The organism is Christensenella minuta, from assembly GCF_003628755.1.
GTDB classification, from domain to species: Bacteria; Bacillota; Clostridia; order Christensenellales; family Christensenellaceae; genus Christensenella; species Christensenella minuta.
Window position 1 is genome coordinate 748,943 of sequence record NZ_CP029256.1, and the last position, 461,373, is coordinate 1,210,315.

405 protein-coding genes, 19 tRNA genes, 3 other RNA genes, 5 pseudogenes, 3 riboswitches and 1 other annotated feature (2 of these 436 only partly in view) are annotated in these 461,373 nt (G+C 49.9%); of the genes and pseudogenes, 81 read left to right on the forward strand and 351 right to left on the reverse strand.

Annotated elements, in window-relative coordinates; genetic code table 11:
• The 23 genes and pseudogenes from B1H56_RS03625 to B1H56_RS03730 all read left to right on the forward strand — a co-directional run.
• A protein-coding gene (locus B1H56_RS03625) for an ROK family transcriptional regulator (RefSeq protein ID WP_066518863.1) crosses the window boundary here: on the forward strand, nucleotides 1–161 show its end. 1,054 nt of this gene lie to the left of the window's left edge; 161 of the gene's 1,215 nt are visible here — the last part of the coding sequence; its start codon lies off the left edge, out of view; the stop codon is at nucleotides 159–161.
• Between the two features lie 161 nt (nucleotides 162–322).
• Nucleotides 323–1,159, forward strand: coding sequence for a hypothetical protein (locus tag B1H56_RS03630; protein ID WP_066518860.1), 837 nt, complete (start codon nucleotides 323–325; stop codon nucleotides 1,157–1,159).
• Nucleotides 1,160–1,172: 13 nt separating this feature from the next.
• The gene (locus B1H56_RS03635) at nucleotides 1,173–2,132 is read left to right on the forward strand and encodes a sugar phosphate isomerase family (RefSeq protein ID WP_197502970.1); all 960 of its coding nucleotides are present in this window, start codon (nucleotides 1,173–1,175) and stop codon (nucleotides 2,130–2,132) included.
• A 239-nt stretch (nucleotides 2,133–2,371) separates the two neighbouring features.
• On the forward strand, nucleotides 2,372–4,492 hold the full coding sequence (locus B1H56_RS03640; RefSeq protein ID WP_066518858.1) for an oxidoreductase: 2,121 nt from the start codon (nucleotides 2,372–2,374) through the stop codon (nucleotides 4,490–4,492).
• 146 nt (nucleotides 4,493–4,638) lie between these two features.
• The gene (locus B1H56_RS03645) at nucleotides 4,639–5,697 is read left to right on the forward strand and encodes a sugar ABC transporter substrate-binding protein (protein ID WP_066518856.1); all 1,059 of its coding nucleotides are present in this window, start codon (nucleotides 4,639–4,641) and stop codon (nucleotides 5,695–5,697) included.
• A gap of 82 nt (nucleotides 5,698–5,779) precedes the next feature.
• Nucleotides 5,780–7,279, forward strand: a complete 1,500-nt coding sequence (locus B1H56_RS03650; protein ID WP_066518854.1) for a sugar ABC transporter ATP-binding protein — start codon at nucleotides 5,780–5,782, stop codon at nucleotides 7,277–7,279.
• 46 nt (nucleotides 7,280–7,325) lie between these two features.
• Complete coding sequence (locus tag B1H56_RS03655) at nucleotides 7,326–8,228, forward strand: ABC transporter permease (protein WP_066519314.1); 903 nt, start codon at nucleotides 7,326–7,328, stop codon at nucleotides 8,226–8,228.
• 31 nt (nucleotides 8,229–8,259) lie between these two features.
• Nucleotides 8,260–9,528, forward strand: a complete 1,269-nt coding sequence (locus B1H56_RS03660) for a Gfo/Idh/MocA family protein (RefSeq protein ID WP_066518851.1) — start codon at nucleotides 8,260–8,262, stop codon at nucleotides 9,526–9,528.
• Nucleotides 9,529–9,922: 394 nt separating this feature from the next.
• On the forward strand, nucleotides 9,923–11,182 hold the full coding sequence (locus B1H56_RS03665; RefSeq protein ID WP_066518849.1) for an ROK family protein: 1,260 nt from the start codon (nucleotides 9,923–9,925) through the stop codon (nucleotides 11,180–11,182).
• Nucleotides 11,183–11,200: 18 nt separating this feature from the next.
• On the forward strand, nucleotides 11,201–12,028 hold the full coding sequence (locus tag B1H56_RS03670) for a sugar phosphate isomerase/epimerase family protein (protein WP_066518845.1): 828 nt from the start codon (nucleotides 11,201–11,203) through the stop codon (nucleotides 12,026–12,028).
• 52 nt (nucleotides 12,029–12,080) lie between these two features.
• On the forward strand, nucleotides 12,081–13,175 hold the full coding sequence (locus B1H56_RS03675) for a sugar ABC transporter substrate-binding protein (protein ID WP_066518843.1): 1,095 nt from the start codon (nucleotides 12,081–12,083) through the stop codon (nucleotides 13,173–13,175).
• A gap of 111 nt (nucleotides 13,176–13,286) precedes the next feature.
• Nucleotides 13,287–13,766 (forward strand): annotated as a pseudogene (locus B1H56_RS15120) (ATP-binding cassette domain-containing protein); the annotation flags it as partial.
• Nucleotides 13,767–14,096: 330 nt separating this feature from the next.
• Nucleotides 14,097–14,768, forward strand: a pseudogene (locus B1H56_RS15125) (ATP-binding cassette domain-containing protein); the annotation flags it as partial.
• The gene (locus tag B1H56_RS03685; protein WP_066518833.1) at nucleotides 14,765–15,730 is read left to right on the forward strand and encodes an ABC transporter permease; all 966 of its coding nucleotides are present in this window, start codon (nucleotides 14,765–14,767) and stop codon (nucleotides 15,728–15,730) included. The pseudogene B1H56_RS15125 and the gene B1H56_RS03685, both read left to right, overlap by 4 nt.
• 21 nt (nucleotides 15,731–15,751) lie before the next feature.
• A complete protein-coding gene (locus tag B1H56_RS03690; RefSeq protein ID WP_066518831.1) occupies nucleotides 15,752–16,483 on the forward strand; it encodes a PIG-L deacetylase family protein in 732 nt (243 codons plus the stop codon).
• Nucleotides 16,484–16,542: 59 nt separating this feature from the next.
• The gene (locus B1H56_RS03695; RefSeq protein ID WP_066518830.1) at nucleotides 16,543–17,493 is read left to right on the forward strand and encodes a 6-phosphogluconolactonase; all 951 of its coding nucleotides are present in this window, start codon (nucleotides 16,543–16,545) and stop codon (nucleotides 17,491–17,493) included.
• A 38-nt stretch (nucleotides 17,494–17,531) separates the two neighbouring features.
• Nucleotides 17,532–18,533, forward strand: coding sequence for a Gfo/Idh/MocA family protein (locus B1H56_RS03700; protein ID WP_066518828.1), 1,002 nt, complete (start codon nucleotides 17,532–17,534; stop codon nucleotides 18,531–18,533).
• The gene (locus tag B1H56_RS03705) at nucleotides 18,533–19,546 is read left to right on the forward strand and encodes an N-acetylglucosamine kinase (RefSeq protein ID WP_066518823.1); all 1,014 of its coding nucleotides are present in this window, start codon (nucleotides 18,533–18,535) and stop codon (nucleotides 19,544–19,546) included. Before B1H56_RS03700 ends, B1H56_RS03705 begins: the two co-directional genes overlap by 1 nt.
• Nucleotides 19,547–19,556: 10 nt before the next feature.
• Nucleotides 19,557–20,396 (forward strand): sugar phosphate isomerase/epimerase family protein, encoded by an 840-nt coding sequence (locus B1H56_RS03710; protein WP_066518821.1) that lies wholly within the window; start codon nucleotides 19,557–19,559, stop codon nucleotides 20,394–20,396.
• A gap of 20 nt (nucleotides 20,397–20,416) precedes the next feature.
• A complete protein-coding gene (gene nagB / locus B1H56_RS03715; RefSeq protein ID WP_242862034.1) occupies nucleotides 20,417–21,130 on the forward strand; it encodes a glucosamine-6-phosphate deaminase in 714 nt (237 codons plus the stop codon).
• A gap of 164 nt (nucleotides 21,131–21,294) precedes the next feature.
• On the forward strand, nucleotides 21,295–22,077 hold the full coding sequence (gene proC / locus B1H56_RS03720) for a pyrroline-5-carboxylate reductase (RefSeq protein ID WP_066739958.1): 783 nt from the start codon (nucleotides 21,295–21,297) through the stop codon (nucleotides 22,075–22,077).
• 17 nt (nucleotides 22,078–22,094) lie between these two features.
• A complete protein-coding gene (gene rnhA, locus B1H56_RS03725; protein WP_066518819.1) occupies nucleotides 22,095–22,541 on the forward strand; it encodes a ribonuclease HI in 447 nt (148 codons plus the stop codon).
• 224 nt (nucleotides 22,542–22,765) lie between these two features.
• The gene (locus B1H56_RS03730; RefSeq protein ID WP_066518817.1) at nucleotides 22,766–23,821 is read left to right on the forward strand and encodes a tyrosine-type recombinase/integrase; all 1,056 of its coding nucleotides are present in this window, start codon (nucleotides 22,766–22,768) and stop codon (nucleotides 23,819–23,821) included.
• Between the two features lie 31 nt (nucleotides 23,822–23,852).
• On the opposite strand, the gene B1H56_RS03735 is transcribed toward B1H56_RS03730, so the two are convergent.
• The 91 genes from B1H56_RS03735 to B1H56_RS04185 form a co-directional block, all read right to left on the reverse strand.
• Nucleotides 23,853–25,142 carry a methionine gamma-lyase family protein gene (locus B1H56_RS03735; protein ID WP_066518816.1) on the reverse strand — a complete coding sequence of 430 codons (1,290 nt, stop codon included), beginning with the start codon at nucleotides 25,140–25,142 and terminating at the stop codon, nucleotides 23,853–23,855.
• Between the two features lies 1 nt (nucleotide 25,143).
• Nucleotides 25,144–26,055, reverse strand: coding sequence for a tRNA (adenosine(37)-N6)-dimethylallyltransferase MiaA (gene miaA, locus B1H56_RS03740; RefSeq protein ID WP_066518813.1), 912 nt, complete (start codon nucleotides 26,053–26,055; stop codon nucleotides 25,144–25,146).
• Nucleotides 26,052–27,899 (reverse strand): DNA mismatch repair endonuclease MutL, encoded by a 1,848-nt coding sequence (gene mutL, locus B1H56_RS03745; protein WP_066518810.1) that lies wholly within the window; start codon nucleotides 27,897–27,899, stop codon nucleotides 26,052–26,054. The genes miaA and mutL overlap by 4 nt, the downstream gene beginning before the upstream one ends.
• Nucleotides 27,889–30,471, reverse strand: a complete 2,583-nt coding sequence (mutS, locus tag B1H56_RS03750; protein ID WP_066518805.1) for a DNA mismatch repair protein MutS — start codon at nucleotides 30,469–30,471, stop codon at nucleotides 27,889–27,891. The genes mutL and mutS overlap by 11 nt, the downstream gene beginning before the upstream one ends.
• Nucleotides 30,471–31,817 (reverse strand): tRNA (N6-isopentenyl adenosine(37)-C2)-methylthiotransferase MiaB, encoded by a 1,347-nt coding sequence (gene miaB / locus B1H56_RS03755; RefSeq protein WP_242862033.1) that lies wholly within the window; start codon nucleotides 31,815–31,817, stop codon nucleotides 30,471–30,473. Before miaB ends, mutS begins: the two co-directional genes overlap by 1 nt.
• A 117-nt stretch (nucleotides 31,818–31,934) precedes the next feature.
• The gene (locus B1H56_RS03760) at nucleotides 31,935–32,999 is read right to left on the reverse strand and encodes a C40 family peptidase (protein ID WP_162938957.1); all 1,065 of its coding nucleotides are present in this window, start codon (nucleotides 32,997–32,999) and stop codon (nucleotides 31,935–31,937) included.
• Nucleotides 33,000–33,230: 231 nt separating this feature from the next.
• Nucleotides 33,231–33,896, reverse strand: coding sequence for a response regulator transcription factor (locus B1H56_RS03765; RefSeq protein WP_066518792.1), 666 nt, complete (start codon nucleotides 33,894–33,896; stop codon nucleotides 33,231–33,233).
• Nucleotides 33,897–34,003: 107 nt separating this feature from the next.
• Entirely contained in the window at nucleotides 34,004–35,998 is a 1,995-nt protein-coding gene (locus B1H56_RS03770) for an NADH-dependent [FeFe] hydrogenase, group A6 (protein WP_066518790.1), read from the reverse strand.
• Nucleotides 35,999–36,001: 3 nt separating this feature from the next.
• Nucleotides 36,002–39,100, reverse strand: coding sequence for an FAD-dependent oxidoreductase (locus B1H56_RS03775; protein WP_082771156.1), 3,099 nt, complete (start codon nucleotides 39,098–39,100; stop codon nucleotides 36,002–36,004).
• An 18-nt stretch (nucleotides 39,101–39,118) separates the two neighbouring features.
• Nucleotides 39,119–39,616: an NADH-quinone oxidoreductase subunit NuoE family protein gene (locus B1H56_RS03780; protein WP_066518789.1), complete on the reverse strand. Its 498-nt coding sequence runs from the start codon at nucleotides 39,614–39,616 to the stop codon at nucleotides 39,119–39,121.
• Between the two features lie 392 nt (nucleotides 39,617–40,008).
• Nucleotides 40,009–40,095 (reverse strand) — tRNA-Leu (locus tag B1H56_RS03785).
• A gap of 5 nt (nucleotides 40,096–40,100) precedes the next feature.
• A tRNA-Tyr gene (locus B1H56_RS03790) sits at nucleotides 40,101–40,185 on the reverse strand.
• Between the two features lie 4 nt (nucleotides 40,186–40,189).
• Nucleotides 40,190–40,265 (reverse strand) — tRNA-Thr (locus tag B1H56_RS03795).
• A 9-nt stretch (nucleotides 40,266–40,274) separates the two neighbouring features.
• Nucleotides 40,275–40,350: transfer RNA gene (locus tag B1H56_RS03800), tRNA-Phe, on the reverse strand.
• 4 nt (nucleotides 40,351–40,354) lie between these two features.
• Nucleotides 40,355–40,431 (reverse strand) — tRNA-Asp (locus B1H56_RS03805).
• A 65-nt stretch (nucleotides 40,432–40,496) separates the two neighbouring features.
• A tRNA-Ile gene (locus tag B1H56_RS03810) sits at nucleotides 40,497–40,573 on the reverse strand.
• Nucleotides 40,574–40,612: 39 nt separating this feature from the next.
• Nucleotides 40,613–40,687: transfer RNA gene (locus B1H56_RS03815), tRNA-Glu, on the reverse strand.
• A 27-nt stretch (nucleotides 40,688–40,714) separates the two neighbouring features.
• Nucleotides 40,715–40,791: transfer RNA gene (locus B1H56_RS03820), tRNA-Pro, on the reverse strand.
• A gap of 178 nt (nucleotides 40,792–40,969) precedes the next feature.
• A complete protein-coding gene (locus B1H56_RS03825; protein ID WP_066518787.1) occupies nucleotides 40,970–43,078 on the reverse strand; it encodes a bifunctional 4-hydroxy-3-methylbut-2-enyl diphosphate reductase/30S ribosomal protein S1 in 2,109 nt (702 codons plus the stop codon).
• Complete coding sequence (locus tag B1H56_RS03830) at nucleotides 43,066–43,662, reverse strand: lysophospholipid acyltransferase family protein (RefSeq protein WP_066518785.1); 597 nt, start codon at nucleotides 43,660–43,662, stop codon at nucleotides 43,066–43,068. The genes B1H56_RS03825 and B1H56_RS03830 overlap by 13 nt, the downstream gene beginning before the upstream one ends.
• A gap of 8 nt (nucleotides 43,663–43,670) precedes the next feature.
• A complete protein-coding gene (gene cmk / locus B1H56_RS03835; RefSeq protein ID WP_066518783.1) occupies nucleotides 43,671–44,330 on the reverse strand; it encodes a (d)CMP kinase in 660 nt (219 codons plus the stop codon).
• Nucleotides 44,331–44,337: 7 nt separating this feature from the next.
• Nucleotides 44,338–45,219 (reverse strand): polyprenyl synthetase family protein, encoded by an 882-nt coding sequence (locus B1H56_RS03840; protein ID WP_066518781.1) that lies wholly within the window; start codon nucleotides 45,217–45,219, stop codon nucleotides 44,338–44,340.
• A 2-nt stretch (nucleotides 45,220–45,221) separates the two neighbouring features.
• A complete protein-coding gene (gene xseB, locus B1H56_RS03845; RefSeq protein WP_066518779.1) occupies nucleotides 45,222–45,419 on the reverse strand; it encodes an exodeoxyribonuclease VII small subunit in 198 nt (65 codons plus the stop codon).
• Nucleotides 45,412–46,617 carry an exodeoxyribonuclease VII large subunit gene (xseA, locus tag B1H56_RS03850; RefSeq protein WP_066518777.1) on the reverse strand — a complete coding sequence of 402 codons (1,206 nt, stop codon included), beginning with the start codon at nucleotides 46,615–46,617 and terminating at the stop codon, nucleotides 45,412–45,414. Before xseA ends, xseB begins: the two co-directional genes overlap by 8 nt.
• Complete coding sequence (folD, locus tag B1H56_RS03855; protein WP_066518775.1) at nucleotides 46,610–47,458, reverse strand: bifunctional methylenetetrahydrofolate dehydrogenase/methenyltetrahydrofolate cyclohydrolase FolD; 849 nt, start codon at nucleotides 47,456–47,458, stop codon at nucleotides 46,610–46,612. The genes xseA and folD overlap by 8 nt, the downstream gene beginning before the upstream one ends.
• Nucleotides 47,455–48,372, reverse strand: coding sequence for a tRNA (adenosine(37)-N6)-threonylcarbamoyltransferase complex transferase subunit TsaD (locus B1H56_RS03860; RefSeq protein ID WP_066518772.1), 918 nt, complete (start codon nucleotides 48,370–48,372; stop codon nucleotides 47,455–47,457). The genes folD and B1H56_RS03860 overlap by 4 nt, the downstream gene beginning before the upstream one ends.
• Complete coding sequence (nusB, locus tag B1H56_RS03865; RefSeq protein ID WP_066518766.1) at nucleotides 48,369–48,785, reverse strand: transcription antitermination factor NusB; 417 nt, start codon at nucleotides 48,783–48,785, stop codon at nucleotides 48,369–48,371. The genes B1H56_RS03860 and nusB overlap by 4 nt, the downstream gene beginning before the upstream one ends.
• A 24-nt stretch (nucleotides 48,786–48,809) precedes the next feature.
• The gene (locus B1H56_RS03870; RefSeq protein ID WP_066518765.1) at nucleotides 48,810–49,028 is read right to left on the reverse strand and encodes a DUF2273 domain-containing protein; all 219 of its coding nucleotides are present in this window, start codon (nucleotides 49,026–49,028) and stop codon (nucleotides 48,810–48,812) included.
• 18 nt (nucleotides 49,029–49,046) lie between these two features.
• Nucleotides 49,047–49,601: an alkaline shock response membrane anchor protein AmaP gene (gene amaP / locus B1H56_RS03875; RefSeq protein WP_066518764.1), complete on the reverse strand. Its 555-nt coding sequence runs from the start codon at nucleotides 49,599–49,601 to the stop codon at nucleotides 49,047–49,049.
• A 127-nt stretch (nucleotides 49,602–49,728) separates the two neighbouring features.
• Nucleotides 49,729–50,181, reverse strand: a complete 453-nt coding sequence (locus tag B1H56_RS03880) for an Asp23/Gls24 family envelope stress response protein (protein WP_066518763.1) — start codon at nucleotides 50,179–50,181, stop codon at nucleotides 49,729–49,731.
• Between the two features lie 84 nt (nucleotides 50,182–50,265).
• A complete protein-coding gene (efp, locus tag B1H56_RS03885) occupies nucleotides 50,266–50,823 on the reverse strand; it encodes an elongation factor P (protein WP_066518755.1) in 558 nt (185 codons plus the stop codon).
• An 18-nt stretch (nucleotides 50,824–50,841) separates the two neighbouring features.
• Complete coding sequence (locus B1H56_RS03890; RefSeq protein ID WP_066518753.1) at nucleotides 50,842–51,897, reverse strand: aminopeptidase P family protein; 1,056 nt, start codon at nucleotides 51,895–51,897, stop codon at nucleotides 50,842–50,844.
• Nucleotides 51,878–52,747, reverse strand: coding sequence for a TIM barrel protein (locus B1H56_RS03895; protein WP_066518751.1), 870 nt, complete (start codon nucleotides 52,745–52,747; stop codon nucleotides 51,878–51,880). The genes B1H56_RS03890 and B1H56_RS03895 overlap by 20 nt, the downstream gene beginning before the upstream one ends.
• Nucleotides 52,744–53,973 carry a peptidase U32 family protein gene (locus B1H56_RS03900; RefSeq protein ID WP_066518748.1) on the reverse strand — a complete coding sequence of 410 codons (1,230 nt, stop codon included), beginning with the start codon at nucleotides 53,971–53,973 and terminating at the stop codon, nucleotides 52,744–52,746. Before B1H56_RS03900 ends, B1H56_RS03895 begins: the two co-directional genes overlap by 4 nt.
• Nucleotides 53,970–55,271, reverse strand: coding sequence for an endolytic transglycosylase MltG (gene mltG, locus B1H56_RS03905; RefSeq protein WP_066518745.1), 1,302 nt, complete (start codon nucleotides 55,269–55,271; stop codon nucleotides 53,970–53,972). Before mltG ends, B1H56_RS03900 begins: the two co-directional genes overlap by 4 nt.
• A 19-nt stretch (nucleotides 55,272–55,290) precedes the next feature.
• Nucleotides 55,291–55,644, reverse strand: coding sequence for a YlbF/YmcA family competence regulator (locus tag B1H56_RS03910; RefSeq protein WP_066518739.1), 354 nt, complete (start codon nucleotides 55,642–55,644; stop codon nucleotides 55,291–55,293).
• Between the two features lie 16 nt (nucleotides 55,645–55,660).
• Nucleotides 55,661–57,355, reverse strand: a complete 1,695-nt coding sequence (locus B1H56_RS03915) for a ribonuclease J (RefSeq protein ID WP_066519306.1) — start codon at nucleotides 57,353–57,355, stop codon at nucleotides 55,661–55,663.
• Nucleotides 57,356–57,457: 102 nt separating this feature from the next.
• Entirely contained in the window at nucleotides 57,458–58,837 is a 1,380-nt protein-coding gene (gene hslU, locus B1H56_RS03920; protein WP_066519297.1) for an ATP-dependent protease ATPase subunit HslU, read from the reverse strand.
• Nucleotides 58,838–58,846: 9 nt separating this feature from the next.
• Nucleotides 58,847–59,380 carry an ATP-dependent protease subunit HslV gene (hslV, locus tag B1H56_RS03925; protein ID WP_066518736.1) on the reverse strand — a complete coding sequence of 178 codons (534 nt, stop codon included), beginning with the start codon at nucleotides 59,378–59,380 and terminating at the stop codon, nucleotides 58,847–58,849.
• Between the two features lie 13 nt (nucleotides 59,381–59,393).
• Nucleotides 59,394–60,713, reverse strand: coding sequence for a methylenetetrahydrofolate--tRNA-(uracil(54)-C(5))-methyltransferase (FADH(2)-oxidizing) TrmFO (trmFO, locus tag B1H56_RS03930; RefSeq protein ID WP_066518734.1), 1,320 nt, complete (start codon nucleotides 60,711–60,713; stop codon nucleotides 59,394–59,396).
• On the reverse strand, nucleotides 60,694–62,874 hold the full coding sequence (topA, locus tag B1H56_RS03935; RefSeq protein ID WP_082771153.1) for a type I DNA topoisomerase: 2,181 nt from the start codon (nucleotides 62,872–62,874) through the stop codon (nucleotides 60,694–60,696). The genes trmFO and topA overlap by 20 nt, the downstream gene beginning before the upstream one ends.
• A gap of 61 nt (nucleotides 62,875–62,935) precedes the next feature.
• On the reverse strand, nucleotides 62,936–64,042 hold the full coding sequence (gene dprA, locus B1H56_RS03940; protein ID WP_066518732.1) for a DNA-processing protein DprA: 1,107 nt from the start codon (nucleotides 64,040–64,042) through the stop codon (nucleotides 62,936–62,938).
• Nucleotides 64,035–65,582, reverse strand: a complete 1,548-nt coding sequence (locus B1H56_RS03945) for a YifB family Mg chelatase-like AAA ATPase (protein ID WP_066518731.1) — start codon at nucleotides 65,580–65,582, stop codon at nucleotides 64,035–64,037. The genes dprA and B1H56_RS03945 overlap by 8 nt, the downstream gene beginning before the upstream one ends.
• An 18-nt stretch (nucleotides 65,583–65,600) precedes the next feature.
• The gene (locus tag B1H56_RS03950; RefSeq protein WP_066518728.1) at nucleotides 65,601–68,831 is read right to left on the reverse strand and encodes a glycosyltransferase family 39 protein; all 3,231 of its coding nucleotides are present in this window, start codon (nucleotides 68,829–68,831) and stop codon (nucleotides 65,601–65,603) included.
• 13 nt (nucleotides 68,832–68,844) lie between these two features.
• Nucleotides 68,845–69,204 (reverse strand): YraN family protein, encoded by a 360-nt coding sequence (locus B1H56_RS03955; RefSeq protein ID WP_197502969.1) that lies wholly within the window; start codon nucleotides 69,202–69,204, stop codon nucleotides 68,845–68,847.
• A complete protein-coding gene (locus B1H56_RS03960) occupies nucleotides 69,197–69,832 on the reverse strand; it encodes a ribonuclease HII (protein ID WP_066518726.1) in 636 nt (211 codons plus the stop codon). Before B1H56_RS03960 ends, B1H56_RS03955 begins: the two co-directional genes overlap by 8 nt.
• 2 nt (nucleotides 69,833–69,834) lie before the next feature.
• Nucleotides 69,835–70,674: a ribosome biogenesis GTPase YlqF gene (gene ylqF, locus B1H56_RS03965; protein WP_066518724.1), complete on the reverse strand. Its 840-nt coding sequence runs from the start codon at nucleotides 70,672–70,674 to the stop codon at nucleotides 69,835–69,837.
• Between the two features lie 67 nt (nucleotides 70,675–70,741).
• On the reverse strand, nucleotides 70,742–71,083 hold the full coding sequence (gene rplS / locus B1H56_RS03970) for a 50S ribosomal protein L19 (RefSeq protein ID WP_066518721.1): 342 nt from the start codon (nucleotides 71,081–71,083) through the stop codon (nucleotides 70,742–70,744).
• Nucleotides 71,084–71,168: 85 nt separating this feature from the next.
• A complete protein-coding gene (gene trmD, locus B1H56_RS03975; protein WP_066518720.1) occupies nucleotides 71,169–71,924 on the reverse strand; it encodes a tRNA (guanosine(37)-N1)-methyltransferase TrmD in 756 nt (251 codons plus the stop codon).
• Entirely contained in the window at nucleotides 71,914–72,432 is a 519-nt protein-coding gene (rimM, locus tag B1H56_RS03980) for a ribosome maturation factor RimM (RefSeq protein ID WP_066518719.1), read from the reverse strand. Before rimM ends, trmD begins: the two co-directional genes overlap by 11 nt.
• Nucleotides 72,429–72,656, reverse strand: a complete 228-nt coding sequence (locus B1H56_RS03985; RefSeq protein WP_066518718.1) for a KH domain-containing protein — start codon at nucleotides 72,654–72,656, stop codon at nucleotides 72,429–72,431. Before B1H56_RS03985 ends, rimM begins: the two co-directional genes overlap by 4 nt.
• A gap of 13 nt (nucleotides 72,657–72,669) precedes the next feature.
• Nucleotides 72,670–72,909: a 30S ribosomal protein S16 gene (rpsP, locus tag B1H56_RS03990; RefSeq protein WP_066518717.1), complete on the reverse strand. Its 240-nt coding sequence runs from the start codon at nucleotides 72,907–72,909 to the stop codon at nucleotides 72,670–72,672.
• Nucleotides 72,910–72,981: 72 nt separating this feature from the next.
• Entirely contained in the window at nucleotides 72,982–74,304 is a 1,323-nt protein-coding gene (gene ffh / locus B1H56_RS03995; RefSeq protein WP_066518715.1) for a signal recognition particle protein, read from the reverse strand.
• Nucleotides 74,305–74,544 carry a YlxM family DNA-binding protein gene (gene ylxM, locus B1H56_RS04000; protein ID WP_066518712.1) on the reverse strand — a complete coding sequence of 80 codons (240 nt, stop codon included), beginning with the start codon at nucleotides 74,542–74,544 and terminating at the stop codon, nucleotides 74,305–74,307.
• A 220-nt stretch (nucleotides 74,545–74,764) separates the two neighbouring features.
• Nucleotides 74,765–75,412 carry an MBL fold metallo-hydrolase gene (locus tag B1H56_RS04005; protein WP_066518710.1) on the reverse strand — a complete coding sequence of 216 codons (648 nt, stop codon included), beginning with the start codon at nucleotides 75,410–75,412 and terminating at the stop codon, nucleotides 74,765–74,767.
• A gap of 1 nt (nucleotide 75,413) precedes the next feature.
• Nucleotides 75,414–76,313 (reverse strand): signal recognition particle-docking protein FtsY, encoded by a 900-nt coding sequence (gene ftsY, locus B1H56_RS04010; RefSeq protein WP_066518708.1) that lies wholly within the window; start codon nucleotides 76,311–76,313, stop codon nucleotides 75,414–75,416.
• A 20-nt stretch (nucleotides 76,314–76,333) separates the two neighbouring features.
• Nucleotides 76,334–79,885, reverse strand: coding sequence for a chromosome segregation protein SMC (smc, locus tag B1H56_RS04015; protein WP_066518703.1), 3,552 nt, complete (start codon nucleotides 79,883–79,885; stop codon nucleotides 76,334–76,336).
• Nucleotides 79,886–80,320, reverse strand: coding sequence for a SoxR reducing system RseC family protein (locus B1H56_RS04020; RefSeq protein ID WP_066518702.1), 435 nt, complete (start codon nucleotides 80,318–80,320; stop codon nucleotides 79,886–79,888).
• Nucleotides 80,317–81,018, reverse strand: a complete 702-nt coding sequence (locus tag B1H56_RS04025) for a tRNA threonylcarbamoyladenosine dehydratase (protein WP_066518701.1) — start codon at nucleotides 81,016–81,018, stop codon at nucleotides 80,317–80,319. Before B1H56_RS04025 ends, B1H56_RS04020 begins: the two co-directional genes overlap by 4 nt.
• A complete protein-coding gene (gene aspS, locus B1H56_RS04030; RefSeq protein WP_066518699.1) occupies nucleotides 81,018–82,802 on the reverse strand; it encodes an aspartate--tRNA ligase in 1,785 nt (594 codons plus the stop codon). The genes B1H56_RS04025 and aspS overlap by 1 nt, the downstream gene beginning before the upstream one ends.
• Nucleotides 82,803–82,830: 28 nt before the next feature.
• Entirely contained in the window at nucleotides 82,831–84,081 is a 1,251-nt protein-coding gene (gene hisS / locus B1H56_RS04035; RefSeq protein WP_066518698.1) for a histidine--tRNA ligase, read from the reverse strand.
• Between the two features lie 63 nt (nucleotides 84,082–84,144).
• Nucleotides 84,145–84,369, reverse strand: a binding site (T-box leader).
• Nucleotides 84,370–84,591: 222 nt separating this feature from the next.
• Nucleotides 84,592–86,076, reverse strand: coding sequence for a coproporphyrinogen dehydrogenase HemZ (hemZ, locus tag B1H56_RS04040; protein WP_066518695.1), 1,485 nt, complete (start codon nucleotides 86,074–86,076; stop codon nucleotides 84,592–84,594).
• Between the two features lie 3 nt (nucleotides 86,077–86,079).
• On the reverse strand, nucleotides 86,080–86,700 hold the full coding sequence (locus B1H56_RS04045; protein ID WP_066518693.1) for an MBL fold metallo-hydrolase: 621 nt from the start codon (nucleotides 86,698–86,700) through the stop codon (nucleotides 86,080–86,082).
• Nucleotide 86,701: 1 nt separating this feature from the next.
• The gene (gene dtd, locus B1H56_RS04050; RefSeq protein ID WP_066518689.1) at nucleotides 86,702–87,151 is read right to left on the reverse strand and encodes a D-aminoacyl-tRNA deacylase; all 450 of its coding nucleotides are present in this window, start codon (nucleotides 87,149–87,151) and stop codon (nucleotides 86,702–86,704) included.
• Between the two features lie 12 nt (nucleotides 87,152–87,163).
• A complete protein-coding gene (locus tag B1H56_RS04055; RefSeq protein WP_330384534.1) occupies nucleotides 87,164–89,317 on the reverse strand; it encodes a RelA/SpoT family protein in 2,154 nt (717 codons plus the stop codon).
• On the reverse strand, nucleotides 89,318–89,830 hold the full coding sequence (locus B1H56_RS04060; protein ID WP_066518686.1) for an adenine phosphoribosyltransferase: 513 nt from the start codon (nucleotides 89,828–89,830) through the stop codon (nucleotides 89,318–89,320).
• 1 nt (nucleotide 89,831) lies between these two features.
• On the reverse strand, nucleotides 89,832–91,829 hold the full coding sequence (gene recJ, locus B1H56_RS04065) for a single-stranded-DNA-specific exonuclease RecJ (RefSeq protein WP_162938958.1): 1,998 nt from the start codon (nucleotides 91,827–91,829) through the stop codon (nucleotides 89,832–89,834).
• Between the two features lie 125 nt (nucleotides 91,830–91,954).
• Nucleotides 91,955–92,887, reverse strand: a complete 933-nt coding sequence (gene secF / locus B1H56_RS04070; RefSeq protein WP_066518679.1) for a protein translocase subunit SecF — start codon at nucleotides 92,885–92,887, stop codon at nucleotides 91,955–91,957.
• Nucleotides 92,884–94,188, reverse strand: coding sequence for a protein translocase subunit SecD (secD, locus tag B1H56_RS04075; protein WP_066518676.1), 1,305 nt, complete (start codon nucleotides 94,186–94,188; stop codon nucleotides 92,884–92,886). The genes secF and secD overlap by 4 nt, the downstream gene beginning before the upstream one ends.
• A 145-nt stretch (nucleotides 94,189–94,333) precedes the next feature.
• Complete coding sequence (locus B1H56_RS04080; protein WP_207667497.1) at nucleotides 94,334–98,638, reverse strand: PolC-type DNA polymerase III; 4,305 nt, start codon at nucleotides 98,636–98,638, stop codon at nucleotides 94,334–94,336.
• Between the two features lie 26 nt (nucleotides 98,639–98,664).
• On the reverse strand, nucleotides 98,665–99,738 hold the full coding sequence (gene ispG, locus B1H56_RS04085) for a flavodoxin-dependent (E)-4-hydroxy-3-methylbut-2-enyl-diphosphate synthase (RefSeq protein ID WP_066518666.1): 1,074 nt from the start codon (nucleotides 99,736–99,738) through the stop codon (nucleotides 98,665–98,667).
• A gap of 3 nt (nucleotides 99,739–99,741) precedes the next feature.
• Complete coding sequence (locus B1H56_RS04090; RefSeq protein WP_066518663.1) at nucleotides 99,742–100,764, reverse strand: M50 family metallopeptidase; 1,023 nt, start codon at nucleotides 100,762–100,764, stop codon at nucleotides 99,742–99,744.
• An 18-nt stretch (nucleotides 100,765–100,782) separates the two neighbouring features.
• Nucleotides 100,783–101,928: a 1-deoxy-D-xylulose-5-phosphate reductoisomerase gene (dxr, locus tag B1H56_RS04095; RefSeq protein ID WP_066518660.1), complete on the reverse strand. Its 1,146-nt coding sequence runs from the start codon at nucleotides 101,926–101,928 to the stop codon at nucleotides 100,783–100,785.
• Nucleotides 101,929–101,949: 21 nt separating this feature from the next.
• The gene (locus B1H56_RS04100) at nucleotides 101,950–102,789 is read right to left on the reverse strand and encodes a phosphatidate cytidylyltransferase (RefSeq protein WP_066518657.1); all 840 of its coding nucleotides are present in this window, start codon (nucleotides 102,787–102,789) and stop codon (nucleotides 101,950–101,952) included.
• Between the two features lie 11 nt (nucleotides 102,790–102,800).
• Nucleotides 102,801–103,550, reverse strand: coding sequence for an undecaprenyl pyrophosphate synthase (locus B1H56_RS04105; protein ID WP_066518655.1), 750 nt, complete (start codon nucleotides 103,548–103,550; stop codon nucleotides 102,801–102,803).
• 33 nt (nucleotides 103,551–103,583) lie between these two features.
• A complete protein-coding gene (locus B1H56_RS04110) occupies nucleotides 103,584–103,778 on the reverse strand; it encodes a hypothetical protein (protein WP_066518653.1) in 195 nt (64 codons plus the stop codon).
• Nucleotides 103,779–103,782: 4 nt separating this feature from the next.
• Nucleotides 103,783–104,346: a ribosome recycling factor gene (frr, locus tag B1H56_RS04115; protein WP_066518651.1), complete on the reverse strand. Its 564-nt coding sequence runs from the start codon at nucleotides 104,344–104,346 to the stop codon at nucleotides 103,783–103,785.
• 119 nt (nucleotides 104,347–104,465) lie between these two features.
• Entirely contained in the window at nucleotides 104,466–105,176 is a 711-nt protein-coding gene (gene pyrH / locus B1H56_RS04120; protein WP_187161451.1) for a UMP kinase, read from the reverse strand.
• 804 nt (nucleotides 105,177–105,980) lie between these two features.
• Nucleotides 105,981–106,628 (reverse strand): translation elongation factor Ts, encoded by a 648-nt coding sequence (gene tsf, locus B1H56_RS04125; protein ID WP_066518646.1) that lies wholly within the window; start codon nucleotides 106,626–106,628, stop codon nucleotides 105,981–105,983.
• Nucleotides 106,629–106,648: 20 nt separating this feature from the next.
• Entirely contained in the window at nucleotides 106,649–107,482 is an 834-nt protein-coding gene (rpsB, locus tag B1H56_RS04130; protein WP_066518644.1) for a 30S ribosomal protein S2, read from the reverse strand.
• A 139-nt stretch (nucleotides 107,483–107,621) separates the two neighbouring features.
• Entirely contained in the window at nucleotides 107,622–108,230 is a 609-nt protein-coding gene (hisIE, locus tag B1H56_RS04135) for a bifunctional phosphoribosyl-AMP cyclohydrolase/phosphoribosyl-ATP diphosphatase HisIE (protein ID WP_066518643.1), read from the reverse strand.
• Entirely contained in the window at nucleotides 108,227–108,988 is a 762-nt protein-coding gene (gene hisF / locus B1H56_RS04140; RefSeq protein WP_066518642.1) for an imidazole glycerol phosphate synthase subunit HisF, read from the reverse strand. Before hisF ends, hisIE begins: the two co-directional genes overlap by 4 nt.
• Entirely contained in the window at nucleotides 108,989–109,702 is a 714-nt protein-coding gene (gene hisA / locus B1H56_RS04145; protein WP_066518640.1) for a 1-(5-phosphoribosyl)-5-[(5-phosphoribosylamino)methylideneamino]imidazole-4-carboxamide isomerase, read from the reverse strand.
• Complete coding sequence (hisH, locus tag B1H56_RS04150) at nucleotides 109,699–110,304, reverse strand: imidazole glycerol phosphate synthase subunit HisH (RefSeq protein WP_066518638.1); 606 nt, start codon at nucleotides 110,302–110,304, stop codon at nucleotides 109,699–109,701. Before hisH ends, hisA begins: the two co-directional genes overlap by 4 nt.
• Complete coding sequence (gene hisB, locus B1H56_RS04155; RefSeq protein WP_066519288.1) at nucleotides 110,301–110,888, reverse strand: imidazoleglycerol-phosphate dehydratase HisB; 588 nt, start codon at nucleotides 110,886–110,888, stop codon at nucleotides 110,301–110,303. The genes hisH and hisB overlap by 4 nt, the downstream gene beginning before the upstream one ends.
• Nucleotides 110,889–110,901: 13 nt before the next feature.
• Complete coding sequence (gene hisD, locus B1H56_RS04160) at nucleotides 110,902–112,185, reverse strand: histidinol dehydrogenase (protein ID WP_066518636.1); 1,284 nt, start codon at nucleotides 112,183–112,185, stop codon at nucleotides 110,902–110,904.
• Between the two features lies 1 nt (nucleotide 112,186).
• Nucleotides 112,187–112,819, reverse strand: a complete 633-nt coding sequence (gene hisG, locus B1H56_RS04165) for an ATP phosphoribosyltransferase (protein ID WP_066518634.1) — start codon at nucleotides 112,817–112,819, stop codon at nucleotides 112,187–112,189.
• Nucleotides 112,820–113,986: an ATP phosphoribosyltransferase regulatory subunit gene (gene hisZ, locus B1H56_RS04170; protein WP_066518623.1), complete on the reverse strand. Its 1,167-nt coding sequence runs from the start codon at nucleotides 113,984–113,986 to the stop codon at nucleotides 112,820–112,822. It lies immediately after the preceding gene.
• A gap of 90 nt (nucleotides 113,987–114,076) precedes the next feature.
• Entirely contained in the window at nucleotides 114,077–116,092 is a 2,016-nt protein-coding gene (recG, locus tag B1H56_RS04175; protein WP_066519285.1) for an ATP-dependent DNA helicase RecG, read from the reverse strand.
• A gap of 72 nt (nucleotides 116,093–116,164) precedes the next feature.
• Nucleotides 116,165–117,811 (reverse strand): DAK2 domain-containing protein, encoded by a 1,647-nt coding sequence (locus tag B1H56_RS04180; RefSeq protein WP_066739954.1) that lies wholly within the window; start codon nucleotides 117,809–117,811, stop codon nucleotides 116,165–116,167.
• A 13-nt stretch (nucleotides 117,812–117,824) separates the two neighbouring features.
• Nucleotides 117,825–118,178 (reverse strand): Asp23/Gls24 family envelope stress response protein, encoded by a 354-nt coding sequence (locus tag B1H56_RS04185; RefSeq protein ID WP_066518620.1) that lies wholly within the window; start codon nucleotides 118,176–118,178, stop codon nucleotides 117,825–117,827.
• A 183-nt stretch (nucleotides 118,179–118,361) separates the two neighbouring features.
• On the opposite strand from B1H56_RS04185, the gene rpmB reads away from it, so the two are divergent.
• Nucleotides 118,362–118,553, forward strand: coding sequence for a 50S ribosomal protein L28 (gene rpmB, locus B1H56_RS04190; RefSeq protein ID WP_082771148.1), 192 nt, complete (start codon nucleotides 118,362–118,364; stop codon nucleotides 118,551–118,553).
• Nucleotides 118,554–118,606: 53 nt separating this feature from the next.
• Here rpmB and B1H56_RS04195 read toward each other — a convergent pair whose 3' ends face one another.
• The 48 genes from B1H56_RS04195 to B1H56_RS04430 form a co-directional block, all read right to left on the reverse strand.
• Nucleotides 118,607–119,233, reverse strand: a complete 627-nt coding sequence (locus tag B1H56_RS04195) for a thiamine diphosphokinase (RefSeq protein ID WP_066518614.1) — start codon at nucleotides 119,231–119,233, stop codon at nucleotides 118,607–118,609.
• A gap of 1 nt (nucleotide 119,234) precedes the next feature.
• Nucleotides 119,235–119,882 carry a ribulose-phosphate 3-epimerase gene (gene rpe, locus B1H56_RS04200; RefSeq protein ID WP_066518610.1) on the reverse strand — a complete coding sequence of 216 codons (648 nt, stop codon included), beginning with the start codon at nucleotides 119,880–119,882 and terminating at the stop codon, nucleotides 119,235–119,237.
• Nucleotide 119,883: 1 nt separating this feature from the next.
• Nucleotides 119,884–120,735 (reverse strand): ribosome small subunit-dependent GTPase A, encoded by an 852-nt coding sequence (rsgA, locus tag B1H56_RS04205; RefSeq protein WP_066518607.1) that lies wholly within the window; start codon nucleotides 120,733–120,735, stop codon nucleotides 119,884–119,886.
• Between the two features lie 6 nt (nucleotides 120,736–120,741).
• The gene (locus B1H56_RS04210; protein WP_066518601.1) at nucleotides 120,742–122,625 is read right to left on the reverse strand and encodes a protein kinase domain-containing protein; all 1,884 of its coding nucleotides are present in this window, start codon (nucleotides 122,623–122,625) and stop codon (nucleotides 120,742–120,744) included.
• The gene (locus tag B1H56_RS04215) at nucleotides 122,622–123,356 is read right to left on the reverse strand and encodes a Stp1/IreP family PP2C-type Ser/Thr phosphatase (protein ID WP_066518599.1); all 735 of its coding nucleotides are present in this window, start codon (nucleotides 123,354–123,356) and stop codon (nucleotides 122,622–122,624) included. The genes B1H56_RS04210 and B1H56_RS04215 overlap by 4 nt, the downstream gene beginning before the upstream one ends.
• The gene (gene rlmN / locus B1H56_RS04220; protein ID WP_066518597.1) at nucleotides 123,353–124,396 is read right to left on the reverse strand and encodes a dual-specificity RNA methyltransferase RlmN; all 1,044 of its coding nucleotides are present in this window, start codon (nucleotides 124,394–124,396) and stop codon (nucleotides 123,353–123,355) included. Before rlmN ends, B1H56_RS04215 begins: the two co-directional genes overlap by 4 nt.
• Nucleotides 124,393–125,691, reverse strand: a complete 1,299-nt coding sequence (gene rsmB / locus B1H56_RS04225; protein ID WP_066518593.1) for a 16S rRNA (cytosine(967)-C(5))-methyltransferase RsmB — start codon at nucleotides 125,689–125,691, stop codon at nucleotides 124,393–124,395. Before rsmB ends, rlmN begins: the two co-directional genes overlap by 4 nt.
• Nucleotides 125,688–126,653, reverse strand: a complete 966-nt coding sequence (fmt, locus tag B1H56_RS04230) for a methionyl-tRNA formyltransferase (RefSeq protein WP_121418966.1) — start codon at nucleotides 126,651–126,653, stop codon at nucleotides 125,688–125,690. The genes rsmB and fmt overlap by 4 nt, the downstream gene beginning before the upstream one ends.
• Nucleotides 126,637–127,125 carry a peptide deformylase gene (def, locus tag B1H56_RS04235; RefSeq protein ID WP_066518591.1) on the reverse strand — a complete coding sequence of 163 codons (489 nt, stop codon included), beginning with the start codon at nucleotides 127,123–127,125 and terminating at the stop codon, nucleotides 126,637–126,639. Before def ends, fmt begins: the two co-directional genes overlap by 17 nt.
• 12 nt (nucleotides 127,126–127,137) lie before the next feature.
• Nucleotides 127,138–129,342, reverse strand: a complete 2,205-nt coding sequence (gene priA, locus B1H56_RS04240; protein ID WP_066518588.1) for a replication restart helicase PriA — start codon at nucleotides 129,340–129,342, stop codon at nucleotides 127,138–127,140.
• 44 nt (nucleotides 129,343–129,386) lie between these two features.
• Nucleotides 129,387–130,592 carry a bifunctional phosphopantothenoylcysteine decarboxylase/phosphopantothenate--cysteine ligase CoaBC gene (gene coaBC, locus B1H56_RS04245; protein WP_242862031.1) on the reverse strand — a complete coding sequence of 402 codons (1,206 nt, stop codon included), beginning with the start codon at nucleotides 130,590–130,592 and terminating at the stop codon, nucleotides 129,387–129,389.
• On the reverse strand, nucleotides 130,579–130,785 hold the full coding sequence (gene rpoZ, locus B1H56_RS04250) for a DNA-directed RNA polymerase subunit omega (RefSeq protein ID WP_066518584.1): 207 nt from the start codon (nucleotides 130,783–130,785) through the stop codon (nucleotides 130,579–130,581). Before rpoZ ends, coaBC begins: the two co-directional genes overlap by 14 nt.
• An 18-nt stretch (nucleotides 130,786–130,803) precedes the next feature.
• The gene (gmk, locus tag B1H56_RS04255) at nucleotides 130,804–131,358 is read right to left on the reverse strand and encodes a guanylate kinase (protein WP_066518583.1); all 555 of its coding nucleotides are present in this window, start codon (nucleotides 131,356–131,358) and stop codon (nucleotides 130,804–130,806) included.
• A gap of 12 nt (nucleotides 131,359–131,370) precedes the next feature.
• The gene (gene remA / locus B1H56_RS04260) at nucleotides 131,371–131,634 is read right to left on the reverse strand and encodes an extracellular matrix/biofilm regulator RemA (protein ID WP_066518580.1); all 264 of its coding nucleotides are present in this window, start codon (nucleotides 131,632–131,634) and stop codon (nucleotides 131,371–131,373) included.
• Between the two features lie 9 nt (nucleotides 131,635–131,643).
• The gene (locus tag B1H56_RS04265) at nucleotides 131,644–132,510 is read right to left on the reverse strand and encodes a YicC/YloC family endoribonuclease (RefSeq protein ID WP_066519278.1); all 867 of its coding nucleotides are present in this window, start codon (nucleotides 132,508–132,510) and stop codon (nucleotides 131,644–131,646) included.
• A 61-nt stretch (nucleotides 132,511–132,571) separates the two neighbouring features.
• Nucleotides 132,572–133,552, reverse strand: a complete 981-nt coding sequence (locus B1H56_RS04270; RefSeq protein WP_066518576.1) for an AIR synthase family protein — start codon at nucleotides 133,550–133,552, stop codon at nucleotides 132,572–132,574.
• The gene (gene gatB / locus B1H56_RS04275) at nucleotides 133,549–134,976 is read right to left on the reverse strand and encodes an Asp-tRNA(Asn)/Glu-tRNA(Gln) amidotransferase subunit GatB (RefSeq protein ID WP_066518574.1); all 1,428 of its coding nucleotides are present in this window, start codon (nucleotides 134,974–134,976) and stop codon (nucleotides 133,549–133,551) included. The genes B1H56_RS04270 and gatB overlap by 4 nt, the downstream gene beginning before the upstream one ends.
• 12 nt (nucleotides 134,977–134,988) lie before the next feature.
• Nucleotides 134,989–136,443, reverse strand: a complete 1,455-nt coding sequence (gene gatA / locus B1H56_RS04280) for an Asp-tRNA(Asn)/Glu-tRNA(Gln) amidotransferase subunit GatA (protein WP_066519273.1) — start codon at nucleotides 136,441–136,443, stop codon at nucleotides 134,989–134,991.
• 17 nt (nucleotides 136,444–136,460) lie between these two features.
• Nucleotides 136,461–136,769: an Asp-tRNA(Asn)/Glu-tRNA(Gln) amidotransferase subunit GatC gene (gene gatC / locus B1H56_RS04285; RefSeq protein WP_066518573.1), complete on the reverse strand. Its 309-nt coding sequence runs from the start codon at nucleotides 136,767–136,769 to the stop codon at nucleotides 136,461–136,463.
• Nucleotides 136,770–136,872: 103 nt separating this feature from the next.
• Complete coding sequence (locus tag B1H56_RS04290) at nucleotides 136,873–137,262, reverse strand: C-GCAxxG-C-C family (seleno)protein (protein ID WP_066518572.1); 390 nt, start codon at nucleotides 137,260–137,262, stop codon at nucleotides 136,873–136,875.
• Nucleotides 137,256–139,235 carry an NAD-dependent DNA ligase LigA gene (gene ligA, locus B1H56_RS04295; RefSeq protein WP_066518570.1) on the reverse strand — a complete coding sequence of 660 codons (1,980 nt, stop codon included), beginning with the start codon at nucleotides 139,233–139,235 and terminating at the stop codon, nucleotides 137,256–137,258. The genes B1H56_RS04290 and ligA overlap by 7 nt, the downstream gene beginning before the upstream one ends.
• 13 nt (nucleotides 139,236–139,248) lie before the next feature.
• Nucleotides 139,249–141,429: an ATP-dependent helicase gene (locus B1H56_RS04300; RefSeq protein ID WP_066739950.1), complete on the reverse strand. Its 2,181-nt coding sequence runs from the start codon at nucleotides 141,427–141,429 to the stop codon at nucleotides 139,249–139,251.
• Between the two features lie 5 nt (nucleotides 141,430–141,434).
• Entirely contained in the window at nucleotides 141,435–141,734 is a 300-nt protein-coding gene (locus tag B1H56_RS04305; RefSeq protein ID WP_066518566.1) for a YerC/YecD family TrpR-related protein, read from the reverse strand.
• 82 nt (nucleotides 141,735–141,816) lie between these two features.
• The gene (gyrA, locus tag B1H56_RS04310) at nucleotides 141,817–144,258 is read right to left on the reverse strand and encodes a DNA gyrase subunit A (RefSeq protein ID WP_066518559.1); all 2,442 of its coding nucleotides are present in this window, start codon (nucleotides 144,256–144,258) and stop codon (nucleotides 141,817–141,819) included.
• Nucleotides 144,239–146,212, reverse strand: a complete 1,974-nt coding sequence (locus B1H56_RS04315; protein WP_066518557.1) for a DNA gyrase/topoisomerase IV subunit B — start codon at nucleotides 146,210–146,212, stop codon at nucleotides 144,239–144,241. Before B1H56_RS04315 ends, gyrA begins: the two co-directional genes overlap by 20 nt.
• Before the next feature lie 118 nt (nucleotides 146,213–146,330).
• Nucleotides 146,331–147,608 (reverse strand): ATP-dependent Clp protease ATP-binding subunit ClpX, encoded by a 1,278-nt coding sequence (gene clpX / locus B1H56_RS04320; protein WP_066518556.1) that lies wholly within the window; start codon nucleotides 147,606–147,608, stop codon nucleotides 146,331–146,333.
• A 19-nt stretch (nucleotides 147,609–147,627) separates the two neighbouring features.
• Nucleotides 147,628–148,209, reverse strand: coding sequence for an ATP-dependent Clp endopeptidase proteolytic subunit ClpP (clpP, locus tag B1H56_RS04325; protein WP_066518553.1), 582 nt, complete (start codon nucleotides 148,207–148,209; stop codon nucleotides 147,628–147,630).
• Nucleotides 148,210–148,260: 51 nt separating this feature from the next.
• A complete protein-coding gene (gene tig / locus B1H56_RS04330) occupies nucleotides 148,261–149,685 on the reverse strand; it encodes a trigger factor (RefSeq protein WP_066518551.1) in 1,425 nt (474 codons plus the stop codon).
• Nucleotides 149,686–149,809: 124 nt separating this feature from the next.
• Nucleotides 149,810–151,588, reverse strand: a complete 1,779-nt coding sequence (locus B1H56_RS04335) for a YgiQ family radical SAM protein (protein WP_066518549.1) — start codon at nucleotides 151,586–151,588, stop codon at nucleotides 149,810–149,812.
• A 76-nt stretch (nucleotides 151,589–151,664) separates the two neighbouring features.
• Nucleotides 151,665–152,018 carry a DUF134 domain-containing protein gene (locus B1H56_RS04340; RefSeq protein WP_066518547.1) on the reverse strand — a complete coding sequence of 118 codons (354 nt, stop codon included), beginning with the start codon at nucleotides 152,016–152,018 and terminating at the stop codon, nucleotides 151,665–151,667.
• Between the two features lie 91 nt (nucleotides 152,019–152,109).
• Entirely contained in the window at nucleotides 152,110–152,628 is a 519-nt protein-coding gene (locus B1H56_RS04345) for a cob(I)yrinic acid a,c-diamide adenosyltransferase (RefSeq protein WP_066518545.1), read from the reverse strand.
• 145 nt (nucleotides 152,629–152,773) lie between these two features.
• Nucleotides 152,774–153,108, reverse strand: an RNA gene (gene rnpB, locus B1H56_RS04350) — RNase P RNA component class A.
• Nucleotides 153,109–153,114: 6 nt separating this feature from the next.
• The gene (locus B1H56_RS04355; protein ID WP_066518543.1) at nucleotides 153,115–153,846 is read right to left on the reverse strand and encodes a zinc ribbon domain-containing protein; all 732 of its coding nucleotides are present in this window, start codon (nucleotides 153,844–153,846) and stop codon (nucleotides 153,115–153,117) included.
• A gap of 11 nt (nucleotides 153,847–153,857) precedes the next feature.
• Nucleotides 153,858–154,970, reverse strand: coding sequence for a Nif3-like dinuclear metal center hexameric protein (locus tag B1H56_RS04360; protein WP_066518541.1), 1,113 nt, complete (start codon nucleotides 154,968–154,970; stop codon nucleotides 153,858–153,860).
• Nucleotides 154,961–155,641 carry a tRNA (adenine(22)-N(1))-methyltransferase gene (locus B1H56_RS04365; RefSeq protein ID WP_066651109.1) on the reverse strand — a complete coding sequence of 227 codons (681 nt, stop codon included), beginning with the start codon at nucleotides 155,639–155,641 and terminating at the stop codon, nucleotides 154,961–154,963. The genes B1H56_RS04360 and B1H56_RS04365 overlap by 10 nt, the downstream gene beginning before the upstream one ends.
• 44 nt (nucleotides 155,642–155,685) lie before the next feature.
• Nucleotides 155,686–156,873 (reverse strand): RNA polymerase sigma factor RpoD, encoded by a 1,188-nt coding sequence (gene rpoD, locus B1H56_RS04370; protein ID WP_330383197.1) that lies wholly within the window; start codon nucleotides 156,871–156,873, stop codon nucleotides 155,686–155,688.
• 24 nt (nucleotides 156,874–156,897) lie between these two features.
• Nucleotides 156,898–158,655: a DNA primase gene (dnaG, locus tag B1H56_RS04375; RefSeq protein WP_066518538.1), complete on the reverse strand. Its 1,758-nt coding sequence runs from the start codon at nucleotides 158,653–158,655 to the stop codon at nucleotides 156,898–156,900.
• Between the two features lie 152 nt (nucleotides 158,656–158,807).
• Nucleotides 158,808–160,550, reverse strand: a complete 1,743-nt coding sequence (locus B1H56_RS04380; protein WP_066518537.1) for an NADH-dependent [FeFe] hydrogenase, group A6 — start codon at nucleotides 160,548–160,550, stop codon at nucleotides 158,808–158,810.
• A gap of 18 nt (nucleotides 160,551–160,568) precedes the next feature.
• The gene (gene nuoF, locus B1H56_RS04385) at nucleotides 160,569–162,359 is read right to left on the reverse strand and encodes an NADH-quinone oxidoreductase subunit NuoF (protein WP_066518535.1); all 1,791 of its coding nucleotides are present in this window, start codon (nucleotides 162,357–162,359) and stop codon (nucleotides 160,569–160,571) included.
• A gap of 31 nt (nucleotides 162,360–162,390) precedes the next feature.
• Entirely contained in the window at nucleotides 162,391–162,768 is a 378-nt protein-coding gene (locus B1H56_RS04390) for a (2Fe-2S) ferredoxin domain-containing protein (RefSeq protein WP_066518533.1), read from the reverse strand.
• 447 nt (nucleotides 162,769–163,215) lie between these two features.
• Nucleotides 163,216–163,767 carry an ATP-binding protein gene (locus B1H56_RS04395; protein WP_066518530.1) on the reverse strand — a complete coding sequence of 184 codons (552 nt, stop codon included), beginning with the start codon at nucleotides 163,765–163,767 and terminating at the stop codon, nucleotides 163,216–163,218.
• Between the two features lie 10 nt (nucleotides 163,768–163,777).
• Entirely contained in the window at nucleotides 163,778–164,263 is a 486-nt protein-coding gene (locus B1H56_RS04400) for an NADH-quinone oxidoreductase subunit NuoE family protein (RefSeq protein WP_066518528.1), read from the reverse strand.
• Nucleotides 164,264–164,370: 107 nt separating this feature from the next.
• Nucleotides 164,371–165,063, reverse strand: coding sequence for a PHP domain-containing protein (locus B1H56_RS04405; RefSeq protein ID WP_066518527.1), 693 nt, complete (start codon nucleotides 165,061–165,063; stop codon nucleotides 164,371–164,373).
• Between the two features lies 1 nt (nucleotide 165,064).
• The gene (locus B1H56_RS04410; RefSeq protein ID WP_066518525.1) at nucleotides 165,065–165,403 is read right to left on the reverse strand and encodes a hypothetical protein; all 339 of its coding nucleotides are present in this window, start codon (nucleotides 165,401–165,403) and stop codon (nucleotides 165,065–165,067) included.
• Complete coding sequence (locus tag B1H56_RS04415; RefSeq protein ID WP_066518522.1) at nucleotides 165,400–166,725, reverse strand: [Fe-Fe] hydrogenase large subunit C-terminal domain-containing protein; 1,326 nt, start codon at nucleotides 166,723–166,725, stop codon at nucleotides 165,400–165,402. The genes B1H56_RS04410 and B1H56_RS04415 overlap by 4 nt, the downstream gene beginning before the upstream one ends.
• Nucleotides 166,726–166,753: 28 nt before the next feature.
• Nucleotides 166,754–167,167 (reverse strand): ATP-binding protein, encoded by a 414-nt coding sequence (locus B1H56_RS04420; protein WP_066518521.1) that lies wholly within the window; start codon nucleotides 167,165–167,167, stop codon nucleotides 166,754–166,756.
• Between the two features lies 1 nt (nucleotide 167,168).
• Nucleotides 167,169–167,522, reverse strand: coding sequence for a DRTGG domain-containing protein (locus B1H56_RS04425; protein WP_066518519.1), 354 nt, complete (start codon nucleotides 167,520–167,522; stop codon nucleotides 167,169–167,171).
• Between the two features lie 17 nt (nucleotides 167,523–167,539).
• The gene (locus tag B1H56_RS04430) at nucleotides 167,540–167,989 is read right to left on the reverse strand and encodes a deoxycytidylate deaminase (protein ID WP_066518517.1); all 450 of its coding nucleotides are present in this window, start codon (nucleotides 167,987–167,989) and stop codon (nucleotides 167,540–167,542) included.
• 327 nt (nucleotides 167,990–168,316) lie between these two features.
• Between B1H56_RS04430 and B1H56_RS04435 the strand changes: the two genes are divergently transcribed.
• Entirely contained in the window at nucleotides 168,317–168,601 is a 285-nt protein-coding gene (locus B1H56_RS04435; RefSeq protein ID WP_066518515.1) for a co-chaperone GroES, read from the forward strand.
• An 18-nt stretch (nucleotides 168,602–168,619) separates the two neighbouring features.
• Nucleotides 168,620–170,257, forward strand: a complete 1,638-nt coding sequence (gene groL, locus B1H56_RS04440; protein ID WP_066518513.1) for a chaperonin GroEL — start codon at nucleotides 168,620–168,622, stop codon at nucleotides 170,255–170,257.
• A 54-nt stretch (nucleotides 170,258–170,311) separates the two neighbouring features.
• On the opposite strand, the gene amrS is transcribed toward groL, so the two are convergent.
• From amrS to aroQ, 4 genes are read right to left on the reverse strand one after another with little or no spacing between them, the layout of a single operon-like run.
• Entirely contained in the window at nucleotides 170,312–171,139 is an 828-nt protein-coding gene (amrS, locus tag B1H56_RS04445; protein WP_066518510.1) for an AmmeMemoRadiSam system radical SAM enzyme, read from the reverse strand.
• Complete coding sequence (gene amrA, locus B1H56_RS04450) at nucleotides 171,136–172,524, reverse strand: AmmeMemoRadiSam system protein A (RefSeq protein ID WP_066518507.1); 1,389 nt, start codon at nucleotides 172,522–172,524, stop codon at nucleotides 171,136–171,138. The genes amrS and amrA overlap by 4 nt, the downstream gene beginning before the upstream one ends.
• A 14-nt stretch (nucleotides 172,525–172,538) precedes the next feature.
• Nucleotides 172,539–173,402, reverse strand: coding sequence for an aldo/keto reductase (locus tag B1H56_RS04455; protein ID WP_066518500.1), 864 nt, complete (start codon nucleotides 173,400–173,402; stop codon nucleotides 172,539–172,541).
• Nucleotides 173,399–173,833: a type II 3-dehydroquinate dehydratase gene (aroQ, locus tag B1H56_RS04460; RefSeq protein ID WP_066519269.1), complete on the reverse strand. Its 435-nt coding sequence runs from the start codon at nucleotides 173,831–173,833 to the stop codon at nucleotides 173,399–173,401. Before aroQ ends, B1H56_RS04455 begins: the two co-directional genes overlap by 4 nt.
• Nucleotides 173,834–173,903: 70 nt before the next feature.
• Here aroQ and B1H56_RS04465 point away from each other — a divergent pair, with 70 nt between their 5' ends.
• A complete protein-coding gene (locus B1H56_RS04465; protein ID WP_066518498.1) occupies nucleotides 173,904–174,734 on the forward strand; it encodes a shikimate dehydrogenase family protein in 831 nt (276 codons plus the stop codon).
• Here B1H56_RS04465 and B1H56_RS04470 read toward each other — a convergent pair.
• The 6 genes from B1H56_RS04470 to aroF (B1H56_RS04495) are packed head-to-tail and all read right to left on the reverse strand — an operon-like array spanning nucleotide 174,709 to nucleotide 180,677.
• Nucleotides 174,709–175,209, reverse strand: coding sequence for a shikimate kinase (locus tag B1H56_RS04470; RefSeq protein WP_066518496.1), 501 nt, complete (start codon nucleotides 175,207–175,209; stop codon nucleotides 174,709–174,711). The genes B1H56_RS04465 and B1H56_RS04470 overlap by 26 nt on opposite strands.
• A 1-nt stretch (nucleotide 175,210) precedes the next feature.
• The gene (gene pheA / locus B1H56_RS04475; RefSeq protein ID WP_066518494.1) at nucleotides 175,211–176,335 is read right to left on the reverse strand and encodes a prephenate dehydratase; all 1,125 of its coding nucleotides are present in this window, start codon (nucleotides 176,333–176,335) and stop codon (nucleotides 175,211–175,213) included.
• Nucleotides 176,328–177,404 carry a chorismate synthase gene (aroC, locus tag B1H56_RS04480; RefSeq protein WP_066518491.1) on the reverse strand — a complete coding sequence of 359 codons (1,077 nt, stop codon included), beginning with the start codon at nucleotides 177,402–177,404 and terminating at the stop codon, nucleotides 176,328–176,330. The genes pheA and aroC overlap by 8 nt, the downstream gene beginning before the upstream one ends.
• Nucleotides 177,401–178,645, reverse strand: a complete 1,245-nt coding sequence (gene aroA, locus B1H56_RS04485; RefSeq protein WP_066739944.1) for a 3-phosphoshikimate 1-carboxyvinyltransferase — start codon at nucleotides 178,643–178,645, stop codon at nucleotides 177,401–177,403. The genes aroC and aroA overlap by 4 nt, the downstream gene beginning before the upstream one ends.
• The gene (aroB, locus tag B1H56_RS04490) at nucleotides 178,642–179,661 is read right to left on the reverse strand and encodes a 3-dehydroquinate synthase (RefSeq protein ID WP_066518484.1); all 1,020 of its coding nucleotides are present in this window, start codon (nucleotides 179,659–179,661) and stop codon (nucleotides 178,642–178,644) included. Before aroB ends, aroA begins: the two co-directional genes overlap by 4 nt.
• 11 nt (nucleotides 179,662–179,672) lie before the next feature.
• Nucleotides 179,673–180,677 carry a 3-deoxy-7-phosphoheptulonate synthase gene (gene aroF / locus B1H56_RS04495; RefSeq protein WP_066518478.1) on the reverse strand — a complete coding sequence of 335 codons (1,005 nt, stop codon included), beginning with the start codon at nucleotides 180,675–180,677 and terminating at the stop codon, nucleotides 179,673–179,675.
• 570 nt (nucleotides 180,678–181,247) lie between these two features.
• Between aroF (B1H56_RS04495) and aroF (B1H56_RS04500) the strand changes: the two genes are divergently transcribed.
• From aroF (B1H56_RS04500) to B1H56_RS04515, 4 genes are all read left to right on the forward strand, one after another.
• Nucleotides 181,248–182,261: a 3-deoxy-7-phosphoheptulonate synthase gene (aroF, locus tag B1H56_RS04500; RefSeq protein WP_066518477.1), complete on the forward strand. Its 1,014-nt coding sequence runs from the start codon at nucleotides 181,248–181,250 to the stop codon at nucleotides 182,259–182,261.
• A 229-nt stretch (nucleotides 182,262–182,490) separates the two neighbouring features.
• Nucleotides 182,491–183,747 (forward strand): C40 family peptidase, encoded by a 1,257-nt coding sequence (locus B1H56_RS04505; RefSeq protein WP_066518476.1) that lies wholly within the window; start codon nucleotides 182,491–182,493, stop codon nucleotides 183,745–183,747.
• 109 nt (nucleotides 183,748–183,856) lie between these two features.
• Nucleotides 183,857–183,932, forward strand: a tRNA-Ala gene (locus tag B1H56_RS04510).
• 457 nt (nucleotides 183,933–184,389) lie between these two features.
• Nucleotides 184,390–185,292, forward strand: a complete 903-nt coding sequence (locus B1H56_RS04515) for a hypothetical protein (RefSeq protein ID WP_156468716.1) — start codon at nucleotides 184,390–184,392, stop codon at nucleotides 185,290–185,292.
• A 26-nt stretch (nucleotides 185,293–185,318) separates the two neighbouring features.
• On the opposite strand, the gene B1H56_RS04520 is transcribed toward B1H56_RS04515, so the two are convergent.
• The 7 genes from B1H56_RS04520 to B1H56_RS04550 form a co-directional block, all read right to left on the reverse strand.
• A complete protein-coding gene (locus B1H56_RS04520; protein WP_066519268.1) occupies nucleotides 185,319–185,681 on the reverse strand; it encodes an ACT domain-containing protein in 363 nt (120 codons plus the stop codon).
• A gap of 8 nt (nucleotides 185,682–185,689) precedes the next feature.
• Nucleotides 185,690–187,060 carry an ASKHA domain-containing protein gene (locus B1H56_RS04525; RefSeq protein ID WP_066518473.1) on the reverse strand — a complete coding sequence of 457 codons (1,371 nt, stop codon included), beginning with the start codon at nucleotides 187,058–187,060 and terminating at the stop codon, nucleotides 185,690–185,692.
• Between the two features lie 66 nt (nucleotides 187,061–187,126).
• On the reverse strand, nucleotides 187,127–187,759 hold the full coding sequence (locus tag B1H56_RS04530) for a cobalamin B12-binding domain-containing protein (protein ID WP_066518465.1): 633 nt from the start codon (nucleotides 187,757–187,759) through the stop codon (nucleotides 187,127–187,129).
• Nucleotides 187,760–188,163: 404 nt separating this feature from the next.
• Complete coding sequence (locus B1H56_RS04535; protein ID WP_242862030.1) at nucleotides 188,164–189,018, reverse strand: cation diffusion facilitator family transporter; 855 nt, start codon at nucleotides 189,016–189,018, stop codon at nucleotides 188,164–188,166.
• A gap of 189 nt (nucleotides 189,019–189,207) precedes the next feature.
• Nucleotides 189,208–190,047 (reverse strand): DUF1002 domain-containing protein, encoded by an 840-nt coding sequence (locus B1H56_RS04540; protein ID WP_066518461.1) that lies wholly within the window; start codon nucleotides 190,045–190,047, stop codon nucleotides 189,208–189,210.
• Nucleotides 190,048–190,347: 300 nt separating this feature from the next.
• Complete coding sequence (locus tag B1H56_RS04545; RefSeq protein ID WP_066518458.1) at nucleotides 190,348–191,232, reverse strand: DMT family transporter; 885 nt, start codon at nucleotides 191,230–191,232, stop codon at nucleotides 190,348–190,350.
• Nucleotides 191,233–191,238: 6 nt separating this feature from the next.
• Complete coding sequence (locus B1H56_RS04550; RefSeq protein WP_066518456.1) at nucleotides 191,239–191,466, reverse strand: YbaK/EbsC family protein; 228 nt, start codon at nucleotides 191,464–191,466, stop codon at nucleotides 191,239–191,241.
• Between the two features lie 115 nt (nucleotides 191,467–191,581).
• On the opposite strand from B1H56_RS04550, the gene B1H56_RS04555 reads away from it, so the two are divergent.
• Nucleotides 191,582–192,463 carry a LysR family transcriptional regulator gene (locus B1H56_RS04555; protein ID WP_066518454.1) on the forward strand — a complete coding sequence of 294 codons (882 nt, stop codon included), beginning with the start codon at nucleotides 191,582–191,584 and terminating at the stop codon, nucleotides 192,461–192,463.
• Between the two features lie 219 nt (nucleotides 192,464–192,682).
• Here the strand turns inward: B1H56_RS04555 and B1H56_RS04560 are convergent, their stop codons facing one another.
• The 9 genes from B1H56_RS04560 to B1H56_RS04600 all read right to left on the reverse strand — a co-directional run bounded on the left by B1H56_RS04560 (nucleotide 192,683) and on the right by B1H56_RS04600 (nucleotide 199,785).
• Nucleotides 192,683–193,054, reverse strand: a complete 372-nt coding sequence (locus B1H56_RS04560; RefSeq protein ID WP_066518451.1) for a hypothetical protein — start codon at nucleotides 193,052–193,054, stop codon at nucleotides 192,683–192,685.
• Between the two features lie 189 nt (nucleotides 193,055–193,243).
• A tRNA-Pro gene (locus tag B1H56_RS04565) sits at nucleotides 193,244–193,320 on the reverse strand.
• Nucleotides 193,321–193,323: 3 nt separating this feature from the next.
• A tRNA-Thr gene (locus B1H56_RS04570) sits at nucleotides 193,324–193,399 on the reverse strand.
• Nucleotides 193,400–193,507: 108 nt separating this feature from the next.
• Nucleotides 193,508–194,626: a THUMP domain-containing class I SAM-dependent RNA methyltransferase gene (locus tag B1H56_RS04575; RefSeq protein ID WP_066518444.1), complete on the reverse strand. Its 1,119-nt coding sequence runs from the start codon at nucleotides 194,624–194,626 to the stop codon at nucleotides 193,508–193,510.
• Nucleotides 194,623–195,303 carry an HD domain-containing protein gene (locus B1H56_RS04580; protein ID WP_082771142.1) on the reverse strand — a complete coding sequence of 227 codons (681 nt, stop codon included), beginning with the start codon at nucleotides 195,301–195,303 and terminating at the stop codon, nucleotides 194,623–194,625. Before B1H56_RS04580 ends, B1H56_RS04575 begins: the two co-directional genes overlap by 4 nt.
• Nucleotides 195,300–197,000 (reverse strand): tetratricopeptide repeat protein, encoded by a 1,701-nt coding sequence (locus B1H56_RS04585; RefSeq protein ID WP_066518439.1) that lies wholly within the window; start codon nucleotides 196,998–197,000, stop codon nucleotides 195,300–195,302. The genes B1H56_RS04580 and B1H56_RS04585 overlap by 4 nt, the downstream gene beginning before the upstream one ends.
• A 2-nt stretch (nucleotides 197,001–197,002) precedes the next feature.
• Nucleotides 197,003–197,884, reverse strand: a complete 882-nt coding sequence (hslO, locus tag B1H56_RS04590) for an Hsp33 family molecular chaperone HslO (protein ID WP_066518437.1) — start codon at nucleotides 197,882–197,884, stop codon at nucleotides 197,003–197,005.
• On the reverse strand, nucleotides 197,877–198,644 hold the full coding sequence (locus B1H56_RS04595; RefSeq protein WP_066739937.1) for a class I SAM-dependent DNA methyltransferase: 768 nt from the start codon (nucleotides 198,642–198,644) through the stop codon (nucleotides 197,877–197,879). Before B1H56_RS04595 ends, hslO begins: the two co-directional genes overlap by 8 nt.
• A complete protein-coding gene (locus tag B1H56_RS04600) occupies nucleotides 198,637–199,785 on the reverse strand; it encodes a M20 metallopeptidase family protein (protein ID WP_066739934.1) in 1,149 nt (382 codons plus the stop codon). The genes B1H56_RS04595 and B1H56_RS04600 overlap by 8 nt, the downstream gene beginning before the upstream one ends.
• Before the next feature lie 120 nt (nucleotides 199,786–199,905).
• Nucleotides 199,906–200,088: riboswitch (Lysine riboswitch) on the forward strand.
• Nucleotides 200,089–200,247: 159 nt separating this feature from the next.
• Between B1H56_RS04600 and B1H56_RS04605 the strand changes: the two genes are divergently transcribed.
• The 5 genes and pseudogenes from B1H56_RS04605 (at nucleotide 200,248) to B1H56_RS04620 (ending at nucleotide 204,797) form a co-directional block, all read left to right on the forward strand.
• The gene (locus B1H56_RS04605) at nucleotides 200,248–201,261 is read left to right on the forward strand and encodes an aspartate-semialdehyde dehydrogenase (RefSeq protein WP_066518436.1); all 1,014 of its coding nucleotides are present in this window, start codon (nucleotides 200,248–200,250) and stop codon (nucleotides 201,259–201,261) included.
• Between the two features lie 23 nt (nucleotides 201,262–201,284).
• Nucleotides 201,285–202,166: a 4-hydroxy-tetrahydrodipicolinate synthase gene (gene dapA / locus B1H56_RS04610; RefSeq protein ID WP_066518435.1), complete on the forward strand. Its 882-nt coding sequence runs from the start codon at nucleotides 201,285–201,287 to the stop codon at nucleotides 202,164–202,166.
• A gap of 13 nt (nucleotides 202,167–202,179) precedes the next feature.
• Nucleotides 202,180–202,935 (forward strand): annotated as a pseudogene (dapB, locus tag B1H56_RS15130) (4-hydroxy-tetrahydrodipicolinate reductase); the annotation flags it as partial.
• A 66-nt stretch (nucleotides 202,936–203,001) separates the two neighbouring features.
• Nucleotides 203,002–203,394, forward strand: coding sequence for an ACT domain-containing protein (locus tag B1H56_RS15135; protein WP_278287593.1), 393 nt, complete (start codon nucleotides 203,002–203,004; stop codon nucleotides 203,392–203,394).
• A 26-nt stretch (nucleotides 203,395–203,420) separates the two neighbouring features.
• Nucleotides 203,421–204,797: an NAD(P)/FAD-dependent oxidoreductase gene (locus B1H56_RS04620; RefSeq protein ID WP_082771141.1), complete on the forward strand. Its 1,377-nt coding sequence runs from the start codon at nucleotides 203,421–203,423 to the stop codon at nucleotides 204,795–204,797.
• Between the two features lie 54 nt (nucleotides 204,798–204,851).
• Here the strand turns inward: B1H56_RS04620 and purD are convergent, their stop codons facing one another.
• The 14 genes from purD to B1H56_RS15070 all read right to left on the reverse strand — a co-directional run bounded on the left by purD (nucleotide 204,852) and on the right by B1H56_RS15070 (nucleotide 219,690).
• A complete protein-coding gene (gene purD, locus B1H56_RS04625; protein ID WP_066518427.1) occupies nucleotides 204,852–206,111 on the reverse strand; it encodes a phosphoribosylamine--glycine ligase in 1,260 nt (419 codons plus the stop codon).
• An 18-nt stretch (nucleotides 206,112–206,129) separates the two neighbouring features.
• A complete protein-coding gene (gene purH, locus B1H56_RS04630; RefSeq protein ID WP_066651113.1) occupies nucleotides 206,130–207,671 on the reverse strand; it encodes a bifunctional phosphoribosylaminoimidazolecarboxamide formyltransferase/IMP cyclohydrolase in 1,542 nt (513 codons plus the stop codon).
• Nucleotides 207,672–207,687: 16 nt separating this feature from the next.
• Entirely contained in the window at nucleotides 207,688–208,305 is a 618-nt protein-coding gene (purN, locus tag B1H56_RS04635; RefSeq protein ID WP_121419030.1) for a phosphoribosylglycinamide formyltransferase, read from the reverse strand.
• The gene (gene purM, locus B1H56_RS04640) at nucleotides 208,302–209,315 is read right to left on the reverse strand and encodes a phosphoribosylformylglycinamidine cyclo-ligase (protein ID WP_066518423.1); all 1,014 of its coding nucleotides are present in this window, start codon (nucleotides 209,313–209,315) and stop codon (nucleotides 208,302–208,304) included. The genes purN and purM overlap by 4 nt, the downstream gene beginning before the upstream one ends.
• Before the next feature lie 16 nt (nucleotides 209,316–209,331).
• Nucleotides 209,332–210,795: an amidophosphoribosyltransferase gene (gene purF, locus B1H56_RS04645; RefSeq protein WP_066518420.1), complete on the reverse strand. Its 1,464-nt coding sequence runs from the start codon at nucleotides 210,793–210,795 to the stop codon at nucleotides 209,332–209,334.
• A gap of 5 nt (nucleotides 210,796–210,800) precedes the next feature.
• Nucleotides 210,801–211,508 carry a phosphoribosylaminoimidazolesuccinocarboxamide synthase gene (purC, locus tag B1H56_RS04650; RefSeq protein WP_066518418.1) on the reverse strand — a complete coding sequence of 236 codons (708 nt, stop codon included), beginning with the start codon at nucleotides 211,506–211,508 and terminating at the stop codon, nucleotides 210,801–210,803.
• Entirely contained in the window at nucleotides 211,505–211,996 is a 492-nt protein-coding gene (purE, locus tag B1H56_RS04655; RefSeq protein ID WP_066518417.1) for a 5-(carboxyamino)imidazole ribonucleotide mutase, read from the reverse strand. Before purE ends, purC begins: the two co-directional genes overlap by 4 nt.
• A gap of 68 nt (nucleotides 211,997–212,064) precedes the next feature.
• A complete protein-coding gene (locus B1H56_RS04660; protein WP_066739930.1) occupies nucleotides 212,065–213,561 on the reverse strand; it encodes an NCS2 family permease in 1,497 nt (498 codons plus the stop codon).
• A gap of 305 nt (nucleotides 213,562–213,866) precedes the next feature.
• A complete protein-coding gene (locus B1H56_RS04665) occupies nucleotides 213,867–214,424 on the reverse strand; it encodes an acetate uptake transporter (protein ID WP_066518412.1) in 558 nt (185 codons plus the stop codon).
• 188 nt (nucleotides 214,425–214,612) lie between these two features.
• The gene (locus tag B1H56_RS04670; RefSeq protein WP_066518411.1) at nucleotides 214,613–215,038 is read right to left on the reverse strand and encodes a VOC family protein; all 426 of its coding nucleotides are present in this window, start codon (nucleotides 215,036–215,038) and stop codon (nucleotides 214,613–214,615) included.
• A 467-nt stretch (nucleotides 215,039–215,505) separates the two neighbouring features.
• Nucleotides 215,506–216,015, reverse strand: coding sequence for a helix-turn-helix domain-containing protein (locus tag B1H56_RS04675; RefSeq protein ID WP_066518410.1), 510 nt, complete (start codon nucleotides 216,013–216,015; stop codon nucleotides 215,506–215,508).
• A gap of 454 nt (nucleotides 216,016–216,469) precedes the next feature.
• Nucleotides 216,470–218,650, reverse strand: coding sequence for a KAP family P-loop NTPase fold protein (locus B1H56_RS04680; protein WP_066518409.1), 2,181 nt, complete (start codon nucleotides 218,648–218,650; stop codon nucleotides 216,470–216,472).
• A 171-nt stretch (nucleotides 218,651–218,821) separates the two neighbouring features.
• Nucleotides 218,822–219,262, reverse strand: coding sequence for a hypothetical protein (locus B1H56_RS14490; protein WP_147554677.1), 441 nt, complete (start codon nucleotides 219,260–219,262; stop codon nucleotides 218,822–218,824).
• Between the two features lie 56 nt (nucleotides 219,263–219,318).
• Nucleotides 219,319–219,690, reverse strand: a complete 372-nt coding sequence (locus B1H56_RS15070) for a hypothetical protein (protein ID WP_066518406.1) — start codon at nucleotides 219,688–219,690, stop codon at nucleotides 219,319–219,321.
• Nucleotides 219,691–219,824: 134 nt separating this feature from the next.
• Here B1H56_RS15070 and B1H56_RS04690 point away from each other — a divergent pair, with 134 nt between their 5' ends.
• Complete coding sequence (locus tag B1H56_RS04690) at nucleotides 219,825–220,313, forward strand: helix-turn-helix domain-containing protein (RefSeq protein WP_066518404.1); 489 nt, start codon at nucleotides 219,825–219,827, stop codon at nucleotides 220,311–220,313.
• 100 nt (nucleotides 220,314–220,413) lie between these two features.
• Here B1H56_RS04690 and guaA read toward each other — a convergent pair whose 3' ends face one another.
• The 19 genes from guaA to B1H56_RS04790 all read right to left on the reverse strand — a co-directional run bounded on the left by guaA (nucleotide 220,414) and on the right by B1H56_RS04790 (nucleotide 241,656).
• Entirely contained in the window at nucleotides 220,414–221,946 is a 1,533-nt protein-coding gene (guaA, locus tag B1H56_RS04695) for a glutamine-hydrolyzing GMP synthase (protein ID WP_066518403.1), read from the reverse strand.
• A complete protein-coding gene (locus B1H56_RS04700) occupies nucleotides 221,943–222,722 on the reverse strand; it encodes an adenine nucleotide alpha-hydrolase family protein (RefSeq protein WP_066518402.1) in 780 nt (259 codons plus the stop codon). Before B1H56_RS04700 ends, guaA begins: the two co-directional genes overlap by 4 nt.
• A gap of 3 nt (nucleotides 222,723–222,725) precedes the next feature.
• Nucleotides 222,726–224,174: an IMP dehydrogenase gene (gene guaB, locus B1H56_RS04705; protein WP_066518400.1), complete on the reverse strand. Its 1,449-nt coding sequence runs from the start codon at nucleotides 224,172–224,174 to the stop codon at nucleotides 222,726–222,728.
• A 95-nt stretch (nucleotides 224,175–224,269) separates the two neighbouring features.
• A complete protein-coding gene (locus B1H56_RS04710; RefSeq protein ID WP_066518398.1) occupies nucleotides 224,270–225,358 on the reverse strand; it encodes an MraY family glycosyltransferase in 1,089 nt (362 codons plus the stop codon).
• Nucleotides 225,359–225,453: 95 nt separating this feature from the next.
• On the reverse strand, nucleotides 225,454–227,883 hold the full coding sequence (locus B1H56_RS04720; protein WP_082771219.1) for an ATP-dependent Clp protease ATP-binding subunit: 2,430 nt from the start codon (nucleotides 227,881–227,883) through the stop codon (nucleotides 225,454–225,456).
• 133 nt (nucleotides 227,884–228,016) lie between these two features.
• Complete coding sequence (locus B1H56_RS04725) at nucleotides 228,017–228,487, reverse strand: UvrB/UvrC motif-containing protein (protein WP_066518395.1); 471 nt, start codon at nucleotides 228,485–228,487, stop codon at nucleotides 228,017–228,019.
• A 2-nt stretch (nucleotides 228,488–228,489) separates the two neighbouring features.
• Nucleotides 228,490–228,957, reverse strand: a complete 468-nt coding sequence (locus B1H56_RS04730; protein ID WP_066518392.1) for a CtsR family transcriptional regulator — start codon at nucleotides 228,955–228,957, stop codon at nucleotides 228,490–228,492.
• Nucleotides 228,958–229,035: 78 nt separating this feature from the next.
• Entirely contained in the window at nucleotides 229,036–230,523 is a 1,488-nt protein-coding gene (locus tag B1H56_RS04735; RefSeq protein WP_066518389.1) for a B12-binding domain-containing radical SAM protein, read from the reverse strand.
• Between the two features lie 93 nt (nucleotides 230,524–230,616).
• The gene (locus tag B1H56_RS04740) at nucleotides 230,617–232,422 is read right to left on the reverse strand and encodes a TolB-like translocation protein (RefSeq protein WP_156515108.1); all 1,806 of its coding nucleotides are present in this window, start codon (nucleotides 232,420–232,422) and stop codon (nucleotides 230,617–230,619) included.
• 42 nt (nucleotides 232,423–232,464) lie between these two features.
• Nucleotides 232,465–233,748 (reverse strand): amidohydrolase family protein, encoded by a 1,284-nt coding sequence (locus B1H56_RS04745; RefSeq protein ID WP_066518379.1) that lies wholly within the window; start codon nucleotides 233,746–233,748, stop codon nucleotides 232,465–232,467.
• 4 nt (nucleotides 233,749–233,752) lie between these two features.
• A complete protein-coding gene (locus B1H56_RS04750; protein WP_066518377.1) occupies nucleotides 233,753–234,991 on the reverse strand; it encodes an adenosylhomocysteinase in 1,239 nt (412 codons plus the stop codon).
• The gene (galU, locus tag B1H56_RS04755) at nucleotides 234,988–235,860 is read right to left on the reverse strand and encodes a UTP--glucose-1-phosphate uridylyltransferase GalU (RefSeq protein ID WP_066518368.1); all 873 of its coding nucleotides are present in this window, start codon (nucleotides 235,858–235,860) and stop codon (nucleotides 234,988–234,990) included. Before galU ends, B1H56_RS04750 begins: the two co-directional genes overlap by 4 nt.
• Nucleotides 235,857–236,669, reverse strand: coding sequence for a lysophospholipid acyltransferase family protein (locus B1H56_RS04760; RefSeq protein WP_066518365.1), 813 nt, complete (start codon nucleotides 236,667–236,669; stop codon nucleotides 235,857–235,859). The genes galU and B1H56_RS04760 overlap by 4 nt, the downstream gene beginning before the upstream one ends.
• Before the next feature lie 4 nt (nucleotides 236,670–236,673).
• Entirely contained in the window at nucleotides 236,674–237,090 is a 417-nt protein-coding gene (locus tag B1H56_RS04765) for a secondary thiamine-phosphate synthase enzyme YjbQ (protein ID WP_066518364.1), read from the reverse strand.
• Nucleotides 237,091–237,205: 115 nt separating this feature from the next.
• Nucleotides 237,206–238,102: a hypothetical protein gene (locus tag B1H56_RS04770; RefSeq protein ID WP_066518361.1), complete on the reverse strand. Its 897-nt coding sequence runs from the start codon at nucleotides 238,100–238,102 to the stop codon at nucleotides 237,206–237,208.
• A gap of 22 nt (nucleotides 238,103–238,124) precedes the next feature.
• Complete coding sequence (locus tag B1H56_RS04775) at nucleotides 238,125–239,783, reverse strand: AMP-binding protein (protein ID WP_066519258.1); 1,659 nt, start codon at nucleotides 239,781–239,783, stop codon at nucleotides 238,125–238,127.
• A 14-nt stretch (nucleotides 239,784–239,797) separates the two neighbouring features.
• Nucleotides 239,798–240,349, reverse strand: a complete 552-nt coding sequence (locus B1H56_RS04780) for a helix-turn-helix domain-containing protein (protein WP_066518359.1) — start codon at nucleotides 240,347–240,349, stop codon at nucleotides 239,798–239,800.
• 81 nt (nucleotides 240,350–240,430) lie between these two features.
• Entirely contained in the window at nucleotides 240,431–240,907 is a 477-nt protein-coding gene (locus B1H56_RS04785) for a hypothetical protein (RefSeq protein WP_066518356.1), read from the reverse strand.
• Between the two features lie 134 nt (nucleotides 240,908–241,041).
• Nucleotides 241,042–241,656, reverse strand: a complete 615-nt coding sequence (locus B1H56_RS04790) for a hypothetical protein (protein WP_147554676.1) — start codon at nucleotides 241,654–241,656, stop codon at nucleotides 241,042–241,044.
• Nucleotides 241,657–241,741: 85 nt separating this feature from the next.
• Here B1H56_RS04790 and B1H56_RS04795 point away from each other — a divergent pair, with 85 nt between their 5' ends.
• Nucleotides 241,742–243,415: a formate--tetrahydrofolate ligase gene (locus B1H56_RS04795; protein ID WP_066518353.1), complete on the forward strand. Its 1,674-nt coding sequence runs from the start codon at nucleotides 241,742–241,744 to the stop codon at nucleotides 243,413–243,415.
• Nucleotides 243,416–243,477: 62 nt separating this feature from the next.
• On the opposite strand, the gene B1H56_RS04800 is transcribed toward B1H56_RS04795, so the two are convergent.
• The 4 genes from B1H56_RS04800 to B1H56_RS04815 form a co-directional block, all read right to left on the reverse strand.
• Complete coding sequence (locus B1H56_RS04800; protein ID WP_066518352.1) at nucleotides 243,478–244,248, reverse strand: MurR/RpiR family transcriptional regulator; 771 nt, start codon at nucleotides 244,246–244,248, stop codon at nucleotides 243,478–243,480.
• A gap of 235 nt (nucleotides 244,249–244,483) precedes the next feature.
• Entirely contained in the window at nucleotides 244,484–245,029 is a 546-nt protein-coding gene (locus B1H56_RS04805; RefSeq protein WP_066518349.1) for a glutathione peroxidase, read from the reverse strand.
• A gap of 69 nt (nucleotides 245,030–245,098) precedes the next feature.
• Nucleotides 245,099–245,338 carry a hypothetical protein gene (locus tag B1H56_RS04810; protein ID WP_066518348.1) on the reverse strand — a complete coding sequence of 80 codons (240 nt, stop codon included), beginning with the start codon at nucleotides 245,336–245,338 and terminating at the stop codon, nucleotides 245,099–245,101.
• Nucleotides 245,328–246,146, reverse strand: coding sequence for a glycerophosphodiester phosphodiesterase family protein (locus tag B1H56_RS04815; protein ID WP_066518346.1), 819 nt, complete (start codon nucleotides 246,144–246,146; stop codon nucleotides 245,328–245,330). The genes B1H56_RS04810 and B1H56_RS04815 overlap by 11 nt, the downstream gene beginning before the upstream one ends.
• Before the next feature lie 84 nt (nucleotides 246,147–246,230).
• Between B1H56_RS04815 and B1H56_RS04820 the strand changes: the two genes are divergently transcribed.
• Nucleotides 246,231–247,103, forward strand: coding sequence for a patatin-like phospholipase family protein (locus B1H56_RS04820; RefSeq protein WP_066518343.1), 873 nt, complete (start codon nucleotides 246,231–246,233; stop codon nucleotides 247,101–247,103).
• Between the two features lie 111 nt (nucleotides 247,104–247,214).
• On the opposite strand, the gene B1H56_RS04825 is transcribed toward B1H56_RS04820, so the two are convergent.
• From B1H56_RS04825 to B1H56_RS04840, 5 genes are all read right to left on the reverse strand, one after another.
• Nucleotides 247,215–251,468, reverse strand: a complete 4,254-nt coding sequence (locus tag B1H56_RS04825; RefSeq protein WP_066518341.1) for a 2-hydroxyacyl-CoA dehydratase — start codon at nucleotides 251,466–251,468, stop codon at nucleotides 247,215–247,217.
• 108 nt (nucleotides 251,469–251,576) lie between these two features.
• Nucleotides 251,577–253,052, reverse strand: a complete 1,476-nt coding sequence (locus B1H56_RS04830; protein ID WP_066518339.1) for a C40 family peptidase — start codon at nucleotides 253,050–253,052, stop codon at nucleotides 251,577–251,579.
• A 143-nt stretch (nucleotides 253,053–253,195) separates the two neighbouring features.
• On the reverse strand, nucleotides 253,196–253,852 hold the full coding sequence (locus B1H56_RS04835) for a 4Fe-4S double cluster binding domain-containing protein (protein ID WP_066518337.1): 657 nt from the start codon (nucleotides 253,850–253,852) through the stop codon (nucleotides 253,196–253,198).
• 2 nt (nucleotides 253,853–253,854) lie between these two features.
• The gene (locus B1H56_RS14940) at nucleotides 253,855–253,980 is read right to left on the reverse strand and encodes a hypothetical protein (RefSeq protein WP_258106409.1); all 126 of its coding nucleotides are present in this window, start codon (nucleotides 253,978–253,980) and stop codon (nucleotides 253,855–253,857) included.
• Between the two features lie 16 nt (nucleotides 253,981–253,996).
• Nucleotides 253,997–255,133, reverse strand: coding sequence for a sodium ion-translocating decarboxylase subunit beta (locus tag B1H56_RS04840; RefSeq protein WP_066518335.1), 1,137 nt, complete (start codon nucleotides 255,131–255,133; stop codon nucleotides 253,997–253,999).
• A 193-nt stretch (nucleotides 255,134–255,326) separates the two neighbouring features.
• On the opposite strand from B1H56_RS04840, the gene B1H56_RS04845 reads away from it, so the two are divergent.
• Complete coding sequence (locus B1H56_RS04845; protein WP_066518332.1) at nucleotides 255,327–255,902, forward strand: flavodoxin family protein; 576 nt, start codon at nucleotides 255,327–255,329, stop codon at nucleotides 255,900–255,902.
• Between the two features lie 41 nt (nucleotides 255,903–255,943).
• Here B1H56_RS04845 and B1H56_RS04850 read toward each other — a convergent pair whose 3' ends face one another.
• Nucleotides 255,944–256,573 (reverse strand): class I SAM-dependent methyltransferase, encoded by a 630-nt coding sequence (locus tag B1H56_RS04850; protein WP_066518329.1) that lies wholly within the window; start codon nucleotides 256,571–256,573, stop codon nucleotides 255,944–255,946.
• Nucleotides 256,570–258,384: a translational GTPase TypA gene (gene typA / locus B1H56_RS04855; protein ID WP_066518327.1), complete on the reverse strand. Its 1,815-nt coding sequence runs from the start codon at nucleotides 258,382–258,384 to the stop codon at nucleotides 256,570–256,572. The genes B1H56_RS04850 and typA overlap by 4 nt, the downstream gene beginning before the upstream one ends.
• Nucleotides 258,385–258,498: 114 nt before the next feature.
• On the opposite strand from typA, the gene B1H56_RS04860 reads away from it, so the two are divergent.
• On the forward strand, nucleotides 258,499–260,178 hold the full coding sequence (locus tag B1H56_RS04860; protein ID WP_066518325.1) for a peptidase U32 family protein: 1,680 nt from the start codon (nucleotides 258,499–258,501) through the stop codon (nucleotides 260,176–260,178).
• Between the two features lie 31 nt (nucleotides 260,179–260,209).
• Here B1H56_RS04860 and B1H56_RS04865 read toward each other — a convergent pair whose 3' ends face one another.
• The 9 genes from B1H56_RS04865 to B1H56_RS04905 all read right to left on the reverse strand — a co-directional run bounded on the left by B1H56_RS04865 (nucleotide 260,210) and on the right by B1H56_RS04905 (nucleotide 266,957).
• Nucleotides 260,210–260,641: a DUF7832 domain-containing protein gene (locus B1H56_RS04865; RefSeq protein WP_066518324.1), complete on the reverse strand. Its 432-nt coding sequence runs from the start codon at nucleotides 260,639–260,641 to the stop codon at nucleotides 260,210–260,212.
• A 73-nt stretch (nucleotides 260,642–260,714) separates the two neighbouring features.
• On the reverse strand, nucleotides 260,715–263,156 hold the full coding sequence (locus B1H56_RS04870) for an AAA family ATPase (RefSeq protein WP_066518323.1): 2,442 nt from the start codon (nucleotides 263,154–263,156) through the stop codon (nucleotides 260,715–260,717).
• Complete coding sequence (locus B1H56_RS04875) at nucleotides 263,153–264,268, reverse strand: exonuclease SbcCD subunit D (RefSeq protein WP_066518320.1); 1,116 nt, start codon at nucleotides 264,266–264,268, stop codon at nucleotides 263,153–263,155. The genes B1H56_RS04870 and B1H56_RS04875 overlap by 4 nt, the downstream gene beginning before the upstream one ends.
• A gap of 101 nt (nucleotides 264,269–264,369) precedes the next feature.
• Nucleotides 264,370–265,542 (reverse strand): iron-containing alcohol dehydrogenase, encoded by a 1,173-nt coding sequence (locus B1H56_RS04880; protein ID WP_066518317.1) that lies wholly within the window; start codon nucleotides 265,540–265,542, stop codon nucleotides 264,370–264,372.
• Between the two features lie 145 nt (nucleotides 265,543–265,687).
• Nucleotides 265,688–266,113, reverse strand: a complete 426-nt coding sequence (locus tag B1H56_RS04885; protein WP_066518313.1) for an EamA family transporter — start codon at nucleotides 266,111–266,113, stop codon at nucleotides 265,688–265,690.
• A 421-nt stretch (nucleotides 266,114–266,534) separates the two neighbouring features.
• Nucleotides 266,535–266,610: transfer RNA gene (locus B1H56_RS04890), tRNA-Lys, on the reverse strand.
• Nucleotides 266,611–266,688: 78 nt separating this feature from the next.
• Nucleotides 266,689–266,763: transfer RNA gene (locus B1H56_RS04895), tRNA-Gln, on the reverse strand.
• A gap of 22 nt (nucleotides 266,764–266,785) precedes the next feature.
• Nucleotides 266,786–266,862: transfer RNA gene (locus B1H56_RS04900), tRNA-His, on the reverse strand.
• An 18-nt stretch (nucleotides 266,863–266,880) separates the two neighbouring features.
• Nucleotides 266,881–266,957: transfer RNA gene (locus B1H56_RS04905), tRNA-Arg, on the reverse strand.
• Nucleotides 266,958–267,291: 334 nt separating this feature from the next.
• On the opposite strand from B1H56_RS04905, the gene B1H56_RS04910 reads away from it, so the two are divergent.
• The gene (locus B1H56_RS04910) at nucleotides 267,292–268,569 is read left to right on the forward strand and encodes a glycosyltransferase family 2 protein (RefSeq protein ID WP_242862029.1); all 1,278 of its coding nucleotides are present in this window, start codon (nucleotides 267,292–267,294) and stop codon (nucleotides 268,567–268,569) included.
• Nucleotides 268,570–268,617: 48 nt separating this feature from the next.
• On the opposite strand, the gene B1H56_RS04915 is transcribed toward B1H56_RS04910, so the two are convergent.
• The 5 genes from B1H56_RS04915 to rph all read right to left on the reverse strand — a co-directional run bounded on the left by B1H56_RS04915 (nucleotide 268,618) and on the right by rph (nucleotide 272,823).
• The gene (locus tag B1H56_RS04915) at nucleotides 268,618–269,370 is read right to left on the reverse strand and encodes a GntR family transcriptional regulator (RefSeq protein WP_066518312.1); all 753 of its coding nucleotides are present in this window, start codon (nucleotides 269,368–269,370) and stop codon (nucleotides 268,618–268,620) included.
• A gap of 326 nt (nucleotides 269,371–269,696) precedes the next feature.
• Entirely contained in the window at nucleotides 269,697–270,803 is a 1,107-nt protein-coding gene (locus B1H56_RS04925) for a chloride channel protein (protein ID WP_162938959.1), read from the reverse strand.
• 224 nt (nucleotides 270,804–271,027) lie between these two features.
• Nucleotides 271,028–271,516, reverse strand: coding sequence for a YfcE family phosphodiesterase (locus B1H56_RS04930; protein WP_066739925.1), 489 nt, complete (start codon nucleotides 271,514–271,516; stop codon nucleotides 271,028–271,030).
• On the reverse strand, nucleotides 271,517–272,101 hold the full coding sequence (locus B1H56_RS04935) for an XTP/dITP diphosphatase (RefSeq protein ID WP_066518307.1): 585 nt from the start codon (nucleotides 272,099–272,101) through the stop codon (nucleotides 271,517–271,519).
• Nucleotides 272,098–272,823: a ribonuclease PH gene (gene rph, locus B1H56_RS04940; protein ID WP_066519246.1), complete on the reverse strand. Its 726-nt coding sequence runs from the start codon at nucleotides 272,821–272,823 to the stop codon at nucleotides 272,098–272,100. Before rph ends, B1H56_RS04935 begins: the two co-directional genes overlap by 4 nt.
• Before the next feature lie 93 nt (nucleotides 272,824–272,916).
• Between rph and B1H56_RS04945 the strand changes: the two genes are divergently transcribed.
• Nucleotides 272,917–274,674 carry an Rqc2 family fibronectin-binding protein gene (locus B1H56_RS04945; RefSeq protein WP_066651114.1) on the forward strand — a complete coding sequence of 586 codons (1,758 nt, stop codon included), beginning with the start codon at nucleotides 272,917–272,919 and terminating at the stop codon, nucleotides 274,672–274,674.
• Entirely contained in the window at nucleotides 274,674–275,276 is a 603-nt protein-coding gene (locus B1H56_RS04950) for a hypothetical protein (RefSeq protein ID WP_066518303.1), read from the forward strand. Before B1H56_RS04945 ends, B1H56_RS04950 begins: the two co-directional genes overlap by 1 nt.
• A 25-nt stretch (nucleotides 275,277–275,301) precedes the next feature.
• Here the strand turns inward: B1H56_RS04950 and pyrE are convergent, their stop codons facing one another.
• From pyrE to gdhA, 19 genes are all read right to left on the reverse strand, one after another.
• Complete coding sequence (gene pyrE / locus B1H56_RS04955; protein WP_066519244.1) at nucleotides 275,302–275,883, reverse strand: orotate phosphoribosyltransferase; 582 nt, start codon at nucleotides 275,881–275,883, stop codon at nucleotides 275,302–275,304.
• Between the two features lie 18 nt (nucleotides 275,884–275,901).
• Nucleotides 275,902–276,816, reverse strand: a complete 915-nt coding sequence (locus B1H56_RS04960; RefSeq protein ID WP_066518302.1) for a dihydroorotate dehydrogenase — start codon at nucleotides 276,814–276,816, stop codon at nucleotides 275,902–275,904.
• Entirely contained in the window at nucleotides 276,809–277,585 is a 777-nt protein-coding gene (locus tag B1H56_RS04965) for a dihydroorotate dehydrogenase electron transfer subunit (RefSeq protein WP_066518301.1), read from the reverse strand. Before B1H56_RS04965 ends, B1H56_RS04960 begins: the two co-directional genes overlap by 8 nt.
• Nucleotides 277,582–278,646 (reverse strand): carbamoyl phosphate synthase small subunit, encoded by a 1,065-nt coding sequence (locus tag B1H56_RS04970; protein ID WP_066518300.1) that lies wholly within the window; start codon nucleotides 278,644–278,646, stop codon nucleotides 277,582–277,584. The genes B1H56_RS04965 and B1H56_RS04970 overlap by 4 nt, the downstream gene beginning before the upstream one ends.
• Before the next feature lie 14 nt (nucleotides 278,647–278,660).
• The gene (gene pyrF, locus B1H56_RS04975) at nucleotides 278,661–279,593 is read right to left on the reverse strand and encodes an orotidine-5'-phosphate decarboxylase (protein WP_066518298.1); all 933 of its coding nucleotides are present in this window, start codon (nucleotides 279,591–279,593) and stop codon (nucleotides 278,661–278,663) included.
• Nucleotides 279,574–280,854 carry a dihydroorotase gene (locus B1H56_RS04980; protein ID WP_066518297.1) on the reverse strand — a complete coding sequence of 427 codons (1,281 nt, stop codon included), beginning with the start codon at nucleotides 280,852–280,854 and terminating at the stop codon, nucleotides 279,574–279,576. Before B1H56_RS04980 ends, pyrF begins: the two co-directional genes overlap by 20 nt.
• A 49-nt stretch (nucleotides 280,855–280,903) precedes the next feature.
• Entirely contained in the window at nucleotides 280,904–282,223 is a 1,320-nt protein-coding gene (locus tag B1H56_RS04985) for a uracil-xanthine permease family protein (RefSeq protein ID WP_066518295.1), read from the reverse strand.
• Nucleotides 282,224–282,322: 99 nt separating this feature from the next.
• Entirely contained in the window at nucleotides 282,323–282,877 is a 555-nt protein-coding gene (gene pyrR, locus B1H56_RS04990) for a bifunctional pyr operon transcriptional regulator/uracil phosphoribosyltransferase PyrR (RefSeq protein WP_066519242.1), read from the reverse strand.
• Between the two features lie 168 nt (nucleotides 282,878–283,045).
• The gene (locus tag B1H56_RS04995) at nucleotides 283,046–283,957 is read right to left on the reverse strand and encodes an RluA family pseudouridine synthase (RefSeq protein WP_066518294.1); all 912 of its coding nucleotides are present in this window, start codon (nucleotides 283,955–283,957) and stop codon (nucleotides 283,046–283,048) included.
• Complete coding sequence (gene lspA / locus B1H56_RS05000; RefSeq protein ID WP_066518293.1) at nucleotides 283,932–284,426, reverse strand: signal peptidase II; 495 nt, start codon at nucleotides 284,424–284,426, stop codon at nucleotides 283,932–283,934. The genes B1H56_RS04995 and lspA overlap by 26 nt, the downstream gene beginning before the upstream one ends.
• 98 nt (nucleotides 284,427–284,524) lie before the next feature.
• Nucleotides 284,525–285,199 (reverse strand): DivIVA domain-containing protein, encoded by a 675-nt coding sequence (locus B1H56_RS05005; protein ID WP_066518291.1) that lies wholly within the window; start codon nucleotides 285,197–285,199, stop codon nucleotides 284,525–284,527.
• Between the two features lie 25 nt (nucleotides 285,200–285,224).
• Nucleotides 285,225–285,734, reverse strand: coding sequence for a cell division protein SepF (locus B1H56_RS05010; protein ID WP_066739922.1), 510 nt, complete (start codon nucleotides 285,732–285,734; stop codon nucleotides 285,225–285,227).
• Nucleotides 285,735–285,750: 16 nt separating this feature from the next.
• Nucleotides 285,751–286,437 (reverse strand): YggS family pyridoxal phosphate-dependent enzyme, encoded by a 687-nt coding sequence (locus B1H56_RS05015; RefSeq protein ID WP_066518288.1) that lies wholly within the window; start codon nucleotides 286,435–286,437, stop codon nucleotides 285,751–285,753.
• Nucleotides 286,438–286,441: 4 nt separating this feature from the next.
• Entirely contained in the window at nucleotides 286,442–287,620 is a 1,179-nt protein-coding gene (locus B1H56_RS05020; RefSeq protein WP_066518285.1) for a biotin/lipoyl attachment domain-containing protein, read from the reverse strand.
• 82 nt (nucleotides 287,621–287,702) lie between these two features.
• A complete protein-coding gene (locus tag B1H56_RS05025) occupies nucleotides 287,703–288,092 on the reverse strand; it encodes an ATP-binding protein (RefSeq protein ID WP_066518281.1) in 390 nt (129 codons plus the stop codon).
• A gap of 134 nt (nucleotides 288,093–288,226) precedes the next feature.
• Nucleotides 288,227–288,970: a sigma-70 family RNA polymerase sigma factor gene (locus B1H56_RS05030; protein ID WP_066739900.1), complete on the reverse strand. Its 744-nt coding sequence runs from the start codon at nucleotides 288,968–288,970 to the stop codon at nucleotides 288,227–288,229.
• Between the two features lie 15 nt (nucleotides 288,971–288,985).
• A complete protein-coding gene (locus B1H56_RS05035; protein WP_066518278.1) occupies nucleotides 288,986–289,372 on the reverse strand; it encodes an ATP-binding protein in 387 nt (128 codons plus the stop codon).
• Complete coding sequence (locus tag B1H56_RS05040) at nucleotides 289,372–289,689, reverse strand: STAS domain-containing protein (protein ID WP_066739899.1); 318 nt, start codon at nucleotides 289,687–289,689, stop codon at nucleotides 289,372–289,374. Before B1H56_RS05040 ends, B1H56_RS05035 begins: the two co-directional genes overlap by 1 nt.
• 125 nt (nucleotides 289,690–289,814) lie before the next feature.
• Nucleotides 289,815–291,149, reverse strand: coding sequence for an NADP-specific glutamate dehydrogenase (gdhA, locus tag B1H56_RS05045; protein ID WP_066518271.1), 1,335 nt, complete (start codon nucleotides 291,147–291,149; stop codon nucleotides 289,815–289,817).
• 361 nt (nucleotides 291,150–291,510) lie between these two features.
• Here gdhA and B1H56_RS05050 point away from each other — a divergent pair, with 361 nt between their 5' ends.
• Nucleotides 291,511–292,737, forward strand: a complete 1,227-nt coding sequence (locus tag B1H56_RS05050) for an AI-2E family transporter (protein ID WP_066518261.1) — start codon at nucleotides 291,511–291,513, stop codon at nucleotides 292,735–292,737.
• 66 nt (nucleotides 292,738–292,803) lie between these two features.
• On the opposite strand, the gene B1H56_RS05055 is transcribed toward B1H56_RS05050, so the two are convergent.
• Genes B1H56_RS05055 through B1H56_RS05070 form a run of 4 tightly spaced genes read right to left on the reverse strand, consistent with a single transcriptional unit; the run spans nucleotide 292,804 to nucleotide 298,500 of the window.
• A complete protein-coding gene (locus B1H56_RS05055) occupies nucleotides 292,804–294,456 on the reverse strand; it encodes an outer membrane protein assembly factor BamB family protein (RefSeq protein WP_066518258.1) in 1,653 nt (550 codons plus the stop codon).
• Between the two features lie 28 nt (nucleotides 294,457–294,484).
• Nucleotides 294,485–295,930, reverse strand: coding sequence for a nicotinate phosphoribosyltransferase (locus B1H56_RS05060; protein ID WP_066519234.1), 1,446 nt, complete (start codon nucleotides 295,928–295,930; stop codon nucleotides 294,485–294,487).
• Between the two features lie 40 nt (nucleotides 295,931–295,970).
• Entirely contained in the window at nucleotides 295,971–296,825 is an 855-nt protein-coding gene (lgt, locus tag B1H56_RS05065; protein WP_066518252.1) for a prolipoprotein diacylglyceryl transferase, read from the reverse strand.
• A 10-nt stretch (nucleotides 296,826–296,835) separates the two neighbouring features.
• Nucleotides 296,836–298,500, reverse strand: a complete 1,665-nt coding sequence (locus B1H56_RS05070) for an AMP-binding protein (RefSeq protein ID WP_066518250.1) — start codon at nucleotides 298,498–298,500, stop codon at nucleotides 296,836–296,838.
• Nucleotides 298,501–298,948: 448 nt separating this feature from the next.
• On the opposite strand from B1H56_RS05070, the gene B1H56_RS05075 reads away from it, so the two are divergent.
• Together B1H56_RS05075 and B1H56_RS05080 are read left to right on the forward strand one after the other, a co-directional pair.
• Complete coding sequence (locus B1H56_RS05075; RefSeq protein WP_066518249.1) at nucleotides 298,949–299,566, forward strand: DUF4004 family protein; 618 nt, start codon at nucleotides 298,949–298,951, stop codon at nucleotides 299,564–299,566.
• Between the two features lie 25 nt (nucleotides 299,567–299,591).
• On the forward strand, nucleotides 299,592–300,191 hold the full coding sequence (locus B1H56_RS05080) for a hypothetical protein (protein ID WP_066518247.1): 600 nt from the start codon (nucleotides 299,592–299,594) through the stop codon (nucleotides 300,189–300,191).
• Between the two features lie 114 nt (nucleotides 300,192–300,305).
• On the opposite strand, the gene eno is transcribed toward B1H56_RS05080, so the two are convergent.
• Nucleotides 300,306–301,586: a phosphopyruvate hydratase gene (eno, locus tag B1H56_RS05085; RefSeq protein WP_066518242.1), complete on the reverse strand. Its 1,281-nt coding sequence runs from the start codon at nucleotides 301,584–301,586 to the stop codon at nucleotides 300,306–300,308.
• 194 nt (nucleotides 301,587–301,780) lie between these two features.
• Between eno and ssrS the strand changes: the two genes are divergently transcribed.
• From ssrS to B1H56_RS05115, 6 genes are all read left to right on the forward strand, one after another.
• Nucleotides 301,781–301,958: non-coding RNA, 6S RNA (ssrS, locus tag B1H56_RS05090), on the forward strand.
• A gap of 10 nt (nucleotides 301,959–301,968) precedes the next feature.
• Nucleotides 301,969–302,042 (forward strand) — tRNA-Gln (locus B1H56_RS05095).
• Between the two features lie 207 nt (nucleotides 302,043–302,249).
• Nucleotides 302,250–302,477: a hypothetical protein gene (locus tag B1H56_RS05100; protein ID WP_066518239.1), complete on the forward strand. Its 228-nt coding sequence runs from the start codon at nucleotides 302,250–302,252 to the stop codon at nucleotides 302,475–302,477.
• 274 nt (nucleotides 302,478–302,751) lie between these two features.
• A complete protein-coding gene (locus B1H56_RS05105; RefSeq protein ID WP_066518237.1) occupies nucleotides 302,752–304,212 on the forward strand; it encodes an extracellular solute-binding protein in 1,461 nt (486 codons plus the stop codon).
• 15 nt (nucleotides 304,213–304,227) lie between these two features.
• A complete protein-coding gene (locus B1H56_RS05110) occupies nucleotides 304,228–307,191 on the forward strand; it encodes a bifunctional diguanylate cyclase/phosphodiesterase (RefSeq protein WP_066518235.1) in 2,964 nt (987 codons plus the stop codon).
• 285 nt (nucleotides 307,192–307,476) lie between these two features.
• The gene (locus B1H56_RS05115; RefSeq protein WP_082771136.1) at nucleotides 307,477–308,730 is read left to right on the forward strand and encodes a hypothetical protein; all 1,254 of its coding nucleotides are present in this window, start codon (nucleotides 307,477–307,479) and stop codon (nucleotides 308,728–308,730) included.
• A 103-nt stretch (nucleotides 308,731–308,833) separates the two neighbouring features.
• On the opposite strand, the gene B1H56_RS05120 is transcribed toward B1H56_RS05115, so the two are convergent.
• The 6 genes from B1H56_RS05120 to B1H56_RS05145 all read right to left on the reverse strand — a co-directional run bounded on the left by B1H56_RS05120 (nucleotide 308,834) and on the right by B1H56_RS05145 (nucleotide 319,545).
• Entirely contained in the window at nucleotides 308,834–309,520 is a 687-nt protein-coding gene (locus B1H56_RS05120; protein ID WP_066518232.1) for an ECF transporter S component, read from the reverse strand.
• Complete coding sequence (locus B1H56_RS05125; RefSeq protein ID WP_066518228.1) at nucleotides 309,513–311,117, reverse strand: ABC transporter ATP-binding protein; 1,605 nt, start codon at nucleotides 311,115–311,117, stop codon at nucleotides 309,513–309,515. The genes B1H56_RS05120 and B1H56_RS05125 overlap by 8 nt, the downstream gene beginning before the upstream one ends.
• Complete coding sequence (locus tag B1H56_RS05130; RefSeq protein ID WP_066518225.1) at nucleotides 311,099–311,962, reverse strand: energy-coupling factor transporter transmembrane component T family protein; 864 nt, start codon at nucleotides 311,960–311,962, stop codon at nucleotides 311,099–311,101. Before B1H56_RS05130 ends, B1H56_RS05125 begins: the two co-directional genes overlap by 19 nt.
• 3 nt (nucleotides 311,963–311,965) lie before the next feature.
• Entirely contained in the window at nucleotides 311,966–312,691 is a 726-nt protein-coding gene (locus B1H56_RS05135; RefSeq protein ID WP_066518222.1) for a DUF4430 domain-containing protein, read from the reverse strand.
• A 27-nt stretch (nucleotides 312,692–312,718) separates the two neighbouring features.
• The gene (locus B1H56_RS05140) at nucleotides 312,719–318,691 is read right to left on the reverse strand and encodes a GLUG motif-containing protein (RefSeq protein ID WP_066518220.1); all 5,973 of its coding nucleotides are present in this window, start codon (nucleotides 318,689–318,691) and stop codon (nucleotides 312,719–312,721) included.
• 205 nt (nucleotides 318,692–318,896) lie between these two features.
• Nucleotides 318,897–319,119: riboswitch (cobalamin riboswitch) on the reverse strand.
• 349 nt (nucleotides 319,120–319,468) lie between these two features.
• Nucleotides 319,469–319,545, reverse strand: a tRNA-Val gene (locus B1H56_RS05145).
• A 106-nt stretch (nucleotides 319,546–319,651) separates the two neighbouring features.
• Between B1H56_RS05145 and B1H56_RS05150 the strand changes: the two genes are divergently transcribed.
• Nucleotides 319,652–320,176 (forward strand): DUF4364 family protein, encoded by a 525-nt coding sequence (locus B1H56_RS05150; RefSeq protein ID WP_066518217.1) that lies wholly within the window; start codon nucleotides 319,652–319,654, stop codon nucleotides 320,174–320,176.
• Here B1H56_RS05150 and B1H56_RS05155 read toward each other — a convergent pair.
• From B1H56_RS05155 to B1H56_RS05165, 3 genes are read right to left on the reverse strand one after another with little or no spacing between them, the layout of a single operon-like run.
• Nucleotides 320,168–321,274, reverse strand: coding sequence for a bifunctional folylpolyglutamate synthase/dihydrofolate synthase (locus B1H56_RS05155; protein ID WP_066518215.1), 1,107 nt, complete (start codon nucleotides 321,272–321,274; stop codon nucleotides 320,168–320,170). The two genes, B1H56_RS05150 and B1H56_RS05155, sit on opposite strands and share 9 nt — an antisense overlap.
• Nucleotides 321,275–321,276: 2 nt before the next feature.
• Nucleotides 321,277–323,913 (reverse strand): valine--tRNA ligase, encoded by a 2,637-nt coding sequence (locus tag B1H56_RS05160; RefSeq protein ID WP_066518213.1) that lies wholly within the window; start codon nucleotides 323,911–323,913, stop codon nucleotides 321,277–321,279.
• Nucleotides 323,914–323,932: 19 nt separating this feature from the next.
• Complete coding sequence (locus tag B1H56_RS05165) at nucleotides 323,933–324,118, reverse strand: hypothetical protein (RefSeq protein ID WP_066518211.1); 186 nt, start codon at nucleotides 324,116–324,118, stop codon at nucleotides 323,933–323,935.
• 148 nt (nucleotides 324,119–324,266) lie between these two features.
• Between B1H56_RS05165 and ppk1 the strand changes: the two genes are divergently transcribed.
• The 3 genes from ppk1 (at nucleotide 324,267) to B1H56_RS05180 (ending at nucleotide 328,427) form a co-directional block, all read left to right on the forward strand.
• Nucleotides 324,267–326,372: a polyphosphate kinase 1 gene (gene ppk1 / locus B1H56_RS05170; RefSeq protein ID WP_066518208.1), complete on the forward strand. Its 2,106-nt coding sequence runs from the start codon at nucleotides 324,267–324,269 to the stop codon at nucleotides 326,370–326,372.
• A 221-nt stretch (nucleotides 326,373–326,593) separates the two neighbouring features.
• Nucleotides 326,594–327,043 (forward strand): MarR family winged helix-turn-helix transcriptional regulator, encoded by a 450-nt coding sequence (locus B1H56_RS05175; protein WP_066518206.1) that lies wholly within the window; start codon nucleotides 326,594–326,596, stop codon nucleotides 327,041–327,043.
• A 1-nt stretch (nucleotide 327,044) separates the two neighbouring features.
• A complete protein-coding gene (locus B1H56_RS05180; protein WP_066518203.1) occupies nucleotides 327,045–328,427 on the forward strand; it encodes an MATE family efflux transporter in 1,383 nt (460 codons plus the stop codon).
• 48 nt (nucleotides 328,428–328,475) lie between these two features.
• Here B1H56_RS05180 and B1H56_RS05185 read toward each other — a convergent pair whose 3' ends face one another.
• On the reverse strand, nucleotides 328,476–329,324 hold the full coding sequence (locus B1H56_RS05185; RefSeq protein WP_066518202.1) for a class II fructose-bisphosphate aldolase: 849 nt from the start codon (nucleotides 329,322–329,324) through the stop codon (nucleotides 328,476–328,478).
• A gap of 152 nt (nucleotides 329,325–329,476) precedes the next feature.
• Between B1H56_RS05185 and B1H56_RS15140 the strand changes: the two are divergent.
• Both B1H56_RS15140 and B1H56_RS05190 read left to right on the forward strand, forming a co-directional pair.
• Nucleotides 329,477–329,638, forward strand: a pseudogene (locus B1H56_RS15140) (DeoR family transcriptional regulator); the annotation flags it as partial.
• Between the two features lie 57 nt (nucleotides 329,639–329,695).
• Nucleotides 329,696–330,238, forward strand: coding sequence for a DeoR/GlpR family DNA-binding transcription regulator (locus B1H56_RS05190; RefSeq protein WP_242866588.1), 543 nt, complete (start codon nucleotides 329,696–329,698; stop codon nucleotides 330,236–330,238).
• A gap of 72 nt (nucleotides 330,239–330,310) precedes the next feature.
• Here B1H56_RS05190 and B1H56_RS05195 read toward each other — a convergent pair whose 3' ends face one another.
• The 18 genes from B1H56_RS05195 to B1H56_RS05280 form a co-directional block, all read right to left on the reverse strand.
• Complete coding sequence (locus B1H56_RS05195; protein WP_066518200.1) at nucleotides 330,311–330,733, reverse strand: DUF3021 domain-containing protein; 423 nt, start codon at nucleotides 330,731–330,733, stop codon at nucleotides 330,311–330,313.
• 5 nt (nucleotides 330,734–330,738) lie between these two features.
• Nucleotides 330,739–331,182 carry a LytTR family DNA-binding domain-containing protein gene (locus B1H56_RS05200; RefSeq protein WP_066518198.1) on the reverse strand — a complete coding sequence of 148 codons (444 nt, stop codon included), beginning with the start codon at nucleotides 331,180–331,182 and terminating at the stop codon, nucleotides 330,739–330,741.
• A gap of 104 nt (nucleotides 331,183–331,286) precedes the next feature.
• Nucleotides 331,287–331,940, reverse strand: a complete 654-nt coding sequence (locus B1H56_RS05205) for an HAD hydrolase-like protein (protein WP_066518194.1) — start codon at nucleotides 331,938–331,940, stop codon at nucleotides 331,287–331,289.
• Nucleotides 331,937–333,946 carry a glycoside hydrolase family 13 protein gene (locus B1H56_RS05210; protein WP_066518192.1) on the reverse strand — a complete coding sequence of 670 codons (2,010 nt, stop codon included), beginning with the start codon at nucleotides 333,944–333,946 and terminating at the stop codon, nucleotides 331,937–331,939. Before B1H56_RS05210 ends, B1H56_RS05205 begins: the two co-directional genes overlap by 4 nt.
• Nucleotides 333,947–333,960: 14 nt before the next feature.
• Nucleotides 333,961–336,405, reverse strand: a complete 2,445-nt coding sequence (locus tag B1H56_RS05215) for a glycogen/starch/alpha-glucan phosphorylase (protein WP_066518191.1) — start codon at nucleotides 336,403–336,405, stop codon at nucleotides 333,961–333,963.
• A 162-nt stretch (nucleotides 336,406–336,567) separates the two neighbouring features.
• The gene (locus tag B1H56_RS05220; RefSeq protein ID WP_156515109.1) at nucleotides 336,568–336,939 is read right to left on the reverse strand and encodes a hypothetical protein; all 372 of its coding nucleotides are present in this window, start codon (nucleotides 336,937–336,939) and stop codon (nucleotides 336,568–336,570) included.
• A 119-nt stretch (nucleotides 336,940–337,058) separates the two neighbouring features.
• Nucleotides 337,059–338,492 carry a glycogen synthase GlgA gene (glgA, locus tag B1H56_RS05225; protein WP_066518187.1) on the reverse strand — a complete coding sequence of 478 codons (1,434 nt, stop codon included), beginning with the start codon at nucleotides 338,490–338,492 and terminating at the stop codon, nucleotides 337,059–337,061.
• Entirely contained in the window at nucleotides 338,489–339,616 is a 1,128-nt protein-coding gene (glgD, locus tag B1H56_RS05230; RefSeq protein ID WP_066518184.1) for a glucose-1-phosphate adenylyltransferase subunit GlgD, read from the reverse strand. Before glgD ends, glgA begins: the two co-directional genes overlap by 4 nt.
• Nucleotides 339,616–340,818 (reverse strand): glucose-1-phosphate adenylyltransferase, encoded by a 1,203-nt coding sequence (locus B1H56_RS05235; protein WP_456236659.1) that lies wholly within the window; start codon nucleotides 340,816–340,818, stop codon nucleotides 339,616–339,618. The genes glgD and B1H56_RS05235 overlap by 1 nt, the downstream gene beginning before the upstream one ends.
• Entirely contained in the window at nucleotides 340,818–342,755 is a 1,938-nt protein-coding gene (gene glgB / locus B1H56_RS05240; RefSeq protein ID WP_066518180.1) for a 1,4-alpha-glucan branching protein GlgB, read from the reverse strand. Before glgB ends, B1H56_RS05235 begins: the two co-directional genes overlap by 1 nt.
• 9 nt (nucleotides 342,756–342,764) lie before the next feature.
• Nucleotides 342,765–344,153, reverse strand: a complete 1,389-nt coding sequence (locus B1H56_RS05245; RefSeq protein ID WP_066518178.1) for a glucose-6-phosphate isomerase — start codon at nucleotides 344,151–344,153, stop codon at nucleotides 342,765–342,767.
• A 62-nt stretch (nucleotides 344,154–344,215) separates the two neighbouring features.
• Nucleotides 344,216–345,685, reverse strand: a complete 1,470-nt coding sequence (malQ, locus tag B1H56_RS05250) for a 4-alpha-glucanotransferase (RefSeq protein WP_066518176.1) — start codon at nucleotides 345,683–345,685, stop codon at nucleotides 344,216–344,218.
• A gap of 270 nt (nucleotides 345,686–345,955) precedes the next feature.
• Complete coding sequence (locus B1H56_RS05255; RefSeq protein ID WP_066518175.1) at nucleotides 345,956–346,459, reverse strand: SEC-C metal-binding domain-containing protein; 504 nt, start codon at nucleotides 346,457–346,459, stop codon at nucleotides 345,956–345,958.
• Complete coding sequence (locus tag B1H56_RS05260) at nucleotides 346,459–347,679, reverse strand: NADP-dependent isocitrate dehydrogenase (protein ID WP_066518172.1); 1,221 nt, start codon at nucleotides 347,677–347,679, stop codon at nucleotides 346,459–346,461. Before B1H56_RS05260 ends, B1H56_RS05255 begins: the two co-directional genes overlap by 1 nt.
• 43 nt (nucleotides 347,680–347,722) lie before the next feature.
• Complete coding sequence (gene rimI, locus B1H56_RS05265; protein WP_066518170.1) at nucleotides 347,723–348,181, reverse strand: ribosomal protein S18-alanine N-acetyltransferase; 459 nt, start codon at nucleotides 348,179–348,181, stop codon at nucleotides 347,723–347,725.
• A 14-nt stretch (nucleotides 348,182–348,195) separates the two neighbouring features.
• Complete coding sequence (gene tsaB, locus B1H56_RS05270) at nucleotides 348,196–348,870, reverse strand: tRNA (adenosine(37)-N6)-threonylcarbamoyltransferase complex dimerization subunit type 1 TsaB (RefSeq protein ID WP_066518168.1); 675 nt, start codon at nucleotides 348,868–348,870, stop codon at nucleotides 348,196–348,198.
• Nucleotides 348,867–349,292, reverse strand: a complete 426-nt coding sequence (tsaE, locus tag B1H56_RS05275) for a tRNA (adenosine(37)-N6)-threonylcarbamoyltransferase complex ATPase subunit type 1 TsaE (RefSeq protein ID WP_066518166.1) — start codon at nucleotides 349,290–349,292, stop codon at nucleotides 348,867–348,869. Before tsaE ends, tsaB begins: the two co-directional genes overlap by 4 nt.
• A 105-nt stretch (nucleotides 349,293–349,397) precedes the next feature.
• Nucleotides 349,398–349,985 (reverse strand): ECF transporter S component, encoded by a 588-nt coding sequence (locus B1H56_RS05280; protein ID WP_066518164.1) that lies wholly within the window; start codon nucleotides 349,983–349,985, stop codon nucleotides 349,398–349,400.
• Between the two features lie 66 nt (nucleotides 349,986–350,051).
• A riboswitch (FMN riboswitch) is annotated at nucleotides 350,052–350,171 on the reverse strand.
• Between the two features lie 166 nt (nucleotides 350,172–350,337).
• On the opposite strand from B1H56_RS05280, the gene B1H56_RS05285 reads away from it, so the two are divergent.
• The 3 genes from B1H56_RS05285 (at nucleotide 350,338) to B1H56_RS05295 (ending at nucleotide 353,306) form a co-directional block, all read left to right on the forward strand.
• A complete protein-coding gene (locus B1H56_RS05285; RefSeq protein ID WP_066519226.1) occupies nucleotides 350,338–351,759 on the forward strand; it encodes an alanine/glycine:cation symporter family protein in 1,422 nt (473 codons plus the stop codon).
• A gap of 145 nt (nucleotides 351,760–351,904) precedes the next feature.
• Nucleotides 351,905–353,146 carry a hypothetical protein gene (locus B1H56_RS05290; RefSeq protein WP_066518161.1) on the forward strand — a complete coding sequence of 414 codons (1,242 nt, stop codon included), beginning with the start codon at nucleotides 351,905–351,907 and terminating at the stop codon, nucleotides 353,144–353,146.
• A gap of 76 nt (nucleotides 353,147–353,222) precedes the next feature.
• Nucleotides 353,223–353,306, forward strand: a tRNA-Leu gene (locus B1H56_RS05295).
• A gap of 196 nt (nucleotides 353,307–353,502) precedes the next feature.
• On the opposite strand, the gene B1H56_RS05300 is transcribed toward B1H56_RS05295, so the two are convergent.
• The 6 genes from B1H56_RS05300 to B1H56_RS05325 are packed head-to-tail and all read right to left on the reverse strand — an operon-like array spanning nucleotide 353,503 to nucleotide 358,978.
• On the reverse strand, nucleotides 353,503–354,015 hold the full coding sequence (locus B1H56_RS05300) for a flavin reductase family protein (protein ID WP_066518153.1): 513 nt from the start codon (nucleotides 354,013–354,015) through the stop codon (nucleotides 353,503–353,505).
• Between the two features lie 16 nt (nucleotides 354,016–354,031).
• Nucleotides 354,032–356,104 carry a bifunctional ADP-dependent NAD(P)H-hydrate dehydratase/NAD(P)H-hydrate epimerase gene (locus tag B1H56_RS05305; protein ID WP_066518151.1) on the reverse strand — a complete coding sequence of 691 codons (2,073 nt, stop codon included), beginning with the start codon at nucleotides 356,102–356,104 and terminating at the stop codon, nucleotides 354,032–354,034.
• Nucleotides 356,101–356,466 (reverse strand): holo-ACP synthase, encoded by a 366-nt coding sequence (gene acpS, locus B1H56_RS05310; RefSeq protein WP_066518149.1) that lies wholly within the window; start codon nucleotides 356,464–356,466, stop codon nucleotides 356,101–356,103. Before acpS ends, B1H56_RS05305 begins: the two co-directional genes overlap by 4 nt.
• On the reverse strand, nucleotides 356,463–357,386 hold the full coding sequence (locus tag B1H56_RS05315) for a P1 family peptidase (RefSeq protein ID WP_066518147.1): 924 nt from the start codon (nucleotides 357,384–357,386) through the stop codon (nucleotides 356,463–356,465). Before B1H56_RS05315 ends, acpS begins: the two co-directional genes overlap by 4 nt.
• A gap of 12 nt (nucleotides 357,387–357,398) precedes the next feature.
• Nucleotides 357,399–358,364 carry a biotin--[acetyl-CoA-carboxylase] ligase gene (locus B1H56_RS05320; RefSeq protein WP_066518140.1) on the reverse strand — a complete coding sequence of 322 codons (966 nt, stop codon included), beginning with the start codon at nucleotides 358,362–358,364 and terminating at the stop codon, nucleotides 357,399–357,401.
• Nucleotides 358,364–358,978, reverse strand: a complete 615-nt coding sequence (locus B1H56_RS05325; protein WP_066518137.1) for a RecX family transcriptional regulator — start codon at nucleotides 358,976–358,978, stop codon at nucleotides 358,364–358,366. The genes B1H56_RS05320 and B1H56_RS05325 overlap by 1 nt, the downstream gene beginning before the upstream one ends.
• A gap of 75 nt (nucleotides 358,979–359,053) precedes the next feature.
• On the opposite strand from B1H56_RS05325, the gene B1H56_RS05330 reads away from it, so the two are divergent.
• Nucleotides 359,054–359,800, forward strand: coding sequence for a peptidoglycan-binding domain-containing protein (locus B1H56_RS05330; protein ID WP_066518135.1), 747 nt, complete (start codon nucleotides 359,054–359,056; stop codon nucleotides 359,798–359,800).
• Between the two features lie 247 nt (nucleotides 359,801–360,047).
• On the opposite strand, the gene B1H56_RS05335 is transcribed toward B1H56_RS05330, so the two are convergent.
• The 15 genes from B1H56_RS05335 to B1H56_RS05405 form a co-directional block, all read right to left on the reverse strand.
• Nucleotides 360,048–361,478: an alpha-amylase gene (locus tag B1H56_RS05335; protein WP_243108751.1), complete on the reverse strand. Its 1,431-nt coding sequence runs from the start codon at nucleotides 361,476–361,478 to the stop codon at nucleotides 360,048–360,050.
• 87 nt (nucleotides 361,479–361,565) lie between these two features.
• Complete coding sequence (locus tag B1H56_RS05340) at nucleotides 361,566–363,386, reverse strand: ABC transporter substrate-binding protein (RefSeq protein ID WP_066518131.1); 1,821 nt, start codon at nucleotides 363,384–363,386, stop codon at nucleotides 361,566–361,568.
• Complete coding sequence (locus B1H56_RS05345) at nucleotides 363,352–363,945, reverse strand: lytic transglycosylase domain-containing protein (RefSeq protein ID WP_066518129.1); 594 nt, start codon at nucleotides 363,943–363,945, stop codon at nucleotides 363,352–363,354. The genes B1H56_RS05340 and B1H56_RS05345 overlap by 35 nt, the downstream gene beginning before the upstream one ends.
• On the reverse strand, nucleotides 363,926–364,516 hold the full coding sequence (gene coaE, locus B1H56_RS05350) for a dephospho-CoA kinase (RefSeq protein ID WP_066518128.1): 591 nt from the start codon (nucleotides 364,514–364,516) through the stop codon (nucleotides 363,926–363,928). Before coaE ends, B1H56_RS05345 begins: the two co-directional genes overlap by 20 nt.
• The gene (gene polA, locus B1H56_RS05355; RefSeq protein ID WP_066518127.1) at nucleotides 364,513–367,026 is read right to left on the reverse strand and encodes a DNA polymerase I; all 2,514 of its coding nucleotides are present in this window, start codon (nucleotides 367,024–367,026) and stop codon (nucleotides 364,513–364,515) included. The genes coaE and polA overlap by 4 nt, the downstream gene beginning before the upstream one ends.
• Before the next feature lie 400 nt (nucleotides 367,027–367,426).
• Nucleotides 367,427–368,107, reverse strand: a complete 681-nt coding sequence (locus B1H56_RS05360) for an LrgB family protein (protein ID WP_066518124.1) — start codon at nucleotides 368,105–368,107, stop codon at nucleotides 367,427–367,429.
• Complete coding sequence (locus B1H56_RS05365) at nucleotides 368,100–368,474, reverse strand: CidA/LrgA family protein (protein ID WP_066518123.1); 375 nt, start codon at nucleotides 368,472–368,474, stop codon at nucleotides 368,100–368,102. Before B1H56_RS05365 ends, B1H56_RS05360 begins: the two co-directional genes overlap by 8 nt.
• 153 nt (nucleotides 368,475–368,627) lie before the next feature.
• Nucleotides 368,628–369,458: an SIMPL domain-containing protein gene (locus B1H56_RS05370; RefSeq protein WP_066518121.1), complete on the reverse strand. Its 831-nt coding sequence runs from the start codon at nucleotides 369,456–369,458 to the stop codon at nucleotides 368,628–368,630.
• A 6-nt stretch (nucleotides 369,459–369,464) separates the two neighbouring features.
• Complete coding sequence (locus tag B1H56_RS05375) at nucleotides 369,465–370,619, reverse strand: ATP-grasp domain-containing protein (RefSeq protein WP_066518119.1); 1,155 nt, start codon at nucleotides 370,617–370,619, stop codon at nucleotides 369,465–369,467.
• On the reverse strand, nucleotides 370,616–371,761 hold the full coding sequence (gene rffA, locus B1H56_RS05380; RefSeq protein ID WP_066518116.1) for a dTDP-4-amino-4,6-dideoxygalactose transaminase: 1,146 nt from the start codon (nucleotides 371,759–371,761) through the stop codon (nucleotides 370,616–370,618). The genes B1H56_RS05375 and rffA overlap by 4 nt, the downstream gene beginning before the upstream one ends.
• A gap of 17 nt (nucleotides 371,762–371,778) precedes the next feature.
• Nucleotides 371,779–373,134, reverse strand: a complete 1,356-nt coding sequence (locus B1H56_RS05385) for an ArnT family glycosyltransferase (protein WP_121418969.1) — start codon at nucleotides 373,132–373,134, stop codon at nucleotides 371,779–371,781.
• A complete protein-coding gene (locus tag B1H56_RS05390) occupies nucleotides 373,127–374,056 on the reverse strand; it encodes a glycosyltransferase family 2 protein (RefSeq protein ID WP_066519225.1) in 930 nt (309 codons plus the stop codon). Before B1H56_RS05390 ends, B1H56_RS05385 begins: the two co-directional genes overlap by 8 nt.
• A 295-nt stretch (nucleotides 374,057–374,351) precedes the next feature.
• Nucleotides 374,352–375,839, reverse strand: a complete 1,488-nt coding sequence (locus B1H56_RS05395) for a hypothetical protein (protein ID WP_066518112.1) — start codon at nucleotides 375,837–375,839, stop codon at nucleotides 374,352–374,354.
• Between the two features lie 122 nt (nucleotides 375,840–375,961).
• Nucleotides 375,962–377,356 (reverse strand): glycoside hydrolase family 3 N-terminal domain-containing protein, encoded by a 1,395-nt coding sequence (locus tag B1H56_RS05400; RefSeq protein WP_066518110.1) that lies wholly within the window; start codon nucleotides 377,354–377,356, stop codon nucleotides 375,962–375,964.
• A 228-nt stretch (nucleotides 377,357–377,584) separates the two neighbouring features.
• Nucleotides 377,585–377,671 (reverse strand) — tRNA-Leu (locus B1H56_RS05405).
• 193 nt (nucleotides 377,672–377,864) lie between these two features.
• Here B1H56_RS05405 and B1H56_RS05410 point away from each other — a divergent pair.
• From B1H56_RS05410 to B1H56_RS05420, 3 genes are read left to right on the forward strand one after another with little or no spacing between them, the layout of a single operon-like run.
• Nucleotides 377,865–380,099 (forward strand): permuted SH3 domain-containing protein, encoded by a 2,235-nt coding sequence (locus B1H56_RS05410; RefSeq protein WP_162938960.1) that lies wholly within the window; start codon nucleotides 377,865–377,867, stop codon nucleotides 380,097–380,099.
• 15 nt (nucleotides 380,100–380,114) lie between these two features.
• Entirely contained in the window at nucleotides 380,115–380,789 is a 675-nt protein-coding gene (locus B1H56_RS05415) for an ABC transporter ATP-binding protein (protein ID WP_066518104.1), read from the forward strand.
• Nucleotides 380,786–381,952, forward strand: coding sequence for an ABC transporter permease (locus B1H56_RS05420; RefSeq protein WP_066739895.1), 1,167 nt, complete (start codon nucleotides 380,786–380,788; stop codon nucleotides 381,950–381,952). Before B1H56_RS05415 ends, B1H56_RS05420 begins: the two co-directional genes overlap by 4 nt.
• Nucleotides 381,953–382,038: 86 nt before the next feature.
• Here B1H56_RS05420 and B1H56_RS05425 read toward each other — a convergent pair whose 3' ends face one another.
• Nucleotides 382,039–383,088: an FkbM family methyltransferase gene (locus B1H56_RS05425; protein WP_066518100.1), complete on the reverse strand. Its 1,050-nt coding sequence runs from the start codon at nucleotides 383,086–383,088 to the stop codon at nucleotides 382,039–382,041.
• A gap of 90 nt (nucleotides 383,089–383,178) precedes the next feature.
• Between B1H56_RS05425 and B1H56_RS05430 the strand changes: the two genes are divergently transcribed.
• Nucleotides 383,179–384,780: an ABC-F family ATP-binding cassette domain-containing protein gene (locus B1H56_RS05430; RefSeq protein ID WP_066518097.1), complete on the forward strand. Its 1,602-nt coding sequence runs from the start codon at nucleotides 383,179–383,181 to the stop codon at nucleotides 384,778–384,780.
• Between the two features lie 94 nt (nucleotides 384,781–384,874).
• On the opposite strand, the gene B1H56_RS05435 is transcribed toward B1H56_RS05430, so the two are convergent.
• Both B1H56_RS05435 and B1H56_RS05440 read right to left on the reverse strand, forming a co-directional pair.
• Complete coding sequence (locus B1H56_RS05435) at nucleotides 384,875–386,611, reverse strand: ABC transporter ATP-binding protein (protein ID WP_066518093.1); 1,737 nt, start codon at nucleotides 386,609–386,611, stop codon at nucleotides 384,875–384,877.
• The gene (locus tag B1H56_RS05440) at nucleotides 386,604–388,343 is read right to left on the reverse strand and encodes an ABC transporter ATP-binding protein (protein ID WP_066518092.1); all 1,740 of its coding nucleotides are present in this window, start codon (nucleotides 388,341–388,343) and stop codon (nucleotides 386,604–386,606) included. Before B1H56_RS05440 ends, B1H56_RS05435 begins: the two co-directional genes overlap by 8 nt.
• Nucleotides 388,344–388,593: 250 nt before the next feature.
• Between B1H56_RS05440 and B1H56_RS05445 the strand changes: the two genes are divergently transcribed.
• Nucleotides 388,594–389,763: an iron-containing alcohol dehydrogenase gene (locus B1H56_RS05445; protein WP_066518091.1), complete on the forward strand. Its 1,170-nt coding sequence runs from the start codon at nucleotides 388,594–388,596 to the stop codon at nucleotides 389,761–389,763.
• Nucleotides 389,764–389,836: 73 nt separating this feature from the next.
• Here the strand turns inward: B1H56_RS05445 and B1H56_RS05450 are convergent, their stop codons facing one another.
• From B1H56_RS05450 to B1H56_RS14495, 7 genes are all read right to left on the reverse strand, one after another.
• Nucleotides 389,837–390,853, reverse strand: coding sequence for a TMEM199/VMA12 family protein (locus B1H56_RS05450; protein WP_066518088.1), 1,017 nt, complete (start codon nucleotides 390,851–390,853; stop codon nucleotides 389,837–389,839).
• Between the two features lie 18 nt (nucleotides 390,854–390,871).
• Nucleotides 390,872–391,957 (reverse strand): iron-containing alcohol dehydrogenase family protein, encoded by a 1,086-nt coding sequence (locus tag B1H56_RS05455; protein WP_066518086.1) that lies wholly within the window; start codon nucleotides 391,955–391,957, stop codon nucleotides 390,872–390,874.
• Nucleotides 391,958–391,979: 22 nt separating this feature from the next.
• Entirely contained in the window at nucleotides 391,980–392,414 is a 435-nt protein-coding gene (locus B1H56_RS05460) for an RbsD/FucU family protein (protein ID WP_066518083.1), read from the reverse strand.
• A gap of 43 nt (nucleotides 392,415–392,457) precedes the next feature.
• Nucleotides 392,458–393,369 (reverse strand): cysteine synthase A, encoded by a 912-nt coding sequence (cysK, locus tag B1H56_RS05465; protein ID WP_066518079.1) that lies wholly within the window; start codon nucleotides 393,367–393,369, stop codon nucleotides 392,458–392,460.
• A gap of 6 nt (nucleotides 393,370–393,375) precedes the next feature.
• Complete coding sequence (gene metA, locus B1H56_RS05470) at nucleotides 393,376–394,302, reverse strand: homoserine O-acetyltransferase MetA (RefSeq protein ID WP_066518071.1); 927 nt, start codon at nucleotides 394,300–394,302, stop codon at nucleotides 393,376–393,378.
• Nucleotides 394,303–394,491: 189 nt separating this feature from the next.
• The gene (locus tag B1H56_RS05475; protein ID WP_066518061.1) at nucleotides 394,492–396,762 is read right to left on the reverse strand and encodes a hypothetical protein; all 2,271 of its coding nucleotides are present in this window, start codon (nucleotides 396,760–396,762) and stop codon (nucleotides 394,492–394,494) included.
• A 122-nt stretch (nucleotides 396,763–396,884) separates the two neighbouring features.
• Complete coding sequence (locus B1H56_RS14495) at nucleotides 396,885–397,073, reverse strand: hypothetical protein (protein WP_162938961.1); 189 nt, start codon at nucleotides 397,071–397,073, stop codon at nucleotides 396,885–396,887.
• Nucleotides 397,074–397,301: 228 nt separating this feature from the next.
• On the opposite strand from B1H56_RS14495, the gene epsC reads away from it, so the two are divergent.
• The gene (epsC, locus tag B1H56_RS05485) at nucleotides 397,302–398,213 is read left to right on the forward strand and encodes a serine O-acetyltransferase EpsC (RefSeq protein WP_066519222.1); all 912 of its coding nucleotides are present in this window, start codon (nucleotides 397,302–397,304) and stop codon (nucleotides 398,211–398,213) included.
• An 89-nt stretch (nucleotides 398,214–398,302) separates the two neighbouring features.
• Here the strand turns inward: epsC and pdxT are convergent, their stop codons facing one another.
• Together pdxT and pdxS are read right to left on the reverse strand one after the other, a co-directional pair.
• A complete protein-coding gene (gene pdxT, locus B1H56_RS05490; protein WP_066518057.1) occupies nucleotides 398,303–398,923 on the reverse strand; it encodes a pyridoxal 5'-phosphate synthase glutaminase subunit PdxT in 621 nt (206 codons plus the stop codon).
• The gene (gene pdxS / locus B1H56_RS05495; RefSeq protein ID WP_066518054.1) at nucleotides 398,920–399,795 is read right to left on the reverse strand and encodes a pyridoxal 5'-phosphate synthase lyase subunit PdxS; all 876 of its coding nucleotides are present in this window, start codon (nucleotides 399,793–399,795) and stop codon (nucleotides 398,920–398,922) included. Before pdxS ends, pdxT begins: the two co-directional genes overlap by 4 nt.
• Nucleotides 399,796–399,925: 130 nt before the next feature.
• Between pdxS and pdxR the strand changes: the two genes are divergently transcribed.
• The 3 genes from pdxR to B1H56_RS05510 all read left to right on the forward strand — a co-directional run bounded on the left by pdxR (nucleotide 399,926) and on the right by B1H56_RS05510 (nucleotide 403,212).
• On the forward strand, nucleotides 399,926–401,320 hold the full coding sequence (pdxR, locus tag B1H56_RS05500) for a MocR-like pyridoxine biosynthesis transcription factor PdxR (RefSeq protein ID WP_066518052.1): 1,395 nt from the start codon (nucleotides 399,926–399,928) through the stop codon (nucleotides 401,318–401,320).
• A gap of 78 nt (nucleotides 401,321–401,398) precedes the next feature.
• On the forward strand, nucleotides 401,399–402,751 hold the full coding sequence (locus B1H56_RS05505; RefSeq protein ID WP_066518051.1) for an MATE family efflux transporter: 1,353 nt from the start codon (nucleotides 401,399–401,401) through the stop codon (nucleotides 402,749–402,751).
• On the forward strand, nucleotides 402,748–403,212 hold the full coding sequence (locus B1H56_RS05510) for a MarR family winged helix-turn-helix transcriptional regulator (RefSeq protein ID WP_066518050.1): 465 nt from the start codon (nucleotides 402,748–402,750) through the stop codon (nucleotides 403,210–403,212). Before B1H56_RS05505 ends, B1H56_RS05510 begins: the two co-directional genes overlap by 4 nt.
• Nucleotides 403,213–403,303: 91 nt before the next feature.
• Here B1H56_RS05510 and B1H56_RS05515 read toward each other — a convergent pair whose 3' ends face one another.
• The 3 genes from B1H56_RS05515 to B1H56_RS05525 form a co-directional block, all read right to left on the reverse strand.
• Complete coding sequence (locus tag B1H56_RS05515) at nucleotides 403,304–404,650, reverse strand: hemolysin family protein (protein ID WP_066518046.1); 1,347 nt, start codon at nucleotides 404,648–404,650, stop codon at nucleotides 403,304–403,306.
• A 123-nt stretch (nucleotides 404,651–404,773) separates the two neighbouring features.
• Complete coding sequence (locus tag B1H56_RS05520) at nucleotides 404,774–406,060, reverse strand: UDP-N-acetylglucosamine 1-carboxyvinyltransferase (protein ID WP_066518045.1); 1,287 nt, start codon at nucleotides 406,058–406,060, stop codon at nucleotides 404,774–404,776.
• Nucleotides 406,061–406,248: 188 nt separating this feature from the next.
• On the reverse strand, nucleotides 406,249–407,190 hold the full coding sequence (locus B1H56_RS05525; RefSeq protein ID WP_066518043.1) for a magnesium transporter CorA family protein: 942 nt from the start codon (nucleotides 407,188–407,190) through the stop codon (nucleotides 406,249–406,251).
• A 283-nt stretch (nucleotides 407,191–407,473) separates the two neighbouring features.
• Between B1H56_RS05525 and B1H56_RS05530 the strand changes: the two genes are divergently transcribed.
• Both B1H56_RS05530 and lepB read left to right on the forward strand, forming a co-directional pair.
• Nucleotides 407,474–407,665 carry a DUF951 domain-containing protein gene (locus B1H56_RS05530; RefSeq protein WP_066518040.1) on the forward strand — a complete coding sequence of 64 codons (192 nt, stop codon included), beginning with the start codon at nucleotides 407,474–407,476 and terminating at the stop codon, nucleotides 407,663–407,665.
• Nucleotides 407,655–408,632 carry a signal peptidase I gene (gene lepB / locus B1H56_RS14830; RefSeq protein WP_082771131.1) on the forward strand — a complete coding sequence of 326 codons (978 nt, stop codon included), beginning with the start codon at nucleotides 407,655–407,657 and terminating at the stop codon, nucleotides 408,630–408,632. The genes B1H56_RS05530 and lepB overlap by 11 nt, the downstream gene beginning before the upstream one ends.
• A gap of 168 nt (nucleotides 408,633–408,800) precedes the next feature.
• Here lepB and B1H56_RS05540 read toward each other — a convergent pair whose 3' ends face one another.
• From B1H56_RS05540 to pepV, 10 genes are all read right to left on the reverse strand, one after another.
• Nucleotides 408,801–409,835 (reverse strand): DUF4432 family protein, encoded by a 1,035-nt coding sequence (locus tag B1H56_RS05540; RefSeq protein ID WP_121418971.1) that lies wholly within the window; start codon nucleotides 409,833–409,835, stop codon nucleotides 408,801–408,803.
• Between the two features lie 15 nt (nucleotides 409,836–409,850).
• Nucleotides 409,851–410,876 (reverse strand): amidohydrolase family protein, encoded by a 1,026-nt coding sequence (locus B1H56_RS05545; protein WP_066518031.1) that lies wholly within the window; start codon nucleotides 410,874–410,876, stop codon nucleotides 409,851–409,853.
• Between the two features lie 10 nt (nucleotides 410,877–410,886).
• Complete coding sequence (locus B1H56_RS05550; protein ID WP_066518028.1) at nucleotides 410,887–412,335, reverse strand: FGGY-family carbohydrate kinase; 1,449 nt, start codon at nucleotides 412,333–412,335, stop codon at nucleotides 410,887–410,889.
• 44 nt (nucleotides 412,336–412,379) lie between these two features.
• Nucleotides 412,380–413,774: an L-arabinose isomerase family protein gene (locus tag B1H56_RS05555; protein WP_066518019.1), complete on the reverse strand. Its 1,395-nt coding sequence runs from the start codon at nucleotides 413,772–413,774 to the stop codon at nucleotides 412,380–412,382.
• Nucleotides 413,775–413,839: 65 nt separating this feature from the next.
• Nucleotides 413,840–414,892, reverse strand: coding sequence for a substrate-binding domain-containing protein (locus B1H56_RS05560; RefSeq protein WP_066518017.1), 1,053 nt, complete (start codon nucleotides 414,890–414,892; stop codon nucleotides 413,840–413,842).
• 48 nt (nucleotides 414,893–414,940) lie between these two features.
• Entirely contained in the window at nucleotides 414,941–416,431 is a 1,491-nt protein-coding gene (locus B1H56_RS05565) for a sugar ABC transporter ATP-binding protein (protein WP_066518015.1), read from the reverse strand.
• 13 nt (nucleotides 416,432–416,444) lie between these two features.
• Nucleotides 416,445–417,449, reverse strand: a complete 1,005-nt coding sequence (locus B1H56_RS05570; protein ID WP_066518014.1) for an ABC transporter permease — start codon at nucleotides 417,447–417,449, stop codon at nucleotides 416,445–416,447.
• A gap of 147 nt (nucleotides 417,450–417,596) precedes the next feature.
• On the reverse strand, nucleotides 417,597–418,649 hold the full coding sequence (locus B1H56_RS05575) for a LacI family DNA-binding transcriptional regulator (protein ID WP_066518011.1): 1,053 nt from the start codon (nucleotides 418,647–418,649) through the stop codon (nucleotides 417,597–417,599).
• Between the two features lie 641 nt (nucleotides 418,650–419,290).
• On the reverse strand, nucleotides 419,291–421,081 hold the full coding sequence (locus tag B1H56_RS05580; RefSeq protein ID WP_082771129.1) for an alanine--tRNA ligase: 1,791 nt from the start codon (nucleotides 421,079–421,081) through the stop codon (nucleotides 419,291–419,293).
• A gap of 27 nt (nucleotides 421,082–421,108) precedes the next feature.
• Entirely contained in the window at nucleotides 421,109–422,491 is a 1,383-nt protein-coding gene (gene pepV, locus B1H56_RS05585; RefSeq protein WP_066518009.1) for a dipeptidase PepV, read from the reverse strand.
• A 173-nt stretch (nucleotides 422,492–422,664) separates the two neighbouring features.
• Here pepV and B1H56_RS05590 point away from each other — a divergent pair, with 173 nt between their 5' ends.
• The 5 genes from B1H56_RS05590 to B1H56_RS05615 all read left to right on the forward strand — a co-directional run bounded on the left by B1H56_RS05590 (nucleotide 422,665) and on the right by B1H56_RS05615 (nucleotide 426,287).
• A complete protein-coding gene (locus B1H56_RS05590) occupies nucleotides 422,665–423,429 on the forward strand; it encodes a JAB domain-containing protein (protein WP_066518007.1) in 765 nt (254 codons plus the stop codon).
• A 95-nt stretch (nucleotides 423,430–423,524) separates the two neighbouring features.
• On the forward strand, nucleotides 423,525–423,980 hold the full coding sequence (locus B1H56_RS05595; protein ID WP_066518004.1) for a GNAT family N-acetyltransferase: 456 nt from the start codon (nucleotides 423,525–423,527) through the stop codon (nucleotides 423,978–423,980).
• A gap of 373 nt (nucleotides 423,981–424,353) precedes the next feature.
• Nucleotides 424,354–424,722, forward strand: a complete 369-nt coding sequence (locus B1H56_RS05605) for a GntR family transcriptional regulator (protein ID WP_066517996.1) — start codon at nucleotides 424,354–424,356, stop codon at nucleotides 424,720–424,722.
• The gene (locus B1H56_RS05610) at nucleotides 424,719–425,558 is read left to right on the forward strand and encodes an ATP-binding cassette domain-containing protein (protein ID WP_066517993.1); all 840 of its coding nucleotides are present in this window, start codon (nucleotides 424,719–424,721) and stop codon (nucleotides 425,556–425,558) included. Before B1H56_RS05605 ends, B1H56_RS05610 begins: the two co-directional genes overlap by 4 nt.
• An 18-nt stretch (nucleotides 425,559–425,576) precedes the next feature.
• The gene (locus B1H56_RS05615; RefSeq protein WP_066517991.1) at nucleotides 425,577–426,287 is read left to right on the forward strand and encodes a hypothetical protein; all 711 of its coding nucleotides are present in this window, start codon (nucleotides 425,577–425,579) and stop codon (nucleotides 426,285–426,287) included.
• A 46-nt stretch (nucleotides 426,288–426,333) separates the two neighbouring features.
• On the opposite strand, the gene B1H56_RS05620 is transcribed toward B1H56_RS05615, so the two are convergent.
• The 21 genes and pseudogenes from B1H56_RS05620 to B1H56_RS14945 all read right to left on the reverse strand — a co-directional run bounded on the left by B1H56_RS05620 (nucleotide 426,334) and on the right by B1H56_RS14945 (nucleotide 451,426).
• Nucleotides 426,334–428,439 carry a sensor domain-containing phosphodiesterase gene (locus tag B1H56_RS05620; protein ID WP_066517980.1) on the reverse strand — a complete coding sequence of 702 codons (2,106 nt, stop codon included), beginning with the start codon at nucleotides 428,437–428,439 and terminating at the stop codon, nucleotides 426,334–426,336.
• 318 nt (nucleotides 428,440–428,757) lie between these two features.
• A complete protein-coding gene (locus B1H56_RS05625) occupies nucleotides 428,758–429,354 on the reverse strand; it encodes a TatD family nuclease-associated radical SAM protein (protein WP_066517978.1) in 597 nt (198 codons plus the stop codon).
• 51 nt (nucleotides 429,355–429,405) lie between these two features.
• Nucleotides 429,406–430,167 (reverse strand): TatD family hydrolase, encoded by a 762-nt coding sequence (locus tag B1H56_RS05630; RefSeq protein ID WP_066519208.1) that lies wholly within the window; start codon nucleotides 430,165–430,167, stop codon nucleotides 429,406–429,408.
• 4 nt (nucleotides 430,168–430,171) lie between these two features.
• Nucleotides 430,172–432,103 (reverse strand): methionine--tRNA ligase, encoded by a 1,932-nt coding sequence (gene metG / locus B1H56_RS05635; RefSeq protein ID WP_066519207.1) that lies wholly within the window; start codon nucleotides 432,101–432,103, stop codon nucleotides 430,172–430,174.
• Nucleotides 432,104–432,256: 153 nt separating this feature from the next.
• The gene (locus B1H56_RS05640; protein ID WP_066517976.1) at nucleotides 432,257–432,973 is read right to left on the reverse strand and encodes a 2-phosphosulfolactate phosphatase; all 717 of its coding nucleotides are present in this window, start codon (nucleotides 432,971–432,973) and stop codon (nucleotides 432,257–432,259) included.
• 126 nt (nucleotides 432,974–433,099) lie between these two features.
• Nucleotides 433,100–434,050 carry a 16S rRNA (cytidine(1402)-2'-O)-methyltransferase gene (gene rsmI / locus B1H56_RS05645; RefSeq protein WP_082771127.1) on the reverse strand — a complete coding sequence of 317 codons (951 nt, stop codon included), beginning with the start codon at nucleotides 434,048–434,050 and terminating at the stop codon, nucleotides 433,100–433,102.
• Nucleotides 433,947–434,669, reverse strand: coding sequence for a tRNA1(Val) (adenine(37)-N6)-methyltransferase (locus B1H56_RS05650; RefSeq protein WP_066517971.1), 723 nt, complete (start codon nucleotides 434,667–434,669; stop codon nucleotides 433,947–433,949). The genes rsmI and B1H56_RS05650 overlap by 104 nt, the downstream gene beginning before the upstream one ends.
• Nucleotides 434,670–434,768: 99 nt before the next feature.
• Nucleotides 434,769–434,939 carry a 4Fe-4S ferredoxin gene (locus tag B1H56_RS05655; RefSeq protein ID WP_066517968.1) on the reverse strand — a complete coding sequence of 57 codons (171 nt, stop codon included), beginning with the start codon at nucleotides 434,937–434,939 and terminating at the stop codon, nucleotides 434,769–434,771.
• A gap of 65 nt (nucleotides 434,940–435,004) precedes the next feature.
• A complete protein-coding gene (locus B1H56_RS05660; RefSeq protein WP_066517965.1) occupies nucleotides 435,005–435,895 on the reverse strand; it encodes a PSP1 domain-containing protein in 891 nt (296 codons plus the stop codon).
• A complete protein-coding gene (locus B1H56_RS05665) occupies nucleotides 435,892–436,830 on the reverse strand; it encodes a DNA polymerase III subunit (RefSeq protein WP_066517961.1) in 939 nt (312 codons plus the stop codon). The genes B1H56_RS05660 and B1H56_RS05665 overlap by 4 nt, the downstream gene beginning before the upstream one ends.
• Nucleotides 436,823–437,458, reverse strand: a complete 636-nt coding sequence (tmk, locus tag B1H56_RS05670) for a dTMP kinase (protein WP_243108752.1) — start codon at nucleotides 437,456–437,458, stop codon at nucleotides 436,823–436,825. Before tmk ends, B1H56_RS05665 begins: the two co-directional genes overlap by 8 nt.
• Nucleotides 437,459–437,483: 25 nt before the next feature.
• Nucleotides 437,484–438,899, reverse strand: coding sequence for an aminotransferase class I/II-fold pyridoxal phosphate-dependent enzyme (locus tag B1H56_RS05675; protein WP_066517957.1), 1,416 nt, complete (start codon nucleotides 438,897–438,899; stop codon nucleotides 437,484–437,486).
• Nucleotides 438,900–438,914: 15 nt separating this feature from the next.
• Nucleotides 438,915–439,376: a hypothetical protein gene (locus B1H56_RS05680; RefSeq protein WP_066517954.1), complete on the reverse strand. Its 462-nt coding sequence runs from the start codon at nucleotides 439,374–439,376 to the stop codon at nucleotides 438,915–438,917.
• An 80-nt stretch (nucleotides 439,377–439,456) separates the two neighbouring features.
• The gene (gene hflX / locus B1H56_RS05685; protein ID WP_066519204.1) at nucleotides 439,457–441,196 is read right to left on the reverse strand and encodes a GTPase HflX; all 1,740 of its coding nucleotides are present in this window, start codon (nucleotides 441,194–441,196) and stop codon (nucleotides 439,457–439,459) included.
• A gap of 325 nt (nucleotides 441,197–441,521) precedes the next feature.
• Nucleotides 441,522–442,499, reverse strand: a complete 978-nt coding sequence (locus tag B1H56_RS05695) for an alpha-ketoacid dehydrogenase subunit beta (protein WP_066517949.1) — start codon at nucleotides 442,497–442,499, stop codon at nucleotides 441,522–441,524.
• The gene (locus B1H56_RS05700) at nucleotides 442,496–443,467 is read right to left on the reverse strand and encodes a thiamine pyrophosphate-dependent dehydrogenase E1 component subunit alpha (protein ID WP_066517947.1); all 972 of its coding nucleotides are present in this window, start codon (nucleotides 443,465–443,467) and stop codon (nucleotides 442,496–442,498) included. The genes B1H56_RS05695 and B1H56_RS05700 overlap by 4 nt, the downstream gene beginning before the upstream one ends.
• A complete protein-coding gene (locus tag B1H56_RS05705) occupies nucleotides 443,464–444,333 on the reverse strand; it encodes a MurR/RpiR family transcriptional regulator (RefSeq protein WP_066517944.1) in 870 nt (289 codons plus the stop codon). The genes B1H56_RS05700 and B1H56_RS05705 overlap by 4 nt, the downstream gene beginning before the upstream one ends.
• Before the next feature lie 600 nt (nucleotides 444,334–444,933).
• On the reverse strand, nucleotides 444,934–446,337 hold the full coding sequence (locus B1H56_RS05710) for a GntR family transcriptional regulator (protein ID WP_066517941.1): 1,404 nt from the start codon (nucleotides 446,335–446,337) through the stop codon (nucleotides 444,934–444,936).
• A 62-nt stretch (nucleotides 446,338–446,399) separates the two neighbouring features.
• Nucleotides 446,400–449,741 carry a response regulator gene (locus B1H56_RS05715; RefSeq protein ID WP_066519201.1) on the reverse strand — a complete coding sequence of 1,114 codons (3,342 nt, stop codon included), beginning with the start codon at nucleotides 449,739–449,741 and terminating at the stop codon, nucleotides 446,400–446,402.
• Between the two features lie 29 nt (nucleotides 449,742–449,770).
• Nucleotides 449,771–451,050, reverse strand: a pseudogene (locus tag B1H56_RS05720) (ABC transporter substrate-binding protein).
• A 247-nt stretch (nucleotides 451,051–451,297) separates the two neighbouring features.
• On the reverse strand, nucleotides 451,298–451,426 hold the full coding sequence (locus B1H56_RS14945) for a hypothetical protein (protein ID WP_278288533.1): 129 nt from the start codon (nucleotides 451,424–451,426) through the stop codon (nucleotides 451,298–451,300).
• Nucleotides 451,427–451,525: 99 nt separating this feature from the next.
• Between B1H56_RS14945 and B1H56_RS05725 the strand changes: the two genes are divergently transcribed.
• Nucleotides 451,526–452,131: an epoxyqueuosine reductase QueH gene (locus B1H56_RS05725; protein ID WP_121418973.1), complete on the forward strand. Its 606-nt coding sequence runs from the start codon at nucleotides 451,526–451,528 to the stop codon at nucleotides 452,129–452,131.
• 170 nt (nucleotides 452,132–452,301) lie between these two features.
• Here B1H56_RS05725 and B1H56_RS05730 read toward each other — a convergent pair whose 3' ends face one another.
• From B1H56_RS05730 to rnr, 9 genes are all read right to left on the reverse strand, one after another.
• The gene (locus tag B1H56_RS05730) at nucleotides 452,302–453,471 is read right to left on the reverse strand and encodes a Gfo/Idh/MocA family protein (protein ID WP_066517939.1); all 1,170 of its coding nucleotides are present in this window, start codon (nucleotides 453,469–453,471) and stop codon (nucleotides 452,302–452,304) included.
• A 17-nt stretch (nucleotides 453,472–453,488) separates the two neighbouring features.
• Nucleotides 453,489–454,247, reverse strand: coding sequence for a ThuA domain-containing protein (locus tag B1H56_RS05735; protein WP_066517938.1), 759 nt, complete (start codon nucleotides 454,245–454,247; stop codon nucleotides 453,489–453,491).
• Between the two features lie 102 nt (nucleotides 454,248–454,349).
• Complete coding sequence (locus B1H56_RS05740) at nucleotides 454,350–455,327, reverse strand: sugar ABC transporter substrate-binding protein (RefSeq protein WP_066517935.1); 978 nt, start codon at nucleotides 455,325–455,327, stop codon at nucleotides 454,350–454,352.
• 90 nt (nucleotides 455,328–455,417) lie between these two features.
• Nucleotides 455,418–456,383 (reverse strand): ABC transporter permease, encoded by a 966-nt coding sequence (locus B1H56_RS05745; protein ID WP_121419033.1) that lies wholly within the window; start codon nucleotides 456,381–456,383, stop codon nucleotides 455,418–455,420.
• Nucleotides 456,384–456,446: 63 nt separating this feature from the next.
• Nucleotides 456,447–457,934, reverse strand: coding sequence for a sugar ABC transporter ATP-binding protein (locus tag B1H56_RS05750; RefSeq protein ID WP_066517925.1), 1,488 nt, complete (start codon nucleotides 457,932–457,934; stop codon nucleotides 456,447–456,449).
• A 187-nt stretch (nucleotides 457,935–458,121) separates the two neighbouring features.
• Complete coding sequence (locus B1H56_RS05755; RefSeq protein ID WP_066739888.1) at nucleotides 458,122–459,285, reverse strand: ROK family transcriptional regulator; 1,164 nt, start codon at nucleotides 459,283–459,285, stop codon at nucleotides 458,122–458,124.
• Nucleotides 459,286–459,690: 405 nt separating this feature from the next.
• Nucleotides 459,691–460,075: a transfer-messenger RNA gene (gene ssrA / locus B1H56_RS05760) on the reverse strand.
• Nucleotides 460,076–460,132: 57 nt separating this feature from the next.
• Nucleotides 460,133–460,582 carry an SsrA-binding protein SmpB gene (gene smpB, locus B1H56_RS05765; RefSeq protein ID WP_258107172.1) on the reverse strand — a complete coding sequence of 150 codons (450 nt, stop codon included), beginning with the start codon at nucleotides 460,580–460,582 and terminating at the stop codon, nucleotides 460,133–460,135.
• 34 nt (nucleotides 460,583–460,616) lie between these two features.
• Nucleotides 460,617–461,373, reverse strand: partial view of a ribonuclease R gene (rnr, locus tag B1H56_RS05770; protein ID WP_066517917.1) — the 3' portion only. 1,331 nt of this gene lie beyond the right edge of the window; 757 of the gene's 2,088 nt are visible here — the last part of the coding sequence; its start codon lies beyond the right edge, outside the window; its stop codon occupies nucleotides 460,617–460,619.

A 461,373-nucleotide genomic window follows, 5' to 3' on the forward strand; every position in this document is an offset into this window, starting at 1 on the left:
CACTGGAACGGATTGACCACTATGTAAAAAAAGCTATCTATCATGATGTACATATCCGGCTTACGACATTGGGCGAGAAGGCCCAGCTTTTTGGCGGCCTTGATATGCTTACGTCCTATACGTTCGATACCATTATCACAGAAAAAATTATCCAAATCTAAATTTTAGGGATTGACAAATGCCTGACTATTGTGTTATTAATATAAATATAGTTTATAATTTTTTTGTAGATACTTCTTTTCAAACTGAAAAAAACTAACTCAACGGCGAGATAATTGAATAAAGAAAAATTCCTTGTAGCTTACAGATGAAAGGAGAGAATATGTTTTATCCGAACATTGTGGATGTAATTCCCGAAAAAAATATTGTATGTATTTCACCGCATTATGATGACTTTCTGTTTTTCTTGGGCGGTTATCTTCTCGAACTAAAGGAACACGGTCTTCTTGGAAGCAAGAAGCTGACTAATATCAGCACTTTTTCGCGCTCGAATTATCAGGAACGCGATTCGGAGGGCAATAAGGACGCAAGCCTCAAGCGCGTGCAATACGCGACCGGCATTCGCCTGATCGAGGATTTGGAATGCCTTGACGCGCTGCTTGGACCTCATAATTATTTCTACCGTGTCATGGGCGAAGAAGAAAGCCAGGTGCGGGGGAAGATATTGAACGAGGGAGAAGGCGAGATGGAGATGGCCTTTGGAAGCTATGAAAACATGGACGGTCACGACCGGGAGATTCTCGCCCGCATGAAAGATGCGGCCATGGACTATATGGCCCAGGAGGATACGGCCGTTATTTTGCCGCTTTCCATGAAAGGGCATATCGATCATTTCATTGTCCGCGAAGCGGGGCTTACCGCCGCCAAAGAGGCCGGAAGCTCGCGGCGCGCAGCTGTGTATTTTGCCGAAGATAAACCCTATGCGGGAATGATGGACGGTGTTGAGAGCAAAATAAACGATGATTTTATAGCCGCGAACGGTCTTGCAGATAAGGCCTTTGCGCACCATCCCGAGGAAATACTGGAGCTTGCGTTCAAACATTACCCCAGCCAGGTGGATGAAGTCTACAATACAGGGATACGCGATCGCAGCCGCTATTTAAAGGAGCTGTATAATGTATCCTGTGAATGCGACAGAATATATCAATATAATAAATAAACGGAGGTAATTGATGATGGAACTGAACATGATGAGCACAATCAAGGGCTCGATGCTGGAAAATTTCTTCCCGGCAGGATGGGACTTGCAGAAAATAGAAGATTGCTGTGCGACTCCCCCGGAACATGCACTTGACCGGATGCCGCACTGGAACAAGGATTTTAGGACAGAAGAATGTGAAGACGTTGCAAGTTTCAATATGCAAATGGGATATGAAATCGCAAAGCAGATCAAGCGCGTGCGCGACGCGGGCAAACAGATGGCGCTCATTCTGTCGGTAGGACCAATGGGGATGTATCAGTGGGCGGTCTACTTCCTCAGGGATTGGAACTGTAGCTGTGATCACGTGTGGGGCTTTAATATGGATGAATGGTCGGACGCGGAAGGAAATACGCTTCCCTCCGACGACCCTGGAGCGTTCCAGAACGCTATGGAACAGAATTTTTACGGGCCTTTGGGCGACCTGACGGTTCCACCAAGCCAACGTAATTTTGCAACGAAAGATAATCTACCGCTGTATCCTGAAAAAATTCAGAAAATTAAAGACGGCGGCGGCGAGTTGATTACTATTTACGGTATTGGGCGGTGTTTCCACATCGCGTTTTGGGAACCGCATTTCGCGGCAGACTATGCGAATGTCGAGGAATGGAAAAAGGCGCCTTACCGTGTAGGAGCAAAATTGCATCCCATGACGATCGAACAGAATTCGCTTATCAGCTTCAAAAGCCGCGTTACGCTGATCCCGGCGCGTGCGAATACCATCGGCCCCGGCCTGTTCCTGAATTCCGATTATTGCATCGGCGGCGTGGACGGTGCGGTCGGCCGCGGTATGAACTGGCAGGGAATGACATTTTTCGTTACGCTCAAGTATGGCCCGGATATGTGGGTTCCCTCAAGCTGGATGCCGACTCTGCCCGGGAAATTCTTTGTTGTCAAAGAGCTGGAAGGGCCGCTCGTTCCCGAGTGCAACTGACCAGTAATTAAAATAACCTCTCTTAGTTCAAAGGCCGGCGGGAATGCGCGGATACTGAGCATTCCCGGTTCGCCGGCAGGGTCTGTGACTTTTATTATTGTTCACAGGCGTCCTGTATTTGCTAGTTTCTAAAGGACGCCGGATATCGTATTTTTGCACTCTTTTTGGCCATATCAATATAAAAAATCTAAAGCGTAAAAACCTAAATACGAACGATTAAGAATGAAGGGGATTTTCAAATGAAAGAGTATTACAAGCACTTGTTTGAACCAATCGAGATCGGGAATATGGTGGTACCCAACCGCATTTGCCATGTCCCGACGGATATCGGTGCGTCTTACTCCAATGGGGAGGCAAGCGAAAGGGACGTATATCACCATTCCCAGCTTGCAAAAGGTGGCACGGGGCTTATTATTGTAGGCGCGACTACTCCGGAAATGGAAACGGGGAAATCGACCGTTAACTGCACGGCGGCAGATGGAGACCAGTTGATTCCCGGCCTGAACAGGCTGGCACAGGGAATCCAGCGTTATGGCGCAAAAGCCTGCATCCAGCTCGAGCATCCGGGACGGCAGGGGGCTATGCCCCGCTATCCCGTATATTCCGCCAGCGATATGGTCATGAGCATGCCGTGGTCCCAAAGCCATGAAATACTTTATGAAAACGAAGAGGCGAAAGGCAAAGCGGTCCGCCAGATGAGCACAGAGGATATTATTAACCTTGTCGGGAAATTCTCGGATGCGGCATGGCGGTGCCAAGCGGCCGGATTTGATTCGGTAGGCCTGCACGCGGCACATGGCTATTTAATTTCACAATTCATGAGTCCTTACCTCAACAGGAGGACGGACCGGTATGGCGGCAGCCTAGAAAACAGGATGCGTTTCGTTCTTGAAATCATTTCTTCGATCCAGCGGAAATGCGGCCATGAATTCCCGATCATCGTGCGTTATTCGGCAGACGAATGGGTAGCGGGCGGCCGGGAGCTTGACGAGTCCATCAAGGTGGCGCAGATATTGCAGGCGGCAGGCGTTGCCGCACTTGACGTCAGCCAGTGCATACAGGAAAGCCCCGGCGCGGGTTTTGATCCGATGTACTATCCCGAGGGATGGACGACTTATGCGTCTGAAGCCATTAAAAAGGTCGTGGATATTCCGGTTATCATCAGCCACTCGCTTCGTACTCCTGCATTTTGCGACAAGATTATCGGGGAAGGCTTGACGGACATGGTGGGGCTTTCGCGTCAGCTGCTGTGCGACCCATATTGGCCGGTAAAAGCAAAATATGGAAAAGACGATGATATCCGTAAGTGTATTTCCTGTCTGACAGGGTGCTGGCAGGAATCGCACATGGCAAAACGCCAGGTTACCTGTGCGATCAATCCGGCCATGGGTGATGAAAGCTTCGCAAAGATGAAAAAAGCGGATAAACCGTGCAGCATCGCGGTGGTCGGCGGCGGCCCTGCCGGTATGGAGGCAGCGCGGCATGCGGCGCTGCGCGGGCACGAAGTTACCATTTTTGAACGGAAAGGCGAATTGGGCGGCGCTATTCTGGGAGACTGCCTGGTGCAGGGAAAAGAAAAAATGAAATGGTATGCCGACTGGATTCGGAATCAGCTTCGCAAGCTTGACAATGTAAAAGTAGTGCTGAACCATACGCCGTCTGTTGAAGAACTCAAAAAATTCGATATTGTGGCGAATGCGACGGGTGCGTCTTCCTATGTTCCTCCTGTATTTGGTAATGCAGAAGCGGTCGTGCCATTTGAAGAAGTACTGGCCTGTCCCAAGGTAAACTGCGAATTCAATCCGGGCGGACGCAAAATGGCCAAAGTGGGCGAGAAAGTCCTGGTATGGGGGGATCATTATGCAGCCGCGGACACCGCGCAATTCCTGGCTTCTATTGGTAAAGAAGTTACCGTTGTAACGGAACAGCCGCAATTTGCAGCCAAGGTAGAAACGATTCATATGTATGTAGCGCGTAAACGCTTCAATCTGGAGGAGGCAGAAGCCCTTACTCCGCATCCGTATAAGCACAAGGTTGAAATCCTTGAGGGCGCGACCGTGCTAGAAGTTGGAAACGGGAAAGTAATTGTGCAGGACAAAGAATTCAGCAGAATTGAGCTTGCGGTTGATACGGTTGTTACATGCCATGTAAAACCCAATGTGGAATTTCTCGAAGAAGCGATTGAAGCTGGATTGCAGATTGTCAATATCGGCGACTCTGTACGGCCGCGGAACTTACATGCCGCGGTAATCGAGGGTGCGGTATTCGGCAAGAATGTAGATGGCGATGCGCTTACTAATCCAAATAATGCGCCAATTAACGATCTGCCGATCGACGTTTTAGAACAGCTGACAAGATAAAACGGCATATGGTATAAATTGGGAATCAGGGTATTCCGCGCAGCGGAAAATGCTGCGCGGGACACCCGGTTTGATTGGTGTACGAAAAAACGGAATTTTAAGCGGGAATGCTTGAAATAGAAAATGAAATAATAAGGAGGAATATTATGATGAAAAAGTCTGGAATCCTGGCACTGGTTGCCGTACTATTGGTAGCGGTACTTGTATTTGCTGCCTGCTCTCCGGCTACACCGGCAGCAGAATCATCGGCCCCGGCTGACGATGCTTCCCCGGCATCTTCCGGCGAAGCATCCGCGTCTGCCGCTGACAGCGGAAAAAAATTGAAGTTTGGTGAAATTGCACACGATCGTGCTTTGGAATGGGTAAACTACGGTGTTCAGAACTTTGAATATACCTGTGAGCAGCTGGGCGTAGAACCTGTGGTAATTGATGCGCAGAACGATATGGAAAAAGTACTCGCCGGCATGGAAGACCTGCTCTCCCAAGATGTAGATGCGGTTTCGGTATACTCCTTCAGCCCGGATCTAGATGCGCGTGTGGCGCAGATGGCACGTGATGCCGGCATTCCGATTGTGTTTGAAAACGCGGTTCCGGCCGACTCTGTGGACCGTGACGCCGTGACCTGCTGCACCTATTATGATATCGGCTATGCGGCGGCTAAAATGATCGGCGACAAATACCCCGGCTCTAAATTCGTATATATTATGGGACAGCCGGGAATGAACATTACGGAGCCGTACAATGATGGTATTGCGGCGGCGATCGCGGATGGCGCGGATACGGAAATGGTAGAGTCGGCTCCTACAAACTGGACGGCCGAAGAAGGCATGAACGCTACGCAGAATTTGATCCAGTCCGGAAAAGAATTTGATGTGATTTTTGCCAACAACGAGCAAATTGCGCAGGGCGTTGTAAAGGCGCTGGATGCAGCAGGCCTCAAAGACAAGATTCCGATCATCGCGACAGGCGGAAGCCCGCTGGGGGTGGAAATGCTCGAATCGGGAGACCTCTATGGAACAATCGCGGCCCCGACGTCGTATATGGGCGCGCTTTCGGCAAAGAAGCTCTATGACCTTACGAACGGGAAAGCTGTAGAAGAGATGACGTATCTGCCGCTGCTTCCCGCAACTAAGGAAGAGATCGACCAGATTATTCCGTGGACCCCGGGCGCGGAGGTTATCGAAGCGATTGGCGGTCTTGACTGACAAAATGACTGATTGACATGAAGGATAGGGGATAACGGGCAGGGTGTCCTGCCCGTACCCCATCTTTGGTAAAGGAGAAGCCATGGTGGAAAAGACGGGTAATTATTTGATAGAGGCAAAAGGCATTTCCAAAATATTCGGCGGGACCCGGGTGTTGGATAATGTTTCGATCACTCTTAAGCCCGGCGAAATACACAGCCTATGCGGCGAAAACGGCGCGGGCAAATCTACGCTTATCAAAGTTCTGTCCGGCGCATACAAGCCGGAAGAGGGAGTAGTCGCCATCGGCGGGAAGGAATATCCGCATTTAACGCCGCTTATTGCGAAAAGGAAGGGCGTAGAGGTAATTCATCAGGAAATCATTCTGGTTCCGCAGCTTACGGTAGCAGAGAATATTTATACGGATGTGCCATATAGGACGGCAGGCTTTTTTTCCATGAAAAAAACCTGCGAGGCCGCGAAACAACTGATGGACGAGATCGGGATTCAGCTTGATCCTTATGAAACGGTGGAACGCCTGAGCGCCGCGGATCAACAATTTGTCAAAATATTAAAAGCGCTTGCGCCAAGTCCCAAAGTGCTTATTATGGACGAACCGACCGCGATGTTCAACATGAAGGATACCGATATGGTTCTCGACCTTGTGAAGAATATTAGTCGGAAGGGGATCGGTATTATTTATATTTCACACCATTTAAAGGAAGTGGCGAAGATTGCCGATACGATCAGTGTATTGCGCGACGGGAAGCTGATTTCCACTTATCATGCCAAGGATGGCGCGGTAAATATGGAACAGGTGACCTGCGATATGGTTGGACGCCCTGTCGACATGTTTTATAAACGGGAAAAATCGAACACTGGCGAAGTGTTTTTTGAAGTAAAAGGACTGAAACTGAAGGATGAAGATGCACCCATTGACCTGTCCCTGAGAAAAGGAGAAATACTGGGCCTCACCGGTATGGTGGGATCTGGACGGACGGAGATTATACGGGCAATATACGGACTTGACCAGCGCGCTGCGGGTGAAATCAAAAAAGATGGGAAACCGCTTCATATCAATAGCCCTCACGACTCGATCCAAAATGGAATCGGGTATGTCAGCGAAGATCGGCAGAAATCCGGGTTGGTGCTGCCGCTTTCCGTGCTGCGCAACCTGACTTTTTTGAAGCTTCCCCTGAAAAATGGGTTTATCAGTACCAAAAAGGAGATGGATATTTCCGAAGAAATGATCCGAACGTTGGATATTAAAACACCGAGCATGTTTAAGGAAACGGGGATGCTTTCGGGTGGCAACCAGCAAAAGGTGATTATCGGAAAATGGCTGCATAAGGGCTTTGATATTCTGATTCTTGACGAACCTACCAAGGGGATAGACGTCAATGCGAAATTTGAAATTTACAAATTGCTGCACGATTTGACAAAGCAGGGGAAATCACTTTTGGTCGTTTCCTCCGACATGCCGGAAGTCATCTCGCTTTGCGACCGTGTGATGGTCGTGCGGAACGGTAAAATTGTCGGCGAATTCGCGGGCGGCGAAATCACGGAAGAAAACGTTATTAAATCTGCATTAGAGGTGAAGTGAAGTGAAAGAGAAAACTTTGAGAACCAGGGCCAAAATTGGAAATGAAATGATTTTTCTGCCGGTCGTTATAATCGCCCTGTGTGTAATATCCGGGCTGATTAATCCGCGTTTTTTCACAGTGGCGAATTTTCTGACGATATTCCAGCAGGTAGCGGTATTAGGAATCCTTACAAGCGCTATGCTGATGCTGCTCGTTATGGGGGCGATCGATCTTTCCTACGGCGCCCTGATCGGTCTGTGCAGCGTTATACTGTGCAACCTTATCAGCGTGCAGGGGGTAAATCCGTGGCTCGCGCTCCTGATTATGTTTGCCACGGCCCTCGGCGCGGGAGCATTGAACGGCCTGATTATCACAAAATTTAAATGTGAACCGCTGATTGTGACCATAGGTACAAGTTATATCTACCTTGGTTTCGCGCAGGTAATATCGCAAGGGACTTATCAATCCATCGGGGGTGCGTTTCCGTTTATTGGAACGGGAAAAATTGGCTTGATTCCAATGCCGATGATTGTACTTGTGATCGTTATGCTCTTGATGTTCGTTTTCCTGCGGTATACGCCTTTTGGCCGCAAGCTGCATATTATCGGCGGTAATTCCGAGGTGGCGTTCCTTTCCGGGATTCCGGTAAAGGCATATAAGCTGCTCGCGTTTGTTCTGGGCGGCGGTATCTGTGGTTTGGCGGCCTTCGTTCTTACCTCGCGCATTGGCTCGGCCTTGCCCACCAACGGATCGGGATATGAATTAAACGCCCTCGCGGCGGCTATTATTGGCGGCGCGTCTTTTTCCGGGGCGAGGGGAACTGTCCTCGGTGCATTTTTCGGTGTGCTGCTTCTTGGCATTGTGAATAATGCACTCAATATTTTGGGAGTGGATGCATTTTATCAAACGGTTGTTTTGGGTGTTATAATCGTGATAGCGGTTATATTTAGTAATATCAAGAGCAGATAAAATATCGAAGTTATTATATGAGGTGTCGATTATGAAAAAGGTTACAGCAGTTTTGATAGGCGCGGGAGACCGCGGTGCAAATGCGTATGCATCTTATGCCATCAATAATCCGGGAACAATTCAGTTTGTTGCCGTTGCAGAAAAAAACGACGAAAAAAGAAAGCATTTCCAGAAAGTGCACCATATTCCGGATGAAATGGCTTTTTCCAACTGGGACGATCTGTTTGCAAAGGGAAAGCTGGCAGATGCAATCCTGATCTGCACAAATGAAAATTATCATTATGAACCGGCCAAAAAGGCGATGGAGCAGGGATATCACATCCTCCTTGAAAAACCTATCACACAGGAGCCGGTTACAAGCGTGGAAATTGGCGACATGGCCGCAAGCTATGATAAAGTATTCATGCTGTGCTATGTTCTTCGCTACACTCCCTTTTTCGCAGAAATCAAACGTGTGCTGGATGAAGGGACGATTGGTGAACTGAAAACGATCGTGCATTGCGAGAATACGGGGATCGCACATTTTTCCCATAGCTATGTGCGCGGTATGTTCTCAAAGGAAGAAAATGCCGGCCCAATGATTCTTTCCAAGTGCTGCCATGATATGGATATTTTAAATTGGTTGACGGGGTCTCGTTGCGTTCGGTTGTCTAGCTATTCGACGCCTACATATTTTAACGCGGAAAATGCACCGGAAGACGCGCCGCTTCGCTGCACGGATGGCTGTCCCTATTCGGATTCCTGCTACTTTTATGCGCCGAAGATGTATTCTGTCCCAAGGTCGGGATTCAATGTGGATATGATTTCTCTCGATACGAGCCCGGAAGGGAAGATGAAAGCGCTCGAAAACGGTCCGTTTGGACGCTGCGTATACCATTGTGATAATGATGTAGTGGATACGCAGGTGATTAATATGAAATATGAGAACGGAGTGACGGTGGCTTTTTCGATGACGGCTTATTCCGAAGAATGTTACCGGACAATCCGCCTTACGGGCACCAGAGGCGAAATTGAAGGGAATTTGGAAAAAAGCGAATTTGTCGTCAAAGATTTCGCGACCGGGCGGCATGATACCATACGGGTTTCTACGGTATTAGACAGGCATTCGGGTGGAGATTATTTTATCATGACCGATTTTATCAAGTTGGTACGCGAAGGCAGGGAAGGCGGCAGGACAAGCACAAAGGGTGCCGTCGATAGCCACGTCATGTGTTTTGCGGCAGAAAAATCCCGCAAAGAAGGCCAGGAAATCGATCTGGAGGAATACAAAGAAGAGCTTCGGTCGGAAGTTGGAAAATAAAAAGACAGGAACGCCCCTTTTCATCAATCGGCTTGACATACTTCGCAGAGCGTGATAGAATCGTTGTAATCAAAGTTGTAGTGAACAAGGGCGTTTACAGAGATGTAAACGCCCTTTTCGATTGTAATGGCAAAAGATAGATTAATTGCAAAGTGGGATGACTAATCGCGTTGGGAACCTTGAAAATTGAATCAGTCGGGAAAAAGTTCCAAAAGCACCTCTGTTTTCGCGAACAATATGCAAAAATAAAAAAATTTGCTTTTTGAAAAAAAATAGTTGACGGGATGGAAGTTTGGGAGTAATATTAAATCAATAAGACAACCCACTTTACTAATTATTCAAAAAGCTACAATTAAAATATTGGACCGTTACTGAGAGCAGCGAGGAAATTCTGATGTTTGTATATGGAGACCAGGGCACAGCCGATACTGAATTGGTGAACCAGCAACAGCTCAAATCATATCATTTGCGCCAGTTGTTTGATTTGGTGCTTGAAAACAAACGCGTGTCGCGCACTTGGCTTGCGCGCTATATGAGACTCAGCACCACCGCTGTTTCTTCCCTGGTTGACGAATTACTTGAAAATGAGGTCCTCGTGTCCGTCGGGCAGGGGGTATCCAAAACGGCGGGGCGAAAGCCCATCATGCTGGAGGTCAACAGGAACTGGCGCCAAATCGTAACCTTCCGGCTCGACCTTGACGGCATTGAGTATGTACTTTACGATATGGTCTGCCAGCCATTGGAAAAGATAAAACGCCGCATTAAGGGAAACGATTATGTCACTGAAATGGATGCGATCCTCAAACAATCCGAAGCACTGAGCCGGGAGAATGTTATCTCCATGTGCGTTGCTGTTCCGGCGATTGCGGATTGCGGCAGTCAGCGCTTGTTACTGAATATACTTGAGATTGAGGATGAAGGGAAATTCCTTGCGGATATGTCCGCGCTTTTCCCCAGGGCCGTCCTTCTGATTGGAAACGACTCCGCTGCTTACGCATATGGAGAAAAAGAATTTGCCTCGGCAGATGGGATCGAAAATTTAATTTATATCAATTATACGCATGGTATCGGCGCCGGAATTATTATCGATGGCAAGATATTTAATGATACAAAGCACAACACCGGTGAAATCGGCCATATGTCGATTGATATGAACGGCCCGCAATGCGTTTGTGGCAACCGGGGCTGTCTCGAACGAATGATTAGCATTCCTGCCATTGTGCGGGAAACAAGACGAAAGATAGACGGCGGAAGCTATTCCATTATTACCGAGCTTTGCGGAAGCGATTTGAGCAGGCTGGATATAGAAATGGTTATTTATGCGTTTCTTCATGACGATATGATGGTTTGCCAGATCATAAAGGATATGGCGTCCAAGCTGTCTTTCGGGATCCGCAATATCTTCAGCATGTTTCACCCCCAGGAAGTTGTGATCGGGGGAATCGCCCACAGGTTTGGGGAACGGTTTCTTAAAATGCTGGTCCAATATACGAAGGGATCATCTTATTGGGAATCCCTGTATGAGACGAAGATACGCTATACGCAAATACAGGAATTTGGGGCCAACCTGGGAATGGCAAAATATTATCTGGACAGTGTAATGTCGCTTGACAGAAACGAAGCGGTACAGAAATGCACGATGACTCTATTCTAAAAAGGAGGAAGGATAAACATGGACAACAAAATTGCAGTGCTGACCAACACGTATCATGGGTTTACTCTGGATGAAGCGCTTAATGGTATTGCTGCCGCCGGATTCCGGTATGTAGAGCTTGCGGCCGTACGCGGCTGGACGGAACATGTCTCTTCCGATATGACGGATGCGCAGATCGAAGAGGTTAAGCAAAAACTTGCTTCGCTTGGGCTTACGGCAATCGGTATGAGCGGACATTGCAACCTGATGGAAGAGGAGCGGCTGGATGATTTTCGTAAAAATATTGAGCTCGCCTCCAAATTGGGGTGCCAATACATTATCAGTTCTACCGGAGAGGCCCATTTTGGAAAAGGGGAAAGCTTTTCCGACGAGATTCTCGCTAAGCATTTGAAAGACCTGGTGCCGGAACTTGAGCGGTATCATATGACAATGGTCCTTGAAGTTCACGGAGAATACGGTACAGGCGAATCTCTTTACAAGGTGACAAGAATGGTTGATTCTCCCCATGTGGCCATCAATTATGATACAGCCAATGTCGTCTTTTACGGCGGCAAATATCCGGAAGAAGAAATAAAATGCTGTGTCGGCGATGTGAAATATGTGCATCTGAAGGATAAAGCCGGGGAGATGAAGGAATGGAACTTTCCGGGAGTTGGCTCCGGCAATTTGAAATTGAAGAAGTTTATGGAATATATGGATTCGGAAGGGTATACGGGACCATACAGCATTGAGATCGAATATACGGAAGATTTCTGTATGCGTGATAAAAAGCCCGAGGACCTTGCGGTCGCAAACAAGGCTGTAAAGGATAGTTATGACTATCTGAAATCGATTGGAAGAATCTAAAGTTTTGGCAGGAGTTCTGCTAAATAAACTATATCTAAATGGAGGTACGAAAATGAAAAAAATCTTACTGACAATTCTTGCGGTAGTACTGGTTGTCGCCTTAGGCGCAACGATGGTTGGTTGCTCGGCGCCCGCTGCTGAGCCTTCCGAATCCGCTTCCGCTGAAGCGTCCACAGCTCCGGAATCCTCGGCACCTGCTGAAGAATCCCCTGAAGCCGGTGCGAAAGATAGCTATACATTTGGCTATATCGCATACAACACGGCTGACATCTGGAACGACTATTCCCAGAAAGCTTTCGAGTATGCCGCGTCGCAGGCTGACGTAAATGTCGAAGTAGTGGCGCTCGATTCCAAAAACAGTGTTGAGGAATCCGTTAAGGCAATGGAATCTCTTATTCAGCAGGAAGTTGACGGGATCTCAATCTTCCCGATTTCCATCGAGCAGGGCGCACAGCTCGTTAAGATGGCAAATGACGCAGGGATTCCTGTAACGATTGAGAACTTTGAAATGGATACGCCTGATCCGGGCGACTACATTGCGGCTGTTGCATGCAAATATGACGACATCGGATATGCTGCGATCAATTATATCGCAGAACAGAAGCCGGGCGCGAAAATTTTCTTCTGCGCAGGACAGGAAGGCGCAGGCGTTTACGAGAAGTATCAGGAAGGCGTCGACAAAGCTATGGCTGAACTTGGCGATAAAGTAGAGATCGTAGGCACGGAGCATGGCGATTGGGAAACTGAAAAAGCTATGAACGTAACCCAGAACTTCATCCAGAGCGGTGCGGAATTCGATTATATCTTTGCGAACAACGGTTTGATGGCCAAAGGCTGCTACCAGGCTCTGAAAGAAGCGGGTATGGAAGATATTCCGATCGTTTCCACCGGTGGGTCTCCGGACGATTATCAGATGCTCGTTGACGGTGTCGAAGCTGCAAACATGACGGCTCCGGTTTCCATCCAGGGTATCCAGACGTTCAAGAACCTGTATGACTCCGTTGTATTGGGTCAGGCTCCTACGGATACGTTCCAGCCTCTGCCGGTTATCGCGGTTTCCGCTGACGACATGGGCAAGTTCATCGCATGGGACGACTATGAAGCGGCTTACAATTATGTATATGGCGGCGCAGATATTGCAAAATAAGTAATCTCTCTTATTTACCGGGCTTCCGCAAGGGAGCCCGGTAAATAAATAAAAGGGAAAAGGTTGTTGCGTATGAGTATTGATTATGAAAACAATAAGCCTGTCATTGAAATGAAAGACATCATCAAAGAGTTTTCGGGAGTACGCGCCCTCTCCGGTATCACGTTTGACCTTTACAAAGGCGAAATCCATTGTCTGGTCGGCGAGAACGGTGCGGGAAAAAGTACGCTGATGAAGGTTTTGAGCGGTGCATACAAACCTGATGGGGGCTCTATTGTTGTTGGAGAGAAGAGTTATAAGACGCTTGATCCCAACCTGTCGCAGGAGCTGGGCATCAATATTGTATATCAGGAAAACGATCTGGTTCCGACCATGAATGTTGTTGAAAATATTTTTGTCGGAAGTGAAAAGACAAAGAGATTTGGTTTTGTCGATTTTAAGGCGATGTTTCAGGAAACAGAAGCTGAAATGAAGGACCTGGGGATCGATATCGACCTTAATAAGACGATTGAGAATTTATCTGTTGCCGAACAGCAGTTTGTTAAAATTTTAAAAGCGATTTCTACACATCCCAAAATATTGATTATGGACGAGCCGACTTCCATGTTTAATGTGGAAGACGCGGGAAAAGTGCTGGCTCTGGCGCAGACCATTGCCGCGCGGGGAATCAGCATCATCTATATTTCCCACTTCCTGAACGAGGTAGTGCAGATCGCAGACCGTATTACGGTGATCCGCGACGGTGCGGTAGTCAGTACGTATTCAAACGAGAAAAAGGATATTCCGCTTGAAACCATTACCCGGGATATGGTCGGGCGCCCGGTCGATATGTTCTATACAAAGGAGGAGCATGAGATCGGCGATGTTATGTTTGAGGTCAAGGGCCTTAAACTGACAAAGGATTCTCCGGAAATCAGCTTTAATGTCCGCAAAGGAGAGATTCTGGGATTCTCCGGCATGGTCGGTTCCGGCCGTACGGAGATCATCCGCGCAGTATCGGGTGCGGACAGAAGATACGCCGGAGATATCTACCTGCATGGAAAGAAGCTGGATATCCACAATCCTGCAGATGGAATCGACGCAGGGATTGCTCATATTACAGAAGACCGCCAGAAGCTCGGCCTGATGCTGGGAGGCTCTGTTTTAGAGAATACCACAATCGTGGGACTTCGCAACAAGATTAAGGGCTTTTTTATCAATGTGAAAAAGGAACCGCCGCTGATTGAAGGGATTATCAAGGACCTGAATGTGAAGACTCCGTCCGTGATGCAGGAGGTTAAGTACCTTTCGGGCGGCAACCAGCAAAAGGTTGTTCTCGGAAAATGGCTTTTTGCGGATCAGGAAGTTTATATTTTCGATGAACCGACCCGCGGAATTGATGTGAATGCCAAGGTTGAATTCTATAAACAGATGTCCAACCTGACGAAACAAGGAAAATGCATTATCATGATCTCTTCGGATATGCCCGAGCTTATTTCCATGAGTGACAGAGTATTGGTTGTACGAAACGGTGAAATTACCGGGGAACTGCAGAAAGATGAGATTACGGAAGAAGAGATAATCAAGAGAGCACTGGGGGTAAACAAATCATGAGTGAAGAAAGAGCTTTGAAAAAGAAATCCGGCCTTAACTTCAAAGATCAGCGCATATTGCTTGCGTTCGTCATTGTAGGCATTGTGATTGTTGTTTCAATTATCAATCCGAAATTTATCGAACTGAAGAATATTATCCAGATATTCCAGCAGATTTCCGTTATGGGCATCCTGACGATGGCCATGGCGCTGCTTCTAATCAGCGGAGGGATCGACCTTTCTATCGGCAACTTGATGGTCCTTTCCGCGATTTGCATGTCAACGCTGATTGCCAGCGGAGTTGCGCTTCCGCTCGCTATTCTGGTAGGTATTATCGTAGCGATTGCCTGCGGTGCGCTCAACGGGTTTATCATTGCAAAAAGCAAATGCGTACCGCTCATCATCTCGCTTGGTACCAGCCAAATCTTTTACGGTATTTCATTGACAATCTCCGGCGGGCGCATCATGAGCTTCAACGGAACGCTTGATGCAATCGGCAGCACGAAAATTGCGGACGTGTTTCCGGTCATGTTATTTTTCCTGATTGCAATGATCTTCGTGGCCTATGTTCTGCTTAACCGCACAAAATACGGAAGGCGTTTGGTAGCGATCGGCGGAAACGAAAAGAACGCTTATCTATCGGGTATTAATGTCGATATGCATAAAATCGGGATTTATATTATCAGCGGATTGTTCTGCGGAGTCGCGGCAATCGTTTTTTCCGCGAGACTTGATTCGGTCAGCGCGAGCGCGGGTTCCGGCTATGAGCTGAATGCGCTTACGGCGGCTATCATCGGCGGAATTACCTTCGAGGGTGGGCGCGGGACTATTTCCGGCGCGTTCCTCGGCTGCTTGTTCATGGGTGTTGTTACAAACGCAATGAATATCCTGCGGGTAGAATCCTATACGCAGACGATCGTTACCGGTATCATCATTGTAATTGCAGTTGTACTGAGCAATATCAACAATTTGAGAAAGAACTAACGTAAGAGGGAAGTGAGCAGAATGAATATACTTGCAATTGGTTGTCATCCCGACGATCTTGAGATCGCGTGCGCAGGTACGCTCGCAAAATATGCGAAGCGTGGAGATGAGGTCATTATGTGCCATGTTGCCAACGGCAATCTGGGACATGCTATCATCATGCCTGACGAGCTGCGCGATATCAGGACAAAAGAAGCGGAAAATGCGGCGAAAATTATTGGCGCGGAGTCTGTCAATATCGATGTAGGGGATATGAATGTCGAAGCTTCGAACCGTGATACGATTGAAAAGGTTGTCGAGGTGATCCGCTACGCGAAACCAGATCTTATTATTACGCATAATCCGGACGATTATATGAGGGACCATATGCAAACGAGCCAGTTGGCATTTCATGCAAGCTTTGGCGCGACGGTTCCGCATATGAAAGGGGCGATCCTTCCGGGGATCAGCGAAGCGGCGGAAGCCTTTGGCACGATTGTTCCCATTTTCTTTATGGATACTCTTGCAGGCATCAACTTTATTCCCACGGAGTACGTAGATGTTACGGATACGATCGAACTGAAGCTTGAAGCGCTTGCTTGCCACGAAAGCCAAATCAAATGGATGCTGGATCACGACAAGATCGATTTTATTGATTTTGTACGCACCTGCTCTAAATACAGAGGCCTCCAATGCAGCGTGCCTTATGCAGAGGGATTCCGCCAGTACGCAGGGTGGCCGCGTTTTGCGACGAAACGCCTGCTGCCGGAATGAGCAAGTTAAATATTATAGTTTACTGTTGCGTTTGACGATACAGCGGTGAGGAGGCCGAGATGGATTTACTATCAACAATCAAGAATTCAAATATGGAGCATTTCTACCCTGCCGGATGGGATCTTAAAAAAATTGACGAGTGCTGTTCGCATAGGCCGGAAGAGGCGGTTGTTGCGCAACCTTTCTGGAACAAAGGATTCCGGCCGGTTGTGTGTGAAAATGCGGATACCTTTGCCATGATGATGGGACACGAAATTGCCGTGACAATCAAGGATGCAAAAGATCGCGGTGAAAAACTGGCGTTGATTTTTCCGGTCGGCCCTATGGGCATGTATCAGTGGGCGGTCTATTTCCTGAAAGAATGGAATGTTGACTGCGAGCATGTTACAGGTTTTAATATGGACGAGTGGAGCGATGAGGAGGGGAATACAGTAGACCCGAAAGCGAAAGGCTCTTTCCAAAATGCAATGATGGATGCTTTTTATGGTCCGCTCGGTAATTTAACGGTTCCTGAGAATCAACGTAATTTTGCGACAAAGGAGTTTCTTCCGCAGTATGCCGAAAAGATAGCAGAAATCAAACAGGCGGGCGGAAAGCTGGTTACGGTATACGGCATTGGACGCGTATTCCATATTGCTTTCTGGGAGCCGCATTTTGCAGCGGATTATAAAGATGAAGCGGAATGGAAGCAGCAGACACATCGTTTCGGCGCTAAACTGCATCCGCTTACCATCGAGCAAAATGCCCTGCATAGTTTCAAAAGTAGGACGACGCAGGTTCCTGCCTTTGCAAATACAATCGGGCCGGGTCTGTTCCTTCAGTCCGATAAAATGATCGGCGGCTGTGACGGGACGTATAGCCGTGAGCTGATGTGGCAGGGTATGTCCTTCTGGGTGGCACTCCGTTATGGGCCGGATATGTGGGTGCCGGCAAGCTTTGTACCTACGCTTCCAGGGAAACTGTTCTATATCAAGGAGCTTGGCGGACCGCTTGAAGCGGACTGTAATTAAGAATCGGCCGGGCTGACCATACGAAAGGGGAAAATACCATGCTGAAATCTGCTATTATTGGAACCGGATTTATTGGAAATGCGCACGCTACCGCATACAAAAATATGGACAATGCACAGCTTGTGGCGATCGTCGATGTGGATGAGGAAAAAGGGACAAAAGCCGCGGAAGAATTTGGCTGCAAATATTATAGCGATGCGGAAGAAATGTTACAAACTGAGGAGGTTGATATTGTCGACATCTGCCTGCCCACCTTCCTGCACGAGCAATATGTCCTTCTGGCTGCGCGTTATAAAAAGCATATCCTTTGCGAAAAGCCAGTAACGCTGTCTCTGGAATCTATGGACCGCATGCTTGCGGCCGTAAAAGAAGCGGGCGTCCGTTTCATGGTTGCACAGGTAGTACGGTTCTGGCCTGAGTATATCAAAATCAAGGAAATGTATGATGCCGGAGATTTCGGAGATGTTCGGATGGTATACGCGAACCGCATTGCACAGCATCCCAACTGGACGCAGTGGCATCGCGATCCGAATAAAAGCGGCGGTGGCCTGTTCGACCTGCATCTGCATGATATCGATTTTATGCAATACTTATTCGGCAGGGTCAAAAGCGTTTATGCGGTCGGAAAAGCGAGCGAAACCGGCTGCTGGAATTTTGTTATGACTACGCTCAAGTTTGAAAACGGTAATTATGCGACAGTGGAAGGCATTTTCGATATGACGGAAAACTATCCTTTCACTATGACGTTCCGGATCATCGGGGAAACGAAAACAGTCGATTATTCCATGGTCGCGGGCTTTAATCTTGAAGATGTAGGCAGTTCGAAGCGTGCAGCCATCCTGTATGAAAACGGGCATGAGCCAAGAAAGCTTAACATCGATGAAAAGGATGCTTACCAGATTGAGCTTGAATATTTTGTCGGCCATATTGAATCCGGGAAGCCGTTCGATGTAATTACGCCTGAAGATTCGCGACACGTTGTAGAGGTGATTTGTGCGATTCAGGAATCCCTCGAAACGGGCAAGGTTGTCGAATTGTAATGGCTAAAGAATATATCATCGGGCTTGACGGCGGAGGCACGAAATCAGATTGTGTCCTTCTCAATACGGAGGGACAGCTCGTCGATTACCTGAAATGGGGGACGACTTCGCACGAATTTCTGCCGGGAGGAATGCCGGAGCTTGAACGTGAACTGAAGAAAATGTTCACGGAGCTTTTTGATCGCAACGGGATTGAGCCCCTGCAGATTCGGCGCGCGGTTTTTGGCATGGCCGGTGTTGATACAAAATATCAAAAGCAGAAGATCAGCGAAATGATTGTCCAAAATGGACTTAAGGATTTTCGGGTGTGCAACGACGGCTATCTTGGAATCAAAGCAGGGATCGTGAGCGGTGTGGGAATCACAATCATCAATGGTACGGGCTGCAGTTTCACCGGGATCGGGGAAATAGGCGAGATGATGCAGGTTGGCGGGCAGGCTGTCGTTATGGACGATATCGGCGGTGGTTATATGATTGGCCGTAATATTGTGCGCCTCGTTCACAGGGATTTGATTTTAAACGGGAAGCCGACAATGCTCTCTGGAATGCTTATGAAAAAGGTTGGCGTTGATTCACCTGACGATCTGATGGATGATCTTGTACAAAAGGTGGGGGAAGGTGCCATACAGATTAAGCATCTTGCGCCGATGATGTTCGAGGCCGCGCATCGGGGAGACGAAGTTGCGAGAGGATACCTTGCGAAAATGGGCAGGCAGATTGCAGAATATGTTACGGCGATCGTGCGGAAACTGAAACTTGAACACCGGGACGTTATCGAGGTGGTACTGATTGGCTCCGCTTTCTTAAAAGCTGCTGATAAAACACATATTGAATCTTTGGAGGCGGAAACGGAGCGGCGTTTCGGCCGAGGGAAAATCATATTCCGCCCGCTCGCCGTAAGGCCGGTATGCGGCGCGGCGCTTTGGGCACTTTCCGATATTGGCTGCGATACGGCGAATAAAGAGTTTCGGGAGCGCGTAATCAACGGAATTGAAACGCATATCATAAATTAAGGAGCAGGCTATGAAACAAGGAGTTAGTTTTTTCTCGTTTGCCCAGAATGTAGATGTAAAAGAAGCGGCACAGCAGATCAAGGCGGCTGGGTATAGTGGTATGGAACCGGTAGTCAGTGAGAATGGCAGCCTGAACCCATCTATGACGGATCAGGAAGTCTTGAAAATCAGGGAGATCGCTCAGGACCTTGGGCTTGAAATACCAAGTGTCGGCGTCTGGTCCTTGTGGGACAATAATCTGGTTTCAGATTCGCGGGCGATTCGGTCGAAGGCGAGGGGGATCGTACAAAGGCAGCTGGAAATTGCTTCACTGCTCGGGGCAGACACTATTTTGGTGGTGCCGGGATATGTCGGCTGTGACTTTGCAGTTGAGCCGGAAAAAATACGTTATGACATTGCTTACGAACGCTCGCAGGAAGCGATCGCAGGACTTGCACCGCTTGCCGAACAGCTTAAGGTCAATATCGGTATCGAGAATGTATGGAATCGTTTCCTGCTTTCACCGCTTGAAACAAAGCGGTTTGTGGAAGAGATATCCTCCCCGTATGTTGGCGTATATTTTGACGTAGGGAATATTATCTATATCGGTTATCCTGAACAATGGATCGAAATACTGGGAAGCCATATCAAAAAGATACATTTCTGTGATTATCGTGCGGATCAAAGCGGGATAGGGGCCTTTGTGGATCTTTTTGCAGGCGATGTCGATTTTAAAGCGGTTATGGCCGCTCTGGGAATAATCGGGTATGATGATTACGTTACGCTTGAGATGCTGCCGAACTATAAGGAGTACCCTTATGTATCTCTGTATGCGAACAAACCCGCGATGGATATGATTGTTGCATTATAATTTGAAAAGGAGAATTTGTTTTGGAATTTATATTATCGGATAGCTACGAACAAATGAGTGAAGCCGCGGCCGGGATTTTGGCGGAAGAACTGAATGGAAATCCATCCGCAGTATTTGCGCTTCCGACGGGTTCGACTCCGGTCGGGACATATCAGGCATTGGCAAAGCTGAACAGGGAAGGAAAGGTCGACTTTTCCCTGGGGAATTTTTTTAATGTAGATGAGTATGTTGGGCTTTCAAGGGAAAGCGAGCAGGGATATTATCATTTTCTGTATGAAAATCTTTATCAATATGTCAATGTTGACCTCGCAAAGACGCATGCACCGGATGGGATGGCTTTAGAACCGGAATTGGCGGCGGTGCAATATGAAGAGATGATCGACGGGCTTGGAGGTCTTGATGTTGCTTTTCTCGGAATTGGAAGGAATGGACATATCGGGTTCAATGAACCTGCTGCCAGCCTGCATTATTCCACATATTGCGTAACACTTACGAAAAGCACAATTGAGGCGAACGCACGCTTTTTTAAAAGTACGGAAGAGGTACCTAAGCAGGCTCTTACAATCGGAATAGGTACGATTATGAAAGCAAAGAAAATTATAATGGTAGCAAATGGGGAAGACAAGGCGGATGCGATTTGCCGTCTGAAAGAGGATACAAGCCTCGATACGGAATTTCCCTCTTCGCTTTTAAGATTACATCCAGACGTAACGGTTGTGACAACAATCAAATAACTCATTTTTCCTCCTTTCAGCAGGATGTAATAAAACTCGGGCCGTCCGTGCTTTAAAAGCACGGACGGTTCTTGTATTTGCGGAATGTTTTTTAGCCGGGAATATGCTATAATGTTTTTGAAAACCTAAAAAAGCAGAAAGAGCCATGGGGAGGATTAACCATTGTGAAAGTTTATAAAACCGGCTTTATCGGTTGTGGAAATATGGCGGCGGCGATTATTGGGGGCATGAAGCAGGCTGGTATCACAGAGTTTTATGTCTATGACAAGGATATGGAGAAATGCAAAGTTTTCGATGGCGCAGCAGTTTGTGAAAATGCAAACAGTGTCGCGGAAAATGCGGATATCATATTTCTGTGCGTAAAACCCAATATATTGCCGGCAATTCTGGAAGAGATCACTGCGGAGGAGAAGGCCTTTGTTTCTATTGCGGCTGGTGTAAGAGTGGAAAAGATCAGGCAATTGCTCAAACCGGAAGCACGCATCATGCGTATTATGCCTAATACGCCGTTGCTGGTGGGAAAGGGAGCTATTTGTATCCAGGCGCAGACGGACCTTTCACAAGATGAACAGGCCTTTATTGAAGAAATTTTTGAATCAATAGGTATTATCGAGCATGTGGACGGAAGTCTTATGGACAGCGTGACAGGGGTATCGGGGAGCGGACCTGCATACGTATACATGTTTATCGATGCGTTGGCAAAAGCGGGAGCAAAACATGGTCTTCCGGAGGATATTTCCCTGCGTCTTGCCGTCCAGACGTTTGAGGGGGCATGTGAAATGCTTAAGCAAACGGGGGATACGCCGTCTCAGTTGATACATAATGTTTGTTCGCCGGGTGGAACGACTATTGAGGCGATGAAGGTCTTTGATATGAACGAGACCCGTGGGATTATTGAATGGGCGGTCGATGCCTGTGTGGCAAAATCAAAAGAGCTATCTAAATAAGGCAAAAGGATTTATTTATGCTGAAGGAAGTAATTATTTATTGCGACGGCGCGTGTTCGGGGAACCCCGGGCCGGGCGGTTGGGCCTGTGTGCTTGAGTACCGGGGGAACCGGAAGGAAATTTCTGGATTTGCAGCAGATACGACAAACAACCGCATGGAGCTTACAGCGGCTCTCCAGGGGCTTCTCGCGCTTAAGGAGAGATGCAGTGTGAAAGTCCATACCGATAGCGCCTATATTCACAATGCTTTTGAAAAAGGCTGGATCATTGCTTGGCAAAACAACGGATGGAAAACAGCTGCAAAAAAGCCCGTGGAGAATCAGGACCTGTGGAAGCAACTTCTCAATGCTTCCAAGAATCATGTTGTTAAATGGTATAAAGTAAAAGGCCATGCGGATGACGAGCTGAATAATCTTTGTGATAAATTGGCGCGCGGACAAATCAAAAAGAATATTGTAGACTGATAAATTGATTTAATAAAATCTGTATTCTTAAGGTGATGACCGATAAAATTTAGTGCCGAATTCAGGAGTAAAACCGAGTCAGGGAATGAAAGGAAGCGTCAACTAACTATTCGCAAAACACAAGTTTTGCGAATAGTTAGTTGCGGTGCAGGCCAAAAAATGCTATAATTAAGGAAGCCGCGTTATTAACCACGGAATTTTGCATAAAAGGAATTTTATTGGATATGAGTAATTCCCCGGACTATCACCATAATTTGAATCAAAAAATGACGTTAAGACTGCGTGAGATTATGAAGGACCTTCCATCCTTTACCACTAGCTTTTTTATTGCGATGGAAAATACCTCTACGATTTTAACACGTGTGAACTATGCAGCGGATTTACGTATTTTTTTTCAGTTTTTAGTCAGGGAAATCCCCTCTTTCATTGGCCGGAAAGGTTCTGAAATTACCAAGGAAGACCTTGGCAAGATTACTGTGGATGATCTTTATCTGTTTCTGGATTATCTTAACCTGTATACTGCGCCGGATAACGACGAAAAATTTATTGAAAACCATGAACGTGGAAAGGCGCGTAAGGTTGCCTGTCTGCGCTCTTTTTTTAAGCACTATTATCGAAAAGGCGTATTAGATAAAAATATATGCGAGTTACTGGATACGCCGAAGCTTCATGAAAAAGCGATTGTTCGGCTGGAACCGGACGAAGTGGCAAATTTGCTTGATATTGTAGAGAACGGCGAGCAGCTTACGGAAAAGCAAAAGCAATATCACAAAAAAAATGTAACACGTGATGTAGCCATTCTGACGCTTTTCCTGACGACAGGAATTCGTGTTTCCGAACTGGTATCCATCAATGTTAATGATGTTGATTTTAAAAATGGATGCTTCAAGGTGACTCGTAAAGGCGGAAATCAGGTAATGCTTTATTTTGATGAGGAGACGGCACAAGCGCTTTCAAATTATCTTGACGAGCGCAAGGAACGTGGAAATTATGAGCTTGCCTCCCCACTTTTTCTTTCTATGCAAGGCAAACGAATGTCTGTGCGCAGCGTAGAGCTGATGGTAAAAAAGTATGCGCGCATTGCAAGCCCGCTGAAAAAGATTTCTCCCCATAAGCTCCGTAGCACTTACGGCACGATGCTTTATGATGAAACAGGTGACATCTATTTGGTAGCGGACGTGCTTGGGCATAAAGATGTAAACACAACCAGAAAGCATTATGCAGCGATGTCTGAGGATAACCGGAAACGGGCATCACGTGCAGTTAAATTACGGAAATAAATCAAAGTTCCACATTATTTATTGCGAGATTTTATATCTTTCTATTATTTTGCAATGCTGCGCCCATCGAATCAAGTGCGTACAGGATGCCCAATTTTGCATGTTCATAGGTAAGCGCACCCTGAAGATAGGCTGCGTACGGCTCACGTATGGGACCATCGGCGGTTAATTCGACAGAAGCTCCCTGAACAAATGTTCCCGCGGCCATAATCACTTTATCGTCGTATCCCGGCATATCCCATGCATATGGTACAACATGCCCGTCAATGGCTGAAGCGCGTTGTATGCCGCGTATAAAGCCCGTCATGGCCTCTTCGTTGCCGAATATGATGGATTGTGTGATATCCCCCCGTATGGCATTACAGGAAGGCTGGGACTGGTAGCCCAACCGCTCAAATATCCGCGCGGCAAGCGCCACTCCTTGAAGAGCCTGACAGACGGTATGGGGCGCCATAAAAAATCCCTGGTAATATTGCTGGTAGCCAAACGCATAGGACCCGATTTCTGTACCGATCCCGGGCGCGGAAAAGCGTCCGGCAATTTTTTCGATCAAGCCGCTTTTCCCCGCGATATATCCTCCGGTAGGCGCAATGCCGCCGCCGGGATTTTTAATCAAGGAACCAGCGATCACATCGGCGCCGACGGAAGTGGGTTCCTCGGTACATACGAATTCCCCATAGCAATTGTCGACCATAATAATTCTATCCGGAAATTCGCCGCGAATTGCTGCAATTGCCTTACCCAAAGCTTCAACCGTAAAGGCAGGGCGGATTTCATAGCCTGTGGAACGCTGCAAATAGATTACTTTTACGGTTGGATCGCTCTTGATCCCGGCGATAGCAGCGTCGATATCGATCCTGCCATCATTTTTAAGCGGTGCACAACGGAACCGGATTCCATATTCCTCGAGGGAGCCGCTTGCGCCATACAGCGTGGAAAGCAACGTATCATAGGGTTTCCCGGTAAGCGAATATAAGGTATCTCCGGGCCGAAGAAGGCCAAATAAGGCGGTAGAAATTGCGTGAGTACCGCTCATCAGCATGGGAGAAACAATCGCTTCCTCCGCGCCAAACGCATCCGCAAATACACGGCACAGCTTTTCGCGTCCTTCGTCGCCATAGCCATATCCCGTTGACGCATAAAAATGCCGTGCGGATACATCATTCTTCTGGAATGCTTCAATCACACGAAATTGGTTGGCCTGTGCGGTTTCCTGAAATGATTTGAAGACCGGCGCCACTTCTTTTTCACATTCAAATACGAATTCTACAAGTTTGGGATCAATATGAAAATGCTTGCTGATATACGAAATAATGTCCATATTAAAAATGATTATTCTCCTGTCTTAAAATTTCTTTGGCAATTGCCATTGCATTCGGATAATCAGCGGTGTTATACCAGCGTATTCGGCTGTCCCGCCGAAACCAGGTGAGCTGCCGTTTGGCGTAATGGCGCGTATTTTTTTTTAGTAAAGCAACCGATTCTGCAAAATCCGTATCGCCATTTAGATACGCGACCAGCTCTTTATAGCCGATTGCCTGCATGGAGGTCGGCATACTGCCGTATTTTGCGAATAGTTGCCGTGCTTCCTCAAGCAGTCCACGCTCCATCATCAAATCGACCCGCCTATTGATCCGTTCGTACAGCACTTCCCTTTCCGTTGAGAGTCCGGCCATTATAAAAGCGTAATCGTCATTGGGAACGCGGAACCGGTATTCTTCCTTCCCATCTCCATGATGCAGGATTTCCAGCCGCCGGATCATGCGTTTTTTGTCATTAGGGTGAATACGTGCGGCGGCTTCAGGATCCTTTGCAGATAATTCATTGAATAACTCAGCCACTTCCCTTTTTTCAAGCAAAGCACGAAAATTAAGATCGTAGGAGGTCTCAGTAAAATCAAGACGATAGGTAAGTGCATTGACATAAAGGCCGGTTCCGCCAGCAATAATCGGCGTCTTATTCCGACTCAATATATCTTCGATCCGCCCAAAGGCCTCCTTCTGGAACATAGCGACAGAATAAGGGCAGTCCGGAGAGACGATATCGATCATATGATGTGCGATTCCCTGCCGCTCCGTCTCATCCGGTTTGGCCGTGCCAATATCCATTTCGCGGTAAATCTGCATGGAATCAGCGGAAATCACTTCGCCGCCAGACAGCTTTGCCAACTCTATCGCCGCCGCAGTTTTACCGGAAGCGGTCGGCCCTACAATTACATAGACTTTGTTTTTCATACAATACGCTTGAACCCTTTTTGCAAATCACTTTTTTTGAGCACGACAGCAATCGGCCGCCCATGCGGACAATTCGGGATCGTCTCCAGCTCTGTAATTTCTTTGATAAGCTCTTCGATCTGTTCGTCGGAAAGCTGGTATCCGGCCTTGATACTGTAACGGCAGGAAGCGCGGATCACGGCATCGCGCATCAGCAGAATATCATCCCTGGTATTGCGCAGTTCAAATAGTATTTCTTCAATCAATTTCTCCGCAGTACTTTTTTCGACCTGTGCGGGTAATGCGCTGAATTTGAAGGTCAACGGACCAAACTCTTCCAGCTCAAAACCGAGAGACTGCAAAAGCTCTATGTTCCTGGTGAGCAAAGAAAAATCTTCTGCCGGTAATGTCGCGATGTACGGAACCAGGAGGTTCTGAGCTGCCGCGCCGCCCTCTGTGGCAGCCTTTTTCATTCGCTCGAAATTAATACGTTCATGGGCGGCATGCTGGTCGATCAGATAAAGACGGTCCGCACACTCGACAATTACGTACGTATTCCATATTTGCCCAATGACACGGTAATCGGTCAGACGACGCACATCTTCAAATATCTCCTGTTCTTCTTCCGGCGCATGATATTTGGCTACAGAGTCAATCAAAGCCTCGAAATCCTGCGCAGGCTGGAACACATTTAACGGCTCGCGGGGAGGCATGATATGATTTGGAGATTGCGCGGCCCGGGACGACATTGGTTCGTATATTTTTTTCGCAGAACGCAGCTCCGGGAACGCTTCCGTCTGTCTCTCATTAACCGGAAAACCTGTTTTTTCTGGAGGTATTTCCAATTCTGCAAAAGAAAGGACCGGAGGCGCGCTGCTCTCTTCAAGAGACGTATGGACGGCTTTCTGGATTGTATCCAATACATCCGTTTCATTATAGAGCATTACCTGCAGCTTGCTCGGATGAACGTTAACATCCGCGCGGCTGAGGGGAAGGTCGATATGCAGTATGGAAAACGGATAGTGCCCCCGCAAAAGCCGTTCCCCATAGCCACGAAGCACTGCGCTCTGCAGATTTTTCGACTGCACATAACGGCCGTTTAGAAAAAAACACATATAATTAGTGCTCTTATAAAGGAAGGTAGGCTGGGAAACGAGTCCATGGACATGGATTTCTCCAAACGTATGATCTGTCTTCGCCAGCTTATGGGCCATATCCTTTCCATAGACCGCCACGATTGCGTCTTTCAGATTTCCGTTGCCAGGACTATGATAAACGACCTTTCCATTACTGATATATTTAATCGAAATATGTGGATTGGCAAAAATAAGCTTTGAAACGACAGAAGTCACATTAACCGTTTCGCGCGATGTATTTTTCAAAAATTTCATCCGCGCCGGGATATTGTAAAATAAATTTTCCACTTTAACGGTCGTCCCTTCCGCCAGCCCGGCGGATATGATTTCGGGACCATGCTCTCCGCTGACGGAAAGAACAGTTCCTTCCGGGCTATCTGCCGTGCGGGTCTGGATCATGAGGCGCGAAACGGCGGCAATACTGGAAAGCGCTTCGCCACGAAACCCCAGAGTCCCAATTTTGTCCAGATCATCGAGCGTGCTGATCTTACTGGTCGCATGCTTCTGAATGGCAAGGGGGACGTCTTCAGCAACAATTCCTATACCATTGTCCGTAACACGGATCAATTCCTTTCCTCCCTGTGAAATTTCCACCGTAATCGCAGTCGCGCCTGCATCCATGGAATTTTCCATCAATTCCTTTACAACTGCGGCAGGATTTACAACAACCTCCCCCGCTGCGATTCTTTTATAGACGGCCTCTTCTAAAACAGTGATTCTACGATTCATCCGTAAGCTCCTTTTTGAGCGAATACACAAGATTCAGCGCTTCGATCGGCGTTAAGGTGTCAATATTTACCTTGCTGATTTTTTTTACACATTCGGGTAGCTCAGCCTTTGACTGCGGAGAATTTTCCTTTTCTGCTGGGAGCCCGCCAAGCGATACTTCGTATTCCTGGAACCGGTCGAGAAATACGCGTGCCCGTGAAATGACCTGCTCCGGAAGGCCGGCCAGCTTGGCAACGTCGATTCCAAAACTCCTATCCGTCCCTCCCTTGATGATTTTGTGCAGGAAGATGATGTCATGCCCCATTTCTTTTACTGCAACCGAATAATTGCGGATTCCCGCAAACATATTTTCAAGCTCGACAAGTTCATGATAATGGGTAGCAAACAATGTCTTGGCACGCAAATTAGTGATGATATATTCCACGCTTGCCCAGGCAATGGAAAGACCGTCCGTCGTACTGGTTCCGCGGCCGATTTCATCGAGGATCAGAAGGCTTTTTGGGGTTGCATTGTTAAGGATATTGGCCAGTTCGTTCATCTCGACCATAAAAGTGCTTTGACCGGACGCAAGGTCATCCGATGCGCCCACACGCGTGAAAATACGATCTACCAGGCAAATATGCGCACTTGTTGCCGGGACAAAACAACCAATATGCGCCATTAATACGATCAGGCCGGCCTGACGCATGTAGGTGCTTTTGCCTGCCATATTTGGGCCGGTAATCAGCAACATATTACTTTTATCATTATCGAGGAAAGCATCGTTCGGCACAAATTCCTGCCTGCGAATGCTTTCCACCACAGGATGTCTGCCGTTCCTGATATCTAAAATACCGTCATCCGTCATTTCCGGGCGCACATACGCATTTTCATATGCAACACAGGCAAAGGATTGCAATACATCCAAAAGCGCAATACGGGCCGCACAAGCCTGAATACGCACGATGTTATTGCCGAGGATGCTGCGTATTTTCAGAAAGGCCTCGTACTCAAGAGTTTTTCGTTTTTCTTCCGCGCCGAGGATCGTATCCTCCATCTCTTTCAGTTCCTCGGTAATGTACCGCTCACAGTTTGCAAGGGTTTGCTTACGCAGATAGCGGTATGGAACCTGTGAAAGATTGGATTTTGTTACCTCTATGTAGTATCCAGATACTTTGTTGTAACCAATTTTCAGGTTTTTGATACCGGTTTCTTCCTTCTCGCGCGCCTCCAGTTCCGCCAGCCACAATTTTCCGTTTTTGGAAGCGGAAATCAAGCGGTCGATCTCCTCGTCATAGCCGGGCTTGATGATATTGCCGTCCATGATACCAACCGGCGCATCCTCATTGATTGCATTGTCAAGCAAGATAAAAATATCCTGTAAGTCGTCAAGACCTTGATAGACTTGCCCGAGAAGAGGGCTCGCAGTCTCCTTCAGCAGCTCTCGCACCGTTGGCAGAGCTTTGATTGAACGTTTCAGCGACAGGCAGTCCTTGGCGTCGATTGACCCATAGGAAATACGCGAGATAATACGCTCAAGATCATAAATGCTTCCAAGGGAATCCGTAAGGGATTCGCGCAGATAAAGGCCCTCCTTGATCTCTTCTACCGCACCTAAACGTTCGTTGATCGCCTCCAGGCTTTTCAGGGGCTGGAGGATCATCTTTTTCAACAGCCGCGCACCCATAGCAGTCCGGGTTTTGTCCAGCAGCCATAGCAATGAGCCGCGTTTACCGCCCTCCATTAACGTCTGCGTCAATTCCAGGTTGCGGCGCGTATTGGGATCGAGCGTCATATAGGATTTATCGTTTAGAGTGCGAAGTGTTGTAATATGAAGCAACGCATTTTTTTGCGTATCGACCAGATACTGCATGAGGGCGCCGGCAGCGCTGATTCCGCTGCTTAATTCCATGCAGCCAAATCCTTTGAGCGAATTGACCTTGAAATGCCCGCATAATGCTTTTTCCGCAGTCCTCTTCTCAAAAGCCCAATCGAAGTACGGATTTACAAATGTATTTTTAAAACGTGTTTTTTCCGTTATCCTCAGTAGATCCTTTGCATGAGAATCCGCTATCAGTATTTCCATGGGATTAAGGCGTGTCATCTCGTTTAAGAGCCCGGTTTCGTCATCCATCTCCTCAACAAAGAATTCCCCTGTAGAAACGTCGCAATACGAAGCACCATACTTTTCTTCGCCAAAATGGATGCACAAAATATAATTGTTTTCGGATTCATTCAGAATCGAGTTTTCAATTACGGTTCCCGGCGTAACCACTCGCGTAATACCGCGTTTTACAATTCCTTGTGCGGCGCGGGGATCCTCCAACTGGTCACATATCGCGACTTTATAGCCGTTTTCAATCAACCGGCTGATATAACCGTCTACGGCGTGATGTGGGACCCCGCACATGGGTGCGCGTTTTTCAAGTCCACAGTTGCGTCCTGTGAGCGCGATCTCAAGGACGCGTGCCGCAGTTTCAGCATCCTCGAAAAACATTTCATAAAAATCGCCTAAGCGAAACATCAGGATACAATCGGGATATTCCTGCTTGAGATCGAGATATTGCTTCATCATAGGTGTCAGTTCCGCCATTACATTCCCTCTTCAACCAGCGTGCCAAACAGAGTCGTTTTTTTCCCCCGCGTAATTTTTACATCCACAAAATGGCCGATCAAATCTGCGCCGCCTTCAAAATTTACCATCTTGGAAGTGCTTGTTCGTCCGCATACATGCCCCGGATTTCTGGTACTGATCCCTTCGACGAGAACTTGCGTGGTTTTTCCCTCGTACTCCCGATTGCGCTCTTCCGTAATTTTATTCTGCAGTGCCACCAGTTCCATGATACGCTCCGTCCGTAACGCCTCATCAACCTGATCCGGCATTTCCGCTGCTTGGGTTCCGCTGCGCGGAGAATAAACGAAAGTGAATGCAGAATCGAACCGAAGCCTTTTTACCAGAGATAGCGTATCCCCAAAATCGACATCCGTTTCGCCGGGAAACCCGACAATAATATCAGTGGTAATTGCGATCCCGGGAATTCTTTCGCGAATTTTCTCCGCAAGCGCAATATATGCTTCCCGTGTATATTTACGGTTCATCTTCCGCAAGACACGCGAACTTCCCGATTGGACGGGCAAATGAATATGACGGCAAATTTGCGGATACGCGGCAATCACTTCGATTAGTTCATCCGATAAATCCTTGGGGTGTGAGGTCATGAAACGGATACGCGGAATATCCGTTTCCCCGCAGATCCGTTTAAGAAGCCGGGCAAAATTGATGCCTCCGTCATAAGAATTCACATTTTGCCCAAGGAGCATCACTTCGCGATATCCCTGCGCTGTGAGGCCGGAGACCTCGCGCATGACATCCTCCGCGCTGCGGGAACGCTCTCGTCCCCGTACATAGGGAACAATGCAATATGAACAAAAATTATTGCATCCATACATAATATTGACGGACGCGAGAGGCCCTTCCGCGCGCTTTTGCGGAACGTCGTCATGCAGCTCCTGAGTTTCGGGAGCGCTGTAAAAACGTTCCCCGCCGGATTTATATGACAAGATCATTCCAGGAAGTTCGTGGAGGTTATGCGTTCCAAAAATGATATCCACAAACGGGAACGTTTCCATCAATTTCTTTGCAGCCTTCTCCTGCTGCATCATGCAGCCGCAAACTGCGACAAGCATATCCTGATTTAATTGCTTGAGCTTTTTAATCCGGCCCACATTGCCGAACGTTTTTTGCTCTGCATTTTCACGGACACAACAGGTATTGAATAAAATAAAATCGGCATCTTCTTTCGAGTTTGCCGGCGTATATCCAATATTTTCCAGAATTCCCGCGATTTTTTCGGATTCATGCGCGTTCATCTGGCATCCATATGTGATAATGTGATATTTCAGCCCCTTTTTTTTCACTTCAGCTTTTAATTTTTCCATCTCATTCATGTTACTATTATAATGCAAAAATCAAACAAAATCCACCGGGGAAAGTTTCATCCATACAAAAAATCTGTCCGTTTTTCGGACAGATTTTAAAATAAATCAAAACTATTCTTACCAGGGCCGTCGGCCGCATACAAAATGATTTCGCCAATAGGAGGTGTCGTAGCTGCGGTGCACTACCTTCCCGTTAGAGGAGGAAGCGTCGATCATCATCCCGTCGCCGACTACGATACCGACATGCCCGACCCGCGTTCCCGCATTGTTGGAATAGAAAATCAGGTCTCCGCGCTGCAAATTATCGAAAGAAATCTTTTCCCATGCGGAGTTTTGTGAAAAACCCGCCGCATTCAGGCGTCCGGTCGATGAACCGGCCTGCCGCAGACAATAAGTGACAAGACCAGAACAGTCAAAGGAATTCGGCCCCGATGCGCCCCATATATACGGGCAGCCAAGCTGCTCCTCCGCGACGGAGATAAACGTATCAATATTACCCTTGCGCTGAATCTCCGCTTCCTTTTCAGGAGTTGCCTTTGCGTCTGCCGAATAGATCAGAGCGAGCGTCATTTCACCGGTTTTCCCATCAACCCCAAGATCGTTTCGTTCCTGAAAACGTTTGACCGCATCGACGGTCTCTGTACCATAATAACCGGTGGCCTTCCCCAGGTAGCCTAACTCCTGCAAACGCTCCTGTAAAAGGTCCACATCGTCGCCGCTCGTTCCCTCCAACAGGGTGTAGGGCTTGGCTTCGTCAGTATAGATGACTGCGAGTGTTTGGGGACCGCATACACCGTCCTGTTCAAGGCCGTGCTGGCGCTGGAAAAAGCTGATTGCCCCCGCCGTTGCCGGACCATAGTATTGCGTTGTTTCATCAATATCAAGATAACCGAGATCCATCAGGCGCTGCTGCAACGTCTGGATTTCCGGCCCCTCCATCCCTTCTTTCAGGGTGGGATCCGGCGTTGGCTCAGGCGTGGGCTGCGGCGTGGGAGAAGGAGCCGGCTCCGCCACGGCGGTAAGCGGCTCGTCCGCGGGAAGTGTATTATCTGCATTTGCAGCGCTGGTATTGGAACTGAAAAAAGGCACATTGCCAAAAACGCCGAATGCAAATAAAAGGACGACGACCACCGCAACTCCACAGACAGAACCGGTCATCGTCCAGCGTTTTGTTTTTGACATGCGGGACATTTTATCTTTAATATTCAGAAAAAAACGTTTGACACGCAATGAAAAAGGATAATAGGTATGTCGCCTTACCTTGATAAACTTCCTTCGCACACCGTCCACTCCTTCCGGATATTGAAATAATTGTAACATAAACTTAACAAATATGGTAGTGGGAAATGATGAAAATTGTTTCTTTTTACAGAAAAAGTGTTCTTTCAAGGCTATCTTTTTTGCCTTGCTGGCTTATCTCTCGAATTTATATCCGATTCCCCATACCGTCAGGATGTGATTGCCGTATGGGCCGATGCTATCGCGTAGGGTCCGGATATGCGTATCCACCGTTCGGTCAGTACCGCTGAATTCATCGCCCCAAACATTGGAGAGGATCGCGTCCCGGGATAACGCCCGATTAGGATTTTGCAGCAGAAACACCAGAAGATCATACTCTTTTGGCGTCAGGAAGATTTGTATATCGTCCACCCACACTGTATGGGAATTCAGATTAACAGATAGTCCGTCGGCCGCCAGAAGCGTTCTTTTCTGGGTTTCCCTGCACCGGTTCAGTATGGCGTGAATACGCGCAAATAATTCGGAAACATAGAAAGGTTTAATAATGTAATCGTCAGCGCCGGCTTCAAAACCGGCGAGGCGGTCAAATTCGCGGCTTTTTGCAGTCAAAAACACGATGGGTACCGGCGATATTTTTCTCAGCTGGCGGCATACATTGAGGCCGTCAAGTTCGGGCAAAAAGACATCCAGTGCGATAAGGTCATATTCCTTACGGCGGAAAAGCTTAATGGCGCTGATTCCATCCCCGGCCTCGTCGATCAGGAATTCATTGGCATCCGCATAGCTCATGATTTTCAGACGCGTTTCCGCATCTGCATCTGCGATTAATAAATTTGTCATTTCCGTTCCCCTTTTATGACCTCATTATAAGGAAAATGCTTTTATGATGCAACCTACAAAAAAAGAAGACCCATACGGCGTATGAGCCTTCTTAACATGAAAAGGGGTCACTTCCCTCCGCTCTTTCCGGTATAATCGGAAATCACCTGTTTATAAATGTCTATGGTTTCCTTCATCTCGGCAAGTTCACCGCGTAGCCGTTCGTTTTCCTGCTCCAGCGTCCTGACGCGAACTGTTTCAAGGTCATCGGTAAGCCTCTGGGGCCTATGCTGCCCGCGGGTATGCCCGTCTTTGTGACTTGCAGGGGGCTTTTTATCGGGAAAACCATCTGCAAATTCCAATGTACCGCGCTTCACATATTTTGTGTGCAGCAGGTTATGTGCCTTTTTGCTCCCCGGATACTCCAAATATTCCGTATAGAGGGCCTGGATAGAGGGATTTTCATGCGATTGGCGGATCGATTTGCCTTCATCTTCGGCATAAAGGGCCGCCTGGCGCTTTGCACGTACCTCTGGATCAGCGCTCCGCGGCTGCCCGCCACCGGTGATACAGCCTCCGGGGCACCCCATGATTTCGATGAAATGGTAAGGCGATGTTTCCCGGGCGATCTGATCGGCTAATTGCTTTGCACCCGCCAGTCCGCTCGTTACTCCGATATGGACCTCTTTCCCCTCAAAACTTTCATATTCGGGCAATACCTTTTCAAAACGCAGGATTGCCTCCTTGACCTGCTCCAGTCCCATGATCGGTGCAACATGTAAATTTTCAAACGGCAGATTTCGTCCGCATACAATAGCATATACCGTGCGCAGCGCAGCCTCCATCACTCCGCCTGTCAATCCGAAAATGTCAGCCGCGCCTGTAGATACCCCAAGCGGCTCGTCAAAAGTTCCCTCCCCGAGGGCATGAAAATCAATGCCAGCCTGTTTTATCATTGCTCCCAGCTCACGAGTCGTGATTACGGCATCCACATCGGCAACTCCCTTGCGCTTCATTTCTTCGCGCGTGATTTCAAATTTTTTTGCGGTACAGGGCATAACCGATACGACGAACATTTTTGCCGGATCGATGTTTTTCTTCTCTGCATAATATGTTTTTGCCATAGCTCCGAGCATCATGTGGGGCGATTTGCATGTAGAAAGATGCGCCGTTTGTTCCGGGTAATAATGTTCGATATATTTGATCCAGCCGGGCGAACAGCTTGTAATCATAGGCAGCACCGCTGCTTCCCTGTCCATATACTTTGTCAGCCGCTCTAGGAACTCCGCACCTTCCTCCATAATCGTAAGGTCCGCACTCCAGTCTGTATCGAATACGTCATCCGCCCCGAGAGCACGCATAGCTGCCGCCATCTTTCCAGTGACGCTTGTGCCCGGAGGATAGCCGAACAACTCCCCGAGGGCTACGCGCACAGCCGGGGCTGCCTGTATCACGACGCGTATTTCAGGGTCGTTCAGTGCCTGCCATACCTGTGCGGTGGAATCCGTCTCCTTAAGCGCACCGACAGGGCATACGACTGTACACTGTCCGCAGAAAGTGCAGTTCGCCTTACTGATGGGAAGTCCCATCGCCGGAGCGATCACTGTATCAAAACCTCTCTGCTGTGCGTTCAGTACGCCCACGCCCTGAATTTGATTGCACGCCGTAACGCACCGGCGGCACAGAATACATTTGGATAGATCGCGCGTAATGGAAACGGAAGCGTCGACGTGCTGGCGGGAACTGTCTGTTTTAAAACGGGTTTCCGTGACACCAAGAGTCTCTCCGAGTTTTTGCAGCTCACAGCTCTGGTTTCGGTTGCAGGAAAGGCAGCTTTTGGAATGGTCGGAAAGCAACAGTTCATAGAGCATATTGCGCGCATCGCGTACCCGCTTTGTATTCGTCCTAACGGCCATGTCCTCCCGTACCTCTGTCACGCAGGAGGCCATCAGATTTTTGGCACCCTCCACTTCCACGGAACAGATCCTGCATGATCCGAATTTGTGAATATCCTTGAGGTAACAAAGGCTTGGGATATGAATTCCACACTGCCTCGCCGCCTCTATAATCGTGGTTCCCTCCGGCACGGTGACCGGCTTTTGATTGATCGTGAGATGTACCATGACTTACCTCCTGTCGCAGTGCAGGCAACGCATTGCCTCAGCAATGGCATTGATCCTGTGATATCCGAGAACGACTTCGTCAAAGGTTTTTTTCCGCTCCCCTATGGGCAAGATTTCACGCTCGAATCTCTTATGGAAGACGATCTCTCCCTCGTCATATACATTCGGAATGTCGATCACTTGCCCCTTATTGAGGACACCCTTTCCGCCGAGGTATTTATCGATTGAAGCAGCAGCCTGTTTTCCGTCTGCAATTGCGCGAATTACTTCATCAGGCCCGCGCGTAACGTCTCCACCGGCAAAAACACCATCCATAGTTGACATTTGAGTCATATTATCGATGATAAATGTGCCCCATTCGGTCACGCCGATCTCATCTTTGCCGATAAAAGGCAAGTCTGCATATTGGCTGACTGCCGGGATGACGGTGGCTGCGTCTAAAACAAAGTTGGAGCCTTCAATAGGAGTTGACTTGCGCCGCCCGGAAGAATCAAATACGCCAATTTCCATCCTGATACACTCGATCCCGGCAACTTGCCCGTTGCGGTCCCCAACAAATCGGACAGGAGACGTAAGCTCCATGACCTCAACACCTTCCTCAATGGCCTCAAGAACCTCATCCTGATACGCGGGCATCGCATCTATCGTGCGCCGGTAGAGGACAATAACCCGGTCCGCACCGAGTCTCAGTGCCGTCCGCGCCGAATCGATGGCGGTATTTCCGCCGCCAATCACTGCGACAGTTCCTTCCAGACGCATATCCGGCTTCAGGTGTATGTCTTTTAAAAAGTCAATACCGGGCAGGACTCCTTTCAGGTTTTCACCCGGTATCCCGACTTTTTGCGGGAACTGAGTGCCCGTCGCCACATAGAGCGCGCCATAGTATTCCTTAAGATTTGCGAAATCGACGTCCACACCAACTTCCTTGTTGAGCAGAATGTTTACCCCTGCTTGTTCGATCAGATGGATTTCATGCGCTAGTATATCCTTTGGGAGACGATACTCAGGGATTCCAAACGCAAGCACACCGCCCGCAACGCTCTGCGCCTCCATAACGTCCACGTCGTAACCGAGGCGGGCGAGATAGTATGCGCAGGTAAGCCCTGAAGCACCGGCACCGATAATCCCTACATTTTTTCCGTTTTTGGGAAATGTAAGCGTCATTTGGAACGGCTCTTCATGTTTGAACGCATAGTCTGCGGAAAAGCGTTTCAAATCACGTATCGCTACCGCCTCGTCCACCGTCCGCCGCCGGCATTTACGTTCGCATGGACGCGTACATATCCGTCCGCATACGGCTGGAAATGGATTTTCCTGCATAATAAGCTTATAAGCGTCCATAAATCTCCCGGCGGCGACCAGGGAAATATATCCCGGGACATTGACGTTTGCGGGGCAGGTGTTCTCACAAGGAGAGATAAACAGTTCCGAACAGACTCCCGCGCGGCAATATTTACGGTTGATATGTTCCTCGTATTCTTCTCTGAAATTGCGGATCGTTGACAAAATAGGATTTGGAGCGGTTTGCCCGAGCCCACACATAGCGGTTTGTTTTACGGTTTCCCCAATTTTCGTCAGAAGTTCAATATCCCCCTGCTCTCCTTTACCTTCGGTAATCCGTTCGAGAATTTCCAACATCCGTTTAGTCCCAATTCGGCAGGCGGCGCATTTTCCACAGGATTCTTCACAGATAAAATCCATGAAAAAACGGGCAGTATCGACCATACAGGTGTCTTCGTTCATGACGATCAATCCACCCGAACCCATGATCGCCCCAAGCGCATTCAGGGACTCATAGTCCGCCGGAACATTCAGATTCTCCTTGGTAATGCAGCCTCCGGATGGTCCGCCGATCTGCGCTGCTTTGAATTCCTTTCCTTCGCGCATCCCACCGCCGATTTTATAGATAATATCTCCTATCGATGTACCAATAGGGACCTCGATGATTCCCGTGTTTACGACGTCTCCGGCAAGGGCGAATACCTTTGTGCCAGGAGCATTTTTAAGACCGAAACCAGAGTACCACGTTCCCCCATTGCGAACGATACGTGGCAGGTTTGCCAGCGTCTCCACATTATTAATGATCGTTGGAGATTCGTCGAGCCCTCTTTCAAAGGGAAACGGGGGCTTTTGCTTGGGTTCCCCGCGCCTTCCTTCGATGGAGGACAGGAGTGCGGTTTCTTCGCCGCAGACAAAAGCGCCGGCGCCAATCCGGATTTCAAGATCGAAAGAAAAGTCCGTACCAAACAGGCGTTCACCCAAAAGGCCGTAGGAACGCGCTTCGTCAATCGCATGCTCAAGGCGCTCTACCGCAATGGGATATTCCGCGCGGATATATACGTATCCTTTTTGCGCGCCAATAGCATAAGCGGCGAGGATCATTCCCTCAATTATGGAATGAGGATCGCCCTCGATTACGCTTCTGTCCATAAATGCCCCGGGATCGCCTTCATCGGCGTTGCACACCATATATTTTTGATCGCTTACCTGGTCATGTCCGCTCCACAGCTTGATTGCCGTTGGAAATCCCGCGCCCCCGCGCCCCCGAAGACCGGATTTTTCCACCTCTGAGATGATGTCTTCCGGCGTTTTGCAGAGCAGCGCGTCCGCAGCGGCAAGGTAACCGTCCTTTGCGATATATGCCCTGATACTGTCATATTCGATACGGCCGCAGTTTTCAAGAACGATTCGCACCTGCGACCTGAAGAATTCGATATCGTCGATTACAGGAACATGGCGGTGAAGGGACGCGTCATAAAAGGTATATTCCTCCAGAATATCGCCTTGCTCTAAATGATTCTCGGCAATTTCATGTACTTTTGCGGGGGTAAGATTCGTATAGAAAATGCGTTCGGGCAGGACGAGCATCACAGGACCGGCCGCACAAATTCCCATACAGCCAGTTTGTATGACATTGACTCGCCTGGTGAGGCCGCGCTGACCGATTTCACGCTCCAGCGCCTCGACAATCTCGGCGCAGTTCGACGAAACGCATCCCGCACCCCCGCATACAAGTATATTGCGTTCATAGCTTTCCTGTTTTCTGGTATACCGCTCTTTTATTTCATCAAGCTGCGCTGTTATTCTAATCGCTTGTTTCACTTATGTTGCCTCCATTTCCTAGTACTGGGCCAAAATAGATTCCAGTTGGTTGGGATTGACCTGTTTATAGACTTTTTCGTCAATCATCATTGCGGGTGCAAGCCCACAGGCGCCAATGCAGCGCGCGATCTCAAAGGAAAATTTCTTATCGGAGGTCGTATCTCCCAATTCAATTCCCAATAACTCCTGTAGGCGTTCAATCAATTTTTTCCCTCCGCGTACGTAACATGCGGTCCCCATGCATACCCGTATCGTGTGTTCGCCCCTTGGCTTTGTTGCAAAAAACGAATAAAAAGTTACGACTCCTGATACCTCCGCAACAGGAATATCCATTTCCTCCGAAATAAATTTTTGTACTCCAAGCGGTAAATAGCCGTAAATTTCCTGAGCCAGATGCAGGATTTGGATCAGACTGTCCCTTTTACCGCCATATAGATTGATGACATTGGAAATCTGTTCCAGCTTCTGTTCCTCATCTTCATCGGCTGCAAGTGCTTTTAAGATATCTTCCCTCATTATGGAATCCTCCTTTACCGTTGGAACCCGGCACAACGTGCCGGTATAATGATGTGATTAGAATATAAATTACCGGTATGAATAAAGGATAACAGATAAATGTCACAGATTGATTAAAAGGAGCCTGCGTTTTGAAAAGAATTTGCCGCAGTTTCGGGAATAAGCAGATATATTCCATAACATTTTCATAACAATTAGAGGAAAAGAGAGAAATTACGGGAATTTATGAGTAAACAAAAAGGTCCATACCACGTGGTACGAACCTTGGCGCACGCCAGTCTACCGGCTTTTCAACGGCGTGCTGCTCATGTATGGCTTTTTAGAGAAGTATATAACAAATCCGAACCCATCCATCCCTCAACGGGGAAAATGTGGTTCGGATTATGTTGGTCTGGTGCGGATAAGAGGACTTGAACCTCCATGAAGTTGCCTTCACACGGACCTGAACCGTGCGCGTCTGCCAATTCCGCCATATCCGCAAAATTGGTGGAGAGAGATGGATTCGAACCATCGAAGGCGTCGCCGGCAGATTTACAGTCTGCTCCCTTTAGCCACTCGGGAATCTCTCCACGTTGGAGCTGGTGATGGGACTTGAACCCGCAACCTGCTGATTACAAATCAGCTGCTCTGCCAATTGAGCTACACCAGCAGGTGTAAATGGTGCCTCCGGGCGGAATCGAACCACCGACACGGGGATTTTCAGTCCCCTGCTCTACCGACTGAGCTACAGAGGCATATTGGCGACCTGGAAGAGACTCGAACTCTCGACCTCTAGCGTGACAGGCTAGCGTTCTAACCAACTGAACTACCAGGCCAACTTTGGCAGCGGGTCCTGCCATGCTGCTTACCCTTTTTTACGCCCTACGGGCTTTTGCTCTATTGGTGGGCCCTCAGGGACTCGAACCCCGGACCAATCGGTTATGAGCCGACCGCTCTGACCAACTGAGCTAAGGGCCCGCAAGCAAAATAAGAGTAAACCCTGCTCAAAGTAATTAATGGTGACCCCACCGGGAATCGAACCCGGGTTACCGCCGTGAAAGGGCGATGTCTTGACCGCTTGACCATGGGGCCTCGCTGCAAATTCGGGCGTGAGCTTTTTGGTCGGGGTGGAGGGACTCGAACCCCCGGCCCCATGCTCCCAAAGCACGTGCGCTACCAAACTGCGCTACACCCCGAAGAAGCATACTCCTTTTATTTGCGACGCTTTATAATATACTTTAATTTAGCCTAAAAGTCAATAGGATTTTCTTCTTTTTTTCAAGATTTTCATGAGTAAAAATTTAAACCGCAAAAAGACCGCTTTATGCGGCCCTTTGTGCGTTTAATTCAATATAATATTTCCAGTTTATATATTTATTCTTCGTCCTGAGAATCGTCAGTATCCATTTTCGGGAAGAAATCTGCCAGAGAAGACGTCGCTTCCTCTACCGGAGGAATCTCATAATGGAATCTTTCTTCCTTCTGCTTGGAATCCGTCTCCTGTTTAACAGGCTTTTCCGGCTCGTCCATCAGCGCACGAATACTTAGGCTGATCCGCTTCTTCGCAGGATTCACTTCCATGATTTTAGCCGTTACCTTGTCGCCGATCCGAAGCTCTTCCTCGACCTTCTCGAGCCTTCTGTTGGTCACCTGCGAAATATGAACCAGACCGTCAATCGTAGGTTCAAGAGAAACAAACGCGCCAAATGGCATAATACGAACGACCGTACCTTCTACCGTATCGCCTACGAGATACTTTTCGGGTACCAGATCCCACGGCTTCGGAGATAACTGTTTAAGGCCCAAGGAAATCCGCTTCTTTTCCGGATCTACATTTAATATCTGCACCTCGATATCGTCTCCTACTTTGAGAACGTCCGAAGGATGCTTAATTTTTACCCAAGAAATATCCGTAATATGCAGTAGCCCGTCTACACCGCCAATATCAACAAACGCACCAAAATCAGTCAGGCGCTTCACCTTTCCGGTTACCTTGTCACCCTTCTTAAAGGTATCGTAGAGCTTCTTTTCCTGCTCCTCAGCCTGCGCCTTGAGGATATTTTTATGGGACAGGACAAAACGCCTTTGACGCTTATCCGCCTCGATGATGTTGACTTCGAGGTCCTGACCAACAAATTCGCTCAGGTCTTCCACATAACGCAGGGAAAGCTGCGAAGCCGGGATAAACGCATCATAACCGTCCAGCTTGGCAAGCACGCCGCCTTTAACTACTTTATCAACTTTTACCGTATAAACGGCACTCTCATCCAAAGATTCCACAAGCTCTTTCCATTTTAGCTTGGATTCGATTGACTTTCTGGAAAGGACAACGTTCCCTTCGCCGTCGTTCAGTGTTACGACCTCGGCTTCAATCTCATCGCCTACCTTAAAGAGATCCATAGGGTTTTCGTCCCCGGCGGCGGTAAGGTTTTCTTTTTTGATGATACCGTCAGATTTATAGCCAATATTGACACATATTTCACTGTCGGAAATCTGAACAACCGTTCCGGTCACGATCTGCCCCCTCTTAATATAGACAAACGATTTCTCAATCTCAGCCATGAAATCCTCGTTTGCTTGTGATTGTTCTTGCTCAGTGGACACTACTTCCTGTTCCTCCGTATCCTGTGTCGTATCCACAACTTTTTCGACATCGCTCATAAGTGTCTTTACCTCCCTAATTAACCAATCCGGTGTCGATGCACCGGCGACAATACTTATTATAACATGATTCGTCACTTTTTCAAGTGGAAGTTGCGCTATATTGTCTATATAATAGGTTTTTTCGCAATGGCTCTTGCACAGTTGATATAATTTTTCCGTATTGGAAGAATGTCTCCCTCCTACCACAAGCACAATATCCGAAACCTGCGCAAGCTCTACCGCTTCTTTTTGGCGCTTTTGTGTCGTATCGCAGATCGAATTGAAAAGATCAAGCGTTTCCGAACGTTCATTCAGCACCTCGACGACCTCATCCCACAGCTTGTGGGTAATGGTCGTCTGGGCGACAACAAGCGCATGTTCAAGCCGCGGCAGTTTTTTCGCTTCTTCCGCACTGCCCGCAACATACACCTCTCCCTGCGCCCATCCCTTGATCCCTGCAACCTCGGGATGGTTTTCCGTCCCAATAATCACAACGGGCGTATCGCCCGCCTCGATTACGCGTTTGTGGATACGCGCTACAAACGGACAGGTAAGATCGAGCACGTCAAAACCGCGTTCCCTGATCTTGTCGTAAACCGCCTTGGATACACCATGCGACCGGATTACGATAACCGTGCTCTGGTCACGGGGAACCGCGTCCAGGTCCTCGGTTACGCGAATCCCTTTTTTTTCGAGATCGGCAATAACGTCTTTATTATGGATCAATTCGCCATACGTATAGATATGATCGAATTTTCCAACAGTTTCGTTTACGGTATCGACCGCGCGGGCTACTCCGAAACAAAAACCGGCATTTTTCGCTACTACTATTCTTGACATGCCTGCTCCTGTAATTCAAGCATAACGGCTTTTAAGTGCTCCGTTGCTTTTTCGATTGCAGCGCTGTTTGTTTTATCTCCCACGATATCCTTCAAATGGATCGCGGGATACGTATATAGCTTGATCTGGTGAAAAAGTTTATAATTACCGCTGATGTAGACTGGAACCACCGGCACGTCCGCACGCAGCGCCATCAGTGCCGCGCCTGGCTCAAACGGCAACAGGCTACCTGTTTCGCTGCGGTGCCCTTCCGGGAAGATGCCGAGAATCTTTCCGCTTTTCAAAGCCGAAAGCCCTGTCTTTACAGCCTTGAGATCGCTTTTCCCCCGCGCTACAGGGATGGCATGCAGCCGCCGCAAAAACCAATTGGCAACTTTATTGCGGAACAGCTCTTCTTTTGCCATATAACAGACCGGCTGCGTTTTTACGCTATGTCCAAGCACGATCGGGTCCCAGTTAGAAATATGATTGCAAATCACAACGCAGCCTCCATGAATGTTGAGGTTTTCCTTGTGGACAACCTTAACAAAAAAAATAGGCATTAATACGATATAAGCAAAAACGCGCGCAAGAAAATAAACCATAGCCCTCCCTACTTTGCTCCTGAAATCATAGCGGAAATATGTGCGATTACCTGGTCGCGGTCCATCTCAGTCGTATCGACGAGGATCGCGTCCTCTGCCTGACGCAGAGGGGCGAACTCACGCGTGGAATCGGTTTCGTCCCGCGCAATGATGTCTCGTTCAATTTCATTGATATCGGCCTCCGGCAGGGTTTCTTTCAATTCGAGATACCGGCGCTTTGCACGCTCGTGTGGAGAAGCGGTGACGAAGAACTTAAAATCCGCGTCCGGCAGAACATACGTGCCAATATCGCGTCCATCCATCACCACGTCGTATGTGTTTGCAACTTCACGCTGAATATCCACCAGCTTCAGGCGCAGTTCAGGAATAATCGCGATATCACTCGCACCCCTAGAAATGCGGGGCGTACGGATGTAAGGGGTCACATCTTTTCCGTCGATCAGGACCTTCTGGACTCCGTCTTTATAAATGATTTTCATGGAAAGTCCCGGCAATGCGTTCAGAACCGCTGTGCGGTCGGAAGGTTCGATCCCCTGTTCGATCATCGCATAGGCAGCGGCGCGGTACATTGCACCCGTATCGAGATAATTAAAATTCATCTTTTGGGCAATCGCTTTAGCGACAGTGCTTTTTCCCGCCCCGGCAGGGCCGTCAATGGCTATTTTCATAATTTTCTCACTTTTCGCGTTTTAGGATGAATTGCGCGAGGTCGGTAAGCTCCTGCCCGCGTGTTCCGAAGACCTTCATGGCATTTACGGCCTCTTCCGTCTTCTCTTCCGCGATCTTCATAGATTTTTCCACACCGTAAAGCGTTGGGAATGTGAATTTTTTGGATGTTTTATCTTTCCCGAGCGTCTTTCCCATCTTCTTCGCATCGCCGACGATGTCAAGCACATCGTCCACGATCTGGAAGGTGAGACCGATGTTGTTGCCGTAGACGGTCAGCGCATCGATATACTCCTGCCGCGGGTCGCACAGCAAAAGCCCGGAAAGAAGCGAAGCTTTAATCATCGCCCCAGTCTTATGCTCATGAACCTGCTTAAGTTCAACTTCCGTCAGTATCTGTCCCTCGTTTTCAATATCGCCGCATTGTCCGGTAATCATGCCGTATACGCCTGCACCGGTGGCAACTTCAAGCATCGCTTTCATATGTGAATTCATATTAGATGCATGACGCAGCGCGTTTTTCATCATCACCTCGTAGGAAAAATTGAGCAGCCCGTCTCCGCATAAAATTGCGAATGCCTCGCCGAACATCACATGGCTGGTGGGCTTCCCGCGCCGCAGATCGTCGTTATCCATGGCCGGGAGATCGTCGTGAATCAATGAATACGTATGGATCATTTCGATTGCGCACGCAATATCTAGCGTTTCCCGCATATTGCCGGACAGCAACGCATTCGCCATGATATTAAGTGTGGGGCGAAGCCGCTTTCCGCCAGCCATGATGCTGTAATTCATGGCATCTTTAATCATAGGATGGACATTTTTTAAGTCCAGCAACTCCTTCAGCCGTTGGTTTACGATTTCCGTATATTTGCTCAAGATATCGGGCATTTTTACTCCTCGCTTTCGTCGTCGTGGATAATTTCAAGTTTCTGCTCAAATTTCTCCAGGAGTTTGGAAGCTTTATCCGCGGCGGCCATCCCCTTTTTATAGAGGGAAACGGCATCCGCAAGCTTAATATCCTCATCAGATATTTTTTCGGATATTTGCTTTAGTTCGTCAAGATATGCTTCAAGGTCCTTTTCAGGCATGTTTTTTGCTCCCCGTGACACACGCGTTTATTGTGCCGTCTTTTAAAATAATCTCGATTTCGTCCCCTGCCGCCACTTCATTTGTACTGCGCAGTTCCCTGCCGCCGTGCATCGCAATAGAATATCCGCGGTCGAACGCGCTCATGGGGCTCAGGTTCTCAATGGATGATTTATAGCTATTATACTGCATCTCGCGATTTTTATAAAGATGAAATGTGTTGTTTTTAACCGCCGCACGGTAAGTATCTATCTTTTCCTGCGCATGAGAAAGGCGAAGCAAAAGCACCTCTCTGCGCAGGGAACGTTTGCCCTGCTCGAATACGGCTTTTTTTTCGTATAGTATTTGAAAAAGCCGCTGCGCAATGCTTTCGCGGAGCGCGAGGATACCGGCATAAATATCATCGCGTGGCGGGATGGAAAGCTCCGCCGCCGCCGAAGGAGTCGGTGCGCGCAAATCCGCCGCCATATCGCAGAGGGTAAAATCCGTTTCGTGCCCGACTGCGCTTACAACGGGAATGCGGGATCGGTAAATGCTTAGCACCACCTCTTCCTCGTTGAATGCAAACAGGTCTTCTGCGCTGCCGCCGCCGCGGCCGACAATCAGAATATCCGCATCAGTATTTTCATTCAGGTATTCGATCCCCCGTACGATTTCGGCAGGCGCGTCCGGCCCCTGCACCTTAACAGGATACAGGACAAGCTTGACCTGAGGATTCCTGCGTTGTGCAATATTACGGATATCCTGAATTGCCGCGCCCTGTCCGGAGGTTACGATCCCAATTTTTTTCGGATATCTGGGAAGCGTCCGTTTCCGCTCTTCGTTAAATACCCCAAGCTTGTCCAGCTTCTCCCGGATACGTTGGAAGCGGGCATATAATTCGCCGAGACCGACCCGTTCTACCTCTTTCACAATGATCCGGTAGTTTCCATTTTTCCGGTAAAGGGAAATTTCTCCGCGTACGAGAATCGTCTGTCCCTCAATAATCGCATCAGAACACTCGACCGCCTCAACACAATTGAAAAGAAGGCATCCAACGGAAGCCATATCGTCCTTCAGAACAAAATACAGCGTATCATGCCGCATGTTCACATCCGTAACTTCCCCGCGTATCCAGATTTCTTCCAGAAACGGATCGCTGAAAAGTTTATCCGAGACGTAAGTATTCAGTTCATGAACGGACAGGACGAGTTCATCCATACATTTCTCCTGCATCTACAGTGTTTTCCATCAGCATCGTGATCGTCATAGGTCCGACCCCGCCAGGAACCGGCGTAATATATCCGGCGATTTCGCTGACTTCATCGAATTTTACGTCGCCCTTTAGTTTGCCGTCTACACGCGACGTCCCAACGTCGATTACAACGGCGCCCGGCTTTACAAATTCTTTGGTTACGAATTCCGGCCGGCCGATGGCAGCGACCAAAACGTCTGCCTGAGCGCAAACATCGGGCAGGTTTTTTGTCTTGGAATGGCAGATCGTGATTGTGGCGTTTTCATTCAGCAACAGGATGGCTACGGGTTTCCCTACGATATTGCTTCGCCCGATTACCACGGCATTTTTTCCGGTAAGATCGATGCCGGATTTCTTTATCAGCTTAATGATTCCTTTGGGCGTGCAGGCGATAAGGCCCGGAAGACCCGTGAATAAACTGCCTGCGTTCTGGACATGGAAGCCGTCGACATCCTTCTTAGGATTGATCGCCTTTAAAATCTCTGTTTCATCGATATGCGAGGGCAGCGGAAGTTGCACCAGCAAGCCGTGGATTTTCGGGTTTTTGTTGTATTGCTCAACCAAGGCAAGCAGCTCTTCCTGGGTCGTCTCTTCGGGCAAACGGTTTACCTCAGAATAAATGCCAACTTCCGCACAGGCCTTTTCTTTATTGTTGACATAAATGGTGGAACCGCCGTCGTCCCCTACTTGGATGACTGCGAGTCCCGGCGTGATTCCTTTTTCTTGTTTCAGCTCCGCAACACGTTGTTTCAGCTGTGTCCGGATTTCTGCCGAAAGTTCTTTTCCGCTTAAAATTTGTGCGCTCATTTTGTTACCCCCTTTTGCGCTGCCAAAACGGCGAGCCCCGCCGCATTGTCAGAAGAATATTCTATTTCTGCAAATCGGATTCCTTCCAATTTTGAAGACAAATAATTCCGGATCAGGCGGTTGCACATTACTCCGCCAAACATCAGTATATCCCGAATACCCGTGCCATGCACGGCGTGCCTAAGCATTTTTTCCAGCGTCGAAGCAAGTGCATAAAGGACGGAAAAGCAAATATCCCTGGGAATTTCCGTTCCCACCGCCCGCAACGCTTGGGCCTCCAGTCCGGAGATGTTGCATTCGCGTCCCAGTACGCTTGTTTTGAATCCCAGATTTTTTCCGCCGGCACAAAGCGCTTCGACATGTACGCCGCCGGGAAAAGGAAGATTCAGCCTCTGCGCCAGTCTGTCGATCAGCTGACCTGCGGCAATATCTTTTGTGCCGCCTATTTTTTCGATAAGAAAGCCGTTATTGCTTTTTACGCGGAGGAGTTCGGTTGTGCCGCCGGATACATGCATGGCGAGAAATTCCGCCGGCATTTCCCTGCCAATCATCGCTGCCGCCAGGTGTCCTTCCTGATGCGTGGTAAATAGTACGGGTGCGCCTGCCGTACTGGCGATACTTCCAGCAACCATTGTTCCCACGGTAAAGACCGGCATATAGGAGCCCTCCTGTGGACGGGGTTTTTCACTTACGGCGATCCCGGCTATGGAACCATATTCCGCGATTTGGTGCTCACGGAATAGCCGTTCGAAATTTTTGATATGAAGAAATACAGCCTGAGACTGCTGCAGGCCTTTTTTGCCTTGAGCAACCTCAAGCGGTATTTTTAAATTGCATAAAATTCGTTTGTTTTTGTCCGCTACTGCAAGCGAAGTTGTATAACAGCTTGTATCAATTCCCAGGTATACGGTCACTTCGTTCCTCCGTTTCGGAGGTAGCCTCCCAAAAGACCATTGACGAACTGATACGATTTTTCCGCAGAATACTTTTTTGCGAGCTCGATAGCTTCGTTGATCGTCACCTTTTGCGGAATGTCATCCATATAAAGGATTTCGTACAGGGCAAGCCGCAGGATCGCCAGATCTACCTTGGCGATTCGTTCCAATTTCCAGGATTTGCTGTTACTGGAAATAATCTCGTCGATTTCATTGCATTTATCAGTAAAACCGGCAACGATATCCCCGACATAACGCAGATTATTTTCATCCAAAGATTCTGCGCCAAGAGCATCCGGCGCGTTTTCTAGAGAATCTTTGCTGAGCGTACCAGTGACGCTGTATTCGTATAGAAGTTTCATTGCAGTCTCGCGCGCGCTCGTCCTGCTCATGCCAAAACAATACCTCCGTATTCGCTAGTTTCTTTTTGTAAAAAGTCCCATAAACCATTCCTTAATCATCAGGCGGATATCCGGGCGCGAACCGAGGAAAGCGCCGACCCCCACGCACAGCGCAATCAAAATAGTTGCCCAAAATCCGATGGTTAGGAACAGAATTGCAACGAGCAGACCAATTATAATCCCCCAAAACAATCCGCTGTTCTCGCCATACCATTCAAAAAATTTATCTTTCATTCCCGCGCCTCCGATTTATCAGGAAAGTTTTGCGGAATTTTCTTTCAAGCCAGTCACCATAATTTTTGTTTCATTTACCGCAATTCCGGTATGCTGCTGGATATAAGCCGAAAGTCCCGCCTGCAGCTCTTTTGTTACAGCAGGAATATCGACATCGGGAAGCACACAAATGTCAATGGCCAGATCGAGCGTATCTTCATGTGAGACAACATTTGTCCGCAGCCCCTTTACATCCTTGTTCTCATGGACATACCGTTCTACGAGTTCCTCGATCGCTTTTACGGTAATCAGTATATTACCGCTTTCAAACGACGCAACCTTTGCCGTTTTCGGCGCGGGAGCTTTTCCCGTTCCAAAGAACATCAGCATAAAGCTCACGATAATAACGACCACCGCGATGACGGCATATAGCACCTTAAACCAAATAGAGCCGTTCAGGACCGTATTTGTAAAATCCGACAAATTGCTGCCCGGGATAAGGCCGCCAAGTGTTGCGAGTATAAATCCGCATAACGCAATGACAGCAATGAGATAGATTGTCAGGACGACACGAGTCCCCACCTTCATTTTCATATGTTTTTCCTCCAAACGATAGTACCGAATAAAGACTTACTGAATATACCCGGCCTAGTAGACCGGGTATATTGGACTTTATGCTTGAACTAAGCACAGAACCTGTCCGCCGTTTGCGGGCTGCGTTTTATTTTACTCTGGGCGCTTTTTCCGGCTTTTCTTCTTTGGGTTCCTTTTCTTTGCGCACGGACGCACCCTGCTCTTTAAACTTGATGCCCTGTACATTCAGATTGACTTCCACAACTTTAAGTCCCGTCATGGTCTCGATCGCCTTCATCACCGCCATCTGGATATTCTGAGCAATTTCGGGAACGGGAGTGCCGTATTCTACGACGATGGCGATATCAACCGCGACCTCTTCCGTACCGACCTCAACTTTGATACCCTTGGAAAGATTCTTCCGTCCGAGCAGTTCTGTAAAGCCATCAACAAAACCGCCGCTCATACCTGCAACGCCCGGGATGTCAACTGCCGCAAGACCTGCGATTGTTGCGATCACTTCGTTTGCGAATGTAATCGTACCGTTACTTTCCTTTTTAACCGCGCTTGTATCCTGTGTGCTCAGTTTTGTGTCTGCCATAATTAAATCGCCTCCGATTCATTTTTATATAAAGCATTTATACCCCAAACGTTTTATGAAAAAACATATTTGTGATAAATAGCTTTATACGCGTTCCATATACTCCCCTGTCCTGGTGTCAATACGGATTTTATCGCCTGTATCAATGAAGAGAGGAACCATAATCTTTGCGCCTGTTTCCATAATAGCAGGCTTGTTACCGGCGGTTGCTGTATCACCTTTGAAACCGGGCTCGGTCTCCGTGATCGTGAGTTCGACAAAGTTCGGAGGTTCAACAGAGAACGCTTCCCCTTTGAAGAACTTGATCGTTACATTCATATTTTCCGTAATATAGGGCAGCGCGTCCTCTACCTTATCATGGTTCAAAGGAAGTTGCTCGTATGTCTCGGTATCCATGAAATAATAGAGCTCTCCGTCCGAATACAGATACTGCATTTCCTTTCGGTCGATATGCGCTTTGGGGAATTTTTCCGTCGGATTGAACGTACGTTCCAAAACGTTCCCGGTGACGACGTTTTTGATCTTTGTACGCACAAACGCCGCACCCTTCCCCGGCTTTACGTGCTGGAAGTCAACAATGACCCACACCTGTCCGTCTATCTCCACTGTCATGCCTTTTCTGAATTCTCCGGCTGAAACCATGCAACCATACCTCCTGTTTTATAACAAAATTAAATCTTTCGTAAATGTATAAGCACTGCCCTGTCCGCCAATATGCATGTCTTCAATCCGTACGCCGCCTATTCCCGGAATGTAGATACCAGGCTCCACGGTGTATACCATATTTTCTTCGAGGACAGAAGAAGTGCGCGGGTTCAAAACGGGAAGCTCGTGAATGAACCGTCCCACTCCATGCCCGGTGCCGTGGTCGTAATACTCGCCATACCCATGGCCCGCAATGATATCCCGCGCAATCGCGTCAACCGCGAGCGTATCGGCGCCCGGAACTGCCGCAACAGCCGCACTTTCCTGCGCATGCTTAACTATATCATATATTTTTTTTCGTTGTCCGTCAATATTTCCGATACCGAAAGTACGTGTCATATCGGAACAATATCCCTGGTAGCGGCAGCCAAAATCGATCGTAAGCAAATCGCCCTCATGTAATTGATATCCGGATGGAGTCGCGTGCGGCAGTGCCGAATTGAGGCCTGCGGCCACGATTGTCGGAAAAGCGAGATCCATCCCCTGCCGCTGCATGCGGTATTCCAGCTCCGCGCGAACATCGAGTTCGCTTACGCCGGGCTTAATAAACGGAAGCGTCTCAGTTAAGGCAACCTCATTCGCCTTTGCCGCTTTTTTTATTTTAGCCAGTTCGTCCTCCGTCTTCACCATGCGCAGCACCAAAAGATTCTCCGCGATATCGACATAGCTGTAATAGGGCTCGAATGTTCCTTGGTACCCCTCGAACACCCTAACCGTTACGTCGTCTTTTTCGATGCCCAGTGTCCGGATCGAGTTTCCGGAAAGGTACTCGTTTATTTTAGGCAGACGATCCCCGCCGCCTGTCATGATGACTTCCGCATTTTTTACTTCCATACGAGCCTGCTCCACATAGCGGAAATCAGTGAAAAAATACGCCCCTGCTGCCGTAATCAGAAGTTGCGAACAATCTCCTGAAAAATTTGTCGCATAGGCAACGTTCTGTACGGATGAAAGAAGATAGGCATCCGCTTTATCCGTGTTTCTGATTGCTTCAATGATGTTTTGATTCATATGATGCTTCCTCGTACATTCGTTTCATTTCTACCGCATCTTTAGCCTGCGTGCCGCTCGATTCGCAGATAATGACAGGTTCCATTTTCAGGTCGGCCTTTAGCAGTTCTGCCAAAGGCTCAAAAAACGGACCCCACGTGTTATCTTCAAAGGTAAGATGCATCTTTTCGCCCTTATCCGTGTATTGGATATGGGAAAAATGGACGTGCATTTTATGCGTTTTTTCTTCTCCGGCGCTGTTTTTAAGGCTCTCTAAAACGGCGGCATAATCCTCTTTCGTTTGTATCCCGCCGAGCGTTCGCGCATTCAGGTGCCCAAAATCAATAGCTGGATAGATGCAGTCGTCAAGCTGCGCCATGATGCCAACCTCGTCAAGGTCGGCGATCTGGCCTAACTTACCCATGGTCTCCGCGCAATAGATAAAATTATCATATCCCTCACTCCGGAGGATAGAAAGGATTTTTTTCAAATTTTCACATACGTTTTCAAACGCAACCCGCCGATCCATTTTCGCACAGGATCCGGGGTGGAATACAATCCGTTCTGCGCCGAGAAACCCCGCCGCAACTGTTGATTCACGAAAATAGGAAAGGTTTTTTCCGAACTTTTCCGGATCACTGTTTGCAAGGTTGATGTAATAAGGCGCATGTACGCTCACGGCGACCCCGTATTTTTCCGCCTGGCCGCGAATTTTGGCGGCAGTATCTTCCCTGAGCTTTACCCCCCTGCCAAAAGAGTATTCAAATGCGTTCAATCCCTGCTCGTAAAGCCACAGGGGCGCTTCATAGGTATGCTTGTGCCCTTCGTCGTAAAAGGCCTGAGAGTTGCCTGCAGGGCCAAATCTAATCATAACCTTCCCCTTTCATCCTGTCTGCGCAGAAGATCGCCCGGCCGCAGCGCATACGGACAATTGATCCTTACATGCTGCTGTGGATGCGGCGCGCTTTCCTGCTCTGTGCCATTCATATCGTAAATAAACTGCACCGTAAAGGACGCGTTTTCAAAATATGGAGAAAGCACCTCCAGAGTTTCTCCTATACTGAATTTATTACGCTGCTCGACCTCCAAGACGCCGGAACGCGGCACGGAAATCACTTTTCCCGTAAAGGTATAGGCCCGCGGATCAACGGTGCGCTGCGTATCCTGCCCTTCCTGGTGAGGATTTCCAAAATAAAAACCCGTGGTAAAGCCTCGTGAAGCAGACTTAACCAATTCGTCTTTTAGACTCTTATCGAAGCGATAACCCTGCGGATCACTTTCATATTTGTCGATTGCACGGCGGTATGCATGCACGACCGATGCAACGTAATAAGCTGATTTCATCCGCCCTTCAATTTTGAAGCTCGTAATTCCGGCTTCCGCCAGCTCTGGAATGTGCTCAATCATCATCAAATCGCGCGAATTCATGATATAAGTACCCTGATTATCCTCCATGACGGGAAAATACTGCCCCTCATATCCTTTCTCATAGAGGTAATATTCCCAGCGGCAAGGCTGCGCGCATGCGCCGCGGTTCCCGCTTCGCCCCGTGAGAACAGAACTTAAAAGACAGCGCCCGGAGTGGGCAATACACATCGATCCGTGAACGAATGCCTCCAGTTCCAGATCACCCGGGACCTTTTGGCGCATTTCTGCGATTTCCGCAAGTGAAACCTCGCGCGATAAAACGATACGGCTGGCGCCGCGTTCATGCCAAAAAGAAGCAGACAAATAATTAGTCGTATTTGCCTGCGTGCTTATATGGATGGAGAGCGGAATACGGAACTTACTTATCAGCTGCAAAACCGCCGGATCGGTTGCGATTACCGCATCCACGCCAATCTCCGCAAGATAACGAAGATAAGGCGCGAGCTCAGTCAGATCGCGGTTCCAAAGCACCGAATTCACTGTGATATATAGTTTTTTTCCCTGTGCGTGCGTCACCTGAACCGCCCGCCGCAGGCCGTCTTCCGTAAAATTGTCAGCAAAGGCTCGAAGACCATACTGTTTTCCGGCCATATACACCGCGTCCGCGCCAAAATAAAGGGCTGTTTCAAGCGTCTCGAGATTCCCGGCCGGGGCAAGCAATTCGATCATTGTCCGCCGGCCGCCTTTGCTGAGGCTTCGGCGTCAATGCGGGCCCATTCGTCCTGCCACTGGGCTTTCAGAGCTTCAAGCTCTTCATTGGTATGTACGAATTCCATTTCACCCTTTTCAATATCCGTCGCAAGGAAGTAATAGTACTGGTCGCCGTCCTGCATCAGGGCTTCATCCGGATACAGCGCCGCCTCAATAGCCGCCCGTCCCGGATTACCGATCGGTCCGGCGGGCAATCCCTGCGTACCGGCTCCGTTCCACTTTGTATTATAGGGCGTCGGCGTTGTCAGTTCGCTGTCAATCAGGTTAAGACGGCCTGTAATCCCGAGTCCATAGGCCTGCGTTGCGTCGGAATCGAGATATCCGAAATTCTCCCTGTCGTTCAACCTGTTGTGGAAGACCGCCGAAACCTTGGCAAAATAATCAGTGCTTGAGGCTTCGCGCTCAATAATGGAAGCGAGCGTTACCATATCATCGACAGACATCCCCAGCTCTTCCGCACGTTCCTGATACGTCAACTCTTCTCCCTCCTTCTTCATGGAGAGAATTTTGCTGAACTGATCGAGTTGCTTCCTGATGAGGTCTTCCTCAGTTGCACTCGTAAGGTACCGGTAAGTATCGGGTGCCAGATATCCTTCCAGGAGATAATACCGGCGCTGGTCAGCGGGACGCGCATCGTCCTTTGCCTTTGCTTCGGCAAGGAAGGGATATTCGTTCACAAAATCACCGCCTGTTTTGGCAAGCTCCAGATAATGGTCCGTATTCTTTAGAATCCCATAATTCTCGACCAGTTTTTTTCCGTATTCCTCCACGGTTCGGCCTTCAATGAACTGGATGTCGATCTCGGCATCGGCAACATTTCCCTCCTGAAGCGTATAGACGATATCGTCAAACGTCATATCAGGAGACAGTTCATAGGTGCCGGCTTTGAGTTTGGAAGACATGTCGGAAAAGTCCACATACAACTTAAACACCTGCTTATTGCGGATCAAGTTGTTCTCATAAAGGATATCCGCAATGGTGCTCAAGGAAGAATTTTTAGGAATCTCCACTTCGATCCTCGTGGAGTCGTTTGCGTCGACCGGGTCAAAATAATGCTCTTTGACATAATTGACTACACCAAATACAATCAGAACTACTATGGAGAGACTGATGATAAATGTCAAAAACGGCCGCAGTTTATTCCATACTGATTTGGAAGACGGTTTTTTCTTCGGTTTTTTTCCGTTGGACAGCACCGCGGGCCTGTCAAGGTCCATGTCCCTGTCCACATACGGATTTTCCAGTTTTTTTGCCAAGGGCGTTCACTCCTGTGTGTCAGTCTTCGTCAAACATGTTTGCGCCAACGTCGCAAGCGTCTCCTATAATTTTATAGACATCCGAAACCAGCGTATTGAACTTATATTCGGCGGAGAAAAACTCGGTAATTTTTGGATTGAATTGAAGCACTTCCCCCATTTTTTGGATTTTTTCCATCAGCTCGGGAGCTGGTTCCTGTCCGGTCAGGTAGGCGGCCTGCGCTTCAAATTGGAGCTTTTTATAATCCTTTATCATCCGTTTGTTCTGCTCATCCTCATAGACTTCGTCTTTGATTCTGTCGTACGCTTTATATTCGTCGCTTTGCTTGATTAGCCCCGCAAGCTCATTCGCCTTATCATAAACGTTTACCATAAACTAATCCCTTCTATTATACCTCGATGATGATCGGCAGAATCATTGGGCTTCTCTGCGTCATATCGTAAAGGTAATTTGAAATTTCCTTTTTGATGGAGCTCTTGAGCGTCGACCAGTCAGAAAGACCGTTTGCATTGCAATGTGCAACGATGTCAATCACAAGGTCGCGCGCATGGTCAAGCAGGTCTTCAGATTCCTTCATATAGACAAAACCCCGCGAAACGATATCCGGAGCGGCCAGAAGCTCTCCCGTTTCGCTCGAAGTCGTCACTACGATGATGAACAAACCATCCGAAGAAAGCTGCTTCCTGTCGCGCAGTACCACATTGCCCACGTCTCCGATGCCAAGGCCGTCAATGAGCACGCTGCCCGATTGTACGGTATCCTTCTGTACGCCGACCTTGCGGTTAAGTTCAATTACAGACCCGATTTCCGGAATAAAGATATTTTTTTTCTTGATTCCCATTTTTTCCGCCAGAGCGGCATGCTTATACAGGTGCCTGTATTCGCCGTGCACTGGGATAAAGAATTTCGGTTTTACAAGGGAAAGCATCAGCTTCAGTTCCTCTTCGCAGGCGTGGCCGGAAACATGTACCATATCAACCGAATCGTTGATTACACTTGCCCCCTTGCGGTACAGCATATTAATAACATCCGATACGTAGCGTTCGTTTCCCGGAATAGGCGAAGCAGAGATGATGACCAGATCGCCTTCCTTGACGCTGAGCTTCGCATGCTGCCCTGTTGCCATGCGCACAAGGCCGGACATTGTTTCGCCCTGGCTGCCCGTGGTCAGGATAACCACTTGATTGTCGCGCAGCTTTTTAAGTTCGTCAAAGCTGACAAACATGTCTTCATCCACATTCAGATACCCAAGTTCGCGCGTGACATTCACAATCTTAATCATGCTTCGCCCGGAAAGGCATATTTTCCGGTTAAAAATACGCGCAACATCGATTACCTGCTGAATCCTGTGAACATTGGAAGCAAAGGAAGCCACGACAATTCTCCCTTTCGCCTGGCGGAAGTAATTGACGAACGTTTCCCCTACCTGACTCTCAGACATCGTAAACCCGGGTCGCTCTGCGTTCGTACTGTCAGACATCAGGGCGAGAACGCCTTTCTTCCCAAATTCCGCGAAACGCGAAAGCTCCATGACCTCTCCGCATGCGGGCGTAAGATCAATTTTAAAATCGCCAGTATGGACGATCGTCCCAATCGGCGTCGTGATTGCGAGCGCCATTGCATCGTCAATGGAATGGCTGACATGGATATACTCGACCGTAAATACGCCCGCCTTGATCTTATCGCCGTTTTTCACAATGTGGATTTCCGGCTCGACCCCGGGATGCTCGGTAAGCTTCGCTTCAATCAGGGCCATTGTAAGCGTGGAGCCATAAAGCGGGACATTCAGGGATTGCATCACATACGGCACGCCGCCAATATGGTCTTCATGCCCGTGAGTAAAGAAAATCCCCTTGATTTTCTGTGCGTTCTTTTGCAGGTACGCCGTATCTGCAATAACATAGTCAACGCCCAGCATTTCCTCGCGCGGAAACATCATACCCGCGTCGATTACGATGATATCGTTTTCAAATTCGATCACCGTCATATTTTTGCCGATTTCGCCAATTCCCCCCAGGGGAATAATTTTGACCGATGGCGCCGGAGCTTTTGTCTTATTGTTTTGCTGCCTTTGCCTCGGCATTTTACTTTTATTATTATTATTTTCCAAAATCTCTCTATCTCTCTTTTCTAATATCTGCTGTCTTCTTTAATTCATTATACCATAAATATGCGGCATACGCATTTACAGGATGAATTTTTGCAGGTTTGTATATTGCTTTTCGTTTTTCAGATGTTCCGTAACATAGCTCTCGTCGATCACTACGTCGACAGCGGGCTCGATCCCGTTCGCGTTGAAGGAAATATCGTCAAGCAAGTTCTCCATGATCGTATGCAGCCGACGCGCGCCGATGTTTTCTGTGTTTTCATTGACGACCTGCGCAAATTCCGCAATCTTTTTGAGCGCATCGACGGTAAATTTCAGAGTAACGCCGTCTGCCGCAAGAAGCGCTTCATATTGCTTTGTAATTGCGTTTTTCGGTTGGGTCAGGATCTGCTCAAATTCGTTTTTTGTCAAATTTTCAAGCTCCACCTTGATGGGGAAGCGTCCTTGAAGCTCGGGGATCAGATCGGAAATTTTTGCCACATGGAACGCACCGGCAGCGATAAACAGCATATAGTCCGTTTTGACCGGACCGTATTTCGTGACCACAGTGCTTCCTTCAACGATAGGAAGAATATCGCGTTGTACGCCTTCCCTTGAGACATCGGGGCCGTTGCCGGCTCCTTTTCCCGCAACCTTATCGATTTCATCGAGGAAGATGATGCCATCCTGCTCCGCCCGCTCAATCGCGGTTTGCGTGACTTCATCCATGTCGATCAATTTTTCCGCTTCTTCCTGCTCCAGAATTTTTCTGGCCTCCACAAGGTTCACTTTGCGCTTCTTTTTTTTGGGAGGAAGGATGCCGGAAAGCAGGTCGCCCATGCTTTCCCCGCCCATGCCGGGAATTTCCATGCCCATTCCCTGGCTTACCTCGACTTCAATTTCAATCACCAGGTTATCAAGTTTCCCAGCACGCAGGTTCGCGCGAATCTCGTCCCTGCGGGACATACGCTTCTGTTTTTCCTCATCGCTCTCGGCGGGCGCAGATTCGATCTGCGGCGCGCCAAACAACGCACCGAGTGGATTGGTGTTCTGGCGCGCCTGCTTGTTGGGAACAAGAATATCCACAAGGCGTTCTTCCGCATTTGCTGCAGCACGGTTTTTTACTGTTTCAAAACGCTGCTGTTTCACCATGCGGATCGAGGATTCTACAAGGTCACGCACCATTGATTCTACGTCGCGGCCCACATAGCCGACCTCTGTAAACTTGGTTGCCTCCACCTTTACGAACGGCGCATCCATCAATTTTGCGAGACGCCGGGCGATTTCTGTTTTTCCCACGCCGGTGGGGCCTATCATGATGATATTCTTCGGCGTAATCTCTTCGCGCATTTCGGCGTCGAGCTTGCTCCTGCGGTAACGGTTCCGAAGGGCGATTGCTACGGCTTTTTTGGCCTTATTCTGTCCTATGATATATTTATCGAGTTCCGCTACGATTTCTTTTGGCGTTAAATATGACATCTCTTTCACCTACACTTCTTCCACTGTGATATTATCGTTGGTATATACGCAAATTTCACTTGCGATCTTAAGTCCCTTATATGCGATTTCTTCTGCCGGGAGGTCCGTATTCTGGATCAGGGCGCGCGCTGCCGCAAGGGCATACGTGCCGCCGGAACCGATCGCACAAACGCCGTCGTCTGGCTCGATCACCTCGCCCGTTCCTGAAATAATCAGCAAGTTTTCCTGGTCGGCTGCGATCAGCATTGCTTCAAGCTGGCGCATCGCTTTGTCACTGCGCCATTCCTGCGCGAGCTCAACGGCACTCCGCTGCAGGCTTCCGCCGTATTCTTCCAGCTTCGCTTCAAATTTTTCGGAAAGCGCGAACGCATCCGCAACGCTTCCGGCAAACCCGATCACAACTTTATCGCCATAAATCCGGCGCACCTTGGTCGCTCCTTTTTTCATGATGACGCTTTCGCCGAGCGTTACCTGTCCATCGCCCGCAATCGCGCATTTATCGCCTTTTTTTACTGCCAGTATCGTGGTTCCTTTGAGTCCCATTTGTGTCCTCCGTCTACAATCCGTATTCACGGATCGTCATTTTGATTTTTTCAAGCGCACGCTCTGCTATCCGCGTGTTTTTTTCTTCCTTGTTTTTGATTTTTTGTCCCAGCGGCCGCATGATCCCGAAATTGATATTCATTGGCTGAAAATTGCCGGTCACCGCACCGGAAATATGTGTGCATAAAGCGCCTGAAGCGGTCGTGTCGTCAAATTCCGGCAACGGTCTCCCCAGATATTCGCAGGCCGCAAAGATTCCGTTCAAAAGGCCGCTCGATATACTCTCTACATAGCCTTCCACACCGGTGATCTGTCCCGCAAATCGAATTGCAGGATTTTTTTTCAGGCGGTAATACCGGTCAAGGAGTTTGGGCGAGTTCAGAAACGTATTCCTGTGCATAACACCAAAGCGAAGATATTCCGCATTTTTCAGCGCCGGAATCAAACCGAATACCCGCCGCTGCTCGGAAAATTTCAGGTGCGTCTGGAACCCGACGAGATTGTACATACTGCCCTCGTCATTTTCACAACGAAGTTGTACAACGGCAAAGGGTTCCCTCCCCGTCCCGGGATCCGTCAGGCCCTTGGGCTTCAGCGGCCCGAAGAGCAGCGTATCATGTCCGCGCCCCGCCATCGTCTCAACAGGCATACATCCCTCGAACACGCCGTCCTGTTCAAATTCATGCAGCTCGGCACAGTCCGCTGTAATAAGAGCCTGATAAAAGTCTTCGTATTCTTCCCGCGTCATCGGGCAATTAATATAATCGTTTCCCCGGCCGTAACGCGAGGCAAAAAAAGCATGCTCCATATCGATGCTGTCTGCCGTAACGATTGGCGCAGCAGCGTCGAAGAAATGCAGGCGGCCTTCTCCGGTAAGTTCCCTGATTGCCTCTGAGAGGGAATCAGAGGTAAGCGGGCCGCTGGCTATGATCGTGGTTTCATTATCAAAACCGGAAAAGTTCATTACCTCTTCACTGCGGATGTCGATCAACTTATTGCCGCGGATCTCTGTTGTAATGTAGGATGAAAATTTTTCCCGGTCTACGGCAAGCGCCCCGCCTGCAGCGACGCTCGTTGCATCCGCCGCACGCATAACAAGACTACCGAGTGTGCGCATTTCTTCCTTCAGCAATCCCGCCGCATTGCAGATACGGTCGGACCGAAGAGAATTGCTGCACACAAGCTCCGCAAACAAATTCGATGTATGCGCGGGAGATTTCTTTTCCGGCTTCATTTCATAGAGCCGTACGGGAACCCCGCGTTTTGCAAGCTGATACGCGCACTCGCATCCGGCGAGTCCTGCGCCAATTACATTAACTTTCTTTCTTTCCATCCGTTTTCTTTTTCTGATTCGTCACGCATTCCGGATTTGAACATTTTTTATAAGTCTTCCCACCGTAACGGAATTTCGATTCCACCATATAGGCCCCGCATTCGGAGCATTTTTCCTCGAGCGGCTTATCCCAGGACACAAAATCGCATTCCGGATAATTTTCGCAGCCATAAAAGCTTTTGCCGGATTTTCCTGCCCGCTTGATAACCACCTTTCCGCCGCATTTAGGGCATGGTACGTCGATCTGCTTTATAATAGGCTTGGTGTTCTTACATTCCGGATAGTTCGGACACGCGAGAAATTCACCGAACCGGCCTGTTTTATAAACCATATTTGCCCCACATTTCTCGCAAATAACATCCGAGACCTTTTCTGGCAGCCTGATGCGCTCGATATTTTTCTCTCCGGCCTCGAGGTCTTTTTCAAAAGGGCCGTAAAAATCGCCGATTACCTTCTTCCAATCGTTGCCTTCCTGTTCCACCCCGTCAAGTTTTTCTTCCATATCGGCGGTGAATGTAATGTCGACAATATCGGAAAAATTCTTTGCCATCAAATCCGTCACGATTTCTCCAAGCTCGGTCGGAACGAAGGATTTTGCTTCTTTCTGGACGTAACCGCGGTCCTGAATCGTAGAAATAATAGGCGCGTACGTGCTCGGGCGTCCGATTCCCCGTTCTTCGAGAAATTTAATCAGGGCGGCTTCCGTATAACGCGCCGGCGGCTGAGTGAAATTTTGCTTGGACGTTACCCTAAGGCACTCCAGCATCTCCCCTTCTTCTGCCTTTGGGAGCATCTTCTGATCGTCGTCTTCCGTTTTGGAGTCATAGACCGCAAGATGTCCTTTAAAAAGGATACGGGAACCGCTTGCCTTGAAGGTTTGTCCGTTGGCGTCAATATCGTAACTCAGGGTCTCAAACTGCGCGGGCACCATCTGGCTTGCCAGAAAGCGTGTGTAGATCAGTTTGTAAAGCTTATACTGGTCACTGGTCAGGTATTGCTTGATACTGTCCGGCGTATTCTCAATATAGGTGGGGCGAATTGCCTCGTGCGCGTCCTGCGCGTTTTTACGCCCCTTGTAGACGTTGGGCTTTGCAGGTGCAAACTCATCCCCGTAAGCCTGCCTGATGTGGGCTAAGGCCGCGTCCTGCGCTTCTGCCGATACACGCGTCGAATCTGTTCTCATATACGTGATGAGGCCGACGGTATTCCCATCCTTCAGCGGAACGCCTTCATATAGCATCTGGGCAAGCATCATTGTTTTTTTTGCGGTAAAGCCAAGCTTGCCTGAAGCAGATTGCTGTAAAAAACTCGTAGTAAACGGAGGCAGGGCATTCTTTTTGCGCGTACCGCTTTTCACCTTGGAAACGATAAAATCCGCTCCCTTTACCGCATCTAAAACGGCCGCAGCGTCCGCTTCCGTATTAAGCTTGGCCTTCTTCCCTCCCGGACCGTAATATTTCGCCTCGAATTCCTGCTGGTCCTTTTTAAGGTTCGCGCTGATAGTCCAGAATTCTTCCGGCTTGAAATTACGTATTTCGTTCTCACGATCAACGATCACCTTAACCGCAACGCTTTGCACCCGTCCGGCCGAAAGTCCTTTTTTTACTTTTTTCCAAAGCAGAGGACTCAATTTATAACCAACAAGGCGGTCAAGAACGCGGCGTGCCTGCTGTGCATCCACACGATCCATGTCGATAGAGCGCGGGTGACTGATTGCGTTTGTAACCGCATCCTTCGTAATCTCATTGAATTCAATTCTGCTGACATCTGCCGGATTCAGGCCAAGAATATTTGCAATATGCCATGAAATTGCTTCGCCTTCGCGGTCCGGGTCGGTAGCCAGATACACTTTGGAAGATTTTTTCGCCTCGTCTTTAAGTGTTTTGATAAGCGGTGCCTTACCACGGATCGTCGTATATTCCGGTTCAAAATTGTTTTCGATATCCACGCCGATTTTGCTCTTCGGCAAATCACGCAGATGTCCGTTCGATGCGCGGACCGCGTAACCCTTACCCAGGAATTTTTCAATCGTTTTTGCTTTGGCCGGCGACTCTACAATCACCAGCTTTTGATTGGACGCTTTCGGTTTTACCGTCGTCTTTTTTGCCGTCTTCTTCTTTACGGCAGCCTTCTTTGCAGCACCAGCCGCTTCCTTTGCCATTCGATTCCTCCAAATATATCTATACTATATTATAATCCCTGCAAAACAGTTGTAATGTAAATTAACTGTTAATTCTAAACCGGTCACCCGGAAGTCCTTCGATCAAGCCCCTAAGTTCCATTACGGTAAGGACGGTATTGATATCCTTGATCGTGATACCGGTTTCCTCCGCGAGTTCCCCAGCCGATAAATTCTCCTTTAAAAGCAGATTATATATCCGCGTCTCCAATAAATCAAGCTTATTTGCCCCTTTTTCAGTTTTTGGCGTCGGCGCAACGCTTCTGATCCGCCATCCCATGCCATTCATAACATCGGCTGCGTTTTGCACGACAGGAGCCCCCGAATCCATCAGGTAAAGCGGCAGTTTTGCTACGGGAGATTTCAAATCGCATATAGTGGTGTAAACATCCCTTCCCTGTCTCAGGGCACTGTCAACCGTGATGCGCGCACCGCTTCGCTCGCCGCCCTCGCCCGCGATAAGAACGTTGCAAAGACCGGAAACAATGCGGTTGCGCTGCGGAAAATATTGAGGCTTAGGTTCCGTGCCGGGTAAAAATTCCGAAATGACGGCTCCGCGTTCCAATATCCGGCCATACAGTTCATGGTTTTCAGGCGGATATACCACATCGGCCCCGCAGCCGAGAACCGCAGCCGTAACGCCGTTTGCGTCGAGCGCCCCCATATGGGCGGCCGTGTCAATCCCCCGCGCCATGCCGGAAACGATTACCACTCCTTCTCCCGCGAGTCCGTTCGCAAGAGACCGTATGATTGAAAATCCATTTTTCGTCGGCTTACGCGATCCCACAAGGGCGCAGGCCCTTTCATCGAAAGAAGGCAAGTATCCTTTATAGAACAACACTGGCGGCGGATTTTCGATCTCTGCCAGAATTTGAGGATAGTCCTGGTTCAAACGGGTCAGAACATGAATTTTTTTTCTTGCGCAAAGCTCCAGGAGCCTGTCGATGTAGGATTCATTTGCGCTTGCAAGCAGCGCGCCCCCCTGCCGGGAGGTTACCGACTTCACACGTTCCGGAATGGAAGCGCATTCGTGGAATGCCCGTTCTAAATCGGTGAACACGCTCAAAGTGTCGTAGAAACGGACCGGGCCAATCCCGTCGACAGAGGAAAGCCACAGCCAATAACGTTCCTCCCGTGTGATCTCAGTCATAGACGTTTCCCCAATATTTCCTGTCGAGCGTACGATACTGGATCGCTTCTGCGATATGCGCAGCCTGAACGGTCCCGCAGCCTTCAAGATCAGCGATCGTTCGCGCGGTCAGCATAACACGCGTATAGGACCGGGCGCTCAGGTTCAGTTTTTCGTATGCACTCCGAAGGAGTGTTTCAGCCTGCGGTTCAATTTCACAAAACTTTTCGAGCTGGGCGGAGGAGAGCTGCGCATTGCAGAATTTACCGATTGCCTGATAGCGCCGGACCTGAATATCGCGCGCCGCATTGACGCGTATGCGCACCGCTGCGGACGATTCCTGCTTTTCGCCGCCGCGAATATCGTCATAACGGACTTTACCGACTTCAACATGCAAGTCGATCCTGTCAAGCAGCGGACCGGATATTTTAGATAAATACCGCGCGATTTGGTTCGGACTGCACCGGCACTCCGCGTCTCCCGAACCAAAATTTCCGCAGGGGCATGGATTCATCGACGCAACGAACATAAAATCCGCCGGATAGATTACCTTTGCGTTGGCGCGGGAAATCGAGACGATGCCATCCTCAAGAGGCTGGCGGAGCGCCTCAAGAATAGGACGGCCAAATTCGGGCAGCTCATCAAAATAAAGCACTCCCCTGTGAGCAAGACTGATCTCTCCCGGACGGCTCTTCATCCCCCCGCCCGCTATGGCAACGGCGGATGAAGTGTGGTGCGGACTGCGAAATGGACGCGTACTTACGATCTCCTGATCCCTTGCACGCAATTCTCCGGCGATGGAGTGTATTTTCGTGACTTCCAAAGCCTCTTCAAACGCAAAATCGGGCAAAATACCGGGAAGTGCTTTTGCAAGCATACTTTTTCCCGCGCCCGGCGGTCCGATCAAGAGAATATTGTGTCCGCCTGCCGCCGCAATTTCCATTGCGCGCTTGGCCTTTTCCTGCCCACGGATATCACAAAAATCAATATCGGCCGCTCCCCTCTGCCGGGGTGGATTCCATTCGGACTGAGGAAAAAACGCAGGCTTTTGCTGCTTGTTTAAAACCTTTGCCAGCTCGGAAAGATGCTTCACAGGCAGAATGCGGATATCGCCGATATAGCTCGCCTCCTGCGCGTTTTCCCAAGGCACGACCATCAGGTTGAAGCCGCGCTTCCTTGCCTCGATCACCATGGGCAGGATGCCGTTTACCGGCCGCACGTCCCCGTTCAGCGAAAGCTCGCCGAATATAACCATATATTTCAGCAGGTCAGGCAAAACCTGATCGCTCGCCGCAAGAAGCCCGACGGCAATTGCAAGGTCGTAAAGCGGGCCTTCTTTTTTGAGGTCGGCTGGAGCAAGATTTACCGTGATTCGTTTCGCAGGATATTCAAATCCGGAATTTTTGATAGCGGAACGCACGCGCTCTTTCGACTCCTTTACCGCCGCATCGGGAAGCCCTACAAGCTCGTAGGCCGGAAGCCCATTATAAACATCGGTTTCCACCAAAACCGGATAGCCGTCAAGACCGGTAAGACCGAAACTCAAAACCTTAGCGAGCAAATCCCCTTCCCCCTTGCTTTAGCCGTAGAATGGCCACGATGGCAGCCAACGCAGGGCTGTTATATAATCGGTATCGAATGGGATGCCGGTTATGACAGGATAGAACACCGCGAACATCACGCCGCAGGCAATCACGAAGCCCCACATAAATTGTTTCCCATACCTGAAATCGCTTTCTATGTTCTTTAACCAATAAACGATCAGTATAATGAGGAACGGAACGGTAGCAAAGTAATGATAGATAAATACTTCGCGCGTAACGAACCACCACGGCATGAATTGCGAGAGGGCAGCGATCGCGGTAAAGGTCACGCCGTAATTCCTATGTTTGCCGCGTGCGGAATCGATAACCAGCCAAAAGCTCGCGACCACACCGGCCCACCAGATAAGCGGGTTGCCCATCGTGGAAAGCGTAGACGTGGTATGATTAAGGTCGTTGTGCCCGTTGAAAAAAAGGACGGGGCGCACATCGACGGGCCAGCTGTACCACATCGAAGAGAACGGGTGTACATGATCCGGATTGAGTGTGGAATGATAGTTGAGCATATAAAACTGATTACCAACAATACTATGATGCTCTTTCAGGTTCCCAGGGTTAATAAACCGGTAAGCCTCTCCTTGGGTGACAATTGTATACGGATAATACGAAGCTATATAAATCACAGCCGGAACGATGATAAAGAACAATACACACCAGCACAAAATCAAAGCGATGTTTATTTTATATTTTTTGACGATGGAACGGTAATGATCCAATCCGCCTGCATCGGCCGCCGCACCCGTTTCGTGGGCAAGCAGCTTCTCTTTTGCAAACCGGTATTCCTTATACCGCTTATAAAGGGTCATGAAGAAAATCACCGCCAGCCCCGCCCCGGCATAAATGCACAGCCATTTCGTCGCTGCGCCAATGCCGAAGAACAGCCCGCTCAACGCCAACGGAATTAACGTTTTCGAAATTTTCTGTTTGTTGAAATTGCTCTGCGTAAACTGATACATAAACAGGTACATCAGCATGATCCACAGGATGCTGTAACTGTCGATCGTACCGATTCTCGTCTGTGCAAAGTGCATGAAATCCACGGCAAACAAAATAGCTGAGATCGCCGCATATTTGCTTTTCTTGAAAAGCATTTTTGCAAATATATAGAGGACCGGGAGCATCAGGACCCCGGTAAGCGTTCCCATAAACCGCCACCCAAATGGATTCATGCCGAAAATCTGGATTCCACAGGCAAGAATCAGCTTGCCTAGCGGCGGATGCGTAATCTCGTAAGGCTCGATGCCATGAATGTTTTCATAAGCCGTTCTGACATGGTAGATTTCATCGAAATAAAAATCCGTCATATAGGTGGATTCAGCCGGAACCAAGCTTTGCTCATCAAATAATACCTGTGCCGAAGAGGGTGAAGTATCCTGCGGCTGTAATAAATTCCCCTGCGCATCCTTAAAGGCAACTTCCAGAATCGGCAGGGAGCCCGAAAGCGGAACGACCTTAATATATTTAGCGTCGATATCCGTCGTATAAATCTGCCACTTATACATATTGGCAAATTTATGCTCGATTTCAGAAACCGTCTTTCCTCCTTTCTCAAGCACGACCGGCGTATAGGTCATTCCATCTGCAGAATAATAAAATTCAAAATTTGCTTCCCCATAACCGGCATAATACTCAACCGTTGAAATTTGCTGTTCTGCCGCAAATTCTGCGATAACAGGTTCTTTTTCGAGCTGCGCCGGTGTCTCCGGGATTTGAAAGCTCCCGAGATTGGTAAACGCAACCAAAGCATATATTGCGGAAATTACAAGCATTAAGAGGCCGTCTTTTTTGTTCAGTGTCCTTTTTTCTTCAAAATTTTCCAAACGCAGCTGTGCCGGAGGCTTTTCGAGCGTCTCCATCGCGGAGATATCGGAATCTTCCTTTTTTTCCTGAACGGGTCCCAGCGCCAACTTCGTAATTACATATCCCGTATAGATAAAAACCGCCATACTGACAGCGGACACGCCTATTGTCCACGCCAGCGGAATCATCACCTGATAATAGTAAAGCGACAGGCTCTGGTTTAAAAGAAGCGCAATAAAGGTGAGGATCACCGGCCAGACCAGACGCTTGTCTTTTGTAAAAATGAAGGCAAACAGGAGCAGTATGGGAACCGGGAACAGGTAGCGGTCATGCATGCCGTGCCCCAGGGCGAATACCCCCATAATGATAAGCGCCGCAAGGGCAAACAGGAATTCCTTTTTGGGATTTCTTATATAGAGGAACAAAGAGTAGGCGCAGACAAGGGCGATCAGGATAAAGCCCCATATGTCTGCGGTCAGCCCGAGGAATACAGCCTGACTGGAGGAAATAAAATTCTGCCCCAATAAGGCAAACAAATTAAACGCATTCAGAGACGCCTGGTCGTATTGCCCAACGGTACTGATGAACTGTTTAACAAGCCAAAGGGGTTCCTGACTGCCCGCAAACGGCAGAGGAATGAGGAAGAAAAGCCCAGCCATTACGCCGATGGAAATCAAAAGATTCAAAACATCTTTCTTCCGGTTTTCCGATACAATAATATTACGTATTAAAACAAAGGCAAGGACCGGGAAAATCATGATTGCCTGTGGCTTCAATAAAAATGCGGCCATAAATGCGGCGGAGGCCCAGATCGGTTTGTTTTTTACCAGCAAATAAATTACCAGTATCATCATTAGCGTGATGATAATATCGACCTGTCCCCAAATACTGGAGTTGAAAATAACCGCCGGATTCAGCAGGATCAGTACGCTGAGCAACAGAGCGGTATTGGGCCGAAATTTTTTTCCCGCCAGGCGGTATACGATATAGGCAGCCAAAATGTCGCAGCATACCGCCGGGAGGTGAATCATCAGTGCAAATTCAGGGCCGCCCAAATTGAGGGAAAATGTGTTCTGCAAAAATCCAAAGAAATAAAGTACGTAAATGTAAACAGGCGGATAATCGGCAAAGAAATCACTCGTATAGAAATTTTCGAGGCCGCCGGTATAGGAATAATTTGCCCAGGCTTTAAAACAATCGAGGTCGGTAGCATAGCCCGGAGTAGAATAAGCCAGCACCAAGCGCACCAATAAGGCAATTATGGCAAACAGCGCAAATATCATTCCCGCTGAGACGGGCTGCTCAAAAGGATTCCGCGTCTTTTTTCCGTAATACAAATAGGCGATCAAGAATAGAAAAATGACGCCGAGTACGGTAAACCATACAATCAATTCATTTTGTGCTTCCATAAACTACCACCAATTAGTTAACCCCAAATGCATTTTCTATGTAATTGAGGCGGCTTCCTTCCTTCGGATAAACTTCCGCTACGTCAAAACGAATATTGCTGTCATAAAGCCGGTGCTCCGCAATGTAGCGTTGTGCGGTCTGAATCAATATTTGCTGCTTGCGGTATCCAACTGCCTCGGCAGCCGTCCCGAAATTCATATTGGAGCGAGTCTTTACCTCGATAAAGACAACCGTCTTTCCATCAAGTGCAATAAGATCGACTTCTCCCTTTCCGGCACGGTAGTTTCTGGCAAGCAGCTTCATGCCCTTTTGAAGGACATAACGGCAAACCATATTCTCCCCGGCTTTTCCAAGACGCATCGCATCAGTCATTTTGCAACAGCTTCCTTAAAAATGTTTTCCTATGGATATCCAGTATTCCATAGGTGCGTATCGCGTCATAATGGGCTTTCGTTCCATATCCTTTATGCTTTGCAAAAAGATATTCCGGATATTGCCCGTCGTATTCCCGCATGATACGGTCTCGCGTCACCTTGGCAACGATTGATGCGGACGCAATGGTATAGAGTCTGGCATCTCCCTTTATAAGCGGAGTGCAAGGAATATCCGTTCGTATATCCATCGCATCCGTATATACATGCTGCGGATGCGTTTTAAGACCGCAAAGAGCATTTTCAAAAGCCCTGCGGGCCGCGTTCAAAATATTGATTTCATCGATCACATGATTATCCACGATACTGACCGAGCAATCTACAGCTTTTTTTAATATTATATCATATAACTCTTCTCTGCGCTTCTCGGAAACTTTTTTTGAATCGTCTATTCCCAGAATTAGATCATTGGGCGGCATAATAACGCATGCCGCCACAACCGGGCCGGCAAGTGGGCCTCTGCCGGCTTCATCGATTCCGGCTACCAACTCCCCACGTTCCCAGTGCGGCCGCTCATAAGAGGTCATGATTTGTAATTTTTCCCGCCATGCATCTTCCCGTTTTCCCATAATCACTCCGGCTTTTCCAAAGAAAGCCTGCCCAGCTTCCCGTTTTTAAATTCATCAAGCAGCGTTTTCGCTCCCCGCTCCGTATCATATAAGCCGCCTTTCAAGAGAAATCCCCTCGAACGGCAAATATCTTCCAGAAGTTCAAAATCATTTTTATTGAGATCGTTCAGATGATAGCGATCCTGTAAAAGCGCCGGGGCGGTATGCTTCAAAAGGCCGATCAAATAATAGGCCAGAGCCTCTTCGTCAAGGATATCGAGTTTAACGCTGCCAATCAGCGCTACAACAGCTCCCGTTTTTTCATCCTGAAATTTCGGCCACAGCAGCCCCGGAGTATCCATAATCTCCAGGTGATCGTCAATCTTAGCCCATTGGAGCGCCTTGGTCACGCCCGGGCGGTTTCCCTCCCTGAGCTTCTTTTCTCCCGAAAGGCGGTTCAGGATCGCCGATTTTCCCACATTTGGAATTCCGACAATCGCACAGCGCAGGGTTTTGTTCATTCCACGTTCGCGGTAGCGTTGCAGGAGATGAGCGGCACATTCGACAATCTGCTTTTTCAGACGCTCCACATTTCCATGTGCTGCGGAAAATGAAACCGCACGGATATCCTTCTCCCCAAAATAACGCAGCCAGCTTCGGGTGATATTTTCATCCGCAAGATCGGCCTTATTCAGAATATAAAAACGCGTTTTTTGAGAAAAGAGATCGTCGAAATCCGGGTTGAGGGAACTTTCGGGAGCACGTGCATCGAGAACTTCGATTACGAGATCCACGGTTCTCAGCTTTTCCTTGAGTTGCCTGCGGGCCTTTGTCATATGCCCGGGATACCATTGGATATCCATTTGCCTTCTCCTTTCCAATGCGGCTCATGCGGTATAAAAAAATAGGGGGCATACGCCCCCGCATTTTTTAAGATTCTCTGATCTTTGCCGCCTTGCCGACTCTGTCGCGCAAATAAAATAGCTTTGCTCTGCGCACACGGCCGTGACGAAGCACTTCGATTTTATCCACGCGGGGCGAATGAATCGGGAATGTTCTTTCCACTCCGATGCCATAAGATACGCGGCGCACGGTGATCGTCTCGGAAAGGCCGCCGCCTTTCATTGCGATCAGGTATCCCTCGAATGCCTGCAATCTTTCTCTCGTTCCCTCAACAACTTTTACATACACCTTAACGGTGTCTCCCACCTTCATGACGGGTAGGTCTGTCTTAAGCTGTTCGGCTTCTACTGCTCTGATAATATCGTTCATTTGAATTTCCTCCTTCCCCTACAGACGTTCATACCCGCATATTCGGGCAGCGGACCATCCTAATTCAAAAAACACTAAAATTTTATCACAACTCGATTGGAATATCAAGTTTGTTTTTCAGCCTTTCCAGGATTTTCATGTCTTCCCCGGTCAGTTCGGCGTCTTTAAGAAGCTCCGGCCGACACAGGAGGGTTTTCAGAAGGGCCTGTTCCCTCTGCCAGGAGGCAATATTTTTATGATGTCCGGAAAGAAGCACTTCCGGCACCTCCATCCCCTGAAACGAAAAAGGCCTTGTATACTGCGGGTATTCAAGCAAACCGCCGGAGAAACTCTCTTCGGACAGGGATTCGTCATTTGAGAGAACGCCGGGCACATAGCGCATTATACAGTCCATCAGAACCATTGCCGGCAGCTCGCCGCCTGTAAGAACATAGTCGCCAATGGATATCTCTTCGTCAATCAGGTGATCGAGGACGCGTTGGTCTACTCCTTCATAATGCCCGCATAAAATATTCACAACCTCATACTCTGCAAGTTCCGCGGCTTTGGACTGCGTCAAAACACGGCCTGCCGGGCTCATGTAAACGCTACGCGTTTTTTTCCCGGCGTACCGCTCGTCCAATGCCGAAAAGCAACTGAACAATGGCTGCGGCATAAGAAGCATCCCGGCTCCACCGCCAAAAGGATATGCGTCGACGCGGTTATGTTTATCTTCCGTATAGTCGCGGAAGTTAACGGTGTTGATTTCGATCAGCGCTCTAGAGATCGCCTTTTCGCATAGGCTTGTTCCCGTAAACCCGGAAAACATCTCGGGGAAAATCGTGAGACAATTAAATATCATAAACCGCAACCTCGGCAAGCCTTTGCGCATCCACTGTGATAACGCCGTTTTCGATATCCCGCACCAAAACGATATGCCCGACAGCCGGGAACATACAGGTTCCCTTTTCCAGTTTTACCACATAGACATCCGCGGCACCGTTCTGCAGGATATCCTGCAGAATACCGAGCGCCTTGCCCGTATCGTCCTTTACGGTGCAGCCGATCAGATCCTGGATATAGAACGCTCCTTCCGGAAGCTTGGCTGCATGTGCCCTGTCGATATACAGGAGCGTTCCACGCAGTTTTTCCGCATCGTCGCGGGTATCTATCCCCCGAAGCTTCAAATAGGCGTAGCGGGCGTCTATTCGTGCATTTTCAATATCCACCCGCTCATATTCTGTTTTCTTGAAATAAACAAACTCAAGATCAAGGAAACGGGATAAGCCGTCAGTAAAAGCATCTAGCTTCACCTCGCCCTTTATGCCTTGAGGTTTCAGAATGCGGCCCAGCTCGAAATACTCTGTCATATGATCTCGACAATATACTTTTTGGGCGACTTTGTTGTGGCAGCCTTTACCACGGTGCGGATCGCCTTGGCGATCCGTCCCTGCTTACCGATCACTTTGCCCATATCATCTGGCGCGACCGTAAGTTCGAGGATAAACGCATTGTCTTCCTCGCGCTCGGTTACACGGACCGCATCCGGTTGGTCCACCAGATTTTTGGCAATATATTCCACCAATTCACGCATTGTGATTCACCCTTCAGTTGATCGCGCCGCTTTTTTTCAGTAATGCGCGCGCCGTATCCGTAGGCTGTGCACCATTGCCGATCCAGCTTTGCGCTTTCTCGTTGTCAAGCTTCAGATCCTTGGTCAGCGGATCATAATAACCAAGTTCTTCAATGTACCTGCCATCGCGAGGTGCACGTTCATCCGCGACTACCATTCTGTAAAACGGCCGTTTCTTAGAACCCATTCTTTTTAATCTGATTTTTACTGACATAATATACCTCCAAATAATTTTTTAAATAAAACTTTATTATATTACCCGCTTTACGCGGTATGGAAAACTTGACTAAAATGGCATCTTCATCATGCCGCGCCGCTTCCCGCCTTTGCCTGAAAACTGCTTGAGCATCTTTTTCATCTGGTCGAACTGATTCAGGAGCCTGTTTACATCCTGCACCGCCGTTCCGCTGCCTGCGCTGATCCGTCGCCTGCGTGAGGCATTAATGACCTGAGGGTTCAGACGTTCTTCCCGTGTCATGGATTTTACAATAGCCTTGGTACGCTCAAGCTGCTTCTCGTCAACCGTCATGCCCTTCAGCTTATTGCCTCCCGGCATCATTGCCAGGATGTCGCTCATGGAACCCATATCCTGGAATTGTTCAAGCTGATCGAGAAAATCCTCAAGCGTAAGCTGGTCTTTGGCGATTTTTTTCTGCAATTCAACGGCTTTCTTTTCCTCGAAGGACGCCTCCGCTTTTTCAATGAGAGACATGACGTCCCCCATGCCAAGTATCCGCGAGGCCATACGGTCAGGATAGAACGGCTCGATATCTGAAAGCTTTTCGCCCACGCCCACAAATTTAATCGGCTTTCCTGTCACCGAACGAACGGACATCGCCGCGCCGCCGCGCGTATCCCCGTCGATTTTAGTCAGGATCACGCCGTCGATTCCGATATTATCATTAAATGTAGTCGCCGCATTGACCGCATCCTGACCGGTCATTGCATCAAGAACCAGCAGCGTTTCCGTTGGATTTGCCGTTTGCTTCAATTCTTTAAGCTCAGCCATCATTCCATCATCAATGTGAAGGCGGCCCGCCGTATCCACGATAATCATGTCGCAACCGAGCTTCAAGGCATATTTTGCCGCTTCCTTATAAATCTTAGAAGCGTTGTCCTGCCCCATATCGAACACGTCCACACCCACCTGTTCGCCTACCACATGCAACTGTTTGACGGCGGCGGGACGATAAATATCGCAGGCGACGAGCAACGGCTTTTTTCCTTTTTTCTTATAGTATCCGGCAAGCTTGGCGCAAAACGTTGTTTTGCCGGCGCCCTGAAGCCCCATCATCAAAAGCACTGTGGGCGGCGTACCGGCAAGCCGGATCTCCGACTGCCTGCCTCCAAGCAGTTCGGTCATTTCATCCCGAACGAGCTTGATTACCTGCTGCCCGGGCGTGAGACTTTCGAGTATCTCGGAACCAACAGCCTTTTCCGACAGCTCCTTGATAAATTTTTTAACGACGAGAAAGTTGACATCTGCCTCAAGCAGCACAAGTTTCACTTCGCGCATTGCCGCTTTGATATCTCCCTCAGAGAGTTTCCCGCGCGATGTCAGTTTCCTGAATACGTTTTGAAGTTTTTCCGCAATACCTTCAAATGCCATCTATTTCTCCTTGCTGTTTGCAACCAGACCGAGTTTGCCTTCCATATCCATGAGTTTTGCCTGTGCCCTTTTCAGGGTATCCAATACGCCCTGCCTCGATATTCCGCACTCCTGTGCAATCTCGGCGAGAGAGTAATCGTCATTGTAATAGAGTTCAAACATTTTAGCCTGTTTTTCCGTCAAAAATTTCCCATAGAAGTCGTAGTACAAGCTAAGACCTAAATCCTTTTCGCGCTTCATAACATACCGCCAGTCAGCCGTCTGCAATAGCCCTGCGGCCGATTGCTCTTATACTTGCAGTTTTGAAGCCAGCAGGCACTTTCGCTGTACAGCCTAAATGCAGGTACGCATTTCCCGCTTAAAGTCAAACCGCTTGTGCTCCAAAAACAGGTGTAAAGCAAACTGCCTTTACACCTGTTTTATTATACATGATTTTTGGAAAGTGTCAAGTACGATACCTTTACACAAACAATTTCAGCAACTGTTTCCGGGAGACCGGCCCTCCGTGCCCGGGATAAAAAACTTCCGCACCTGTCCGCTTCAAAGACTCTACGCTTCGACTGACCGCTCTGAAATCTTCCGCGATCCGTGCCCGGCTGATACCGCCCATATTCATGAGCGTATCCCCGACAATACATTTTTTTCCGACTATGATTCCGACAGAACCCGCCGTATGTCCGGGAAGTTCAATGATCTGCGCGTCGATCCCAAAACATCCCAAGTCCTGTCCGCCCCGCAAATAAAAAGCCGGGACAAACGGTTCGATATGCGTTCTGTTGATATTTGCCAGAGACGCCTTTTTAATAAAATAGCCGAGCAGGCCGCGCGAATCAATCGTATGAATACGGTTGTCACGCACAAGGGCCGCATCCGCTTCGTGCAGGGCAACTACCGCTCCAAATTCCCGTGCCAGAAATGCCGCGTTATATGCATGGTCAAAATGGCCGTGCGTCAACAGGATCAACTTAATATTCCACGGCCTCAGGGCCGACAACAATCTTTCCCTTGTAGCTTTTCGTCCCGTATCCACAAGCACGGCATGACCGTCCTTTTCGATCACAAAACAATTATCTCCGCCAAACCGCAAATGCGTTATATGCGTCTTCATATCATCCCAGTATCGCCCTCGCGAATTCGTGTGCGTCAAAAGGCTGCAGGTCGTCCACACCTTCGCCGACGCCGATGAAACGCACCGGTACGCCCGTCATATCCTTTACGGCGCATACAACGCCGCCTTTGGCCGTTCCGTCAAGTTTGGTCAGGATAATCCCGGTGAGCTTAACGCTTTTGTTAAACACTTCTGCCTGTGCGATGGCATTTTGTCCCGTCGTGGCATCCACTACAAGGAACGTTTCACGATTTGCACCTTCATATTCTTTATCGATGACCCTGTTGATTTTCTCCAGCTCGCTCATCAGGTTCTTTTTGTTGTGCAGGCGGCCGGCCGTATCAATAATCAACAAATCGCTGTCCGCAGCCTTTGCCGCATCGATCGCGTCATAAACGACAGCCGCCGGATCGGCGCCTTCCGCATACTTGATGACGCGTGCATTCGTGCGCTGGCCCCAGATTGAAAGCTGTTCCGCCGCCGCCGCGCGAAAGGTGTCTGCCGCTGCCAGAAGCACTTTTTTCCCTTGGATGTTATAGTAATTTGTCAACTTGCCAATAGCGGTCGTCTTCCCCACCCCGTTAACGCCTACAATCAGCATCACAGTTGGCTTTCTAATTTCCAGCGGCGGTGCGCTCATGTAATCGGCAAGGATATTCACAAGTATATCCTTGATTTCGGAAGAATCTGAAATTTTATTCTCCTTTACCTGGTCGCGCAAGGTCCCAATCACTTTCTCCGTGGTCGCATAACCGATATCTGAAAGGATCAAAGCCTCCTCGAGTTCTTCAAAAAACTCTTCGTCCACCTTACGAAAATTCTTGATTACATTGTTGACCTTGGCCGAAAAATTTTCCCTCGTTTTGTTTACACGCTCTTTTAGTTTATCAAAAAATCCCATATTTTGTAATCTCCTGTTTTTTAGAGTTCCACCGATACAATATCTGAAACCCCCTTTTCCTGCATTGCAATGCCGTAAAGCGTATCACAAATGGCCATAGAAGGTTTCCTGTGGGTAATAACGATGAACTGCAGCTCCTTGGAAAGGGTTTGCAGGTATTCTGAAAACCGAATCACGTTCGCGTCGTCGAGCGGTGCGTCTATCTCATCAAGGAGACAGATTGGCGAAGGATTGATATTGAGCATCGCAAACAAAAGTGCAATTGCCGTAAGTGCCTTTTCACCGCCGGACAAAAGACCGATATTCTGAAGCTTTTTGCCGGGCGGTTCCGCAATGATCTCCACTCCGCATTCCATGATGTCGCCCTCCCCGAGTTCGAGCTGCGCGTAGCCGCCGCCGAACAGGTCGTGGAACGTTTTTTGGAAATTTTCGTTAATCATGGCGAATTTTTCCCGGAAGCTCTCTTTCATACCAGATAAAAGGCCGTTTATCACAATCTGGAGATCGTTTCCAGCCGCGGTCAGGTCCTCGCGCTGAAGGACAAGGTTGTCATATCGTTCGCGCACACGTGTATAATCCTCGATGGCATTCGGATTTACCGCGCCCATTTCACGAATCCGTTCGCGAATCTCGTCGATTTCGCGCACACTTGCCTGATAGGCAAAATCTTTCTTGAGAAATGGAAGCGCGTTTGCATAGGTAAGGCCATAATCCTCCCACAGCTTGTTTTGGTAGTTCTCGCGCGATATTTCCAGCTTTTCCCTGCTTGCGATAAATTTATATTTTTGCTCAATCAGCAGATCTTTCTGTGTGTTAAGCGCTTCTACCCTGCCGGCTGTTTCTTCTGCCTGTACATTCCATTCATCACGCAGCGCAAGCTTGCCGCGCGCTTCTTCGCCCGCCTGCCGGATCCGTTCAAGTATCCCGTCAAGCTGTCCCCGCAGTTCTGCCTTGGAATGGGTAAGTTCTTTCATTTCCTCCGAAAGAGCGTCGCTGTTCTGCTGCAGCCGTCCGAGGCCGTCTTTTGCCTGCGCGATTAAAACGCGCAGATGCTCCGCCTCGCGCAGGAGGATATTTTTTTCGTTTGTAAGTTCTGATTGCTGAAGCTCTTGCGCGGAGAGACTATCCTTTATCGCCGATGTTTGGGCCGCCACGCCGGCAGCGCGCGCCTCCGCTTCCTCCTGACGCAGCCTAAGCGCTTCAAAATCCGCCTGCGCCTGCACCGTATCTTTTTTCAGCGCCTCGGTTGCCGCTTCCATCTGTTCACAATCGGTTACAGCTTCCGTCAGACGATCCGTCAGATCGGCCGTGACCTGTTCATTGCTTATGAACGTATCCTGGGCAGTTTGGAACTTTTGTTTTGCCTCTGCGGTTCTGATTTCCTGCTCACGCAGCTTCTGTAACGTTTCATGCTGCAAGCGCTGCGCGGCTTCGCTTTTTTTCACACATTCCCCAAGCGCTGCGTTCCATTCGGCGAGCAGCTTACGGTTCCCTGCAACATTTTCCGCGAGCTCCTGCGCCATTCGTTTGCGCGAAAGCAGCCCCGTATTGTTTTTTTTCAGGCTGCCGCCTGTGATAACCCCGCCCGGTTTTATAAAGTCGCCGTCCATCGTGACCGCGCGGAACGCGTAATCCGTTTTACGCATCAATGCGATTGCGCTGTCCATATCACGCACGATTACCGTACGGGAAAGCAGAAAATCGACGGCCGGACGAACTGCGTCCGAACAGCTGATTGCTTCACTGGCAACACATTCCACTCCATCCATATTGAGGAAAGACTTTTCTTCTTTTTGTAAAGTGCGCACCTTGAGCGACTTTGTGGGCAGGAAGGTGACACGGCCGAGATTGTTTTGCCGCAGGAAGGAAATAATATCCTTTGCGTCAGTGTCATTCTCTACGACGACGTTTTGAAGTGCGTTACCGAGGATCACTTCGATCGGCGTTTCATATTTTTTAGGAACGTCGACCAGTTCGGCAAGCACGCCCTTGATTTTACGGGAAATATCCGGTGCGTTCTTGGCCGCCTTAAACAGGGAACGAACGCTATCAAAATATCCCTCGTACTCATCACGCATATCATTCAGAAGCTTCAACCGCGACTCATCTTCGCTTAAACGGCGCGCCGTATCGGCGACTTTTTTTTCCGCCTGTGTACGCTCATCCTGTAAAACCCTGATCGTTTGCGCAGCCTCGTTCATCGCGGAACGCAGATCAGCGCTTTGGCGGTCACATTCCATAGCTTCACGCTTAAGCGACTCAATTGTTTGGCGGAGCTGTAAAACATGTGCGTTATGTCGATCGATTTCCGCTTGGGCCTGTTCTTTCTTCTGACTCAGGACCTCTGCCTTAACCTGCTTCTCATTGAGGTCGAGCAACATTGTCTGCAAAGCCGTGCGCGCGCTTTCCACCTCAGCACGTACGGAATCGATGCCCTCCTGGGCATCTCCCGATTTCCCGGTCACTTCCTTGATCCGGACGCGCAAGGCGAGGATTTCCGCATACTTTTCATCGATTGCAGTATTTTTCTCGCTGATCTGTACGTTCAATTCGCGAAGCTTTTGCTCGCTTTCTGCAATCTGCTCTTCATACGCATCGCGTTTCTCGTAATTTTCCTGCATAGCATGCTGGTTCGTATTCTCTTTTTCTGCCAGCAAATTAAGGGAGCCTTTTAAGCGTTCCTGTTCGCTCATCTGTTCGCCGAGACGGACATTCTGTTCCTCGATTTCATCCTGCAACCGGCTAAGCTGCTTTTTGATCTCTAAAACATGTGCGTTTTCCAGCGCAATCTGCTCTGTCAAATCCTGAAATTCCTGCTCATTTTCCCGGACCTGCTCCTCCGTTTTGGCGATTCGTTCACCCGTTCGGTCATATTGATACAAATAAAGGTTGATCTCAAGCTCTTTTAAACGATCTCGCAGCGTAAGATAATCACGCGCTTCATTCATCTGCTTTTCGAGCGGTTCGATCTGTGAGGAAAGCTCCGAAATGATGTCGTCAATCCGGGTGATGTTATCGTTTGTTTTACGCAGGTTACGCTCCGCTTCTTCCTTGCGGACGCGGTATTTCATAATACCCGCCGCTTCTTCAAACACCTTCCTGCGGTCAGTCGCCTTGCTTGTCAGTATTTCGTCGATCTTTCCCTGCCCAATGATAGAGTATCCTTCCCTGCCGATGCCCGTGTCGCGAAACAGTTCAAGAATATCTTTCAAACGGCAGTTGGTATTGTTGATGGAATATTCGCTTTCTCCAGAGCGATACATTTTCCGGCGCACCGCAATTTCCGTATATTCAGACTTGATACGCATATCGGAATTGTCAAAAATAAGAGCGACCTCGCAGTATCCTTTTTTACTGCGTGTTTGCGTCCCATTAAAAATCACATCCTGCATGCTTGTGCCGCGCAGGTTTTTAGAGCTCTGTTCTCCCAGTACCCAGCGCATGGCATCGGCAATATTGCTTTTGCCGCTGCCGTTCGGCCCGACCACACCAGTGATTCCCTTATTGATAATGATTTCCTTTTTGTTACAGAAGGATTTGAACCCATTGAGTTCGATTCGTTTCAGGAACACTTATTTTTGCCCGCTTTCCTCAATGATTTTGGTCATCGTGTATACGTTTGCGAATTTCTTCCTAAAATATGGATTAAGCAGCTTCAAAATCAAAAACGCAACGGCCGCGAAGATGATCCCCAGAATCGCGGCAAGCGCATCCTTTACCGGAAAGACATCCTGCGGGATGACATATCCAAGCCACACGCCTAAAAACAGCATCAACAATGGAAAGATGTATGCGACCGCCGACGACTGGAGCGCATTTTTTGTTGTAAACTGCACCTCAACCCGGTCGCCTTCCCGCGCATGCAAAAGGTTTTTCATTGTAACGGTGATATCATTTTGCCCGCTGAGCATACCGCATGCGCCGCATTTGGAACATGCGGAAGTGCGCTCGAACAAAACATATGCCGTATCTCCGGCTGTTTTCGTTACAAGGCCCGATTCATTCATTCTTCCACACCTGCCAGATATCTTATCGCCGCACCCGCCATAAGAAGCCCGCACACAGAAGGCACGAACGAAATACTGGCCGGTGCATTTTTTCCACTCTCGCTCAATCCTGTTTTGCGAGGAAGCTCGTCCGAGCAAACCACCCGGAGCCTTTTGATCCCCGCATCCCGCAGCCGCTTCCGCAACCTCTTCGCAATCGGGTCGCACGTTGTGCGAAATAAATCCATTACAGCAAAGCGCTCCGGATACAGCTTATTACCTGCGCCCATAGAGGAAATTATTTCAATTTCCCGCCCAGCACAGTTTAGAATCAGGCTTTCCTTTGACCGCAAACTGTCGATCGCATCAATGACAAAGTCGAACTTATGGGCAAAAATTTCATCGCTGCTTGCTTCATCGTAAAAGCGGTCAATGGCAACAGCATTGATCGCTGGGTTGATATCACGGACACGCGCTGCCATTACCTCCGCCTTTTTACTGCCAACCGTAGAAGAAAGAGCCACCAGCTGGCGGTTGCAATTGGACGGCTGCACTATGTCGTTGTCGATCAGGTAAAGCGTACCGATTCCTGCCCGCGCAAGTGCTTCTGCGGCAAACGAACCGACTCCGCCGACTCCGAACACGGCGACAGAGGAAGCGCGCAAACGCCCAGCCCCCTCTTCACCGATCAATGCTACCGTTCTGGAATCGTCAAGCATCAGTTTTCATCCACTTTGATATGCAGTTCTCGCAACTGCTTCCTGTCTACCGTATCGGGCGCCTTCGACATCAGATCGGACGCGTTCTGCACCTTGGGGAATGCGATCACGTCGCGAATCGATTCCACGCCTGTCATCAGCATTGCCAGACGGTCAAGGCCATAGGCAAGTCCGCCGTGCGGCGGCGTACCATATTTTAAAGCTTCGAGCAGGAAGCCGAATCGCTCCCATGCTTCTTCCTTGGAGAAGCCTAGCGCCTCGAACATCTTTTCCTGCAGCTCCGTGCTGTGGATCCTAATACTGCCGCCGCCGATCTCATTACCGTTCAACACAATATCGTACGCCTTTGCGCGCGCATGCTCCGGATCGCTCGTCACCTTATCGACATCCTCATCCATAGGCGATGTGAACGGATGGTGCTTTGCTACATAGCGCTTTTCCTCTTCGCTGTATTCGAACAACGGAAATTCGGTTATCCACAGGAGGTCCCACGTGTTGTCCTCGATCAAGTCAAGCTTTTCAGCCAGCTTCAGGCGCAGCGCACCAAGTGAATCATAGACAACGGAATTTTTATCCCCCACGAAGAACAGGATATCCCCCACTTTGCCGTCCAGACGTTCCATGATCCCGTCGATTTCTTCTTGTGTCATAAATTTCGTAATCGGTGAATTGAGTCCGTCCTCACGAATGGAAATCCATGCCATTCCCTTTGCGCCGTATATTTTGACAAAATCGACCAGCGCGTCGATCTCGCGCCGGGCGAGGATATTCGCGCAGCCCTTGGCGTTGATCGCGCGCACGCTGCCGCCGTTTTTTACGACCGAACTGAATACCTTGAATTCGCTTCCCGCCACGATGTCGCTTACATCCTTAAGCTCCAGCCCAAAACGCGTGTCCGGCTTATCGCTTCCGAAGCGGTTCATCGCCTCTTGGTAGGAAAGACGCTTTAAAGGAAGCTTTACATCTATATCGAGCACATCCTTAAAGACTCTTTGCAGCAAGCCTTCATGCAGGGTCATTACATCGTCCGCATCCACAAAAGACATTTCCGTATCGATCTGCGTAAATTCCGGCTGGCGGTCGGCACGCAGGTCCTCGTCCCTGAAGCATTTTGTAATCTGGAAATAGCGGTCATAACCCGAGATCATCAGGATTTGCTTGAAAAGCTGCGGAGATTGCGGAAGCGCATAAAAGCATCCCGGATGAATGCGGGACGGGACCAGATAGTCCCTCGCACCCTCCGGCGTGCTCTTTTGTAGCATGGGAGTTTCGATATCGAGAAAGCCGTTTTCAGTTAAATAGGCACGCGCAGAATTTGCAATCTTGTTACGCAGCATCAGGTTTTTTTGCATCTCCGGACGGCGCAGGTCGAGATAGCGGTATTTCAGGCGTAACTCTTCACGCACCTTGTTGCCGTCTTCGATCTCAAACGGAGGAGTTTCAGATTTGCTGAGGATCTTAAGTTCGCGCACCTTGACCTCAATCAGGCCGGTAGGCAGCTTGGGATTGACCGTATCTTCCGAACGCTCTACAATTTTGCCCTTTACCGCGAGCACAAATTCGCTGCGAATACTGCCGACCTTATCAAAATCTCCCTGAAACATGGATTCATCAAATACGACCTGCATAATCCCCGAGCGGTCCCGTAAATCCACAAACACAAGGCCGCCAAGGTCGCGGCGCGTATCTGCCCAGCCCATCAGCGTTACTTCCCTGCCAATGTCATCCGTAGTAAATTCTGCACACAGCGCAGTGCGCTTCCAATCGCCTAAAAATTCTCCCATGATTTTCTCTCCCAAAATAGTAATTCTTTTATATCAATTCCTTGATTTCACTTTGAACAACGACACGTTCTTCACCCGTTTTCATGGTCTTCAGAACCACCGTTCCATCCGCGAGCTCGGTTTCACCGATAACTCCGACAAATTTTGCGCCGATTTTATCCGCATATTTGAACTGCGCCTTAATGCTGCGCGCACAATGATCCATATCCGCCTTTACACCTGCACAGCGCAAGTCGCGTACCAGTTGCGCGGCGCGTAGGCGCGCCTGGTGTCCATGTGTGCACAAAAAGACGTCGGTAAGCGCCGGGCGCTCAATTTTGATCCCTTCATTTTCCATGACGAGCAAAAGGCGCTCAATTCCCATACCAAAACCGATTCCCGGAAGTTCCGGCCCTCCGACCTGCTTCATCAGCTTGTCGTACCTGCCGCCGCCGCACACCGTTCCCTGCGCGCCAATGCTGTTGGAAATGATTTCAAATACGGTCTTAGTATAATAATCGAGACCGCGCACAATAAACGGATTGACCGCATATTCAATGCCCAGGGCATCCAGATACTTTTTCAACGCTTTAAAATGGGCCGAACATTCCTCGCACAAGTGGTCGATCATAAGCGGCGCGCTTTTCACCACCATCCGGCACCCTTCCTCCTTGCAGTCGAGCGCGCGCAGGGGATTGCGGTCCATGCGCTCGTTGCAGGCTTCGCACAATTTGTCCGCGTGTCCGTGCAGGTATTCCCTGAGCAGTTCGTTATACCGTGGACGGCATTTTTCACATCCGATGCTATTGATGTTGAGCCGCAGGTTTTCAAGGCCCAGTTCATTGAGAAGTGTAAGCGCTATATTGATTACTTCCGCATCAATGCTCGCGTCCGGCGCACCGAAGACCTCCACGCCAAACTGGTGGTGCTCCCTCAGCCTTCCGGACTGCGGTTTTTCGTAGCGGAACACCGGAGCGCTCAGATAATACATCTTTGTCGGCTGCGCGTTTGACGGCAATCCGCCCTCAAGGAATGCGCGTACGACTCCTGCCGTTCCCTCAGGACGAAGCGTAATTGACCGATTGCCCTTATCGTTGAAGGTGTACATTTCCTTCTGTACAATGTCCGTCGTATCACCGACGCCGCGCAGGAAAAGCTCCGTATGTTCAAAAATAGGCGTGCGGATTTCCCGATATCCGGCCAGTGCGGTGATTTTCCGCACAAGATTCTCTATATATTGCCATTTATAGCTCTCCTGAGGGAGAACATCCTTTGTCCCTTTCGGGGCTTTTACTGCCACGTTACAGTTACCTCCTGTATCCTGAAAACAATATAAAACATAAAAAAACAACGTCCTGAAACAGACAGGGACGAAGTTAAAATCCGCGGTACCACCCATGTTGAGAAACAAGTTTCTCCGCTCTTGCCAATAACGCCGGCCTGCGCCCGCAGCTAATCACAAAACTGCTTTCACAACGGAAGCTCCATGGTGTTCTTCACCGCATCTTAAACGCACAGCCGCTTTCAGCCGCGGCGGCCGCTCTCTTGTCGCAAGGCATACGGTTACTCTCCATTTCATCACCTTTACCAATTAATTTTATTATACCGGGAAAACGAAAGCGTGTCAATAAACCGCGGCATCCCTGTCGTTCAAATAAGAAATAACCTCCCTCGCCAAAACGATCCTCACGGTCTTATCATCCGTCCTTTCTATTCACAGCAGTTTTCCGAACGGCAGCATGCCCCCCGCCCGCAGCCCGGAGGGATGGACGCCCGTTTACATATATTTTCAGGCACCTGCCCGCGTGTTTCAAAACAGCTTTTTTTTGCGGTCAGCCATTTCTTCCGTGCGGTCGATATAATTTTTCAAATCTTTTACATTTGGCGCGCGCTCAATCAAATTTTTTTCAGTGAACAGCCGCTTTGAAATCGCTCCTGCACCAAACGCAAGATTACTGACGGTTTCCTCCATGATATCGATGTTGTAAATACACTCTTGCCCGGGCAGCGCAAAGCCGACATTTTCAAGATTTCCGCTCATATACTTCTGGCGGTAGAGATAGTATGGAAGATACCCTTTTTGAGAAAGAAATTCCTGCGCGAATTCCACCATCTCCGAGACCGTCTCAGCTCCCGGCAAATCGTTTTGACGTTCCTCGGCGAAAGCTGAAGATTGCTTGATCGCAAGCGTATGCACCGTCACATTGCCGGGTGAAAATACCATAATATCCTTAAGGGTTTTTTCAACATCGCCTACATCCTCACGGGGCAATCCGAGTATAATATCGGTATTGATGCTTTGGAAACCTACTTTTTTGGCAAGGGCAAAAGCACGTTCAAATTCCGATGCCGTATGCCGCCGCCCGATAAGCTTGAGCGTGCTGTCGTTTGTCGTCTGCGCATTGATGCTGATGCGCTCCACTCCATATTCTTTCAATATGTGCAGCTTTTCTTCCGTTACCGTATCCGGCCTTCCCGCCTCAACCGTAAATTCCATATGCTGCGAGAACAACCCGCCGGCTTTTTTTAAAACCTGTTCAAGATCGTGCGGCTCAAGCGCTGTCGGCGTGCCGCCGCCGATATACAAGGCCCGGATACGATACTGATCCATGACCTCTTTCAGTGCGTCAAGTTCATAAAATAACCGCGGAAGATATTGATCCTTGATGGTCTCGTTGAATGTCAGATCGCGCGAAATAAAGGAACAATATTTGCATCTGGAAATGCAGAAGGGAATTCCGATATAGATATCGATATCCTCTCCACCGACATCCTTCAGGAACGGCTCCTGCACACGGCAAATCGTTTCCGCAAGCTGTGTTTTGGCTTCCGAAACGCGGTAATGGTCCACAAAAATCTTATGCGCTTCTCCTTTCCCGCGCCGATTTGAAAGCTCGCGGAAAAGTTTGGTGGGCCGGATGCCCGTAAGCGAGCCCCAGGGCATTTCTTTCTGATGGACATCCCGCATAATGCGGTAAATAAGCTGCTTTACAGTATGCTTTTTCAATTTCTTCGCAAGCAACGTACCTGCGGTGATATCGACCGGTTCTTTTTTATCATCCGCAAACTCCGGCCGCTCTTCGAGGACGGCTATTTTTTTGCCTGCGTCATAATATTCCGCGCGATTGCGCCAGCCGGTTTCGTCCCGCCAAAAAAAATGCCGCAGAACTGTGCCGGCATTCATTTGGTTTTTGTCATCAAGTTTCAGAATATGTTTCTCCTCCGGCAGGAACAGCCGGATTTCTTCGCAGATATCGTTGAAAAACGAAGGCGTTTCCGTGTAAAGTGAAAACATAATTTACCATCCCATATATGGATTCATCGCTTTTTCCCGGCCAAGCGTAGTCAAAGCGCCATGACCGGGATAAACGTCATAGTCTTCCGCAAGCTCTTTCAAGCGCTGCAGGGAAGCACGCATCTCTTCCATGTTGCTCCCCGGAAAATCCGTCCGGCCGATAGAGCCTTCAAACAGGGTGTCGCCGGAAAAGAGTACGCCGTTTCCAAGAAAGCAAACGCTGCCTTGGGAATGCCCGGGCGTATGGAGCACACGCAGCGTCAAATTCCCCGCATTTACCGTATCGCCGTCCTTCAACAGGATATCAGCCGGACCGATACTGAACGGGCGCCCCATAAAGCTGGAAAGATTAGCGGTGCCGGAGGTCAGCATCTCCGCATCCTTTTCATGCACCGCGACCTTTGCGTGATAGCGTTTCCTTAGCTCGTCCACCGCACCGATATGATCGGCATGGCCGTGCGTAAGGAGAATATAGGAGACTTCGAGCCCCAGACGGTCGATTTGTTCTTCGATTTTCCGGGCATCGTCCCCCGGATCGATCACAATCGCCGTCCCGGAATCCCCATCCGTCGCAATATATGCATTTTCGAGCAAAGCGCCCGTCATTACCGGAATTACTTTCATGTCAAAATTCCTTTTTGCTGTCAAGCAGGATTGTCACAGGCCCGTCGTTTATAAGCGAGACCTGCATTTCCGCCTGAAATTTTCCAATTTGTATTTTCTCATATTTTTTACAAAACAGAAAGACGCATCTTTCAAATAAGTCGCGCGCCGTATCCGGAGAGGCCGCTCTGATATAACTTGGCCGCCTTCCCTTGCGGGCATCTCCATAGAGAGTAAACTGGGAAACAACGAGTATTTCTCCGGCGACATCTTTCACGGAAAGGTTCATAACAGCTTCTGAATCCTCAAAGATTCGCAGGTTAACACACTTTTCTGCAATATAGTCCATATCTTTTTCTGTATCTTCCGTGGAAATACCCAGCAGCACAAGAAGTCCCATATCGATTTTGCTGACCGTTTCACCGTCCACGGCGACAGCAGCGTTCTTTACCCGCTGCACTACAGCACGCATAGTTTTACCCTCTCAATAATTCACGCGGAATACATCCCGTACGCCCTTCAGAGCTTTCAGCTTATTCATCAAGTCGTGAAGATCCTGAACGGAAGTAATATTGGAACGCAGGGAAATCGTAGCAACGCCATTCTTGGCGGAATGTGCGTTGATGGCGGTGATATCCCGTCCCATATTGTACATTGCCTGGGCGATTTCCACCATCAAGCCCGGCCTGTCATCCGCTACGATCTGTATTTCAACGTTATAGGAAGTCGTCTGGTCTCCTGCCCATGCGACCTCGATCAGGCGCTCTTTATCTACATTATGAAGATTTTTGCATTCCTTCGTATGTACGCATACGCCCCGCCCACGCGTAATATAGCCGATGATATCGTCGCCGGGAACGGGATTGCAGCATTTTGCGAAACGCACCGCAAGCCCCGTATTGCCCTCAACGGTAATATCTTCTTCCGCTCCTTTTCCGGTGCGTTTCACGATCTTCAGTTCTTCCGAACCGGAGTCGATCTTATTGGCCATCTTAAACTGTTCGATCAGCTTGGAAAGAATCTGGTTGGCGGAAAGAGCGCCATATCCAATTGCCGCAAACATATCGTCCTGTGAATTGAGTGTAAACCGTTTATACAGGACGCTCAGCCAGTCCGGCTTCAAAAGCTGTTCGTACAGGTTATATCCCTGCCGCTTGGCCTCCTTTTCCAGCATTTCGCGGCCTTTAACGATATTTTCTTCCTTAAGCTGCTTTTTGAACCATTGCTTGATTTTGCTCCGCGCCTGCGCGGTCTTGACAAATTTCAGCCAATCCCTGCTCGGAGTCGCGGAATTCGAGGTAATAATCTCAACAATATCCCCCGTCCGAAGCTTATAATCAAGCGGAACTATTTTACCGTTTATCTTCGCGCCTACGCATTTATTGCCTATAGCGCTGTGGACGCTGTAAGCAAAATCGAGCGGAGTCGCGCCCGCGACAAAATCCTTTACATCTCCCTTTGGCGTAAATACAAAAACATTGTCCGCAAACAGGTCGACCTTAAGCGTCTCCATAAATTCCTTGGAGTCTTTGAGGTCGTTCTGCCACTCCATCAGCTCACGCAGCCATGCAAGCTTGGAATCCATGCCCGATTCCTTGCCGCCTTCTTTATACTTCCAATGCGCGGCGATTCCGTATTCGGCCGTACGGTGCATGTCGTACGTACGGATCTGCACCTCGAACGGCTTGCCGTCCTCGCCTAAAAGCGTCGTGTGCAGCGACTGGTACATGTTTTGCTTGGGCACGGCAATATAGTCCTTAAAACGCAGCGGTATCGGCTTCCACATGGTATGGACAATACCGAGCACCCCATAACAATCCTTGATACTCGATACAATAATACGGATTGCGATAAGATCATAGACTTCTTCAAAAACCTTATGCTTTTCCCGCATCTTTTTATAGATACTGTAAATATGTTTTGGCCGGCCCTCAATCTCAGCCTTGATCTTCATCTCGGCAAACTTATCTTCCAGTTTTACAATAACCGAATTGATCTGCTTTTCGCGCTCTTCGCGGGTCGATGCAATCTTATTCGCAATTTCAAAATATTCATCCGGATGCAGGAATTTAAGCGATAAATCCTCCAATTCCCACTGAATTGCGCTGATACCCAACCGATGTGCGAGCGGCGCATAAATCTCAAGCGTTTCCGTTGCCTTTTCGATCTGTTTGTTTTCGGACTGATATTTCAGTGTCCGCATGTTATGCAAACGGTCGGCCAGCTTGATAATGACGACACGAATATCGGAAGCCATGGCAAGAAACATTTTACGCAGGCTTTCCCACTGCTGCTCTTCGCGCGTTTTAAAATCATAATTATTGAGCTTGGTAACGCCGTCGACCAATTTAGCGATCTCGGGCGTAAACTCCCGGCCAATGTCTTCCGTGGTAAGCTGCGTATCCTCTACCGCATCGTGGAGAATCGTAGCGACGATTGTGGTGGTGTCAAGCCCGAGGTCGGCAACAATATCCGCAACCGCGAGAGGGTGCGTAAAAAAAGGCTCGCCGGAATGACGAAGCTGTCCTGCATGGGCATTCTCCGCCATCACAAACGCCTTTTCCAGCATTGGATCATCTTCAAGCTTATGCCGCCTGATAAAATCGTTATAGTATTCCGACACCCAAACTACTCCCAATCAATACTGTACCAAGGAAAACACGTCGTATCCGCCGAGCGCGTCTCTTCCTCCAAGGTCTGTCAGTTCAATTACAAAATTCAGCGAAACGACTTCCGCTCCCGCAAGCTCTACAAGTTCGCACGCAGCTTTCGCAGTTCCCCCCGTTGCCAGTAAATCATCAAAAATTGCAATGCGCATCCCTTCTTTTACCGCATCCTTATGCATTTCGAGCTGCCCCGTCCCATATTCGAGCTGGTATTCCACATGATAGACGTCCGCAGGCAGCTTTCCTTTTTTACGGACTGGGACAATCCCTTTTCTCAACAAATAGGCCACCGGAGAGCCAAACAAAAATCCGCGCGCATCAAGCACAACGATCATATCGATATCCTGTCCCTTTACGCGCTCTGCCAATGTATCCGTTACATATTCAAATGCTTCCGGGTCTTTGATCAGAGTCGTAATATCTCGAAAGATCACACCTTTTTCCGGAAAGTCCTCGATGTTTCTGATTTTTGCCTTCAAATCCATTTTATTTCTCCCCTGAACCAAACTTTTGATATACCGCACTGTCGGAAAGCTCACGTTTTCCGGAACGTATCACAATGTGTATTCTATCATTTTTTTGTATTTCTAGCAAACCTATTTCCTCAAACACGGTCAGCGCAAATATAATTTTTTCATCCGTGAACTCGGCGGCATATTTCTGCAGGAACCGGACAAGTTTTTCCTCGTCCGGAAAAAAAGCTTTCTTTTCGCTGACGTTTTTTAAAATCGCATAAACCCCGAGCAGGCCTTCACGGCCGATAAAAAAAGCGTTTCGTTCGGCTTCAGTTGGCACTGCCGCCTTTCGCAAATATTCCTGCGTCTGCCGCATCTTGTGTTCAAATGGCTCGTCATAGGAAAGCGTACTTACAATCATCTGCGGCTTCATGTCAAATGTATTGATATTAAGCGTGCCCACGATATCCGCATACCCTGGAACCGCGGCGGCCTGCGTGCCGAAGATTACGGCATTCACGGCTCTTCCGCCCTTTGCGATACGGAATTTTGCATGCTTATCTTCGCCAATCGACCGAATATCTTCGATGTGCGCACCGCTTATTAAAAGCTCTACCTGTTCATTTTTGAAACCAAACGGGCGGAGCATTTCAAGTTCCGAAATCAATGAATTCGATACCTCTGACGGGGTGATTCCAAGATCGTATGTCTTAAGGGGCTTGAACACCTCTTCATCATAATGCTCTTTTAGGAATTCGTTTAAACGGTGGATTAACTGCGGGAGGTGCTCTTCACGAATGGTAAGGCCCGCCGCTCCTGCATGTCCTCCGAATTTTTCGTATACCTTTGCCTGAGAATTCAATGCCTCATAAATATTAACGCCGGGAATGCTTCGCGCAGAACCGGTGTAGACGCCTGGCTCAGATTCGCCAAGAAGAATCGTCGGCTTCACATAGCGTTCAGAGACCTTGGAAGCAGCAAGCCCGACGATCCCAATATCCCAATCGTGTTTATAAAGGACGATCACCTTATGATCGGAATCCCCGCTTTCTTCCTGCATTTTCATCGCCTCGGCAACAACCTTTTCCTGCCGCTGCTGCCTGTCTGTATTAAGGGAGCAGAGCTCTTCCGCAAGTTGCTCGAGCCTCGCGGAGTCGTTTTCTGTCAAAAGTTCAAAGGCGACCTTTGCTGTGGAAATCCTGCCCGCGGCATTGATGCGCGGGGCAAGCACGAACGACACGGTCTGCGCATCGATATTGGAAGTGCGCTTGACGCATGCTTTTTTTATCAGCGCGCCGATCCCGGGATTCGGATCCTCGTTGAGACGACGAAGGCCCAGCGCTGCGATGGCGCGGTTTTCCCCAAGCAATGGCACAATATCCGCAATGGTTGCAAGTGCTGCAATATCGATCATTTCAAGCGCCGCGTCGCCGATCAACGCCTGTGAAAGCTTAAACGCGATTCCGGCTCCGCAGAGGGAATCGAAGGGATACGTTTCCTCCTGACGCTTCGGATTCAGGATATAATCCGCCTTTGGCAAGACATACGGGCATTCATGATGATCGGTCAAAATCGTCGTCATGCCCATTTCCCGTGCCCGTTCTATCTCCTGCGTACTTGTAATCCCACAGTCCACAGTAATCAGCAGAGAGATACCCTGCAGCCGTTCGATATTTTCCATTGTAAGCCCATACCCATGCTCCATCCGGTTCGGAAGAAATACTTCCACCTTCGCGCCCATCTGGCTCAATGTTTTGTACAGGATCGCGCTTGCGGATATCCCGTCCGCATCATAGTCTCCATATACGCAAATTTTTCCTTTTGCCGCAATGGTATGCTTGACCGCGCTTACGGCATCGTGCATATCGGCGAAGGAAAACGGATCCCGCAACTGGCTGACGTCCGGCTTCAGGAAATCACGCGCTTCCTGCGGGTCCACGATTCCCCGCGCACACAAAAGCGAGGCTGTCAGCCTCGATAATTTCAAGGCTTTCCGCAGCCTGTCAATTGCCCGCGGGTCATTATTCACTTGAGGCTTCTGTTTCAGGATATACCTCATATTGTCTCCTTAGAAAAAAGACCCCCTCACAGGAGGTCTTTTTTGTTTTTTGGATCAGCCGCTCACACAGGAATACCTGCTGCCCCGCTGCCGGATTAAGCTTTTGCCGCTTTTTTCTTCGGCTTTGCTTTGGCCTTGCTTCTCTGCTGCTTTTTCCTGTCGAACCGGTCCGCAAGGAGCGCCCACATCGGCGCGGCCAGCAACACGGAAGAATATACGCCCGCCAGCAGCCCCACGATGATCGGAAAAGAAAATTCCTTGATCGTCGGGACGCCAAAGATATACAGGCACACGATCATAATCAGCGTCGTAACAGACGTATTGATCGTACGCGTAAGTGTTTCCTTAATGCTCGTATCGGAGATTTCTGTACGCGTGAAGTGTTTGGTCCCCATCACCTTGAGGTTATCCCTGACACGGTCGAATATCACGATCGTATTATTGATGGAATATCCGATAATCGTCAGGCACGCCGCAATGAACGCACTATTGATCTGGATTTGCAGGATACACATGATGGCAATCATAATGCCGACATCATGGACCAACATAACGACTGCGCTGATACCGTTGAAAAGCTGGAACCTGATCCAAATATAAATCAACATCAGCCCGCATGCGATCGCTACTGCAAGGAATGCGTTGCGGACCAGCTCCGAGCTGGCAACGCCGCCGACCTTATCAACCGACACGATTTCAGCATCGGGATAGGTTTGCCGGATATCTGTCAGAATTGCTTCGTTGGTCGTGGACTGCAGTTCATCAGTATCAAGCGTGCGCATACGAACTTCGGCCTGCGTATATCCCTCTCCGGCCTTCACGATCGGCGAATCACCCATCCCGTTATTGTCGAGTGCTTTCTGCACGACATCCGTATCGAATTCGCCTTTAAAGTCAATAGACACAATGCTGCCGCCCGTAAAATCAATTCCGAGGTTGAGGCCGCCGTTGATAACGCCAAAGATGATCCCCAGCACAATAATAATAATCGGCACAATCAAAAATTTTTTGAAGTGTTTCGTAATCACTGCGCGCCACCTCCTTCTTTCGCCGCTTTAGCAGCTTCGCGAAGCTGTCTTGCCATCGCCATAAACACATTGGGGTTTTTAATATTCAGGTTGATAAACATCTTAAGAATCCCGCGCGTGATGGCAAGGGCCGAAATCATGGATACAACGATACTGATAATCAAAGTATACGCAAAGCTCTTAAGCGTACCTGTACCAAAGGCCGCAAGTACGATGGCGCAAATCAGGGTCGTGACGTTGGAATCGAGGATTGTGACAAATGCTTTTTGAAATCCCCCGTTGAAGGAAGTACGCAATGTTTTTCCCGACCGGAATTCTTCCTTGAAACGCTCGAATATGATGACATTCGCATCGACCGCCATTCCGATACCAAGTATGATGCCCGCGATACCCGGCAGTGTCAGCTGTACACCCGGAACGCTGCCGAGAAGCAACAATACGAAGCAGACATAGGCCACGAGCGCCATGCAGGCCACAAGGCCTGGCAGCCTGTAATAAATCAGTATAAACGCAAATAGGATCGCAAGGCCAATAAGTCCCGCCATAATGCTGTTCTGGAGCGCACCCGCACCAAGGGTCGCGCTGATGGAACGCACCTCAATTTCCTGTAAATCGAGCGGCAACGCACCGCTTTCGATCTGCATTGCAAGGTCCTGTGCGCTTTCCGCAGTGAAGTTTCCTGTAATCTGGCCCTTTCCGTCGGCAATGATGCTGTCGACCTTCGGAGCGGAAATCGTCTCTCCGTCTATCGTAATGGAAATCGTTTGCTTAAGGAATTCTTCAGTGGCGGCGGCAAATTTCTCCGCGCCCGCCTGTGTCAGTTCAAAGCTTACGACATATTCCAGGGTCTGGGGGTTCTGCCCCGCCTGCGCACTCGCAATATCGCTTCCCTCGAGAACGGTATTTCCGTTCGGATCAACAAATTCCAGTTTAGCGGGCGTCCCTATAAATTCGGCGACCTCGTTCGGATCCTGGATTTCGCTGGTGCTGTTGATTGGTATCTCAACACGGATCCGGTCCGTTCCCTGCTTGGTTACAGTCGCCTCCGTGAAGCCCTTTGCATCGAGCCTGTCACGAAGTACTAGCATCGCGCCATCCATCTTTTCATCAAAATTATCGACTGATGTATCAGTTGCCTGATAAACGGTGTATACACCGCCCGTCAGGTCCAGTCCCTGTTGGATACCATTGAGCGGCTTGACTTCATAAATTCCAACACTGAAACCGTTGATGACAACAAAACACAACAAAGCGATGAGTACGAATGTAACGATGATGCCGACTAAGCTACGTTTTTTCATCAATGTTCCTCCTACCTTCTAAATTGTCAGACAAAATCAAGCCTTTGTCCGCTGTGAAAAAGAAAAACTGCAATTATTCCAGTTAAAAAACTCACCTTAATATTATATAGCCGCGCAGGTAAATAGTCAATTGCAAAACCAAGCCCTAAAAATCGAAGAGACTCAGCTGATTGGTCTGTGAAAGGCCGGTAAGCGTTCCCATTTTCTGCATCTCATCAATTACGGAAGAGGAAAGCTTAGCGCGTTTCCGCAGGTCTTCTATGGAGATAAAAGCTCCTTTCTCGCGCTCTTCCACCACTTTTGCCGCCGCGTTACCACCCAGTTTCGGAATAGAAAGGAACGGCAGGCGCAGTCCCCCCTCTTCGATCAGGAATTTTTCCGCATCAGAACGGTTCAGGTCTACCGGCAGGAAATGATAGCCACGCAGATACATTTCACAAGCCACCTCGAGCATGGTTGCCATGTTCTTCTCATTCGCTGTCGCATTTCCATTGTTCTCGATCATTTGCCAGTTCTTTTTGATGTCGTCCAGCCCGCCGAGAACATAGGACGCATCAAAGTCATTGGAGCGAACCGTGAAATAAGAGGAATAGAATGCCTCCGGGTAATGCACCTTGCAGTAGGCGATGCGGTATGCCATGATAACATAGGCCACGGCGTGCGCCTTTGGGAACATATATTTGATCTTCTTACAGGATTCAACGAACCAGTCCGCAATATGCGCGTCGTCAAGCGCTCTTTGCATGTCTTCCGTGAATCCGTTTTTCGCGACCTTGCCCTTACGGGTAGCTTCCATGATAAAGAATGCCATTCGCTTCTCCACGCCTTTATCCACCAGGTAGTTCATGATGTCGTCGCGCGTACAGATTGCTTCCTTCAGTGTGCAGGTCCCTGCTTTGATCAGGTCCTGCGCGTTTCCCAACCACACATCCGTACCGTGGGACAGGCCGCTGATCCGCACGATTTCAGACATTGTTGTCGGCTTCGTATCCATCAGCATCTGGCGTACAAATTTTGTGCCGAACTCAGGGATGCCGAGCGTCCCTGTCTGTATTCCCAGCAAATCCTTTGATTTCAACCCCAGCGGCCCCAGACCGGAGAACAATTCCATCGTCGGTTTATCATCCAGCGGGATCGTGAGCGGGTCAATTCCCGTAGCATCCTGTAGGAGCCTGATGATAGTCGGCACATCATGGCCGAGGATATCGAGTTTAATCAGGATGTCATGCATGGAGTTGAAATCAAAATGTGTCGTGACCCATTCCGCTTCCGCTGAATCTGCCGGTTTTTGCACGGGAGTAAAATCATAAACTTCCATGTCGTGCGGCACGATCACAATTCCGCCGGGATGTTGCCCCGTCGTTTTCTTCACGCCGGAAACCCCCTGCACAAGGCGGTTGACCTCCGCTTCATTCGCCTGCGTCCCCGTTTGCTCCAGGAACTTCTTAACGTATCCATAGGCGATCTTGTCTTTCACGGCGCTGATTGTACCGGCCCGAAACACATGCCCCTTGCCAAACATCACTTCCGTGTATTTATGTGCGGTCGGCTGGTATTCCCCCGAGAAATTGAGGTCAATGTCGGGCACTTTATCCGCATCGATCCCGAGGAAGACCTCAAAGGGAATATCATATCCGTCTTTCAGGTATTTTGTGCCGCATTCCGGACATACCGCATCGGGCAAATCGACGCCGGAAGGATATTTTTCCTTATCGATGTCGAAATCCGAATGTTTGCATTTCGGGCATACGTAATGCGGCGGCAAGGGATTGACCTCCGTGATTCCCGTCATCGTAGCGGCAAGGCTGGAGCCGACCGACCCCCTCGAACCAACGAGGTATCCGTCTTCATTAGATTTCTTAACCAGCAAATGGGCGCTGTAATACAAAACCGAGAACCCGTGGGAAACGATAGAGTCCAGTTCGCGCTTCAGGCGGGCCTCTATCAACTCAGGAAGCGGATCTCCATATTTTTCCTTAGCCGTTCTGAATGCAAGCTCCGTAATATTTTCCGCTGCGTTTGGCAGGCTGGGCATTGCCGTTTCCGACTGAAAAAGTTCAATTTCCTCCGTCATGTCTGCAATTTTATTGGAATTCTCAACAACGACTTCATAGGCCGTCTCTTCTCCCAGATATGCAAATTCCCTGAGCATTTCATCCGTTGTACGCAAATACAGCGGTGCCTGCCCGGTATCATCGTAGCCCTGTATCTGGAAAATGATCCGGCGGAAATACTCCTCGTGCGGATCAAGAAAATGTACGTCGCATGTCGCAACGGTTGGCTTGTCCAGTTTCCTTCCGAGTTCCACAATCCGCCTATTGATACGCCGGATATCCTCGTTATTGGCAAGGATTCCCTTTTTTACCATAAATTCATTGTTGGCCGTGGGCTGTATCTCAAGGTAATCGTAAAAAGAAGCGATTTTTGCCAGCTTCTTTTCGTCAGCGCCCGCGAGCATCGCCTGATAAAGTTCGCCCGCTTCGCAGGCAGATCCGATAATAAGGCCTTCCCGATGCGCGTCGATCACGCTTTTTGGCATACGTGGCTTGCGGTAAAAATAGTCAAGATGTGCAAAGGATACCAACTTATAGAGATTCTTCAGCCCCCGCTTATTTTTGCATAAGAGGATAATATGGTAAGTTTTTGCATTTTTCCCGTTCGCATGCTCTGCGAACATTTGGTTCACGCCCTGCATATCCTGTACGCCTTGTTTTTCAAATTCGCGGAAACATTCGAGCATAATTTTGGCAGTACATACCGCATCGTTCACAGCACGGTGGTGCTCGAGCGGAATGTGCAAATGTGCCGCTACCGTATTCAGCTTATGGTTTTTAAGCTTAGGCAAGGCAAGGCGGCATAAAGCAAGGGAGTCCACGACCGTATTCCCGTACGTGATACCGAATTGTTGGGATTTGTGGAAAATAAACTTCGTATCGAAATCCGAATTATGTGCGACAAGTACTGCGTTATCACCGCAAAACTGCCGGAATTCGGCCAATGCGACCTCAGGAAGGGGGGCATCCTTTACCATATCGTCATTGATCCCCGTCAGTGATACAATCTTAGGGGGAATCGGCCCGCCAGGCCGTACAAACGTTTGAAAGCGGTCTGTAAGTTCACCGTTTACAACGCGTACAGCGCCAATTTCGGTGATATCGCAGTTAATATGGGAAAGTCCCGTGGTTTCGATATCAAACACCACATATTCGTCCTGAAATCCTTTGGGAGCGTCCGAGTCATAGATGCGCTTCGAGTCGTCGACCATATATCCTTCTACGCCGTAGATCAGATGTATCCCGTTTGCCTTGGCCGCATTGGCGGCATCGGGAAATGCCTGTACAACGCCGTGATCTGTAATGGCGATCGCTTTATGCCCCCACTTTGCAGCGCGGGCAACAATCTTTTTGACATCAGAAACAGCGTCCTGCGCAGACATCTGCGTATGAACATGTAACTCCACACGTTTTGAACCGGCCTTGTCCTCGCGGTCTTTGTGGTTTGATCTCTCAATTTTTTGCGCCTTAACCGTTTTCTCGTGTTCAAAGCTGTCGTCCGCGCACAGGCCCGTCACAACGACCCACTGGCCCTTTTTCGGCGGTACGAGCCGCGTCTTATATTTATTGCTCTCCAAAAAGAAGCAAGTGATACTGGAGGTGTAATCAGAAAGCACAAACTTGTGCTTGATAAGTTCCCCATTTTTCAATTCTTTGTCTTCCGTATAGACAACCTCTCCCTCGATTGTGATACGGGTGTCGGGCTTGAGGTCGCACATTTTTGTAACAGCGCCCTGCTGAGCTGTCTTTCTTGGCGTTCCCGCCGCCGGATCGGCAGACGGGGCCTGCATCTCTTCCTTTTCCTGAACCGGCGGGGCCTCCCACGGCGGCGGCGCCGGTTCGCGGCTTTCAGCCGGACGCACTGTGCGTTTGGGAGCCATATTCTGCGAACAAATCGCCTTCTGTACTTCAGCGGAAGGTTCATAGCCGCTATTGGCGTCTTCGGAAATACTGATGCGCACTCCCCTGTTCACTCCGTATATATCGCGCAGAAAGTGCTCAGAAAGCGTATTAAGCTTCATTGTACTGACAATACCCTCTGCCATTTTTGACGTGCAGCAAATTTCCAAAATCCGGTCGTCCTGCGTTATTTTTGCCGGTTGGATAAAGGGCATAACAGTAGGTTCCGACAGAATCAGGTAATCCTTCAGATATTGCTCCAAAATTTTTTCTTCTCCGAACAGTTCGGATGCGTAATGCGATTGGTCAAGCGAGACTCTTACCTTTGCGTCGCAGGATTCTTCCAATTCGCGCTTTGCTTTTAAAAAGTCAAAGGGCGAGAGATGCTCCGTCGTTTTGAAAAATACTTTCAGCACCCCTTCTTCCGAAATAAATTCTACCCGGTCAAACTGTATTAGATTTGAAAAACGCTTATCTTTGTTAATTTTGTCGATCACTTTTGTAAGATTTTTTATAAGCGCGTTCAACGTTCTTCGTTCCTTTCCTTTGCAAGCTCCAGAATCATACGCCTCAATTCCGGCAAAATATCAAATTCGTCTACCTTTTTAATAATTTCCCCGTGCGCAAACAGCAAACCTTCCCCACGGCCGCCGGCGATTCCGATATCTGCTTCCCGGGCTTCGCCCGGGCCGTTGACGGCGCAGCCCATTACGGCAATTTTAAGTGGCATCTTGATATTCTGAGTAAACCGTTCGATGCTGTCCGCTATTTTTTCAATATCGATTGTGCAGCGGCCGCATGTCGGGCAGGAAATGATTTCCACACCGGACTTGCGCGCACCGCAGCTTTTTAGGATATCCCGGGCGGCGTAAACCTCCTGCACCGGATCGCCTGTTACGGAAACACGCAAGGTGTCGCCGATCCCATCCAAAATCAAAGCCCCCATCGCAATAGCGGATTTGATAACCGCCATATGATAAGTGCCCGCTTCCGTCACGCCTAGGTGCAGCGGATAATCCACCAGCTTGGCAATCTCGCGGTATGCTTCGACACATACCGATACGTTGGAAGATTTGATCGAGACTACAATGTCATCAAATTTCATACGTTCCAACGTCCGGATATTTTCGAGCACGCTCTCGATCAGCGCACCTGCCGTAGGGCCGTCGTGCTTCTGGAGGATATCCCGGGATAAGGAACCTGCGTTCGCGCCCACCCGGATTGGAATATGTGCTGCCTTCGCGGCATTCACTACGGCGGCGATCTTTTCCTTGCCTCCAATATTTCCCGGATTGATGCGAATCTTATCCGCGCCGTTCTCAATTGCCGCGATTGCCGCCTGGGCATCAAAATGAATGTCTGCGACAAGTGGAATAGAAATGGAATCCTTGATCTTCTTCAAGGCGGCTGCGCTTTCCGCATCCGGTACGGCACAGCGGATGATCTCACAGCCCGCTTCCTCAAGCGCACGAATCTGTGCTACTGTCCCGCGGACATCTTTTGTATCCGTATTCGTCATGGACTGGATCAGGATCGGTCTTCCGCCTCCGATTACAACATTCCCTATTTTTACTTCCTTCGTTTTCATTCTTTCCACCCTCTACAATATCAGCCGCTGTACATCCTGAAAAATCAGGAAAATTGCAAGCCCGAAAATAAGCGCCATGCCGATCAGGTTAAGCGTTCCCTCCACTCTGGGAGAGGCGGGCTTTCTGCGAATTCCTTCCACCGCATAGAGAACGATCTTGCCGCCGTCAAGCGCGGGAATGGGAAGCAGGTTTACAATCGCAAGATTGATACTCAGAAGAGCCGTCAAATTGACTACCTGATCCCAGCCGATCATCGCCGCCTGTCCGACCATACTGGCAACGCCTACGATCCCAGACATATTTTCCACTCCCTGCCCCATAAAAAACAGGCTTCCCAATGCCATAATCATTTCGCGCGTCACCAGGAACAGCCATTTAAAGCTCAAAACAATAGCCTCGAAAAAATTAAAAGTACGCGGTTCAAGCGAAAGGGACATACCTGTCACTTTCCTGCCGTCTACTTCCTCCTGCTCATAGGGAATGCTGAAGGAAAGTTTCTCTCCGCCGCGTTCAACGGTAAGTAAAAGCTTATCTCCCTGAGCCGCGCCGTATGCGTCCTGCAGGTCATAGGTAAAATCGATACGAACGCCATTCATTTCACGGATAATATCGCCCTCCATGATCCCAGCAGCCTGCGCAGTAGAATTTTGCTCCAATCCCGTAACGACAGGCTGCGCGTTGCCCACTGTCATGAGGAGTACCGCCGCAAGAATGACTGCAACGATCACATTCATCAGTGGGCCGGCAATAATCGTCAGGAAGCGGCTTTTTAGTGACGCGGCCCGAAAGTCTCCGGGCACAGGCTCCTTCTCTTCGTCATCCGCAAATTTGTTATATCCGCCGATAAAAAACGGCCGGATTGAAAATTCGGTTTCTCCCCGATGCCATTTGATAAGCTTCGGCCCAAAACCGATTGCAAACTCCGCGACCTTGATCCCGCGTTTTTTTGCTACGATATAGTGTCCAAATTCATGCGCCACTACCAGCGCGGTAAGCACCAGCAGCGTTACAATAATGCTCAGTATGATTTGCAATCATTTCCCTCCAAACGCTCATAGCAATGTTCCAACATATGCCCTCACGTCTTTGTCCAATTCCAATATCTCAGAAATTGTTTGCGGAATATATCCGCCAAACTTTTTCATGCTGTCTCCAATCAATTCATAGATACGGTGAAACTCGATATCTCCCGCCAAATAACTGGCGACTGCTTCTTCATTTGCCGAATTATAAACGGTAGTCGTTTCCGTATCGATCGCCTCAAACGCCAGCGCAAGGCAGGGAAAGCGTTCCATATCCGGTTCCAAAAACTCAAGCCTGCCGATTTCATAAAAATTGAGCGGCTTTACACAGGGATTTTCCAGCATTTCCGGAAAAAGCAGGGACTTCTGAATCGGCATCCGCATATCGACTGGTCCCATCTGGGCCGTTACCGAACCATCCCTCCACTCTACCATGGAGTGCACGATGCTTTGCGGATGTACCAGCACCTTGATCCGCTCTGCCGGCATCCCGTACATAAAATGGGCCTCCATCACCTCTAACCCTTTATTCGCAAGAGAGGCCGAATCAATCGTAATCTTCTGGCCCATGGACCAACGCGGATGTTTCAATGCTCTTTCAAGTGGAGCGTGATCTATTTCATCTTTACTCCAATGCAGGAATGGCCCGCCGGAGGCGGTGATCCACAGTTTTTGCACTTCCGACACATCGAAACGGTTATTCAGGCATTGGAATAAGGCCGAATGCTCGCTGTCTACAGGGAGGACGAGCGTACCCGTCTCACGAATCATCCGCTGCACAAGCTTTCCGCCGCATACAAGCGACTCTTTATTTGCCAGTGCAACGGCGATCTTATGCTTCAGGCACTCTTCAAACGCCGGGAGGCCCGCAATTCCAAGGACGGATAAAACAACCATATCCGGATTTCCCGCCGTGCACGCCCGGGTTAAAGCCTCCGGACCCGAAAGAATCTCCGCATCGTAATCGAGAAGTTCTTTCAATAATTCCAGATCCGCACCGGCTCCGGTGACCGCAACATATTCCGCTCTCAGTTTGTTTGCCAGTCCCGCCAATGTTCTGACATCGTTATGTGCGGAAACGCATCCTACGTGGATTCGTTCAGGGTAGGCTCTTGCCACATCCGCCGCTTGCTGCCCTACCGAGCCGGTTACACCCAATATCGTTATATTTCTCAAGCGATTTCTCCTCAATTACTATTATACCAGCCCGGCAATCGTTAAAATAAATACTGCCGGAATGCAAAACAGAATACTATCCATCCTGTCTACTATACCACCGTGGCCAGGTAAAATCTTCCCAAAATCCTTAATATTCAGTGAACGCTTTATGAACGACGCGGAAAGATCGCCGAGCTGTGAAATCGCTCCCAGCGCAGCGCCTGCTGCCATAAACCCGGCAAGGTTTTTACCTCCCCAAAACAGCATTGAAATCAAAAGCGCTCCTACGAGCCCGCCAACCACACCGCCGACGCTGCCCGCCACAGTTTTCTTGGGGCTGATCTGCGGACACAGCTTGCGCTTGCCAAATGCCATACCAATAAAATAAGCGAACGTATCCGAAAACATGGCTGGCACAAGAACCATGAGGAATACCACAAACATACGGCAATAGTCGCCTATGTTTCCTAAAATAAGCAGATAAAAAAGCGCAAGGAAAAGCTGGGGATAAACAAAGGTGAAAATTGTATTTGCAACGCTGTCCGCCGTATGCCGCTTAGAAAACATGGATACAATAAAGACCAGCATAATTAGCACAACAAACGCACAAAGCAGCATCAAAGGCATCCACGATGTATAATCCAGGCCTTTTTGCAACAAAATAAAAAAACCTGCAAAAAAAGCCGCCAGGACTACAGCAAACGCGTAAGAAAGATAAGCTGTGACCGGTTTGCCATTGCGATCAAAGGCGCGTACAATCTCGAATTGCGTAGCCAGGGCGAGCGCCACCGCGAGCGCCACCATCACCCAGCTTTGAAAAATTGCGGCGAGCGCCACAACAATAATAATAGGTACTGCCGACAGAATTCTTTTTAGCATGCAACCACTCCTCAAAGCCCGCCGTAACGGCGCTGCCTGTTCTGATATTCAAGCAAGGCTATTTCGTATTCCCGTTCATCGAAGTCCGGCCAAAACACAGGCGTAAAATAAAATTCCGCATAGGCCAACTGGTAGAGCAGATAATTGGAAAGCCGCTCCTCACCGCTTGTGCGGATCATAAAATCGGGGTCGGGCTGCCCAGCCGTCTCCAAATGATCGGAAATGACCTGTTCCGTAATCTCTTCTATTGCGAGATTTCCTGCCGTCACTTCCGAGGCAATACGCCTCACGGCATCCCTGATTTCAGTACGAGACCCATAATTGAGCGCAATATTCAGTACGAGACCCGTATTATCCTTCGTTTTCTGTTTTGCATTTTCGAGCACGTCTCTCACTGCCTGCGGAAGCCTGGAAGTGTCTCCAATGGTGCGGAACACCACGCCCCGTTCGTGCATCTCGTCAAGCTCCTTCTGGAGGAATTCGATCAGGAGCCCCATAAGCGCGCCAACTTCCTCTTTGGGACGTTTCCAGTTTTCGGTGGAAAACGCATAAAGCGTCAGGTGTTTTATACCAATATCGCTGCTCATGCGGATAATTGTCTTCACCTTATACATTCCGGCGCGGTGCCCTGCCGCCCTTGGCATCATGCGTTTTTTTGCCCAGCGGCCATTGCCGTCCATGATAATGGCGACATGGATAGGCAACCTATTGAGGTCAAGCTCCGTAAGTTGTGCAGACCGCTTCTTAGAAAAAATTCCCAAATTATTCTCCTTTAAAAAGCGCGTCCCAAGGCATCAGCCCTGAGACGTCTTAACGCTTGTAATAAATTCGCCTGTCAAAAGCTCGTATTTTCCGTCCTCTTCCCGCACTCTCAGCACACGCGCCGAATCTGCATCCCGATAGGGCTTGTAGGACACATAGCGCACCACGGTATATTGCTTTCCTTCCCGTGCGAGAATCTCTTCCGCTTGCTGAAGTTCCCGTCCCAAAAGATCAGATCTCAAGAATTTCCTTTTCCTTTGCCGCAAGAATCTCTTCCGCTTCTTTTGTTTTCTTGTCCGTCAGCGTCTGGATTTCCTTTTCCAGAATTTCATAATCATCCTCTGTTACGGCGCTTGATTTTTTATCTTTTTTGAACACTTCGTTCGCGTCGCGGCGGATCGAACGGATTGCAATTTTTGCTTCTTCCGTTTTTTTCTTGGCAAGCTTTACGAGCTCCTGTCTTTTTTCACCGGTAATTTCCGGAAACGCAAGACGGATCACCTTTCCGTCATTCGCAGGGTTGATCCCAAGATCAGAGGCCTGGATCGCCTTTTCCACTTCGTGGAGGATGCTGGCATCCCAAAGAGAAATCGTGAGAAGCCGCGGCTCGGGAGCAGCAATATTGCCGACTTGATTGATCGGCGTAGGAGTTCCATAATAGTCCACCATGATCCCGTCCAAAAGCTGTGCGTTCGCTCTGCCCGCGCGTATGCTGACAAGCTCTTTTCTCAAAACGCTGAGCGTTTTATCCATCTTTGATTCGGCTTTTTCGAGTGCCTCATGTTTAATTTGCATTTGTCACCCATTCCTTTCATCATTTCCAGATTTTGCAAAATGGTACTTTTTATTTCATATCTATTGTACCGTACCCCGGCCTAAAACTCAATCCCAACTTACAGGATTTTGCGGATTTGCTACTTTATCATTGTACCGATTTCCTCGCCGTACACAACCCTGCGGATACTGTCTTTTTCATTCACCCCGAATACGTTAATTGGGATGTGATTATCCATGCACAGGGTAATTGCCGTATTATCCATCACACTGAGTCCCTTGTTGATGACATCCATATAGCTGATAGTATCGAAACGCATGGCGTCCGGATTTTCTTTTGGGTCGCTGTCATATACCGCATCCACATTTTTGGCCAGCATAATAAGATCGACCTCCATCTCTGCCGCGCGAAGCGCAGCCGCCGTATCGGTTGAGAAATACGGGTTCCCGGTACCGCAGGCAAAGATCACAACACGGCCTTTTTCGAGATGCTTCATTGCCTTCCGGCGAATATATGGTTCCGCGATTTGCCGCATTTCAATCGCCGTCTGTACCCTTGTCTGGAGGCCCTTCTCCTCAAGGGAATCCTGCAGCGCGAGGGCATTAATCACCGTTGCAAGCATACCCATATAATCGGCGGTTGTACGGTCCATATGTTTTCCAACGCGCGCGCCCCGCCAGATGTTCCCGCCGCCTACGATAATACCAACCTCAACTCCCTGTGCGGCCACCTCGATAATCTGTTCGGTTACATTGTCGATAATGTCAAAGTCAAGCGGCCTGTTTTCAAGAGAACAGAGCGCTTCTCCGCTGATTTTCATAATTACTCTTTTGTATTTTGGTTCCATAATAAGTCCTCCCGGTCATTCTGCTTAAAAAAAGAGAACACGAAGTGTTCTCCTTGATTTCCATCGTTTCGTCCCAATTTTAAAAACAAATTGGAACAATTAATTGTAACAGTACAGCGCTCACTGCTTCCGTTTGAATTTTCGCTTGCGATTTCCCCTGTCATTTCAAAAATATTCCTTTAAATAAACGTTTCAAATATAATGTGCAATATCTGCCGGTTGTATGGAAAGGAATCTTGGTTCAACCGTTTCCAAATCCAACATTATTGCTTATTCGCTGTAACGATTATACCAAACATTACTTTTGCCATCAACCAAAATATTGTTTCTTAGGATGTTTATCTTCGGCATGAGCCTCCCCATGCCCTGCCAACCAAACACGCGGCTCCAACGCTGCATTTTTAACGACCGCTCGGGTAAGTATAATATTCCCCTAATTGCCGTATAAAAAACAGGACACACTCCAGCGGTATGTCCTGTTCCAAAATCATATTTGCAAATCTCGCATAGAAATTTATCCCAACCAGTCGGCTGTCCTTGACCAAAAAAGAAACATAAAAAATCTAATTTAAAATTACAGAATTCAAAGCAAATTCACCATACATATAAAACCACCATATTTCTTTATTAAAAGCTTTTTGGAGATCTTTTCGTATTGAATTTTTCCTACACCCTTTTGCTTTTTATTTCAAAAAAAGAGCGTTGGCTTGCCTTCACAAACTCAACACTCTTTTTGTCTTTGTTATTTTACTTTTTGAGCCTTTTTAATCTCTTTTTGGCCTTTTCTTTTTGGATGAAAACAACGGCTTAGAGGCCAGCCTGCTCCATAACTTCCTTCTGGAAGTCATCCTGGCGCTTCTCAAGTCCTTCGCCCATTTCATATCTTGTGAAACGGCGAATGGAAATTTTTTCACCAATTGTTGCGACCTGATCGTTCACCAACTGCTGAACTGTCTTGTCGGGATCTTTGACAAACGGCTGGTCAAGCAGACAGATTTCTTTTTTAAACTTTTTAATCCTGCCTTCCACCATTTTATCAACAACGTTTGCGGGTTTTCCCTCATTAAGCGCCTGCGCCGTCAGGATTTCCTTTTCCTTTTCGAGAACAGCCGGATCAATTTCGTCTTCCGATACATACATCGGGTTCGCTGCCGCAATGTGCATCGCCACATCCTTCACAAATGCCTGGAACGCATCCGTCTTTGCCACAAAGTCCGTCTCGCAGTTCACTTCCACGAGAACGCCGATTTTGCCGCCCATATGGATATAGGAACCGACAACTCCCTCCGCAGCAATTCTGCCCGCTTTTTTCACGGCGGCTGCAAGGCCTTTCTCGCGCAACAGTTCGCTTGCCTTTTCCATATCTCCGTTTGCTTCCTGCAGGGCCTTTTTGCAGTCCATCATGCCTGCACCGGAACGCTCACGCAATGTCTTTACATCACTTGCCGAAACCATCTATTTTCTACCTCCGATACTTATTTTTCTTCTTCGACTACTGCGGCTTCCACTTCAACCTCCGGGAGAATCTCCTGGGCGATCTCTTCCGCAATCTCTTCGGCAGCGGCCACTTCCGCTTCCGCTTCCGTAAGTACTTCCGCTGCTTCTTCCGCTTCCTCTTCCATCTGCTCGCCCTGCTTCCCTTCGAGAACGGCATCCGCCATCTTGGAAGTGATAAGTTTCACCGCACGGATCGCATCATCATTGCCCGGAATCGGATAATCCACTTCATCGGGATCGCAGTTCGTATCAACGATCGCAACTACCGGAATTCCGAGGTTTCTTGCTTCCGCAATCGCAATGTGCTCTTTGCGCGGATCAACTACGAAAAGTGCGCCCGGCAGGTTTTTCATTTCACGGATGCCGCCGAGGTTCTTCAGTAGCTTCTCCTTTTCATGCATCAGCTGGATAACTTCCTTCTTGGGAAGCAATTCCATATCGCCGTTCTGCTCCATCTCTTCGATCTTATTGAGGCGTGCTACACGGCTCTTGATCGTTTTGAAATTTGTAAGCATTCCACCCAGCCAGCGATTAGAAACATAATACATTCCGCACCGCTTTGCTTCCGCCTCGATGGATTCCTGAGCCTGCTTTTTTGTACCGACAAAAAGCACCGTTTTGTTATCCATAGCGATGTCGCGTACAAAATAATAAGCTTTTTCTACTTCCTTGACTGTCTTTTGAAGGTCGATAATATAGATGCCATTCCGCTCCGTAAAAATGAACCGTTTCATTTTCGGGTTCCAACGGCGCGTCTGGTGACCAAAGTGTACCCCTGCTTCCAGGAGCTGTTTCATAGAAATAACTGACATAATAAATTTACCTCCTCGTTTTATGCCTCCCCACGCTTCGTTTCTCCGACATGACCCTTTGGGCACGAGTGCCGAAAATCTGCGCGAGTGCGTTATCGGATGCTATTATACCACATCTTGGAATTGCTTTGCAAGTATGTTATCTTCTTCCCTGCAATTCCCCGAACAATTCCGTAAGGCTGAGTCCTTTTTCGTTCATCAGCACCAGCAGATGATAAAGTAAATCGGCCGCCTCATAACGGAGCTCGGATGTGCCCGGATTCTTAGACGCAATGATTACTTCCGCGCTCTCCTCCCCTATTTTTTTCAAAATTTTATCGATACCCTTTTCAAATAAATAATTGGTATAAGAGCCTTCCTTAGGATGCATTTTCCGGTCGCCGATCAAATCGTACAGTTCGTAAAGCAGCGACGAATTTGCCACCTTTGCGTTTTCCTGCACCAGATTGAAAAAGCAGGAATATTCGCCCGTATGGCAGGCGCCTCCCGTCTGCTCTACCTGCAAAAGCACGCAATCCCCATCGCAATCAAGGCTCACGCTCACCACCTTCTGAATATTTCCGGATGTTTCCCCTTTTTTCCAAAGTTGCTTTCGAGAACGGGAATAGTAATGCGCATATCCCGTTTTCAGCGTTTTATCATATGCTTCCTGGTTCATGTAAGCCTGCATCAGCACAGCACCTGTGCGCGCCTCCTGCGCAATCGCGGGCACAAGCCCCTTTTCATCAAATTTGATTTCCATTGTCATATACTCCTTACCGCAATTCCATTTTTCCTTAGATATTCTTTTACCTGCCAGATTGTCAACTCCTTGTAGTGGAACAAGGAGGCCGCCAATACCGCGCTTGCATCCGCCTCGCGAATCACTTCGGCAAAATGTTCCAGCCTTCCCGCTCCGCCCGATGCAATGACCGGCACGCCGACGTTTTCGCATACCAGCTTCGTCAATTCGATATTATAGCCTGCCTTTGTGCCGTCAGCATCCATGCTCGTAAGTAAAATTTCTCCTGCGCCGCGCCGTACGGCTTCTTTTGCCCACTCGACCGCATCTTTCCCGGTATTGACCCTTCCGCCGTTCAGGTAAACGTCGTACCTGCCCTGTGCGTTCATTTTGGCGTCGATAGCCACCACGACGCATTGACTGCCAAAGCGGGCAGCCGCATCGTCAATCAATTCAGGAGTTTTAAGCGCAGTTGAATTAATGGATATCTTATCGGCTCCAGCTTTTAAAATCCGGCGAAAATCGTCCACCGTACGGATGCCCCCGCCTACGGTAAGCGGAATGAATACCTGTTCCGCCGTGCGTGCAACGACATCCTCCATGATCCCGCGGTCGTCCGAAGAGGCTGTGATATCAAGAAATGTAATCTCATCCGCGCCCTGCGCGTTATAAGCCTTTGCAATCTCCACCGGGTCGCCCGCATCGCGCAGGTCAACAAAGTTAACTCCTTTAACGACACGTCCTGCATGGACGTCAAGGCACGGAATAATCCTCCTTGTCAGCATCTATTTTGCCGCCTTCATCGCATCCTGCAGAGTGAACGCGCCGTCATACAGGGCGCGGCCTACAATACAGCCGCAAGCGCCTGTTTCGCGCACCTTCCTGATGTCGTCAAGACTGCTGATCCCTCCCGAGGCGATCAGATTCATCCATGTTTCTTTTACAATCATTTCCGTCTTATCCAAATTCGGCCCTTCCATCATGCCGTCTTTGGAAATATCGGTATAAATAATGTTGGCCACGCCCATCTTGTGCATATCTTTTGCAAGGCTGACAGGATCGATGTTGGAGTTCTCGGCCCAGCCTTTGATCGCCACACACCCTTCCTTGGCGTCGATCCCGACTGCAATGCGGTCCTTATACCGTGCCACCGCCCATTTGACAAGCTCCGGATCTTCCACGGCCACAGTCCCTAGGATCACACGGGAAATGCCTGCGTCGTCCAGCCGGACGCGAATATCTTCCTTCGTCCGGACGCCTCCGCCCATCTGGACAGGGATCTTGATGGATTGTACCAGCTTTGTAATAATATCTTGATTTACAAAGGAACCCGAGAAAGCCGCGTCAAGGTCGACTACATGCAAATAGTAGGCGCCTTCGTCCTCCCAGCGCTTTGCCATTTCAATCGGATCGCCGTATTCTGTGGAACGCTGCAGTTCTCCCTGCATCAAGCGAACGCATTTACCATCCCTGATGTCAATTGCGGGATAAATCTTCATAGCTTTAAACCTCCAAAATTTTTCAGCATGTTCAGGCCTGTTTCACCGCTTTTTTCCGGATGAAACTGCAAGCCGAACAAATTGTCCTTTTGAACGGCGGAAACAAACCGGTATCCATACTCCGTTTCCGCAATAATATTTTCCTTTGGAACCCCGGCCGCATGATAGGAATGGACGAAATAGACATATTTTTCCTCACCGTCATTTCTAAACAAAGCATTGTCCTTCATAATAAGGGAATTCCAGCCCATATGCGGTACGCGCATATTCTCGAGCTGAAAAGGGCTTACCTCTCCCTTCACCAGCCCCAGCGCCTTATATTCACCGTTTTCATAGCTCTTGTCAAACAGCAACTGCATGCCGAGGCATATCCCCAGAAACGGTTTCCCGCTCGCAGCCTGCTTCGCGATCTCTTTGATAAGGCCGCGCCGTTCAAGGCGCAACAGCGCATCCGCAATCGCTCCTACACCCGGCAGAATGATATGGCTTGCTCTCCCGAGGTCCTCCTTGCGGTCCGTCACGCACACATCAAAGCCAAGGTATTGGAACGCTTTTTCCACGCTACGCAGGTTGCCCATTCCATAGTCAATTACAGCAATCATAATACGCCCTTCGTAGAAAATACGCCCTTGATCTGAGGATCGACCGCCGCCGCCCTGCGGAGCGCCTGTCCGAATGCTTTAAATGCCGCTTCAATGATATGATGCGTATTTTTTCCGTATTGCAGATTAAGATGGAGGGTCAGTCCTGCATTTACGGCAACCGCGCGGAAAAACTCCTCACACAGCTCCGCGTCAAAATCCCCCGCTTTATTTTGCCGCAGTTCCATATTATAGACAAAATAAGGCCTGCCGCTGATATCAAGATTCGCCATCACAAGCGTTTCATCCATCGGGACAAATTTCGTCGCATATCTCCTGATTCCCGACTTATCGCCCAATGCCGCCTTGATCGCCTCCCCGAGCGCAATTCCGCAGTCTTCCACCGTATGGTGCGCATCTACATAGGTATCGCCTTTGCAGAAAAGCCGCAGGTCCACCATTGCGTGCTTTGCGAACAAAGTAAGCATATGGTCAAAAAATCCTACGCCTGTTTCGATTTCAGAAGTCCCTGAACCATCAAGCACGACCGACAGCCGAATATCCGTTTCACTTGTTGTTCTCGTTACCGCTCCTTCTCTTGCCACGTATTTTCCCCTTTCAACCTTCAAAGCGAATCGCCGCGGACCGTGCATGCGCATCAAGCCCTTCCGCCTGCGCAAAGGCCGCCACCTTACGAAAAACCTTTTCAAATTCCTCTCTTGAATAGTATATCACACTGGATTTCTTTTGAAAATCGTCTACATTGAGCGGTGATGAAAAGCGTGCCGTGCCGTTGGTGGGAAGCACATGATTCGTGCCCGCGAAATAATCGCCAAGCGGTTCCGGCGAATATTCCCCCAGGAAAATAGATCCGGCATTCCGGATGCCGGGCAGCAGCGCCTCCGGATCCTCCGTGCAAATCTCAAGATGTTCGGGGGCGATCCGGTTTGCTGTTTCCACCGCCTCATCCAGCGTTTCCGCGACGATGATCGTTCCGTAATTTTCCAGTGATTTCAAGACAATATCTTTTTTGGGGAGCAGTTCCGCCTGACGTATGATCTCTGCCCGCACCGCTTCCGCTTTCTTTCTGCTGACTGTTACCAGCATACAGGCCGCAAGTTCGTCATGCTCTGCCTGTGAAAGAAAGTCCGCCGCGATAAAGCGCTCATTTGCACTGTCGTCCGCGATTACCAAAACCTCGGACGGCCCGGCGATCATGTCAATGCCCGCCTGCCCATATACGCTTTTCTTTGCGAGCGCGACGAAAATATTGCCCGGTCCCGTGATTTTATCCACACGCGGGACGCTTTCCGTACCATAGGCAAAAGCAGCGATCGCCTGGGCGCCGCCCATTTTATAAATCTTATGTGCTCCTGCAATTTTCGCGGCGGCGATCGTCGCGGGATTGACCTTCCCTCCCTGCGCGGGAGTCGCGACGAAAATATTGGTAACTCCCGCACACTTTGCAGGGATGATATTCATCAGGACGCTGGACGGATAAGCGGCTTTTCCACCCGGCACATATACGCCTGCATATTCAACAGGCAGGTATAACTGTCCCAGATATTTCCCTCCTTTTTCGATAAACCAGTTCTCCCTCTTCTGATGATTGTGGAACTCCTCGATATTTGCCGCAGCTTCCTTCATCACCTCGAGCAGAACAGGGTCGACCGCTCCGAAAGCCTCATCGGTCTCTTCCTCCGTGACCATCAAATTATCCGCACTTGCCTCAAAGCCGTCGAAACGCGCAATATAGGAAAACAAAGCCCGGTCACCGGTTTTCCGCACATCCTCAAGCACTGCATCGACAATTTTCTGTTGTTCGGAATAATCTGTATTTGCACGCTCCAACAGGCGCCTTTTAATGGAGTCGGTCTCCTTTGCTGAGAGTATCGGCAGCATATCACATATCCTCCAGGGCAATTTTCATTTTTTCAATCAACGGCTGGATTTTTTCCGCCTTTGTTTTTAGACTCACCTGGTTCACAACGAGGCGTGCGCTGATATCACATACTTCCTCCAGAATGGTAAGACCGTTTTCACGGATCGTAGTGCCGCTTTCCACAATATCCACGATGACGTCCGAAAGATCAAGGATCGGCGCAAGTTCAATACTGCCATTCAATTTAATAATCTCAATCCCTTCCCCCTTCTCATCATAATACATTTTGGCAATCCTCGGATATTTGGTCGCTACCCGCGTAATGTTTGAAGTAATACGTTCTTTCTGCTTAGGATATCCGGCCACGCACACCTTGCATTTTCCGCATTTCAAATCCAGCATCTCGTAAAGCGGAAGCCCTTCTTCAAGCAGCGTATCCTTTCCCGCTATCCCGATATCCGCCACGCCGCGGTATACATATACGGGTACGTCGGACGGCTTAACCAGCACGAAGCGCAATTCGTTTTTTTTGTCACAAACGACCAGTTTGCGCGTATCTTCCCGCAATTCGGAAGTATCGATTCCGCATTTGGAAAACAATTCGATCGCAAATTTTGCAAGCCTGCCCTTTGCAAGCGCTATTGTCAATTCCATTTATTTTATCCTCCTTTGAAAATCGACGACCTCAAATTTCGCAGGGTCATAAGAGCTTCCATTCAATTCAAGGACCACCCGTTTTCCCTGCTTCCTCAGCTCCTGCACATAGGCAAACGCCTGTCCCAGCATCTCCCTTGGCGCAAGGACTACCATGGTCTTTTCAGATGTCGATACCAGCTTGCCCTGCCGTTCGAGCACCACAAGCAGCTCCTTGATTCCCATTGCAAAGCCTGTCGCCGGAGCATCCGTGCCAAACTCGCTCAGCAATTCGTCATACCGCCCTCCCGAGAGAATAGGCGTTCCGATCCCGTCCGATATTCCACGGAAAATGATCCCTGAATAATAGTTGAAATTATTAAGAATGCCAAAATCGATCGACAAATATTCTTCATATCCAAACCCGCAAAGAATATCGAACACTTCACGGATATTTTCAACCGCCCTGCGGCATTCCTCGCTTTTGGCAAGCATCTCCGCCTTCACAAGCGCCTCCCGCCCTCCGAACAGACTGCCCAGTTCAAGCAAGGCTTGTTTCTTCGGCCCCTCCATATTAAGACGGGAAAGCTCATATTCTAATTCGACATTATTTTTAGCGTCCACCAAAGCGCGGATACGTTCCGTCTGTTCTTCGTCAAGACCGCTGCCTTCGATCAACCCCTTAAAATAAGCGACCTGCCCAAGCTCGATCTTAAACCCTTCCAATCCAATCTTTCGCAGAGTGCCGATCGCAAGCGCGATCACTTCGGCATCCGCATCCGCCCCCTGCTTCCCGATCAGTTCCACCCCGGCCTGGGTGAATTCCGTTTTTCCGGCAATTCCACGGTTGAAGAAACCAAACGCATTCTGAATATAGCACAGGCGCAGAACATCCTGCCGGATCAAAAGCTTCGTTGCCGCCGCCCGGGCAATCGGCCCGGTGAGGTCCGGGCGCAAGGCAAGTATCCGCCCTTTCTGATCGAAAAATTTCATCATATTCTCCTGCACATACGGTACGGAGTCATGCATGAAGACCTCATAATATTCAAAGGAAGGCGTTTCGATTTCGCTGTATCCATTTTTCAGAAAGCTGTCCCTGATTTCATCCTCTACTTTTCTTTTTGCCGCGCATTCTGCCGGCAGGTAGTCCCAGGCGCCCGCGGGGACCTGCGTTTTTAACTGTTCCATATAATCGTTCATCCCTTTAATAATTTAGCGTAGTAAATCAATATCACGCTACTATAATAATATAAACATTTTTTTCTGTCAAGCAACAAATTAATTAAGCGCGATCTCTATCAACTTTCTCCCCAGCTGTTCCCGTGCGATGGCGGTCACGGCGTCATATTCCCGCCCCCCTGATTTTTTTAGCTGCTCGAGAACATCCCGCGTGCGCACAAGGAGACTCATATCTGTAATAAGGTTCGCCACTTTAAGCGTACCGGCCCCATGCTGGCGCGTTCCAAGCAGATCACCCGTTCCCCGAAGCTGCATATCCTTTTCCGCTATTTCAAATCCATCACTGCTCCTTGTAAGAACGCGCAGGCGTTCATGCGCGCTTTGATTGTCGGAAACAAGGAAACAGTAGGACTGATGCGCTCCGCGGCCTACACGGCCTCGAAGCTGATGCAGTTGAGCGAGCCCAAACCGCTCCGCATTCATGACCGCCATAACTGTTGCGTTCGGAACATTGATCCCTACTTCAATCACCGTGGTAGAAACCAATATCTGCAGCTTTCCACAGGAAAAGCCATCCATGATTTCCTGCTTTTCAGCATTTTTCAGCTTCCCGTGAATGAGCGCCATTCGAATCCCGGGATAACATTCCTGCAACTCGTCAAACATCTGTTTGGCAGACTTGGCTTCCATCCCCTCGTTGTCCTCGATCAGAGGACAAACGATATAAGCCTGTCTTCCAAGAAATATCTCGTTTTTGATAAAAACGATCATATCGTTATATTTGCGGCCGTGGATCAGATAGGTCTTGATCTCCTTGCGGCCCGGTGGAAGCTCGTCGACGATTGAAATATCCGTATGCCCAAACAATACAAGCGAGAGCGTACGCGGGATGGGGGTCGCCGACATGATCAGCGTATGTACGTCTTGCCGGCCGCCGGAGAGTGCAGCACGCTGTTTTACGCCAAAGCGGTGCTGTTCATCCGTAATGATTAGTCCCAAATTTTGAAATGAAATATCACCGTATAAAAGCGCATGCGTCCCAATGACGATTTTCACGGAACCGTCCAGGATTCTTCCGCACAAATCGTTTTTTTTCTTCGCTGTCAGTGCACCGGTCAGACAAACGACTTCTTCCGCCGGGAACAATTTTACGGCTGTTTCATAGTGCTGCCGGGCCAGGATCTCAGTCGGCGCCATTAAAATGCTTTGGTATCCTCTCTCACGCATACAGTACATGGCAAAAAATGCAATCACCGTTTTTCCGCTGCCTACATCGCCCTGCACGAGGCGGCTCATTGCCTGTTCCCCTGCAAAGTCTTTCGCGATTTCCTGCATCACGCGCTTTTGCGCCGCAGTCAGTTCAAACGGCAGACGTTCAACAAATGCTTTGACGGAGGCGGGCTTGATCCTGATGCGCCTGCTGTTTTGGGAGCGCTTCTCCTCTCCAAGCAATTCCAGCATCCGGTTGAACACAAGGAGCTCGTCAAATATGATGCGTGCGCGCGCCTTCTCCGCCCGTTCCGGTGACTTAGGGAAATGAACTTCCTTCAGGGCCTCTTTGAGTCCAAACAATTTGTTTTTCCGCAGAAAACCGTCCGAATAGGGTTCCACAAATTCCGAAATATGCAGAGCCTCCCGCAGAAATTTTCGGAGCATATTTTGGGTGAGCCCTGCCGTCAACGGATAAATCGGCAAAAAGGATTCTTCCGGCCGTTTAAAATAAAGTTCGGGCGAAGAGATGCGGACCTTGCCGAACTTTTGCTCCAGCTTCCCATAAATATAGATTGTATTTCCCTGCGCAATATTGTTTTTAATGTAAAATTGATTGAAGATGTCAACGGTTGCGATTCCCGTGCCGTCCGATACCTGAAACGTAGTTATTTCAAGCCGGTACCTCGGCCGTTTTACCTGCGGCTGTGAAACTATCCTGACTTCAAAAAAGGCCGTTTCCCCGAAGCTGACGTCCCGGATTTTTTTACAAACCGAAAAATCTTTATAAGAGCGCGGCAAATAGTAAAGCAGATCCCTGATTGTCGAGATCTCTACTTTCTGTAAAATTTTGCTTGTCTTTTCGCCGATCCCGGAAAGGCTGCGAACAGATTCATTCAATTCCATATTCCTGCTTCGTCCTTCTCCTCCGAAAAGAAAAAAGCCGACCTTTACGCCGGCTTTCATCATAAAACCATATCATTCCACCGAAATAATATAGGGATAGACAGGCTGGCCGCCATAGTGCACTTCAACATCGCAATTCTCAAAAGTCCCGGTGCATAATGCTTCCAGTTCTTCCGCCTGATCCTTATCCGCATTTTCTCCATAATAAATGGTAATCAATTCAGAATCCCCGTCCGCCATTTTTTCGAGCAATCCGGTAAACACAGCCTTAAGATCGGTTCCGTTCGCAACGATATCGCTTTCGGAAATTCCAATCAAATCATCCTTTTTAATCCTGTTCCCGTTCATTTTGGTATCGCGTACCGCGTGCGTAATAAGGCCAGTTTTTACTTCACCGATTACCCTGTCCATACGCTTCACATTCGCCTCGAGTTCCGCCTCCGGGTCATAGGCCACAGCCGCGGCAATTCCCTGTGGAATAGATTTTGTTTTCAGGACAACTACGTCTTTTCCGCTCATTTCCGCAGCCTGCTCTGCTGCGAGAATAATATTTTTATTATTCGGGAGTACAATCACATGGTCCGACGGCGCATCTTCAATTGCCCGCAGGATATCGTCCGTAGATGGGTTCATGGACTGTCCTCCTTCCACAAAAGCTTCAATTTGCCAATCCTGAAAAATCGTTCGGATGCCGTCTCCCGCCGTGACCGCCACCACCGCGATCTGTCTTAACTCTTTCCGCTCGGGCACCTCGATATCCGGGGCAAGCTCGGAAAGTTCCCGGTGCTGTTCACGCATATTGTCAATTTTGATATGACTGAGCTCTCCCAAAATCTGTGCGTATTGAAGCGCGAGGCCCGGCTCATTCGTGTGAACATGGGTCTTTACAAGGGAAAGGTCACCTACCACCAGCACGCAGTCTCCTATTTTGGAAAGATTATTCCGATAGGTATCGATATCACGCTCCTTAACTTCGGGATAAAGGTTCTTAATGAAAAATTCCGTGCAATAACCGAATTCGATATCTTCCTTTTCCGTATCGAGGTTCGTGAAATCGACCACGACTCCCTTGGAGTCCAGAATGTTTTCAGGGTCCACCTCTACGCCGTCGAGAACGGCCTTGAGACCCATCACAATGGCAAGAAAACCTGCTCCCCCGGCATCCACAACCCCCGCTTCCTTCAAGACCGGGAGCTGTTCAGGCGTTTCTTTCAAGGCCTTTTCGCCTTCCAGAATCACATATTCAAGCTGCGCATACAAATCATCCGACTTTTCCGCCATCAACTCGGCCGCTTCCGCCATTTTTGTCGCAACGGTAAGAATCGTACCTTCCTTAGGTTTCATGACAGCCTTGTATGCGTAATCGACGCCATTGCGGAAAGCCGCTGCAAATATGGAGGTATCAATCTTGCCGTCCGCTTTTGAAAGCGTGTCCGCAAGCCCGGCAAAAATCTGCGAAAGTATAACGCCGGAATTTCCGCGCGCGCCTTTCAGCGCACCGAGGCTCAGCGCCTGGACAATGGCCTTCATATCCATCGGATCTGCCGCCGCCACTTCTTTTGCCGCCGAAATCATCGTAAGCGACATATTTGTTCCCGTGTCACCGTCCGGCACAGGAAATACATTGAGCGCATCGAGCGCATCTTTGTTTTTTTCAAGGGTAGCGGCAGCCCCTATAATCATGTCTTTAAATTGCTGCCCATCCAGCAGTTCGATCAATTCGAGTTCCCCCTTAGATTTGGATCCCCTGTACAATAATATCCACACTCTGTACGTTAAGGCCCGTTTCTTTTTCAATCGTATATTTTACTTTGTCGATAATGTTTTCCGCAACCGCTGACAGAGAAACGCCGTATTTCACCGTAATATACAGCTCGACGACAATATTTTCAGATCCGTCCGTCTTGATCCGTACACCCTTCTGCAGGTTGTCGCCTTTGAACAAATTGGCAATCATCTCCGTGACGTTTTTTTGCGACATCCCAACAAGGCCATAGCACTCGAGCGCGCTGTAGCCTGCAATCGACGCAATATAGTCTTCCGTATAGGTTACCGTCCCCAAATCGACCTTTAAACTTGCACTCATGAGAAAAACCTCCTAATGGTTTATTAATAGTTATTATATAACAACTTTTTATCAATATCAATCGCATATCCGTTTCATAGCTGGCAATTTAACATACATTTCCAAAAAACACTTGCATTCAAAGCTCATTGATGGTAAAATAAACGCTGTTTGAACGTATACACCAAGAGGGAGGTGTTTTAGATGGCAAAATATTGTGAGATTTGTTCAAAAGGCGTTGTGTCCGGCAACAAAGTCAGCCACTCGCACAGAACATCCAAGAGAATCTGGGCTCCAAATGTACAGCGTGTCAGGGTCATTGAAAATGGGACTCCTACAAGAAAATACGTATGCACACGTTGCCTTCGTTCTGGAAAAGTCGAACGTTACGTATAAGTTGAAATGACGAAACAAATTTAGGACAGATGCCAAAGCATCTGTCCTGTTTTTTATTGTTTATTCTTGCAGATAAAGACAAAATCATCACTTTCAATCACCGCATGATCCGTTAGAAAAAGATTGCTCACCCCGCGTGGCTTTTCATTGGTAAGCACAAGCTTTTCCAGCGGATAATAAAGCCCTTTCGCGGTCACCACCGCCTGCTGATTCATGGGAATAATCGATACTGTCTGCCCTTTTTGACCATATAGGTCAAAAATCCCCCTGTGAAGAGTAATCTCCTGCTCATCATCCTCGAGCGTGAGTACGGTTCCTTTCACCAGCGCATATTTCAGCAGCATCAGGTTTGAAAGCAAATGGTCTATTCGTCCACCCGTCGCTCCAAGGAGCAGAATTTTTTTCGCTCCGCGCCTAACTGCCTCGTCCACAGCGAGCGCTGCGTCCGTTTCGTTTTTTTCTGCCGGTACTGCAACTAAGTCGCTTTTTACACGGTAAGACTTTAGTAGTTCCGCCTCCACGGAATCCATATCACCTACGATCAGGTCTGGAACAAGGCCATAATCCCGGAAGACCCTTAACCCGCCATCAATTGCGATTGTCATATCCGCTTCACGGGCTGAGCGCAAAAACAAGGCGCGTCCAGGCGCAATCCCTGAAGCAACCAATAAAGCTTTCATTTCACTCCCCCCGCAGCGTACGTACCGCCAACGCCGGATCTTCCGCACCAAACACAGCGCTGCCCGCGACAAGGACGGTCGCACCGGCCTCCCGGAGCTGTGTACAATTCTGCATGTCCACGCCACCATCCACTTCTATATCGATTTCCCTGCCCGACGCGTCGATCATCGCGCGAAGGTCCGCAACCTTCCGCATCACCGCGGGAATAAAACTCTGCCCACCGTAGCCCGGATTTACCGACATCAGCAAAATCATATCTACGTCGTCAAGAATATACCGGACCATTTCAAGAGGTGTAGCCGGATTCAGCACGACTCCCGGCTTTTTGCCGCATTGTGTAATCTGTTTCAATACACGCTGTAAATGATCCGTCGCTTCCGCATGTACCGTAATAAAATCCGCGCCGGCTTGCGCAAACCGTTCGATATAACGTTCCGGCTGCACAATCATCAGGTGTACGTCAAGCGGAAGGTCGCTGATATCATGCAGGCGTGAAATCATTTGGAATCCAAAAGAAATATTAGGAACAAATACGCCGTCCATGACGTCGCAATGCAGATAGTCCGCGCCCGCACACTCCATCATCCGTACGCCCTGCTCCATATTGCAAAAATCTGCCGATAATAAAGAAGGTGCTACTTTTGTCATATTACTTTTCCTCCAAAGAATGAATAATCCGCAAATACCGTTCGTAACGTTCGCGGTTAATTTTGCCTGTTTCTACTGCTTGTTTTACCGCACAGTCCGGCTCCCTGTCGTGAAGGCAGGAAACAAATCTGCACTTTTGTCTAAACTGGCTAAAATCGGGGTAATATCCCGCAATTTCTTTTTTTTTCATCTCCACATCAAACATGGAAAATCCGGGCGTATCTACAACATATGCGTCGCAGTCCTTAATATAAAACAGCTCTGCCTGCCGCGTTGTGTGTTTGCCGCGGTCCGTCTTTTTGCTGAGTCCCCCGGTTTCCAGATCAAAGGATTCATCCAGCCGGTTAATCAGCGATGATTTCCCAACCGCCGACTGTCCTGCAAGGCAAACGCACAGCGTCCTGATTCGTTCCTTCAGTGCGTCGATCCCCTCGGTGTTTCTGGCAGAGGTCAGGACCGTATTATAACATGCGTATTGCTCCTCCAGCTCCTCGGCCCGCTTGCCGTCCGTATCCGTCTTATTAATGACGACCAGCGGGACAACGTTGTTTTGCTCCGCCTGAATCAGCAATTTGTCGGCAAGCAGCAGGTCGGCTGCGGGCTTCCCCGCCGAAAGCACCAATAGCATCCTATCGATATTTGCCACCGCCGGACGCCTGATCTCATTTTTGCGCGGCAATATCTCTTCGATGGAATTATACCCTGCAAGTTCCTCAAATTCCACGAGATCGCCGACCATAGGCTTCATTTTTTCCTTGCGGAATCTTCCGCGGGCTTTACATTCATGCACCGCGCCATTTTCATCGCTTACATAATAGAAGCCGCCGATTCCTTTTATGATCCTTCCCCGGATAAGACCTTACCCCCTTACAAATTCCACTGTTTCCGTTTTCACCTGAACATCATTGAGGAAGATTGCCAGATCTTTTTGCGCGACATCCTCATCGGAATCGATTACGATGGTTCCAGTTGGTTCGATCGCCTGGTCGCCCGCTTCAACAACCGCTCCATAGATAATATAGTAGACGGAAACTCCGTCTACATTTCCGGGTATCCCGATACGCAGGGAGGTTCCATCCTTGGGAATTGTGAGGTTAATCGGCTTGGAAACCTTATATCTCCTTCCGCTCGATGCCGGAACAGTCAGCTCCACTGAGCTATTGGTGGATATCTCCGTATTTTCGGCTGGTTTCTGCGAAATCACCGTATTTTCTTCTTCATCACTGTCTTTCTCATAAATAAAGAACAGGCTCAGGTCTCTGAGCTTCAGTACGTTTAACGCATCGGGAAGCGTCATGCTCTGGATATTTGGCATTGAAATTTTTTGAATATCCGGCGAAGCCTTGACGGTAAGCCATACGCTTCCGCTCCTGGAAACGGATTCCCCCGCCGCAGGATGCTGCTCGATGACATATCCAATGGGCGCGTCGCCCGTAGTATCCTCTACGATCTGATCCCATTCAATACCGTTCTCCCGCAAAATCTTCTCTGCCTGTGCCCGGTCCATATTGGTAACATCGGGCATAATATCGGAGCCGCTTCCGTTACTCACCACGAGCGTCAGCGGATCGTCTTTTTTAAAATCCATTCCGGCTTCGGGGTCCTGGCGTATCACAACGCCCTTTTCCGCTTCAGAAGAATTTTCATAGGTCACGGTGGGCATCGAGGTAACTTTTTGTGCTGCTTCTACGGCATTTTTCTCTGTCATACCCACAAAGTCGGGTAATGGCACGGGCCGTTCCACATTGAAATTTATCACTGCGCTTACAACCGCAATGATCGCAAAAACAACGACGGCGGCTACCCCAAAAACCAAAACCAGCCGTTTTACGCTTTTTTTCGACCGCTTCGCATGGGCTTCTTCGATATGCTGCTGGGTTCGTTTGCTCTCACTGTATTTTACGTATTCGCCATCAGGCTCAGAAAGGCACCGCTGTAAATCCTCATACATATTAAATGCGGATTTGTAACGAAAATGCTTATCCTTCTGCGTTGCCTTCTGGATGATCTTATTGATGCTCTCCGGGAGGGAGGGCGCTGATTCCTTGGCATCCGGCATAGGGTCGTTGATATGCTTCAAAGCGATCGCAACGGATGTATCCGCATCAAAGGGCACTTTACCCGTCACCATTTCATAAAGTAATATCCCAAGTGAATAAATATCGGAACGTTTATCCACCCGTTCACCGCGCGCCTGCTCCGGAGAGAAATAGTGCACGGAGCCCATCACGCTTCCTTCTTCCGCGGTAATCGTATTTTGGGCAATGTTGCGGGCAATTCCGAAATCCGCAATATACGGCTCTCCCGTCATATCGATCATTACATTATGCGGCTTGATATCCCGGTGTACGAATCCTTTTACATGTGCATATTCAAGCGCAAGACAAAGCTTCTTTGCCACCGCCACCGCATACTTGACAGGCAGAGGCCCATTGACATTAATCAAGTGCTTAAGCGTTTTCCCTTCGATAAGATCCATGACAATATAATAAGTCCCATTATCAAGACCGGCATCATAAGCGCGGATAATATTGGCATGGCGGAGCTTCGCCGCCGCCTGAACTTCCTTTTTGAAGCGCTGTACGAATTCCTCGTTCTCCGTAAGTTCGGGCTTCAGAATTTTGACGGCAACGATTTGTTTGGTAAGCTCGTCCATTGCTTTATAAATATAGGCGGATCCGCCCGAATCTATTTGCTCAATCAACCGGTAGCGTCCGGCAAGCACCGTGTCCGGCCCGATCATAGCGCTCCTCCCTCTTGCGTGCGTTGCGCAAGGACGACTGAAATATTATCTTTTCCGCCGCCTGCAAGGGCCACGTCGACAAGCTTCTGCGCCTTCTCTTCAAGCATCTGCGGCCCCGCCAAAATATCAAACATGATTTTTCTATTCGTATAGTTGGAAAGACCGTCCGAGCATAAAAGAATGATATCGTCATCCTTCCATTCGACGGTAAAGAAATCGACCTCCACGTCCTTCATTCCCACGGAACGCGTAATAATATTTTTAAAAGGATAATCTTCTGCGGCCCCTTTTTTGATCACGCCACTGTCTATCAGGTGCTGCACATACGTATGGTCTTTGGTCACCTTGTAAATATCATCCGCACGTTTATGGTAGGCGCGGGAATCGCCGACCTGCGCAATGGTGATCTTATCCCCGTCGAACGCAGCAAAGGTCAGCGTCGTTCCCATTCCCTGGAACGCAGGCTCTTCCTCTACCGCATCGATCAAACGTTGGTTTACAAACCGGATCGCATCCAAAATTTGCTTTTCCGTCAGCTCTTTATGTCCCAGCGCGCTGATATAGCGTTCCAGCTCGGTACATACCATACCGCTTGCGACTTCTCCCGCCGCATGGCCGCCCATCCCATCCGCCACGAGCATGTAATAAGGTACATTCTGGTCGTGTACCAATATAGAATCTTCATTTGTCGTCCTGACTTTGCCAATATGGCTCAATGCTACCGTCTTCATGCGTTGTCCCCGTTTTTACCAATATATTGCTGTCTGAGCTGCCCGCACGCGCCTGCAATGTCACTGCCCATGGATTTTCTTACCGTAGCTGAAAGCCCTTCTCTTTCAAGCAGCTTGCAGAACGAATAAACCCTCCGTTTGTCCGGCGCTTTCAGCGCTAGCCCCTCATTGCCATTAAGCGGGATCAGGTTTATGTGGCAATTCATACCACGCAGTATGTCCTTTAATAAAAAAACGTCTTCCTCGCTGTCGTTAAAGCCGTTAATTACAGTATACTCTATTATAATACGCCGGCCTGTTTTTAAAAAGTAGGTTTTCGCCGCATCGAGGATATCACGTATTTTATATTTTTTCGCCGTCGGCATAATCGTGACGCGCTTTTCGTCCGAAGCCGCGTGCAGCGATATGGAAAGCGTGACGCCGAGCCCCTCTTCCGCAAAACGCTTAATCTCTTCTATCAAGCCGCACGAAGAAAGTGAAATGCCGCGCAGGCCGATCCCCATGCCCGCCGGATCATTTACCATGCGGATAAATTTTACAACATTCCCATAATTGTCGAGTGGTTCACCCATGCCCATCAATACGATGTTGCTCAGGTTTCGTCCTTCACCCTGGGCAGCATTCACCGCAACGACCTGGGCAAGGATTTCTCCCGCTGAAAGATTTCGTTTTAAGCCGTCTTTGCACGAGGCACAAAACACGCACCCCATTCGGCAGCCTACCTGCGTGGAAACACATACCGTATTCCCATAATCCTTCTGCATGAACACGCTTTCCACCGTACTCCCGTCCGCATAACGAAATAGATATTTCAGGGTACCGTCCGCGGCCTCAAGCACGCGGCATACCTCCGTATAACCTTCCGTATAGGTTTTACGCAATTTTTCGCGAAGGGCCTTTGAAATATCCGTCATTTCTTCGATTGGCTTTTGCTGGGCAAGCCATTTCATGACCTGTTTTGCATGGAACGGCTTTTCCCCCATCTGCATAAATTCCTTTTTCAGTTCCTCAAGGGAATAGTCGAGTAGCGCTCTTTTCATAGCCGTCTCAGCCTCGCCATGAAAAAGCCGTCGATGCTATCGATATGCGGAAAAAGCTGCAGCATCCCGTCTTCAGTTCGTTCCTTCAGTTCCCCAGGCAGGAAAGGGCTTAGCCCATCCTCTGCAAATTCTTCATGCCGCCTGAGGAAATCACGGATATTATCCTCGTTTTCTGCCTTATCTATGGTACAAGTGGAATACAGCAGTACACCTCCCGGTTTTACGTAAAGAGCGCAGGTCTCCAATATTTGCCGCTGCACAGCGGCAAGCGCCGGAATATCTTCTTTCTTTTTAAAAATCTTAATATCCGGTTTGCGGTATAAAAGGCCAAGAGCACTGCACGGTACGTCCGCAAGCACCACATCGAACGCCTCTTTCCATTCCAACCGGTATTCCGAAGCATCCGCAATATGGATTTCGGTGTTTTTAGCGCCCAGCCGTTCCAGAGTTCGTTTCATGAGCTCTGCCCGGTGCCGATGCAATTCCAATGCCACCACCTTGCCATCGCGGGCAAACCATGCCGCATAAGCGCTCTTCCCGCCGGGCGCTGCGCACGCATCAAGAACATAATTGTTTTTGTCGATTCCGGCGGCGCATACGGTTACCTGTGATGCCTCGCCCTGTATCGTGATTCGGCCTTCCCCGAACTCCGGTATTTCGTCTACAGCCGTCATCCCCTTAATATAGTATGCGTCTTCACAGTAGAGTCCGGGTAAATATCCTTCCGGCGCATGGTCCGCACGCAGTCTGTTCAGCCGCACGCATGTAAGCGAGCGGTCACCCGTATAACTCATCATCTGTTCTGCCTGTTCTTCCCCATATTCACGTATATATTGTTCACACAGCCATTTGGGATAGCTGTAAAATATGTGGAAATATTCCACGGGGTCTTCGTCACGGTCTGGATACTGTATTTTTCCAAAATTTTTGGATAGATTGCGCAGAACGGCGTTCACAAATCCTTTCAATTGCCGCTTTCCGGATTTCTCCGCCAATTTTACGCTTTCGTTCACCGCCGCCGATACGGGTACAGATTCAAAGAACAAAAGCTGGCAGGCGCCCAGCCGCAAAATATTCATAATTACGGAATGAACACGCTTTGCGGTAATAAATTGATTCAGCACGTAATCAATACGAAACAGATTCTCAATCGTCGTATTTGCAAGCGCAGTAATAAAGCGCTTATCTTCCACGCTCCAGCCTGTGGATAATACGCGCTTGCATTCCAGATTCAGATAGCTTTCATTTTGCAGCACATTTGTTACAATCTCAAGTGCCGCCTGCCTTGCATTCAAATTTCGCTATTCTCCCTGTTTTGAAACCGATACCCAACCTCAAGCGGTCTGCCGCACAGGCAATCCCTCGCGTCCATACAGCGCGCGCCGCAACGTTTCAGTTCTTCGACCGCGACCATTCCATCCGCACAGCGGATTCCAAGCCCCTGTTTGCTGTCCGCATATAATATGGTTCCGCATGGTTCCGTTCCGGAATATTTCTGCGCCGTTACGCGGTACACTTTGATTTTTTCATCACGATACATCATATAAGCTTCCGGCGCGGGGTTTGTACCGCGCACAAAATCATGAATCTCTTTTCCGCTTTTTGAAAAATCGATCTCTCCAAACCCGCGTTGGAACATCGGAAAATAAGTCGCCTCGGCCTCGTTTTGGGGCGTGCGCACAAGCGTCCCGTCCGCAAGTTTTTCCAGCGTTCTCTGCAGTACGCCGGCTCCCAGCACGCTAAGCTTTTCATAAAGCTGTCCTGCGGTCATGTCCTCTGGAATGCCGATACTTTCCTGCTCCAGGATATCTCCCGCGTCGAGTGCGAGCGCGGTATACATCGTCGTTATCCCCGTCTCTTTTTCACCATTGATAATAGCCCACTGGATAGGTGCCGCGCCGCGCAGCTTTGGCAGCAGGGACGCATGCACGTTAATACAGCCATATTTCGGGATAGCAAGAATCTCCTCCGTAAGGATATGCCCAAAAGCGGCCGTGATCATTATATCCGGCGCAATCCTTTTTAATAGTGCAGCCCCTTCCGGCACCCGGATTTTTTCAAACTGGTAAACCGGAATACCGGCTTTCTCCGCAGCCACCTTAACGGGCGGCGGGGTCAGCTTGTGCCCTCTTCCGGCCTTGCGGTCTGGCTGCGTCACAACAGCCGCAATATGATACTGTTCACGAATCAGCATCTCAAGGGACGGGACAGCAAAAGCAGGCGTCCCCATGAAAACAATCTTAAAGCTCTTGCTCATCTACGTTCTCTCCGGCCCCGTCCGGCTCTACACGTTCTACCATTTTGTCCGTAAATAAAATTCCGTCCAGATGGTCGATCTCATGCGCAAATGCCCGCGCGAGAAGGTCCTCCCCTACATATTCATGCTCTTCCCCGCTACGATCCAACGCGCGAACGGTCACCTTAGCGGGACGAATCACAAAACCCACGTCGTCCGGAAGTGAAAGACACCCCTCTTCTACCCGCTGCTGTCCCTCTGCATGTATGATTTCGGGGTTAATCAGCTCCAAAAGTCCTTCTCCAACATCGATCACCACAACGCGCCGCAGCACGCCCACCTGCGGAGCCGCCAGTCCTACGCCCCGCGCTTCGTACATTGTCTGCGCCATATCGTCCAAAAGGTCTGTGATATGCTTATTGATTTTGGTCACCGGCCGTGAAGTCTTCCTCAGCCTTGGATTATCCTTCAAAAGGATGGTTCTTGTTGCCATATGATTCCTCCGTCAAGCCATATTGACCGGATTGATATCGATCCCGGTCAATACATTCATATATTTCGTTCGATTGAATAACTCATAAATCTGTCCGATCAGCCCTTCGTCGTTCCTCAAATGAATCAGTATGTGGTACCGCTCTAAATCACGAATCCGCTTGATAGCCGCTTCAGATGCCCTGATACTTATTATACCACGTTTATGCGGCAATAGCACCGCTTTTAATTTCCCGATGAAATCCTTTACGGCAGCGATTACCTGCTCTTCTCTTTCCCCCGAAAACTGAAGCTGAACATATGTGGAAAACGGCGGTAATTGGGCCATTTTCCGCAAGGCGATCTCCTCATTGTAAAATCCTTCGTAATCATGATATTTTGCATACTGCACCGCATAGTGAGCCGGGTTATAAGTCTGGAGGATAACGGTTCCGGGTTCCTTCCTGCCCGCCCGCCCCGCGATCTGCGTAATATGGCAAAAGGTTCGTTCAGCGCTGCGGTAATCCGGAATATTCAGCATTGTATCCGCCGCGAGAATCGCCGACAGCGTGACATCCTTAAAATCGAATCCCTTGGCAATCATCTGCGTACCGATCAGGATATCCGCTTTATGCGCTGCAAAATCATCAAACACCCTGATATGCGCATCCTTTGTTCCCATCGTATCAAGATCCATCCGCAGGATGCGGGCCTGTGGAAACAAAGCCTTCACCTGCTCCTCAATTTGCTGCGTTCCCATCCCGAAATATTTCAGGTGGGGTTTCCCGCATTCCGGGCACACTGTCTCCGGCGCCTTCGTCCGCCCGCAATAGTGGCATTTGAGAATATCCTGAGCTTTATGATAGGTCATTGTTACGTCACAGCTGTCACATTTCACCACGTAACCGCACGAACGGCACATAACAAAAGTGGAATAGCCCCTGCGGTTCAAAAACAGCATTGCCTGCTTTCCGTTTGCAAGCGTGCGCTCCAGCTCATCGTACAGCCTGCCGCTAATGGCGGTTCGGTTGCCGTTTTTGAGTTCATTGCACAGGTCAATGATTTCTACTGCGGGAAGCTGCAGGGCAAACAGGCGATTTGGCATTTTCAATATTTCAAACTCTCCCTGCCGCGCTTTGTAATATGTTTCAATCTGTGGCGTAGCGCTTCCCAGAATCAATATTGCATCACTGAGGCGGCAACGCTCTTCCGCAATTTCATGCGCGGTGTATTTAGGATAATTATCCGCCTTATAACTCGTTTCATGTTCTTCATCTATAATAATAACTCCTAGGTTTTCCAGCGGGGCAAATACTGCTGAACGCGCTCCCAAAACAATCTTTGCTTCCCCACGCTTAACCTTCATCCATTCGTCAAACCGCTCTCCCGCGGAAAGCCCGGAATGAAATACGGCAATCTCCTCGTTAAACCGCTGTTTCAAAAACGTATAGGTCTGCGGAGTTAGAGAGATTTCAGGCACAAGCAAAATCGCCGTTTTGCCCTGCGCGAGACAATCGCGCATCACCCTGATATAAATTTCCGTTTTACCGCTCCCTGTAACCCCATGCAATAAAAAACGTTTTTTTCCGTTGCTGCGAATTCGTTCCAAAATTTCCTTCTGCCTTTCCGTCAATTCATAATCAACGATCCGGGCAACTGCTTTTTCAAAAGGAGCTCTGGCGACTTCTGTCCGGACGACTTCGATGATCCCTTTTTTTTCAAGGGATTTCGTCGCCGAGGCGTTCAATTCCGCCGCAGGCACTTCACCTTCTTTCTTTAAAAGGTCGATCACTTCTTTCTGCCTTGGGAACTTTACGCTGCCGTCCTTTTTCAGCAGCCCGGCTTCCGCCGCCAGCAGGTCTTTTCCCGCAAGAAGCAAGCGGGCCACATTTTGCGTTTTTACAGAAACCCTGCCGCCGCGGACCTGTGCTGGAAGCATAAAACGAAGCGCCGCTGCGAGGGTTGTATTGTATTTCTGTTTAATAAATTCAGCAAGCCCGATCTGTTCGCCGGTCAGTGCGCAAAAATCGTCGAGGGAGCATAAAATTTCTTTAATTTTTTCCGGCGCATATTCGGAAGATGCCTCGAGCCCAATGACAATGCCTTCCGTATCCTTCATATGGCCAAAAGGAACCTTCACACGCATTCCCGGCAGGATATTCAAGCCATCTGGAATCTTATATTCAAATACGCGGTCAACCTGCGTGTGTGAAATATCCACAATCACCCGTGCGTACATCCCGGCTCCTTCCTTTCCAAAAATAGCGCCCCTGGATGGGAGCGCTATCCGCTGATCTTGGCAATTTCAGTAAGGATACTGTCGGCCAGATTGCGCTTTGTATCTCTGGTAAAGTGCACGGCTTTCCCATCCCTCGTATAAATTGAAACTGCGTTGTATTCGCTGTCAAATCCAGTTTCCGTTCCGGAAACGTCGTTTGCAATAATCATATCGAGATTCTTGCGGCTGAGCTTATCCCTCGCATAGCCCTCAAGATTTTGTGTCTCTGCGGCAAAACCAGCAAGAAACGCATGTTTCGTTTTTCCCACCTCCGCAAGGATATCCCTTGTTTTTTCGAATTCGATTACCAACGCATCCTGCTTTTTCATCTTGTGCTCCGCACAAACTATGGGCGTATAATCCGCTACCGCCGCGCACATAATAATCACATCGGCTTTATCTTTCAGGTCCATCACCCGGTCGTACATTTCCGCCGCGCTTTGAACCGGATAAAACTCTACTCCCTCTGGCTTTTCCAGTGAAACAGGACCGGAGACAAGCGCTACGTCCGCTCCGCGCGCAACCGCCGCATCCGCCAGCGCATACCCCATCCGTCCGGAAGACCGGTTAGTTAGGTAGCGCACCGGGTCAATCGCTTCGCGCGTCGGCCCTGCCGTTATTAATATTCTCTTTCCCTGGAAGTCAGCTTTCTTTTTAAAAAAGTTTTCCACAGCCGACAGAATGTCTTCGGGCTCCAGCATGCGTCCCGCACCCGTCTGTCCGCACGCTAAGTCGCCATCCCCGGCAGGCAGAATGATATAACCGCGATCCCTGAGAATTTGCAGGTTAACCTGTGTGGCAATGTTTTCATACATTGCCGTATTCATTGCCGGAGCAATAAAAATCGGACAGGTACACGCAAGTAAGGTCGTGGTCAGCATATTATCCGCGATGCCGCAGGCCAGCTTTGCAATCGTATTCGCCGTAGCAGGCGCTACGAGCGCAAGATCGGCCTTTTGCGCAAGCGCGATATGCTCCACCTCCCACGGTTTCTCCCGGGAAAACAGGTCGGTCACGACCGCGTTTTTGCTCAACGTTTCAAAAGTAAGGGGCGCAACAAAACGGGTAGCCGCTTCCGTCATTACGACGTCTACGCCTGCTCCCGTCTTCTTCAGCATACTGGTAAGATTTGCAGCCTTATAGGCGGCAATACCGCCCGTTACGCCCAAAAGGACGTTCTTCCCGCCCAGCATTTTCTTATTTGATTCCATCCGTCACGCGGATATAAGTCACTTTGTCATTCAGTATCTCATTGACCGCTTGGGAAACGGGATTTTTATCCTCAGGCTCGGTCAGCGGCTGCGCACCGTCAATCAGCTGCCGCGCCCGCTTTGCCGTTTCGACGATCAGCGTATACCTGCAGTCCACCTTTGCCAACAAATCATTTAATTCCAAATGTATCATAACTATAAAATCCTCCGTTTAGCTTTTTTCTATCATTTCCCTGACCTCCGCAACCGCGGTCATCAGATCGTCGTTTACCACCGAATAATCATATTGATCTGCAAGCTCCATTTCGGCACGCGCTTTTCCAAAGCGCCTGCCGATTTGTTCCTCGGTTTCCGTTCCCCGGCCGCGAAGCCGGGCAAGAAGCACCTCCTCAGAAGGCGGCAGGATAAAAATCATCACCGCGTCCGGATAATTCTTTTTTACCTGCAGCGCACCCTGCACGTCTATTTCAAGGATCACATTTTTGCCTTCACCCAGTTTTCCCAGCACATAATCCTTCGGCGTTCCGTAATAGCATCCAAAAACATCCGCGTATTCAAGGAATTTGTGTTCGGAAATCATCCGTTCAAACTCCTCCCGGGATTTAAAGAAATAATTCACACCCTCCTTCTCCTGCCCGCGCGGCGCACGCGTTGTACAGGAAATGGAAAGCTCGTATTTTCCGCTTTTCAACAGTTGATCCACAATTGTTCCTTTTCCGGCCCCCGACGGTCCCGAAATTACGATTAATTTCCCTGTTCCCCCCATAATCAAACTTCCTCAATCGTCAGAATCATCTGTATCTTTTGTTACAATACGGTTTGCAACCGTTTCCGGCTGTACCGCCGACAGGATCACATGGTCGCTGTCCATGATGACTACGGCGCGCGTACGCCTGCCATAGGTTGCGTCGATAAGCCGTCCCGCCGCCCTTGCCTCCGAAATAATACGCTTGATGGGCGCCGATTCCGGGCTGACGATTGCAACCAGGCGGTTTGCCGAGGCAATATTGCCAAATCCGATATTAATAAGTTTAATCGCCATGCTATGCTCCTATTCGATATTCTGTATCTGCTCCCTGATCTTTTCCACTTCGCCTTTCCCGGCGATCACCTGTTTTAAAATATCTCCATCCTGTGTTTTAGAGCCGATTGTGTTGAATTCGCGGTTCAGCTCCTGCACAATAAAATCCATGTTCCGGCCCTGCGGGGTCGTTTCTTCCGCCGCCGCTTTAAATTGTTTTACATGGCTTTTGAGGCGTACCAATTCCTCGGTAATATTGCACCGGTCCGCATAAAACGCTACTTCCTGCGCAAGACGCTGCTCGTCCACCTCAGTGCCGTCCAAAAGCTCCTGCAACCTTTCTTTCAGCTTCATCTTGTATTCATAGACCACAATATCTTCCTTTGAAGCAATGTTATTGACATAAACGAGAATCGTATCAAGCCGCTGCATAATATCCTTTTTCAGCTGCTCGCCTTCCTCTTCGCGCGCTCTTTTCAATTCAGCAAGCGCGCCGTCAAGGTTTGTGAACAAGAGCTTTTTCAGAGCTTCCTCATCCGAATTCTCATCCTCATAGGTCACCGCGTCAGGAAGCCGCATCAGGCTTGTGACAGTGAGGTCGTTTTCGATTCCGCACTGTGTGCCAATGCCTTTCGCAGCCTTCATATATGCCGTTATAAGCGGCATATCCACAATTACATTTTTTGCGTCCTCGCGCTCAGAGGAATAATAAATGAATACATCGACTCTGCCCCGGCTTACGTTTTTCTTAACATACTTTCGTACCTCGTCCTCCAAAAAGACCATGAAACGCGGTTCCCGGATACTGATATCGAGAAAACGGTGGTTCACCGTCTTGATTTCCACCCGCAGCTTTCTTCCGTCAATCGCGATTTCGCTTTTACCAAAGCCTGTCATGCTTTTCAAACGCGCATACCTCTTTCAAAAATCGTTGGCTATTATTATAGCACAATCCAAGCTATCTTTCCAATACTTTATACAGCTCATCCGCCGGATATGGCGTTATGGCCCGTTTTTGTCCGGATGACAGGTCATATACTCCCTGTCCTCCGGCCTTGCCGATAACCGTCGCCGGAATTCCGTTTGCCCTCATCGCCTCTACAATTCTATTTCCGTTTCGCGCCGCGATCATCATACTGCCGGATGAAATAAGCCCATAGACATCAAGCCCGTATTTTGTGCAAACTCTGCTTGTCAGCGGCAAAACAGGAACCGCAGAAAGGTCTATGCGCGCACCCGTGCCGGATGCTTCGCACATCTCGCAGACCGCGCCGAGAACGCCGCCCTCCGTAATGTCGTGCATTGCATGGATGCCGTCCGTCTCTGCCGCGATCCTGCCGTCTTTTACCACGCTCAAAGATTCCTTGATTCGAGCAAGCTCTTTCCGCTCCTGCTCCGTCAATGAAAGCTCTCCGCTGAAATCCGACGCGATGATCGCGGTTCCCTCGAGCCCCGCATATTTTGTCATAATGATATCATCGCCAGGCTGCACGTCAGACGTTTTAAACATTTTTCCCTTAACCACAGGCTTGCCGATCATCGTCACCGAGACCACCGTACGTGTTACGCTGTCCGTAACTTCCGTATGCCCGCCGATGATGTCGATCCCAAGGCTGCGCGCGGTTTGCACGAGTTCGTTCATCAGCTTCCTGACTTGTGCCTCTCCTGCCGACGGCGGGATGAGCAGCGTCACAAGCGCCGCAATCGGCGCCGCGCCTGCGGCGGCTATATCGTTTGCATTGATATGGATAGCAAGAACTCCGGTTTGTTTTCCGCCGGCGGTGATTGGATCAGTCGAAACGACACACAAATCCCCCGTTATCACGGCGCAGCAATCCTCGCCAACACCCGCGCCCACCACGGTCTCTTCATTTTGCGGCTCGATTTTATCAATCACAAGCTCGCGCAGCTTTGCGTTTGTCAGCTTGCCCTGCCTCATGCCTTGTCAAGCTCCGCCTTTACCAGTTCGTTTACCGTTTTCGGATTAGCCTTCCCCTTCGTCGCCTTCATCACCTGGCCGACAAAAAAGGTCATCGCCTTTTTGTTACCGCCCTTAAAATCTGCGACAGGTTTTGGATTTTCCACAATGATCTTCTGCACAAGCGCCAAAATTTCGTCCGCGTTGTCGTTTTGCTTTAAATCCTTTTCCTCTACAATCTGCGCGGGCTTTTTCCCGGTTTTGAACATTTCCTCAAATACCTGTTTCCCCATGCTCGAATTGATTATCCCGTCGTTTACAAGCTTTAACAGGTCGGTGAAATCTTCAGGCGATACCGGGATATCCTTCGCCTCCATATTGCTTTCCTTCAGGAGCCGTGCAAGTTCAACCATAATATAGTTGCTGATGGCTTTCGGCTCATTGTAAATCGCCACACTGTCTTCAAAGAATTTTGCCGTGTATTTGGACATCGTAAGCACGCCGGCATCGTACTCCGGCAGTCCAAACTCGCTTACATAGCGCTTGCGTTTCGCGGCAGGCAGTTCCGGAAGCGCCGCTCTAATCTTGGCAATACGCTCGTCCGTAAGATAAACGGGAACAAGGTCCGGATCCGGGAAATAGCGGTAATCATGCGCTTCTTCCTTGTCGCGCATCGGGTATGTTTTCCCTTTGGCATCGTCCCAGCGGCGCGTTTCCTGCACAATTTCCCCACCATCCTCAATCACCTCTATGTGGCGCTTTGCTTCATATTCAATTGCCCGCTGTGCGGCCGAAATACTATTGACATTTTTAAGCTCCGTACGGGTGCCGTATTTTGTTTCGCCCGCCGGGCGGACGGAAATATTGATATCGCAGCGCATCGAGCCTTCTTCCATCTTGCAATCGGAAACACCGATATATTCCATATTCGCGCGAACCGTATCGAGAAAGGCTTTAACCTGTGAAGCGCTCCGGAAGTCGGGCTCCGTAACGATTTCCATCAACGGCACGCCGCCGCGGTTATAGTCTACAAAGCTTTCCGTTCCCTGATGCACCAACTTCCCGGCGTCTTCCTCGATATGGATACGGGTGATTCCAATCTTATGCTTTTCTCCGTCCGTTTCCACCTCCACCTCGCCATGGGAGCACAGCGGAAAGTCGTATTGCGATATCTGGTATGCCTTAGCCAAGTCCGGATAAAAATATCCTTTCCTGTCAAGCTTGGAATAATTTGGGATTTCACAGTTCAGGGATAATCCCGCACGTACGCCATATTCTACAGCCTGCTCATTTAAAACGGGCAGCGTCCCGGGCATAGAAAGGCATACGGGACATACGTTCGTATTTGGCTGTGAGCCGAATTTATTTTTGCATGCACAGAAAATTTTAGTTTCCGTTGCCATTTCCACATGCACTTCAAGGCCAATTACAGTTTCATATCTCATCGTCTTTCTCCATCATAACGTCGGTTTTTTGTCGAATTTCACGGCCTGCTCAAAGTTCCACGCCGCACGGAACATCGTATTTTCGTCAAATGCTTTTGCGATCATTTGTACGGAAACGGGTAGTCCCTCTTTCGTCACGCCGGACGGAACGGAAATTGCCGTTACGCCCGCAATATTGACAGGTACGGTAAACAAATCGTTTACATACATCTCAAGCGGCGTGGATTTGGCGCCAATTTCAAATGCCGGCGTTGGAGCGGTGGGCGAAAGAAGGATATCATATTTTCCGAACAGACGGTCAAAATCGTTCTTAATCAGGGTCTTAACCTTAAGCGCCTTCAAATAATACGCATCATAATATCCGGAGCTGAGTACATAATTGCCAAGCATAATGCGGCGTTTTGTTTCGTCGCCAAAGCCTTCGGACCGCGTGTTTTTATACATCTCCTTGAGATCGCTGTAGTGGTCCGTGCGGTATCCGTAACGAATCCCGTCAAACCTTGAAAGATTGGAAGCCACCTCTGCAGATGCAATCACATAATAAGCGGAAAGTGCATAATCAAAGGTGGGCAGCGACGTTTCTTCAACAACCGCTCCCATCTCTTCAAACAGCTTGACCGCTTCGAGATACGACCGCCGTACCTCCGGATCGATCTCCTGTTCCAGATATTCCTTCGGAATACCAACCTTCAGCCCTTTGATTCCCTGCTTCATCCCTTCTCCATACCGGGGATAATCCATGATTGCAGAAGTAGAATCCTTTTTATCGTTTCCTGCAATAATATCAAGCACAAAAGCCGAATCCTCAACAGTTTTGGTCAGCGGACCAATCTGGTCAAGCGATGAGGCGAACGCCATGAGTCCAAACCGCGAAACCGTTCCATAGGTCGGCTTCAGCCCCACGACGCCGCAAAATGCCGCCGGTTGGCGTACAGACCCGCCGGTATCGGATCCAAGTGAAAATACCGCTTCATCCGCTGCGACACAGGCAGCGCTGCCCCCGGAAGACCCGCCAGGTACGCGCGCTGTATCCCACGGGTTTTTTGTTACACCGAAATATGAGGTCTCCGTAGAAGAGCCCATTGCAAATTCATCCATATTTGCCTTGGCAAGCAATACATAATCTTCAGCCTTCAGCTTTTCGATGACCGTCGCATCATAAACCGGTTTATAATTATAGAGCATTTTAGAGGAGGCTGTAGAAAGGACCCCTTTGGTGCACATATTATCCTTGATGATTGCAGGAATTCCAGCAAGCCGCCCAAGCAGCTCTCCTTTGACACGTTTTTTGTCCACCCGCTTTGCCGCTTCAAGCGCTTCATCAGCGCAAGTCGTTACCAAAGCGTTCACCTCGGGCTCCACCCTCTCAATACGGTCAATATAGGCCTGCGTCAATTCGGCCGAAGAAATTTCTTTTTTGGCGAGCATATCTGCCGCCTGCGTAATATTTAATGCCGTAAGTTCCATTGTTTTCATTTCCTCCGTCAATCCACGACCTTAGGCACGGTAAAAAAGCCATCTTCCTTTTCAGGCGCATTCAGCAGCATATCTTCCCGCTCCCATACCCTGCCTGGAACGTCCTCGCGCACAACGTTTTGCTGCTTCAGGATATACGAAGTCGGTTCTACGCCTTCCGTATCAAGCTCATTGAGCTTTTGCGCATGGCCCAGTATATCGTCCAGATTTTTCTGCAGCATCTTTTTCTTTTCCTCATCGAGGCTGAGCATCGAAAGCGATGCAATCCTCTCAACTTCTTCCAATGTAACGCGCATATGTTTTCCGTCCTTTTTCATAGTAGTTCAATAATCATTAATTATAGCATAAAACACCGTGGCGGTGAATAGCCCTAAAAAACCGGGGAGCAAACCTCTGCTTGTTCCCCGGCCAAATAAACCGTTACTCCATAATGCTTTCGAGCACATCCGCGGCGCCTTCCACAACCCTCCGGCAGTGTCCGTCTTTCTCAAAGTTTTCTTTCCGCACTTTGGCGCAAAACGCACTTCCGAATTTTTCTTTAAATTCGTCCATCATTGCCCGGCACTTTGGGCCAAGCGATTCTGTATGGTGCGCATTTGTTTCAATTTCCTTCGCACTGATCGCGCCAATCCCGCCGCAGACCGCACCGCAGATACTTCCGCACTGCATTCCGCCGCCGAAGCCACCGAACGCTCTCAGGCCCTCTTCGTTGATTCCCAGGCCGTATTCGTCGTTTGCCGCACGAATAATCGATTCCGCGCAGTTATAGCCTTTTTCCTGATAGTACTCTCTTGCTCTCTCCTTCAGCATAATTCCAACTCCTTACAACATACTCTCACAAACTCATTTTCCGATAATACCGCGACACCAAGCTCCTGCGCTTTCCGGAGCTTGCTGCCAGCTTCCTCGCCCGCCACTACATAATCTGTTTTTTTGCTGACGGAAGAACTTGTCTTCCCGCCGAGATTTTCAATGAGCTCCTGCGCCTGCTTGCGCGTATATTGGGTAAGCGTTCCCGTCAGCACAAATGTTTTCCCCTCAAATTTACCTCCTTCCGCAGCCCCGGCATCCTCCCTCGGCTGCACGCCTGCGTCGAAAAGCTCCTGCACGACACGCATGTAATTTTCGTTGCGGAAAAAATCGACGATATCCTTTGCCACAACCTCTCCCACGTCCCGAATTGCCACAAGCTCTTCTATGGTCGCATTTTTCAGTCGTTCATAAGTATGAAACGTCTGGGCAAGGTCCTTGGCGGTCTTTTTTCCGACATTCGAAATGCCGAGCGCATAAATAAAATTCGCAAGCGGAGGTTTTTTGCTCGCTTCAATAGCAGAAAGAATATTCTCCGTTCTCTTTTCCTTAAACCCCTCCTGGCTCAAAAGCTGCTTGTCCGTCAATGTATAAATCGCCGCGATATCTTTGATGTCAAGCTTTTCAAACATCAGTTCGATCGTTTTCTCACTGAGGTTTTCAATATCCATTGCGTCTCTCGACACAAAATGCACCATGCGCGAAGTGAGCTGCGGTTTACAGTTCAGCGAATTGGGGCAGAAAAGATTCGGTCCTACCTCCTCGAGCTCCGTTCCGCAGGCCGGGCAATGCGTCGGTTTATCAATCGGCGTAAGCTCACCCTCCTGTAAAGGAGATGCGCCCAGTATTTCCGGGATCACATCATTAGAACGCCGGATGAATACGTTCGCGCCGATAGCGGCATGCTTGCGGAGGATATCTTCATAATTGTTGAGCGTGGCCCTGCGGATCGTCGCCCCTGCAAGCTCAACCGGTTCAAGATGTGCCAAAGGCGTCAGTTTACCCGTCCTGCCCACATCCCATGTCACGTCTAAAATTTTTGTTGTCATCTCTTCTGCGGCAAATTTATAAGCGATCGCCCAGCGCGGAAATTTCTGCGTATAGCCCAGTGCTTCACGCGTTGCAAAGTCCGTTATCTTGATTACCATACCGTCGATCAGGAAATCCAGCGTGTCACGCGTCCGCTCCACATTGTCTACCGCTGCCTTGATATCCGCTACGTCGTTAAAAACCCTTTCATAGGCGCTAACATTGAATTTGTTCTCCCGGAGGAACGCTATCATCTCCTGATGATCCTGAAACGTCCTGCCTTCAATATACCCCACGTTATAAATAAAGGCGTCTAAATGCCTTTTTGCGGTCTGGCCCGGGTCAAGGTTCCTGATTGCCCCAGCCGCTGCATTACGCGCATTTTTGAGCGGCTCATCTGCCGTTTCATTATATTTTTTCAGTACCGATAGACGCATGACCGCCTCTCCCTGCACTTCTGTTTTGCCCGTGAAATCGATCTTTAAAGGGATGGATTGTATCGTTTTCACCTGTTCTGTGACATCTTCCCCCACAATTCCGTTTCCGCGCGTTGCAGCACTGACGAGATATCCGCCGTCATAGGTCAGGTTGATCGTAAGGCCGTCAAACTTGTATTCGAGAGAATAGCTGGCGTCCGGCAGCCCGAGCGCCCGTATCTGCTTGTTGGTACGCTCCTGCCAGGAAATAACGTCGTCAAGGCTCTGCGCTTTGTCAAGGCTCCACAGCGGCGCAAGGTGCGTATGTTTTTGGAATCCTTCCAGAAGCTTTCCGCCCACACGCTGCGTCGGGGAATCGGGCTCGATTTTTCCAGTCCTCTTCTCAAGCGCCGCAAGCTCATCATAGAGTCTGTCATACTCCGCGTCAGCGACCGACGGATCATCAAGCACATAGTACCGGTATGCGTAATCATTCAGTTGATCGACCAGCTCTTTCATACGCTCCATAACAGCGCACCACCTATTTCAAAATCTTTAGGGAGGCAAAGGCAAGAAACATTTTCTTTTCCCCTACCTCGTAGAAATCAACCACGGCCACGCGTGAATCTCCTTCGCCCGCGATGCTTTTCACCTTACCGCGGCCAAATGTCTTATGTTCCACAACCGTACCGACTTTATAGTCTCCGCTTACTTTTTGCGGAGCCGCTTTCTTCTGGAAGCTGAATCCGCCCGAGAACAAATCCGTTTTCCCCTGCGGTGCAGACGGCTTTTGAGCAAGTACTGGCTTTTTTCTGCCGATACAGTTCAGCAATTCGCTGTCAATCTCATCCAGGAACCTCGACTGTGCGGAAGGCTGCATCCGTCCATACAGCGTGCGCATATTGGAATGCAGCATATAAAGCCGCCGCTTTGCCCGCGTGACCGCCACATAACACAAACGCCGTTCTTCTTCTACATTGTCTTCATCAATCGCGCGCTGGCTTGGAAAGATATTCTCATCCATCCCGGCTACAAACACAGCGTCAAATTCCAGCCCCTTGGCCGCATGCATCGTCATCAACGTTACACCGCCTTTATCGTCCATGCTGTCAAGGTCCGTAATAAGCGCGATATTCTGCAAAAATCCTTCAAGGGAAGCTTCCTCATCCTCGTCATACGTGTATGCTGAGTTAATCAATTCTGCAATATTTTCAATGCGCGCCTCCGCCTCAGGTGTCTGCTCTTCCTCCAGCATTTTTTTGTACCCTGAAACCTCGTACGCACGTTCCAATACTTCGTGCACAGTCAATTCAGTGCAACCTTCGTTCAGGCGCTCATACATTCCGTAAAACTCGTTTGCCTTTTTTATAAGCGTTTTATCCGCGAGTAAAACATTTGCATTCCGCATTACTTCCAAAATGGAAATTCCGTTGTATTCCGCCGCCTGCGCAAGCGCGTCCACCTTTGCGGCGCCGATCGCCCTTTTAGGCGTATTGATGATACGTAGCAACTGCAAATCCGCCGCCGGATTCGCAATGATGTTAAGATAGGCGACCATATCCTTGATTTCTTTGCGTTCATAGAAGCTAATACCCCCATAAATGCGGTAAGGGATCGCATACAGCCGCAATTTTTCTTCCAATATCCGCGAAAGCGTATGGATGCGGTACAAAATCGCCATATCCGCATAGCGCATCCCATCGTCCGATAACCGCTGTATCTCCCGCGCAATGGTTTCCGCTTCCTCATATTCGCTGTTTGCCGTATATAAAACAGGTTTTTCACCCTGGTCAATATCGCTCCACAGCGTTTTTCCCTTGCGGCCCTCATTGTTCTTGATCACACAATTCGCCACATCGAGAATTTTTTTATCCGAACGGTAATTTTGCTCCAGACGAATGACCGTCGCCCCGGTAAAATCTTTTTCAAATTCAAGGATATTCCGTATATTCGCTCCCCGGAATGCATAGATAGACTGATCATCGTCGCCTACTACGAAAATATTGCCGTAGCCCTCCGACAAAATCTTGATTAGTTTATACTGCACCATATTGGTATCCTGATATTCGTCTACCAAAACATAATGAAATTTGTTTTGGTAATAGGTCCTCGCCTCGCTGTCCGTTTCGAGCAGCTGCAGGGTGTTGAGCAGCAGGTCGTCAAAATCCATTGCATTTTGCTTATGGAGCTCTTGTGCATATTCATCAAAAATTTCCCCTGCGTGCTCGGCCACGAACGGGTTTCGCTCTTCTGCATACTGATCGAAATCAAGTGTTGTATTGTCGTTTTTATATTTACTGATTAAATTTTTGATATAACGGTCCGAATAGCTTTTGTTCTCCTTAAGACCCATTCGCTCCAGTATTTTCTTCAGCAGGCGCAGCGTGTCGTCCGTATCATAAATCAAAAAATTCCTGGTATAGCCGAGCTTTTCCGCATACCGCCTGAGCATGCGCACACACATCGCATGGAAAGTACTGATCCACATATCACGCATGTCGGCCGCCACTACGCCCGAAATACGCTCTTTCATCTCCTGCGCCGCTTTATTGGTAAACGTAATTGCTAAAATTTGCCAGGGCGCAACGTTTTTCTCATTAATCAAATAGGCCACCCGCTCGGTCAGAACGCGCGTCTTTCCGCTCCCGGCGCCCGCAAGAACAAGCACGGCTCCGGAAATCGTCTCTACCGCCTGCTTTTGCCGTTCATTCAATTGATACAAATCAGTTATTCTCCCTTTTTCCCATTTCTCTCAAGCGCCGCGCCGTATCCGCCCGTACCATAATTGAGGCAGCGGTTCACACGCGAAATTGTCGCCGTGGACGCGCCGGTCTTTTCTGCGATCGCATGGCAGGTAATTCCGTCTTTCAGCATCTGTGCTACTTTATAGCGCTGCGAAATCGCAGAAAGTTCCGCAACAGTGCACAGATCCTCAAAAAACATATAGCACTCTTCTTCGCTTTTGAGGGACAGTACCGCCTCGAATAAAGTATCCAGCTCTTTAGATTTTAATTTTGAATGATACACTTTAAAGCACCTCACAATGCAAAATGTAGGTATATTGAAATACACCTACATTTTAACACATTACTACGCGAAAATAAAGCGATCAGTCGAAGATATTCTTGTAAAGTGCGCTTACGTTATTGCCCATCACTGCGAGGATCACCTGCTCCCCCCGGGTATTACGCGCACCCGCCGGAATACTGTCTGTAGAAATCTTGCTCAAATCGCCCGATTTCTGCACCCCGGTTACCGTTGAAATTTTATCGATCAGGAGCGCGCCGATCACCTCCCTGCCGGAGATCTCCGAAAGCTGGTAGGATTTGAGTCCCTTTCCGTTCCGTCCCTGCTCTTCAAACTCGGAAACTGGCGTCCGTTTCGCATATCCCTTCTCTGTCATCAGCAGGATATCGCCTTCCTGACCGCTTTTGATTTGCTCTGCATACACGACTTTGGCGTGCCTACCCAATTTTATAGCGCCAACGCCTTTTCCGCTCCTGCCCATCACGGAAATCTCATTCTTGCGAATGTTGATGGACATACCATCCGAGGTAATAAAGATCATATTCTCTACGTCCGGTACATTGGGTTTGGCGTAAATAAGCGTATCGCCTTCCTTCAGGCCGCAGGCCATAATTTTGGACTTTTTAACGTCAAATTCCTCCATCTGCGTCGCTTTTACCAATCCGTTTGCGGTTGCAAAATACATCAGCTTACTGTCAAAATCATTTTTTGTCAAAATATTCAGGATGACCTCGTCGCCATCCACTCCGGAAATCAGGGCATTGATTGATTTCCCAGCATCCTTCATACGCGATTCCGGGACAGACGTGACAGGTAAGATCATCATATTCCCTTTATTCGTAAACAGGTAAAGCTTCCCTGCCGTATCAGTCTGCACCAGTAGTACGGGCTGGAACTTTTCTTCCAATTCTCCCGCTTCCATTCCTTTTTGCAGGGCTTTCGGCGACATGCGCTTGAGGTTTCCGTTTCGCGTCAGGATCACGGTACATTCGCTTGCCACCATAAACTCGCTCTCATCGATATTGATATGCGCATGCTCCTCCTTCATGAGCTGTGTGCGGCGTTTATCCGCATATTTTTCCTTCACCGCCAGAAGCTCCTCGCGGATAACCTCCAGAAGCTTCGCTTCGGAGCCTAGGATGGAGCGCAGGTATTTGATGAGTGCGACGACCTCTTTATATTCATTTTCCAGAAGCTCGACCTCGAGATTCGTGAGGCGCGCAAGCCGCATGTCGAGGATGGCTTGTGCCTGTACGCCTGTAAGGTTGAACTCCCTCATTAGCCTGTGCTTGGCTTCATCCGAATTTTTTGAGGAACGGATAATCCGGATCACACGGTCGATATTTTTTACCGCAATAATCAGGCCGAGCAAAATATGCTCACGTTTTTCGGCTTTCTCGAGATCAAACTGTGTCCGGCGCGTAATGACGTTTTTCTGGTGCCGGATATAATGGTCGAGGATAGGCAGCAGGCCAAGCTGCCTGGGCGAACCGTCCGCAATCACCATCATATTGATGCCGAACGTAGTTTGCAGGTCTGTATATTTGAACAGCAGATTCAGTATTTTTTCCGGATCATGGCCCTTTTTGACCTCAACCACCGCCCGTATCCCTTCCCGGTCGGATTCGTCGCGGATATCGTCGATTCCCGCAAATATCTCTTTCCTGTTTTCACTTACCGCAAGTATTTTTTCCAGCATTGCGGATTTCTTGACCTCATAAGGTATCTCCGTAATAACAATCAGGCTCTTTCCGTTCTTGGCTTTCTCGATGTGCGTCTTCGCGCGCATCTGTATTTTACCCTTTCCCGTTTCATACGCCTGCCTGAGGCCGTCACCACCGAGGAGGTATCCGCCTGTCGGAAAATCCGGCGCCTTGATATACTTCATTACGTCCGAAAGGCTGCATTCCGGGTTTTCGATGCGTGTCACGACGCCGTCGATTACTTCTCCCAAATTGTGCGGCGGTATATTGGTCGCAAGCCCTACCGCAATGCCCGAGGAGCCGTTGACAAGCAGATTTGGATAGCGGGCCGGAAGCATATCCGGCTCACGCTCCGTATCGTCGAAATTCGGCCGGAACGGCACCGTGTCCTTGCCAAGGTCCCGCAGCATCTCGAGCGCCAGCGGAGAAAGCCGTGCTTCCGTATAACGCATCGCCGCCGCGCTGTCTCCATCCGGTGATCCAAAATTCCCATGCCCATCCACAAGCGGCATACGCATCGCATAGGGCTGCGCAAGGCGTACCATGGCGTCGTAAACGCTGGTATCTCCGTGCGGATGATATTTACCCAGCGCTTCGCCGACGATCCTTGCCGATTTTTTATAGGGCTTATCCGGCAGGATGCCGAGATCATACATCGTATACAAAATGCGCCGTTGAACAGGCTTAAGGCCATCCTCCACGCGCGGTAGGGCGCGCTCCATCGTAACGTATTCCGCGTACGTTATGAAAGAAGTGTGCATGACCTCGTCCAAGGCCGCATCAATGATCTCTTCGTTATAATTAATTTGCTTCGATTTCATGCTGCACTACCTCAAAATTGTCCTGTTTATTGAAATTCGCATGCTCTGCAATATATTGCTTGCGCGGCTCTACATTATCGCCCATTAGCGTAGTTACAATTTGCTCAACGTTTGCAAGGTCGTCAATCGTCACACGGATCAGCGAACGTTTCTCAGGGTCCATTGTCGTGTCCCAAAGCTGCTCCGGATTCATTTCCCCAAGCCCTTTATACCGCTGTACCGTATAGCCCCGACCGATCTTTGCTTTCGCCGCCTCAAGTTGTTCTTCATTGTAGGCATAAAGCACCTTGCTTCCCTTAGCAATTTTATAGAGCGGCGGGCGGCCGATATAAAGATGTCCGTCCGTAATCAGCTCTTTGAAATAGCGATAGAAGAAGGTAATCAAAATGGTACGGATATGTCCGCCATCCTGATCGGCATCCGCCAGGATGATAACCTTATTATATTTAATATTATTGATGTTAAAGCTGTCGTCAAAACCAGCTCCGAGCGCCGTGATAATAGAGCGGAATTCTTCGTTGGCCAGCACTTGGTCAACGCGCTTTTTCTCTACGTTCAAAGGCTTTCCGCGCAAAGGAAGAATCGCCTGGAACCGTCGGTCGCGCCCCTGCTTCGCGCTTCCGCCCGCGCTGTCCCCCTCGACGATAAACAGCTCGTTCAGCTCGGGCTTCCTGCCCGTGCAGGCTGAAAGCTTACCAACGAGCGGCGAACTTTCCAGTTTGCTCTTGGCGCGTTCCATTTTTTTTGCTTTGCGGGCCGCTTCACGCACGCGCGCCGCCCCGACAGCCTTTTCCAGAATTTTTGTACAAATTTGAGTATTGTTCAGATCGGCCATAAATGCCGAAAGCTTCTCCGTCACGACGGCTTCCACCGCAACCCGCGCCTCTGCATTTCCGAGCTTCGTCTTCGTCTGTCCTTCAAACTGCACATTCTTCATTTTGATATTAATGACAGCGCACAGTCCCTCACGGAAATCGTCTCCCGTCAGGTTCGCTTCCTTTTCCTTCAATAGGTTGTTGCTGCGCGCATAATCGTTCATCACCTTTGTAATCGCGGCCTTAAAGCCTGTTTCATGCATGCCGCCTTCAGTGGTCGGAATATTGTTCACATAGGAAAAAATACTTTCCGTGTAGCTTGAATTATATTGCATCGCAATACTGACTACAATATCACGTTTGGTTCCTTCCAGCAATATCGGTGCCGCATGAAGCGGAGTCTTGTCTTTATTCAGATAGAGGACGAAATCGACGATCCCACCGGTATATTCAAAGGCTTCCCTGCGCGGACGTCCGCCGGTCATTTGCCGTTCGTCGATAAGTGTTATGTTGAGCCCCTTAGTAAGGAATGCCAGCTCCCGCAAGCGGCGTCTTACTACGTCAAATTGAAAATCAATGGTATCAAAAATAGTATCGTCCGGAAGAAATGTTATCCTGGAGCCCTTTTTTCTTGTTTCCCCGATCTCCTCCAACGGTGCAAGAGGCCGCCCGACCTTCATTTTCCCTTTTGAATCGGCTTCCGTCACATATTTCTGGTAATAAACTTTTCCGTTTTGGTAAACTTCCACCTCAAGCCATTTTGAAAGCGCGTTCACCACCGACGCACCGACGCCGTGCAGGCCGCCCGAGTAAGCGTAATTTTCATTATTGAATTTACCGCCTGCATGAAGCTGGGTAAATACTACTTCCACGCCTGAAATTTTAAGCTCCGGATGGATACCCGTTGGAATCCCCCGCCCGTTGTCCTCCACTGAAATTGAATTATCCGGATGGATTGTTACGATGAGCTTATTCGCGTAACCGTTGGCGGCTTCGTCAATCCCGTTATCCACAATTTCCCACAAGAGATGATGAAGCCCGCGCGAACTTGTCGTGCCAATATACATTCCAGGGCGGCGGCGCACTGCATCAAGCCCTTCCAGAACCTGAATATCCCCCGCCGTATATGTCTTTGACATAACCTTTCCTCCACAACATTTATGAATACATACTGTAATATTATATAACAGGCCACAAAATATAGCAAACAAAAAAGAGCGGGAATTGCGTTCCCGCTCTTTCGATTTTATTATTCTTTCAGGAAGCGGTCTCTTCTTTTTTCCTTGACTTTGGCAACGCGGGCTTTTCACCCATCACAAGCATCGGCTTTTTAGAATCAATCGTCTCCTTGGTAATAACGCATTTCAGCACATCGTTGCGCGACGGAAGGTCATACATGATATCCATCATCGACGTTTCGATAATGCTGCGAAGTCCGCGTGCGCCCGTTTTCTGTTCGATCGCAAGCTTAGCGACTTCCTTCAGTGCTTCATCTTCAAATTCAAGCTCCACGCCATCGATTTCAAACAACTTCCGGTACTGCTTGGTAAGCGCGTTCTTCGGCTTCTTAAGAATTTCAACCAAAGCCTGTTCATCCAGCGACTGCAGGTTCACAACTACCGGTAAACGGCCGACGAATTCCGGAATTAAGCCAAACTTCAGCAAATCCTCTGTCTGCAGCTGCTCAAGCAGCGCGCTTATATCCTTTTCCTGCTTGCTCTTTACATCGGCGCCAAACCCCATCGCCTTTTTGCCGGTACGGTTTTCGATAATCGAATCGAGGCCGTCAAATGCCCCGCCGCAAATAAACAGGATGTTCGTCGTGTCGATCTGTAGAAAATCCTGATGCGGATGCTTCCGTCCACCCTGCGGCGGAACGCTTGCAACCGTACCTTCGAGGATCTTCAGCAATGCCTGCTGGACGCCCTCGCCGGACACATCGCGCGTAATGGAAGGATTATCCGTTTTGCGGGCGATCTTATCGATCTCATCCACATAGATAATGCCTTTCTGAGCGCGCTCAATATCAAAGTCCGCAGCTTGAATGAGCTTCAGCAGAATATTTTCCACATCTTCGCCCACATATCCGGCCTCGGTAAGCGACGTTGCATCCGCAATCGCAAACGGCACGTTCAAAATCCGCGCCAGCGTCTGTGCAAGCAATGTTTTTCCGCTCCCAGTGGGGCCAAGCATCAAAATGTTGCTCTTTTGGACCTCCGTCTCGCCTTCACCGACTTCTGCATTAATTCTTTTATAGTGGTTGTACACCGCTACTGCGAGATACTTTTTTGCCTTATCCTGACCGATTACATAATCGTTCAGCGTATTTACAATCTCGGACGGCTTGGGAATTTCTTTCAGCTCGAATTTCGCCGCTTCCTTAAATTCCTCATCGATGATTTCGCGGCACAACTCCACGCACTCGTCGCAGATATATACGCCGGGGCCAGCTACAAGCCTGCGCACTTCATCCTGCGTTTTCCCGCAAAAGGTGCACTTGATCTGGCCGTCACCGTCATTATAATTATCATACATATTTTATTCACCTCTGACGCTATTTCGCAGGAATGATCTCGTCGATGATTCCGTACTCCAATGCCTCTTCCGAAGTCATGAAATAGTCCCGCTCGACATCCTTCTGCACCTTTTTCAGCGTCTGTCCCGTCCGTTCACTCAAAATTTTATTCATCTTATCCTTGATCGCAATGATTCGCTGTGCATGGATGGCAATGTCAGTTGCCTGCCCTTGCGTGCCACCAAGTGGCTGATGAATCATAATCTCGCTGTTCGGCAACGCTTTGCGTTTGCCTTTTTGTCCTGCCGCCATCAGGAACGCTCCCATGGAAGCGGCCATGCCAATGCAGATAGTACTTACGTCGCACTTAATATACTGCATGGTGTCGTAGATCGCCATTCCGGCCGTTATGGAACCGCCGGGGCTGTTGATATACAGGTAAATATCTTTATCGGGATCTTCCGCTTCGAGAAAGATGAGCTGCGCCACCACGAGATTGGCAACGGTATCGTCGATCTCTCCGGACAGGAAGATGATCCTATCCCTTAATAAACGGGAAAAAATGTCATACGACCGTTCTCCCCGGTTCGTCTGTTCTACCACAATCGGTACTAAGCTCATAAAATAACCTCCTTGCTGCACATGGCCAATCACCCGGTGCATAGAAAATTGTTATTCCTTGGCAGCCTTTGGTTTGTCAGCGTCTTTTTCAGCCGCTTTTTTGGCTGTCTTTTTATCGGAATCTTTGGCAGGTTCTTTTTTCGCACTGTCCTTGGAGGCTTTCTTCTGTTCAGCCGCTTCCTTTTTGGGATCAACCTCTTCGATCTCCGCCTTGGAGACAAGGTAATCAAACAGCTGTTCCATCGCAACGCGTTCTTTGAAATAATCAATTTCCTGCGTGCTCATGGTGTCCTTGAACTCCTGGACCGTCTTATTGGCGTCCTTCGCGAGTTCTTCATATTTTTTCTCGATATCTTCCTCGGAAGGATCAATCTCGAGTTTTTTCAGAAGCGCTTCCACAGCCAGGCGCATACGTACCTGCTCCTGTGCACTTTCCTTGTAATCGTTCCGCAAATCCTGCAGCGTCTTACCCATATATTTCAAGTAATCATCCAGTTTCATGCCTTGATACATCAGTTGATAAGACATCTGCTGAATCTGGTAATCAATCTGGTCGTCGACCATCACTTCGGGAATATCCACTTTAATTCCCTTGGCAACGGCTTCAAGCAGCTGATTTTCCATTTCCGCTTTTGCACGCATATCCGCGCGCTCCTGCAGTTTCTTTTTAACGTCTTTTTTATACTCCGCAAGCGTATCGAATTCCGATACGTCCTGTGCAAAGTCATCATCAAGCTCGGGCAGTTCTTTTTCCTTCACTGCTTTCATCTTGATCGCAAATACAGCGTCTTTCCCTGCAAATTCAGGTGTGTAATCGTCCGGGAATTTCACATTGATGTCTTTTTCATCTCCTGCTTTCATCCCAACGATCTGTTCCTCAAAGCCGGGGATAAAGCGCCCCTCGCCTAAGACGAGCGTCTGGTCTTCCGCCGCGCCGCCTTCAAATTTCACTCCGTCGATGCTGCCGGCAAAATCAATCAAAACAGTATCGCCGTCCTTGGAAGCACGCTTAACTTCCACCCATCTCGCATTCTGTTCGCGTGTCTTTTCGACCTCGGCGTCTACGTCCTTGGCCGTAATCTTTTCTACCGGCTTCTTTACCTTGAGGCCTTCATATTTTCCCAGCTTTACGACCGGCTTTAAAACTACGGTAGCCGTTACTACAACGCCATCCTTCTGGTCGACGCTCAAAACGTCATATTCCGGTCTCGAAACCACATCCAGTTCATGCTCTTTGACTGCGTCGAGATATGCCTGTGGAATGATCTCATCCAGCGCATCTTCGTAAAACACCTGAGGGCCGTAAAAGTTTTCGACCATCTTGCGCGGCGCTTTTCCTTTGCGGAATCCGGGAATATTGAACTTCCCTTTCAATTTCTGATACGCTTTTGCAATTCCTTCCTCAAATTTATCAGCGGAAACATTCAACTCCAGTTTCGCTTTGTTCCCTTCCAGCTTCTCTAATTTAGCAGCCATCTTCATCCTCCTAGATTGTTTCAAAACTATAAAATTGCAGAACAATACAGAGAATAGTATACTATATTTATAACCCGTACGCAATACGAATTAACAGATATATTTCTCCCCCGAAGGCTCTGTTTCAGTCTCTTACAAGCTTCTTTTTTCCGTTGCCGATGAGGTCGTCACGCTCTGCTTTCCGAAGCGCTTTTTTTACAATTCTATGATTCTTCGGATTTTTATATTGGATGAGTGCGCGCTGCATCGATTTTTCTTCCGTACTTTTAGCAACATAGACCTTTTTCCCCGTTTCCGGATCAAGCCCCGTGTAATACATACACGTTGCAAGCGTTCCGGGGGTCGGATAAAAGTCCTGCGCCTGTTCCGGCATAAAGCCCGTGTCCCGGATAAACTCTGCAAGCCGTACTGCATCCATCATGGTGGAACCCGGATGGGACGACATAAAATACGGCAGGACATACTGCTTTTTTCCAGCGCGCTTCGAGGCCGCGGCAAATTTCTGGCAGAACCGTTGGTATTTTTCGATTTCCGGCTTTCCCATCAGTTTCAAAACATCCGGGCTCACGTGTTCCGGCGCAAGCTTCAGCTGCCCGCTCACATGGTGGACGGCAAGCTCTTTCACAAATTCTCCGCTTTTATCGAGAAGTGCATAATCATAGCGGATGCCGGAGCGGACGAATACCTTTTTCACACCGTTAACCGTCCGCACCTTGCGTAAAAGCCTTACATATTCTGCATGGTTCTCCTTCAGATACCTGCACTTTTCCGGCGTCAAGCACCGCCGCGCAGTGCACCTGCCCTTAGGATTCGTACACGTTACTCCGTAGAAATTAGCAGTAGGTCCGCCCACATCATGGATATATCCCTTGAATTCCGTGTCCAGAGTAAGCTGTTTGATTTCATCCACCACGCTTTTTATGCTTCGCCACGCAACGTCTTTTCCCTGGTGGTAAAAAAGTGCGCAAAACGCGCACGCACCTATACATCCCCGGGTTGCCGTAACGCTGAACTTCACCTCGTCCAATGCGGGGATCGGTTTTTGGTACATTGGATGCGCCGCTCGCATATACGGCAGCGAATAGACAAAGTCGAGCTCCTTCTGATCCAGCGGTTTAGACGGAACATTTTGTACGACGAAGCCTTTTTCATGCTTCTGTACAAGAGCCTCCTTACGGTTTCTCATCTCCGTCATAAACGCCTGTGCGTAGACTTTTTTATCCGCACGCACCTGTCGAAAGGAAGGCAGTTCCATATATTCATAGACCCGTTCGAGTGTAGGTGTGAAATATGAGGTACCCTCTACGTAGGTAATATCCTGCGCTGCAAGCCCGCCATCCAGCGCCTCGGCAATTTCAATAATCGGCCGTTCTCCCATGCCGTAGACCAAAATATCCGCTCCGCTTTCTATCAATATGGAAGGCTTTACCTCGTTATCCCAATAATCATAATGCGCAAACCGCCGCAGGCTTGCCTCAATCCCTCCGATAATGACCGGTACATTTCCATAAGCCTCACGGATTCTCTTTGCATAAACGACCGTAGAACGCTCCGGACGCTTTCCAGTTTTACCGCCGGGCGAATACATATCCTTCGCCCGGCGGTGTTTCGTCACGGAATATAGATTCACCATGCTGTCCATATTGCCCGCACTAATAAGGAAACCGAGCCGCGGCCTTCCCAGCCGTTTAAAATCTCCGAAGGACTTCCAGGATGGCTGGGCGATGATCCCCACCGAATATCCATGCGCCGCCAGATAGCGCGAAATGATTGCATGCGCAAACGACGGATGGTCGACATAGGCGTCCCCCGTTACCAACACAAAATCGAGCTGCTCGATTCCATTTTTCTCCATATCCGCTTTGGATACGGGTAAAAAGCCATCATTCATACACACTATCATAACACAACGGCCGCAAACGGCAACTGTTGTTTTGGGCCGCCGCATTTCCTGCCTTATGTTTTCAGGCTCCCATCCCTCAGTCCTGATTATTTTTCGCTTTATGGCAGCAATGCTTTTCGTGGGTGCACTGCGGCTTCATTGCAGCGCATACGATAACATCCCCGCCCTCAATACGTATCGTTTTTCCGTTTACCAGTGCATCCGCCATTTTCTGCCGGGCACTGTCATACATACGGGTCACCGTTGGCCGTGAAACATTCATTTTTTCAGCACATTGTTCCTGTGTCAGCGCTGCATAATCAAGTAAACGGATCACTTCATACTCGTCATATCCGATCACTACCATTCCGGTTTCGTCCGCATTCTCTGGAACAAAGCATGTTGTTTTTGGTTTAGCGCAAATACATCTGCACTTAAACGGCCTTGCCATGTTTCATACCTCACTTGTGTTTGCGCCTATTATATACAAATTATGAACATATGTCAATAAGCGCTTCCCATATGCTTCCAGCGGAACGGTTTTACTGTTCGATTCCTTTTCTGGCACAAATACCCCGGTCATAAGGATGCTTTATTTTTTTGATCTCCGATACATAATCTGCCCGTTCAATCAGTCCGTCCGCAGGATTGCGTCCCGTCAACACAACTTCAAGTTTTTCCGGTTTATGATCCAGAAAATCATATAATTTTTTCAGTTCAAGGAAGCCCGCTCCGCATGTTCCGACCGCTTCATCCAGCACAACCATGTCGTAATCCTCCGCCCATGCGGCAGCCTTTTGAAGGATGACATCCTGCATCCTGCAGGCAGCCGCCTTTTCTCGTTCATCCATTTCCCACGCAAATTTTGTATCGCCTTCTCCGCGCAGGACCGTAATACCGTCAATTTTTTTAAAAGCGTTTATCTCTCCGGCCGGCCCGCTTTTCATAAATTGTGCAAACAGAACCTTCATGCCGCAGCCAGCCGACCGCACAGCAAGCCCTGCAGCCGCGGTAGTTTTTCCTTTTCCATCGCCGCAGTAGATATGTATAAGGCCTCTCATAACTTGATCCTCCGGTTTATTGTCGTTTTCATCATTTCTTAGCTCATTATACGCTTTTTCATTTTCAATCACAAATCTACAGGAAAAGAAAAGAGACCCTCTTCAAGCGCCTCTTCAGGTAACTGACCTTATCTGTTTATAAAATAATTTGAGCAGACCTATAAGCCGGGTTCTGTTTTGATGACCATCTATCTAGGCCGCCTGTTACCATGCGGCTCATGCGATTACAGGGGACGTGACGGGCCGCCATTGAATGTCCCCATACCAATCTTGCACCAAGCGGGGTTTACATGGACGCGTTAAGTTGCCATAACGCCGGTGAGCTCTTACCTCGCCTTTCCACCCTTGCATCCGAAATGGATGCGGTTTATTTCTGTTGCACTTTCCTTGGAGTCGCCTCCACCGGGTATTACCCGGCGCCCTGCCCTATGGAGCCCGGACTTTCCTCACGCCGGAGCGCGCGGCCATCCAGTCTGCTCAAAATGTTTAATCTTCCGCTACATAAAGAATCCTGCCGCAGTTTTCACACTCGACGACATTGCCCTCCACCTTAAGACTCTGCAAAACGCCGGACGGGAGCTGCATTTTGCATCCTTCACAGCGGTCTCCAACCAGTTTTGCCATCGGATTGGGACGGTGCTGCTTGATCGCTTTATAGCGCTCCATAAGCGCCGGTTCAATCCCTTTTGCCGCCTTGGCCACATTTGCCCGCAACTTATCGAGATCGTCTTTCCCTGCACCTACTTCCTTTGCATGCTGCTCTTTTAAAACGTCGAACTGTTTCTTCGCATTGCTCATTTTGACAAGCGTTTCCTTAATTTCAGCCTCTGACTTTTCGAGGCGGTGCATGATGTCGACAATTTTGCGTTTATTCATTTCAACCGACGCCTTGATGCTCTCGCATTCCTTAATCATTTCGCGCACATCATCAAGAAACATGTCTTCAAGATCGTAACCGGCGACCTCGGATATCTCCTCTTTCTTTTCATTCATTTGTTTCTGAAGAATCTCAATCTGAGAGGTGATTTCGCCCATCTTGTTTTGCAGCAACACAGACTCCTGCTCCAGCTGTTTCAGCTTTTGCTGGTTATTTTTATAAACCTGCTGCTGGTGAACCAGCTTTTTCCTTGTCTCCGTATTCATAAGTGTGCGTTCATAAGACTCGAGAGCGTTTTCCGCCGCCTGATAGTCCCATAATGCTTTTAAATTATTGCTCAACATAGACCTCCTCAATAATTTACGTATGGTCTGCGTAAATTTGTTACATAAATCGCTATGTTATAGTTTACATCATCCAGCCGTTTTTGTAAACCTTGCGCATACAGCCGACAAAAGCATTTCTCCGTATCGAAATGCCCGGCTTCTACCAAAATGATATCGTTTTGCGCCGCATACTCATTGTGTTTGATTTCTCCCGTGATAAAAAGTTCCGCACCTTTTTTCCGCGCCAATTCCGCGAAATCCCCTGCAGCGCCGCCACATACTCCAAGCCGCCGTATCTTTTTTTTCAAATTGCCTGCAACGCGTACGCTGTCCGTTTGCAAGGCCGCTTTCAGCTTATCCAGGACCTCTCCTGCCGGAAGCGGCGACGGCATATCCCCGACAATACCAAGTCCTGAATTGATCCGCTGCGGCTCATCCGTTTTAAGAACGCTGATTGCAGGCATCTCATAGGGATGGACTTTACGCACCGCACGAAGCACCTTCTGCAAATCGTTTTCACTGCAAATGGAAGAAATGCGGATTTCATCCGCCGTCTCCAACCTTCCGGCCTGCCCGATATATGGGCTGGCGTCGTGTTCCGGCCGAAACGTTCCTTTTCCGTCAATATTAAAGGTACATTCCGCATATTCTCCAAGTCTTCCGGCTCCGGCGGAAGTCATCGCCCGGCGCACCGTCTCCGCATGCCCCCGCGGCGTATGGACCGCGACTTCATAAAAACGTTCTACCAGCCCATTCTGGATATAGCACCTGTTTGCGAGCGCAAACTGATCCGCAAGCCATGTATTGATTCCGCCGGGGGCGCTGTCCATACTCGTATGGGCACAATAAAGAGAAATTCTCCGCTCCGCAAGCATCTGGACGCACTTCCCTTCATAGGATTCGGAATCGATCTTTTTCGTTGCCCGGAATAAAAGCGGATGATGGGAAATAATAAGATTACATCCTTTTTCCGCCGCTTCCTCGATTGTTTCGGGTAAAACATCGAGGCAGATCATAATCCCTGAAATATCTGTATTGTGCAGATTTACATTGAACCCGCTGTTATCCCATTCTTCCGCAAAGCTTATCGGCGCAATCAGCTCTAGAAGAGCGCCTACTTGTTCTAACGTTACAGACATTTCAACACCTCCACGATCTGATTCTTAAGTTTTCGTTTTTCCGCAATGTATTCCCGCGTATTCCTTCCCCGTGCCGCGGCGGAAATGATCGCTTCAATTTCGCGCAGCTTATTTTGAAGAAATTCTTTCTGCAAGGCTTCCTTTCGTACCGACGGGTAATATCCGAAGCGCAGGTATATTTCATTTGGCAGACACGTCTCACCCGGGCATACGGCCAGCACCTGATAATAGTGTTCGTCATCCTTTACAATTGCCTCATCCTGAATGAAAAAACCATTCCTGTATAGAAAAAGGCGTAATTCGTATTCATTTCCCTGCGGCCCCAGGATCAGCCGCCCTGTTTTTTTCGCAACCGCGATCCCTTTCGCGAGGATATCACGGATCAACAATCCGCCCATACCGGTAATTACCGCGCAATCTACCTTCTTACCTTGCAGGGCCGTAAAGCCGTCTGATACCAGCGGTGTTATCCCTGCCAGATTCCGCTCGGCAATCATATTTTTGGTCTTTTGGAGCGACCGCACGCTGATATCGCAGGCAAACACATGCTTCGCGCATCCTTCTTCCATCATCGCGGCGGATATCCTGCCATGATCGCATCCGATATCCGCTGCAGTGCCTGTTTTCCCGACGAGATCGATGATCGCCCGCATTCTTGGCGTTATTTCCATAAGATAGAAAGGCGGCTGTTACGCCGCCTTATTTGCTCCTTTGCTTATTCCAAAAAATCCCTTAACTTTTTCGATCTGGATGGATGACGAAGTTTGCGCAAAGCCTTTGCTTCAATCTGGCGGATTCTTTCGCGCGTTACCTGAAATTCTTTACCAACCTCTTCCAGTGTGCGTGCACGGCCGTCTTCAAGGCCAAACCTTAGCTTTAAAACCTTCTCTTCGCGCGGTGTCAACGTATCGAGGACATCCATCAGCTGTTCCTTTAAAAGCGTGAATGCCGCCGCTTCGGCCGGGGCCGGCGCATCGTCATCCGGAATAAAATCTCCAAGGTGGCTGTCTTCTTCTTCGCCGATCGGCGTTTCCAGCGAAACCGGTTCCTGTGCGATCTTTAATATCTCACGTACCTTTTCTTCCGGGATATCCATCTCTTTCGCTAACTCTTCCGGTAACGGATCGCGTCCATACTGCTGGAGCAGCTGACGCGATACGCGAATCAGCTTATTGATCGTTTCCACCATATGGACCGGAATACGGATTGTTCGGGCCTGGTCTGCAATTGCGCGCGTGATTGCCTGACGAATCCACCATGTCGCATAGGTACTGAATTTATAACCCTTCAGGTAATCAAATTTTTCGACTGCTTTAATCAGGCCAAGGTTTCCTTCCTGGATCAAATCCAGAAACAGCATACCACGGCCAACGTAGCGCTTCGCGATACTTACCACAAGGCGCAGGTTCGCTTCGGCAAGCTTCCTCTTCGCCTCCTGGTCTCCTTCGCCCATCCGCTTTGCCAGTTCAACCTCTTCTGTAGCCGAAAGCAACGGTACCTTGCCAATCTCTTTGAGATACATCCTGACCGGATCGTCAATGTTAATATTTTCCGGCATGGAAAGCTCAAAATCGACCACTTCCGTCTCTTCTTCCGCTTTTGGAACCTCTTTTTCGATTTCGTCGTCCAGAACGTCGATATTTTGTTCTTCAAGCGCTTCATAAAGCTTATCGATCTGCTCCGGGACCGCGTGTGCGTCGTCAATATATTCGGCGATTTCCGCATATTTCAATACGCCTTTGCTTTTCCCGATTTCGACAATTTTTGCGATCCGCTCATCCGACAATTTCGGCTGTACTTTCTTTTCAACAGGCTTAGTCTTTTTTTCCGCAGAAGAGGAGGCCTTTGCCACCTCGTTCTTTTCTACCGGAGTTTCCTGCTTTGTTTCTCTTTTCTCTGCCAATAAAATTCACCTACTATTAAAATTTTAAAAACTTGTCTTAAGCTTATGTATCTTTTTTCCCAGTTCATCTATTTTCTGCAGCAGGATGTGCTTCTTTTCCACATCCTGTTCGGCACTGCAGGCAGCAAGAGCGCTTCTGCGCTGCCGTTCCAGCCTTCCCAGCCTTATCTGCTTCACGCAATCGTTCAGGAAGTCATCCGCATTCTCCCGTTCGTCTTCCCCGCTCAGCACTTTTCTGATATACGAGCCTTCTTCTTCACTCAGCACGGATAATAATTCGCTGTTCGCAGTGAAAATCCCTTTTTTTGCTTTCTCCATAATATAAGAAAATATTTTTTTGTCTGCCTCATTTTGAAAATCTGCCTCTTCAATCTTTCCTTCCAGCCTCAAAGCAATCTGCGGATCCGAATAAAGCCGCCGGATCAGGCAGTTTTCCGCTTTTTCCTCCAGCGTCGTTTCCAGTCCATCCACCCTGGGCGGCAGCCACTCTGTTTCCCGGCGCAACCCTCCCGCATCCTGCAGGATCGATTCCGGAGAATAGCCCGTCATATCCGACAGCTTCTTCGCATACTTTTCTTTTGTAACGGCACTTTCCACCTTCTTCAGCAAATTAGCGCATTCCTTGGCAAACTTTTCTTTTTGGTGGCTGTCACTAAGCTCATATTTCGCAGCCGTTACCCCGAACCTGTAATCCATCTCCGGCAGTGATGTTTTCATAAGCTTGATATATCCGTCCCGCCCATACTTCTTCAGGTATTCGTCAGGATCCTGCCCATCCGGGATAACCACAACCCGCGTTTCGATTCCCTCCTGCGACAATATCCCAAGCGCACGAAGCGTTGCTTTTTGCCCCGCCGCATCCCCGTCATAAGAAATATAAACATGGTCCGTATAACGTTTCATCATCCTCGCCTGATCCTGTGTGAGCGCTGTTCCGAGGGTTGCAACGCATTCCGGAATCCCATAGGAAAAAAGCGCGATCACATCCATATAGCCTTCTACCAAAATCAGATGGGAAAGATTCTTCTGCCTGCGGATCAGGTTCAGATTATAGAGGTTCCGGCTCTTATTAAAGGCTGCCGTCTCAGGAGAATTTAAATATTTTGGCACACCGTCGTCCATTACGCGGCCGCCAAATCCAATAATATCACCAAACGCATTGATAATCGGTATCATAGCGCGATTACGGAACATGTCGTAGCTTTTCCCTTCCGACATCTTGATTAGGCCCGCGGCTTGCATGTCCTGCTTCGTATATCCTTTTTCCGCAAGCAGCTTCATCAGATGGTCCCAGCCGTCTTTTGCAAATCCCATTCCAAATGTTTTAATGATACGGTCGTCAATGCCCCGCCCCCTGAGGTATTCAAGCGCCTTTTTACCTTCCGGTGCATACAGGTTTTTATGAAAGTAACGCGCCGCTATCTTATTCATTTCGCAAATTTTTTTCCGTTGCTGCTTGCGCTTCTCATACCCCGCGCTATCCGTATTTTCAGGGACCGGCAATTTTACCTTTTCCGCAAGATATTGGCAGGCCTCAGGAAACGTCATTTTCTCCTGTTCCATAACAAACTGTATGGCATTTCCCCCTTTACCACAGCCAAAACAATGATAAAAGCCCTTTTCCGGGTTAACAGAAAAACTGGGCGTCTTCTCGTTGTGAAACGGACAACACGCCCACCAGCGGCCACCTTTATTTTGCAGCGTTACATATTCGCCAATTAAGTCGACAAGACTCACTTTTGAAAGCAAATCCTGTATCCATTCTTCCGGAAAAAACGGCATCTACTTCTCCCTTGCGCAGAAACTTCTCCATATATTTTATACTATTATATTATACGCTCTAAACGTTAAATCCTTCAAATTCTGGTTAAAATCTCTTTCCCGAAATAAAAACGCCCAGTTCAACACCGGGCGTTTTTTTGAATCCTCTGCTATTACTGTTCCTTATATTTGGGTTTCGCCTCATAAAAAGTATGCAACAGTTCATGCGCCTTATGACTGTTGGGTTCCCCAAGAAAATCATCATAAAGCTTTTGGATATCCGGGTTTTCATGGGACTTTCTCAGAGGCTTATCGCAATCCTCGTCATACAGGCCCTGTGCACGCACGACGCGCGGATCGAGCACGTTCTTGATACGCGCCGAAACGATCGGCTGTCCGCCGCCGTTTACGCAGCCGCCGGGGCATGCCATGATCTCAATAAAGTGATATTCCTTTTCGCCGGAGCGTACCGCCTCGAGCAGTTTCCTTGCGTTTCCTGTTCCGCTGGCTACGGCAACCTTAACTGGCATATCGCCAACCATAATTTCCGCTTCCTTAATTCCTGCGATTCCGCGTACATCACAAAAATCGATACTCTTAAGCTCTTCGCCGGTCAAAACTTCCGCAACCGTACGGAGGGCCGCTTCCATAACGCCGCCCGTTGCGCCAAAAATAACACCCGCGCCGGTGGACGTGCCCAAAACGGGATCGAAATCCTCATCCGGCAGGTTCACAAAATCAATTCCGGCTTCTTTAATCATCTGTGCCATTTCACGCGTTGTCAGCACCGCATCCACATCCGGATATCCGGTTGCGTCTTCGCCCGCACGGTCCTTCTCATATTTCTTTGCGGTACACGGCATAACGGATACGGTAAAAATTTTCGCCGGATCGATGCCGTTTTCCTGTGCGTAATAAGACTTGATGACCGCGCCCAGCATCTGGTGTGGAGATTTGCAGCTCGAGAGATTATCCAGCATGTCCGGGAAAAAATATTCCGCAAATTTGATCCATCCCGGCGAACAGGATGTTATCATCGGCAATGTTCCACCGTTTTTCACACGATTGATAAATTCGTAACCCTCTTCCATGATCGTAAGGTCGGCGCCAAAATCCGTATCAAACACTTTGTCGAACCCCATTCTGCGAAGCGCCGCCGCAAGCTTGCCGGTAACGCGGGTACCCATCGGCATGCCAAATTCCTCGCCGATCGCCACACGAACCGCAGGAGCAGGCTGCACCACAACGTGCATGCTCGGGTTATGCAGCGCCGCCCATACATTGTCAATCTCGCTCTTTTCGGAAAGCGCGCCGACCGGGCAGGAAACGATACACTGACCGCAGTTGATGCACGGAACATCCACGAGAGATTTTCCCCACACGGGCTCCACCATCGTTTTGAAACCGCGGTTTGTCGAGCCGATCACACCCACCGTCTGGATATTTTCGCACGCCGCGATGCAGCGTTTGCAGAGCACACACTTGTTGGGATTGCGTACAACGGAAACTGACTGATCGTCGATATCCTTATAGATTTTTTCGCCCTCATACTTAATGTTGCGGATATTGAATTCATCCGCCAGCGTTTGCAGTTCGCAGTTTTTGTTCCGCACACACGTGAGGCATTCCCTGTCGTGATTGGAAAGCAGAAGGTCAAGGCTTACTTTTCTGGCCTTCAATACTTTTTCGGATTTTGTAAAAACTTCCATTCCTTCTGCCACCGGGAGCACGCATGCCGCCTGCAGCGCAGGATTGTTTTTCACTTCAACCAGGCAAATCCGGCATGCACCGAGCGCATTCACACCCTTCAAATAGCAAAGTGTCGGGATGTCGATATTTGCCTTTCTCGCAGCGTCGAGCACTGTGGAATTATCTGGCGCTTCAACTTTTACGCCGTCTATCGTCAACGATACCATATCACTTAATCCTCCTTTTTATCTCTTGATTGCATCGAATTTACATTTCTCGATGCAAGCGCCGCACTTAATGCACTTATCCGGATCAATGTGATGTGGTTGTTTCTTTTCTCCGGTAATTGCGTCGGCCGGGCATACGCGCGCGCACATTCCGCAGCCAATACATTTTGACGGAATGATTTCATATACCAAAAGCTGCTGGCAGTGTCCAGCCGGGCAACGTTTGTCGTAGATATGCGCTTCATATTCGTCTCTGAAATATTTGATCGTGGACAGCACCGGGTTAGGAGCCGTTTTTCCCAGACCGCACAAAGCGCCCGCTTTAATGCTCTCGCCGAGTTCGATCAACTTTTCGATATCGCCGGGTTTTCCTTTGCCGTCCGTAATGCGCTGCAGGATTTCAAGCATGCGCTTCGTACCGATCCGGCAGGGCGGGCATTTGCCGCAGGATTCATCCACCGTAAAGTCGAGGAAGAATTTAGCAACGTCAACCATACAGTTGTCTTCGTCCATAACGATCAGGCCACCCGAACCCATCATCGAACCAATGGAGGTAAGCGTATCATAGTCAATTTTAAGATCAAGATGCTCCGCTGGAATACATCCGCCGGAGGGGCCGCCCGTTTGGGCCGCCTTGAATTTTTTGCCGTCCGGGATTCCCCCGCCGATGTCATAGATAACTTCGCGCAGCGTTGTTCCCATCGGGATTTCCACAAGACCCGTATTATTGATCTTGCCGCCTAACGCAAACACCTTTGTCCCTTTGGATTTTTCCGTCCCCATAGAACCGAACCACTCGGCGCCCTTAAGGATGATCTGCGGGATATTCGCAAGCGTTTCCACATTGTTGATTATCGTAGGCTTGCCAAACAGGCCCTTGTTCGCTGGGAACGGCGGCTTCGGCCGGGGTTCGCCGCGATGGCCCTCGATTGATTCCATCAGGGCCGTCTCCTCGCCGCAAACGAATGCGCCGGCGCCGAGGCGGATCTCAATATCAAAATTGAAATCGGTTCCGAAAATGCCCTCGCCAAGCAATCCGTATTCACGCGCCTGGTCGATGGCAATCTGGAGTCTCTTAACCGCGATCGGGTATTCCGCACGCACATAGACATAACCCATGTTCGCGCCGATCGAATAACCCGCAATCGCCATCGCTTCGATGACGCTGTGCGGATCGCCTTCAAGAACGGAACGATCCATGAACGCGCCCGGATCGCCTTCGTCCGCGTTACAAATGACATATTTCTGGTCACCCTTTGCGTCGTGTCCAAACTGCCATTTCACCCCAGTTGGGAATCCGCCGCCGCCGCGGCCGCGAAGGCCTGAAGCCTTGATAATATCAATCACTTCCTGCGGCGTTTTTTCCGTCAGGCATGTTCCAAGAGCCTTATATCCGTCGAAAGCAATATATTCATCGATCACTTCCGGGTCAATTACGCCGCAGTTCCTAAGCGCGACGCGATTCTGCTTTTTATAGAATTCGATGTCGTCAAGTGTGGTTGCAACATCCTGTTCCTCTTCGTCTTTATGCAGGAGGCGCTCTACAATACGCCCCTTGAGAAGATGTTCTTCAACGATCTCATCGACGTCTTCCACCTTCACACGGCTGTAAAACGCGCCTTCCGGGTAGACGATCACGATTGGCCCGGCTTCGCACAAGCCAAAGCACCCCGTCCGCACTACCTTTACTTCCTTATCCAGCCCTTTTTCCGCAAGATCCTTCTCAAAACGTTCGATCAGTTCCGCCGAACCGGAGGACGTACAGCCTGTACCTCCGCATACCAACACATGCGCACGATAAAAATCCATTTATCCTAAACCTCCAATTAAATGTACAAAATCAAGCGTTGTTTTTTTCGTAATATCCGATCGTGTATTCCGTTACGATATTACCATTTACCAGATGTTCTGCAACAACACGCTTCGCTTTTTCCGCGTCCATCTTCACATAGGTTACCTTCTCCTGTCCCGGCATGAAAACTTCCGCGATAGGCTCGAGACGGCATACCCCGATGCATCCCGTCTGCGAAACGACAACGTCAGAAAGTCCGCGTGTTGCAACTTCGTCTACAAACGCCTGAAGTACAGGACGTGCGCCTGCCGCGATTCCGCATGTAGCCATACCGACAATAACACGCTTTTCAGCGTCATTTTTGCGAATGTCTACCTTCCCCTGCATTCTTTTCCTGATTGCTTCCAATTCCTGAAGTGACTTCATCTTTTCTACTCCCCATACTTTTTAAAACATCTTCATACGGCGAACATGTTTTAAGCCGCTTTTTCGGCAAGCGGTCGGCCGAGATATGAAATGTTTTTCCATACAGCCTAGGCTGCAAAATATTTTATTCACATTAATTAGTGAAAAAAAAGACAATTTTTCCATTTGCTATTATATCAGTAATATACGGCAAAATCAACTTCTTTCGTGAAAAATTAACCATATTATTAATTCGTTTTTCTAAAAAGTAATTTGTACTAACATTCGTACCATGTATAAATTCAGGTTTCCTATTGCGAAAGAGTCTCAAAACCACAAACAAAATCTAAGGAACCGCGGCAAAATATGTCGGCCGTTCCTTAATCCTTATTGCCGTGATATCCCATCCTTTTGCTCCCCGATGGATTCAATAACGGAAAAAGCCCCGGCGATAATTCCGGGACTTTTCTAAAATGTTGCATATTCCGGCGGAAATACCTCGTCCAGGTTCTCTTTCAGCCATGCCGATACATCCGGCAAATCAAGCGGCACCTCATTCCCGAGCACCTGCCGCACTTCACGCGTATCAAGCGTTTCCAGCTGTCCGCCGATTTCGACCCGTATCGCAAAATCGATCTTTGGATTGCAGACGATCAGCGAATGTACGGTTCCTGCAAAATCACCGATCGGCGGACGGTCGATATTATCTAGTATATAAACCGCCGTAAGCTCGGTTCCCTTTCCCTCCACGGAATCGATCGCAAAGCTGCCGCCCGAATTCTCCGCGCCCGCCTTGAAAAGAGATATGCCGAGTCCCACTTTCCGCGTCGTACGCGTTGTTACAAACGGACTCGTTACATGTGCAAGCATTTCCCTGCTCATGCCCTTTCCATTGTCCTTGACCGTAATGGAAACGGTGTCCGCCTGCCTCGCAATCTCAAGTGATATTTCAATCAGTGTCGCGTTTGCCGTAATCGAATTCTGCACAATATCCATAATGTGCAGCGCAATCTCTTTCATGACTCAGCCGTTACTGTTTATTTCTATAAAGGCCGATGATCCCCGGGATGTCTTCCGGCTTCAGTCTGCCATAGACCTGGTCGTCGATCATAATGACCGGCGCAAGGCCGCAGCAGCCAAGGCAGCGCGTTGCCTCAAGGGTAAACAGCGCATCCGGCGTTGTGCCGCCCGGCGCCGTTTGCAGTTCGTCGCCAAGCGCATTCAGGATACCTTCCGCTTTTTTGACATAGCATGCCGTACCCATACACACGCCGATCACATGCTTGCCCTTCGGTTCCAGCGCAAACTGGGAATAAAATGTTGCTACGCCATAGATATCAGACATCGGAATCTGCATTTCTTCCGAGATGAACTTTTGCACGTCAAACGGCAGAGAACCGAAAATATCCTGCGCCTTCTGCATGATCGGCATCAGCGGGCCGGGCTTCTTCATCATCTCCGCGATATAGCCTTTTAATTCGTCATACTTCACTTGTACTTCTGCGGTGTTCCCCATGGAAAGTGCCTCCTTAAATAATCAACCTCTGAATTTTATTCGGATTTCATTGTTTCCGAAAAATATTTTACCATATAACAATTCGTTTTGCATCACTTTTTGTGAAATTAGTCACATAATTTTTGTAGAATTGTTCGGACATTCGCATCTTTCACTTCAAGATGCCGTTCCCGCTCCGCAATCTGCCACAAATTATGTGCATCCGACGAATATATTTGCTCAAAACGCGACACATCGTTTTCAATCGCAAGTCCGGGTACTGTCTCGATTGTTTTGAAGGAAAGCTGGGGCGGAAAAAATCCAAGATTGGCCAGTACGGAATTCGCCCCTTTGTTGATATGTGCCGGGATCGGATAACCTCCATATTCCCGGACCAGCGCGCAGCTTTCATCTATATCATAAGGGAGGGCAGAAATCAGAAGCTTGTCGAGCGTTCCCACTACTTCGTCGTTCTCGTCCATGATAAGCTGATTTCCAAAATAGTCCGGTCTGTTTTTAATATCGGGAAGCTCCGTATATAGTTTGTCCCCAAATTCCCGCGCCGATTCCGGTTCTTCAAAAAAAGCAAGCACATGAACTTCTTCCGCCGTCGTCATTTCGATTCCCGGCAAAAAAAGAATCCCCGCCTGCTGCGCAACCTTTGCCACCGCCTCCACATTACGGGCGGAATTATGATCGCTCACCGTTATGAGGTCAAGCCCTTTCAGCTTCGCCATATTGACAATATTATTGGGCGTCATATCATCATCCGCACACGGCGAAAGCGCGGAATGAATATGCAGGTCATAATAAAGCCGCATTTTACCTTCCTATGCCCAGGCCGCACAGTTCACAGCAGACCGCGTAGGAGGTTTTGGAGGAAGAATAAATAACCACGCCTTCTTCTTTGGCCTTATCTATAGTCGCCTGCGGCACCTCGATGTTCTCCGGCACAATGACGCAGGCAAAATCATGCAGGCAGGCAACGGCAATCACATTGAGATGCGTTTGCACGGTAACCCATACCATCCCCGCTTCCCCGCGCGCCATCACCCAGCTCAAAAGGTCGCATACGCAGCCATCCGTCACTTCTGCTTCTTCCGCAAGGCCCTCCGTAAGGAGCCTGAGTCCCATTTTTTCGGCAATCTCCGCTGTCTTCATTCAGTTTCATCCTCCGATATTTTATCTTTGCTTGCAAGGTCCACCATCTCTTCCGCGAGATAACGCACCTTTTCCTTCAATATAAACACGCAGTCCATCTCTTGCGCATGGCCGCGTACGATATCCTCGGCAAGCGCCCTGCATGATGGTGCCCCGCAGCTTCCACAGTCCATCCCCGGAAGTTTTTGGACAAGTTCCTCGATTTGCTGTATCTTGCGCAGCGCCTCCATACGGTCGTCATCCAGCTTCATAACGTCCACTGCTTCCATTTGCTTCCTCGTTGCCGCCACGCCTGTCTGCGCATATTGTTCGGCCTGCTCTTCCACGGCCCTGTCATACCCAACCTCATCGCAAATCTTCTGTACGCGCGACTGTGCGACAAACGCGCTCTCGAAAACCAGCGGTCCGCCGACACAGCCGCCAACGCACGCGAGTCCTTCAAAAAAATCGAGATCCTTCAGTTTATCGTTCTCAATATCCTCAAGCGCACGCGCAACATTGGAAATCCCGTCCACTGCAAGGGCGTTCTTTTCTCCAACGGCAAACGTCTCCCCGCCGCTGTTCGCCCAGCCGATCCCTTTTGCCGAAGCCTTGACGCCGTCAAAATGTTTTGCGTCCGCCGCTTTCAGCTGTCCCGTAAGAAGACCGTAGACCTCAAGAATTGAGATTGCGCCGTCCACATCGCTTTTTTCCTTGGCGAGCGGCGATTTGATACTTGTCATTTTTGCCGGGCAGGGAGTGATAAAGTATGCGCCGATATCCGCAATATCCACATTGTTTTTCCTGGCAAATTCTTCCTTTGCCACTTTGGCCGCAACCTCCACCGGCGCGTCGACCTTGACCACATTATCAAGAAGCTCGGGAAACCGGACCTGGATCAGCCGCACGACCGCAGGGCATGCGGACGAAATAAGCGGCCTGTTACCAGGCTTTTCAAGCTCCGCAGCAATCGCTTTCGCACAGATTTCCGCTCCCTTTGCAACTTCAAACACATCATCGAACCCCATTGCTTTGAGGCCGGAGAGAACCCGGTCGACCTTATCAACTTGATTCACCATCTTAAATTGTGCATACAAGGCCGGAGCGGGCAGCGCAATTTTATACTTAAACTGGCTGATACTGGAAAGCGGGTCCGTTACCGCGTTCTTGGCATGATACGGACAAACGCGGATACATTCCCCGCAATCTATGCACCGCTCCTTCAATATCTTCGCTTTTCCCTTTTGGACCCGGATTGCCTCTGTTGGGCACCGTTTGATGCAATTGGTGCAGCCTGAACACTTTTCCTTTTCAAGGCGTACCGAATGAAAATACTTTTCCATTATTATAGACCGTCACTTTATCTCATCGTTACATTTGAAATTTGAGCGTTACTGTCGTTCCCGCAGGACTCGATTCAATATGCATATTATCGCTGTTCTTATTCATGTTCGGAAGTCCCATACCTGCGCCAAAGCCCATTTCACGCACCGTATCCGATGCGGTCGAATATCCTTCCTGCATAGCAAGATCGATATCCGGTATTCCCGGCCCGATATCTGCGCATGTGATCGTAATGGAATCTTCGTCGATATCGAGCTGCATATGTCCGCCAAGGCTGTGAATAATCATATTGATCTCCGCTTCATAAGACGCAATCGCAATCTTGCGGATCAAAGCGGGATTCACGCCAAGCTGCTTCAGCTTATTTTTGATGCGCGCGGAGACTTCTCCAGCCGCGACAAAATCATCTTTTTCTATTTCATAATCCCGGGTATAAATCATATTATTCCCCCCGCATGCCGCCTTTTATTCCATTTTGGTAGAGAATGCCGCACGTCGTAAACATCGGTTTATCCGTCGCAAGGAGTACCATCTCGCGTTCTTCCGCCATATCGATGATGTCCTGTGCAGGCCGTTTTCCGCGAACAAATAAAATACAGGGAATATCCATCATTTCAGCCGTCCGGATCACATGGTTGTTGACCAGGCCCGTCATCAAAATCGCGTCGTGTTTGGTGAATGCCAACACGTCGCTCATCATATCCGCACCGCATGCGCAAAGTATCTCCGTATCCGGCCTGTCGGCTCCGCAGAGAAACTCCGCATCCAGAAGTTTTGCAATTTCCGTAACTTTCATACATACTCCTCCGATCCCTATTCCTTATACTGTTCCACCTGAATATCTACCATTTCAAATATCCTACTTGCGAATTCATCCGGATATGGATGCTTGTATACAATACGGACGATCCCTGCATTTACAATCATTTTAGCGCAGATCGAACACGGCTGGTGTGTACAATACATTGTCGCTCCATCGATCGCCACTCCAAGTTTCGCCGCCTGGATGATTGCATTCTGTTCAGCGTGGATCGCATAACACAGTTCGTGCCGCTCTCCGGAAGGAATCCCCATATTGATGCGCAGGCATTCTCCGCGGTCCTTACAGCTGTCGATTCCTGCGGGCGCGCCATTATATCCTGTCGTTACGATACGTTTATTTTTGACAATGATCGCCCCGATGCTGCGGTCCGTTTTGTAACAGCTCGTCCAATGCGCGATTTCTTCCGCAAGGTCCATAAACCTTTTATCCCACTTATCCATCTTATTCCCCTTTTGTACTTTGCGTTCATGAAGCGTTTGAAGTTGTAATCCTATACTGTGATAGCCGATATTTATAATTTCCATTGTACATTATTTCACATTACATGTCGGAATCAATCCGTGTTGATACAATAATATAATCGAAGCTATCGGGAGATATTTTCCAATATTTAGATTTAAAACTAAAATTTGCCTGTTTTTAATAATTAATGTTGTTTGATTTATTCATCGTTTATAGATATCATTAGTTTTAGAAAAAATTAGCACTCAACTTTGATGAGTGCTAACAGAATAATGAATATTATTTAATTACAGGAGGCATGAGATATGACAATCAAACCTTTAGGTGACAGAGTCGTCATCAAATCAGTTGAAGCGGAAGAAACAACAAAGAGCGGCATTGTATTGCCCGGTTCGGCACAGGAAAAGCCACAGGTTGCAGAAGTAGTTGAGGTCGGCCCCGGCGGCGTGGTTGACGGAAAAGAGATCAAAATGGAAGTTGCAAAAGGCGACAAAGTCCTTTATTCCAAGTATGCAGGCACGGAAGTCAAGCTGGATGGCGAAGAACTGATGATCGTTCGCCAGTCCGACATTCTCGCAATTGTAAAATAAATAGGAGGCAAATAAATTATGGCAAAACAGTTAAAATTCGGCGAAGAAGCTCGCCGCGCGCTTGAAAAAGGCGTAAACCAGTTAGCAGATACAGTAAAAGTAACGCTTGGACCGAAAGGCCGCAACGTTGTTCTGGATAAAAAATTCGGCGCTCCGCTGATTACGAACGATGGTGTTACGATTGCAAAGGAAATCGAGCTTGAAGATCCCTTCGAGAACATGGGTGCCCAGCTCGTAAAGGAAGTCGCTACGAAGACGAATGACGTAGCTGGCGACGGTACGACGACCGCTACCCTGCTCGCGCAGGCTGTTATCCGCGAAGGACTTAAAAACGTTGCGGCGGGCGCAAACCCGATGGGCGTTAAAAGAGGTATCCTCAACGCTTGTGAAACGGCAGTGGAAGGATTGAAAGCCCTCTCCAAGCCGATCGCGGACAGCAAGGCAATCTCGCAGGTTGCAAGCATCTCGGCTGGTGACGACCGCATTGGGACGCTGATTTCCTCCGCTATGGAAAAAGTTGGCAACGACGGTGTTATCACGGTGGAAGAATCCAAAACGATGCAGACGGAGCTCGACGTTGTCGAAGGTATGCAGTTTGACCGCGGATATGCTTCCGCTTATATGGTAACTGATACGGAAAAAATGGAAGCGGTTCTTGATGATGCCCTCATTCTGATTACGGACAAAAAGATTTCCAACATTCAGGATCTCCTCCCGATTCTGGAACAGATTGTTCAGCAGGGCAAAAAGCTGCTCATTATTGCTGAAGACGTTGAAGGCGAAGCTCTCGCTACTCTCGTAGTCAATAAGCTGCGCGGCACATTCAACTGCGTTGCGGTAAAAGCTCCGGGCTTTGGCGACAGAAGAAAAGCAATGCTGCAGGATATTGCTACGCTTACGGGCGGTACAGTGATTTCTGAAGAAGTTGGCCTTGATCTCAAAGAAGCCACGATGGATATGCTTGGCCGGGCAAAACAGGTTAAGGTTGACAAAGACAATACAACGATCGTTGAAGGCATGGGCAAAAAGGAAGACATCGAAGGACGCATCAAATCCATCAAAGCCCAGATCGAAGAAACGACCTCCGATTATGATAAAGAAAAGCTTCAGGAACGCCTTGCGAAGCTGGCTGGCGGCGTAGCAGTTATCCGCGTCGGCGCAGCGACGGAAACGGAAATGAAGGAAATCAAACTGAGAATCGAAGACGCCCTTGCGGCAACGCGCGCTGCTGTTGAAGAAGGAATCGTTCCCGGCGGCGGCACGGCCCCGCTGAAGGTAACGGATGACATCAAGGCCCTGATTGAGAAACTGGCCGGCGATGAAAAAACCGGTGCGAAAATCGTCCTGCGCGCTTTGGAAGAACCTGTTCGCCAGATCGCTGCAAATGCGGGTCTTGAAGGCAGCATCATCGTCGAAAAGATTCTTGCGGACAGCTCCAAGACGTTTGGCTTCAATGCAGCAACCGGTGAATACGTCGATATGATTAATGCTGGTATCATCGACCCCACCAAGGTTACACGCAGCGCGATTCAAAATGCCTGCTCCGTTGCAGCTATGTTGCTCACGACGGAAAGCATCGTAACGGATCTTCCGGCTCCGGAACCGCCGGCGATGCCTGCGGGCGGCGCTCCTGGCGGAATGCCCGGAATGTACTAAGAAACCGAAAAACCAAAAGAACTGCTGCATCCGCAGCAGTTCTTTTTTGTGTTTTTATCTGCAGTTGCCTTCATAGACATATTCCAGATGCCGGCGGGCAGCCTCCGCAAGCCGCAGGATATCCTTAACCGGTGTCGCCCTCTTGTCTCGCATTTTATAACTTGGAAAGAAACGGGAGATGTGCAAAGGAATCGTCTTGTCAAGCGAAGCGAGCCATGCGGCCAGTCGCTCCATATCGGTGTCCGAATCATTTTCACCCGGAATCACAAGCGTCGTCACCTCCACATGGCAGCTTTGCGCGGCCAGCTTAATGGAACGCTTCACTGTTTCCAGATTTCCGCCTACGCTATGGTAAAAGCCTGCGGAAAAAGCTTTCAGGTCGATATTCATAGCGTCAACTAGCGGCAAAAGCTCTTTCCAGGGTTCTTCGTTGCAGTAGCCGTTTGTTACCAGCACGTTCTTCAAGCCTTTTTCATGAGCCGCGAAAGCGCAGTCCCGCACAAATTCGTAACCGACGATCGGTTCGTTGTAGGTATAAGCAAGTCCGATATTCCCCTTCCCCGCTAATGCTTTCGCCGCCTGTGCCAACTCTGCCGGCTGTATGGATTGTTGCGTCATCTCATTCCCGCGCACAGAAATAGAACTGTTTTGGCAAAAAGGGCAATGAAGGTTGCAGCCAAAGCTGCCCACGGAGAGGACTCTGCTGCCAGGGAAAAAACGTCTCAGCGGTTTCTTTTCAATCGGGTCCAGCGCTATTGCTGTAATTTGTCCGTAATTATCATCGATAATCCGGTCTTTTATGTTTTTACGCGCCCCGCATAAGCCTATTTGGCCTTCCTCCAATATACAGGCGTGCGGGCAAATCCTGCAAACCCGCTTCATTTATGCCGGATCACCTCAAATTTTTTAATGGAATAAGGCTCTCCCCTGCCAATCCCCGCCTTTTGAAGCGCAATCTCTATCTGCTGCTGCGGAGTATCTATCCCTTCAAGGTCAGGCAGCAGCAACCCCCGGCGTCCTACGCTCGTTACGATGACTCCAAAACGTTTCGTATCGAACTCCTCCGCGCTTTCCACCGGCTGCGCTTTTCCCAGCACATCCACGCTGTACGTAAGTTCTTCAAGTTCAATACGGCTTACCGGGGCAAACCGCGGATCCTCTGTCCCGGCGCTCACTGCGTTGTTGATAATCTCATCCGCAATACATTCCCTTCCGGCCGCAATCGTTCCGATACAACCGCGCAGTTTTCCGCGCTTTTTCAGCGAAACAAAGACCCCTGCCCGTTCATCCAACATTTCGTCGGGCAGGCCTTCCGGCCGGTGAAGAACGGTGCCTGTATTCACATAGTGCTCCAGCGAAGCGCGCGCCAGCCGTACATAAACGTCTTCGCGCGCCTTTTGTTCCGCTGCTCTTTTCCGTTTCTTATCATGATACCTCCTGCCAAATTCGCGTGTCGGATCATTCCCTGTTACGTGAAAGGTTGCCACCCCATATCCTACGCCAAAAGGCCCTTCGTATGAAAGAAGCCGTGGAGCCACCGCTTTCCCGTCAAGCGCGCCTGCCAGAATAAGAAAGGACCGCAGCCCGCATTCCGCCGCCTCTTCGCATAAATCGGGAGCTAACTCCAGAAGCTCCATAAAATCGGCTTCTCTCAGAGCTTCCGTCGCCTTTTTATCAAATTGCGGTCCTTGCGGTGCGTACCCATACGGACCATCCTCTTTCAGCTTATGGGAGAGATCCCCACTCGCGGCAATAACAGTTTTCCTGCCCATTTGTTCCGCCGTCTGCGCGATAAGTTGGCCCAACTGGTAATGTTTTTCCGCGTCCAGCCCGGAAAGCCCAACCCGTACAACCGGAATACCACTAAGCCCTGCTTCCTGTAAAAAACGGAGCGGAATAAGCGTTCCATGATCGAGCGAAGGATCCCGCTCTCCATCGGTGCCTGCCGGAAACCCTTCCTCATGCGCCAATTTTTCAAGCTCTTTCGCAAACGCTTCATCATACTTCGTTTCAACGGAAACTCCTCTGACCCGGAATTGTTCCAGGTTTCCCTTTGCGCTTTTTCCCGGAGAAACGTGAAAGTACTCCGCATACAATACAGTATGCGGAGAGGTAATGATGATCGTATCGGGCCGCATATCCGCTATTGTCCGGGCCGCTTCCCGATATGCGCGGATCGTCGCTTCAATTTTCCACTCCTCTCCGCGTCCTACCTCGGGCAGGATGATCGGCGGATGCGGAACCGCAATTCCTCCCACTACAGCCATAGCCGTTCCCTCCGTTACTTGTTCGCATTTTTGCGTGCCTTTTCGGCATCTCCGTCAAATTTAGTTGAATCCCAGGAAAACCGCTGTTTTCCGTCCAGGGCATCAATACGTTCCATATCCTCTGCCGAAAGCTCGAAATTGAAAACATCTGCATTTGAGATAATCCGTTCCTGGTGGACAGACTTTGGGATCACAACGATCTCGTTTTGTATGTGCCAGCGCAAAGTTGCCTGAGCCGCTGTTTTCCCATAATGACCGCCTATTTCCTCCATCAGTGGTTCTTCGCTGAGGTGTCCGTGAAAAATCGGCCCCCATGCTGTAACTGATATTCCGTTTTTCTTGCAAAATGACCGCAATTCCCTTTGCTGGAACCACGGATGCAGTTCCACCTGATCGTTTGCCGGGAACTCACCTGTCTGCTTCTTCATATCGGCAAGCTGATCCGCGATAAAGTTGGAAACGCCGGTGGCATGGATCAAACCTTTTTCCCTTAGCCCAAGGATCGTGTCCCACGCCCGGTAGCGTAGCACCTCATCCGTTCCCGGCCAGTGGAGCATATAAAGATCAATATATTCCGTGCCCAAAGCTACAAGGCTTTTTTCAAATGTCTCCCGCGCGTTCGGAAAATCCGTCGGCCATAGTTTGGTTGCAACAAACAGTTCTTCCCGCGGAACTCCGCTGTCTTTTATGGCGCGTCCAACATCCGCTTCATTTTTATAAAAAGTTGCAGTATCGATATGCTTGTATCCCGCATCCAGGGCAAAGCGCACGGCCCGGTATACTTCTTCCCCGGCTTTCGCCTTATATAGCCCAAGTCCAAATCCCGGCATTTCAACGCCGCCCGCAATGTGTATCCTGTCCTGTAAATTCCGAATCATATCCTTTCCTCCAATAACATGTTCAATGCGTCCACGTATCCTTGCTCGCCTTTCCCGCAAATCTGCGCAATACATACGTCGGAAATCACGGATCTATGACGGAACTCTTCGCGGGCATGAATATCGGATAGGTGCACCTCCACACATGGAAGATGAATCGAAGAAATCGCATCGCGTATCGCATAGCTGTAATGCGTATACGCTCCCGCGTTAAGGATAATCCCATCTTTTCTGCCATAGGCGTCATGCAGCTTGTCGATCAGCGCACCCTCGTGGTTCGATTGGAAAAATTCCAGCTCCACATCCTTATCTTTTGCCTGTTTCAGAATAAAGGCATTGACCTCATCCAGCGTCTTTGCCCCATACACGCCCGTTTCCCGTATGCCGAGCATATTCAGGTTCGGACCATTCATCACTAAAATTTTTTTCATTATTTTCTCCAAATTATCGAAATATGATATACTTAATTGTATCACAATGCAAAGGAGTTTTTCCATTTCCATGCAGAAAAATTATTGCGTCATCGGCTCCCCAATCTCTCATAGTTTATCTCCAGCTATCCATACTATGCTTTATACGAGGTACGGGCTGGATTGTATTTATGACAGGATGCTTGTTACGTCTAAAACGCTGGCATCTTTCGTCGGATCGATCCGGGAACGCCGTATTTCAGGCTTTAATATTACAATGCCGCTCAAACAGGCAATCCTTCCTTATCTGCGATATGTTTCTCCCGAAGCATGCGGCGGCATCAATACCGTAGTAGTGCATCCGGACGGTTTGTATGGTTATTCAACCGATGCACAAGGATTCCTTGCGGCCCTGCAAAGCACTGGTTCGGATTACAGGGGGGCAAATATCGTATTCATCGGCGCAGGAACCGTAACGAAGCTGTTGGCGGACGATGCCGCTGAAAAGGGCGCACAAAGCATAGTCATCGTAAACCGCACACTGGAAAAAGCGCAAAAAATAGCACGGCAGATAAGCGCAGTGTCTGACCGGCTTGCAAATATCGGCTGCTATTTAAAAAATTGCGACTTACTGATTAATACGACTCCACTTGGTATGAATGGCACCGGCAGCGACTTTGAAGACCTTTCTTTTCTCGACGCTCTTCCAGGTCACGCGGCTGTGTGCGACCTTATTTATGCACCGGCGCAAACTTCGTTTTTGAAATACGCGAATACACGCGGCCTGAAAACGATGAACGGCCTTGGAATGCTGATCTGGCAAGGCTTTTTTTCTTTTGAAAAATGGTTTCACATCCTGCCGGGCCAGAGGGATTACGACGCAGTGGAGCAGGAACTCACCCGGCTTTTAGGGCAGAAATGATTCGATTGGCCGCGCCGTCTATTGTATCGCGGTTGTCAATCCTGATATGGCACGAATCCTCATAGCGTTTTTTCCGTGCCTCGAATATACCGCGTATATGCTCCGCTCCCCCTCTGAGCAGAGGGCGTTTTTGTGTGTCAACGGTCTTCATGATCTGGTCCACATCCCGGTATATCCATACGACTGTGCCGGATTCCCTCATTACGCGTATATTTTCATCCGCCAGTACAATGCCTCCGCCGCAGGAAATCACTGAATCCGGCTCGGTATGGGCCGCATGGATAAGCACTGCGCTTTCGATTTTCCGAAAAAGCGGCTCTCCGCCCTTAGCAAAAATATCGTTGATCGTTTTTCCCTGTTCTCGCTCGATCCTGGAGTCAAGGTCAATAAACGGCAGACAAAGTTTGCGGGCCAGGCTTTTCCCCACAGCCGATTTTCCGCATCCCATCATTCCGGTCAGAAAGATATGTCCCATCTCAGCACCCGTTCCTATAAATCCCAAGCAATTTAAGCTGTGTGCAGTAAGGCATAATTTCAGGAATCACCTTTTCTATCTGCAAGCCCATTTCCGGCCCTACAAAATCAACGTAAAACCGGTATTCAAAATTACGGTGTTTTAGTGGGCGGGATTCTATCTTTACCATATTGAGTTCGCGTTTTGCAAACACATTCAGAACATGCGCAAGGGCACCCGGCTTGTGTTCCAATACAAAACTAAGGCTTGCCTTGTCCGCCCCTTCTTCGGCTGTCTTTTTATCCGTTCCGATGACGATGAACCGTGTAGTATTCTCTCCGCTCGTATTGACGGCGCTTTTCAGGACCTTGAGTCCATAAATCCAGCCCGCGTATTCACTGGCGATTGCGGCCTTTGAAACGTCGCCTGCTTTTGCCACATATTCTGCGCTGGCGGCAGTATTATAATAGGGTATCCTTTTCCATTCAGGATAACCGTCCAGAAAACCCGCGCACTGCATCAGTCCCTGGTCGTGGGAATATACCTCGCGGATATCAGATACCTTTGCTCCCGGTACGCCGAGCAGGGCATGGTCGATGTGGACAAGCTGCTCTCCCACAATGCACACATCGTTATACTGATCCATGAGATCGTAAACCTGCAGTACGCTGCCCGCATAGGAATTTTCAATTGGTACTACGCCAAAAGCAATTTCTCCCGCTTCAACTGCAGAAAAAACCTCGTCAAAGCCTTGATAGCTCACCGCCTCCGCCTGTCCGTTGAAATACAGGTCCCGTGCCATATCCGCATACGCGCCGGGAAGGCCGGAATATCCGGCCTTCCCGGCCATGACATGCTTTCGACCCGATTCCGTCTTTTCCCTGACAAGACGGCGCTGATGCGCCCGGCTGAGGCTCATCAACAGTTCGTAGACCCGGTCAATATCACTGGAAAGCGCCTTATCAGTAAGCATCTCTTCACGCTTTTTCAACAATTCCGCTTCCCGCTTCCGGTCGAGTACAGGCAGTCCTTTCTCTATTTTACATTCCGCAACCTGTTCCGCAATTCGTATTCTTTCCTCAAACGCCCGTACAATTTCCGCATCCACTGCATCGATCTCCCGGCGTAATTTTTCCAGCTCATCCATTGTGTACCTCCAGCCATAGATCGGCGGCAACGAGCGCAGCCGCACATTTCACGACCTCCACTGCACGCGGGACAATACAGGAATCATGCCGCCCGTGAATCCGCAGAGACGCTTCCTGCATCGTTTCGATGTTAACCGTCTTTTGTTCCTTGGCAATCGACGGCGTGGGGCGCACCGCAACACGAAATATGACCGGCATGCCATTTGTAATGCCTCCGCCGATCCCGCCGTTATGGTTCGTTTGAAACAATACCCTTCCATCTTTCAGAATTGGGATATCGTTTGCTTCACTCCCCCGCATTCTCGTCAACTCAAACCCTTTTCCGAATTCGATTCCCTTAATTGCCGGAATGGAAAACATTATATGCGAAAGCCTGCTTTCCACACTGTCGAAGAATGGATTGCCCAATCCCGCTGGAAATCCATTGATCGCGCATTCAATGGTTCCGCCTACGGAATCACCTTCCCTGTGGGCCTCCCGAATTCTGTCCTGCATTCTCGCGGTAATTTCGGGATCGACTGCTGCAAATGCCTTGCTTTCGGCGTTGCTTATCCGCTCGAAAGGATAGGGCCCTTCATCTATAATATCGGCAATACTCTGGATGCGGGCGGCAACATGGATATTTTCACGCTCCAACAACTGCCGGGCAATGCTTCCAGCAAACACCAGCGGTGCCGTCAGCCTACCCGAAAAATGTCCGCCTCCCCGGTAATCGTTTGCACCGTGATATTTTATAAACCCGGTATAATCCGCATGGCCCGGACGCATGAACTCCATAGTCCTTTCATAATCCTGCGAACGCATGTCCTTGTTTCGGATCACCGCCGCGAGCGGCGTTCCCGTTGCTTTCCCTTTGAAATAACCGCTCAGCACTTCCGGCACGTCGGGTTCCTTGCGTTTGGTAGAAGCAACGGAAGCATTAGGCGCCCGCCTCTTCATCGCCTGCGCGATCTTTCCCTCATCGATTTCCATACCCGCCGGCAACCCGTCGACTATGATTCCGATCGCGGTGGAATGAGATTCCCCAAAGATAGTGACTTTCAAACAATTTCCAAATGTCGCGCTCATTCCACAATTCCCCCGAGGCTCGCAAATTCTTCATAAAAGTTTGGAGCTGATTTTCTAACAACCATAGGGTCCCGTATGACGACCGGTTCCCGGGCGATACAGGATGCAACTGCAAGAGCCATGGCGATCCGGTGGTCAAAGTGGCTGTCCGCCTCTCCCCCGTCCAGAGCCCCGGTTCCGTTAATCACCAAGCTGTCCTCATATTCTGTAATATCAGCCCCTAATTTTTCAAGTTCATGTGCCATCGCGTGCAGGCGGTCGCTTTCCTTGTAACGCAGCCGTCCAGCATTATAAATTCTCATTTTGCCTTTTACCGCACAACCAAGTACAGCAAGCACCGGTACGAGGTCGGGTATTTGGCTCACATCGATCTCAACCGGCCTGAGCACATTCTTCCTCACAAAAATACCGTCTTCCCTAAATTCGACATCTGCTCCCATACACTGCAAAATCCCGAGTATTTCCCGGTCACCCTGATCCGAATCTTCCTCCAGTCCCTGCAGCAGAACCTCCCCGCTGAGCGCTGCAGCAACGGCAAAAAAAGCGGCGTGGGAATAATCTCCTTCAATCGTCATATCATGCGGACGATATCCCTGCCGCCCCGATACGTCGATGATATGTCCGCGCCAATGACTGCGAATGCCGAACAGCTTTTGTACGCTGCGCGTTAAATCAATATATGGTTTGGACTCAATTTTGGTCGTCAGATGGATGCCTGAATCGTTTATCAGCAACGGCAAGGCGTACAGCATTCCCGATACAAACTGCGATGAAATATCTCCCGGCATTGCATATTCCCCACTGTCCAGGGTCCCGCAGATCGTGATGGAGTTTTCTGTTTTCTCTACCTCGACCCGATTCCTGATAAAAATACGGCCGTACGCCCCCTGCGGGCGTTTCATCAGACGGCCATGTCCGACAAATGTTCTTGGCTTTCCGTCCAGTGCAAGCGGCACCAGAAAACGCAGGGTCGAACCCGACTCCCCGCAATCAATTTCCTGTTTTCCTTCCCGCCTGAGTCCGCCGTGCACGGTACACACATCGCCTGTAAGCTCGTATTCGCACAGCCCCATATCCCGGAGGGCATTCGCGGTCGCGGCAATATCTTCAGAAAAAGCCATATTTTTTAAAACAGAATCGCCCTTGGCAAGAGCTGCGCAGATCAGCGCCCTATGCGATACGCTTTTTGAGGGAATGATCTTAAGGCTGCCGTGGATGTTCGAGGGAGCTATTTTTTTCATAGGCATAATTCCTTTACTATTTTTTGGATTTCTCCGGCCTCCAGTTTTGGCGTCACCGCATGCCCGATTTCATCGATCAAAACAAAACTGATCCGGCTGCCTTCCGCCTTTTTATCTGCCAGAAGGATTTTTAACGCTTCTTCAAGGATACCCGGTTCCGCAGAAACCGGCAAGCCATACTTTTTAAGTAGGATTTGCGTGTCCTCCGCAAGTCCTTTCGGTGAAACGCCCAGCGCCTCTCCCAGCCGTGCGGCATATATCATCCCCATCGCAACTGCTTCGCCATGAAGAAATGTTCCATACCCGGCGACTGTTTCAAGCGCATGCCCGATCGTATGCCCATAATTGAGCTGCATACGCGCGCCTGTATCATACGGGTCGCGTTTTACATAATCAGCTTTAATTTCACAGCATCTTCCGATAATATCTTCGATCCTTCCGCTGCTGTCCATAAGCGTCTTATGCAGGTTCTTATCATAGATATACGCATATTTGATTACTTCCGCCATTCCTGCCGCATACTGGCGCGAATCAAGCGTTTCAAGCGCCCCCGTATCCGCAATTACAGCGGCCGGCTGGTAGAACGCACCTACCATATTCTTACCGCCTTCAAGGTTTACCGCGACTTTCCCGCCGACTGAACTATCCACTTGCGCCAGCAACGTCGTCGGATATTGTATGAAGGCGACCCCGCGTTTAAACGTCGCGGCCGCAAAACCCGCAATATCTCCGACGACTCCGCCCCCCAGAGCCGCTACGGCGCCCCTCCGGTCAATCCCGTATTCCATCAGTTTCTGATAAATCATTTCCAGGTTCCGCATACTTTTCGATGCCTCGCCGGAAGACAGGATGATCCATTTTGCATCAGGAAAATACTTCCCGAAAAGCGGATGTACCACATCGTCCGTAACAATTGCATAATCCGTATAGTTTTTCAGGGGGGCATCTGACAGAATGCCGTTTCCTATTACTATATCATATTTTCCATTCTCTGCATCCACGAAAACATTTCTCATCTCACTCACCATCAGGACATCACGTTCTTGAGCGCGTTAATTTTATGCATCACCCCTTCAAACGCTTCGGGCGTGAGGGATTGGGCGCCGTCGCACAGCGCATGCTTGGGGTCGTTATGCACTTCAATCAGCAAACCGTCCGCACCAGCGGCAACTGCGGCGAGCGCCAAGGATTCCACCATATAGGAAAGCCCGGAAGCATGGCTCGGGTCAACTACAACGGGAAGATGAGATAATTTTTTGATTGCGGGGATCGCGCTGATATCAAGAGTATTGCGTGTATAGGTCTCAAAGGTGCGAATACCGCGTTCACATAGGATGACGTTCTCGTTTCCGCCCGACATAATATACTCCGCGCTCATCAGAAGCTCTTCAATCGTGCTGGAAAGTCCGCGCTTTAAAAGAATCGGCTTTTTCGTTTGCCCTACTTCCTTAAGCAGATCGAAATTTTGCATATTCCGCGCGCCGATCTGGATAATGTCCGCTTTCTCAGAGAAAAGCTCTACATACCGCGGCGCCATAATTTCTGTTACGATCGGCATTCCCGTTTCTTTTTTCACGTCCATCAGGATATCAAGTCCTTCTTCCCCGAGTCCCTGGAATGCGTAAGGGGAAGTACGTGGCTTAAAAGCGCCGCCCCTGAGAATCTGCGCTCCAGACGATTTGCATTGCCGGGCAATCCCTTCCAGTTGGTCGAAGGATTCCACAGAGCAGGGCCCGGCCATAACGGTAAGCGTCCCGCCTCCGACGGAAACACCGTTTACATCCACTACGCTGTCTTCAGGATGGAATTTACGGTTCGCTTTCTTGTATGGCTCCTGAATGGATACCACCCTGTCTACACCGTTCATCATACCAACGCGTTCCTTATCCACCATATAAGTATCCCCCAGAACGCCCAACACGGTACAGTCAACGCCTTTATTTGTCTGTACCTGCATTCCTTTTTTGACAAGCGCATCGGTAACACGTAGGATTTCTTCGCTTGATGCACTGTTTTTCATAACTACGATCATGTTCTTCTTCCTCGCTTCTTCAAAGTTTATAAAATGAAAAAAGCTGCGAGCACCTGCCGGCACTCACAGCATATCATCAATCTTATCTGCTCAAACGTGTGTGGTATACCGACAGAAATTAACATGCAAACAAGCTCCAACGATAAAGACCGTTAAAGCTAAACATGCTAAAAAATCGTGTCGATACTGCCAACATTGTTTTTACTCCTTGCGTCTATTATATGCGATACATTTCCGCAATTCAAGTTTTTTTTCAAAATCAGGTGGTTTCAGACTCATTTTTCCAGTATTTGGGGGACAAAAAAGCAATTGTAAAATTTCCAATAAATTTATTACGATAATATTACAAAAAACTCTTTACAAGTGTTTTTCCTTGTGATAATCTATAAATAGAGTTAATGATTTTTTTCAATATAATGTTCCTCCAGTACCATAATTTTCAAAAAGAACTGCGGCTTGAGCCGCAGTTCTTTTTTGTGTTAGATTTCCGTAAGATTTCATTCATAATATTCTTTTTGCATTCTCTCGGCCGCTCGTTTATAATATGGATGAATGTGAGGTAACCATACCATGATTATTATCGTAAAGCAAAACACCCCCCGCGAGAAAGTCAGTGAACTGATTCATTCCCTTGAGGGTCAAAATTTCAAGACGCATTTAAGCGAAGGCGAAAACACCACAATTATCGGCCTTGTCGGTGATACTTCGGTAGTGGATATCGATAATCTGAAAGCACGCGACATTGTAGAAGATGTACGGCGCGTTTCGGAGCCGTATAAAAAAGCGAACCGTAAATTTCATACGGACGATACTATAATAGAGGTACGTGGGCAGAAGATCGGCGGCGGACATTTTGCGGTCATGGCGGGGCCCTGCTCCGTGGAAAGCGAGCCGCAGATTCTTGAGATCACAGGCAGCATTATGCAGAGCGGTGCGAACTTCCTGCGCGGCGGCGCTTTTAAGCCCCGTACTTCCCCTTACGCATTCCAGGGACTTGAAAGAAATGGGATCAAGTTTTTGCTCGAATGTAAAAGGGAGTACGGAATTCCCATTGTAACAGAGATTATGGGAATTTCGGATATTCCCTTATTTGAAGATGTTGATATCATTCAAGTTGGTGCGCGTAATATGCAGAATTTCCGTCTCCTTAAGGAACTTGGGCACCTGAAGCAGCCTATTCTCTTAAAACGCGGACTCGCCAATACAATTGAAGAGCTTTTGATGAGCGCGGAGTATATTATGTCTGGCGGGAACGAAAATGTCATCCTGTGCGAACGTGGTATTCGGACTTTTGAGACCTATACACGCAATACCTTTGATCTGAGCGCTATTCCTATGATTAAACGCATTTCCCATCTTCCGGTAATCGCCGATCCAAGTCATGCGGCCGGGCTGGACTGGATGGTAGAACCCCTAGCCAAGGCTGCGGTCGCCGCAGGCGCCGATGGAATTATGATCGAAGTCCATAACGATCCGCCCCATGCCCTGTCCGACGGAAAACAGTCCCTTACTCCGGCACGATTTGCAGAGATAATGGAGAAACTAAAAACATACATTAGCCTTGAAGGGAAAAAAATCGGCTGATTGAAAAAACTCTGCTCACGCAGAGTTTTTTTACCGTCATCTTTGAGTTTGCAGTTTCCAAATATTACCGATATCCGGAGTATTTGCCAGTATTCTTTAGCTATACTGTGCTTAATTACAATTTTAATGTTTTTCTTCCATTTTGACGGTTAATTAACGATTGTAAAAATATTAAGAAATTGTTACAATTATTTCATATTGCTATAATACGTTATAGGTAGGTCGATTTATGTTTAAAAAAATGATTGCAAGTATTTCTGTATGCCTCGCTGTTGTGGCTTTTATGCCCTTTTCTGCGATGGCTGTTTCCAGGTATGAAGTGCTCCAGATTGGCGACAGGGATGAATGGGTCGAAGCGCTTCAGGAAAAATTACACGAAACAGATTATTTAAAATGTAATCCGACGGGTTATTTTGGTACGGATACGCAAAATGCCGTCGTACAGTTCCAGGTAGATCACGGTGGGCTTGCCGTAGACGGGAAAGCCGGTCCAGAGACCAGAAAAGCGCTTCTTGGCGCCAATTATACGGAAATCGATTCCAGCCGTGAGGTAAATGGTTCGGGTCAGCAAACGGAATCGGCCTCCACTTCTCCCGCGTCGGGTGCCACCGCTCTGAATCCCGGGGACAAAGGCAGCGATGTCTCCGATCTCCAGCAACGTTTAAAAGACCGGGAATACTATGAGTATCCCAGTATTACCGGTTATTATGGTCCCGTTACAACCGAGGCAGTAGAGAAATTCCAGCGTACGAATAATCTGGCTGTAACAGGCGTTATGGATGCGGAAAGCCTTTCCCTGCTAAAATCTGACGGGGCCAAGTATTATACAATGTATCCCGGCGACAGCGGCGATGATATTAAAACAATGCAGGATCGACTCAGTGAGCTTGGATATTTCGATGCGGCCTCCACAGGATATTTCGGCAGTATCACGACGAGCGCGGTTAAAAGCTTTCAGGATGCAAACGGCCTTTCGGTAGACGGTGTGGTAGGCAAGGATACGCGCCGGGTCCTGTATTCCAATGATGTAAAGAAAGGCAGCGGTTCCGGTTCTTCGGAATCCGCTTCTTCGGAAAGTTCTTCCTCCTCCGGCACCGGGAATTCGGATGTAGACCGTATGATCGAAATCGCGCACACGCAGATCGGCAAACCCTATTCGTATGGATCCAGCGGGCCGAATTCTTATGATTGCTCCGGTTTCGTCTATTACTGCCTGAAAAATTCCGGCGTAGCGGCGAGCCGTCTTAGCTCCGCAGGATATTCGGGTGTCTCCAGGTGGGATACAATTACGAATGTAAATTCCCTTCAAGCTGGCGATCTCGTCTATTTTAAATCTGACAAAAGTTCTTCAGTAAGCCATATCGGGATTTATCTTGGCGGCGGAAGTATGATTCACTCCGCTCCCTCCTCGAACGGCGTAGCAGTCAGCAGCATGTCTTCCGGCTATTATGCGCGTAATTTCCTCGGTGCAAAGCGCGTCTTCTAAATAGAATGTGCATCAAACCGCCGCAATATTTTGTGGCGGTTTTTTAATTTTATGCTTGTAATTTCTTTAAAACTTTGATAGAATATAACTCGCATGGTAAACCGTATATGGGGGTATAGCTCAGCTGGTAGAGCGCTTGCTTCGCATGTAAGAGGCCAGCGGTTCGAATCCGCTTATCTCCACCAAATGGAAAAGTAAGACCGCTGTAGGTCTTACTTTTTTCATACCCTGCCGTCCTTAAATATTCAGTTCGCATGCTTTTCTCCTCATGCCGTTTTCTTCTCTTCCCTGCGTCCTGAATGAACTATGTGCTATAATAAAAACATGAGCCTATATTCGTCCTTAAAGAAACCAAAAACTGATTGGCTCCTGATCGGCACGCTTATTATACTGTTTTGCGGATATCTGTTTTTCCATGACCTTTTTGGCGGCAGCCTTTTTGCGTACAACGATTGGGACGGCTACACCCTTCAGGCCCTTGCTTGGCGTAACGGCAGTGCTTCCCTGCCTCAAAATTACTCTTGGCTTGAGCTCGCCGAATATGGAGGAAATTACTATATATCCTTTCCTCCCGTTCCTTCCCTTGTTATGCTTCCGCTCACTTTCTTCTTCGGAGGCGGGGTCCCAAGCAATTTTGTAGTCATGGTCTATGCTCTTTTGAGTATCGTCTTTGCGTACGAATGCTTTCGCAAGACAGGACTTCGAGATGTTTTTTCCATGTTCTGGGCAATTTTCTTTGTCCTTGGCAGCAACATGCTCTGGATGTCGACTTCCGGCGGTTCATGGTTCCTTGCCCAGGGATTAAACCTCACTTTGTGTTTCGGCGCTGTTTTAAGCCTCTTCTACCAAAAGAAAGTCCTGTGCATGATTTTACTTGCACTTGCGATTGGCTGCCGTCCTTTTTCCTTTTGCCTTTTTCTTGTGGTATTTATCTATTTTTGCGTACAAGAATGGCGAATATCCCACCAACGGCCGATAATTGTCGTATTTCGGCAAATGAAATTTCTGATCGTTCCCGCTGTCATTGCCCTTGGGTATTGCCTCTATAATTATGTCCGATTCGATCATCCGTTTGAATTCGGCCACAATTATCTGCCGGAATTTTCCGGCGTCGGCAATGAACAGTTCGGCCTGCAATACATCGCAGCAAATGCCTACAATATCTTTCTTCGGCCTGCAGCACTGCTTGAAGACGCTTCCCTCAATCTCCCTCAATTCGACGGCTTTATGTTCTATGTCGCCAATCCCATTTTTATCGTCTGGTTTGCGTTGATAATCCGCGATATCATCTTAAAAAAAATCACACTGGAAAAAATCATGCTGATTCTTGGCTGTGCGGCTAATCTCTTGTTCCTTCTCAGCCATAAAACCTTCGGCGGCTGGCAATTCGGTGCAAGATATACGGTTGATTTGCTTCCGTTTCTCCTTTTGTATTTTTTGGCCTCCTATAGAGGCAAGCCACAAAAATGGGAATTCTTTATCGGTGCATTCGCCGTTTTATTTAATTTGTATGGTGCATTTTTTATGCATATGCAGATTCCGTAAGCCCACTTTTCATCAGGGCCTATTGTTTACCGTTCATAAACTTCATAGCCATGCTCACGCAGCGCCTGTATGCTTTGTACGATATCCTTTTTGCGAATGAGGAGACAATCCGTATCATACGTAGAAACGCAAAAAATACTTATTTTTTCCTTGGCGAGCACACTGCTGATCCCGGCCAGTATTCCAATAAGTGAAAAATCCAGCGGCCCCTCCACTTTAAGCAACGCGAAATCGCGCTGCACTTCTTTCACATTTTCCGGGATACTCTCCTGCTCGCAAACAAGTGACACCTCTCCCTCCGTTACCGTAAGACTCAAAAACGCTTTTGCATTTGTCCTGGGGAAGCGGACTTCGTCCAGTTTACATACCGCATATGTTTCGTTACCCATCGAAATTTTCAAAAGTACATACTCTCCACATATTTTTCCATAAAATAAGGATTATTTCCCAATTCTACATGTTTCCCAATACTGCAAATGTGATCCATATTCGCTATACAGGCTTGATCGAGCAGCGCCATGCAAGCACCTATGCCAGCCGCATTTCCTACGCCAATGATTTCCCTGAAGCCGCGGGACAACAAACCTATCTCCATAGCGCTGCGCTGGTCCATATAGTTGCCGAATCCTCCTGCCAGGTAGACGCGCTTTATCTCTTTTCCCTGTATGCCGGCCTCATTGAGGAGGGAAAGCACCCCGGCCGCCATAGCCGCCTTTGCTGTCTGCAATTCCCGAATATCCCTTTGCGTAATTACGATATCATCTGTAATCAAAATTACAGGCTCCCCATCCCTTTTCCCAATAAAGCGGCTGCCTGTTTCCTCCGCAATTCGCCCAGTTTCATCAATTGCGCCAATTTTGCACATCAGCGCAATCGCGTCAAGCAGACCCGAACCGCATAATCCCCGTGCAGCTCCGCCGCCAATGACAGTCGTTTTCAATTTTCCCTGCAGTACATCCACTCTATTAATTGCACCTGTCACGCCAGCCATTCCGCAGCTGATATGCGCGCCTTCAAACGCCGGGCCCGCTGCGGTGGAAGTGCTGAAGAGAAACTCCCGGTTCCCTACCGCTATTTCACCATTTGTCCCGATATCCATCAGCAAACAGATCTCGTCAGATTGTGCAAATCCGGTCGCCAAAAGCGCGGAAGTAACATCTCCTCCTACAAAAGCAGACATACATGGCGTTAAATAGCATTGAGAAGCCGGCAGATCAATCCCAAGCTCCTGTGCGGGTTTGTAATCCCCAAACTTTGAGATCGGCCGAAAGGGCAAAGTGCCCATTGACACAGGCGATAGCCCGGCAAACAGGTGAAGCATTGTCGTATTCCCTGTAAAAACGCATGACTTCAACTGTTTCCGGTCAATCCCGCTCTCAGCCAGCGCTTCGTTTATAAGTGAATTCAATTCACTTATGATGACGCCATTCATTTTTTCGAGGCCGTCGGCATGATCGGTACAGAACTTAATCCTCGAGATAACATCGAGCCCCATAGAAGCCTGTGCGTTAATCCTGCTTTTAACACAGATACATTTCGCTTGATCTAAGTGGTACAGGTATATGACAACAGTCGTGGTCCCAATATCGGCGGCAAGACCATATCCGGTCTTTTCCGCCGCAAGCTCGGGCATAAGTCCGTTTGTCCATATGTCCATCTCCGTATACAGCCGATTAGTTTCCGCTTTTTTGCGTGTAAACTTAATGCACTGCTTATGCGGGCATTTACCAAACAGGCATTCTCCCCCGCATACTGGTTCTTTTTCCATTCTTCCTCCCTGTGCCGTTATAAAAAAGAGCTGCCAACAAGCCTGACAGCCCATCTCTTCCTGCGCTCACTGGCAAATCTGCAAGGCAATATCACTTGCGCTCGAAGCGTCCGCCGAATAATAGTCCGCCCCGATTTTGTTCTTGAATTCCTCGGTTACGGGGGCCCCGCCCACCATAATCTTAATCCTGTCCCTTACACCCTTTTCATTAGCCTTATCGACCACTTCTTTCATGACTGGCATCGTTGTCGTCAGTAATGCGGAACACGCGATAATTTGCGCTCCTTCCTCGATCGCCGTATTCACAAACCGATCTGCTGATACGTCGACTCCAAGGTCAATTACGTCAAGTCCCTTACTCTCCATCATAATTTTTACAAGATTTTTGCCAATATCATGCAAATCACCCTTTACCGTTCCAAGAACGACCTTCCCTTTCGATTCTACTTTTTCTGCGGCAAGCGCTCCGGCCAAAACATCGATTCCCGCCTGCATTGCCCGGGCCGCGATCAGAACCTCCGGCACATAAACCTGGTTATTTTTAAATTTCTCGCCGATAACCGCCATCCCCACCAGGAGACCGTCCTGCAGCAGCGCCTGTGCATTGGTTCCTTTCCCAAGCTCTGCGGCGATTATTTCTTTTACGTTGTTCACCCTTCCCTGCTGAACAAACGTGCTCAAATCTTCATAAACACTCATCCACAAACATTCCTTCCCATCTTTTTCCTGTAAATAATCTCTATTACTAAGTTATACCTTATCACAGGTATAATTACAATCATATTCCGGTTATTTTTATAACAGTTCCTATCTGCCCTTTCGGGGTAAGCTCCCATGCCTGTACCGGAAACGGCAATAAAATATTATTCATTTTCTATTCATATTTCATTCATATGCATTTCATAATTCATTGCTATGATAGATAACAAGAAAAGCAGTTACAAACTTTTCATAAATCTTCTTTCTCTAAAAGGCCGCAAGGCCTTTGGTTGAACCGCCGACAGGCGTTGAACATATATGATACTTCCGAGAAAAAAATCTGTTGCCAGGCAGCAGATTTTTTTCTGTTGATACTCGTTGGAATCAGCGGGAAACTTTTTTGTTCACATATATCTTCCATCCTTATGGGGCAGGTCCGGATTGATATGGACGATAACATCTGCAAGTTCAGGATGGGAAGCAAGAAGCTCCTCCTCAATTTTTTTCCCGATTTCGTGGCTTTTGATAACCGTCATATCACGGTCAACGGATATTTTTACGATAAGGATCGATTTTGCGCCCACAGGCTTGGTACTCAGGCTATCGACATGGTCGATCCCCTCGATCCGCAGAACCTCTTTGCGGTAGTCCTCCAATGTTTTTTCATCTACGCCCGCATCCATCAACACACGCGCGGATTCCAGAACAATCATAATCCCACTGTAAATAATCCATGCAGAAATGGCGATACCGATGGCTCCATCCATAAAGTGCCAGCCTGCAAGGCTGAAAAAGATAGCGATAAGTGTGCCCGAGGTAACAAAGACATCATTCCGATGATCCTGGGCGTTCGCTTTGATAAGTATGCTGCCATGTTTTCTACTTTTTCGGATGCAATAGCAATACAAAATAAATTTAGCAGCAATCGTCGTGACTGCAACACCGATCAACCACCACGAAAACTCAAGCTTTTCTCCCGCTACAAGAGACTCCACAGAGCCCGACACAGTATAGATTGCCATAGCGACCATAGAAAAACCGATAATCATCGATGCAATATATTCTGCCTTGCCGTGCCCCCACGCATGATCGGCATCCTTCGGCTTTGCAGCATAGATACTACCCAGCAGGGTCACAGTAGACGCAAATACATCACCCATGCTGTTGAAGCCATCGGCAATCATTGCCTGACTGCCCGCGGCATACCCAGCCGTCAGCTTCAAAAGCAATAAGACAATATTAAGCGCAATGCCTAGCACTGCGACCCTTTTTCCAGATGAAAAGCGGTCCTCCACTTTCGCAATACCTCTTCAGTTTATTTCATGTTTGTTTTGACCTGAAGCAATAATATATTCCTCTTTATATTATAGCGCAAAGTGTTAAAAGTTGCATTTTAAATACAAAAAAACCGTTCCGTATAGAATTACCGGAACGGTTTTGCCACTGGATTAATTTCCGCCGCCAAACAGATTTACGAAAAAGTCGCCAATGCTCTTGAAGAAATCGCCCACGCTCGTAAAGAAATTCTCCACTCCCTGTTTTGCCTGAAACAGGTTCAGGAAGGTATCCGGATCCAGATTCAACTCGTTGAATTTCTTGACCAGCGCCAATATCTGCTGGATCTGGTCGTCCGTCAGCGTCACCTCATATTTATCCGCCGTTTCCTTAATCAGCTCAATGATCTGGTCGTCCGTCATGTTTTTGGTTTCTTTGAGCTTCCCTTTCAGATCGTTGATAATATCAATCGATACGTCTCCAAGGGCTTCCTGCAATTCTCCGGTTACAACCAGTTCCTCCGCCGCAGTATCTTTTGCAAGCTCGCTCAAAACCGTACCTGTCATGTCCTCGTAAGCTTTATAAATTCCCGCAAGCGCACCTGTGCCGGAAACCGGCTTATAGGCCGTCACTTTTACTTTCGCATCCGATATACCCGCCGTAGACAACGCAGCCGTATACATTTTTTCCGTTACATAATTAATGTTATTTACTTCCAGCTCAATCCCACCGCCGTCATTGGGTTCGATATACACGCAGGAGAGCGCTACATTGCCAATTTTCTGATCCGGAACGAGTCCTTCCAAATACTGCCTTTCCTCGCTGTTTGTTACCTGCAGCTCCGTAACGTCGCCACGTTTGATCCCAAAATAATTATAAACGTCCGAAATCTGGCTTTCCGTATTGTCAGCGCCAATGACAACACGCGCTTCCTGGGAAGCAGCAAGAGCCGGCGCGGCAAAAGACACCGCCAATACAAGGGTCAATACCACCGCAATAACCTTCTTAAACATAATAACAACTACCTTTCGTGAGTTAGTATAGCTGAATTATAGCATGGCTTTGCCCAAAATTCAATTTTGCCCCCTCTCTTTTGGGCATTGTTAATAGTTTATTAAGAAAATCAAGGGTTATGAAGTGCGGTCAGCTGCTCATCGGTTATGCCTGTGCGAACCAGCAAGTGGAACGCAGAATGATCTATCTATACCGATAGGCTAGTCTAAATCTCAGGGAAGCCGCCGGAAAATGTATAGCAGCCCAAAGCCTGTTTTCCCCATCAGGGAAATACCGGGGACAAAATCAGGGATGTCTTCTCAAAATCTCTGCAGTTCCGCTGCTTTTCTCCTCTTTGCATTGCTGTATTCTCCATAAGCGGCTCCGCCAATAATGAATGCCGCTCCCACGGCCTGAAGAATACTCATCTCCTCATGCAGAAACAGGAAAGAAAAAAACAATGCGGACAGCGGCTCCAGGTAGCCCCAGATCGCGACTGACTGGACGCGCAATTTATGGACCGCAGAAAAATAAAGGTAACACCCTATCCCTGTATTTACGATTCCCAGAATAAGAATGGGAAGTATATTCCGTAAAATCACCTGAGGCGTGCTCTTTTGCTGGAACAGTGTGAAAATCGCGACAGTGATAAAGCTGATTACTAACTGCCACATAGAATTTTCCAATCCTGAAACACTCGTAGCTTTTTTATTGAAGATCACCATGACCGAATATAGAACTGCGGAAAATATGCCGCAGAGGATTCCCCAGTGCTTGCCGCCCGACGACAAGGCAGTGGCGTTCAATAGGAACATCCCGGCAAATACGGCGACGAATCCGCAAATCACCGCCCGTGTGAGAGATTCACGGAATAAAAAAGAAGAAAGGGCCATTACAATTACCGGACCACAGTAATAGATAAGCGTCGCTATCCCTACGCCAATTTGCGTATAGGCTTCATACAGAAACATCCAACTTGTTCCCATTGCGGCACCGGAAATAACCAGATATACGAAGTGTTTCCTATTGCGCCGCCCCTGTAATTTCTTTTCGGAGAACGAAAAGATCAGGATCAGGAAAAGGCTGCCAACCAATGTCCGCAGTAAAACTATCTCATAGCTGTGCAGCGGGATAGAGCTGGCGACAATACCATTAGAGCCAAAGAGTAATAATGCAAAAATATATTTTATATATTCTCCTTTCATTTGAACTTACCATGTTCCTCTAATGATTCCCGGTATATGCCCGGCGGCCGGAAGAAACCTTTCCACAATCAATTCCATATCGATTTTCAAATATCCTGTCGTTGTCCCATCGCTACATCCATACCACTTTTGTGAAACAACCTTACGCTCAAAAATAACTTTTACTTTTTTCTCGTTGTCAAGCAGCACTCCAAAAACCGTCGCTGCCGTATAGATATCGCTGATAAAAAACATCCCGTCATTCCTTTCGGTTGTAAAATTTTCAAATATAGTGTAGCATATCGATATGAATGATTAAAGCAAATGTTTATCATAATTTAAATGATAAAACCAAATCAAAGGAGAAGCGATGCAAATCCAAAAATATCTCGCTTTCGTGAAGGCGGTCGAATACAAAAGCTTTACCAAGGCGGCCAAAAGTTTGAACTATTCCCAATCTGGGATCAGCCGCATGATCCACGATTTGGAAAAGGAGTGGCATGTCTCGCTTCTTGAACGAAGCCGTTCCGGAGTACGTCTTACCTCCGACGGCCTGAAATTGCTGCCATATATCCAAAAAATATGTGATGAATACCATCATCTGCAAACACAAATAGACGATTTGAACGGGCTGCAAGCCGGCCTCATCCGAATCGGAACGTTTTCTAGCGTAGCCACTCATTGGTTGCCGGGGATTATCAAAAAATTTCAGCAGAACTATCCTAATATTGATTACGAACTTTTGCTCGGTGATTATACAGAGATCGAAAATTGGATCCTGGAAGGACGGGTGGATTGCGGTTTTCTCCGTCTTCCGACACATCCTGATCTGGAATCCATCTTTTTAGAAAAAGACGCGCTGCGTGTTGTTATGCCCACAGACCACCCTCTTGCAGGCTGCACCCGCTTCCCTATAAAATCATTATGCGATTTTCCATTTATGCTTCTTGAGAAAGGCGGAAGAGCCGATGTTTCCGAAATATTTGACCGCTACGGTGTTTCGCCGCAAATCCATTTTACAACATGGGATGATTATGCGATCATGTCCATGGTAGAAAGCGGTCTCGGCATTAGCATTCTGCCTGAACTCATTTTGCAGCGCATTCCTTACCAAATCGTTACCAAAGAGCTTGACGTACCGGCTTACCGCAAAATCGGCCTCGCACTGCGCAGAAAAAAATCTGCCTCGCGTTCCGTCAATTGCTTTCTGGAATACCTGCAGTACAGAAACAGTGCCGGTGCAGACTTATAAATTATCCTTTCTCATCGATAAACTGAAATTCCTGCTCACTGACAAAAAATCTGATAACCGTATGGCTGCCAGGTTTTCTTTTTGCCTGGGCGCTTATGAAACGCTGCACTGAAAACATAACAATAAGGCTGACAAAGGCATTTAACTAAGTAAACAATAACCAGTATTTATTGTCAGTATATGGCGCGGTATAATGCGGAACTCAAAGCTACAATCACATTATAGATTGCCGCTCGATATCAACACACCGGCGTTTTGGAAAGTTAAACTTACAACATTGTAGATATCGGAGTAAAGAGCGGAAGCCTGTCTTACACCAATAAGCCCTCCCGAAGCGCCGCTGGTTCCCTGCATGAGCGTAATCACAGTTCCTTCCGGGGCTGATTGGCACGAGACCCGCAGCTTTACATGACGTCCTTTTTTCCCGGCAAATGCACCGAAAATAACCGATGCCCCCGAGGATCCTCTTTCCGCATCGGCAGACCAATCATCAATATGGGTTAAGGCAAATCCTTGGTTCTCCAGTGTGGCATAAACAGTATTGCGAGCCATAGCCGGATCGCCTCCTATCACAAATTTATACCCTTTCACGTTTTTCTCCTCCTGATCTATGCAGCTTTGCTATAGTGGTATTATTCATTGAAACTACGTTGCAAATGCAACTAGATTATATATCTTTGAAGAATTTTTAGCAATAATTGGCAGTCGGTATTGCCTGCTTGAGGCACGAATATGATCGCTGCCGGAAACAAAAAACGCATCCTCAGATGCGCTTTTGGCTGGTCGGGGTGACAGGATTTGAACCTGCGACCTCTTCGTCCCGAACGAAGCGCGCTACCAAGCTGCGCTACACCCCGATATGGAGCCAACGAGCGGACTCGAACCGCTGACCTGCTGATTACGAATCAGCTGCTCTACCAACTGAGCCACGTTGGCATCCTATTTGTGCCGACTTCTAATATTTTATCAGATTTATCATAAAAATCAACTACTTTTTTAAAAATTGCGGACACAATTTAAAATCCTAGGCCGTACAAGTCCCCTTTAGCGTTTTTTCCTGAAATACTGGTAATAGGTGCATTTAATGCTTCCATTGTAAAGCTTTCTGCGTTTATCCGCTGCTGCCCCGTATTTCGATTCAAACCGATCATCCGCAGTAATAATAAATACAAGCGTATCGTCAAGCGGACGCAAGACTTCCCCCATGGCTTGATACAACCTTGCCACTTCCTTCTCCTCACCCATTCGCACCGCATACGGAGGATTGGTAATCACTGATGCGGGACGGTCAGGCTGCACGAATTCCCGTACGTCTTTTCTGGAAAAACGAATATACTGGGCAACGCCCATATTATGTGCGTGCTCCCTTGCAAGATCAAGTGTTTTGCGGTCGATATCGCTTGCAAAAATTTCCATCTCTGGCTGTCGGAGAAGGCTTTGCGCATATTCCCGCATTTCCGCAAATTCCTTGCGGAATTCATTGCCGTATCCCTGTGCATCGAACCTGCGTTTGAGCCCGGGCGCCATATTGGCCGCTCTCATCGCCGCTTCAATGGCGATCGTCCCACTCCCACACAGCGGATCATAAAAATCGCGTGTACGCCACTGTGAGATTATGATAAGCGCCGCCGCAAGCGTCTCTTTCAAAGGCGCCTGCGCGTTTTTCAGCCGATATCCCCTGCGGTTAAGACCCATCCCGCTGGTGTTGAGGGCTATCGTCACCTGATCCTTCAGCAGATTCACGTAAAGATTGAACATACTGCCGTTTTCTTCAAACCGCTCTTTGGGATATACCCTTTGCATTGCAGTCACTACGGCTTTTTTCGTAATGGCCTGAACGTCCGATACGCTTCCAAGTGTGGACCGCACTGCATTTCCATCCACTGGAAACCGCGCGTCAGAAGGCATAAAATCGCCAAACGGAATCGCCGCTACTCCTTCAAACAAATCATCAAAGGTGGTCGCCCGAAATTCCTTAAGCACAAGATATACACGGTCTGCCGTGCGCAGGAAAATATTTGCTTTTGCAATCCCTTTTTCGTCCGCATCAAAATAAACGCGTGCGTCCTGTGCACTTACATTCCCGAAGCCAAGCTCTCGAAGTTCTCCCGCAAGGATTCCCTCGATCCCAAATGCACAAGAGGCATAACACCGGTAATTCAACCCTGCAGTCCTCCGATTTTATTCATAACGAGTCCGTTAATCACAAGCTTGAACGTACAGCCTAGGAATGCCGCGCTCTTCTCACACATTTTCATCCTCCCAAGGTAAATCTCCAGAAATTCCATCGGAGTCGCGTATTCTTTCATCTTCAGCTCAAATGTGATCTGGTTTTTCTCCTGTGAAACGCGTACATCTGTTTCATAGATCGAAAGATTCACCCGGTCATGGATATCGTCCATATCCTTGCGTTTGACCCGTTTTTTATACGCATCCACTTTATCCGCTATAATCAAAGCCGCCGCAATATCGCTCACGGGTGTTCCTGTTTCCTCGTCGTGCGCCCCGACTGCGGAACAAATATCGCATACGTCCTGCAGGTCCATATCGATTCTCTGTAATTCGTCAAACAGCAGCGTCGCCCCCGTGAGGGAATGCATCTTCCGGTTAATCATATTACCGACATCGTGCGTCCAGCCCGCAATACGCGCTAGCTCCACGCGTTCTTCCGGGTATCCCAGTTTTTCCAGTATTTCCCCCGCGATCCTGCTCACATAGCCTACATGCCGCGGCCCGTGATCCGTATATCCAAGCGTCTCAAGGCAAGTGTTTGCCTGTTCCACCAAAACCCGTATTCTCGGATTTTCTTTTACTTCATCAGATGAAATTTTGGCCATCATGTCTCCTCTTTCTTTCCAGCCGTATTGATAATTTCCATTGCAATTGCCGAAAGCCTGTTTACATCGGCGTCAAAAAGAGCCGCAACCTTTCGCGGTTCTGTCGTGATTCCATTTAAATAAAGGGCAGCAAAGGTGATTGCTGCGGCAAACTCTTTGATTTCTGAAAGGTAACGGCTGCCTGCTCCCTTTTCGGTAAACTCCTGAAGAAGGCTTACGGCCTTTCCCGCCATCTGTTCGGAATATTCTTCGCTGACAACACTGACAAGAAGGTCAAACAACTTATCAAAACAGTCGCTCGCGGCATCTTCGACATTGTCAAGGATACCGACCTTTACCTCGACGATGCCGCCGTTGAAATAAGCGATATAAGGTTCGCCCGCATGCATACGTTTCAGGGCGACAAAAATTTCATTCTTGATCTCATCCGGCTGGTTCCGCCTCAAGATATAGCGCCGGAAAATCCGCTCCGCTTTTTCACCGCCCAAGCCGCCGATGATTTCCACTACAGCCCGTTTGATAAAGCTGTCGCCGTATTCCAGCCCCCACAGAAGGATGTCCTTCAGCTTCCTGTCTTTTTCCCATAATTCCTGAAACTCATCCGCCGGCAGCTTCATCTTTTCATTCAGGTATCTGATTCGCTTTTTCGCTTCATGGGGCGGTACCTGAAACACATAGCCGATTTCACTGTGCGCCTTTTTGCCGTCCATTACATCTTTTACATATTTTAAGTAATAGCCCGCAATACTTTCTTCCGGCTCCAGCTTGATGATATCCGAAAAGTAATTGATCGATTCCGCATACCTTTTAAGGTTGAAGCTGGCGACAGCCGCACAAAACAACACCTTTTCGTCATAGGGGGACGCGGCAAGGATATTGGATAAATATCTGAGCGCCTTCTCATGCTCGCTGATTTCGCAGTAAGTGATCGCAATCTTGTAAAAATCGTCCTGTGTATTTTTCTGCTGCCGGATCGCCTTTTCAATGTGCCTGCAGGCAGCTGCATGATCCTGCTTATTCAAAAACATCGCCATATTGCAATTGGCGTGTACATTCTCCGGATCGCATTCCAGAACTTTTTGCGTAATTCGGATCGCTTCGTCATTTTTTTTCATGCAGTAATAGGAAAGTGCAAGATTATTTTTAGCGAACAGCATGTCAGGGTCTTTCGTATCTATCTTTTCGAGAACTTCCACCGCTTTTTGATACTCACAATTGTCGAGGTGCCGCTTCCCTTCTTCCGCCAATTCCTGCTGTTTAAGGTTATTGGCGTCTTCCAAAATATATTCTTCCTCTTCCTCCATATCGCAAAATAAAGCTAGGAATTCTTCCACATCATCGCGATATTCGCCGTCCGGCGATACCGCCAGGTATTTTTCAAAGCTTTCTTCCGCTTTATCAAGATCGCCGAGGCCGATAAAGTTGCAGCCCATACCAAAGAAGCATTCGCTTCTCGCCTCCTTCGTTTTCATCAGGACTTCAAACAATACGCTGTTCGACTCCTCATATTTGGAAAGCTCGGTCAGTATTTCCGCGTGCTTCATCATATATTCGATATTATCAGGTTCCTTTTCAAGCGCCCTGCGGACCATTGGAAGCGCTCCTAAATAGTTCATTCCGTCCATCATTTTCAATGCCGATTGAAAATAAAAGTCCGCAGGCCGGTCAAAGCTGATAACCTTCAGGTTTTGTTTCTCCATCCTTATTCCTTCACTGCCTGTTCAAGCAGTCTTTTCAATTCTTCCGCCGAAAACCAATATTTTTTGTTGCAAAAGCGGCAAACGATCTCCGCTCCGTCGTCTTTCTCGATCATATCCTGAATTTCATGTTTTCCAAGGGAAATTACGACCTCTTCCAGCCGTTCCTTTGAACAGTCGCATTGCCATAAAGGCTGCTGTTCCTCGAGGATTTCCATTTCCATTCCCTCGAATATCTGTTCGAGGGACCCCCGCGCACCTTTGGACAGCATGTACATCGCATAGTTTGCAATAGTCCCGGCCCTTTTTTCAATTTCTGTCAACGTTTCTTCGCTGCAGTCCGGCAAGGGCCTCACGATCACACCCCCCGCATTTACAATGCTCATATCCGTCTCGAGCCATGTATTCACATAAACAACCGACGGCTGCTGTTCGGATATCAGGAAGTAATTGGCGATGTCCTCGCCGATCTCCCCCGTCAGCATAGGTGTTTTTCCAATATACGGCTCCCGCAGCCCAAGGTCCTTAACCACCGTTACAAACCCGTCCGTACCTACCGCCCCGGCAATATCGAAGGTTCCCCTGTCATTGGCCGGCAAATTGACCACCGGATTGGCGATATATCCTTTCATATGAAGCACCGCTTCCCCGACGACCATAATTGTTCCCGCCGGTCCCCCGCCATTGATCGTCAGGGTCATTCTGTCATGCCTGCTCTTCAGCATAGAAGCCATCATGGTTCCCGCCGCAAGCGTACGTCCAAGCGCAATCGTCGCTACCGGCATTGTTTCATGTATTTTTCTGGCCGTTTCGACCATCTCACTCACGTCGCACGCGCATACCGCCGCCTCGCCGTTCAGCATCGCTCTGATTAATATATCACTCATTGACCGTTCTCCTTTTTACAGCGCAAAACTGTATTCTTTCTTCCTGTCCGGCGGGTTTGTCCCCGCTTAAAAATCCGTAGGCTTCAATCTCCGTGAATCCGGCATCACGCAGCGCCCGCATCACTTCCGCACATTCCCACGCCCGCTGCACATGCGTTTCGTCTTGACGCTCATAGCAGGCTCCACCACGATGGATAAAAATCGTCAGTTCCATTCGTACCGTCTTACTCCTGTCATCAAAGCGGTTCTGCCAAAAGCAAGTTTCAGCCTCGCCGTCGTCATAATAAAATTCGTTTCCAAGGATGTTCCTCAACTTATACGCGGAACTGATGTCAAACAAAAAAACCCCATTCTCCCGCAAATTCGCATAAGTCCGTTCAAAGAAGCACCGAAGCTCCGCCTCAGCCAGCAGATAGTTGACCCCATCACAAGCGCAGACCGCCCCGCATACAGGCCGGTTTAACCGGAAGCGGCACATATCCTCGCAGGCATAATTTACCTTCAGGGCATTTTTACGCGTTTTTTCCTGTGCGCGAAAAAGCATATCCTCCGAAGAATCAACAGCCGTAATTCGGTACCCCGCCTTTGCCAGGGGCAACGTCAGATTGCCTGTCCCGCACGCATATTCCAGTATTTCCGCACCGGGTTCCACGCCTTCCCTGTGCAGCAATTCGATAATGTAGCGCGACCATTCCTCATACGGTGCGTCATACATCAGGTCGTCATACAGGCGGGCAAGCGCGCTATACTGTTCACTCAAAATCCGTCACCCTCAAAAAATATTCTACACCATTTAACAATGCCTGTTCGTTAAAGTTGAATTCAGCCGAATGGAGAGGCTGCGCCCCCTGTGGTCCGGCAACTCCTATAAAAGAATATAAACCGGGAACCGCGCGCTGAAAATTAGAAAAATCTTCCGCCATCATAAAAGGCCTTGCCAGCCGGAATTCCTCCTTGCTGAATTTTACCGCCGCGTGCTCGAAAAGCTGTTCGTCGTTGACTACAGCCGGATAGCTCATAGGTTCATGGTATCCGCACTTTACGCCGTACATTATCCCGATCCCATCCAGCAGCTCGCGGAGCCTGCGCTTCACCATTTCCATTATCTTCGGTTCAAACGCACGCATCGTTCCTTCCAGATGTACATTTTCGCAAATCACATTCTGCGCCTGACCACCCTCGATCCGGCCGATCGTGACCACTGCCGTCTCATAGGGATCGATGCTGCGCGATACGATCGTCTGCACTCCCATAATAAACTGGGCGGCCGCTACAAGCGCATCATTGCCGTCCTGCGGCTTGGCCCCGTGGCTTCCCCGCCCTCTGATATCAATCAGGAAATCACACATCTGCGCCATGATCGGGCCCGCCTTCATGCCTATCGTGCCAAACGAAAGATAAGGCCACAGATGAATCCCATATATCTCATCTACGTCCGGACTTTCAAGCGCGCCATCCTCGATCATAGGCTGTGCCCCGCCGACCGTCTCTTCCGCGGGCTGGAATAAAAAGACATAATTTTTATTGATACGCGCCCGCGCCTCGCCGACCAGTTTCGCGCACACAAGGGCAATCGCCATGTGCCCGTCATGCCCGCAGGCATGCATCAAACCCTCGTTCTGTGATGCAAAAGAGCAGCCGGTCTTCTCCGGAATACGTAACGCGTCCATATCCGCCCGGACTGCAACCGTTTTATCAGGCTCCTGCGCCCGGAAAACCGCTTTGATTCCATTGTTTCCACATATCCTCAGTTCATCCGGCGCAAGCGCCTTCAGATAATCCATGAGGTAGTCTCGCGTTTGCGCAACATCGAAGGAATACCCCGGAATCCTATGCAAATCCCTGCGCAGCCTCACCGCCTCATTCAATTGCTGTTTTACCGCTTCTCTGATTTCCATCATCCTATCCGGTCCCTTTCCTGCTTTTGTACTAACTAAATCATACCGTTTCCCCGTTTATTTCGCAAGTATTTCGGATGGAAAAGTATTTACATGCCAGAGTGGATGTTGTATAATGGCAGATGAACAGACAGAGGCGCGTTACAGCATCAGTACCGCAAAATGATAAGCTCTCGGCGGAGCGGTTGTATTTTGCAGGAAAGGGCTTAACGCCGAAGACGTTATGTGGGCCGGGCATAGCGATCTGGGGGTACGGTTAACAGCCGTGTCACTGTCACCGCCTTGCGGTGTTGCGCTGCTGCGATCGGATGAATTATGAATGCAGAAGACGGCGCAATGTGTGTGCCGTTCTTTTTTTGTCCGCGTTCCTGCAGAAAAAGAATGAACTTATGTCATGCAAAACGGGAATCCGTTTTAAAAATATTTCAGAAATGCCGCCCTGCGGCAAAGAATAGGAGTCTTGGAATGAAAAAGTATAATATTGCTGTTGTTGGCGCTACCGGAATGGTAGGCAGGAAATTCCTGCAGGTTTTGGAAGAGCGCAATCTTCCCGTAGAAAATTACTACCTTTTCGCAAGCGCGCGCAGTGCGGGCAAGAAAGTGGATTTCATGGGGAAAGAATACACCGTGGAAGAGCTTACGGAAACCTGTTTCGACGGCAAGGATATTGATATTGCCTTGTTTTCCGCCGGCGGCGGCACAAGTGAGAAGTTCGCTCCGATTGCGGTAAAGGCAGGGGCGCTTGTTATTGACAATTCAAGCGCATGGCGGATGGACCCTAAGGTTCCGCTCGTTGTTCCCGAAGTAAATCCCGAGGATATTGAATGGAATTCCGGCATCATCGCCAATCCAAACTGTTCTACCATTCAGGCGATGGTCGCATTGAAGCCGCTCGATGATAAATACAAAATTAAACGCGTCGTTTATTCTACATACCAGGCGGTATCCGGTGCGGGAATGGGTGGATACAGCGACCTTGAGAATGGGATCAACGGAGATGCGCCTAAAAAGTTTCCTTATCCGATCTTTGGCAATTGCCTGCCGCAGATCGATGTGTTCGGCGAGGACGGCTACACAAAGGAAGAACTCAAGATGGTGAATGAGACGCGTAAGATCCTCCACAACGACGATATGCGCATCACAGCAACCACGGTCCGCGTTCCCGTATTCCACGGACACAGCGAAGCCATCAATGTGGAATTCGAGAAAGAGTACGATCTCGACGATCTGAAAAAAACACTCGCGGCCTTCCCCGGGCTCATTGTGATGGATGATGTGAAAACAGGTGAAGGCAAAGGAGTATATCCTATGGCCATCGATATCGCCGGCAAAGATGAAGTGTATGTCGGGCGTATCCGCCGTGACCGTTCCGTAGCTTCCGGCGTCAACCTTTGGGTCGTTGCGGACAACATCAGGAAAGGCGCGGCAACGAACGCGGTGCAGATCGCTCAGAAATGGATGGAAACGCAGGACAAATAAATTCCACACCCACAGGAGATTATATGATGATTTTTAAAGGTTCCGGGGTTGCTCTGGCAACGCCCTTTACGGAAAACGGAATTGCGTATGACACGCTTGAAAAACTCGTCGAATTTCAGATTGAAAACGCTACCGATGCGCTGATCGCATGTGGTACGACGGGAGAGCCCGCAACGATGACGGACGAAGAGCAGCGTTCGGTCATTGAGTGCGTTGTCAAGGCTTCGGCTGGCCGTGTCCCTGTCATTGCAGGCGTGGGCGGAAATAATACCGCTCATGTGATCTCCTGCGCGAAGGCGGCCCAGTCTGCCGGTGCGGACGGCCTGCTCGCCGTTACCCCTTATTATAATAAATGTACCAATGCAGGGCTGATCGCTCATTTCAACGCCCTTGCGGATGCGACTGACCTGCCCATTGTTATTTATAATGTCCCCAGCCGCACCGGAGTCAATATTTGTGCTTCCGTATATGAGAAGCTTTGCTGTCATGACAGGATCGCAGGAATCAAAGAAGCGAGCGGCAACATCTCCCAGGTCGTGGAGACGGCGCGCCTTACGCGCGGTAAGGCAGCCCTATACAGCGGGAACGACGATCAGGTCGTTCCCCTGCTTTCCCTTGGCGGAAGTGGCGTTATTTCAGTAGTGGCAAATATCATGCCGAAATATATGCACAACATGGTAATGAATTACCTGAACGGAAAAACGGATGAAGCCTGTGAGATGCAGCTTGAGATCAATCCGCTGGTATGTGCCTTGTTCAGCGAAGTCAACCCGATTCCGATTAAGACGGCACTCCGTATGATGGGCTTCAACATGGGGCCTCTTCGCCTTCCCCTTACGGAAATGGGCGATAAAACTTATGAAAATCTCCTGACGCAGATGCGCCGTTTTGGGCTCTGCGATTAAGAAAGGTCTGGAAATGATTAAAGTATTAATCAGCGGCGCTAATGGAAAAATGGGCCAAATGATCGCCGCTTGTGTATCGGAGACGGAAGACATGGTTGTTGTCGCGGGTGTGGATAAAATGCCCGACATACGGCAGAATCCGTTCCCTGTTTACGACGATTTTTCGCGCGTTGTGGAATCAGTGGATGTTATTATCGATTTTTCACGCCCCGATGCCCTGCATGGTCTCCTTGATTTTGCTCAGGCAAAGAATATTCCCGCCGTGCTCGCAACCACCGGTTACTCGGCAAATGATAAAATGATGATCGTGAAATATTCCGGGCATATTCCGGTCTTTTTCTCCGCCAATATGTCCCTTGGCGTCAATCTGCAAATGGAGCTTTGTAAAACCGCTTCTGAATTTTTAGGCAGCAAATTTGATATTGAGATCATCGAGAAACATCACAACCAGAAAGTCGACGCACCAAGCGGCACCGCTCTTGCGATTGCCGATAAAATCAACGAAGTATTTTCCGGGGAAAAAGAATATGTCTACGGCCGTACTCCCAAGGTGCGCGCAAAAAGGCAGCAAAAAGAAATCGGTATCCACGCAGTACGCGGCGGAACGGTTGTAGGCGAACATGATGTTCTTTTTCTCGGGAACGACGAAATCATTGAGGTGCACCACCGTGCCCTCTCCCGGCAGGTCTTTGCCGAAGGCGCTGTCCGCGCGGCCCAGTTTTTGATCGGCCGTTCTGCCGGCCTTTATTCTATGGAAGACATTATTTCCGGCAAAAAAATCGTAAGCAGTATCTATGTAGAGGAGGAAAACAACGCAATTGTTACCCTCATCAATATGCCGCACGATCCCGTCTATATCGCAGATGTATTCGATCACATTGCCAAAAACAGCGTCAATATTGCGACGATTAGCCAGGCATATCCGCAGGACGGCACGGTCGATATCACTTTCTCCGTTGCGTCGCTTGACCTAGAAACGGTCCGGGCCGCGCTCGATGAGGTCGAAAGCCTTTCTTATAAGTGCGTTTCCGATATCACAAAGCTCACCATTGAAGGCGACGGCATGGCTCGGCAGTATGGCGTGGTATCCAAGCTGTTTTCGGCGCTCGCGGCAAACCGCATTAAGACCTATATTGTCACAGATTCCGAAACAAGAATTTCCTTCTGCCTGAAAAATCAGGACGCAACCAAGGCGATCAAGGCTGTCACACAGGCGTTCGGCCTGTAATTTCTACCAATCGAGGTAACCATAAATTGAAAAAGTATGATGTTGCAATCATCGGAGGCGGTATCAGCGGAATTATGTGCGCATACCGCCTGACTGAATCAAACCCTGCCCTTGCGGTCGCATTGATTGAAAAGGGTCATGCGATTACCGGACGCGTGTGCCCGATCATAAAGAAAACCGCGGACCATTGTGTAAAATGTCCTTCCTGCGCCATTATGGAGGGCATGGCGGGTGCGGGCGCCTTTTCAGATGGAAAGTATGTAATTTCCACAGAATACGGCGGATGGCTTACGGATTTTTTAGAACCGGAAACGGTAATCGACTATATCGAACAGGCAGACCGTTTGCTCGTTTCCTTTGGCGCAACCACTGAACGTTTTATGCCAAATAACGACCTCAAGGCCGAATGCCTTAAATACGACCTCCATATGTCGCAGGCGCAGCTAAAGCATCTGGGAACGGATGAAAATTTTGATACGATGCGCAAAATGATCGAACATATTTCGGAAAAATGCGATATCTATACCGACGCCGACGTGACCGATGTAGACGCGGCGGCGCACACTATTTTCGCACAGACGAAATCCGGAAGCATGGAATTCCAGGCTAAGGATATCATTTTTGCCGTAGGACGCGCCGGCAGCCAGTTCTTTACAAAGTGGTGCAAAAAAAACAAGGTTGGCCTGACCAATAACCAAGTCGATATCGGCGTGCGCGTGGAGCTTCCTTCCAGCGTATGGGAGCGCTTCTCGCGGCAGATCTATGAACCGAAGATCTGGTACCGCAGCAAGGCCTATGGCGATACGACAAGAATGTTCTGCTTTAACGAGCGTGGAAACGTCGTAACGGAAAACACGAACGGCGTCCTGACGGTGAACGGTCATTCATACCGCGACCAGTCGCGAAAAACAGATAATTCCAATTTTGCCCTTCTTACGACGATTCGCTTTACGGAACCTTTCAAAGAGCCTATCGAATATGCCCGCCACGTTGCCAGCCTTGCCAACCTAATCAGCGGCGACAGCGTGCTCGTGCAGCGTTTCGGCGATCTTCTGGCCGGACGGCGCACAGATGTAAAACGACTTGCGCAGTCCACCACCCGGCCTACCCTACATGCGGTCCCTGGCGATTTGAGCCTCTGCCTTCCAAAGCGCCAGCTCGACAATATCATTGAGACCTTGTATGCACTGGATAAGATTGCGCCCGGCACGGCAAACTACGATACATTGCTGTATGGGATCGAGTGTAAATACTATTCCGCACGTCCTCTCGCGCATGATTTCGAGCTGGATGGCTTTGAACGCATTTACGCTACCGGAGACGGCGCAGGGTTCACCCGTTCCCTGTCTCAGGCGGCAGCAAACGGATTATATGTCGCGGATAAAATCCTGAAACAGGATTAGTCCTTAAAACAGAAACTAAAAACGGCCGCATTTCTGCGGCCGTTTTCTATTTCGTTACTTTATTCCTATATCTTTTCTGTAATGCGCGCCTTCAAACCTAATTTTTTCTGCGTTCCGGTAGGCAATTTCCCGCGCATGCGGGATATCCTTCCCAACAGCTGTTACACCCAGCACGCGGCCCCCATTCGTATACAACCTGCCGTCTTCTCCCAGCTTTGTTCCCGCGTGGAACACCACCACGCCATCTTCAGCGTCGTCCAAACCTTCAATCAGTTTTCCGCTCTCGTATTTTTGCGGATAACCGCCTGATGCCATCACTACACATACCGCATTGCCATCCTTCCATTGGAAAGATACCCGATCGAGCGTACCGTCAATGACCGCGTCGATCACCTCAATAAGTTCCGTATCCATCATCATAAAAACCGATTGAGCTTCCGGGTCCCCCAGGCGCGCATTGTATTCCAGCACCTTGAGCCCATCCGGCGTAATCATCAATCCGAAAAAGATAACGCCTTTAAATTCGCGGCCTTCTGCGTTCAGTGCTTCCACCGTCTTTTCAAAAATTGCCTTACGGGCATATTCCTGCAATTCCGGTGTAAACTTCGGCGACGGGGCAAAGGTCCCCATGCCACCTGTATTCAGCCCCTCGTCGCCGTCATACGCTCTTTTATGATCCTGCGCGGACACCATAGGCAAAATCGTTTTGCCGTCGCAAAACGCAAGCACGGAGACCTCAGGGCCGGTCATAAACTCTTCTATTACAACCTGCGCGCCTGCCGCGCCAAATTTCTTATCCAGCATAATCTCCTGCACGGCCTGCTTCGCCTGTCCAAAATTATCACAAATGAGCACGCCCTTCCCAAGGGCAAGCCCGTCTGCTTTCACGACGATCGGATAGTTCGCTTCCAAAAGATACCGAATCGCCTGATCCGCATCGTCAAACACTTCAAAGTCAGCGGTGGGGATTCCATATTTCTTCATCAGCCATTTGGAATAAGATTTCGACCATTCGATTTCCGCAGCGGCTTTCGTCGGACCGAATGCGCGGATGCCCGCCTCCTGCAGTGCGTCTACCATGCCAAGTGCCAGAGGATCGTCCGGCGCAACAAAAACAAGATCCATTCCGTTCTCTTTTGACCATGCGACCATTCCTTCAACGTCGTCCGCTTTGATCGGCACACAGGTTGCAATCTGTGCGATTCCGCCATTCCCAGGTGCGCAGAAAAGCTCCAGCGCTTCTTTTCCCTGCTTCAATTTCCACAGGATCGCATGTTCCCGTCCGCCGCCGCCGACTACCAATACTTTTTTCATGCCTTACTCTCCTGTCCTTTAGTGTCTGAAGTGGCGAATTCCAGTAAATACCATCGCGATTCCATTTTCATCGCATTTCTTGATGGAATCCTCATCACGGATCGAGCCGCCCGGCTGGATAATCGCAGTGATGCCCGCCTTGGCGGCAGCCTCTACACAGTCGTCAAACGGGAAGAAAGCATCCGACGCCATCACGGCGCCCTTTGCTTCCTCGCCGCTCCGCTCGAGCGCCATCTCCGCTGCCCAGATGCGGTTTGTCTGCCCCGGTCCTATGCCAAGCGTACCCATATCCTTGGCAATCGCAATACCGTTCGATTTTACATATTTTACAACTTTGAATGCAAATTCAAGATTCTCCATTTCTTCATCCGTCGGTTTGCGCTTTGTCACAACCCTGAGTTCGCCGTCAAACATCTTGTCGTTAAGTCCTTGCACCAAGAGTCCGCCAAGTACCTTTTTGGTATCGAGTCCATCTTTCGGCAAAGGTGCGGAAATCCCTGGCAGCCGCAGTATCCGCAGATTTTTCTTTTGGCATAGAATGTCAAGCGCTTCCTTTGTATAGGAAGGCGCAACGACGATTTCCAGGAATATCTTGCTCATCTGTGCCGCAGTCTTCTCGTCAATCTCACGATTGCACGCCACAATGCCGCCAAAAATTGAAACAGGATCGCACTCGTATGCCTTCATATAAGCGTCGTAAACCGTTTCCGCGCTTCCAACGCCGCAAGGGTTTGCATGCTTTACGCCCACCACCGTGGTTTCTTCGAATTCGCGCAGGCAATCGAGTGCGCCTGCCGTATCATTGATATTGTTGAATGAAAGCTCCTTGCCGTTAAGCTGTTCCGCATTCGCGAGGCTTCCCGGTACATAAAGCGGTTCCCGGTAGAATGCTGCCTTCTGGTGCGGGTTCTCGCCATACCGCATCCCCTGCTGTTTTTCATATGTGAGCGTCAATTTTTCGGGCAACTCTTCCGTGGCAAGCTGCTTCCTCAGGTACTGGCTAATGAGTGCGTCGTAGGCCGCCGTTTCTTCAAATACCTTCGCACACAGTCTGAATTTGGTTTCGCGTGTTACTTCCCCATTTTTTTCCAGCTCTTCCAGTACCGTCCCATAATCGGCGCTGTCCACAATCGACGCAACATCCTGCCAGTTTTTAGCTGCCGCGCGCAGCATAGTCGGCCCGCCGATATCGATATTCTCAATCGCATCCTCCAGCGTGACATCCGGCTTTGAGATCGTCTTCTTGAAGGGATATAAGTTAACGGCAACGATATCAATCGTATCCACTCCCAGCTTCTCAAGCTGCTTCATATGTTCTTCATTCCCGCGCATTGCAAGAATTCCCGCGTGGATTTTCGGGTGCAATGTTTTTACACGTCCGTCAAGGCATTCCGGAAAACCCGTAATATCCGAAACGTTCGTTACCTTAATCCCGGCATTTTCCAGCTCACGCTGTGTCCCGCCCGTAGAAAGAATTTCAAAGCCAAGTCCCGCAAGCCCTTTTGCGAAATCCACCACTCCGCTCTTATCGAATACGCTTAAAAAAGCTCTTTTCGCCATATCGTTATCCTCCAAATTATTCTAAAATTTTTACGATCCGCCCCTCAACCCGAAGCTTGCCGCCCGCCATCAGCGCTACCGCCCGCGGTAGCAACTGGTGTTCCGTTTTCAATACCCGCGCGGCGAGATCCTCCGGGGTGTCGTCCTCCAAAACCGGGACCACTTCCTGTAAAATGATCGGCCCCGCATCCGCTTCCTCGTTCACAAAGTGAACCGTCGCGCCGGAATATTTTGCACCGTATGCAATCACGGCCTCATGCACATGGCTTCCATACATTCCCATCCCGCAAAAGCTGGGAATCAATGCCGGATGGATATTGATAATCTTATTTTCATAAGCGCTGATGGTTTGCGGCCCTACGATATTAAGATAGCCCGCAAGTACGACAAAATCAGCCAAATATCTCTTGAGCGTAGCAAGAATCGCCCGGTCGAACGCCTCCACACTGCCGAAGAACTTCTTTTGCACTATTTCCACGGGAATACCCGCTTTTTTTGCACGCTCGACCGCGTAGATATCTGGTTTGCTCGCAATCAGGCAGCAGATTTCCGCATCAATTTGCCCAGCCTTCACCGCGTCGATCAAAGATTGAAAGTCCGTTCCCCCGCCTGAAGCCATTACCGCAAATTTCAGCATAGCTCGATGCCTCCATCGCCGGGAATCATCTCGCCGATCGCGAATGCCTTTTCTCCGGAAGCGCCAAGTGCCGCGAGCGCCGCTTTTTCATCTTCCGGCTTTACCACGACGATCATGCCAATCCCCATATTAAACGTATTATAGGCATCCTTCTCGGAAAGTTGGGCGTCGTGCACCAGCATATCAAATACATATGGCATCTCCCATGAACCGAGCTTAATTTTTGCGTTCACCGTTTTTGGCAGAACACGCGGAATATTCTCGTAAAATCCGCCGCCTGTGATATGCGCGATCCCCTTTACATCCATTTTCCCGATCAGCCTGAGGATAGATTTCGCATAAATCCTTGTCGGCTCCAGCAAAAGCTCTCCCAGGGTTTTTCCGGCTTCAGGCACTGTTTTGGTTTTCAGGGTTTCATCCATTGCATACAGCTTGCGCACCAGCGAAAAACCGTTGGAATGGATTCCAGTCGAACCAAGCCCGATGATCTTGTCGCCAGGCTCGATCGCCGATCCATTGATAATATCTTTTTTATTCACGATCCCCACGCTGAATCCCGCAAGGTCGTATTCCCCCTCGGGATAAAATCCGGGCATCTCCGCTGTTTCGCCGCCAATCAACGCGCATCCGGCCTGCATGCAGCCATCCGCAATTCCACTCACGATATCTGCCGCAACACCGGGCACAAGCGCTCCTGTCGCTATATAATCCAGAAAAAACAGGGGGCTCGCGCCATGGCAGACTATATCGTTAACGCACATCGCCACGCAGTCAATCCCGACCGTGTCATTCTTTTCCATCGCAAACGCGGCTTTCAGTTTTGTTCCTACGCCGTCCGTTCCCGATACGAGTACCTGCCCGTTTCCAATATCGTACATCCCGCCGAATGTTCCAAGGTCGGTAATCACATTTCCGTCAAAGGTCTTTTTTACATGCTCCTTCATGAGCCTTACCGCTTCATATCCGCGCTCTACATCAACGCCGGCGTCTTTATAAGTTACTGCCATATATTTCCACTCCTATTTATTCAATCGTCGCAAGGTCGAGCGCTTCCGTCTCTTTCAGCGCTTCTTTCATATCAACAGGATAGTTGCCGTTAAAGCATCCCGCACAAAAATTGCATCCCGCGCCTTCCACTGTCTTCAAAAGGTCCTCAATCGAAAGATAATTCAGCGTATCCGCACCGATAATCCTGCGTATCTCCTCCACAGAATTTTTGGAGCCGATCAATTGGTCATGGGACGGCGTATCGATCCCGAAGAAGCAGGGGCAGATTACCGGAGGCGAACTAATCATCATATGTACCTCCCGCGCACCTGCAAGCCGGAGCATTTCCACAATTTTTCGGCTTGTCGTTCCGCGTACAATAGAATCGTCGATCAATACCAGCCGCTTCCCATGCACATTGCGCTTCATTGCATTCAATTTCAGTTTTACGCCGCGTTCCCGCAGGGCTTGTGACGGCTGGATGAAGGTACGTCCCACATAACGGTTTTTGGCCAGCGCTTTCGCGTAGGGAACCCCGCTCTCCGCCGCATATCCGGATGCGGCGGGCGTTGCCGAATCCGGCACGTCGCTCACAAGGTCCGCCTCAATCGGGAAAGCCTGTGCAAGTTTGATCCCCATGTTTTCCCGCGAACGGTATACGCTGATTCCGTCGATATCGGAATCAGGCCGTGCAAAGTACACATATTCAAACACGCACAACGCCGTTTTCATGGAGGACTGTGCCTGATAAGACTTAAGCCCATCCTTATTGATGACAAGAATCTCCCCTGGCCGCACATCGCGGACAAATTCCGCATCAATCGCGTCAAAAGCGCAGGATTCGGATGCGACCACATAGCTATTATCGAGCTTTCCCAACGCAAGCGGACGTATTCCCAACGGATCGCGTACGGCAATCAGCTCCTCCTGTGTCATAATCACAAGAGCATAAGAACCGCGTACCACCTTCATCATCGCAGTGATCGCCTTCAGTATTCCATGCCGGGACTGCCGGGCGATCAGGCTGGCCATCACTTCCGTATCAAGCGTCGTTTGAAAGATCGCGCCTTCGTCCTCCAGTTTTTCCCGCAAAATACTGCTGTTGATCAAATTGCCGTTATGTGCAAGGGCGAGTTTGCCTCCGCGGTAAGACATTACCAGAGGCTGCGCGTTATCCGCTTTACTGTCCCCTGTTGTAGAATACCGCACATGCCCAATACTGATATTTCCGCCAAGTATCTTTCCAAGATTATCCTTGAAAACTTCAGAGCACAGGCCCATTCCTTTATGGAATTTGACGTCTCTCCCATCGGCAACGGCAATTCCCGCGCTCTCCTGTCCTCTGTGCTGGAGCGCATAAAGCCCGAGATAGGCCGCTTCCGCAGGGTCATAACGGCGGTCATCCATAAAAATACCGAATACGCCGCACTCCTCTACCATCACATCATCTTTCGGCTTCCAGCGTTCGTAGCTGTTATGTCGATCAGGCCGAATGAACATACGGTTTATTCTCCCATCAGCCTCTTGAGGATCTCCTGGTATGCATCTTCCACATTCCCAAGATCCTGCCGGAAGCGGTCTTTATCGAGCTTCTCGCCCGTCTTGGAATCCCAGAAACGGCATGTATCCGGTGAAATCTCATCAGCAAGAATGATCTCGCCATTACAGCGGCCATATTCCAGTTTGAAGTCGATCAGTTCGATCCCAAATTGTTTCAGATACTCCGTCATTACCTCGTTCACTTTAAACGAATACTCCGCAATTTTCTCCATCTCCTCCGGAGTCGCGAGTCCCATTGCATAAACATGATAATCATTGATCATCGGATCGCCGAGCTCGTCATCCTTATAGCTGTATTCGAGCACTGTGGATTTCAGTTTTGTTCCTTCCGGAATGCCGAGTCTTTTGGAAAGGCTTCCCGCCGCGATATTGCGCACGATTACCTCGACCGGAACAATAGAAACACTCTTGACAACCGTCTCGCGGTCCGAAAGTTCTTCTACATAGTGTGTCGGAATACCATGTTTTTCAAGCATTTTGAACATATGGTTCGATACTTTGTTGTTCACAACGCCTTTCCCGACAATCGTTCCCTTTTTCAGCCCGTTGAATGCGGTCGCGTCATCCTTGTAGTCAACGATCACATAGTTCGGATCGTCGGTTTTGAATACCTTCTTCGCTTTTCCTTCATACAACTGCTCTGTCTTTTTCATTTTGATAATTCCTCCCCGAGTTCAGCGTCCGCAGCTACCACTTTGAGTTGCATGTCCTCTTTAAACTTATATAATAAATCGCTCAATGTATCGTACTTTAACGCGAGAATCTGCACTGCTAAAAGTGCGGCGTTCTTGCCTCCGTTAATCGCTACCGTAGCAACCGGAATCCCCTCCGGCATCTGCACGGTGGAGAGCAGGGAATCGAGGCCATCCATCGTCGAGGATTTAATCGGCAGGCCAATCACCGGCAAGATTGTATGCCCTGCGATCACACCGGCCAGATGGGCGGCTTTCCCAGCCGCTGCAATGATCACTTCAACACCCTTATCCTTTGCGTTTTTCGCAAAGTCCGCCGCAAGCTCGGGCGTCCTGTGCGCCGACATGATATGCGCTTCCACTTCGATTCCAAAATCTTTCAGCGTATCAATTGCTGGTTTTAAAACCGGCAGATCGCTTTTTGACCCCATAATCACTGCAACTTTCATCTTTTATCTCCTTTAAGTTTTAAAAGCCGGCCCGGCGCTTATCACCGGAGCCGGCTTTTATCAATTTGTCAGCCTATAACGATGGCCCTCATGATGTAATAAACAATGAAGATGATGACGATACCCCACATAATTCCGCCAACTTCTTTTGCCTTTTTGGTGAATATTTTGCAAATGGCGTATGTAATGAAGCCAAATGCGATGCCGTCTGTGATGGAGCTCATGAAGCCCATGCACAGCACCGTCATGAATGCCGGAGCGGCTTCCGCAAAATCGTCCCACCTAATCTTCATCAGCGGTCCCATCATTAGGATACCGACAACGATCAGCGCCGGAGCGGTTGCCGAACTCGGAATAATTCCCGCGATCGGCGCGAACAGAAGCGCGAGTACAAACAGGATTGCAACAACGACTGAAGTAAGGCCCGTACGGCCGCCTTCATTTACGCCGGAGACGCTCTCAACAAATGTCGTAACCGTGGACGTGCCCAGCACAGCGCCTGCTGCCGTTGCGATTGCATCCGCCATCATCGCTTGGTTTGCTTTCGGCAGGTTACCGTCCTTATCCAGGTATCCGGCTTTTTCAGCAGTACCGATAATCGTTCCCATGGTGTCGAACATATCGATCATCAGGAAGGCAAGAATAACTGTTACAAAGGAAATAACCTGTACAAACAAGGTCGGACCAACAAACATCTTGCTGAAGTCCATCTTCATGAATGTCTGATCCAGCGAAATGGAGGATTCGCCGGTCGCAAGGTTTGCAATCAGCAGAACCACTGTCGCCGCAAGGCAGATCCCCGCAATGGTTCCCATTCCTTTTTTCTTGGTTACGCCCCAAATGATGACAAACAGCACCATAAGCGCAAAGGCAATGAAGCCTGCAAGGGCAAGCGGACTTACTTCCACTCCCGCAAGGGATGTGATCGTGCCGCCTTCGCCATTCGGCATGAAGAGTCCAACGACCGTCGTGAGCACGATCCCGATCAGGATAGCGCCTTTTACCTTGAGCACCATCAGGATGATCGTAATCACAAGGCCGATGACCGCAAGCAGCATCATCGGATTTGCAAGGCTCCCGATGAAGAAACCGTCTGCAGAGAGCGCAAGCATTGATCCGTTTTTGAGTCCGAGGGACGCGATGAACAGGCCGATACCTGCACCAATCGCATATTTTAAGCTCCTCGGAACCGCATTCAGGATTTTGCCGCGTGCGCCGGACAGTGTGATAATAACAAAAATGATACCCGAGATAAACACTGCCGCAAGAGCGCCTTCCCACTCCCATGCCATCGCGCCGCATACCGTGTACACGAAGAATGCGTTAAGGCCCATACCGGGCGCCTGCGCGAACGGATAGTTCGACATCAGACCAATCAGCAGCGTACCGATCGCCGCCGAAAGACACGTAGCAACCGTTACGCTGCCATGGTCCATTCCCGCGCCGGATAAGATATTCGGGTTAACGAAGATGATGTAAGCCATCGTAAAAAACGTTACAAACCCGGCAATTACCTCAGTACGGAAATTAGTCTTGTTGTCCGTCAGCTTGAAAAACTTTTCCATATGATACCTCCTACAATATAATATGGTAAGCATAAAGCTTACATAATTTATAATACTTGAAATAGAAGATTCCCGCAATATATTGTCGAACTATATTTTTTTATTTCAAAATATAGTTCGTATATTTCCGAACTATATTTAAAATAGGCTCCTATATATGTGATAACCGCGCGCTTTTTTCCTTTATGCTTATATCCACCCGGTTACTTCTGCGGCTTGTTTCGAAAAAGAATAAGAGGCGTGCACGCCTCTTATTTTCTGTAATTCCGCCGTCCATTCTAATTCTCCGGATTCCGCGTATATTTTTACAGCGGCATAATTTTCTTTTCAAATTCTCCATTTACAATCTGTCCCATAGCGGAATAAACTGCGCTTGCTCCACATAGAATTCCTATATAGCCCGAGATAATTTTAACAAACGGGAGTCCGCTGAATTCCCCGGTTGCAAGCCCGAAAAATAGTAACGCAAGTGTGAGAAAGACAATTTTCGTGATTGTATTATGCTTCAGCGTACCGATAAACATGAAAAGTGTAAAGATCCCCCACAGTAAAAGATAAAAGCCCATGGATCGTTCGTCCGCCGCCAATATTGTGTCGCCGACCGGATTTGTCCAAATAAAAATCAACGACCACCAGAAAAAACCATATGCAACAAATGCCGTACCGCCAAAGGTATTTCCTCCCCGCAGTTCAAAAATACCGGCAATAATCTGCGCGGCTCCCCCCAACGCAAGCCCCATCGCCACGATGACAACCGAAAGCTCCGTTATTCCCGCATTGTGCAGGTTCAAAAGGATCGTCGTCATACCAAAGCCCAATAACCCCAAAGGACCCGGATTCGCTCTTTTTGTTTGTTCGCTCATATACTTTCCCCCAATACATAAATGAATAAAAACCATTATACTTTATCTGTTTCATTAAAAGCAATGAAAAAATGATTTATATAAGAAATATCCCCCGGCAAGGCTGGGGATATTTCTTATATCGGCTCCGCTTAATACGCACATATCGCGCTTGGCATATCTTACGCTTGCTTATTTAAGCCATATTCCTATAGCAGCGCAAAATGAGGGCTTTCAATCATTGATTTCAGCTGACATAGGCAGAAGGGATGTCCGGCAGGATCGATCATAACTTTCCAGTCTTCGGAAAATTGTTCATTTGCGATTGCCGCTCCGCATTGAACTGCATGCCGGACCGCCTCGTCCAAATCATTAACCGCAAAATCCAAATGCGCCATTTGTTGTTGAGCTTCAGGCTCTTCCGGCCATACCGGCGGTTCATATTCAGGATTCCGCTGGAACATGATTCCGGGATACATTCCCTGCTCTGTTCCCGGAGCGCTTACACACGCCCATTCTTCATCATGGAATGGGATTTCCCATTTGAGCAGCGCCGCATAGAACTTTGCTAATTCATAGGGCTCTTTGCAGTCCACCGTAAATGTATACATCTTGATTTTCAATTCCCCATCCATGCACAATACCTCCCAACAGCGAATTTATATAATTCCTTAGGTTTAGCAAATTCAGCTGCTCTTCTCGTCACAGTCTACCATAATCTCTTTCTCTTGGAAAGCGACCGGCTTCTTCTAACAATTAGTTCTGATTTCTGTAAATAAAAAATAGGCAGTCATGATGTCCGCCTATTTTTTGCAATTCCATGCTGTTCCTCATCTATGCTTCACCGCCAAAAGCGGCTTAACAATGCAATCACTCCCGTTCGCTCCTTAAGACCATAACTTAGATATATGAGTATAGCGATATGTTACGGCTCAAATTATAGGCTCACTTAGAAGATTAACTCGTTTTTTTCAAAAATGTTTGACACTGGTTTTCAAACACACTTAAAATTAAGATTTCTTTTCATCTGAATCAACTGCGTCTCCTCTCGACAAACAAAAATTTTAAGTCTGAACTGTACACTCCAAAAAGTAAAGCAGTTTTATACTTTTTTCCATGTCAAAAAAATCCCAAGGATTGCCCCAATAAAAATAATCGGTGCTAACCTGACAAATATCCATTCAAATGCGTGAAAAGCTACTCCAACAACGGCGGTTTCAGGTTCACTGTAATCCCACCCTAAATAAGAGCTATTTGATACGATTAAGACTGCAGAAATTACCACTATGACCGCACACAACGAGATAAATAACCAATGAAGCATTTTTTGTCGTGTGGTCTTCCTTTGTGCAAGCTGCAAGTTTATAATCTCCAGTTTTTCTGAAATTGCTTTTAAATCATCATCCTTCGTTTCAGTAACAGTTTCTCCAAGCAAAGTGCTTACGGAGGTTTCAAGCACCTCAGATATAGAGATCAACATATCTGAATCAGGAACTGACAATCCTTGTTCCCATTTAGAGATTGTTTGCCGCACCACATTCAGCTTGATAGCAAGCTCCTGTTGCGAAAGCCCTTTTGATTTTCTGATTGCTTTAATATTTTCGTTTAACATCAAAAACATCCTCCTTTTTTGCTGACACTATTACTATTGTATGAGGAATTGCCCGCTGCGGCAAGCAACGCATATTAACATTTAAACTTTATGCTGACGAAGAAGAAAGCAAGTTCCGGTAAATTCTTCTCGACATCGCCAATTCATCCATAATTATACATCAACCAAAGGCGGTATTTATTATGATTATCGGATATGTGTGGAATAACACCTCCAAAAATAAAAATAGGCAGTCATGATTACCACCTATTTTTTGGAATTTGATACTATTCCCACTTATACATTTCCCGCAAAAACGGCTTACCCATGCGGAAAAGTCACTCCCACTCTACTACCATCAATTTCTTGCCACTTTTTTCCCTTTGTTTTAGGCACTTTTCACACATGGCCCAGTTTAGAATTTATTGAGTATCGCCCGTTTTTAGAATTTTTAATATCTATTTAATATCAACATCTAATTATCGGCAAACCTCTCTGTAATCTCTTCAATTAAAATCTCTTCTGATTCCCTTGCACCTCTTGTCTCATAGTAAATTATAAACGAAAGTACTTTTAGCATTCTATTTCTATTAAGCTCGTTAATTTTTCCATTATCTAATAAGTTCATCAAATCCGTATATACTAAATCAATATAAAAGTATTTTTCTATCCTATCTTTATCCACTCGCCATATACTAAAATGATGATCGCTTTCCGCTTCGCCTCTATTAACGAATGTTGATATTACTCCTGCTAGGCTTAATTCATCTCCTGCACAACATGCTAAAAACTCTTTTAGTAACATACCGTCGATATCTTCCAGAAAATATATTATGTTGTCATAATTATTTAATGTCCGTATGGATTGATTTTCCATACGGACTCTAATTCTATCTTTAAGAACATTCTTCAGCTTTTCAATGGTCGCTTTGTCGATCAAGGATGTCTCATCATCATGAAAATCTTCTTTCGTAAAAGGCTTCTCCAACACCCTATATAAAAACACACAAAGCTCTAACGATAGCTCTTCACCAGAAAAAAGCTCTAATATGCTCCTGCACCTTTCTTCTTTGCTCTTAATTATATACAGTGCACTTTCTAGGAGCTTGCATGTTCTCCAATCAACGGGCAGCGAAAAAAGACCTTTGGGTTCTTCTTCTTTGCTAAAAAACTTCCAGTTATTAGATATTCTTTTGAAAATCAGCGGCATTTTTTCTTTATATTTGTCAGTTTCTTTGAATTGATGTAAAAGAGCATCCGCAGTAATTACAATATCTTCAATTTTTCCCTCACTTGAAAATGTTTCAACTAAACTATCAAACTCATCTTCGCTAGCTTCAAACAAAATCCTGTGTATTAAACTCACTGGAATTTCATCAATCAGATTAAAAGTAAAATAACTATAAAAGCACTTTTCAATACAAATCCTTTTTTCAATCATCATTTTTTCATGATTGTAAGCATAATAATATCTATCTAAACATTGAGATATTTTGGGGAAAAGAATCTCTAGCAAGTTACCTGTAGCTTCCTTTTTAATTGCAAATTTCTCTAATATTTCCGCATAAGATTCAGCAACTTTCTTTTTGTTTGCATCTTGTTGCATCCCTATATAAAGTGGTATGCTCCCGCAAAACTGAAGGCCCACTCCGTATAGTTCCTTATAAATATTTGGCTCAAATACTTGTAATACAGTCAAGGCTATTAAATCCGAAGCATTCACATATTCTTTTAGCATCTTATACCTTAAATCAAAAGCATTAATAAATCTATTTGCATCACGTATAGTGTTAATAAAAAATTGTACTCCTTTTAGAAATATATTTGACCAATGATGCCTGTCAAATTCCAGTATATAATCTTCCTCTAGGACACTATCTAATTTTGAAAATAAATACTCGTGTACTTTATTACCTTTGATCTCTGGTAATTCGAACGGCATTTGAACTATCTTTTCAAGGAATTTTAATCCGTTTCCATCTTGCACACTATTTAGTGCATGTGTTACTGTATCTAAATCAAAAGACAAAAAGTATATCATATTGGGAAAATCTGCAAGTGATTTTACAAGCTGAAAAACAGCACGAATTTCTTCATCATTTAATCTATCAATATCATCTATTATGGCAACTATCTTCAGCTCTGACGATACAACCTCTTTTATAATTCGATCTTTTATACTCTGTAAATCATTATTATCAGCAATTCGTTTTCGAATTTTATTACTTATGAAAGAGCTTATTTTTCCTACTGTGTTTAGGCCCGGTACAAATGATGTAATCTCCATAACTTGGGCGTAACTTTCAAGGTTGGATGCAATTTTGCTCGCCCGTTTCTTATAAATATCCGACTTTAGTTTATTAGCTAATTGCTTAAAGAACTGAGTAATCAGTTGTATTTGATCAGTAAATAGCCATGGGTTAAAATGCAAAATTATGGTGTTTTCATCATTGTTCTCGGCTATTAGTCTACACAACTCCTCGGTGAGCATATTGATTACAGATGTTTTTCCAGCACCCCATTTTCCATATAGGCCCATAACAAAACAATCAGATTTATCATATTGGTATATGATATCAGCCAGCTTGCTTGAAAACGCACTTCTCCCTAGCCGATCTTCTGATTGCTTGTTGATTGGTTTATCATTTAATAGCATAGTCTTATCCTTAGTACTTTGCACTCAAGAAATCATAACGTAGTATTAAAGTTAAAATCACTTTAAGAATATACTATCATATGGATTTAATTATTACAAACAACACCTTTAATAGATTTTTAACAAACTACATTTCCCCATATTACAGCCCTATTTCAGATCCCATTATGTTCAATAATACCCAGCTTCGCGTACAATCCGTTTTTCCCAATGCCCTTGCTCCGACACGGTTACGGTCTTGGTTCCCGTCTGGACTTTTTGCATTTCGCCATGATGTCCGCCCGGCTCCCCATTCAGCATATGCTGCTCCGCATGAGCCGCTGGTGAACCTGATATGACAACCCCACAAGTGTTACAAACGTTTACCTCGCGCCTTTCATATAAAGGCTCCTCATAGCTGGACGCTGGCACGTCAACCACCCATACATCCTCATACACGGCTTCGTGGTAGGTTTTGCCAGCGTTCCGGGCGGGTGCTGGTGTCGGGCCACCCCCGCCGCTATTGTCACTGTTGCTGCCCATTCCACCTGTACCGCTGGCCGGGGTTTGGGTTGGAGAGGAAGATGCGCCCGCAGACGTTGCGCTGGCCTGCGTGCCGGGTTTGGCTTCCACCGCTTCCCCATTGTCTGCAAACGATTCTGCATCGGCTACAACAGGCTTTTCATCCGTTAGCCATATTGTCTTTGTTCATTGTGTTGCGTATGTCGTCCATATTCATTATTTATATTCTCCTTGGAAATATTTACCTTAAAAGTTTTTGATAGTGTTGCATCCCTGACCTTTTTGCCATTAGGATGTGTAAATACAATATATTTTCGAGTATCCCTCCAATCTGTGTAGTATCCCTGTGCATCCATGATGTTAATGAAGCCATAAAACTTTTCTTCATAGAATTGTCTGCTCACACGCCCGGGAATTGCGATAAAGCCTTTGGCTTTTAGCTCATAATTCATATCCCGTATCAGCTTGTAGGCGAACTGCTTTGACATTCCTAGGTCTTTTGCAATTTCGTCTGCTTTTACAAACATTTTTGATTTCATCGTGTTTTGTCCTTTCTTTATGATCAGTTCGTTTTTGAACTGTTTACTTAATTAAAACCGTTCGTTTTTGAACTGTCAAGAATTTCTGTTTCATTTTTGAACTGTTTGTGATATGATCTATATGAGGTGACAATATGACCACTGGAGAAAACATAAAAAAATTCCGGCTCATGCGTAAAATGTCTCAAAAAGAGCTTGGGGTTCAGGCGGGCATGAGTGAATCTGCAATAAGAAATTATGAGTTGGGTAACAGGACACCGTCTAAAAAACGGCTGGAACAAATTGCTGGTTCATTGAAGGTCGATGTCAATGCACTAACTGATCACCAGATAGAAAGTCGTGATGAATTGCTTCATTTTCTCTTTTATTTGGAAGACAGATATGGATATGGCATACGGTTCGTTGATGGAATATATTATATTGCACTGACTGACCAAAGCAACGATGTACCACAATATAAAAGACCCCCCGCTTCTGTATTTTCTGCTTGGTATGAAGAATATGAGAAATTAAAAGATGGGAGTATATCGAAAGAGGAATACGATGAATGGCGTAACAATTATCCTCTCTCAACTACAGACTATTATTCTTTTATCAATCAAGCTAAGGAATCCAATGAGTAGAAATAATGGCTTAGGAAGATTTTAATATCAATTTAATATCAGCGAAAATAAAAAGACCCCGCAAACGCTTTTATAAAGCAGCTTGCGGGGTTTGTTGCTACTACTCCCACTCGATGGTCGCCGGGGGCTTTGACGTAATGTCGTAAACGATACGGTTGATATGCGGCACCTCGTTGATGATACGGTTGGAAATCACACCCAACACATCGTAAGGGATACGCGCCCAGTCCGCTGTCATTGCGTCCACGCTCGTCACGCCGCGAAGCGCAACCGTGTAGTCATATGTCCGCTCGTCGCCCATTACTCCCACGGAGCGCATGTCCGTAAGCACGGCAAAATACTGCCAAATTTTTTCATCCAATCCTGCTTTAGCTATCTCATCACGGAAGATGAAGTCTACGTCACGCAGTAAATTGAGCTTTTCTTTAGTAATCTCGCCAATGACACGGATCGCCAGTCCCGGACCCGGGAACGGCTGCCGCCACACCATATGGCGCGGAAGGCCCAGTTCTTCGCCAAGCTCACGCACCTCGTCCTTAAACAGCTCACGCAGCGGTTCAATAATCTCGTCAAAATCCACATGATCCGGTAATCCGCCAACATTGTGATGGCTTTTAATCAGTGCCGCGTCTCCAACGCCGCTCTCCACCACATCCGGATAAATCGTTCCCTGAGCAAGAAAATGTACTTTCCCGATTTTCTTTGCTTCTTCCTCGAAAACACGGATAAATTCTTCGCCGATAATTTTACGTTTCTTCTCCGGTTCTGTGATGCCTGCAAGCTTTTCAAGAAAACGCTTCTCCGCTTTCACATGGACGAGATTCATATCAAATTGCTTCTTAAAGACCTCTTCCACCTCTTCCGGCTCATATTTTCTCATCAACCCCGTGTCTACAAAAACGCAGGTCAGATTTTTTCCGATCGCCTTATGCAGGAGCACCGCGCATACGGAGCTGTCCACCCCGCCCGAGAGCGCCAGCAAAACCTTTTTGTCTCCTACTTTTTCACGGATTCCTTCAATGGCTTGTTTTGCATAATCATTCATATCCCAATCTCCTTTTGCGCCGCATACATCATATAAAAAATGTTCCAGTATGCTTTGCCCTTTTACTGTATGCTGTACTTCCGGATGGAATTGTACTCCGTAAATCTTTTTCTCCCGGCTTCCAAATGCTGCTACCGGACAGGAGCCTGTCGTCGCCAGAATATCAAAGCCTTCCGGGGCTTTATCAATGTAATCCATATGGCTCATCCAGCATATCGATTCATCGTCCATCTCCTGCAGCAAAATGCTCGACGTATCATATGTAATCTCTGTTTTTCCATACTCGCCCGCAGGTGCCGAGGCAACATGCCCACCAAGCTTCAGGCTGATAAGCTGACTGCCATAACAGATCCCGAGTATGGGAATCCCAAGCTCCAATATTTTTTCATCGCATACCGGCGCACCTTCTTCATACACGCTTTTCGGTCCTCCGGTGAATATGATTCCAATAGGATTTTTTTCCTGAATATGCCGGGCGTCGACATTATATGGCACAAGCTCTGCATATACATGCGCTTCCCGCACACGGCGCGCAATCAATTGATTATACTGCCCGCCGAAGTCCAGCACGATAACTGTTTCCCTCATGAATGTATTTCCTCTCCAATTTCCTCCGGAAAAGCAAACTTGATATCTCCCGCACCGCCTTTCCGAAGTTCGGCACAGATACTTTTCCGGTCCGGTTCTGATATATCTTTTTTAGTATATACCACAATGTCCCAATTTGTAAAACGCACACAGCGGTCTTTCCCTGCAAATTTCTGCACTGTTTTCTCGGCCTTTTCAACAAAATCAAGCTTTGCGGCCGTCAATTGTTCGCCAAATGCAAAACGTTCTGCAAGGCATACGGCGGGTTCGCGAAGATAGTAGCCCCGTCCAACAGCTAAAAGCATCTCGTAGATATCCCGCTTTCCAAATCCAAGCTCCACAAAGGGGCTTCTGCAGGCAATATCCGCAGTAATCTCCCTGCTGTCCACGCACCCGGGCTTTTCATTCGTTCTCCCGTCAAGCAATACGGCCGCGCCCAATCCTCCGGCAGCCTTTGCTAGCCCTTCCGATAAAAGACGGCGGCATGTCTTACAGCGTTCTTCCCGATTTTGTACAATTTTTTCTTCCTGCAAAATGTAGACCGGAATCCGCGCATCATTCAGCTTATAATCGTCCAATACTTCATGGACGTGGTAGAGTTCTTCCTGCGTAAAAAACGCGGCATTCGCCGTAAGCGCCCAAATATTTTTTCCATGGGCCTCCTGTGCTGCACAAAGCAGCAATGACGAATTCGTTCCACCTGAAAACGCCACCGCAATATCGTCGCACTTATAAATGAACCTAACCAGCTCGCTGAATTTCTCCTGGGCTGTCATTGGTTATTTGGCGCTGTAATTCGGCGCTTCCTTGGTAATATTGATGTCATGCGGATGACTCTCCAAAAGTCCGGCGCTCGTAATCTTGACAAACTCGGCATTTGCCTGAAGCTGTTCGATCGTCGCGGCTCCACAATATCCCATACCGGATTTCAGGCCGCCCACCATTTGGAACGTCGTATCCGCAAGTGGCCCTTTATATGGTACGCGGCCTTCCACGCCCTCGGGCACCAGCTTTTGGGTGCTTTCCTGGAAATACCGGTCTGCGCTGCCTTTCTGCATCGCGGGAATCGATCCCATGCCGCGGTATACCTTAAAGCTACGGCCCTGATAGATCTCCATCTCCCCCGGACTCTCCTTGGTCCCAGCAAACAGGCTGCCGATCATAACGGCTGCTGCACCGCCTGCAAGCGCTTTGGTGATGTCTCCGCTATACTTGATCCCACCGTCCGCAATAACCTTAACGCCATATTTTCCCGCTTCCTCGGCACAATCCATAACTGCGGTAAGCTGCGGCACTCCGATTCCGGCGACAACGCGCGTCGTGCAAATGGATCCCGGCCCGATACCTACCTTTACGCAACTCGCTCCCGCGGCGATCAAGTCATGCGCCGCTTCCTTCGTTGCACAGTTGCCAACAATAATATCAAGCTCCGGAAATTTGGAGCGAACTTTTTCCAGAACCTTAAGCACATAAACAGAATGCCCGTGCGCCGTATCAATCACGATTGCGTCCACCTTCGCATTTACAAGCGCTTCCACCCGTTCAATCGTTCCATTTCCTGTCCCGACCGCCGCGCCTACCAACAGACGGCCGCCTTTATCCTTTGCCGACATCGGATATTGAATCGATTTTTCGATATCCTTGATTGTAATCAAGCCCATCAGCTTGCCGTCCTTATCCACAAGCGGCAGCTTTTCGATTTTATATTTCCGCAAAATCTGCTGCGCCTCATCGAGCGTCGTACCGATCGGCGCGGTGATTAGGTGATCGCTCGTCATTACCTCGCTCACCTTGCGCGAATAATCCGTCTCGAAACGCATATCGCGGTTTGTGATGATCCCAATCAGCGTACCGTCTTTCTCTACGATCGGCACACCGGAAATCTTATAGCGCCCCATCAGTTGGTCTGCGTCATTTACCGTATGGTCGGGCGAAAGCGAAAACGGATCGCTGATAACGCCATGCTCGCTGCGTTTTACTTTATCAACGTTATCCGCCTGCTGCTCGATCGACATGTTTTTGTGGATAATACCCATGCCTCCCTCTCGCGCAATTGCGATAGCAAGGCCGCTTTCCGTAACGGTATCCATCGCAGCACTCATGATCGGTATATTGAGTTTGATATTCGGCGTAATGTGAGTAGAGACGTCAACTTCATTCGGCGTGACAACGCTCCTTTGCGGTTTTAGCAGAACATCATCAAATGTAAGACCTTCCGTGATTTTCATGTGCGTTTCTTCCTTTCCTATCGTTCATAAAATTATTTCACACCATGCATTGCACAGTGAGGCAAACTGACGGTAATAAAAAAACACGCGCTGCCCTACGGCTGCGGCGCATTTTTCTCCTCTTCTTCCTGTTCTTTCTTTTTCTCTTCCTCGAGCGCATGCTGATGCTCTCTTTTCAAGACCATCCAATTGATAGAACCGACAACAAAAGAAAGTACCAATACAAGGATGGCACCGGTAAATTCTCTTTCCGCAAAAAGAACCGCGGAAATTGCGAGAAGCGCGGAGATCGCGTACAAAAGAGAAACTGATTGTTTCTGGTTCAGTCCCATATCGACTAGCCTGTGATGCAAGTGCTTACGGTCGGCATGGAACGGATGCTGCCCTTTCAGCAGGCGGCGCAGTATCGCAAAGGCCGTATCCGCAATCGGAAGCCCCAGCACAAGGAAAGGAATACCAAAAGACACAACCGCATTGACCTTGAAAAATCCCTGGATAGAGATTACCGCCAGCACAAAGCCGAGAAACATCGACCCGGCATCCCCCATAAAAATTTTAGCGGGGTTCAAATTATATGGCAAAAATCCAAGGCAGGCACCCGCAAGCACCGCCGCCACGATCGTAACCGTCGGATTCCCGGCAGAGAGCAGAGAGACCGCAAGCAAAGCAAACGACGAGATCGCAACGATACCGCACGCAAGGCCGTCTAATCCGTCGATCAGGTTAATGGTGTTGGTAATCGCGACAATCCACAAAACTGTAATTGGAATCGCCCAGTTTCCAAAATAAATAATTTGGTCAAATAATGTCACGCGGGTAATCAGCACGCCGGAAAAGCACACTACCAATGCCGCGCAAACCTGACCCAACAGTTTTATATACGGTTTCAAATCATAGATGTCATCCAGTATTCCCAGGATAATAATCATAAGCGCACCGATAAGAAGCCCCACGAAGGATGGACTCAGGTCCACAAATGCGAGCATCCCGAAAGCAAATGCGACAAATATAGCAAGCCCTCCCATGGTTGGAATCGGCTTGCTATGCATGCGTCTTTCATCTTTTGGAACATCAATCGCGCCTACTCTGAACGCAAGCTTACGGACAAGCGGCGTCGTCGTATACGTTACAAAAAACGTAAACAACAATGCGATAACAATCAAAATGCCCGAACGTACATCCATAATAGAACGTTTCCTCTTTCTGATCCGTAAACTGTGAGCAAATATCACAAGAGCGGCAAATCATCTTTGCCGCACTTGTGCTTTGCTACATTATATCAATTTTCTTTTTTAAATGCAACATCTCCGTTTTCTACAAACATCTTAACCTTGTCGCCGATATTGATCTTCCCGGCAAGGATTTCTTCGGAAAGCTTGTCTTCCACGGTCTGTTGAATCATCCTGCGTAACGGTCGTGCGCCATACTGGTCGCTCATACCGTCTTTGGCCATCAGCTTTGCTGCATCCTTGGTATACGTAAGGTCGATTTCCCTGTCATGCAGCCTCTTGATAACGCTGTTCAACATTAATTCGGCAATCTTTTCCGTATCCTGCTCCGTCAGCTTGTGGAACACGATGATGTCGTCGATTCTGTTGATGAATTCCGGACGGAATGTGTTTTTCAACGCTTCCATCATCCTTTCCTTCATCTCATCATATTCTTTCAGCTGCTCCATATCGCCGTCGTTTTCCTTGCCGAAACCAATCTTGTTCGCAGCAATCTCATGCGCGCCCACATTGGATGTCATGATAATGATCGTGTTCTTGAAGTCGACCGTCCGGCCTTTGGAGTCCGTCAAACGTCCATCCTCCAGAACCTGCAGCAGCATATTGAATACATCCGGATGCGCCTTCTCGATTTCATCGAATAGAACTACCGAGTACGGCTTGGTACGGACCGCTTGTGTCAGCTGCCCGCCTTCGTCATAACCAACATATCCCGGAGGCGATCCAACAAGCTTCGATACGGAATGTTTCTCCATATATTCCGACATATCGAGACGGATCATCGCGTTTTCATCACCAAACATTGCCGCAGCCAACGCCTTGGTAAGCTCCGTTTTACCTACGCCGGTGGGTCCGAGGAAGATAAACGAGCCGATCGGCCTTGCCGGATCCTTCAGTCCCGCCCGTGCACGGCGGATCGCCTTGGCAACAGCGGAAACCGCTTCATCCTGCCCAATCACACGCTCATGCAGCATGTTCTCGAGATTGAGTAATTTCTTGCTTTCATCCTCCGTCAGCTTGCTGACCGGGACATGCGTCCAACTGGAAATGATCTGCGCGATATCCTCTTCCGTAACAACGCCCTTTTCCTTGGCAACAGCCTTGCGCCATTCCTCGGAGCAATGCTCTATATCACGCTTGATATCGGCTTCCTCATCCCTCAGCTTCGCAGCTTTCTCAAAGTCTTCATGCGCGATCGCGCTTTCCTTCTCTTTGCCGATGCCTTCCAGTTTCTCTTCCAGTTCCCGCAGGTCCGGCGGAGAAGTAAACATAGAAATCCTTACCTTGGAGGCCGCTTCGTCGATCAGGTCGATTGCCTTATCCGGCAAGAACCGATCCATGATATACCTCGTAGAAAGGTCAACGGCCGCTTTCAGCGCTTCATCCGTAATCGTTACCTTATGATGCGCTTCATACCTGTCGCGCAGGCCTTCCAGTATCTGCAAAGCTTCTTCCGGCGTAGGTTCGCCGACGTTTACCGGCTGGAACCGCCGTTCAAGAGCCGCATCCTTTTCGATATGCTTCCTGTACTCATCAATTGTCGTTGCGCCAATCACCTGAATTTCACCGCGCGCGAGCATCGGCTTTAAAATATTTGCCGCATCCATCGCGCCTTCCGCCGCGCCAGCGCCGATCAGTGTATGAAGCTCATCGATGAACAGGATCACGTCGCCCGCCTTTTTCAACTCATCAAGCGCATCTTTTAACCGCTCTTCAAATTCGCCGCGGAATTTCGATCCCGCCAGCATTCCAGCAAGATCGAGCATCACAACACGCTTGTTCTTCAGCATATCTGGAATATTGCCCTCCACGATCTTCTCAGCGAGCCCTTCCGCAATCGCGGATTTACCAACACCTGGCTCTCCGATCAAAACGGGATTGTTTTTCGTACGGCGGCTCAATATCTGGATAATCCGCTCGATTTCTTCCGAACGTCCAATCACCGGATCAAGCTCTCCGTTCTTTGCCGCAAGCGTAAGGTCGCGGCCAAATTTATCGAGTTTCGGAGTGGACGATTTAGAATTTTCATCTCCGCTTACAGGCGCTCCCTGCGCGACTGCCAGTATCTCCTGCTGCATTGCCGCCAAATCCGCTCCGAGGTCACGCAGCATACGGAATCCCATACTTTCACGTTCGTTAATAATTGCAAGCAGCATATGCTCCGTTCCGATAAAATTCTGTCCGAGCTGCCGCGAAAACGCCACACTCATTTCTATGATTTTTTTGGTCCGGGGCGTGTAGCCGATCACCTGCGGATTTCCGTAGCCACCGTCCGTTGAAACAGAACGGATATATTCTGCCGCCTTGTCGGCATCAATCCCCTGCTTTCTCAGGATCTCTGCTGCAGTGCCTCCCTCGAGAACCAGCCCGAGGAGCAGGTGTTCCGTTCCTACATAATTTTCGCCCATACTGCTGGCGAACTGTGCCGCCTGATTGACAGCCTCCTGCGCACCTGCAGTAAACCTTGACATGTTATCCATATTGTCCTCCCTTAAACCCTTGCGGATGGTCCGCCGGGTCACCGCTGTTCCGGCGAGCGGCACGCCCATTCTTACTGTTACAAACGGCTTCTTCTGGCTATAATGTAACCGTCATTTTCTTTGTTAAAACAACTTAAGCCGTTTCATCGCTTTTCTCTTTTTTCTTTTTCATTAAGTCGCGTATCTCCGCGGCTTTTTCATAATTTTCTTCTTTGATTGCCTGTTCGAGCTGTGCTTTCAGGCCGTCTTTTCCCGCTTCCTCTTTCCCTTCCTCTTGTTTCTTCGGGGCAAGATTGATTTTCGGAAGCTCAACCCCGCTTTCAAACGGCTGATCGACGCCTACAAATTCTGCGTTATAGCGGTCATTTCCTGTAGCTGGAATCTGGGGTGCCATATCGAACATACTTCCCACCCGCCTCGATCCGCGTTTCAGCAAACTGGTTGCGAAAAGATCATTGAAAAAATGATCCATGGAGAAGGCGTTCATCAATCCTTCTTCTTCACGCGCACAGGTTTCGCACAGGTTTCTTTCCGTAGTCACACCGTTGATACTTTGTTTGATATGAATATTTGCTTCCCTCTGCTTACATTTATCACACAACATAATTATTCGTCCTCCCTTAATAATACAGAAGCCAAAATCTCTCTTAGGATTGAGCTTCTCAATTCATTCCTTTGTTCCGGCGCGGCAATAAGCGCTCTGTCCGAAATCGCTGCAAGCAGCACATTTTTCATTCCGTTCCCAATGAGCCCGGTCTGCACAAGCCCCTCGATTAGTTCCGTTGCCTGCCGCATATTGATTCCATGCCTCAGATTTTGTTCGATCACCTGTGAAACATAATCGCATTTATCAATGTTCAAACGTATCACCCGGATATATCCTCCTCCGCCCCTTCGAGACTGGGTAATATATCCCCGGTTCGGCGAAAACCTTGTTGTCAGCACATAATTGATTTGCGACGGCGCACAGTTAAATTTCTGTGCCAGTTCGTTCCGCTGAAGCTCTGCCATGCCGTCTGCTTCTGTCATCAACTCCTTGATGAAATCTTCAATATGGTCGCTCAGTACCGACATTTTTCGCCCTCCTATCTTTGACTTTCTTTGACCTTCATTTTAATTATAACCGATATCAAAATGGTGTAAACAGGTTTTTCAAACAAATTTTGATAGTTCTTCCGGGACTTGCCCCTTGGTTTTTGTACGGTCGTAATCCTTGCGCAACACCGCAAAAAATTCTCCCAAAGAAGATTCCGGCAGATACTTTTTTGCATATTCGATCAGCACAATGAACTGATTCTTTACACTCAGCGGCCGTGACGCATAGCCCTCCTGCTCACAGAAGGTATAGAATCGCTCATAGAGCTCAAACGGCTCTATAAGCTGGTTCTTTGTCAGGTAATCCAAAGCTTTTCTTGCCCGTCCCGTGTTGTAATAGCGATTCAGGATGCCTTCAACGCCCTTTAGCAACAGCAATTCCTCCGCCGAAATATCATTCGTCTGGATTACTTCGTACGGGGCATAGCTTCTATAGACGATTCCATATTTTTTCGCTTCCCGCCGCAGCGTGGTTCCGGGCAGCAGCTTTAAAAAGCCGAGCTGCAGCTTATCCGGATACAAACCGTATATTTCATTGAATGAATTTCGGAAACTATCCAGGCCTTCATAGGGGAGTCCCGCAATCAGGTCGAGATGCAGGTGAATATTGCCCTGTTCCCGAATTGCTTCCGCATTCCGCTTCAGCTTGTCGAGGTCCATCCGGCGCATAACAGCTTCCAGCGTATGCGGATTCGTTGTCTGTACTCCTGCTTCAAGCTGAATTTTACCAGCAGGCGCGCTGCGCAGCAGCGAGACCATTTCCTCATCCATAAGATCCAGCGCCACTTCAAAATGGAAACAGGTATCCCCTGTTTCTTCCACGGCAAACCGAATGATCTCCTTGGCCCGCGTCCGGTTGGCATTGAAAGTGCGGTCCGTAAACTTAACGAGCTTCGCTTCCTTTCGTGCGAAGGCCATGAGCTCATGCTTTACCCGGTCAAGGGACTTCTCCCGTACAGTTCCGCCAAGGCTTCCCGACATACAATAGGCGCAGGCAAACGGACAACCCCGTGACGACTCGTAATAGTAAAGCTTGTTTTCGTCGTATTCGTCCTCCGCTGCAAAGGGACCGGGCAGCAAGTTCATATTATTTACAATCCTGTAGCTCTGATCTCCGGTGCATTTTCCATTTTCTTGATACAATACCCCCGGCGTCTGGATCACGTCTCCCCGTCCGATCTCCCCAAGCAACTCCCGCAGACTTTCCTCCGCCTCTCCACACACTACATAATCCACATATCCATGCCGGCTTTCCAGTATTTCTTTTGCATGGAACGATGCCTCTGGCCCTCCCATAATCACGATTATGCCAGGACGAGCTTTTTTAAGATCTTCCGCCAGCCGCAGCACATGTTCGATATTCCAGATATAACAGGAAAACGCAACGATCTCCGCCCTATAGGAAAGAATGCTGCGCAGGATGTTATGACTGTCCTGATTGATATTAAATTCCGCAAAGGGAACAGAATTTATTGCGGATAGGGAGCGAACAGCAGGGTTGGTATGTACATAGCTTGAATTGACGGCAACTAAAAGCGTTTTCATCCTTACCTCCATTTCGCACCTGTTCCCGGTGCAATAAAAAAGCCGTCCGCTCCTTTTCCGTATAAAAGAAATAGCGCGTACGGCTTTGCCTGCTTATTTTTCAGTCTGAACGTAGGTTACATAGAAGCTGTCTTCGTTCTGGCTGTAATAATTGATGATATAAATTTCTCCCGCATTCAATCCTGGCATGATCCGTTCTGTTTTGGAATACTCAAGCACAGAAAGCTCCGCTGCCGAGATTGTATATTTTAAGATCGCGACCTGATACTCCGGCGTTACGCCTTCATAGGAATATGTCGTAAAATATAGAATATCGCTGCCGGCATCAAAACCAAGACTTGGACTTTCACCCTCTCCAATCCCCTGGATCACCTCGGTCTGCTCCCGTGTGGAAAGGTTTGTCATCACAATATTAAATGTTACCGATTCGCTGTCTTCCCCTGCCTCGACGACTGGAACGACCGCCGCAATATTATTTCCGTCCGGCGATACTGCAAAATCAATCCCTTGTGCCACTACTTCCCGCTCTTCCGTAGCCGTATCTACTGAATATATCTCTTGGGCTTCCTTATCCACAAAATAAATTTTCCCACCCACCAGCGTGATCTTGCTGTCAGCCCCGGGCGTATCGCCGCCAATGGCATCTACACGGCTGCCCGCTTCTTTGGAAAAATCATATTTCACAAGCTGCAGCGCATTGGCCCCCTGCGCCGTGCCAAGGCCGGACATCGCATAGACAACAGGCCTTTCGGCGTCCCATGCAAAGGAGGTCGTAATCGTTCCGAGTCCCTCCTCGCCAAGATTGTGCAGAATATTTTCCTGCATATCATAAACATAGAGTACTTTGTTCTCGATTCCGGAATCCAGTATGCCAATATACCGTCCATCCGCCGATACTGCCGCTTTCTCCACACTGTAGAAATCGGGAAGCTCAAGCTGCGTTTTTTTACCGTTTGTTTCGATCACCCACAGCTTTTCTTTTAATACCTGTTCCATGTCTTCTCCGCTGTTTGGGACATAGGAGCGGGCATAGATAATATTTCCCTGGCTGGTGGTGCAAAGATAGCGCCCGTTTTCCACCAAAACCGGAAGTGCTGTCGGGGTCCCGTCCTTCAACACAACGGGTTCCTCTTTGACAGACTCAGTATCCGCGTCTTTATTGTAAGGAGGAAGAGCGTCCGTATTCATCGTAAACGAATAAGCTTTTTTGGCCGGCACTGTATTGGCAATTTTTAGATCAATCTCCTCCGCAAGTTTCTTTGCGGAAGCCTCGTCCTTAAGCGGGGCGGAAATCAGCATGATATCGGAAAGCCCGTCGCACATCGTAGGCGTAAGCCCCGTATCTTCCGGGATCAGGTTTTGTTCATAGGCCTCATACGCGTTCAAGCCTACAAAATAAGCCTCCCGGCCCGCTTGTGGCTGTGGAGTAAGGTTAAGAACCAGCTTATCGCCGTCTTCCTTTACCGTCGCTTCAACATCTTCGTTCAGCTGGAAAAACACAGATATCTTGCCCTGGCTGTCTGAATGAATCGTGCTAAACACTCCATATAATACGCTGTTATTATACGTTTCGTTATTTCCGGCGTAATCCCAATAGTTCACGGAAATATCCACCTGCATCCGATACGGCGCAGAAAGCATCTGTATGCTATATTCCGGAACAGCGGATATTTTCGATTCATCCACTCCTGCAACACGTGAGCCATTGAGGAAATACATCGTGATAACCGTGTTCTCTCCCTGCTGTTCCACATTGATATCCTTCAGGTTCACGGCATCGCCAAGGGAGGCATCCCCACCCGCAACAGTTCCCTTTACCTGTTTTCCCTCCGCATCCGTTGCAGAAGGGAGTCCTTCCTGTGCGCAGGCGATCAATAACAGCGGTACTATTAAAATCAAAATCAGGATAACACTGGCTTTTTTCCGCATGAATTTCTACCTTTAAATCTTTTTCATTATTTCTGCATATTCTGCGAGCTTTGCCTTTACTTCCCCAATATCCGCAAATGCAAATTTCCCATCTTCATAGATAACGTCTCCGCCGACCATTGTCATACACACGTCCGCGTCGCTGCCTGCGTACACAAGCAACGATACATCGTCATAATCCGGCGTATAACGAATCCCCGCCGTATCTATCATAACAAGGTCCGCGTCCTTGCCCGCTTCAACAATTCCACTGTCCAAGCCGAGCGCTTCCGCGCCGTAACGCGTAGCTAACTTCAATGTTTGCGCGGCAGGCATCGCTTTGGGATCATAGGTCGTTCCTTTTTGCAGGAAGGAGGCATAAGTCATCTCTTCCCACATGGACAGCTTATTGTTGGAAGCGGCGCCATCCGTTCCCAGCGTTACCCTGACGCCCTTTCGCATCATTTTTTCCAGCGGGGCGATCCCGCTTGCAAGCTTCAAGTTGCTTTTGGGGCACGAAAGCACCGTAGCACCGAACTCTGCCATTAACTCCATATCATGTTCACTCACCCATACACAATGCGCGGCATAAAACGGTACGCCGAGCAATCCGGTTTTCCGGCACAGCTCAATCGGAGTCATCCCTTGTTCTTTCATACACGTTTCATGTTCGCCGCGCGTCTCGGATACATGCATATGCACCCCGGTGCCAAGCTCCTCTGCCATTTGCGCAATTTGCTCCAGCATCCCGTTGTTTACCGTATATTGCGCATGCGGCGACAGGAAAACTTTCAGCCGTCCTTGGCCGTTATATTTCTCAAACAGCTCTTTGCTTTCCGCCAGCATTCGTTCGCCCACGCCGGGCGCAGGGGTCACCACCGCACGCGAAAGGACCCCACGCAGGCCGCTTTCCCGTGCCGCCCTGGCAATGGAATCGACGAAAAAATACATCTCGTTGAAAGCAACCACTCCTGCGGCCGCAAGCTCGCACATTGCGGCCATACTTGCCCAATAAGCGCTTTCCTTCGTAAGCTTATCCTCTGCGGGGAAAATCCGCGTATTCAGCCATGTCATCAGGTCAAGATCATCCGCATAGGAACGAAAGAGGTTCATGGGAACATGGGTATGCATATTCGCAAATCCAGGCATTACGATATTCCCGTGCGCGTCGATCACGCGCTCTGCGGAGAACTCAGGCGCATCCTTTCCCGGTCCTGCGTAAGCGATCTTTCCATCCTTTACCTGTATCGTCGCATCCCGCACCACTTCATCCCTGTCATTATTCGTAACCAGTGCCGCATGGCGTATTTCTATCATGGTTTCAGTCTCCATATAAATATTTATGTTGCTCCGGCGTCAGCACATCCACCGCGCCGCCCATCGCTTTCAGCTTTCTCACAGCTACGCTGTAATCGATGTCCTCGGGCAGATTCATAAGGCCCGGCCTCATAGAGCTGTGATTTTCCCTGATATACTTCTGCGCAAGGAACTGCAGTGCAAAACTCATGTCCATAATCTCCGCCGGATGCCCGTCACCTGACGCCAGATTCACGAGACGGCCCCCCGCGATCACATTCAGCACCCTTCCATCCTTTTGCACATAGCCTTCCACATTGCTGCGCATTTCAACGACTTTTTCACTCATCTCCGCAAGCTCGGAAACCTTGACCTCGCAGTCAAAATGCCCGGCGTTCGCAAGGAGCACACCATCCTTCATTTTATCGAAATGACGACCCACAATAACATCCTCGCAGCCTGTAACGGTAACGAAGATATCTCCAAGCGCCGCCGCATCGTTCATACTCATCACATCGAAACCGTCCATCAGAGCTTCCGTCGCCTTAATGTGGTCGATCTCCGTTACAATCACGCGCGCGCCAAGTGCGGCAGCCCGTTTGGCAACGCCCTTTCCGCACCAGCCATAACCTGCAACTACCACACGTTTTCCTGCGACGATCAGGTTCGTCGTACGCATGATGCCGTCCCAGACGGATTGACCTGTCCCGTAGCGGTTGTCAAACATATACTTGCACTGCGCGTCGTTAACGGGAATCACCGGTATCTTGAGCTCTCCGGCTTTTTCCATCGCCTTGAGCCGCAGCACGCCTGTCGTTGTTTCCTCGCTCGCGCCGATGACCCCCGCGAGAAGTTCCGGAAATTCTTCATGCAGCATGGTGATTACATCGCCGCCATCGTCAACGATCAAATTCGGTTCTGTTTCCAACGCACTTCTGATGTGGGATTCATACTGCTCCATTGTTTCACCGTGGATCGCATACACGTCTGCGCCACCCTCTACAAGCGCCGCAACCACGTCATCCTGCGTGGATAACGGATTGGACGCACAAGCCGCGACCTTGGCGCCGCATGCCTGTATCACCTGGATCAGGTACGCCGTTTTAGCCTCCAGATGGCAACATACACACATCCGATAACCATCAAACGGTTTCTGCGGCGCGAACTCCTCCTCAAAGCTCTTCAACACGGGCATATACCGTTTAACCCACTCAATTTTCTGCCTGCCCGAAGGAGCAAGCTTAATGTTCCTGATATCGCTCATTTCATCTCTCCTATTAATTCCTTTAAGTATTCCGCGAAATCCTCCCGGAGGTCCTCCCTGTCGAGCGCAAACTCGCAGGTCGCCTTCAGAAAGCCAAGCTTATCGCCTACATCATAACGCTTTCCCTCGAACTCATACGCGTAAATCGCTTCCGTCTCTCTCAGCCTTCTGATCGCGTCCGTAAGCTGGATTTCCCCGCCCTTCCCCGGCGGAGTGTTTTCAATCGCCTCGAATATTCCCGGGGTGAGAACATACCGCCCCAGAATTGCAATATCGGACGGCGCGTGTTCCGGGCCGGGTTTTTCGACAAGATCGGAAACCCGGTGCATCCTCCCTTCCGGATCGTCCGTAGCAACCACGCCGTATTTATCGGTATCTTCAATATTCACCCGCTGAACGCCAAGTACGGTGGACCCGCATTCCTCATAGGCATCCATAAGCTGCCCGAGCGCGGGCCTGTCTCCCTTTACCACGTCGTCTCCCAAAATCACGCCAAACGGTTCGCTGCCAATAAAGTCCCTTGCCGTAAGAATCGCATGACCGAGCCCGAGGGGCTCTTTCTGCCGCACATACATCACGTTTACCATGCTGGCAATATCTTCCACAAGCTGCAGCAGTTCGCATTTGTTTTTCTTCGTCAGTTCCAGCTCCAGCTCGATCGATTTATCGAAATGATCCTCGATCGCCCGTTTGCTCCTGCCCGTAATAATTACAATACTTTCAATTCCGCTCGCAACCGCTTCTTCAACGATATATTGAATGGTCGGCTTATCCACGATGGGGAGCATTTCCTTTGGCTGTGCCTTTGTCGCAGGCAAAAAACGCGTTCCAAGTCCTGCAGCGGGAATAACAGCCTTCCTGATTTTCATTTTTCGAGTCCTCCATAATATTCATCCAGCATTTCCTGCATCTTTTCCCTCACATACCTGCACATCAGTACCGTCTGCTTTGGAGGTTTCAGCCCCTCCGCTCCCGGAACATCTTTCAGATAAATGGGCTTCCCAACAACCAGCTTCACCTTTTGGGGCTTGGGAAAAACAAACACCATCGGCAGTACGGGGACATTATTTTTCACAGCAAAATGAAACGCGCCATTTTTGAATTTCCGCAGCTCCCTTGAATAGGGCGCAATCTCCCCCTCGGGATACATATGCACTTTGCGCGTCGTATGCTGGAGCACATCATTCATCTGCTCGGAGAAATGTTCAAAATTTTTTAGATCGGACGGCAGCGGAACCCCTCGCAGCACACGCACAAGGCCGCCTATTATAAACGCTTCAAAATTATGCTTCAAAGCGACAAAATAAGGCGCGCTCGGGTAAAACACATAAGTAAGCATTGGCGAATCCATGTTGTGCACATGGTTTGCCACCGTGATCGCAGACGTTTTTTTTACCAGCTTGGCGTTCTTTTTATCGATCACGCCAAACCCCCAGCGGATCTTAAAAAACAGATATCCGAAAGGCATTCCTACAAACATCGCAAAATAATATAGAAAGCGCAGGCCCCAGTTTTTTGTAACATACTGGTAATCCTCATCAAGGTGCAGCTTGATCGGCGCCCACATACGTTCCGCCGGCCCCTTCCTGCGCGGCTTTTCTCTTTCCCGCAGTTTCTCCAGTTCCGGCTTTTGTTCGCCTTCCTCCGGCTTTTGAAGTTCTTCCTTCGTCGGTTTCAAAAGGTCATTCTCCTATTATCTTAATCAAAACGCGCTTTTTGCGCTTTCCGTCAAACTCGCCATAAAATATTTGTTCCCACGTTCCAAAATCAAGACGCCCATCCGTAACTGCCACAACGACCTCACGCCCCATCACGGTACGTTTCATATGCGCGTCTGCATTATCTTCGTAGCCATTGTGGGCATATTGACTATAAGGCTTTTCCGGCGCGAGACGCTCGAGCCATTTTTCAAAATCAGCATGCAGGCCGCTTTCATCGTCATTGATAAAAACGCTTGCCGTTATATTCATGGCATTTACAAGACACAGGCCTTCCTTGATGCCGCTCACCCGGAGTGCTTTTTCCACCTGAGGTGTAATATTCAAAAGCTGCCTGCGCTGCGGAACTTCAAATTCCAATACTTCACGATAGCTTTTCATTTGCTTCCTCCTCTTGCCGCTACAGATATTATATTATACCATAGCACGCCTGTATTTCCAAGAAAAAACGCCCGCGGGTTTCCCCGCAGACGTTCTTGCAATGTTAGTCTCTTCGTTATTTTTCCTCGGCTTCTTCTACAACAATCTCGGTCTCTACGATTACGGAATCAGTACTCTGCAGAGTCTGCGCGGCTTCCTCCACCGCTTCATCGATCTGTTTTTCCGCTTCGATGATCGCTTCGCCCTCCGTGGCCAGCTCCTCTACCTCGTCCGCGATTTCGTCCACGCGCGCTTCAATGCGCTCTACGATCCCGGCTTCTTCATCGGTCATGCCGATCATGTGACAATCAAATTTTCTGCGGCTAAGCGTCACATAGAAATAGAAGACGCACATCAGCGTACAGGCAAGCGCGGTCGTAATCATAAAGATATACTGGTAAATATAAACCGCCTGCATCGTCCCCAGCATGTCGAGCATCGATTTCATCTGCGTCATAACATTTGAAACCAGCATAATCGTCATCGCGGCCGAAACCAGCATACATACCAGCGAGACCATATTGGCCTTTTTGCGGCGGTTGTCATCCCATTGCACGATCAGTGCGACCGAAGCGACGGACAGCGCCACATAGGGCGCATAGGTGGCAAAAAATGCGATGACCTGATCCGTAGACGTAAAACTCGAAAGCTGTGCCAGATTCCCGTAAAAACCTGCGCTTCCAAGCATAGCCAAAAGGAACGTGCCCCACACAAACATTTTTGCGAAAAATTCACGCATATTTTTCAGCGCTAGCACCACTATCATTAAAACGACAATGCAGGCAACCATCAAACCGCCGTACAAATACAGATAGTAAAGAACCATCTGGAAATTCAGCGATAATCCGGAAGCCGCCGCCGCGCCGCTAAGGTACCCGCCAAAGCCTATAAAATAGGCCGCGCAGGTCGCAAGTATAATAATTGCCAGAATAATAAACGGTGCTTTTTTTGTTTGGTTTGTCTTTGCTTCCATTAGTTTTCCCTTTCCTGAAACTTTATTTTTTTACCTGATCCTTTTCACGAAGTTCCACCCGGCGGATCTTACCACTGATGGTCTTCGGCAGTTCCTTCACAAATTCAATTTCTCGCGGATATTTGTAAGGGGCCGTTGTTTTTTTCACATGGTTCTGCAATTCCTTTTTCAATGCATCCGAGGGTTCATAACCTTCTGCAAGGACGATCGTCGCTTTAACGATCTGTCCGCGCTCCGGGTGCGGTACGCCGGTGATCGCTGTTTCAAGCACCGCCGGATGCTCCATAAGTGCGCTTTCCACTTCAAACGGTCCGATACGGTATCCGGAGGATTTAATCACGTCGTCCGCCCGCCCCACATACCAGAAATAGCCATCTTCGTCCTTCCACGCAACATCTCCCGTATGGTATACGCCGTAGTTCCAGACACTCTGCGTACGTTCATCGTCACGGTAGTAGCCCATAAACATTCCCGTAGGCACTTCCTTGTCTGTATAGACTACGATTTCGCCTGTTTCGCCCGGTGCGCATGAATCGCCGTTTTCATCGACGATGTCAAGGTCGTACATCGCATTTGGTTTGCCCATAGACCCCGGCCTGGGTTCCATCCAGATAAAATTTCCAATTGTAACCGTAAGCTCTGTCTGACCGTAAATCTCCATCAATTTCAGGCCTGTCGCCTCCAAAAATTGATAATAAACCTCAGGGTTCAGCGGTTCCCCTGCGATCGTCGCATATTTCAAAGACGAAAGATCGTATTTGCCGAGGTCCTCCTTGATAAAATAACGGTAAATCGTCGGCGGCGCACAGAAGGTCGTCACCTTATACTTTTCAATCTTTTTCAAAAGCTTGTCCGGGACAAATTTATCCATGTCATAGACAAAGATGCACGTCTCTGCCAGCCACTGGCCATAGAGCTTTCCCCATGCGCTCTTTGCCCAACCGGTATCCGCTACCGTAAGGTGCAGGCCTTCCGGATCAGCATTGTGCCAATAAACGGCCGTCACAATATGCCCCAGCGGATACACAAAATTGTGTGCCACCATTTTGGGCATCCCCGTGGTGCCGGAGGTAAAATAGAGGAGCATGATATCATCGTTATGCGTCGCTTCCCCTCCTTGCGGGCGCGGAAAATTCTGTCCGTATTTTTCCATTTCCTCCCAGAACTCAAGCCACCCTTCCCGCTTTTCCCCTACAATGACTTTTGTTTCAAGCGTTGGCGACTCCGCTTCCGAATCTTCCACATGCTCTTTCAGCTCTCCATCCTTCGTGCACACGATCATCTTGACGTCCGCGGCATTATTCCGGTAAACGATATCCTTTTTTGTCAAAAGATGCGTCGCCGGAATAGCGATCGCCCCCAGCTTGTGCAGGCCGATAACCGCGATCCAAAATTCATAATGGCGCTTCAGAATCAGCATCACCTTGTCGCCCTTTTTGATTCCTGCTCCTTTGAAGAAGTTTGCTGCCTGGCTCGACAGCCTGCTGATATCATCAAATGTAAGAATCTTTTCTTCATCTGCGTCATTTGTCCACAGCAACGCGCGCTTTTCCGGCTTTTCTTTTGCCAGCTCATCCACTACGTCAAAGGCGAAATTAAAATTTTCCGGTACAAAGGTCTTGAAATTTTTCGCAAAATCTTCGTAACTCGTAAATCCTGCCGTGCTGAATTTTTCGTATATCCTCATGTCCGTCCTCACTTTGAAATAATCGCTAAAAATTTACAGGGCTTTCCATCCTCTGCGCGCATCGCGTGCGGCGTCGAGGCATCAAAATAGACGGTATCCCCTTCATTTAGGCGTATCTCTGCATCATGAATAAAGATCGTCATGCTTCCTTCCACGACATAATTGAGTTCCTGTCCTTCGTGCGCGTTCTTTTTTACAGCGTCCGTATCTTTCGGTTCCACCGTTACAAGGAACGGTTCCATTGCCCGGTTTTTGAAAATCGGCGCGAGATGCTGGTATTTATAAGCCTTGCGGCGTTCCATTTTAAGTCCTTCGCCCTTTCTTACCAGCGTAAAGGTCTTAAGCTTCGCATTATCCCCCGTAAGAAGCTCCGTAATATCAACCCCGAAACGGTTTGCAAGCGTATACAGGAAACTGAATGAAAAATCCTTTTCACCGGATTCGTATTCCCTGTATTCTTCTACGGTCTTTCCCGTAAGCTGCGCCATTTCTTCAATTCCAATTTCTTCGATCTCGCGCAGAACGCTGATCCGCTGCGCTATTTCTTTAATTTCATTCATTGCCTTTAGCTCCCATTCTCAAAAGAAAAATAACGCCTCCCCAAATGGATGCGGGATATAGCGAAACTGCCGTGCAGCCTGTTATTTTATCTTTACCGCTTCGCTCTGAAATACGACAATAATTCCGCTCTGATCCCAAATCAGGTCATCCCCTACAAGGTTCTGGAACTTCTTTCCATATGCTTCCTTCACTGCGTCCGGCTGGCCGTCCGATTTCGATGTGTCGAACATAATAAAGCCATAGACTGTCTCCGGCCAATCCTCCGCCACGGTAAATTCCGCCTTCAGGTTATCTCCTTCTTTGGTAACCTTCTGCTGTTCAATACGCGTACCGTCTGAATTCAGCACACTGATGATACCGTTTGTCCCATCCATCAGGTTGGTTTCCCCCGAAACGACTAGCTTTCCATCAGAAAGCTCCGCCGTACAGGAACCCGTCACAGTGAATGTCTCTCCATCCGCCTCCGGCCGTTTGATTTCCTGTGCACCGCCGCACCCCGCCAAAACAGCCACCGCTGCGATCACGATGACAAGCAAAACAATCAATTTTTTCTTCATGCCCTTTGAAATGCCCCTTTCACCAATCACGTCTTATGTCAGGACATAAGTCCGTATTTTATAAGTATATTAAAAACCGAACCGGATGTAAAGTGCTTTCCGGTCTGCTTCCGCTCAAAATTCACACGCTGCAGCTACTTCAGGTACTGGTCCGCAACCCGCAGCATACCGCCCCTCCAAAACTTTCCGGTATCCCACGCACGCACAAAATCGAACGTACACTTTTTCCCCCACGTTGCAAATGTAACCTCCATTTCTGCCGCGCACGTTATATAGCCCGTCAGGTTGAACCAATGCCATTCATATTCGTCAAATGTGATATCAGCATGTTTCAGCATCAAGTACATCACGGGAACGCCGCTTTGGATCGCATGCTGTACAAATTCTTTTGCCTGTCCGGTTTCCGCATGCCCATCCAGCTTTTTGAACTCCAGCTCCACCCCCGCATCCTGCGCATAGCGCAGAAACATCCGTTCAAATTTATCGATGCTGGTAAGGCCGCCGATCCCCGGATGGATATACCGGAACATAATCTCAAAAAACCTTAGAAAATCCTCCTTTGTCACATGGAAAGGATCATAAGGGTACAGCTTCGCGAGCGAGGGAAAAGACCTCGCCAGTACAATGCATTGCTCGCACGCGCATACGGCGGAGCACCCGCCGAGCTTCATCATATGATGGGTATGCCAATTCTGGTCTCCCCCGTAATAAGTGCCGTCAATTCTAAAAAATTCCAGTTCTTTTTCCATGCCTATTATTATAACACACATTGACAAACATATGCAGATGAACGAAAATAGAGCTAATAGTCAAATTATCACAGGAGTGACACCGATGAATAATGATTTGAAAATCGCGAATTCCACAGTGGCGGAGCCGATTGCGAAGATCGCGGAAAAGCTTGGTATTCCGGAAGAGGCTCTGGTTCCCTACGGAAAAGACATCGCAAAAATACAGCTTTCTTATTTAACGCAGCTTGAAAAAACGAAGAAGCCCGGACGCCTGATCCTCATTACCGCAATCAACCCAACGCCGGCCGGCGAAGGAAAAACAACCGTTTCCATCGGTCTTGCCGACGCCCTTTCCCGCAGGGGGCGGAAAACCTGCCTTGCCTTGCGGGAGCCATCCCTCGGCCCGGTTTTCGGTATCAAGGGCGGCGCTACAGGGGGCGGTTACGCACAGGCGATCCCTATGGAGGATATTAACCTGCATTTTACAGGCGATATTTATGCCGTAACCACGGCCAATAATTTATTGTGCGCGATGATCGATAATCACATTTATCATGGCAATGAACTGCGCATCGATGTAAAAAATATTACTTTTAAGCGCTGTATGGACATGAACGACCGTGCCCTCCGCAATATTGTCTGCGGCCTCGGCGTACGTACGGACGGTATCCCCCGTGAAGATGGCTTCGATATTTCCGCAGCATCTGAAATCATGGCAGTGCTTTGCCTCGCCTCCGGTCAAGCCGACCTTAGAAGACGGCTTGACCGGATCACCATTGGTTACAATCTGGATGGGGAGCCTGTTTTGGCCAAAGATCTTGGCGCAGGCGGGGCAATGTCCGTTATTCTCAAGGAGGCAATCAAGCCGAACTTGGTACAAACGCTGGAGCATACCCCGGTCCTCATGCACGGCGGGCCGTTTGCTAACATCGCGCATGGATGCAACAGTATCATCGCCACTAAAATGGCAAACCACCTTGCGGATTATACTGTTACGGAAGCTGGTTTCGGCGCGGATCTCGGTGCAGAAAAATTCCTCGACATCAAATGCCGGGCGGCAGACCTATGGCCGGACGCAGTGGTCCTCGTTGCCACTGTCCGGGCGTTAAAATATCACGGTGGTGTTCCAAAAGATCAGTTGAACACCGAAAATGTAGATGCTGTGAAAAAAGGGATCGTTAACCTCCAGCGCCATCTCGGCACACTGAAAAATATTTATGGCCTTCCCGTTGTCGTTGCGCTTAACCATTTCGCAACCGATACGCAGGCAGAAATGGACGAGGCGCTGAAACAAACGGCGTCCATGGGCGCGAAAGCCGTCCTGTGCGATGTTTGGGCAAAAGGCGGGGAAGGCGCGCTCGAACTTGCGGATGCGGTTACGGATTCCATACTGAATCATTCTTCCCCCAGTCATCCGTATGATTACGCCGAACCGATTGCGCAAAAAATAAACGACATCGCCACCCGGGTCTACGGTGCGGAGCGCGTTGATTTTTCCAAAACTGCAAAACAAAAAATAAAAATGTACGAGGATCAGGGATATGCAAACCTTCCTGTCTGCATCGCAAAAACGCAATATTCTTTTTCGGATGACCCAAAAAAGCTCGGGGCTCCGGAGAACTTCACGATGGATGTCCGCGATGTGGCCTTAAGCTCCGGCGCCGGCTTTATCGTCGTATTGTGCGGGACGATCATGCGCATGCCCGGCCTTCCCAAAAAACCGGCTGCAGAGAGTATTACGTTAAATGAAAACGGAGAAACCATCGGTTTGTTTTAATTGTTGCGCAAAAAAAGCGGGGCGCACTTCATAATTGCCCCGCTTTTTAATTGGTTCCAACACTATTTCAGCTCCGTAATCCTTTTATACATCAGCGTTTCGATTACCGCTATCATTCCACAACGCGACGTGATGTCGATCCCGTCAATTGAGATATCATCTGCAAACATATAAAAATTGAGGTCGCTCATATTTTGTATAATGTTGTTGTCTGCCCTTGTGATCGAAATAATTGTAGGCGTCGCCACTGTAACGATCTGTTCAATATACCGCGCGAGCTTTCGGTTATTTCCGGAGTAGGAAAGCACCATCAGCACATCTTCCCGCTTGATCCGCTTTAGCACGGAATTGATTTCATAATCCTCTACCGGCGTTTCGGCATGATAACCGAGCACCGTAAGGATGCGCCGCAAATATTGCGCAACATCAGCGCTGAGCCCAAGCCCAAGGATATATACCACCGGATACCGGTCCATAATCCTGTTAAAAAGATCAATCTTATCATTGCTGATTACCTTTACTGCTTCGATGACATTTTTCAGGTAATCCTCCTGATAGTCTTTTTTGCTGATTACATTTGGAATCGTGATATTCTTGGAGGTCCGTTCGGTCAGGCGGATCATTGCCGTGAACTCGGAATACCCGGAAAAGCCAAGTTTTTTGACAAACCGGAAGAGCGTCGTTGTGGAAACAAAACAAGCCGCCGCAAGGTCGCGGATACTCATATTCTTGACAAGATGCATATTCCTGACCACAAAATTAAAAATCTGCTTTTCCGTATTAGACAGACTGTTTATTTTTGCACTTGTAAAATCATAGAAATCTTCCGCCATAGTTTCACCTTTTCTACCGATGTTTCCAAACGCCTCTCCGTTCCATGTTGTTAAACATCGATCGTGTGATAACCGGGAAAGTGCATTTTGTGCCGTTGGTCCTTGCAGAAAAATTCCGGAGGGTTTCGGTGTTTTTCTAATATTTTATAGGAAAACGGATCAGAATACTACTTTTTTTTGCGATTTTTGCGGAAGCATCAAAAAAGCACCGTGCAAAGACGGTGCTTTTGAGAGATCAAAGAAGTTTTTCAATCGACGGCGCTATCTGTTCCGGCGTAGAGGTCGGCTCAAACCGTTCTACGACCGCACCGTTCCTGTCGACCAGGAATTTTGTAAAGTTCCACTTGATATCACTGTTTTGGGCATAGTCTTTATCCGCGGCACTCAGTATTTCATCGAGCTTGGGAGCAATTGGATGTTCCATATCAAATCCTTTGAATCCTTTTTGCGATTTCAGATACTGATAAAGCGGAGCCGCATTTTCTCCGTTTACATCGACCTTCGCCATCATCGGAAATGTTACCCCATAATTGAGGGAGCAAAACTCTTTGATTTCCTCATTTGTGCCCGGATCCTGCCCTGCAAATTGGTTGCAGGGGAACCCGACGATCACCAGTCCCCTCTCCCCGTAAGCTTGATACAGCTTCTCGAGTCCTTCAAATTGAGGGGTGAATCCACATTTGCTCGCTGTGTTAACAATAAGCAAAACCTTTCCCTCGTAATCCCGCATTGCCTGCATTTCGCCGTTCATCTTTTTAACATCAAAATCATAAACATTCATGAGTTTACTCCTGTTTCCCATTTTGATTATTTATAACGAAAAAACAAGCCCTTGAAACAGGTATTTCGGTCAACTGAAAATTGAAGCGCCTGTGATTCCCAGAACCGCCATGAAACCAATGCAGGCGATAAGGCACAGTGCTATTCCGATCACAGAGAAGAGATGCAGGGTTTTCAGGGTAGCGGAACCAAAGATCACACCAGCAATCGCCAGGATCACGCCCACCCAGAAAAATCCCGGAACAAACAACAGAAAGGAAAGAGCGCCCAACAATATCACCAGTACGGATAGAATCTTATTATTGCGCATGCTGTCCGCCTTTTGGCTCAAACTGTTCAAATACCAGCGAATCAATATAGGGCTGCACAGAATTCCATTCTTCCTCAGAACGTACCGTCCATGCAAATACAGATACTCCGTTTTTACGCAGCCGTTTAACGATGTGCTGCCGTACTCCGCTCTTTTCATAATTGATAAAGTTAGGACGGCACATAGCGTTGGTGATAAGATGCCGCAGGCCCCACCGCTGCCATGCCGGAATTGCTTCCGCCCCTTCCTCGAAGGTCGCGGAAAGCTGTCCGCGCGGGATTTCCGGTGCATTTTTATAGTACCAGCGGACAGAATAAGGCGAAAACGACTGTATTGCAAAATGCCCTCTGTAATATTTTAGCCGCTCGTATACATCAATCTCAAGCTGTCCTGCACGGCCCGTATTTTTCAGCTCAATCAGCAGAGGGGCCTTCCCATCTACAATTTGCAAAACCTGATCGAACGTTGGAATCCCCTCTTTCGTTCCCGCAAGCCTAAGACAATCCAATTCCGCGAGCGTCAAATCCTCGATCCTGCCGCTTGCGCCTGTCATCCGCTCGAGGTCATCGTCGTGAAACACCATCAGAACGCCGTCTTTTGAGCGGTGTACGTCCAGTTCGATTGCATATCCTGCCCGGATGGCGCGTTCAAACGCGGGAATGGAGTTTTCAGGTACTTCCGGCGAATGCAACCCCCGGTGCGCATAGTCATATTCTTTCAGCCAGGAATGTGCGGGTTTCCCCGCGGTTGCAAAAAAATAAAGAAAAAGAATACCCATACAAGCGAACACCAGAATTATCCCAATCATTAATATACTCCTTTGTGGTATATTGTATCATAATTTTGATTTTTTGTTTGGAAAAAGTTATAATACAAAACTGAGGTGAATTTTATGGCAAAAGCAGGCTTGATACTCGAAGGCGGCGGTATGCGCGGCTCCTATACGGCGGGCGTTCTCGATGCGTTCCTTGATCTTGGTATTCATATGGAAGATATTATAGGCGTTTCCGCGGGTGCGGCCAACGCGATCTCTTATGTTTCCGAACAGCATGGACGCAATCTTACTATTTACAATACCTGCATCAACCGTAAATATTTGAGCGCCTGGAATTTTTTTACAACCGGCTCGTTTTTTGGAATGAAATATGTATTTTACGAAGTAACGCGAAATATCATTCCGTTCGACTATGATAAATTTAAAAATTCCAAAAAAAAGCTCACTGTCGTCACAACGAATCTGGCTGATGGAAAGCCGTTTTATAAGCAACTTTCCGACCTTAACAATGATACGGATATGAAATATCTTTGCGCGACGGCCGCGATCCCTATGGCTTCCACTATCGTAAAGGTAGATGGATTCCGGTTGATGGACGGCGGCGCAAGCGATTCCATCCCGATTGAATACTCCCTTGCAAAGGAAAACAAGAAAAACATAATCGTATTGACCCGCTGCGCGGGTTTTCAGCATAAAAAAAGCAGGATGAGTTGGTTTCCTTACGTGCGCTATCCGGCTCACCGGGAATTCGCGCACACGATCTCCAACCGCTATCGTTACTACAACAAGAGCATCGAAATTGCGGAGCGGGAGGAGCGTGAAGGAAATGCGCTCATCATCCGTCCGTCCAAGCCTATTATTGCAGGACGGATGGAAAAAGACCCGGGGAAACTGTCTGCCCAATACCAGATTGGCTACGATGATGCCATGGCAATGAAGGACCGTCTTCTCTCCTTTGTTCAGGGGCTTGAGAACGTAGAGCTGAGATAGCATTGCTGTCATGACCACCCGTTATACGGGTGGTTTTTTGTTTCGGATTTTCCACATTTTTGTATCTGCTGAATTCACAAAAGCACGGCCTGCTTGGCCGTGCTTTTGCTGTCATAATATTTTTTTCTTTTCCTTATCAGCCTGCTGCGCTTTCAAATTTTCAAATGCACTGTAGATCATCAGCTTGATTCGGTTAAGCTGGTTGACCTCTGAAGCGCCCGGATCATAGTCTACGGCCACAATATTTGCCTGAGGATATTTATTGCGGATTCCGCGGATCATTCCCTTTCCTACCACATGGTTCGGCAGACAGGCGAACGGCTGGACACAGATAATATTTGGCGTTCCTTCTTCGATCAGGCTCAGCATTTCCGCTGTCAGGAACCATCCCTCGCCTGTGCAGTTGCCGCAGGAAATCATCTCTTCCGCGCGCTCGGCAAGATGGCTTATCTCTGGATATGGCTCGTAGTATTTGCTTTTCCGAAGCGCACGCTGAATCGGATTGCGGAACCAGTTGACCAGCCAGATGCCAAACATGGCGGCTTTATAGACCGCTTTGGATTTTCCCATTTCTTCATGCTTGAATTTGCAGCTGTATAGGCTGTATGTAAAAAATTCCATCAATGCGGGCATTACCGCCTCTCCGCCTTCGTTTTCAATCACATCAATGGCATGATTGTTGGCGTCGGGATGGTATTTCACAAGGATTTCTCCTACGATACCAACCTTAGGCTTCATTTCACCGGTGCGCTCGATTGCTTCAAAGTCCCGGACCATCTGCTTGGCAGCTTTCCGATAGCCAAAATAGCGCGTGTGCTCTACGATATCCTGTATTTTCTCGACCCACCTGTCAAACAACGCATTGGTCTCCCCCTTGTTTTTCTCATAAGGGCGGGTCGCCAGCAATAATTTCTGCAACAGATCACCCAGTGGAATCGCAAGCAAAAGACGCATCGCAAGACCGCCCGTGAAACGGAATCCCGGGTTTTTCTCCAGCCCAGAGAAGTTGATGGACACCACCACCACTTGGGGAAATCCCGCTTCTTTCAGCGCCTTTCTCAGAAAGGCCAGATAGTTGGATGCACGGCAGCCGCCGCCTGTCTGCGTCAGCATAATAACCGTATTATCCGGATCAAGCTTCCCGGTCAAAAACGCATTGACCAGCTGCCCCACCACGATGATCGTCGGATAACATGCGTCGTTGTTCACGTATTTGAGGCCTACGTCAATATCTTCCTTAGTCACTTCTGTCAACACCTTGAAATGATAACCCGTAGGATCGAAGGCCTGCTTTAGGAACTGAAATTGGAGCGGAGCCATCTGCGGGCAAACAATGGTCCCTTTCTCCCGCATCTCCTTGGTGAAGATGCGGCGGTGCCACACCGCGTCCTTGCGCTCCGGCTTTGATTTCCCAGCCTGTTCTTCCCTCTGCTCCTTGAGCGCTGCAATCAGGGACCGAATCCGTATTTTGGCCGCTCCGAGGTTGCTGATCTCATCAATTTTAAGCAGAGTATAAATTTTCCCTGCCGCCGTGATAATCTCCTGTACCTGATCCGACGTAATCGCATCCAGGCCGCAGCCAAATGAATTGAGCTGCACAAGCTGGAGGCAGTCGTAGCGTCCAACCGCCGCAGCCGCCTCATACAGCCGGGTGTGGAAGGCCCACTGGTCCATCACCCGTACCGGGCGCTCAAGATGCCCCAAATGGGCAACGCTGTCCTCGGTCAATACGGCGAGCCCATAACTCGTGATAAGCGATGGAATCCCATGGTTTATCTCCGCATCTACATGATAGGGCCGCCCCGCAAGCACAATGCCCGTATTTCCGGTTTCCTCGAGCCATTTGATCGTCTTTTCGCCCTGGTCCCGCATATCCTGCTTAAATGCGTCAAGCGCGGCATATGCGGCTTCTGCGGCTTCCTGGGCCTGGTGTTCCGTAATCCCGTATTTGCCAAATTCTTTCATAATCTTCTGCGGCATGAACTCCGGTTCATCAAGCGCCACAAAAAAATTGATAAACTCAATCCCCTGCTCATGAAGAACATCCATATTGTTCTTGATAACCTCAGGATAGGATGTAACAATCGGGCAATTATAATGGTTGTTCGTATTGTCAAACTCCTTGCGCTCAAAAGGCACGCAGGGATAGAATATCCGTTTCACTCCTTTTTCGGCAAGGTTCTCGATATGTCCATGGATCAGCTTCGCCGGATAGCAGACAGTATCCGAGGAAATCGTCTCCATTCCCTTCTGGAACATGGAATGGCTGGACGGATCCGACAGCACGACGCGGAAGCCAAGCTTGGTAAACATCGTATGCCAGAACGGATAATTCTCATAGATATTGAGCGCGCGTGGAATTCCCACCGTTCCGTTAGACGCTTCCTCCTCGCTCAGAGACTCATAATCAAAGACACGCTTCAGCTTATAGTCAAATAGATTCGGCATGTCGTTTTTGCGTACAATACCGCTTCCCTTTTCACAGCGGTTTCCGGAAACAAATTTCCGTCCATCCTCAAAGGTCGTAATCGTGAGCATGCACCTGTTCTCGCATTTCCCGCAGCGTGCAAAACTGCCCTTATACGTGAAGCGGTCAAGCTCCTCACTGGATAATATTGCCGATCGTTTGCCCTTCATTTCCTTTTTTGCAAGCAGGGCCGCACCGAAGGCACCCATGAGTTCCGCAATATCCGGACGAACGACTTCCCGGCCGAGTTCCAGCTCAAAAGAGCGCAGAATCGCATCATTTTTAAAAGTCCCGCCTTGCACGACAATATTTTTGCCAAGATCCTGCGGGTCCTTGACCTTGATTACTTTATAAAGTGCGTTCTTTACAACCGAATAAGAAAGCCCGGCAGAGATATCTCCCACCGTTGCCCCTTCCTTCTGCGCCTGCTTCACCCGGCTGTTCATAAATACGGTGCAACGCGTTCCGAGGTCGACAGGATTCTGTGCTTTAAGCGCTTCCTGTGCAAACTCCTGGATGGGTATCCCCAATGAAAAAGCAAATGTCTGCAGAAAGCTGCCGCACCCTGAGGAACACGCTTCATTCAGCATGATTCCATCTACAACGCCATTCTTGATCCGCAGGCATTTCATATCTTGCCCGCCGATATCAATGATTAAGTCCACGTCCTTGTTAAAAAATTCCGCCGCCTTATAATGCGCCATCGTCTCAATCTCGCCGAGATCAAGCTTCAGCGCTTCTTTTATGATTGCCTCTCCGTAGCCTGTAACGCATGCACCCGCAATATAGGCCTTTCCCGGAATTTTATGATAAATATCACGTACGATTTCCACTGCGGAATCGAGCGGACTCCCATCGTTGGAATGGTAATGGGAATATAGCATCCTACTTTGATCATCGATTAAAACCGCTTTAATCGTTGTGCTCCCGGCATCCAACCCCAGATAGCAGGCTCCTTCGGCATCTTTCAGGTCGGCGCGCACGGCGTTTTTCTGAGCATGCCGCTTCTGAAACTCGTCATACTCCTCCTGATTTTCAAACAGCGAACGCAGCCGCCTCGTCTCATGCTCTCCTTCGCCCGCATGTTCGAGCATCCCTGGAAGCTCGCTGATTTGGAATTCCGTTCCTTCCGCCATCAGCGCAGCGCCAAGCGCAACAAAAAGATGTGAATTTTCCGGATGGATGATCGCTTCATCCTTCAAATTCAGCGTTTCAATAAACCGCTTGCGCAACTCAGTCAAATAATGGAGTGGCCCGCCAAGAAAAGCGACGTTGCCCCGGATCGGCCTGCCGCACGCAAGCCCGGATATGGTTTGGTTGACGACCGACTGAAAAATTGAGGCGGCTATGTCGTCCTTGGCCGCTCCTTCGTTGATAAGCGGCTGCACATCCGTTTTCGCAAATACCCCGCAGCGCGCGGCAATCGGATATATCGTATGATAGGTCTTGGCAAACCCGTTCAATCCCATCGGATCTGTGTTAAGCAATGTCGCCATCTGGTCTATAAAAGCTCCCGTGCCCCCCGCGCATGTTCCGTTCATACGCTGTTCGAGCGACGGCTTCATATAAGTAATTTTCGCATCCTCACCGCCAAGCTCAAGGACAACGTCGGCCTGCGGGATATATTTCTGTGTTGCCCGTGCTCCCGCGACCACTTCCTGAATAAAGGGAAGTCCTAAAATTTTGGCAACAGAAAGCCCCCCGGAACCTGTGATGGCCGAGGTTACTGTATATGTACCGCATTCCTGCGCAATTTCCTTGAACAGATTTAAGAGCTCGCCCCTGACGTCTGAAAAATGACGTCGATACCTTTCAAACAAGATATTGTCTTTCTCATCAATCAACACAATTTTGATTGTGGTAGAGCCAATATCAAGCCCCAATTTGTATTCCGTCATAACTACCTCCCGCTGAGAAAATATTATAACAAATATATGTGAACTATACAAGAACGCAAAAAAAGAACGGACGCTTTTGCATCCGTTCCTGAAGTTTCTTTTAAAGTCTTAGAGAGGTCTCTTGCCACAGATAAAGCGGCTTTGGAACCAAGAACCCATATTTCTCACAACGATCGCATCCTGACCAGAGGAAGCATCCACTACCTGACCACCGCCAAGATAGATCGCCACATGTCCCGTTACGCATACAATATCGCCACGCTGCAAATCATCCCAGCCTACCGTCGTATATCCGGAGCCTGCCCAGCCGCCGGACGTCATATAGCCAATGCCATTGCCGCTCTCCTTAAGAGCATAGTAGACGAAGCCGGAGCAGTCGAACTCATTGGGACCTTTTGCGCCAAGCGTGTAGCCCTTCCCAACCTGAGCCAAAGCTACATCGATAAAGGCTTCTACAGACCCCGGGTCAGCCGTATAAGACGGGCTGCTGCTACCGCCGGACGAGCTTGAGCTTCCGCCGCCCGAAGAACCGGAGGAACTGTTGCCCTTATTGCCGCCGGAAGAACCGTTCCCTTTGCTGCCGGATGAATCGCTCCCGCTTTCCTTTTTCGGTTCCTCATATTCGAGCGCCTTTTCAGCCTCTCCCGAATAAATCAACTCTTCCGTCATATGGCCGACACTGCCGTCGTCCGTCAAACCATTCATTCTCTGGAAATACTTCACAGCTTTTTCGGTCTCTTCACCAAAGTAGCCGCTCGCGGAGGAAATCGGGTAACCGAGTGCCATCAGCCGTTCCTGCATCCGCTCTACATCATAACCTTCAGCGCCAAGGGACATCGTATATTCCTTCGCCTGGTCAGAGAACAGCAATGCCTGTGTTTCCGGTCCTGCCGCTCCATCGACCGCAAGGCCGTGTTTTCTCTGGAAATATTTGATCGCCTGTGCCGTCTGGGGTCCGTAATAATCCGTTGTTTCATCAGCGCCCATGTAATAGAGATCCATCAATCTCTGCTGCAACGCTGGCACGGAAGCATCATTCATGCCTTCCGTCAACATAACATATTGAGGAGTCGGCTCAGGGGTCGGCGTTGGCTCTTCCGCAGTCTTCGCCACCGCCGCGTCTGTTTCCGCTTCACCCGACGCTACGGTAGTCTCTTCGACAACTGCCTGCGTCGTGTCCGTAATCTCCGGTGCCGCTGCCATAGCGGTTGTTCCCGCCTGTGCTTCTACGTTATATTCTGCAACCTGTACCATTTCCGGCACGTCGGGTTCTGCCTGTGCGGTATCTCCATTCGCAGCCATAACCATAACCGGAACCATAACCGCCACGACAGCGATTGCCACGACCGCAGTGAAACGGTTGCGGTTTACACGCCGCGCCGTATAGCGACGCGTCCCGCGCCGAGCCGGCCTCTGCATAGTAATCCTGCTCCGGGACCTTCCCGTGGACATGGTTACATTTCCTGATCTTTTTGCACTTACATGGATATTGGAAATTGAGTCTTTCACCTGTGAAAGCTTGTCTTTCGTTGCATTGAATGCTTTAGAAAAACCCTCTTTAACATTAGATATAATATGATTCATATTAATCTCCTCTGTTTTTTTACGAAGCTATAAAGTACCATTTCACCTTATAACTTTGATTATTATACAATGTTTGGTTAGTTTTGTAAATAGTTTCGTAATAAATTATTCATAGTTTTTTCAAAACTGCATCACACAGGGGTTCAGAACTGTCCCAGGGGGCAGGCTGCCATGCAAATTCCACATACGGCTCCCCTGCCGATTCCCTGATATGTTTTTTTCATATAAGCGCTGCACAGATCCACGTCCATCATATCTTCCAGCGAAGCCGCATCTTCCCACTTTTTTCCGCGAAGCGCTCCGCTCGGGCATGCCGCAACGCATTTCCCACACCCGCTGCAGGGATTTTCAACCGGTGCGGACCTTCCGACAGGCATATCCGTCATTACGGTCCCAAGACGCACTCCCGCTCCATAGCGCGGGGTAACCAGAAGGTCGTTCATGCCGATCCCTCCGATCCCACACAGCACCGCCGCCGCTTTATGGGAAAAAAGGCCGCGATAGCCGTCGTCGCTCACGGACTGGGATGCTGGGATATAGGCCGCATCGTAGGCTTCCGCTTTGATCGCCAGAACCAGCGCATAAGAAATATGGTCAATATATGCGTTGCATGTGCGGTAATGGTGGAAATACGTTTTTGTCGGGCCTGTTTCCGCAACCTCCTGCACGATGGCACGCGGTAGCGGTAACGCAAACGAGATTACATTGGGCAGGGCCTCATATACCCGCAGTCCTTGCGGCAATACCCCGCTTCCATATAATGTAACGCCCTTTTCACGAAAAATTTTTGTGTAATCCAAACCTATTGCTTCTTCCTTCTTGTTACCTTATTAATAACGAGAACCGCTACGCAAATTGCGGCGATTACCACAAAGATCGAGACCATCCCCTGCCACATAAGCTGGAGGGAACCTGAAATTGCATCCATAATATTTTCCTTTCTTTTATATCAGCGCCGGTACGAGTCCGAGAATCACGCCGCCAGCAATCACCGAAGCGATCTGCCCCGAAACGTTTGCCCCTACCGCAAACATCAGCAGATGATTCTGGTTATTCGCCTCAAGCCCCATTTTCTGTACCACGCGTGCGGACATCGGGAACGCCGATATCCCGGCAGCACCGATCATGGGATTCAACTTCTTCCTGCTGAACAGGTTCAACAGCTTTGCAAACAGCACGCCCGCAATTGTATCAAAGAAAAACGCTACGAGTCCGAGACACATAATGAGAATCGTCTGTATGTTTACAAAATTTTCCGCCTTCATCGTGGAAGCGATCGTGATACCGAGCAGCAACGTGATAAGATTGACAAGAACCTTTTGTGCCGTATCTGAAAGGGAATCCAGTACTCCACATTCCCGCAGCAAGTTGCCAAACATCAGGAAACCAACCAGCGCAATGGAAGCCGGGGCTACAAGACCTGCGATCATCGTTACGACGATCGGGAATAAAATCTTTGCGATCCTCGGAATGTCTTCCCCATGATATTCCATCTTGATCGCACGTTCCTTCTTGCTCGTTACAAGCTTGATGGCAAGCGGCTGTATGATGGGCACGAGCGCCATATAAGAATAGGCCGCAACTGCAATTGCGCCGACATACTTGCTTCCGAGCACCTGAGAAACGAGAATCGAAGTAGGACCGTCCGCCGCACCGATAATACCGATGGAAGCTGCGTCTGTGAGCGAAAAACCCATTGCCGAAGCGGCAAAAATCGTTGCGAAGATACCAAACTGGGCTGCCGCTCCAAAGAACAGCAGCTTAGGATTTTTAAGCAGCGGCCCAAAGTCGATCATTGCGCCAATACCGATAAAAAGCAAAAGCGGCATCGCTTCCGACGCGGAAATCCCTACGCTGAACAGCCAGTCTACAATTCCGTTTACCGGCCCGATCCCTGCCATCACCTGGTCGACCGCACCTGAAAAAGGAATGTTGACCAGGATCGCGCCAAAGCCCATCGGCAAAAGCAGCGCGGGTTCCAGTTTCTTAGAAATCGCGAGGAAAATAAGTACGCCCCCCACAGCGAACATAACGATCTGCTGCCATGTGAGCGCGGCAAACCCTTCCACCAAAAATTCCATTGGTTTCTCCTTTGTTGTATGTTGTAATTTACTTTATAAACATCCAGAAACAGTATATCATTGTCTTTTCCCAATGGAAACAGATTTTATAAAAATTTTAGACCTCCTGCGCCGCCCTCCGCAGGGCAGTATTTTGTTTCATGTCCCCTTCCTTGTGTTATACTGAAAGAAACGACCGGAGGTGAACAGCGCGATGAAAGTAATCGCATTCAACGGAAGCCCGCATAAGCGCGGGAATACTTACCATAGCCTGAAGCTTGCCTGTGACGAAATGAACACCCGCGGCATCGAAACTGAAATTGTACAGGTTGGCGGAAAACCGCTTCGCGGATGTATCGACTGCGGCCATTGCAAGAATATCATGGATCACCGATGCTCCATCGCTACCGACGAAATGAACGACTTTATCATAAAGGCAATCGGGGCAGACGGCATCCTGATTGGTTCGCCGGTCTATTTCGCGAATATGACTCCTGAAACGAAATGCCTGATCGACCGGCTTGGACGCGTAACACGCAACAACGGATTTCTACTTAAAAACAAACCGGGCGCCGCCGTCGTTTCGGCTCGCCGTTCCGGCGAAACTTTTACCTTCTCTGCCATCAATTATCTGTTTCAGGCAAGCCAGATGCCCATCGTGACCTCTTCCCACTGGAACTTCATGATGGCGGAAGGCCGGAACGATTGGGAACGGGATGAGGAAGGCCTCGAAACCATGAAACTGCTCGGTGAAAACATGGCCTGGATGCTTGAAAGGTTCGCTGACTGACTTTTTCTGTTTGCTGAAAAAAAGCGCCGAACGGCGCTTTTTTATTTCGTTGCGATTGCGCACAGCCATCCTTTTTCTTTCCTGGTGTCAACAGTCACTTCCATAAATCCCGCTTCTTTCAGCATGGTTTTCAGTTCCTCGGGCGTGTTGTTATGCATTTTAAGCGTTTTTACAATATATTTATCTTCCTCGCTCTGGCTGTCATGATTGTACATCTCCGCGACGATCGCGAAAATACCGCCCGGTTTCATCACCCGGCGCACTTCTCTGAAATCATGCGCTAAATCCGGCCAGAAGTAATAGCTCTCGACCGTGGTCACAAGGTCGAACATGCCGTCCCGAAACGGAAGATCGGATACGCTCCCGTGAACGACCTCCATTTTTCCGCTTGCCACATCCGCTTCGTTTTCCTGCTTCGCTACTCTTACGGACGTTTCGGAATAATCGATGCCGAACAGCTTTCCCTTCCTTGTGCGCTGCGATAATTGCTTGAGCGCCTTTCCGCCCCCACAGCCAATGTCAAGGACTGCCGCGCTGTCCTCGACATCAAAATGGGAAAATCCCCACGTAGTCAGTTCCGCATGGCTTTCGTTCATCCGGCGGATCGTTTGCTCTCCAATCTCTCCTTCCGGCCGCTTGCAATTCTGTAAAACTTCATCAGGCGTCTTCATTTCTTATTTGCTTTCATCCTTAGCTGGTGGTCGAGAATCCGTTTGCGGATACGCAGGCTGTCCGGCGTTACCTCCAGAAGCTCATCGTCTCCCAAAAACTCCAGCATTTCTTCCAAACTCATATTTTTCGGCGGGATCAGGCGCAGTGCGTCATCGCTTCCGGAAGCACGCACGTTCGACGCGTGTTTCTTCTTGCAAACATTCACCACCAGGTCCTCGTTTTTCGGCGACGATCCGACTACCATGCCCATATAAACAGGCGTGCCCGCCCCAATGAACAAGGTCCCGCGCTCCTGTGCGTTGTACAGGCCGTAAGTCACCGCGTCTCCCGTTTCAAACGCGATCAGCGAGCCCACGGTACGTTTTTCAATATCACCTTTATAAGGCTCGTAGCCGTCAAATACCGTATTAAGTATCCCCTCGCCACGCGTATCGGTAAGAAATTCTCCGCGATAACCAAATAAACCGCGCGCGGGGATTTTAAACTCAATACGCATACGCTCCCCCTGCGGCGTCATATGTACCATTTCCGATTTACGCGAGCCAAGCTTTTCGATTACGCTGCCCACGCTCTCCGCCGGAACATCCACAAGCAGGCGCTCGATGGGTTCGCACATATGTCCGTCAATGGTCTTGTACAGCACCTTGGGTGCTCCGACCATAAATTCGTAGCCCTCGCGGCGCATCGTCTCGATCAGGATCGAAAGATGCATTTCCCCGCGTCCAAGCACGCGGAAGGTCTCCGGGCTGTCCGTCTCATGAACGCCCAGCGAAACATCTTTGCGCAATTCCGCCATCAAACGGTCGCGCAGATGGCGCGACGTCACATATTTGCCTTCCCTGCCGGCAAACGGTCCGTTGTTTACAGAGAACGTCATTTCCACTGTCGGCTCTGAAATCTTTACAAACGGAATCGGTTCAAACTCATAGGGCGCACACACAGTATTCCCAATATTTACATTTTCGAGTCCCGAAAACGCCACGATATCGCCGGCCTTTGCCTCTTCCACTGCTACGCGCTTCAATCCGTCATATTGATAGATCGCCGTAACGCGTCCATTGGTGCACAGGTCTTCCACATGATAATCGCACAGGGAAACCTCCTGTCCCGTTTTGATCGTCCCGCGTTCGATCCTGCCGACCGCGATCCTTCCCACATAATCGTTATAGTCAATGGAGGATACAAGCATTTGCAGCGGCCCCTCGGGATCGCCCTCCGGAGCCGGAATATAATTCAGTATCGTATCAAAAAGCGGCTTCAAATCCGTACCCCTCTGATTTGGATCCATGGTCGCCGTCCCTTCGCGCCCGGAGCAGTAAATAATCGGGCTGTCGAGCTGTTCGTCCGTCGCATCAAGCTCAAGGAGCAATTCCAGCACTTCTTCCCCCACATCGTTCAGCCTAGCGTCCGGCCGGTCCATCTTATTTACCACAATGATGACACGGTGGTTCAGTTCAAGCGCTTTTTGGAGAACAAACCGCGTTTGTGGCATCGGACCTTCAAACGAATCCACGAGCAGCAGCACGCCATTGACCATCTTAAGAACGCGTTCCACCTCGCCGCCAAAATCCGCGTGCCCCGGTGTATCTACAATGTTGATTTTCACATCATTATAATAAGTCGCCGTATTTTTTGCGAGGATGGTGATTCCACGCTCGCGCTCCAAATCTCCCGAATCCATTACGCGTTCCGCTACCACCTGGTTGTCACGGAAGGAACCGCCCTGTTTTAGCATTTCGTCCACAAGCGTCGTCTTGCCATGATCGACGTGCGCAATGATCGCAATATTCCTTAAATCTTCTCTTACCACTTTATATCTCCCTTTCTTAAAAACACTTTATTATATACCAAAAAATGCGTCTGTGCAAGAGAGCCTGCTCCGTAAACATATGTTATAATAGGTAGGAAATATAAGGAGGATCTTATGGAGCTCTTATCACCGGCTGGCGGGTGGGACAGTTTAAAGGCTGCTGTGGAAAACGGCGCGGATGCTGTATACATCGGTGCGCAAAAGTTCAGCGCGCGCAATCTTGCGGATAATTTTGATGACCTCGCGGCCGCCGTTTCCTTTGCACATGCCTCAGATGTAAAACTTTATCTCGCGCTCAATACGCTTGTCCGGGACCGTGAGATCCCCGCATGGATTGACACGGCGCGGGCCGCTGTACAAGCCGGGGCCGATGCCTTTATCGTGCAGGATCTTGGCTGTGCAATGCTTCTGAAGGAACTTTGTCCCAGCGCTCCCCTGCACGCGAGCACGCAAATGACGGCGCACAGCATTTCCAACGTACTCGTCCTGCAAAAGCTTGGTTTTTGCCGCGTTGTTCTGGCGCGCGAACTTTCTTTTGCGGAAATTTGTGCGATCCGCGAGAACACAGAAGCAGAGCTCGAGGTGTTTGTACACGGCGCGCTGTGCGCCTGTTATTCCGGTCAATGCCTGATGAGCAGCCTTTTCGGCGGAAGAAGCGCAAATCGCGGCTTATGCGCGCAGCCCTGCCGTCTTAACTATTCCGCAAAAGGGCGACAGGGCCGTTTGCTTTCCCCGCGCGATCTATGCTTGGTTGATTATATCCCTCAGCTTGCGCAGGCAGGAATTGCAAGCATAAAAATCGAAGGACGCATGAAGCCCGCGCAATATGTAGCGGCGGTCACACGCATTTACCGTAAGGCACTTGAGGGACGCACCATCACGGAGAAAGATAAAACCGACCTCTTGAAGGCATTTAGCCGGCGGGGGTTCACCGACCGCCCCTTTGCCAAAAATATTCCATCCATTCTTCCCGTCCGCAATATTAAAGAACGTCCGCCCCTTTCCGCGAAACATCACTTCGGCGCTTATCTCCCTTTAAAAAAGGGCCGGCATAAAAAGCCCCGCAAGCTGGCCGCGCAAGTAATGACGGCCGCTCAGGCAAAAGCCGTCCTGCCGCTGGTAGATATCCTATATGTCCCATATGCAGCAAAATGGGCGGATGAGCTTCCGCGGAGCGGCGCCAAAATCATCGGCGCACACCCGCTCATTTCACATGACGGAGAGATGCCCGCTCACCGGGCCGGCTTTGACGGCGAGCTATTGACCACGCTTACGGAGACGGACGCCGCACACAAGATATCGGACGCCTCGTTGCATGCAATGAACGGACAGACTTTGAAAGCGCTGCGGATGCTTGGTTATGAACGGGCAACCGTAAGTGTCGAACTCAATGCGGCGCAGATTGCAGATCTGCCCGACCTCCTGCCCACGGAAGCAATCGTCTATGGCAGGCTTACCCTGATGACTACCTCCTACTGCCCTATGCGTTGCGGGGATAAAAAACGCTGTCCCGCTGCGGCGGGGCAAGCTGTTCTTACCGACCGCATGGGAAAATCTTTCCCTGTCCTGCGTACCGGCCCCGGCTGCAGAGTCTCAATTCTGAATTGCGCCCCCATTTATATGGCGGATAAACTGCCTTCAGTCAGCGCAAATGTACTCCGGCTTATTTTCACAACGGAATCCCCGAAGCAATGTGTCGGCTTGGTTCGGGAATACCGCCAGGCCATGCAGGGAAAGCCGCATACGCCTCCCAGCGAATTTACGCGCGGTCATTTCACGCGCGGGGTCAAATAAGGAAATTAAAAAAACGCCTTCCGGCGTTTTTTTAATCCAATTCCTGGTTTTTCCATTTTTCAAACTTTTCGTTGATAACGTGTTCTATCCTGTCGTAATTTTCCCATGTGTCCTCGTGGAGGTAAACGGCAAATTCTGAATCGACATCCTCTTCCGCAAGCGCAGCTGCAAAGTCGTCGATATAGGAAGTAACATAGTATTCTCCCGTAAATTCCAAGGCCTCATCCACCATAAGTTCCTCGGGCAGCGCCTCGTCGAGGCATTCCACCAGAAGGTCACGGCCCGTCATTTCCCTGCTGCGCACACGTTCAAACGCATCTGCGAATTCTTCCCGCCAGTCATCCTGGATCAAGTCATTATTTACCAGCCATGCAAGGTACATTCCGATATGGGTTCCCGCATTTTCATAGGGAATGCTGTCCGGGAATGTCACCGCGTGCCAATCCATTTTATCGAAAGCCATCCGCATCTCTCCTCCATATTTATTACACATAATACTCCAAGGTTTTTTCTATTTCAAGGACTCGCTTCCAAAATTAACAATTTATTATCAAATCGCTTCCCGTACGATCTTTACGCACTTCAATTGTCGTTTCGATATTTTCCTTCAGCATCTGGACATGGGAGATAATCCCAATCAGCTTCGATCCGCCCCGCACACACGCCAGAACGTCAAGCGCGTTTTCGATGGATGCAGGATCGAGAGAGCCAAAGCCTTCGTCAATAAACAATGCGTCGATATGGATACCTCCGCTCTGGGCCTGCACAACGGTCGAAAGCCCAAGAGACAGCGTCAATGCAACCAGAAATTTTTCGCCTCCCGACAGGCTCTTAACGCTCCTGCGTTCTCCCGAATAGGAATCAAATACCTCAAGATCCAGCCCAACCTTGCGCGCGCGCCCCGTCCCTTCCATTGATCGGTAAAGCTGATACCTGCCATCGTGCACCTTTTTCAGCAATATGTTCGCTTCCCGCGTGATCGCCGTCAGCATAACGCCAAGGATATACCGTTGCAGGCTGATACCGTTGGATCCTCTGAGCATCTTGGAAAACTCGTCCAGCTCTACAAATTTTTCAGTCATACCTTTCAGCTTTTTTACATATTCTTCTGCAGTTTCAACCGCTTTTTCGAGCAGCGCCCCCCTTGCCTTTGTTTCCGCAAAAACAGCTTCCGCCGTTTTCTGCGCTTTTTCTTTTTGATCGAATTCCTCCTGCAGCGGCCTAATATCCACAGGCTCGAGGCCTTTTAATTTCTCTGCAAGCAGACGTGCGCTTTCTTCCGCGATCTTTTGCGCTACATAGTAATCACGTATCTTCTGCCGGGTCTCCGCAAGTTCATCTCCTGTCAGACAAGCTGCGCGAAATTCCTCGTCCGTCCGAAATCCCTTTTTTTCGCAGGCTGCCTTAAAGCGGCTGACCGCTTCCTCAAAGACTTCTTTCGCCCGCGCTCCTTCCCGCCGGTAAAGCTCCAGCGACTCCTGCAAGGTTTTATACTCCCAAAGCAGGCCCTCCGCCTCTTCAAGTAGTTCCTTCAGGCTGTATTTCATTTCTGAATGGCTGCATTTCTCTTTCTCCCCAAGTCCCAGCTTACGGATTCCTTTCTCACATTCCTCTGATTTCTGTTCGAGAAGAAACAGTTCCTTTTCATCCTCCGCAATCCGCTTTCTCAACGCTTGAATATGCTTTTCTGCTTTTCGGACCTCCCGTTCCGTTGCTTTCGCATCCGTTCCGGCCGCCGGAGACGGATGATGGATACTTCCACAAACGGGGCATGCCCTTCCCTCTTCAAGCATCTCCGCGAGCATATGCGCTGTATCGCCCATATAGGTAGAAAATATTTTCTGATATTCTTTCTCCGCTTGCTTTAGCTGCTCTTCGGCTGCATTCTTCTCCGCAGTTTTTTTCACCTTGTCCTGCCTCAGGGCCCCCGCATATCCGCTGATCATAGCCGCGCATTTATTAAGGCGTGATTGCAGGCGTTCCACCTGTGCCGCTGCTTCGGCCGCTTTCTCTTCGTGCACCTTCCATTGTTGTTGAAGCGCTGCCACCTCACGGCGGACCGGCAGCAACTGTGCTGCACCTTCCGCACGGGCGCACTGTTTTTCCAGCGCGCGTATTTCGTCTTCCCCGGCGGTTGCTTGCGCCACCCTTTCCCGGGCTTGCTCCCACTCTACAAACAAACCCTGCATCGCCTGTGCGTTTTTGAGCGTCTTCTCCGCGGTGTCAAGCTGTGCAGCAAGGTCCGTGCACTTTTCGCCCTGTTCCGCAAGCGCCTCTTGCTGCGATGCCAATAGTGTTTTCAGTTCTGTTCCCGTTTCACAACCATATTGGCGAAGCACAGCTTCCAGGCTCTGCTCTGCACCATCACGCGTATGCTTCAGCTCAAGCGCCTGTGCGCACAGCCAGTCCGTAATCTTCTGCCAGCGTTCAGCTTTGAAAAGCGTTACCAGTATTTTTTCTTTTTCCGCGGAATCCGCAATCAGAAGCTGCTCGAACCTCCCCTGCGGAAGAAGTACGACCTGGCGGAACTGCTCATAGGTCAGTCCCAGAAGCTCCTCCGCTTTCTGACGCACATTTTTGATCCCCGGATTTTCAAAAAAAGGCTCAAATTCGCCTGCATCGTTTTTGAAAAAAACATTTTGCGAAGGTTGGAGTTCTTTTTCCCCATTTCGCTTGGTCCGAACGCGGACTTCGCGTGTAAAGCGGTATTGCCTGCCGTTTGTACGAAAGATAAAATCCACCTTCGTATTCTGCCGGTCTGCCGCAAAATCGCTTCGCATGGCAGCGATATCCCCTCGTCCACCGCCGCTGCTCTCTCCAAAAAGGGCATATGTCATTGCATCAAGCACCGTCGTCTTTCCCGCGCCCGTTTTCCCGTGGATCAGGAACAGGCCCGCTTTTTCAAACGAACGGAAATCGATCTCCTGTTTTTTCACATAGGGGCCGAACGCTTCAAAGCTCAGCCATTCCGGCATCATTGCATATCACCGCCCTTTTGTTCAAATTCAACCGCCTTCCGAAACCATTCCATCTGCGTCTCGCTGGGTTCTTCCCCCGTATATTCCCGGTAGAACATCATCATGATATCCTCAGGTTGAAGACTTGATGCCGTCTCCACAGAAAGCGAGGTTTCCGCGTTGTGCAATTGTTTCCCAACGAGTGAAAGCAAATTGGGATAATAGTTGCGCAGTGTATTGAGTATTTCAACATGCGCATATTCGTCCAGCAGCTCGATCTTGAGGTAATCTTCCCGCCGCCCATCCGTCTCCGCCGCGTCCAGTATCTCATTATAGTCTCCTTTGATAAGCCGCAGATCACGCTTCATAGAAAGCGCCGCTTCCCGCCGCGAGAAATCGCCCGTATCAATAATGGTCACGCTTTTTTGCGTATTTGCCTCGGCAAATGAAAACTTGACAGGCGATCCGCTGTAGCGGACATTCCCGCCGATCTCCTGTGCCCTGTGTAAATGCCCCAAGGCCACATAATCAAAACCGGAAAACGCATCTGCGCCAACCATATTCGCGCCGCCAACCATAGCCGAACGGTCGCTCTCCGAGGGCTGCGCCCCGGTCACAAAACAATGGGCGACCAAAATATTATTTCTCTCTTGGTCCAGTTCAATATGCCGTAGGATTGTGCGCATTGCTTCATCATAGCTTTTGATTTCATCCTCCGGATATAAATAACGCACTTCATCGATTGAAAAATACGGTAGGAGGTGGAACGCCGTATCCGCCAGCCCAATCCGTTTGACTCCATCGCGTACGCTTCCGGCCACATAAAGCCCGGCCTGCTCCAAAAGCGCGTTGCACGCAGCAAGGCGCGCGGCGCCGTCGTGGTTTCCCGCGCATATCAATACTGTCTTCCTCCGCTCAACGCAAAGCGCCGTCATTGCCTTGTTGTATAGAGCAATCGCGTCCGAGTTCGATACGGCATGGTCAAAAATATCTCCGGCGATCACAATCACGTCGATCGCTTCCACATCCACGATCTCACAGAGTTTTTTCAAAAATCTCCGCTGTTCTTCGATCAGCGGCATATTATTTAAGGTAACGCCCAGATGCCAGTCTGAGGTATGTAGAATCCGCATTGTTTTTCCTCCGTGTGAATATCATATCATATTTCATTCAGGCGGCACAGCGTAAGGATATAAAAAAACTCCCGGAAATTTTCCGGGAGTTTTTTTCTCAATTAATAAGCTAATTCAAGCACATTGCGGATATCCGCTTCATTAAGCACCGCAAAATGCCCCACCGATCCGCCGTTATTTTCCGCGCAACGGTGTGCAAGCTCGTCGAGCACCGATTTATCGTTGATGCCCATATCCCGCAGGGATGTAGGCATGCTGATCGTCTTTAAAAAGCTCATAAACCGTTTGATTCCCTGTGAAACCGTCCAATCCGGATCATTCACATCATATTCCACATCAAAGACGCGCATCGCGAACTGGATAAACCGTTTCGGGGACTTCCTGTAAACATATTTAATCCACGCCGGAAAAACAACCGCAAGCCCCGCGCCGTGGGAAACATCATATTTCGCGGAAAGCTCATGTTCGATCTGATGCGATCCCCAGTCTTCCTCACGCCCCATGCCAAGCGTCCCATCATGAGCAATCTTGCACGCCCACATAATTTCCGCCCGCGCGTCATAATTTTCCGGATCCGTAACCGCCTGTTTTGCGCTCCGCATCAATCCCCGCATCACCGCTTCGCTCATACGGTCCACCACGTCCGTATGCTCAGTTCTTGTGAAATAGCGTTCCATTACATGTGCGATCGCATCCGTAATCCCTGCGGCGGTATGATAGGCCGGAACCGTATAGGTAAGCTCCGGGTTCAGTATAGAGAATACCGGACGGCTGCGGTCATCGCCATAAGACAGTTTTGCCATCGTCTTTTCGTTCGTAATAACCATCCCGTCTGAAGATTCGCTCCCCGCGCCCGGGATTGTAAGGATCACGCCAACGGGAAGCAATGCTTGGGCCATCTTTTTGCCAAGGAAATAATCCCACACATCGTCGCTGTTCGGCGTACCGCACGCGATCGTCTTAGCGGAATCGATTACACTACCGCCGCCCACGGCAAGAATGAATCCGATGCTGTTGGAACGGCAGATATTAATTCCCTCATAAACAAGATCCAGCCGTGGATTTGATTTTGCCCCGCCCAGTTCATAGACCGTAATTCCCGCGGCCCGAAGAGACGCGCGCACCCGGTCCAGAAGTCCCGACCGTTCCGCGCTGCCACCGCCATAATGGAGGAGCACCTTATCGCTGTATTTCGCAACTTCCTCCCCACACAGAAGTTCCGTCCCCTTGCCAAATATCACCTTTGTCGGGTTGTAAAAAACGTCATTATCCATACGGATGTCCTCCTATTATTTTAATATCTTCATAGCTCAATTCTAGTATGATATACACCTAATGTCAATTGAGTAAACTTCCCTTCCCGGCAGATATATGAATAAACTTCCAACGCAGCAACAAGCCTGCCTTTATACGAAACTCTTATTTATTAATCAACAGCAGCCCGGCCGCGCACACGCCAATTCCCACCACCTGCCGCAGCGAAATCGTCTCCTTATACAGCAGCAGGCCCACAAACAACAGAACACACGCGAGGCTGATGTTGGCAACCAACGATCCGGCGCTTACCTTCCATCCCGCCCGGTAAATGCTGATATAACCGAATTCAAGGGCTACGACAGAAAGTCCCAGCACAAACGAGGTCCAGTTAACCTTGGATATTTCCGTCAGCAGATTCTTCTGGCTTGATGTAGCATAAAACATAATAACAGAAAGTACAAAACACGTAAGATAGGTCACTGAAAGCGATGCAAAGGCATTTACTTTGCCCGGCATCGATTTTGTACTGATATTATAAAAAGCATTTGCCCCCACGACAAGCAGGATCGGCCAAATCATGTTCCACATAAATTCCTCCCTCAGAACAGAAAAACCGCAAACAAAAAACCTTTTGTCTGCGGTAGGTGTTCACCCGAACTTAATATTGATTTTGCCTTGATTTTATCACGCACACTTATGTCTGTCAATAAATAGCAACGCCGTTTCAATCCTTAGTCCGGGGCTTTCTTCAGGATTCAGCGGACTGGGTTCTCTGTATGGACTGCAAAACAGGCCGCGACACGGTCCCTGTGCAGTGCGCGATAAAAACAGCATTGCCGCTGCGTAAAGAAAAAGGCCGGTCATAGGATTGAACCTATCGTCTGCTTAACCGGCACAGATACGGTCATTTTCGCGAACATCAAGGCTGTGCTTTTAGGCATATGCCAAAAATCAAGTAGTACGCAGATACAAGAAAACCCCGTAACCCACATGGTTACGGGGTTTTTGCTGGTGACCCACCGGAGACTCGAACTCCGGACACCTTGATTAAAAGTCAAGTGCTCTACCACCTGAGCTAGTGGGTCATTTCACATGAACCGTGAATTATTATATCATAACCGCAGAAATGTGTATAGCCTTTTTTTAATCTGCAGATATTTTTTTGGCTGGGGTAGCAGGATTTGAACCTACGAATGCTGGAATCAAAATCCAGTGCCTTACCGCTTGGCGATACCCCAATGACTAAAGACAAAAGAAAAATGGGGTGAGTAGTGGGATTCGAACCCACGACCTCCAGGGCCACAACCTGGCGCTCTAACCAACTGGGCTATACCCACCATGTTCAATTATCTTTATGGCGCGCCTGAAGGGATTCGAACCCCTGACACACGGCTTAGAAGGCCGTTGCTCTATCCAACTGAGCTACAGGCGCATAGCACTTGTGGCGCAACGTCGTTAAAACATTCCAGCCTCGGCTGACAATTAAAAATTATAGCAAACGCCCCTGAAAAAGTCAATCGATTTTCAATAATTCCATGATAAGAAATCTTCACGGCCATCCCTTTATTTCTCTTTTAATCTAAATAGTGTATTTCCCTCCCATAATTTGGGTATCAATCTATCATATGTAGACAGGATGATAGGAATTGTAATGAAATGTTCAGAATTTGCACATAGATTTCGACATACTACTGTGCTATAATCTGAACTTGTGTGAAAAAGACGGTTCATTAAAAAGAGCCGTACATGGCGAAGGAGGACTTGATTTGTTATCTTTTATTACAAACTTCAATTTAGCAATGTTTATACTTTTCACAGCTCTTTATTTTTATCAGGCAATTTATGTTGTGGTCGCGCTTTTTAAAAAACCGCAAAAGCCTGCGCCCGCGGGTAAGAACCACCATTTTGCGGTCTTGATTGCGGCCCGCAATGAGAGTGCAGTGATCGGTCAGCTCATCAGCAGCATCAAAAAGCAAAAATATCCTCAGGATAAAATCGATATCTTTGTTGTTGCCGATAACTGTACGGATGATACGGCAAAGGTTGCCGAGCGGGCGGGCGCACATGTCTATGAACGCTACAACAAGAAATATGTAGGCAAAGGCTATGCCTTAAGTTATGCTTTAAATGCCATCAAGCGCGATTATGGCAAAAATGCTTTTGAAGGCTACTTCGTTTTTGACGCCGATAATCTGCTCGACGAAAATTATGTTACGGAAATGAATAAACTCTTTGACCAGGGCTACCGTGTTCTTACCTGCTACCGCAATTCCAAAAACTATGGTACCAACTGGATTTCGGCCGGCTATTCCCTGTGGTTCCTGCGCGAATCGAAATATCTTAACAATCCGCGTATGATGCTCAAAACAAGCTGTGCCATCTCCGGGACCGGGTTTTTGATCCACAATGACATCATCCAAAAAAATCATGGATGGAAACACCACCTGCTCACGGAAGACATCGAATTTTCGGTGGACAGCATCATCAATGGCGAGACGATCGGCTATTGCGGCGGTGCAAAGATTTATGACGAACAGCCGTGTACCTGGAAACAATCCTGGACCCAGCGCCTGCGCTGGTCTAAAGGGTTTTACCAGGTTCTGGGAAAATATACCAAGGGACTTGTTAAAGGGTTTGCCACCGAACGGCGTTTTGCCTGCTATGATATGTTCATCACCATAGCTCCCGCGATTTTCGTATCCCTCGCAAGCATCCTCGTAAACGCATGCTTCCTTGTAAACGGTATGCTGGGAAGCAGCTTCTACATCCAGCATCTGGTCTTCTCCACAACGACCTCGGCCATTCTTTCATCGCTGTTCAACTTCTATATTATGCTGTTTATTGTAGGGTTGATTACCACCATTACTGAATGGAAAGAAATTCACGGTACAAGTCCGGTGAAAAAGATCCTGTATACCTTCTCTTTCCCGTTCTTTATCCTGACCTATATCCCGATCTCCATTGCAGCGCTGTTTAAGAAAATTGGCTGGGATCCGATCCCGCACAATATTTCAAAATCGATTGAAGACTTTGAGCGTTCGTAAGGGTGCGCAAAAAAGGATGCCCTATGGCATCCTTTTTTATTCCTTTTTTTACCCTCTCTCAAGATCAATACGGAATTCGTTGAGATCTCCCCGGTATTTCGCAATCGAATATTCCACAGGCATCCCATTTTTCGTATAGGAAAGCGTATAGACCACATAAATAGGAGACCCTTCCGGTATTGCCAGCAGCCTTGACAGTTCTTCGTCCGCCAGCCCTACCTGCAGTCTTCTTGAAACCCGGTGCACCACGACTCCGAATTTTTCTTCCATAGTCTTATACAGGGAATGCTTTCCAAGGTCTACCTTCAGAAGTTCTTTGAACGGCTTAGCCGGAAGATAGGTGCGCGCATAGACCATTGGATCATTGTTTGCATAACGTACACGGTTGATGTATACGCAGGAGGACCGCCCGTCGAGTCCCAATTGCTCAAGCACTTCCCGATCATTCATCGTGCCGGAATCCACCACCACGGAAGACGGCTGCAGGCCTTTTTTCTTCATTTCATCATTAAAGCTTTCGATCACCTGAAAAAAGCGGCCTTCTACCTTGGGCTTGGCGATAAAAGTCCCTTTGGCCTTCTGGCGCTTCAGGTGTCCTTCTGTTACCAATTCACTGAATGCCTGGCGGATTGTGGCCCTGCTGATATTGAGTATCCCGCAAAGCTCCTCCTCCGTTGGGACAGCGTCTCCTTCCTTAAGCTTTCCGTTTTCAATGTTTTCAATCATAAACTGTTTCAGCTGATAATAAAGCGGAACAGGAATATCACGGTCCAATTTCAGCTGATAATATACAGAATTCATGATAACGACCCTTTCAAATGCCTTACAGATTTTAATGTGAATAATATTTTACTTATTATACAGCATTTGCAGCGCCATTTCAAACACACGGTGAAAAAATCGTCTCCAGGACCGGGGTTTCTATTAATTCGTCCGGACATCCGTTGCCCCCGTACCCTCCGCGCCGTACCCTTGACTGAATTTCCGATAAATTCCGCATCTATTCCTCCCCGCAAACAGGCGGTAAATTCCTACTGCCTCTTTCCGCCATTTTATTTTGCCATGCTTCCCGCCCTTGGCAATGTTTACTCGCTGTGCCGGCCGGAAAACACCTGTATCCAAGCTCCCTATTCGGCGTTTCGGCCTATAAATGCCGCCCGCACTTTGTCAAACCATATTTTCTGGCTCGGATAGAGCCCATAATATCCCGAAAAAACATAACTGACCGCACATGCTAGGAGGAAAAACAAACCAGCTCCCGATCCGAATACTTCCAGCCCCAGAACAAATGCGGTCAGGGGACAGTTTACCGCTCCGCAAAATACCGCTACAAGCCCAACTCCGGCGCCCATGGACGGAGAAAGACCTAGTAAATTCCCGGCAAAGCTGCCAAAAGTCGCCCCAACGACAAAAGTAGGAACAATTTCCCCGCCTTTAAACCCCGCGCTGATCGTAAGGGAGGTAAACGCAATCTTCCATAAAAAGTCCTGCGGCGCGGAGGTGCCTTTTACCGCTGCGCCGATCAGCCCAATGCTGTCCCCGTTATACAAGTTGTTCCCCACCAGATATGTAAGGCCCACAATAATAAGCCCGCCAACTATAACGCGGGAAATTTTACCAGGGAAAACATGCTCATAAAACTGCTTCGATTTGCGAAGCGCAATACAAAACAAAATGCTGACAAGCCCGCACAGCGCTGCCAGGACAGCAATTTGCAGGATCGATACCGGTCCCAGCCCGGGAACATCCTTCAGTGTATACCGCGGGAAATCAATATGAAACGCAGAGGCAATCATAAAGCCTACGACAGATGACAGCGCGCAGGGCAGGATGGCCGAATAATAAACTACGCCAACGCCCACAAGCTCCAACGCCAATACAATCGCCGTCACAGGCGTCCCTACCACGGCTGCAAAGCCGGCGCTGATCCCGCACATAATCATGATTTTCTTTTCCTTCGCGCCCATGTGAAACAGCCTGCCCAGACTGGACGCAAGTCCTCCGCCAAGCTGGATTGCCGCCCCTTCCGTCCCGACAGAGCCGCCAAATGCGCGCGTAATCAGCGTGCTGACAAAGATAAGCGGCACCATAACGGTGGGGATACGGTCCGTTCTCCGCACGGAGAAAATCACAGTATCCGTTCCATTGTCGTGACTCTTTTTGCACCAACGGTAGAACAATACAATGCAGACCCCGCCAACCGGCAGCAGCCAGATCATCCAATTATGTTCCATGAAAAATTGTGAGCTTTGATTAATCAGGATGCAAAAAACAGAGCCAACGGTTCCAGCCGCGGCTCCCACTGCGGCTGAGCATATGACCCATTTCAAAAAAGCCTTCAGATATGGCGCTGCGTTGCTCCAAAATTTTTGCATGCGAACCGACCATCCATTCTTTCTTATGTTACCCTTGAAGGCTTGCTTATAAACAAAAACGGGCCTTATATAAGGCCTGTCCTTTATATTTTTAACGTTCTCAATTTGGGAACAACGCCCATTCTTCCAATCAGCAGTGTCGCATAACAGATTGTCCCGTCCGGGGACGCTCCGGCGCTTCCCGGGTTCACCAGCCATAGGCTATCTTCGTACTCACAATATTGCCTGTGCGTATGCCCGAACAATGCGGCTGTTGCCCCGCACTCCTTGGCGTGGTAAAATAATCTGTCATACGAATATTTCACTTTGTAAAAGTGTCCGTGCGTAAGTAATATCTTCTGCCCTGCCAGCACGATCTCATCCTCTGTATTGCCCGCGTCGCCTGCGTCGCAGTTCCCTTTTACGCAAATCACCTTAGCATTCGCATTCTGGTCGATATAGCGTGCATCCGCTATATTATCTCCCAAATGAAAGACATATTCCACATTTCGGTTCTGCCCAAGCACTGCGTCAATCGCGCTCCTGTTTCCATGCGTATCGCTCAGCACAAGGGCGTGTATATACTGTTCCACCTACATCTCCTGCACTTTTTCCTGAAGCTTTTTCAATGCCTTTGCACGATGGCTGATCTTGTTCTTAACCTCCGGCGGAATCTCTGCAAAGGTCTGTCCATATTCTTCGACATAAAATAAGGGATCATAGCCAAACCCGTTTTCTCCGCGCGGCTCGTCGATAATTTTCCCCTCCGCGCGTTCTTCTACGTACAGCTTTTCTTTTCCTCCGTTTGCAAGCACCAGCGCGCACACGAACCATGCCCGGCGGTTATCCTGGTCCTTAACCAACGAAAGGAGCTTAACATTATTCTTTTCATCAGTCGCTCCTTCCCCGGAAAAACGGGCCGAATATATCCCAGGCGCCATATCAAGCGCTTCCACGCACAGTCCGGAGTCGTCCGCCAAAACATCGCCTTCCACCATTTCGCTGATTTCTACCGCTTTCTTCCGCGCATTCGCATGGAAGCTGTCCCCATCCTCTACCACATCAGCTACAATCCCGGCATCCTTTAAAGATTTGATTTCATCATAAAAATTTCCAAGGATCGCTTTGATTTCCCTGACCTTCCCCTGGTTATTGGTCGCGATAATCAGCTGTTTCATATTATAATTCCCTCTTTCTTCAAAATTTCCTTCTGCCGCGCGATGATTTCATGTATCCCTTTCTTGCACAGGGCCATCAGCGTCATAAACTCCTCTTCCGTAACCGTGCGCTTCTCTCCGCATATTTGTATTTCTCCGATATTTCCGTCATCTGCCGCAACCATATTCATATCCGCCTGCGCGCCGCTGTCTTCCGTATAACAAAGGTCAAGCAACGGAGTGTCTTCCACAATCCCCGCCGATACAGCAGCAACATGCTTAGTGAGCGGAAATTTTGCAAGCAGGCCTTTTTTCACAGCCTTATCAACACAAAGGGCAGCGGCAATAAACGCCCCGCTGATCGAAGCTGTGCGCGTTCCTCCGTCCGCGTTCAGTACGTCACAGTCAATATATACCGTGTACTCGCCCATTCCTTCGAAGCTGCATATGCTGCGCAGCGAACGGCCGATCAGCCGCTGTATTTCTACGCCCCGTCCATCCTGTTTTGCGCCGTCGCGCCTTTTTCGGTGCGGCGTCGAAGCCGGCATCATCGAATACTCTGCCGTCAGCCATCCGTTGCCCGTTTCCGCAAGGAAGGGCGGCACGCCCTTCTCCAGCATTGCCGTACATAGGACCTGTGTATTCCCGGTGCCGATCAGCACGCTCCCGTGTGCATTTTTCAATATATTCGCCTCGATGCTCAGGGGCCGCAGTTCATCCGGTTTTCTTCCGTTTTCTCTCATGGTCATCTCCCGTTTATTTGCTTCGTCCATTTTAGCACAATTCCTGTGCTCACACAATCGGATGTGGTATAATAATGAAACGGAGGATGCTTTATGACACTTGATGGTTTAACGTTACATATGTGTGTAGGCGAACTGAAACAACGGTGCGACGGCGCTAAAATACAAAAGGTGCTGATGCCCGGCAAAGAAGAAGTCGTGCTCCAGCTCTATTCCGCTGTGGAAGGCACGCTTCGTTTGGTACTGAATGCGGACGCGGGCGACTGTGCCCTCTACCTTACGCGCACCACGAAGGCAAATCCCAAGGTGCCGCCGGTCTTTTGTATGTTCCTGCGTAAATACCTGACCGGAGCCCGCATTGCTGACATTGAACAGCGCGGTCTTGACCGTGTCGTCATCTTTACGCTCGAAACAAAAGACGAGCTTCTCCATCCCATTACGCTTAGGCTTGTGATCGAAATTATGGGCAAGTATTCCAATATTATCCTTACGGATGCAAACGATAAGATCCTTGACAGCATCCGGCGTGTATCTGTGGATATGAGCAGCAAACGGCAAGTTTTGCCTGGGGTGCGGTACGAAAATCCGCCCCAGACGAAGTTCGATCCCCTTGCGCTTTCCCCCACAACGCTTGCAGAGGTTCTTGCGACGCATAAAGACACCAAAATCATCAACCATATGGCTTCTGCTTTTGACGGCATTTCGCTGCAAACCGCGCAGGAAATCCTGCAGCGTTCTGGAATCGGCATGGTTCTTACGTCCGAATTGTCGCCGAAGCTGACGGAGCGGCTTGCTGAAAGCATGCGCGGTTTTCTGCACCAAGCTGTCTCCGAGCCCGCGCCATGCGTACAGTTCAACGCAGACAGAATGCCCGTCTTTTTTTCGTGCATTCCCTATGAAACCTACCCGGCGGAAATGCGGAAGGCTTTCTCAACCGTCAATGAGACGCTGGATTTTTATTATGGACAGCGCCTGCTGATTTCTCGCTTAAGGCAGCAAAAGGAAGCTCTTTACAAAACGCTTCATAAGATTTATGTTAAACTGCAAAAGCTGATTGGCATATATGAAGCTACTCTGCGCGACGCCGCCAAAGAGCAAAGGCTGCAAAAGCGCGCCGATCTCATCACCGCCAATATTTACCGGCTAAAAAAGGGCATGAAGGATTTTGAGGCGGTGGATTACGAAACCGGTGAAACGGTCACGGTTCCCCTCGACGTTTCGCGAACACCGCAGGAAACAGCGCAAAAACTTTATAAAAAGATCAGCAAGCTGAAAACCGCATCCGCAATCAGCTCGAAAAAGCTGGCGGATGCCTATGAGGAAGAGGATTTCCTGGCGGGAGCGCTTCACTTCACGGAAAACGCGGAAACTCCGGAGGATATTGACGATATCCGGCATACGCTTGTACGTGCAGGCTATCTCTCTGCGCCGTCCAAAGGCAGGAAGGAGCCGGAAATGCAGTCCCGGCCGCTTCGTTTTCTGTCTCCTGGAGGTTATGATATCTACGTCGGCAAAAATGACAGGCAGAACGACCAGCTCACTATGCGTACCGCTTCAAAGGATGATATTTGGTTTCATGCGCAGAAAATCCCTGGTTCTCACGTGCTTCTGGTCACAGGCGGCGTGCCGCTCGACGATATTGACGACGAAACCATCGTTATGGCGGCCGAGCTGGCAGCGGCGCATTCACGCGCCCGCCATGCCGGAAAAACCCCCGTCGACTATACACAGCGGAAAAACCTCAAGAAGCCTCCGTCCGCACGTCCGGGCAAAGTGATCTACGACGATTATTTTACCGTCTATGTGGATGCCCATAAGGGTTCCCTCTACAAACCCGCGGAGGAAAACTGATGGATATCAGAGATGAAATCTACGATCTGTTTACGGAAGGAATCGACCGGAATGAGAACCGGAACCTTTCCATCCCGGATCGGTATATCATTAAGCGGGGGCATTCTCCCAATGGCTGGTATTCCTTATCCAACAAAGACCGTATCCGCCTCCAGCTTTCTCCCGTAGCGGGTAATTGGGAGTATGTTCAGCTCAATGGCCACATGTTTTTATGGTACAGCGGCGACATATTAAAAAAGCTGATCGCTTATGCAGATTATCCCGACGAAAGCACGCGCGCTTATTTTGAAGGAGATTTTCATATCACCTCCATCATACGCCGCAGGATTCCGCCTACCGTACTGACAAGGAAATATTGCAAAATTTGTGCCGATAACCTTTTCGGGCGGGAAATACGCAGTTTTTATGTGAATCTTGGCGAAAAAGGAATTGGCGATGGCTTCTGTGATATACGGTTATATGATAAGGGCCTTTTTTCCCGCATTGCCCTCCCCAAAAAGATCGACGCCATCTGGTCTTTCAATAAGTGGTTCCAGCATGGCCTGCGTTTCCACGCCCCACAATACAAGCCGCTTCCCAAAAATGTAAAGAACCGCGGATAAATCCGCGGCTCTTTTTTCTGTTATGTTATTTTACCGGAAGCTTCCTGCTTCCCGGTTTCACGAGCGGCGCACCCGTTGTACAGACCGGGCATTCGTCCGGTTCGTAGGATTTGACTTCCATAGAAAGCACCGCGCGGAAGGGCACGCCAAAATCCACTCCGCCCGCACTGCGGTCAACGACGCTTCCCACTCCGACAACTTCGGCTCCCATTTCGTTAAGCAACGCAATCACTTCTTTCACAGAGCCACCCGTCGTGACAACGTCTTCTGTCACAAGAACCCTGGCCCCCTGTTCCACGGTAAAGCCGCGGCGCAAGGTCATCTTTCCATTCTCACGTTCCGCAAAAATATTTTTTGCGCCAAGCTGCCTTGACATTTCATAAGCCATGATAATTCCGCCGATTGCCGGGCCGATTACAAGGTCGATCTCCATATCGGAAAACTGCTCCGCGAGCTGAGCGCAGATTTTTTCCGATACATCCGGATATTGAAACAGCTTTGCGCACTGCATATATTGATCGGAATGCCTACCCGACGTCAGCAGGAAATGGCCCTCCAGCATCACTTCTTTTTCTTTGAAAATCGCAATAATTTCTTCTTGTGTCATCATTTCAAGATACCCTCCTCATTCTATATTCAGCGAACCGGCCAGCTCGCAGATCCGCTCCAATCCGGCCTTTCCAGCAAACCGTTCCAGCTCAAAGCCGATCTCTTCCGCCGCCGAAGGATTACGCATCGTCGCCGTCCCTACCATCACGGCGTCTGCCCCGGCGATCATAAATTCCGCGGCGTCCTCTCCCGTCATGATACCGCCCATACCAATAATCGGCAGCCCCAGATTCGCCCTATAAACTTCCCAAACCATCCGCAGGGCCACAGGCTTTATTGCCGGCCCTGAAAGCCCTCCTGTCACATTGGCAAGAACCGGCTTCCTTGTAGCCGCATTAACCGCCATCCCAGTGATGGTATTAATCAGGGACAGTGCATCCGCGCCGCCATCCGCAGCCGCCTTTGCCATGTCCGCAATATGGGTCACATTGGGTGTTAATTTCACGATTAGAGGTTTCTTGGAAATTTTTTTCACTTCCTCTACCACCCTGCGCAGCGTCCTTTCGTCCGTTCCAAAATTCACGCCGCCATGTTTCACGTTGGGACAGGAAACATTGACCTCAAAAAGATCGATTGCCGTGTCGTTCAGGCGTTCCGCAACATAGATGTAATCTTCCACGCATGCGCCGGCAATATTGGCAATTTTCACGGTATCGATATCCTTTATGCGGGGCCACGCCGTCCGCAGAAATTCATCGACGCCAGGGTTCTGGAGCCCAACCGAATTCAGGATGCCGCTCGCCGTCTCCGCGATACGCACAGGAGGATTCCCCATACGCGGTTCCCGCGTCAGCGCTTTCAAGGTAAACGCCCCAAGCCGTGAGAGGTCCATATAAAGCCCGTATTCTTCAGCGAATCCAAATGTCCCCGATGCGGTAATAATGGGATTTTTCAGCTCTACACCCGCAATGTTTACGCGCATATCAGTCATAAAGCGAATCCACCTCCCTGATGTCGAAAACGGGGCCTTGCAGGCATACTTTCTTATATTGGCCGCCAACCTTGCATACGCATGTCGCACAGCCACCGGTTCCGCAGCCCATATGCTGTTCCAGGGAGACAAACGTGGGAATATCCCCTGCCGCCTTTGCAAGTGACTTAAAAAACACATGCGGTCCGCACGCAAGGATCACATCCGGCGGTCCGCTCTCTTCGAGTTCCGCACGCAACACATCGGTGCAGAAGCCCCGGGTGCAATAGCTGCCGTCGTCGGTTGTGATATGCGTTTTTGCAAACAATTCAAAATCATGCGCTTCATAAACGTATTCCCGGTTTCGGTATCCCAGAAACGCGGTATATTCCCGGTCCGGATATTTACAGTAAAGCGATTTTAAGGGCGCGATCCCGATCCCGCCGCCAACCAGCCACACCTTTTTCATGTTGTCCGCAAGCTGGAATCCATTCCCCAGCGGCATCAGTACATCGAGCGTATCTCCCGCGCGGACAAGCGAAAGAAGCTTCGTCCCCTTGCCAACAGTGTTATAGGCCAGGTGAACTTCCTTTTTTCCGAAATCTACATAGTTAATACTGATCGGCCTGCGCAGCAAAAGCTCTTTTGCATTCGGTATTTCAATGTGTGCAAACTGTCCTGGCCGGTAAAGCCGCAGGAAATCCTCTGTGCACGTAAGCTTCATCAGATAGGTATTCTGTGCAATCAGGTCGTTTGCGAGAACCTGCTCGGTAAAATGTTTTTTAATCATGACCTTCTCTTCCTGTCAATGAGCTCGATGAATTCGTCGAACAGGTAGGCCGTATCTTCCGGCCCAGGCGCCGCTTCCGGATGGAATTGAACCGTAAACATCGGATAACCGATATATTTTACGCCTTCAATCGTCTGATCGTTCCAGTTTTTGTGCGAAACGACCGCGCATGCCGGGAGTGACCGGCTCATAATCGTATATCCGTGATTCTGCGAGGTAATATACACCTTGTTTTTCTGCATATCCTTCACGGGATGATTTGCTCCCCGGTGGCCGTATTTCAATTTTTCCGTATCCGCCCCCATGGCAAGCGCCACAAGCTGGTGGCCGAGACAAATGCCAAAAATCGGCAGCTTGCCGATCAGCTGCTTCAGATTTTCAATGATCTCCGTGTTCACCTTCGGGTCTCCCGGCCCGTTGGTCAGCATCAGGCCGTCAAAGCCGCCCGCAATGATTTCCTGCGGGTTGGTCCGGGCCGGGAACACCGTAAGTGCACACCCGCGTTTTTCAAGGCTGCGAAGGATATTGCGTTTCAGTCCAAAATCGAGCACCGCCACCTTACGCTCTCCCGTGCAATACTGGTATTTCTCCGCACAGGTCGTCTCGTCGACCGGGCGCTCCACCTCAAACACCTTCATTTCCTCGATCTGGTGAACGGACGGAGGCACCTGCGTAATGATGCCGTGCATCGTCCCCTTATCGCGCAGCTTCCGCGTCAATTCGCGCGTATCGATGCCCGCAAGACCAACGATATCATAGCGCTCCAAATATTCCTGCAGGGTTTCCCGGCAATTCCAGTTGGAAGGCTCTTTACAAAGCTCACGCATGACGAACGCGCGTACCTGCGGCCCCGAAGACTCCGAGATCGTTTCATCGATCCCGTAATTCCCGATCATCGGATAAGTCATCGTTACAATTTGTCCGCAATAGGAAGGATCGGTCAGGACCTCCTGATATCCTGTCATGCCCGTATTGAATACGACCTCTCCCATAATATCAACTTTTGCTCCAAAGGCTTCCCCTTTGAATATCGTTCCGTCTTCCAGTGTCAGATACGCCATTGTCTTATGCTCCCTTATTCGTCGTATGAAATTCCATTTTTGTCAAAAGTATCGAGGATGTCGCGCTGCATTGCAAGTGTCGCTTCCCGCGCCGCCTTATCGAAGGGCATCTTCACATAGGCTTCATTGCGATAAGCGGTCAGTATCGCACGCGAATTGTTAACGATTCCGCCAAGACCCTTTTGGTCAAAATTCGGCAGCAGTCCTTCCGCACTGCCTCCCTGCGCCCCATATCCCGGAATAAGCACAAAAATATGCGGATGCGTCTCCCGGATACGTGCCGCCTGCTGCGGATACGTCGCCCCGATCACCGCTCCTACGGAAGAATAACCATAGGTCCCGATACACTCTTTTCCCCATTCCTGTACATAATCCGCCATGCGGTTATAAATCGTTTTATGCTCGAATTCAAGGTCCTGTATCTCTCCCGAACTCTTGTTAGAGGTTTTTACCAATACGAAAATTCCCTTGTCATATTTTTTGCAGTCTTCCACAAACGGAGCGATCCCATCCGTTCCAAGATAGCCGTTCACCGTCGCAAAATCCGCATTGAATACCGCAAGCTCCTCTTCCCCAATCTTCGTCCTGCCGATGTATGCGCTCGAATACGCCGTAGCCGTCGCACCGATATCGTTGCGCTTTACGTCCGCGATCACAATGAGTCCCGCGTTTTTCGCATAACGGATCGTATCGCGGAACGCCTTCACCCCCTCGCAGCCGTACATCTCGTAATAGGCCGCCTGCACCTTCACGGCCGGTACGATGTCCGCGATTGCATCCACCAGTGCACAGTTATACTGGAATATATTATTCGCCGCATAGGTAAGAGCGTCCGTCGAGAATTCATGGGACAGAAACTCCTGCGGAATATAATCAAACTTTGTATCGAGTCCCACGCAAATCGGGCTCTTTTTTTCTATAATCTGCTCAATCAGCTTGTCTATCATAGGTAAACTTCCCCTTCCTGATCGTATAGCATACGCGTCCCTTCAGTTCCATTCCCAGGAACGGGCTGTTTTTCGCTTTTGAGACGATCATGTCTTTATTATACACGAATTTCTCATTCATGTCGCATATCGCGATATCTGCGGGCCCATTTTTTTTGAGCTCGCCCCCTGCGGTCTTCAGCAGCTCATGCGGCCGCTTGGAGAGCAGCCGGGCAATATCCGTAAGCCCGATCACCCCCGTGTCAAGCAGATTGGTCACGGTAAGCGGGAACGCCGTTTCAAAGCCAATCATCCCGAAGGGTGCTTTCTCGATCTCCTGTGCCTTTTCCTCTTCGTTGTGGGGCGCATGATCGGTCGCGATCACGTCAATCGTCCCGTCGGCGATTCCTTCCCGCACAGCCAGCATATCCCCCGTCTCCCGAAGCGGTGGATTTACCTTTGCGTTTGGGTCCCTGTCCAATATTTTTTCATCCGTAATAGAAAAATAATGGGGACCTGTTTCGCATGTCACGGGCACGCCGTTCGCTTTTGCCCGCCGCACAAGCTCTACGCTGCCCGCCGTAGATACATGGCAAATATGGATCGGCGCCTCCAGCTTCTCCGCATAAAAAATATCCCGGGCAGTCATGGTCTCTTCAACAGCGCGCGGTATCCCGGCAATCCCCGCTTGGCGCGCATTTTCCCCGTCATGCACCACGCCGTTCCCGCGCTTGGCCAAATCTTCCTCGTGCAGCATCAGCGGCACACGAAGCTCCTTTGCACGCTCCATTGCCGCAAGGATCATTTTATCCTCGGCAACAGGCATCCCGTCATCCGAAAAAGCCACCGCACCCGCCTTGAGAAGCCCCGCAAAATCGGTAAGCTCTTCCCCACGCATCCCACGCGTAATCGCGGCGACCGGCAATACTTCCGCATAGCCCGACTTCTCCGCCTTTTCAATGATATATCTTACAATTTCCGCGCTATCCGTTACCGGTTTCGTGTTCGGCATACAGCACACGGCGGTATAGCCGCCCGCCGCCGCCGCGCGTGTACCGGTCATAATGTCTTCCTTGTATACAAGCCCCGGATCGCGCAGATGACAATGCAGTTCGAGAAATCCGGGAAACGCTACAAGACCGGTCCCGTCGATCACGCGGTCCGCATCCCGTACAAGTCCCGTCCCCATTTCCACAATACGCTCCCCTTCAATGAGGATATCTGCTCCTTTTTGAATGCCGTCTGCATTTACGGCCATGATATTTTTAATAAATATCGACATAAAACTCCTTCATAGAACAGCGGGCGGGATATCCCGCCCGCTCCATAACCTAGATATTCTTCGGAAGTACGATGTTGAGAATAATTCCCGCAAGCGCGCTCAGGAAGATATTCGAGAGCGTAAACGATTCCGAAAATTGGATGCCGCCGGAAAGGCCAAGACCAATGACCAGCATCAAGGAAACGATAATCAGATTGCGGCTGTGCGTGAAATCAAGCTTTGCCTCCGCCAGTGTCCGCAGGCCAATCGTCGCAATCATACCAAAGAGCAGGATCGATACTCCACCCATAACCGCGCCCGGTATAGAGCCGAGGAACGCGGTAAATACGCCGAAGAAGCTGATAATGATAGCAAATACCGCGGCAATGCGCAGCGTGACCGGGTTATAGTTTTTGGTCACTGCCAAAACACCCGTATTCTCGCCATAGGTCGTATTTGCAGGGCCTCCGAGGAAACCGGCGACCATTGTCGCGATACCGTCGCCCATCAGGGTCCTGTGCAGTCCCGGATCTTCCAGAAAATTCTTTCCAACCACGGCGCCGTTTGTCGTGATATCGCCGATATGCTCCATAAAGGTCACGATCGCAATCGGCGCGATGATACTCACCGAGGTCAAAACGCCCGCAGGTTCCAATTCATGTGTCAGGAAGATGTTGAACGGCGGTACCTGGAATCCAAGATTCGCACCATTCTGGAATCCGGAAAAATCCACCTGCCCCATCAACGCGGCACAGATATATCCCACCGCGATGGCAATGATGATCGGCACCAGCTTAAAAAATCCCTTTGCAAAAATTGAGATGACCACCATCGTCACAACTACGATCAACGCAATCACCCAGCGCATCCATAAAATATCCGCGACGCCCTCGGCAGCTGGCGCGGTAATGATATTGTTGAATGCGGTCGGTGCGAGCGTAAGGCCGATTACCATAATCATCGGGCCCGTTACGACCGGCGGAAAAATCGACATCACGCGCTTTACGCCTACAAGCTTTACCACAAGCGCAAGAATCAGGTACAGTGCGCCCGCCGCCATGATGCCGATGGCCACATACGGCAGCGCCGCTTGGTAGGCCGGCGATGCAAGATACCCCTCCACCGACGGATCAACACCGCTGATCTGGGTCGCCACAATCACAATCACGCCGATAAATGCGAAGCTCGAACCAAGAAACACCGGCACCTTACCCTTTGTAACCAGGTGAAAAATCAGTGTGCCGATACCCGCGCAGCAGATTGCCACCGCAGGATTGAGCCCTGTGAGAAGGGGAACCAATACCGTCGCGCCAAACATGGCAAACAGGTGTTGGAACCCGAGAATCAGCTTTTTGCCGATTCCGCGTTGTTGGTCTAGTGAATTTTCCATATGATACCTCCCAATACAATATGAATAATGAATCCTTCTCCCCGCCGCTTCCTTTGGCAGCGGCAAGAGTATGAAAAAACCTTATCTGCATGATAAGGTTCAATCACCGTTTTTAAGGTCGCAAATATCGACGCTTTCCTCCCCGTCAAACTCCATGACCTTGACCGAAATGAGCTCATGTGCCGCCGTCGGTACATTTTTCCCGACAAAGTCAGCACGAATCGGGAGCTCGCGGTGTCCCCGGTCAACCAATACCGCAAACTTGATAAAGTTCGGCCGCCCCAGGTCCATGATCGCGTCCATTGCCGCACGCGCTGTCCGCCCCGTATAAAGCACGTCGTCGAACAGGACGATTTTTTTGCCGTTGACATCAAATACAAGGTTTGACGCTCCCACAACGGGCTGATCGGAGCCATGCGTAAGATCGTCACGGTAAAACGTGATATCCAGCGTGCCGATCGGGATCGTAACGCCTTCAAACTCATGGATATATCCAGCGATTCGTTGGGCAATGGTCACGCCGCGCCGGGCAATCCCAATAAAAACAAGGTCTTTCGCGCCCTCCGTATTTTCGATGATCTGGTGGGCAATGCGCTTCAGCGTGCGCTGCATCGTCTCTCCGTCCATAATCGTCGTTTTTCTGTTGCCTTCCATCCGTTTTCCCCCATCAAAAAAGCCTTCCCGCATCATTTCCGGACGCAGCAAGGCACACAAAAAACGAACTTTGATATGTCACCTTACGGCCTCTCAGCGGACCAGTTTAAAGGTATGGTTTTCTTCTTACTTAGTATAGCAAATTTTATTCCATGGTTCAATCTGTTTTTACATTTTTTTTAATTTTGCAAGCACTGCTGTGAAATATTCCGGCAAAGGTGCTTCAAATATCATTCTTTCACCTGTCCGCGGATGTGTCAGCTCCAGTTTTCTTGCGTGCAAAAGCTGGCCGCTAAGGCCAAAGCGATCCTTTTGCCTGCTGTATACCGGATCGCCGGCCACCGGATGCCCGATATGCTTCATATGAACGCGAATCTGGTGAGTCCGCCCCGTTTCCAGTTCGCATTCCACAAGGGTATATTCCCCATAGCGCTCAAGAATCCTGTAGCGCGTAACAGCCTCGCGCCCTCCTGCCTTCAGCACCGCCATTTTCTTCCGGTTTCGCGGGTCGCGTCCGATCAGCGTATCCACAACTCCGTCATTCGCCTTTATATTGCCATATACAAGCGCCCAATAGATACGCCTTGCTTTTTTGTCTGCGATCTGCTCGGAAAGCGCCTTGTGGGCTGCGTCATTCTTGGCAATCACCAAAAGTCCCGACGTATCCTTATCAAGCCTGTGAACAATCCCCGGACGCAGCTCCCCGTTGATCCCGGAGAGGTCTCCAATATGGTACAGGATTGCATTTACGAGGGTCCCGTCATAGTTTCCCGGCGCGGGATGCGTCACCATGCCCTGCGGTTTATTGATGACCGCGATATCACTATCCTGATAGACGATCTCGAGGGGAATATCCTGCGGTGCCACAGACGTCCCTTCCACCTCAGGAAGCCTGAGGACGATTTCGTCCCCTTCCTTTACCTTGGTGCCTGCTTTTGTCCTCTCTCCGTTGAGCGTAATGTGTTCCTGTTCGATCAAGCTCTTTAAAAAAGAACGCGAAAATTGCGGATATTCTTCCGCAAGATACGCGTCCAGCCGCTGATTTTTTGAAAACTTAACCTTGTTCCTTAGTATTGTCATCTTTTGTTTCCGTCTTTTTGTGCTTATCCCAGAACCACAGCACCCAAACGCCCAGCATCACCGCGCCGAACGTCACAAAACAGTCGGCGACATTAAAAACCGCGAAGTTTACGAACGAAAACTGCATCATATCCGTAACATAGCCCTGGACGATCCGGTCGATCAGGTTGCCGATTGCACCGCCCGCAATAAACGTCATGGCAATATTGAACAGCTTCGAGTTCGCCTGTTTCTTATATTTGAACAGAAGAAAAATAACAACAGCGGCCATCACGGCTGAAAGAAGTGCCAGTAGCCATGTCCCATTGCTGAACATGCTGAATGCCGCGCCCGTATTCTGCACATGCGTAAAATCCATAAAGCCCGGAATAAACGTCACGCTTCCGCCCACCGGAAGGTTTGCCACCGTAAAATATTTCGCGATCTGATCCCCGATCACGATCGCCGCGATTAACAGTACATAAATCATAATATGCGCTCCATTTTCTATAGTCAATGGGTATTATATCATATCCTGGGCAAAAAAAATACCGCCTGGGTAAAACAGGCGGCATCCGTAAATAGCGCTTATTCGTCGATAATTTCATTGACGATCTCTTGAAGGTTTGCGGTGCTCTGCTTAAAGTCATGCTCCGTCTCTTCCTTCGACTGTTTGAGGATTTCGTTCAAATGAATTGATGTATTCTGTGAATCGTTATCGATATCAGCCATCTGGCTTGTCAAACTGCTGATCGACCGGCTGATCTCCGTTGCCTGATGCTTTAAAACTTCTTCGTCATCCAGTTTGGATTCCACAAACGCCATCTGCTCATCCAGGAACAGGCGGAACCGCTTTTTATAATCCGCGACCTGCTTCTCATAACGGCGTATCTCCTGCTTGGCCGCCTCCATACGAAGCTGCGTGCTCTCAATGACGGTTTTTGCGTTCTGATTCGCAACGTCCATAATTTTCTGGGCTTGCAATTCAGCCTTTTCAATATATAGCGTTGCATTTCTCTGCGCCGTAATTACCGTGGCCATCAGTTTTTCTTCCACATTCTCAAGTTTGTCCGCTTTTTGCTTCAGACGTGCGACCTCGGATTTCAGCTCTTCATTTTTTGCAATGATATTTTCATTTTCTTCCAGCAGGGATTCAAACTGCTTAATAATTTCGTCCAGGAATTCATCAACCTGCTCCTGGTCGTAGCCATTGAACTTTTTAGAAAATTCTTTTTCCAGTATATCCTTGGGTGTGATATTCATCGGTTTACCTCAATTACTATTTGGTTCAGTCCCGCTCCAGATAACCGCCAAAGCCAAAATCATCAACCGATTCTGCGGCATTCGTAGAAACGTCGACATTATATGGCGCTACCACAAAGATGTTCCTTGCCGCTTTCCGGATATTTCCATTGAGCGCATAAACTGCGCCGCTCACGAAGTCAAGGATGCGCTGTGCGACATCGGTATCAAGCTCGTCGAGATTGATGATAATCGGCTTCTTTTCCTTCAGGTTATCGATAATGCTTTGGGTGTCTTCGTAAGAAACCGGCTTATAAATCAATACGCGCACCTTGCTGGTATCCGGGATCCCGACTACCTTGCCCGTATCGCCTCTATGCTCTCTGGCTTTCTTTGCAAATTTCTTTTCTTCCACCGGGGCTGGCTCATAATCGTCCGGCGGGAAGCTCATATCGTCATCCATCATATCCTGATCCTCATATTCTTCTTCATATTCTTCTTCATCCGTCGGTTCCAGTCCGATGAAAGAAAGCAATTTGTCTCCGATCTTAGCCATGCATCAAGCCTCCTACTTATTTATAAATTCTGCTGCCGAAAATGGCCGTACCTACACGCACCATGTTCGATCCTTCCAGAATCGCGTCCTCATAATCATTGGACATTCCCATTGAAAGATATTGAAATCCGGGAAACTCCTTTTTCTTCGCATCATACAACGCTTTTGCCTGTGCGAAAATCTTCCGCAAATACATCCTGTCGTCCGTATAAGGCGCTACGGTCATAAAGCCCTTCAAGCGAATCCGGTCGAAATCTGCAATCTGATCTAAAAAGACATCCACCTGCTCTAAATATAAACCGGATTTGCTCTCCTCTTTCGCAATATTTAATTCAATAAGCACATCGAGATAAGCATTTTTCTTCAAGCATTCCTTCTGCAATTCCTGCGCCAGCGAAAGACGGTCCAGCGAATGTAATAACGCTACTCCATTATTAATTATATACTTAACTTTATTCGTTTGCAACTGCCCAATCAGGTTCCATTCAATATCTTTGGGCAGGACCTCACTTTTTTTCAGAAATTCCTGCACACGGTTCTCTCCGAAGCATCTCAACCCTTCACGATAGGCCGCTTCCACCATGTCCGCATCCACGGTTTTCGATACGGCGACAAGACTGATCTCCTCCTGTTTCCGTCCGGCCCGCTGCGCGGCAGACGCAATATTTTCCCGTACTTTTGCAATATTTTCCGCAAGTCCCATCCATTTACACCTCAACATGCTGACGTTCGGCCAGAAGGCTGTCTGCCTCTGCCGGAGTTACGATCGCGTTTCCGTCCTTAATGATATCCACCGTAACAGGAACAAACGTTTTTTCACGCCCCACCACAACGTTTACTCCCGTAACTCCATCCTTCTCCTTCAACGCTTTTTCCGGAACCTTAAGCCCGGTAAATTGAGTAAACACTCTCGTGTCCGCCCTGCGCACATTCAAAAGCTCTCCAATATCATCCGATATCTCAATCACATAAAGATAATCGTTTTCTTCTTTTACTGTCCCCGATACAACGCCCTGATATTGCCGTTCGACATAATCGTTAAAGGCAATCGAAAATTCGCGGTCGTTGGTAAATTCAGGAATCTCCTCCTCAGAGCGAATGACCAGATACCATTTGTAGCTGTTTACCAACCGATAGGCGGGCTGTTCCGTTTCCTCACCCTGCGTCTCCTGGCTGCCCGTGGTGCCATTGAGGATGTCGAGGATATCCGAAGATTTGATGTTTTCAATATTCGCTGCGTTCAGCACATCCTCCGCGCCGTCAAAATAATAGCTCACTACCCCGGCCGTCGGCGCCGTCAGCTGCTGCCTCCAATTGTTCACACGTCCCTGTATTTCCTCTTCTTGCGTATAAAAATCCTGCAGTTGTTGGTCCGGATTCACATTCTCTTTCAGGTAATTCTGCTTACTCGCCATCAGGGATTTCAGTTCGCGTTCGGCCGTTACAACATCCCCCTCTGCCGTGCCGTTTATAATACCGCGGAGTTCCGCTGCTTTTGCCGTGATCTCATTTTGCAGATTGGCCAAGTCCTCGGACTGAAAAACATTTTCCTGATATTGCTCGATTTTTGTCTGGTAATCAATCAGGTCATTCATGACCTTTTCATTATACCCCCATTTATAGACTTCCATAACGGGGGCTTCCGCTTCCACACGTTCTCCCTCCGAAACAATATAATTGGCCTTCCCATAATTTTGTGCAAAAACGACTTGTTCGTCCCTCACTACAACGGCAGCGGCCTCCGCCTCAAAGGGAATGGTCCCCTGCTCCACCTCCGCCGTCTGAATATTGAAAACAAAAAAGAGAACGACAACTGCAACCACTGCGATAGCGCCAATAAATAGGTAAAATTTGGTGTTTGCACGTCTTCTCCGTTTTAATGCCATATTATGCGATCCTTCTTCAAATCGTCTCGATACTACCACATTCGGTAGCTACAGGCATATTATACCACAATTTGATGAATTATCATAGCTTTAATGTCACATCTACAGTATTTCCGTTTTCACTGTAATGGAAGCTGTCGGTCATCATCTTCACAAGATAAACGCCGCGGCCGTTTTCATGCATAAGGAGTTCCCCGGACGTTACGTTGCGCGCTACCACAGGCCCCGTTTCAAATCCGCTTCCATTGTCTGCGAGCACAATGTGCAGCCTGTCCTTCCCATATTCCGCCTGAAGCTTCACTTCATTCGCATCGGAATATTTAAATATATTGACTACCAGCTCGCTCAACACAAGGCGAATCCGGTACATTTGCTCATCATCGAGCTTTTTTTCCCGTTCAACTCCTCTGATGACCGAACGAATCGCTTCATTTAATTCATTCAGACTGAACAACCTTTTACTTACCAACAAAATTCCATACCCCTAATGCTTTTTCTAAGGTATTCATACCCTTTAAAAAAAGCAAGTAACGAAACAAATGTAAATTAATTTTGAACACAGCCTCACGAATCCGCCGTACTGTCTCACAGCGGGCATCCATTTGCCTATTTTTTATATACCATCGCCAACTTGTTGAGGATTTTTCTCTCCATGCGCGATACCTGCATCTGCGAAACATTCAACATATCCGCGACCTGTTTCTGCGTTTTGTTCCCAAGGTAACGCTGCTCGATGATCTTTTTTTCCGTATCATTCAAAAGACTCATACAGTAATTGATAAAATCATGGTTTTCAACATGCTCGAAGCTCGCATCTTCCTGGCCGAGAACATTTCCGAGGGAAAAATTTTCACTGTCCGCCGCAAGCGCGCTGTCAAGCGATAGAATATTATCGGCCTGCTGCATTTCAAGCACTTCGAGCACGCGTTCCACAGAAAGGTCCATCTCCTCCGCAATTTCCCGCGGCGACGGCTTTTTCCCATTGCGCGCCATATATTCCTGCGTATACAGCTTGATCTTTTTCAGCTGCTCCGTATCCCGCCGCGGAAGACGCATTACCCTCGACGAATCCCTGAAATAGTTTTTGATCTCGCCAATCAGGGATGGAGTTGCATAACTGGAAAATTTAATTTCCCGTTCCGGCTCAAAACGCTCGATCGCCTTTACAAGCGCAAGACTCGCAACCTGAAAAAGGTCTTCATAATCTACTCCCCGGCCCGCAAATTTTTTTGCGGCGATTTCTGCGATATACAAATACCGCTCAATCAATATATTCCTGATGTCTACATCATGATTTTTTACATATAGCTTAAACAGCTCGTCGCTGTCCATTTTCGTATAATCCGCCACTGAAAAACTCCTCGTTTACGCCATCGGCTTTTTACCGAAGGAAACCGCCTTCAGCATTCCGTCTTCTTCTTCAAACACCGCATCGTCGCTTAGGGACTGGATCATCAGCTTACTGATCTCTTCACTGAAACCCGTGCATTCAGTACATTCTTCGCATACGATCTGCCGCCCTTCCCCGCGCACCGTAACAGATACGTGGTCGCCGCAGTCCACTACGATTTCCAGTGTTTCGCTTTTTTGTCTGCATAAGAATAAAATACAAGACTCCGCAACGCATGTTTTCAAATCTTCAATTTCATCGACGTCATACGCGCTGTTGCACGCAATTCCCGCCACAGCAAGTCGAATTGCCTTCAAATACTCCCGTTTTGCCGGGAACTGCATCTTTACCGTATCAGCCATTATTCAGCCACCTCAATTTTAAAAACGTTTGTAAGGCCAGTTACATCAAAAATTTTAAACAGATAGGGCTTCAGATCCCTGATTTCCATCGTGCCGCCATATTCTTTTACTTTTTTCAAAATACTGACGAGAACGCCGAGCCCTGTGGAATCAATGTACCGGAGTTCACCGCATCCTATCGAAACATCCGTTTTGTGTCCCTCGATCGCCTCGTCCATTCTACGCTTAAACTCGCTTACGCTGTTCAGATCGAGGTCTCCGTTCAAAGTCACTAAAATTTTGTTTTTCTGGTCATCGAAATTCACTTGAATATCCAAAACTACACCTCCGAGATAATAGATCATTTCTGTACCTGTTATTGATAAACATCGATCTGTTTCATTAAACAAAAAAACAGGGGAATTTGAACTCCCCTGTTTTGTGTTTTGGATTTTTTGATCTGTCAGACAATACCCTGCGCCATCATAGCGTTTGCCACTTTCTTAAAGCCTGCAATATTCGCGCCGGCGACGAAGTTATCCTTGAAACCATATTCCTCGCTCGCCGCTTCGCACTGCTTATAGATATTGATCATGATCTGATGCAGCTTTTCGTCCACTTCTTCAAACGTCCACGGAAGACGCATGCTGTTCTGCGTCATCTCGAGCGCCGACGTTGCAACGCCGCCCGCATTGGCCGCCTTGCCGGGCGCAAACAGAACGCCGGAAGATTGGAACACATTCGTTCCTTCAATCGTCGTTGGCATGTTTGCACCTTCGCCGACCGCATAGACCCCGTTCTTTACAAGAATTTGAGCGGATTCCTCATCGATCTCATTCTGCGTCGCACACGGAAGTGCGATATCGCACTTGATCGTCCATATTCCCTTGCAGCCCTCATGATATTCCGCGCCCTTCACAATGTCGGCATATTCCTTGATCCGGCCGCGGCGCACTTCCTTGATCTCCTTGACGACGTCAAGCTGAATGCCGTTCGGATCGTACACATATCCGGACGAATCGGAGAGCGCGATGACCTTCGCGCCATACTGCTGCGCTTTTTCCGTTGCATAGATCGCAACATTGCCGGAACCGGAAACAACGACCTTCGCATCCCGGAAAGATTTCCCTTTTGCTTCGATTACTTCTTTCATAAAATAGACAAGACCGTATCCCGTCGCTTCTTTTCGTGCGAGGCTGCCGCCATATTCAAGGCCCTTCCCGGTCAGGATGCCGCTGTATTCGTTCCTGATCTTTTTGTACATCCCGAACAGGTAACCGATTTCACGTGCTCCTACGCCGATATCGCCTGCCGGAACGTCCGTATCGGCTCCGATATGGCGGTAAAGTTCCGCCATGAAAGCCTGGCAGAAGCGCATTATTTCATTGTCGCTCTTTCCCTTAGGATCAAAATCACAGCCGCCTTTACCGCCGCCGATCGGCGTACCTGTAAGGCTGTTTTTGAACACCTGTTCAAATCCGAGGAATTTAATGATGCCGAGGTTTACGGACGGATGGAAACGCAGGCCTCCCTTATACGGCCCGATTGCGCTGTTGAACTGGACGCGCATACCACGGTTTACATGCACGGCGCCGCTGTCGTCCACCCACGGCACGCGGAACATAACAACCCGCTCCGGTTCGACAAGCCGTTCCAAAAGCGCGGCCTTTTCATATTCCGGATGTTTTTCAAATACCGGCGCAAGCGTTCCGAGCACTTCGGTAACTGCCTGTATAAACTCCGGTTGATCTGCATTCTTTTCTTTTACCTGGCTTAATACATTTTGTACATAAGACATTTTACAAACCTCCATTGCTTTGCTTTTTCTTTAATCATTACTTTGACATTATATCAGTAATAAAATTCAAAAACAAGAGATTCCATGCGATTTATAGCGTTTATTTTTCTGTTTTTTGCAATTTTTCATTTTTTTCTTTCAAATTTTGTTGCATTTTGTAACAATCTTGCGTTTCCAGGTTCAATTTGTTACAATAAAACAGATTTAAATCGTTATATTGGTAGGGACCAATAAATTGCGGAGGCAGCACTGCTTATGGCGGTGTTGCTTTTGTATTTCCGTAAAAATTCCCCACCATTTATTCATTGTCATGCCCGTCCTCCATAGTGTATAATGAAAACAATTCCTATGGAGAGTAAGTATGAAGGTAGAATGGAATAAAAAATATACGACCATTGCTGTTTATACTGTTATTGTGGCGGCGATCGTTACAATGATTGTTTTATTTTTCCTGAACCTCCAGTTTTTCGGCAATGCGGTTGCGGCTTTTTTCACGATACTGATGCCTTTCATCGTCGGCTTTTGTATTGCCTACCTCTTGGTCCGTCCATGCCGCTTTGTGGAAAATCACTGGTTTGCTTTCATCGAGCGAAAGCGCCCTCATCCACGCGTGCGCCGCTCCCTCGCTATTCTCACGGTTATCCTAATTGCGTTCGCGATCTTTGCATTGCTGGTTTATTTCATCATCCCGCAGGTAGTTGCCAGCCTGACAATGTTGTTCAATAACATTCCCATGTACCTCGACCAGCTTCAGGAATCCGTGGTCGGCTTGCTCCAGTCATGGAATCTGTATACGCCTGAGGTCGCGGACCAGATCGCCAACCTGCGCAGCACTGTACTCGACCTCACATCCTTTTTTGACAAACTGATGGGCAGCCTGCCCGGTATGATTACGAGCGTGGGCACCGGATTATTCAACTTCTTTGTCGGTCTGATCGTCAGTATTTATGTCGTTTTTGCCCGCGAGAAATTTAAGCGGCAAGCTAAAAAATTGACCTATGCACTTTTTACACCAGGCTTCGCGGACCGATTCCTCGATGTGCTTCGGTATTCCAACAACGTATTTCTGGGATTTATCAACGGCACCTTGATCGATGCTGCCTTCGTCGGGATCACTACCTTCATTTTTATGACGGTTTGCCAGCTCCCCTATGCCTTGCTTATTGCGGTCATTATCGGCTGCACGAATATCATTCCATTTTTCGGACCATTTCTGGGCGCCATCCCGAGTGCTGTCATTCTATTGATCGTAGATCCGTTATATGCCCTCGCATTCGTTATTTTTATCCTCATTCTGCAGCAGATCGACGGAAACGTCGTAATGCCAAAAATTGTGGGACTCAATATCGGTATGTCCGCCTTTTGGGTACTGTTTGCACTGATCCTGTTTGGCGGTTTATTCGGATTCTGGGGAATGCTCCTCGGGGTTCCGGTCTTTACAATCATCTATTCTTTGATTAAGACCTGTATCAACCGCTCATTGGAAAAGAAGGGCATCTCTCCCGAGAAGTATAATTCTCCGGAAGATGTAACCAGGAAGCGCTCCAAACGCAAAAGAAAAAAGGCAGCCGCTGAAAGGGAGCGGTGAAATCAAAAACCGACAGGGCAAACTGCCGGTTTTTGGTTGCTTATTAAATAGATAAGGGAATATATCTCACGAAATTTTTACTCCAACAATCTCCTGTCCTCTTGTGCCCACAACAAGCATATCGTTAAAGACAGCTGGCGACGCTTCAATATTCGCCCCGAAATTCAAACGGGAAAGCAGCGTCCCCTTGCGGGCATCCAGCAGATCCATATCGCCCTCTGAATTGCACACGACAATATATGCGTTTCCGTCCGGATCGTAAATATCCACTGGCGAACTCCATACGTATCTGCCCGTATGGTATCTCCACACCTCTTCCCCGGTCTTTTTGTCAAGCGCGACAAGAATCCCCGCGCGAACCTGCGGAGTACGCGCGACCGGAAAAATGACAAGGTCGGAGATGCTGTGCTTTCCGCTCACGCACGTTGCCTGCACGCCGCCTGAGATACCCGCGACCGTATTGCACAGGTAGGTATGCTTCCATACATATTCGCCCGTAATTGCATTGATCTTAAATATCGGTACATCTCCAAGCTTCAGCCTGGGGCTTGCCGTCCAGTGCAGCGAGGTAGCAATATAAAGATAAGGAACGCCTTCTTCCACGCTGAAGACGGGCGAACCATTCGTATCATCCACCACATCCTGTGCCCATATAATCTTCATAGTATTGATATCAATGCACATCAGGTTACCGCCGTTGTCCGCGATATAAAGATAATTGTCCCACATCACGCCGCTGTCTTCCATTCCCAGCCAATAGTTCTGTTCACTGGAGCGGTAGGTTTTATAACGTAGTTTTACGGTCTCTGAAGGATCGATCGAAAGTTCGCCCGTCTCACGATTGAATTTCGTGTTCAGTTTCATTGTATAAAGAATGCCATTTTCCCCAGGCGCAATCAGTGTATCCGCCGCTTCAGCCACTAACACGGAGCTGTCGTAGCCATGAAATTTCCGCAGCGCGAAAGGATCGTTAGCGCCAAATTCGTATAGCTTTTTACAGTTAATCAGATTGTAAATAAAGCCGCGTGCCGGCTCGTCGCCGCAGGAATCCCCCGGCCCCAGGTATAACATCGGGATACCGCGCGGATCAAGTGCTCCCGCTCCCTTGAAGGGCAGGCCTACAAAAAGATCATCGCGCGTCTTTTCACCATCCTCAATATCGATGAAATAGACATTCCCGTCCATCGTCGAATAAATCGCCTCCGTAAGGCCCTCTTTCTCCTTTTTATGCGGATAGATATTCATAAGCTTGCGAAGCTCCGGAGTCCATCGCACGATAAGCGGCTGCCCTGTCCACCCGCTTCCCGTCCAATAACCCTTTCCATAGCCCTTTTGCAGTCTTCCAGTGGAAACCGACCATTTCTTTTCCAGTTTTTTCGGCCGTGAAGGAAGTTCTCCGAAAGCCGCTCCGCTCCTCAGGTTATCCCCACGGAAGGTAACGATACCTTCCATTTTTGTATAGTCTTCCCCCGGCTGAAAAGCGATTGTCTCCAGCCGCTGGTATTCTGCCTGAATCTTTCCATTCACTTCAAGATTGCATTCAATCCCCAGGTCATCCTGTGTCGTTCCCTTTACAGGATGGGGCTTGTCTTCCGGGCCGGTCTGCTCCAGAGCTTCATAGCGGTAAACTTTATCAAACCGCCGGAATATCCGCAGGAAAAAAAGCACGACCGTATCCAGCGCCATCATAAATATCCGAAACCAACGACTTGTTTTCATTTATTGTTCTCCCTCGATACAAACCAGTTTATTTCTGCTCATTCAACAGTTTTTTCTTCAGGTTGTAAAGCTCGTCCGATAAATCCACCTTGTAAAGATGCGGACGTTTAATCCTTTTGAACTCATCCCAAAAACTCGCCATATCCTTTTTGGCATATTCTTGGATTTCTTTCAGGGAAGGCGATTCATAAACCTGCTTTCCGTCCACGAATACCGGCACCAGCAAATCCCGAAGCTCATAATCTGTAAGCGTCATTTTCTTCCACGTCTCAATCGGATCGAAAATTGTAAGGGGTTTGTGAGTATCTATCGTTTCATTCTCGAGCATAATCAAATCGGCAATCGCCATATGGTCTTTTCTGCTATAGATACGTACCACCTTCTTGATACCGGGATTGGTAATCTTCCATACATTTTCACTGACTTTGAGCTTGGGAACAATCTGTCCGTTTTCCACATTTGCGCTCAGCTTATATACCCCTCCCAGCGCGGGATGGTCGTGACCGGTAATCAGCCGGGTCCCTACGCCCCAAACATCAATTTTGGCTCCCTGCTGTTTGAGGTCCGCAATGGTATATTCATCAAGATCGCTCGATGCGAAAATCCGTGCATTGGTAAATCCCGCATCATCGAGCATTTTACGAGCCTGCTTTGAAAGATAGGCCAAGTCCCCAGAATCGAGGCGTACGCCCACCGGTTCATATCCCTTTTCCCGCAGTTCCTTGAAGACGGTAATCGCATTAGGGATACCGCTTTTAAGCGTATCGTAAGTATCCACAAGGAGCATGCAGCCCGAGGGGAACGTATTGGCATAGGCGCGGAATGCGGAAAGCTCGTCCGGGAAGCTCATTACCCAGCTGTGCGCATGCGTGCCCGCCGCCGTCGCGCCGAACATTTGCGCCGTAAGCACGTTTGATGTGGAGGTGCAGCCGCCGATGATCGCTGCGCGCGCGCCGTAGATACCGGCATCCGGGCCCTGTGCGCGCCGCAGGCCGAATTCAAGTACCGGATCTCCCTGCGCCGCATACACCACCCGGCTTGCTTTGGTGGCGATCAGAGTCTGGTGGTTGACAAGGTTCAGCAACGCGGTCTCCACAAGCTGCGCTTCGCTGATCGGCGCTCTCACACGCACCAGCGGTTCCATTGGAAACACTACAGTCCCCTCCGGAATCGCATAAATTTCTCCCGTAAAGCGGAATCCCCGCAAATAGTCCATGAATTCCTCATCAAACAGGTTCAACGATCTCAGGTAATTGATGTCTTCTTCCTCAAACCTTAAGTTGTTGATAAGCTCGATCACCTGTTCGAGGCCTGCGCATACTGCATAATTGGTCTCGTCTCCCTGACGGCGGAAAAAGAGATCGTATACCGCTTTCTCGTTGTGCTTCCCCGCTTTAAAATATCCATACATCATGGTGAGCTGATACAGGTCCGTCATCATCGTTAAATTTCTCACAACACACACCTCTTGCATCAAAATTTAAGGGCGGAAAAATCCGCCCAGTTTAATCTTCCTATGCTTCCGCCTTCTTAAAATCCTTGCAATACCGTCCCTCGTAAAGCACATCCGGCTTATTCCGCTTGCGCATTACAAGAATATATACGATGCCAATAATCACCAGAATCAACGAAAGGAACTGCGACACCGGCATCCCAAAACTCGTCTGCAGGGTGGATATGCGAATCCCTTCGATCCAGAAACGGCCAATGCCGTACCCAATCAGATACATTGCAAAAACGTTTCCGTCATGCTTTGCCCTTCGTGCATAAACAAGGAGCAGGACCATCACGCCAATATCCCACATGCTCTCATAGAAAAACGTCGCCTGTACCCACTGATCGATCACCCATTCCGTACCGGTAAAGCGCTCCTGAATATACACCGCATAGGGGAAAAACTGCAAATTCGGATCCGTAACAATATTGCCGAACGCTTCCTGATTGACAAAATTTCCCCAGCGCCCGATGGCCTGTCCAAGGACGAGCCCCGGTGCGCAGATATCGAGCAGTCTGCCCAAGGGAAATTTCCGCCACCTCGACAAAATAAGCGCTGCTATTACACCACCGATAATCGCCCCGTAAATCGCAATCCCGCCGTTCCATATGGCAACGATCTCCTCGGGATGCTGGGAATAATAATCCCATTCAAACGCGACGTAGTAGATACGCGCCCCCACAATTGCCAGCGGAAGTGCCAGAATCATAAAATCGACCAGCAATTCCGAAGTATAGCCGCGGCGCTTTGCTTCATATACCGCCAGAAGCACACCCGCGACAATGCCCACAGCAATCAGTATTCCATACCAGGCAATATCCAGCCCTTCGATCCCAAATAAATTGTGAATCGCTATCTTATCCGGAGCACCCATTTCAATTTCCTCACGCAGTCTCTATTTTTGCTGCATCTTTCAGGTTCAGTTCTTCGATCGCCCATTCGCGCATCTTGAATTTCTGTATCTTCATGCTCGCCGTCATCGGAAAATCCTTAACGAAGCGAACATAACGCGGAGCTTTGAAACGGGACAGCCCGTTTTTGACGAACTCAATCATTTCTTCTTCCGTCGCTTCCGCGTCATCCTTCAAAATGATGCACGCCAGCACCTCTTCACCATAACGCTTATCCGGCACGCCGATCACCTGTACGTCACGCACTTTGTCATTCGTATACAGGAATTCTTCGATTTCACGCGGGTAAATATTCTCGCCGCCGCGGATAATCATATCCTTCAGGCGGCCTGTGATTTTGAAGTACCCGTCCTTATCCATAGTGCCGAGGTCTCCCGTATGCAGCCATCCATCCTTGTCGATAGCCTGCGCCGTCGCCTCCGGCATTTTGTAATATCCCTTCATCAGGTTATAGCCGCGCGCAACGATCTCCCCTTGCGTATCAAAAGGCGCATCCTCGCCTGTCTCCGGATCAATGATTTTTGCTTCTACATGCGGAATTTTTCTGCCTACCGTCGCAACACGCACCTCAATCGGATCGTCCGTGCTTGTCATGGTGATCGCCGGTGAAGATTCTGTCTGCCCATATGTAATCGTAATTTCCTGCATGTTCATATCCGACATGGCACGCTTCATGAATTCAATCGGGCAGGGCGAACCCGCCATGATGCCTGTCCGCAATGTTGAAAAATCATATTTATCGAAATCGGGATGATCCAGCATAGAAATAAACATCGTCGGCACACCGTGTACTGCCGTACATTTTTCGCTCTGGATCGCTCCCATCACCTTAAGCGGATTAAAGTGGTCGATCAGAATCATCGACGCCGCATGCGTATATGCCGCCATCACACCCAGCACACACCCAAAGCAGTGGAACAGCGGCACGGGAATACACAGCCTGTCCTCGTGTGTCAGCTTCATGCAATCCCCGATCGCCATCCCGTTATTGACCAGATTATAGTGCGTCAGCATCACGCCCTTGGGAAAACCGGTCGTTCCCGAGGTATACTGCATATTGATTACATCATGGATATCGAGTTCACGCTTTCTCGCTTCAAGCTCTTCCGGGCTGACCCTATCCGCAAACGCATAGATATCGTTCCATTGATACATCCCCGGGTGCTTTTCCTCATCGAGAAAAATTACATTTTTAAGATATGGCAGACGTTCGGAAGAAAGCTGTCCCGGTTCAGATTCCCGCAGCTCCGGGCACAGGCCATAAATATGGTTTACATAATTGTTATCCTTCACGCCTTCCATCATAATGAGCGTCATGGTGTCGCTCTGCTTCAAGAGGTATTCGAGCTCAAACTGTTTGTAGTTCGTATTGACTGTAACCATTACCGCCCCCATCTTGGCGGTAGCGAACTGCGTAATCATCCACTCGGGATAATTGCTGGCCCAGATTGAGACCTTGTCTCCCTTCCCGATCCCCATGCCCATAAATGCGCGGGCAACGAGGTCTGTGAGCTCATTAAATTCCTTATAAGAATAACGGACGTCCAGATACGGCGAGACCAGACAGTCCTGATCCGGGTACAGTCCCGCTTGCTTTTCCAGCAAATCGCCAATCGTTATTTCCATCAATGCAGACATATCAGTGCCTCCTTGAAAATTCATTCAAACTTAACTTTTTCATTTTATCAAAAAAGAATTCGTTGCGCAACATGCGCCCCCAAAAGAATTTTTTGACACGGACGGGAAAAACGATGCTTGACAGCTCCGCAAAACAATGTTACGCTATTCACGAAACAAAACAATGTTTCGTTATACGAAGGGCGAAATCTTGCCGCGCTGCTGGGCAAATGCCTCTGCTGGGCAAATGCCTCTGCTGGGTAAATGCCTCGCCGGGCAAATGCCTGCCGGGTACTGCACTACCGCAGCACTACAGCACCATAGGATTGCGGCGCCATGATGTTCAACAGTATTTCGGCACGCCCCAGCACCTAAAACACACGGCAATATTGCAGCGCCATAACGCCCCGCGAAACGACCCCGCGGCGGAACAAGAATGCAAAGGCGCTGAAAGGAGCGAAAGGACACTATGAATACCAACCATCTAATTTCAAAAAAGGACCTGCTGGCGGTGATGGGCATTTCATACGGACAGCTTTACCGCTGGAAACGCCAGCGGTTGATTCCGGAGGAGTGGTTCATCAAACAATCCGCGTATACGGGACAGGAAACTTTTTTCCCGCGCGAACAAATTTTGAGCCGTATTCAGTCTATTTTGGAGCTTAAGGACAAGTATTCTCTGGATGAGCTTGCAAGACTGCTCTCTCCCGGAACATCGGATACGGAATTTTCACGCGGAGAGCTCGAAGATTTTGCCGAGATCGACCAAGAGCTTTTAGGCGGCCTGCCCAAAGACAGAAAATATACTTATCCGGAGCTTGGTTTCTTGTCCGCCCTTTCCGCCCTTCCCCTTAGCGGCAAAGAGCGGGCGGTTCTTGCGCAAAAGGGCCTGGACTACCGTGGGATACGCGACGCGAGGGCCTGCGTCGTCTTTTCGGCCGGCGGCGAGGACTGTCTTGCATTCTCAGATGCGGCCGGCGGCATTGCTTTCGACAGAAGCGTACGTGTCCTCGGGACTTTACCTCTGGATGAAGAGGCAGCAAGACTGAAAATGAAGTACGAAAACAAGGGAAACGAAAGAATTTGACAGGGATAAACAGGAGGATAAAAATATGCAGGATTTTTCTTTTGGCGGCAAGGGGACGATGAACGGAGGCGAATACTCTACTATTATTATCGATGGAATCGCAGAATGCACAGGCACGCTGAGAGCGGAGCATCTTCATATCGACGGTATTTTCAAATGTGCCGGAGCGGTTGCAGCCGATGTTGTCGAATGCGATGGCGCCGCTGAATTTAGCGCGGGAGTATGCGCAAAAAAATTCTTCGTGGACGGCGTTGCCAAACTGGAACGGCTGGAAGCAGATGAGATCAATTGCGACGGTTTCATCAAGGCAGAAGAAGAGGTGTCCGCGGATATCATGCATGTGGACGGCTGCATCCACGCAAAAGAGATCGTGGGCGACCATATCAGTATTAACTCCCGCTCGGGAAAAATCGCCGGATTACTGGCCCGGAAAACATCGTCTATTAAACTGGTTGAGGCGACAACCGTTAAATTGCGGGGCGTAACCGCACAAAAGGTGAGCGGAAAGGATATTGTGATCGGCCCCCATTGCAAGATCAAAAATATCGACTGCAGCGGAACTCTTCGCTTGGATAAGAAAGCAAAGGTGGATACGATCACCGGCGAATACACAATCGTCGAATAGCGCCTGTCTTTGCGCGGGACTAGATTTTTATAAAATCCCCCTGCCACGGCTCTTCAGCGGCAGGGGAGCTTTTATTTTCAAACTTGGAATTCCCGAACCGGCCCGTAATGCTGTTTACCGGGCCTTAAAAGCGCTTCTCCCCGCATAGACTGCCGCATCCCCAAGGGCTTCCTCAATCCGCAGGAGCCTGTTGTATTTGGCAACACGGTCCGTTCGCGCGGGCGCCCCGGCCTTGATCTGTCCGGCGCCGGTGGCCACCGCAATATCCGCAATGCTGGTGTCCTCCGTCTCGCCCGATCGATGAGATACAATCGCTGTATACCCGGCGTTCCGCGCCATTTCAATGGCTTCAAAGGTTTCGGTCAGCGTACCGATCTGATTCACTTTGATAAGGATCGAATTCCCGGCGTGTTCCCGGATACCCTTTTGGAGACGCTTGGTATTGGTGACGAAGAGATCGTCGCCCACAAGCTGTACCGGAACCTCCCGGGTAAGCTCGGCCCAGCCTTTCCAGTCGCGGTCCGCAAGACCGTCCTCCACCGACAGAATGGGAAACTCTTCCGCCAATTTTTCGAGGTGGCGAATCAGCTTTTCCGTACTCAGCTGTTCTTTCCGCTTCAGAAGCGTATACCTGCCGTCCGCATACCATTCGCTGGCCGCTGCATCGAGCGCGACGCCGATCTCGTCTGTGGTATGTCCGGCCGCTTCAATGGCCTCAAGGATCGTGCGTATTGCCTCCTCGTCGCTTTCGAGATCCGGCGCAAAGCCGCCTTCATCGCCCACCGCGGTCGACAGGCCCCTGCCCTTGAGTATTTTCCCAAGTGCATGATAGACTTCAATCCCCCAGCGGAGCGCCTCATGAAAATTTTTCGCCCCTACCGGTACGACCATGAATTCCTGAATATCAATATTATTGGAAGCATGTTTGCCTCCATTCAATATATTCATCATCGGCACCGGCAGGACGCGGGCCATCGTTCCTCCCAAATAGTGATAAAGAGGAATTTGCATCGCGGCCGCTGCTGCGCGGGCATTGGCAAGCGATACGGCGAGAACAGCATTGGCTCCGAAGGCCGACTTTGTATCTGTTCCATCCGCTTCAATCATAGCGCGGTCTACCAGAATTTGTTTAGAAGCATCAAGGCCCACGAGTATCCCGGCAATTTTATCGTCAATATTTTGCACCGCCGTGAGAACCCCCTTCCCGCCAAAGCGCGCATGGTCGCCATCACGCAGTTCATGCGCTTCAAACATTCCCGTGGAAGCCCCTGACGGGACGCTTGCCACACCCTTTGCACCACCCATGAGCGTCACCTCAGCCTCGACGGTTGGATTTCCCCGCGAATCGATCACCTCGCGGCCATGTACGGAAACGATTTCAAATTTTTGCTTCATTTTTCGCACTTCCTTTTTATATATAATACAAATAGATAAACACAAGGCGGATTTTTATTCCTTTTTCCAGCAAAATCCGCTTTTCCGTCCTGTAAACCGCCGTCTTCAGCAAACGGATTTTAAAATAATGTAATAAAAATAGGGTTTACAATCCCGGTCGATTATGGTATCATAATACACGAAAATTAGATATTGTTTTCCTGGGGTGTGCGTTACGCTTTGTATTTTAAACCCACATTCTAAATTCGGGAATCTGGGTTTTACAGCGGTGAGCAAGTCTGTTACGTGCGGAAAGCCTGAAGCTGTAAACAAGGTACCCACCTGCCGTGAGGCGGGTTTTAGAAGCAAGGCGGACGGCACTTTGGGGTAATTTTAAAGAGATAGCGGAATTGTGTAATGGTAGCACAAACGACTCTGACTCGTTTAGTTAAGGTTCGAGCCCTTATTCCGCTGCCAGAAGTAAAGAAAAGCCTTCGATATAAGGCTTTTCTTTTTTATGTATATCCCGGTTACCACCGTTTTGGTTTGATAGAGGCCCTATTTTAGATTTTATCCGTGAACCCCCTTAAGCGCCCATTTATTGGATTCCCTCTCACTTGGTGAGACACTTAGAAAATTTTCCCGTATATAATAATAGTATCAATAATATAGGAGGTAGCTATCATGAAAATTACAGATGCTAAAGGAACGCCGCTTACAGAGGAAGAATTGCAGGAGGCAAACGGCGGAGTTGAGGTAGACGTTGAACATCATTGGTATGGCAACAAGTACGCCGTATGCAATAAATGCGGCTGTAAGGACTGGGACATTGTTGGCTGCCCGTCTGTAAACCGGGTTCAGATCCGATGCAAAAAATGCGGAAACATCGAATACCGTGATTTGAAATCCTAATCCCCGTGCCGCCCTTAAGGGCGGCTTTTTATAGTTTGCCCCGCTCCGCTTTCCCGTGATCCCGGTCCGGCATCGGCAGGGCTTCATGCCCTGCTCCGGTAGTTCCGGCAGCGGCCGGCCACATTTCCGACGACAGCATTCGGCATAAACCACACTGCTTCTGTCTTTCCATTAAAATAGAATAGTTCTGCAATCATATACCTTACATAAATTGTATTATTTATTATTCTATGATATAGTTATTTACGATTAAATAATTGTTCCTGGAGGCCATATGAAAAAAATACTCGGTAAGTTTATTCCTTTGCTTCTAATTGTGCTTTTTGCCCTGCCTTTCTTCAGCGGATGCGCAGGAGGTACGCAGACACCGAAGCTCGATCCGTCGAATCCGGTTTCCCTCGAATTGTGGCACTATTACAATGGTCCCCAAAAGGTTGCCTTTGATGAGATGGTCGCCGAATTCAACGATACAGTCGGCCTTGAGAAGGGAATCATAGTGGAGGCTTTCAACCAAGGAAGCACAAACGACTTGCTGACAAAGGTAGTGGACGCAGCCAATAAAAAAGTAGGGGCTGCCGATATTCCCGATATTTTTGCAGCGTATTCGGATACCGCATATGAAATCGACCAGCTCGGCCTTGTCGCTGATCTCGATCCTTATTTTACGGAGGAGGAACTTGCCGAATATGTTCCTTCTTATATTGAAGAAGGGCGTTTTGATAAAGAGGGATCCCTGAAGATTTTCCCTATTGCCAAATCTACGGAAGTGATGATGCTGAACAAGACCGATTGGGACAAATTCGCCCAGGCTACCGGTGCGGAAACGGACGACCTTGCGACAATTGAAGGCGTTACGGCAACCGCCGAGAAATATTATGAATGGACAGACAGCCTGACTGAAACGCCGGATGACGGCAAGACCTTTTTTGGCCGTGACGCGGTGGCCAATTATATAATCAGCGGAATGCAGCAGCTCGGTTCGACGATTTTTGATGTAACCGACGGCGAGGTCTCCTTTCACCTCGACGAAAACGCGCTACGGAAATTGTGGGATAATTATTATGTTCCTTATATCAACGGCTATTTTGGCGCATACGGAAAATTCCGTTCCGACGACGCCAAAACCGGCGATCTGATCGCGCTTGTATGTTCTACGACGGGCGCGACTTATTTCCCCACCGAGGTAACTGTAAACGACAATGAAAGTTATCCGATCGAATCTATCACGCTTCCGGCGCCCTGTTTTGAGGGCGCTGAGCGTTACAGCATCCAGCAGGGCGCCGGAATGGTCGTTACCAAATCTGACGCCAAGACCGAATATGCGGCGGCGGAATTTTTGAAATGGTTTACCGATGCGCAGCGCAACCTCGATTTTACGGTCGGCTCGGGATATCTGCCGGTAAAAAAATCGGCGAATGATACGGAACTGGTGAAAAAAACCTTTGAGCAAACTGTTGAGGCCTCCACAGCGCTGAAGGATGCCGTGCTCGTTTCCATCGATGAAGTGAATAGCGATATCCTTTATACCAATAAAGCATTTGAGAATGGTTTTAATGCCAGAAATGTTCTGGAGTATTCCCTCTCCGATAAAGCGAAGGCCGACTATGAGGCGATCAGCGCAGATATCGCGGGCGGGACGCCAAGAGCAGACGCCGTTGCCAAATACGATACAGACGAAAATTTTTCAGCCTGGGTCTCGGAGCTTACTTCCTCCCTTGAGGAAACACAAAAATAATCGGAGCACACCGGCATGCGTAAACGGATCAAGGACAAGTCTATTTTACATAAATTTATGATCCCCATTTTGGCGATCATGTTGGCGCAGACTGTCCTTTTCGCATGCATTTTTTTATTCAGCGGCACGGTAAGCCGCCTGAATGACAACTCCTTCGATATCCTGGCGGAACGTACGCAGAGCCGGAAAAATTATTTGCAGAACGAAATGGTACAGAAATGGTCCGCCCTGGCGCCTTCCGAGACTGCCATAAACGCAGCCGTGGAAGATCTTACGGCTTCCCGCAACCTTTCTGCCGGACAAATCGACCAGGAGGCTGGGACAGCCATTTTAAGCGCCGTTTCTGACGACCTGATTTCCTTGCTGCGTCAAAATACCGTAACGGAGGCTTTTCTCATTCTGAACGGTACCGGAAACAGCGAAACAAAGCTGGGGCTTTATCTGCGGGACCTTGACCCGTCAACGAATTCTGACGATAACTCTGACCTCCAGATTGAACGCGCCCCCTCTTCCGTGACGAAAAAGCTCGGCATTTCGCTTTCCAGCACATGGTCTTCCTATTTCGAGCTTCCTGCCGCAGACGAAAACAGTAAATTTTATTACCGGCCATTGGATGCCGCAGACGATTATCCGGATGCCCTCAGCACCGACCTGGGTTACTGGAGCCATCCATTTTCAATCTCTCCGGATTCCGGCAGTTTGATCGTAACCTATACGATCCCCCTGCGCGCTTCAGACGGCACGGTATACGGCGTTCTTGGAACAGGCATTACAACGGATTACCTGGCAAGTACGCTTCCTTATAGCGAGATCGATATCAATAAAAAAGGTTCTTACCTGCTGGGTATCCGTGAAGACGAGTCAAACGATCTGACGACAGTCGTGACCAGCGGTCCAATGGCAAAAATGTATATCGGAACGGGCAGCGCTTCCCTGATTCCCTATGCCTCTTACGATAATATATATACCCTGGAGAAAAACGACCGGGTAACAGAAGACGTATATGTGAACACACAGCCGCTCAGGCTATATAACACAAACACTCCTTTCGAGAACGAGCAATGGGTCTTGTCCGGCATCATCGAAAGCAGGTACCTGCTCGATTCCTCTTACCACGTCATGCTTATGGTTTTGATTTCATTTGTGATTTCGATCGTCTTCGGCATCATTTCCGCAATTATCATCGGCAGGATACTTACGACGCCGATTGCCGCGCTCGGCCATACGCTTCGTTCCAGCACTGCGGAGACACCGCTTCATTTTCCCAAAACACATATTACGGAAATTGACAGCCTGGCCGACGCCGTGCAAATTTTAAACCGCGACGTAGAGCGCACGGCTTCCCGTTTCTCGCAAATTATTCAAGCTGCGGATATTTCCATGGGCGCTTATGAATATAACCCGGTTACAAACCAGGTGCTTATCAGCGGTAAGTTCCTGTCCCTGTTTGGCCTCCCCGAGCGCACGCATATGTCGAGCGAGGAATTTTCCGCCCAGCTGGAGCGCTTTTCTGCAACCCGGGAGGAAAGCCCTGACCGGGATACCTATATTTATAAAGTCCCATCCAGGGAGAGCGGAATACGATGGCTGCGTCTGAGGCTGATCGGCGGGGACAAACCGTATATGGGTGTTCTTTCCGATGTGACGCGTGAAATCCTTGAAAAACGAAAAATTGAATATGAGCGCGATTATGATGCGCTGACGAATCTTCTTAACCGCCGGGCATTCCACGCCGCCATGAAGGCAGCCTTCAGCCATCCTGAAAAGCTTAAGACCGCCGCTTTCATGATGTGGGACCTTGACAACCTGAAATATATCAACGATACTTACGGACACGATTATGGCGACGAATATATCCGCAGCACGGCAAATGTACTGAAGCATTTTATTCCCTACAACAACGCTATTGTTTCGCGCATATCGGGCGATGAATTTTACGTATTCCTGTATGGATACGACGATAAGGAGTCGGCCATGAATATTATCCGGGCCATCAAGGCGGAAATGGACGCCTCCCCCTTCCAGCTCACCCAAACAAAACAAACGCGGCTGCGCGCGTCCGCAGGCATCGCATGGTATCCCGACGACGCTATGAATTATTTCGATTTGATTAAATATGCGGATTTTGCAATGTATACCGTCAAAAATACGGAAAAGGGGCAGGTTGCCGAATTCGACAGCAAGCTTTATCATCGCGATTCCTTCCTGCTGCACAGCAAGGAAGAACTAAACAAGCTGATCGAGGATGAGTCCGTCCATTATGTATTCCAGCCTATTGTGGACGCGCATACGGGAGATATTTTCGCATATGAAGCACTTATGCGGCCGGTTTCTCTTCATCTGACCACGCCCGCCGACGTCCTGCGCATTGCGGAAACGCAATCCCGGCTGCGGCAGATCGAGCGGTTGACGCTGTTTAAATCAGTGAGAACTTTTCTGCAATATCCCGAAGCTGCGGCAGACCACAAATTATTTATCAACACTCTGCCCGGCCAGATGATCTCCGGGCGCGACGCGCATGAATTTGAATACGAATTCCGGGGTATCCTGGATCACCTTGTATTTGAATTTATGGAGACAGAAAAGCTGGATAGTGAATTCACCCGGGATAAATTGGATTATTATACGAAATGGAATTGCCAGATTGCCATTGACGATTATGGAACGGGCTACAATAACGATGCAATCCTCCTGCGCCTGCATCCCGATTATGTCAAAATTGATATGTCTATCGTGCGTAATATCGATACCGACCAAAACCGGCAGCTTATGCTCCAGAACTTATTGTCATACCTGAAATACCAGCAGATCAAGGTAATTGCCGAGGGTGTGGAGACATTTGCGGAGATGGAAACGCTGATTTCGTATGGCATCGATTACCTTCAGGGCTATTATACCGGAATGCCCGAAATAACACCTGCCACCACCAGCATCCGGGCCGATGAGATACGTTCCTGCCACACCCGGCCGGGGATATAAGCTGATTACAGATTCTCACCACAGGATTATGCCAACCGGAAAAATTCTATTTCCCGGCGAGCTTTTCCCGGGTATGCAATCAGGTGCTGCACTTACACCTGCCCCAAATGAAGCAAATTTAATTTTTTTGGCAGTCCCGCCCAAAACGCCTTCATAAGGCGTTTTTTGTCATTTTTTATCTTTTATGTTTTGTCACGATAATATTAAAATCCAGCGTCCGGCGTTTCTTTTGAAAAACAGCTGGTTAGAAAGAACGAACCAGAAATAAACAGGAGGAATAAAAAAATGATGAACCCTTTTAAAGAAAAACCAATGGCTATGGAAGAAGGCTTTTTAAGCTGGAAAGAGCTTTATCCAAAGCCGTATTCTAAAAACGAGGCCGATCCCTACACAAAATGCCGCGTGATCCTGATGAATGGGATCGAAACGGAAGCCGTTATGTTTGGCCATCAATTCCACCGGAATTGCTCAGACAATGAGCTTCGCCGTGAAATCGCAGCCTGCCGCCGGCAGGAACAAATGCAACAGAAAACTATTAACTGGCTGTCGCCCGGCGATGAAACGCAGCTCGAGACGACAATCGGCTATGAACATGTAGCGGTAGACCTCACGGCATGGCTTGCCCAGCATGAACCGGATGAATATGTGAAGCAGTGTATGGATTTTGCACTCCTGGAGGATTTTGACCACCTTTACCGCTATTCAAACCTGCTCGATATGGATATGAATATTCCGGCGCACAAGCTGGTAAAGGGATATGTGGACATTACGCCCGGCCGCCCTACCATTGCGCACCACCGTCATCCCTTTGAAGCGGTTAAGCGCTTTGCCGATTTCAAGACAGCGGACGACCGTACAAAATTGAATACGCTGATTATTACGGCGGGTGAGCAACAGACAATGAATTTTTATATGAATATCGGCAACACTTATCCCAACGATCCGGGACGCAAATTGTATCTTGAAATCGGCATGGTGGAGGAACAGCACGTTACACAGTACGGCGGCCTGATGGATCCGAACTGTACATGGCTCGAAAACCTCCTGCTGCATGAATATACGGAATGCTACCTTTATTACTCATTTTATGAGGATGAAACGGACAGGAATATCAAAGCAATCTGGGAGCGCCATCTGATGCAGGAAATTTCGCATCTGCACAAGGCGGCGGAGCTGCTGCAAAAATATGAAGGCAAGGAATGGCAGCAGGTACTGAACTCCGGCGAGTTCCCGGAATTGCTGAAGTTCCACGACACCAAAGACTATGTGCGCAACGTGCTTGCCAACCAAATCGAGCTCACTGCAGACAAGGAAGAATTTGCCGACATACACGACCTGCCCGAAGGCCATGAATTTTTTACCTATCAGGACTGGGTGAACGGTTCCAGCATCCGCGATGTGCAAAGTCATGTTGTGATTGCCGACCATCAGAAAAACAATAAAAAGGGCGAGGATTACCGGGATGAAGAACGGGAAAATCCGGTTTCCGAGCTTAGAAACCGTAAAAAAGACAACACAACCATAGGAAGGACACAGTAATACGGTAAACTCGTTCATATATATTACTCTCTTTGAAGGCAAAAAGCGGCTTGATCGCCGCTTTTTGCTTGTTACTCTTCCACGCATCCCCCGTTGAAACGTCTCATGCCCGCAAGCCAAATTTCGTCTTGATGCGCTTGAGTTTCTTGCCCCATGGCGCAAGGATCAGAATCAGAAAAAACACTGTGGAAATGCAGTGCGATAGGTTGAACGGGGCGCCCGCAAGGTAGGCGGCAAGCGCTCCCTGCCATGTGATAGGCGTAACAAAGCCTACGATGTACCACGAATCCATAATGAACCCAAACAAAAAAGCCGACACTGCACCGTATATGTAAACCGTGGAATTTTTTTTGAAAAATCCCTTTTCCTGCAGCAGGCCCGCAAAGAAGCCGACTATTCCCCACGCATACATCTGCCAGGGCGTCCATGCTCCCTGTCCGAAAAACAGATTGGACGCAAGGGCCGCAAGTACGCCTGTCAGAAAGCCGCTTTGCCGTCCGAAGCATACTGCAGCTACGATGACGATCGCAGAGACAGGCGTGAAATTCGGAAAAGGCGCAAATACAATACGTCCCACAGCGGCAACCGCCGCCAGCACGGCGACAGGCATCATGTCTCTTGGGCGCGGTTTTGCCATCTCGTAACGCAGAAAAAACGGCAGCAGCGCGCATCCCGCTACTAAAATACTCAGCAGAGCCGCGTGGTCCGCCCCCAAGAGGGCGCATAAAAGCAGGACTGCCGGTACGGCAGCCATAGAGACCGGTTCTATCCATTTGAGCGCATTATACATAGCGCAGCACATCCTTCAGGATCACACAATCCGGAACGATCCCCCGCGTTATCCGATTGAGGGCCGTCGTATAAAAATTATTTCCAAGGAAAAACGCTTTTCCTTCGTCTGTGCAGACTATCTCTCCGCCAAACAACAGGGAACACCTGTCCGCATATGAGGCGGCAAATTCCAGATCATGCGTTACGAGGATAACAGCCGCGCCATCCATTGCTATTTTTTTCAAGATATCCGCCAGCTCTTTTTTTGCGAATGCGTCGATTCCTTTAGTCGGCTCATCTAAAAGCAGCATATTCGGTTTTAAAAGCAGCAGCTTTGCAATCGCCGCTTTCTGCATTTCTCCGCCGCTCAAATCGTAGGGATGCTTATCCAGCAGGCATTTCAGCCCGAAAATTTGTGCAATGTTTTCTACGTCCCGCCCTGTATACGCAAAGGCCTGTGCATTTTCCAACAGGTCGGCACGCAATGTATCGCATGCGAACATCATTTTCGGATTCTGCATAAGCAGCCCGGGCTTCACTCCACCCGCAAGCCAAACCCGCCCCCTCGCGGGTTTTAACAAGCCAGCAAGCATGCAAAGCAGCGTGCTTTTCCCGCTCCCGTTTCCGCCCGTAATGCAATGTATTTCCCTCCGCCTGATTTCTATGCCCAGGCCTTTCAATACAAAATCATCTTTTTTATCATACCGGAACCATATATCCTGCGCCGCAGCCATTACCGGTCCCGAAAGTTCCTCCCGCCTTTGCGGAGACACAGCCCGCAATTTTTCTTTCCGCGACTCCAGAAAAGCCCTTCCCTCCTTCACGCTAAGAGGGAAACCGTCCGCACCGCCCCACATTTCCGCAAGGCGCGCCGCCATAGGCAAAGCCGGAATAAACGTTTCCTCCCGCTCATTCATGCACCACCGGGCAAATTCCTTTGGACTTCCAAAAAATCCATTTTTCCCACCGCGCAGATAAAGTGCGTTATCTGCCAGGGGCAATGCGTCATCCAGCCTATGTTCAGACAGTATAACGGTTTTTCCCAGTTCTTCGTTGACACGTTTGACGGCTTGTAAAAATTCTTTTGCCGCAATCGGATCCAGTTGAGCGGTTGGTTCGTCTAATATGATGATATCCGGCTGCATCGCCATTACCGCTGCCAGATTAAGGATTTGCTTCTGGCCACCCGACAACTCGTATACACTTTTTTCAAACCATGAGGCAATCCCAAAAAAATGCGCGGTCTCCGCGACGCGTCTGCGAATTACGCCTGTTGGCACGCCTAAATTTTCCAGTCCGAACGCCAATTCATGCCACACTGTATCCGTTACAATCTGGTTTTCCGGATCTTGCATCACAAAACCAATCATTGCCGCCGACTCAACCAGGGGAATATTGCCCGGTACGAGGTCCCCGATCAAAATGCGGCCCGTGTTTTCCCCATGGGGTGCGACCTCTTTTTTCAGGCAGCGCAGAAGCGTTGTTTTCCCGCTTCCAGACCGCCCACAAATCAGCAGAAAGGAGCCTTGTTCCACAGAAAAGCTAAGTTCCTTCAGGGCATATCTTTCCGTCCCAGGATAGCGAAAAGAAAATTTTTCTACCACGATCTTTTCCATGCGAGCCGTTCCCTCCCTTCCAGAAGCAGTGGATAAAAAAGCAGGATTGCATAGGGAATATACGCCCATATATTCCCTTCGAGATTTTTTAAACAGGGATAGTACATAAACTTTCCGCCAAACAGAACGATACAGACGACGCTCAACGAGGCCAGGATGCCCACGGCAGCCAATGAAAAAATATCATGCCTGCCCATCCTGAAAATGGAAAATGCGGTGCGTTTACGGGCACCATAGCCGCGCGCGCGCATGGAATCCGCTGTTTCTATACTGTCTTCCATGCCCCATCCCATCAGCACCGATGCGCTGCGTACACCGTTTTTGAACCGCTGCTTTTTCTTTCTGCGGCCGCTTACCAGCCCTTCCTGCGCATTCATGATGCATCGCGCCCGGTAGGCGGTTTGGGGAATCAGTTTCAGGGTCATGGATACCATCAGTGCCGTCGCAGGTAATATTTTCCCAAACAGATAGAGAAATTTGTCGTTGGTCATAAGCACGGCATAACAGGAAAACCAAATAAATACATTGAGCAGCATAAGGCCTGCGCACAAACCATAAGCAAACGCTTCCAGCGTGACAGGCTCTCCTGCCAGATAAAACAATACGGTAAGCCCGCGATGATTAAAAAGCGGATTTAACACCGCAATGACCGCAAACATAACCAGCGCAAATTTAAGCGAAGAAAAGTATTTACGCGCTCCATTCAGATAGACCGCATAAATACTTCCCGCTGCAAAGGAAATCAAAAGGTAGACTGGCTGCATGCTCAGCATCGTACATGCCAGGGCCGCCGCCAAATACAGAAAAACTACGCTTGGATGGTAAACCGTAAAAATATGCCGCATGCGTTACGCCCCGATATCCGCCCCCATATTGCAGGTATACCGCCACCTGATGCTGTCGCCGTCCGAAAGTGTGTATTTGGTGCATCCAACACCCGGGTAATCCCCATTAACGCTATACATCCATCCGCTCTGGGGACCGCAATCTCCTTCACTGATCGAGTTTATGGATGAAATATAGCTCTTGCCGCTGAAAGTCACTCCTGTCGCCCTAAGTGCATCGTATACGGTAGCGCCCGGATCAAGCGTTACCGTTTTGCCCCCGAGAATCGTCCCACCTGAGGAAACCGCATTTGCAAGGTCTGGCTCCACATCCAGCGCCGCCTTGCAGTCAATGGCGATCGTACATGTAATCGTCTCTGGCTGCTGCGGTGCGAATTCCGGTGTACCGGCCTGTTCGGGCGTACTGGCGGCGGCGCCATCCGTTCCGTCCGGTGTGCCGCTCTCCGGCTCTTTAACTGCTGAGGTCCCGGTATTTTTTCCCTTTGCTGAAGAAGCGCCTATACCGGTTCCGCCAGCCGCCGGCCCGCTTTCCTCCGCAGGCGGTGGCAGCGCTGCGGAGGGCGATGGACTTACAACCGCACTTTCAGGGACGGATGGCCGTCCCGTTTGCTCTACCGTTGCTTCCGGCGCCAGCCCGGAAGCCTGAGCCTGCTGCTCCGCCGGTGCGCAGCCCGCCAGCATCCCGATGCACAGCAGGCCGGCCAGCAATATACTCCAAAATTTTTTCATAATTTTTCTTTTCCGCCTCTTTTCCTCTCAATTCCTTCTGCGCCGCCTGCGGTCCAGAACCAATACCGCAAATACCGCTGCGGCAGCAACCGCCAGCAGGACAGCATAGCCGCCAATATCCTGCGCATCTCCTGTCTGGGGTGTAGCTGCCCCGGATACCGCATCCGTACTTTCGGCTTTCTCTGCCAGCGCATACAGGCTGAAATGATCGGTTTCAAAATAGGCCATATCCCCTTCCACCGTCACCGTATATTCTACGCGCGTCCCATCCGCAGCAATGCGGTATATGGCGAGCCTTGCCGTATCGTACCCGGCCGGGACCGGAATACCAACCCGCACTTTGCCGTTCGGCTGCACCGGATTGCCGTCAGTATCCAAAAGCTGGATTTGAAACAGCACAAACCCCGACGCATCCTTGCCGATCGCTTTTTGCGCCAATGCAAAGTCCGGACCGGATTCTATTTTTTCCACTTTAACAACCGTTCCTTTCGGGACCACCGTCGTATCCGTACCGATCGTGATTCCCGTGTCCTTGTCCGTGTCCTGCACCGGCTTCATCCACTCCTGCAGCGATCCGGCAACACTGTAGATGTTATACCCCGAAGTTGTCAGGCGGCTATATGCTACCAACGCACGGAAGCCCTGTTCTGTCGCAAGCGCGTCTGCCGTCGTGTGGCCGGTATATCCGAAGCGGTTGTCCGGCGTTACAAAGCTCATCAGGTTCTGATATACGCTGTTTCCATTTTTTACAAACCGGCTGTCCGTATTTGCATCGATCCCGAGGGAAGTCAGCGCGATTACGACCATTGCCGCGTCATTACTGTTTTCCTCGCCGTAATATGTATATCCGCCGTTTGAAGACTGGGCCGCAGATAAATAGTCGAGCGCATCTGCAATTGCGGACGCAACCTCCATTTTGTCCTGATACGGAGCGAGCGCCGAAAGGACGATTGCCGTCATGCCCGCTTCCGATTCTCCCGGCAGATACGACCATCCGCCGTCCGCATTCCTGTTCGCAAGCAGGTATTCGACAGCTTTTTCCCTTGTGTTTACCGCACCGGAAGGCAAGGTATAGTTTCCTGAATCATACGCCAATAATGCAAAGGCCTGTGCATTGACCGTATTAAGGCGCCGATCCGGTAAATTTGCGATGACATCCACATACTGCTGCGCATCCATATGAAGCGCAGTCATCATCAGTACCAATCGTTCATAATCGGTTGCATTGTTTGCACGGATATGCGAAATTGATTCCTTGATGAAATTTACCTTTGCGTTTCCTGAAGCGAATACCTTATCCGCCCCCACATAAGCCGCCATATCAAACGCCGCCCAGTCGGATGCGGAATCTTCATATGATAGATTCTTATAGCTGCCCGCAATCGTGCTTATCACATCATTCGCCGAAGCGCTGCTTTTTGCGCCCTGCAGCTCGACCGTAACAGGCTGTGCAACCGTTTCACCGTCCTGGGTGAACAGCAGCATAACCTGCTCTTCTACCGGGCCGAGCGAGGTGTTTTTGCGTACCAGTTTATACCGCCCGAGAGGCTGGTCTGAGCTGGTAACATAATTATTTTCGCCCGTCTCGCGGTACATCACCTTAATATTATTGTCCGGTGTTTCACCTGATTTCAGCTTAGCGACAAGCGATGTGATGTCTGTGTTTTCCTCCACTGTATTGGGGATCGTTACATGGCTTTCGTATTTCTCCGCTTCCTGCTTAAGCGCAGTTTTATCCGCTTCTTCTTTTGCCTGCGCCGCCAGCATTTCCTGAAGCTTGGCAGCTGCCTGTTCTTTTGTAAGCGCAGTCTTTTCCGCTGCCGAGTCCGTAGCCTCATGCGCACCGCTTATATAATTTCCCAATCCTTTTATCTTGGTTCCCAGGCTTGTTTCGCTATTTCCATAGCAGTCTTTTAGTGTAAGAAGATCATCGTTATACGACCAAATCGTACCGTCGAATGCACCTGCGAAACCACCGTTATAGCTCCAGCCCGGCGTGAGTGTTCCCGTACTCACGCATTCTTTGACTGTGCCGGAGACAGAACCTGCAAAACCGCCGAAATAGTAGCCGTAACCGTCCTCTATTGCCACAACATTGCCTGCTGCATAACAACGCTCAACGGAGGTTCCCATGCCAATGCTACCCGCAAAACCGCCTGTAGTATAGCCTCCTACAACATTTCCTGCCGCATGGCTCCTATAGATGCTGGCATTACCATAGTTACTTCCCACGAAACCGCCTGTGGAGTTGCCGCCGAACACATTGCCCGTCGCTTCACATTGTGAGATATTCCCTTTATTCCATCCCACGAGGCCGCCGACATGGCCGGACTCCGTGTTATCCGCGCTGCCCGTGCTGGCCGTCACTTCGACGCTGGAGGTACATCTGTCGATCATGCTGAACGCCGATTTTCCCTCCTTACTTCCGCCATCATTGATCCCTACGAGACCGCCCGCATCCGTCTGTTTGATTACCGATGTGCCGGTTGCGTTCAGAGCGCCCGACACATGGCAGTTTCCAATCAGGTTTGCTTTTTCATTTACAATATCCGCGCGCGCCATTCCAACCAGAACGCCAATTTTGCTTCCGCCTTCAACGAATGCGTTTTCCACTGTCAGGTTAAGGAGGGATGCCCCTTCGATCACACCGAACAAACCGATATTTTGGCTTCCTATACTCTTTTTGATTTTCAGGTTCTCTATCTTATGTCCGTTACCGTCGAATATTCCGCTGAAAGGCACTGCCTCGCTGCCAATCGGCGAAGCCGTAATACCGGAAAGATCGATATTCGCTGCCAGCTTATAGTTCTTCGCCCAGTCGACCGCCTGATTGGTGCTGTCCATCAGCGCGACTAGCTGTTCCTGGGTGGCAATCGTTTCATATTGCACCGGAGCAGGCGCGGTCATTTCCGCCCATGTCGGCGCTTTATATCCGTTCGCCGCCGTTCCTTCATACCATACGATCTTATCTCCCGATTTAATCCGCGCCGATGAAACACCTACCGGAGACTGTTTATCATTGATCGTGAACATCCAGCCTTCCGGCTCCTCCAACGTTTTACCGTTGATGGCTTTGATGAATGTTCCCGTAGAGCTCTGTTCCGCAGAATACGTCATTTGCCCGGCGGCCTGCGCCGCCTGCATCACCTGTTCTGCCGTAATATTTTCTCCTTCTGCCTTCACGGTGAACGGTACCGCAGGCTTTATAAACTGGTATGTCTTGGCATCCCAGTTTGCAATCAGTATCTGTACGCTCAACGGCCCTGCCGCAGGCGTATCGGCCGCGGGCGCGGCGTTCACAAGGTAAGGATAACCATTGTTGATGATCCTCCCATCCGATCCGGTATCTGCCTTCCACGCGTTTCCCAGCAATGAAGCAAATCCCGCCGTCTTCATCTCCGCCGCTGTTTTAGCTGTTGCCGCAACCGAAACAACTTCTGTATCCGGTTTTAATTTGTCAGAATTATAATATCCGTTGGTTACGGTGCCCACCGTATTAAAAGAGAAGCCTTTCCCGCCAACGAGCGGTCCGCCTGTTCCGGCTGAAGCAGCCACGTCGACCGAGGCGTAAACGTTCGTGAGTACGGCAGGGCTTGAAAGCATCCCCGCAAAACCGGCTGCCTCATTGTTCCCATTCACTGTGCCTGCCGCATAGCAATCCGTGACCGCGCCGTCTTCTGCTCCTCCGACAAAACCGCCAACTGCCCTGTAACCGGAAACGCTTGCGGAAGAAAAGCTTTCACTGACCGAACCCGTATTCCTTCCAACAAGCCCTCCCGTCATCATCCCCGTATTCTGATACGTTACGCTGCCGCCTGAAACGCCGCACTGCCGAATCGTACCTTCATTGTTTCCGACAAGCCCGCCAACACGGTTATTATATTTGGATACCACCGATGACTGGATGGAAAAGCATTTCTCTATTATGCCCTTGTTATTGGAAACGAGCGCTGCCGGCGCACCGTTGGAATCGTTTCCTGTAAATTCCACCGCTGCGTGCCCGAGCGTCAGGTTGCGGACGATACCATCCGTGCCTACATAGCTAAACAGAGCTTCGCCCGCAATAGAAAGATTCCTGATCGTATGTCCATCGCCATCAAAGATACCTGTAAAAGCTTTTTCTCCTGAAGCGCCGTTATTATATTTACCGATGACTTTTCCGGCCAGGCCTTCCATATCGAGGTCGTTCGCCAGCTTATAGTTCTTCGTCAGGTCAGCCGCCGCCTCCGCCAGCGCAAGCAATTCATCCGGCGTAGAAATCAGGATAAAGCCCTGATCGTCCTTTTTCACAAATGAATAAGCCGCACTCCCTGCGGACTCCCTCCCGTCCGTATAGTCCGTGCTTCCGGAGGGCGCGATGGCCTGTACCGTGAAGGAATAATCGCCTGTTTCCGTGATGACCGCCTTGAAATCCCTGGATGTCCCCGCGATGTTCGTATAGGTATCGACAAGCGTATCTGTGTTTTTATAAAGCTTGACCGTATATGACTCCGCGCCTGTTACCGCATTCCATGAGGCAGTCGCGTCCGTCCATTTGAGGCCGGAGGGCTGCGCTAGCTCTGCCGGGCCGGTGGACCCGCCGCTTCCTTCGGGAGCCTGTACGTTCACGAGGTATGGATACCCGCCGTTTTTGCTGTCGTCCTGCGTCCACGCGGACCCAAGCGTCCCCGCGAGCGTTTTTAGTTCACTCTCAGTTTTTCCTGAAAAATAATTGTCTGCCGTGTGGTCATTTTCCGTTCCATGTCCGGCAATAGAAGCTGTGGAAAGATAAAATGCCTTTGCTGCGGAGCTCGAGAAAGCTAACCCGCCGCCGTAAAATTTTCCGAAATAGTTATATTTCCCCGTTGACGTTCCCTGCGAAACAACGGGAGAAATGGTATAGCAGGATACAAATTTTCCGCCATCAATATTGCCTGAAAAACCTCCGATATATTTGCTACCCGTTACCTCTCCGGCAGAAAAACTGTTTTCGATCTGTCCGTTTGTTATATTTCCTGCAAATCCGCCCGCCTTATTGCTGGTCGATTCCACGGCTGCGGTGGTGTAGCATTCGTCAATTGAATTTGAATTTCTTCCTACGAAGCCGCCGATCTCCGTTCCGCGGCCATTCGTCCCTGTAAACTGTACCGTGCCGCCGGAAACATAGCACTGAGATACCGTCTTGTTGTTATATCCGGCAAAACCGCCGGTATAGCCCATGGTTGCAGCGCTTTCCGATGTTACAGTACTCCCGGTAACCGAGCTATTTGTTATTATTCCTTCGTTATTCCCTACGGCGCCTCCCGCATAGGAATAACGTACGGAAAGACTGCTGTCCGTTACCTTGCATCCGGAAACCGTTCCCTTATTATAGCCCGCGAGAATCCCCATTCCCTTTGTATAGCTCTCGTTGGTATCGGTAATCTCCGCTCCTTTTAATACCACATCCTGCACGGCGCCTGTTATATGGCCAAACAGGCCGGTATATCCTGTAGATGAAGTAATCGTCAGATTACTGATTGTCTGGCCGTTTCCGTCAAAGGTCCCCGAAAACGGTGTTGCGCCGCTGCCAATCGGCTGTGCCGTGGTTATGCCGCTCATGTCAATGGGCGCCGTTACTTTCAGCTTTGCAGTCCAATAGGAAGGATCTTTCATCACCGCAAGTAAATCGTCCGGCGAAGAAATCAGCGTATACTCTCCATCGGCCGCAAGCGACAACGCACCGAGCCCTTCGTCTTCCTCTAACGCCATCACCGCCATATCTGCCGCCGGTGCAGCAGATGACGACACTTCGGGCTGCACCGATTCCGCCGCCGAGGGATCTGGCGCCTTCTCCAGCTCCGGGCTTGCCGGCGGCGCCGGAGATGCCGACGCTTCAGGAGCCCGGGTCTCCTGTGGAGTTCCTTCCGCAGCCGGCGCCTCCGCCGTTGCCGGCACCTCTTCCGCCATTGCAGTCCCTGTAATACTGAACAGCATTACAACAGCCAAAAATACTGCCAGAATTCTCTTGTTCCTTTTCATTCTTCTTCTCCTTTTGTGATTCCAGCCCTGCCGCATGGCAATGCGGCCTGCCGCTTCTTAAGGCTCATCCTTCTTCCTCACAAATCCAGCGCCGTTTCCCCTACAGGTCCGCAAGAACAAATAAAAAAGCTGCGGCGAATCGCTTTTCGCCGCAGCCGTATTTCTGCGTACAAGAAAATTTTCCGCTCACACTCCGGCGGTCATCTTCCCTTTTATCGTTTTTGTAGGTCTTCTGACTTACGCTTTTAAAATCTTATGATTTTACGTTCGACACCCTGCCTTCCCAGTTTCCCAGTGACTGATTTTCATCAACAGGCATCGGACTCGGCGCTTACAGCGGCGGATTCCGTCCGGGATTTTCACCCGATTCCCTTGTTCATCCCTGCGGACCGAATACGCCGCAGAGCCACAAAAATCTGTATTCAATTGTATCTATCATACCATATCGTCTTCAATTTATACAGGTAAAATTTTTGCTTTTTATCATTTTTTTCAGAGAACTTTGGAAAGGCTGAACGGGCGGAATTTCACGCAGGGCGGCAGCGGGAAGGCGGCGGCTACGCTGCCCCGGCTCATGGCCCATGCGGATCGGGCTGAACCGCTGCGCTAATTTACCCGCCGTTTTTTATAAGCAGCTTGCTACATACAAGTCGTTTTTTCTTCGCTGCGTTTGGCCGAGACATGCGCTTACACAAAAAGGACAGGCTTAACACCTGTCCTTTAAACTAGTTGTCACTCCAAACACTCTATCCATAAAAGGTTCGGATATGACCAGCTTGGTGGGGTTGACTGGGCTCGAACCAGCGACTTCCACGATGTCAACGTGGTACTCTGACCAACTGAGTTACAACCCCGTTATTTTGTCACCTCTATTATTATACATGAATTCATATAAAATTCAAGCGTTCCTTCCGAAAGATTTCCCTATATGTTATAATAAATGACGGAGGGACAGTTCCTATGAAAGTAAAACCCAAACAAACCATGGCTCATAATAAATTGCTGCTGCTTTACCTGCTCGAAAAAAGCGGTATGGCGCTTTCGGAACTACAGCTTGTCCGTATCATGACCGAGCTTTCGTTTATGGGGTATTTCGATCTCAAGGAGTGCATTTTCGAGCTTGAGCAAGGCGGCCATGTTTATTCCAGGACGACTCCCCAGAATACGGTTTACGGCATTACGGATGCAGGGGCCAATATGCTCAATGTCCTTGTAAGCGATTTGCGTTTGTCCTTTCGCGAAACGGTTGACGCGTACTTGAAGGAGCACAAGGATGAACTGGAGCTTGAATCCCAGCTTGTAGGGGAATATATCAAGCTGGCGCAAAACGAATACCGGGTCATTTTGAAGGTACTGGAGCACGATCGTACGATCTTTGAGATCAACAGCATTGTATATTCCAAGACCGAAGCGCAAAAAATTGTGGATAACTGGCGCAAGAACGCCGTCAGTATTTATAAAGATGTGGTCCTGCGCTTAGGTTAATTGCCGAAGCGCATGGGACGCCAGATAAAAAGAGCCGCATACGACAAGTATGCCTTTTTTTTGCTCTGCCAGGCGCCGGGCCTCCCGAAAGGCATAATCCGGGTCTTCCATGGTGACGGCATGGTCAAAATAAGGCGCAAGCTCCCTCGCGGGGAGTCCCCTCTTTTTTTCGGCACACGTGCACACCACCCTGTTCGCAAAGCTACTGATCCCTTCCGCGATTCCCTCGATATCTTTGTCCCGCATGATCGCAGTGAGCGCCGTAATATCCTCGTGCGGATAGTGCTTTTTCACCGTTCGGGCCAGTTCTGCGACCGCGTCTGTATTGTGCGCGCCGTCGATTACGACGCGCCCCGCCGCCTGCGCGCGCGCAGGAATGACCGCTCCGGCAAGACCGCTGCGGATAGATTTTTCGGCCATCCCAAGCTCTGCCGCGGCCATCAGCGCTACGCATGCATTTTCTACCTGCATAGGGGATATCGCTTTTATTTCGAGATTCTTATAGTGCTTTCCATCATAGGTAAAATCAAAACGCTGTCCTGTGACCGTGCTCTCCTTCACGCTGATCTTTTTCTCATCAAGCACGATCAGCCGCGCGTTCTTTCCTTTGCATGTCTGCCGTATCACCCGCATGGCTTCTTCTTTTTGCGGATGCGAAATGACAATGGAATCCCGTTTGATAATCCCACATTTCTCGCGCGCAATTTCTGTCAGCGTATTTCCGAGGATCGCCATATGGTCATAGCTGATCGGCGTCAATATCTGCATTTCAGCGGGAACGATATTCGTTGGGTCGAGCCGCCCGCCGAGCCCTGTTTCGATTACTGCATATTCAACGCTCCGGTCTTCAAACCACGCAAGCGCGGCATGCGTCCAAACGCAAAAGAGGTGCATTTCCCCCGCACCTCTTACGCGCTGCATGTATCCACCGTATTCTGTTTGGGAAATCATTTCTCCGTCGATCTTCATTCGCTCGCATGGCGAAATGATATGCGGCGAGGTAAACAGGCCGCAGGGCTTCTCCCGGGAAATAATATCGGCGATATACTGTGCCGTGGAGCCCTTGGCGTTCGTCCCTGCCAAATGCACATATTGCATGTTTACTTCATGCCCTCCATAAACAAGATACGCTCGGCAAGCTTACCGCGCATCTCAAGATAGGTATCCAGTTTGGCGCGTTCCTCTTCGACCACCTTGGCAGGCGCTTTCTCCGTAAACCCCTTGTTTCCGAGCTTACCTTCTGCGCGCTTAATCTCGCTCTCGTTTTTTTCCGCTTCCTTCTTTAAGCGAGCCAGCTCTTTTTCCACATCGATCAACTCCACAAGGGGCATAAAGGCCTCGCCCACCGCGCAAACCGCGGATACGCTGTTTTGCGGGATCCGCGCTTTGTCTTCGATGACCTCGACCTCGCTGGCATATGCGAGGCGTTTCAGATATTCCGCACAGGCATGGATCGCATCCGCATGCTTCGTAAGCACGGTGATCTTTGCTTTCACGCTTGGCGGAACATTCATTTCTGCGCGCACATTGCGGATGGAACGGATCAGGTCCATCACGCCGTTCATCATATCCGCTTGCTCCCTGCCGCCTTCGTATGCCGGTTTTGGCCACGGCCCCAGCATGATCGTTTCCGCCGCACCGGGCAGACTCGTATAAATTTCTTCCGTAATGAACGGCATAAAGGGATGCAAAAGCTTCAGCGTATTTTCCAGCACATACACAAGAACGCTGATCGTCGCTGACTTCACATCCTCATCCTCGCCGTACAGGCGCGGCTTTGCCATTTCGATATACCAATCGCACAGCTCGCTCCACGAGAAATCATAAATCTTCTGTGCCGCAAGGCCAAGGTCATATTTTTCGATATTGTCCGTGCACTCGCGGATGGCGCCGTTCAGTTTCGCGAGAATCCAACGATCCGCAATGTCGAGCTTTTCTTCCTCGACCGGGGCTGCCTCACCCTCGCCGATATTCATCAGTACAAAGCGGGAAGCATTCCATATCTTATTGGCAAAATTCCGTGCCGCTTCCACTTTTTCCCAGTAAAAGCGCATATCATTTCCCGGGCTGTTTCCTACCGCGAGGGAAAACCGGAGCGCATCTGCTCCGTATTTTCCAATCACCTCAAGAGGATCGATTCCGTTGCCGAGGGATTTAGACATTTTGCGGCCCTCACTGTCGCGTACAATGCCATGGATATCCACCGTATGGAAGGGCTCCTCGCCCATGATCTCGATACCAAAAATAATCATCCGGGCGACCCAGAAGAAAATAATGTCATAGCCCGTTACAAGCACATCCGTCGGATAATAATAATCGAGCTCCGGCGTTTTATCCGGCCATCCGAGCGTGGAGAAAGGCCAAAGGCCCGAAGAGAACCACGTATCGAGCACGTCCTCATCCTGTATAAATTCCGTACAGCCGCATTCCGGGCATGCGGAAGGCGCTTCCACCGTCACAATGAGTTTCCCGCACTCCTTGCACGTATAGGCCGGGATACGATGCCCCCACCAGAGCTGGCGCGAGATGCACCAGTCACGGATATTATACAACCAGTTAAAATAGATTTTGGAAAAACGCTCGGGCACAAATTTCACCTTGCCCGTTTCCACCGCTTCGATCGCAGGCTGCGCAAGCTCCTTCATCTTCACGAACCACTGGCGTGAGATGATTGGCTCGATCACCGTATGGCAGCGGTAGCAATGCCCGACATTATGCTTATAATCCTCAATTTTCACGAGCGCGCCGCATGCTTTAAGGTCGTCCACGATTTGCCTGCGGGCTTCGTCCCTATCCATACCCGCATATTTCCCGGCGTTTTCCGCCATCGTACCATCGTCGTTCATTACACGCACGACAGGCAGGTTATGGCGCTCGCCCACTTCATAGTCGTTCGGATCGTGCGCGGGCGTAATTTTCACCGCGCCGGTTCCAAATTCCATATCCACATATTCGTCCGCCACAACAGGTATCGGCTTGTCAAGCAGCGGCAGGATCACATTTTTGCCCACAAGGTCTTTATAGCGTTCGTCCGCAGGGTTCACGGCAACCGCCGTATCGCCGAGCATCGTCTCTGGGCGTGTCGTTGCCACTACGATGCCCTCTCCGCCGTCTTCCGCACGGTAACGCATATGCCACAGGTGGGAATCCTGCTCTTCATATTCCACTTCCGCATCCGAAAGCGCAGTCATACATTCCGGGCACCAGTTGATAATGCGGTTTCCCTGATAAATCAATCCTTTTTCATATAGGCGTACAAAAACCTCGCGCACCGCACGGCTGCATCCCTCGTCCATCGTAAAACGCTCACGTTCCCAATCGAGGGACGAGCCAAGCTTTTTCAGCTGCCGTGTAATCCTTCCGCCAAATTCTTCGCGCCATTGCCACGCGCGTTCCAGGAATTTATCGCGTCCCAGTTCTTCCTTGGACGTTCCTTCGTCACGCAGCGCATCCACAATTTTGACCTCTGTCGCAATGCTGGCATGATCGGTCCCCGGCATCCACAGAGTGGAATAGCCCTGCATCCGTTTGGTGCGGATAATCGCATCCTGCATCATATTATCAAGCGCATGGCCCATATGGAGCTGTCCAGTAATGTTCGGCGGGGGAATCACGATCGTAAAAGGTTTTTTACCACGATCCACTTCCGCATGGAAATACCCTTTTTCAAGCCACTTCTGATAAAGCTTTTCTTCCGTTTGTTTCGGATCGTACGTTTTGCCCAGCTCTTTGCGCATCCTTCTGCCTCCAACCACTCTAAATAAAAATCATTAGGAATCCTGCGATTACAACGCCAAGCCCAATGAGTTTCGTGACAAAGTCCGCATTCTGATAACGAAAATGCCGGCCAATACGTTTTGCCGCAAAGCTCAGGACCGCCCCTGCCGCAAGCAGGATCAGTCCAGTGACCTGTAATGTTGTAATATTCGCAAAAAATTCCATAGTTTCTCCTGTTTACATACTTTTCTATTATACCGTCAACGTCTCATATTATCAAGAGAAGCGCCCATTGTAAAATTTTTGTGCGGCTATATTTTTAGCCCTTTTTGGAGTATAATAATAAGTAACATTGCATATGTGGGAGTACGCTATGGCTGAAAACAAATACAAGCATCTTATCAACCGCGATTTGAGTTGGCTAAAATTTAACGAACGGGTATTGGAGGAAGCAGAAGATCATTCCAATCCTCTGTTCGAACGTCTTAACTTTATGGCAATTTACCACAGTAACCTGAGCGAATTCCTTATGGTGCGCGTGGGCAGCCTTCATGACCGCCTTCTGCTCAAAAAGGATGAAATCGATCCCCGTTCGGGTATGACGACGCTCGAGCAGCTTCGCGCCATCAACCGTAAGATCCGCGAGCTGACTCCGCGTAAGAACCGGGCCCTGATCGAAATTTTAAGGGAGCTGGAAAATTACCATATTTTCTATAAAGCGGGCGTACATCTCACTAAGTATGAAGAACGCTTTTTGGAGCGTTATTTTGAGCGCAATGTGCTGCCATTGCTTTCCCCGCATATTCTGGATAAACACCATCCTTTCCCATTCCTCCAGAATAATACCGTATATATCGCGGTACTGTTGAAATCGAAGGACGGAAAAACACAGCTTGGCATCATCCCGGCGAGCGGGTATTTTGAGCGCCTGCTCCTTTTACCCAGCAAATATATCAAATTCACGTTGATCGAGGATTTGATTTACCGTTTTGCTTCACGTGTTTTCCCCAGACACAGGGTAGAAGCGCGCAGCATCTTTTCGATTACGCGCAATGCGGATATCGACGCGGACGAGGCCTTTTTCGACTACGATATGTCGTACCGGGACATTATGGAGATCATCGTTAAAAAGCGCAAAAAGCTTGAACCTGTAAGATTGGATATTTGCCGCAGCCAGAGCGAAGAAATTACCAAGCGCTTGATGAAAAACCTGAATTTAACACAGGACGAGGTATTCTTCAATGAAATGCCTACCGTGCTTTCCTTTGTGTCCGACCTTAAGGACCTGCTTACAGATGAAAAATACAGACCGCTTTTCTATCCCCCGCTTGTCTCACAGCCGTCCGGCCAAGTGGACCTGAATAAAAAGCTGATCCCGCAAATTCAGAAAAGAGACGTGCTGCTCTCCTATCCCTATCAGGACATGAAAACTTTCGTGCGCTTGCTGGAGGAGGCGGCCATGAATCCAAGCGTAATGTCTATCAAGATCACCCTCTACCGTGTCGCGCGCAATTCCAAGGTAATCGACGCGCTGATCCGCGCCGCTGAAAACGGCAAAGAGGTCATTACCGTGGTAGAGCTTCGCGCGCGCTTCGACGAGGAAAACAATATCGATTGGTCAAAACGGCTTCAGGAGGCGGGCGCTTCTCTGATTTATGGAATTGAAGATTATAAGGTCCATTCCAAGCTGTTGTTGATTACGATGAAGAAAAGAGACGGCGCGCTCGGTTTCATTACGCAGGTTGGAACGGGTAATTATAACGAAAGCACTGCGAAGCTGTATACCGATCTATCGCTTATTACTGCAGACGAAGACATTGCGATCAACGCGCAGGACGTATTTAAAAACCTCTGCATGGGAAGTCTGGTGGAAAATTCGGATATCCTGATGGTCTCTCCCCTAACGCTTAAGCAGTCTGTATTGCGGTATATCGACCAGGAAATCCTGATGGCAAAATCCGGCGCGCCGGCACAGCTGACGTTCAAGATCAATTCGCTGAACGATACCGATATTATCAAAAAGCTGATCGCCGCTTCCGATGCGGGCGTCAAAATCCGGATGATTATCCGCGGTATTTGCTGCCTCAATGTGGAGACCACCGGTAAAACGCGTAACATCGATATTTCCAGTATCGTCGGACGCTATCTTGAGCATTCGCGTATTTACCTGTTTGGGCCGAAGGAGCGCCAGAAGGTCTATATCTCCTCCGCTGATTTTATGTCGCGCAACACGGAACGGCGGGTAGAAGTTGCCGTTCCGGTTCTTGATCCCGACCTGAAACGCGAAATCAACGATTTGATCGATATCCAACTGAAAGACAATGTGAAGGCGCGTCACCAGGTTGGCAAGGGTGTTTACCGGAAGCTCCCCGTTCCCAAGGGCGCGCCGCGCATCGACAGCCAGGTTGAGTTGTTCAAACGCGCTTACCGCGAGGCCGGAAACCCTCTTCCCGAGTGGCTGCAGGAAAAAAATTTTTGATGAATCCGCGATATGCATTGACATTCCCAATGAAAAAAGAGTAAAGTTATAGTACAAATTTGCTATACTTCTCATGCGGCAGTCCCTTACTTCTGCCGCATCTATATGACAGAAAGAGGCCTTTGCGCCTCTTTCTTTGCATTTTCCCCCAAAGCGCTTGACTGGTCAATTATTTTGCAGTATCCTATTACTTGACTTATCAACCATTCGGAGGTTTTAATATGGAACGTGCAGAATATGTCGAACGGATCGGACGCTATATCGCCATCCTGCACCGGGCGGCGCAAAAGTATATCAACAGAAGGATGCAGCCATTCGGATTTACATCCTCGGACCATATGTTTCTAATTCACATTTCAAAAAACGAAGGGATCAACCAGCGCCGCCTCGCGCGGATTTTGTCCATCGACGAGGCTGCGGTAACGCGGGCCATAAAGAAGCTCGAATGCGGCGGCTTTGTGCTGCGTAAAAAAGACCCGGAGGATATGCGTTCTTTTTCCCTCCATCTCACGGAGCGCGGCCATAACGCGATTCCTTCGCTGATCGAGACCTTCCGTGAATGGGATGAGGTTCTCTCTGAAGGTTTTTCAGCGGAGGAATTGACGGTCCTCCGCGGACAGTTGAAAAAAATGGCCGGAAATGCGGCGATATCCGCAGAGGAGGCACGGTAATATGGAACAGGCAATCAAAAATCCTCTGGGCGTGGAAAAACCGGGGAAGTTACTTGTAAAATTCGCGGTCCCCAGCATTATCGCAATGCTCGTAAGCGCGCTTTATAATATTGTGGATCAGATCTTTATCGGCCAGAGCGTTGGAATGCTCGGCAACGCGGCGACCAATGTTGCTTTTCCGCTTACTACGGTCTGTACGGCCATCGCCCTGCTGCTCGGGATCGGCGGCGCGGCAAACTTTAACCTTTCAATGGGAGCCAGGGAAGAAAAACGCGCCTCCGGATTTATCGGCGGCTCAATCGTGCTGCTGATTACGTGCGGAGTGGTCTTGATGCTCGTGGTCCGCATCTTCCTCAATCCGATGATGCATGCGTTTGGCGCAACTCCTGACGTTCTGGAATATGCGCTTACTTATACGGGGATCACATCGTTCGGATTTCCGTTTCTCATTTTTTCAACGGGAGCGAGCAACCTGATTCGCGCGGATGGGAGTCCAAAATTTTCCATGGCTTGCGTTCTTGTGGGTGCCGTAATCAACACGATACTCGATCCCCTGTTCATCTTTGGATTCAATATGGGAATGGCTGGCGCAGCGCTGGCGACAATCCTCGGCCAAATCGTTTCCGCACTGTTCGCGGCATACTATCTGATCTTCCGCTTCAAAACAACAAGGCTTCGTAAGGATGCGTTTCAGGTAACATGGAGCAAGAGCCGCGCCATCATGGGGCTCGGCGCAGCGGCCTGCTTTAACCAGCTCGCTATGATGGCTGTGCAGATCGCCCTCAATAATGTACTTACCTATTACGGCGCCCTGTCCGTATATGGAAGTGAAATTCCTTTGGCGGTCGTAGGGATCATCATGAAGGTCAATATGATCTTTATGTCCATCATTATCGGCATCGCTCAAGGCTTGCAGCCGATTTCCAGCTTTAACTACGGCGCACAAAAATATGGCCGCGTGCGCGAGACGTACCGCAAAGCAATCACTGCGGCAACTATTATTTCCATATGCGCGTTTCTTGCGTTCCAGCTGTTTCCGCGCCAGATCATTGGAATATTCGGCGCGGGCAGCGAGGAGTATTTCCATTTTGCGGAACGCTGCTTCCGTATCTTCCTGCTGTTTACCTTTGTAAACGGCATCCAGCCTGTGACCTCCAACTTCTTTTCCTCAATCGGCAAGGCGACCAAGGGCATCTGGCTGTCCCTTACACGGCAAATCATTTTCCTGCTTCCCCTTGTGCTGATCCTCCCCGTTTTCCTCGGGATCGACGGCGTAATGTATGCCGGCCCCGTTGCGGACGGTATGGCGGCGCTGGCAGCGATTCTTCTGGTCACAAAGGAAATGAAGAACATGAAACAGCTGGAATATCTGCAGGCATCTTAACCCTGCAGATAGGACGGCGGCAGGCTCTTCCTCTTTGCCGCCGTTTTTCTATCGCATTGCTTTCCCAACGCTTCCGAAGTCCGTCATTTTCTGCACCGCCACTTTTTTTACCGCCTCCCGCATCAGGGGGCTGATCTTATCGATGACCGGCCCGTACTGCTTTATATACCGATAGGCCGCTTCACTCGCCGCAATGCTGATATCCGTATAAATATTGATCTTCTGTATCCCGTACCGGATACATTCCTGCAAGTCGTTCACAGAAAGGCCCGAACCTCCGTGCAGAACCAAATTTGTATCTGTTATACTGCGTATTTCCTTCAGCCGTTCAATATCCAGCACCGGTTTCGACTTATATACCCCGTGCTCCGTTCCAATGGCAATCGCCAGCGCATCAATTTTTGTCTTTTCAACGAACTCCTTTACGTCCATCGGTTCCGTATAGGCATATCCTTTATACTCCCCTTCCCCGCCCTCGTCAAATGCTACGTGCCCAAGCTCTCCTTCTACAGAAACGCCTCTTTCGTGCGCATAAAAAGCCATTTCAGCGCATCGCGCAATATTCTCTTCCAATAGCTCGGTTGAACAATCGTACATTACAGATGTAAATCCGGCTTCAATGGCATGCTTCAGGGTTTCTTCCGTATATCCGTGGTCAAGGTGAAGCGCTACGGGCACGCTCGCTTTCTTTGCCATCGGAACCAGGAAAGATGCAGCAGTATCAATATCGCAGCAGCCGAGCAGAGCCTCCGCCGTACCGAAAATAACAGGAGATTGTGTTTCTTCCGCGGCTTCCAATACGCCCAAAGCCATTTCGATATTGAATGTATTGAACATCCCGACTCCATATCCGCGGATGCGGGCATCCTCCAGTATTTGTTTTAAATTCACCAGCATAACAGTTTCCTCCTCCGGTTGATCCAATTCTTTAAGATTATTATACTTGTGAAGAAATTTTTTGAACAGCTGTGGCGGTAAATATGCGTTTTGCGCATTTTCAGTCATTATTCGTGGTATAATATGATCGATATCAAGCAAAGGAGTGAAATATGAATCCTCGTCACGCCCAAATATTAGAAATTATTAAGGAAAAAAAATTTGTCTCCGTATCTGCCCTCAGCCAAGTACTTTATACCAGTGAGTCTACAGTCCGCCGGGATTTGATTGTACTGGAAAAAAACGGACTGATTCAGCGGACGCGCGGCGGCGCAATTTATATGGAGGCTACAAAGCTGGAATGGCCCCTTATGTTTAAAAGACAGGCAAATATGGAAAAGAAGCAGCGCATTGCCGATTTGGCGGCCGACTTCATAAAGGATCATCAAACGATCTTCATAGACTCAAGCAGCACCTGCATGATACTTGCAAAAAGGCTGATGGAAAAAACAAACCTGACTTTACTGACAAACGGAATTATGACTGCCAGCATTCTCTCGGAGGCGACCGATTTCAATATATATTGTACCTGCGGTAAGGTTTATTCCCGCCGTTCAAGCATCGGCGGAGTCGACGCCTGCGAATATATTTCCCGCTTTTCCGCCGATGCTGCGTTTGTCTCCTGCCGTGGAATTGCCGCCGACATGGGAGTAACCGATTTTGATGCGGACGCCTCTACCGTCAAACGTACTTATCGAAAATATACCCGCAAATTGATCCTGCTTGCGGACAGCACAAAATTTGGCCAAACCTTTTTCCATCGGACCTTTGATTTTCCAGAGGTTGATATAGTGATATCCGACTGTGAGTTCCCCGCCGACATCAAGCGCCGTTTTCAGCAGAGCGGCACCGAACTTATATCGCCGGGCGTTTAACGAGCCTCTTAGATTCTCCATGCAAAAAAGGCGGCTGCAGCCGCCTTTATGATTCTTATGGATTCCAGAATATCATTCCCTGTTTTCCCGCTTAAATTCCTGCAATTTCTCGTTCATCGCCTTCCATTTCTTCCGGTTCACATTCCAGCATACAAGCCAGATTATGATATAGAAAGCGATAAAGCCTGCGTAATACCAGACGATCCATTCGCTCGGCGGAAGCCAGCCAAACCAGATCATCAGCAGGGTGCATCCGGTAATAAGGATGATAAAATGAACAATCGTCCGTACGATATAGGTTCTGTTGCTCTTGTCCGATCCGACCCAGATCAGTTGTACGCAGGCAATGAACAGTCCGAGAAACAGATCGTTCCGCAGCTCCTTAAGAGGCAGGGCGTCCGCCCCGAGTGTAATCGTAATGACCGTGCTGATCGTCAGCGCAATCAGGAATGCGGTAACCAAAACCGCCGCAAACAGGCTAAAACCTTTTCTCATTCTATTCACCTCCCCAGCCCGAGCTTTTCTTTAAGCAAGGGAGCATACTGCCGTGATATGATCTGCTTTTCCCCGTTCTCAAGCTCTACCTCTATCTTTCCATTGAGGATCGGGTTCAGTGCGCGCACCTTTGCCAGATTGATGATCGTCGACTTATTGACGCGCAGGAAATTGGTTCCCTGAAATTTTTCCTCGATTTCGTACAGGCGGAGCGCACAGTCGTATACCTTGTCTTCCGTATAGACAAAAATCCTATCATCCACACTCTCAAAATAATATACGCTGCCCGGTTCGAGCAGGAAGGTCTGCCTTCCCAGGCTCCCGACAACTTTTCTTTGCGAGCTGTTCGCAAGGGATATAATTTTCAGCAGGTCGTCATTCATCTCCGCACAGCGAATGACAATTTCATCCTGCGGGCAGGCCGGATCAATATCGAGCGTTACCTTCATAAGGCCTCTCCCCCTCTGTCTTTCAGTATAACGAACGAAAAACGCGCGTCAATGCGTTTCCCGTAAGATGCATTGCGCACGCCGCAAGTTGCGTTTCCTCCATACTATTTCAACAAAAACCGTTCCAGTGCAGGAACGTCCTCGGCAATATACCGGCAGGTGAATTGTGCCGCATCCTCGATTTTGCTGAAGCCAAACCCCCACAGCACCGCACAGAAATCAATTCCTGCATCCTGTGCGCCCCGCGCATCATAACCGCTGTCTCCCACCAAAAGGCAGTCTGCCGTACTGGAATTGGTCCGCGATACGGCTTCTCTTACGATCGCTTCCTTGCCCTTGATGTTGATATCCGGCGGCGCACCGCAAATCGCATCGAAATAATCGGTCAGCCTGAAATGCGCAAGCGTCTTGCGCACAATCGTTTCCATCTTTACGGAAGCAACGGCGCACGTCACGCCTGCATCTCCCAGGTTTTGCAGCAGCTTCTCCATTCCGGGATAAATATCCGCCTCGAGCATCCCTTCTTCCGCATACCGCTCCCGGTAATGCTGCACTGCCTTTGTCGCTTGTTCGTCACTCATCCCGCACACGGTTACAAAAGAAAGCTTCAGCGGCGGCCCGATAAACTTTCTCAGCGTCCCGTCATCCGGCAGCCGGAAGCCCATATCCTCAATGGTGCGCTTCGCGCAATACAGGATACCCCTGCTCGTATCCATCAGCGTTCCGTCAAAATCAAACAATACCGTCTTATATTTCATATCCACTCAATCTCCAAAATCCTGATACTCTCCGGCGGAATCATTGCCTCTACAAGCCCTTCGTTTACCGGATAGGTTTCATCGGTCAGCTTACACACCGCGCCTTCGAATTCAAATTCACGGAAAGAGGCCGTATGCTCCTCCAAAATCAGCTCTTCACGGGCGAACAGGTCCACCGCAATATGATGCGGTTCTTTCCCCCTGTTGACAAGCGTCAGGTACATACCGTCCTGCGCAAGCGTGCCGAATGCATCCCGTCCGTCGATGCAATAGCGCAAAATGCCAAGCACATCATCGCCCTGTTCATAGAATGCACAATTTCCGGTTTTAAGGGCATCCGTATCGCGCCGCAGCAGCGCGAGCTTTTTGTAATACTCCCGCATATCCAAATCGCGCGCTTTGTAGGGCCCGCGATTGAAGGGGTCGAGCAGCCCGTGCATTCCCGTTTCATCTCCGTAATAGACACACGGCATTCCCGGCAAGGTGAACTGTATCCCGGCGGCGATTCTTTGCAGCTTGGCTCCATAGGCATCCTGTTCATCCGACACAATGAAATGCGCCTGCTGTTCGCGCGTTAGGGAGTGCGGATCGATTTTTGTCCCGAGCACGGTACGGATCCGCGCAATATCGTGGCTCGAAAGCAGATTCATCAGGCAGTAATACATATCCTTTGGATAGTTTTGGCTTTGCCCGACGAGGAACCGCCTGAATTTTGCCGCATTGCTCTTGCCATGCAGGAAATCTGTCACTGCCGCGGCAAACGGATAATTCATCACCGAATCAAGTCCCCGCCCCAGGGCATAGGTCCTGTGCCTGCCATAGCTTTGTTTGGTGGTCGCGTCCTCCCAGACCTCGCCGAGCAGGAAATTATCCTGCGAGGCATGCTTGATCTTCGCACGCATTTTTTCGATCGTCTCGTCCGGCAATTCGTCGGCGACATCCAGCCGGAAGCCATTCGCGCCGCGCGCAAGCCATGCTGCAAGCACGCTCGTTTCCCCATCGATGACAAACTCTGCCCATTCGGGCTGCGTTTCATCTACCTCCGGCAGGGTGGTGAAACCCCACCAGCTTTTATACTGGTCCGGATACTCCGTAAACTGATACCACTTGTAATACGGCGATTCCGGACTTTGATAAGCCCCAAGAGAATCATAACGGCCATATTTGTTGAAATATACGCTGTCATCGCCCGTATGGGAATACACCCCGTCGAGTATAATACGTATCCCGCGTTCCCGTGCCTCACGCGCAAGCAGGTCAAAATCTTCCTCCGTCCCAAGAATCGGATCGACGCGCAGATAATCGCCCGTATTATAACGGTGGTTAGACGCGGCCTCTACGATGGGGTTGAGATACAATGCCGTGATCCCCATATCACGCAGGGCATCCAGCGAGCCGACGATCCCGAGAAGCGTACCGCCGTAATAATCGCACGGCTCGTAATGCTCCATCCCTTCCGCCGCCTCGTAAAGGACCTTTTCATTCCAGTCCCGATGTACGAGAACGTTTCTCCCGCGCGACCGGTGGTATTCCACGCCCCTTCCAAAGGTTCCGCTGTCGTCCGGCGCGAACCGGTCCGGAAATATCTGGTACAGGTTTGCGCCTTTGGCCCAGCCCGGCGTAGTAAACGCCTCGTCATACACGGTGAGCTGGAACGGCGGCGGCGGGTTCCAATAGACCTCGCCGATGCCGCTTGTACCCCCGGAATGGGCGCCGTAATAGATGCTCGTATCCTCATCCATGCGAATACAGAACCAATACCAGAGGACGCACGGCACCGAGGGCGTTTCGTATTCCGCCCACCAGATACCGTTCTCATCCTGCTGCATCGGGATATTTTCCTCCGTCTCGTCCGCGACAAGCGTAAGGTATATCTTCTTGAAATACAGGTCGCGCACCGCGAGCGAGAGCCGTACGCACGTCCCCGCCGTCACCGCGCCCAAGGGTTTTCTGTATTCTTCCTTGGCGGAATCATGCATCAGTTGTTTTGAAAAATCAATCTGCATTTTTTATCCTCCGGTCAGGTCATTTCCCGCAGGCGCCAAATTTTATCGTTATATTCATGGATTGTACGGTCGGATGAAAAGACGCCCGATTTTGCCGTATTGGTCGCGGCCATACGCTTCCACCGTGCGGCATCCTGATAAGCGCTCACCGCGCGTTCGTATCCCTGCGAGTAGGATGCAAAATCATACAGCAGGTAATATTTGTCGGCACGGTCCATATCGCCGAACAGCAGCGAATGATAGAGGTCGGAAAACTGTCTGTCGTTCGCCACCGGAAGCGTTCCGTCGATCAGGCGGTTGAGCGCTTGCCGGAGGTCCGTATTCTGTTCGTAATATTCGCCCGGCTTATAGGTCCCGTAGCGCTCCATCCGGCTGATCTCGCGCTCCGTCGCGCCAAAGATGAAGATATTATCTTCCCCGACGGCCTCGTATATCTCTACATTCGCGCCGTCCATAGTGCCGAGCGTAACCGCGCCGTTCATCATGAACTTCATATTACCCGTTCCGGACGCCTCGAGTCCGGCCGTTGAAATCTGTTCGCTGATATCCGCCGCCGGGATCATGATCTCCGCCTCGGACACGCTGTAGTTCTCAATGAACACGACCTGCAGCACGCCCCTGGTATCGGGATCATTGTTCACCAGATCCGCCACCGCAAGGATCAGGCGGATGATATTCTTGGCCCTGGCATATCCGGGCGAGGCCTTGGCCGCGAAAATAAACGTACACGGCTCCAGCTGTACCGCCGGATTTTCCTTTTTTAGATTGTATAGGTGCAGGATGTGCAGCACCTTCAAAAGCTGCCGCTTATATTCATGCAACCGTTTGGCATGTACATCGAAAATTGTATTTTCATTGATTTCGATGCACTGGGTCTTTTTCAGATGGTCCCTCAGCCTGATTTTGTTCTGCCTCTTGACCTCCATGAAGTCGTCGAGAAATTTAGGATCGTCAAGCAGGTCGGCAATCCTGTCCATCTCTTTATAATCCTTCAGGAAGCCGTCGCCAATATGGTCGGCTAGAAGCCGCGTAAGCGGCTGGTTGGCCTTGGCGATCCAACGCCTGTGCGTGATGCCGTTTGTGATCCCGAGGAATTTATCCGGAAATACCACATAGAAATCCCGGAAGGTACGCGACTTGATAATCTCTCCATGCAGCTTGGAAACGCCGTTCACCTTACTGCACACCGCAATGCAAAGGTTTGCCATGCGGATTTCCTTATACGCAATGATCGACATCTTGCTGATCTTATCCCACTCTCCCGGGTAAACGTCCCAAAGCCGGCTGCAGAATTTATCATTAATAACTTTGATAATCTCGTAAATACGCGGAAGCAGTTCTTTAAACATGTCCTCTTCCCAGCGCTCGAGCGCCTCGGACATGATCGTATGATTCGTATAGTTAAACATGCGGCCGCAAATGTCAAACGCTTCCTCCCAGCCCATGCCTTCCTCATCCATCAGGATACGCATCAATTCGGGAATTGCAAGCGTAGGATGGGTATCGTTAATCTGTACGGTGAAATAATTAGGCAGCGTATGCAGATCCCCATAATTGGCTTTATGCTTGTGCACCATATGCTGCATCGTCGCAGAGGTAAAGAAATAAAACTGCTTTAAACGCAGCTGCCTGCCCTGCTCATGATTATCTTCCGGATACAGCACCTTGGAAATAACCTCGGCCAGCTCGCGTTCCTGCATGGCCCTTGCATAATCGCCACGGTTGAAATAATGCATATCGAGACCTGTTTTCGCCTTTGCGCTCCATAGGCGCAGCGTCGCAGGCATTTTGCTCATATAGCCGATCACCGGGTAATCATACGGAATCGCCAACACGCTGTAATAATTCTTGTGGTTGATCTTGAGGCCCCGGTCGGTCCATATCTCCTCCAGCTCGCCGCCATAGCGGACCTCCACCTGTTCCTCCGGGCGCGGAATTTCCCATACGTTGCCCGCTTCCAGCCAGTTGTCATCCACTTCTACCTGTTCGCCGTCGAGGATACGCTGCCTGAACAAGCCGAATTCATAGCGGATGCTACAGCCTGTTACAGGCAGATCGAGTGTGGAAAGGGAATCAAGAAAGCACGCGGCAAGGCGTCCAAGCCCGCCGTTCCCAAGGCCCGCATCCCGCTCCTGCTCTTCAATATCATCAAGGCTGATCCCCATATCGGAGAGTACCTCCTGATAATCCTTCAGAAGATGCAGGTTAATCATGTTATTGACAAGGGCGCGGCCCATCAGGAATTCCGCGGATAAATAATAAAGGCGTTTTAAACCCTGGTTGAGAACCTGTTTGTTTGCGTCCGTCCATTTTTCGACGATGACGTCACGGATAGAAAGGGCGCAGGATTTATAAATCTGATCTTTGGTCGCCTCTTCGAGCGTTTTTCCGAAATGCCGTTTCAGCTTCCCAAGAATTTGCGTTTTGATTTCTTCTTTTTTTGCGATATTATCGGCCATTGCTTGAACCTCCTGTTCGTTCGGCTTCAAAATCTTCGATGGTAACATTATACCATATACCCTACCTGGAATGCGATTATTCACAATAATTTTACGCAAAAAGAACTGCCGGCATGCGGCAGCTCCCGTTCCGCCCAATTCATTTTTGCGATTCGGGCGGTATCACCGCTCCGCATCGTCCAGCACCAAAAAGGGTTCCTCCTCTTCCTCCGCCTGAAATTCGTCCGTATCCCTCTCAAGAACCGCAAAAATCTCCTCCTGTTCCATGTCTTTCCCGCCCGCCGATTCCGGTTCCCAGTCCTGAGCGTCCGGCACCGTATATTCGTCGATATGCGCCGCGTCGTCGATCACCGCTTCTTCTTCTGCCTGCTCAAGCTCCTGGGCGATTTCATTGATCGCCTCCGCATCGCTTCTGTTTTCATATTCAGGCGGAGCGCCTGCCGGTTTCGTTCTTTTTTCTTCCCGCTTAAGTAAAGCCATTTCCGAAACTTCCATCTCCCTGTTCCATTCAAAACTACCATACAGTTTTGCCATTGTTCCTATATTGTTGAATATTGTATTAGAAAAAGAGCCTTTCGTCAATACACAAGGCTCCCGCATGCAATAGAGCAAGAACGAAGCGGGCAGCTTGCCCGTTTCGTTCTTATTTCCCTTTACACAAGCTCTTTGTAGAGCTCTATGTATTCCCCAGCTGACTTTTCAAAGCTGTTGTCCAGGGCCATCGCCGACTGAATCAGCCTTGCCAGATTGGTTTTATCCTGATAAACATTGAGCGCAAACCAGATCGTATTCAGCATATCGTGCGCGTTGTAGTTTGCGAATGAAAAACCATTTCCTTCCTGTGTATAGATATTATATGGCTGCACCGTATCCCGAAGGCCGCCCGTTTCCCGCACGATTGGCAAGGTGCCGTAACGCTGTGCAATCATCTGCGAAATCCCGCACGGTTCAAACATCGACGGCATGAGGAAGAAATCGCTGCCCGCATAGATCCGGCGGGCAAGCGCGTCGCTGTATCCGAGACAAATTGCCGTCTTATCCGGATACTTATCCGCAATGTATTTAAAGAAATTCTCGTACTGCTCTTCCCCGCTCCCAAGGAGCACAAACGCCACATTTTCATAGAGCAGTTCTTCCAGGACCGCACGCACAAGGTCAAGGCCTTTTTGCTCCGTCATGCGCGTCACCATGCCGATCAAAGGCGTACTGGGGCGCGCTGTGATATCGAGCTCCTTCATCAGCTGTTCCTTGTCATAGTATTTTCCCGTAAGGTCGTCCGCCGAATAACGGCATTCAAGGTTCTCATCCGCCTGCGGGTCAAATTCTTTGGTGTCGATTCCGTTAAGGATACCCACAAGGTCGTTTTTGCGTGCGTTTAAAATTCCCTCAAGCCCGCGCCCATAATACGGATCAAGAATTTCCCGCGCGTAGCTCGGACTGACGGTCGTAATCTTGTCCGCAAACACAAGCCCCGCTTTCATCATATTTGCACTTCCGTAAGCTTCCATATACTCTGCGGTGAGATACTTGTCCTCCACTCCAAGGATATCCTTGGCAAATTCAAAGGACGTCTGCCCCTGGTACTGCAAATTATGGATCGTAATTACCGTCCTTGCCCGGCCCTGCGGCCGTTCCTGATACTGCGTACGCAGCAAAAGCGGAATCATGGCGGTGTGCCAGTCGTTTACATGGATGATATCCGGATCGAAATCAAGGAATGGAATCGCTTCCAGAACCGCGCGGCAGAAATATGCATATTGTTCTGTCTCCGCTTCTCCGCCCTTATAGATGCACCATCCAAAATAATATTCATTGTCGATAAAATAATAGGTAACGCCATCGAGTTCCATTGTCTCGATTCCCATATACAGGTTGCGCCAGCCCATTTGCAGGTTCATTGTCGCGAGTACGCGAAGACGGCTGTCATAACGGTCTTTGACCGACTTATGCTTTGGCAGGATAACGCGTGCGTCTACTCCCTTGCGGACAAGCGCTTTCGGGAGCGCGCCGACCACGTCGGCCAGCCCCCCTGTTTTGGCAAACGGAACCGCTTCCGCGCCCGCAATCAGCACCTTTAATTTACTCATACGATTGCCCCCTTGCGGATGATGACAGGGAATACCTCGTCCCCAATGAGCCGCCTTCCCTGCCGGATATTTACCGATTTATCAAGAATGACATATTCGAGGTCGGAGTTGTTGTAAATTTCACTGTTCTGCATAATAATACTGTTTTTAATCTTCGCCCCTTTTCCGACATAGACCCCACGGAAAAGGATGCTGTTTTCCACCTCGCCTTCGATAATACAGCCGTTCGCTACGAGGGAATTCTTAACGTTGGACGTTTTGGCGTATTTTGCGGGCACTTCGTCCTTGATCTTGGTATAAATCTGGTTATCACTGTAGAACAGGTGGTCCTGAACGTCCCTGTTGAGGAAATCCATATTGATCTTATAGTAGGACGCGACGGAATGCAGCCGCCCAACATAGCCCTTGTGTTCGTAACCCATGATCTTGATGCGGTTCAGGTTGCCCATCAGAAGATCGCTGACAAAATTATACTTACCGCGTGACATACAGTCTTCGACAAGGTATTCCAAAAGGTCTTTGCGCATGACGTAGGTATCCATTCCCACTTTTTTGGAGTCGCTTGTGGTGGCGTTGATCTCAAGATCGATCACTCGGCCGTCGTCATTCAAATGCAGGCGTACGTCATTGTACCGTTCCCCCTTGAAGAAATCGGCCTCTTCTTCATTATACAGCATGGTGATATCCGCGCCGCTGTCCATATGATATTCTACCATGTCGTCAAAGGTGCGGTTGAATATGGTATAGGAGCCGGACAGGATGCAGTATTGCTGTTTGGAGCGGCTGATATACCCCATTACGCCCTTGATCGCATCTACGAGGCCCCGGTAGGTTCCCATGTTCTCCGCGCTGGAAAAAGGCGGTAAGATGAACAGGCCGTCGTTTTTACGTGACAGGTCCCATTCCTTTCCGGAACCAAGATGGTCCATCAGGGAATGGTACGACCGCTGAGCGATTACGCCGATATTGCGGATTCCGGAATTCACCATATTGGACAGTATGAAATCGATCGCGCGGTAACGTCCGCCCACGGGAAGCGCCCCCACCGTACGCAGATATACCAGCTCGCGCAGGTTGATATTTTGTTCCCCGGCATAAATCAATCCAAATGTGTTCCTAAGCATTATGAAACACCTCCCGTCGTATTCTTTACAATTCGCTTGGCGGGTACGCTTTCCCCGGCCGCGACCGTCGCGCCGGCCCGGATTACCGCTTTATTTCCCACAACGGCAATTTCGCCCTTGCCCCCTATGCTTGCGCCTTCTTCGACCACGACTTCTTCGTCCACAATGCTTTTCAGGACTTTGCTCTTTTCCCGGATAACCGTTTCCTGCATAATGATGCTATCGCGCACGACCGCGCCTTTTTCTACGGTTACACCCGCCGAAAGGATGCTGTTTTCCACCGTTCCGTAAATATAACAGCCCTCCGATACAAGCGAATTCTTAATTTTGGCTCCCCGGTCTACGAAGTGAGGCGGTTTATTCGGGTTACGCGAAAAAATACGCCAGGCATCGTCATACAGGTTGAGCCCCGGTTCCTCCTGGAGAAGTTCCATATTCGCATCCCACAGGGAATTGATCGTCCCTACGTCCTTCCAATACCCTTTGTAAGGATAGGCAAAGAGACGCTCTCCTTTGGTAAGCATCGCCGGAATGATATTTTTTCCAAAGTCATTGCTCGATTTTTCATCTTTGGAATCCGCAATCAGATATTCCCTGACTTTTTTCCAGTTGAACACATAAACCCCCATTGACGCCATATTGCTCTTTGGCTTTTTCGGTTTTTCCTCAAATTCCTCGATGCGGAGAGATTCATCCGTATTCATGATTCCAAAGCGGGGCGCCTCTTCCATGGGCACCTCGATCACCGCGATCGTTGCATCTGCTTTGTTGTCCTCGTGCGCTTCGATCATCTGGCTGTAATCCATTTTATAAATATGGTCTCCTGAAAGCACGAGGATATAATCGGGGTTGTATTGTTCGATAAAATAAATATTCTGGTAAATGGCGTTTGCCGTCCCCGTGTACCATTCCCCGCGTTCCCCCTTAACATAAGGCGGAAGCACAAACGCGCCGCCTGTAATTCCGTCAAGGTCCCACGGCGAGCCTGTTCCAATATATGCGTTGAGCTCAAGCGGCTCATACTGCGTCAGTACGCCCACCGTATCGATGCCCGAATGGATGCAGTTGGAAAGCGGAAAATCAATAATACGGTATTTTCCTCCGTAGGTGACGGCCGGCTTCGCACGGTGCTTTGTCAAAACTCCAAGCCGGCTTCCCTGGCCTCCGGCCAGCAGCATCGCTACACATTTTTTCTTTTTAATCATTTTTCCCCATCCCCTTTGCTTTTCAAAGTGAATTTATAATACACAGCCCCAAGCGGCGGCAATGTTAACACTGCGCTGTGCTCCATACCGTTCAGGGCCTGCCGCCGGGTCTCTATTTTCTTTTCCGGCACCACGCCAGACCCGCCGTAGCGCGTTTCGTCGCTGCAAAGAAGGCGTTCAAGCATTCCTTCCCGCGGCATGGCGATCCAATAATTCTCACGCACAACGGGCGTAAAGTTCACAGCGCAAACCACAAATTCTTCTCCGTTGGTACGTATAAACGCAAACACGCTTTGCGCCCGGTCTTCTACATTCAGCCATTTGAATCCATCCCAGCTGTCGTCTACCTCATACAGGGCGGGATTTTCCGTATACACATGGTTGAGGTCTTTTACAAAGCGCTGCATCCCCGCATGAGAATCGTATTCCAAAAGGAACCAGTCAAGCTGCTTTTTATAATCCCACTCGATAAACTGGGCAAATTCATCGCCCATGAACATCAGCTTCTTGCCCGGATGCGCGAACATGAAGGAATAAAGCGCCCGGAGAGAGGCAAATTTTTGCCAGTAATCCCCGAACATCTTATCCACCATGGATTTTTTCCCATGCACCACTTCATCATGCGAATAGGCCAGAATATAATTCTCGGAAAACGCATAGTACATCGAAAAGCTCATCTTGTTATGTTCAAACTGCCGGAAATAGTGATCCATCCTCATATAGGCGAGTGTATCGTGCATAAAGCCCATGTTCCACTTGAACGTGAAACCAAGCCCGCCATCGTAAGGCGGCTTGGTAATCATCGGGTAGGCAGTGCTCTCCTCGGCGATGGTCATCGTGCCCGCGTAATTGGTGAGCACGACGCTGTTCATCCGCCGCAGCATTTCGACCGCGTGGTTATCAATGTTCCCGCCGTCTTCGTTCGGCACGAAATAGCCATCGCGCGCATAATCGAGATACAGGATGGACGTAACGGCATCCACACGCAAACCGTCAATGTGGTAACAGTCCATGAAAAACATGGCGTTCGACACCAGGAAGCTGATGACCTCCGGCCGTCCGTAGTTAAAGATCAGCGTACCCCACTGCGGATGTTCACGCTGCAAAACATTTTCATGCTCGTAAAGGTGGGTTCCATCAAATTTGGAAAGGCCGTGCTCATCCTTAGGGAAATGGCCGGGGACCCAGTCCATAATGACGCCGATGCCCCGCGAATGAAGCTTATCTACAAAATACATGAAATCCTGCGGCGTGCCATAGCGGGAGGTGACCGCGTAAAAACCCGTGACCTGATAACCCCACGAGCCGTCATACGGATGCTCGGCTACGGGCATAATCTCTACATGGGTATATCCCATACCGCTCACATAATCTGCAAGCTCGTCCGCAACCTCCCGGAAACCTGGAAACCGGCAGCCCTCTTTTATACGCCATGAGCCGATGTGCATTTCATAGATGGAAACGGCATCTTTGAGTACGTTTCGTTTCATCCTGCGCTTCAGATAGGAAGCATCGTGCCATTCGTATCCCCCGATGCCCCATACCTTGGAGGCCGTTTGCGGACGGACTTCCGCATGGAAGGCGAACGGATCGGCTTTCATCACTTTACTGCCATCATAGCCATATACAAAATACTTGTAATTATCGCCGTCATGGAGTTCGGGTACAAACGCCGCCCAAACGCCGTTCTTATAAAACTCCATGGGAGTCTTTTCGGCATCCCAGCCGTTAAAGTCCCCCACGACGCTGACGCTTCGCGCATTTGGCGCCCAGACACAAAAACGGTGCATTTTAAGCTCCGGAATATAGTGGCACCCGAAAAACTCATATGCTTTTTGCGCTTCGCCGATATTATACAGATAGATGTCATGTTCCGGTAAGTACTTCTGATAACATCCTTTCATCGTGCCCACCGTCCTTTTTTCAATATCCAAAACGTTTTCCTATACCTGATAGACGAACTTCCCGTCCTTTCCCTGCGTTGCATTGAGTTCGGCCGCTTTTTCCTCATAGCCCTCGCGTCCCATGAGCGCGAACGTTGCGATCTTGCCCGCTTCCACACCCGGCTGGTCGAATGCGTCGATCTCTAAAAATTCACCGGCCGCGGCCGTAGCCATTTCAAGGAAGAAGAACAGCGCGCCGATTTCCCTTGCACTCATTTCCGGCAGCGTAATGCGCATATTCATTTTGCCTGCCTGCGTAACGGCGTATTCCGTCGCGCGCATTTCGGAGGCAATCAGCTTGCCCATCGTCTGCCCCTGCAAATAGGCCGCGTCCATCATGTCGATCGGCGCCTGCGGAATCTTGAGTTCCGTATGAAAATTTTCCACGTCGATAAAGGAAATAACTTTGTCAAAAGGTCCTTCCGTATAAAGCTGTATCTGCGAATGCTGGTCGGTCACGCCGAGAGCACGCACCGGCGTCTGGCCCTTGTTAACGATGCTGCCGTCGTTCCCGTAGCGTTTCCCAAGGGATTCCGCCCACAGCTGCGCATACCATTCGGCCATGTTAAGGAGCCCGTCCGCATAGGGCATCATGACGGAGATGTTGACTCCCATATCCATTGCGGCGCAATAGAGAAGCGCATACATATATGCCGGGTTTTCCCACAGGTCTTCCCGTGTGCACGCTTCGTCCATCTCCTTCGCTCCCGCAAAAAGCGCATCGATATCGATATTGAGGACTGCCGCGGAAAGAAGGCCGACCGGACACAGGACCGAAAAACGCCCGCCTACGCCGTCCGGCACGGTGAAGGTCTTGAAGCCATACTGATTGGAGATTTTTTTCAGAATTCCCTTTTCTTTATCCGTCGTAAGCACGATATTGTCTTTGAAGTTTTCACCCAATACTTCCTTGAGTCTGCCAAGGACGATCATGAACTGGGACATGGTTTCGACGGTGTTGCCGCTTTTTGTAATTACATGGAAACAGGTCTTTTTTACATCGATCACGTCGAATAGCGCATTGATCCCGTCCGGGTCGACATTATCGACCACGTAGAACCGGGCTCCGCCGCGCTTTTCACGCGGAATCTCGTTATACTTCAGGTGCTTCGTGCCCGTAAAGAGCGCCTTTGAGCCAAGCGCGCTCCCACCGATCCCCAGCACCACGAAGTTTTCAAAGTCCGCATTGATCCGTTCCGCTTCCTTTTTGATATCCGCGACGATTTCCGCCTGATTGTAAGGCAGGCTGCGCCAAGCCATCGCCTCCCTTTTCGTACACATATTTTTGTGCACCTGAGGAATTTTCTGTGCCATTTTCTGTATGTCCTGCTCCGAGATGCCATGCTCTCCGATACTTGTTTGCAGCATATTGTTAAAATCAATCTTCATATTTCTGCTCCTCCATTTCGTTATTTTAAAATATTCTGGCCGCCTGCGGCCTTACAAACCACTCAACAGCCGTTTCCAGCCCTCCCGTAGATTTCGGTTTCGGTGCGCAGCCGCTTAATCTGCTCCTGGCCGAACTCTCCCTTTTTCATCCGCCACTTCCAGTTTCCGAGCGCTCTCGACGGATAGTTCATGCGCGCCTCTCCTCCCAGTCCAAGGATATCCTGCATGGGGATGATAGAGATATCCGCAACGCTCATCATAGCGAGGCGGATTAGCTTGCCGACCACGTCGCTTTCCGTCGCCCGGCCGATATAATCCTCCAAAAATTTCCTTGTTTCCGGCTGAACCGTCTGGAACCAATGCAGCGTCGTATCATTATCATGCGTTCCCGTATAGACTACGCTGTTGCGCGGATAATTGTGCGGCAAATAGAAGCTGTCCTGCTCGTCAAACGCAAATTGCAGCACTTTGAGCCCCGGAAATCCGCAATAGTCGAGAAAGCCCTTGACATTGTCGTCAATCGCCCCGAGATCTTCCGCTATGATGGGCGGCATCGGGAGCGCCGTCTTGATCGCGTCAAACAGCGCACCACCCGGGCCTTTAACCCACTGTCCGTCTTTGGGCGCGCCGCCCTTTGGTATCTTGAAATAGGCTTCAAAGCCGCGGAAATGATCGATACGCAGGATATCGTACAGGTGCAGGCTGCGCTGCATACGCCGCACCCACCATTCATATCCATGCTCACGCATATAGTCCCAATCGTAAAGCGGATTTCCCCACAGCTGTCCTTCGTCGCAGAAATAATCAGGGGGCGTGCCGGCCACACTGCCGTCTTTGACAAAATATTCCGGGTGCGCCCACGTCTCAGCGGAATCCTGCGAGACATAAATGGGAATATCTCCAATGAGCTGGATCCCTTTTTCGTTCGCATAATTCTTCAGTGCAAACCATTGCCGCTCGTACAAAAACTGTGTGAACTGGACGATCTCGATCTCCTGCCCGTACCGTTGCGTCATTTCCATGATTGCGGCGGGTTCCCTGTCTACGATGCACGCGTCCCACTGCTGGTACGGAAGATAATGGAAATGCTTCTTTAGAACTACAAACAGGGCGTAATCGAAAAGCCATCCGGAATTTTCAAATTTGAAAGCCGCAAACTCATGGGAATATTTTTCGATCCCCGGCTGATAAGCTTTTTTCAACACGTCGTTTTTAAGGTGAAAAAGCGCTTCGTAGTCAACATACGTTTCGTCTTTCCCAAAATTCAAATGAGAATAGTCGCTCTTTTTCAGAAGACCATCCTCTGCAAGAAAATCAAAATCAATAAAATAAGGATTATAGGCAAAGGCGCTCGTGCCGGAATATGGGCTGTCTGCATAACCCGTGGGCATACATGGGAGAACCTGCCAATAGGACTGCTTTGCCGCATGAAGATCGTCTACGAAATCATATGCCGCCTTTCCAAGCGTTCCGATCCCATAAGGAGATGGTAAGGATGATATATGCAACAGTATCCCGCTTCCCCGTTTCATAGACTTGTCTCCATAATTTTTTTTTACTCCTTTATTATATATTTTTTCTCATGAAAAGTATAGCGCTTTCCAAAATTTGCCTCCTTTTGTTTATCCTCCCCACGTGGTGGATTTAAACATTTTTATTCTTTTCATTTTGCTTTTTCACCGAAATACATGATCCGTACAAGACGGCCGCGCCATAGTTTCCCATAGCGCGGAAGCGCCTTACGGAGGGCACAAGAAACCCCCGCCGGTATTCCGGGCGGGGGTAACGGTCAGCTCAGGCGGTCAAACGTTCTTTCCGCAGCACTTTTTATATTTTTTTCCAGATCCGCAGGGACACGGATCGTTCCTGCCCACCGTCTTTTCACTGACGGCCTGCTTCGACGCACGCCATTCGCGGGTGATCTCGCTGCGCCGCTCCTCCGGCAAAACTTCATCCCATTGCGGAAGCGTATACAGCCATTTGGCCTTTGCCTCGTGCATATTAAAATACAGCTTTTCAAAATCAATGTCCAGCTTGATGTCGGTATCTTCTTCCAGCGTATCCAAATCGATCTCTTTTTTAAGACTGGTGTTGATCCCGTCGATAAAGCCGCAGAATACGACCGGCTCCATCCCTACCTTTTCCGCGACTTCCTTGACCGTGCCTTCGTAGGAAACCGATGTATCGCCCAGTATCTGCTCGTATACGTCCGTTTCCATCGAAAAATAATCATCCCAAAACGCCTGCTGCTGTGCGGGCGTCTGCGCCATTTGTGCAAGATTTTTCCATTGTTCGTACAGCGCCATCACAGAGCCTCCTTGAGTTCTTCATCCAACCGCTTGGCGATCTCGCAAATAAAGCCATGCGTATCAACAACCGTTTTATCGTCTTTTTCCCACAGAAGCGCAAGGTCCTTGGTCATTACACCTTCTTCGATCGTACGGATCGAAGCCCTTTCAAGGGCCTCCGCAAATTTTACAAGCGCGCCGTTTTGATCCAGCTCGCCGCGTTTCCGAAGAGCGCCCGACCATGCGAAAATCGTCGCCATAGAATTGGTGGACGTTTGTTCCCCTGCCTGATGCCTGTAAAAATGGCGCGTGACCGTGCCGTGCGCCGCCTCGTACTCATAGTTGCCGTCCGGTGAAACGAGCACGGACGTCATCATGGCAAGACTGCCGAAAGCGGTCGCCACCATGTCGCTCATGACGTCCCCGTCATAATTCTTGCACGCCCAGATATATCCGCCTTCCGAACGGATCACGCGCGCAACAGCGTCGTCGATCAGGGTATAGAAATACTCGATCCCGAGCGCTTCAAATTTTTCTTTATATTCCGCATCATAAATTTCCTGGAAAATATCCTTGAAGGTATGGTCGTAAATCTTAGAGATCGTATCTTTAGTCGCAAACCAGAGATCCTGCTTGGTATCAAGCGCATAGTTAAAGCAGCTGCGCGCAAAGCTGCCGATAGATTTATCGGTGTTGTACATGCCCTGCGCAACGCCGCCGCCCTCATAATCGAATACCGGAAGCTTTGTTTCCGTCCCGTCCTGCGCGGTGAATACCATTTCAAATTTCGTATTTGCAGGTACGCGGTATTCTGTGTTGCGGTATACGTCCCCATAGGCATGGCGCGCGATCGTAATCGGTTTTTTCCATGTTTTTACCGATGGTGAGATGCCGTCCACTACGATGGGGGCGCGGAACACCGTTCCGTCGAGGATTGCGCGGATGGTACCGTTGGGGCTCTTATACATCTCTTTGAGACTGTATTCCTCCACGCGCTGCGCATTCGGCGTGATCGTGGCGCATTTTACGCCGACACCATATTTTTTGATCGCGTTTGCCGCGTCATAGGTCACCTGGTCGTCCGTTTCATCCCTATAGGGAAGCCCCAGGTCGTAATACTCGGTATTGAGTTCAATATATGGCAAAAGCAGGTCCTGCTTAATCATGTCCCATATAATCCTCGTCATTTCGTCCCCATCCATCTCGACAAGGGGCACCGGCATCTTGATTTTCTGCATATCCTTTCCTCCTCAAAGCTTATTCCACGCGAAACGCGCGATCTTACAGTGCTTCCAAACCCGGTCCGCGTTCCGTCCACATCACATACGCGTCTTCCCCGTTATTGGAATAATAGCGTTTCCGAATTCCATGAATCGAAAAACCGCATTTTTTGTACAGCTTGAGCGCAGCCCTGTTGGACACCCGCACCTCAAGCGACATAGCGTCCGCCCCGTGTTCCTTGGCGGCCCTGTTCAGTTCCTGCATAAGCGCATATGCATAGCCCCTGCCCCGGTATGCGGGCAGAATGCATACATTGGTGATGTGGGCCTCGTCAAAAATGATCCACATACCGCCGTAGCCAATGATACGGCCGTTTTTTTCCACAACCAGATACACTGTATTCTCATTTTCGATAATGTCGTCATAAAGCATTGCATATGACCACGGGAGATCAAAACTGCTGTTCTCGCAATAATGGATGTCTTCCAGGTCTCCGCGTTCCGCACGCCTGATTACCACATCATTTAAAGCTCTCAACGTTTCTTCAACCTTTCCGCCTGGCTTTCCCGCAAATAATGCGGCTCCAGCTCATCATACCGAAGCAAGGCCCCCTGCCCGTAAAGCCTTGCCGCGACCGCGCATACGGACGACGCGCGCTGCAGACTGAACTGCTGGGGCAGGAACAGGCTGTCCGGCCTGTATTCCAGAATCTTATTTTGAAAGCGCTCAGCCGCGTCTCCAACAAACGCCGCCGGACCCTCCGGCAGCAATTCCGTAAGAAGCGTAATGAGCGGCACCGCGCATTCTCCGACAACAAGTTCGCCGCCGCGCTTTGCCAGCGTATACACCTCGCCCCGCCGCGCATCCATAACCGCACATACGGTATCGTTTCCCGTCCCCGCATTCTCAACGAGCGCATCCAGCGTATTTACCGCGATCACGGGTTTGCCCGCCCCGTGCGCCATTGCCGCGCACGCTGCGGTTCCAATGCGGATTCCCGTAAACGAACCTGGCCCCGCCGCCACCGCAAACGCATCCATATCACCGGGCTTAAGCCCGGCGGCACGAAGCGCCCCGTCCACCGCCAGCATCAGGGTCTGGGAATGTTTTTTCCCGGTATCCAGATAGATTTCCGAAAGCAGCCTTCCATCCTCGCTGACTGCGGCAGAGAGCGTATTCCCTGTTGTATCCATTCCAAGCAGCTTCACTTTAATACCTCTTGCAGGGTTATTTTGCGGGTGTTTTCGCCCGTACGCTCGATCCTTACGTCATAACGCGGTACCGGCAGCGCATCCGGGATAAGGTCTGCCCATTCGCACACGCACAGGCCGTCCGAGGCAGCATATTCGTCAAATCCCGTTTCATAGAGTTCGTCTTCATCCGCAATACGGTATACGTCAAAATGATAAAGCGGAAGCCTCCCGCTCTCATAAACGCGGAGAATGGTATAGGTTGGACTTACGATGCTTTCCCTGACGCCAAGCCCCTCCGCAAGCCCCTGCACAAAAGCCGTCTTTCCCACGCCGAGATCCCCATAAACGGCAAGAAAGCTGCCTTGAACCAGACGGGAAGCCAGCTTTTTTGCGAACTCTTTTGTTTTGGATTCATTATTACTTAAAAATTCCTGCATCTACGCCCGGTTCCTCATCGCTTATGTGCATCTGCACATTTTCCTATTATAAAGGAAAACCGCCGCTTATGCAAGGTTTCACGCGGGGAAATACAGCCCGCAAGCTCATTTTTCCACGGGGCATTCCTTTACGCTTTTGACCTCTTTAAGCCCGAACAGGCGGCCGACTGTTTTATACAGCGCAAAGGTCAGTACCGAATTTATTCCTGCCTTAATCAGGTTAAAAGGCAGAATCGCCGGGACGACGAGCGCGATAACCTCCTCGCGCGGGACACCCATATAGAGCGGCGTCACAATAATATTCCATATTACCATAGCCACCGTCCATACGGCAACCCCGACCACAAGAGCAACCGCCGCATTCTTACGCGTTTTGTTCCGCTTATAGATATTTCCTGCCACAATGACAAAGATGCCGGTCGCAAAAATGTGCATCATAATGCCGATGATCCCGGCGGATGCGCTCACCGTTATGCCCTGGAGTACCGCCACAATGACCGTAAGGATAAAACCGACCAACGGTCCAAATGCGAACGTCGTAATAAAGATCGGAATATCGGCCGGATCATATTCCAGAAACGGCAGGAACATTGGAATGTGGATCATTGCCACCAGTATGACGGACAAGGCCGCCATGACGGCGATAGAAGTGATGTTGCGCGTTGTAAACCGCGACTTTGAAAGAGTGTTCATGAGATGATACCTCCATATTAAAAAATTTCCGTGAATCGAAATCCCCGGAAATCAATATGTGACCATATCATTCTTCTCTCATCCAGACTATACTGTCGGCTGCGGAATTCCACCGCATCGGCTCCTTTACAGGAGTTCGCAGGCTATACTGCCGGTAGGGAATTTCACCCTGCCCCGAAGACTCATTCACTTTTCTGTTTCCATTATAGCCTCCTTCCCTTTTTCTGTCAATACCCGCTATTTGACAGAAAATTTGTTTTTGTTTAATATAAATGGTATTGCCCTGGCGTTTTAGCGCCCATTCCAGGGCAGTTTAAGCTACAGGAGTATGGTTATGGATTTCGACTCGTTTATGTCCCGGTTTTCCGGGATTCTTAGTAACGTAAATGATTTTGTATGGGGACCGGTCATGCTCGTCCTGCTTGTCGGCACGGGTGTATTTTTGATGGTCCGCCTGAAATTCCGTCCGCTGCGTAATTTAGGCTATGCGCTGCGGCAGGTTTTTTCCAAACACAGCATCAAGAAGGAGCACAATGCTGACGCGGGGGATATCTCTCCGTTCCAGTCGCTCATGACCGCGCTTGCCGCAACCATTGGTACGGGAAATATCGTCGGGGTTGCCACAGCAATGACGCTGGGCGGTCCGGGCGCGCTTTTCTGGATGTGGATCTCTGCGCTGTTCGGACTCGCCACAAAATATGGCGAATCCGTCCTCGCGGTCTATTACAGGCAGCAGGACCAAAAGGGTGAAATGTCCGGCGGACCTATGTTCTCCATTAAAAACGGCTTTAAGGTGAAGTGGCTTGGAGCAATACTCGCCGGTGCGTTTGCTGTTTTCGCGGTGATCGCATCGTTCGGTATCGGCAATTTAACACAAATCAATTCTATTGCGGATGCTGTCCTGGGTACGTTCAACATTCCTACATGGATCACAGGCCTTGTGATTGCGGTGCTTGTGGGGATCGTTCTTCTGGGGGGAATCCAGTCGATCGGCAAAGTTTCGTCCAAAATCGTCCCGGTGATGGCTGTTTTTTACGCGGCCGGCTGCATCATCGTTATCGTCCTGAAGCTCGATTCCCTTCCGGTAGGCGTGGGGCAGATTATGGACAGCGCTTTCTCGCCTGCATCCGTTCTCGGCGGGGTTACCGGCTTCACCTTTGCCAGCGCCCTTCGCTTCGGCGTTGCACGCGGGGTCTTCTCCAACGAGGCGGGCCTTGGCAGCGCGCCGATCGCCGCGGCCGCGGCCAAGACCGATCATCCTTGCCGGCAGGGCTATATCAATATGACGGGGACGTTTTTCGATACGATCATCGTATGCACGCTCACCGGGCTTGCCATTGCGGGGTCGGGGGTTTTGGGAAGCCTTGATGCAAGCGGCGAGTTTGTAACCGGCGCATCCCTTACCATCGCCGCTTTTGGCAGCGTAATGGGGCCGGCTGGAAGTTATATCGTGACAATCGGCCTTATTTTGTTTGCATTCTCCACGATCCTCGGCTGGAGCTATTACGGTGAAAAGAGCCTCGAGTACCTCACCCACTCTATCAGGGCACGCTATATTTATCGCGCGGTCTTCGCCGGAATTGTTTTTGTGGGAGCGATCACATCGCTCAAGACCGTGTGGAATTTTTCAGATACGGCAAACGGGCTGATGGCGATTCCCAACCTGATCTGCCTGTTGGTGCTGAGCAAAGTGATCGTACAGCAGACAAACGATTTCGATGAAAAGTTCCTCAAGCGTGAAAAAATGATGCGCAGGCAGGCAAAGCATTCCTGACGTGTACACGCGGCGCCGCACATGCAGCGCCGTTTTTCGTTTGCGCATACCGGCGCTTCCGGATTCCATTGAAAATCTCTTGCTGTTATTATATAATAACAGCAAGACGAAACATAAACGCGATCCAACATCTGGAGGGACTGTTTTGAAAAAGCTGATACCGATCCTCACGTTTATCCTCGCATTTTCCATATCCGTTTGCGCGCTTGCCGCGCCTTACGCGGATCAGGCATATCGCTACAATATTGAACTTCCCGAGGAAGAGACCACTTATTATTACACACAGGAAAGTTCTAATATGCCTGAGGACCTTCTTTCCGTGGCACAGGGGAAAACGCCTCCCGTATGTTTTTTGATCGCGTCTTATGAGAACGGGACGACACTTTCCTATTCGCTCGATATGACCGCAACTCCGGTCAGCGAAGTCCTCCCCAGCCTCACGGCGGGAGCAGCCGTTACGGATCTATCCATGCTTTCGGCAGAACAGCTGGATTCCATCGCGCAGGAAAAAAAGACGGAATACGGCTCTGTTTATACCTTTGACGCGGACACAACGGAAACGCTCGCCGGAAAAACAGCGCTTGTATTGACCGGACGGCACGCGGACGATAATGGTTATACGACAAAAATATACCTGCTCGCGGATAACAACAATCTATTTGTAATCACGATGCTCTATAAAAACGACGTATCAAATGCTTTCCTGGCACCTGCGGAAGCTATTTTGTCCACGCTGAGGTTCGATAGTACTCCTGTTGCCGTGCAGCCGCCGGCAACTTCAACTGTTACACCTGCCCCGGCCGCCACCGCTTCGGCTACTCCCACGCCAGCGCCGCAGCCTACCGCAGCGCCAACATCAGGGGGAATCCAGCAATTCCTGCAAAATATCGGCCAGCGGATCACCAACGCCTATTATAACGACCCATATTTTCCGTTATATGTGGCCAGCGCCTGCGTTGTCGCGGCGCTCATCGTTATCATTATTGTACTTATCCGCGCAAGCAGAAAAAGAGATATCACCTATAACGCGGCCGAGGGCTTCATCGAGATCAAGCCGGACACTGCGGACAGTGCCCCAGCAGAATCCGCGAACGATAGTTTGCCGGAGACGGTGGAAGTAATACGGGAATCCGAAAGCAATTATGACCTCAGTAACTATACGCGTCCGCCGCGCGGTTATGATGTAGGCAACCCCATTACACGTCCGACCATTGCGGAAGAATCTCTTGCGCGCCGGAATGCGCCCGCGGAAAAAGCATCTGGGTCCGCACCCGGTCAGCCTGCCGCGCCCGTCGAAAATGCACCGCGCCCAGTTCAGGACCCTTCGCGGCCCAAGGTGGGCTCCCGGGTGGAGCGGTATCGGAACCAATACAAAAAAAAGAAATAGTTCCTCTTTTCACGGAAAAATGAAATCTATTTCTTGACTTCATCCCATTCGTATAATATAATATTTTGTGTTGCTCGCGGTAGTGCTGGAATAGGCAGACAGGCACGTTTGAGGGGCGTGTGTCCATGACGTATGGGTTCAAGTCCCATCTACCGCACCAAACAGAAAAATCGCTTAACCAAGAGGGTTAAGCGATTTTTCTTTTATGTAGAGCTGGCAGCGGTCGATTTTTTGGTTCTGGAGAACGCAGTCTGCAAATACGGAAAATCCAGATCCCGAAAAGCTGAAATGGTGGAACTGGAAGGATTGAAGAAGCATAAAAGGCTGCGGCGAAGCTGCCGCAGCCTTTTTTCAGCTCATTTTTTGAGCGCCTTTGTAATCTCTGCGATATACATTGTGTGGTAATCTTTTTCCGGATACCATTTCTTATCCGGTTCTTTATCGATAAAACAGTCCGGATCGTATTTTTGCGCATACAGTTTCCGGCACATAAGAACGGTTCCGGCCTCTGCAAAGTACGGTGCTCCGCCTTCATGCAGCACAGTCAGGCCTGATGTTTCGATCTTATCCTCATCCCGCCCTGAAACCGTTCCAAAATAATTCAGGGTCTTGCGGTAGCTGTTATCCAAAAAAGCAAGGGAAAACGTATCCGTTGCATCGATGAATTCCTTCGTATACCTTGTAGGACGAATGACAACAAACGCCACGTTCTTGCCCCACATTACGCCCAGCCCGCCCCACGAAGCCGTCATCGCGTTTACTTTTCCGTCTTTTTCTGCTGTGACGAGCATCCAATCCTTTCCGATCATCTGGAACGGATTCCCTTCAAGTTCCATCGGCTCTATTTCTTTAAATTCAAATTCCGGCATTGTTTTTGTCCTCCTGTCAGCCAATCTTCCGCCGTGTGGGTCCAGCCTTTGGTTCCGGCGGCAACTCGTCCTTCACTTCATCCATAACATCCTGCGGGGTAATCTCCGGCTCTATAGGCGCTTCTTCCTGTTTTTCTTTACGCCGGAATAAAGAATTTTTCTCTTTCTCCTGCGTTTTTCCAAGGAGCCTGCGCTGCGAGCGCGTCATCGGTTCCGGCTCGTCCGCATATTTTTCAAGGAAATCCATGGAAGGCTCAAGCGGCCTGCGCTCCTCCCGCGCAGGCATAGCCGTCTGTACCGGCTCTTCCACCGCTTCTTCTTCCGCAGTGGCTGAAAGCTCCGCCGTGCCTTTCGTTCCTTCTTCCTGCACCAGCCATAATTCTTCCCGGATGTGTTCTTCCTCTTCGGGTATTTCCGGTTCAGCAACCGGTTCCTGCCGCTGGGCACTGAATACGGGAGCTCCGATCTCTTCCGCGACCACTTCGGCCGTTTTCCTTGGGAGCCTGCGCGGGACGTCCGCTTCCCCACCGCTTCCATGCGCCGTATCCGCGGCAACATAGTCTACGACCATCGCATCCATTGCCTGGCCAATATGGTTGACGGTATCCATAGGCGTCATGGAATATTCGCCCTCCTGCTGCGCCGCAAGTTCCCCTGCCATTCCGGCAATATAAACGCCGGTAAGCGCGGCCTCATAAACGTCCTTCCCCTGTGCAAGCAGTCCGCCGATCACGCCGGTGAGCACATCGCCGCTGCCTCCTTTGGCCATGCCCGGTGTCCCCACGCACAAAAGCGACGCATTGCCAAACTGATCTGCAACGATCGTCGTACTCCCCTTCAGAACAAGCGTTACACCGTATTCGGCTGCAAAATCGGTCGCGGCCCTTACCGGGTTTTCGAGAATCTCTTCCACCGGCATTCCTGAAAGCCGTGAAAACTCCTTGGGATGCGGAGTGAGAATCACCTCTCCCCGCTTATCTTCCAACAAATCCAAGTGCCCCGCAAGCGCATTGATTCCATCCGCGTCTACCACCTTGGGAAGCCCGCATCCCGTAATCATGCTTCCTACGATCGCCGTTATATCTTCATTCACGCCCAGGCCCGGCCCGATCGCGACTGCCGTTTTACCCCGCGCAAGTTTTTCCAGCGACGCAACCGCATCCTTTACCAGAATCCCATTTTCACCCGCAACCTCAAAGCAGGTCGCTTCCGGGACGTTTTGCTGCAATACGCCGATCACATCGCCGCAGGATGCCGCCGTCACCAGCCCCGCGCCCGCGCGCGACGCAGCGCGTGCGCTTAGCACCGCAGCGCCCGCCATGCCATAGCTGCCCGCTATTAGAAGCAACTTTCCATAGCTTCCCTTATTGGAATCAAGCGGACGCGCTCCAAGACACATATCCGGATCATCGCTTTCGTATGCACAAACCGTGGATTGCAGCGGAATATCGCAACCGTCGTCAACGCCGATCCTGACGACCTGAAGTTCTCCCGCGCGCTCCCGGCCCGGATACAGAAAATGACCAATTTTCGGATACTGGAAGGTGACCGTGATATCCGCGCACACCGCCGTTCCCAGGACGGCTCCCGTCTCCGCGCTGATGCCGGATGGGATATCCACACTTACCACAAGCGCATCCCTGTCATTCAAAAACTCCACCGCATCGCGGTAGATTCCGTCCACAGGGCGCGAAAGCCCCGTTCCGAAAATTGCGTCCACATAAACCTCCGCTTCCGGGAGTTCCTCAAATTCCTCTTTATTAGTAACAACCGTATAATATTCACGGTTTTCCTTAAAAAACTCAAAATTCTCCGCTGCGTCTCCCTGCAGCGAGGACGGGCTGCCCATCAGCACAACCTTCGCGTCGTAACCGTTCGCCAGCAGGATACGCGCGGCTGCAAAGCCATCTCCCCCGTTGTTCCCGGTGCCGCAAAAAACCTGCACGGTACACGGCTGCGTTTCTTCGCGTACTGCTTCATATACACCGCGCGCGGCGTTTTCCATGAGCAGAAGCCCCGGTATTTTCATCCGGTCTATCATATAGCGGTCTACCGCCCCCATTTGTTTCGGCGTTAGCACTGTTCTCATTTTGCCTGTCCCTCCTCTTCAAGTATGGCGACTGCGCTGGCCGTTTCTTCCGTATGCGTTATACTGATATGCAGGGACGCTTCCATCTTGAGCGATCCATGCAGCACGGCATACGGCGCACCGTTCGTCTTATGTAAAATTTCGATATCCGTAAGCTTTGCATCTATGATTCCGAGCGATAACGCCTTAAGCACCGCTTCCTTGGCGCAGAACATGCCCGCCGCGCTTTGGGCCGCAAGTTTTTTCCCGTTCAGGTAGCGCCTTTCGTTTTCGGTAAACACCCGATTCAAAAAAGCCTCCCGCTTCACCGCATTTTCCATGCGCGCAATGCGGAGGCTGTCGATTCCTACGCCGATAATCATACCGTTTCCTCCACAGCGAGGACGCTGTTCACAACCGCGCGCCTCGTTGCCTCAATCGCCGCAGTAATCAGCACGTTCATATCCGCAGTCCTGCTGCCATAGGAAAGCGAAAACATCGTATCCCCATCCACCATAGTATGGATCGGATCGATTGCCTTTGCAAGGCCGTCATGCGCAACCTGAGCAAGCTTGGCCGCCTCGTCTTTGGTCAGCTTCGCATTCGTCGCAACGACACCGATCGTGGTATTGCGTCCTTTCATAAATTCCGTTTCCACCTTATTCTCAAGCATATATTTCGCCGTATTGATGTGCGTCCCGTTTTTTTGCGCTCCTGCAAGCACACGGCCGTTTTCAATAACATCGCCAAAGGCATTTACCCCCACAAGCGCCGCGACGGTCACTCCGCCCGGAAGCTGCAGGCTGGCGGTACCTACGCCGCTTTTCTGTGCGTGTTTCATGCCGAGCACCTTGCCTACCGTCGCTCCCATCCCGACACCGACGCTGCCTTGCGGCACTCTGATGCATGCGTTGATACAGGCCGCATAACCCATGCCCGCATTGGGCCGAATATCGCTCCGGCCGTAGCCGAGATCGTAAATGACGGCTGCCGGAACAATCGGCACAACCGCGTCTTCCGTCCGCACACCCATGCCCTGCTGTTCACAATAGATCATCACGCCGTCCGCTGCGGCAAGGCCAAAGGCGCTGCCTCCCGCAAGCAGTACAGCATAACATTCCTGTACAGCCTTTCCCTGAGACATAAACGCGGTTTCGCGCGTGCCCGGTGCGCTTCCGCGCACATCCACGCCGCATACCGCCCCATTGGGCGCAAGGACCACGGTGATCCCCGTGCGTCCCGCGGTATCCTGCGCATGGCCGGCCAGAAGGCCCTGAATGTCTGTAATACTTCCGCTGTACATAAAAATTCTCCGTCAGATATATTGTTCCATGCCGCGAACGGAAACCTCGCCCGCCATAAAGGACTGGGTTTCTCCGTCAATATCAAGGAGCAGCTCTCCCTGCTTTGAAAAGCCTCTGCACACTCCGGTAACGGTTTCATTTCCGCTCAACACTTTAATTTCTTTTCCTATTATAACACTATTTGCACAATATTCATCAAAAATCGTGTCGATTCCGCCCGAAATATACCGTTCGCAGTAGGCAAGTACATCGTCTGCCATAGCGGCGGCAAGCCTTACCCGGTCCTGCTCTTCTCCCGTGGCTATGCGAACGGAGACCGCTTTTTCAGCGACCTCTCCCGGAAATTCCTGTTGGTTGACGTTAAGGCCCATGCCGCATACGATATATTCCACACGGTCCATATCCGAAGACATTTCCGTCAAAATCCCGCACAGCTTTTTCCCGCCGTATACGACATCGTTCGGCCACTTGATTTTTGCATCGATACCGCAGACCCGCCGGACCGCGCTGGTCACGCCAAGCGCGGCGGCAAAGGTGACTGCCGGCGCTTTGGGCGGTTCAAAGTCCGGGCGCAGGAGCATGCTCATCTGGACTGCGTCCCCCGGGCAGGAAACCCATCCCCGGTTGAGCCTGCCTTTTCCCCGTGTCTGGAGCTCCGCAATATAAATCCTTCCGTGCGGCGCGCCCTCCCTCGCCATACGTTTTGCGTATTCGTTGGTGGAATCCACTTCGCGGAGCCAGACGATATCGGAGGCCCGGCGCGCATAAAACCCGATATACTCCGGTTTCAGCAAATCGGGAAGCGCCGCAAGACGGTAGCCCCGTTTGGTATGCGCCTCGATTTTTCCGCCTTCCTCCTTGAGCGCCTTAATATGTTTCCACACGGCGGCACGCGAAATCCCCAAGGTTCCGCTGATCTGTTCCCCCGAAAGGAAATCATCCGCAGTAAACAACAATTTTAAAATTTCCTTCCTCATTATTGCTCCTCATACCTTTGAAGCGCATGTTTGACCTCTTCATATTCAAATCCTTTGGCCATCAGCGCACGTATCATCTTCTGTTTTGCTTTTCCCGGATCTTCATTACGGTATTTCTGTTTCAGCCGGGCAACGTATCCGTCAACCACCGACTCCTCTTGGCCGATGTCCTCCGCAGCTTCCTCAGCGATCCTGCGCGGAACGCCTTTTTGCATAAGTTTTTGTACCGCAATACGCCGGCCGTATTTTTGCAGAAGCTCCTGTGCGTACAAATCCGCAAATTCACGGTCGTTGAGGTATCCGATTTCCTTGAGTCGTTCTACCGCGTTTTCGATGCAATCCCCGGGCACCTCTTTTTCGCGCAGCTTATCGCGCAGTTCTTTTTCCGTCCTCATCCGATAGGAAAGAAATTTCATCGCACAGGCCAGCGCATATTTTTCGCCGTCTTCGCGCAGGATGCGCTCACGTTCCTCCACAGAGATATCCGCACCTATTTTAAGATGATTGGCAAGGGCCGTATCAATATAGGCGGCAAACGCAAACTCTCCGTCCATATAGACGTTTATACGGTCTTTGTTGCGCTTGCCCTTTTGCAGGTCCGTAATTTTTCCCATAAATTTATTATACTGGAAAGCCCCGCAATTTGGAACAGGTTTGCATTTTTTCCTATTTTTTTGTAGAATAACGGTATGAAAAAATGGATTAGTATTTTACTTCTTGTTTGCCTTGTAATGACTCTTCCGGTGATTGCGGCAGCAGAAGAAGATTCGGCAATCAAACAACACGCAACGGGCGACGAGGTAGCGCTGATACAAATGCGGCTGCGCGAGCTTGGGTATCTCAATTACCGTCCCACCGGGAAATTCAGCGACATGACGGTGGAGGCTGTTAAAAAATTCCAGGCGCAAAGCGGCATTTCCCCGGATGGCCAGGTAGGCGACGCCACATATGCGGCCTTGTTTTCGGACGACGCAAAGCGCGCACCGATCAATCCTTCCGTAAAGAAGGTGGCCGGGCCCGCATATTCGGGCGCGGTGCAGACGAAGGGCGAGCTTCTCTCCTGGGAAAAAATCGATCCGTTGATTCCCACAGGGGCGCAGTTTTCCGTTCAGGATTTCAATACCGGCAAAACCTTCCAGCTGATTCGCACGGGTGGGGTCAATTGCGCTTATGTAGCGGCGGCTTCTTCTGCGGATTACGATACTTACCGTTCCATATTCGGCGGCGGCGATACATGGGAGCACCGTTCCGTACTTGTCAGCATGGACGGGCATACCTATGCGGCCTCCCTGTTCGGCATGCCGACCGGCGGCGACGACCTATACGGAAGCGGAATGCGCGGGCATACGTTCCTTTACTTCAACAACAGCAAAACCGATGTTTCCGGGCTGCCGGACGAGGAGCATATCCAAGCTGTTGTCCGCGCGGGCCAATGATCCTCTATGAACCAGCAAAGAGCGGTGTAGCAACCGTTCTTTTTCTTTCCGTAAGCGTCCGTTACCCCGACGCGCTCCATTTTGAGGATGGCCGATATTAAATTTTTATTCCATCCGGGGTTTCCGGCAGCCCTCAAGCCGTCCAAAAGAAAATCCCGGCCAAAAGCCTGCGGAGGACATCCTTCCTTCACGCTGTAAAACCCGCATCAAAAAGGCTGCCTGAGGCAGCCTTTTTGATTTCCCGCTATTACCGTAATACCGGCGCCCAGACCGATACGCTGCCGTCTCCCGCCGAAAAAACGGCGTTTCCGTCCGCTCCGGCCATAACGATTCCGCTCCGGTTGCCGAGCACATCATAAAACGCCCTGCCCGCGAGCCTTTCTCCTACATACATGGTCTTTGAACCGCCGACTTCATTGCTCATGACCACGGCAAGCCCCGAACCCGGCTGGGCTTCATCTCCCTCCCGCGTCCATCCGACAAGATGCGGATCGTCAAAATAATCATGCTGTTTTCCGTAGGAAAGCAGTTCCCGCGCCTTTATCATCGGACGAAGCCATTGCCGCTTAGGCATGATGCTGTGTGTCGGAATGCCATAATAGTCTCCATAAAACACGCAGGGATACCCATCCCCGCGCAACAGGATCAACGCATAAGCCAGCGGCTTGAACCAGTCCTGTACCCAGGATTCGAGGGACTGTCCCGGCTGCGTATCGTGGTTATCTACGAACGGCACCGCAAGCAGCGGATTTTCCCGCACAAGCGTGCGGTCGAAAATCGTCCGCATATCGAACGCTCCACCTGCGTTCGCCGCATCCCTGAAGCGAAAATGCAGGGGAACGTCAAACAGGGAAAGCGTTCCTCCCGTAATATCAATATAATTGGAAAGCTTGGCAACATCGCCGTTCCAGTACTCCCCTACCGCAAACAATTCTCTCTCCGCTTCTTTGCGAAGCTCTGCGAGCCAATGGCTGTAAAAGGTGAACCGCATATGCTTTACCGCATCGATGCGAAAGCCGTCCAAGGGAACTTCATGGAGATACCATTTTCCCCACTCTGTAAGTTCCCGGACGACCTCTTCATTGCTCAGATCGATGCTTGCGCCCATCAAATATTCAAAATTCCCGAATTCCTTATCGACTTCATCCTGCCATTTCTTTCCACGAAACTGGAAAATCGCGGAACGTCCCGTTTTTTCATCCCGGTCGATTGCCGCAAAATGACCGCTGTTCCATCTAAAATTGGAATAGACCCCGTTCCTTCCCGGGAAATCAAATTTCGTCCATGCGGAGATTGTTTCTTCCCCGTCGATCTGTTCATACCGGTTTTCCCGGGCGAATTCACATGCAAGGACCTCCTCCAGCCCGTCGGCGCCCATTTTATGGTCAAGAACGATATCGGCGTAGACCTGAAGTCCCGCCGCGTGAAGCGCGTCTACAGCGCGCAGATATTCTTCTTTAGTACCGTATTTTGTAGCAACGGACCCTTTTTGGCCGAACTCGCCAAGGTCGTACAGGTCGTAGACGGCATAACCGACATCGTCCGCACCGCCGCTGCCCTTGTAGGCGGGCGGAAGCCACACCGCCGTGATTCCGTCTCCCGCAAGTTCGCCGGCTTTTTCGGCCGCCTGTTTCCACAGGATCCCGCTGGGAAGCTCCCACTCAAAATACTGCATCATGGTTCCGTTTTTTCCGGTGTTCATATAAAATCCCTTTCATACAAATTCCACCCGTCTATCTATTTGATAAACAAAAACGGCATACGGCTAACTTTTCTTATAGTACCATTCGTTCACCTGCGCAAACACCTCGCCCTGGCGCGGGCTGCCGACGCCCGTCAGAAGTTCGCTGCACACAATGGAATTCATGCGGTAATAAAGGCCGATCTGCGGTACCCGCTCCGTAAGCAATCTTTGCAGCTCGCTGTAATTGGTTTTGATGGCTTCTTCTGTGAACGCGTTGCGCGCCGCGTCAATCGCGGCTGTAATCTCTGCGTTGTCTACCCCGCCGTAATTGGCGGAACCGCCCGGATTGAACAAGAAGCTGATATCCGGGTCTTCATCCAGATAAAAGCTGCACAGGGCGAGTTCAAAGTTTTTGGCCTGCAGACGGTCGTAATACTCCTGCTGGTTCAGCTCTTCTACCGTAATTTCGATACCCACCCCTTCCAGCTGCTTCTTGATCGCCTTCGCGGCTTCTATCCGGTAAGACATTTCCCTGTCGTCCGGCACGATAATCGTGAACCGGAGGGCGTTACCCGTCCCGTCCATACTGCTCCGGTAACCCGCGCTTTCGAGGAGGGCACGCGCTGTTTTAAGGTCTTCATCCTGATTATACTTGGAATCATACGCATAAAAATCAGGGGAAATGGGCATATTCGCAGGCACCCCGTGCCCCATAAGCACAGTCGAGATAAGTTCGCGCCGGTCGATCGCGTAAGAGATCGCCTGTCTTACCTCCGTAATCCCAAGCGTCGAGTTGCCAAGGTTGGGAAGCAGACAATCGTAATAGTTGGTCATATAGTCGATTACCTGCGTCTTCCCCGCAATTTTGTATTTCCCTGCGTATAGAACATCTGTGGTAATAAAGTCGAGGATGCTGGTCGATACCGCTTCCAGTTTCGCCGTGCTGCCCGTCATCGGACGCGCTACGATTGTCGGGATATTGGGCTGTCCGTTCCACCATGCTCCATTCGCCGTAAGCACCATTTCGGTGCTTGCATCGAAAGATTCGATCCTGTAGGGACCCGTCCCGACCGTTTGTCCGCCGGCGTGCAGAGCCTCGTTCATGACAGGGAACGACATAAAGTAAAGGGCTTCAACGCCCGGCTTGGTCATAGTAAGCTTTACCGTCGCACTGTCCACCACTTCGATACTCTCCACCAGCGAATTATACTGCGCATAGCGGTTGGTTTGCGGGATTTCAATGGTTGGCGACTCCGTCGAACCGGCCCCGGGGTCAGACGATTCCGTTTGGCTGGTCTCAGCAGAAGAAGACGCCTCCGTGGAAGAATCCGCGCCCGGCGTTCCTTCCGGGTTGTCCGGGTCCTGTGTTCCCTCCTGGGCATTCGGATCCTGCGTCCCTTCCGGGTTCGGCTCTACAGGCACGGGAGCGTCGAACTGCGCGCCCGTCAATGCGCCGACCTGTTTTGCACTGTATACGATATCTTCGGCCGTAAGCGGCGTGCTTCCGTCCGCGAAAAAAACATCCTGCCGCACCTTAAAGGTATATACCCGGCCGCTTTCATCTGCTTCCCACGATTCGATCAGACATGGTTCCGGCTGTCCGTTTGCATTAACCCGCACTGCGGGCTCATAAATCGAGGTAAGCAGGTTCACGAGGTCTTCGTCTGCCGCTGTCAGGGGATCAAGCGAGCCGGTATCCGCAGGCATCGCAATAAAAAGATCGCCGCCCGCCTGTTTTTCCGTCGCCGCGGACGCGGAAGAAGACGCGGATGCCGGCGCTTCCGCGCTGTCCTGCGGTCCGCCAAGCAAGTTTCCGCAGGCGCACAACGCAAGCGTCGCGCAAGCGAGCAGAAGTGCGGCAAGTTTTTTACCCCAACTCGTACAATTCCTTGTATTTTTCATATGCTTTCGTCACCTTTTTGACATAATTGTCCGTTTCTCCATAGGGGATGTTCGTCAGATTCGTTCCATCCGAATACTGCGGGTCCGCAAGCCATTCCTTCACTTTGTTGTGGCCCGCGTTATACGCCGCCATCATCACCGGCAGCGTATCAAAGCGCTCCTGCAAAAACTGAAGGTACCAGCAGCCCATCTCGATATTTGTTTCCGGGTCCAAAAGATTATCGCTGGAAAAATTTTCCAGTCCAAGCTTCCCGGCGATCCATTCGCCCGTTTCAGGCATAATCTGCATCAAGCCTATCGCGCCCGCGCCCGATACCGCTTCCGGATCGAAGCCGCTTTCCGTATGGATAATCGCGGCAACAAAATAGGGGTCAAGCCCATACTGGCCGGCATATTGTTCAATTAAACCGGCATATTCCAATTTATACTGCTGCCGTTCGATTTGCGGCATCAGCACAAAGATACAGGTCAATACTAAAGCAACCGCCACAACAATGCAGATAACTGCGACGACTGTTCTGTTTGCGCCCCTTGGGCGCCTAGTTCCCACTCTTCCCATAAAAATATTCCCCGATCTGCTTTCTCAGTTGTTCGAGCGTTCCGTCGTTAGTCAGCACGACATCCGCGCGGGCCAGTAATTCCTCTTCCCCGGCCTGGCTTTTCAGCCGGTTTTCCGCATGTATTTCATCGATACCGTCCCGGCTGCGGATACGCGCGAGCTTTTGCCCTTTCCCCGCGCGCACAAGCCAGATTTCATCGGTGTCGCGGTCAAGCCCGGTATCGACCAGCAGGGCGCAATCGATTACCACGGTGTCTTTTGCAGATTCCTTTTTACGCCGCCGCACCTCTTTTAGAACAAGCGGATGCAGGAGGCTATTCAGGCGGACAAGCTCTGCGGGATCGGCAAATACGTACGCTCCCAGCTTCTGCCTGTCAAGGGTTCCGTCCCCACGGAAAAACTCCGGTCCGAAAGCTTTTCTTACCGCAAGATAGCCCGCCTGCCCGGGCTTGCAAAGGTCGCGCGATATTTGGTCCGCGTCGATCACCTCCGCTCCAAGCTCCGCCAGATATTCGGCAACCGTGCTTTTCCCCGCACCGCTGTTTCCCGTAAGGCCTATGGTACGTTTCATTTTGCTTCCGCCCACGTTCTGCCCTGCGCCACATTTACGCGAAGGGGCACGTCCAGTTCCATTGCGTTTTCCATACAATCCCGAAGCAGTTCCGTTACGGCTCCTGCTTCATCATCCTTTGCATAGAGGATCAGTTCGTCGTGCACCTGCAACACAAGCTTGGATTCATATCCTTGCTTCTCCAAAGCCTTCTCCACCCTGTTCATAGCAATCTTGATGATATCCGCGGCGCTGCCCTGTATGGGCGTATTGAGCGCCGCCCGCTCTCCGAATGAACGAATGTTATAATTTCCCGAGGAAAGCTCCGGGATATACCGGATACGCCCGCACAGCGTCCGTACGAAGCCGTCTTCATGCGCCTGGGCAATGATCTCGTCCATATACTTGCGCACTCCGCTGAATTCCTCGAAATACCGCGCGATATAGTCCGCCGCCTGTTTGCGCGTAATGCCAAGGTTTCGCGCAAGGCCGAAATCGCTGATGCCGTATACGATTCCAAAATTGACCGCCTTGGCGCTCGCCCGCTCTGCCGGGGTAACCGCTCCGATATCCTTTCCAAGAACCTCCGCCGCCGTCCGCGCGTGGATATCCTGCCCTTTCATAAACGCATCCTTCAGATGCTTGTCATCCGCAATCGCCGCGAGAATGCGCAGTTCGATCTGGGAATAGTCCGCCGACACGATCCTGTAACCGTCCGGCGCCACAAACGCGCTGCGAATATCGTTGGCCATAGCGGATTTAACCGGTATATTCTGCAAATTTGGTTCCGCGCTTGACAGCCGTCCCGTCGCGGTTGCCGTCTGCAAAAAGGTCGTATGGATGACCCCGTTCCTAATCATGCCGGTCAAGCCGTCTATATAGGTGCCCTTAAGCTTGGTGAGCGCCCTGTATTCCACGATATAGGGAATGACCGGGTGTTTGCCTTCCAGTTTCTCCAGCACTTCGATATCCGTCGAATAGCCTGTTTTCGTCTTCTTTACAACGGGCAGCCTCAATTTCTCAAACAAAACCTCTGCAAGCTGCTTGGTAGAGCTGATATTAAACTCCTGCCCCGCGAGTTCAAAAATTTTCGCCGTGAGGCCGCTGATTTCCTTATCATATTTTTCGCCGAGCCGCGCAAGTTCCTCCCCGCTCACGCGGAAGCCCTCTTCCTCCATAGCATAAAGCACGCGAAGGAGCGGTTCTTCGATTTCATACATGACATTTTCAAGCTCCATGCGTTCGATCTCGTCCCGCTGGCGCTCCGAAAGCTCGAACAGCCCGGCGGCATTTTCTTCAAGCTCCGCCCGCTTCATAACACTGGCAAGATCGTATTTGGGATAAGAAGGACTCAATACCCATGCGCCGAGCATCGTATCGTAAAAATCATGGAACAAAGCGCCCCATTCATGCATCAGGCTTTTTACATCGTGCGCGATCACTTTTTTGTCCGCTAAAAAAGGTTTCAGCGCGCGCAGCACATCATTCAAATCGTATCCTTCATCCAGCAGGGTCTGCTTTAGCGGGATCACATACTCCGTCTCTCCATCGACCGCAAGGCGCACGCCGTCCTTTACAAGGAAGGCGAATTCACAGGCATCATCCAAAATCGTTAATTCCTGCGGGGAAATGGTTTCCGTCTTTACCGTTTTTATCTTTTCGCTTCCGAGGTCAAACCGCTTCAGGAAGGAAGTAAACCGATATTGTTCGCTCACCGAGCGCAGGCCGTCTCCCTCAAAACCGGTGAAACGGAAATCATCCAGCTTCTTTTCAAGGGGCATATCTGTCTCGATCGTTGCGAGATCTTTTGACATGAACGCCGAATCTTTTCCCCCCACAAGCTTTTCATACAGCTTGTTTTTAGGAAGCCGGTCCAGATTTTCATAAAGCGTTTCGATGGTGGGATATTCGTGCAGCAGCTTAAGCGCGGTCTTTTCCCCAATGCCTGCAATCCCGGGAATATTATCCGAAGCGTCGCCCATCAGCGCCTTAAGGTCCGGTATTTGCGCGGGAGCAAGGCCCATTTCCTCCAGCAGCACGTCTTTTGTCATCAGTTTTGTCTCGGTAACGCCTTTTTTGGTCAGCACCACGCTGATATGGTCGTCGATCAATTGAAGCTGGTCCCTGTCCGCCGTAAAAATATAGGAAGGCATATTCCTGCCTTCCGCCTGCACGGACAGCGCACCGATGATGTCGTCCGCCTCGTAACCCGCCTGGTCTACCCAACTTACGCCGACACGCCCAAGCGCATCCTGGAGCATGGGTATCTGCGCAAGCAGCTCATCCGGCGTTTTACGTCTTCCCGCCTTGTATTCCTCATATTTTTTATGCCGGAAGGTCTTCTCGCTCCGGTCAAAGGCCACCGCAATATAGGTCGGGTGATATTCTTCCACCACGCGGAAAAGCATTGTAAAAAAACCGTACATCGCGTTTGTCGGCCTTCCTTCTTTATCCTGCATCGTTGTGGGCAGCGCCCAGTAAGCCCTGAAGACAAGGCTGTTTCCATCAATCGCAAGCAACGTATCCGCCATAAAAGTCCTCCTTACGGCAAGTTGACTGAACGCCGCGCCCGGCGCACCGGGAAAACAGCAGCTTTCGGCCAGTTTCTTATTCTCTTTCGGGCCTGCTGCACGGAAATCCTCTGCATGGGCGCAGAAACGGACCCATACGCCTTACCGGCGTCCATGTATATACTGTACAGCAGTTTTTCACGAACAGCTGGCACACAGCCATTTGGCAAGCTGCAATAAAACGCCGCATTGCGGCGCTAATATTCTACCATGTCCGGGGCTTAAAATCAAACCGCACAGGCCTCTTTGCGCCATAATATGCGCCATGATCCTGTTAAAACTTTCTGAACTTTTCCCACAGATCCGGCCTGATAAAAACGCCGCCTCTCCCACAGGATGGAAAAGACGGCCAAAAAGCAAGTTACGCGACCAGCATTGCAAAAAGGACTGTCAGTATTCCCGAGACGCCGATGGCAATGCCGCTCATCGCGCCCTCAACTTCCCCGATTTCAAGCGCTTTTGCGGTCCCGAGCGCATGACTGCACGTGCCTATGGCAACGCCGGCTGCAATCGGATTATTCACGCGGAACAGCCTGATAAACGCCGGTGCGAGAATCGCCCCTGTGATTCCCGTCACAACGACCGCCGCGACCGTAATGGAGGGTTCCCCGCCAAGCTGGAGGGACACATCCATCGCAATCGGCGTTGTCACCGATTTCGGGATAAGGGAGTATGTAAGCACTTCGTCAAGCCGGAAGAGCCTGCACAGGCCGTATACACTGCCCATGGATACAAGCGAACCGACCGCGCTTCCTATAATAATGGGAAGAAAATTCCGTTTCAGCAGCCAGACCTGCCGGTAGATAGACAAGGCGAGCGCCGCAGTCGCCGGAATCAGAAAAAACGCGATGAAATCCCCGCCCTTATTGAACTCCTCGAGCGGGATATGAAAAATAAGCAATATCGCAATAACCAGCGCAATGGCGATCAGCAGCGGATTCGCGACCGGTGATTTTGTTTTGCGGTTGATCCACAGGCCCACGGCATAAGTCCCAATGCATAACACGACGCCAAAGAAAGGAGAGCTTATGAGTTCATTCATACCGTTTTCCCTCCCGCATTTTTTTCTGTACTGCCATCACCGCCTTGACCGTATAGGCCGTCGCAAGAAAGGTGATGACCGTCGTCATAAAGCAAATGAGCAAAAAAGGCAGCAGGTAATTTTTCAAAAGGCCGAACTGCTCCATGATCGCCACGCCGGCAGGGATAAAGAAAAACGCCATGTTTTTCAAAAGAAAATCACCAAACCGTTCGATATGGCGGGGTTTGATGCACTTTGCCAGCAATAAGGCAAACAATAAAATCATGCTGACAACACTTGTCGGGATCGCAACCGGAATCGCCTCCGAGATCAGTTCGCCCGCGAAGCAGACCGCGAGCACAATGCCTACCTGAAATAAACTTTTCACTGGCTTCCTCCCATGGAGCTAAAATAATCCCTATGGCATTATAGCCCTCTTTTGCCCGGCAAACAACCTTTTTTGTTATATTCCGAAGACATTTCTCCAAAAGCGGAGGGCAAAAAAATATCCCGCGCTTGTATGCGGGATATTTCGTCCTCGTTATTCGATAATATAGGTCCCCGTGACCGTCGCGGAAACTTCAATTTCCTGCGGACTGATTGGTGTTGCCGCCCCCTTCGCCGCACCTGTATCCATCGCGGCGGATTCCGCCGCCAGGTAAGGCTCGGCGCTGTATCCCGCGCTGCCTTCCGTGATCGACTGCGGACGGACGATCGCATAGCCGCCCGCCTGCGCTACGGCCTCCGCTTTGCTGCCTACGGTCTCCATCGCCCGGGCAAGCGCTTCCATATAAACGGAATCCCTATCCGCGAGGTCAAAGGACAGCGAATAAGATGAGTTCGCACCGGCCGCGACCGCGGCGTCGATCACTGTGCCTACAGTGTCGATATCGCGTATTGTAACGCGGTAAGTGTTCTCCACCACCGTTTGCTGCGGATTTTCATAGTCCTCATACACATTCAGGCTTTGCGTTTCAAGGTCGTCCTCGGCGACTCCCTGGGTTTTAACCGCGTCCAGGAAGGATTGCGTGATATACGCATTTTCCTCCTGCGCCTCCTTCGCCGTAGCGCCGGCCGTACGAACGCCGATACTGACATATGCAATATCCGGCATCTTTTTTACGGATTCCGTCGCACTGACGGTAAGCGTGCTGCCGCCCGCCGATGCTGAGGGAGATGCGGCCGAAGCCGCTGTGTCCACCGCAGGGGACTCGCTGGCAATATCGGGCGATTCTGTAGCCGCGGGCGCGGCGCTTTGCGTTACTGCGGGAGCAGGCTCCGCAGCCGGACCGCCTGCGCCGCTGTCGCAGCCTGCCAGAACGAGTGCGCACGTTAAAACCGCAAGAACGGCCAATATCCAGTGCTTTTTCATTGTCTTTTAACCTTCCTTTCCTGTGAAGCGCATGATCTGCTCTATTTCTTTTTTCGATCCGGCCATGATATAAAACCCCGCACGGGTCGAACTGTCTTCCGCCCGGGAGAGGTTTTCCCGTTTTAACGGACTCTCTTCAATGATACACCCGGGGCGGCGTTCTTTAACAGCTTTTAGCAGTTCCACATCCTCCGGCGAGAACAGGAAACGAATCGCCGCCGCTTCATAATGCGGCTCCGCCGCCAGCCGGATCGGTCTTCCCGCCGCAGCGTCTATCACCATGCCAAGAAAATCATATCCCGCAGAAAGCGGGACCAAGTGGGAGCCAATACAATCGCCGCCCATACGCGCCCCGATCTCAATGATATGCGGGACACCGTTCCCGGATAACCGAAACTCCGTATGCGACGCGCCCGTTGTGATGCAGAGCGCATCGAGCGCCTGAAACACCGTTTTCCGTATGTCTTCCTGCCATTCCGGTAAAATATCCGCCGGAACAGTATGTCCCGTCTCGATAAAATGCGGAGCCCCTGTCGTTTCCTTTTGGGTAAAAGCCAGCAGATGGTGTTCGCCTTCCTGTGAAATACATTCGCAGCTGTATTCCGGCCCGGTAATCAAATCCTCCGCAATCGCTTTCTTTTCAAATGAATATCCGATCGCCGCCCGTGCCGCCTCTTCCGCCTCGCTTTGGGTATGGACTTTCGCGATCCCCCGGCTTCCCGACCTGTCCGTCGGTTTAATAATAAAGGGAAAGGCCAGGTTTTCAAGGCCGAGTGCACTTTCCGGCGTTTCCAGCAGCACAAATTCCGGCGTTTCCAGCCCTGCTTCCTTCAGTGCCTTCCGCATTCGGTATTTGTTTGTGGAGCATTCGGTGCATCTTTCGTCGTTGCATGGCAGGCCGAGCGCCCTGGCAACGTAATTCACCGTATGCGTTGCCAGATCGGAGGCGATGGTCACGACGGCCTCCGGCCCGATCTGCCTGCACGTCTCAAGCACAGCTTCTTTATCCACAATACTGATCGGATAAAAAAAATCTGCGGTGCGTTCTCCAATATCCCCGTTTTTCCACGCGAATACATGCGTTTCGTATCCCATCTCCTTCGCGCGCAGAATCAGCGGATTTTGAAATTCGCCCGCTCCGATAACTGCGATTTTCTTCATACGCGGACCTCCCGGTTCAGGTAAAACTCGCGTATCATAGAAACGACATAATCCACATCGTCTTCCTGCAGTTCATAATACATCGGAAGCCGCAGAAGCCGTTCGCTTTCACGGGTAGTATACTTATCTTCCCCGGCAAACACGCCGAACCGTTTCCCTGCCGGTGCATTGTGCAGCGGGATATAATGGAAAGCCGTCTCGATATACCTGCTTTTAAGGAATGAAATGAGCTCCGTCCGCTCCTCCAGGTCCTTCGCCTTGATATAAAACATATGGGCATTATGCGCACACCCTTCCGGGATCGCGGGCAGTTCGATAAAGCCTTCTTCCGCAAGCGGCAGCAAGCCGTTATAATAACGCTCCCAGCTTTTCATGCGGTCAAGGAGGATCACGTCCGCGATCTCGAACTGGCCGAGGAGAAAAGCGGCGTTAATGTCGCTCGGCAGATAGGACGAGCCGCAGTCCATCCACGTATATTTATCGACCTGTCCGCGAAAAAATTTACTGCGGTTCGTTCCCTTTTCACGGATAATTTCCGCGCGCTCCGTATACCGCGACCCGTGGCAGAGAAGCGCGCCTCCCTCGCCCATGCTGTAGTTTTTTGTTTCATGGAAGCTGAAGCAGCCGAAGTCGCCCAGTGTCCCAAGCGCTTTCCCATAGTAAGCGGATTTCACGCCCTGCGCCGCATCTTCCACGACCTTGAGATTATGCCGCCCGGCAATGTCCATAATCGTATCCATTTCGCACGCCACGCCCGCATAGTGCACGGGTACGACGGCCTTTGTCTTTTCTGTAACCGCCTGTTCGATCAGGGTCTCATCGATGTTCATGGTGTCCGGCCTGATGTCTACAAATACAACTTTCGCCCCGTGCAGCACGAATGCGTTGGCGGTAGAAACGAAGGTATAGGCCGGCATAATCACCTCGTCGCCCGGCTCAATCGCACACAGCATGGCCGCCATTTCAAGCGCGTGCGTGCATGATGTCGTCAGGAACGCGTTGGATATCTCACAGTTGAGCTTGATCCATTGACTGCACCGCTGGGTGAATTCTCCGTCCCCGCAGGTATGCCGCCGGAACACGGCTTCCTTGATATATCTGAAACTGTTGGGTCCGCAGGGCGGAACGTTAAAACTAATCATCGTAAATTCCTTTCAGTTTATGTATAAAGCGGCAGGTAGACGCCGAAAAAAACATAGGCGGCAACGGCCGTCAGCCCGGCGGCAAGAATGATGGCAAAGACCGCTGCCGTCTTATCTTTGAAAATCCATCTTAGTATCGTTTCAATCCCTATGGTTGTGAACAACATCAGCGGAATCAGCAACGACATGATATACCGGCCCTGCGGCTGAAAATCGCTTGTATAGGAATAGTATATGCTAAGGGCCACTGGGATAATCATAGTAAGCACCATACAAAGGCCCATAAGCCATTTTTTTCCTTTGTTTACATCCCGTTCCCTTATAAAGCGGATAAAACGCACGACGCATCCTGCCATACCTGCAAGAAAGACGGCCGCATATATTTTGTAGATCCACCCGGGGATCAGCACACTCATCGATCCGAAAATGCCAATAAAGCTGTAATACGTAGTCGCCGCCCATTTCATATTCCACAGCACCCCGACCACCGAGACGCCCTGCTCCTGGACAGTCGGCGCATTTGACGGCTTAAGCTCGTCTATCGCATATAGTTCCTTGTAGTGCTCGGTAATATTAAGTCCAAGGAAATCTCCGTCATAAATGATATAGCTGCGGATAAACCACCATGCGGCAATGGCCGCAAAGAGGCCCGCCGCCACATAGAGCTTTACGCGAAAACGGCGGTCTTTCCACCTTGCACGGTCCATCGCCAGATTGGAGACGAAAAACAGGATGATGCTTGCAAGGAGCCAGCCATAGGCATTGTAATATGACATTGCGCACAGGCCCATTCCGATCCCAAGCAATGCGCAGCTTTTCACCGGCCATTTATATTTTAATCCCGTTACCCATGCATAGAATATAACCGCCGTCGAAAAAACAGCAAAACAATCGTTATTAACATAGCTTCCCAGAAAAGAAAACTGCGGCAGGAATGCAATCAATATGACGAACAGCCACCGGAACGCCCCTTTTAGAAGTTCTCCGGAAATTTTCACAGCGATCCATACCGTCGCCGTTGCGCACAGCACGCTCACCATTCGCGCCGCCATAAGGAGCGCAAATTCATCCGCTGTAAACAGCCCGGCAATCTTCATGAACCCTGCGCTGATGATCTGCGGCAGGATTGGTGTAAAACCATAGGAAATCCCCCACAGCGGATCCCGCACCAAGGGGTCCGCGCCATGCGGCAAGGCTCCATATTGATAGATAAAGGCCGGTATTTTATACCGCATCGTTTCATCGGGCGCCACATTAGGCGGCAGGATCAAACTCCAGGCGTAATAAAATACAAAGACAAGTACAATAAAAACCAGATGCTCCTGCCGTACGATTTCCCGGAACGAACGTCTCGCGGGCCTCAGCTTATTCATGCCGCTTCACCTTCTCAATGATAAAGACCGGCCGATTCCGCGCAGCGTCGAACGTCCGCCACAGGTAGGCTCCCAGGATCGATATGGCCATCATCGCCATGCCAAAAAGCAAAAACAGCAAAAGGACAACCACCGTGAGGGTCTCAAGCGGCGTTTTTACAGCAAAGCAATAAATCAGGTAGCAAGCAAGCCACACAAGCGATGCCGCAAAGGATATGCTGCCTACAATCCCGATCGCCTTCACCGGAACGGTGGAAAAGCCGAGCAGGGAATCTGCGGTAAGCTTGATTTTTTTTGAAAGACTCCACCGTGATTTTCCGGCTTTACGCTCAAGCCGCGTATAGCCCACCTGGGCAGTCTTAAAACCGCTCCACAGGATCTGGCTCATGAGTGACGTATTGAGTTCGTCCATGGAGATCAGCACATCGATCACCTTGCGGTCGATCAAAAAGCTGTCAAAGCCCCCTTTCGGCATGTTGGGCAAAGCGTATTTTCGCATCATAGACGCATAACGGTTGGAGAAAAAACGCTGCGCCGCCGGTTCGTTCCGGTCTTTCCGCACTGCCAGCACCACATCATTGCCCTCATCATATTTCTTCAGCAAATTTAGGATCAGTTCCGCAGGTTCCTGCGCGTCTGCCGATTTTTTAACGGCGCAATCCCCCGTACATACGTTAAGGCCGGCCAGAAGCGCCGCATGTTCGCCGAAATTCCGCGAAAGCTTTACCAGCGTCATATGTTTGTCCTGCGCGGCCAATTCTTCCATAACTCCATAGGAACCGTCTCCCGAGCCATCGTCAACCATAATGATTTCATATTCACAGGGCAGGACGCCAAGGACCTTTTCCTTAAGCCCGGCATACATGTCCTTCAAATTTTCTTCATTGTAATAAACCGGAATAATAATTGATAACTTTTTCATAAAGCATTTTTTTCGCTTTTCCGGGCAACACAAAAAGCCCAAACTTCCCCCGTTTCGCATTAATTTCAAATAAATCTTTTCTGTCGGGCCTTACCGCAATCCCCTTAACCCGTTTCTATTCTACCGCATTTCAGCGGCAAAAAGGAGCCTTAGTATCTACTTTAATAAAAATTTAACAAATCGGCCCTTTCTATTTCCTATTGATTTTTACCCTGTTTATATTTTGGTGAAACCGGGAGCGGAGTTCCCGGAAACAAAAAGCCGGAAAGCACGCGCTCTTTCCGGCCTTCCTCCGCTATTTCCCGGCGACCGCACGGGTGATCTGGTCGTAGACCCACCCCTTCTCTTTACTTTGATGGGGCAGCTGCTGCCAATATTTTTCCATCATGGAATAAAAAGTGTTGACCGATAAAAATTCATCCGTCAAAACGCGGACCGTTGTGTCTGCCGCCTGGGAGAAATAGGCGATGGCGTTTTCTTTGACCCACAAATTGACTTCGGGCAAAAACGGTTCCGTACCATAGGGCAGCAAGGCCACTTCCACATTGGGATCGTTTTTCGTCTCGTCGATAAAAAGTTTGATTTCACGCGCGATATTCGTGCTCGAAATTTCTGCTTTTCTTCCAAGAAGAGAAGAAAAAACCGGTATTTCAAGTTTATGCGCAGGGAGCAGCGAATGGATGTATTCCATGCTGAAAATAACGCGGCTGAAATGGCGCTCCGATAAAAATTTCTTTGAATTGGCGTTGCAGGTCCTGTAAAACCGCATGATTTTGCGTTCCTCCGCCGCAGTGAGCTGCATCTCGAAAATAACATTTTCAATCGTCTCCCTGCTGATTGAAATAAACGGGGAGGACGCGACATTTACATATTGGTTCATATCTTTTTTAAGGAATTCAGCAATCTCATTTTCCTTGAAATCGTCGCACAGGTCCTTGTGGAAAAGCTGCTTCATCAGCGGCTTAAATCCTTTCATATGGTTCTCCAAATAGGAATCAAACTGCGCCACCGTCATCGGATCGTCGTATACCGCTGTGTACATATCCGCCGCATCGTCATTGTGATTCGTGCCCACCAGGGCCAATTTCCCCTTTATCAGGTAAATATAGCGGTAGAAGGGAACCTCCGTATCATAGGTATAATATGCTTCCATCTGCGGCGACAGAAACATGGGAAGCCAGTATTCGGACATGTTATAAATCTGATCCGCCGGGCGGTTCATATAAAACATAGTCTTAAGCCTGTGTCCTTTTTTCTGCGCATCCAAAAATAGCTTCTGTGACGCAGAAGAATTATGCGACCCGGAATAAAAGATATGGGAATCCGCATCATAGCCCCAGATGGTCTCTCCACCGGGGAGGGAATCCGCCACTTTCAGCATATAAAGGATCGCTTCGCGCTTTCCGGAAGGTCCTTTATAAATTTTATAGGAAGCGTTATACAGGCTGTTCCCATTATCCGGCTCCTTGAATTCCTTCTCAAAATCCTTGGATACGAGCCAGCGCGCGACGTATTCATACAATTCATCCCTCCCCTGTATTTCCGCATTGTTGATGGACGAAAAAAAGCGTTCCAGAGTTTTGATCCCCTGCTGCTTATTGATGTCGAGTATGGCGTTCACGATATCACTGAAGTATTGTGATTTCATGTTGAGCTCCGCGCGTCCATTTTTCCACCTGCTTATAATCGTTCGGTCTACGTGGACGGCCTTTGCAAGCTGGGTCCCCTGGATATACAGCATATCCATCAAATAAGCGAGCGGCGTTACCGGTTGTTTTGTCATATCTTCCTGTTCCCTCTTTTTAAATTCACCCTTTTTATTTAATGTAAACCGGACTTCCGCGGTGAAATATTAAAAAACAAAAAAAGGCGAAAAAACTCGCCTTTTTATTGCAAAAATCGTGTTTATTCGATAATTCCAAGGGACAGTTTCCAGCATAGAACGCGCTTTACGGCTTTATCGATCTGGTCTTCGCGAAGCGTGCCGTCTCCAAGCGCATCCAGGACCGCCTGATATTGTTCTTCGAACTGAGAGCTTAAAATCAGGTCATTTCCCGCTTGTACGGCAAGCACTGCCGCTTCGCCGGCGCCATATTCGTCCCGGACCGCGTCCATGTAGAGGTCGTCCGTCATGATGACGCCGGAAAAGCCGAGATCGGAACGCAGAATTTCGTGCACCCGTGCCGACAAAGAGGCCGGGTACTCATCGTCCATACATTCCACAATATTATGGCATACGAGTATACCGCCCGCATTTTCCTTAATTCCTGCTGAGAAAGGAAGAAAATCGCTGTTTAAAAACGCATCGTATTCCCTCGTATCATGCGCGATTCCCGTGTGTGTATCCACATTGGAGCCATATCCGGGAAAATGCTTGAGCGTACAGCCGATTCCACTCTCATTCATCTGCCGGACAACTTCCGCGACATAGCCGGCAGTCTCCCCGGCAGTCTGCCCAAACGCCCGTTTGTAGATAAAATCACCGGGATCTGTAGAGACGTCGCATACGGGAGCAAGATTTACATTGATTCCAAGGCCTTTCAAGACGCCGGCCTTTTCCGCCGTATCGCTCACGATACGTTCCATCCCTCCCTCGCTGTAAAGCTCCTGCGGCGATAAAAAGGGCCCGTCACACAAGTCTTCATACTTACTGACCCGTTTTACCGTTCCACCCTCTTCATCCACGCCGATCAGCATCCCGAGCTTGGAAACCTGCTGATAGCTTTTGACTGTTTCGATCACTTCGGCTTTTGATTTCCCCTTGAAATCGCGGTCAAACAGGATATAACCCGCCGGTTGGTATTTTTCGGCGGTTCCGGCCGCATCTTCCTCCGGGCAACGCGCAAAAAACATCTGCCCCACCTTTTCCGCTGCCGTCATGCTTTGCAGTATCTCTGCCGCGCGGTCCTCATACAAATTGAAAGGCGGATTCGGCGCTTCCCTCTCAAGCTGCACATCCTGCACGATGCACTTGCCGCCGTTTTCCGTATAAGCCACCCGGACGGACGCACCCCGTTCGACGGTGCGTACCAACGGCAGGACGGAATCCTCCACGCCGTAGGAAAAGGCCTGCTGCGTTCCATCTTCATGTTTCAGCAAAAAGCTTTCCTCATCCGCAGTCAGCACCATCCCGGCAGCGGACTTTACTTCCGGCTGCGGGGAAAACGAAGGCCCGGTTTGGCTGTCCCCGATCGCGGACACGACCGTTGGCGCGGCAGCCGTTCCGTCCGGGCTGCCCTCAGTGCATCCCGTCAGCAACAGGAGCACGCACAGAAGCGCCGTTATTACTTTCTTCTTCATCTCATATTCCCCCCGTAATATACGGATATAAAAGCATCTGTAACCGATACAGTACAAACAGCATGAAGCCGGGGCCGGCCACGCCAACGGCCGCTTGAATACAGGATATTCCGGAATAAACGCAGCGGACCGCAGAGCATATGGTTTTTCCCAACGCATGAAAACGGAGCATATACAAAAGCCCCGCCAAAGGCGGGACTTTCGCGTGCGGCGCAGTCTGCTGCGCCGTGGTGCCGAAGGTGGGAATCGAACCCACACGGTATTGCTACCACAGGATTTTGAGTCCAGCGCGTCTGCCAGTTCCACCACTTCGGCATGAAAAGTCGACTTACAAATAATAGCATGGCCGATCAAAAAAGTCAATCTGCTACCAGCGGTCCAATTAAAACTTTTAGCCCCGCGTCACATGGGGTTCATGCCGTTTTCACATAATACTTTCATACTCGAACCATGGCAATAATGAAAAATCCAGGAGGCTTTCATGAGCACTAAAGAGAAAAAAAAGAGAATGACAAAAAAGAAATGGATCACCGTGGCAGCTGTCGTTGCTGCCGGCATTTTGCTGGCAGTTTTCTTATTGCCGCAATTTCTTTTCCGTGCGAACATGCAGTCGGCAGCGGCAGCGACACGTACCGCAACGGTGGAAAAGGGCACGATTGAGACGACCGTAGTCGGTTCGGGCAACCTCGCCGCGGGAGATACCTTAAATGTAAAACTTCCATCCGGCGTAACGGTGGAATCCGTCCTGGCAGAGGCAGGCGATACCGTGGCCGAGGGCGATACCCTGGCAACCTTAAACGCCGCTTCCCTGCAAAATGCGATCGTGAGCGTACAGGATGAGCTCACGTCCCTTGATTCCGAAATCGACGATGCAAAAGACGATACCGAATCCGATACCATCACGTCCTCTGTGGGCGGACGTGTAAAACAGCTTTTTGCGTCGGAAGGCGATAACACGAACAGTATAATCGACGAAAACGGTTCTCTGGCCGTGATCTCCATCGACGGAAAAATGAAAGTTACATTTACGCCTTCATCTACGGACGGACTCGGTCTCGGTACCGAGGTCAGCGTTGCCCTGCCGGACGGCAGCACGGAAACAGGTACGGTGAGCGCCCTTTCCGCGGAGTCCTGCACCGTTACTTTGACCGACAACGGCCCGGCCTGCGGCAGCAGCGCCGCCATCTCCTCAGGTGGTACGGAGCTGGGCACGGGGACGCTTGAAATCAACACGCCGATCGCGATCCTCGGCGGCACAGGCACCATAGAAAGCGTAGACGTCTCCCTGAACGAAAGCATCAACAGCGGAGATGCCCTGTTTACGCTTACCGAGGCGGCGGTTTCCCGCGAATATGAAGCCCTTTTGACAGAGCGGGCGGAATATGAGGAAGCGCTGCGTACATTGCTCAAATATGCGGAAAGCAATTCCATTACGGCGGAAAGTGCAGGCACCATCGGTGAAGTTTCCGTGAGCGCTTCGGGAGACTCTTCATCCCAGACCGACTCCTCTGGCACGCAGTCTGCCGCATCCGCCGCACGGGCGGTATCTGCCCTTTCCGGCGGAGAGGATTCCATACAGCTTCTGTCTGCCGTGCCTGCCGGAACGGACGGGATGATCCCCACGGATACGGGCACAGTGACCGAGCTTACCGGGGTGACTGAAGTTTTCATCAATAATCCGGTGACCGGCAATACGCCGCAGAGCACGATCATGCCGGGAAACGGATATACCGGTACGATTTCATGGGAACCCGCGGGAACAAAATTTGAAGCGGGTATGGCCTACGCCGCCAACGTAACGCTCACAGCGGCTTCCGGGTATCACTTTGCTTCGGATGCGGCCGTAAATGTCACGGGAGCGGTCATTGAAAACCTTACCGTCAGCACGGAAAGCGAGGGAAACACCCTCTCCTTCCGCGCAGTATTCGCCGCAACCGATACAGCGCAGAATACGCAGCAGCAGGAACAGCCCTCCGCCGGTTCGGAAAGCGCCGCACAAAGGAGCACGGCAAACGGCAGTATGCCGTCCAGCTCGTCCTCCGGCAGCGCCTCTTACAGTGCCGGTTCCGGATCTTCCGCGGTATCGACCGCTTCGTCGGCCGATTCGTCGGCCGATTCGTCGGCCTCGGACAGTGAAGATTCGCTTCTACAGACTGCATTTACGATCCAGATCGGCGACGCGAATTCCCTCACCGTAAGCGTAGATGAACTCGATATTCTCACGATTGCGCAGGGCCAGGAAGCAACGGTCGTCTTGGACGCGCTCCCGGATAACTCCTTTCATGGAACGGTCACCAAGGTTTCAACCTCCGGGACAGCACAGTCGGGTGTGACAACTTATCCGGTCACGATCATGCTTGACGATATTTCCGGCTCCGGGGCGCTTGCGGGAATGAACGCAACAGCGACCATTTCCATTGCTACCAGCGAGGACGTTTTGCTGATTCCCCTCGACGCGCTTCAGGAGATGGGAAGCGAACAATTTGTATACATTGCCGGAGACGGCGAAGAAGGGCTGGGCGAGCGGCGTGTCGTGGAAACAGGGCTATCCGACGGCACCAACGTCGAAATCACATCCGGGCTTTCCGAGGGTGAGCAGGTCGCTTATACCGAAAGCAGCTCCTCCAGCGAGTCTGAACAGATGATGATGCAGGGAATGGGCGGCATGGGCGGTACGCCTCCCGATGACAGCATGGGCGGTACGCTCCCCGGTGGCGGTATGGGCGGCGGTCCCATGGGCTGAAGAAGGGAGGCTTTCATGATCCAGATGAAGAATGTTTCAAAAATATATACCATTGGAAATGAGGAGCTCTATGCTGTGAACCATGCAACGCTTACCATCAATGACGGCGAATTTGTAGCAATTATCGGTCCGTCGGGCAGTGGAAAATCCACCCTGATGAACATCATCGGCTGTCTTGATACGGCGGATGACGGCAAATATCTCCTCGACGGACAGGCCATCGAGGACTATACGGAGGATGAGTTGACGCGGGTGCGCAACTTTAAAATCGGGTTCGTATTCCAGAACTTCAACCTGCTGCCCAAAAACACGGCGCTTGAAAATGTAGAGCTCCCCTTAATTTACCAGGGGATTTCACGAAAGGAATGCCGGGAACGCGCTGAAAACGCACTTATCCGAATGGGGCTTTCCGAACGTATGGAGCACAGGCCGTCCGAGCTTTCGGGCGGACAGCAGCAACGCGTGGCCATTGCACGGGCCATCGTAACTTCCCCTTCGCTCATCCTTGCGGACGAGCCGACCGGGAACCTCGACCATAAGACCGGGGTGGAGATACTGGAGCTATTTCACGAACTGCACGCAAACGGAAACACCATTGTACTCATCACCCACGACGACGAGATCGCGCAGAAGGCGGAACGCCGCCTGCGCATCCTCGACGGACAGGTAACGGAGGATGCTGCATCATGATTTTACAATCTTTCCGCATGGCCTTTGCCTCTATTGTGGCAAACAAAATGCGTTCCTTTCTTACAATGCTGGGGATTATCATCGGCATTATGGCTGTGGTCGTATTGGTATCCATCGTGGGGGGCGCTACAGATTCCGTCGCCGGAGAGCTCAATAGCCTCGGCGCGGAAACGCTTTCCGTTACCGTCACAAGCTCCCGCTACCAGCCGCTTTCTGTAGACGATGTCATAAACCTTTCCGACGAATACGAGAGCATCGGCTATGCCGCTCCTACGACGACGCAGAACGCAACGCTCAAGGCCGGGGATACAAACGCCACGGCGTCAGTTGTCGGAACGACCGCCGCATATGCGGACATCAATGACCTTACGGTGCAATCGGGCCGTTTCCTAAAATCTCCCGACGTGAACAATAATTCCGCTGTCGCGGTGGTCGGCACGGATATCGCGGACGACCTCTTTGGCCGTACAGACATCGTTGGGGAGACCATCTCCGTGGACGGACGCAGCTTTCTCATTGTCGGCGTGCTCGCGGACGCAGGCGAATCGCTGATGGGCAGCGAAAACAGCAACATCATCATTCCCTATACCACGGCACAGCGAATGTTCTATATTTCCGGCGTGGCCTCCTTCACAGTCGCCGCGGAATCGAGCGAGCTCGTAGATGCGGCGGAGGCCGACCTCACGGAAGAGCTCATGTCGCGCTTCAAGGATGAGGATGCGTTTTCCGTGATGAACCAGTCTACAATACTTGAATCCATGGATTCCATTACAAACACCATGGCCATGATGTTCGGCGGGATTGCGGGAATCTCGCTTCTCGTCGGCGGAATCGGCATCATGAATATCATGCTGGTGTCCGTAGCGGAGCGCACGCGGGAGATCGGCATCCGCAAGGCCATCGGCGCGGGGCGCAAGCGAATCCTGCTCCAGTTCCTGATCGAGGCGCTGGTGGTCAGCACGCTTGGCGGCCTCATCGGCCTCGGTCTTTCGTGGGTGCTGCTTGCCATACTCTCCCTCGCGATGGATATGACCTACACCATGTCCGCAGGCGTCGCCCTGCTTGCCGTCTTGTTCTCGATAGCAATTGGCGTAATTTTCGGCATCAACCCGGCCAACAAGGCCGCGAAAATGCCGCCGATCGAAGCGCTGCGGACTGAATAGCGCCGTAACTCGCCATTTCGCAGAATTGTCCTTCCGTCGAAGCAAAGAGGCCGGAAGTATATCCGGCCTCTTTGCTGTTTTACTTATCACACAAAATAATAATTGGTGTCCCAAGCGGGAATACAGGGAAAATGCCGGAGGTGTACCTTGTAATCCGGACGCATGCCTTTTATGAGCAGCGGAAGGCGGAACAGGTCTTCGTTCCGGTGGTAGGCGGACACGAGCAGCCTGGGTTTTTGCTCCCGGATGATATGCTCCGTTCCTCTCAGGGCCGCCGCTTCTTCCCCTTCCACATCGTACTTGATATAGGTAACGCGCTCGCCCGCGAGGAGGTTGTCCAGGCTGTTTGCGGGAACCGTCCATCCCGCCCCCGATGCGGCGGAATTTCGTCCGCCGCGCTGGGCAAACGTGATTCTGCCTTCCCTTTCGTGGGCCGCCACATTCCAGCAGACAATGCGCGCAAAGCCTTCTACGGCGCTTTTGAGCCTGGCAAAATTCCTCGCGTCCGGCTCAATGGCAAAAATCCTTTCATATCCATCCGTCATTTCGATAAAATCATGTATAGTGTCTCCCGTGTAGGCCCCGACATCAACATAGCATTCGCTATTTCCCAGCTTCAAGATGTTTTTACAGGCTTCCGCAGGCCTGCTTTCGCAGCGGTACAGGTATTCCGGCTTTCCGCTCAGCTTATATTCGACCATGTCCCGGAAGGTTTCACGGGAAAGGCCGTCCGCCAGCAACGCATACGCCCGGCGGAGCTCCGCCTCGTGCAGCATCAAATAATCCTTATCGAATATCCCTCCGCCATAGACTGGGACATCCGGTATGTAAAGCTCTTGCTCCCGCGCGATCCGTTTGATCCTCTCCATCACCTCCGGGAGCTGCGTGCCAAAAGCGACAAGCACGATCATTTCCCCGAACCGCTCACGTGCCTGCTTGTAATTTATCACCCGGAAACCGCGGAATATTTGTCCCCGGCAAAACTCGTCGCTCGCAAAAACGCCCGCCGCCGCAATGCCGCGCCGCGCAAGCTCATCCAAAATTTTATCCGCTCCGTTTCCCATGCCATAGAGCATGACCGGCTTGCGTGCCCGCTCCAGCCGCTGCCATAGGGAAACGCTTTCTTTCCAATCCATAACTGCCTTCTGTTAAATTAATATGTCTATTTTACCATATTCACCGGTTTTGTGGTATAATGGAAAAACTTGGGCAAAAAGGAGCAACTAATGATAACGGTCACAAATCTAAGTTTGAATTTCAGCGGAACGAACCTGTTTTCAGGCGTGAATCTCAAATTCACTCCGGGAAACTGTTATGGAATCATCGGGGCGAACGGCGCGGGAAAATCTACTTTCCTGCGCATCCTGTCGGGCGACCTCGATTCCACAACGGGCGACGTGCACATCCAGGAAGGCGCACGCATGTCCGTTTTGAAACAGGATCATTTTGCATATAATGACTTTACGGTGCTCGATACCATTGTTATGGGCAATCCGCGCCTTGCGGAAATCACCAAAGAAAAGGACGCGCTGTATGCAAAGCCTGATTTTTCCGAGGAAGACGGCATCCGCGCTGGCGAGCTCGAGGCGGAATTCGCAGAGCTCGACGGATGGGAGGCTGAATCGAATGCTTCCAGGCTGATTCAGGGCCTTGGTCTTTCCGAAGATATCCTCTGTCAAACGATGTCTTCCCTGCCCGACAACGAAAAGGTCAAGGTGCTGCTCGCGCAGGCCCTGTTTGGCAAGCCGGACATTATCCTGCTTGACGAACCGACCAACCATCTCGATGTGGCGAGCGTGCACTGGCTCGAAGATTTTCTGCTCGATTACGAGGGAACGCTTATCATCGTATCGCACGACCGTCATTTCCTCAATACGGTATGTACGCATATGGTGGATATTGACTACGGAAAAATCAAGCTGTATGTGGGCAACTACGAGTTCTGGTATGAATCCAGCCAGCTCATCCAGAAGATGCTGCGCGAACAAAATAAAAAAAGCGAAGAAAAGGCCAAGGAGCTGCAAAGCTTTATCCAGCGTTTCTCCGCCAACAAATCAAAATCGCGGCAGGCGACCTCGCGTAAAAAGCTGCTTGAGAAGCTGGAGTTTGAGGAAATGCCCGCTTCTTCGCGCCGCTACCCATTCGTAGGCTTTACGCCTGACCGCGAGATTGGCAAAGAGGTGCTGGCCGTGGAGGGACTTTCCAAGACGGTCGATGGGGAAAAGGTATTGAATCAAATTTCTTTCCGCATGAACAGGGACGACAAGATCGCATTTCTTGGCGATACGGAAATTGCCGCAACCACGCTGTTCCAGATCCTGACGGGTGAAATTGAACCGGACGAAGGGTCCTTCAAATGGGGCGGTACTACGTCGCAGTCCTATTTTCCCAAGGATAATTCCGCGTTTTTCGACGGTTGTGATCTTACGATTCTCGATTGGCTGCGTCAATATTCCAAGGATACTACCGAGACCTACCTGCGCGGTTTCTGCGGCCGCATGCTCTTTTCAGGCGAAGACGTCTTCAAGAAGGTGGACGTGCTTTCGGGCGGCGAACGTGTACGCTGTATGCTTTCGCGCATGATGATGTTCGGCTCGAACGTCCTTGTTTTGGACCAGCCGACCAACCATCTCGATCTCGAATCCATTACGGCGGTCAATAACGGCCTCGTGGATTTCAAGGGCGCGGTGCTGTTTGCCTCACACGACCACGAATTCATCAATACCATTGCCAACCGCATCATCCGTTTTACGCCGGACGGCCTGATTGACCGGCTCGGGACCTACGATGAATTCATCGAGGAATATGGCGGCGGGGATATCTATTAAACAGGGCTTATATTCCGGTAAACCAACAAACTCCCCCAACAGCTTGGAGGAGTTTGTTTTATAAATAAATCCGAGACAAAAGCCTGGGGGATTCCTATTGCGCCCGTTCAAACTGGCTGTTGTAAAGGCTCGCATAAAATCCGCCCTGTTCCATCAGCTCTTTATGGGTCCCCTGTTCTACGATATGCCCCTCGTTCATCACAAGGATGCAATCCGCCTCGCGAATGGTCGACAGGCGGTGCGCCACCACAAAGCTGGTACGCCCCTTCATCAGCTTGCTGAACGCGCTCTGAATCATCATCTCCGTGCGCGTATCGATACTGCTGGTCGCCTCGTCGAGAATCAGCATCGGCGGACGGGTCAGCATAACGCGCGCAATACACAGAAGCTGTTTTTGGCCCTGTGAAACACCTCCGTCTTCGGCAATAATCGTATCATAACCATCCGGCAGCCTGCGAATGAAGCTGTGCGCATGCGCCGATTTCGCGGCGGCAACGATCTCCTCTTCCGTGGCGTCCGGCTTGCCGTAGGCGATATTGTCACGGATACTGCCCGCAAACAGCCACGTTTCCTGCAGTACCATGCCATAAAGCGCGCGCATCGAGTTGCGCGTCATCAGGCGGATATCCATCCCGTCGATGCGGATCACGCCTTTATCGGTATCATAAAAACGCATCAGCAGGTTGATGATCGTGGTTTTCCCGCTGCCCGTCGGGCCGACAATGGCAATACGCTGCCCCGACTGCGCGTATACGTTGAGGCCTTCGATCAGCTTTCGGTCAGGCACATAGGAGAACGACACGTTCTCAATCTCCACATTTCCCTTACTGTCCCGCATCACCGCGGCGCCCGGTGCGTCCGGCGTCTCAGACGGCTCATCCAGAACTTCAAATACCCGCCGTGCAGATGCAAACGCCGTTTGCAGTTCTGTCACCACGCCGGAAATTTCATTGAACGGCTTGGTATACTGGTTTGCATAGATCAGGAAGCTCGAAAGCTGCCCTACCGTGATCCCTCCGCTGATTGCGGAAAGCGCGCCGGCGATGCCCACCGCCGCATATACGATCGCGTTCACAAAGCGCGTGCTTGGATTTGTCAGCGAGGAAGCAAACTGCGATTTCACCCCGCTGTCCTGCAGCCTGCCGTTGATCTCTTCAAATTTCTGCTGCGCCTCTTCCTCATAACCAAATGCTTTTACCACCTTTTGGTTTCCCACCATTTCCTCGACATAGCCGCTGAGCTCGCCGCGTACAGCGGCCTGCTCGCGAAACAAATGAAAAGATTTTTTTGCAATGAAAGCCGCCACGCCAAGGGATAGCGGCGTAATCAGAACGACCACCAGCGTAATGTTCACATTGATCGAAAGCATAAACAACAGTGTTCCCACAATGGTAACCGCGCCTGTAAAAAGCTGTGCAAAACCCTGCAGCAGGCCGTCTGATATCTGGTCGATGTCATTCACGACGCGGCTGATAAGATCGCCGTGCGCATGGGAATCGACATATTTTAAAGGGACTGTCTTCAGTTTCTCAAACACGCGTATACGCAGGTCACGGACCGCATAATAGGTCACATGGTTGGTACACCGCGCCATAAGCCACTGGAACAGCGCAGACAGGCCAATGGCGGCCCCGATTTTGGCCAAAACAGACAGAACTCCGGCAAACTCTACCTGCCCGGGGCCGACAATAAGATCGACCGCGCTGCCGATCAGGACCGGCGCCCAAAGTGACATCGCAACGCTTATAACCGCGGAAACGAGCGCAAGTATCAGATAACCGCGATATGGCTTCAGAAAACCGGCGAGACGTTTGATTACGTTTCTATTCATGCCGCACCTCGCTTCCCGAAAGCTGGGAAAGGCATATCTCACGATAGACCTCGTTTGTTTCAAAGAGCTCTTCATGCGTTCCGATCCCTGCAACCCGGCCGTCGTCGAACACAACAATTTTGTCCGCATCTTTAAGCGTTGTCGCCCGCTGCGAAACCATAATGACCGTAATTTCCCCGCTGTATTCCCTGAGCGATTTGCGCAGCGCAGCGTCGGTTGCAAAATCAAGCGCAGAGGCGCTGTCATCCAGAATCAATATCTCCGGGCGGCCCACAAGCGCACGCGCAATGGTGAGACGCTGCCGCTGTCCGCCGGAAAGGTTTTTCCCCCCTTGCAAAATAGGCATATCCAGCTTTTCCGGTGATTTTTCTATAAATTCATAGGCTTGTGCGGTTCGGAGCGCCGCCCATATCTCATCGTCCGTTGCCGAAGCATCCCGCCAGCGCATATTCTCCCGCACAGTTCCCGAAAAAAGCACTGCCCGCTGGGGCACCATGCCGATCTGTCCCCGAAGCTCGGCAAAAGGATATTCGCGTATATTTTCGCCGTCTATAAAGATGCGGCCCCTGCTGGTATCGTAAAAACGCGGGATTAGGTTTACAAACGTCGATTTTCCCGAGCCGGTACCTCCAATCACGCCGATCGTCTGCCCTCGCATGATTTTAACGGAAACATTTTCAAGGTCCATTTCACCTCCGCCATAGGAAAACGACACATTCTCAAACTCTATCTTGGGAATGCCGTCTGTCTTTTGCCTGTTTTTCGCAATATTCCCCCTATCCGAAACGCTTGCCTGCGTTTCAAGCACTTCATTCACACGCGCGGCAGACGCGGAGGCTTTCGTGAAAATAACGACCAGATTGGCAACTACGATCAGCGCAAGCAATATCTGCGTCATATATTGAACGAGCGCGACGATCTGTCCCTGTTCGAGCGCTCCCTTATTGACCGCCCCGCCGCCAAACCAGATGATAGCGATGATACCGGCGTTAACGATCAGGTAAGTGAACGGATTGAGCAGCGCGGATATCTTTCCGACGCGTACAGAGGCCTTTTTCAGCTCATCCGACGCCTCATTGAAACGCTTCTGCTCTTTTTCCTGCTTGGAAAACGCACGGATGACCCGTACGCCCGCAAGGTTTTCCCGCGTGACCAGCGAGATTCGGTCGAGCAGCTTTTGGATCGCCCGGTAAAACGGCACGGACCGCGACATAATCAGGTACAGCACTGCGGCAATCCCAACTGCGGCGACGATAAAGATAAGCGACATTTGCAAATCGATCATCATTGCCATCACGGTAGCGCCGATCACGAGAAAGGGCGCGCGGATCACAAGGCGGATCAGCATCGCCACCGCCACCTGGAGCTGGTTTACATCGTTGGTGATACGCGTAATCAGTGACGGCGTGCCAAACGTATCGATCTCCGCATGCGAAAGAGCGGCAATATGGGAAAACATCTCGTTGCGGAGATCGGTGCCGAAGCCCTGCGAAGCCTTGGCGGCAAAATATTGGCAAATGAGTGCGCAGCCAAGGCCGATCGCGGCGATGAGGATCATCAGGCCGCCCATCCGCAAGATATAACCCGAATCAGAATTTTTGATCCCCACATCGATGATGTTTGCCATAATCAGCGGCGCGATCAGCTCGAGGACCGCTTCCGTAAGCTTGAAGAGCGGCCCCAGGATCACTTCTTTTTTATAATGCTTCAAATATTTGGCAAGCTTCCACATAAATATTTCCCTACTTTATTTCAAACACTATTATATTAGCACAAAACGTATGCCTTGTAACATCTTTCTTGCGTCTCCGTTTTTTACCATATTAAAAATATCCGACATGACTGCCCCATTTTTTATTGTACAAAACAAAGATTGATATTTATTTAACAAATAGTACAATGAAACTGTGAGAAGAAGGGACTCGATGGTTATTAATATTATTATAATAAATTTATAAAATATGGAAAGGAAGTAATTAATTATGGCAAGATTTACACTCCCACGCGACCTCTATTTCGGCCCCGACGCAATGAACGAGCTTTCCTGCCTCAAAGGCTACAAGAAAGCAATCATCGTAACAGGCGGAAGTTCGATGCAGAAATTTGGTTTTCTTGACAAGCTGAAAAACATCCTGCACGAGGCCGGGCTTGAAACCAAGCTCTTCGAGGGCGTCGAACCTGATCCGTCTGTAGAAACCGTTTACCGCGGCGCGCAGGCAATGCGGGAATTCGAGCCGGACGTAATTGTTGCCATCGGCGGCGGTTCGCCGATCGACGCTGCGAAAGCAATGTGGGTGTTCTATGAATACCCTGAAAAGACATTCGACGATATCAAGGACCCGTTCACAATGCCCAAGCTTCGCCAGAAAGCGGTCTTCGTGGCAATTCCGTCTACCTCGGGTACGGCGACGGAAGTGACGGCGTTCTCCGTTATCACGGACTACAAGACGCTGATTAAATATCCTCTGGCAGATTTTGAGATCACGCCGGATATTGCCATCCTTGACAACAGCATCCCGCTCACCATGCCGAAATCTCTGACGGCCGACACCGGAATGGATGCGCTTACGCATGCGATCGAAGCATATGTCGCTACGCTGCACAGCCCTATTTCGGACGCTCTGGCGCTAAAGGCGATCCAGATGATTTATGAAAACATTATTTCCTCCGTGGAAGGAAACGAGGAAGCCCGCGGCGAGATGCACATGGCGCAGTGCATGGCGGGGATGGCGTTCTCGAACGCGCTGCTCGGCATTTGCCATTCCCTCGCGCACAAGACAGGCGCACAGTTCGAGATCCCGCACGGCCGCTGTAATGCGATCCTGCTGCCCTTCGTGATCGAATACAACGCAAAAACCGTACCGGAACGGTTTGCAGATATCGCGAGAGCGCTCGGCCTGCCGGGAGCAACGGACCGCCAGCTCATCAATTCCCTCGTGGATGCGATTAAGGCCCTGAACGCAAAATTGGGAATTAAGCAGTCATATCAGGAAAACGGTGTAAGCGAAGAAGCCTTCAAGAAGGTTGCAGACTTTATCGCCGAGAACGCTACGGCCGACCCGTGCACGGGCAGCAACCCGCGCGAAACCGATGTTGCCGCAATGCGTAAGGTCCTTGACTGCGCCTACTATGGAAAAGACGTAGAGTTCTGATCGAAACAGCGAAAAGCCCCGCCGCAAGGACGGGGCTTTTTATTCTTTCTGGTATAAAACCGGTCCCCCGGTTTTATCTTCCGCCGTTCGGCGGGATCTGCGGCGGATATTGCCCTCCGCCATCAGGCGGCTGCGTATTATTATCCTGTGTAAAATTGGTATAGGGATCGCCATAGGTCCGCTGCAGTTGCTGAGAATCTTTTCCGTCGCTTACATTTTTGGCATTAAGGTAGACCTCAAACATATACGGTGTGGTAAAGGTCTGCAGGAAAATCCCGAGAATGGTGATAACCAGCGTATAAAGCGGCAGCGCCGCCGTCAGTGCCGTGCTTGCATACGTAATGTCCGAAAGCGTCGCGCCCGGGGCCAAAACAGTTGAAAGATAAGGAACATAAAACGGCAGGATAACCACAAGTTCGATTCCCACGGTAATGAGCCCAATGATGAGCGTATGCCCCAAATTCTTCCAGAAATTCCCACGAAAAATATAACGGAAAGACCGAAACACCGCCTGGAAGCCGCTGGGAAATTCCATTCCGGGAATAAACTGGACAAAGCTGAGGCAGAATGAATAGAAAAAAATCAGCGCTACCATCACAACCAGCGCGGGCATCATGGCCGCAAGCACCGTAAGGTATTCGTAACCCGCGGAACCGCCGTAAAAGCTGCCCGCGGCTGAAAATATGGAGCCGACGATCGCAACGGACGAAACCAGCGCAATCACAAAGATGGCCGCAAACGAAATGACTATGGCCGCAAGCAGCGTGGTCATGTACCGCCCGTAATTGGCTTTTGCCGCTGCCCACGCGGTGGACATCCTGACAGGCGCACCCGTAAGGTGCCATGTACGCAAAACGGATGTGATATATCCCATATAAAACGGCGAAGCGAAGATTATATACGCAAGGGCGCACAGCTCCAGTCCGACAGCAAGCCCCGACCCGGCCAGCGTGACCGGGAGCGCCGTGGTAATCATCGACAGTACCAGCGTCGGCCCGACATAGACCAGTATCCCCACAAGCAGCGGTACAAAATTATTTTTCGTCGTGTTCCACGCAGAGCGGAACACCCCTCCTAAAGATTTGTTCATGGTTTCCCCTTTTCAGAATCAGCCAAGCAGCGAGGCGAAATAAATATTTAAAATATCGCTTTTCGTGATAGGCTTTGCATTTTTTTTCCTGATCGCCGCCTGTGCAGAAATATCGGTATATTGCTCAAGCTCCTCTTTACTGATTTCCGGCTTTCCGGGCAGCAGTCCGCCGATCATATCCTTGAATCCTTCTACACCGTTCACCTTTAGAAGAGTACACATGCGGTCAATCTTTTCTCTTTTCGCATCGTAAGAAAAGGCTACGTATTCGCCGAGTGTAAGTGCGCAGGCACGGCCGTGCGGCACATTTTTTTGAACGGTAAGCGGATATCCAAGCGTATGTACGGCCGACGTTCCCGCCATATTAATGACGATGCCCCCAAGTGTCGCCGTAAAAAGCATCAGTTCGAGCTCGTCCTTGGTAAAGCTGCGCTTATTGAGCGCAGCCTTATAAAGCGCAAAATTGGCAAACGCGCGTTCCGCAAACAATTCCGTTGCCCAGGAATCGTGGATCAGATAGCCCTCCACGCAATGCGAAAGCGCATCGAGCGCCGTATCCACCGCAACCTGAGACGGCAGCGTTTCCAGATATCTTGCATCCAAAAAAGCGATGGCCGGATGCAAATCCGGGCTGAGAAAGGATTTCTTGGTGTCCCCGACCTCGAGCACGGATATATTCGTAACCTCGCTTCCTGTGCCGCACGTCGTGGGCACCGCGATAATCGGGAGCGGCTTTACCTCGTAATTTTTATTATACAGCTCCATTGCGCCGATATCGTTTACCGCAAGCACGGCGACACCCTTTGCCGCATCCATCGCGCTGCCGCCGCCAACCGCCACGACAAAATCAAACCCCGGCGCGTAGCCGAGCAGAGCCGCGACATCTTCCGGCGAAGGATTCGGCGGCACGTTATCGCAAACGTGATAGGAAATCCCTTGTCTTTCAAGCATTTTTACGACATCTGCAAGCGCGCCGTTTTTGCCCGCCGACCCTGATTTGACGATTACCGCGCGTTTCCCAAACGAAGGGAACAGGGCTGCATTTTTACCGATACAATCTTTTCCCACAATAATCTGTGTGGGGATCTGCAACTGGAATTCCATTACGATAGCCTCCCCGCCGGATTCATTTGAAAATAACGCCCTTTTTCAGGATAATATTGGAATATCCCTCATACTCGCCCGTTGCAACGATCGCATAGCATTCCTTTGCGCGGTCGTAAAAATCAAAACGCTCTACTTTCTCAAAACCATGTTTAAACGCGCCCGCAAAGTCGTTTTCACGGATGATCTTATCATATTTTCCCCACACGGCAGGTTCATTCCCTACCGGCGCATCCATCAGCACGCACGGTTTCTGCACGAAAGAATCGAGCGGCAGAAGCTGCAGCACGGCATCAAGCAGTTCCGTGATTTTATGGCCGTCCGCGCGGATCACCCGCTGTCCCATGGAATCCGCGGGGAAATTCGCGTCGCCGAAGCAAATTTCGTCGCCATGTCCCATATTCATAAGCGCATACATGAGTTCGGGAGAAATAATATCCGGTATATTCTTTAACATGATAACAACACTCCTTTATTATAGTCTTATGTCAGAGCAGGGATCATTCTCCTGCAAACAGGTCCGTGGAAAGATAGCGTTCCCCAGTGTCCGGAAGAACGGCCACAATCTTTTTGCCTGCGTTTTCCGGCCTCCCGGCAAGCTTTATCGCTGCCGCCAGCGCCGCGCCCGATGATACGCCGCATAGCACGCCTTCCTTTCCGGCAAGCATGCGGGCCGCTTTATACGCTTCCTCCGCAGTTATCTGTATCACCTCGTCGATCAGCTCACGCTTCAGTATTTTGGGAACAAATCCCGCGCCGATTCCCTGTATCTTATGGGCAGCCGCCTTCCCGCCGGAAAGCACGGGGCTCTCCGCCGGCTCCACCGCCACGATCTTTACATCCGATAATTTTTCCTTGAATGCTTCCGCGCAGCCGGTAATCGTTCCGCCCGTTCCTACGCCCGCCACAAAGATATCGACGTCATCCACAAGGTCGCGCATAATCTCGACCGCCGTAGTTTCGCGGTGTGCCTGCGCATTGGCTGGATTCTCGAACTGGCCCACCATATAGCCCTTTTCTTTCTCACAAATCTCCCGCGCTTTCTTGATCGCGCCGCGCATGCCTTCCGCGGCAGGCGTAAGCACAAGCTCCGCGCCAAGCGCCGCAAGCAGGTTCCTGCGTTCCACGCTCATGGATTCGGGCATCGTAATAATCAGACGAAGCCCAAGGCAAGTACAAATATAGGCAAGCGCGATTCCCGTATTCCCGCTTGTGGATTCTACGATCACCGTACCATCTGAAATGAGTCCTTTCTCTATCCCGTCTTTTACCATGTAATAGGCTGCGCGGTCTTTCACGCTCCCCTGTGGATTGAAGGATTCTAGCTTTGCCCAGATGGCCGGGTTGATGTGGTTCAACTGCAAAAGCGGTGTATTCCCGATCAGGTCTGTCAGTTGCTTTGCCAATTTCATTGTTCGTCACTCCTCGTTCTGAATTGCCTGGAGATCATATGGTGTCTCCTGATATACATAATAGTTCAGCCAGTTGTTGAATAATAAATTCGCATGCCCGCGCCAGCGGACAAGCGGCGGTTTCTTCGGATCGTTATCCGCAAAATAATTTGCAGGCATGGGAACGTCCATCCCTTTCGCCAGATCGCGCACATATTCTGTTTTCAGCGTATTCGCATCATATTCCGGATGCCCCGTCACAAAGATCTGGCGTCCTTTCTTTGCCGAAACAAGATAAAGCCCGTTTTCCCCGAATTCACACAGTATGTTGAGCTCGGGCCGCCCTTCCACGTCAGACATCCTGACATAGCTGTGGCGGGAATGCGGCGCCCAGAACACATCGTCAAACCCACGCATGAGCGGGCTGTTGTTATCCGTCCGTTTATGCAGGTATATCCCCGAAAGTTTCTGTTCCAGCGGATATTTGGGAATACCGTAATAATAATAAAGCCCCGCCTGTGCCGCCCAGCAGATGTGCATCGTGGAGTAGACGTTTTTGCGGCTCCAGTCCATAATTTCCTTCAGCTCGTCCCAATAAGTCACATGCTCAAACGGAATTTGCTCCACTGGAGCGCCCGTGATAATCAGGCCGTCGAACTTCTGATCCTTCACGTCTTCAAAGGTTTGATAAAACGCGTTCAAATGTTCGATCGGCGTATTTTTAGACACATGGGTGGCCGGATGCAGCAGCACGATCTCAATCTGCAGCGGTGAGTTTGCAAGCAGGCGCATCAGCTGCGTCTCCGTCTGTTCTTTGGTGGGCATAATGTTAAGGATCGCGATCCTGAGTGGACGGATGTCCTGTGTTTCCGCACGCTCGAAGGGCATTGTGAATATGCCCTCCTGCGCCAATACTTTTGCCGCGGGCAACTGACTATTGATATTAATAGGCATATCCGCATACCTCCTTCTTTCCGGTTTGGAAAAGTCTTTTGACCTCCAGACAAGTCATAATATATGAATTATACCATATCAACTAATATTTTTGTCAAAAAAGCGGCGGGGAAACCTGAAAATATTTTATAGGCCACAAAAAGCAAAATATCCGCAGAGCGTTCTGCGGATATTTTGTGAGAAACCCGTTTAGGTCATCCGGCTATTCTTGTTTTTCCGCCGTTTTAAAACTGTGCCGCCCACTGATCCTACCCCCATAAGAACCGCTGATACAGTCCAAAACACGATGCTGCTGCTATCCCCCGTCTTCGGTGCTTCCGCATCAGAAGCTGCCGTATCCGTACCATCATTTGGGGCGGGGATTTCGGCCGCCGCCTTGCTATAGCCGCAGACCGTACACGTTTCATGCTGCAAGCCGGGCGCCTGCACGGACGCTTCCCTGTCAGTTACCCATGCAAAATTATGCGCGGCTTTTGACGCCTGTTCACCGCAGACAGAGCATTCGTGCCAATGACTTTCGGCATCGTTTTTCCATTCCTGTGAATAAGAATGTCCGGAAACCGCCAATATTTTTTGCACCCTCGAAAGTTCTTCCCCACAGTTCGCGCAATAGACTACGCTGTCATAGCTCCCCTCCGACGTGCAGGTTGGTTCTATGCGATTCTCCTCAACCGCTTGAGATTCTTTGTGCATCGGAATAACTGCATTCCCTTGGACCGGAAAAAGCGCAGTACAGACACTGTAAGCTGCTCCATTATTCCTGATCGCAGTATCGGCCGTTTCTTCTACGCTCCTCCAATTTACAATGGTCCCCGTATTGACCGCCTTCTCTCCGTTTAACCTCCATATTCCGTGATTAATAAGCTTCCCTTCGATACTAACCGAGGCGGCTTCCGTAATATCCAGCACCGCATCTTCGGCAACGGTGGCTTCGGCGCCTTCATCGACTGTAAATAATTTCCCCTCCATCACGTCACCAACCGCTGCCATATATTCTTTTAAGAACGTGAATGTTCCTAAAACCGTAACATTCTTTTTCCCATTGAAAAGCTGGACTCCATTTACTGCAGAGCCCTCATCTATCGTGCACCCGGATTCCGCAGGCATATAGCAGACAAAAGTACAGTTTTGTCCATTCACAGCAGAGCCGTTCGATGCCTCTATCTTATCGGCCGCATAAATCCCATACCGGGTCTTTGCAGGGAAATCCAACGTGCTGGAGTTCAAATAGACACTGTCGGCCAGCGCCATGATTCCATAATAAGCCGAATCCAACGACAGTTGGCAGTCTGTCAAAGTAATCGAACCTTTCGCTCTTTGCGCAGTAATACCAACTCCCTGTGCACCTCCCGATGCAACCGTGCCTTTGCACCCCGTCAGGGCGACCGTGCTCCACTGGCAAACAATGGCGGCGGTTTCATCCCCACGGATGTCGAGCGTGCAATTTTCTATATTTAACGGTTTATTGCTGGATTGGATGCCCGTAGAAGCCGCATCAATCGTAATGCTGCAATTCCGAATATCAACTCTTCCGGTTGCAGCCCCGATACCGGCGTATGTCTTTTTATTGTTTTCCGTTCCCTTTTGCGAACTTAAATCAATATTGGAATCTTCTATCAAAAGGCCGCCGCCTGCGCGGATGCATCCAAAGGTAAAGCTTGACATCGTTCCGTCGCTTACCTTTTCCTCCGACGCTTCGGTAGAACGGATCCCTACCGTTAAATTACAATTCTGAACCGCAACGCCGCCCTGCGCGTAAATTCCCTGTAAATCGCCATCGATGAGCAAGGAAGCTCCGGCGCCCTCCCCGCGCAGCGTTAGGCTGTCATCTGAATAACCAAAGGTATTCGCGCCCAAGGCCGAACCGTTCTGCGATATATCCGACGTTATGACGTTCGCACTTCCTTCCGCAAGCGCGACCGTAAGGCTGAAGCCCTCCGCATGTATTGCTCCGCCGGCATATCCATTCAGCGTAAGCGTATTGGTCCCGGGCTGAAAGCTCCATCCTTCCCCGGTCAGGGTCTCAAATGCGTTTATCCCGCCTACTGTCAGCGTTTGTCCTGCATACGCTGTTTCTTTTTTCGCAATTTGCGCTTGGGTGCCCGCTGAAGACACTTCTGGTTCCTTCTGCACTCTATTATCCGTTGCTATACCGGTTGATGCCGCTGGGCTTACGCTCCGGTTCTTTTCATTTTCTGTGATGCATGGTCCACTCTGTCCGTTTCCAAGAACACAATCCCCGGAAATTGTACAGGACTGCAAATCGCCGCTCTTTTCCTGCTCTGATATGTCCCCTTTGATTTCTTGCCGCTCCGTATATCCTGCCATTCCATGAGCAATATATGAATATTCCGTATCGCCCGGCATACCCGAAGCCATTGCCGTACAGGGAAGCATAGTTCCAACCACAGCAGCCGTCAGCATACATAAAAAACGTTGATATCTTTTATATTGTCTCATTCTCGATTCCTTTCCGCATAACGTTTTTCACTTTTTTTAAACAAAAAGGCAGAATCCGCCTATGCTAAACGCATCGGCAGATTCTGCCTTTTATTTTTAAAATCCTATATTAGCCGTGTGCTCTACAACAGAATGAATCTTGCTTGCTTGCTTGCTTGCTTGCTTGCTTGCTTGCTTGCTTGCTTGCTTGCTTGCTTGCTTGCTTGCTTGCTTGCTTGCTTGCTTGCTTGCTTGCTTGCTTGCTTGCTTGCTTGCTTGCTTGCTTGCTTGCTTGCTTGCTTGCTTGCTAAAGCATATCTTGCGCGCTTCATGTATGTCAAGTCCTTTTTTTGCTTTTTTGCAAAATTTTGCTTATGCCGACATATATTTTATCATTTCTACATTACTATTTCAACATTCATTACCTGCTTTTTGGGCGATAGAAAATCTTATTGTCGGGCGTCTGGCCTGAATCGGTTGCGCTTGGCGGCAGAAAAAACTATAATGAAATAAATTATGTTTTGCCGGCTGCAGGCTGGCGGCTTCACAGGGAGGAAAGTATGCTCAAAGATCTGAACGAACTGGCGATCCGCGATCTCGCCCGAGAAATCGTTTCTATCAATTCCCACAACATTACCGGGGAGACGATCAGCGGTTTTGGGATGAAACAAAAGGTCGCGGCTGTCGTCCGTCTGATACGCAGCGCGATGTTTCCCAATATTTATGATAATATGGTTGTAAAGGAATCCGCTCTTGAAAAAATTGTGGAAAAGCGGTTTCAGGAGGCGGCTGTCCTGCTCGACTGCATTATTGCGGAGGTTATGGTCAACCAGTGCCACCTGCAAAAAAGGGAACGTACTGATTGCGACAAGTGCAGGGAAAATGCCCGCAAGATCACCCTTCATTTCATGAAGCAGCTTCCGGAGATCGCCCGTCTCCTGAATACGGATATTGAGGCGGCCTATTGCGGAGATCCGGCGGCTGTTTCAAACGAGGAGATACTTTTGTCTTACCCCGGTTTTGAAGCGGTGAGTATCTACCGGCTGGCGCATGCGCTTTATGAGCGGCATATTCCGCTCCTGCCCCGTATTATGACGGAACAAGCGCACAGCGCGACGGGAATCGACATCCACCCGGGCGCGCACATCGGCGAATACTTTTTCATCGATCACGGTACGGGAGTGGTCATCGGCGAGACCTGTACCATCGGCAGGCACGTAAAAATTTACCAGGGCGTAACGCTGGGTGCAAAAAGTTTTGAGCTCGACTGCAACGGCAACCCCGTGAAAGGCGTAAAACGCCACCCCGATATCGAAGACAACGTCATTATTTATTCGGGGGCGACGATCCTCGGCGGCGATACCGTAATCGGCGAAGGTTCGGTGATCGGCGGCAACGTGTGGCTTACCCATTCCATAGAGCCGCATACCACGGTTTACAATTCCACCCCTTCCCCGATTATCACAAAATAGTATCCTGGCAAAACGGGTCCCGCATTCCGGCAGGGCCTGTTTTTATTCCCTTGTTCTTTCCGCTCCACACCCGGACGCGGCCCTTTCGCTCATGCCGGAACCGGGGAACCGCCGCGGTGCCCGCGCGTCTCTTTTTTCTGTCTGTATTCTCCTGCCATTTCGAGAAAAAGGCGATGGATCCGCTCATTATGGGCAAGTTCTGGATGGAATGCCGTTACCAGCATATTTTCCTGCCGTGCAGCAACGATCCGTCCGTCCACACGGGCAAGGACTTCCACCCGGTCTCCCGCGTCTACGATATACGGTCCGCGGATAAATACCATTGGGACCTCCCCGATGCCCGCAAATTGCGCCGCCGTCTCAAAGCTGCCGAGCTGCCGTCCATAGGCGTTCCGTTTTACCGTAATATCCATGCAGGCAAAGCATGGGGCGCCTCCCTCCACGCGGGCCGCAAGTAAAATCAGGCCCGCACACGTTCCGAATACAGGAAGTCCGTCCGCAATTTTATCGCGCAGGGGGGTAAGCAGCTTAAGGCCATACAGGAGTTTTGCCATTACTGTGCTCTCGCCGCCGGGGATCACAAGCCCATCCGGCTCCCATCCGTTAAGGTCGGCTGCCTTCCGTATTTCAAAGCATTCCGCCCCCAGATGCCGCAGCATTCCCGTGTGTTCCGCAAAGGCACCCTGAAGCGCCAAGATTCCTATCCTCATTTTCCCCTCTCCGCCATTAAGAGTTCGATTTCCTGGTCGTTGATGCCCACCATTGCTTCTCCAAGGTCTTCCGAAAGGCCGGCGAGCAGCCGGGCATCATTATAGTTGGTCACGGCCTGTACGATCGCGGCGGCGCGTTTTACCGGGTTACCGGATTTGAAAATCCCTGACCCGACGAATACGCCTTCCGCGCCCAGCTGCATCATCAGTGCGGCATCTGCAGGCGTCGCTATCCCGCCTGCCGCAAAATTCACTACCGGAAGCCGTCCGTTGACATGTATAGATTTCAACAGGCCGATCGGTACCTGCATCTGTTTGGCCGCCTCGTAGAGCTCATCTTCGGCAAGGCCTGCGATCCGGCGTATTTCACTTGTCATCATCCGCATATGGCGTACCGCCTGTACCACATCCCCCGTGCCCGGTTCTCCTTTGGTACGGATCATGGATGCGCCTTCGGCGATCCGGCGCAGGGCTTCACCAAGGTCCTTTGCACCGCACACGAAAGGAACGTCAAATTTTGTTTTATCGATATGGTAAATATCGTCCGCCGGAGAAAGCACTTCGCTTTCATCGATATAATCAATCTCGATGGCCTGAAGAATCTGTGCTTCTGCGAAATGGCCGATCCGTACTTTTGCCATGACAGGAATGCTTACTGCCTGCTGAATCCCGCGGATCATTTTTGGATCGCTCATGCGGGATACGCCGCCCGCGGCGCGAATATCCGCCGGGATACGCTCGAGCGCCATTACCGCACATGCCCCTGCGTCTTCCGCGATCTTTGCCTGTTCGGGCGTAGTTACGTCCATGATGACCCCGCCTTTGAGCATCTGAGCCAGATTCTTGTTCAGTTCATATCTTTCCTGTGTCATTTTCTGAATCCTTCCTTTCGTTGACAGCAATTTCATTTACAAGTATGATTATAAACAGAACTGATCTTGTTTCAACGGCCAGTTTTTGATTTTTTAACAATGCCAGTTGCACGGAAGGAGGGAGGCAGATGTGCTTACACCAATCTTAAAGGTAAACAAGAAAACCCCTATTTATGAGCAGCTCTATCATTACCTCCGTACGGAGATCGAGGCGGGACGCCTTTCCGAAGGCTTTCACCTACCCTCCAAACGCAAATTCGCCGCACACCTGAAAATCAGCCAGGGGACGGTGGAGGCAGCATATTCCCAGCTTTTGGCCGAGGGTTATATTTATTCCCTGGAGAAACGCGGATATTATGTGTGCCGCATGGAAGAAGGAACCCTGCTGCACCACAGCGCAAAAAAAGCCGCGCCATCCATCGTTATTCCCATTCAGGATGACCATCGCTTTGTCCTTTCGACCGGGCGCGTGGATACGGACCATTTCCCGTTTGCGGCATGGGCAAAACTGATGCGGGAGGTGCTGAGCATGGAAAGCGACAGCCTGCTGCGTCCGCTGGATCCCCAGGGAGACGCTTCCCTGCGCACGGGCATCGTCCGCTACCTGCACGATTTCCGTGGGATCGAGGCGGCGCCGGAGCAAATCATACTGGGCGCAGGCTCGGAATACCTGCTCAGTCTGATTACACAACTTCTTCCCCGTGAAAACCTGTATGCCATCGAAGATCCCGGGTATCGGAAGACGGAGCATATCCTACACGCAAACGGCATCCGCACCGTCCCCGTGCCGCTTAACCAGACCGGGATGGATGTGGACGCCCTGGAAGCATCCGGGGCGGATGTGGCGCATGTCACGCCCTCCCACCACTTCCCGCTCGGCATCGTAACGCCTGTCGGGCAGCGGCAAAGGCTGCTTTCATGGGCGGCGCGCGCGGACCGTTATATCATCGAGGACGACTATGACAGTGAGTTCCGTTTTTCTGGAAAGCCGATTCCCGCCCTGCAAAGCCTTGACGCGCAGGAGCGGGTGATTTACCTGAATACGTTTGCCAAGACGCTCGCCCCTTCCCTGCGGATCAGCTATATGGTCCTTCCGGCCCATTTGCTGAAGAAATACCGCGAAACCCTGCTCTTTTATTCGTGCACGATTCCCAGTTTTGAACAGCGCACCCTCGCCTTGTTTCTCGCCCGCGGATATTTTGAACGGCATCTGCACCGGATGCGTAAAATTTATAAATCACGGCGCGACGCTTTTATGGAGGGTCTCCGGAACAGCTGGGACAAGATCAATTTTTCAGGAGCTGATTCCGGTCCCCATCTTTTGCTGACCGTAAAAAACGGTATGTCCGAAGGCGAGCTGATCCGGACAGCTGCGGAAAAGAGCGTACAGCTCACTCCGCTCTCTTCTTACTATACAAACGGATGCACCTTTTCCCCCACTGTGGTCGCGGGTTATTCCGGCTATCATTCAGAGGAACTGCGCAAGGCTGCGCGCCTGCTCCGTGCGGCATGGTTTGATACTTGACATTTGAATCCTTCTCTGATAAACTGTACAACATCGTACTAATTAGTACGATGTTGTACTAATCGCATGAGGTGAAATATGCAGAAGGCCCCGAGTGAGAATCAATTTTTCCGGTACGTGCTTCCATCTATGCTGGCAATGCTCTTAAGCGGCTTTTATGCGATCATCGACGGCTTCTTTATCGGACATACCATCGGTGATACAGGGCTTGCGGCCATCAATATCGCGTGGCCCGTCGCCTCTTTCCTGCTGGCCGCCGGGACAGGTACCGGCGCGGGCGGCTCTGTGGTTATGACTACGCGCCTCGGAGAAGGCAAAAAAGAAAAGTCCCGGCAGGCGCTGGGAAACACGCTGTTCGTCCTGGCCGCTTTCAGTTCCGCCATGACGATCCTGCTCCTGCTTTTTTACAGGCCGGTCCTGCAATTTCTGGGCGCGGAAGGCGGCCTGCTTGCAGCCGCTGCCGAATATACGCAGATCATTGCCATTGGAAGCGCCTGCCAAATCCTTGGAACAGGCCTTGTCCCCCTGCTGCGCAACCAGGGAAAAACAATCTCCGCCATGACCGCCATGGTGTGCGGCCTGACCGCCAATATTATTCTCGACGCCCTGTTTATGATGGTATTCCATTGGGGCATGTTCGGCGCGGCATTCGCGACCGTAACGGCGCAGGCGCTCGTCGCGGTTCTCAGCCTCAGCATGCTGTTCCGCAGGAAAGAGGAACGCCCCTTCAGACGCGATTTATTTCCCCGCGGCAAAATTATCGCGCGGCTTATAAAGATCGGCCTCTCTCCTTTTGGTATGACATTCGCTCCCTCTATTATTATCATCCTTGCCAACTGGCAGTGCCTCGCATACGGCGGCAGCACCGTAGTGGCGGCGTATGCGGTCCTGATGTATTTCGTAACCTCCGTACAGCTGCTCCTGCAGGGCGTCGGCGAAGGGGTGCAGCCACTCCTGAGTTATTTCAACGGCGCGGGCAACCCCCAAAGCGTCCATAACCTGCTGAAAAAATCATTCGCCCTCGTACTTATCCTGAGCGCGGCCTTATGTACGGCCGCAGTCGTTTTCCGTGATACGATCCCCATGATCTTCGGATCGTCAGGCGAAACTGCGGTGCTCGTTTCTTCCGCACTCCTGATCGCCGCATTCTCCTTCCCCATGATGGGAATCACGCGGCTCGCATCTTCCTTTTTCTACGCAGTGCAAAAGACGCGTTATTCCATATTCGTTATTTACGCCGACCCGCTCGCGCTTACACCCCTGTTCCTGTATGTGCTTCCCCTGTTTTGGGGCGTAACGGGTATATGGCTTTCCATCCCTGCCGCACAGGGCATTCTCGCATGTGCAGCCGGCGTCCTGTTTATTAGTTATTTCCGTGGGCACGGAGGCGCAGCCTCTTTGCATCAAAACAATGGAGGAATGACCGGATGAAAAAAGACATGACAATTGTGAGCAAAGATATCGATGCTTATTACGAAAGCTGGTTCCGCATTAACCAGGCCTATTCCATATGGGCCCAGCAACGCGGGACGACCGACAATATGATGTTCGCCTTATATGAAATCCATTCCGCGAAAGAGGGCTGTACCCAACAGCAGCTCTGCCGGAAACTTTTTCTGCCCAAGCAGACGGTTTCCTTCCTCCTTTCAAAGCTTGAAAAACAGGGTTATATCGGGCGCAGCGAAAATCCCCGGGACCGGCGCAACAAGCTGGTATCCTTCACGGCGGAGGGCCGGAAATACGCGCAGAAGCTCCTCGGCGAGCTCGGCCGCGCAGAGGCGCGCGCATTTTTGAGCATGACCGCCGAAGAGCGCCGTAGCGTCGCCAAGGGCCTGCATTCCTTTGCGGAGGCGATCTCAAAAAGCTTTCTCGGGGATAGAAAAGAGCCGTAAGGAAATCCTTGCGGCTCTTTTCTATCCGGGGAAACAGGAAAAGAGAGATTTATATTGTGCTTTTATCCTGACCTCCGTATGTGACCGGTTCCTATTGCTTTTCTGAATCCTCCGCCGCCGGTTTCACCTCCGCTTTGGAAACAAGGGCCCATTCCACCCGTCGGTCCTCGAGCTTCTCGACACGGATGTGCAGGCCGTAGGCCTCCACAACGGGGTGGCTGCCGTCCTCGGGTATTGTGCTTAACTGGCTGTATACAAGGCCGCCCAGTGTATCGAAATCTTCATCCTCCGGCAGCTCTACATCAAGCGTTTCCGCAATTCGGCCGATCTCTGTTGCACCCGAAATGCGCCACAGCCCGGTCTTTATTTCTGTGATATCCTGCTCGTCCTGAGGATCGAACTCATCGTAAATATTTCCGACGATCTCCTCCAGAAGGTCTTCCATTGTCACGATCCCGCTCATCCCGCCGTATTCATCGACCACGACGGCAATATGGATCTTCTGCCGCTGCATCTCGCGGAACAGCACGTCCGTGTGAACTGATTCGGGCACGCAATAAGCCGGATAGATAATTTCTTCCAAGGGCTTCGGGCGCTCGCTTTTTTCATTGAGCAAATAGGCCCGCGTGGAAAGGATGCCGACAATATCGTCGATATCTTCATCGTAAACCGGAAAGCGGGATAATCCGCTTTCGCGGATCATCTTCAATATTTCTTCCGGCGGATCGTTTTTCCAGATCGCCGTTACATTGGTACGGTGCATCATAACATCTTTGGCCGTGGTATTGTTAAACTCAAAGATGTTTTCGATCATCTCCTTTTCCGCGGCCTCAATCGCTCCCTTTTCCTCCCCAATATCTACCATCAGACGAATCTCTTCTTCAGTGACGGCTTCTTCCTCCTCATTCGGGTTCATGCGCAGAAGACGCAGAACTCCGTTTGTAGAGGCGGAAAGCAGCCATATGATCGGTTTCATGACAATGGAAAGGGCGGTAATAACCCCTGCGGAAGCCCGCGCCACCTTATCCGGCTTTTGCATGGCAATACGCTTGGGAACCAGTTCCCCGAACACCAGCGTGAAATACGAAAGGATCAGTGTAATCAGAATGACCGCAATGGTGTTGAGCGTATCCGGAGAAATCGTGACTCCCTGCACATGAATCATCCACTCGGTGAGCTTACTGGCGAAATTATCTGCCGCAAACGCGCTTCCAAGAAAGCCGGCCAGCGTGATGCCAATCTGTATCGTGGACAGAAACCCCGCGGGCACCTCCACCATCTTCAGCATCTGTTTTGCCTTCTTATCTCCTTCCTCCGCCATACGGCGGACTTTGTTCGCGTTGAGAGAAATCACCGCAATCTCGGTCGAAGCAAAAAAGGCATTGATCGCAATCAAAACCACCTGCAAAAGAAGCTGCCATATTAAAGGGTCGTCCAAAAAAATATCCTCCTCATATCAATTTATAGTACCGATATTATAACATATGCCTTATGATTTCATATAAACACTTTCTAAACAAAAGAACCGAAGCACAGGCGCCCCGGTTCCAAAAAATACCGCTCAATACAGGTCGTCATCCTCTGTGTGCACGACTTCCTCCCGCCGGATATCCGCCCCGAGCTTGCGCATCTTGTCCTCAATATGGTCATATCCGCGGTCGATATACTTTACATTCTGGATTTCTGTCGTTCCGTCGGCCATCAGGCCGGCTACGATCAGGGCTGCGCCCGCCCGCAGGTCGGAAGCGCTGACCGGGGCGCCGGTAAGACGATCTACGCCCTCCACTACTGCAACGCGGTCTTCTGTCGTGATCTGCGCGCCCATACGGCGGATTTCTTTAATATGCTTGAAACGCGACTCAAAAATCGTTTCTGTAATCATGCTGGTGCCTTTGGCAGTGGAAAGAAGCACTGTTGCCGGCTGCTGCAGGTCCGTCGGAAACCCGGGATAGGGCATCGTGTTGATCTTGACCGCCTTCGGACGTTTATCACAGGTAACACGGATGAAATCCGCCCCCTCCTGAATGGTAACGCCCATTTCTTCCAATTTGGCCGTAAGTGCCTCCATATGCGTAGGGATCACATTCTTGATCGTTACGTCGCCGCGCGTGGCCGCCGCCGCAATCATGAAGGTTCCCGTTTCGATTTGGTCGGGGATAATCGAATAATTGCATCCGTGCAGTTTTTCCACCCCGGTGATGCGGATCACGTCCGTACCCGCGCCCTTAATCTTTGCGCCCATACATACCAGGAAATTGGCTACATCTACAACGTGCGGCTCTTTTGCCGCGTTGATAATGGACGTCTGCCCTTCCGCGCACACCGAGGCGAGCATTACATTAATGGTAGCGCCTACGGAAACTTTATCCATATAGATATCACAGCCGCGAAGGCCGTCCGGCGCATTCGCGATAACCCGCCCATACTCCGTTTTGACGTTCGCACCCAGCGCCTGCATGCCCTTGATATGAAGATCGATCGGGCGTTCGCCGATCGTACAGCCGCCCGGCAGGTTGATCTCCGCATCGTTAAAACGCGAAAGCAGCGCGCCCAGCAAATAGTAGGAGGCACGCATCTTCTTGACGAGATTCATCGTCACCTTGCTGGTATTGATATTGGTGGTATCCACCGTCATGGTTCCGTTTTCAAATTCCACTTCCGCACCGATCTCCGCCAGAATGCGCTTGATAATCAGTACGTCCGCAATATTCGGAAGATTCTCGATCACACAGATCCCGCGTGCAAGAATCGTGGCAGGCAGAATCGCTACCGCCGCGTTTTTGGCACCTGTCACTTCGATCGTGCCTTTCAGCGGTACCCCGCCATTGATCACAATTTTCTCTGTCATAAAATTGGATACTTCCTTTATTTCACAATTTTCTCAATTGTTTTTATTTTCCATTTTACCATCCAGGGCCGTTTTTTTCAAGCAGGCTTTCCATTTCCCGCCTTTCAGTCTGCCGCATCCGCTGTGCATAGCTGTTTTCCAGGTAAAAAAATGCAGCCGGGAGTCTTCGCGGCTGCGCAGCTTCTTGGCTAGAACATTTTCTTTTTCCACAGGAACCAAACCGCGATGCCCGTGCTGCCAAGGGCAATCACCGTCACCCACAAAAAACCGAGCGGATTGCCCGCAAACGGGATGCCGCCCACGTTCATTCCCCACAAGCTTGCAAACACGGTGGGAATGGCGAGGATAATCGTCAGGGAGGTCAATATCTTCATGACGATATTCAGGTTGTTCGAGATCACGCTTGCAAACGCGTCCATCGTTCCCGAGAGGATATCCCGGTAAATGGTCCCCATCTCGATGGCCTGCTTATTTTCGATGATGACATCCTCGAGCAGGTCAAGATCGTCAGGATACCGCTGGATCACCTTCGATTTCAGCATCTTCTCCAGCACGATCTCGTTGGACTTAAGGGACGTCGAAAAATAGACCAGTGATTTTTCCAGCCTCAGCATTTGGATGAGCTCGCTGTTTTTCATGGATTTATGCAACGCATTTTCCACCTGTGTGGAAGCCTTATCGATCTGCCTTAGATATTGCAGGTATTTTCCGGCGTTTTTATATAAAATCTGGAGCAGGAAGCGCGTCTTTTTACAGGTATCAAACCCGCCTCTCACATTTTTATTCCAGAAATCCTCAAGGATCGAGGTTTCTTCCAGACAAACCGTGACGATATTGTCCGCCGTGATGATGATGCCCATCGGGAGCGTGGTATACATAAAAGAATTGCGTTCCGCACTGACGATCGGAATATCCACCAGAACGAGCGTCTGGTCGTCCTCCGCGTCGATACGCACCGTTTCCTCTTCATCCAGCGCCGCGCGAATAAATTCATCCTCAATGTGCAGAGTATCCCGCACATGTACAAGCTCTTCTTCCGTAGGGTCGAGAAGATGAATCCATGCGCCCGGCTCTATTTTGTCGATCTCTTTAAAATTATTGTTTTCCGCAGAACTGAAAATTCTAATCAAATGCTTCACCTACTTTCAAAAGCAGGCAACGGGTCAATGGCGTAGAAATACCGTACGCATCCCGCTGTCCGTATATTTTAAGTTCGTTCGTTTAGGGTCTGCGTCCACGTATTTCTCACCTCCTGTGAATTGATAACATTAACCGTCCGTTTATCATTATATCCCTTGGCTGAGGGTTGTGCAAGTCTCATTTTGCGGGCCCCGCCGGAAATTCCTCTAGGATTTTCCCCCGCCATATAGTATAATAGATTGAATTAAGAATTTAACGGACCGGTATGGCAAAATGGCGGAAAAGGTTTCCTGTGGCGACATTGTCGTCATGCAAAAAAAGCATCCTTGCGGAAGCGATAAATGGCAGGTTTTGCGGACCGGCGCCGATATCAAATTAAAATGCCTCGGCTGCGGGCATATTGTGATGCTCGATTACGCGGCATTTATAAAACGGATGAAAAAGGTTTTAATAGATGAGCAATAACAGGGACTATAACGGGCCGCGCCGCGTGGGCCAGCGGAATATTCCGCATGAAGAGCCCGCGAAAAAATACGGGCGCAGGCTGAACGCTCCTTACGGGGAGCCGCATGAATACAAATCCGATTCCGACGCGCTTGCCGCCGGAACTGGCCGCCACGTTTTCCAGCATCATGCGCATACACAATATGAAGATGAACTTGAGGAACCCCTAAGTGCCCATTTTGACCCGGAGCCTCCTTTTGAAGGTCCTTATTATGAGGATGATTTGGACCCGGAGCCTTATTTGGAAGAGCCGGAGGAATTTTATGAGGAAGCTTCCGAGCCTCCTTTTAATCCCAACAAGGCGCGCAGGGATCCTTATCAGGAATTCGAGCCCCTTGACGACGACCTCGTGACCTATGATGAATTTGGACGCAAACGTAAAAAGAAGCGTATCCGCGAGGAAAAGCTGATGACGAAATCACGCGCAATCTGGGGCTGGGTGATTTCCATCATCGCGGCTGTGGCGATTGCCTTTATTGTGCGCACCTTCTTTTTTGAAATCATTGTGGTGGATGGCGAATCCATGCTCCCCACCCTCCAGTCGGATGAGAAGCTAGCGGTGGAAAAGGTCAGCCGCTATTTTGGGCTGCCGGAACATGGCGATATCATCATCGTCCACTACCCCAATATGAGCGGAACCTATGTGAAGCGCGTGATTGCCCTGCCGGGTGAAACCGTGGAGGTAAAGGACAGCACCGTTTATGTGAACGGCGAGCCTTTATCCGAACCGTATATCAACAGCGCCGAGCCATACATCGATATGGCCCCTGTAACAGTCCCCGAGGATACCGTCTTTGTGATGGGGGACAACCGCGCGCATTCCCTTGACAGCCGCACGGCCTACATCGGACCTATTGCCCGCTCCGAGATCGTCGGGCATGCGACGTATGTGATTTGGCCGCTCGACAATATCCATTCCGTGCAATAAAAGGCGGATTTAGGCAACATAAAAAGCACGGCCTTTTCGGAGGGCGCGCTTTTTTACCTATGCAGACCATATAGCCCCGGATTTTTATCCGCTGTTTTCCCTGTTTTTAAAAAACAAACGAAACCGAAGGGCCGTTTGCTCCTTCCCATGCCTCCGTTTCCGCAAGCCTTATTTGCTGTAATAGGAGAATCGGACCTGTGTTTCCCTGCGCTCTCCCGCACCGATCACGAGCGTCTGCCCGGTTTCCTGCGCAGCCTTGAAATCCCGGGGCAGGCTGGACCACGGCTCTACCGCAAGGGTATATGCCCTGCCGAACCACGGCGCGCTTTCATATCCGCCGTACATTCCCCATATCCATAAATAAGGAAAAATTTCTTTATCCCAGTTCATATGGACTCCGATATTTTTCTGCGGATTAAATATCCTATATTCGCCTTCGACAAGCCCGCCTGCTACGCACTCGAAATATACCTTTTCCTGCATGCCAGACACCTTGCTCACATCCACCGGCTTCCCGTTTTTTCCGGTAAGCAGGGGCCATTTCCCGCTCACTGCCCTGTCGAACGGGCAGTTTTCGCCGATCGTCCCCTGCGGCACGCTTACTTCCGGCGTCCCTGCAAGCTCGATCGTAACCCCTTTTTCGATGAACGGGAACCCGAAGGCTGGATGATGTCCCCACATGAATTCGAGCGGCAGCGACCCAGTGTTGGTCACGCTTTGGCTGATCGAAAATCCATAGGAATCTATCTCCAGCGAAAAAATCTTTTCCAAGCAAAACGGCGAGCGCATCATTTCCGCCGTGCAGGCAACGCTGACTATCCGTACGCTGTCTTCCAGTACGCTGCACTCCCATGGATAAATGCATGCCTCTCCGTGGGTGCCAATCTGTGCTCCGTAATAATCTGTGGGAGCGCCGTAGGTCGGGAAAAGCTCCTGCCAGCCCCCCGCATAGGCATCGATAAAGCTTCCTCCCTCCGCCGCCTTCGTTTTCGGATATCCCGCGGGCCGCAGCTCGTTGAAAGAATGCCACATGCAGTCGATATCCTTTTCCTTATGCAGTATCTCCACGATGTCCGCGCCCTTTCCGAGCGCAATCACCAGCTTTATCCTGTTGTTTTCCAGCGACGCCATCTCAACGCCATTTTGACTATAGCGCCGGACGCGGCATCCATAATTGCGCGTACGCGCTTCCTGTTCAAGCACCTTTTCTCTCCCGTTTCACTTGCCGAGGAGCTCTTTTGCGTTCCCGCCGAATATCTGTCCGGCCACCTCCGCGCCAAGCCCCAGCTTGTCGATAGTATCCAGGATATTGTTTACCTGTTCGTACACGTAAAACGTATATCCCGCCTCTGTTTTCCTGCCTTCGCTATGCGTGTTCCACGCAAAATCCTCGCGTGCAAGGTTTTGGTAACCTGTCTTTGTCCATGTCCGTTTTCCGTGCCATAGGAAGATCGGTTCGTCCGTCCCAAAGAGGATACGTTCGGGGGACAGTGTTGTGAGCGCAAGCTCATAGACCTCTGGATTGAGCACCGCCGCCGTATCAAAATACGGCCAATGGATATCTTCGCCCATTTTTTCGATTGCCTGGCTGAAATGATAAGGCGTAAAACAGCGTCCAAAATGCGCGATACACAATTTAATCTTTGGAAATTCGTTCCGTATCTCCTTCAGCTCGGCGACGTTGCGGTCGTCCGGCATACGGCCTGCACGCGGCAGGTGCATCATCACCAACATTCCAAGCTTTTCCGCCAATGCAAATTGACCGCGCGTCATAAAATCGAAAATGCCGACTTCAGCGCCTTTTTTCCCAGACACCATATCCGGATAGGGTTTCACGCCGGAAAAATTGTGCTTCTCCAGCATTTCCTCCACATACTCCACGCTGTATTCCGGCTTGATACACATAAAACCGCTGCGTACTGCCTGTGTGCGGATACACTGCGCAATATATTCGTTTGACGCTTCAATATCCGCCTCCCTGATCGGAAATGCAAAAGCATTGATCTCATATTTGATTCCCGGGAACATCGTATCGAAATAATACCGCGCGTCCTGCGCACTCATCACATAGCCGCACTGGAACGCCCAGTCGTCCATGATGCGCTCCTTCGGAACGTTTTTTACATGCTCCCATAGATTGACGTGCGTATGTACGTCAAACACTGCCCGTGGCAGGCGCGGGAGAAGTCTTTCTCCGTAAAACGCCTTATCCAGCGCAGTTTTTTCAAAATAATCGTAGCCCATTCAATCCTCCCTACCGGTAAAAACGCTCGATGCAGTCCCACATTTTCATATACCTGTTATATTTTCCGTCATAGTACGCGGCTTCTTCCGCGGCAGCCGGTTCCACCCTGTCCGTACGCACCATTGCCCCGGCCGCCGTTTTATAATCCGGGTAGAAGCCTGCGCCCACCGCGGCAATCATCGCCGCCCCAAGCGCACAGGTGTCCGGCTCGCGCATCTGCCTGATGGGAATATCCGTTACAGCGGCAATGATCCTTTTCCATATGCCGCTCTTGGCAGCGCCGCCCATGATTTTAAGGCTGCGTACCGGACAGCCGTTCCGCTCAAAATCGGCAAGCGTCCGTTTTAACCCAAACGAGACTCCTTCCATGATCGCTTTTGCGAAATCAAACTTCCCGTTTGAAAGGTCAAAACCGGTAAAAGTTCCTTTCGCTGCTGGCTGCCAAACAGGATAATTTGCCCCGGCAAGGTAGGGATAAAAGAACAGGTCGTTTTTCTCCGCGTAACACTCCTCCACACCCCGGTTAACCGCATCGAAACCCTCATTTAGGAAGCGGTTTTTGTACCATTGCAACGACGCGCCCGAGCACGCCAGCGACGCAATCGAGCCATACAGTCCCTTTATGGGATGTATACCCGGCGCAATAAAGGTGTCCGTAAAAAGGGGCCTGCGCGTGATGCCCATCACGACCCATGTGGTCCCAGTGGAAAGCAGCATATCCCCGGCGCTGGTCGCGCCCGCGCCGATCGACGCACAGTATTGATCATGCCCCCCATTATAAACAGGCGTACCTTCGGGAAGTCCTATTTCTTCCGCAGCCCCGCGCCGTAGCCCACCGAGGAAGGCGCCCGTGGGAAGTATTTCCGGCAACTCGCTCCGCCGTATGCCCGCCACCTGCAAAATGGTGTCGTCCCAATCGTTTTTCCGGATGTTGAACAACTGGCGCATCGCAGCGTTCGTTGGATCGGCCGCTGCCCTCCCGGTAAGGAACCAATTCACATATTCGAGGGTCGTCAGATACCTTTCGCCGACATATCCCTCTTTTTTCATACGCGGCACCTTTGCAGCATCAAATGCAGGGTTCAGCTTCCAACCGGTTGTCTGGTAGAAATACGCCTCTCCAAGCTGATTTTCCAGCCGTTTCGTTTCTTCCTGCGCACGCCCGTCCATCCACGTCCAAGCCATGCCAAGCGGACGAAACCGCTCATCCACAGCGACTGTGCTGCCGCCCTGCGTGGAAAGGGAGATTGCCTCCACCCGCGCTTCTCCAATGGCACGAACGCATTCCTTCACCGCAAAGGCGCTCGCCCGAATCCATTCGTCCGCGTCCTGTTCCACTTGCCTTCCTTCCCCAAGAAGCGCATAGCCGCTGTAGCCCTTTGCGAGAATTCTCCCATCCCCGGAAACCGCTATGGCCTTTGCCCCTGTCGTCCCGATATCAATTCCAATGACAGGCATTTCCGATCCCCCCTTAGTTGTAAGCCAAGACGCTCACTTTCTCTTTACAGTATGATCGTCTCTATTCCGCAGTATTCCGCAAAATATCCAAGGGCCTCCGCTGTTTCACCATATGCGATCACGTTATGGTGCGTGCCGCCGTTTTTACTGTACTCTTCCAGGAAATTCCCTAGCTCGCCTTCCGGCTTGAACCACCCGTTCACAGCTTCCCCTAGCTTATTTTCCCCATTGATGCGAATCATTTCTCCCGCTTTGATAAGAAGCAGGAACCTTCCGTTTTCAAGCGGCGCAAGGTTCACAAGGACCGCTTTCCCGCCTTTCATGGTGCTGTAAGCCACCGTCGGGTTTTCCGCATCCGTAAATTCAAATTTTTTTTCTGTCAGGAATGGTTTCCCTGAAGCGACATTGTAATTGAATTCGCCCATGTGGCTCATAAATACGCTACCGTTTTTCCAATCCGGGCAGAACATCTCCGAAAAGGTCACACAGGGGTTCGCACTGAGCAGCGCGCCCACCAGTCCCGCCGTAATCACGTCGCCTTCCCCAGCATAGCCGACACCTGCAGTCATTGCCTTGCAGCACTCCACAAACGGCATAACCGGAAGCCCCGGCCGGGAGCCTGCTGTTGCAAGGAAATTGATCGTGAATGCCGACAGCCCTTCGTCCCGCACCCATTCCCGCACGCCCAGCCCAGTCCTCGCCGACCGGTCGTAAACTTCCCTTTCAAGGCCTTTATCGACCTCAAAATCCTGCCTGTCCTTCTCAAATTCTGCGTCAATCTGGGCCTGGGATATTTCCTGCATGCGCTTCGCCCCCCGCTCCCAGTCGTACCGCACGGCCTCAATTCCCAAACGGTCGCGCATCTCACGTTCCTGCACCTGAAAATCTCCCATGCCTTCAAATGGTTCCCCGATGATGCCTACCCGGGCCGTTTTGAACCTTTTGGCCGCTTTTGCCATATCTGCCGCTTTTTTGATGCGGGCGATCACATCCGAATGTTCGATATGTCCCGCGAACACCGAATATACCTTATTATTGCGTTTTAGAAGATTGCACATATCCTGTACGCCGTGTATGCCGTGATTGAGCATGATCTGTGCTTCGTCCGTAGACTGGTCGAAACAATAGCTCGGCGTCGTATCCAATATCAAGATCGGACAGTCCACGCTTTTCAGCGCGTCCTCCGATTCCAGCGACGGGGAATAGGCAAGGTGCAGCGTAACGACCGCATCAACGCCTGCATCGGTAAATGCCTGTACCGCGCTTTGAAATTCTTTTTTTGTCCTGCACACACTGCTTGTATGCACGGTAAGTTGCGCGCCCTCAAGCGCCCTGGCCACTTTTTTATGGAATTCGTCGATCTGCGGGCGCATCTGCGGCACCGTCTTGTCGTACAGCTCCACATAAAGCGGCAGCAGCCCTATTCTGGTATCCTTCATAACGTTTCCTCATTGCGGGCATACGGCCGTTTCCCGTATGCCCGCCATCTCATACAAATTTTGTGTTAAGCTGTCGTCTGGTACTCGTATTTCTTTTCAAACTGTTCTACATTGTCCTGTGTGATGATGATCGACCCGGAATCCACGTTCGGCGGAATAGGATTGATCCCTGCGCCGAGATAATCTTCCACGACTTTGAAGTTCCCGTTCACATAGTCGTGTAGCCATTTAGTCGCGATGTAGCCTTCCACATAGGAGTTCTGCGCGAAGGAGGCCGCAATCTCGCCGTTCTTGATTAGTTCCAGCGTCGCCGCATCCCTGTCCCTGCATACGATTGTCACCTTGCCGCTGAGCCCCGCCTCGCGTACGGCCGTCGCCGCGCCTACGCCGGATACCGCATCTACGCCAACGATACCCACTGCGTCGGGGTTCGCCTGCAGCGCCGTGCCTATCGCCGTCGGCGCGATGGTTGAATCCGCCTTATCGTCCACTTCTACCACCTTGATGTCCGGATATTCAGCCAAAGCTGCAAGGCAACCGTTTTGGTTGTCTTCCGCAGATTTCTGTCCGAGGGAAAGTGAATTTGCAACGATTACCGTTCCTTTTCCGCCGACGCGCTCAGCAAGCTCCTTGCCCATGTTGTAACCGTTGTTATACGGTTCGCAGCCGATGAAGGAAAGCCTATTTGATGTGACGTCGGAATTGACGATAATTACGGGCACGCCTGCCGCGATCGCCGCGTCTACCGAAGGGCCGGTTTCTTCAAACTGCCCGTGTAGGATAATACCCGTAACACCCTTTGCAACCGCCTGGTCAATCGCTTCCGCCGTTTTATCCGGCTGCGCCTCCTGCGGCCCCGCAAAATACCATTTTGCACCCGTCTCCGTACACGCGTCGTTCACGCCAGCTTTAAGCGCATCAAAGAATTCGAGCTGGTTGAGGCTCATGATGACGGCATATTCCTCGTCCGCCCCGCTTGCGGCACCGCTGGCCGCCGCGCCGCTCTCGCCTGTACCCTCGCTGGATGTGGCGGTCCCGCCGTTTGCACAGCCCGCCAAGACCAGCATTGCCATGATAAGACACATTGCAGCCAAGCCTATTGTCTTTTTCCGTTTCATAATCATTTCCTCCTTATTTTTTATATCTTAGGAAAATAGTTCTCCTTCCTAGGAAAGCCCTGATACCAGCTTCATGATAGATTCCTCGCCGGCTTCCTTATTGTCCAGTATGCCCGTAATTTTTCCTTCAAACATACATACGATCTTGTCACACGAGGCAAGCAGCTCCGACATTTCCGACGACACCAGTATGATTGCCTTGCCGTCCACCGCCATCTTGCGAAGCAGCGCATGGATTTCCGCCTTCGCACCTACGTCCACGCCGCGGGTCGGTTCGTCGATCATGATAATATCCGGGTTCGTGGTCATCCACATTGCCAGCAACACCTTTTGCTGATTGCCGCCCGAAAGATCCATCACGTTCTGGTTTATGCCACTGATTTTGATGGACATCGCATCCACATACTTTTCTGTATTTTTCCTGATGTCCTGGTATTGCACTATTCCATTTTTGCTGAATCGCTCCGTGCTTGCCGCCACGATATTGCTGTTTACGCTCAGTCCCAGAAACAGCCCCAGTATTTTACGTTCCTTGGTGATATACGCCATTTTGCATTTTTTTGCTTCCATTGGATTTTTAATCGTGCGTTTTTTTCCTTCTACCTCAATTTCCCCACTTTCCGCCCGGCAGCATCCAAACAGCGTTTCCAGGAGCTCCGTCCTGCCCGAGCCTTCCAGCCCGGCAATTCCAAGTATTTCGCCTTTATGGAGCTCAAGATCGACATCCCTTACCATTTTCCCCCTATTCAGCTTGCTGGCGCGGAGTATCACTCCTCCGATTTCGCTGGTCCCTACTTTGTAATCGTATTCCACGTCGCGCCCGACCATATACCGCACCAGCTCTTCCTTAGTGGTCTGCGGCGTTTTTTCAAAGGTAGTTACGTGCTCCCCATCCTTTAATACGGTGATCTCATCCGCAAGGTATAATACTTCGTCCAGCTTGTGCGAAATATAAATGACCGTAACCCCGCGGGACTTGATGTCCGCGATGATCTCAAACAGCTTTTTCGTTTCCGTTTCCGTGAGGGCTGAGGTCGGCTCGTCAAGGATTACAATATCCGCGTTTTTGGAAACGATCCCCGCGATTTCGCACATCTGCTGCGCTCCCAAACTCAGGCTGCTCATCGTACCCTTCTCACTGATATGCGTAAGCCCGATGTTATCGAGGATTTCCCGTGCCTGCGCATACATTTTGTCGTAATTAATCATGCCGTGTTTTTGGGGAAGCCCGTGCGAAAGTATGTTGCTGGCAACATCCAGGTGCATAAAGTTGTTCAGCTCCTGGTATACGATGCCGATGCCAAGCTCTGTCGCCACGATCGGATTTGCAATGTCCGCCTTTTTACCATCGACAAATATTTCGCCCGAGTCCGCACGCTGCGCGCCGGACAGTATCTTCATCAGCGTTGATTTCCCAGCGCCGTTTTCCCCGATAAGCGCATGCACGCTTCCCTTTTTAATCGCAAAGCTCACGCCTTTCAGAGCCTGCACACCGGCGAACCCCTTTTTTATGTCTTTCAGTTCGATTGCATTTGCCATAAGATCACCACCCCTATGCGTGCGCCTTTGCACGCCGCCGCTTGTTGATTTGGTCGATACCGACCGACAGTACCAGAATCGCGCCGATGATAACCTCCGAATAGTTCGGATTGATCCCCGTCAGCACCAGCGCGTTGCTTATGATTTGCATCAGCAGTACACCCATACCGATCCCGATCATCGATCCTTCGCCTCCGTCCATTGAAAGACCGCCCACGAGGAGCGCAACTACGATACGGAATTCAAGGCCTGAGCCGATCGTCTGGCTTGCGGTGCCGAGCCTCGAAACCAGTACCATTCCCGCAAAGGCCGCCAGGATACCCGTAATCATGTAGGAGACATAAGTAAACTTCGTGATGTTGATGCCCGCAAGGCGTGCGGAATCTTTATTACTGCCAATAAAATAGGCATTGTGAAAAAAGTTGACCTTTTTCAGCACAAATATTCCCACAGCGAACACCGCGAGCATATAAATGATGCTGATCGGTACGCTCACTCCAAAGAAATTAAATTCAGTGCGGCCGAGCGCGAAAAAGTCCTGTGGGAAATTGGCAATGGCATTTGCTGCAATTACCTTTTGCAATCCTTTATAGGCCATCCATGTGCCAAGCGTGGCCACAAGGGGAGTGACATGAAGGTGGCAGATCATGACCGCGTTGATAATTCCCAGCACGGCGCCTATAAGGAGCGCCGCTACGATCCCCGCCACCGCGTTTCCCGTTGCGTTGATAATCATGCCGCCGAGCACGCTGGCCAGCCCCATTGTGGAGCCGACAGAGAAGTCGATATTTCCCGCAATCAGCGATATGCCCATTGGTACGGCTATAATCAGGTCGGACGTCATTCCCAGAAGCAGCACTCTGACGTTTGCCGGATTGGCAAAATCCCTTGTTGTAACCGAGAGCAATACGATAATCGCCAGCAATAAAACCGCCAGTGTGAATTCCCTTGCCTCCATACATTTTTTAAAACCGCTTTTTTTGATCTGTAATGTGCTTTCTGCTCCTTGCCTGCTCATGTTTCCTTTTTCTATGGCTGTCGGTCCTGCGCCATACTCCCCTTTCTTATAATTTGTTGGGCAGTCCTATTTGTACCGCCCCTATATTCATTTATGCACTCGAGTGCATTTTTTGTTTGAAAAGTTTCACTCTCGCTGTATTTTTTACTATAGAGATTGTCCGTTAAAGCATTCGCTCGTGAGAATTGATAAATCCGTATGAATGATCTTTTTTATCGGCTGTTCGTTGTTATAGAGATATTTAAACATGGTTTCCAAGGCCGCATACGAGAAAAGCTTGGGCTTCTGGTCGATGATTACGTCGATATATTCCTGTTTCATCAACTCAATCGCCTCCGCCGAGAGGTCGAACCCGACGAGCCGCATTCCTTTTTTCTTTGCTTCGCGTATCATCTCGCCAATCAAATAGGTATTTGCATCCGTACAAAAGACGCCTGAAAAATCGTCGTTTTCTTTTAAAAATTTATAAACGGTATCTACGTAAAGATCGGAATCGTCCGGTATTGAAAGCTCTGAAATAGTGATCTTGGGGCAATGCTCCTGGAGGTAGTCGGTGAAACCGTGCTTGCGGTAAATTGTCTGCATATGCTCGATCGTCTGCATCACTACGCAAACCTTGCCCTGTTTGCCAATGTAATTGGCGAGAAGCTGCCCGCCGATGCGTCCGGCCCTGTATGCGTCCGGCCCCACATAGCAGATACGGTCGCTTGCCGGGGCGTCCGCCCCGAATGTGATTACAGGCTTGCCGCTGATGGTAAGCTCGTGGATAATTTCGTTGAGCTTTGTTGTGTTTGTCGGCTGCAGGATTATCCCGTCGATATCTTCCCTGCCGCGCAGCGACTCCAATACCTGATGCTGGTATTTCCACCCCTTTATGGGAATTTCAGATATTTCTACCGATAACCCAAAGTCCTTAAACTCTTCCGCAAACTGTAAAAATCCTTCTTTGATTTCCGGAAAATATGTTTTTGTCACCTTTGAATAAACAATGGCGATCTTTATGCTTTTTTGCTGTGCCAACGCGCTTGCAAGACGGTTTTTTTTATAATTCAGCTCATTTGCAGCCTGAAGCACCGCATCGCGGGTTTTCTCCCGGACGCTCGTATCGCCGTTCATTACCTTTTTTACCGTTCTCAACGCATAACCAGAACGAAGTGCAACATCCTTAAGCGTTGCGGCAGGCTTGTTAAGTTCACTCATATCTGACCACCCATAATTTCAGTTTATTTAAATTGCACTCGTGGGTATTTTTGTGTCTAGCTTACCACCCCAAGTTCTATCTGTCAATAACTTTTTTTTAAATCAATTTTTCGTGGAAGAAAACCTAATCGCCGAGGTGCAACGATTGCGAACGGAGAACGCATACTGGGCTTTGGTTTTGGAAGACGGGCGATACCGGCGCAAATTCGGGCAAAAGTTGTATTTGCCGCCTATTCCGGATTGGGACAGCGGCGATATTGTTAGCTATATTTTTAGGGCAGGCCGGTTGGCAGCGCCAGCACAGGTAATAACAAGGAATACTTAAGGGAAGGGTGTCCGCCGAAGAACGAACCGTAAATGGAATTGCCTGGACAGCGCTGTGACAGAAAACTTCTTTGGTACGCTCATCGTTATATTTTCAGGAGCTTGAATCCGGGGAACATTTTACATTGGAGCTACTCCCCGTCTATCCCTATTATTGTAATAACCGCCGTATCAAGGCAAAGCTAAAGGGCTTGCCGCCTGCTGTTCACAGACTGCAAGCCCTCCCGCCTGCTTAATTCATTTCTTGCCTGACTTTTTGGGGCAGTTCATTTCGGTGAAGCCGGTCTTTTGCTGTTTTTAAAATATGCCGCCTGCCATTAATCCAGCACAGCCTTGATCCTGCGTACTCCCGCGCTGCTGCTCTGTTCTTTCTTGATCTTGAAATGCCCAAGCTCCGCCGTATTTTTCGCGTGAGGGCCGCCGCAAATCTCCTTGGAATAACCGGGGATCGTATATACCTTCACAAGATCGCCATATTTGGAGTCAAACACGCCCATTGCTCCTTGCTGTTTCGCTTCTTCAACAGACATTTCCTCTTCGATTACGTCAAGCCCCGCGGCGATTGCCTCGTTGACATACGCTTCCAGTTGATCGAGTTCATCCCGCTCTACCTTACGCGGAAAGTTGAAATCGAAGCGCAGGCGTTCCGCCGTGATATTAGAGCCCTTCTGCACGATATCTTCGCTTAACAGCTTGCGCAGCGCCGCATTCAGAAGATGGGTCGCCGTATGCAGGCGCGCCGTTTGCTCACTGGTGTCCGCGAGGCCGCCCTTGAAGCGCTGTTCCGCCCCCGCATGGGAAAGCTCCTGGTGATGCTCAAACGCTTTGTCGAACCCTTCCTTATCCACCTTGAGGCCGCGTTCCGCAGCCAGCTCAAGTGTGAACTCGATCGGGAACCCGAACGTATCGTACAGCCGGAAAGCGCTCTTCCCATCGATGGTGTCGCCTTCAAGGCGCTCCACCGTTTTTTCAAACTCCTTCAAGCCCTGCGTGATCGTCTTCTGGAAGCGCTCTTCTTCCTTGGCGATCTCCGCCAGTATTTTATTTTCATTGAACCTCAGTTCCTCATACGCATGCGCGTATTTGTCGATGACGACTTTCGCGATTGCGGGCAGGCTTCCTTCCGCAATCCCCAGTTTCCCCGAAAAACGGATCGCCCGGCGCAGGAGCCTGCGCAGCACATAGCCCTGGTCCACATTGGAAGGGGTAATGCCGCGTTCGTCGCCGATCATGAAGGTCGCGCAGCGCACATGGTCCGCCACGATACGGAACGCTTTCCGCGTATCTTCGTCCGCGCCTTCGTATTTCTTTCCGGACAGTTCCTCGATCTTGGCAATAATGGGGGCAAACACATCCGTTTCATAAACGGAACCTTTTCCCTGCAGAATCGCGATCGTGCGGTCTAGCCCCATGCCCGTATCCACGTTTTTCTGTTCAAGCGGCACATAGGTCCCGTCTGCCTGTTTATTATATTCCATGAATACGTCGTTCCATATCTCGAGATATTTCCCGCAGCCGCATGCCGGGCTGCAATCCGGCCCGCAGGCAGGCTTTCCCGTGTCGATGAACATCTCAGTATCCGGCCCGCACGGTCCTGTGATACCGGCCGGTCCCCACCAGTTGTTTTCCTTAGGCAGGAAGAAGATATGGTCTTCCGCTACGCCGAGGGAGCGCCACGTGTCATATGCCACCGTATCGCGCGGAGCGTCCTCATCTCCGGCAAAGCAACTGAAATACAGTTTATCCTTATCGATTCCGAGATATTTCTCATCCGTCAGGAACTCAAAGCTCCAAGTGATTGCCTCTTTTTTAAAATAATCGCCAAGGGACCAGTTGCCCAGCATTTCAAAAAACGTACAATGGCTTTCGTCGCCCACTTCGTCGATATCCCCGGTGCGCACACACTTTTGTACATCCGTGAGCCGCGTTCCCGCCGGATGGGTTTCCCCCAGCAGGTAAGGAACGAGCGGGTGCATTCCCGCCGTTGTAAAGAGCACTGTCGGATCATTTTCCGGGATCAGCGACGCGCTCTTTATGACCGCGTGTCCCTTGCTCTTGAAAAAATCCAGATACATTTGCCTTAGTTCGTCACTTGTCAAGCACTTCATCCATAAAACTCCTCTGTCGTCTATTCTCTATTTGCACAGCACTAAAATAGCGTTGGCAATGATATCCGCCGTTTTCAGCAGCGAATCGATTTCAATATATTCGTCAGCCTGATGCTCCGTCCCCTGCTGGCCGGGAAACAGCGCCCCAAAAGCGACGGAATTCGGGAAGGCCCGCGCATAGGTCGCGCCGCCCATCGTCATGCAATAGGCTTTTTCTCCCGTTACTTCCTCATATGCCTGTTTGAGCCCCACCACAAGCGGAGAATCTTCCGGCACATAGTGCGGCGGACGCGAGAACATTTCCTCGATCGAAAGCCCCTTCATCCTGCTGCGGACCGCAGAAAGCACCGTCTCTTTTTCCGTATGGATCGGGTAACGAATATCGATCCCCGCTTCCACGCCTTCCCCCGTCGTTCTAAAATACCCGAGGTTCAGAGAAAGCGCGCCCGATTCATCGCTCGCGGCGATCCCGAGATGCGTTCCGTCCGTCTGCATACCGATATATTCCGCAAGCTCGTAGACCGCATCGGAAACCGCATTCTTTTTCAGCGGCAGCGTATTCAAAAACAGGATCATAAACGCAAGCGCGTTCCTGCCTTCCTCCGGCTTTGAGCCGTGGGCGGAAACGCCGTGCGCCGTAAGGACGAGTCCATCCGCGGCTTCCTCCGCGGCGATCTTTACCGGGGAATCTTCATTGAACAGGTCCATCATCTGCCAGACCGCTTTGGTATTGCCTGAAATTTTGCAGGTACACACCGCGGGCACTACGTTCACGCGCTCACCCGCCTGCAGGGATTCCACGGTAAGGCCGTCTCCCCCCTCTCCGGGATATGCCTTTTTTACCGCCCGAAGCTGCAGCAGCCCCTTCTCGGCATTGATAATGGGAAATTCCGCATCCGGCGAAATAGCCATATTGGGGATTTCGCCCCCGTTTGCCTTGTAAAAATCCATATCCGACCATCCGCTCTCTTCGTCACAGCCGAAAATAATTCGTACGCGTTTATTGAGGCTGATGCAGTTTTCCTTGATTGCGGAAAGCGCAAACAGGGCTGCGACCGCCGGGCCTTTATCATCGATGGCACCGCGGCCATAAACGCGCCCGTCCTTTACCGTTCCCGCAAAGGGCGGCACCGTCCAGCCGTCTCCCGCAGGCACTACGTCAAGGTGCGTCACAATACCAAACAGTTCATCCCCATCCCCATATTCCACATACCCAAGATGGGAATAAAAATTCACACTGTCAAAGTCGAGCTTCTCTGCAATGCCAAGCGTTTTGATGAGCGCGTCAAACACGCCTTTCCCATAGGGCATATTTCCCTGTGGGGCGCTTTTCACGCTCTCAATGGAAAGTATTTTACACAGGGCTTCTGTCATTTCATCCCTGCGCGGTGCCAGTGAAAACTCGAGCATTGGTTTTTTCTCCTTTGCCTGTCATTGCCGCATCTAAATAAGCATTATATATTATAACAGATTTCCCGGCGGATATATACCGTTTTTTTGTTTTTTAACCGCGTTTTCCGCAGGACAAGGAATCGCACCGGTGCGCGGCGAATTAATACTTTAGAGATTCTATTCCCAGCGAGGTGATCGGTATTTCGATCCACGACGGACATCGTGAACGGCTGAAAAACCGTTTTTTAAAACACGGGCTTGATTCCTTCGAGGAGCACGAGGCGCTTGAGCTCCTGCTTTTTTACGCCCTGCCCCGCCGCGATACCAACGCGCTCGCGCACGAGCTTTTGGCCCGCTTCGGAAGCCTTCGGAACGTATTCGACGCGGACCCGGCGGACCTGTCGCGAATCAGCGGGATCGGTGAAAGTGCGGCGGCGCTGATAAAACTGCAATCGGAGCTGGCCCGGAAATACTGGCTTAAAGACCGCGAGGCACAATCCGCCCTCTCCTCGGTCCGGGCCGCGGTCGATTACGCAGGCCTGCTGTTCCGGGGGAAAACAAAGGAAGAATTCTATATCGTATGCCTCGATTCCCGCTTCCGTATCCGGCACACTGAGTTACTTGCGCGCGGAAGCTCCACCGAAGTCCCCGTTTATGTGCGGCAGATTATGGAGGTTGTGGTACGCACGGGTGCGGAAACAATATTGCTTGCGCATAACCATCCCGGCGGCAGCGCGCAGCCAAGCCAAAAGGATATTGCCCTCACCCGGCAGGCCGCCCTGGCGATGGACACTGTTTCCGTTCCCCTCCTCGACCATATTATCATCGGTGAAAAAAACGCTTTCAGTTTTTCCGAAAAAGCGTCCGTTCCTAAAAGCGCACCGGGAAGCCCCTGCGAGGCGGAATATTCCGGCAGTCCCCGCAGGGAGCCTCCGCCGGACAAAGCGGACGAATAAGACGCTGCTCTTGCAATATATGAGGTTTTTGGGTATAATTCTTTTGTATCAGAGAATTTTAATGTGCAATCTGTGCGCAAACCGGAGGAGAAAAAATGGCGATTGAATATTTTCATATAAAAGAACGGGATTTTGATTTGGTGGAACAGCTCATCCAGATCGAAAATTCTTCCTACGACAGCGGCGCGCTCGACGTTTTCGACCTGATCGCGATGCTGCGCCATGCGCGCGTGTATGTTGCAGTGGAATACGATGAAATACTCGGCGCGGTTTATTTTATGCGCAACTTTGACAATCCGGACAAAGTATTCCTGCACAGCATCAACATCATCGATCCGCAGGCTTACCCGAACCTCGGCACATCCCTCCTCAATATCGCGTTCGCCGATATGCGCGCATTCGGCATCCGGCTCGTCGAAGTCAACGTCGATCCCTCCAATTACCGTGCGCTCAAAATTTACCGGGAACAGTTGGGGTTCGTTGCGAGCGACAGCATGCAGAGCGAAATTTTGGGCGGTGAAGAAATCCTGATGCTGCAAAAAGAACTGTAAGCGATCCAAAAAAGCCGCTGTCATGCGGCTTTTTTTAAGCGCTGTGGTTTGGCGATGCTTTTAAAATGCCCCATCGATAAATTCAGCGTTGTAAGTTATAATCAGCACGGCGCCCGCCTTTTTGATCCCCAGAGAGGCGGGCGCGCCAAAACAGTGATTGGCGGAATATTAATCACCATCACGCTTGGCATGGTCCTGCAGCCCAGACGGGCGCCGCAGTACCCCGCCCCGCCGCGGGGGGCTTTTTTTATGCTTTTGTCCGGCCGCCCTTCTTCCCGCTTTTCCTTTGTTTCGGCGTATCGAAATTTTACTTGACAAATCCCGTGTTATCTTTTATAGTTAATTACATAAGTAACTAACTAAGGAGGCGGCCATGAAAATCGATTTTGAAAGCGGCATCCCCATTTACCTCCAGATTGCGGACCAGATTGAGGACTCCATCCTTTCGGGTATGTTTCCGGAGGACACGCAGATTCCCTCCACTACGGAAATCTCCACGCTGTATAAGATCAATCCCGCAACGGTGCTGAAGGGCATGACGCTTCTTGTAGACGGCGGCATCCTCTATAAGCGGCGCGGAATCGGTATGTTCGTCCATGGGGGTGCGAAGGAAAAAATCCGCGCGAAGCGAAGGCGGTCTTTTTTTGACGACTATGTCTGCGCGCTTCTGGCGGAAGCGAAAAAACTGGAAATCAGCCCCGACGAGGTTATACGCATGATAACGGAAGGAGCAGCAAAATGATTGAAGCAAAAAATATCACCAAGAATTTCAGGCAGGTCTCCGCCCTGAAACGGCTCAACGTAAGCTTTGGCGGGAATCGCATCTACGGTCTTTTAGGTCGAAACGGCGCGGGCAAATCGACGCTTTTAAACCTGATTGCGAACCGCTTGATTCCTTCGGAGGGATTTGTATATGTGGACGGTATGCCTGTCATGGAAAATGACACGGCGCTGGGACGCATCTCTTATATGAGCGAAGACACCCTATACGAGCCCTCCGTACGGGTACGGAGGATGTTTGAATGGTCGAAACTCTTCCATCCGGAATTTGACCTTGCCTATTCGGACACGCTCGCGGAAAAATTCGGTCTCGATCCGCGTAAAAAATTCGGCCAGCTTTCCACGGGATACCGCTCCATCGCCAAGCTGATCGCGACGCTTGCCTCGGGAGCGGAATACCTTTTGTTCGATGAACCGGTTTTGGGGCTGGATGCAAACCACCGCCAACTGTTTTACCAGGAGCTTCTCATGCGTTACGCGGAAAAGCCCTGCACGGTTATCCTGTCCACCCACCTGATCGAAGAGGTATCGGCGCTCATTGAGCATGTAGTTATTATTAAAGACGGCAGCATTCTCCTTGACCGGCCTGCCGAAGAAATCCGTAGTATGGGATTCACAGTATCCGGCAGGAAGGAAGACGTCCTCGCCTGGTGCACCGGCAAAAATATACTGGGCAGCCAGGAGCTCGGCGGGCTTATGCTGGCACATATTCTCGGGGAGCCCGGCGGAATTCCTGAGCCCCTCACGGTGACGCCGCTCGATTTGCAGCAGCTGTTCATCCACCTGACGAACGCATAAGAAAGCGAGGAACGCAAAATGAAAATCAAACAAATGACTTTATGGCAATTAAAAGCGAATTTACCTGCATTTCTGACGTTTTATGGAATCATCCTTGCGCTGTCCGTCACCCTGACGATCGTTTTCTTCTCCCTATCCTCGGCAGGCGGCGTCGGCACTTTCAATTTCGGGGCTGCGGCGATCGGCGCCTTTTTTCTCTTCGTCGTCGGATGCTCCTCTTTCGCGGAAAATATCCATATTGCGTTTGCAAACGGCGTTTCCCGCAGGACGCATTTCCTGAGCTTCCTGATTTTTTCGGTGCTTGCCAGCGCGGTGACAGCAATATTCGGGGTCGCGGCAGACGCAGTCCCCAGCCTGTCTCCCGCGACGTGGGTGCCCTTATTCAGCGACGGGCTTGGAATTCAGTTCCTGTTCTTCTTTGCGCTCAACATGGCCCTGATGGCTCTGGGATATTTTATTGCCGGCGCCTATTACCGGATGAATAAAGCAGCAAGGTGGATCGTGTCCCTGTGCGTTCCCGCTGCCCTGATCGTCCTTGCGGTTTTTACCGTGAACGCAGCCGGGACTCCCGGCCAGCCGCTTTCTTCCTTCGCGCAGGTCTTCATATGGATGTCGTCGAGCCTGATAAACGCATTCCTGTTCTGGTTCATCTTTGCGGCGGTCTTCTTCCTGTTCGGCTGGCTGGTCACCAGGCGGGCAGGCGTCAGGCAGCAGCAGTCTGCGGCATAAAAACAAAAGGCGGACGGGAGCTTCCCATCCGCCTTTTTATTGCCGTTTATACCCGGGTAAGCAGCTTCTGGTATTCCTCCTCCGGCATCGGCCTGCCAAACAGGAAACCCTGCGCGCCCGTGCACTTCAAGTTTTGCACGATCTGGAACTGCTCCTCTGTTTCAACGCCTTCCACGATGAACCGGATCCCCGTTTCCGTGCAAAACTGGACCATTGAACCGATCAGGCTGCACGTCTTTTTCTGTTCTCCGATATTTATAAGCATACTCTTATCAAGCTTGAGCGTATCGATATCGACATTCTTCAGCAGGGCAAGGTTCGCATATTTCACGCCGAAATCATCAATGGAAACGGAAAATCCGGCCCGCTTGATCTCGCGGATGATCCATTCCATATAATCCCCGTCCACGTCCTCAACACTTTCAGTGATCTCGATTTCAATCATCTCTTTGGAAATATCGTGCTTTTCCCAAGTCTCACTGATCTTTTCGATAAAATCCTTTTCAAGCAGCGTATACCTCGAAAAATTCACAGATACGGGCGGAACCCGATAACCTTTTTTTAACCAGCCGGAAACAATCCCGCAGGTCTTATCCAGCACAAACAAATCGATATGGTTTACCAAGCGCGCATTTTCGAGAACCGGTATAAAGTAATCCGGCGGCTCAATCTTGCCGCTGTGGCTCCGGTACCGGACAAGCGCCTCCGCCCCGATCAGGCTACGGTCGCCTACGCTGACCTTCGGCTGGAAATAAACCAGAAACCGGTTTTCCTTCAACGCACGCATCAGCGCGTCTCCTTTTTCCAGTCCGAGCGTATCGTCGACATAATAGCGGTAGCGCCCTGTGGTCTGATGATTGTGGTAAAACTTCTTTTTATTTTCATACATAAGCTCGTCGGCTTCCATCACAAGCCTGCGTACGTCAATAGCGCCCTCCGCCCATTTGCTGCCCACCGAAGCGTTGCAGTCCCGACTTAAAAGGAACGCGTTTTTAAGCTCGAATACGCTGCGTTCAAATTCTTCTTTTCCGCAATCCGGGCAGCATACCACAAATTCGTCGCCTCCGATCCGGTAGGCGTTTTCCTCGGGAAAGACCGTCCGTATCAGGTCGGCCGTTTTCTGCAGCAGATCGTCCCCCGCCGAATGCCCGCACCTGTCGTTTACCGTTTTCAAACCGTTTACGTCAAGATACACGATGCCCATAGTGTCGACGCCCCGCACTTGGAGTTTATCAATGTCGCGTATAAATTTGTGCCGGTTGCACAGCCCCGTCAGGACGTCCTGGAAGCTCAGTTTCTCAAGCAAAAAATTCGCATGTACCTTGTCGATACTCGACGCCAGGAAGTAGCCCAATGTTTCCAGCACCGGCTCGATACGGTTGCTTGGCTCCGCCTGCGGATTGTCTACGCCGATATATCCCATCAGCTTCCCATTCAGATTCAGCGGCGCAGCCACCAGGCTTTTGATCGCCTGTTCCTTCAGTGGTTCATATTCCTGGGGATATTGGTATTTTATTTTTTCAATATCGTCAATATAGATACAGCGATTCTTCCGGAAAACCTCTACCCAGCGGTCGATGATCGACACCGGCATGTTTTTCAAATTCTCCATTTGCGGTATGACGGAAGGCGCGCACCATTCATAGGTGTTGCTCATCTGTTCGCCCGCAATTTCAAAAATATAGACGCGGTCTGCGTCGAGCGCGGTTCCGATCCGCTCCATAATGCAGCCTACCGCTTCATTGATATGTCTCATTTCGTGCAGTATTTTAACACAGGAGAGAATCAAGTCCTCCGTCTCAAGTGCGTTTTCCAGCTTGAGGCGCTGCTTTTCTTTATCCGTGACGTCAAGGGCAACTTCCATGCGCGCCATTTTCCCCTGCCACGAGATCAATTTATCTTTGACCAGATAATGCCTGTGGGCGATTGGATTGCTATGATACCAGACATAAAATTTATCCTGTGACAGTTTTCCGTTTGTACAAAATTCACAGGGCGCGTCTTTCCCCTGCAATACCCTATAACATTTTTTCCCGGAAATATCGGAAACGCCGAACATCTCCTGCCCCGGCTTATTCAGGTATAATAATTCATATGTCTCAGGATCACTGATATAGAGCAGCTCTGAAATCTCGTCAATCAGGTCAAACATGCAATTTTCCTTTTCCCGGGCAATTAACAGGCCCGTTCCGGCCTCTCGAAGGCAGGTTATGCTCTTATTTTGATTGTTCTCAATGCAGTTAACCATTATTATACTACCGATATTTCCAAAAGTATACTTTTGAATACTTGTATTATTTTGTGTTTCGGTTATAATGGGATGAGTAGAAAGTCTCTGTTTTAAAGGCACGCGGCCACTGGACCGGATAAGAAACGGCCGTACGCTAAAGTATACCTTTGAAATCCGTTTTTTTTAAAAAAACTCCGTCCAAACCGGAACGGAGTTTTTTCTTCGGCAACTTCGCAGCATCTAAGCGATATAATGACGCACCCGGAAGTCCGCACCGATATCCTCCGCGATCCTGCGGCAGGTTTCGATATCCTCCGGGCTGATTACATCCACTACCGAAAGCGTTGTCTTAATGCCGTATTTGACGCAATCCCGGGCAAAATTGAGCATATAACGAAATCCGTCCTCCCCGTAGCGGCTGTGCACCACGCGCTCATATTTCTTCGCATCCGCCTCATTAAGGCTGATGGAAACTTCGTCAATCAGCCCTACAAGCTCCTTTGCAATATCGCGGCCGTGATAGACGCTCGCATGTCCGTTGGTGTTGATGCGCGTATGGCCGCCGTAATTTTTCACATAAGCGGCAATTTCCTTTAATTCGTCAATTTTGATCGTCGGTTCCCCATAGCCGCAAAATACGACGTCGGTCTTATCCTTTTCAAGCAGGTCTATAATATCCTGCGCCGACGGTTCCTTCTCCATCCAAAGCTCGTATCCGGCGACCCCTTTTTCCGTCCTGCGCACGCAGAACTCGCAATCATTTGTGCATTTGTTCGTCAGATTGATATAATTTCTGTCCCCGATCCTGTAAATATATGTATCCAAACCGTTTCCCATTTCCGCACGCGCAAAGCGCGCACTGTTTTTCTTCCCTTCCTACGATAAACATTATGCAAGCCCGAAAAACCGTTTTGCATTTTCTTCTGTTATGCGGATGATTTCCTCCGTCGGAATTCCCCTTACTTCCGCGAGTTTTTCCGCCACATACCTCACATAGGCCGGTTCGTTTCTTTTACCCCGGAACGGAACGGGCGTCATATAGGGACAGTCCGTTTCCACCAGCAAACGGTCGAGCGGGACGGCCTGTGCCGCCTCCACCGTTTTCCGGGCGTTTTTAAAAGTCAGCGCGCCGCCAAACGCGATATAGAAGCCCATCTTCACAAGCTCCTTTGCAGTTTCCACGCTTCCCGAAAAGCAGTGCATCTCTCCCCGCACACCCGGATATTTTCTCAGTATCTCCATCGTATCAGCCGTCGCCTCGCGGCTGTGCACCACGATCGGCACATCCACATCCAGCGCAAGCCGTATCTGCTTTTCAAACACCTCTTTTTGCTTTTCCCGCGGCGAAAAATCATAATGATAATCAAGCCCGATCTCTCCTGCCGCAACGACTTTAGGCTCTTGCAGCAGAGTCCGCAGCTCATCTTCCGTACGTCCGTCCCATTCGCTCGCGCTGTGCGGATGAAGCCCTACCGCCGCATGCACGGTATGATGTTCCCGCGCAAGCGCCGCCGCATGGATACTGTTCTCAAGGTCGGAGGAGGCCTCTACCACGTTTCCCACTCCATGCCCGGTAAGCTGTGCAAGAACCGCTTCGCGGTCATCGTCAAACCGTTCATCCAGAAGATGGACGTGCGTATCAAAAAGCATTCCCTTATCCAACGGTCATTCCATCCTTTGCATCCGCAGTCACAAGCGCCACTTCCGGGTTATCGCCAACGGCGAGAATCATCCCTTCGGAAAGCGTACCGCGCAGCTTAGCGGGCTTCAGGTTGGCAACGATAACAACCGTCTTCCCAACCATTTCCTCCGCTGTGAAGCTCTCGCGAATCCCAGAAACGATAGTCCGTGTCTCTTGCCCGCACTTCACCGTCAATTTCAAAAGCTTATCCGATCCTTCAAGATTCTCGCATGCTGTTACAAGAGCGGTTTTCAGCTGTACCTTTTTAAAATCGCCGATCGTGATCTGTTCCGTTTCCGGTTCTTTTTCCTGCGCTTTTTCCGTTTGTGCCGCCGCCATCAGCTTATCGAGCTCCGCAAGCTCTTTTTCGATGTCGATACGAGGGAAGATCGCTTCCCCTTTTTCGACGCGCGTTCCCTCCGGGAGCCGTCCGTAGGCGCTGACGCTCTCCCAACTGGTAAGCTCCGGTTTCCGGTCCACGCCGAGCTGCCGTCTCATCTTTACGGCTGTCTGCGGCATAACGCTTTCGATAAGCACGCTTACAATGCGCAGCCCCTCCGCCAAGTGATACATTACACTTCCGAGGCGCTCCTTTTTCGTTTCGTCCTTCGCAAGCGCCCACGGCATCGTGATGTCGATATATTTATTCAGCATGCCGATATACTGCCAGATTTCCGTCAGGGCTTCAGACACCTTCCATTCGCTTACCAGCGCGTCCATCTTGCCGGGCAGCGCTTCGGCAATGGCGAGCAGCTCCCGGTCCTCAGGCTCCGTTTTACCCGCCCGCGGTACTTCCCCGCCAAAATATTTTCCGATCATAGCCACCGTGCGGGAAAGCAGGTTTCCGAGATCGTTCGCCAGATCGGCGTTGATCCGCGAAAGCAGCAACTCGTTCGAGAACATAAGGTCGCTGCCAAGCGGCGCTTCCCTCATCAGGAAATAACGGATCGCATCCACGCCGTAACGTCCGACGAGCACTACCGGGTCTACCACGTTGCCGCGGCTTTTGCTCATCTTCCCGCCCTGCAGGGTGAGCCATCCATGCCCGTAAACCCGCTTTGGAAGGGGCAGGCCAAGCGCCATCAGGATCGTCGGCCAGGTAATCGTGTGGAACCGTACGATTTCCTTTCCCACAAGATGCAGGTCCGCCGGCCAGTATTTGCGGAATTTGCTGTCGTCATCCGAAAGGTAGCCAAGGGCGGAAATGTAGTTTGACAGCGCGTCGATCCAAACATACATCACATGGTCCTTATCAAACGGAACCGGGATTCCCCATTTGAAGGAAGAGCGGGATACGCACAGGTCTTCCAGCCCCGGAAGCAGAAAGTTGTTAAGCATTTCATTCTTGCGGGATTCCGGCTGGATAAATTCGGGATGGTCTTTGATATATTGGATCAATTGATCCGCATATTTGGATGCACGGAAAAAATAACTTTCTTCCTTCACTTTATGCACCTCGCGTCCGCAGTCCGGGCATTTTCCGTCCACAAGCTGGCGGTCCGTCCAAAACGCCTCGCACGGCGTACAATACCAGCTCTCGTATTCGCTTTTATAGATATCGCCCTGGTCATAAAGCTTCTGGAATATCTTCTGTACGCATTCCTCGTGGCGCTTGTCGGTCGTGCGGATAAAATCGTCGTTTGTAATATCCATCAGCTTCCACAGTTCCTTGATCTGCGCCACCACGCCATCCACATATTCCTTGGGCGACATGCCTTTTTCCGTCGCAATCTTTTCGATCTTCTGGCCGTGCTCGTCCGTCCCCGTAAGGAACATCACGTCATATCCGGTCTGACGCTTGAAGCGCGCGATGCTGTCTGCGGCCGTCGTGCAGTACGCATGCCCGATATGAAGCTTGTCGCTGGGATAGTAAATTGGTGTGGTAATATAAAATTTTTCGCTCATTTCCATGGCTCCTTTTTTCAGCATAATTTTTATTATAGCTTTTTGCGGCGTTCTTTTCAATACGGCACCCTTTTCCATACGCGAAGACCGCAAGCCCGCGCATAGAAAAGGCACAGCCCTACAGGCTGTGCCCTGGAATCCATTCCGACCGGGTTATCCTTTGATGATAACTCCCTCCTGATATACCGGAACGACGTCGAACATATCCTCACGCGTGCAATACTCCAGATCGTCATACAGCTTAAGCTGCTTCAAGTATTCAAACTGCGTACTGCCTTCCAGCGCCCCGAGAATATCGTGGTTCGCGTCGTGGTACAATTTCAGGGCAACTCTTCCCATATCGTCAAGCTCAATGTCGCCGCCTATCTTCAGCATCCGGTCAAGGATGCAGCCCATCGCAATAATGTCGTCCATTGAGAATTTCCGCTTCGTCCCCGCGCAAACCAGAACGATATCGCTTCCGAGGGACACCGCCTTTTTCGCAACCGCCTGCGCGTTGATGAAGGTGCCGATCAGGACGTTGTCCGCAGCCGCCAGTTCTTTAACCGCAATGGAACCATTGGATGTGGAATACAAAATAACCATATCCTGTACAACGTTTTGCGTATACTCCAAAGGAGAATTCCCCAAATCGAAACCGCCCACCTTCTGGGCCGCGATTTCCCCGCACAAAAGAACATTGCCCTCCGAGATCTTTTTGATCGCGGCAGCTTCGTTTGCCTCTCCTGTGGGAACTACCCTGTCGCACCCGTTTGAAATTGCCGTAATGATGGTTGCGGACGCGCGAAGCGCATCTACCATTACAGCCGTCCTGTCTTGCAATTCATGGATTGGCAGGTCCCGGAAGACCGCCGAACATACTACTTTCATAATTACCCCTTGCCTATGTTGTCTGATGCCTCATTTTACTATATTTTTCATCAAAATACAAGTATGCCGCTCACGAAAATGCTTTTCTTATGCGATTTTCATGAAACCCACCTTTACGACGCCAGTTTATTCGCGTTTTCCACTTCCAAGCGCGATTCCGTAAACCCTGTTTTTGGGAAGTCCGTATTCCTTCGCCACCTCCGCGGCTGCAGATTTTTTTGTCATCCCGCTTTGCAGCCGTTTTTCCACCTCCTGCGCGATCCGTTGCTCCGAGAGCTTTTCCGTTTCGGCCGGCTGCGGATCAATCACTACGACAAATTCGCCTTTTATAGCCTCCCTGCCGCCAAGCTCCGCCCTTGCCTCTCCCGCTGTCATGCGCAGGCTTTCCTCGTGGAGCTTGGTAAGCTCGCGGCACACGCATACCCGCGTTTCCGCGCCGCATATATCGCACACATCCGCAAGCAGCTTTAAAATACGGTTAGGGCTTTCATAGACGACGCAAGGAATGCCCTTTTCCTGGATTTCCTCCAGTTCGCGCCGCCGCGCCGCCTGTTTGGGACTCAGAAATCCCCAAAACAAAAAACGGGAACAATCCATCCCGGAAAGCGTCACCGCCGTGACCGCAGCGCATGCTCCCGGTATGCTTTCAACTTCAATCCCCTTTTCGATGCACCGCCGTACAAGCTCGTATCCGGGATCGGAAATGACGGGCGTTCCGGCATCCGAAACAAGCGCCACTTTTTTTCCCACGGCCAAGAGGCCGAGTATTTCCTCAAAACGCGCTTCCCTGCTGTATTCGTGAAAGCTCACCAGTTTATTTTTGATCGCATAATGGTTAAGAAGTTTTACCGTCCGCCGGGTGTCCTCCGCCGCGACCACGTCCGCTTCCCTGAGCGCCTCAAGCGCACGCAGCGTAATATCCCCAAGGTTTCCGATCGGTGTCGCCACCAGCAGCAGTTTTCCAACATCCATTTTAAATCCCGTCCCGATGATATATTTTCCTAATCTCGTCCGTTTCGCTGCCGTCCCCGCGGTACACCACCAGCGGCGGGAGGACTTCGATCCCTTCGCTGCCATCCTTTACCGCTGAAATCAGCACCTGTGCCGCCGGCCTGTCTACAAAGCTGTGGACAAAACGCACCTCTTTTGGCTCCAGCCGGTTTTCACGCAGGGCCGCGAACAGTCCGGCGGCACGCGACGCCCGGTGGATGCAGGTGAATCGCCCGCCGGAACGCAAAAGCGCGCGCGCAGAAGCGCAAAGCGCCGGAAACGTAATGGCGGCCTCGAACCGCGCGAGCCGGTGGGATTCGGTTTTGCTGCCGATACCGGCATTTTCCTTTTCATAAGGAGGATTCGAGACCACGGCGTCAAATTCGCCCGTAAGCAGGCGGCGCGCCTCGCGGATATCCCCGTGGATAATTTCGATCCGGTCCGTAAGCCCGTTCCTTTCCACACTGCGCCGCGCAAGGCTGCAGAGGGCTTCCTGCAATTCGAGCGCCTGTACGGAAATATCCTCCCTGCGTCCATAAAGCAGCAAGGGAAGAATACCCGTCCCTGTCCCAAGATCCGCTACGCGGGCGTTCTTTTTCAGGCGCACAAAATCTGCCAGCAGGACCGCATCCGTCCCGAAACAAAACAATTCGGTATCCTGTATGATGGAAAGCCCCTTCAGTTGAAGATCGTCGATTCGTTCCATGGGTGTATTATACCATATCCTTCTGCCATACCGCGTAAAAACCGAAAAAAGAGACCCGCGGAATGCAGGTCTCTCCTGTTTCGTGTTGTCTACTTTCGCTTACGCCTCGGAAATCGCTTCCACAGGGCACGTAGCAGCACAAGCACCGCAATCGATGCACTCGTCGGCGTTGATCTGATACTGATCGCCTCCGTCGGAAATCGCGTTTACCGGGCAGTCTGCCGCGCAAGCTCCGCAAGAGATGCAAGCGTCCGAAATTTTGTATGCCATGTCCTTTCACCTCCATACTTAATACAACTCTATTCTACCCATCCACCCATAAAAAATCAATAGTTTTATTTGCCTTCCGGCGATTTTATTTCTCTGTCCGCCGCGGTTTCTTTTCCTTCCTTCTTTTTCCCTTTTCTCGGCCCCGCGTCCTTCACGCGGATCTCGGAATGATCGTAAACCACAAATTCAAACGTTCCGTCTTCAAGGGGCATTTTCACCTTTACCTTGCCGGTGAGCGCATTGGCATCCGCCACTTCGCCCGGACCGTCCGGCGTTTTCACGGCGTGGCCGACACGCGGCAGCTTGCGGCACATATCGTGGTAGTGTTCCTGCTCGTAATTAAGGCAGCACATCAGCCTGCCGCACAGCCCGCTGATTTTTGTCGGAGAAAGGGATAGGTTCTGCTCCTTCGCCATCTTAATCGAAACCGGCTGGAAATCCCCGAGAAACGCGCTGCAGCAGCACGGACGGCCGCACGGGCCGAGGCCGCCGATCTTTTTGGCCTCATCGCGCACGCCGATCTGCCGGAGCTCGATACGCGTCTTGAATACGGATGCCAGGTCTTTGACAAGCTCCCGGAAATCGACCCGCCCCTCGGCGGTAAAATAAAAGATGATTTTATTGCCGTCAAACGTATATTCAACGTCGATCAGCTTCATATCCATCTTATGCTTCGCGATCCGTTCACTGCAGGTCCGGAAGGCTTCCCTTTCCTTCTGCTTGTTGGCCTCGATTTTTTTGAGGTCCCTCTCGTCCGCTTTACGCAATACCTTTTTCAGCGGCTTTGTGACCTGGCTTTCCTCTACCTCGCGCGGCGCGAGCACCACTTCGCCGAATTCCACGCCCCGCGCGGTTTCAACGATCACTTTATCATCCAATTGCAGCTCCAGCTTGCCTGGATCGAAATAATATATCTTTCCTACTTCGGCAAACCTTACGCCGATAATAAAACTCATAGAATAACCTCCAATATGTGAAAAAGCATACTCTCAAGAGCAAGCTTCGCATTCAGCCCCGCGCACTGTGCACGCTTTACCATGCCGTCAAACAATATTTGCTGCGTGTTCACCAATACAAAATCCCGCAGCTTTGCGTGCCGGGAAATTTCCGGCAGCTTATCCTCATTGACCAGTACCTCCCCCGTGTGTTTATAAAGCAATACGTCGGCAAGGTACTGTAATGCCGCCGTAAGGCACAGGTCTACGGCGCCCTCATGCTTTGTGAAAAGCTCCAGCGTAGCGCTTGTCGCCATATTTTTGGCTGTAAACAGGCGGTTTAAAGCGAGGATCATATCATCCCTTATCTCGAAAAAACCCTTCCCGAGATACGCCGCCGCCAAATGATAATCTCCCTTTGCGGCGCCGGCGAGAACGCGTGCACGCAGCGTGGGCAGATTTTGCTCTTCGTGCAGCAGTTTTTCCGTTTCCTCGCGGGAAAATGACATCTTTAAAATTATACACCGGGAAAGAATGGTAGGCAATATATTTTTGGTATTCTGCGCTCCCAGCATAAATACGGTGTGGCCCGGCGGCTCTTCGATCACCTTCAGGAGGGCGTTTTGGGCCTGGGGCGTCATCGCGTCCGCGCGGGCAATGACAACGGCTTGATACCCGCCTTCATATGGTTTCTTGGCGACCGCCGCAGGAATCTCGCGCACATCGCCGATGCTGATAGTGCTCTTGGCCGGTTCAATGATGAACAGGTCCGCATGGTTCCTGTGCAAATATTTCAGGCAGCCAGGGCAGGCTCCGCAGCCCGTTCCGTCCTTACAGAACACGTGCAGCAGAAATTCATCGATCTGCTCCTGCGTCGCTTCAGGCGACGATCCCGCGATCAGGTAAGCTCCTGCGATGTTTCCTGTTTTCAGCGCATTTTCCAGTATCTCATTCATTGCAAAAGCCGTTTTCCCTGAGGATTTCTTCCATTTTTGTGCGCACAATATCCTGCGTCGCGTATTTGTCTCCCGAAGCGTCGATGCGGACGATGCGGTCCGGGTACATCTCCGAGAACTTCACAAAACCGTTGTAAAGCATGATATAAAACTCTTCTTCCTGTGTCTCGAGCCTGTCATGCACGCGCTTTTTGCTCATCCGTTCAAAGGCGAGGTGCGGCGGAAAATCAAGGAAAAACGTTTTGTCCGGCATCATATCGCCCATCGCAAAGCGATTGATATCCATCACGGCCTCGATCCCAAGACCCCGGCCCACTCCCTGATAGGCGAGGGACGAATCGATAAAGCGGTCGCACAGGACGATCTGCCCGTCCCGCACGGCGGGGGCAATCACTTCTTCCACATGCTGCGCGCGCGCGGCGGCATACAGCAGGGCCTCCGTCCTGTCGCTCATTTCCCTGTTTTCAATATCGAGCACGAGGTCCCGTATCTTTTCGGAAATATTGCAGCCTCCCGGTTCGCGCGTGAGAACTGGGCAAATGCTCCATTCCTCTATCAGGTATTCCGATAAAAAGCGCATCTGCGTGCTTTTTCCGCAGCCGTCTACTCCCTCAAATGTAATAAACAACCCTTTCAAACTTATATGTCCTTTCCTAAACACAAGCAATTTCTATTTCATTGCGGTAAATACCGAAAAGGCCGTATCCACGGTTTCTCAGTAATACCAGGTAATCCACCATGTCTTCCGTTATTTTCTGCCCGGGCAGGATCACCGGCACGCCGGGCGGATAGGCCCCCGCGGGCGCCGCCGCAATGCATCCGATGCCCTCCTCCAGAGGCACACTGCGCCGTTCGGCAAAAAAGGCTCTGCGCATGGGCATCGAAACCTGCGGCAGGTATACCTGCTTCAAATCCTCCGCCGTCATCATCCGGCGGATCTTATAGTTCGATCCTTTGATCTCTGAAAGCGCCGCTTTCAGCAGTTCAAAATCTTCCGCCGTATCGGCAGCCGTGCAGATCAGCACAATATTGGCGATATCCGCAGTTTCTACGGCAATTCCTTTTTCCTGCAGGAAGCGCGCCGCGCCAAAACCGCTTACGCCGCGGTCCGTCACATCGATCACAAGCCGCAGGATATCCCGGTCGTAAGCTCCCGTTTGCTTTGGAACATCCTGAAACACGCACCTGTATCCCCCAAGCGCTTCGATCCGGCGCATATTCTCTTCTACAAGCTGGATCGCTGTGTTGAGTTTTTGCCTTCCCTCCTCTCGCATGAATCCAAGCGCATAGTCGGCCGAAGCCAGCAAGAGATAGGAAGGACTCGTCGTCTGGAGCATATTGAGCCGCGCCTGAATAACCTCCGGCTGAAGGCCCGATTCCACTCCGGCATTCAGCACGGCGCACTGGTTCATCGCGCCAAGCGTCTTGTGCAGGCTGCACGTCCAAACGTCACATCCCGCAGGCGCGGGCGCTGTGGGCAGCAGGTCCGAAAAATCAAAAGCGGCGGCATGGGCGGCGTCGCAGATCACCTTCATCCCCGCTTCGTGCGCCACCGCGCAAATGCCGTTCAGGTCCGCGCACAGCCCGTAATAGTTCGGATAGGTCAGGTAGACCGCTTTTGCCTTTTTATGGAGGGCCACCGCGGAGGCGACGTCCTGCACGCTCACCACGCAGGGCACATCCGTTTCCCGTGCGGACGGATAGACAAAAACAGGCTTCACATCCGCCATAATAAAGGCATTCACTGCGGAAAGGTGAATATCCCGCGCGACGATCACCGTGTCCCCCGGCTCCAAACCCGAAAGCACCGCCGCCTGCACGCCGCATGAGCTTCCGTTTACCAGGAAATAGCTTTCGCGCGCACCCGTATATTCCGCATGCAGCTCCTGCGCTTCCCTAATCGCGCTTTGGGGATGGTAGAGGTTATCCGCCCCCGGAAGCTCCGTGATATCCAGAGTGTTTACCGCTTCAGGCAAAAAGCCCGCCTTCCCTTTATGGCCGGGCATACAAAAACGCGACCGCGCCTCTCCGGAAACGCGGTCCAGCATTTCTACGATCGGTGTCTTCATCGCGCCGGCCTCCTTCTATCGTGCCTTCAGCTTCTCTTTCAATGTCTCCGAGGGGCTGAATAAAATCGCAATATCGCCGCAGTCAACGACATAGGCGTCCTTCTTTTTACGAAAGGTATATTTATATTTTTTCCGTCCGGCAAGCTCTTTTTCCATCGCTGGGTAAACATCCATTTTCCTGATGTTGCGCAGCGGAACCGTGGAAAGTTCTTTTTCGCGCGCACCGATCCTGCGGCCAAAAAGTATCTTGCCTTCCCCGATCACATAAACATAATCCGTCATATAGCGCTTGACAACGAAAAATCCCGCGAGCACAACGATCACGAAAGCAAAAAGCTGCAACCACGGAAGGTTCAGAAGAAATCCGATAAACGACAGGATAAACATCGTTGCCAGAATTGCCCCGACAATCGCGAACGTAATCAATATTCCTGCAAGCGTCCCTATTTTTTTATGGGCCATCTCCTCGCGGTACATAGTAAACTCCCTTCAATTCCTACCGTACATCATATCAAAAAACCGCTTTTTCCGCAAGCCGGGCGGGCGGCGCCCGCCGCTCAGCTTTTCAGCTTTTTGATGGTCTCCACAGGGAGCGTGGCCTCTACGTGCACACCATCGGGCCGGTAGTCCATAGCGACATCTTTGCCATCCCGGTTCACAAGCGCAAGCAGGTCGCCGCGGTCATACCCGAGCGTCCCGCAATAGGTCATAAGCTGCGGCGCCAGTTTTTCCGCGACAAGGGAAAGCAGCGTCCTGAGCCCCTCTCCTGTTTTCGCGGAGATATAAACGGTATCCTGTCCCGCCGCAGGCACTTGAGCAAGCCGGTCTGCCTTATTCATAACCAAAATTTTAGGCGTTTCGTTGGCATGCAGGGAAGAAAGCAGTTCGCGGACCACCTCCATCTGCCCTTCCGCATTCGGGCTGCTTGCATCCGTTACAAGGAGCAGCAGGTCTGCGCGCGTCACTTCTTCCAGTGTAGAGCGGAACGCACTCACAAGGTCATGCGGCAGCTTTTCGATAAAGCCCACCGTATCCGTAAACACCGTTTCCCCGACATCGGGCAGTACGACCCGCCGCGTAACAGGGTCGAGGGTCGCAAAGAGTTTATCCTCCGCCCGCACTCCGGCATTCGTAAGGGCGTTTAGCAGGCTCGATTTCCCGGCATTGGTATATCCGACGAGTGCAACTTCCTTCACGTCGTTTTCCCGCCGCGCGGTGCGGCGAAGCTCCCGCTGCTCTGCAACCTTATCGATTTCCTGCTGCAATTCAAAAATCCGGCGGCGGATCCTTCGCCGGTCGATCTCGATCTTTTTTTCCCCCGGTCCGCGCGTGCCGATACCGCCCCCGAGCCGCGACAGGGATACTCCCTCGCCCGCAAGCCGCGGAAGCGTATACTGCAGCTGGGCGAGCTCCACCTGCAACCGTCCCTCTCGCGTACGCGCATGCGCCGCAAAAATATCAAGGATCAGCATCGTCCGGTCTACGACCTTCACCCCCAACGTTTCCTCGAGGTTACGGGTCTCGAGCGGGGAAAGCTCGTCGTTCATGATCGCAATATCCGCATCCAGAGCGGACATTTGCAGGGAAAGCTCCTGTGCCTTGCCCTTACCGATATAGTAGGCCCGGTCGCGGTCCCTGTTTTGTGTGACGCTGCCTACGACCTCTGCGCCCGCAGTCTCCGCGAGGCGCGCAAGCTCTTCCATACTCTGCTGCAGGGCGTTCAGGCCGACGAGGACTGCCCGTTCCGGGGCATCCTCCGTCTCGTGCATGCGCACAAGATTCTGGGTCCGCTCCGTAGCTGCCGCAATCTCATACATAAGCGCCTGCTGCGGGATACGCCCCGGGCGGAACGGCCCGGTGACCTTTGCCTGATCAAGCGTTTCGCCAATGAATCCGACACACATGGCCGCCGCTTTCCCGTCTTTTACGGAAACCGCCGCCATCGCGTCGAACCTGCTTGAGATCAGCGAACCGATATCCACATTCGACAGCATCGGGCTTCCGCCCGGGTGCGTGTGTATCGCACGGATGCCGGATACGCCCGCCGATCCCCGCCGGACACGCATGTAGGGCAGCTTCACGCTTTTATCCGTCCCCACCGAAACATCAAGCACCCTGCCGCCCCGCGACAGGAATACGGAGATTTCCTTGCCCGTGACTTCCGTAAGGCGAGCCATTTCAAAAAGCATATCCTCCGAGGCAAATTCCTGTGGGGAAAGCTTAAATTCATACAACCCTTTCAATTCTTCTACGGTCCGGGAACGCAGCCCCGCCGTATTTCCATGTATTTCATTCATATTATTGATTATACCAGAAACAAATGCCTTTTGGCCGCATCTTGGCATTTTTTTGTTAAACGGCCTTTTCCCGGTCCGTGCCGCAAAAAATGCGCGCAAACGTGATGTTCCCAAGATAAAACCGTTTCATTCTCCCCCATAAACATGCCGTGTCCGCGAAAGATGGCCCTGCATTCCGGCAAAAAAATATCCGGTGGAAAGCGTACCTGCCTTCCCCCCGGATATTTTTTTGCAGTCCGAAGTTATTCCTGCACCGGCTCCGGTTTGCTTATGATCCCAAAACCGCAAAAACGGCGCGGCAGGCAAAAGGCTTTACCCCCGGCGCCTACTCCAACAACCCCCGCGCAGCCGCATAGATCGTTTCCACCTGCGGAACGGCCCGCGCTTCCAATTCCGGCGAATACGGGATCGGCATATCTTCGCCCGCCAAACGGCTGACGGGTTTCTTAAGATGGAAAAACGCTTCGCTTTCCGCGACTACGGAAGCGACCTCCGCGCCCACGCCGAAGTTCTGTACGCTCTCGTGGGCGACCAGCACCCGGCCCGTCTTCTTGGCCGAACTTACGATCAACTCCGTATCCAGCGGGGAAAGCGTTCTTAGGTCAAGCACCTCCGCATCGATTCCGTCCCGCTCGAGCATTTCGGCCGCACGGAGCGCTTTCTGCAGGGTCATGGAATAGCTGATAATCGTCAGGTCCCGTCCTTCGCGCTTAATATCCGCTTTTCCGACCGGAAGAATATATTCCTCTTCCGGCACCTCGCCCTTCGTTGCATAGAGGAGCTTATGTTCAAAAAACAGAATCGGGTTGTTCTCCCTGATTGCCGCTTTTAAAAGTCCCTTGGCGTCATACGGCGTCGACGGCATAACGACTTTGAGCCCCGGCACATGGCAGAACCATGCCTCGAGGCTTTGGGAATGCTGCGCCGCCGCGCCCGTCCCGCTTCCGGCAGGCGCCCGGACGACGAGCGGTATCTTTACCTGTCCGCCCATCATAAAACGCTGCTTTGCCGCCTGATTGCATATAAGGTCCATCGCGCATGTAAGGAAGTCGGAAAACATGATTTCCACAATCGGGCGGTAGCCCGCCATTGCCGCGCCAACCGCAACGCCTGTGAATCCGCCTTCCGAAATCGGCGTATCCATCACACGTTCCGGTCCGAATTCTTCAAGGAGCCCCTTCGTTACATTGAAGCACCCCCCAAACGTCCCCAGGTCTTCCCCGATCAGAAACACCTTTTCATCCCTGCGCAGTTCTTCCCGCAGCGCATGGGAGACCGCCTGCAAATAAGTGATTTCGCTCATATGTTTTCCTCCGTTGCAAAAACAAGCTCCTTCGCTTCCTCAAACGTCAGCGCTTCCGCCGCCTGCGCATATTCTACCGCTTCCTCGCATTCCCGCTCCACCTGCGTTTCAATGGCGTCGATCTCCTGTCGTGAAAAGCCGTGCTCCACCATATAGCCGGCAAAGGAAACGATCGCGTCCTTCTTCTTCCATTCCTCTTCTTCCTCACGCGTACGGTATTCCCGTTTATCGCTTCTGGAATGACCCATATAGCGATATGTTTTCGCTTCAATCAGGGTAGGACCTTCCCCGCGCCGCGCCCGCCCGGCAGCCTCGCTCACAGCGTCCATGACCGCAAGAACGTCCATTCCGTCCACGATCACTCCCGGAATCCCGTATGCCTGAGCGCGGACCGCAACATCCGGGACCGACACGCTTTTCGATACGTGTGTCGACATCCCATAGAGGTTGTTTTCACACAGATATACGATAGGCAGCTTCCACAGCGCCGCCATATTCAGCGCCTCATGAAAAAGACCGGAATTCGAGGTCCCGTCTCCAAAATAATCCAGGATCACTTTCCCGTTCTTTTCTTTCTTGATGGCAAGCGCAACGCCCGTCGCAATAGGGATCGAGGGCCCCATAACGCCATTCGCTCCAAAGTTCCCCGTCGTAATATCCACGATGTGCATGGAGCCGCCAAGCCCTTTGCAAAAACCGTCCCGCTTCCCGAGAAGCTCGCACATCATACGCCGGAGGTCGGCTCCTTTGGCGATACAGTGCGCATGCCCCCGGTGGCAGCTCATAATATAATCGTCCGGCCGCAACGCATTTACGCCGCCGGCCGCCGTCGCTTCCTCACCGATCGCAAGGTGGGCCGTACCGTGGATCATCCCCTTCATAAACATTCCATTCACACATTCCTCAAATGTGCGTGAACTGAACATCTGGTAATATATTTTTTTCATCTGTTCTTTGGTCAGGTTCATGCTTTTCCATCCTCATCTGTTTTTTGCGCGCTGTTCATATGTATTCTGTTTTTCCCGCGTAATTCCATGCATTCGGCCAATATCTCGAGAATACACATTTCGGCCGTGCGCTTTGACGTATTTTCCCCATAAATAAGTTCCGAGAACACCGCTGTTAAAAGCACGACATCGGATATCCGCGCAAGGGGAGATGCCGGAAAATTGGTGATACTGATTACCTGCGCGCCGTTCGACTTTGCGTACCGCGCCATCCGCAGCGTTGGATCCGATTTCCCGGAATGTGACACTGCGAAAAAAACATCGTTTTCTTCAAGGCGGAACGCCATCGCGGCTGTGAAGGCCACATCCTCTGAAAATTGGATCGGAATCCCGAGCTTTGCAAGCCTGTATTGTATCGCGCGCGCCACTATGCTTGAATCTCCTGCGCCGTACACAAGGCACGTTTGCGCGTGGATCAAAGTGTCCGCGGCGGATTCGATCCTTTTTCCGCTCAGGGTTTTCGCGGTGTCTTCGAGTCCCTGCGCAGCGGAATGAAATACCTTTTCAATGATTTTATCCGTCGTATCGCCCTTTTGTATCCCATCATAAAAAGTAAAGTCCCGTTCACCGTCCGCCTTGCCCAGCACATGCTTCAATTCCGGGAACCCGGTATAATCCAGCTTCTTCGCAAGGCGCGAGAAGGTAGGCTCGCTGCACTGTGCGCGCTGCGCGACCTTCGCAATGCTGGAGGTCCGTACGAACTCCGGATCCTCGATCAGCAGATCCGCGGCTTTTTTCTCGGCCGATTTCAGCGTATCATAAACCGAAAAAAGCCGAACGACACAATCGTGCGGAATAATCTCCAGGCTCTTTTTACTGATTTGCATAAAACAGGCTCCTTCCCTGCAAATTCAAATACATATTCCTGATTTTGCAGAAACCGTATACCTCATTGGCCCGGCTTGCATCCGTCCGCCCGATCCGCAATTCCCGCACCCCGCAGGGTTACAGCGCTCTCAGTAGCGCAGACGTCCGGTTACAGTTCCATACGCATCTTTTTGTAATTATAGGGAAAACCGCTTTCTCTTGTCAAGTATGTTTTTTATCGCATAATCCTTTATTCTTTGCATTTTTTCCTTCATATTTGAATTTTTCACTGTAAATCCTATGCTTTCAATTTTCAAATATCTATTTTTATAAGTGTAAATATATTGTGAATCTTCACTCCATGCTGTGTATGATACGGATGCCCCGCCAGAAAAATTCCGGATCGCTCAGGAAATGATTGGAGAAAGAGTTGCATTCGTCAATATCAAGACGGCTTGAAAACCGTTTGAAGCTGACGGGAAATCATTCCGGGAAAATTTTGCCCAAAAAAAGCCGGACTACAATTCAGTCCGGCTTCGCCTCCCCTGAAATTTTTTAGATTTTAAAACAAAGTCCGCGGAGTCCTTTTCCCGCGTCCGGCCATTTTCCGCTTTTCTGTTTTACCGCCGGCCGGGAAGGATTTCATCCATAGCGCTTTGGAATTGACATTCTTCCCGTTCCATAAGCTTTTTCCATATGTGCGCAAATTCCGGGAACCGCTTTTGCCGCAGAAGCATTTCTGCCTGTGCAATAATTGCGGCATACTCTTTGTGGAGGCTTTTCCCCTTTATCCGGAACAGCACGAACGAATAACCCCACGCCAGCAATTCCCTTAGTCTTCTGTAGCATTCCCGGACAAAACTCAAAGGGCAATGTTCTTCAATAAATCCGAGATAGGCCTCAAAGCAAAGATAGCTCTTTCCATCCCTTTGTATCCGCTCAAGGCCATCCGCGAGGGCACTTTTTTCCGCTTCTTTGGCGTGGTTTAATGTATAGAGGGATATTTGTTCAATTGTCAGTGCGAGCAATTGCAGGCTTTCCCGGTAAAGCCGGATCCCTTCCCATGTCCCTGTCTGTGTGAAATCGACCTTCGCCGGCTCCCGGCATACAAGCGTTCCTTTCCCCTGGTAAGACTTCGTGAGCCCCATACTTTCCAGAAGCCCAAGGGTCCGGCGCACCGTATTCAGGCCTACGCCGTAAGAGTTTGCCATTTGCTGAAGCGAAGGCAGGTAACTGCCGACCGGGTATTGTCCGTTCATAACTCCGCGGATGATATGTGAGGCCAGCGTATACCGCAGCTGCGGCCTTTGACGGTAAATGCTCCAACGGAAAGGAACGGGCTCAGCATCCGCCAGCGAATATTCGGTACGCGCCCGTTCGATAAATATAAGCAGTTCCTTTACTGCTGCATTGTAATCCGCTTCAAATTTCTGTTCCAGTTCGGAAACCGTTTCATTTTTGGTATCCGTTCCAGCGGCAAAGCAGTCTGCCCCCGCCTCCCGCCGGCCGCCCAAATAAGGAAACCGGATATACCGGATCATTTCCCAATAAAGATTCAGAACCAGTTCATTCTTCAGTGTGCCCAACACCAAAATATAAAATTTAACCGGCAGGGCGACAAAATCTGCGGACGTTCCCTTCAGGGTTCGGCGAACATCTTCCCAATCTTCTGCATTCCATTGCCGTATCCCGGTTTTCCAAAGAGGCTCGAATAGCAGTTTCCCCGACTGGAAGAGGTCGATAATTCCCTCTTTTCGGGGTGCGAAATACTCGGCGGCATTCTTCCGAAACTGCCCGGGGCGGGCTTTATAGACGACCTCCGCCGCCTTCCGCGCCGCAACTTTGATATACCCTCTTTTTTCCAGCAGCCTCAGCGCGGAACGAACCGTCGCGGGCGCCAACTGAAAAATCGCGCAAATTTTAAGAATAGAGGGAAGATGTTCCCCCCTGATATAAAAACCGTAAAGAATCCTGGTTTCATAATAGTCATAAACCAATTGATAGCGTCCGCTGTCGGTTTTCACCGTCTCACCCCTCCCTGATACGTTTTCAATTGTACCATATTGGGCCCGGTTTCTAAACCTGTTTATGACCGATCATCCTGATCCGGTTTTTTTATCAGATAGTGATACAGCAATTCCTTAAGTTTATTTACATCAAAGGGCTTTGGGAAATGGCCGTTCATCCCCGCGCGCAAGGCCGCGCGTACATCTTCGTCAAACGCATTGGCCGTCATCGCTATAATCGGCAATTTTTTTACATCCGTACGGTCCATTGCCCGGATCGCCTTCGCAGCTTCGTAACCGTCCATCCGCGGCATTTGGATATCCATCAAGACCAGGTCGTAATATCCTTCTCCCGATTTCGCAACTTTTTCAACCGCCTCTTCACCGTCGCAGGCCTGTTCGACCTCCGTCCCCATTTCTTCAAGCAGGGTCCTTGCAATTTCGCGGTTCATCACATTGTCCTCTACCAGCAGAACCCGTTTCCCACTATAATCGCCGAATGAGTCCGCCAGGCCGATCTGCCTTAAAGGATGCCTTTCTCCGCTCAGTTCATTGAACAGGTAACAAAGCTTTGAACGATACAGGGGTTTGCTCATAAACGCTGTTACCCCGGCGCTTCTGGCGTCGTTTTCAATTTCGATCCAATCATAGGCCGTCAGTACAACAATCGGGATTTCCGGGCCGATTTCCTTCCTGATTCTGCGCGCCGTCTCAACGCCGTCCATCCCCGGCATTTTCCAGTCTGCGATCACCAGCCCATACGGATCCGACGTGTTTTTTGCCTCCGCGACACATTCGACCGCCGCAGTTCCGGTTGTTACGAAGTGCGTACGCAAGCCGATTTCTTCGAGGAGCTCCGCAACGCTTTCACAGGTCTGCAAATCATCGTCCACAATCAGGCTGCGCATTCCCTTCCATTCTTCCGGGGCCTGTTCCTGCTGCGCATCCTGCGGCCGCAGTGGAAGCGTTACGGTGAAAACGGTTCCACGTCCCGGACAGCTTTCCACCTGAATATCTCCGTTCATCAGGTCTATTATATTCTTCGTAATCGCCATCCCAAGACCTGTCCCTGCAATCCTGCTGCTCGTAGAATCCTGCGAGCGCTCAAAAGGCTGAAAGAGCTTTGTCAAAAATTCTTCATCCATCCCAACGCCGGTATCCGCGCAGCGGAATACGTAATTCTGGTATCCCGTCCGCATGCATTTCTCCTGCCATAGTTCAACCCGGATGCTTCCTCCTTCCGGAGTATATTTAACGGAATTGCTCAAAATATTGATATAAACCTGCCGGATCCGAAGGGGGTCTCCGATCACCGCTTCATTTTGCATCCTGATGATTCGGACATTCATCTCCAGCCGCTTTTCTTCCACCTGGGGATATACCAGTTCCACGGCGTCCGTTGCCAGATTTGCCAAATTGAACGATTCTTCGCGCAGGGAGAGCTTGCCGTTTTCAATTTTGGACATATCCAGGATGTCATTAATCAAGCTCAAAAGGTGACGGCTGGAAAGATCGATTTTTTTCAGGCATTCCCGCACCCGTTCGGGATCGTCCGTATGGTTCGAGGCGATGGCCGTCATGCCTACGATCGCATTCATCGGCGTCCGGATATCATGGCTCATATTTGACAGAAAGCTGCTCTTGGCGTCGCTCGCAGCTTTCGCACGCTCCAGCGCACTTTGGAGCGCCTCTCGCCGGCGCTGTTCCTCATAGCGCTGTTCATCGATGCGGCGCGAAATAAGAATCGCCAGCTTATCCCCTGAATAAGGGTTATTTACATAAATGATCTGCGTTGACGTCCAATGGTACTTTCCGTCCGCAAGCATTTGCTTCGCTTCCAGGAAGACCTCGTTTTTTTCTTCGCCGAGCGTCCGGCGGAGGTTTTGCGGTGCAAACCGCCGGACGAATTCCTCCTCGTGATCCGAATGAAATGTAGGTTTCATTTCTTCAAAAAGCTCGCCGTAGGTTTTTTGCTTGCCCAAACCGAGCATCAGGCCGGATTTCACATAGATAAAATTGACCGTGTCCTGTGTCAGGTTGATGCTGATGATTATGGGATACGCGTTGGAGATCGCCCCCACCAGAGTATGCCGTTCCTGCAGCTTCTCCCGTTCCCTTTCTTCTTCGGCCAGCTTCTGCCCTGTGATATCATGGATCGCCGTAATGAAAACCGGGGTGCCGCTGTCGTCCAGCGTTTTTTCTACGATTCCGGCAGCCCAGAAAAAATCTCCGGTCTCCTTCTGAACACGGACCTCGAAGATGCTTTTTTGTCCGCCGCCCGCCGTTTCCCGGAAAAGCGCTTCCATTCTTTCATAATCGTCCGGGCAGATCACGTCCCGCAGGCATTTCCCATCCAGGGCGTGCTCGGGAACAGGCTCCTGAAATCCAAGCAGGCGCAGCCCCTCCCGGTTCAATTGCAGAAAATAATAAGGGTATTCTACACCGATCAGCGCGATCCCTTCCGGGACGGCATTATACAGGTACCCGATATACTCCGCCTGATTTTTCAATTTTTTATTCGCTTTGTTTGCATAGTGAAAATAAAAAATAATCAGCAGGAAAATCCCCAATATAATGCTGAAAATCAAAACCATGGAGCGTTGCAGGATTTCATTCGTCTGCGCGTTCACCACTTCTGTCGGTATAATCGACATAAAATACCAGTCCGATTGCAGGCCCAGCGGGGTATAACAGAAAACAGTTTCCTGATCCTGATAATCGAAAACCGCCCAGCCCGTATCGGAATTTTCCAGCGCCTGCGCAAACCGCGCCAGGCTTTCCGGATCGTTTTGGGATGCGGACAGGATATCGAATAAGTTCTGCACCGTTTTATTGCTGTTCGGATGCGGCGAACGGATTAATACGTCCCCCTCCGTATTCACCACATAGGAAAATCCGCTGTCATGATAAAAGGATAGGCTGAAGCTGTCCACAATGTTACCCACTTCATATTCTTTTACCAGATATCCCCGGGTACCGTCTTTCAGCCCGACGGCCACAAACAGGTCGAAAACATTGGCGCCCGTCACGCTGCTGATGTGGGGATCAATAATGCCCGCAGCCTCGTTTCCATACCCGGCTGCCAGCATTTCTTCCACTTCTTCGTCTGCTTGCGCCCCCGCCGGAATACAGGTCCCGTCCGGCAGATACAGGCTGATGCTCTCGTCTGCCAGTGCATATCCGCCCAAAATCCGTTCCAGCCCGTCCCGCTGCCCGGACGAAAAATTTTTCACATGTCCGGCGGCCGTTTCCATCGATTCATACGCATTGCGCAGTTGGATTTTCAGAGTGCTGCATCCCTGCTGGGTGCTTTCCATGATTGTCTCGACGGATTGTTCCCACAGCTGCCCTTCCACATCCCGCACAAAAAAAAGGGTCAGTATGCTCAGCACTGCGCCAACAAGAACAGCTGCCAGTACCATTTTCTTTTTTGCGCTCCACGCGTTACTTTTCACGAAGGGCTCCTTTCTTCCGCCGCCTGTTCGTCCATCCAGGCCATAGCCTTTTCAAGCGGCTGGCCGGAAAGCAGCTGCCGGGATACCTCGGCGGTCAGATTCCAGATCGGCAAATCAAGAAGTTCGTCCGATCCAATTACGGTCCTGTCTGCTTCGTAACAGGGGATCAACGGCTGTATCTCCGCTACCGTCGAGGGCGCTCCGCCCTCCAACGGACTGAACGAAGCCTGCTGATCGGCAAATTTCCGGATGTTTTCCGCACGCGTAAAGTATTCGACAAATTTAACCGCGGCCTCCTTGTGTTCACTGGCTGCATTAACTCCCAAACGTGTATCCGCATTGATAACAACCAGCGCCCCATCCTGCAAAACCGGATAAGGAGCTACCTCAAAATCAAAATCCGGCTGCATCTCTTTTACGCGTCCGGCAGCCCAGGCGCCTGTCAGCATGAAGGGGGACTCCCCTTTCACGAATTCTTCGAGATCATCCGATGTTTTTTTCGTTTGCAGCGCTTTTTCCGCATCGATATAACGCTTCTCCAGAAATTCTTCCGCAAGCGCAAAGCCTGAATCCAGATATTGGCTTAACTGTGCCGTCCCGCTGTTCAGTTCCCCGAACACTTCCGCCTCGCGGTTTTCCCTGTATGTGGAATAAAAGCTTTGGCCGATAGCCAACGTTTTCAACGAAATATCGTTATTGGCAATGACCGGCGTGATTCCCTGTTTTACAAAGTAATCGCAAACATCCTCCCATTCCCCGAGGTTTTGAGGAATTTTTTGCCGGTGCTCCCGCAAAAGGTCCTTATTGCAGTAAAGGCCGAAAACAGATACCGTAGTCGGCACTCCATAAATTTTTCCATTTTTTCCGTCATCTGGCCAAGCATCTGGTCCGTATAGCCCGGGATGCTGCTGAGGCCCGATAAATCGGCAAGCCGCCCTTGTGCGCCCAGTTCCAATACGGCGTCATGGTTCACCATGAATACATCGTCGCCTTTTCCGGAATCCATCCGCTTTTCCAGCGCCTCAAAATAATCGGTTCCCTTCAGGCTTTCATACGAGACCCGGATACCGGGATTTTCCGTCATAAAGTCCGATATGATTTTTTCAATTACCGTGACGTTTTCCGGTTCATACTTATTGCCGAAAAAAGTAATAGTCGTGATCGCTTCCGCCGGCATTTGATAGTTTACGACCTCGTTTTTCACTCCGCACGCGGCAAATGCAGCCATGCCGACCATACAAGCCGCGCATAACGCGATCCTTTTTTTCCCTCTCATCCCGGATTTCCCCTTCCCGTTCAGTCCGGCGGCCATCCCGCGGCGCTTCTCCGGACTTCGTTCCGCAATATAAAATACCATTCCGGTTAAATATTGTTTTGGTTTGATTTCTGCCTGATTTTTTGAGACCGGCGGTAAATACAGGCGTAACTCTGCCCATATATGTTTCAATTTATTTTAACATATGTCATAAAGCCGTGCAATCCCCTCACCGCTTTTAAGGTCACCAATAAAACAAAAACCGGATTTATTCCGGTTTTGCAGGTTTTCTGCTGTTTTTAATGCAGGAAAGAGCGCGCGCATCTGCACCGTGGATTGCGCTCATGGCCGCCGTCAGGGTCACGGCTCCCTCACGGCTCCCGGCGTCAAACTGCATATATTCCCGCCGCAGGCAGTGGCGCTGTGCGTATTGCTATCGATTGTACTTTTGTTCCGCGGCCTGTATAATATTGATATCTGAAAAAGGAAGTCATTTATGATGAACGCGCAAATTGTTCTGGAAAAAACAATATCATCGATCCAGGAGGCGGGTCTTAGGCCTTCCCTGCTGCTGCACGCCTGCTGCGCTCCCTGCGCAAGCTATGTGCTGGAATATCTGTCTCCTTATTTTGATATTTCCATTTTTTATTTCAATCCGAATATCTATCCGCCGCAGGAATACTCCCGCCGTTTGGAGGAACTGCGCCGGATGCTCAAAGACATGGACAGTACTGCGGTGCTGATCGAGGGCGCCTATGAGCCCCATATTTTTTCCAAAATTGCCCATGGCCATGAAAGCGACGCCGAACGCGGGCCGCGGTGTTCGCTTTGCTATGCACTGAGGCTGGAAGAAACGGCAAAGCAGGCCGCGAAGGACGGATTCGACTATTTCGCCACTACCCTCAGCATCAGTCCGCACAAGGACGCCGCGAAGCTGAACGAACTTGGCCTCGCTCTGTCCGCCAAGTACGAGGTAGATTACCTCGTGTCCGATTTCAAGAAGAAAAACGGATACCTCCGCTCGCTGGAGCTTTCCCGGCAATATGGCCTTTACCGGCAGGAATATTGCGGCTGTATGCACTCCATGCGGCCGCAGGGCTAGCCCCCTCCAAGCCTGCGGCGGCCGGCAAAACCTGTCTTTCCGGGACTGGAAGCAGCCCTCACGTGCCGGGCTGCCGTTTCCTTCAATGGGTGCCGGGAAGGATAAAAAGGGACCCGGCGGAGCCTTAAAGAATCCGCCGGGTCTGTGTCACATCCAAAGCATACCTTCTTTTATTCGCTGAACACATAGTCCGGCTGATTCATCGGCATGGCTTCCGGTCTTTCAAATGTACTTTCCATTTCATGGTACTTTCCGCTCTCAGCAGCGTCGTGAATCCCCTGCATGATCTCGAGCGCATGCAAAGCCATGTTCCCATTCGCCCGGTGCCGCCTCCCGGAACCGATAGCGGCACACATATCCGCAAGCCCAAGGATACGGCTGTTTTCGTTGTAGCCGAATACAGTAGGAATCTCCCGCCACGCGGTCGCTTCTTTTCGCGGCAGCGTGCTCGGGAAGCCGTTCCAATCGGCCTCGTCGCTGCGTCTGAGAAGAATCGGCCCTTCAAAAAGGTTCGGACCTGCGAGCGGATCGGCATCCGGAAGTGTAAGCGTTCCTTCCGTCCCGTATATTTCCAGCCGCGGGAGATGGGAATCCCAGATATCGAAGCTCGTGATAACCGTTGCAATCGCCCCAATATCGAATTCTACCGTTCCGGCGATGTGCGTAGGAACTTCGACGGCAACGAGTTCGCCAAAACACGGCTCGCTTGTGATGCGCCTCTGCCCGAATGTTTTTTGTACAGAGCCGCAGACCCGTCTCGCAGGCCCCAGCAGCGAAAGTAATGCCGTCACATAGTACGGACCCATATCATACATAGGACCAGCCCCAGGCTTGTAATAAAACTGCGGGCCGGGATGCCAGATTTCATGTCCGTGGCAAGTCATAAACGCCGTTGCCGCAATCGGCTTCCCAATCCATCCCTCATCGATCAGCTTGCGGCAGGTCTGCAGCCTTCCTCCCAGAAAAGTATCCGGCGCGGCGCCAACCCGCAGCCCCTTTTCCTGTGCCAGCGCAATGATCTCCTGCCCCTCCTGCGTCGTAACGGCAAGCGATTTTTCCGTATAAACGTGCTTGCCGGCTTTAAGGGCCATCATATTGACCGGGTAATGCGCATTGGGATTCGTAAGGTTGAGGATGACTTCGATCTCGCCGTCTGCCATAATGTCCGCAACGTCATCATATACTTTGCCGATTCCATATTTTTCAGCCTGGGCTCCGGCCCTTTCCCGGAGCTGGTCGCAAACGGCGACGATCTCAAGCACGTCATATTTTTTGCTGTTTGTCAAATAGATGTCACTGATATTGCCGCAGCCGACAACACCAACCTTTACCTTTTTCATTTCTCTTTACCTCGTCACTATTTTGCCGCCCAGAGCAGCGCGCGTCTTGTAACTTCCAGATTCGGTTTTTCCATAAAGTGGTTGATGGAATGTCCGCACGAATTATAAAAGACCCTTCCCTGCCCAAAATACTTCGTCCACATAACCGGCATATCGAAGACTCCATTTGTAATATGCGGACCGACCGCTTCCATAGAATCATTGAATTCGTTCTCGTCGAAATTCCATACGCCGTAGGTTGAGCCCAGATCGATGGACGTATCCCCAATCTTTGTGTAGGCTCCTTTTCCAATTGGCATCCGCGTCGTCGCGAGCACATGTACCGCCGGATCGACAAGCAGGTAATAATGCTCGGAAACCGTTTCAAAGTCTTCCAGTCCCTGCGTGATCGGATGGGTCTTGTCTGCATAATGTACCTGAAACCGCACATGCTGTCCGTTGGGATGGGCCACCCACTGGCCGCCCGTCATAAGCTGCCAATCCATGCAGTCATGGAAGGAATCGCACATCCCGCCGTGGCATCCGGCGATCCCCACGCCGCTCGCAACGGCTTTGATTACCGGGCCATGCTGCTGCGGCGTGATCTCGCCGTGGCTCCAGCACGGAACGATAATATTGAGGCCCATCAGTTTTTCTTCATCCTCAAAGGCGGAAAGCGTATCCGCCACCTCTACGTCAAAATCTTCCGATTCAAGAATGTCTTTATATGCGTTCGCAACCTGCTCCGGATCATGACCGTCCCAGCCGCCCCACACGATCAAAGCTTTCTTTTTCATGATTCATTTCTCCTATCTTTCGCGCTAAATATTTAAGTGTCCTTTTTCTCTTCTTGCCTTCAGCGTAATAAGCAACCAGGTAATTCTATTTTTATGCTGAAGTTATTCTAAATAGTTGTCCACGTTATCGATCGTCACCAGTTGGAAGGGAACATACGTTTCCGCCTCTACTTCTTCACCCTTTACCATCTTGTAGGCCATTTCCACCGCCATCGTCGCCTGGCCGTAAGCATCCTGGAATACGGTAGCGTCAAGCCTTCCGTCCTTTACCGCTTGAAGCGCGTCGGGAATTGCATCCACGCCTACAATAATCATGTTCTCCTTCATATTGTTATTCTCCGCGGCCTTGAGGGCGCCCATTACCATTTCGTCGTTCTGCGAGAAAATAGCGTTAATCTGGTCTCCATAAGACTGAATCCAATTTTCCGTAAGAGCCATCGCCTCTTCCCTCGACCAATGCGCCGTATCCTCCGCGAGCAGCGTCATATCCGGATATTTTTCCAGCACTGTATATGCTCCGTCGCTTCTCTTGATTTCAGCGGACTGCCCCGGATTTCCGTGAATCATGCAGAGATTCCCTTTGCTGCCCAGTTTCTCGGCAATAAACTCGATCGCAAGTTCCGAGGACTCTTCATCCCGCGACCCGACAAACACATCCGGTGCGGTGGTCGTAACCGAGTTTACATTAATAATCGGGATTCCGGCTTCCTGGGCCTTTGTGACTGCGGGCGAGCTGGCATCCGCGTCGCAGGGGTCCATAATGATCGCGTCGACTCCCTGAGCGATAAAAGATTCCACCTGTGAAATCTGCTTGTTTGCATCCATATCCGGATCGTTGCAGATCACCTCAATGCCGAGTTCGGCGCACTTGTCTTCGATTCCCTTCTGAATCTTTACCATAAATTCATTTGAATTTGTTATGGTTGTAAAGCCAAAGACCAATCCTTCTCCATCGCTCGCCGCCCCGGTTGCCGCCGCGCTTTCACTTGCCGTTTCCGGCTGTGCCGCAGGCGCGGCGCACGCTACGCATCCTATTACCGCAAATACAACAGCCATCATCAATACTACTATTTTTTTCATATTACCCTCCGTTATTTCTTATTGCTTCGTGATCCTGGTTACTTGGATTGCTTATCTTAAACTTTCTAAATATTTAATTTAACGACGCGCTTATCTCTTTTGCTTTGTTTTTACATCCAGCAGAACCGCGCCGATGATAATCAGCCCCTTGATGATCTGCTGATAGTACGACGATACGTTCAATAGGTCCAGTCCGTTATTGATAAAGCCAATAATCAGCGCGCCGATCAGCGTTCCCACCACCGTTCCAACTCCGCCGGAGAGGCTGGTTCCGCCTATGACTACGGCGGCGATCGCATCCAGTTCGTATCCAACGCCAATGCTCGGCTGCCCAACCTCTATGCGCGCGGCCTGCATCACGCCGGCAAGCCCCGCGAGCCCGCTGCAAATCACATATACGGACATCTTCACCCGGTCGACCTTGACGCCTGACGCGTAAGCCGCTTCCTCGTTTCCGCCGATCGCATACACATACCGGCCGTATTTCGTCTTGTTCAGCACGAACCACACGACCAGGAACACCGCCAGCATAATCAATATCATCACCGGGAAGCCTATTTGCCCTTCGGCTCCGCCGATCTCTCCATTGCCGATCCAGTTGAAGGAAGGATCAAGGTTGGAAACCGGACGGCCGTCCGCAATGAGCAGCGCGCCGCCGCGGGCAATTGTCGTCACTCCCAGTGTTACAATAAAGGAAGCGACATTGGCCTTGGCAACGATCACGCCGATAAAAAGTCCGAAGAGGACGCCTACGCCGATGCCGACCAGAACCGGTACGACTGTGGGATATTCCCCCGGATGCGCGAACATCGCCGCAGATACGCCGGTAATCGCCACCACCGCGCCCAGCGAAAGGTCGATCCCGCCGGTCAGCACCACAAAGGTCGCCCCAATCGCCAAAATTGCGCTGATCGAGATTTGCCTGAATACGTTCAGGAAATTCTTTATTTGCAGAAAGTTTGGCGTCGCAATGGATAAAACTACGATAAGAACGACAAGCGCGATCAATATCCCATATTTTGACAGCAGGCTTTTTGCGTCATTTCTTTTCAACATATTGCTCTTGGCATCTAAATTCCGAAACATTTTTTATCCTTTCGTCTTATTACAAGATATTTTTTACTGGGCGAATGCCCACTTCATGAGCGTCTCCTGGTTAAAGTCCTCCCTCCGGACTTCTCCCATCATCTCCCCTTCATGCAAAACGATGATCCTGTCGCACAGCCCCAATAGCTCGGGCATTTCAGAGGAAACCACGATTACCGCTTTTCCTTCCTCTGCCAGCTCGCAGATCAGCTTATAAATTTCCGCTTTCGCGCCGACGTCGATCCCCCGTGTGGGTTCGTCCATAATGAGTATTTCCGCTTCATCGAGGAGAAGCTTTCCCAGGACCACTTTTTGCTGGTTGCCGCCCGACAGGTTCTGGACAAGCTGCTCTTTCGACGGAGCTTTGATGGCCAGCAGCTCCATCATCTTGTCCGCAAGCTCCGCTTCCTTTTTATTCCCGACAACGATTCCATCGAAATATTTGTTCAGGTTCGATAACGTAAGGTTTTTTTTGATCGACATCGGCAGAACGAGGCCCACTCCTTTCCTGTCTTCATTTACGAGTCCGATCTTGTTTTTAATTGCGTCCCCAGGATGCCTGATTGTGATTTTTTCGTCCCGGATATAGAGCTCTCCCTCATCCAGTTTATCAATCCCGTAGATCGCGCGCATAATCTCCGTACGTCCCGCGCCCATCAGTCCCGCGAAGCCCAATATTTCGCCTTTTCTCAGCGAGAATGAAATATCGTGAAATACGCCTTCCCGTTTGAGCCCCTTCACCTTGAATACCTGTTCGCCGATCTTGTTGCGTTTCTCGGGATATACCTGGGACAATTCCCGGCCTACCATCGCCACGATGATCTGGTCGATATTGATATTCTCGGTTGAAAAAGTGTCGATAAAGGTTCCGTCCCGCAGAATCGTTACTTCGTCTGAAATTTTTAAAACTTCGTCCATCTTATGCGAGATATAGATGATTGCGACTCCTTTTGCTTTCAGGTCGTTCAGCACCGCGAAGAGCCGCTCTACCTCTTTGTCCGTAATCGCGGAGGTAGGTTCGTCCATAATCACAATTTTGGCGTTATAGGAAACGCATTTTGCGATTTCGACCATTTGCCTCTCAGAAACGCTGAGGTCCTTCATCAGAACCCTGGGGTCCAGGCTGACGCCGACGCGCGCAAGAAGCTCTTTTGCTTTTTCGCACATCGCGTTTTTATCAATCATCCCGTTCCTTAGTATTTCCCTTCCGAGGAACATGTTTTCCGCAACCGTCATATAAGGAATGTACGACAGCTCCTGGTGCACCATGGTGATTCCCATTCCAATCGCCTGCCCCTGGGTATACCTGGATATTTCCCTGCCGTCATAAACCACCCTTCCGCTATCCGGTACATACATCCCCATGAGAACCTTCATCAATGTTGATTTTCCCGCGCCGTTCTCTCCCATCAGCGCGTGGACCGTTCCACGTTTCAATTTCAGGTTCACATTTTCAAGTGCCTTTACTCCCGGAAATGATTTGCAAATATCGACCATTTCCAGAATATATTCGTTAGCCAATTTAATTTACACACCACCTTTTAATTGAGAATTTTATGCGTTCCGAGATGTTTTTAAATGCTTTTTAATATGTTTCACATTTTACCATCTATCTTCCAGTTAGTCAAGTGACTTTTTAAAGTTATTTTAATTAAAACCCGAAAAATAAGGCGCTCTTTCAGGAAAGAGCGCCTTTAGATCAAAAAAATCAATATACTTTTTCCACTTCCATAAAAAGGTTAAGCGGTATGATAGCGGCCCCCATCACAGAGGCGTTCATCCCCAGCTCGGAGACGACGATCCTGACATCTTTTTCGGAAAAAAGCTTCTCGCCGCTGAACGTCCGCCGCCTCACCTTTTCGATAAAACCTTTCGCATAATTTGCCATTTCTCCGCCAAGAACAATATAACGCGGATCAAAGATCAAAATAATATTCCTCAGACCGGCCGCCAGAAATTCGATATATTCGTCCATGACTTCGACAGCGGCTCCGTCTTTTTGATCGTATAATTCAAAAAACGCACGCACGGATGAAACATTTCTCCCGGTTTTCCCACGGTACCGCTCCAACAGGGCGCGTTCGGAAATATAAGCATTCCAGCAGCCCTTGTCTCCGCATACGCATACGGCTCCATCCTTGATAATCGTCATATGCCCCAACTCGCCGGCTCTTTTGTTATATCCCTTGTAGACCTTGTTCCTGGAAATAATCCCCGCACCAATGCCTTCATTGATGGAAATATAGACCATATCATTCTTGTTATGGCATACGCCGATCTTATATTCCGCGACAGCGGCGGCGTTTGATTCATTTTCGATATAGACAGGGAAATTGAACAGGTCTTCATACTTTCTGAAATCTACGTTGTCAATATTCAGGTTCGCGGCAAATTCTAGAATCTTATCCTTTTCATTCACGGTTCCGGGAAGCGATATCCCCATCCCGATAATCCGGGACGAATCGATATTCATGATCCTCAGCATCTCGTCAATTTCGCTTTTTACGTCGGACATCATTTTATCCATATCGCGAAGGACATCGAATTCTATGAGCCGGTCGCAAATGATTTCATAATTCATATTAATCAGAACAAAGCGAATCCTTCCGATTTGGAAATCTACGCCAATCGAGTATTTTGCATTTTTGACAAATTCAACAATTGTCGGCCGCCGCCCACCCGTAGAGCTTGCAACCCCGGCTTCTTTCAATACGCCGATTTCAATCAATTCATTGACGTTGGAGATGACCGTGGGCAGGCTGACATTGATCGCCTTCCCAAGCTCGCTCTTTGTCATTTTCTTTTTTCGCCGCAGCAGGCTCATAATTTTTCGCCTGTTAATATCTTTAATAACGCTTTGATCTACCTTCAATCATCCAGTCCTCCACCTTAAGTTAATAACATTCTATAATATCCCTCGTCATTTTTCAAGGCATTTAAGTAAGTTGTTTTAGAAACGGCCGGCATTTTTATTTCAACTTAAATAAGATTGACTGCCTTTTTCAAAATTCCAGATAAGTATACAATAGAACGTGGAGGCTGGAGGACTGATAAGGCGAGGAAGAAGGTATACCAGCACACTTTGCCGGACGAGGGAGAGCCTTTGGCGACCTTGCGAATTCTTATTTTGAAAAGCAGACGCAATATGAAAAATAAAAAAACGTTTAAATCACGGGTTTTATTGGGGGAGATTGACGGAATGGATATTTGCGCCCGGGATATAAAAGACCGCAAACCACTTACGCAGTTTGCGGTCTTGGGTGCGGCAACTTGCCGTTGGTGGAGATGAGGGGAGTCGAACCCCTGTCCGAAAGCCTGCCCGGACAACTTTCTACAAGCTTATTGGCCTTTGTTTCTTTCCCTCTTCAAGGCCCCCGGCCACAAAAACCAAGAAGAGGTAGCTTCATAAAATCCGCGCCGCCGCAAAGCTTTGGCAGCGTAGTAGCCCGTTTTAAATTGGCTCCCGATCCCCTCCCAAACAGGAAAAGAGAGGTCGGAAGGCTGCTATTTTAAATTAAGCAGCGAGCAGAGCGGGAGAACCCACCTCTGCCGTTTTGTTTGTTTTTGCGTTTATATTTAGTTGAATCTTTTTAACGCAGAGTATTCAACTGCGGCTTGCTTATTGTCCTCACAAATGCCCCCGTCGAAACCAGTACATCCCCATATTCAGTTTTTCCGGCACAATCACGCAGGATGCCGGTATTTATATAAAAACGGCTTTATATCCTCCGTTCCATATCACGTTTGACGGCCTTTTCCTTCAGGTCCTGCCGCTTATCGTATAAATGCTTACCACGGCACACCCCTATCTCGAGCTTCACCTTTCCCCGCTTCAGATACATCCTCAGCGGAATCAGCGTATATCCCTTTTGCGCAGTCAGCCCAAGAAGCTTCGTAATCTCTTTTTTATGCAGCAGCAGCTTGCGGACGCGCAGCGGATCGCGATTGAAAATATTTCCTTTTTCGTACGGACTGATGTGCATGTTATTGACAAACGCTTCAGCATTCCTGATCTGCACATACGAATCACGCAGGTTGACCTTCGCCATACGGCACGACTTCACTTCCGTACCGACGAGCTCGATCCCCGCCTCGTAGGAATCCTCTATGAAATATTCATGCCGCGCCTTCTTGTTTTGCGCAAGCAGCTTTTCACCAGCCATACACATTTCCCTTATTAACTCTTGTAAATACTATTATACTTTAATTATCCGCAAAGGTAAATTCAATTTTTGCAAGAGCGATATCCGCTGCCACCACTTTCACCTTCACCTTGTCCCCAAGGGTGATTCGTTTTTTCGTATGCTCGCCGATCACGCAATATTCCTTCTCGTAATACACGTAGTAATCGTCGTCAAGCTGTGCCAACGGAATCATTCCTTCAATCGTGTTATCCAGTTCCGCAAAGATGCCAAACTTCGTTACGCCCGATACCACTGCCGGGAAGGTTTCCCCAATATGCTTCGACATATACTCCGTCATTTTGAGGTCCTGCACCGCCCGCTCCGCTTCGATCGCATTCCGCTCCCGCGCGCTCGACTGTGCCGCCACTTCCGGCAGCACTTTCTCCAGATGCCGCAGATATCCTTCATCCATACGCCCCCCAAGCAGCGCCTTGATGATCCTATGGACCTGTAGGTCTGGATAACGCCGGATCGGCGAAGTAAAGTGGCAATATTGGTCTGCCGCGAGGCCGAAATGAGAGATCGGTTCCGTCGCGTAGCGCGCTTTTTTCAGCGCGCGCAGCGTAACCGTATTAACGATCGTCTCCTCCGTCGTTCCCGCCACCTTTTCGAGCACTTCCTGGATCGCATGCGGATGGACGTTCTGGAAGCCCTTCAGCTGTATTCCAAAATTCCCCAGGAAGATCGCCAATTCCTTCATACGGTCTGCATCCGGATGCTCATGAATCCGATACAGGAACGGCAATTCCATATAATAATACTGTTCCGCTACCGTG

What these genes read in the sequence shown, in the direction of transcription:
- B1H56_RS03630 (WP_066518860.1), top strand. Translation starts at nt 323, where the DNA reads ATGTTTTATCCGAACATTGTGGATGTAATTCCCGAAAAAAATATTGTA.
- B1H56_RS03635 (WP_197502970.1), top strand. Translation starts at nt 1,173, where the DNA reads ATGATGGAACTGAACATGATGAGCACAATCAAGGGCTCGATGCTGGAA.
- B1H56_RS03640 (WP_066518858.1), top strand. Translation starts at nt 2,372, where the DNA reads ATGAAAGAGTATTACAAGCACTTGTTTGAACCAATCGAGATCGGGAAT.
- B1H56_RS03645 (WP_066518856.1), top strand. Translation starts at nt 4,639, where the DNA reads ATGATGAAAAAGTCTGGAATCCTGGCACTGGTTGCCGTACTATTGGTA.
- B1H56_RS03650 (WP_066518854.1), top strand. Translation starts at nt 5,780, where the DNA reads ATGGTGGAAAAGACGGGTAATTATTTGATAGAGGCAAAAGGCATTTCC.
- B1H56_RS03655 (WP_066519314.1), top strand. Translation starts at nt 7,326, where the DNA reads ATGATTTTTCTGCCGGTCGTTATAATCGCCCTGTGTGTAATATCCGGG.
- B1H56_RS03660 (WP_066518851.1), top strand. Translation starts at nt 8,260, where the DNA reads ATGAAAAAGGTTACAGCAGTTTTGATAGGCGCGGGAGACCGCGGTGCA.
- B1H56_RS03665 (WP_066518849.1), top strand. Translation starts at nt 9,923, where the DNA reads ATGTTTGTATATGGAGACCAGGGCACAGCCGATACTGAATTGGTGAAC.
- B1H56_RS03670 (WP_066518845.1), top strand. Translation starts at nt 11,201, where the DNA reads ATGGACAACAAAATTGCAGTGCTGACCAACACGTATCATGGGTTTACT.
- B1H56_RS03675 (WP_066518843.1), top strand. Translation starts at nt 12,081, where the DNA reads ATGAAAAAAATCTTACTGACAATTCTTGCGGTAGTACTGGTTGTCGCC.
- B1H56_RS03685 (WP_066518833.1), top strand. Translation starts at nt 14,765, where the DNA reads ATGAGTGAAGAAAGAGCTTTGAAAAAGAAATCCGGCCTTAACTTCAAA.
- B1H56_RS03690 (WP_066518831.1), top strand. Translation starts at nt 15,752, where the DNA reads ATGAATATACTTGCAATTGGTTGTCATCCCGACGATCTTGAGATCGCG.
- B1H56_RS03695 (WP_066518830.1), top strand. Translation starts at nt 16,543, where the DNA reads ATGGATTTACTATCAACAATCAAGAATTCAAATATGGAGCATTTCTAC.
- B1H56_RS03700 (WP_066518828.1), top strand. Translation starts at nt 17,532, where the DNA reads ATGCTGAAATCTGCTATTATTGGAACCGGATTTATTGGAAATGCGCAC.
- B1H56_RS03705 (WP_066518823.1), top strand. Translation starts at nt 18,533, where the DNA reads ATGGCTAAAGAATATATCATCGGGCTTGACGGCGGAGGCACGAAATCA.
- B1H56_RS03710 (WP_066518821.1), top strand. Translation starts at nt 19,557, where the DNA reads ATGAAACAAGGAGTTAGTTTTTTCTCGTTTGCCCAGAATGTAGATGTA.
- rnhA (WP_066518819.1), top strand. Translation starts at nt 22,095, where the DNA reads ATGCTGAAGGAAGTAATTATTTATTGCGACGGCGCGTGTTCGGGGAAC.
- B1H56_RS03730 (WP_066518817.1), top strand. Translation starts at nt 22,766, where the DNA reads ATGAGTAATTCCCCGGACTATCACCATAATTTGAATCAAAAAATGACG.
- B1H56_RS03735 (WP_066518816.1), bottom strand. Translation starts at nt 25,142, where the DNA reads ATGGACATTATTTCGTATATCAGCAAGCATTTTCATATTGATCCCAAA.
- miaA (WP_066518813.1), bottom strand. Translation starts at nt 26,055, where the DNA reads ATGAAAAACAAAGTCTATGTAATTGTAGGGCCGACCGCTTCCGGTAAA.
- mutL (WP_066518810.1), bottom strand. Translation starts at nt 27,899, where the DNA reads ATGAATCGTAGAATCACTGTTTTAGAAGAGGCCGTCTATAAAAGAATC.
- mutS (WP_066518805.1), bottom strand. Translation starts at nt 30,471, where the DNA reads ATGGCGGAACTGACACCTATGATGAAGCAATATCTCGATCTCAAGCAG.
- miaB (WP_242862033.1), bottom strand. Translation starts at nt 31,817, where the DNA reads ATGGAAAAATTAAAAGCTGAAGTGAAAAAAAAGGGGCTGAAATATCAC.
- B1H56_RS03760 (WP_162938957.1), bottom strand. Translation starts at nt 32,999, where the DNA reads ATGTCAAAAACAAAACGCTGGACGATGACCGGTTCTGTCTGTGGAGTT.
- B1H56_RS03765 (WP_066518792.1), bottom strand. Translation starts at nt 33,896, where the DNA reads ATGACAAATTTATTAATCGCAGATGCAGATGCGGAAACGCGTCTGAAA.
- B1H56_RS03770 (WP_066518790.1), bottom strand. Translation starts at nt 35,998, where the DNA reads ATGGTACATCTCACGATCAATCAAAAGCCGGTCACCGTGCCGGAGGGA.
- B1H56_RS03780 (WP_066518789.1), bottom strand. Translation starts at nt 39,616, where the DNA reads ATGAGGGAAGATATCTTAAAAGCACTTGCAGCCGATGAAGATGAGGAA.
- B1H56_RS03825 (WP_066518787.1), bottom strand. Translation starts at nt 43,078, where the DNA reads ATGTCAAGAATAGTAGTAGCGAAAAATGCCGGTTTTTGTTTCGGAGTA.
- B1H56_RS03830 (WP_066518785.1), bottom strand. Translation starts at nt 43,662, where the DNA reads ATGGTTTATTTTCTTGCGCGCGTTTTTGCTTATATCGTATTAATGCCT.
- cmk (WP_066518783.1), bottom strand. Translation starts at nt 44,330, where the DNA reads ATGAAAATAGCCATTGACGGCCCTGCCGGGGCGGGAAAAAGCACTGTC.
- B1H56_RS03840 (WP_066518781.1), bottom strand. Translation starts at nt 45,219, where the DNA reads ATGCCCGATATCTTGAGCAAATATACGGAAATCGTAAACCAACGGCTG.
- xseB (WP_066518779.1), bottom strand. Translation starts at nt 45,419, where the DNA reads ATGCCTGAAAAGGACCTTGAAGCATATCTTGACGAACTAAAGCAAATA.
- xseA (WP_066518777.1), bottom strand. Translation starts at nt 46,617, where the DNA reads ATGGATGAACTCGTCCTGTCCGTTCATGAACTGAATACTTACGTCTCG.
- folD (WP_066518775.1), bottom strand. Translation starts at nt 47,458, where the DNA reads ATGAGCGCACAAATTTTAAGCGGAAAAGAACTTTCGGCAGAAATCCGG.
- nusB (WP_066518766.1), bottom strand. Translation starts at nt 48,785, where the DNA reads ATGAGCAGGACGAGCGCGCGCGAGACTGCAATGAAACTTCTATACGAA.
- B1H56_RS03870 (WP_066518765.1), bottom strand. Translation starts at nt 49,028, where the DNA reads ATGAAAGATAAATTTTTTGAATGGTATGGCGAGAACAGCGGATTGTTT.
- amaP (WP_066518764.1), bottom strand. Translation starts at nt 49,601, where the DNA reads ATGAAAATGAAGGTGGGGACTCGTGTCGTCCTGACAATCTATCTCATT.
- B1H56_RS03880 (WP_066518763.1), bottom strand. Translation starts at nt 50,181, where the DNA reads ATGGCAGACACAAAACTGAGCACACAGGATACAAGCGCGGTTAAAAAG.
- efp (WP_066518755.1), bottom strand. Translation starts at nt 50,823, where the DNA reads ATGGTTTCAGCCGGAGAATTCAGAAAAGGCATGACAGTGGAGATAGAC.
- B1H56_RS03890 (WP_066518753.1), bottom strand. Translation starts at nt 51,897, where the DNA reads ATGAATCAAAACATCATTGAAGCAATCAGAAACACGGATAAAGCGGAT.
- B1H56_RS03895 (WP_066518751.1), bottom strand. Translation starts at nt 52,747, where the DNA reads ATGATTAGATTTGGCCCTGCAGGCAACTCTCAGGCCTTTTACGACGAA.
- B1H56_RS03900 (WP_066518748.1), bottom strand. Translation starts at nt 53,973, where the DNA reads ATGATCGAATTGCTTGCCCCGGCCGGGAATCTCGAGACGCTTGAAACA.
- B1H56_RS03910 (WP_066518739.1), bottom strand. Translation starts at nt 55,644, where the DNA reads ATGGTAAACGTTTATGATAAGGCGAATGAGCTTGCGGGGCTAATCAAG.
- B1H56_RS03915 (WP_066519306.1), bottom strand. Translation starts at nt 57,355, where the DNA reads ATGCCGAGGCAAAGGCAGCAAAACAATAAGACAAAAGCTCCGGCGCCA.
- hslU (WP_066519297.1), bottom strand. Translation starts at nt 58,837, where the DNA reads ATGTCATATTTAACGCCAAAAGAAATCGTAGCGGAACTCGATAAATAT.
- hslV (WP_066518736.1), bottom strand. Translation starts at nt 59,380, where the DNA reads ATGGGACTCAAAGGAACCACGATACTGGCAGTAAAAAAAGGCGATAAA.
- trmFO (WP_066518734.1), bottom strand. Translation starts at nt 60,713, where the DNA reads ATGGAAAGAAAGAAAGTTAATGTAATTGGCGCAGGACTCGCCGGATGC.
- topA (WP_082771153.1), bottom strand. Translation starts at nt 62,874, where the DNA reads ATGGCAAAGGAAGCGGCTGGTGCTGCAAAGAAGGCTGCCGTAAAGAAG.
- dprA (WP_066518732.1), bottom strand. Translation starts at nt 64,042, where the DNA reads ATGACTGAGATCACACGGGAGGAACGTTATTGGCTGTGGCTTTCCTCT.
- B1H56_RS03950 (WP_066518728.1), bottom strand. Translation starts at nt 68,831, where the DNA reads ATGGAAGCACAAAATGAATTGATTGTATGGTTTACCGTACTCGGCGTC.
- B1H56_RS03955 (WP_197502969.1), bottom strand. Translation starts at nt 69,204, where the DNA reads ATGACTGATGCGATGCGTCTTGGAAAAGCCGGGGAGAATATGGTTTGC.
- B1H56_RS03960 (WP_066518726.1), bottom strand. Translation starts at nt 69,832, where the DNA reads ATGGGAAAACGGGAAGATGCATGGCGGGAAAAATTACAAATCATGACC.
- ylqF (WP_066518724.1), bottom strand. Translation starts at nt 70,674, where the DNA reads ATGGATATCCAATGGTATCCCGGGCATATGACAAAGGCCCGCAGGCAA.
- rplS (WP_066518721.1), bottom strand. Translation starts at nt 71,083, where the DNA reads ATGAACGATATTATCAGAGCAGTAGAAGCCGAACAGCTTAAGACAGAC.
- trmD (WP_066518720.1), bottom strand. Translation starts at nt 71,924, where the DNA reads ATGATATTTAATTGTCTCACGATTTTCCCCGAGATGTTTTCCGGGTTT.
- rimM (WP_066518719.1), bottom strand. Translation starts at nt 72,432, where the DNA reads ATGACAGAGTATTTCGAGCTGGGCCGCATTCTGAAACCTCAAGGCATA.
- B1H56_RS03985 (WP_066518718.1), bottom strand. Translation starts at nt 72,656, where the DNA reads ATGCGTGAATTGGTGGAATATATTGCCAAAAATCTGGTGGACCAACCG.
- rpsP (WP_066518717.1), bottom strand. Translation starts at nt 72,909, where the DNA reads ATGTCAGTAAAAATCAGATTAAAAAGAATGGGTTCTAAGAAACGGCCG.
- ffh (WP_066518715.1), bottom strand. Translation starts at nt 74,304, where the DNA reads ATGGCATTTGAAGGTATTGCGGAAAAACTTCAAAACGTATTCAGGAAA.
- ylxM (WP_066518712.1), bottom strand. Translation starts at nt 74,544, where the DNA reads ATGAAGCGCGAAAAGGATTTAGGTCTTAGCTTGTACTACGACTTCTAT.
- B1H56_RS04005 (WP_066518710.1), bottom strand. Translation starts at nt 75,412, where the DNA reads ATGAAGACGCATATAACGCATTTGCGGTTTGGCGGAGATAATTGTTTT.
- ftsY (WP_066518708.1), bottom strand. Translation starts at nt 76,313, where the DNA reads ATGGGATTTTTTGATAAACTAAAAGAGCGTGTAAACAAAACGAGGGAA.
- B1H56_RS04020 (WP_066518702.1), bottom strand. Translation starts at nt 80,320, where the DNA reads ATGAATGAATCGGGCCTTGTAACGAAAACAGCCGGAGATACGGCATAT.
- B1H56_RS04025 (WP_066518701.1), bottom strand. Translation starts at nt 81,018, where the DNA reads ATGCTTGACGATTCCAGAACGGTAGCATTGATCGGTGAAGAGGGGGCT.
- aspS (WP_066518699.1), bottom strand. Translation starts at nt 82,802, where the DNA reads ATGGGAGAATTTTTAGGCGATTGGAAGCGCACTGCGCTGTGTGCAGAA.
- hemZ (WP_066518695.1), bottom strand. Translation starts at nt 86,076, where the DNA reads ATGTTTTCACTTTACACGGAAACGCCTTCGTTTTTCAACGATATCTGC.
- B1H56_RS04045 (WP_066518693.1), bottom strand. Translation starts at nt 86,700, where the DNA reads ATGAAAGTAATTCCGGTAATGACGGGCGCTTTGCTCGAAAATGCATAT.
- dtd (WP_066518689.1), bottom strand. Translation starts at nt 87,151, where the DNA reads ATGCGTGCTGTAGTGCAGCGGGTAAAGAACGCTGCTGTCGCCGTGGAC.
- B1H56_RS04060 (WP_066518686.1), bottom strand. Translation starts at nt 89,830, where the DNA reads ATGGATTTGAAGGCAAAAATCAGAAACATCGAGGACTTTCCGGAAAAA.
- secD (WP_066518676.1), bottom strand. Translation starts at nt 94,188, where the DNA reads ATGAAAAAACGTAGCTTAGTCGGCATCATCGTTACATTCGTACTCATC.
- B1H56_RS04100 (WP_066518657.1), bottom strand. Translation starts at nt 102,789, where the DNA reads ATGCTAAAAAGAATTCTGTCGGCAGTACCTATTATTATTGTTGTGGCG.
- frr (WP_066518651.1), bottom strand. Translation starts at nt 104,346, where the DNA reads ATGCAAATTAAACATGAGGCACTCGAAAAAGCCGAATCAAAGATGGAT.
- tsf (WP_066518646.1), bottom strand. Translation starts at nt 106,628, where the DNA reads ATGGTTTCGGCAAGTGATGTAAAGACATTGCGTGAGCGTTCCGGTGCA.
- rpsB (WP_066518644.1), bottom strand. Translation starts at nt 107,482, where the DNA reads ATGTCAGTTATTTCTATGAAACAGCTCCTGGAAGCAGGGGTACACTTT.
- hisIE (WP_066518643.1), bottom strand. Translation starts at nt 108,230, where the DNA reads ATGACAATGGAAATCAAATTTGATGAAAAGGGGCTTGTGCCCGCGATT.
- hisF (WP_066518642.1), bottom strand. Translation starts at nt 108,988, where the DNA reads ATGCTGACAAGGAGGATTATTCCGTGCCTTGACGTCCATGCAGGACGT.
- hisA (WP_066518640.1), bottom strand. Translation starts at nt 109,702, where the DNA reads ATGAAGATTTATCCCGCAATTGACATCAGGGATGGTAAATGCGTTCGC.
- hisH (WP_066518638.1), bottom strand. Translation starts at nt 110,304, where the DNA reads ATGATTGCTGTAATTGACTATGGAATGGGCAACCTGCGTAGCGTGGAA.
- hisD (WP_066518636.1), bottom strand. Translation starts at nt 112,185, where the DNA reads ATGCTGCCGATACTCTCAGCAAAGGAGACCGACTCCATTAAAAGGCGC.
- hisG (WP_066518634.1), bottom strand. Translation starts at nt 112,819, where the DNA reads ATGGAATTGACAATAGCGCTTGCAAAGGGCAGGCTTGCAAAATTTGCG.
- hisZ (WP_066518623.1), bottom strand. Translation starts at nt 113,986, where the DNA reads ATGGAACAGTTAAAAACGCAGGTCCCCGCGGGCGCCTGGGACTACCTG.
- recG (WP_066519285.1), bottom strand. Translation starts at nt 116,092, where the DNA reads ATGGAATTGAATGAATCTGTTCGCAGCCTTTCCGGGATCGGCGAAAAG.
- B1H56_RS04185 (WP_066518620.1), bottom strand. Translation starts at nt 118,178, where the DNA reads ATGAGTGCAAGTTTAAAGGTCGATTTGGGGACGGTAACCTATACGGAA.
- rpmB (WP_082771148.1), top strand. Translation starts at nt 118,362, where the DNA reads ATGGCAAAATATTGTGAGATTTGTTCAAAAGGCGTTGTGTCCGGCAAC.
- B1H56_RS04195 (WP_066518614.1), bottom strand. Translation starts at nt 119,233, where the DNA reads ATGAAAGCTTTATTGGTTGCTTCAGGGATTGCGCCTGGACGCGCCTTG.
- rpe (WP_066518610.1), bottom strand. Translation starts at nt 119,882, where the DNA reads ATGACAAAAGTAGCACCTTCTTTATTATCGGCAGATTTTTGCAATATG.
- B1H56_RS04210 (WP_066518601.1), bottom strand. Translation starts at nt 122,625, where the DNA reads ATGATCGGGCCGGACACGGTGCTTGCCGGACGCTACCGGTTGATTGAG.
- B1H56_RS04215 (WP_066518599.1), bottom strand. Translation starts at nt 123,356, where the DNA reads ATGAAGACGGTAGCATTGAGCCATATTGGCAAAGTCAGGACGACAAAT.
- rlmN (WP_066518597.1), bottom strand. Translation starts at nt 124,396, where the DNA reads ATGAAAAGAGCGCTACTCGACTATTCCCTTGAGGAACTGAAAAAGGAA.
- fmt (WP_121418966.1), bottom strand. Translation starts at nt 126,653, where the DNA reads ATGAGCAAGAGCTTTAAGATTGTTTTCATGGGGACGCCTGCTTTTGCT.
- def (WP_066518591.1), bottom strand. Translation starts at nt 127,125, where the DNA reads ATGGCAACAAGAACCATCCTTTTGAAGGATAATCCAAGGCTGAGGAAG.
- priA (WP_066518588.1), bottom strand. Translation starts at nt 129,342, where the DNA reads ATGTACGCACGGGTGATTGTGGATATTTCACACACGCAGGTTGACCGC.
- coaBC (WP_242862031.1), bottom strand. Translation starts at nt 130,592, where the DNA reads ATGGAATCAAATAAGAAAATGCTGGGCGGGAAGAACGTCCTTTTGGGC.
- rpoZ (WP_066518584.1), bottom strand. Translation starts at nt 130,785, where the DNA reads ATGATACATTTGGAATTAAATGATTTGTTGGCAAAGGTGGACTGCAGG.
- gmk (WP_066518583.1), bottom strand. Translation starts at nt 131,358, where the DNA reads ATGGGGGGAACAGGGAAATTAATCGTAATTTCGGGACCGTCGGGGGCC.
- remA (WP_066518580.1), bottom strand. Translation starts at nt 131,634, where the DNA reads ATGGCGATTAAACTTATTAATATCGGATTTGGCAATATTGCCTCGGCA.
- B1H56_RS04265 (WP_066519278.1), bottom strand. Translation starts at nt 132,510, where the DNA reads ATGACAGGCTTTGGTAAAAGCGAAATCGCGATTGACGGAAGAAAGCTG.
- B1H56_RS04270 (WP_066518576.1), bottom strand. Translation starts at nt 133,552, where the DNA reads ATGAGGCAGGGCAAGCTGACAAACGCAAAGCTGCGCGAGCTTGTGATT.
- gatB (WP_066518574.1), bottom strand. Translation starts at nt 134,976, where the DNA reads ATGAGATATGAAACTGTAATTGGCCTTGAAGTGCATGTGGAAATGGCA.
- gatA (WP_066519273.1), bottom strand. Translation starts at nt 136,443, where the DNA reads ATGGAACTTACGGCATTAAATATTACGCAGGCGGCAGATATGCTCGCC.
- gatC (WP_066518573.1), bottom strand. Translation starts at nt 136,769, where the DNA reads ATGAAAAAGGACGGAAAACATATGCGCGTTACATTGGAAGAAGTTGAG.
- B1H56_RS04290 (WP_066518572.1), bottom strand. Translation starts at nt 137,262, where the DNA reads ATGCTGAAGGAGAGAGCAAGAGAGTACTATCAGGAAAAAGGCTATAAC.
- ligA (WP_066518570.1), bottom strand. Translation starts at nt 139,235, where the DNA reads ATGGAGCGTATGAAAGAGCTGGTCGATCAACTGAATGATTACGCATAC.
- gyrA (WP_066518559.1), bottom strand. Translation starts at nt 144,258, where the DNA reads ATGAAATCGAAGCAAATTAATTATAACGAAGAGATCATTGATGCGGCC.
- B1H56_RS04315 (WP_066518557.1), bottom strand. Translation starts at nt 146,212, where the DNA reads ATGTCAAAGACATATACGGCGGGGGATATTCAGGTTCTGGAAGGGCTT.
- clpX (WP_066518556.1), bottom strand. Translation starts at nt 147,608, where the DNA reads ATGTATGATAATTATAATGACGGTGACGGCCAGATCAAGTGCACCTTT.
- clpP (WP_066518553.1), bottom strand. Translation starts at nt 148,209, where the DNA reads ATGAGCTTAGTACCGATTGTGGTAGAACAGACGAACCGGGGAGAACGG.
- tig (WP_066518551.1), bottom strand. Translation starts at nt 149,685, where the DNA reads ATGGCTGCTAAATTAGAGAAGCTGGAAGGGAACAAAGCGAAACTGGAG.
- B1H56_RS04335 (WP_066518549.1), bottom strand. Translation starts at nt 151,588, where the DNA reads ATGATAGTGTGTATGAATGATGGCTTTTTACCCGTATCCAAAGCGGAT.
- B1H56_RS04340 (WP_066518547.1), bottom strand. Translation starts at nt 152,018, where the DNA reads ATGGCAAGGCCGTTTAAGTGCAGATGTATTTGCGCTAAACCAAAAACA.
- B1H56_RS04345 (WP_066518545.1), bottom strand. Translation starts at nt 152,628, where the DNA reads ATGAGAGGCCTTATACATATCTACTGCGGCGATGGAAAAGGAAAAACT.
- B1H56_RS04360 (WP_066518541.1), bottom strand. Translation starts at nt 154,970, where the DNA reads ATGTCTGTAACGTTAGAACAAGTAGGCGCTCTTCTAGAGCTGATTGCG.
- B1H56_RS04365 (WP_066651109.1), bottom strand. Translation starts at nt 155,641, where the DNA reads ATGGAAATAACGCCAAGAATGCGGGCGATCATCGATCTCGTCGGGAAA.
- dnaG (WP_066518538.1), bottom strand. Translation starts at nt 158,655, where the DNA reads ATGCCGTTTTTTCCGGAAGAATGGATACAGGATTTGCTTTCAAAAGTG.
- B1H56_RS04380 (WP_066518537.1), bottom strand. Translation starts at nt 160,550, where the DNA reads ATGGTATCGTTGACGATAGACGGCGTAAAAGTTGAAGCGCCAGATAAT.
- nuoF (WP_066518535.1), bottom strand. Translation starts at nt 162,359, where the DNA reads ATGGATTTTTATCGTGCGCATGTGTTGGTATGCGGAGGTACAGGCTGT.
- B1H56_RS04390 (WP_066518533.1), bottom strand. Translation starts at nt 162,768, where the DNA reads ATGAAGTCACTTCAGGAATTGGAAGCAATCAGGAAAAGAATGCAGGGG.
- B1H56_RS04395 (WP_066518530.1), bottom strand. Translation starts at nt 163,767, where the DNA reads ATGAAAGAGATTGCGCTGCACATTATGGATATTGTGCAGAATTCGATT.
- B1H56_RS04400 (WP_066518528.1), bottom strand. Translation starts at nt 164,263, where the DNA reads ATGGGGAACACCGCAGAAGTACAAGTGAAGTATGACGAATTAAAAGGC.
- B1H56_RS04405 (WP_066518527.1), bottom strand. Translation starts at nt 165,063, where the DNA reads ATGCGGCTTTATTATGACCTGCATATTCATTCCGCGCTTTCGCCGTGT.
- B1H56_RS04410 (WP_066518525.1), bottom strand. Translation starts at nt 165,403, where the DNA reads ATGAAGACAGCGGAGATTGCCGAAAAAATGGGACTCAGGCTCCTTACG.
- B1H56_RS04415 (WP_066518522.1), bottom strand. Translation starts at nt 166,725, where the DNA reads ATGGAAAAGTATTTTCATTCGGTACGCCTTGAAAAGGAAAAGTGTTCA.
- B1H56_RS04420 (WP_066518521.1), bottom strand. Translation starts at nt 167,167, where the DNA reads ATGATTTATACCCGGGATTATGAAATAGAAAAAGATGATTTTGTCGCG.
- B1H56_RS04425 (WP_066518519.1), bottom strand. Translation starts at nt 167,522, where the DNA reads ATGAAAGTTACGGAAATTGCAAAACTTCTGGATGCGGAGTTTCTCTGC.
- B1H56_RS04430 (WP_066518517.1), bottom strand. Translation starts at nt 167,989, where the DNA reads ATGGATAAGTGGGATAAAAGGTTTATGGACCTTGCGGAAGAAATCGCG.
- B1H56_RS04435 (WP_066518515.1), top strand. Translation starts at nt 168,317, where the DNA reads ATGACAATCAAACCTTTAGGTGACAGAGTCGTCATCAAATCAGTTGAA.
- groL (WP_066518513.1), top strand. Translation starts at nt 168,620, where the DNA reads ATGGCAAAACAGTTAAAATTCGGCGAAGAAGCTCGCCGCGCGCTTGAA.
- amrS (WP_066518510.1), bottom strand. Translation starts at nt 171,139, where the DNA reads ATGAAGCGGGTTTGCAGGATTTGCCCGCACGCCTGTATATTGGAGGAA.
- amrA (WP_066518507.1), bottom strand. Translation starts at nt 172,524, where the DNA reads ATGGCTGTAGTGGGAGGAATTGCGGTTCCGCATCCGCCGATCATCCTG.
- B1H56_RS04455 (WP_066518500.1), bottom strand. Translation starts at nt 173,402, where the DNA reads ATGATTCGGAATTTACAGGACAGGATACACATTGCGGGCGGCGTTGAA.
- aroQ (WP_066519269.1), bottom strand. Translation starts at nt 173,833, where the DNA reads ATGAAAAAAATTTTAGTGATGAATGGTCCGAACCTGAATATGCTCGGC.
- B1H56_RS04465 (WP_066518498.1), top strand. Translation starts at nt 173,904, where the DNA reads ATGCAGAAAAATTATTGCGTCATCGGCTCCCCAATCTCTCATAGTTTA.
- B1H56_RS04470 (WP_066518496.1), bottom strand. Translation starts at nt 175,209, where the DNA reads ATGGGACATATCTTTCTGACCGGAATGATGGGATGCGGAAAATCGGCT.
- pheA (WP_066518494.1), bottom strand. Translation starts at nt 176,335, where the DNA reads ATGGATGAGCTGGAAAAATTACGCCGGGAGATCGATGCAGTGGATGCG.
- aroC (WP_066518491.1), bottom strand. Translation starts at nt 177,404, where the DNA reads ATGAGCGCGACATTTGGAAATTGTTTGAAAGTCACTATCTTTGGGGAA.
- aroA (WP_066739944.1), bottom strand. Translation starts at nt 178,645, where the DNA reads ATGAAAAAAATAGCTCCCTCGAACATCCACGGCAGCCTTAAGATCATT.
- aroB (WP_066518484.1), bottom strand. Translation starts at nt 179,661, where the DNA reads ATGAGAAATGTTTTCGTGGATGCAGAGAATGGAAAATATGATATAGTA.
- aroF (WP_066518478.1), bottom strand. Translation starts at nt 180,677, where the DNA reads ATGATCGTAGTTATGAAAAACAGTGCATCAAGCGAAGAAATCCTACGT.
- aroF (WP_066518477.1), top strand. Translation starts at nt 181,248, where the DNA reads ATGATTATTATCGTAAAGCAAAACACCCCCCGCGAGAAAGTCAGTGAA.
- B1H56_RS04505 (WP_066518476.1), top strand. Translation starts at nt 182,491, where the DNA reads ATGTTTAAAAAAATGATTGCAAGTATTTCTGTATGCCTCGCTGTTGTG.
- B1H56_RS04515 (WP_156468716.1), top strand. Translation starts at nt 184,390, where the DNA reads ATGGTCTATGCTCTTTTGAGTATCGTCTTTGCGTACGAATGCTTTCGC.
- B1H56_RS04520 (WP_066519268.1), bottom strand. Translation starts at nt 185,681, where the DNA reads ATGGGTAACGAAACATATGCGGTATGTAAACTGGACGAAGTCCGCTTC.
- B1H56_RS04525 (WP_066518473.1), bottom strand. Translation starts at nt 187,060, where the DNA reads ATGGAAAAAGAACCAGTATGCGGGGGAGAATGCCTGTTTGGTAAATGC.
- B1H56_RS04530 (WP_066518465.1), bottom strand. Translation starts at nt 187,759, where the DNA reads ATGAGTGTTTATGAAGATTTGAGCACGTTTGTTCAGCAGGGAAGGGTG.
- B1H56_RS04540 (WP_066518461.1), bottom strand. Translation starts at nt 190,047, where the DNA reads ATGTTTAAGAAGGTTATTGCGGTGGTATTGACCCTTGTATTGGCGGTG.
- B1H56_RS04545 (WP_066518458.1), bottom strand. Translation starts at nt 191,232, where the DNA reads ATGAAAGGAGAATATATAAAATATATTTTTGCATTATTACTCTTTGGC.
- B1H56_RS04550 (WP_066518456.1), bottom strand. Translation starts at nt 191,466, where the DNA reads ATGTTTTTTATCAGCGATATCTATACGGCAGCGACGGTTTTTGGAGTG.
- B1H56_RS04555 (WP_066518454.1), top strand. Translation starts at nt 191,582, where the DNA reads ATGCAAATCCAAAAATATCTCGCTTTCGTGAAGGCGGTCGAATACAAA.
- B1H56_RS04580 (WP_082771142.1), bottom strand. Translation starts at nt 195,303, where the DNA reads ATGATGGCCAAAATTTCATCTGATGAAGTAAAAGAAAATCCGAGAATA.
- B1H56_RS04585 (WP_066518439.1), bottom strand. Translation starts at nt 197,000, where the DNA reads ATGGAGAAACAAAACCTGAAGGTTATCAGCTTTGACCGGCCTGCGGAC.
- hslO (WP_066518437.1), bottom strand. Translation starts at nt 197,884, where the DNA reads ATGAGTGATATATTAATCAGAGCGATGCTGAACGGCGAGGCGGCGGTA.
- B1H56_RS04600 (WP_066739934.1), bottom strand. Translation starts at nt 199,785, where the DNA reads ATGATGGAAATCAGAGAAGCGGTAAAACAGCAATTGAATGAGGCGGTG.
- B1H56_RS04605 (WP_066518436.1), top strand. Translation starts at nt 200,248, where the DNA reads ATGAAAAAGTATAATATTGCTGTTGTTGGCGCTACCGGAATGGTAGGC.
- dapA (WP_066518435.1), top strand. Translation starts at nt 201,285, where the DNA reads ATGATGATTTTTAAAGGTTCCGGGGTTGCTCTGGCAACGCCCTTTACG.
- B1H56_RS15135 (WP_278287593.1), top strand. Translation starts at nt 203,002, where the DNA reads ATGCCGCACGATCCCGTCTATATCGCAGATGTATTCGATCACATTGCC.
- purD (WP_066518427.1), bottom strand. Translation starts at nt 206,111, where the DNA reads ATGAAAAAAGTATTGGTAGTCGGCGGCGGCGGACGGGAACATGCGATC.
- purH (WP_066651113.1), bottom strand. Translation starts at nt 207,671, where the DNA reads ATGGCGAAAAGAGCTTTTTTAAGCGTATTCGATAAGAGCGGAGTGGTG.
- purM (WP_066518423.1), bottom strand. Translation starts at nt 209,315, where the DNA reads ATGGCAGTAACTTATAAAGACGCCGGCGTTGATGTAGAGCGCGGATAT.
- purF (WP_066518420.1), bottom strand. Translation starts at nt 210,795, where the DNA reads ATGTTCATTCGGCCTGATCGACATAACAGCTACGAACGCTGGAAGCCG.
- purC (WP_066518418.1), bottom strand. Translation starts at nt 211,508, where the DNA reads ATGAAAAAGACAGAGCAGTTGTATGAAGGAAAAGCGAAGAAGGTATTC.
- purE (WP_066518417.1), bottom strand. Translation starts at nt 211,996, where the DNA reads ATGAAAGTTGCAGTGATTATGGGGTCAAAAAGCGATCTGCCGGTTTTA.
- B1H56_RS04660 (WP_066739930.1), bottom strand. Translation starts at nt 213,561, where the DNA reads ATGGAAAAGTTTTTCAAGCTGACGGACAACAAGACTAATTTCCGTACT.
- B1H56_RS04665 (WP_066518412.1), bottom strand. Translation starts at nt 214,424, where the DNA reads ATGAGCGAACAAACAAAAAGAGCGAATCCGGGTCCTTTGGGGTTATTG.
- B1H56_RS04670 (WP_066518411.1), bottom strand. Translation starts at nt 215,038, where the DNA reads ATGGATGGGGAATTGAAAATCAAGATGTATACATTTACGGTGGACTGC.
- B1H56_RS04675 (WP_066518410.1), bottom strand. Translation starts at nt 216,015, where the DNA reads ATGTTAAACGAAAATATTAAAGCAATCAGAAAATCAAAAGGGCTTTCG.
- B1H56_RS04680 (WP_066518409.1), bottom strand. Translation starts at nt 218,650, where the DNA reads ATGCTATTAAATGATAAACCAATCAACAAGCAATCAGAAGATCGGCTA.
- B1H56_RS15070 (WP_066518406.1), bottom strand. Translation starts at nt 219,690, where the DNA reads ATGAAATCAAAAATGTTTGTAAAAGCAGACGAAATTGCAAAAGACCTA.
- B1H56_RS04690 (WP_066518404.1), top strand. Translation starts at nt 219,825, where the DNA reads ATGACCACTGGAGAAAACATAAAAAAATTCCGGCTCATGCGTAAAATG.
- guaA (WP_066518403.1), bottom strand. Translation starts at nt 221,946, where the DNA reads ATGAGGGAAACAGTTATCGTGCTGGACTTCGGCGGGCAGTATAATCAA.
- B1H56_RS04700 (WP_066518402.1), bottom strand. Translation starts at nt 222,722, where the DNA reads ATGACAGCCCAGGAGAAATTCAGCGAGCTGGTTAGGTTCATTTATAAG.
- guaB (WP_066518400.1), bottom strand. Translation starts at nt 224,174, where the DNA reads ATGAAAATCACGGAAGGTCTTACATTTGATGATGTTCTGCTAAAACCG.
- B1H56_RS04710 (WP_066518398.1), bottom strand. Translation starts at nt 225,358, where the DNA reads ATGGATGTACGTTCGGGCATTTTGATTGTTATCGCATTGTTGTTTACG.
- B1H56_RS04720 (WP_082771219.1), bottom strand. Translation starts at nt 227,883, where the DNA reads ATGGATAACATGTCAAGGTTTACTGCAGGTGCGCAGGAGGCTGTCAAT.
- B1H56_RS04725 (WP_066518395.1), bottom strand. Translation starts at nt 228,487, where the DNA reads ATGTTGTGTGATAAATGTAAGCAGAGGGAAGCAAATATTCATATCAAA.
- B1H56_RS04730 (WP_066518392.1), bottom strand. Translation starts at nt 228,957, where the DNA reads ATGTCGGTACTGAGCGACCATATTGAAGATTTCATCAAGGAGTTGATG.
- B1H56_RS04735 (WP_066518389.1), bottom strand. Translation starts at nt 230,523, where the DNA reads ATGAAAACGCTTTTAGTTGCCGTCAATTCAAGCTATGTACATACCAAC.
- B1H56_RS04745 (WP_066518379.1), bottom strand. Translation starts at nt 233,748, where the DNA reads ATGATAGAAATACGCCATGCGGCACTGGTTACGAATAATGACAGGGAT.
- B1H56_RS04750 (WP_066518377.1), bottom strand. Translation starts at nt 234,991, where the DNA reads ATGAGCGATATCAGGAACATTAAGCTTGCTCCTTCGGGCAGGCAGAAA.
- galU (WP_066518368.1), bottom strand. Translation starts at nt 235,860, where the DNA reads ATGAAAATCAGGAAGGCTGTTATTCCCGCTGCAGGACTTGGAACGCGT.
- B1H56_RS04765 (WP_066518364.1), bottom strand. Translation starts at nt 237,090, where the DNA reads ATGAAAAGCTATCGTGAAGTATTGGAATTTGAAGTTCCGCAGCGCAGG.
- B1H56_RS04770 (WP_066518361.1), bottom strand. Translation starts at nt 238,102, where the DNA reads ATGGAAGCAAAGACAAACCAAACAAAAAAAGCACCGTTTATTATTCTG.
- B1H56_RS04780 (WP_066518359.1), bottom strand. Translation starts at nt 240,349, where the DNA reads ATGAATGAAATTAAAGAAATAGCGCAGCGGATCAGCGTTCTGCGCGAG.
- B1H56_RS04785 (WP_066518356.1), bottom strand. Translation starts at nt 240,907, where the DNA reads ATGAAGAAAAAATTGATTGTTTTGCTTGTCATCGTGATCGCAGCGGTG.
- B1H56_RS04790 (WP_147554676.1), bottom strand. Translation starts at nt 241,656, where the DNA reads ATGGAAAAAGAACTGGAATTTTTTAGAATTGACGGCACTTATTACGGG.
- B1H56_RS04795 (WP_066518353.1), top strand. Translation starts at nt 241,742, where the DNA reads ATGAATAATGATTTGAAAATCGCGAATTCCACAGTGGCGGAGCCGATT.
- B1H56_RS04800 (WP_066518352.1), bottom strand. Translation starts at nt 244,248, where the DNA reads ATGGCGGAAGATTTCTATGATTTTACAAGTGCAAAAATAAACAGTCTG.
- B1H56_RS04805 (WP_066518349.1), bottom strand. Translation starts at nt 245,029, where the DNA reads ATGAATGTTTATGATTTTGATGTTAAAAAGATGAACGGCGAAATGCAG.
- B1H56_RS04810 (WP_066518348.1), bottom strand. Translation starts at nt 245,338, where the DNA reads ATGCGCAATAATAAGATTCTATCCGTACTGGTGATATTGTTGGGCGCT.
- B1H56_RS04815 (WP_066518346.1), bottom strand. Translation starts at nt 246,146, where the DNA reads ATGATTGGGATAATTCTGGTGTTCGCTTGTATGGGTATTCTTTTTCTT.
- B1H56_RS04820 (WP_066518343.1), top strand. Translation starts at nt 246,231, where the DNA reads ATGGCAAAAGCAGGCTTGATACTCGAAGGCGGCGGTATGCGCGGCTCC.
- B1H56_RS04825 (WP_066518341.1), bottom strand. Translation starts at nt 251,468, where the DNA reads ATGACGGAATACAAATTGGGGCTTGATATTGGCTCTACCACAATCAAA.
- B1H56_RS04830 (WP_066518339.1), bottom strand. Translation starts at nt 253,052, where the DNA reads ATGAATCATATTATATCTAATGTTAAAGAGGGTTTTTCTAAAGCATTC.
- B1H56_RS14940 (WP_258106409.1), bottom strand. Translation starts at nt 253,980, where the DNA reads ATGGATGCAATTTCAGGTTCCCTCCAGCTTATGTGGCAGGGGATGGTC.
- B1H56_RS04840 (WP_066518335.1), bottom strand. Translation starts at nt 255,133, where the DNA reads ATGGAATTTTTGGTGGAAGGGTTTGCCGCGCTCACATGGCAGCAGATC.
- B1H56_RS04845 (WP_066518332.1), top strand. Translation starts at nt 255,327, where the DNA reads ATGAAAGTAATCGCATTCAACGGAAGCCCGCATAAGCGCGGGAATACT.
- B1H56_RS04850 (WP_066518329.1), bottom strand. Translation starts at nt 256,573, where the DNA reads ATGAAGACGCCTGATGAAGTTTTACAGAATTGCAAGCGGCCGGAAGGA.
- B1H56_RS04860 (WP_066518325.1), top strand. Translation starts at nt 258,499, where the DNA reads ATGGAGCTCTTATCACCGGCTGGCGGGTGGGACAGTTTAAAGGCTGCT.
- B1H56_RS04865 (WP_066518324.1), bottom strand. Translation starts at nt 260,641, where the DNA reads ATGGCTTTCGATAAAATGGATTGGCACGCGGTGACATTCCCGGACAGC.
- B1H56_RS04870 (WP_066518323.1), bottom strand. Translation starts at nt 263,156, where the DNA reads ATGATGCCGGAATGGCTGAGCTTTGAAGCGTTCGGCCCCTATGTGAAA.
- B1H56_RS04875 (WP_066518320.1), bottom strand. Translation starts at nt 264,268, where the DNA reads ATGCGGATTCTACATACCTCAGACTGGCATCTGGGCGTTACCTTAAAT.
- B1H56_RS04880 (WP_066518317.1), bottom strand. Translation starts at nt 265,542, where the DNA reads ATGGATAATGACGTTTTTTACAACCCGACAAAGGTGATATTTGGCAAG.
- B1H56_RS04885 (WP_066518313.1), bottom strand. Translation starts at nt 266,113, where the DNA reads ATGTGGAACATGATTTGGCCGATCCTGCTTGTCGTGGGGGCAAATGCT.
- B1H56_RS04915 (WP_066518312.1), bottom strand. Translation starts at nt 269,370, where the DNA reads ATGAATTCTGTATATTATCAGCTGAAATTGGACCGTGATATTCCTGTT.
- B1H56_RS04925 (WP_162938959.1), bottom strand. Translation starts at nt 270,803, where the DNA reads ATGGAACATAATTGGATGATCTGGCTGCTGCCGGTTGGCGGGGTCTGC.
- B1H56_RS04935 (WP_066518307.1), bottom strand. Translation starts at nt 272,101, where the DNA reads ATGAAACAGCTGATTATCGCGACCAATAACCAGGGGAAGGTCAGGGAA.
- rph (WP_066519246.1), bottom strand. Translation starts at nt 272,823, where the DNA reads ATGAGAGAAAACGGAAGAAAACCGGATGAACTGCGGCCCCTGAGCATC.
- B1H56_RS04945 (WP_066651114.1), top strand. Translation starts at nt 272,917, where the DNA reads ATGACACTTGATGGTTTAACGTTACATATGTGTGTAGGCGAACTGAAA.
- B1H56_RS04950 (WP_066518303.1), top strand. Translation starts at nt 274,674, where the DNA reads ATGGATATCAGAGATGAAATCTACGATCTGTTTACGGAAGGAATCGAC.
- pyrE (WP_066519244.1), bottom strand. Translation starts at nt 275,883, where the DNA reads ATGACACAAGAAGAAATTATTGCGATTTTCAAAGAAAAAGAAGTGATG.
- B1H56_RS04960 (WP_066518302.1), bottom strand. Translation starts at nt 276,816, where the DNA reads ATGACTGATATGCGCGTAAACATTGCGGGTGTAGAGCTGAAAAATCCC.
- B1H56_RS04965 (WP_066518301.1), bottom strand. Translation starts at nt 277,585, where the DNA reads ATGATTAAAAAACATTTTACCGAGCAGGTTCTCGCAAACGACCTGATT.
- B1H56_RS04970 (WP_066518300.1), bottom strand. Translation starts at nt 278,646, where the DNA reads ATGGCGTATCTGACACTGGAAGACGGAACGATATTCAAAGGGGAAGCC.
- pyrF (WP_066518298.1), bottom strand. Translation starts at nt 279,593, where the DNA reads ATGATAGACAAGCTGATTGAGCAGATTATAGAAAAAAAGAGCCCGATT.
- B1H56_RS04980 (WP_066518297.1), bottom strand. Translation starts at nt 280,854, where the DNA reads ATGTCGATATTTATTAAAAATATCATGGCCGTAAATGCAGACGGCATT.
- B1H56_RS04985 (WP_066518295.1), bottom strand. Translation starts at nt 282,223, where the DNA reads ATGGAAAATTCACTAGACCAACAACGCGGAATCGGCAAAAAGCTGATT.
- pyrR (WP_066519242.1), bottom strand. Translation starts at nt 282,877, where the DNA reads ATGGAAGGCAACAGAAAAACGACGATTATGGACGGAGAGACGATGCAG.
- B1H56_RS04995 (WP_066518294.1), bottom strand. Translation starts at nt 283,957, where the DNA reads ATGACAATACTAAGGAACAAGGTTAAGTTTTCAAAAAATCAGCGGCTG.
- lspA (WP_066518293.1), bottom strand. Translation starts at nt 284,426, where the DNA reads ATGATTTATGTACTGTTAATCGCGGCGATCGTGATCGGGGATCAGATC.
- B1H56_RS05005 (WP_066518291.1), bottom strand. Translation starts at nt 285,199, where the DNA reads ATGAATATCACACCCAAGGATATACTGGAAAAAGAATTTTCTAAAAAG.
- B1H56_RS05010 (WP_066739922.1), bottom strand. Translation starts at nt 285,734, where the DNA reads ATGGCTAAGATCGGAGACAAATTGCTTTCTTTCATCGGACTGGAACCG.
- B1H56_RS05015 (WP_066518288.1), bottom strand. Translation starts at nt 286,437, where the DNA reads ATGGGACTTGCGGAAAATATTGCAAAAGTACGGGAAAATATTGCGTCT.
- B1H56_RS05020 (WP_066518285.1), bottom strand. Translation starts at nt 287,620, where the DNA reads ATGGCATTAAAACGGAGAAGACGTGCAAACACCAAATTTTACCTATTT.
- B1H56_RS05035 (WP_066518278.1), bottom strand. Translation starts at nt 289,372, where the DNA reads ATGGCTGATACGGTAAAGATGCAGTTCCCGGCAAAACGGGAGTATTTG.
- gdhA (WP_066518271.1), bottom strand. Translation starts at nt 291,149, where the DNA reads ATGTCTTATGTACAAAATGTATTAAGCCAGGTAAAAGAAAAGAATGCA.
- B1H56_RS05050 (WP_066518261.1), top strand. Translation starts at nt 291,511, where the DNA reads ATGAAGGTAGAATGGAATAAAAAATATACGACCATTGCTGTTTATACT.
- B1H56_RS05055 (WP_066518258.1), bottom strand. Translation starts at nt 294,456, where the DNA reads ATGAAAACAAGTCGTTGGTTTCGGATATTTATGATGGCGCTGGATACG.
- B1H56_RS05060 (WP_066519234.1), bottom strand. Translation starts at nt 295,930, where the DNA reads ATGCAAGAGGTGTGTGTTGTGAGAAATTTAACGATGATGACGGACCTG.
- lgt (WP_066518252.1), bottom strand. Translation starts at nt 296,825, where the DNA reads ATGGGTGCTCCGGATAAGATAGCGATTCACAATTTATTTGGGATCGAA.
- B1H56_RS05070 (WP_066518250.1), bottom strand. Translation starts at nt 298,500, where the DNA reads ATGTCTGCATTGATGGAAATAACGATTGGCGATTTGCTGGAAAAGCAA.
- B1H56_RS05075 (WP_066518249.1), top strand. Translation starts at nt 298,949, where the DNA reads ATGAATACCAACCATCTAATTTCAAAAAAGGACCTGCTGGCGGTGATG.
- B1H56_RS05080 (WP_066518247.1), top strand. Translation starts at nt 299,592, where the DNA reads ATGCAGGATTTTTCTTTTGGCGGCAAGGGGACGATGAACGGAGGCGAA.
- eno (WP_066518242.1), bottom strand. Translation starts at nt 301,586, where the DNA reads ATGAAGCAAAAATTTGAAATCGTTTCCGTACATGGCCGCGAGGTGATC.
- B1H56_RS05100 (WP_066518239.1), top strand. Translation starts at nt 302,250, where the DNA reads ATGAAAATTACAGATGCTAAAGGAACGCCGCTTACAGAGGAAGAATTG.
- B1H56_RS05105 (WP_066518237.1), top strand. Translation starts at nt 302,752, where the DNA reads ATGAAAAAAATACTCGGTAAGTTTATTCCTTTGCTTCTAATTGTGCTT.
- B1H56_RS05110 (WP_066518235.1), top strand. Translation starts at nt 304,228, where the DNA reads ATGCGTAAACGGATCAAGGACAAGTCTATTTTACATAAATTTATGATC.
- B1H56_RS05115 (WP_082771136.1), top strand. Translation starts at nt 307,477, where the DNA reads ATGATGAACCCTTTTAAAGAAAAACCAATGGCTATGGAAGAAGGCTTT.
- B1H56_RS05120 (WP_066518232.1), bottom strand. Translation starts at nt 309,520, where the DNA reads ATGTATAATGCGCTCAAATGGATAGAACCGGTCTCTATGGCTGCCGTA.
- B1H56_RS05125 (WP_066518228.1), bottom strand. Translation starts at nt 311,117, where the DNA reads ATGGAAAAGATCGTGGTAGAAAAATTTTCTTTTCGCTATCCTGGGACG.
- B1H56_RS05130 (WP_066518225.1), bottom strand. Translation starts at nt 311,962, where the DNA reads ATGCGGCATATTTTTACGGTTTACCATCCAAGCGTAGTTTTTCTGTAT.
- B1H56_RS05135 (WP_066518222.1), bottom strand. Translation starts at nt 312,691, where the DNA reads ATGAAAAAATTTTGGAGTATATTGCTGGCCGGCCTGCTGTGCATCGGG.
- B1H56_RS05140 (WP_066518220.1), bottom strand. Translation starts at nt 318,691, where the DNA reads ATGAAAAGGAACAAGAGAATTCTGGCAGTATTTTTGGCTGTTGTAATG.
- B1H56_RS05150 (WP_066518217.1), top strand. Translation starts at nt 319,652, where the DNA reads ATGAAAGTAAAACCCAAACAAACCATGGCTCATAATAAATTGCTGCTG.
- B1H56_RS05155 (WP_066518215.1), bottom strand. Translation starts at nt 321,274, where the DNA reads ATGCAATATGTGCATTTGGCAGGGACGAACGCCAAGGGCTCCACGGCA.
- B1H56_RS05160 (WP_066518213.1), bottom strand. Translation starts at nt 323,913, where the DNA reads ATGCGCAAAGAGCTGGGCAAAACGTACGATCCGAAACAAACGGAAGAA.
- B1H56_RS05165 (WP_066518211.1), bottom strand. Translation starts at nt 324,118, where the DNA reads ATGGAATTTTTTGCGAATATTACAACATTACAGGTCACTGGACTGATC.
- ppk1 (WP_066518208.1), top strand. Translation starts at nt 324,267, where the DNA reads ATGGCTGAAAACAAATACAAGCATCTTATCAACCGCGATTTGAGTTGG.
- B1H56_RS05175 (WP_066518206.1), top strand. Translation starts at nt 326,594, where the DNA reads ATGGAACGTGCAGAATATGTCGAACGGATCGGACGCTATATCGCCATC.
- B1H56_RS05180 (WP_066518203.1), top strand. Translation starts at nt 327,045, where the DNA reads ATGGAACAGGCAATCAAAAATCCTCTGGGCGTGGAAAAACCGGGGAAG.
- B1H56_RS05185 (WP_066518202.1), bottom strand. Translation starts at nt 329,324, where the DNA reads ATGCTGGTGAATTTAAAACAAATACTGGAGGATGCCCGCATCCGCGGA.
- B1H56_RS05190 (WP_242866588.1), top strand. Translation starts at nt 329,696, where the DNA reads ATGGAAAAGAAGCAGCGCATTGCCGATTTGGCGGCCGACTTCATAAAG.
- B1H56_RS05195 (WP_066518200.1), bottom strand. Translation starts at nt 330,733, where the DNA reads ATGAGAAAAGGTTTTAGCCTGTTTGCGGCGGTTTTGGTTACCGCATTC.
- B1H56_RS05200 (WP_066518198.1), bottom strand. Translation starts at nt 331,182, where the DNA reads ATGAAGGTAACGCTCGATATTGATCCGGCCTGCCCGCAGGATGAAATT.
- B1H56_RS05205 (WP_066518194.1), bottom strand. Translation starts at nt 331,940, where the DNA reads ATGAAATATAAGACGGTATTGTTTGATTTTGACGGAACGCTGATGGAT.
- B1H56_RS05210 (WP_066518192.1), bottom strand. Translation starts at nt 333,946, where the DNA reads ATGCAGATTGATTTTTCAAAACAACTGATGCATGATTCCGCCAAGGAA.
- B1H56_RS05215 (WP_066518191.1), bottom strand. Translation starts at nt 336,405, where the DNA reads ATGGCCGATAATATCGCAAAAAAAGAAGAAATCAAAACGCAAATTCTT.
- B1H56_RS05220 (WP_156515109.1), bottom strand. Translation starts at nt 336,939, where the DNA reads ATGGCAAAACTGTATGGTAGTTTTGAATGGAACAGGGAGATGGAAGTT.
- glgA (WP_066518187.1), bottom strand. Translation starts at nt 338,492, where the DNA reads ATGAGTAAATTAAAGGTGCTGATTGCGGGCGCGGAAGCGGTTCCGTTT.
- glgD (WP_066518184.1), bottom strand. Translation starts at nt 339,616, where the DNA reads ATGCTTAGGAACACATTTGGATTGATTTATGCCGGGGAACAAAATATC.
- B1H56_RS05245 (WP_066518178.1), bottom strand. Translation starts at nt 344,153, where the DNA reads ATGAAGATTGATTTTAACAATATGCTGCAAACAAGTATCGGAGAGCAT.
- malQ (WP_066518176.1), bottom strand. Translation starts at nt 345,685, where the DNA reads ATGAAACGGGGAAGCGGGATACTGTTGCATATATCATCCTTACCATCT.
- B1H56_RS05255 (WP_066518175.1), bottom strand. Translation starts at nt 346,459, where the DNA reads ATGGCGCTGTACGAACAATGGAAAAATCTTGCACAAATGGCGCAGACG.
- B1H56_RS05260 (WP_066518172.1), bottom strand. Translation starts at nt 347,679, where the DNA reads ATGCAGAAAATCAAGATGCCGGTGCCCCTTGTCGAGATGGATGGGGAC.
- tsaE (WP_066518166.1), bottom strand. Translation starts at nt 349,292, where the DNA reads ATGCAGGAATTTTTAAGTAATAATGAATCCAAAACAAAAGAGTTCGCA.
- B1H56_RS05280 (WP_066518164.1), bottom strand. Translation starts at nt 349,985, where the DNA reads ATGAACACTCTTTCAAAGTCGCGGTTTACAACGCGCAACATCACTTCT.
- B1H56_RS05285 (WP_066519226.1), top strand. Translation starts at nt 350,338, where the DNA reads ATGTCCCGGTTTTCCGGGATTCTTAGTAACGTAAATGATTTTGTATGG.
- B1H56_RS05300 (WP_066518153.1), bottom strand. Translation starts at nt 354,015, where the DNA reads ATGCCGGAATTTGAATTTAAAGAAATAGAGCCGATGGAACTTGAAGGG.
- B1H56_RS05305 (WP_066518151.1), bottom strand. Translation starts at nt 356,104, where the DNA reads ATGAGAACAGTGCTAACGCCGAAACAAATGGGGGCGGTAGACCGCTAT.
- acpS (WP_066518149.1), bottom strand. Translation starts at nt 356,466, where the DNA reads ATGATTATCGGCGTAGGAATCGACAGCCTCCGCATTGCGCGCATGGAA.
- B1H56_RS05315 (WP_066518147.1), bottom strand. Translation starts at nt 357,386, where the DNA reads ATGTACAGCGGAAGTATTACAGACATTCAGGGCCTTCTGGCCGGCCAT.
- B1H56_RS05320 (WP_066518140.1), bottom strand. Translation starts at nt 358,364, where the DNA reads ATGAGGAAGGAAATTTTAAAATTGTTGTTTACTGCGGATGATTTCCTT.
- B1H56_RS05325 (WP_066518137.1), bottom strand. Translation starts at nt 358,978, where the DNA reads ATGGGAAAAATTACGGACCTGCAAAAGGGCAAGCGCAACAAAGACCGT.
- B1H56_RS05330 (WP_066518135.1), top strand. Translation starts at nt 359,054, where the DNA reads ATGAAAAAATGGATTAGTATTTTACTTCTTGTTTGCCTTGTAATGACT.
- B1H56_RS05335 (WP_243108751.1), bottom strand. Translation starts at nt 361,478, where the DNA reads ATGATGCAGTATTTTGAGTGGGAGCTTCCCAGCGGGATCCTGTGGAAA.
- B1H56_RS05340 (WP_066518131.1), bottom strand. Translation starts at nt 363,386, where the DNA reads ATGAAAAATACAAGGAATTGTACGAGTTGGGGTAAAAAACTTGCCGCA.
- B1H56_RS05345 (WP_066518129.1), bottom strand. Translation starts at nt 363,945, where the DNA reads ATGGGAAGAGTGGGAACTAGGCGCCCAAGGGGCGCAAACAGAACAGTC.
- coaE (WP_066518128.1), bottom strand. Translation starts at nt 364,516, where the DNA reads ATGAAACGTACCATAGGCCTTACGGGAAACAGCGGTGCGGGGAAAAGC.
- polA (WP_066518127.1), bottom strand. Translation starts at nt 367,026, where the DNA reads ATGGCGGATACGTTGCTTGCGATTGATGGAAACAGCCTTGTCTTCAGG.
- B1H56_RS05360 (WP_066518124.1), bottom strand. Translation starts at nt 368,107, where the DNA reads ATGAATGAACTCATAAGCTCTCCTTTCTTTGGCGTCGTGTTATGCATT.
- B1H56_RS05370 (WP_066518121.1), bottom strand. Translation starts at nt 369,458, where the DNA reads ATGAAAAAGCACTGGATATTGGCCGTTCTTGCGGTTTTAACGTGCGCA.
- B1H56_RS05375 (WP_066518119.1), bottom strand. Translation starts at nt 370,619, where the DNA reads ATGAAGAAAATCGCAGTTATCGGAGCGGGCGAATTTCAAAATCCGCTG.
- rffA (WP_066518116.1), bottom strand. Translation starts at nt 371,761, where the DNA reads ATGATTAGTTTTAACGTTCCGCCCTGCGGACCCAACAGTTTCAGATAT.
- B1H56_RS05385 (WP_121418969.1), bottom strand. Translation starts at nt 373,134, where the DNA reads ATGAATAAGCTGAGGCCCGCGAGACGTTCGTTCCGGGAAATCGTACGG.
- B1H56_RS05390 (WP_066519225.1), bottom strand. Translation starts at nt 374,056, where the DNA reads ATGAAAAAGTTATCAATTATTATTCCGGTTTATTACAATGAAGAAAAT.
- B1H56_RS05395 (WP_066518112.1), bottom strand. Translation starts at nt 375,839, where the DNA reads ATGACAAAACAACCGGTAACGCCGCTCGCTTATTTGATGGATATGCTG.
- B1H56_RS05400 (WP_066518110.1), bottom strand. Translation starts at nt 377,356, where the DNA reads ATGAAGAAGAAAGTAATAACGGCGCTTCTGTGCGTGCTCCTGTTGCTG.
- B1H56_RS05410 (WP_162938960.1), top strand. Translation starts at nt 377,865, where the DNA reads ATGACAAAAAAGAAATGGATCACCGTGGCAGCTGTCGTTGCTGCCGGC.
- B1H56_RS05415 (WP_066518104.1), top strand. Translation starts at nt 380,115, where the DNA reads ATGATCCAGATGAAGAATGTTTCAAAAATATATACCATTGGAAATGAG.
- B1H56_RS05420 (WP_066739895.1), top strand. Translation starts at nt 380,786, where the DNA reads ATGATTTTACAATCTTTCCGCATGGCCTTTGCCTCTATTGTGGCAAAC.
- B1H56_RS05425 (WP_066518100.1), bottom strand. Translation starts at nt 383,088, where the DNA reads ATGGATTGGAAAGAAAGCGTTTCCCTATGGCAGCGGCTGGAGCGGGCA.
- B1H56_RS05430 (WP_066518097.1), top strand. Translation starts at nt 383,179, where the DNA reads ATGATAACGGTCACAAATCTAAGTTTGAATTTCAGCGGAACGAACCTG.
- B1H56_RS05435 (WP_066518093.1), bottom strand. Translation starts at nt 386,611, where the DNA reads ATGAATAGAAACGTAATCAAACGTCTCGCCGGTTTTCTGAAGCCATAT.
- B1H56_RS05440 (WP_066518092.1), bottom strand. Translation starts at nt 388,343, where the DNA reads ATGTGGAAGCTTGCCAAATATTTGAAGCATTATAAAAAAGAAGTGATC.
- B1H56_RS05445 (WP_066518091.1), top strand. Translation starts at nt 388,594, where the DNA reads ATGGCAAGATTTACACTCCCACGCGACCTCTATTTCGGCCCCGACGCA.
- B1H56_RS05450 (WP_066518088.1), bottom strand. Translation starts at nt 390,853, where the DNA reads ATGAACAAATCTTTAGGAGGGGTGTTCCGCTCTGCGTGGAACACGACG.
- B1H56_RS05455 (WP_066518086.1), bottom strand. Translation starts at nt 391,957, where the DNA reads ATGGAATTCCAGTTGCAGATCCCCACACAGATTATTGTGGGAAAAGAT.
- B1H56_RS05460 (WP_066518083.1), bottom strand. Translation starts at nt 392,414, where the DNA reads ATGTTAAAGAATATACCGGATATTATTTCTCCCGAACTCATGTATGCG.
- cysK (WP_066518079.1), bottom strand. Translation starts at nt 393,369, where the DNA reads ATGAAATTGGCAAAGCAACTGACAGACCTGATCGGGAATACACCGCTT.
- metA (WP_066518071.1), bottom strand. Translation starts at nt 394,302, where the DNA reads ATGCCTATTAATATCAATAGTCAGTTGCCCGCGGCAAAAGTATTGGCG.
- B1H56_RS05475 (WP_066518061.1), bottom strand. Translation starts at nt 396,762, where the DNA reads ATGAGACAATATAAAAGATATCAACGTTTTTTATGTATGCTGACGGCT.
- B1H56_RS14495 (WP_162938961.1), bottom strand. Translation starts at nt 397,073, where the DNA reads ATGAAGCGCGCAAGATATGCTTTAGCAAGCAAGCAAGCAAGCAAGCAA.
- epsC (WP_066519222.1), top strand. Translation starts at nt 397,302, where the DNA reads ATGCTCAAAGATCTGAACGAACTGGCGATCCGCGATCTCGCCCGAGAA.
- pdxT (WP_066518057.1), bottom strand. Translation starts at nt 398,923, where the DNA reads ATGAGGATAGGAATCTTGGCGCTTCAGGGTGCCTTTGCGGAACACACG.
- pdxS (WP_066518054.1), bottom strand. Translation starts at nt 399,795, where the DNA reads ATGACACAGGAAAGATATGAACTGAACAAGAATCTGGCTCAGATGCTC.
- B1H56_RS05505 (WP_066518051.1), top strand. Translation starts at nt 401,399, where the DNA reads ATGCAGAAGGCCCCGAGTGAGAATCAATTTTTCCGGTACGTGCTTCCA.
- B1H56_RS05510 (WP_066518050.1), top strand. Translation starts at nt 402,748, where the DNA reads ATGAAAAAAGACATGACAATTGTGAGCAAAGATATCGATGCTTATTAC.
- B1H56_RS05520 (WP_066518045.1), bottom strand. Translation starts at nt 406,060, where the DNA reads ATGACAGAGAAAATTGTGATCAATGGCGGGGTACCGCTGAAAGGCACG.
- B1H56_RS05530 (WP_066518040.1), top strand. Translation starts at nt 407,474, where the DNA reads ATGGCGGAAAAGGTTTCCTGTGGCGACATTGTCGTCATGCAAAAAAAG.
- lepB (WP_082771131.1), top strand. Translation starts at nt 407,655, where the DNA reads ATGAGCAATAACAGGGACTATAACGGGCCGCGCCGCGTGGGCCAGCGG.
- B1H56_RS05545 (WP_066518031.1), bottom strand. Translation starts at nt 410,876, where the DNA reads ATGGGCTACGATTATTTTGAAAAAACTGCGCTGGATAAGGCGTTTTAC.
- B1H56_RS05550 (WP_066518028.1), bottom strand. Translation starts at nt 412,335, where the DNA reads ATGCCTGTCATTGGAATTGATATCGGGACGACAGGGGCAAAGGCCATA.
- B1H56_RS05555 (WP_066518019.1), bottom strand. Translation starts at nt 413,774, where the DNA reads ATGAAGGATACCAGAATAGGGCTGCTGCCGCTTTATGTGGAGCTGTAC.
- B1H56_RS05560 (WP_066518017.1), bottom strand. Translation starts at nt 414,892, where the DNA reads ATGAAACGGAAAAAGACAATAGGCTTGGCTGCAATGTGTCTTATCATG.
- B1H56_RS05565 (WP_066518015.1), bottom strand. Translation starts at nt 416,431, where the DNA reads ATGGCAAATGCAATCGAACTGAAAGACATAAAAAAGGGGTTCGCCGGT.
- B1H56_RS05570 (WP_066518014.1), bottom strand. Translation starts at nt 417,449, where the DNA reads ATGAGCAGGCAAGGAGCAGAAAGCACATTACAGATCAAAAAAAGCGGT.
- B1H56_RS05575 (WP_066518011.1), bottom strand. Translation starts at nt 418,649, where the DNA reads ATGAGTGAACTTAACAAGCCTGCCGCAACGCTTAAGGATGTTGCACTT.
- B1H56_RS05580 (WP_082771129.1), bottom strand. Translation starts at nt 421,081, where the DNA reads ATGAAGTGCTTGACAAGTGACGAACTAAGGCAAATGTATCTGGATTTT.
- pepV (WP_066518009.1), bottom strand. Translation starts at nt 422,491, where the DNA reads ATGCTCGAGTTTTCACTGGCACCGCGCAGGGATGAAATGACAGAAGCC.
- B1H56_RS05595 (WP_066518004.1), top strand. Translation starts at nt 423,525, where the DNA reads ATGGCGATTGAATATTTTCATATAAAAGAACGGGATTTTGATTTGGTG.
- B1H56_RS05605 (WP_066517996.1), top strand. Translation starts at nt 424,354, where the DNA reads ATGAAAATCGATTTTGAAAGCGGCATCCCCATTTACCTCCAGATTGCG.
- B1H56_RS05610 (WP_066517993.1), top strand. Translation starts at nt 424,719, where the DNA reads ATGATTGAAGCAAAAAATATCACCAAGAATTTCAGGCAGGTCTCCGCC.
- B1H56_RS05615 (WP_066517991.1), top strand. Translation starts at nt 425,577, where the DNA reads ATGAAAATCAAACAAATGACTTTATGGCAATTAAAAGCGAATTTACCT.
- B1H56_RS05620 (WP_066517980.1), bottom strand. Translation starts at nt 428,439, where the DNA reads ATGTTTGACCTGATTGACGAGATTTCAGAGCTGCTCTATATCAGTGAT.
- B1H56_RS05625 (WP_066517978.1), bottom strand. Translation starts at nt 429,354, where the DNA reads ATGGGAAACGGTTTGGATACATATATTTACAGGATCGGGGACAGAAAT.
- B1H56_RS05630 (WP_066519208.1), bottom strand. Translation starts at nt 430,167, where the DNA reads ATGCTTTTTGATACGCACGTCCATCTTCTGGATGAACGGTTTGACGAT.
- metG (WP_066519207.1), bottom strand. Translation starts at nt 432,103, where the DNA reads ATGAGCGAAAAATTTTATATTACCACACCAATTTACTATCCCAGCGAC.
- B1H56_RS05640 (WP_066517976.1), bottom strand. Translation starts at nt 432,973, where the DNA reads ATGAAAGTAGTATGTTCGGCGGTCTTCCGGGACCTGCCAATCCATGAA.
- rsmI (WP_082771127.1), bottom strand. Translation starts at nt 434,050, where the DNA reads ATGGCAGCGAAGGGATCGAAGTCCTCCCGCCGCTGGTGGTGTACCGCG.
- B1H56_RS05650 (WP_066517971.1), bottom strand. Translation starts at nt 434,669, where the DNA reads ATGGAACGAATCGACGATCTTCAACTGAAGGGGCTTTCCATCATACAG.
- B1H56_RS05655 (WP_066517968.1), bottom strand. Translation starts at nt 434,939, where the DNA reads ATGGCATACAAAATTTCGGACGCTTGCATCTCTTGCGGAGCTTGCGCG.
- B1H56_RS05660 (WP_066517965.1), bottom strand. Translation starts at nt 435,895, where the DNA reads ATGAGTTTTATTATCGGCGTAAGGTTTGCCGAAGTAGGAAAGATATAT.
- B1H56_RS05665 (WP_066517961.1), bottom strand. Translation starts at nt 436,830, where the DNA reads ATGAATGAGATACTGGAAAATGCGCTGAAAACAGGAAACATCGCAGGA.
- B1H56_RS05675 (WP_066517957.1), bottom strand. Translation starts at nt 438,899, where the DNA reads ATGAAGACACCGATCGTAGAAATGCTGGACCGCGTTTCCGGAGAGGCG.
- B1H56_RS05680 (WP_066517954.1), bottom strand. Translation starts at nt 439,376, where the DNA reads ATGTACCGCGAGGAGATGGCCCATAAAAAAATAGGGACGCTTGCAGGA.
- hflX (WP_066519204.1), bottom strand. Translation starts at nt 441,196, where the DNA reads ATGAATGAAATACATGGAAATACGGCGGGGCTGCGTTCCCGGACCGTA.
- B1H56_RS05695 (WP_066517949.1), bottom strand. Translation starts at nt 442,499, where the DNA reads ATGAGCGAAATCACTTATTTGCAGGCGGTCTCCCATGCGCTGCGGGAA.
- B1H56_RS05700 (WP_066517947.1), bottom strand. Translation starts at nt 443,467, where the DNA reads ATGAACCTGACCAAAGAACAGATGAAAAAAATATATTACCAGATGTTC.
- B1H56_RS05705 (WP_066517944.1), bottom strand. Translation starts at nt 444,333, where the DNA reads ATGCAAATCAGTAAAAAGAGCCTGGAGATTATTCCGCACGATTGTGTC.
- B1H56_RS05715 (WP_066519201.1), bottom strand. Translation starts at nt 449,741, where the DNA reads ATGGTACTGGCAGCTGTTCTTGTTGGCGCAGTGCTGAGCATACTGACC.
- B1H56_RS14945 (WP_278288533.1), bottom strand. Translation starts at nt 451,426, where the DNA reads ATGCAGTTTGACGCCGGGAGCCGTGAGGGAGCCGTGACCCTGACGGCG.
- B1H56_RS05725 (WP_121418973.1), top strand. Translation starts at nt 451,526, where the DNA reads ATGATGAACGCGCAAATTGTTCTGGAAAAAACAATATCATCGATCCAG.
- B1H56_RS05730 (WP_066517939.1), bottom strand. Translation starts at nt 453,471, where the DNA reads ATGAAAAAGGTAAAGGTTGGTGTTGTCGGCTGCGGCAATATCAGTGAC.
- B1H56_RS05735 (WP_066517938.1), bottom strand. Translation starts at nt 454,247, where the DNA reads ATGAAAAAGAAAGCTTTGATCGTGTGGGGCGGCTGGGACGGTCATGAT.
- B1H56_RS05740 (WP_066517935.1), bottom strand. Translation starts at nt 455,327, where the DNA reads ATGAAAAAAATAGTAGTATTGATGATGGCTGTTGTATTTGCGGTAATA.
- B1H56_RS05745 (WP_121419033.1), bottom strand. Translation starts at nt 456,383, where the DNA reads ATGTTGAAAAGAAATGACGCAAAAAGCCTGCTGTCAAAATATGGGATA.
- smpB (WP_258107172.1), bottom strand. Translation starts at nt 460,582, where the DNA reads ATGTGTATGGCTGGTGAAAAGCTGCTTGCGCAAAACAAGAAGGCGCGG.